At 63.9% G+C, this 458,826-nt stretch carries 425 protein-coding genes, 6 tRNA genes, 9 pseudogenes and 2 riboswitches (1 of these 442 only partly in view); of the genes and pseudogenes, 231 read left to right on the top strand and 209 right to left on the bottom strand.

Annotated features, from left to right (window positions below):
- The 3 genes from rpmF to W911_RS02910 all read left to right on the top strand — a co-directional run.
- Positions 1–60, top strand: partial view of a 50S ribosomal protein L32 gene (gene rpmF / locus W911_RS02920; protein ID WP_023786019.1) — the end only. It extends 126 nt beyond the left edge of the window; only the last 60 of its 186 coding nucleotides appear in the window; its start codon lies off the left edge, out of view; its stop codon occupies positions 58–60.
- A gap of 108 nt (positions 61–168) precedes the next feature.
- Positions 169–612, top strand: coding sequence for a hypothetical protein (locus W911_RS02915; RefSeq protein WP_023786018.1), 444 nt, complete (start codon positions 169–171; stop codon positions 610–612).
- 12 nt (positions 613–624) lie between these two features.
- Positions 625–2,295 (top strand): bifunctional diguanylate cyclase/phosphodiesterase, encoded by a 1,671-nt coding sequence (locus W911_RS02910; protein ID WP_023786017.1) that lies wholly within the window; start codon positions 625–627, stop codon positions 2,293–2,295.
- A gap of 22 nt (positions 2,296–2,317) precedes the next feature.
- Here the strand turns inward: W911_RS02910 and phaR are convergent, their stop codons facing one another.
- Positions 2,318–2,953 carry a polyhydroxyalkanoate synthesis repressor PhaR gene (gene phaR, locus W911_RS02905; protein WP_023786016.1) on the bottom strand — a complete coding sequence of 212 codons (636 nt, stop codon included), beginning with the start codon at positions 2,951–2,953 and terminating at the stop codon, positions 2,318–2,320.
- A 232-nt stretch (positions 2,954–3,185) separates the two neighbouring features.
- Here phaR and W911_RS02900 point away from each other — a divergent pair, with 232 nt between their 5' ends.
- Together W911_RS02900 and phbB are read left to right on the top strand one after the other, a co-directional pair.
- Positions 3,186–4,376 carry an acetyl-CoA C-acetyltransferase gene (locus W911_RS02900; RefSeq protein WP_023786015.1) on the top strand — a complete coding sequence of 397 codons (1,191 nt, stop codon included), beginning with the start codon at positions 3,186–3,188 and terminating at the stop codon, positions 4,374–4,376.
- A gap of 152 nt (positions 4,377–4,528) precedes the next feature.
- Positions 4,529–5,257 carry an acetoacetyl-CoA reductase gene (gene phbB, locus W911_RS02895; protein ID WP_023786014.1) on the top strand — a complete coding sequence of 243 codons (729 nt, stop codon included), beginning with the start codon at positions 4,529–4,531 and terminating at the stop codon, positions 5,255–5,257.
- 174 nt (positions 5,258–5,431) lie between these two features.
- Here the strand turns inward: phbB and W911_RS02890 are convergent, their stop codons facing one another.
- The 3 genes from W911_RS02890 to gloB form a co-directional block, all read right to left on the bottom strand.
- Entirely contained in the window at positions 5,432–7,459 is a 2,028-nt protein-coding gene (locus W911_RS02890) for an NYN domain-containing protein (RefSeq protein WP_023786013.1), read from the bottom strand.
- A 211-nt stretch (positions 7,460–7,670) separates the two neighbouring features.
- Positions 7,671–8,090, bottom strand: coding sequence for a cupin domain-containing protein (locus W911_RS02885; protein WP_023786012.1), 420 nt, complete (start codon positions 8,088–8,090; stop codon positions 7,671–7,673).
- A gap of 43 nt (positions 8,091–8,133) precedes the next feature.
- Positions 8,134–8,904, bottom strand: a complete 771-nt coding sequence (gene gloB / locus W911_RS02880; protein WP_041317176.1) for a hydroxyacylglutathione hydrolase — start codon at positions 8,902–8,904, stop codon at positions 8,134–8,136.
- Positions 8,905–9,023: 119 nt separating this feature from the next.
- On the opposite strand from gloB, the gene W911_RS02875 reads away from it, so the two are divergent.
- Together W911_RS02875 and W911_RS17105 are read left to right on the top strand one after the other, a co-directional pair.
- Entirely contained in the window at positions 9,024–9,737 is a 714-nt protein-coding gene (locus W911_RS02875; RefSeq protein ID WP_023786010.1) for a class I SAM-dependent methyltransferase, read from the top strand.
- Positions 9,738–9,809: 72 nt separating this feature from the next.
- A complete protein-coding gene (locus W911_RS17105) occupies positions 9,810–10,643 on the top strand; it encodes an FkbM family methyltransferase (protein WP_023786009.1) in 834 nt (277 codons plus the stop codon).
- Here the strand turns inward: W911_RS17105 and metW are convergent.
- Both metW and metX read right to left on the bottom strand, forming a co-directional pair.
- A complete protein-coding gene (gene metW / locus W911_RS02865; protein WP_023786008.1) occupies positions 10,640–11,275 on the bottom strand; it encodes a methionine biosynthesis protein MetW in 636 nt (211 codons plus the stop codon). The genes W911_RS17105 and metW overlap by 4 nt on opposite strands.
- Positions 11,275–12,498, bottom strand: a complete 1,224-nt coding sequence (gene metX, locus W911_RS02860; protein WP_023786007.1) for a homoserine O-acetyltransferase MetX — start codon at positions 12,496–12,498, stop codon at positions 11,275–11,277. The genes metW and metX overlap by 1 nt, the downstream gene beginning before the upstream one ends.
- Positions 12,499–12,589: 91 nt before the next feature.
- Positions 12,590–12,668: riboswitch (SAM riboswitch) on the bottom strand.
- Between the two features lie 233 nt (positions 12,669–12,901).
- On the opposite strand from metX, the gene W911_RS02855 reads away from it, so the two are divergent.
- Together W911_RS02855 and W911_RS02850 are read left to right on the top strand one after the other, a co-directional pair.
- Positions 12,902–13,207 carry a hypothetical protein gene (locus tag W911_RS02855; RefSeq protein WP_023786006.1) on the top strand — a complete coding sequence of 102 codons (306 nt, stop codon included), beginning with the start codon at positions 12,902–12,904 and terminating at the stop codon, positions 13,205–13,207.
- 252 nt (positions 13,208–13,459) lie between these two features.
- Positions 13,460–13,708, top strand: coding sequence for a hypothetical protein (locus W911_RS02850; protein ID WP_023786004.1), 249 nt, complete (start codon positions 13,460–13,462; stop codon positions 13,706–13,708).
- Positions 13,709–13,762: 54 nt separating this feature from the next.
- On the opposite strand, the gene W911_RS02845 is transcribed toward W911_RS02850, so the two are convergent.
- Positions 13,763–15,016 carry a porin family protein gene (locus W911_RS02845; RefSeq protein ID WP_144083488.1) on the bottom strand — a complete coding sequence of 418 codons (1,254 nt, stop codon included), beginning with the start codon at positions 15,014–15,016 and terminating at the stop codon, positions 13,763–13,765.
- 286 nt (positions 15,017–15,302) lie between these two features.
- On the opposite strand from W911_RS02845, the gene hisC reads away from it, so the two are divergent.
- From hisC to crcB, 4 genes are read left to right on the top strand one after another with little or no spacing between them, the layout of a single operon-like run.
- Complete coding sequence (gene hisC / locus W911_RS02840) at positions 15,303–16,403, top strand: histidinol-phosphate transaminase (protein WP_023786002.1); 1,101 nt, start codon at positions 15,303–15,305, stop codon at positions 16,401–16,403.
- Positions 16,400–17,356: a prephenate/arogenate dehydrogenase family protein gene (locus tag W911_RS02835; RefSeq protein ID WP_023786001.1), complete on the top strand. Its 957-nt coding sequence runs from the start codon at positions 16,400–16,402 to the stop codon at positions 17,354–17,356. The genes hisC and W911_RS02835 overlap by 4 nt, the downstream gene beginning before the upstream one ends.
- Before the next feature lie 22 nt (positions 17,357–17,378).
- Positions 17,379–18,065, top strand: coding sequence for a gamma-glutamylcyclotransferase (locus W911_RS02830; RefSeq protein ID WP_023786000.1), 687 nt, complete (start codon positions 17,379–17,381; stop codon positions 18,063–18,065).
- Positions 18,066–18,096: 31 nt separating this feature from the next.
- The gene (crcB, locus tag W911_RS02825) at positions 18,097–18,477 is read left to right on the top strand and encodes a fluoride efflux transporter CrcB (protein WP_023785999.1); all 381 of its coding nucleotides are present in this window, start codon (positions 18,097–18,099) and stop codon (positions 18,475–18,477) included.
- A gap of 66 nt (positions 18,478–18,543) precedes the next feature.
- Here crcB and W911_RS02820 read toward each other — a convergent pair whose 3' ends face one another.
- Together W911_RS02820 and W911_RS02815 are read right to left on the bottom strand one after the other, a co-directional pair.
- Complete coding sequence (locus W911_RS02820; protein WP_023785998.1) at positions 18,544–18,975, bottom strand: hypothetical protein; 432 nt, start codon at positions 18,973–18,975, stop codon at positions 18,544–18,546.
- 276 nt (positions 18,976–19,251) lie between these two features.
- Entirely contained in the window at positions 19,252–21,687 is a 2,436-nt protein-coding gene (locus W911_RS02815; protein WP_023785997.1) for an adenosylcobalamin-dependent ribonucleoside-diphosphate reductase, read from the bottom strand.
- 165 nt (positions 21,688–21,852) lie between these two features.
- Between W911_RS02815 and W911_RS02810 the strand changes: the two genes are divergently transcribed.
- A complete protein-coding gene (locus W911_RS02810; RefSeq protein ID WP_023785996.1) occupies positions 21,853–22,575 on the top strand; it encodes a hypothetical protein in 723 nt (240 codons plus the stop codon).
- Positions 22,576–22,580: 5 nt separating this feature from the next.
- Here the strand turns inward: W911_RS02810 and W911_RS18860 are convergent, their stop codons facing one another.
- The 6 genes from W911_RS18860 to ftsE form a co-directional block, all read right to left on the bottom strand.
- Positions 22,581–22,706 (bottom strand): hypothetical protein, encoded by a 126-nt coding sequence (locus tag W911_RS18860; protein WP_023785995.1) that lies wholly within the window; start codon positions 22,704–22,706, stop codon positions 22,581–22,583.
- Positions 22,696–23,559, bottom strand: coding sequence for an IS1595 family transposase (locus W911_RS02805; protein WP_023785994.1), 864 nt, complete (start codon positions 23,557–23,559; stop codon positions 22,696–22,698). Before W911_RS02805 ends, W911_RS18860 begins: the two co-directional genes overlap by 11 nt.
- A gap of 57 nt (positions 23,560–23,616) precedes the next feature.
- Positions 23,617–24,348 (bottom strand): lysophospholipid acyltransferase family protein, encoded by a 732-nt coding sequence (locus W911_RS02800; protein WP_023785993.1) that lies wholly within the window; start codon positions 24,346–24,348, stop codon positions 23,617–23,619.
- Positions 24,349–24,380: 32 nt separating this feature from the next.
- On the bottom strand, positions 24,381–25,022 hold the full coding sequence (locus tag W911_RS02795; RefSeq protein ID WP_023785992.1) for a YdcF family protein: 642 nt from the start codon (positions 25,020–25,022) through the stop codon (positions 24,381–24,383).
- 161 nt (positions 25,023–25,183) lie between these two features.
- The gene (locus W911_RS02790) at positions 25,184–26,356 is read right to left on the bottom strand and encodes a cell division protein FtsX (protein ID WP_023785991.1); all 1,173 of its coding nucleotides are present in this window, start codon (positions 26,354–26,356) and stop codon (positions 25,184–25,186) included.
- Positions 26,340–26,996 (bottom strand): cell division ATP-binding protein FtsE, encoded by a 657-nt coding sequence (gene ftsE / locus W911_RS02785; RefSeq protein WP_023785990.1) that lies wholly within the window; start codon positions 26,994–26,996, stop codon positions 26,340–26,342. The genes W911_RS02790 and ftsE overlap by 17 nt, the downstream gene beginning before the upstream one ends.
- 356 nt (positions 26,997–27,352) lie before the next feature.
- On the opposite strand from ftsE, the gene hpt reads away from it, so the two are divergent.
- Positions 27,353–27,910 (top strand): hypoxanthine phosphoribosyltransferase, encoded by a 558-nt coding sequence (gene hpt / locus W911_RS02780; protein WP_023785989.1) that lies wholly within the window; start codon positions 27,353–27,355, stop codon positions 27,908–27,910.
- 46 nt (positions 27,911–27,956) lie between these two features.
- A complete protein-coding gene (locus tag W911_RS02775; protein ID WP_023785988.1) occupies positions 27,957–28,319 on the top strand; it encodes a response regulator in 363 nt (120 codons plus the stop codon).
- A 145-nt stretch (positions 28,320–28,464) separates the two neighbouring features.
- Here W911_RS02775 and W911_RS02770 read toward each other — a convergent pair whose 3' ends face one another.
- A complete protein-coding gene (locus W911_RS02770; RefSeq protein WP_023785987.1) occupies positions 28,465–29,586 on the bottom strand; it encodes a TRAP transporter substrate-binding protein in 1,122 nt (373 codons plus the stop codon).
- A 131-nt stretch (positions 29,587–29,717) separates the two neighbouring features.
- Between W911_RS02770 and W911_RS18630 the strand changes: the two genes are divergently transcribed.
- The 4 genes and pseudogenes from W911_RS18630 (at position 29,718) to W911_RS02750 (ending at position 32,016) form a co-directional block, all read left to right on the top strand.
- A complete protein-coding gene (locus W911_RS18630) occupies positions 29,718–30,032 on the top strand; it encodes a hypothetical protein (protein ID WP_023785986.1) in 315 nt (104 codons plus the stop codon).
- A pseudogene (gene mobA / locus W911_RS17655) lies at positions 30,029–30,619 on the top strand (molybdenum cofactor guanylyltransferase MobA); the annotation flags it as partial. The gene W911_RS18630 and the pseudogene mobA, both read left to right, overlap by 4 nt.
- Positions 30,620–30,778: 159 nt before the next feature.
- Entirely contained in the window at positions 30,779–31,300 is a 522-nt protein-coding gene (mobB, locus tag W911_RS02755; protein WP_041317157.1) for a molybdopterin-guanine dinucleotide biosynthesis protein B, read from the top strand.
- Complete coding sequence (locus tag W911_RS02750; RefSeq protein ID WP_023785985.1) at positions 31,297–32,016, top strand: S8/S53 family peptidase; 720 nt, start codon at positions 31,297–31,299, stop codon at positions 32,014–32,016. The genes mobB and W911_RS02750 overlap by 4 nt, the downstream gene beginning before the upstream one ends.
- Positions 32,017–32,312: 296 nt before the next feature.
- On the opposite strand, the gene W911_RS02745 is transcribed toward W911_RS02750, so the two are convergent.
- The gene (locus W911_RS02745) at positions 32,313–34,013 is read right to left on the bottom strand and encodes an OFA family MFS transporter (protein WP_023785984.1); all 1,701 of its coding nucleotides are present in this window, start codon (positions 34,011–34,013) and stop codon (positions 32,313–32,315) included.
- 243 nt (positions 34,014–34,256) lie between these two features.
- Between W911_RS02745 and moaA the strand changes: the two genes are divergently transcribed.
- Complete coding sequence (gene moaA / locus W911_RS02740) at positions 34,257–35,303, top strand: GTP 3',8-cyclase MoaA (RefSeq protein WP_023785983.1); 1,047 nt, start codon at positions 34,257–34,259, stop codon at positions 35,301–35,303.
- A 172-nt stretch (positions 35,304–35,475) separates the two neighbouring features.
- Here the strand turns inward: moaA and W911_RS02735 are convergent, their stop codons facing one another.
- A complete protein-coding gene (locus W911_RS02735) occupies positions 35,476–36,009 on the bottom strand; it encodes a hypothetical protein (protein WP_210163473.1) in 534 nt (177 codons plus the stop codon).
- 133 nt (positions 36,010–36,142) lie between these two features.
- Here W911_RS02735 and W911_RS02730 point away from each other — a divergent pair, with 133 nt between their 5' ends.
- Positions 36,143–36,727, top strand: a complete 585-nt coding sequence (locus W911_RS02730; RefSeq protein WP_041317154.1) for an NnrU family protein — start codon at positions 36,143–36,145, stop codon at positions 36,725–36,727.
- A 59-nt stretch (positions 36,728–36,786) separates the two neighbouring features.
- Here the strand turns inward: W911_RS02730 and W911_RS02725 are convergent.
- A pseudogene (locus W911_RS02725) lies at positions 36,787–38,328 on the bottom strand (L,D-transpeptidase family protein); the annotation flags it as partial.
- Positions 38,329–38,840: 512 nt separating this feature from the next.
- Between W911_RS02725 and panB the strand changes: the two are divergent.
- From panB to W911_RS02695, 6 genes are all read left to right on the top strand, one after another.
- Entirely contained in the window at positions 38,841–39,731 is an 891-nt protein-coding gene (panB, locus tag W911_RS02720; RefSeq protein ID WP_023785979.1) for a 3-methyl-2-oxobutanoate hydroxymethyltransferase, read from the top strand.
- Positions 39,732–39,938: 207 nt separating this feature from the next.
- Positions 39,939–40,706: a tetratricopeptide repeat protein gene (locus W911_RS02715; protein WP_023785978.1), complete on the top strand. Its 768-nt coding sequence runs from the start codon at positions 39,939–39,941 to the stop codon at positions 40,704–40,706.
- Between the two features lie 25 nt (positions 40,707–40,731).
- Positions 40,732–42,195, top strand: a complete 1,464-nt coding sequence (locus W911_RS02710; protein WP_023785977.1) for an outer membrane protein assembly factor BamB family protein — start codon at positions 40,732–40,734, stop codon at positions 42,193–42,195.
- A 127-nt stretch (positions 42,196–42,322) separates the two neighbouring features.
- Positions 42,323–43,690 carry a ribosome biogenesis GTPase Der gene (der, locus tag W911_RS02705; protein WP_023785976.1) on the top strand — a complete coding sequence of 456 codons (1,368 nt, stop codon included), beginning with the start codon at positions 42,323–42,325 and terminating at the stop codon, positions 43,688–43,690.
- Between the two features lie 120 nt (positions 43,691–43,810).
- A complete protein-coding gene (locus W911_RS02700; protein ID WP_023785975.1) occupies positions 43,811–44,110 on the top strand; it encodes a hypothetical protein in 300 nt (99 codons plus the stop codon).
- 254 nt (positions 44,111–44,364) lie between these two features.
- Entirely contained in the window at positions 44,365–44,829 is a 465-nt protein-coding gene (locus tag W911_RS02695) for a DNA polymerase III subunit chi (protein WP_023785973.1), read from the top strand.
- A gap of 12 nt (positions 44,830–44,841) precedes the next feature.
- Here the strand turns inward: W911_RS02695 and W911_RS02690 are convergent, their stop codons facing one another.
- The 3 genes from W911_RS02690 to argB all read right to left on the bottom strand — a co-directional run bounded on the left by W911_RS02690 (position 44,842) and on the right by argB (position 47,144).
- On the bottom strand, positions 44,842–45,330 hold the full coding sequence (locus tag W911_RS02690; protein ID WP_023785972.1) for a hypothetical protein: 489 nt from the start codon (positions 45,328–45,330) through the stop codon (positions 44,842–44,844).
- Between the two features lie 72 nt (positions 45,331–45,402).
- A complete protein-coding gene (locus tag W911_RS02685) occupies positions 45,403–46,188 on the bottom strand; it encodes a pyrimidine 5'-nucleotidase (RefSeq protein ID WP_023785971.1) in 786 nt (261 codons plus the stop codon).
- The gene (gene argB / locus W911_RS02680) at positions 46,188–47,144 is read right to left on the bottom strand and encodes an acetylglutamate kinase (RefSeq protein ID WP_023785970.1); all 957 of its coding nucleotides are present in this window, start codon (positions 47,142–47,144) and stop codon (positions 46,188–46,190) included. Before argB ends, W911_RS02685 begins: the two co-directional genes overlap by 1 nt.
- A 338-nt stretch (positions 47,145–47,482) precedes the next feature.
- Between argB and W911_RS02675 the strand changes: the two genes are divergently transcribed.
- Positions 47,483–49,174 carry a Clp protease N-terminal domain-containing protein gene (locus tag W911_RS02675; protein ID WP_023785969.1) on the top strand — a complete coding sequence of 564 codons (1,692 nt, stop codon included), beginning with the start codon at positions 47,483–47,485 and terminating at the stop codon, positions 49,172–49,174.
- Positions 49,175–49,188: 14 nt separating this feature from the next.
- The gene (locus W911_RS02670) at positions 49,189–49,710 is read left to right on the top strand and encodes a DNA-deoxyinosine glycosylase (protein ID WP_023785968.1); all 522 of its coding nucleotides are present in this window, start codon (positions 49,189–49,191) and stop codon (positions 49,708–49,710) included.
- Here the strand turns inward: W911_RS02670 and yihA are convergent.
- The 4 genes from yihA to rpmH form a co-directional block, all read right to left on the bottom strand.
- Entirely contained in the window at positions 49,707–50,354 is a 648-nt protein-coding gene (gene yihA, locus W911_RS02665) for a ribosome biogenesis GTP-binding protein YihA/YsxC (protein ID WP_023785967.1), read from the bottom strand. The genes W911_RS02670 and yihA overlap by 4 nt on opposite strands.
- On the bottom strand, positions 50,351–52,216 hold the full coding sequence (yidC, locus tag W911_RS02660) for a membrane protein insertase YidC (protein WP_023785966.1): 1,866 nt from the start codon (positions 52,214–52,216) through the stop codon (positions 50,351–50,353). Before yidC ends, yihA begins: the two co-directional genes overlap by 4 nt.
- Before the next feature lie 120 nt (positions 52,217–52,336).
- Entirely contained in the window at positions 52,337–52,729 is a 393-nt protein-coding gene (gene rnpA / locus W911_RS02655; protein ID WP_023785965.1) for a ribonuclease P protein component, read from the bottom strand.
- A 46-nt stretch (positions 52,730–52,775) separates the two neighbouring features.
- Positions 52,776–52,910 (bottom strand): 50S ribosomal protein L34, encoded by a 135-nt coding sequence (rpmH, locus tag W911_RS02650; RefSeq protein ID WP_041317134.1) that lies wholly within the window; start codon positions 52,908–52,910, stop codon positions 52,776–52,778.
- Between the two features lie 348 nt (positions 52,911–53,258).
- Here rpmH and W911_RS02645 point away from each other — a divergent pair, with 348 nt between their 5' ends.
- The 3 genes from W911_RS02645 (at position 53,259) to W911_RS02635 (ending at position 56,664) form a co-directional block, all read left to right on the top strand.
- Entirely contained in the window at positions 53,259–54,743 is a 1,485-nt protein-coding gene (locus W911_RS02645; RefSeq protein WP_023785963.1) for a dihydrolipoyl dehydrogenase family protein, read from the top strand.
- 200 nt (positions 54,744–54,943) lie between these two features.
- Positions 54,944–56,440 carry a sensor histidine kinase gene (locus W911_RS02640; RefSeq protein ID WP_051388635.1) on the top strand — a complete coding sequence of 499 codons (1,497 nt, stop codon included), beginning with the start codon at positions 54,944–54,946 and terminating at the stop codon, positions 56,438–56,440.
- 147 nt (positions 56,441–56,587) lie between these two features.
- Positions 56,588–56,664 (top strand) — tRNA-Arg (locus tag W911_RS02635).
- A gap of 241 nt (positions 56,665–56,905) precedes the next feature.
- Here the strand turns inward: W911_RS02635 and W911_RS02630 are convergent.
- The 7 genes from W911_RS02630 to W911_RS02600 form a co-directional block, all read right to left on the bottom strand.
- The gene (locus tag W911_RS02630) at positions 56,906–58,069 is read right to left on the bottom strand and encodes a class I SAM-dependent methyltransferase (RefSeq protein ID WP_023785961.1); all 1,164 of its coding nucleotides are present in this window, start codon (positions 58,067–58,069) and stop codon (positions 56,906–56,908) included.
- Positions 58,066–58,926, bottom strand: coding sequence for a phytanoyl-CoA dioxygenase family protein (locus tag W911_RS02625; RefSeq protein ID WP_023785960.1), 861 nt, complete (start codon positions 58,924–58,926; stop codon positions 58,066–58,068). The genes W911_RS02630 and W911_RS02625 overlap by 4 nt, the downstream gene beginning before the upstream one ends.
- Complete coding sequence (locus W911_RS02620) at positions 58,923–59,651, bottom strand: WbqC family protein (protein ID WP_023785959.1); 729 nt, start codon at positions 59,649–59,651, stop codon at positions 58,923–58,925. Before W911_RS02620 ends, W911_RS02625 begins: the two co-directional genes overlap by 4 nt.
- Position 59,652: 1 nt before the next feature.
- A complete protein-coding gene (locus W911_RS02615; protein ID WP_023785958.1) occupies positions 59,653–60,189 on the bottom strand; it encodes a GNAT family N-acetyltransferase in 537 nt (178 codons plus the stop codon).
- Positions 60,174–60,950: a cephalosporin hydroxylase family protein gene (locus W911_RS02610; RefSeq protein WP_023785957.1), complete on the bottom strand. Its 777-nt coding sequence runs from the start codon at positions 60,948–60,950 to the stop codon at positions 60,174–60,176. The genes W911_RS02615 and W911_RS02610 overlap by 16 nt, the downstream gene beginning before the upstream one ends.
- The gene (locus W911_RS02605) at positions 60,947–62,092 is read right to left on the bottom strand and encodes a DegT/DnrJ/EryC1/StrS family aminotransferase (RefSeq protein ID WP_023785956.1); all 1,146 of its coding nucleotides are present in this window, start codon (positions 62,090–62,092) and stop codon (positions 60,947–60,949) included. The genes W911_RS02610 and W911_RS02605 overlap by 4 nt, the downstream gene beginning before the upstream one ends.
- An 85-nt stretch (positions 62,093–62,177) precedes the next feature.
- Positions 62,178–63,422, bottom strand: coding sequence for a glycosyltransferase family 2 protein (locus W911_RS02600; RefSeq protein ID WP_023785955.1), 1,245 nt, complete (start codon positions 63,420–63,422; stop codon positions 62,178–62,180).
- Positions 63,423–63,820: 398 nt separating this feature from the next.
- On the opposite strand from W911_RS02600, the gene hutW reads away from it, so the two are divergent.
- From hutW to W911_RS02575, 5 genes are all read left to right on the top strand, one after another.
- The gene (hutW, locus tag W911_RS02595; protein ID WP_023785954.1) at positions 63,821–65,224 is read left to right on the top strand and encodes a heme anaerobic degradation radical SAM methyltransferase ChuW/HutW; all 1,404 of its coding nucleotides are present in this window, start codon (positions 63,821–63,823) and stop codon (positions 65,222–65,224) included.
- Positions 65,221–65,751 carry a heme utilization cystosolic carrier protein HutX gene (gene hutX / locus W911_RS02590; protein ID WP_023785953.1) on the top strand — a complete coding sequence of 177 codons (531 nt, stop codon included), beginning with the start codon at positions 65,221–65,223 and terminating at the stop codon, positions 65,749–65,751. Before hutW ends, hutX begins: the two co-directional genes overlap by 4 nt.
- Position 65,752: 1 nt before the next feature.
- Complete coding sequence (locus W911_RS02585; protein WP_023785952.1) at positions 65,753–66,424, top strand: NAD(P)H-binding protein; 672 nt, start codon at positions 65,753–65,755, stop codon at positions 66,422–66,424.
- Positions 66,425–66,489: 65 nt separating this feature from the next.
- Positions 66,490–66,867, top strand: a complete 378-nt coding sequence (locus W911_RS18265) for a hypothetical protein (RefSeq protein ID WP_023785951.1) — start codon at positions 66,490–66,492, stop codon at positions 66,865–66,867.
- A gap of 181 nt (positions 66,868–67,048) precedes the next feature.
- On the top strand, positions 67,049–69,169 hold the full coding sequence (locus tag W911_RS02575; RefSeq protein ID WP_158412822.1) for a TonB-dependent receptor plug domain-containing protein: 2,121 nt from the start codon (positions 67,049–67,051) through the stop codon (positions 69,167–69,169).
- A 72-nt stretch (positions 69,170–69,241) separates the two neighbouring features.
- Here W911_RS02575 and W911_RS02570 read toward each other — a convergent pair whose 3' ends face one another.
- From W911_RS02570 to W911_RS02485, 18 genes are all read right to left on the bottom strand, one after another.
- Positions 69,242–69,532, bottom strand: coding sequence for a hypothetical protein (locus W911_RS02570; RefSeq protein ID WP_023785949.1), 291 nt, complete (start codon positions 69,530–69,532; stop codon positions 69,242–69,244).
- Positions 69,529–70,215 carry a hypothetical protein gene (locus W911_RS02565; protein ID WP_144083487.1) on the bottom strand — a complete coding sequence of 229 codons (687 nt, stop codon included), beginning with the start codon at positions 70,213–70,215 and terminating at the stop codon, positions 69,529–69,531. Before W911_RS02565 ends, W911_RS02570 begins: the two co-directional genes overlap by 4 nt.
- A gap of 42 nt (positions 70,216–70,257) precedes the next feature.
- The gene (locus W911_RS02560) at positions 70,258–71,646 is read right to left on the bottom strand and encodes an APC family permease (RefSeq protein ID WP_023785947.1); all 1,389 of its coding nucleotides are present in this window, start codon (positions 71,644–71,646) and stop codon (positions 70,258–70,260) included.
- Positions 71,646–71,828, bottom strand: coding sequence for a hypothetical protein (locus W911_RS02555; RefSeq protein ID WP_023785946.1), 183 nt, complete (start codon positions 71,826–71,828; stop codon positions 71,646–71,648). The genes W911_RS02560 and W911_RS02555 overlap by 1 nt, the downstream gene beginning before the upstream one ends.
- Positions 71,829–71,840: 12 nt before the next feature.
- Positions 71,841–72,251, bottom strand: a complete 411-nt coding sequence (locus W911_RS02550; protein ID WP_023785945.1) for a hypothetical protein — start codon at positions 72,249–72,251, stop codon at positions 71,841–71,843.
- 11 nt (positions 72,252–72,262) lie between these two features.
- The gene (locus W911_RS02545; protein WP_023785944.1) at positions 72,263–72,559 is read right to left on the bottom strand and encodes a hypothetical protein; all 297 of its coding nucleotides are present in this window, start codon (positions 72,557–72,559) and stop codon (positions 72,263–72,265) included.
- Between the two features lie 188 nt (positions 72,560–72,747).
- A complete protein-coding gene (tatA, locus tag W911_RS02540; protein ID WP_023785943.1) occupies positions 72,748–72,957 on the bottom strand; it encodes a twin-arginine translocase TatA/TatE family subunit in 210 nt (69 codons plus the stop codon).
- A 42-nt stretch (positions 72,958–72,999) separates the two neighbouring features.
- A complete protein-coding gene (locus tag W911_RS02535) occupies positions 73,000–73,356 on the bottom strand; it encodes a cupredoxin domain-containing protein (protein WP_244438576.1) in 357 nt (118 codons plus the stop codon).
- A gap of 23 nt (positions 73,357–73,379) precedes the next feature.
- Complete coding sequence (gene mauG, locus W911_RS02530; RefSeq protein ID WP_023785941.1) at positions 73,380–74,462, bottom strand: tryptophan tryptophylquinone biosynthesis enzyme MauG; 1,083 nt, start codon at positions 74,460–74,462, stop codon at positions 73,380–73,382.
- A gap of 9 nt (positions 74,463–74,471) precedes the next feature.
- The gene (locus W911_RS17100) at positions 74,472–75,335 is read right to left on the bottom strand and encodes a methylamine utilization protein MauJ (RefSeq protein ID WP_144083486.1); all 864 of its coding nucleotides are present in this window, start codon (positions 75,333–75,335) and stop codon (positions 74,472–74,474) included.
- 90 nt (positions 75,336–75,425) lie between these two features.
- A complete protein-coding gene (locus W911_RS02520; RefSeq protein ID WP_023785939.1) occupies positions 75,426–75,797 on the bottom strand; it encodes a plastocyanin/azurin family copper-binding protein in 372 nt (123 codons plus the stop codon).
- Positions 75,798–75,873: 76 nt separating this feature from the next.
- Positions 75,874–76,425, bottom strand: a complete 552-nt coding sequence (gene mauA, locus W911_RS02515; RefSeq protein WP_023785938.1) for a methylamine dehydrogenase (amicyanin) small subunit — start codon at positions 76,423–76,425, stop codon at positions 75,874–75,876.
- 40 nt (positions 76,426–76,465) lie between these two features.
- The gene (gene mauD / locus W911_RS02510; protein ID WP_023785937.1) at positions 76,466–77,098 is read right to left on the bottom strand and encodes a methylamine dehydrogenase accessory protein MauD; all 633 of its coding nucleotides are present in this window, start codon (positions 77,096–77,098) and stop codon (positions 76,466–76,468) included.
- A 15-nt stretch (positions 77,099–77,113) separates the two neighbouring features.
- Complete coding sequence (locus W911_RS02505; RefSeq protein WP_244438574.1) at positions 77,114–77,641, bottom strand: MauE/DoxX family redox-associated membrane protein; 528 nt, start codon at positions 77,639–77,641, stop codon at positions 77,114–77,116.
- A gap of 36 nt (positions 77,642–77,677) precedes the next feature.
- Positions 77,678–78,910, bottom strand: coding sequence for a methylamine dehydrogenase (amicyanin) large subunit (gene mauB, locus W911_RS02500; protein ID WP_244438572.1), 1,233 nt, complete (start codon positions 78,908–78,910; stop codon positions 77,678–77,680).
- Positions 78,911–78,962: 52 nt separating this feature from the next.
- The gene (locus tag W911_RS02495) at positions 78,963–79,811 is read right to left on the bottom strand and encodes a cytochrome c biogenesis protein CcdA (protein ID WP_023785934.1); all 849 of its coding nucleotides are present in this window, start codon (positions 79,809–79,811) and stop codon (positions 78,963–78,965) included.
- Positions 79,812–80,072: 261 nt separating this feature from the next.
- Positions 80,073–81,542, bottom strand: coding sequence for a sensor histidine kinase (locus W911_RS02490; RefSeq protein WP_023785933.1), 1,470 nt, complete (start codon positions 81,540–81,542; stop codon positions 80,073–80,075).
- A complete protein-coding gene (locus W911_RS02485; protein WP_023785932.1) occupies positions 81,532–82,206 on the bottom strand; it encodes a response regulator in 675 nt (224 codons plus the stop codon). The genes W911_RS02490 and W911_RS02485 overlap by 11 nt, the downstream gene beginning before the upstream one ends.
- A gap of 432 nt (positions 82,207–82,638) precedes the next feature.
- Between W911_RS02485 and napG the strand changes: the two genes are divergently transcribed.
- On the top strand, positions 82,639–83,424 hold the full coding sequence (napG, locus tag W911_RS02480) for a ferredoxin-type protein NapG (protein WP_023785931.1): 786 nt from the start codon (positions 82,639–82,641) through the stop codon (positions 83,422–83,424).
- A gap of 1 nt (position 83,425) precedes the next feature.
- On the top strand, positions 83,426–84,337 hold the full coding sequence (gene napH / locus W911_RS02475) for a quinol dehydrogenase ferredoxin subunit NapH (RefSeq protein ID WP_023785930.1): 912 nt from the start codon (positions 83,426–83,428) through the stop codon (positions 84,335–84,337).
- Position 84,338: 1 nt separating this feature from the next.
- On the opposite strand, the gene W911_RS17095 is transcribed toward napH, so the two are convergent.
- Both W911_RS17095 and W911_RS02465 read right to left on the bottom strand, forming a co-directional pair.
- Positions 84,339–84,917, bottom strand: coding sequence for a cytochrome b/b6 domain-containing protein (locus W911_RS17095; RefSeq protein WP_023785929.1), 579 nt, complete (start codon positions 84,915–84,917; stop codon positions 84,339–84,341).
- Entirely contained in the window at positions 84,914–85,987 is a 1,074-nt protein-coding gene (locus W911_RS02465) for a cytochrome c3 family protein (protein WP_023785928.1), read from the bottom strand. The genes W911_RS17095 and W911_RS02465 overlap by 4 nt, the downstream gene beginning before the upstream one ends.
- Before the next feature lie 655 nt (positions 85,988–86,642).
- Here W911_RS02465 and W911_RS02455 point away from each other — a divergent pair.
- Entirely contained in the window at positions 86,643–87,569 is a 927-nt protein-coding gene (locus W911_RS02455; protein WP_023785926.1) for a hypothetical protein, read from the top strand.
- A 31-nt stretch (positions 87,570–87,600) separates the two neighbouring features.
- On the opposite strand, the gene W911_RS02450 is transcribed toward W911_RS02455, so the two are convergent.
- Together W911_RS02450 and serA are read right to left on the bottom strand one after the other, a co-directional pair.
- Positions 87,601–88,764: a phosphoserine transaminase gene (locus W911_RS02450; protein WP_041317100.1), complete on the bottom strand. Its 1,164-nt coding sequence runs from the start codon at positions 88,762–88,764 to the stop codon at positions 87,601–87,603.
- 36 nt (positions 88,765–88,800) lie between these two features.
- Positions 88,801–90,405: a phosphoglycerate dehydrogenase gene (serA, locus tag W911_RS02445; protein WP_023785925.1), complete on the bottom strand. Its 1,605-nt coding sequence runs from the start codon at positions 90,403–90,405 to the stop codon at positions 88,801–88,803.
- A 168-nt stretch (positions 90,406–90,573) separates the two neighbouring features.
- On the opposite strand from serA, the gene W911_RS02440 reads away from it, so the two are divergent.
- Positions 90,574–90,879 (top strand): hypothetical protein, encoded by a 306-nt coding sequence (locus W911_RS02440; protein WP_023785924.1) that lies wholly within the window; start codon positions 90,574–90,576, stop codon positions 90,877–90,879.
- Positions 90,880–90,952: 73 nt separating this feature from the next.
- Here the strand turns inward: W911_RS02440 and W911_RS02435 are convergent, their stop codons facing one another.
- A complete protein-coding gene (locus W911_RS02435; RefSeq protein WP_023785923.1) occupies positions 90,953–91,222 on the bottom strand; it encodes a PepSY domain-containing protein in 270 nt (89 codons plus the stop codon).
- Positions 91,223–91,377: 155 nt separating this feature from the next.
- On the opposite strand from W911_RS02435, the gene W911_RS02430 reads away from it, so the two are divergent.
- From W911_RS02430 to W911_RS02415, 4 genes are all read left to right on the top strand, one after another.
- Positions 91,378–91,695, top strand: coding sequence for a PepSY domain-containing protein (locus tag W911_RS02430; protein WP_244438570.1), 318 nt, complete (start codon positions 91,378–91,380; stop codon positions 91,693–91,695).
- Between the two features lie 56 nt (positions 91,696–91,751).
- On the top strand, positions 91,752–92,417 hold the full coding sequence (locus tag W911_RS02425; RefSeq protein WP_023785921.1) for a response regulator transcription factor: 666 nt from the start codon (positions 91,752–91,754) through the stop codon (positions 92,415–92,417).
- Positions 92,414–93,778 (top strand): sensor histidine kinase, encoded by a 1,365-nt coding sequence (locus tag W911_RS02420; protein WP_023785920.1) that lies wholly within the window; start codon positions 92,414–92,416, stop codon positions 93,776–93,778. Before W911_RS02425 ends, W911_RS02420 begins: the two co-directional genes overlap by 4 nt.
- A gap of 250 nt (positions 93,779–94,028) precedes the next feature.
- Positions 94,029–94,298: a PepSY domain-containing protein gene (locus tag W911_RS02415; RefSeq protein WP_023785919.1), complete on the top strand. Its 270-nt coding sequence runs from the start codon at positions 94,029–94,031 to the stop codon at positions 94,296–94,298.
- Positions 94,299–94,359: 61 nt separating this feature from the next.
- On the opposite strand, the gene W911_RS02410 is transcribed toward W911_RS02415, so the two are convergent.
- The 8 genes from W911_RS02410 to W911_RS02375 all read right to left on the bottom strand — a co-directional run bounded on the left by W911_RS02410 (position 94,360) and on the right by W911_RS02375 (position 100,324).
- Complete coding sequence (locus W911_RS02410) at positions 94,360–94,740, bottom strand: hypothetical protein (RefSeq protein ID WP_023785918.1); 381 nt, start codon at positions 94,738–94,740, stop codon at positions 94,360–94,362.
- 220 nt (positions 94,741–94,960) lie between these two features.
- Positions 94,961–95,722 (bottom strand): SDR family oxidoreductase, encoded by a 762-nt coding sequence (locus tag W911_RS02405; RefSeq protein WP_023785917.1) that lies wholly within the window; start codon positions 95,720–95,722, stop codon positions 94,961–94,963.
- 13 nt (positions 95,723–95,735) lie between these two features.
- Entirely contained in the window at positions 95,736–96,665 is a 930-nt protein-coding gene (locus W911_RS02400; RefSeq protein ID WP_023785916.1) for a 3-hydroxybutyryl-CoA dehydrogenase, read from the bottom strand.
- Between the two features lie 39 nt (positions 96,666–96,704).
- Complete coding sequence (locus W911_RS02395; RefSeq protein WP_023785915.1) at positions 96,705–97,649, bottom strand: electron transfer flavoprotein subunit alpha/FixB family protein; 945 nt, start codon at positions 97,647–97,649, stop codon at positions 96,705–96,707.
- Entirely contained in the window at positions 97,649–98,404 is a 756-nt protein-coding gene (locus W911_RS02390; protein WP_023785914.1) for an electron transfer flavoprotein subunit beta/FixA family protein, read from the bottom strand. The genes W911_RS02395 and W911_RS02390 overlap by 1 nt, the downstream gene beginning before the upstream one ends.
- A gap of 313 nt (positions 98,405–98,717) precedes the next feature.
- Complete coding sequence (locus W911_RS02385; RefSeq protein ID WP_023785913.1) at positions 98,718–99,416, bottom strand: rhomboid family intramembrane serine protease; 699 nt, start codon at positions 99,414–99,416, stop codon at positions 98,718–98,720.
- Between the two features lie 49 nt (positions 99,417–99,465).
- On the bottom strand, positions 99,466–100,044 hold the full coding sequence (locus W911_RS02380) for a cob(I)yrinic acid a,c-diamide adenosyltransferase (protein ID WP_023785912.1): 579 nt from the start codon (positions 100,042–100,044) through the stop codon (positions 99,466–99,468).
- 85 nt (positions 100,045–100,129) lie between these two features.
- On the bottom strand, positions 100,130–100,324 hold the full coding sequence (locus tag W911_RS02375) for a twin transmembrane helix small protein (protein WP_023785911.1): 195 nt from the start codon (positions 100,322–100,324) through the stop codon (positions 100,130–100,132).
- A 566-nt stretch (positions 100,325–100,890) separates the two neighbouring features.
- Between W911_RS02375 and W911_RS02370 the strand changes: the two genes are divergently transcribed.
- The 5 genes from W911_RS02370 (at position 100,891) to W911_RS02350 (ending at position 105,752) form a co-directional block, all read left to right on the top strand.
- Positions 100,891–102,375, top strand: coding sequence for a murein hydrolase activator EnvC family protein (locus W911_RS02370; RefSeq protein ID WP_041317094.1), 1,485 nt, complete (start codon positions 100,891–100,893; stop codon positions 102,373–102,375).
- Entirely contained in the window at positions 102,372–103,793 is a 1,422-nt protein-coding gene (locus tag W911_RS02365; RefSeq protein ID WP_023785909.1) for a S41 family peptidase, read from the top strand. The genes W911_RS02370 and W911_RS02365 overlap by 4 nt, the downstream gene beginning before the upstream one ends.
- 141 nt (positions 103,794–103,934) lie before the next feature.
- Entirely contained in the window at positions 103,935–104,444 is a 510-nt protein-coding gene (locus W911_RS02360) for an RNA pyrophosphohydrolase (RefSeq protein ID WP_023785908.1), read from the top strand.
- A gap of 170 nt (positions 104,445–104,614) precedes the next feature.
- Complete coding sequence (locus tag W911_RS02355; protein WP_041317089.1) at positions 104,615–105,136, top strand: RNA pyrophosphohydrolase; 522 nt, start codon at positions 104,615–104,617, stop codon at positions 105,134–105,136.
- Between the two features lie 79 nt (positions 105,137–105,215).
- The gene (locus W911_RS02350; RefSeq protein ID WP_158412821.1) at positions 105,216–105,752 is read left to right on the top strand and encodes a nuclear transport factor 2 family protein; all 537 of its coding nucleotides are present in this window, start codon (positions 105,216–105,218) and stop codon (positions 105,750–105,752) included.
- Positions 105,753–106,175: 423 nt separating this feature from the next.
- On the opposite strand, the gene W911_RS02345 is transcribed toward W911_RS02350, so the two are convergent.
- The 9 genes from W911_RS02345 to W911_RS18420 all read right to left on the bottom strand — a co-directional run bounded on the left by W911_RS02345 (position 106,176) and on the right by W911_RS18420 (position 113,061).
- The gene (locus W911_RS02345) at positions 106,176–106,565 is read right to left on the bottom strand and encodes a F0F1 ATP synthase subunit epsilon (protein ID WP_023785905.1); all 390 of its coding nucleotides are present in this window, start codon (positions 106,563–106,565) and stop codon (positions 106,176–106,178) included.
- Between the two features lie 140 nt (positions 106,566–106,705).
- Positions 106,706–107,014, bottom strand: coding sequence for a hypothetical protein (locus W911_RS02340; protein ID WP_023785904.1), 309 nt, complete (start codon positions 107,012–107,014; stop codon positions 106,706–106,708).
- Between the two features lie 51 nt (positions 107,015–107,065).
- Positions 107,066–108,499, bottom strand: a complete 1,434-nt coding sequence (atpD, locus tag W911_RS02335; RefSeq protein WP_023785903.1) for a F0F1 ATP synthase subunit beta — start codon at positions 108,497–108,499, stop codon at positions 107,066–107,068.
- Positions 108,500–108,521: 22 nt separating this feature from the next.
- Positions 108,522–108,923 (bottom strand): organic hydroperoxide resistance protein, encoded by a 402-nt coding sequence (locus tag W911_RS02330; protein WP_023785902.1) that lies wholly within the window; start codon positions 108,921–108,923, stop codon positions 108,522–108,524.
- A gap of 30 nt (positions 108,924–108,953) precedes the next feature.
- On the bottom strand, positions 108,954–109,376 hold the full coding sequence (locus W911_RS02325; protein ID WP_023785901.1) for a DUF2059 domain-containing protein: 423 nt from the start codon (positions 109,374–109,376) through the stop codon (positions 108,954–108,956).
- 17 nt (positions 109,377–109,393) lie between these two features.
- Positions 109,394–110,281, bottom strand: coding sequence for a F0F1 ATP synthase subunit gamma (locus W911_RS02320; protein ID WP_023785900.1), 888 nt, complete (start codon positions 110,279–110,281; stop codon positions 109,394–109,396).
- Positions 110,282–110,353: 72 nt separating this feature from the next.
- Positions 110,354–111,883 (bottom strand): F0F1 ATP synthase subunit alpha, encoded by a 1,530-nt coding sequence (gene atpA / locus W911_RS02315; RefSeq protein WP_023785899.1) that lies wholly within the window; start codon positions 111,881–111,883, stop codon positions 110,354–110,356.
- Between the two features lie 118 nt (positions 111,884–112,001).
- Positions 112,002–112,562, bottom strand: a complete 561-nt coding sequence (locus W911_RS02310) for a F0F1 ATP synthase subunit delta (RefSeq protein ID WP_023785898.1) — start codon at positions 112,560–112,562, stop codon at positions 112,002–112,004.
- Positions 112,563–112,785: 223 nt separating this feature from the next.
- Positions 112,786–113,061 (bottom strand): hypothetical protein, encoded by a 276-nt coding sequence (locus tag W911_RS18420; RefSeq protein ID WP_162471741.1) that lies wholly within the window; start codon positions 113,059–113,061, stop codon positions 112,786–112,788.
- 133 nt (positions 113,062–113,194) lie between these two features.
- On the opposite strand from W911_RS18420, the gene W911_RS18625 reads away from it, so the two are divergent.
- Positions 113,195–113,563, top strand: coding sequence for a BA14K family protein (locus tag W911_RS18625; RefSeq protein WP_244438568.1), 369 nt, complete (start codon positions 113,195–113,197; stop codon positions 113,561–113,563).
- Positions 113,564–113,761: 198 nt separating this feature from the next.
- On the top strand, positions 113,762–114,049 hold the full coding sequence (locus W911_RS02295) for a hypothetical protein (RefSeq protein WP_023785895.1): 288 nt from the start codon (positions 113,762–113,764) through the stop codon (positions 114,047–114,049).
- 21 nt (positions 114,050–114,070) lie between these two features.
- Here W911_RS02295 and W911_RS02290 read toward each other — a convergent pair whose 3' ends face one another.
- Positions 114,071–116,287 (bottom strand): primosomal protein N', encoded by a 2,217-nt coding sequence (locus tag W911_RS02290; RefSeq protein WP_023785894.1) that lies wholly within the window; start codon positions 116,285–116,287, stop codon positions 114,071–114,073.
- A 164-nt stretch (positions 116,288–116,451) separates the two neighbouring features.
- Between W911_RS02290 and fsa the strand changes: the two genes are divergently transcribed.
- A complete protein-coding gene (fsa, locus tag W911_RS02285) occupies positions 116,452–117,105 on the top strand; it encodes a fructose-6-phosphate aldolase (protein WP_023785893.1) in 654 nt (217 codons plus the stop codon).
- Between the two features lie 387 nt (positions 117,106–117,492).
- On the opposite strand, the gene W911_RS17650 is transcribed toward fsa, so the two are convergent.
- A complete protein-coding gene (locus tag W911_RS17650; RefSeq protein WP_081717800.1) occupies positions 117,493–117,888 on the bottom strand; it encodes an HU family DNA-binding protein in 396 nt (131 codons plus the stop codon).
- Between the two features lie 429 nt (positions 117,889–118,317).
- Here W911_RS17650 and W911_RS02275 point away from each other — a divergent pair, with 429 nt between their 5' ends.
- Positions 118,318–119,280: a tyrosine recombinase XerC gene (locus W911_RS02275; protein ID WP_023785891.1), complete on the top strand. Its 963-nt coding sequence runs from the start codon at positions 118,318–118,320 to the stop codon at positions 119,278–119,280.
- An 88-nt stretch (positions 119,281–119,368) separates the two neighbouring features.
- On the top strand, positions 119,369–120,412 hold the full coding sequence (locus W911_RS02270; RefSeq protein ID WP_210163472.1) for a TraB/GumN family protein: 1,044 nt from the start codon (positions 119,369–119,371) through the stop codon (positions 120,410–120,412).
- Between the two features lie 150 nt (positions 120,413–120,562).
- Here the strand turns inward: W911_RS02270 and lpdA (W911_RS02265) are convergent, their stop codons facing one another.
- The 8 genes from lpdA (W911_RS02265) to zapE all read right to left on the bottom strand — a co-directional run bounded on the left by lpdA (W911_RS02265) (position 120,563) and on the right by zapE (position 131,613).
- Positions 120,563–121,966, bottom strand: coding sequence for a dihydrolipoyl dehydrogenase (lpdA, locus tag W911_RS02265; RefSeq protein WP_041316179.1), 1,404 nt, complete (start codon positions 121,964–121,966; stop codon positions 120,563–120,565).
- A 51-nt stretch (positions 121,967–122,017) separates the two neighbouring features.
- On the bottom strand, positions 122,018–123,310 hold the full coding sequence (gene odhB / locus W911_RS02260) for a 2-oxoglutarate dehydrogenase complex dihydrolipoyllysine-residue succinyltransferase (protein ID WP_041316176.1): 1,293 nt from the start codon (positions 123,308–123,310) through the stop codon (positions 122,018–122,020).
- Between the two features lie 90 nt (positions 123,311–123,400).
- Positions 123,401–126,349, bottom strand: coding sequence for a 2-oxoglutarate dehydrogenase E1 component (locus W911_RS02255; RefSeq protein ID WP_023785889.1), 2,949 nt, complete (start codon positions 126,347–126,349; stop codon positions 123,401–123,403).
- Between the two features lie 172 nt (positions 126,350–126,521).
- Complete coding sequence (locus W911_RS02250) at positions 126,522–126,800, bottom strand: hypothetical protein (RefSeq protein ID WP_023785888.1); 279 nt, start codon at positions 126,798–126,800, stop codon at positions 126,522–126,524.
- A gap of 65 nt (positions 126,801–126,865) precedes the next feature.
- Entirely contained in the window at positions 126,866–127,765 is a 900-nt protein-coding gene (gene sucD / locus W911_RS02245) for a succinate--CoA ligase subunit alpha (RefSeq protein ID WP_023785887.1), read from the bottom strand.
- Positions 127,766–127,807: 42 nt separating this feature from the next.
- Positions 127,808–129,007, bottom strand: coding sequence for an ADP-forming succinate--CoA ligase subunit beta (gene sucC, locus W911_RS02240; RefSeq protein WP_023785886.1), 1,200 nt, complete (start codon positions 129,005–129,007; stop codon positions 127,808–127,810).
- Positions 129,008–129,141: 134 nt separating this feature from the next.
- Complete coding sequence (mdh, locus tag W911_RS02235) at positions 129,142–130,107, bottom strand: malate dehydrogenase (RefSeq protein WP_023785885.1); 966 nt, start codon at positions 130,105–130,107, stop codon at positions 129,142–129,144.
- A gap of 369 nt (positions 130,108–130,476) precedes the next feature.
- Positions 130,477–131,613 carry a cell division protein ZapE gene (gene zapE / locus W911_RS02230; protein ID WP_023785884.1) on the bottom strand — a complete coding sequence of 379 codons (1,137 nt, stop codon included), beginning with the start codon at positions 131,611–131,613 and terminating at the stop codon, positions 130,477–130,479.
- 398 nt (positions 131,614–132,011) lie between these two features.
- Here zapE and W911_RS02225 point away from each other — a divergent pair, with 398 nt between their 5' ends.
- Entirely contained in the window at positions 132,012–132,587 is a 576-nt protein-coding gene (locus W911_RS02225; protein ID WP_023785883.1) for a GNAT family N-acetyltransferase, read from the top strand.
- A 258-nt stretch (positions 132,588–132,845) separates the two neighbouring features.
- Positions 132,846–133,139 carry a hypothetical protein gene (locus W911_RS02220; protein WP_023785882.1) on the top strand — a complete coding sequence of 98 codons (294 nt, stop codon included), beginning with the start codon at positions 132,846–132,848 and terminating at the stop codon, positions 133,137–133,139.
- A gap of 423 nt (positions 133,140–133,562) precedes the next feature.
- On the opposite strand, the gene W911_RS02215 is transcribed toward W911_RS02220, so the two are convergent.
- On the bottom strand, positions 133,563–134,342 hold the full coding sequence (locus tag W911_RS02215) for a succinate dehydrogenase iron-sulfur subunit (RefSeq protein ID WP_023785881.1): 780 nt from the start codon (positions 134,340–134,342) through the stop codon (positions 133,563–133,565).
- A gap of 375 nt (positions 134,343–134,717) precedes the next feature.
- Between W911_RS02215 and W911_RS02210 the strand changes: the two genes are divergently transcribed.
- The 12 genes and pseudogenes from W911_RS02210 (at position 134,718) to W911_RS02160 (ending at position 152,992) form a co-directional block, all read left to right on the top strand.
- Complete coding sequence (locus W911_RS02210) at positions 134,718–135,785, top strand: PstS family phosphate ABC transporter substrate-binding protein (protein ID WP_023785880.1); 1,068 nt, start codon at positions 134,718–134,720, stop codon at positions 135,783–135,785.
- A 189-nt stretch (positions 135,786–135,974) separates the two neighbouring features.
- Positions 135,975–137,450 carry a phosphate ABC transporter permease subunit PstC gene (gene pstC / locus W911_RS02205; protein WP_023785879.1) on the top strand — a complete coding sequence of 492 codons (1,476 nt, stop codon included), beginning with the start codon at positions 135,975–135,977 and terminating at the stop codon, positions 137,448–137,450.
- The gene (gene pstA, locus W911_RS02200; protein ID WP_023785878.1) at positions 137,450–138,754 is read left to right on the top strand and encodes a phosphate ABC transporter permease PstA; all 1,305 of its coding nucleotides are present in this window, start codon (positions 137,450–137,452) and stop codon (positions 138,752–138,754) included. The genes pstC and pstA overlap by 1 nt, the downstream gene beginning before the upstream one ends.
- Positions 138,755–138,778: 24 nt before the next feature.
- Positions 138,779–139,585, top strand: coding sequence for a phosphate ABC transporter ATP-binding protein PstB (gene pstB, locus W911_RS02195; protein WP_081717799.1), 807 nt, complete (start codon positions 138,779–138,781; stop codon positions 139,583–139,585).
- 140 nt (positions 139,586–139,725) lie between these two features.
- Positions 139,726–140,436, top strand: coding sequence for a phosphate signaling complex protein PhoU (gene phoU, locus W911_RS02190; RefSeq protein ID WP_041317065.1), 711 nt, complete (start codon positions 139,726–139,728; stop codon positions 140,434–140,436).
- A 25-nt stretch (positions 140,437–140,461) separates the two neighbouring features.
- On the top strand, positions 140,462–141,157 hold the full coding sequence (gene phoB, locus W911_RS02185; RefSeq protein WP_023785875.1) for a phosphate regulon transcriptional regulator PhoB: 696 nt from the start codon (positions 140,462–140,464) through the stop codon (positions 141,155–141,157).
- 830 nt (positions 141,158–141,987) lie between these two features.
- Complete coding sequence (locus W911_RS02180; protein WP_023785873.1) at positions 141,988–142,581, top strand: hypothetical protein; 594 nt, start codon at positions 141,988–141,990, stop codon at positions 142,579–142,581.
- A gap of 534 nt (positions 142,582–143,115) precedes the next feature.
- A complete protein-coding gene (locus W911_RS02175) occupies positions 143,116–148,491 on the top strand; it encodes an alpha-2-macroglobulin family protein (RefSeq protein ID WP_023785872.1) in 5,376 nt (1,791 codons plus the stop codon).
- A pseudogene (gene pbpC / locus W911_RS02170) lies at positions 148,445–150,298 on the top strand (penicillin-binding protein 1C); the annotation flags it as partial. The gene W911_RS02175 and the pseudogene pbpC, both read left to right, overlap by 47 nt.
- Positions 150,189–150,707, top strand: coding sequence for a hypothetical protein (locus W911_RS18940; RefSeq protein ID WP_341872114.1), 519 nt, complete (start codon positions 150,189–150,191; stop codon positions 150,705–150,707). The pseudogene pbpC and the gene W911_RS18940, both read left to right, overlap by 110 nt.
- A 140-nt stretch (positions 150,708–150,847) precedes the next feature.
- Positions 150,848–151,975: an extracellular catalytic domain type 2 short-chain-length polyhydroxyalkanoate depolymerase gene (locus W911_RS02165; protein ID WP_023785871.1), complete on the top strand. Its 1,128-nt coding sequence runs from the start codon at positions 150,848–150,850 to the stop codon at positions 151,973–151,975.
- 60 nt (positions 151,976–152,035) lie between these two features.
- Positions 152,036–152,992, top strand: coding sequence for a hypothetical protein (locus W911_RS02160; protein ID WP_023785870.1), 957 nt, complete (start codon positions 152,036–152,038; stop codon positions 152,990–152,992).
- A 39-nt stretch (positions 152,993–153,031) separates the two neighbouring features.
- On the opposite strand, the gene W911_RS02155 is transcribed toward W911_RS02160, so the two are convergent.
- The 4 genes from W911_RS02155 to argH form a co-directional block, all read right to left on the bottom strand.
- Positions 153,032–155,731 (bottom strand): TIGR02302 family protein, encoded by a 2,700-nt coding sequence (locus tag W911_RS02155; protein WP_023785869.1) that lies wholly within the window; start codon positions 155,729–155,731, stop codon positions 153,032–153,034.
- A gap of 76 nt (positions 155,732–155,807) precedes the next feature.
- Positions 155,808–157,082 (bottom strand): diaminopimelate decarboxylase, encoded by a 1,275-nt coding sequence (lysA, locus tag W911_RS02150; protein ID WP_023785868.1) that lies wholly within the window; start codon positions 157,080–157,082, stop codon positions 155,808–155,810.
- Between the two features lie 54 nt (positions 157,083–157,136).
- Positions 157,137–157,331 carry a lipoprotein gene (locus tag W911_RS02145; protein WP_144083484.1) on the bottom strand — a complete coding sequence of 65 codons (195 nt, stop codon included), beginning with the start codon at positions 157,329–157,331 and terminating at the stop codon, positions 157,137–157,139.
- Positions 157,332–157,386: 55 nt separating this feature from the next.
- Positions 157,387–158,796, bottom strand: coding sequence for an argininosuccinate lyase (argH, locus tag W911_RS02140; protein WP_023785866.1), 1,410 nt, complete (start codon positions 158,794–158,796; stop codon positions 157,387–157,389).
- Between the two features lie 52 nt (positions 158,797–158,848).
- Between argH and W911_RS02135 the strand changes: the two genes are divergently transcribed.
- From W911_RS02135 to dapE, 3 genes and pseudogenes are all read left to right on the top strand, one after another.
- A complete protein-coding gene (locus W911_RS02135) occupies positions 158,849–159,505 on the top strand; it encodes a TlpA family protein disulfide reductase (RefSeq protein ID WP_023785865.1) in 657 nt (218 codons plus the stop codon).
- Between the two features lie 339 nt (positions 159,506–159,844).
- Entirely contained in the window at positions 159,845–160,687 is an 843-nt protein-coding gene (gene dapD, locus W911_RS02130) for a 2,3,4,5-tetrahydropyridine-2,6-dicarboxylate N-succinyltransferase (RefSeq protein WP_023785864.1), read from the top strand.
- A gap of 149 nt (positions 160,688–160,836) precedes the next feature.
- Positions 160,837–162,008: pseudogene (gene dapE, locus W911_RS02125) on the top strand (succinyl-diaminopimelate desuccinylase).
- Between the two features lie 131 nt (positions 162,009–162,139).
- Here the strand turns inward: dapE and W911_RS02120 are convergent.
- Entirely contained in the window at positions 162,140–162,910 is a 771-nt protein-coding gene (locus tag W911_RS02120) for an SDR family oxidoreductase (RefSeq protein WP_023785863.1), read from the bottom strand.
- Positions 162,911–162,972: 62 nt separating this feature from the next.
- Between W911_RS02120 and W911_RS02115 the strand changes: the two genes are divergently transcribed.
- On the top strand, positions 162,973–163,401 hold the full coding sequence (locus W911_RS02115) for an ArsR/SmtB family transcription factor (protein ID WP_425277576.1): 429 nt from the start codon (positions 162,973–162,975) through the stop codon (positions 163,399–163,401).
- A 108-nt stretch (positions 163,402–163,509) separates the two neighbouring features.
- Here W911_RS02115 and W911_RS02110 read toward each other — a convergent pair whose 3' ends face one another.
- Positions 163,510–164,628: a 2'-deoxycytidine 5'-triphosphate deaminase gene (locus W911_RS02110; protein WP_023785861.1), complete on the bottom strand. Its 1,119-nt coding sequence runs from the start codon at positions 164,626–164,628 to the stop codon at positions 163,510–163,512.
- Between the two features lie 178 nt (positions 164,629–164,806).
- Positions 164,807–164,885: riboswitch (SAM riboswitch) on the top strand.
- A 99-nt stretch (positions 164,886–164,984) separates the two neighbouring features.
- Here W911_RS02110 and W911_RS02105 point away from each other — a divergent pair.
- The 3 genes from W911_RS02105 (at position 164,985) to argE (ending at position 168,335) form a co-directional block, all read left to right on the top strand.
- The gene (locus tag W911_RS02105) at positions 164,985–166,199 is read left to right on the top strand and encodes an O-succinylhomoserine sulfhydrylase (protein WP_023785860.1); all 1,215 of its coding nucleotides are present in this window, start codon (positions 164,985–164,987) and stop codon (positions 166,197–166,199) included.
- Between the two features lie 555 nt (positions 166,200–166,754).
- Positions 166,755–167,162, top strand: coding sequence for a Co2+/Mg2+ efflux protein ApaG (gene apaG, locus W911_RS02100; RefSeq protein ID WP_023785859.1), 408 nt, complete (start codon positions 166,755–166,757; stop codon positions 167,160–167,162).
- Between the two features lie 9 nt (positions 167,163–167,171).
- Positions 167,172–168,335: an acetylornithine deacetylase gene (argE, locus tag W911_RS02095; RefSeq protein WP_023785858.1), complete on the top strand. Its 1,164-nt coding sequence runs from the start codon at positions 167,172–167,174 to the stop codon at positions 168,333–168,335.
- 178 nt (positions 168,336–168,513) lie between these two features.
- Here argE and W911_RS17090 read toward each other — a convergent pair whose 3' ends face one another.
- The 5 genes from W911_RS17090 to leuS form a co-directional block, all read right to left on the bottom strand.
- On the bottom strand, positions 168,514–169,257 hold the full coding sequence (locus W911_RS17090) for a COG3415 family protein (RefSeq protein WP_144083483.1): 744 nt from the start codon (positions 169,255–169,257) through the stop codon (positions 168,514–168,516).
- Positions 169,258–169,291: 34 nt separating this feature from the next.
- The gene (locus W911_RS02085) at positions 169,292–170,293 is read right to left on the bottom strand and encodes an adenosine kinase (protein WP_023785856.1); all 1,002 of its coding nucleotides are present in this window, start codon (positions 170,291–170,293) and stop codon (positions 169,292–169,294) included.
- A gap of 73 nt (positions 170,294–170,366) precedes the next feature.
- Positions 170,367–171,410 carry a DNA polymerase III subunit delta gene (gene holA, locus W911_RS02080; RefSeq protein ID WP_023785855.1) on the bottom strand — a complete coding sequence of 348 codons (1,044 nt, stop codon included), beginning with the start codon at positions 171,408–171,410 and terminating at the stop codon, positions 170,367–170,369.
- A 3-nt stretch (positions 171,411–171,413) separates the two neighbouring features.
- Positions 171,414–171,998 carry a hypothetical protein gene (locus tag W911_RS02075; protein ID WP_244438566.1) on the bottom strand — a complete coding sequence of 195 codons (585 nt, stop codon included), beginning with the start codon at positions 171,996–171,998 and terminating at the stop codon, positions 171,414–171,416.
- Entirely contained in the window at positions 171,985–174,621 is a 2,637-nt protein-coding gene (gene leuS / locus W911_RS02070) for a leucine--tRNA ligase (protein ID WP_023785853.1), read from the bottom strand. Before leuS ends, W911_RS02075 begins: the two co-directional genes overlap by 14 nt.
- A 375-nt stretch (positions 174,622–174,996) precedes the next feature.
- On the opposite strand from leuS, the gene W911_RS02065 reads away from it, so the two are divergent.
- From W911_RS02065 to W911_RS02055, 3 genes are all read left to right on the top strand, one after another.
- Positions 174,997–176,160 carry a Fic family protein gene (locus W911_RS02065; RefSeq protein WP_023785852.1) on the top strand — a complete coding sequence of 388 codons (1,164 nt, stop codon included), beginning with the start codon at positions 174,997–174,999 and terminating at the stop codon, positions 176,158–176,160.
- Positions 176,157–176,819 carry a YggS family pyridoxal phosphate-dependent enzyme gene (locus W911_RS02060; protein ID WP_023785851.1) on the top strand — a complete coding sequence of 221 codons (663 nt, stop codon included), beginning with the start codon at positions 176,157–176,159 and terminating at the stop codon, positions 176,817–176,819. Before W911_RS02065 ends, W911_RS02060 begins: the two co-directional genes overlap by 4 nt.
- 146 nt (positions 176,820–176,965) lie before the next feature.
- Positions 176,966–177,892: an LURP-one-related/scramblase family protein gene (locus W911_RS02055; RefSeq protein WP_023785850.1), complete on the top strand. Its 927-nt coding sequence runs from the start codon at positions 176,966–176,968 to the stop codon at positions 177,890–177,892.
- A gap of 179 nt (positions 177,893–178,071) precedes the next feature.
- Here the strand turns inward: W911_RS02055 and W911_RS02050 are convergent, their stop codons facing one another.
- On the bottom strand, positions 178,072–178,620 hold the full coding sequence (locus W911_RS02050) for a Crp/Fnr family transcriptional regulator (protein WP_023785849.1): 549 nt from the start codon (positions 178,618–178,620) through the stop codon (positions 178,072–178,074).
- Positions 178,621–178,750: 130 nt separating this feature from the next.
- Entirely contained in the window at positions 178,751–179,437 is a 687-nt protein-coding gene (locus W911_RS02045) for a response regulator transcription factor (RefSeq protein ID WP_023785848.1), read from the bottom strand.
- A gap of 76 nt (positions 179,438–179,513) precedes the next feature.
- Here W911_RS02045 and W911_RS02040 point away from each other — a divergent pair, with 76 nt between their 5' ends.
- The gene (locus W911_RS02040) at positions 179,514–180,083 is read left to right on the top strand and encodes a L,D-transpeptidase family protein (RefSeq protein WP_425277599.1); all 570 of its coding nucleotides are present in this window, start codon (positions 179,514–179,516) and stop codon (positions 180,081–180,083) included.
- A gap of 853 nt (positions 180,084–180,936) precedes the next feature.
- Here the strand turns inward: W911_RS02040 and W911_RS02030 are convergent.
- From W911_RS02030 to tesB, 3 genes are all read right to left on the bottom strand, one after another.
- Entirely contained in the window at positions 180,937–182,283 is a 1,347-nt protein-coding gene (locus W911_RS02030) for an ammonium transporter (RefSeq protein WP_023785845.1), read from the bottom strand.
- 43 nt (positions 182,284–182,326) lie between these two features.
- The gene (locus W911_RS02025) at positions 182,327–182,665 is read right to left on the bottom strand and encodes a P-II family nitrogen regulator (protein WP_023785844.1); all 339 of its coding nucleotides are present in this window, start codon (positions 182,663–182,665) and stop codon (positions 182,327–182,329) included.
- A gap of 240 nt (positions 182,666–182,905) precedes the next feature.
- A complete protein-coding gene (gene tesB / locus W911_RS02020) occupies positions 182,906–183,817 on the bottom strand; it encodes an acyl-CoA thioesterase II (protein WP_244438564.1) in 912 nt (303 codons plus the stop codon).
- A 143-nt stretch (positions 183,818–183,960) separates the two neighbouring features.
- Here tesB and W911_RS02015 point away from each other — a divergent pair, with 143 nt between their 5' ends.
- Complete coding sequence (locus W911_RS02015) at positions 183,961–185,229, top strand: FAD-dependent monooxygenase (RefSeq protein WP_023785842.1); 1,269 nt, start codon at positions 183,961–183,963, stop codon at positions 185,227–185,229.
- 21 nt (positions 185,230–185,250) lie between these two features.
- Here W911_RS02015 and rimM read toward each other — a convergent pair whose 3' ends face one another.
- The 5 genes from rimM to ffh form a co-directional block, all read right to left on the bottom strand.
- Positions 185,251–185,832 (bottom strand): ribosome maturation factor RimM, encoded by a 582-nt coding sequence (gene rimM, locus W911_RS02010; protein WP_023785841.1) that lies wholly within the window; start codon positions 185,830–185,832, stop codon positions 185,251–185,253.
- 25 nt (positions 185,833–185,857) lie between these two features.
- Positions 185,858–186,226: a hypothetical protein gene (locus W911_RS17990; RefSeq protein ID WP_023785840.1), complete on the bottom strand. Its 369-nt coding sequence runs from the start codon at positions 186,224–186,226 to the stop codon at positions 185,858–185,860.
- 177 nt (positions 186,227–186,403) lie between these two features.
- On the bottom strand, positions 186,404–186,589 hold the full coding sequence (locus W911_RS02000) for a hypothetical protein (protein WP_023785839.1): 186 nt from the start codon (positions 186,587–186,589) through the stop codon (positions 186,404–186,406).
- A 292-nt stretch (positions 186,590–186,881) separates the two neighbouring features.
- Positions 186,882–187,271, bottom strand: a complete 390-nt coding sequence (gene rpsP, locus W911_RS01995; RefSeq protein WP_023785838.1) for a 30S ribosomal protein S16 — start codon at positions 187,269–187,271, stop codon at positions 186,882–186,884.
- A 57-nt stretch (positions 187,272–187,328) separates the two neighbouring features.
- Positions 187,329–188,891 (bottom strand): signal recognition particle protein, encoded by a 1,563-nt coding sequence (ffh, locus tag W911_RS01990; RefSeq protein WP_023785837.1) that lies wholly within the window; start codon positions 188,889–188,891, stop codon positions 187,329–187,331.
- 292 nt (positions 188,892–189,183) lie between these two features.
- Here ffh and W911_RS01985 point away from each other — a divergent pair, with 292 nt between their 5' ends.
- Positions 189,184–189,708, top strand: a complete 525-nt coding sequence (locus W911_RS01985) for an EF-hand domain-containing protein (protein ID WP_023785836.1) — start codon at positions 189,184–189,186, stop codon at positions 189,706–189,708.
- A gap of 12 nt (positions 189,709–189,720) precedes the next feature.
- Here W911_RS01985 and W911_RS01980 read toward each other — a convergent pair whose 3' ends face one another.
- Positions 189,721–190,887, bottom strand: coding sequence for a PQQ-dependent sugar dehydrogenase (locus tag W911_RS01980; protein ID WP_244438563.1), 1,167 nt, complete (start codon positions 190,885–190,887; stop codon positions 189,721–189,723).
- A 144-nt stretch (positions 190,888–191,031) separates the two neighbouring features.
- Between W911_RS01980 and dapF the strand changes: the two genes are divergently transcribed.
- From dapF to W911_RS01950, 6 genes are all read left to right on the top strand, one after another.
- Positions 191,032–191,934, top strand: coding sequence for a diaminopimelate epimerase (gene dapF, locus W911_RS01975; RefSeq protein WP_051388618.1), 903 nt, complete (start codon positions 191,032–191,034; stop codon positions 191,932–191,934).
- Between the two features lie 141 nt (positions 191,935–192,075).
- A complete protein-coding gene (gene mtaB, locus W911_RS01970; RefSeq protein WP_023785833.1) occupies positions 192,076–193,332 on the top strand; it encodes a tRNA (N(6)-L-threonylcarbamoyladenosine(37)-C(2))-methylthiotransferase MtaB in 1,257 nt (418 codons plus the stop codon).
- Complete coding sequence (ftsY, locus tag W911_RS01965; protein WP_425277575.1) at positions 193,275–194,495, top strand: signal recognition particle-docking protein FtsY; 1,221 nt, start codon at positions 193,275–193,277, stop codon at positions 194,493–194,495. The genes mtaB and ftsY overlap by 58 nt, the downstream gene beginning before the upstream one ends.
- Before the next feature lie 84 nt (positions 194,496–194,579).
- Positions 194,580–195,185 carry an inner membrane-spanning protein YciB gene (locus tag W911_RS01960; protein ID WP_023785831.1) on the top strand — a complete coding sequence of 202 codons (606 nt, stop codon included), beginning with the start codon at positions 194,580–194,582 and terminating at the stop codon, positions 195,183–195,185.
- Positions 195,186–195,258: 73 nt separating this feature from the next.
- Positions 195,259–195,855, top strand: coding sequence for a septation protein A (locus tag W911_RS01955; RefSeq protein WP_023785830.1), 597 nt, complete (start codon positions 195,259–195,261; stop codon positions 195,853–195,855).
- A gap of 151 nt (positions 195,856–196,006) precedes the next feature.
- Positions 196,007–196,537 (top strand): MarR family winged helix-turn-helix transcriptional regulator, encoded by a 531-nt coding sequence (locus tag W911_RS01950; RefSeq protein WP_341872103.1) that lies wholly within the window; start codon positions 196,007–196,009, stop codon positions 196,535–196,537.
- Positions 196,538–196,593: 56 nt separating this feature from the next.
- Here W911_RS01950 and W911_RS01945 read toward each other — a convergent pair whose 3' ends face one another.
- Positions 196,594–197,622 carry an aspartate-semialdehyde dehydrogenase gene (locus W911_RS01945; protein ID WP_023785828.1) on the bottom strand — a complete coding sequence of 343 codons (1,029 nt, stop codon included), beginning with the start codon at positions 197,620–197,622 and terminating at the stop codon, positions 196,594–196,596.
- Between the two features lie 383 nt (positions 197,623–198,005).
- Here W911_RS01945 and W911_RS18855 point away from each other — a divergent pair.
- The 8 genes and pseudogenes from W911_RS18855 to leuB all read left to right on the top strand — a co-directional run.
- Positions 198,006–198,092 (top strand): annotated as a pseudogene (locus W911_RS18855) (hypothetical protein); the annotation flags it as partial.
- 112 nt (positions 198,093–198,204) lie between these two features.
- Complete coding sequence (locus tag W911_RS18850) at positions 198,205–199,215, top strand: ATP-dependent DNA helicase (RefSeq protein ID WP_280113253.1); 1,011 nt, start codon at positions 198,205–198,207, stop codon at positions 199,213–199,215.
- 262 nt (positions 199,216–199,477) lie between these two features.
- Positions 199,478–199,930 carry a phasin family protein gene (locus W911_RS01935; RefSeq protein ID WP_023785827.1) on the top strand — a complete coding sequence of 151 codons (453 nt, stop codon included), beginning with the start codon at positions 199,478–199,480 and terminating at the stop codon, positions 199,928–199,930.
- A 135-nt stretch (positions 199,931–200,065) separates the two neighbouring features.
- Entirely contained in the window at positions 200,066–200,578 is a 513-nt protein-coding gene (locus W911_RS01930; protein ID WP_023785826.1) for a GNAT family N-acetyltransferase, read from the top strand.
- A 386-nt stretch (positions 200,579–200,964) separates the two neighbouring features.
- Positions 200,965–201,770 (top strand): annotated as a pseudogene (gene dapB, locus W911_RS01925) (4-hydroxy-tetrahydrodipicolinate reductase).
- A 42-nt stretch (positions 201,771–201,812) separates the two neighbouring features.
- Entirely contained in the window at positions 201,813–202,457 is a 645-nt protein-coding gene (locus W911_RS01920) for a 2,3-bisphosphoglycerate-dependent phosphoglycerate mutase (RefSeq protein ID WP_023785825.1), read from the top strand.
- Complete coding sequence (locus tag W911_RS01915) at positions 202,447–203,040, top strand: DUF4337 domain-containing protein (RefSeq protein ID WP_023785824.1); 594 nt, start codon at positions 202,447–202,449, stop codon at positions 203,038–203,040. Before W911_RS01920 ends, W911_RS01915 begins: the two co-directional genes overlap by 11 nt.
- Before the next feature lie 103 nt (positions 203,041–203,143).
- A complete protein-coding gene (gene leuB / locus W911_RS01910) occupies positions 203,144–204,259 on the top strand; it encodes a 3-isopropylmalate dehydrogenase (RefSeq protein WP_023785823.1) in 1,116 nt (371 codons plus the stop codon).
- Between the two features lie 315 nt (positions 204,260–204,574).
- On the opposite strand, the gene W911_RS01905 is transcribed toward leuB, so the two are convergent.
- The 7 genes from W911_RS01905 to mnmG all read right to left on the bottom strand — a co-directional run bounded on the left by W911_RS01905 (position 204,575) and on the right by mnmG (position 210,882).
- A complete protein-coding gene (locus W911_RS01905) occupies positions 204,575–204,835 on the bottom strand; it encodes a hypothetical protein (RefSeq protein ID WP_041317038.1) in 261 nt (86 codons plus the stop codon).
- A gap of 222 nt (positions 204,836–205,057) precedes the next feature.
- The gene (gene coaA, locus W911_RS01900; protein ID WP_425277598.1) at positions 205,058–206,062 is read right to left on the bottom strand and encodes a type I pantothenate kinase; all 1,005 of its coding nucleotides are present in this window, start codon (positions 206,060–206,062) and stop codon (positions 205,058–205,060) included.
- 25 nt (positions 206,063–206,087) lie between these two features.
- Positions 206,088–206,420: a phosphoribosyl-ATP diphosphatase gene (locus W911_RS01895; RefSeq protein WP_023785820.1), complete on the bottom strand. Its 333-nt coding sequence runs from the start codon at positions 206,418–206,420 to the stop codon at positions 206,088–206,090.
- A 165-nt stretch (positions 206,421–206,585) separates the two neighbouring features.
- On the bottom strand, positions 206,586–207,482 hold the full coding sequence (locus W911_RS01890; protein ID WP_041317034.1) for a ParB/RepB/Spo0J family partition protein: 897 nt from the start codon (positions 207,480–207,482) through the stop codon (positions 206,586–206,588).
- A 34-nt stretch (positions 207,483–207,516) separates the two neighbouring features.
- Positions 207,517–208,341 (bottom strand): ParA family protein, encoded by an 825-nt coding sequence (locus W911_RS01885; RefSeq protein WP_023785818.1) that lies wholly within the window; start codon positions 208,339–208,341, stop codon positions 207,517–207,519.
- Positions 208,342–208,345: 4 nt separating this feature from the next.
- Entirely contained in the window at positions 208,346–209,011 is a 666-nt protein-coding gene (gene rsmG / locus W911_RS01880) for a 16S rRNA (guanine(527)-N(7))-methyltransferase RsmG (RefSeq protein ID WP_023785817.1), read from the bottom strand.
- The gene (mnmG, locus tag W911_RS01875; protein WP_023785816.1) at positions 209,008–210,882 is read right to left on the bottom strand and encodes a tRNA uridine-5-carboxymethylaminomethyl(34) synthesis enzyme MnmG; all 1,875 of its coding nucleotides are present in this window, start codon (positions 210,880–210,882) and stop codon (positions 209,008–209,010) included. The genes rsmG and mnmG overlap by 4 nt, the downstream gene beginning before the upstream one ends.
- A 229-nt stretch (positions 210,883–211,111) precedes the next feature.
- Between mnmG and W911_RS01870 the strand changes: the two genes are divergently transcribed.
- Positions 211,112–211,546, top strand: coding sequence for a hypothetical protein (locus tag W911_RS01870; RefSeq protein ID WP_023785815.1), 435 nt, complete (start codon positions 211,112–211,114; stop codon positions 211,544–211,546).
- Positions 211,547–211,659: 113 nt separating this feature from the next.
- On the opposite strand, the gene W911_RS01865 is transcribed toward W911_RS01870, so the two are convergent.
- Together W911_RS01865 and mnmE are read right to left on the bottom strand one after the other, a co-directional pair.
- Entirely contained in the window at positions 211,660–212,256 is a 597-nt protein-coding gene (locus tag W911_RS01865; RefSeq protein ID WP_144083482.1) for a hypothetical protein, read from the bottom strand.
- A 229-nt stretch (positions 212,257–212,485) separates the two neighbouring features.
- On the bottom strand, positions 212,486–213,832 hold the full coding sequence (mnmE, locus tag W911_RS01860; protein ID WP_023785812.1) for a tRNA uridine-5-carboxymethylaminomethyl(34) synthesis GTPase MnmE: 1,347 nt from the start codon (positions 213,830–213,832) through the stop codon (positions 212,486–212,488).
- 83 nt (positions 213,833–213,915) lie between these two features.
- Between mnmE and W911_RS01855 the strand changes: the two genes are divergently transcribed.
- A complete protein-coding gene (locus tag W911_RS01855; RefSeq protein WP_041317031.1) occupies positions 213,916–215,946 on the top strand; it encodes a thioredoxin domain-containing protein in 2,031 nt (676 codons plus the stop codon).
- A 132-nt stretch (positions 215,947–216,078) separates the two neighbouring features.
- On the top strand, positions 216,079–217,047 hold the full coding sequence (locus W911_RS01850) for a sterol desaturase family protein (RefSeq protein WP_023785810.1): 969 nt from the start codon (positions 216,079–216,081) through the stop codon (positions 217,045–217,047).
- A gap of 69 nt (positions 217,048–217,116) precedes the next feature.
- Here W911_RS01850 and rho read toward each other — a convergent pair whose 3' ends face one another.
- The 4 genes from rho to W911_RS18845 form a co-directional block, all read right to left on the bottom strand.
- Positions 217,117–218,382, bottom strand: coding sequence for a transcription termination factor Rho (rho, locus tag W911_RS01845; protein ID WP_023785809.1), 1,266 nt, complete (start codon positions 218,380–218,382; stop codon positions 217,117–217,119).
- A gap of 230 nt (positions 218,383–218,612) precedes the next feature.
- Positions 218,613–219,143: a protoporphyrinogen oxidase HemJ gene (gene hemJ, locus W911_RS01840; protein ID WP_023785808.1), complete on the bottom strand. Its 531-nt coding sequence runs from the start codon at positions 219,141–219,143 to the stop codon at positions 218,613–218,615.
- A gap of 29 nt (positions 219,144–219,172) precedes the next feature.
- Complete coding sequence (gene hemE, locus W911_RS01835) at positions 219,173–220,237, bottom strand: uroporphyrinogen decarboxylase (RefSeq protein ID WP_023785807.1); 1,065 nt, start codon at positions 220,235–220,237, stop codon at positions 219,173–219,175.
- Between the two features lie 187 nt (positions 220,238–220,424).
- A complete protein-coding gene (locus W911_RS18845) occupies positions 220,425–220,556 on the bottom strand; it encodes a hypothetical protein (RefSeq protein ID WP_280113252.1) in 132 nt (43 codons plus the stop codon).
- Positions 220,557–220,649: 93 nt separating this feature from the next.
- On the opposite strand from W911_RS18845, the gene W911_RS01830 reads away from it, so the two are divergent.
- Genes W911_RS01830 through dnaQ form a run of 5 tightly spaced genes read left to right on the top strand, consistent with a single transcriptional unit; the run spans position 220,650 to position 224,337 of the window.
- Positions 220,650–221,531 (top strand): pyruvate, water dikinase regulatory protein, encoded by an 882-nt coding sequence (locus W911_RS01830; protein ID WP_023785806.1) that lies wholly within the window; start codon positions 220,650–220,652, stop codon positions 221,529–221,531.
- Positions 221,521–222,135, top strand: a complete 615-nt coding sequence (locus W911_RS01825; protein ID WP_023785805.1) for a Maf family protein — start codon at positions 221,521–221,523, stop codon at positions 222,133–222,135. The genes W911_RS01830 and W911_RS01825 overlap by 11 nt, the downstream gene beginning before the upstream one ends.
- Positions 222,132–222,977, top strand: coding sequence for a shikimate dehydrogenase (locus W911_RS01820; protein WP_023785804.1), 846 nt, complete (start codon positions 222,132–222,134; stop codon positions 222,975–222,977). The genes W911_RS01825 and W911_RS01820 overlap by 4 nt, the downstream gene beginning before the upstream one ends.
- Positions 222,974–223,594, top strand: a complete 621-nt coding sequence (coaE, locus tag W911_RS01815) for a dephospho-CoA kinase (RefSeq protein ID WP_023785803.1) — start codon at positions 222,974–222,976, stop codon at positions 223,592–223,594. The genes W911_RS01820 and coaE overlap by 4 nt, the downstream gene beginning before the upstream one ends.
- Before the next feature lie 17 nt (positions 223,595–223,611).
- A complete protein-coding gene (dnaQ, locus tag W911_RS01810; RefSeq protein ID WP_023785802.1) occupies positions 223,612–224,337 on the top strand; it encodes a DNA polymerase III subunit epsilon in 726 nt (241 codons plus the stop codon).
- Positions 224,338–224,465: 128 nt separating this feature from the next.
- On the opposite strand, the gene secB is transcribed toward dnaQ, so the two are convergent.
- Positions 224,466–224,972, bottom strand: coding sequence for a protein-export chaperone SecB (secB, locus tag W911_RS01805; protein WP_023785801.1), 507 nt, complete (start codon positions 224,970–224,972; stop codon positions 224,466–224,468).
- Positions 224,973–225,324: 352 nt separating this feature from the next.
- On the opposite strand from secB, the gene W911_RS01800 reads away from it, so the two are divergent.
- From W911_RS01800 to W911_RS01790, 3 genes are read left to right on the top strand one after another with little or no spacing between them, the layout of a single operon-like run.
- A complete protein-coding gene (locus W911_RS01800) occupies positions 225,325–226,065 on the top strand; it encodes a Tim44/TimA family putative adaptor protein (RefSeq protein ID WP_023785800.1) in 741 nt (246 codons plus the stop codon).
- 27 nt (positions 226,066–226,092) lie between these two features.
- Positions 226,093–227,214 carry a murein transglycosylase A gene (mltA, locus tag W911_RS01795; RefSeq protein ID WP_023785799.1) on the top strand — a complete coding sequence of 374 codons (1,122 nt, stop codon included), beginning with the start codon at positions 226,093–226,095 and terminating at the stop codon, positions 227,212–227,214.
- A 5-nt stretch (positions 227,215–227,219) separates the two neighbouring features.
- On the top strand, positions 227,220–227,870 hold the full coding sequence (locus W911_RS01790) for a Smr/MutS family protein (RefSeq protein ID WP_023785798.1): 651 nt from the start codon (positions 227,220–227,222) through the stop codon (positions 227,868–227,870).
- Between the two features lie 180 nt (positions 227,871–228,050).
- On the opposite strand, the gene W911_RS01785 is transcribed toward W911_RS01790, so the two are convergent.
- A complete protein-coding gene (locus W911_RS01785) occupies positions 228,051–228,575 on the bottom strand; it encodes an invasion associated locus B family protein (protein ID WP_023785797.1) in 525 nt (174 codons plus the stop codon).
- A gap of 41 nt (positions 228,576–228,616) precedes the next feature.
- Positions 228,617–229,198, bottom strand: a complete 582-nt coding sequence (locus W911_RS01780; RefSeq protein WP_023785796.1) for an RNA methyltransferase — start codon at positions 229,196–229,198, stop codon at positions 228,617–228,619.
- Between the two features lie 71 nt (positions 229,199–229,269).
- On the opposite strand from W911_RS01780, the gene W911_RS01775 reads away from it, so the two are divergent.
- Positions 229,270–230,250 carry an NADPH:quinone oxidoreductase family protein gene (locus W911_RS01775; RefSeq protein WP_023785795.1) on the top strand — a complete coding sequence of 327 codons (981 nt, stop codon included), beginning with the start codon at positions 229,270–229,272 and terminating at the stop codon, positions 230,248–230,250.
- A gap of 17 nt (positions 230,251–230,267) precedes the next feature.
- On the opposite strand, the gene W911_RS01770 is transcribed toward W911_RS01775, so the two are convergent.
- Both W911_RS01770 and acnA read right to left on the bottom strand, forming a co-directional pair.
- Positions 230,268–231,050 carry a DUF1223 domain-containing protein gene (locus W911_RS01770; RefSeq protein WP_244438560.1) on the bottom strand — a complete coding sequence of 261 codons (783 nt, stop codon included), beginning with the start codon at positions 231,048–231,050 and terminating at the stop codon, positions 230,268–230,270.
- A gap of 118 nt (positions 231,051–231,168) precedes the next feature.
- Positions 231,169–233,898, bottom strand: a complete 2,730-nt coding sequence (acnA, locus tag W911_RS01765) for an aconitate hydratase AcnA (RefSeq protein WP_023785793.1) — start codon at positions 233,896–233,898, stop codon at positions 231,169–231,171.
- A 256-nt stretch (positions 233,899–234,154) separates the two neighbouring features.
- Here acnA and ccmA point away from each other — a divergent pair, with 256 nt between their 5' ends.
- The 5 genes from ccmA to W911_RS01740 all read left to right on the top strand — a co-directional run bounded on the left by ccmA (position 234,155) and on the right by W911_RS01740 (position 237,080).
- Positions 234,155–234,811: a heme ABC exporter ATP-binding protein CcmA gene (ccmA, locus tag W911_RS01760; protein WP_041317019.1), complete on the top strand. Its 657-nt coding sequence runs from the start codon at positions 234,155–234,157 to the stop codon at positions 234,809–234,811.
- Positions 234,808–235,476, top strand: a complete 669-nt coding sequence (gene ccmB, locus W911_RS01755; RefSeq protein ID WP_023785791.1) for a heme exporter protein CcmB — start codon at positions 234,808–234,810, stop codon at positions 235,474–235,476. Before ccmA ends, ccmB begins: the two co-directional genes overlap by 4 nt.
- 62 nt (positions 235,477–235,538) lie before the next feature.
- Positions 235,539–236,291 carry a heme ABC transporter permease gene (locus W911_RS01750; RefSeq protein ID WP_041317016.1) on the top strand — a complete coding sequence of 251 codons (753 nt, stop codon included), beginning with the start codon at positions 235,539–235,541 and terminating at the stop codon, positions 236,289–236,291.
- A 4-nt stretch (positions 236,292–236,295) separates the two neighbouring features.
- Positions 236,296–236,478 carry a heme exporter protein CcmD gene (gene ccmD / locus W911_RS01745; protein ID WP_023785789.1) on the top strand — a complete coding sequence of 61 codons (183 nt, stop codon included), beginning with the start codon at positions 236,296–236,298 and terminating at the stop codon, positions 236,476–236,478.
- Positions 236,475–237,080, top strand: a complete 606-nt coding sequence (locus W911_RS01740; RefSeq protein WP_023785788.1) for a DsbE family thiol:disulfide interchange protein — start codon at positions 236,475–236,477, stop codon at positions 237,078–237,080. The genes ccmD and W911_RS01740 overlap by 4 nt, the downstream gene beginning before the upstream one ends.
- A 329-nt stretch (positions 237,081–237,409) precedes the next feature.
- Here the strand turns inward: W911_RS01740 and W911_RS01735 are convergent, their stop codons facing one another.
- The gene (locus W911_RS01735; protein ID WP_023785787.1) at positions 237,410–238,048 is read right to left on the bottom strand and encodes a carbonic anhydrase; all 639 of its coding nucleotides are present in this window, start codon (positions 238,046–238,048) and stop codon (positions 237,410–237,412) included.
- Between the two features lie 265 nt (positions 238,049–238,313).
- Here W911_RS01735 and W911_RS01730 point away from each other — a divergent pair, with 265 nt between their 5' ends.
- Positions 238,314–239,900 carry a SulP family inorganic anion transporter gene (locus W911_RS01730; protein WP_023785786.1) on the top strand — a complete coding sequence of 529 codons (1,587 nt, stop codon included), beginning with the start codon at positions 238,314–238,316 and terminating at the stop codon, positions 239,898–239,900.
- Here W911_RS01730 and W911_RS01725 read toward each other — a convergent pair.
- A complete protein-coding gene (locus tag W911_RS01725; RefSeq protein ID WP_023785785.1) occupies positions 239,872–240,804 on the bottom strand; it encodes a bifunctional hydroxymethylpyrimidine kinase/phosphomethylpyrimidine kinase in 933 nt (310 codons plus the stop codon). The two genes, W911_RS01730 and W911_RS01725, sit on opposite strands and share 29 nt — an antisense overlap.
- A gap of 69 nt (positions 240,805–240,873) precedes the next feature.
- On the opposite strand from W911_RS01725, the gene W911_RS01720 reads away from it, so the two are divergent.
- The 9 genes from W911_RS01720 to W911_RS01680 all read left to right on the top strand — a co-directional run bounded on the left by W911_RS01720 (position 240,874) and on the right by W911_RS01680 (position 249,234).
- A complete protein-coding gene (locus W911_RS01720; RefSeq protein ID WP_051388612.1) occupies positions 240,874–241,764 on the top strand; it encodes an HpcH/HpaI aldolase/citrate lyase family protein in 891 nt (296 codons plus the stop codon).
- 94 nt (positions 241,765–241,858) lie between these two features.
- Complete coding sequence (locus W911_RS01715; protein WP_023785783.1) at positions 241,859–242,572, top strand: L,D-transpeptidase; 714 nt, start codon at positions 241,859–241,861, stop codon at positions 242,570–242,572.
- Between the two features lie 121 nt (positions 242,573–242,693).
- Positions 242,694–243,746 (top strand): MaoC family dehydratase, encoded by a 1,053-nt coding sequence (locus tag W911_RS01710; protein ID WP_023785782.1) that lies wholly within the window; start codon positions 242,694–242,696, stop codon positions 243,744–243,746.
- A 305-nt stretch (positions 243,747–244,051) separates the two neighbouring features.
- The gene (locus W911_RS01705; protein ID WP_023785781.1) at positions 244,052–245,023 is read left to right on the top strand and encodes an NAD(P)/FAD-dependent oxidoreductase; all 972 of its coding nucleotides are present in this window, start codon (positions 244,052–244,054) and stop codon (positions 245,021–245,023) included.
- A 219-nt stretch (positions 245,024–245,242) separates the two neighbouring features.
- Positions 245,243–245,668: a succinate dehydrogenase, cytochrome b556 subunit gene (gene sdhC, locus W911_RS01700; protein ID WP_023785780.1), complete on the top strand. Its 426-nt coding sequence runs from the start codon at positions 245,243–245,245 to the stop codon at positions 245,666–245,668.
- Between the two features lie 2 nt (positions 245,669–245,670).
- Positions 245,671–246,045, top strand: a complete 375-nt coding sequence (gene sdhD, locus W911_RS01695; protein WP_041316155.1) for a succinate dehydrogenase, hydrophobic membrane anchor protein — start codon at positions 245,671–245,673, stop codon at positions 246,043–246,045.
- Between the two features lie 7 nt (positions 246,046–246,052).
- Complete coding sequence (gene sdhA, locus W911_RS01690) at positions 246,053–247,885, top strand: succinate dehydrogenase flavoprotein subunit (protein ID WP_023785778.1); 1,833 nt, start codon at positions 246,053–246,055, stop codon at positions 247,883–247,885.
- Between the two features lie 152 nt (positions 247,886–248,037).
- Positions 248,038–248,496, top strand: coding sequence for a DoxX family protein (locus W911_RS01685; RefSeq protein ID WP_023785777.1), 459 nt, complete (start codon positions 248,038–248,040; stop codon positions 248,494–248,496).
- A gap of 138 nt (positions 248,497–248,634) precedes the next feature.
- Positions 248,635–249,234: a hypothetical protein gene (locus tag W911_RS01680; protein WP_023785776.1), complete on the top strand. Its 600-nt coding sequence runs from the start codon at positions 248,635–248,637 to the stop codon at positions 249,232–249,234.
- A gap of 173 nt (positions 249,235–249,407) precedes the next feature.
- Here the strand turns inward: W911_RS01680 and W911_RS01675 are convergent, their stop codons facing one another.
- A complete protein-coding gene (locus W911_RS01675; RefSeq protein ID WP_158412820.1) occupies positions 249,408–250,577 on the bottom strand; it encodes an ATP-binding protein in 1,170 nt (389 codons plus the stop codon).
- A 384-nt stretch (positions 250,578–250,961) separates the two neighbouring features.
- Here W911_RS01675 and ppk2 point away from each other — a divergent pair, with 384 nt between their 5' ends.
- Positions 250,962–251,888, top strand: coding sequence for a polyphosphate kinase 2 (gene ppk2 / locus W911_RS01670; RefSeq protein WP_023785775.1), 927 nt, complete (start codon positions 250,962–250,964; stop codon positions 251,886–251,888).
- Positions 251,889–251,961: 73 nt separating this feature from the next.
- On the opposite strand, the gene W911_RS01665 is transcribed toward ppk2, so the two are convergent.
- The gene (locus W911_RS01665; protein WP_023785774.1) at positions 251,962–252,405 is read right to left on the bottom strand and encodes a hypothetical protein; all 444 of its coding nucleotides are present in this window, start codon (positions 252,403–252,405) and stop codon (positions 251,962–251,964) included.
- Positions 252,406–252,597: 192 nt separating this feature from the next.
- Here W911_RS01665 and W911_RS17085 point away from each other — a divergent pair, with 192 nt between their 5' ends.
- Both W911_RS17085 and W911_RS17080 read left to right on the top strand, forming a co-directional pair.
- Positions 252,598–254,328: a hypothetical protein gene (locus tag W911_RS17085; RefSeq protein WP_144083480.1), complete on the top strand. Its 1,731-nt coding sequence runs from the start codon at positions 252,598–252,600 to the stop codon at positions 254,326–254,328.
- Between the two features lie 84 nt (positions 254,329–254,412).
- Complete coding sequence (locus tag W911_RS17080) at positions 254,413–255,510, top strand: thermonuclease family protein (RefSeq protein ID WP_023785772.1); 1,098 nt, start codon at positions 254,413–254,415, stop codon at positions 255,508–255,510.
- A 12-nt stretch (positions 255,511–255,522) separates the two neighbouring features.
- Here the strand turns inward: W911_RS17080 and W911_RS01640 are convergent, their stop codons facing one another.
- The 5 genes from W911_RS01640 to W911_RS01620 all read right to left on the bottom strand — a co-directional run bounded on the left by W911_RS01640 (position 255,523) and on the right by W911_RS01620 (position 262,301).
- Positions 255,523–256,548, bottom strand: a complete 1,026-nt coding sequence (locus W911_RS01640; protein WP_023785771.1) for a CarD family transcriptional regulator — start codon at positions 256,546–256,548, stop codon at positions 255,523–255,525.
- A gap of 482 nt (positions 256,549–257,030) precedes the next feature.
- Positions 257,031–257,369 (bottom strand): ferredoxin FdxA, encoded by a 339-nt coding sequence (fdxA, locus tag W911_RS01635; protein ID WP_023785770.1) that lies wholly within the window; start codon positions 257,367–257,369, stop codon positions 257,031–257,033.
- Between the two features lie 214 nt (positions 257,370–257,583).
- Positions 257,584–258,021, bottom strand: a complete 438-nt coding sequence (locus tag W911_RS01630; RefSeq protein WP_023785769.1) for an RNA-binding S4 domain-containing protein — start codon at positions 258,019–258,021, stop codon at positions 257,584–257,586.
- Complete coding sequence (locus W911_RS01625) at positions 258,018–261,230, bottom strand: helicase-related protein (protein WP_023785768.1); 3,213 nt, start codon at positions 261,228–261,230, stop codon at positions 258,018–258,020. The genes W911_RS01630 and W911_RS01625 overlap by 4 nt, the downstream gene beginning before the upstream one ends.
- Before the next feature lie 222 nt (positions 261,231–261,452).
- A complete protein-coding gene (locus tag W911_RS01620; RefSeq protein WP_023785767.1) occupies positions 261,453–262,301 on the bottom strand; it encodes a DUF3108 domain-containing protein in 849 nt (282 codons plus the stop codon).
- A 382-nt stretch (positions 262,302–262,683) separates the two neighbouring features.
- Between W911_RS01620 and rpmB the strand changes: the two genes are divergently transcribed.
- Positions 262,684–262,983 (top strand): 50S ribosomal protein L28, encoded by a 300-nt coding sequence (gene rpmB / locus W911_RS01615; RefSeq protein WP_023785765.1) that lies wholly within the window; start codon positions 262,684–262,686, stop codon positions 262,981–262,983.
- A gap of 76 nt (positions 262,984–263,059) precedes the next feature.
- On the opposite strand, the gene W911_RS01610 is transcribed toward rpmB, so the two are convergent.
- Positions 263,060–263,548, bottom strand: a complete 489-nt coding sequence (locus tag W911_RS01610) for a VOC family protein (protein WP_023785764.1) — start codon at positions 263,546–263,548, stop codon at positions 263,060–263,062.
- 143 nt (positions 263,549–263,691) lie between these two features.
- The gene (locus W911_RS01605; RefSeq protein WP_023785763.1) at positions 263,692–263,943 is read right to left on the bottom strand and encodes a GlsB/YeaQ/YmgE family stress response membrane protein; all 252 of its coding nucleotides are present in this window, start codon (positions 263,941–263,943) and stop codon (positions 263,692–263,694) included.
- A gap of 271 nt (positions 263,944–264,214) precedes the next feature.
- Here W911_RS01605 and W911_RS01600 point away from each other — a divergent pair, with 271 nt between their 5' ends.
- The 5 genes from W911_RS01600 to W911_RS17645 all read left to right on the top strand — a co-directional run bounded on the left by W911_RS01600 (position 264,215) and on the right by W911_RS17645 (position 274,443).
- The gene (locus W911_RS01600) at positions 264,215–264,637 is read left to right on the top strand and encodes a hypothetical protein (RefSeq protein WP_144083479.1); all 423 of its coding nucleotides are present in this window, start codon (positions 264,215–264,217) and stop codon (positions 264,635–264,637) included.
- Positions 264,638–264,746: 109 nt separating this feature from the next.
- Positions 264,747–266,087, top strand: a complete 1,341-nt coding sequence (locus W911_RS01595; protein WP_023785761.1) for an amidohydrolase family protein — start codon at positions 264,747–264,749, stop codon at positions 266,085–266,087.
- 393 nt (positions 266,088–266,480) lie between these two features.
- A complete protein-coding gene (locus tag W911_RS01590; RefSeq protein WP_158412819.1) occupies positions 266,481–268,511 on the top strand; it encodes a TonB-dependent siderophore receptor in 2,031 nt (676 codons plus the stop codon).
- A gap of 126 nt (positions 268,512–268,637) precedes the next feature.
- Positions 268,638–271,016 (top strand): AI-2E family transporter, encoded by a 2,379-nt coding sequence (locus W911_RS01585; RefSeq protein WP_081717797.1) that lies wholly within the window; start codon positions 268,638–268,640, stop codon positions 271,014–271,016.
- 619 nt (positions 271,017–271,635) lie between these two features.
- A complete protein-coding gene (locus W911_RS17645; RefSeq protein WP_081717600.1) occupies positions 271,636–274,443 on the top strand; it encodes a GMC oxidoreductase in 2,808 nt (935 codons plus the stop codon).
- 296 nt (positions 274,444–274,739) lie between these two features.
- Here W911_RS17645 and W911_RS01570 read toward each other — a convergent pair.
- Positions 274,740–274,816, bottom strand: a tRNA-Arg gene (locus W911_RS01570).
- Between the two features lie 156 nt (positions 274,817–274,972).
- Between W911_RS01570 and polA the strand changes: the two are divergent.
- Positions 274,973–277,979: pseudogene (gene polA / locus W911_RS17075) on the top strand (DNA polymerase I).
- A gap of 52 nt (positions 277,980–278,031) precedes the next feature.
- Here the strand turns inward: polA and W911_RS01555 are convergent.
- From W911_RS01555 to trxA, 6 genes are all read right to left on the bottom strand, one after another.
- Positions 278,032–280,779 (bottom strand): [protein-PII] uridylyltransferase, encoded by a 2,748-nt coding sequence (locus W911_RS01555; RefSeq protein ID WP_023785756.1) that lies wholly within the window; start codon positions 280,777–280,779, stop codon positions 278,032–278,034.
- A 56-nt stretch (positions 280,780–280,835) separates the two neighbouring features.
- Positions 280,836–283,649, bottom strand: coding sequence for a DNA mismatch repair protein MutS (gene mutS / locus W911_RS01550; protein WP_023785755.1), 2,814 nt, complete (start codon positions 283,647–283,649; stop codon positions 280,836–280,838).
- Positions 283,650–284,031: 382 nt separating this feature from the next.
- Entirely contained in the window at positions 284,032–285,030 is a 999-nt protein-coding gene (olsB, locus tag W911_RS01545) for a l-ornithine N(alpha)-acyltransferase (RefSeq protein WP_041316988.1), read from the bottom strand.
- 182 nt (positions 285,031–285,212) lie between these two features.
- Positions 285,213–285,449: a Trm112 family protein gene (locus tag W911_RS01540; RefSeq protein WP_023785753.1), complete on the bottom strand. Its 237-nt coding sequence runs from the start codon at positions 285,447–285,449 to the stop codon at positions 285,213–285,215.
- Positions 285,450–285,482: 33 nt separating this feature from the next.
- Positions 285,483–286,160: an LON peptidase substrate-binding domain-containing protein gene (locus tag W911_RS01535; RefSeq protein ID WP_023785752.1), complete on the bottom strand. Its 678-nt coding sequence runs from the start codon at positions 286,158–286,160 to the stop codon at positions 285,483–285,485.
- A gap of 18 nt (positions 286,161–286,178) precedes the next feature.
- Positions 286,179–287,090: a thioredoxin gene (trxA, locus tag W911_RS01530; protein WP_023785751.1), complete on the bottom strand. Its 912-nt coding sequence runs from the start codon at positions 287,088–287,090 to the stop codon at positions 286,179–286,181.
- 175 nt (positions 287,091–287,265) lie between these two features.
- Between trxA and W911_RS01525 the strand changes: the two genes are divergently transcribed.
- A tRNA-Gly gene (locus W911_RS01525) sits at positions 287,266–287,340 on the top strand.
- Between the two features lie 96 nt (positions 287,341–287,436).
- Here W911_RS01525 and W911_RS17070 read toward each other — a convergent pair.
- Both W911_RS17070 and W911_RS01515 read right to left on the bottom strand, forming a co-directional pair.
- Positions 287,437–288,369: a ParA family protein gene (locus tag W911_RS17070; protein WP_023785750.1), complete on the bottom strand. Its 933-nt coding sequence runs from the start codon at positions 288,367–288,369 to the stop codon at positions 287,437–287,439.
- A gap of 128 nt (positions 288,370–288,497) precedes the next feature.
- A complete protein-coding gene (locus W911_RS01515) occupies positions 288,498–289,034 on the bottom strand; it encodes a hypothetical protein (protein WP_041316138.1) in 537 nt (178 codons plus the stop codon).
- Positions 289,035–289,238: 204 nt separating this feature from the next.
- Here W911_RS01515 and W911_RS01510 point away from each other — a divergent pair, with 204 nt between their 5' ends.
- From W911_RS01510 to W911_RS01500, 3 genes are read left to right on the top strand one after another with little or no spacing between them, the layout of a single operon-like run.
- Positions 289,239–289,862 (top strand): LemA family protein, encoded by a 624-nt coding sequence (locus tag W911_RS01510; protein ID WP_023785748.1) that lies wholly within the window; start codon positions 289,239–289,241, stop codon positions 289,860–289,862.
- A gap of 32 nt (positions 289,863–289,894) precedes the next feature.
- The gene (locus W911_RS01505) at positions 289,895–290,734 is read left to right on the top strand and encodes a TPM domain-containing protein (protein ID WP_023785747.1); all 840 of its coding nucleotides are present in this window, start codon (positions 289,895–289,897) and stop codon (positions 290,732–290,734) included.
- Between the two features lie 18 nt (positions 290,735–290,752).
- Positions 290,753–291,379: a TPM domain-containing protein gene (locus W911_RS01500; RefSeq protein WP_023785746.1), complete on the top strand. Its 627-nt coding sequence runs from the start codon at positions 290,753–290,755 to the stop codon at positions 291,377–291,379.
- Between the two features lie 194 nt (positions 291,380–291,573).
- Here the strand turns inward: W911_RS01500 and W911_RS01495 are convergent, their stop codons facing one another.
- The gene (locus W911_RS01495) at positions 291,574–293,679 is read right to left on the bottom strand and encodes a M3 family metallopeptidase (RefSeq protein ID WP_023785745.1); all 2,106 of its coding nucleotides are present in this window, start codon (positions 293,677–293,679) and stop codon (positions 291,574–291,576) included.
- A 554-nt stretch (positions 293,680–294,233) separates the two neighbouring features.
- On the opposite strand from W911_RS01495, the gene W911_RS01490 reads away from it, so the two are divergent.
- Entirely contained in the window at positions 294,234–294,638 is a 405-nt protein-coding gene (locus W911_RS01490) for a DUF2794 domain-containing protein (protein ID WP_425277574.1), read from the top strand.
- 15 nt (positions 294,639–294,653) lie between these two features.
- On the opposite strand, the gene W911_RS01485 is transcribed toward W911_RS01490, so the two are convergent.
- Positions 294,654–295,943, bottom strand: a complete 1,290-nt coding sequence (locus W911_RS01485; RefSeq protein WP_144083477.1) for a hypothetical protein — start codon at positions 295,941–295,943, stop codon at positions 294,654–294,656.
- Positions 295,944–296,186: 243 nt separating this feature from the next.
- Between W911_RS01485 and W911_RS01480 the strand changes: the two genes are divergently transcribed.
- Positions 296,187–297,014, top strand: coding sequence for a hypothetical protein (locus W911_RS01480; RefSeq protein WP_023785742.1), 828 nt, complete (start codon positions 296,187–296,189; stop codon positions 297,012–297,014).
- Between the two features lie 172 nt (positions 297,015–297,186).
- On the opposite strand, the gene W911_RS01475 is transcribed toward W911_RS01480, so the two are convergent.
- Complete coding sequence (locus tag W911_RS01475) at positions 297,187–297,501, bottom strand: hypothetical protein (protein ID WP_023785741.1); 315 nt, start codon at positions 297,499–297,501, stop codon at positions 297,187–297,189.
- 181 nt (positions 297,502–297,682) lie between these two features.
- On the opposite strand from W911_RS01475, the gene W911_RS01470 reads away from it, so the two are divergent.
- Positions 297,683–297,772: transfer RNA gene (locus tag W911_RS01470), tRNA-Ser, on the top strand.
- A gap of 291 nt (positions 297,773–298,063) precedes the next feature.
- Positions 298,064–301,015 carry an NACHT domain-containing protein gene (locus tag W911_RS17640; RefSeq protein ID WP_158412818.1) on the top strand — a complete coding sequence of 984 codons (2,952 nt, stop codon included), beginning with the start codon at positions 298,064–298,066 and terminating at the stop codon, positions 301,013–301,015.
- A gap of 618 nt (positions 301,016–301,633) precedes the next feature.
- On the opposite strand, the gene W911_RS17065 is transcribed toward W911_RS17640, so the two are convergent.
- From W911_RS17065 to W911_RS01460, 3 genes are all read right to left on the bottom strand, one after another.
- Complete coding sequence (locus W911_RS17065; RefSeq protein WP_051388494.1) at positions 301,634–301,816, bottom strand: helix-turn-helix transcriptional regulator; 183 nt, start codon at positions 301,814–301,816, stop codon at positions 301,634–301,636.
- A 120-nt stretch (positions 301,817–301,936) separates the two neighbouring features.
- On the bottom strand, positions 301,937–303,136 hold the full coding sequence (locus tag W911_RS01465) for a tyrosine-type recombinase/integrase (RefSeq protein ID WP_041316978.1): 1,200 nt from the start codon (positions 303,134–303,136) through the stop codon (positions 301,937–301,939).
- A 495-nt stretch (positions 303,137–303,631) separates the two neighbouring features.
- On the bottom strand, positions 303,632–303,862 hold the full coding sequence (locus W911_RS01460; RefSeq protein ID WP_023785740.1) for a GNAT family N-acetyltransferase: 231 nt from the start codon (positions 303,860–303,862) through the stop codon (positions 303,632–303,634).
- A gap of 275 nt (positions 303,863–304,137) precedes the next feature.
- Here W911_RS01460 and W911_RS01455 point away from each other — a divergent pair, with 275 nt between their 5' ends.
- The 9 genes from W911_RS01455 to W911_RS01415 all read left to right on the top strand — a co-directional run bounded on the left by W911_RS01455 (position 304,138) and on the right by W911_RS01415 (position 313,840).
- On the top strand, positions 304,138–304,878 hold the full coding sequence (locus W911_RS01455) for a pentapeptide repeat-containing protein (protein WP_144083476.1): 741 nt from the start codon (positions 304,138–304,140) through the stop codon (positions 304,876–304,878).
- A 103-nt stretch (positions 304,879–304,981) separates the two neighbouring features.
- Positions 304,982–306,652, top strand: a complete 1,671-nt coding sequence (locus W911_RS01450; RefSeq protein ID WP_144083475.1) for an ATP-binding protein — start codon at positions 304,982–304,984, stop codon at positions 306,650–306,652.
- 5 nt (positions 306,653–306,657) lie between these two features.
- Positions 306,658–307,284 carry a response regulator transcription factor gene (locus W911_RS01445; RefSeq protein WP_041316129.1) on the top strand — a complete coding sequence of 209 codons (627 nt, stop codon included), beginning with the start codon at positions 306,658–306,660 and terminating at the stop codon, positions 307,282–307,284.
- A 296-nt stretch (positions 307,285–307,580) separates the two neighbouring features.
- A complete protein-coding gene (locus W911_RS01440) occupies positions 307,581–308,030 on the top strand; it encodes a RidA family protein (RefSeq protein WP_041316126.1) in 450 nt (149 codons plus the stop codon).
- Positions 308,031–308,293: 263 nt separating this feature from the next.
- Positions 308,294–308,578 carry a XapX domain-containing protein gene (locus W911_RS01435; protein ID WP_023785735.1) on the top strand — a complete coding sequence of 95 codons (285 nt, stop codon included), beginning with the start codon at positions 308,294–308,296 and terminating at the stop codon, positions 308,576–308,578.
- Between the two features lie 54 nt (positions 308,579–308,632).
- Entirely contained in the window at positions 308,633–309,313 is a 681-nt protein-coding gene (locus tag W911_RS01430; protein WP_023785734.1) for a hydrolase, read from the top strand.
- A gap of 65 nt (positions 309,314–309,378) precedes the next feature.
- The gene (locus W911_RS01425; RefSeq protein WP_023785733.1) at positions 309,379–311,334 is read left to right on the top strand and encodes an amidohydrolase; all 1,956 of its coding nucleotides are present in this window, start codon (positions 309,379–309,381) and stop codon (positions 311,332–311,334) included.
- 68 nt (positions 311,335–311,402) lie between these two features.
- Positions 311,403–312,236, top strand: a complete 834-nt coding sequence (locus W911_RS01420) for an efflux RND transporter periplasmic adaptor subunit (protein ID WP_158412817.1) — start codon at positions 311,403–311,405, stop codon at positions 312,234–312,236.
- Entirely contained in the window at positions 312,233–313,840 is a 1,608-nt protein-coding gene (locus tag W911_RS01415) for an MFS transporter (RefSeq protein ID WP_023785731.1), read from the top strand. Before W911_RS01420 ends, W911_RS01415 begins: the two co-directional genes overlap by 4 nt.
- Positions 313,841–314,122: 282 nt before the next feature.
- Here W911_RS01415 and W911_RS01410 read toward each other — a convergent pair whose 3' ends face one another.
- Positions 314,123–315,439: a porin gene (locus W911_RS01410; RefSeq protein WP_051388492.1), complete on the bottom strand. Its 1,317-nt coding sequence runs from the start codon at positions 315,437–315,439 to the stop codon at positions 314,123–314,125.
- A 995-nt stretch (positions 315,440–316,434) separates the two neighbouring features.
- On the opposite strand from W911_RS01410, the gene W911_RS01405 reads away from it, so the two are divergent.
- The 4 genes from W911_RS01405 (at position 316,435) to W911_RS01390 (ending at position 322,286) form a co-directional block, all read left to right on the top strand.
- Entirely contained in the window at positions 316,435–316,929 is a 495-nt protein-coding gene (locus W911_RS01405; RefSeq protein ID WP_144083473.1) for a gluconate 2-dehydrogenase subunit 3 family protein, read from the top strand.
- Positions 316,930–316,958: 29 nt separating this feature from the next.
- Positions 316,959–318,539 (top strand): GMC family oxidoreductase, encoded by a 1,581-nt coding sequence (locus W911_RS01400; protein WP_023785728.1) that lies wholly within the window; start codon positions 316,959–316,961, stop codon positions 318,537–318,539.
- A gap of 125 nt (positions 318,540–318,664) precedes the next feature.
- Positions 318,665–320,125, top strand: coding sequence for a dihydrolipoyl dehydrogenase (gene lpdA, locus W911_RS01395; RefSeq protein ID WP_023785726.1), 1,461 nt, complete (start codon positions 318,665–318,667; stop codon positions 320,123–320,125).
- Positions 320,126–320,336: 211 nt separating this feature from the next.
- A complete protein-coding gene (locus W911_RS01390; RefSeq protein ID WP_081717598.1) occupies positions 320,337–322,286 on the top strand; it encodes a sigma-54-dependent Fis family transcriptional regulator in 1,950 nt (649 codons plus the stop codon).
- A 4-nt stretch (positions 322,287–322,290) separates the two neighbouring features.
- Here the strand turns inward: W911_RS01390 and W911_RS01385 are convergent, their stop codons facing one another.
- From W911_RS01385 to W911_RS01365, 5 genes are read right to left on the bottom strand one after another with little or no spacing between them, the layout of a single operon-like run.
- Entirely contained in the window at positions 322,291–323,028 is a 738-nt protein-coding gene (locus tag W911_RS01385; RefSeq protein WP_023785724.1) for a lipoate--protein ligase family protein, read from the bottom strand.
- Positions 323,029–323,034: 6 nt separating this feature from the next.
- On the bottom strand, positions 323,035–323,745 hold the full coding sequence (locus tag W911_RS01380; protein ID WP_023785723.1) for a 2-oxo acid dehydrogenase subunit E2: 711 nt from the start codon (positions 323,743–323,745) through the stop codon (positions 323,035–323,037).
- A 20-nt stretch (positions 323,746–323,765) separates the two neighbouring features.
- The gene (locus tag W911_RS01375) at positions 323,766–323,999 is read right to left on the bottom strand and encodes a biotin/lipoyl-containing protein (RefSeq protein WP_023785722.1); all 234 of its coding nucleotides are present in this window, start codon (positions 323,997–323,999) and stop codon (positions 323,766–323,768) included.
- Entirely contained in the window at positions 323,984–325,036 is a 1,053-nt protein-coding gene (locus W911_RS01370; RefSeq protein ID WP_023785721.1) for an alpha-ketoacid dehydrogenase subunit beta, read from the bottom strand. The genes W911_RS01375 and W911_RS01370 overlap by 16 nt, the downstream gene beginning before the upstream one ends.
- 54 nt (positions 325,037–325,090) lie before the next feature.
- Positions 325,091–326,047, bottom strand: a complete 957-nt coding sequence (locus W911_RS01365; RefSeq protein WP_023785720.1) for a thiamine pyrophosphate-dependent dehydrogenase E1 component subunit alpha — start codon at positions 326,045–326,047, stop codon at positions 325,091–325,093.
- A gap of 360 nt (positions 326,048–326,407) precedes the next feature.
- Here W911_RS01365 and W911_RS18535 point away from each other — a divergent pair, with 360 nt between their 5' ends.
- The 4 genes from W911_RS18535 to W911_RS18975 all read left to right on the top strand — a co-directional run bounded on the left by W911_RS18535 (position 326,408) and on the right by W911_RS18975 (position 330,874).
- Complete coding sequence (locus W911_RS18535; RefSeq protein ID WP_201768820.1) at positions 326,408–327,637, top strand: outer membrane protein assembly factor BamB family protein; 1,230 nt, start codon at positions 326,408–326,410, stop codon at positions 327,635–327,637.
- Positions 327,604–328,671, top strand: coding sequence for a c-type cytochrome (locus W911_RS18530; RefSeq protein ID WP_201768819.1), 1,068 nt, complete (start codon positions 327,604–327,606; stop codon positions 328,669–328,671). The genes W911_RS18535 and W911_RS18530 overlap by 34 nt, the downstream gene beginning before the upstream one ends.
- Positions 328,672–329,321: 650 nt before the next feature.
- Positions 329,322–330,290: a lipoyl synthase gene (lipA, locus tag W911_RS01355; protein WP_023785719.1), complete on the top strand. Its 969-nt coding sequence runs from the start codon at positions 329,322–329,324 to the stop codon at positions 330,288–330,290.
- Entirely contained in the window at positions 330,287–330,874 is a 588-nt protein-coding gene (locus tag W911_RS18975; protein WP_023785718.1) for a LuxR C-terminal-related transcriptional regulator, read from the top strand. Before lipA ends, W911_RS18975 begins: the two co-directional genes overlap by 4 nt.
- Positions 330,875–331,092: 218 nt before the next feature.
- Here the strand turns inward: W911_RS18975 and W911_RS01345 are convergent, their stop codons facing one another.
- On the bottom strand, positions 331,093–331,485 hold the full coding sequence (locus tag W911_RS01345) for a c-type cytochrome (protein WP_023785717.1): 393 nt from the start codon (positions 331,483–331,485) through the stop codon (positions 331,093–331,095).
- Positions 331,486–331,582: 97 nt separating this feature from the next.
- The gene (locus W911_RS01340) at positions 331,583–333,487 is read right to left on the bottom strand and encodes an outer membrane protein assembly factor BamB family protein (RefSeq protein WP_201768818.1); all 1,905 of its coding nucleotides are present in this window, start codon (positions 333,485–333,487) and stop codon (positions 331,583–331,585) included.
- A gap of 647 nt (positions 333,488–334,134) precedes the next feature.
- Between W911_RS01340 and W911_RS01335 the strand changes: the two genes are divergently transcribed.
- The 9 genes from W911_RS01335 (at position 334,135) to W911_RS01295 (ending at position 346,766) form a co-directional block, all read left to right on the top strand.
- A complete protein-coding gene (locus tag W911_RS01335; protein WP_051388491.1) occupies positions 334,135–334,734 on the top strand; it encodes an ANTAR domain-containing response regulator in 600 nt (199 codons plus the stop codon).
- 10 nt (positions 334,735–334,744) lie between these two features.
- Positions 334,745–336,001, top strand: a complete 1,257-nt coding sequence (locus W911_RS01330; protein ID WP_023785715.1) for a CmpA/NrtA family ABC transporter substrate-binding protein — start codon at positions 334,745–334,747, stop codon at positions 335,999–336,001.
- A 318-nt stretch (positions 336,002–336,319) separates the two neighbouring features.
- Positions 336,320–337,636, top strand: coding sequence for a CmpA/NrtA family ABC transporter substrate-binding protein (locus W911_RS01325; RefSeq protein WP_023785714.1), 1,317 nt, complete (start codon positions 336,320–336,322; stop codon positions 337,634–337,636).
- 31 nt (positions 337,637–337,667) lie between these two features.
- On the top strand, positions 337,668–338,615 hold the full coding sequence (gene ntrB, locus W911_RS01320) for a nitrate ABC transporter permease (RefSeq protein WP_041316940.1): 948 nt from the start codon (positions 337,668–337,670) through the stop codon (positions 338,613–338,615).
- A 10-nt stretch (positions 338,616–338,625) separates the two neighbouring features.
- The gene (locus W911_RS01315) at positions 338,626–339,432 is read left to right on the top strand and encodes an ABC transporter ATP-binding protein (protein WP_023785712.1); all 807 of its coding nucleotides are present in this window, start codon (positions 338,626–338,628) and stop codon (positions 339,430–339,432) included.
- 11 nt (positions 339,433–339,443) lie between these two features.
- On the top strand, positions 339,444–340,664 hold the full coding sequence (locus W911_RS01310) for an NAD(P)/FAD-dependent oxidoreductase (RefSeq protein ID WP_023785711.1): 1,221 nt from the start codon (positions 339,444–339,446) through the stop codon (positions 340,662–340,664).
- A gap of 14 nt (positions 340,665–340,678) precedes the next feature.
- Positions 340,679–342,454, top strand: a complete 1,776-nt coding sequence (locus W911_RS01305; RefSeq protein WP_041316934.1) for a NirA family protein — start codon at positions 340,679–340,681, stop codon at positions 342,452–342,454.
- Entirely contained in the window at positions 342,451–344,061 is a 1,611-nt protein-coding gene (locus W911_RS01300) for a sulfite reductase subunit alpha (RefSeq protein WP_023785709.1), read from the top strand. The genes W911_RS01305 and W911_RS01300 overlap by 4 nt, the downstream gene beginning before the upstream one ends.
- Positions 344,062–344,069: 8 nt before the next feature.
- Entirely contained in the window at positions 344,070–346,766 is a 2,697-nt protein-coding gene (locus W911_RS01295) for a nitrate reductase (protein WP_023785708.1), read from the top strand.
- Between the two features lie 46 nt (positions 346,767–346,812).
- Here W911_RS01295 and W911_RS01290 read toward each other — a convergent pair whose 3' ends face one another.
- The gene (locus W911_RS01290; RefSeq protein ID WP_041316114.1) at positions 346,813–348,108 is read right to left on the bottom strand and encodes a porin; all 1,296 of its coding nucleotides are present in this window, start codon (positions 348,106–348,108) and stop codon (positions 346,813–346,815) included.
- Positions 348,109–348,590: 482 nt separating this feature from the next.
- On the opposite strand from W911_RS01290, the gene W911_RS01285 reads away from it, so the two are divergent.
- A complete protein-coding gene (locus W911_RS01285) occupies positions 348,591–350,285 on the top strand; it encodes a PHA/PHB synthase family protein (RefSeq protein ID WP_244438682.1) in 1,695 nt (564 codons plus the stop codon).
- A 181-nt stretch (positions 350,286–350,466) separates the two neighbouring features.
- Here the strand turns inward: W911_RS01285 and W911_RS18415 are convergent, their stop codons facing one another.
- Positions 350,467–350,754 carry a hypothetical protein gene (locus W911_RS18415; protein WP_023785705.1) on the bottom strand — a complete coding sequence of 96 codons (288 nt, stop codon included), beginning with the start codon at positions 350,752–350,754 and terminating at the stop codon, positions 350,467–350,469.
- Positions 350,755–350,798: 44 nt separating this feature from the next.
- Here W911_RS18415 and W911_RS01275 point away from each other — a divergent pair, with 44 nt between their 5' ends.
- The 7 genes and pseudogenes from W911_RS01275 (at position 350,799) to W911_RS01250 (ending at position 359,061) form a co-directional block, all read left to right on the top strand.
- Positions 350,799–351,383 (top strand): SAM-dependent methyltransferase, encoded by a 585-nt coding sequence (locus W911_RS01275; RefSeq protein WP_023785704.1) that lies wholly within the window; start codon positions 350,799–350,801, stop codon positions 351,381–351,383.
- A gap of 60 nt (positions 351,384–351,443) precedes the next feature.
- On the top strand, positions 351,444–352,823 hold the full coding sequence (locus tag W911_RS01270; RefSeq protein ID WP_023785703.1) for an APC family permease: 1,380 nt from the start codon (positions 351,444–351,446) through the stop codon (positions 352,821–352,823).
- A gap of 306 nt (positions 352,824–353,129) precedes the next feature.
- Positions 353,130–353,429: pseudogene (locus W911_RS18970) on the top strand (efflux RND transporter periplasmic adaptor subunit); the annotation flags it as partial.
- A gap of 28 nt (positions 353,430–353,457) precedes the next feature.
- The gene (locus W911_RS01265; RefSeq protein ID WP_051388490.1) at positions 353,458–354,282 is read left to right on the top strand and encodes an efflux RND transporter periplasmic adaptor subunit; all 825 of its coding nucleotides are present in this window, start codon (positions 353,458–353,460) and stop codon (positions 354,280–354,282) included.
- Positions 354,279–357,425, top strand: a complete 3,147-nt coding sequence (locus W911_RS01260) for an efflux RND transporter permease subunit (protein ID WP_023785702.1) — start codon at positions 354,279–354,281, stop codon at positions 357,423–357,425. The genes W911_RS01265 and W911_RS01260 overlap by 4 nt, the downstream gene beginning before the upstream one ends.
- A 49-nt stretch (positions 357,426–357,474) precedes the next feature.
- Positions 357,475–357,672, top strand: a complete 198-nt coding sequence (locus tag W911_RS01255; RefSeq protein ID WP_023785701.1) for a hypothetical protein — start codon at positions 357,475–357,477, stop codon at positions 357,670–357,672.
- 183 nt (positions 357,673–357,855) lie between these two features.
- Complete coding sequence (locus W911_RS01250; protein ID WP_023785700.1) at positions 357,856–359,061, top strand: hypothetical protein; 1,206 nt, start codon at positions 357,856–357,858, stop codon at positions 359,059–359,061.
- 273 nt (positions 359,062–359,334) lie between these two features.
- On the opposite strand, the gene W911_RS01245 is transcribed toward W911_RS01250, so the two are convergent.
- Entirely contained in the window at positions 359,335–359,721 is a 387-nt protein-coding gene (locus W911_RS01245; RefSeq protein ID WP_158412816.1) for a phasin family protein, read from the bottom strand.
- A gap of 465 nt (positions 359,722–360,186) precedes the next feature.
- Between W911_RS01245 and W911_RS01240 the strand changes: the two genes are divergently transcribed.
- Entirely contained in the window at positions 360,187–361,065 is an 879-nt protein-coding gene (locus W911_RS01240; RefSeq protein ID WP_023785698.1) for an SDR family NAD(P)-dependent oxidoreductase, read from the top strand.
- A gap of 232 nt (positions 361,066–361,297) precedes the next feature.
- Here the strand turns inward: W911_RS01240 and W911_RS01235 are convergent, their stop codons facing one another.
- The 5 genes from W911_RS01235 to W911_RS01220 form a co-directional block, all read right to left on the bottom strand.
- Positions 361,298–361,543: a hypothetical protein gene (locus tag W911_RS01235; protein WP_023785697.1), complete on the bottom strand. Its 246-nt coding sequence runs from the start codon at positions 361,541–361,543 to the stop codon at positions 361,298–361,300.
- A gap of 75 nt (positions 361,544–361,618) precedes the next feature.
- A complete protein-coding gene (locus W911_RS18260) occupies positions 361,619–361,777 on the bottom strand; it encodes a hypothetical protein (protein ID WP_023785696.1) in 159 nt (52 codons plus the stop codon).
- Positions 361,778–361,794: 17 nt separating this feature from the next.
- The gene (locus tag W911_RS18255; RefSeq protein WP_023785695.1) at positions 361,795–361,965 is read right to left on the bottom strand and encodes a hypothetical protein; all 171 of its coding nucleotides are present in this window, start codon (positions 361,963–361,965) and stop codon (positions 361,795–361,797) included.
- Between the two features lie 420 nt (positions 361,966–362,385).
- On the bottom strand, positions 362,386–362,664 hold the full coding sequence (locus W911_RS01230; RefSeq protein WP_023785694.1) for a hypothetical protein: 279 nt from the start codon (positions 362,662–362,664) through the stop codon (positions 362,386–362,388).
- Positions 362,665–363,160: 496 nt separating this feature from the next.
- Positions 363,161–363,236, bottom strand: a tRNA-Thr gene (locus tag W911_RS01220).
- A gap of 261 nt (positions 363,237–363,497) precedes the next feature.
- Between W911_RS01220 and W911_RS01215 the strand changes: the two genes are divergently transcribed.
- Positions 363,498–363,713, top strand: coding sequence for a hypothetical protein (locus W911_RS01215; protein WP_144083471.1), 216 nt, complete (start codon positions 363,498–363,500; stop codon positions 363,711–363,713).
- Positions 363,714–363,743: 30 nt separating this feature from the next.
- On the opposite strand, the gene W911_RS01210 is transcribed toward W911_RS01215, so the two are convergent.
- A complete protein-coding gene (locus W911_RS01210; protein WP_023785691.1) occupies positions 363,744–364,385 on the bottom strand; it encodes a class I SAM-dependent methyltransferase in 642 nt (213 codons plus the stop codon).
- A gap of 148 nt (positions 364,386–364,533) precedes the next feature.
- On the opposite strand from W911_RS01210, the gene W911_RS01205 reads away from it, so the two are divergent.
- The gene (locus W911_RS01205) at positions 364,534–365,424 is read left to right on the top strand and encodes a DUF6232 family protein (RefSeq protein ID WP_023785690.1); all 891 of its coding nucleotides are present in this window, start codon (positions 364,534–364,536) and stop codon (positions 365,422–365,424) included.
- Between the two features lie 7 nt (positions 365,425–365,431).
- Here the strand turns inward: W911_RS01205 and W911_RS01200 are convergent, their stop codons facing one another.
- The 3 genes from W911_RS01200 to tsaD form a co-directional block, all read right to left on the bottom strand.
- Positions 365,432–365,887 carry an EVE domain-containing protein gene (locus W911_RS01200; RefSeq protein ID WP_023785689.1) on the bottom strand — a complete coding sequence of 152 codons (456 nt, stop codon included), beginning with the start codon at positions 365,885–365,887 and terminating at the stop codon, positions 365,432–365,434.
- A 77-nt stretch (positions 365,888–365,964) separates the two neighbouring features.
- Complete coding sequence (locus W911_RS01195; RefSeq protein ID WP_023785688.1) at positions 365,965–366,960, bottom strand: NAD(P)H-dependent glycerol-3-phosphate dehydrogenase; 996 nt, start codon at positions 366,958–366,960, stop codon at positions 365,965–365,967.
- A gap of 184 nt (positions 366,961–367,144) precedes the next feature.
- Complete coding sequence (gene tsaD / locus W911_RS01190; RefSeq protein ID WP_081717593.1) at positions 367,145–368,296, bottom strand: tRNA (adenosine(37)-N6)-threonylcarbamoyltransferase complex transferase subunit TsaD; 1,152 nt, start codon at positions 368,294–368,296, stop codon at positions 367,145–367,147.
- A 53-nt stretch (positions 368,297–368,349) separates the two neighbouring features.
- On the opposite strand from tsaD, the gene hemC reads away from it, so the two are divergent.
- The 4 genes from hemC (at position 368,350) to W911_RS01170 (ending at position 373,434) form a co-directional block, all read left to right on the top strand.
- A complete protein-coding gene (hemC, locus tag W911_RS01185) occupies positions 368,350–369,282 on the top strand; it encodes a hydroxymethylbilane synthase (protein ID WP_023785686.1) in 933 nt (310 codons plus the stop codon).
- A complete protein-coding gene (locus tag W911_RS17055) occupies positions 369,279–370,007 on the top strand; it encodes a uroporphyrinogen-III synthase (RefSeq protein WP_023785685.1) in 729 nt (242 codons plus the stop codon). The genes hemC and W911_RS17055 overlap by 4 nt, the downstream gene beginning before the upstream one ends.
- Before the next feature lie 74 nt (positions 370,008–370,081).
- Entirely contained in the window at positions 370,082–371,800 is a 1,719-nt protein-coding gene (locus W911_RS01175; protein ID WP_023785684.1) for a hypothetical protein, read from the top strand.
- Between the two features lie 14 nt (positions 371,801–371,814).
- On the top strand, positions 371,815–373,434 hold the full coding sequence (locus W911_RS01170) for a heme biosynthesis protein HemY (RefSeq protein ID WP_023785683.1): 1,620 nt from the start codon (positions 371,815–371,817) through the stop codon (positions 373,432–373,434).
- Here the strand turns inward: W911_RS01170 and W911_RS18250 are convergent.
- On the bottom strand, positions 373,424–373,564 hold the full coding sequence (locus W911_RS18250) for a hypothetical protein (protein WP_023785682.1): 141 nt from the start codon (positions 373,562–373,564) through the stop codon (positions 373,424–373,426). The genes W911_RS01170 and W911_RS18250 overlap by 11 nt on opposite strands.
- Before the next feature lie 99 nt (positions 373,565–373,663).
- On the opposite strand from W911_RS18250, the gene acs reads away from it, so the two are divergent.
- Positions 373,664–375,619, top strand: a complete 1,956-nt coding sequence (gene acs / locus W911_RS01165; RefSeq protein ID WP_023785681.1) for an acetate--CoA ligase — start codon at positions 373,664–373,666, stop codon at positions 375,617–375,619.
- A 159-nt stretch (positions 375,620–375,778) separates the two neighbouring features.
- Here the strand turns inward: acs and W911_RS01160 are convergent, their stop codons facing one another.
- Complete coding sequence (locus W911_RS01160; RefSeq protein WP_023785680.1) at positions 375,779–376,492, bottom strand: extensin family protein; 714 nt, start codon at positions 376,490–376,492, stop codon at positions 375,779–375,781.
- 154 nt (positions 376,493–376,646) lie between these two features.
- Positions 376,647–376,865, bottom strand: a complete 219-nt coding sequence (locus W911_RS01155) for a DUF1674 domain-containing protein (RefSeq protein WP_051388599.1) — start codon at positions 376,863–376,865, stop codon at positions 376,647–376,649.
- Between the two features lie 206 nt (positions 376,866–377,071).
- Between W911_RS01155 and htpX the strand changes: the two genes are divergently transcribed.
- The 5 genes from htpX to W911_RS17050 all read left to right on the top strand — a co-directional run bounded on the left by htpX (position 377,072) and on the right by W911_RS17050 (position 383,529).
- Entirely contained in the window at positions 377,072–378,016 is a 945-nt protein-coding gene (htpX, locus tag W911_RS01150; protein WP_041316914.1) for a zinc metalloprotease HtpX, read from the top strand.
- 245 nt (positions 378,017–378,261) lie between these two features.
- Positions 378,262–379,551 carry an RsmB/NOP family class I SAM-dependent RNA methyltransferase gene (locus W911_RS01145; RefSeq protein ID WP_425277597.1) on the top strand — a complete coding sequence of 430 codons (1,290 nt, stop codon included), beginning with the start codon at positions 378,262–378,264 and terminating at the stop codon, positions 379,549–379,551.
- Between the two features lie 140 nt (positions 379,552–379,691).
- On the top strand, positions 379,692–381,398 hold the full coding sequence (locus W911_RS01140; RefSeq protein WP_023785676.1) for a heparinase II/III family protein: 1,707 nt from the start codon (positions 379,692–379,694) through the stop codon (positions 381,396–381,398).
- 33 nt (positions 381,399–381,431) lie between these two features.
- Positions 381,432–383,015: a bifunctional phosphoribosylaminoimidazolecarboxamide formyltransferase/IMP cyclohydrolase gene (purH, locus tag W911_RS01135; RefSeq protein WP_023785675.1), complete on the top strand. Its 1,584-nt coding sequence runs from the start codon at positions 381,432–381,434 to the stop codon at positions 383,013–383,015.
- A gap of 1 nt (position 383,016) precedes the next feature.
- Positions 383,017–383,529, top strand: coding sequence for a GNAT family N-acetyltransferase (locus W911_RS17050; protein ID WP_023785674.1), 513 nt, complete (start codon positions 383,017–383,019; stop codon positions 383,527–383,529).
- Between the two features lie 64 nt (positions 383,530–383,593).
- Here W911_RS17050 and W911_RS01125 read toward each other — a convergent pair whose 3' ends face one another.
- From W911_RS01125 to W911_RS01115, 3 genes are all read right to left on the bottom strand, one after another.
- The gene (locus tag W911_RS01125) at positions 383,594–385,003 is read right to left on the bottom strand and encodes an MFS transporter (RefSeq protein ID WP_023785673.1); all 1,410 of its coding nucleotides are present in this window, start codon (positions 385,001–385,003) and stop codon (positions 383,594–383,596) included.
- A 27-nt stretch (positions 385,004–385,030) separates the two neighbouring features.
- A complete protein-coding gene (gene thpR / locus W911_RS01120) occupies positions 385,031–385,600 on the bottom strand; it encodes an RNA 2',3'-cyclic phosphodiesterase (protein ID WP_023785672.1) in 570 nt (189 codons plus the stop codon).
- Positions 385,601–385,679: 79 nt separating this feature from the next.
- On the bottom strand, positions 385,680–386,375 hold the full coding sequence (locus W911_RS01115) for an arylesterase (protein WP_023785671.1): 696 nt from the start codon (positions 386,373–386,375) through the stop codon (positions 385,680–385,682).
- Between the two features lie 69 nt (positions 386,376–386,444).
- Between W911_RS01115 and W911_RS01110 the strand changes: the two genes are divergently transcribed.
- From W911_RS01110 to W911_RS01095, 4 genes are all read left to right on the top strand, one after another.
- Positions 386,445–387,155, top strand: a complete 711-nt coding sequence (locus W911_RS01110; RefSeq protein WP_041316107.1) for an ABC transporter ATP-binding protein — start codon at positions 386,445–386,447, stop codon at positions 387,153–387,155.
- Positions 387,152–389,740 carry an ABC transporter permease gene (locus tag W911_RS01105; protein WP_023785669.1) on the top strand — a complete coding sequence of 863 codons (2,589 nt, stop codon included), beginning with the start codon at positions 387,152–387,154 and terminating at the stop codon, positions 389,738–389,740. The genes W911_RS01110 and W911_RS01105 overlap by 4 nt, the downstream gene beginning before the upstream one ends.
- Before the next feature lie 238 nt (positions 389,741–389,978).
- On the top strand, positions 389,979–390,734 hold the full coding sequence (locus tag W911_RS01100) for a Bax inhibitor-1/YccA family protein (protein ID WP_023785668.1): 756 nt from the start codon (positions 389,979–389,981) through the stop codon (positions 390,732–390,734).
- Positions 390,735–390,973: 239 nt separating this feature from the next.
- Positions 390,974–391,636, top strand: a complete 663-nt coding sequence (locus tag W911_RS01095; protein WP_023785667.1) for a TetR/AcrR family transcriptional regulator — start codon at positions 390,974–390,976, stop codon at positions 391,634–391,636.
- A 26-nt stretch (positions 391,637–391,662) separates the two neighbouring features.
- Here W911_RS01095 and W911_RS01090 read toward each other — a convergent pair whose 3' ends face one another.
- From W911_RS01090 to W911_RS01070, 5 genes are all read right to left on the bottom strand, one after another.
- Positions 391,663–392,115 carry a nuclear transport factor 2 family protein gene (locus W911_RS01090; protein ID WP_023785666.1) on the bottom strand — a complete coding sequence of 151 codons (453 nt, stop codon included), beginning with the start codon at positions 392,113–392,115 and terminating at the stop codon, positions 391,663–391,665.
- Positions 392,116–392,321: 206 nt separating this feature from the next.
- Positions 392,322–394,160: a translational GTPase TypA gene (gene typA / locus W911_RS01085; protein WP_023785665.1), complete on the bottom strand. Its 1,839-nt coding sequence runs from the start codon at positions 394,158–394,160 to the stop codon at positions 392,322–392,324.
- Between the two features lie 661 nt (positions 394,161–394,821).
- A complete protein-coding gene (locus tag W911_RS01080; protein WP_023785664.1) occupies positions 394,822–395,577 on the bottom strand; it encodes a hypothetical protein in 756 nt (251 codons plus the stop codon).
- Positions 395,578–395,729: 152 nt separating this feature from the next.
- A complete protein-coding gene (locus W911_RS01075; protein WP_023785663.1) occupies positions 395,730–396,044 on the bottom strand; it encodes a hypothetical protein in 315 nt (104 codons plus the stop codon).
- Between the two features lie 228 nt (positions 396,045–396,272).
- Complete coding sequence (locus tag W911_RS01070) at positions 396,273–397,508, bottom strand: argininosuccinate synthase (RefSeq protein ID WP_023785662.1); 1,236 nt, start codon at positions 397,506–397,508, stop codon at positions 396,273–396,275.
- A 232-nt stretch (positions 397,509–397,740) separates the two neighbouring features.
- Here W911_RS01070 and W911_RS17985 point away from each other — a divergent pair, with 232 nt between their 5' ends.
- Positions 397,741–398,553, top strand: a complete 813-nt coding sequence (locus tag W911_RS17985) for a hypothetical protein (protein WP_144083469.1) — start codon at positions 397,741–397,743, stop codon at positions 398,551–398,553.
- Between the two features lie 55 nt (positions 398,554–398,608).
- Here the strand turns inward: W911_RS17985 and W911_RS01060 are convergent, their stop codons facing one another.
- From W911_RS01060 to rlmN, 4 genes are all read right to left on the bottom strand, one after another.
- Positions 398,609–399,208 (bottom strand): hypothetical protein, encoded by a 600-nt coding sequence (locus W911_RS01060; protein ID WP_023785659.1) that lies wholly within the window; start codon positions 399,206–399,208, stop codon positions 398,609–398,611.
- A gap of 101 nt (positions 399,209–399,309) precedes the next feature.
- Entirely contained in the window at positions 399,310–399,741 is a 432-nt protein-coding gene (locus tag W911_RS01055; RefSeq protein ID WP_023785658.1) for a hypothetical protein, read from the bottom strand.
- 100 nt (positions 399,742–399,841) lie between these two features.
- On the bottom strand, positions 399,842–400,264 hold the full coding sequence (locus W911_RS01050) for a hypothetical protein (protein ID WP_144083468.1): 423 nt from the start codon (positions 400,262–400,264) through the stop codon (positions 399,842–399,844).
- Positions 400,265–400,272: 8 nt separating this feature from the next.
- On the bottom strand, positions 400,273–401,487 hold the full coding sequence (gene rlmN / locus W911_RS01045) for a dual-specificity RNA methyltransferase RlmN (protein WP_023785656.1): 1,215 nt from the start codon (positions 401,485–401,487) through the stop codon (positions 400,273–400,275).
- Between the two features lie 150 nt (positions 401,488–401,637).
- Here rlmN and hisS point away from each other — a divergent pair, with 150 nt between their 5' ends.
- The 3 genes from hisS (at position 401,638) to hisG (ending at position 405,378) form a co-directional block, all read left to right on the top strand.
- The gene (gene hisS / locus W911_RS01040; protein ID WP_041316103.1) at positions 401,638–403,164 is read left to right on the top strand and encodes a histidine--tRNA ligase; all 1,527 of its coding nucleotides are present in this window, start codon (positions 401,638–401,640) and stop codon (positions 403,162–403,164) included.
- A gap of 328 nt (positions 403,165–403,492) precedes the next feature.
- Positions 403,493–404,671, top strand: coding sequence for an ATP phosphoribosyltransferase regulatory subunit (locus W911_RS01035; protein WP_023785655.1), 1,179 nt, complete (start codon positions 403,493–403,495; stop codon positions 404,669–404,671).
- On the top strand, positions 404,668–405,378 hold the full coding sequence (gene hisG / locus W911_RS01030; protein WP_023785654.1) for an ATP phosphoribosyltransferase: 711 nt from the start codon (positions 404,668–404,670) through the stop codon (positions 405,376–405,378). The genes W911_RS01035 and hisG overlap by 4 nt, the downstream gene beginning before the upstream one ends.
- A gap of 253 nt (positions 405,379–405,631) precedes the next feature.
- On the opposite strand, the gene W911_RS01025 is transcribed toward hisG, so the two are convergent.
- The 5 genes from W911_RS01025 to W911_RS01005 form a co-directional block, all read right to left on the bottom strand.
- Positions 405,632–405,904, bottom strand: coding sequence for a hypothetical protein (locus tag W911_RS01025; protein ID WP_023785653.1), 273 nt, complete (start codon positions 405,902–405,904; stop codon positions 405,632–405,634).
- An 84-nt stretch (positions 405,905–405,988) separates the two neighbouring features.
- Positions 405,989–406,288 carry a BQ00720 family protein gene (locus tag W911_RS01020; protein ID WP_023785652.1) on the bottom strand — a complete coding sequence of 100 codons (300 nt, stop codon included), beginning with the start codon at positions 406,286–406,288 and terminating at the stop codon, positions 405,989–405,991.
- Between the two features lie 171 nt (positions 406,289–406,459).
- Positions 406,460–406,891: an Hsp20 family protein gene (locus W911_RS01015; RefSeq protein WP_023785651.1), complete on the bottom strand. Its 432-nt coding sequence runs from the start codon at positions 406,889–406,891 to the stop codon at positions 406,460–406,462.
- A gap of 178 nt (positions 406,892–407,069) precedes the next feature.
- Positions 407,070–407,786 (bottom strand): hypothetical protein, encoded by a 717-nt coding sequence (locus W911_RS01010; RefSeq protein WP_210163471.1) that lies wholly within the window; start codon positions 407,784–407,786, stop codon positions 407,070–407,072.
- A 277-nt stretch (positions 407,787–408,063) separates the two neighbouring features.
- Positions 408,064–408,459: a VOC family protein gene (locus W911_RS01005; protein WP_023785649.1), complete on the bottom strand. Its 396-nt coding sequence runs from the start codon at positions 408,457–408,459 to the stop codon at positions 408,064–408,066.
- 152 nt (positions 408,460–408,611) lie between these two features.
- On the opposite strand from W911_RS01005, the gene W911_RS01000 reads away from it, so the two are divergent.
- The 4 genes from W911_RS01000 (at position 408,612) to W911_RS00985 (ending at position 412,316) form a co-directional block, all read left to right on the top strand.
- Positions 408,612–410,144, top strand: coding sequence for an acyl-CoA carboxylase subunit beta (locus W911_RS01000; RefSeq protein WP_023785648.1), 1,533 nt, complete (start codon positions 408,612–408,614; stop codon positions 410,142–410,144).
- Positions 410,145–410,586: 442 nt separating this feature from the next.
- Entirely contained in the window at positions 410,587–410,901 is a 315-nt protein-coding gene (locus W911_RS00995) for a hypothetical protein (protein WP_023785647.1), read from the top strand.
- A gap of 252 nt (positions 410,902–411,153) precedes the next feature.
- Positions 411,154–411,699, top strand: coding sequence for a cytochrome b (locus W911_RS00990; protein WP_244438557.1), 546 nt, complete (start codon positions 411,154–411,156; stop codon positions 411,697–411,699).
- Between the two features lie 41 nt (positions 411,700–411,740).
- Positions 411,741–412,316 (top strand): YceI family protein, encoded by a 576-nt coding sequence (locus W911_RS00985; protein ID WP_023785645.1) that lies wholly within the window; start codon positions 411,741–411,743, stop codon positions 412,314–412,316.
- Between the two features lie 54 nt (positions 412,317–412,370).
- Here the strand turns inward: W911_RS00985 and W911_RS00980 are convergent, their stop codons facing one another.
- On the bottom strand, positions 412,371–414,092 hold the full coding sequence (locus tag W911_RS00980; RefSeq protein WP_023785644.1) for an ABC transporter permease: 1,722 nt from the start codon (positions 414,090–414,092) through the stop codon (positions 412,371–412,373).
- A gap of 128 nt (positions 414,093–414,220) precedes the next feature.
- Between W911_RS00980 and W911_RS00975 the strand changes: the two genes are divergently transcribed.
- A tRNA-His gene (locus W911_RS00975) sits at positions 414,221–414,297 on the top strand.
- Between the two features lie 220 nt (positions 414,298–414,517).
- On the top strand, positions 414,518–414,871 hold the full coding sequence (locus W911_RS00970) for a DUF1428 domain-containing protein (RefSeq protein ID WP_023785643.1): 354 nt from the start codon (positions 414,518–414,520) through the stop codon (positions 414,869–414,871).
- 17 nt (positions 414,872–414,888) lie between these two features.
- Here W911_RS00970 and W911_RS00965 read toward each other — a convergent pair whose 3' ends face one another.
- Together W911_RS00965 and W911_RS00960 are read right to left on the bottom strand one after the other, a co-directional pair.
- The gene (locus W911_RS00965) at positions 414,889–415,152 is read right to left on the bottom strand and encodes a hypothetical protein (protein WP_023785642.1); all 264 of its coding nucleotides are present in this window, start codon (positions 415,150–415,152) and stop codon (positions 414,889–414,891) included.
- Between the two features lie 109 nt (positions 415,153–415,261).
- Positions 415,262–415,981, bottom strand: a complete 720-nt coding sequence (locus tag W911_RS00960) for a Crp/Fnr family transcriptional regulator (protein ID WP_158412815.1) — start codon at positions 415,979–415,981, stop codon at positions 415,262–415,264.
- A gap of 206 nt (positions 415,982–416,187) precedes the next feature.
- Between W911_RS00960 and W911_RS00955 the strand changes: the two genes are divergently transcribed.
- From W911_RS00955 to W911_RS00925, 7 genes are all read left to right on the top strand, one after another.
- Complete coding sequence (locus tag W911_RS00955) at positions 416,188–416,619, top strand: hypothetical protein (RefSeq protein ID WP_144083467.1); 432 nt, start codon at positions 416,188–416,190, stop codon at positions 416,617–416,619.
- Positions 416,620–416,797: 178 nt separating this feature from the next.
- A complete protein-coding gene (locus W911_RS00950) occupies positions 416,798–418,522 on the top strand; it encodes a permuted SH3 domain-containing protein (RefSeq protein ID WP_023785638.1) in 1,725 nt (574 codons plus the stop codon).
- 11 nt (positions 418,523–418,533) lie between these two features.
- Positions 418,534–421,671 (top strand): efflux RND transporter permease subunit, encoded by a 3,138-nt coding sequence (locus W911_RS00945; RefSeq protein ID WP_023785637.1) that lies wholly within the window; start codon positions 418,534–418,536, stop codon positions 421,669–421,671.
- Positions 421,672–421,700: 29 nt separating this feature from the next.
- Complete coding sequence (locus W911_RS00940) at positions 421,701–422,105, top strand: hypothetical protein (protein WP_041316892.1); 405 nt, start codon at positions 421,701–421,703, stop codon at positions 422,103–422,105.
- A gap of 276 nt (positions 422,106–422,381) precedes the next feature.
- Entirely contained in the window at positions 422,382–424,229 is a 1,848-nt protein-coding gene (locus W911_RS00935; RefSeq protein ID WP_023785635.1) for an AsmA family protein, read from the top strand.
- Between the two features lie 66 nt (positions 424,230–424,295).
- Complete coding sequence (locus tag W911_RS00930; protein ID WP_023785634.1) at positions 424,296–425,099, top strand: HesA/MoeB/ThiF family protein; 804 nt, start codon at positions 424,296–424,298, stop codon at positions 425,097–425,099.
- Between the two features lie 84 nt (positions 425,100–425,183).
- Positions 425,184–426,377, top strand: a complete 1,194-nt coding sequence (locus W911_RS00925; RefSeq protein WP_023785633.1) for a metalloprotease — start codon at positions 425,184–425,186, stop codon at positions 426,375–426,377.
- Between the two features lie 37 nt (positions 426,378–426,414).
- Here the strand turns inward: W911_RS00925 and W911_RS18600 are convergent, their stop codons facing one another.
- Both W911_RS18600 and W911_RS18595 read right to left on the bottom strand, forming a co-directional pair.
- Positions 426,415–426,975: an NAD(P)-dependent oxidoreductase gene (locus W911_RS18600; protein ID WP_244438556.1), complete on the bottom strand. Its 561-nt coding sequence runs from the start codon at positions 426,973–426,975 to the stop codon at positions 426,415–426,417.
- Positions 426,960–427,298, bottom strand: a pseudogene (locus tag W911_RS18595) (D-glycerate dehydrogenase); the annotation flags it as partial. The pseudogene W911_RS18595 and the gene W911_RS18600, both read right to left, overlap by 16 nt.
- Positions 427,299–427,620: 322 nt before the next feature.
- Between W911_RS18595 and W911_RS00915 the strand changes: the two are divergent.
- Positions 427,621–428,151, top strand: a complete 531-nt coding sequence (locus W911_RS00915; protein WP_023785632.1) for an SH3 domain-containing protein — start codon at positions 427,621–427,623, stop codon at positions 428,149–428,151.
- A 31-nt stretch (positions 428,152–428,182) separates the two neighbouring features.
- On the opposite strand, the gene irrA is transcribed toward W911_RS00915, so the two are convergent.
- Positions 428,183–428,680, bottom strand: coding sequence for an iron response transcriptional regulator IrrA (gene irrA, locus W911_RS00910; RefSeq protein WP_244438554.1), 498 nt, complete (start codon positions 428,678–428,680; stop codon positions 428,183–428,185).
- 381 nt (positions 428,681–429,061) lie between these two features.
- Here irrA and fabA point away from each other — a divergent pair, with 381 nt between their 5' ends.
- The 11 genes from fabA (at position 429,062) to gyrB (ending at position 442,363) form a co-directional block, all read left to right on the top strand.
- Positions 429,062–429,598, top strand: coding sequence for a 3-hydroxyacyl-[acyl-carrier-protein] dehydratase FabA (gene fabA / locus W911_RS00905; protein ID WP_023785630.1), 537 nt, complete (start codon positions 429,062–429,064; stop codon positions 429,596–429,598).
- A 63-nt stretch (positions 429,599–429,661) separates the two neighbouring features.
- Positions 429,662–430,894 (top strand): beta-ketoacyl-ACP synthase I, encoded by a 1,233-nt coding sequence (gene fabB, locus W911_RS00900; RefSeq protein WP_023785629.1) that lies wholly within the window; start codon positions 429,662–429,664, stop codon positions 430,892–430,894.
- A 137-nt stretch (positions 430,895–431,031) separates the two neighbouring features.
- Positions 431,032–431,916 (top strand): SDR family oxidoreductase, encoded by an 885-nt coding sequence (locus W911_RS00895; RefSeq protein WP_023785628.1) that lies wholly within the window; start codon positions 431,032–431,034, stop codon positions 431,914–431,916.
- Positions 431,917–431,958: 42 nt separating this feature from the next.
- Complete coding sequence (locus W911_RS00890) at positions 431,959–432,816, top strand: glutamate racemase (RefSeq protein WP_023785627.1); 858 nt, start codon at positions 431,959–431,961, stop codon at positions 432,814–432,816.
- A gap of 180 nt (positions 432,817–432,996) precedes the next feature.
- Entirely contained in the window at positions 432,997–433,551 is a 555-nt protein-coding gene (locus W911_RS00885; protein WP_023785626.1) for a thioredoxin family protein, read from the top strand.
- Between the two features lie 242 nt (positions 433,552–433,793).
- Positions 433,794–434,057 carry a 30S ribosomal protein S20 gene (gene rpsT / locus W911_RS00880; RefSeq protein WP_023785625.1) on the top strand — a complete coding sequence of 88 codons (264 nt, stop codon included), beginning with the start codon at positions 433,794–433,796 and terminating at the stop codon, positions 434,055–434,057.
- Between the two features lie 658 nt (positions 434,058–434,715).
- Complete coding sequence (locus W911_RS00875; protein ID WP_023785624.1) at positions 434,716–435,162, top strand: rhodanese-like domain-containing protein; 447 nt, start codon at positions 434,716–434,718, stop codon at positions 435,160–435,162.
- 112 nt (positions 435,163–435,274) lie between these two features.
- Positions 435,275–436,849 carry a chromosomal replication initiator protein DnaA gene (gene dnaA, locus W911_RS00870; RefSeq protein WP_023785623.1) on the top strand — a complete coding sequence of 525 codons (1,575 nt, stop codon included), beginning with the start codon at positions 435,275–435,277 and terminating at the stop codon, positions 436,847–436,849.
- A gap of 361 nt (positions 436,850–437,210) precedes the next feature.
- Entirely contained in the window at positions 437,211–438,329 is a 1,119-nt protein-coding gene (dnaN, locus tag W911_RS00865; RefSeq protein ID WP_023785622.1) for a DNA polymerase III subunit beta, read from the top strand.
- Positions 438,330–438,555: 226 nt separating this feature from the next.
- A complete protein-coding gene (recF, locus tag W911_RS00860; RefSeq protein WP_023785621.1) occupies positions 438,556–439,755 on the top strand; it encodes a DNA replication/repair protein RecF in 1,200 nt (399 codons plus the stop codon).
- A gap of 169 nt (positions 439,756–439,924) precedes the next feature.
- On the top strand, positions 439,925–442,363 hold the full coding sequence (gene gyrB / locus W911_RS00855; protein WP_023785620.1) for a DNA topoisomerase (ATP-hydrolyzing) subunit B: 2,439 nt from the start codon (positions 439,925–439,927) through the stop codon (positions 442,361–442,363).
- Between the two features lie 119 nt (positions 442,364–442,482).
- Here gyrB and W911_RS00850 read toward each other — a convergent pair whose 3' ends face one another.
- Entirely contained in the window at positions 442,483–443,316 is an 834-nt protein-coding gene (locus W911_RS00850; RefSeq protein ID WP_023785619.1) for a transglutaminase-like domain-containing protein, read from the bottom strand.
- 138 nt (positions 443,317–443,454) lie between these two features.
- On the opposite strand from W911_RS00850, the gene pip reads away from it, so the two are divergent.
- Both pip and trhO read left to right on the top strand, forming a co-directional pair.
- Positions 443,455–444,411 carry a prolyl aminopeptidase gene (pip, locus tag W911_RS00845; RefSeq protein WP_023785618.1) on the top strand — a complete coding sequence of 319 codons (957 nt, stop codon included), beginning with the start codon at positions 443,455–443,457 and terminating at the stop codon, positions 444,409–444,411.
- Positions 444,412–444,423: 12 nt separating this feature from the next.
- Complete coding sequence (gene trhO / locus W911_RS00840; protein WP_023785617.1) at positions 444,424–445,236, top strand: oxygen-dependent tRNA uridine(34) hydroxylase TrhO; 813 nt, start codon at positions 444,424–444,426, stop codon at positions 445,234–445,236.
- A gap of 29 nt (positions 445,237–445,265) precedes the next feature.
- Here the strand turns inward: trhO and W911_RS00835 are convergent, their stop codons facing one another.
- The 5 genes from W911_RS00835 to hslV form a co-directional block, all read right to left on the bottom strand.
- Positions 445,266–445,484 carry a hypothetical protein gene (locus W911_RS00835; RefSeq protein ID WP_144083466.1) on the bottom strand — a complete coding sequence of 73 codons (219 nt, stop codon included), beginning with the start codon at positions 445,482–445,484 and terminating at the stop codon, positions 445,266–445,268.
- 88 nt (positions 445,485–445,572) lie between these two features.
- Positions 445,573–446,712: a WD40 repeat domain-containing protein gene (locus W911_RS00830; RefSeq protein ID WP_023785615.1), complete on the bottom strand. Its 1,140-nt coding sequence runs from the start codon at positions 446,710–446,712 to the stop codon at positions 445,573–445,575.
- A 158-nt stretch (positions 446,713–446,870) separates the two neighbouring features.
- Positions 446,871–448,184: an ATP-dependent protease ATPase subunit HslU gene (gene hslU / locus W911_RS00825; protein WP_023785614.1), complete on the bottom strand. Its 1,314-nt coding sequence runs from the start codon at positions 448,182–448,184 to the stop codon at positions 446,871–446,873.
- Positions 448,185–448,208: 24 nt separating this feature from the next.
- Positions 448,209–449,225: a hypothetical protein gene (locus tag W911_RS00820; protein WP_023785613.1), complete on the bottom strand. Its 1,017-nt coding sequence runs from the start codon at positions 449,223–449,225 to the stop codon at positions 448,209–448,211.
- A 44-nt stretch (positions 449,226–449,269) separates the two neighbouring features.
- On the bottom strand, positions 449,270–449,842 hold the full coding sequence (gene hslV, locus W911_RS00815) for an ATP-dependent protease subunit HslV (protein ID WP_023785612.1): 573 nt from the start codon (positions 449,840–449,842) through the stop codon (positions 449,270–449,272).
- Positions 449,843–449,987: 145 nt separating this feature from the next.
- Here hslV and hisB point away from each other — a divergent pair, with 145 nt between their 5' ends.
- From hisB to hisH, 3 genes are read left to right on the top strand one after another with little or no spacing between them, the layout of a single operon-like run.
- A complete protein-coding gene (gene hisB / locus W911_RS00810) occupies positions 449,988–450,581 on the top strand; it encodes an imidazoleglycerol-phosphate dehydratase HisB (RefSeq protein WP_023785611.1) in 594 nt (197 codons plus the stop codon).
- Positions 450,581–451,159, top strand: a complete 579-nt coding sequence (locus tag W911_RS17045) for a DUF2628 domain-containing protein (protein WP_023785610.1) — start codon at positions 450,581–450,583, stop codon at positions 451,157–451,159. The genes hisB and W911_RS17045 overlap by 1 nt, the downstream gene beginning before the upstream one ends.
- A gap of 7 nt (positions 451,160–451,166) precedes the next feature.
- Positions 451,167–451,820, top strand: coding sequence for an imidazole glycerol phosphate synthase subunit HisH (gene hisH / locus W911_RS00800; protein ID WP_023785609.1), 654 nt, complete (start codon positions 451,167–451,169; stop codon positions 451,818–451,820).
- Here the strand turns inward: hisH and W911_RS17980 are convergent.
- Positions 451,789–452,172, bottom strand: a complete 384-nt coding sequence (locus W911_RS17980) for a hypothetical protein (protein WP_144083465.1) — start codon at positions 452,170–452,172, stop codon at positions 451,789–451,791. The genes hisH and W911_RS17980 overlap by 32 nt on opposite strands.
- A 156-nt stretch (positions 452,173–452,328) precedes the next feature.
- Between W911_RS17980 and pyrE the strand changes: the two genes are divergently transcribed.
- Positions 452,329–452,886 carry an orotate phosphoribosyltransferase gene (gene pyrE / locus W911_RS00795; RefSeq protein ID WP_023785608.1) on the top strand — a complete coding sequence of 186 codons (558 nt, stop codon included), beginning with the start codon at positions 452,329–452,331 and terminating at the stop codon, positions 452,884–452,886.
- Between the two features lie 61 nt (positions 452,887–452,947).
- Here the strand turns inward: pyrE and W911_RS00790 are convergent, their stop codons facing one another.
- From W911_RS00790 to W911_RS00780, 3 genes are all read right to left on the bottom strand, one after another.
- Positions 452,948–453,367: a YciI family protein gene (locus W911_RS00790; RefSeq protein ID WP_023785607.1), complete on the bottom strand. Its 420-nt coding sequence runs from the start codon at positions 453,365–453,367 to the stop codon at positions 452,948–452,950.
- 211 nt (positions 453,368–453,578) lie between these two features.
- Entirely contained in the window at positions 453,579–453,941 is a 363-nt protein-coding gene (locus tag W911_RS00785) for a hypothetical protein (protein ID WP_023785606.1), read from the bottom strand.
- Positions 453,942–454,162: 221 nt separating this feature from the next.
- The gene (locus tag W911_RS00780) at positions 454,163–454,471 is read right to left on the bottom strand and encodes a hypothetical protein (protein WP_023785605.1); all 309 of its coding nucleotides are present in this window, start codon (positions 454,469–454,471) and stop codon (positions 454,163–454,165) included.
- Positions 454,472–454,584: 113 nt separating this feature from the next.
- On the opposite strand from W911_RS00780, the gene hisA reads away from it, so the two are divergent.
- Together hisA and hisF are read left to right on the top strand one after the other, a co-directional pair.
- Positions 454,585–455,313, top strand: a complete 729-nt coding sequence (hisA, locus tag W911_RS00775; protein WP_023785604.1) for a 1-(5-phosphoribosyl)-5-[(5-phosphoribosylamino)methylideneamino]imidazole-4-carboxamide isomerase — start codon at positions 454,585–454,587, stop codon at positions 455,311–455,313.
- A gap of 373 nt (positions 455,314–455,686) precedes the next feature.
- Entirely contained in the window at positions 455,687–456,472 is a 786-nt protein-coding gene (gene hisF, locus W911_RS00770; protein ID WP_023785603.1) for an imidazole glycerol phosphate synthase subunit HisF, read from the top strand.
- Between the two features lie 232 nt (positions 456,473–456,704).
- On the opposite strand, the gene nth is transcribed toward hisF, so the two are convergent.
- Positions 456,705–457,424, bottom strand: coding sequence for an endonuclease III (nth, locus tag W911_RS00765; RefSeq protein ID WP_023785602.1), 720 nt, complete (start codon positions 457,422–457,424; stop codon positions 456,705–456,707).
- Positions 457,425–457,485: 61 nt separating this feature from the next.
- Here nth and W911_RS00760 point away from each other — a divergent pair, with 61 nt between their 5' ends.
- Positions 457,486–457,983, top strand: a complete 498-nt coding sequence (locus W911_RS00760; RefSeq protein WP_023785601.1) for a DUF2244 domain-containing protein — start codon at positions 457,486–457,488, stop codon at positions 457,981–457,983.
- A 103-nt stretch (positions 457,984–458,086) separates the two neighbouring features.
- On the opposite strand, the gene W911_RS00755 is transcribed toward W911_RS00760, so the two are convergent.
- Complete coding sequence (locus tag W911_RS00755; RefSeq protein ID WP_023785600.1) at positions 458,087–458,650, bottom strand: GcrA family cell cycle regulator; 564 nt, start codon at positions 458,648–458,650, stop codon at positions 458,087–458,089.
- Positions 458,651–458,826: the final 176 nt, after the last annotated feature.

The raw sequence follows: 458,826 nt of genomic DNA, 5'->3' as shown, positions 1-458,826 counted from the left end.
GACCTCAAGACCGGCAAGTACAGGGGCCGGCAAATTCTCCCGGCGAAATCCGACATCTGATTTCACGGCGGCGGCTCAACAGGCCGCCGCCGTTTTCCTTGAGATCGCTACAAATGTCTCCAAGGATAGGAGACGCCAGGGTGTCGTCCTGGCTACCAGGAGAACACCATGTCGCTCAGAGCTATCCCGCTGACCGTTATCGCTTTCCTTCTCTACAACGTCATCGTCATCTTTTCTGGAATTGGGAACTCTGAAGGGGCAGACGGTGCGGAGGCGGCGCGTGCGCTCCTCGCAACCGTGATGTTCAACATCCCGATGATCAGCGGCGTCTCATGGCCCTTCACCTGGGGCGATTTCATTCTGCTCGTCACGTTCGTCATTCTTTTCATCGAAATCATCAAGGCCACCTACACATCGGCCGCCTCAATGGTCGACCATGGCCTGTCCATGCTCGTCTTCATCGCCGTCTTGATCGAGTTCATCGTCGTGCCCCAGGCGGCAACGTCGGTGTTCTTCTTCATCATGCTCGCGCTCCTGATCGACGTGGTCGCCGGCGCCATCATCGGCATTCGTGTTGCGCGGCGTGACATCGGTTTCGGGGCCGCCACGTAGAGCGCGCCTTGCTTGCCACACGCAGAGACCAAGCCTGAACCTGAGCGGGAGACGTCCTACGTCTGGGATCTCCCCAGCGACAGACTGGACTGGCAGGCTAACGCCGCAAACGTGCTCGGCGTAATCGCGCCCGATGCAATCGCAACGGGCGAAAAGTTCGCCGCCCGCATCGTGCCCGAGCATCAGGCCCTCTGGCGATCCTCCGTTCTCGGCGCGCGCGCATCGGTAGAGGCGGCCCACGGCATCGCCTACCACGTCCAGATTGCGATCGAGACCGACGGCGAAAGCGCGGACGGTCTCGTTTGGATGGACGTGTCCGGCCGCTGGTGGCCGGACGCAACCGGCAGGCCGACCCACGCAACCGGCGTGCTCCGGCGCGTCGACGCGCGCTTCCTCGAAGACCGCCATCTCCTCGGCTTCGTACCCGACGACGAAACGCGGGAAGGACTCCACCGCACGCGCCTGTTCGAAGCGCTCGGCGTCTATCTAACGCGCGCCCAACGCGCCGGAGGGTCCTGCGGCCTCTTCATGATGTCCGCCAACGGGCTCGATGCCATCAACGCGCGTTTAGGTCCTGATGTTGGCGACGAATTCATTTCCGCCATCGGTCGCCTCATCAAAACGGAAATCGGCGAAACCGGCGTCGTCGTGCGGTATGCATCGAACGTCTTCGCCGCCGTCCTCGACAGATGTGACGGCTTGGCGTTGACCGCAACCGCCGAGCGCATCATTTCGCGCGTGGAGAGAGGTCCGATCGTAACGCCAGCCGGTCCGCTCAAAGCCGCGATCGCCATTGGCGCCGTCGCGTTGCCCGAACACGTAGAAACGTCCGCCGAAGGCGTCGCGTGCGCCCGCGCCGCACTCGAACGCGCCAAACGCGCGCAACGCTCTATATGCGCGGTTCACAATCCCAAAGACGACACCCCGCAATGCCGGGACAAAACCGTAACCGGCGAGGTCATCGCCGCGCTTGAAGAGCATCGGCTGCTTCTTGCCCTACAGCCCATCGTCAAGACCGCCGACGGACAAACCGCAGGCTACGAGGCCTTGCTTCGCCTCAGGAAAACCGACGGCGCGCTGATAACTGCGGCCGATTTCCTCGAAGAGGCGGAAGAACTCGGCCTTGCACCTCTCTTGGATCGGAGAGCGCTCGAACTCGCCCTCGCGCTTCTCAAGACCCATCCCCGTCTGAAACTCTGCCTCAACGTGTCGTGCCTCACGGCGGGCGACAGAAATTGGTTGGCCACGCTGCACGCCGAAGCCGCGCGCGATCCCGGTCTCCCTTCGCGCCTCACCGTCGAGATCACGGAAACGGCCATGATCCACGATCTCGAAACCGTGCGCACGTTCGTCGATCGCTTGCACGCCACCGGATGCAAGATCGCCATCGACGATTTCGGCACCGGCTATACGTCCTTCCGCCACCTCAAGACGCTGCCTATCGACATGCTGAAGATCGACGGCCTGTTCATGAAAAACCTGCCCGACGACACGCACGGGCGCGTCATCGTCAAATCGATGATCGACATGGCGAAGGGACTTGGGATTGAGACGGTTGCCGAATGGGTGAGCGACGGGGAAACCGCCGCTTTTCTCACGGAAGCCGGTGCCACGTATCTGCAGGGCTTCCTTTACGGAAACCCCGAGACCGCGGAAAAACTTGCGCGCGAAGGACGGCTTTAGAACGGAGGGATTACGAGACGAATTACTCGTGATCCTTCGCGAGCCGCTCCAAACGTCTCTGCATCGCGCTGAGTTGTTCCTTGAGTTCGCCGATCTCGTCCTTCGGCGGCTCCTGATCTCCCGCCTGGCCCGTGTCCGCATCCTGAGGCTGGAACTTCCCGCCGCTGAATGAACTCGTCCACATGCTCATCGCCTGCTCGAACATCGCCATGTTCTTGCGCGCCTGATCCTGATAGGCCTCGAACGCTACCGCCGGGTTCGAGAACGCGCTCGCGAACATCGACCGGAACTTCTCCTGCTCCTTGACGAGGTTTTCGAGGCTGAACTGGAGATAGCTCGGCACCATCGAGCCAATATTGTCATCGTAGAAGCGAATGAGCTGGCGCAGGAAGGGAATGGGGAGCAGCGTCTGCCCGCCCTCGCGGCCCTCCTGATCCACGATGATCTGAGTGAGCACGGCGTGTGTCAGATCGTCGCCAGATTTCGCATCATAGACGACGAAATCCTTATCGTTGCGCACCATCTGCGCAAGGTCGTCGAGCGTCACGTACGTGCTCGTCTCCGTATTGTAGAGACGCCGGTTCGCGTACTTCTTGATGACGACAGCCTCTTTTTTCTCGGGGCTTACGTCGGATTTGTTAAGCATCGGCTGAGCCATCGCACCTACACCTTTTTGCAGTGCGTCATCGTAGCACAGGCGGGAGACGCGCTTCCAGACCTAACTGCCACCCCGCCGAGCAAAGTGCCGATCCTAAGGTTCAAATTGCAGGCGGCGCGGCACTGCTGCTATCGTATTTCCGGGAGCAGCGGCCTCATTGAGGCATGTCAAAGACGGTTGCCTCGCCCAGGCAAAGAAAAGCCCTGAAAGTCCCCCGAGGAGGAAGCACGTTATGAGTGCGGACAGCACGACAATTGTCATCGCCAGCGCGGCCAGAACACCGGTCGGCTCGTTCAACGGGTCTCTCGCGAGCCTCCCGGCACACGAACTCGGCAAGGTTGCCATCACGGCCGCACTTGAGCGCGCCGGCGTTCAGCCCGGCGACGTCTCCGAAGTCATTCTCGGCCAGGTGCTCACGGCCGCCCAGGGTCAAGGCCCTGCGCGTCAAGCGTCCATTGCAGCCGGCATCCCGGTCGATGCTCCGGCCTGGAGCGTCAACCAGATCTGCGGCTCGGGCCTGCGCGCAGTCGCACTCGGCGCCCAGCAGATCCAGACGGGCGACGCCACCATCGTCGTCGCCGGCGGTCAGGAGAGCATGAGCCGCTCCGTCCATGCCGCCCACATGCGCGACGGCACCAAGATGGGCGACGTGAAGTTCATCGACACCATGGTGAAGGATGGCCTCTGGGACGCCTTCAACAACTACCACATGGGCACCACGGCCGAGAACGTCGCGCGCCAGTGGCAGGTTTCGCGCGAAGAGCAGGACAACTTCGCCGCCGCGTCGCAGAACAAGGCCGAAGCCGCACGCAAGGCAGGCAAGTTCAAGGACGAGATCGCGCCCGTCACGATCAAGGGCCGCAAGGGTGACGTCGTCGTCGACACCGACGAGTACATTAAGGAAGGCGTCACGGCAGAGGGCATCGCGAAGCTCCGTCCCGCCTTCGATCCGAAGGAAGGTTCGGTAACCGCCGCAAACGCATCCGGCATCAACGACGGCGCCGCAGCCGTGGTGCTGATGTCGGCGGAGGAAGCCAAGAAGCGCGGCGTGAAGCCGCTCGCCCGCATCGTCTCGTGGGCAACGGCTGGCGTCGATCCCTCGATCATGGGCACGGGCCCGATCCCGGCCTCGAAGAAGGCCCTCGAAAAGGCGGGCTGGAAAATCGAAGACCTCGACCTGATCGAAGCCAACGAGGCGTTCGCCGCGCAGGCCATCTCGGTCAACAAGGGCCTCGGCTGGGATACGGACAAGGTGAACGTCAACGGCGGCGCCATTGCCATCGGCCATCCGATCGGTGCATCCGGCGCACGCGTCCTCACCACGCTGCTGTATGAAATGCAGCGCCGCGACGCCAAGAAGGGCCTTGCGACGTTGTGCATCGGCGGCGGCATGGGCGTGGCTCTCTGCGTCGCGCGCGACTAACCGTGTGGATCTGCGCTCCCTCCCCACTCGACTGGGGAGGGAGCCTCCCACCCATTCACCCTGCTACATTTTGGGGGCTCGCCGCGCCGTCAGCGGGGCGTTAGTTCCAACACTGCAATCAAACAGAAACCGGCTCTAGGGAGACTTCACTCATGACGCGCGTCGCTGTCGTTACCGGAGGCACGCGTGGCATTGGCCACGCCATCTCCATCGCTCTCAAAAACAAAGGCTACCGCGTGGCCGCAAACTACGCCGGCAACGATGCCGCAGCCCAGCAGTTCCAGGTCGAAACCGGCATCCCCGTCTACAAGTGGAACGTCGGCGACTACGACGCCTGCGCCAAGGGCGTGGAAGAAGTCACCAAAGCGCTCGGCCCGATCGACGTTCTCGTCAACAACGCCGGCATCACGCGCGACGCCATGCTGCACAAGATGACGCCCGAGCAGTGGCGCGAGGTCATCAACGTCGACCTCGACTCGATCTTCAACATGAGCCGCCTCGTGATCGACTCGATGAGAAACCGCAAGTTCGGCCGCATCATCAACATCTCGTCGATCAACGGCCGCAAGGGCCAGATGGGTCAGACCAACTACTCGGCCGCCAAAGCCGGCGCGCACGGCTTCACCAAGGCGCTCGCCTTCGAGGGCGCTTCGAAGGGCATCACCGTCAACACGGTCGCCCCGGGCTATATCAACACCGAGATGGTCGCCGCCGTGCCGAAGGAAGTGCTCGACACCAAGATCATCCCGCAGATCCCCGTGGGCCGTCTCGGCGAGGCCGAGGAGATCGCGCGCGCCGTGACGTTCCTTGCTTCCGACGACGCGGGCTTCATCACCGGCGCCTGCCTCGACGTCAACGGCGGTCATTACATCGCGCTCTGACCACGTTCGAAAATCAAAAAAACGGGCCGCGGAGAGCAATCTCCGCGGCCTTTCCTTTGCCGGACGTCCGCCCCACCGCACGGGCACACCCACGAAGGCGGGCGGCAGAGAATAAAAAAGCCGACGGCCCGCGCGAGGCCATCGGCTCTTAATTACAGCTCTCGTAGCCTGCCGCTACCCGCGAAGCCGCGAACGGACGATGCGCGGAAACTCGTCATCCGGTTCAGGCGCCCCCGCCAAGCCACGGCCATCCTGTTGCGGTCCAGCCGGCCAACGATCGTTGCCCTGCGGCTGGGGAGGCGCACCGTATCCCTGCGGCTGCGCGGCGCGCGGCGCTTGATGTTGAGGTTGCGACGGCGCCTGCGGCTGAGCGTGCTGCTGCGTCGCCCGCGACGGCGGAGCCCCGCCGAACCACGCATCGATCAGATCGATCTCGTCTGCCGAAAGGTTGAGCCCTTGCGAGCGGCAGCGTGCGACGACGAAGTTGCGGAAACGGCTGGCGAACAGATTCGCCGTCGCACCCTGCTCGAACCACGGGTCCGCCTCGCTCACCACTTCGAGCACGAAGCGGATGTCGTCGCGGCGCACCTCAAGCCCCATCTCGCGGGCCCGCTGCCCGATGTTGACGAGCGTCTGCTGGCCCGAAAGGTTGTTGGCGGTGATCTCTTCCGCCATCACCTCGAACAGCACCCGATACTCGGGCGGCGACAGCGGAGGCGCCTGGCAGGCCTCGTGAATGCGTGCGATGGACTGCTGGATCTGCGAGGCCTGATCGGCCGAAGCATGCTGCGGCGCTGCGGGACGCGCCCCGTAGCCACCCGCTGCAGGCGCGGCCTGCGGCTGCGGCGCGCGTGGCTCGGCGAGCGGCTGACGCGGCGGTGGAGCGGAAGCTCCGATCTGCGGACGCTCGGGCGGCGGCGCGAAGAAGCCGGACGCGCCGAAAGGCGAGGCTTGCGGCTCCGGCGGACGAGGCGCAGGTGCGGGCTGGGCATCGGCGCGGCGCTCGACCGCCCGCTCCGGCATCTCTCTTGGATACGCATCGCGAACCGGGATGTCGCGCGCGGCCGGCGCATAGCGCGGATCGAAACGATCGTCCACGCGTGGCGCGCGCTGCTGCGGTTCGGGCTGCGGTTCGAACCTGGGTTCGGACCGGCTCTCCGGCGCATACGACGGACGTGTCTCAGGCCTACGTGACGGCTGGGCATCCATCACGGATTCGAAACGCGAGTCGACGGCATCCGGCCGCCGTTCGCGCTGGACCGGCCGCGGCTCGGTGCGGATCTCGGGACGCGCCTCGATCTCGCGCGCGACGTGCCGCGTCGGCTCGTAAGCGAAATACGGCGGCGTCTCCGTCAGCCGCACGCCCTCGGGCAGCCAGCGCATGAGAAGATCGCGGAACGTGCCCGCACCACCCCAGCCGGAGCCGACTGTCTTCTCGTGCCCGAGCACGCGCACGGCCCGGTCGGCGAGCGCTTCGAGCGGCACCGGCTGCTGGGCCGAGCGCACCGCGCCCGCCACCTCGGCAACGATCGTCTTGCGCATGACCTCAAGCTCGGCCGAACTCGGCGTGGCATTGAGCTCCCCGCCATTCCGCGCCTCGCCATCCGCACCGATGCGGCCTTCGAGCAGCAGCGAAATGAGATCCGCCTCACGGATCTCGCCATCGGCAATCGCCGTGTACGGCTGCGCCGTATGGTCGTTCGCGAACACCGCCGTTCCGCGCGCGTGCGCCCGCAAGCGGTGCAGAACCGGCGTGAAGTCGGCGTCGCCCGAAAGCAGGATGAATTCGTCGAAGCGCGTCTCGTGGGTCAGCATATCGCGAACGTCCATCACCATCCGGATGTCCGCGGAGTTCTTGAGCTGAGCCGTCAGCGGAGGGCAATCGACCACTTCGAAGCCGGCGCGCAGAAAATGATGACGCACGAACGGAAACGAGTTCATGTCGGTCGAGTTGTCGGTCGCATTCCGGCGCGGCACAGGATTGCCGTAGCAGCGGCTCATCACGATGCGCCGCTGAGCACCGATGCCGGCGCCATGCGTCGGCGTGATCAGCCGACCGCTCTCGATCTCGCGCAGCCACAATCCAGCGTCCTTCGCAAAGCGCCGAGCCGCCTCCTCGCTCTTACGCTTGAGAGAGAGATAAATATTGTCGTAGTCGACGAAAACCGTACTGAGAACAGTCCCGGTGGACCCCGCCTTCATGAATGCAACCCCCGCTGCGCGCGTACTTTTTTCAATTGAGTCGCACTCTTTACGAGTCGGGTTTGAGCGGCAAGCGCACGCCGGTCGCGGTCCCCAGGAATCGCTTGAAAAGCCACAGGAACAACAACTTACCCACAGCGCTGCGGTGCAATGAGTGGTGGAAAACTCTGCCCGCCCCTCAGGAAGGCTTCAAACGCCACGAACACTGCTCTCAACGGGGCTCGAATCCGTCAGACGCCATCTCGAAACCGTCGAACGTGAACCCCGGTGCAACCGTGCACCCGACGAGCGTCCAGCCGCCGAGCGACCACGCCTGCTGCCAATAGCCGGTCGGAACGATGCCTTGCGGCCGCTCTCCCTCCAACACGGCGGGGCCGAGCCGAACCCGCTCTTGAGCCCCTTGCGGCGGCGCGATGGCGAGCATCAACGGCGCGCCCGCATACCAGTGCCACACCTCCACGGCATCGACGCGATGCCAGCGCGACACCTCGCCCGCCTTGAGCAGAAAATAGATCGCCGTCGAGCGCGCCCGCCCGCCGCCCTCGGCTCCGTCGCGAAACGTCTCGCGGAAATATCCGCCTTCCGGATGCGGCGCGAGCCGAAGCGCGGCGATGATCTCGTCTGCGGTCATGCATTAAGCCCTGGATGTCTGATGCGCACCGCGCCGGTTGCGCTCAAGCGCGGTTCTTGCGCTCGCGCACCTCGGCGAAAACTTTCCAGTCCGGCGCAAGCGGCAAGCCCACCCTCTCGCGGATGCTGCGCTGGTCGGCGCGCAGAAACACATTGGTTTCGAGTTCGGCATCGACGCGCGTCGGCAGCGTCGGCTGTCCGTCCGCCCGCAAGCGCTCGGCCTCGTCCAGCCGCGCCTTGAGTTTCAAGTTGTCAGGCTCGATGGAAAGCCCGAAGCGCCCGTTCGCGACCGTATACTCATGCCCGCAATAAAGCGCGGTGTCGGGCGGAAGGGCCGCGATCTTCATGAGCGATCCCCACATCATCTCGGCCGTGCCTTCCAGCACGCGCCCGCATCCCATCGCAAACAGCGTGTCGCCGACGAAGGCGACCTTCGCTTCCGGGAACCAATAAGAAACGTGGCCGATCGTGTGCCCCGGCGTGTCGATCACCGCCGCGCGAAGCCCTCCGAAGGCCAGCGTATCGGGCTCGCCGACCTCCTGGTCGAGCTCCGGAATGCGCTGCGCCTCCGCGCGGGGACCGATCACCGTGCACCCGCTCGACGCTTTAAGCGCCGGGATGCCCGCCGTGTGATCGGCGTGATGATGCGTCACCAGGATATGCGTCAGCCGCCAGCCCTTCCGATCGAGCGCGCGCTCGACGGCGTCCGCATCGGGCGCATCGATCGCGAGCGTCACGCCGCTCTCCTCGTCATGGACGAGAACGCCGAAATTATCCTTCAGGCATGGAAACTGGTGGATGTCAGGTTGGATCATGGCGCCGTAGACGGGCGCTCCGATGCGCACCGCTCAAGAGAAAAGCTAACGTCCCGGCCTTGTCATTTCAATGCCGCCCGGGCGAAAAGAGAGCCCGAAACGCTGGATCGCCTAGAGACATGCATCTCGACGTCGCAACGCTGAGGGATTTTTACGCGACCCCGCTGGGCAAAATCGCGCGGCGCGTGCTTGCGCGCCGCATCCGCACGCTTTGGCCCACCGTATCGGGGGAAACGGTGGCCGGCCTGGGCTTCGGAACGCCCTTCCTCGGCGCATTCCGAGCCGAAGCCGGCAACGTGGCCGCCTTCATGCCCGCAAGCCAGGGAGCACTGATCTGGCCAGCGGGAAACCCGATCCTCTCCTCCCTCGTCGAGGATCATTGCCTGCCCGTGCGGGACAACGCGATCGACCGCCTGCTCGTCGTCCACGGGCTGGAGGTCGCCGAACGTGAGCGCCCGTTCTTGCGGGAGCTCTGGCGCGTCCTTGCCCCGGAAGGCCGCCTCATCGTCGTGGTTCCCAACCGGCGCGGCCTGTGGACCCACGTCGATAGCACGCCGTTCGGTCACGGCCGCCCTTACAGCCGCCCGCAGCTCGACGCCCTTCTTTCCGATGCACTCTTCACACCCCTCACCTGGAGCACGGCGCTGCACGTGCCGCCCTTCGACCGCAGCGTTCTCATCCGCTCCGCCAATGCCTGGGAACGCGTGGGATCGCGGATTTTCTCCGGCCTCGGCGGCGTGCTCGTCGTCGAAGCGCGGAAAGAGACGGTCGCCCCCGCTAGCGGCACGCGCGTGCGCATTAAAGCCCTCCGCGATCTGGTCCCCATCCGCTGATCCGCCCCTCGGTTGTAACGCCGAGGTCCGTTGGAGTAGGTTGGCCCGCAATTTCCCGGAGACATCGCACCCATGGCCGAAACCGAAGACGCAACGCCCGAGCGCGCGTGGGGCGCATACGCACCCGCAGGCGTTTCAGCTCTCTGCATCGGTGCGATCCGGTCCGGCCTGGTTCACGGCGCGATGCGTCGCCCGTTTCGACGCGTCATGCAAAGCCGCAGCCCCGTCTGCGATGTCGAAGTGGACGGCATAAAGCTGCGCTGCTGGATCGGAGAAAACTTTACCGAGCAGATGCTGGTCGAACGCGGCCTCCACAAGGACGCGCCCGGGATACGGCGGATCGAGAGCGTGCTTGCGCCCGGCGATGTCTTCGTCGATATCGGCGCAAACTGCGGGCTTTTCACGCTATTCGCCGCCCGTGCGGTGGGACCGAAAGGCCGCGTTCTCGCCATCGAGCCTTCGCCGAAAATGGTGCGGCGCATACGCTTCAACGTCGCAGCGAACTTGGCAGAACACGTCACCATCGTGCAGGCCGCCGTTGGCGCGGAAGATGGCAGCGCCACCCTCTACGGCGGCGAGCACCCCGGCCTTGCAAGCCTGTGCGCAGATGTCGGCGGCTCGGGAACGGAGGTGCCCGTGGCCCCGCTGCTGTCTCTCGTCCAACGCGCGGGCCTCGACCGGATCGATGTGCTCAAAATCGACATCGAGGGATACGAGGATCGCGCCTTGGTCCCGTTCCTTCGCACGGCCCAACGCGCGCTGTGGCCGCGGCTGATCCTGATCGAAAAGGATCACGCCGCCCGATGGGAAACCGATTGCCTCGCAGCTCTCCACGACGCGGGTTATCGCGATATCTGGACGGACGGCAGCGACCTGCTTCTGGAACGTCCGCGAAGTTTCGCTTAAGCCAGCCGCCCCCTCAGCTTGAATACGGCCTTCTCGCCGAGCAGGTTCTGAAGCGAGATCGACGTCTTGATCGGCAGCCGCTGTCCCTGGCTATTGAAAGCCACCGCATCTTCCACCTCCGCATCGACGAGCGCGACAAGATCGACGAAGTCTTTGATGGTGCAGAGGTGCGCGTCCGCCGTGGAGAACCATGGCTCCGGAAGATTGGGCGTCATCGGCATGCGCCCCGTAAACAGAAGCTGTGTCCGGATGCGCCAGTGCCCGAAGTTCGGAAACGACACGATCGCATGACGCCCGATCCGGAGCAGATTGGCGAGCACGGTCTTGGGATCGCGCGTCGCCTGGATCGTGAGCGAGAGAATGGCGTAGTCGAACGCCTGATCGGGATAGTCGGCCAGATCGTGATCCGCATCGCCCTGGATCACCGCAAGCCCGCTCTGCACGCAAAGGTTCACCTTCTCGCGCGAAAGCTCGACACCGCGCCCGTCGACGCCCTTCTGCTCCGCAAGCAGCTTGAGCAGCGCGCCGTCGCCACAACCAACGTCGAGCACGCGCGAACCGGGCTTCACCATCTCCGCGATCAGAACGTGATCGGCCCGCTGCTGTCCGGTGAATGGAACGGCTTTCTCCATCAGCGCGCCTCCGAAGCCTGCGCGAGCCCGCGCTTGGCGGCGGCAGCGGAAAGAAAACCCCGCGCCGTCGCATGGAATTCCGGCTCGTCGAGCAGAAACGCGTCGTGCCCCTTGTCGCTCTCGATTTCGACGAAACTCACGTTGGCCGCCACGGCGTTGAGTGCCTTCACGATCGCCTTGCTGTCTCGCGTCGGATAGAGCCAGTCGCTGGTGAAGGAGACGACGCAGATCTCCGCCGTCGTCCCCGCGAATGCATTCGCAAGCTTGCCGCCGTATGCGCCTTCGAGATCGAAATAGTCCATGGCCCGCGTGATGTAGAGATAGCTGTTCGCGTCGAACCTATCGACGAACGTCGAGCCCTGATGGCGCAGGTAGCTCTCGATCTTGAAATCAGCATCGAACGAAAACGACCGCGCTTTCCGGTCCTGCAGGTTGCGGCCAAACTTGCCCTGCAACGCCTTCTCCGAGAGATACGTGATGTGCGCCGCCATCCGCGCAACCGCGAGCCCGTTCTTCGGCACAACACCGGCTTCGTAGTAGTTGCCGCTCCGCCAGTCGGGATCGGCCATCACCGCCTGTCGCCCGACTTCGTGAAAGGCGATGTTCTGCGCCGAATGCCACGGCGCGGTTGCGATTGGAATGGCGGTCGCCACGCGATGCTTTTGGCGCGTCACCCATTCCAGCACCTGCATGCCGCCCATGGAGCCGCCGATCACCGAGAACAGCACGTCGATGCCGAGATGGTCGATCAGGCGCACCTGCGCATCCACCATGTCGCCGATGGTGATGACGGGAAAGTCCACGCCATAAGGCTTGCCGGTCTTCGGATTGAGCGACGCGGGCCCCGTCGAACCCATGCATCCGCCGAGGATGTTGGGACAGATCACGAAAAAGCGGTTCGTATCGACCGGCTTGCCGGGCCCGACCAGTGTCTCCCACCATCCGGACTTGCCCGTGATCGGATGGACGTTTGCAACATGCTGATCGCCCGTCAGCGCGTGACAAATGAGGATCGCGTTCGATTTATCGGCATTGAGCGTGCCGTAGGTCTGGTAGGCGATGGACAGCGGCGCGAGAAGCTGCCCGGATTCGAGCCGGAGCGGCGCATCCTCGGGAAAGACGATGAGCGAGCTCGACGGGCTATGAACCTCGAACAGCCGCTGGCCTGACGTGGGCTTAACCGACGGGCTGTCGCCCCCAGGCTCCGCAGAAAATGTGGCCATCCTTTTGCGCACTCCCGACCCCGCCCGCGCGGCGGACGCTCGAAAAGCCGGCTTCGTCGCTCTGCCGAGGCGGCCGAGCCCAACCGATGTGTCCGGATGTGCGACGGCCCATTTAGCGACTTGTTTAACGTGGCTGCAAGCCGGCCGGCCAAATCACCACGATCGAAATCGAGCCCTGAATATCGGACGTTTCCCGCCAGGGTCAAGGGCCGGCGCAGCGACGGAACGCCAGCCGCCGTCACGCATTAACCTCACATCAATCACGTTGCGTCGATTCTGACGCCAAGCCCGAGCCTGCGGGCGAAAGCTCGGGATGCTGTCGGCGGGTCCGAAAGACACACCGGATACTGAAAGCACGCCCCCCTGATCGACATGCACCCCCAACCTGGGCTAGGTTAGCGTCATGAAAAAGCTCATTCTCCTCTCGCTCGCGGCAGCCGCCGCCGCTCTGCTGACATCGGTCTCGATGCCTGAACCGGCAACGGCCCAGCAGGCAAAGTCCAAAGCCAAAAACCAGGCTCTTCGCGGCGTGGTGCGCCCGTCGCCTCGCCGCGGCGGATACTCCTACAGCGTGCCGGAGAGCATCGACACGCGGAAGTTCACGGATCCCACGATCCAGGCCCAGACCCGCAATGGCCCCTTCGACAGCGGTTTCTTCTTCTCGTCGCCGGCCAATCCGCGCGGCGGGGACAGCCCCTACATGCAGTAGACGCACGAGCGTCCTGCTTCGATTTCCGAGCCGCGGCCCGCAAGGTCCGCGGCTTTTCATTTGTCTCCTTGCATGCCCGGCCTTCGTAAAAAAGATAAAGATTACACATCTGAAGATCGCCAAATAATCATTTCGCCGTTTTACGAAGAAATGGCCATTTCTTTGCGCATCATTTTGTCGCGATATATAAATTTTTCAGCCAACCCGGCGAACCTGAGTTGATCATTCATTGGAAACCCAAGGAGCTTTGTCATGAAATTTGCTTGCTTTGCACTTGCTGCTGCTTTGGCCTTCGCGATCTCCTCCCCCGCAGACGCTCGCGGCAAGCACGGCGGTGGCCACGGACACGGCCACAATCACAGCCGCGGCGGGCCGGTGCTCGGCGTGGGCGCCGGTGCGGCAGCCCAGGTCGGCACCAAGCTCAACGTTCTCAACATCGCCAAGGTGAAAGCCGGCGTCGGTCTCGGGCTGGGCCTCGGGCTCGGCATCGGCGGCCGCTGATCCCCTTGGCGGGGGCGGGCCCGCGACAGCGCGTCCCCGCCATTGGCACGTCCCTTATTGCGCCATCACGTAAGTCAGCCCAAGCGATACCGTCAGCACATCCGTCGCGATCTCCCCGAAGAAACCGCCTTCCCCGAGAGTGCTCTCGAAATCCATGTAGCTGACGCGTCCGGTCAGCGAGACGGCATCCCAAAGCGGCACCTCTCCGCTCAACGCCACCTCCCGCTTTCGATCCGCCCGCATGATGTCGAGAAGATGCAATCCGTCGTAATCGCGACGCGTCTCCGACACGGCGAGCGACAAGGTCCCCCACGCGGGCGTCAGCATCACTCCTGCCACCAAAACCGTTTCGTACGCCGCGCTCGCGATCAGAAAATCCGTCTCCTCGAACCCGTGCCGCGCAGACGCAATCGCCTTGAGGGCGTTTGAGAACTTCACTTCGGCATCCACCGCATACCCATGCGTCCAAGTGCTTTCGAACAGATCGTCCTCGAAAACACGCCGAAAAGGCATATAAACCGCGCGCAACGACGCCATCTCCGTCGCGAACGCGAGCCCCACAAGCGGGAACAGCGAAACGCTGTCGCGCTGGACGCCGAAGTCGTCATGCTTTTCGAGATAGCGCTTGGTGTCGACGCCCCCGCCAACCTCGACCGAGAGATGCTCGGTGATCGTAAGGCGCAGCCCCGCTTGCGCCCGCGACGAGATCCGATCTCGATCGTCCTGGTTCGCAAACGGTTCAAACTCGCCGGGCAGGTCGTGGAAATCGAGCACGGCCGTCTCCGCCTGCACAAACGGCCGGACGGTTTCGCCATTCCATGTATGCGTAAGCGAAAGACTCGCCATAGTGAGGCGCTCTTCGATGTCCCGGCTCGTACCGGCTGCGAACGCGAGCAGCGTCTGCTGTCCCTCCCAATCACGCGTAAGCGCGAGGTTCGCCTGCCCCGAACGCTCGTCCGCATCCGTAAAGGCGAAGTACCGCCGGTCTGCCAGCGTAACGTTGAAATCGACGGCGCCGAGCGGCGTCTGCATCACCTGCGCATAGCCAACGCCACGATCGACGAACGAACTCGGCGTTTCGAAAAACGTCGGACCGGCATTCGACGACCACCCGGCCGCAGTGCTCACGACAACGACGGACGTCGCGCCCTCCCCTTCGACAATTCTGCCTTTGAGCGCGGGTGTCGGCGATGGAAGGCTGCTTCCGCCAATTCGATCGGCGAAAACTTCGGTATTGAGCGCCAAAACGAGGTACCATGCCGCCAGCAAAAGCCGCAAAGCGGCGCCCGAGAAAGTGCCCAATTGCACAACTCCCCAATCTTCCAATTGATCTTTTTCACGATAAGGAGAACGCAACCTTGGATTGAGGATTGTGCAATTACACTTAAAAGTAGTTAACCGGGCGGATCCGCCACCGGCGCACGAAGCGTTCTCGCCACCTCGATCGTCCTGCCGTGTCTCTCGTTCGCGCTCCGCCCCGCCGCCACGCTGCGCCGCTTAATCCTTTGCGCTTTCCCGGCGCGCTCGGTATCACGGGGCCCGCGCCGAGCCAGCCGGCTGGGCGCATCCTCATCGCCTCGCTGGAAATCCGCCCATGGCCGTCGCCCCGAAACCCCGTCCCGGTGTTCTCGACATCGAAGCGTACGTGCCGGGCGAAGCGCACGTTCCGGGCGGCGTAAAGCCCATCAAGCTCTCCTCGAACGAGACCCCCCTCGGGCCGAGCCCGCAGGCCGTCGAAGCATTCCGCATCGCCGGGGCCGACCTCGAACGCTACCCGGACGGCCAGGCTACCGAGCTTCGCCAGGCCATTGCGCGCCGCTTCGGCCTGGATGCCAACCGCATCGTCTGCGGTGCGGGGTCCGACGAGCTGATCAGCCTCATCGCGCACGCCTACCTCGGCCCCGGCGACGAGGGGCTCTTCACCGAGCACGGCTTCCTGCTGTACCGCATCGTGGTGCTGGCCGCCGGCGCGACGCCCGTCGTGGTGCCGGAAAAAAATCTCACCGCCGACGTCGACGCGATCCTCGCTCACGTCACGCCGCGCACCCGCGTGGTGTTTCTCGCCAATCCCAACAATCCGACCGGCACCTACCTGCCGATCGACGAGGTGCGCCGCCTCCGCGCCGGCCTGCCGGACGAGGCGCTGCTCGTGCTCGACGCGGCCTATGCCGAATACGTGCGCCGCAACGATTACGAAGCGGGCCTCGAACTTGTCGCCACCACCGAAAACACGGTGATGACGCGCACGTTCTCGAAAATCTTCGGCCTCGCAGGGCTGCGCATCGGCTGGGCCTACTGCCCTGCTGCCGTCGCCGACGCTCTGAACCGTATCCGCGGCCCGTTCAATCTCTCCACGCCCTCCATCGCGGCCGGCGCCGCCGCGATTGGCGACTGGAGCCACGTCGAAGCCGCCGTCGCCCACAACGAGGAATGGCGCGCCTGGCTGACGGCAGAGATCGAGAAACTCGGCCTGCCGGTGACGCCAAGCGTTGCGAACTTCCTGCTCATCCACTTCCCCGCCGCCCCCGGACGCGACGCCGCCGCGTGCGACGCCTTCCTGAAATCGCGCGGCATCATCCTGCGCCGCGTCGGAGGCTACGGCCTCCCCGGCGCCCTGCGTCTCACCGTCGGCACCGCGGACGAGAACCGCAAGGTCCAGGAAGCGCTCGCCACGTTCGTTGGAGCCGCCGGATGACGAAGTCCAACCCCACGGCTCCGATGTTCGAGCGTATCGCGCTGATCGGCATCGGCCTCATCGGCTCCTCGATCAGCCACGCAGCGCGCCGCGCAGGCGTCGTGGGTTCCATCGTCGGCTCCGCGCGCACGCCCGCCACGCTCGAAACGGCCATGCGGCTCGGTCTCATCGATCAAGGCTTCATCACGGCGGCGGAAGCGGCCGAGGATGCGGACCTCGTCATCCTCTGCACGCCGGTCGGCCTCTGCGGCCCCATCGCCAAGGAAATCTCGCGCCATCTGAAACCCGGCGCCATTCTCACCGACGTCGGCTCCGTCAAGGCGGCCATCGTCCGCGACGTCGCCCCGCACGTGCCGGACGGCGTCCATTTCGTGCCCGGCCACCCCATCGCCGGTACAGAGCAATCCGGCCCCGAAGCGGGATTCGCGGAACTGTTCGACGGCCGCTGGTGCATCCTCACCCCGGAGCCGCACACGGATGGCGCAGCCGTCGAGAAGTTGAAAGCGTTCTGGGAAGCTCTCGGCTCCAAGGTCGAGATCATGGCGCCCGAGCATCACGATCTCGTGCTCGCCATCACCAGCCACGTCCCCCACCTCATCGCCTACAACATCGTCAACACCGCCGCCAATCTGGAGCGCGTGACCGACAGCGAGGTGATCAAGTTCTCGGCTGGCGGCTTTCGCGACTTCACCCGCATCGCCGCCTCCGACCCCGTCATGTGGCGTGACATTTTCCTGAACAACAAAGAGGCGGTGCTCGATATGCTCGGCCGCTTCACCGAAGATCTGACGGCACTTCAGCGTGCCATCCGCTTCGGCGAGGGCGAAACGCTTCACCGCCTGTTCACGGAAGCGCGCGCCGTGCGTCGCGGCATCATCGAAGCCGGACAGGATACGCCGGCGCCCGATTTCGGCCGAGGGGCCGCAGCCACGTCACCGACAGACGTGAAGTAACGCCGAGGAGACCCGCGCGGCCATGTCCGTCGAACCGGCCGAAACATGGATCTTCGGCTACGGCTCTCTCATGTGGAGCCCGGGCTTCCCTTTTGCCGAGTCCCGCCGCGCCAAGCTCACCGGCTTCCATCGCGCATTCTGCGTCTATTCGATTCACTACCGCGGCACAGAACGCCGCCCCGGCCTCGTCCTCGGCCTCGACCGCGGCGGCGCCTGCGAAGGGATCGCGTTCCGCATTGCGCCCGAAGCGCGTAGAGCCACCCTCGCCTACCTTCGCGCCCGGGAACTGATCTACGGCGTCTATCGCGAAGCGCTCGTGCCTATCGCTCTCGCTCACACGGAAAGCGAGCCGCCGAGAACCGTCTGGGCCACCGCCTACATCGCCGAGCGCTGCCACCCGGCCTATGCGGGGTGCCTGCCGCTTGCGCGCGAAGCCCTCTTGATCCGCCGATCCATCGGCCAGGGCGGAACGAACCTCGACTATCTCCTGAGCACACGCGGTCACCTGTTGGATCTCGGCATCCGCGAGCCGAGGCTCGAACGGCTTATCGCACTCACGGGCACGGGACGCACCCGGCAGGCCGGCGCACACAGCAACGCACCCCGATCCGTTGCGCTTGCGCGCGCCTGGGCCGAGAAGCCGACACGCCGACCGCGCACCGTGCGCGACAATCGCTTCGGCTATCGCGCCAAGCTGGCCGGGCTCTGAACAGGGACGACGAAACGATGCGGAGATCTCTATGAACACGTCCGTGATTGTCTTCATCGGCGCGGGCCTCGGCGGCCTCCTGCGTCATGTCATGAACACCGCGATCACCGGCCTCATGGGAACCGGGTTCCCCTACGGCATCCTCGCCATCAACGTGTTGGGATCGAGTCTTATGGGCCTGCTGGCCGGTTGGCTCGCCTTCCGCGGCGAAGCGCCTGCGGAAGTACGCCTGTTTCTTGCAACGGGCCTGCTCGGCGGCTTCACGACGTTTTCGGCTTTCTCGATGGACACCGCCCTATTGATCGAACGCGGCGAGACGGGCCTTGCCGCGGTCTACGTGGCAGCGAGCGTCGCGCTCTCCCTCGTCGGCTTGTTCGCGGGCCTATGGGCGATGCGCAGCTTACTCACGTGAGCACAAACAAAAATCGCGCCGGATTGGACAATCCGACGCGATCGAAAAGCGCTGCAAGGAATGGATCTAATGGCGCGTCGCCGCGATCCGCGTATCGTCGGCGCGGTCGGCCTGGCCAGCCCGCAAGTCGAGTTCGACGGCACGGCGCTCCTCGGCGGACGGCGCCAACAAATGCACATGAACCTCGTTCGCGCCGAGCCGCGCCCCACGCAAACGGATTTCCGCGAGATTGAGCGAAGACGAACCATGCCGGAGCCGGCCGATGGCGAGCACCTCGCGATGACCCGACCCGTCACGGCGCACGAGCAGGAAATTCGCGACGGGTACTTCCGGGCATTCGAGCAGGCTGTAGACGGAATGAACGTAGCGCTGACCCGAGGCACCGCTCCAGAAATGGAAACGGTCGGCGTGGCCGATGTCGCCGCCCAGGGGGGTGACAGGAGTCGGATTCGAGCGGCGGGCTCTGACCTCTGCGAGTTGAATGACACGCGCTCCCATGAAACTCATCCTTGCCGACGACCGGCCCTTTGACGCCACTGAACGATCCTGAGAGTGCTGATCGTTTCCAGCCGAAATATGGCTTGATCTCAGTCATTTTTGGGCATTTCGGGCGGCAAGCCGCGGCAGAGGATCCCAATCGCGGCCGGATGTATCCCCCTGAAGCAAGAAGAGGCAGGGCGTTAACCAGACGCCCCATCGATCCGCCGCAGCCAAGCGCGCCATGGCCTCTTCACTTTTTGCCGAAGGTCGGAGGTGGTGAAAAGCACGCCGCGATCAGCTACATCGCGAAAATCCGCACGCGCGGCACGTCCAGCACCCCCCTTCCTTGACGTAGGCTTGAGCGGCACACTTCGGACAGCTCCGCCCGCCGGCCAGCCCCAACATCTGCCCCTTCGGACTGCGCCCCTCCGGCGCCTCGTCCCGCCCGCCAAGCGTGGCGATCTCCGCCACGGGTACCGCAGCCTCCTCATCGCCCGACTTGAGAAAACCGATGCGGCGCATATGCGCCTCGATCACATCGCCGATGGCCGCGAGCAGGCTCGGCACATACCGCCCGCCGATCCAGCGCCCGCCCTGCGGATCGAACACAGCCTTGAGTTCGTCGGCCACAAACGTCACGTCGCCGCCGCGGCGGAACACGGCACTGATCATCCGTGTCAGCGCGACGGTCCAGGCGTAGTGTTCGAGATTGCGTGTGTTGATGAAAATCTCGAACGGACGGCGTCGTGGCGGAGCCACGCCACCAACGGGTCCGTTGCGCTCGATGTCGTTGATCGTGACGTAGATCGCATGATCGCTCTCCGGCCACTTGATCTTGTAGGTAAACCCCGCCAGCACAGGATCGCGGTCGAGCGGCCGCGACATGTAGACGACATCGCCGTGACGCTCCGCCGGAGACGGCGACGCCTGGGAGACCGTCACGACGTCGCCACCCCCACCTTCGCCGTTGTCCGGAGGCCGATCCTCGGCGGCCGAAACTGCCGGAGCGGCCGACAGCACGGCCCCCCTGATCTCGTTCGGGCGATAAACGGTGCACCCTTTGAGACCGAGATCGAAGGCATCGAGATAAATGCTCTCGAAATCCTCGAAGGATATATCGGCGGGGCAGTTGATCGTTTTCGAGATCGAGCTGTCGACATGCCGCTGCAGCGCGGCCTGCATCACGAGATGCTCGCGCGGCGAAAGCTCGGACGTGGTGACAAACGCAGGGCTGAGCGGCGCATCCGTGCCTGCCTGCTTGCGGTAGCGCGCATACGCGAGGTCTTCCACCTCTTCCATCCGGTGGGACCCGTCCTTCTCCAGCACACGCCGGGTGTAGCGGAAGTCGAACACCGGCTCGACGCCCGACGACACGTTGCCCGCAAACAACGAGATGGTGCCTGTGGGCGCGATGGACGTGAGGCACCCGTTGCGGATGCCGTGGCGGCGGATGGCGTCGCGCACCTCAGACGGCAAACGCTTAAGGTTCGGCGTCGCAAGGAAACGCTCCGCATCATAGAGCGGAAACGCGCCTTTCTCCGCTGCGAGATCCGCACTCGCGAGATAGGCCGCGCGCTCGATCGCGCCCATCCACGTCTCGGCCAATGCCTCCGCTTCCGGCGTCCCGTAGCGCACGCCCATCGCGATCAGCGCATCCGCAAGCCCGGTGACACCGAGCCCGATCCGCCGCTTCGCGCGCGCTTCCGCCGCCTGCGCTGGCAGGGGATACCCCGAAAGATCGATCACGTTGTCGAGGAAGCGTACAGCGATCCGCACCCGCTCTTCGAGCGTCTCCGCATCGATCTTCGCCGCATCCGAAAACGGCGCCGACACGAGTTGCGCGAGATTGATCGAGCCGAGCAGGCACGCGCCATAGGGCGGCAGCGGCTGCTCGCCGCACGGGTTCGTCGCGCGGATCTCCTCGCAGTAGGCAAGGTTGTTCATCGCGTTGACGCGGTCGATGAAGATCACGCCGGGCTCGGCATAGTCGTAAGCCGCCCGCATGATCCGTGCCCACAGATCGCGCGCCCGCACCGTGCGGAACACACGGCCCTCGAACACGAGATCCCACGGCGCGTCCTCGCGGACCGCCGCAATGAATGCGTCCGTGACCAAGACCGAGAGATTGAAGTTCCTGAGTTTCTCCGGATCGCTCTTGGCATCCACGAACGCTTCGATATCGGGATGATCGCAGCGGAGCGTACCCATCATCGCCCCGCGCCGCGCGCCTGCTGACATGATCGTGCGGCACATCGCGTCCCACACGTCCATGAAACTCACAGGACCCGATGCATCCGCGCCGATGCTGCGCACCAGCGCACCGTTCGGCCTCAGCGTCGAGAAATCGTGACCGATGCCGCCGCCCTGCTGCATCGTGAGGGCGGCTTCCTTCACGTTTTCGAAAATGCCGCCGAGGTCGTCGTCGATACGGCCCATGACGAAGCAATTGAAAAGCGTAACGTCCCGGTCCGTCCCAGCCCCTGCCAGGATGCGCCCGGCGGGCACAAAGCCGAAATCGGCCATCGCGTCATAGAAGCGCTGCTCCCACCGCGCACGGACGCGCTTGCCGCCCTTCTCAACCGAGGCCGCAGCCCGCGCCACGCGCCGGAACGTGTCGGACAACGTCGCGTCGCCCGCAACCGTCCCGAGCCGGGTCTCACCGTCGAACCGATACTTGCGCCGCCAGATCTCCGCTGAGATCGGGGCCAGGAACATGGGGGCGTCTGTCATCGGAGCCTCGCCGTACACCCCCAAAATATAGGAGCTCAGCCCACCGACGTCAACAAATGTTCCGATTTTGTTCTTATGTGACCCGGCCGCATTTGACCAGTTTAGATATGTAGCGTATTCCTCCCTCCGACGGCAGAATGGCCGAGTCGGAAGAGGGGCGGGCGCATGCTCAAGGTCGCGGTTGATTACGTCCTCAAGCCTATTATTGGCGTTATCGTGGGCCAGATCTTCCTTGCGCTCTGCCGATGGAAGGGGTGGCAGCCAGAGCAGGTCTTGGGGGAGCTACTCATGACCTCCCCAAGCCCGGAAGCTGTACAGGTAATCTATTGGGCTCTTTCTCTGCTCATGGCTATCGGCGTGTGGGCGTTTTTGTCTCGGTGGCCGAAGATCCGGTTGTGGCTCTTTGGAACGAAGAAGCCCACTTCGGGACCAGCGCAAAATCAACATGCTGACGGTCCGGACATGACCATTAGAGACCTATTTTTTTATCTTGATACCGATGTCATGGACGAGCCGCGATGGCTTGCTGTTGGCCAAGTCGTGCGGGATCATATGGCCCTTGGGCGACTGCGTTGTTGGGGGCGCCCCGTCAGAGACGACGAGTGGGTCGAGGATCTTGTGGGAAACCCGGTGCGACCGGCCCCAGACAAGATCTCCAAGACCTATTGGCAGCGGGCACAATTCACCTATCTGTTTCTCAGTGATGACCCGATTGCGGGCGCCGCGCCTCATACATCACCGGACTTGAATTCCGGGCTCCCGGTCTACCGAGACCTTAAGGTCAGCAAGGCGCAAGCAATGTCCTTGGATTGGTCAGATATTCCAAAGTTCAGAGCCAAGAATGAAGTCTACTTCGCGGATCGCCGAGATCGAGAAGGTGAGGAATAGAGATGTCACGCGGCAAATACCTCAGCCTTGAAGAGGCCCGCGAGAGCGGAGACTTCCAACGCTTCTGCGAGGAACACCCCGCAGAAGCCGACCGCGAACGCTTCCTGAAGATCCTTCAGCTTATGAGCCAAGGCGCTTTAGAAGGAGAGGAAACATCACCTCGGGATGGTGCCGCAGGTTCCACCGGAACTCGAACTCGCCGAGGTACTTAGGCAGGTGGTCTTTCGAGACGTGGATGTGCGTGCCACGGATCGAGCGCTTAATCATCGCCCAGAAACCCTCAATCGTGTTCGTATGCACGTCGCCGCGCACGTATTCCTTGCTCTTGTGGTGGACCGTCTCGTGCTGGAAACCGCACTTGTTGAGGTCAGAATAGCCTTTGTGCTCGTCGGTCGAAATCCGTGACCCTGGCAAGACGTTCTCCGTTACCGTGACCTCAAGGGAATTGCGAGACGTGTCCGGGACGACGCGGGTAATGACGTCGCCATTGCGTTCTACCATTCCAACCACAATGGCCTTGTTGGTGAGGCGGCTTTGGCCCTTGCGCGCTTTCTCCCGGCCGCCAAGGTACGTCTCGTCAGCTTCGACATGGCCGGACAGCGGCGTGTCGCCATCGACGGCGGCGAGATACTTCCGGATTTCGTGCCCCATGCGCCACGCGGTCTTGTAGTTCACGGAAAGCTGGCGCTGGAGTTCCTTGGCGGGAACGCCGTGGCGCGTCGTCGTGAACAGGTACATCGCATAGAACCACTTCTGGAGTGGCGTATGCGACTTGTGGAACGGGGTCCCGACCATGGGGTGGACGTGGTTGCCACACTGGCAGGTGTAAGCAGGCTGCTTTGAGAGCTTCTTCCACTTTCCAGTCTCGCCGCAGCGTGAGCATTGGTGGTCCATGCCGAACCGCGCGTGGAACAGGTGCTCCAAGCAAGCGTCGTCGTCCGGAAACATCTTCATGAACTCAATGATCGTGATCGGCTTTGCCATGTCGGCTCCCTCCATCTGAGAACCAACATACCGTAAAGGGCCACATACGTCAACTGGTCAATTGCGGACCCGGCTTTGTTGGCCTTCCTCGACGAGGCGCTGCGCCGCCGCTTCGAGACGCGCCTCCAAAATCTCGCGGAATTCCTTCCGCGGCAGCCCGGCCGGAATCGGCTCCAAAAATTCCACGACGATCGTGCCCGGATATCGCATCAGGCTCCGGCGCGGCCAGAACACGCCGGAATTGAGCGCGAGCGGCACGCAGGGAAGCCCGAGCCCCTCGTACAGCGCCACATATCCCGGCTTATAGTCGGGCGGCGCGCCGGGCGCCCGGCGCGTGCCTTCGGGGAAAATGACGATCTCCCGGCCCTGCTCGGCCCTGTCGCGCGCATCCGCGATCATCGTCTTGAGCGCCACCGCCGCCCTGTCGCGCTTGACCAGGATGTGTTCGAACTTCACGCAGAACCAGCCGTAGAACGGAATCCACTTGAGCTCGTCCTTGAGCACGATGGCGGGATCGCGAAACAGCGGCACGAGCCCGAACGTATCCCACGCCGACTGGTGCTTCGAGACGACGAGACACGCGCCCTTCGGCACATGATGCTGGCCGCGCACCTCAAGTTTGGTGCCCGCGATGACGCGCAGCAGCCACACCGAAACCAGCCCATGGATGCGCAGCCCCTCCATGGCCCAGCGCCGCGGGCCCAACAGCAGCCACGAGCCGAGCACGAGAAACAGCGCCGTCGTCACGTAGAACGCCAAGGCGAAGAGGAGTGAGCGGAGAAGCAGCATCGGACGGCGAGGTCAGCTCAGAAGGAAGCGGATCAAGACTTGGGAACAGCCGAAGAAGATGCCGTAACCGCCGTAGGCTGCCAAGGGGACATTCCCCGCGCCACGACCAGGCGTGCGGCCGCCGGCAGGAATTTCGCGTATTCGGCAGCCAGAAGCCGCGTCGCAGCCGCGTCCAGCCACCAGACCTTGCGCCGAATGCCCTCGGGCGCCACCGGATGCGGCACCAATTCCACGTTCGGCATGGCGCGGGCCAATTCCGCGAGGCTCCGCGGCATGTGATAGGCCGCCGTCACCACGATCAGCCGGTCGTAGCCGAACGCTTCCGCCCATCGCTGCGTTTCGGCCGCGTTGCCAACGGTGTTCAGAGCCGCATAGCCGAGATCGACGCAGCAGGAGAAGATGTCTTCGCCGAGCCCTGAAATCCGCATCAGCGACGGCCGGCCGGCCTTCGGGTTTACACCCGAAATAAGGAGACGCTTTCCGCGCCCGTCTTCGAGAAGCCGTGCAGCTTCCGAAATGCGCGTCTGACCGCCCGTCAGCACGACAATCCCGTCGGCGCTCACGTTCTGAAGCTCGGGCTCCCGCGTCACCGCATTGGCAAACAGCACGAAGCCGAACGCGACCAGCGCGACCGCCCCGCCCAGAGATCCAATCAGGAAACGCCTCAGAACCATGCCTGCCCTTTCGGCCCTGGCATACATCACATGGCGGTCTGTCGCCGCACAACCGCCCCCCGAGAAGACTAGCTGATTTGGTCGCCCTTGTGACAAGACCGTTGCGGCAAGCCCACTCACCAATTGATGAAACAGGAAGAATGAGCCGCACTTAACCCCAGTTAAGGGCGGCTGTTAAGGATGCGAAAAACGCCCCAGCGCGAGGTGAGCACGCAAAGGGCCGCCACCACAACGACCACGATCCCCATCAGCACGAAACCGGCCACATCCAGCGAGCCGGACCCCACGAGCCGGGAAAGCTCCGCAAGCGTCAGCTCGCCCCCGCCGAGCAGGCGGATGATCGTGGGCATCAGGAGAAAAACGGCGATCGCAAGCCCGGCGCCGACCAGTCCGGCCCGCACACCGAGGCGGAAGAAATGTTTCTCGAACTCACGCGCAATGAAGCGGTCCGTCGCGCCCACGAAATGCAGGACTTCGACGATCTCGCGGTTGGACGCCATCGAACTTCTGGTCGCGGAGACGATGATCGCCGTCGTGGCCATCGCGACCAGCGCCAGGATCGCGAGGCCGCCCAGCGAGAAACTGTGAGTGATGGTGGTAATTTGCTGCTGCCAGCGCCGGTGATCGTCGAGCGTCACGCCTTGGAAGCGCTCCGAGAGCCCGGCACGAACCACGTCGAGATCGGGCGCGGCACTCCTGTCGAGCTCGATTGCGATCAGCCGCGGCAACGGCAGCGCATCGAGGTCCTCGATCACGCCGAGCCAAGGTTCGAGGAGCTTTGCGGACTGCTGGGCCGAGAGCGTGGTGACGCGGTTGATCCCTTGCTGCTGCCTGAGATACGTCGCGACCTCCTGCACTGCCTGCTCGGTGTCGGCTCCGTCCTTCGGCTGCACCTGAACCGTCACCTCGCTGGCGATGTCGGCAAGCCAGGCGTTGGCGGACTGGCGGATCATGTAGACCGCGCCCACCGTGAGGCAGGCCAGGAAGCACATGATGGTGATCACGAGCGTCAGCGACCGGCCCGTGACCGATCCGGCCGGCACGATGGGCGCGCTGAGAGAGATCGCCTTCCGGCTCTCGCGCGATGTGGCATAGACCTCCGGCCGCGCATAGCGCTCGTACTCGCTGCGATGCGCGCCCTCCCCTCCCGAAATCGGATCGGGCTCGTAGGTCTGCGGATAGCTTGCCGCATGACCCTGCGTGCCATGACCCTGGGCGCCGTGATCCTGCGTCACGACGGAGCCGTCGTCATAAGTCTCATAATCCGGATGACGGTGCGGAGCCTGATGCCCCCGCGCCGCCGGCCGGTCGGGTCTGTCATACGATCCGGACATGGCCGTCGTGCAGCTCCAGTCGAGGGGCCTTGAACTGTCGCATCAGTTGATGGTCATGCGTTGCGATCAGAACGGACGTTCCGAGCCGGTTCAGCTCGATGAAAAGACGCAGGAGGCGGCGCGCCATCTGCGGATCGACGTTGCCGGTCGGCTCGTCCGCAAGCAGCAGCTCGGGCTTGCCGATCACGGCCCGCGCGATCGCCGCGCGCTGCTTCTCGCCACCCGACAGTACGGACGGGTAGCCGTGCATCCGGTCTCCCAGACCGACCCACTGCAGAAGATCCGTCACGTCTTCCTTGTAGTCGTCGACATGCTTTCCGACCACCCGGAGGGGCAGGGCGACATTCTCCCAGGTCGTCAGATGCTCAAGCAAACGAAAGTCCTGGAACACGATACCGATTCGCCGCCGAAGTGGCGCACGCTTACTCGTCGTGATGCGGCTCACGTCCTGGCCGAAGAGCTGGATTTGCCCCCGCGTCGGATGGAGCGACATGAACAGAAGCCGGAGCAGGGAAGACTTGCCGGCGCCGGAGGGGCCGGTGAGGAAGTGAAAGGAGCCGGGCCGAAGATGGAAGTCGACGTCGGACAGGACTTCGGGCCCTCGATCGTACTTAAGACCGACGTTCGTCAACCGTATCACGGTGCGTGCGCTCCGGGAGGTAGCATTGCGAGACAGCTTCGCGCGATCGCCTATATGCGGGAAGCGGAGGGAGGTATCAATCGGTTACGAATATGGCGGCGGCATGTACAATGGTCTTTCGACATGCTTTCGCAGGTTGCAGCCCCACCCGTCTTGCGCCGAAGCCGGATAGACCGATACCCTGGGGCAAATAGCCGATCCCGGCATGCGTGTCGCCCCAAGGCCGAACTCTGGTGCCAAGCCGAATTGTCGGTCTCGGATAAGCGACACTGACTAAATATATGATTTGAAGCGCGATTCGGCTCGATCGGATATCGTGGACCGAAACGCAGAGAACGCGTGGCAAGGAAGCGAGAATGACGGATCTGACATCCGGCAGAGCCCTCGAACTCGAGGTGATCTATTCGGCGGACAGCATTGCAGAGCGCCTTGAGGTGCTGGCCAAGGAAATCGCGGGCCTCAAACTCGAACGCCCCATGGTGGTGGCCGTTCTGAAAGGCAGCTTCGTTTTCGCCGCCGACCTGATCCGCGCGCTCCACCGTGCAGGCCTGGAGCCCGAGGTCGATTTCCTGACGCTTTCGAGCTACCGCAAAAGCCGCACCTCGTCCGGCAAAGTCGAAATCCTGCGCGACCTGGACCTCGGCGTGGAGGGGCGCAATGTCATTCTCGTGGACGATGTTCTCGATTCCGGCCGCACGCTGGTGTTCGCCAAGGATCTGATCTCCGCCCGCGGCGCCGAACGCATTCTCACCTGCGTCCTCATCGACAAGAAGGTGCCCCGCGCCGTCGACGTGAAAGCCGATTTCAGCGCCTTCGACGGCAACGAGGAATTCGTCGTAGGCTACGGCATGGACGTCGCTCACCGCTACCGGGAGCTTCCGTTCGTGGGGCGCATGGTGGCCAAGGAGCAGTAGAGCGAGCCGAGCGCAGGCGGGATGCGCTCCAACAGGGGGAACCACAATGGCGCGCATTCTGTTGGCCGACGACGACAAGGCCACCCGCGACCTCGTCAAGCGCGCCCTTGAGGCAGACGGCCATCACGTCGAACTCACCCAGGACGGAACCGAAGCGCTCGAACGCCTCACCGCCGCACCGGACACGCTCGACCTCCTCGTGTCCGACGTGCACATGCCGGGCCTTGACGGCATCGACCTCGCCAAACGCGCCATCGCGGCGGCCCCCGGAATTCGGCTGCTCCTCATGTCCGGTTTCGCCGAAGAGCTCGAACGCGCCCGCGCCCTTCCCTCGGACCGTCTTGCGGTCATCATCAAGCCGTTCACCCTGGAGCAGATCCGCCAGGCCGTCCGCGCGTTGCTCGGCTGACGCCACCCCGCTATTGTCATCCCGGCCAAGTGGAGCGTCATGCCGGAGGCATGCTTCCAGCATGACGGAACGCAGAGCCGGGACCCAGCGCAAAAGATCGTCGAAGACGCAATGTTGCACGGTAAGAGCGGCGTCCCGTTGCTCTCTAAAGCGCGTCCTTGCGCTGCTGGATCATCATATACGTATCCATCGTCTGCTCGGAGAGCTGGAACCACAGATATCCCTCGGCTCTCACGGCCGTCATGGCTTCGTAGATCGTCTTGAAGTTGGCGTTGTTCGCCGTCAGCTCCGCATAGGCGTCGTTGGAGGCCTTGAAGCAGGCATCGAGCACCTCCTCCGAAAACGGCCGCAGGATTGCGCCGGCCCGCGCAAGGCGGCGAATGGCACCCGGGTTCTGCATGTCGTAGCCCGCCATCATCGTCGTATCCGCGGTCTTCGCCGCCGCGCGGATGATGGCTTGATACGCCTTGGGCAGGCTGTTCCACTTTTCGAGGTTGATGAAGAAGTGCAGCATCGCCTGACCTTCCCACCAGCCGGGATAGTAATAGTACCGTGCCACGCGATGGAACCCGAGCTTCTCGTCGTCGTAAGGCCCCACCCATTCCGCCGCGTCGATCGTGCCCTTTTCGAGCGCTGGATAGATGTCGCCACCCGCGATCTGCTGCGGCACCGCGCCGAGCCGGGACAGGATAGCGCCGCCAAAACCGGCAATGCGGATCTTGAGCCCCTTCCAGTCCTCCGCCGCGTTGATCTCGCGCCGGAACCAGCCGCCCATCTGCGCGCCCGTATTGCCGCCGGGCAAGCCGTAGATGTTGTAGCCGGCGTAGAATTTGTTCACGAGGTCGATGCCGCCGCCGTCGTACATCCACGCATTCTGCATCCGGCAATTGAGGCCGAACGGAATGCACGTCGGGATCGCGAACGTGGGGTCCTTGCCCCAGTAGTAGTAGGAGGCGGTGTGCGCCATCTCGACGGTGCCGTCCGTCACGGAGTCGGCCGCCTGAAGGCCGCCGACGAGTTCCCCGCCCGCAAACACCTGGATCTGGAACCGCCCGTCCGTCATCTCACGCACGACCCGCGCGAACGTCTCGGCCGCGCCATAGATGGTGTCGAGCGATTTCGGAAAACTCGACGTCATGCGCCACGAAAGGTTCGGCATCGCCTCGTGCACGGCCGGCGCCGTGGGTTGGTCGCAGGCGGCCACCGCCGTCGCGGCGCCGCCCGCACCCGCGACTTTCAGAAACTTCCGGCGATCGAGCGTCGTCATCAGGGTCCCCCGGTTCGTATCGGCGCGGACTATAACCACGCCGCGCCCCGGATGACACCCGCCCCGCCGTCAAGTAGGCTCGCCGTCGGGACCCCGAGGGACCGATCTCGAAGGAGAGACGCATGCGACCGATGGCACGACGCGCCCTCTCCTCGGCCGGTGTTGCCGCCGGCCTCGGGCTCTTCATGGCGGCCCCCGCAGCAGCAGCCGAATGGTGGATGCTCCACCAGACCGAGACCGGCCGGGTCTGCGCCCCCTCCCTTGAGGTCGACGGCGTCGCGCTCACACCGCGCGCGATTTTGGCCGATCATCCGGAATGCAAACTGACGAACGAAACGCCCTCCCAGGATCTCGACACCGTCATGATCAATTGCGAAGGCCGCATCGGCCGCGTGTTCGTCTTCACCAGGAGCAAGGCCGCTTGCGAGCGCCTGATCGCGGAGTGACGCAGAAATCCATCTCGGGCGTGGTGCTGGCCGGCGGCATGAGCAGCCGTATGCGCGGACCTGAGAAAGCGCTGATGACGCTCGCCGGTGCGCCGCTCGTCGCCCACGCAGCCGCCCGGCTCCGCCCCCAGGTTGCATCTCTCATTGTGAACGCCAACGGCGACCCGGCACGCTTTGCCGCACTCGCCCTCACCGTCGTGCCCGACGAAACGGCGGACCGCCCCGGCCCGCTCGCCGGCGTGCTGGCAGCGCTCCATTGGTTTGCACGGCACGCACCGGACGTCGAGGCCATGGCGAGCGTGCCGGCCGATTCGCCGCTCGTCCCGACCGATCTCGTCGCCCGCCTGCGGGAGGGCCTGGCCGCTTCCCCCGGCGCGAAAGTCGCCGTCGCATCCTCGCGGGACCGGCGCCATCCTGTGATCGCCCTCTGGAAGCTCGACGCGGCAGCCGACATCGAAGCCGCCCTCGCACGCGGCGAACGTAAGGCACATGCGATGATCGACCGTCTCGGCGCCGTCTCGGTGCCGTTCGCCGACATCGAAATCAACGGCCGAAGCATCGACCCGTTCTTCAACGTCAACACGCCGGAAGACCTCGCCTCCGCCGAAGACATCTTCGCGGGATTCCCTCCCCCCTTGTGGGGAGGGCCAGGGAGGGGGGAAGTTGCAGAACATCTGCCATCGGGCTTCCCCCCACCCCTAGCCCCTCCCCACAAGGCCGAGGGGAGTACGCCCTTCGTCGTCGGCATCGCGGGCTGGAAGAATTCCGGCAAGACAACGCTCGTCGCGCGGCTCGTCGCCGAACTCGTGGCCCAAGGCTACCGCGTCTCGACCGTCAAAAGCAGCCACCACGACATCGCCGCGGAAACCGAAGGCAGCGACAGCGACCGCCACAAGAAAGCAGGCGCGCATCAGGTCGCCCTCGTCTCTCCCGCCGGTTGGACAGTGATCGGCGGCCAAGGGAAGCTCGCACTCGATCCCAATTCAGCGCCGTCCCTAACGGAGATCGCAGCGCGCCTCGCGCCGGTGGACATCGTGCTCGTCGAAGGCATGAAGCGAGCGCCGATCCCGAAAATCGAGGTGCGAAGAAAAGCTCAAGGTTCCGGAGCGCCTCTGGCGCCGTCCGATCCACACGTCTTCGCCATCGCGGCCGACCATGCCGTTGAGGACGCGAGCGTTCCCGCGTTTTCTCTGGACGACATCGCACGGATCGCGCAAGCCGTGCTCGCAACAGCGCGCATCGCCACGCCCGAGACGTCGCAGTCATGACGCGCCGCCGCACGCTCCCGGCGCTATTCTGCTTGGCCATCGCGGCCCTCCTGCCTGCGGGAGGCACACACGCAAACGATCCCGCGCTCAAGCCCGGCCTCGATCCCGGCGGCACAGCCGTCGCCATCCTGGCCGACGGCTTCGACTACACGAACGCGCAACTCGCGAAGGCCTTGGCGCGCGATGGCGAGGGCGAAGCCATTGCCTGGGACGCCGTGGACCAGGACCATCGCCCCTATGCCACAGACGGGCTCGGCACGCCTGCTGCCATCGCCGCAACGGCGCAAGGCGGCGTTCGCATCGTGCAAGTCCGCGTCGATGCGAAAGACACCGCATCGCTCGCACGCGGCATCGCCTTCGCAGTGCAGACGCCCGCGCGGATCGTTCTCGCGCTCCTGCCTGAAAGCGAGGCGGCAAGCGGGAGCGTCCTGGCTGCCGCCGCCGAGAAGTTCGAGACCACGCTCTTCGTCGGATCGGCCCCAGAACTCACGGTCGACGACAATGCGCGGAGCGACGGCATCGCAAATCTGCTCCTGGTCGAAGCAGGCGAGGACGGGCTCGCAGCCGCTGAGGCCCTGGCGGAAATGTTGGGATGCGATAAGCGCAGCGAAGGAAAAAGCGGCGCCGAATTGAAACGCCTGTTCCTAGACAGAGGCAAAGAAACGCCTGCGCCGGAGTGCAAGCCAAAGAGCACTGGACAGGCCGAGAAACCCTAACGCAGCGGCCGCCGCGCCAAGCCGGTCGAGAGAGGGTTGCTCGTACGCGATCTCGTCGATGTCTTCTTCTGGGACACGCAACAGACGCGCGCGCCGCTTGAAGCGCTCGCTATCGGCCTCCTCGAACGAAACGGCAGGGCGTCCCTCGTCCAACGATGCCGCGAGCGGAGCCGCTCCAACACGGGCCGTGCTTGCGAGCAAAATGCCCGCAAGCACGGCGATCCCCCAGCGATCCGGTCCAAATCCGCGATGTGCCATTCCGGTCGAGCGCCTCTCCGTCGAGGCGCTTGCCGTTTCTACCAGAACAGCACCAGCGCCTTTTCGAGCGTCTGCCACACGCCCCAAGCAAGCGGCACGCCAACCAGCGTCCAGAAGGCCGCGGCCTTTGCGTCGAGGCCGCCTTTGCCGATGCCGTAAGAGCCACCGTTGTCGCCCGCAGCGGACTTGAGCTTCGCCTGCTCCGCTGCGACCTCGGCCTCGCTCATGTGCCATTTCGGATCGACGGGCCGGATCAACATGTTTGCGATGAAGCCCACCACGAGCATGCCCGCCAGGATGTAGAAGATCTGGCCATAGAGCTGATCCGGCGGAATGCCCTCGGCATAGCGCGTATCGTGAAGGTAATTCACGATCACCGGCCCGACGATCCCAGCCGTCGACCACGCGGTAAGCAGCCGCCCATGAATAGCGCCCACGAACTGCGTTCCGAAGATGTCGGCAAGATAGGCAGGCACCGTCGAGAAGCCGCCTCCGTACATCGAGGCGATGATACAGAAGCACAACACGAACAGCGCCATCACCTTCCAGTCGGCTGCGAAGGCTGCGAGCACATAGAGCGCGGCACCCAGCGTGAAGAAGATGAAGTACGTGCTCTTGCGGCCGAGATAGTCCGAAGACGACGCCCAGACGAAACGGCCGAAGATGTTGAACAGCGAGATGAGACCGACGAATCCGGCACCGACCGCTGCCGCCGTCGCCGCAATCGCCGCGTTGTCCTTCATTTCCGCGTAGCCGAGCTCCGGCGCGCCGGCGAGCGCGCCGCCGAACGTCTCCTGCAGCATGGGCGAGGCGGCACCGATGATGCCGATACCCGCCGACACGTTGAGGCACAGGGCCGTCCAGATCAGCCAGAACGCCGCCGTCTTGTGCGCATCTTTGAGATGCACGTGATTGTTGGTGATCATCGACTTGGCGTTGACGGGCGGCGCCCAGCCCTCCGGCTTCCAGCCGGGCGGCGGCAGACGATAGCCGAACGAGCCGATGATCATGAACACGGTGTAGATCACCGCCATCGCCACGAACGTCTGCCACACGCCGGGATCGGTCGCGGTCTTGAAGACGTTGTCCATCAGGAAGGTCGCGAGCGGCGAACCGATCATCGCGCCGCCGCCGAAGCCCATGATCGCCATGCCGGTCGCCATGCCGCGCCGGTCGGGGAACCACTTGATCAGCGTCGAGACCGGCGAAATGTAGCCGAGGCCGAGACCGATACCCCCGATCACGCCCGAGCCGAGCCACATCAGCCAGAGTTGATGCGTGTAGACGCCGAAGGCCGCGATCAGGAGACCGCCGCACCAGCAGAGCGTGGACACGAGGCCTGCCTTGCGCGGACCGGCCCGTTCGAGCCACCCGCCCCAGATCGCCGCCGAAACGCCGAGAAGAACGAAGAAGAAGGTGTACATCCAGCCGAGGTCGAACTGGCTCCAGTTGCAATCCGTCGCGGTGAGAGCCCGCAGCGTGCCGACTGCCTTCTCGCCGAACGTCACGGCGCCCGCCGAGCACTCTGGGATCACGTTTCCGTTGGCATCGAGAAGCGCACCCTGTAGCGGCTTCCAGAAAACGGAAAAGCCGTAGGCCATGCCGATGCAGAGATGGATGCAGAGCGCCGCGGGCGGCACCATCCAGCGATTGAACCCGGGCTTGGCGACGATCGCCTCGCGGTCGAGCAGCCCGGGCGCGGAATGGGACCCGTTCGCAGCATCACTCGTGCTTGCCATGTATGTTTCCTTCCCCCGAAGATCTTAACATCGCCCATTGTTTTGTCGGCGTTTTCGATTAGCAGTATCGCCTGCCGTACGCTCGGACAAGTGCTCGCAGCAGTCTTGAAGTACGCCGCAAGCACGCTACTCTATGTGACAGGGGATCGATGGCGGAGCCGGCAGGAGGCACCGCCCGGTCCCGCCAAAATCTGGGAGCTGACGATTGCTGCACTTGCAAACAGGCTCCACCCGGAACGGAAGATGACCTTCACACCGTCGACATTACCCGCCCCAAACGCGGCCACAGCGGCTCCGGCGCTCGTCGACCCGTTTGGTCGGCATGTCAGCTATCTGCGCGTCTCCGTGACGGATCGCTGCGATTTCCGCTGCGTATATTGCATGAGCGAAAACATGTCCTTCCTTCCACGGAAGGAACTGTTGACGCTGGAGGAGCTCGACCGGCTGTGCTCTGCTTTCGTCACCAAGGGCGTCAGGAAACTCCGCATCACAGGCGGCGAACCGCTGGTCCGCAAGAACATCATGTCTCTGTTCAAGGGCCTGTCGCGCCATCTGGAGACCGGCCGCCTCGACGAGCTGACGCTGACCACCAACGGCAGTCAGCTGTCCCGCTACGCGGACGAGTTGAAGGCCTGCGGCGTTCGGCGCATCAACGTTTCCATCGACACGCTGGACCCGGTGAAGTTCAAAGCCATCACCCGCTGGGGCGATCTCGCGAACGTGCTCGCGGGCCTCGAAGCGGCTAAGCGCGCGGGCATCAGCGTCAAGATCAACGCCGTGGCGCTGAAGGGCGTGAACGAGCACGAGATCGACGACCTGATCCGCTTCGCGCACGGCGAGGGCCATGACCTGACGTTGATCGAGACCATGCCGCTCGGCGACATCGAGGGCGACCGCACCGATCAGTATCTCCCGCTTTCCATCGTGCGGGCGCGGCTTCTCGACAATTGGACGTTGGAAGACCTGCCGCTCAACACCGGCGGCCCGGCGCGTTACGTCCGCATCAAAGAGACGGGCGGCAGGCTTGGCTTCATCACGCCGATGACGCACAACTTCTGCGAAAGCTGCAACCGTGTGCGCATCACCTGCACCGGCACGCTCTACATGTGCCTCGGCCAGGAAGATGCGGCGGATCTGCGCGCGCCCCTCCGCGATAATCCGGACAACGGCGCGCTGTTCGAAGCCATCGACGCTGCGATCGCACGCAAGCCCAAAGGGCACGATTTCGTCATCGACCGCCGCCAGAAGCGCCCGACCTTGACACGCCACATGAGCGTGACGGGCGGCTAGACCATGATCGTTTCAGGCCCTATCAGCCTGAAACGTGAATCATCGGTCTAACGAAAGAGACCATGATCGTTTCAGGCCCTACCAGCCTGAAGCGTGATAGTCGGTCTAACGAAAGAGATAGAGCGCGATCCCGATATAATCGGAAACGACCGCTTTGCCGCGGCGCGCGGCGCTACTGGCGCGCGGTATAGATGCTTTCGCCGCCCGGCGGCACGGCGAGATAGCGCCCCGCCACGCTGATGATCGAACCCACCACCATGATCGTGACAAGCCAGCCGAAGGCATTCATGAAGCGCGCGTGCCAGCGCCCGCGCCGCGCTGCCCGCACCCACGGCGGAGGCGACACCACGCCGCTCTGAACCGTCTCGACCCGCGACGGCGACGAGACGAGCGGCTGCACATCTTCCACGACGGCAACGCGCCGCACGGCGACCTGAGGCAGCGCGTCCTCGATGGGCGGAGCCGTCGGCTCTTCGACAAACCGAAGCTGCGTTTTAAGCGAGGCGATTTCGCGGCCCCGCGTCGCATCCCGCCGGGACGGACGCGTGCGCAAATCGTGTTCGGAAAAATCGGACTGGGATTCGAGGCCGGCCTCGGACAAGGCATCCTTAAGGGATCGCGGAGCCGCTCTGGGCCCACGGCGTTTGCCGGGTTCCCGCATCCCATCTGTCCATCGGTCGGTCACGGCCACCGGGGCCTCACTCATGCACACGTTCCGCCCTGCAGTGAGTATGCTAAGAACACGAGACGCTCGGGTCAATCACAGGGGACGTCGCAAAAGGGCGCGCCGGGGTATGGATCTCCCGGTTCGGCACCTTCCCTGCGACGAAGATCATCGCATGCTTTTGTTAATTCTGGGCTTACTCGTCTTCTTTGCCATTCATCTCGTGCCCGCCTCGCCAAGCCTGCGGCATGGCCTGATCGAGAGATTTGGCGAGGGACCATACAAAATCGCCTTCTCGGTGCTCTCGGCGCTCGGCCTCGCGCTCATCGTCTATGGCTACCACAAACTGCAGATCAATCCGGGGAAGAACCCCGTGTTGTGGGATCCGCCATCTTGGACGCGCCACATCGCGTTCCTGCTGATGGTACCGGCCTTCATCCTGCTGGCCGCATTCTTGATCCCATCTCGCATCCGCACAAAAGCCAAGCATCCGATGCTCGGCGCAATCAAGTTCTGGGCTCTCGCCCACCTTCTGACAAACGGAGACCTCGGCGCGCTCGTTCTGTTCGGAAGCTTCCTGGCGTATGCGGTCTACGACCGGATCTCGGTCAAGCGCCGCGCCGCGCCGAGCCCGCTTCCAGGCAGCGCAACCGGCCCGCTCAACGACGTGCTTGTCGTGGTGGTCGGTCTCGCGCTCTACGGGCTGATGCTCTACTGGGGCCACGGCGCACTGATCGGCGTGCCGCTCGTCAGCGCCTAATGACGAAACCAAAAAACGCGCCGCACATGAAAGTGCGGCGCGTTTTTTTGGGTATCTCGCTACCGGATCGTCGCGATGAAGTCCGTGTACTTGCCGGTTTCGTTGCTCATCCGCAGGTCCGAGATCACCACCGACGATCCGGGCTTCATGACATCCGCAATCGCTTCACGTGCATATTCCGGGATGTCGATGCGTTCGAGCGCAGCCGCCGCCGTCTGCGCGGAATGCCCAGCGCGTGGCCTCTCGTCAGGCTTCGCCTGCTTGCCCTTCTTGCCCTGCGTTTTCGCGGAAGCCAAGCGCTGCGGCTCGAACGGCACCGACACGACGCTCCAACTCATGCCGCCGATTTCGGGCGCATAATCGAGCGCTGTGAAAACGTGCGTGCCGACCGGCGCCTCCGGATCGCGGAAGCTCACCTCAACATCGAAGATGTCGTCGTAGCCCTGCCGCACGTAAAGCCGTTGCCGGGCGCGGCTGATGAAAACCGACACCGGCAAATCGCGCTTCGCCTCCCGCGCTTTTGCAGCATCTTCGGCTTTCGTCGCTCTATCCAGTGCAGCCTTCGCCTCTGCCGCTTCGGCCTTCGCCACATCGAGCTTGCTGTCCGCTTCCCGCGCCGCCGCTTCGGCCGTAGCAAGCGCTTTGCTCGCGCTCTCGGCCGCAGTCCGGAGCGCCGCCATTTCGGGCTCGGCATCGACGATCTCGCCGCGCAGTTCGTCGATGCGGGCCGCGCGCTCTTCCGCGCTCAGAGACTTCTGCCTCGCCTTCCTTGCCTTGCGCTTGCTCTTGGCCACAGGCTCGGGATTTTCGAGGAGCGCGATCTCGCGCTCTGCCCGCGCCACGCCTTTTTCGATCTCGGCAAGCTCGTCCTCGATCCGCTGGGCTTCCGCGCGCGCCGCTTTGAAAGGCGCACGCTTGGCCTCGACCTCGCGTTCCACCTGGGTCAACGTTCCCCGCTTGCCCGCCCAGGCATAGCCCGCCGTTCGGATCGCGCGCGCCCGCTCGGTCTCTTCCGCTGCCCTCTGCGCGAGAAAGCGCTGGCGAGGCGTGGAACCGGCGGACTCATCCCCAGAAACCTCAGAAGCGTGCGCCGCCGAAACGCCCAGCACCTCGGCAACCGCGTCGCTCGCGGCACCTGCGGCATGAGAGGCATCCGCGACCTGCGTCGGCTCGGCGTCGAGATCGCTGTTCGCGACCACGTCCGTATTCGGATACGCGCCGAACAGACGCTCGTGCGCGATCATTTTCGGCGCCACCGGATCGCGGGTCACGATCACGCGCGTACCCATCTTGGTCATGCCGAAAAACTGCCGCGAAAACCCATGCGACAAGCGAATGCATCCGCTCGAAGCCGGATAGCCTGGCAGCGCCCCGGCGTGAAGCGCAATGCCCGACCACGTCAGCCGCTGCATGTTCGGCATCGCCACGTTGTAGATGTTCGAGATATGGTGCCGCCGCTTCTGCACCACCGAAAACACGCCCGTCGGCGTCGAGCGGCCACGTCGTCCAGACGAAATCGGCGCGTTCGCAATCGCCTGGGTTGCATCGTAAACGGTGAGCCGTTGGCGATTGAGAGAAACGGTCACCACGAGCGGGCCCGACGGCGCCTTCTGCGCAACCTCGGCCGCCTTGGCGCCCCGCCTTGCGGAGGCCTCCCCCGCTTTCGCTTACCCTGGGAGGAAGCGTCGCCTTTGCGCGCGCTTTGCGCCTCGGCCGCGTCTGGAACAGCAAGCGTTGCGCCCGAGAAGGCGAGCGCGAGTCCGAGCGCCACCATGCCTCCCAATGGAAGGCTCCGCGGCAAAAAACGGGCGACAGGAAAAATCCGAGCGAGATGCGACACGATACGACCGTCCCAGAGAAGAACAAAATATATAGCAATATCAATGCTATGATTCGAACGACTTCCCCGACTTGATCCGCCCTCAAAGCGTATCAGAGCAGGATTGCATGAGGCAATTCGAGCGACGCCCGAGGGGCAATCTCCTCGTCACCTGTGGCTGGATTCCAACGCCGTGGCGCCGTTGACGCTGCCCGAACGGCGGGGTAGCGCCTGACCGGAGGCGAGTTTAGGGTTCTCGAATAAACATGGCCCTAAGGAGCCGAAGACCCGACGATGTCTGTTCACTCCGTCAACCGCCGTCTGATGGCCCCCGATATCTCCGCGCTAAAGGGCGATCGGCCGATCGTGGCCCTCACGTCCTATCACGCCCACACGGCAGCGATCGCCGACAAGTACTGCGACATGCTCCTGGTCGGAGACAGCTTGGGCATGGTGATGCACGGCTACGAAACTACGTTGCCGGTCACCATGGACATGATGGTCGTGCACGGCCGTGCCGTCGTACGGGGCGCGAAGCGCGCGCTGGTGGTCGTGGACATGCCCTTCGGCACCTACGAGGAGAGCCCGTCGGTTGCATTCCGCAACTGCGCCCACGTCATGAAGCAGACCGACTGCGGCGCGGTGAAGCTCGAAGGCGGCCGGCGCATGGCCGAAACCATCCGCTATCTCGTGGATCGCGGCATCCCCGTGATGGCCCACGTGGGCCTCACGCCGCAGTCCATCAACGTGCTGGGCGGCTTCAAGACCCAGGGCCGCACCCGCGCGGAATGGGCCGCCATCGAGGAGGACGCGCGGGTCGTGACCGAGGCCGGGGCCTTTTCCGTCCTGCTCGAAGCCATAGCTGCACCCCTCGCCGCACGGATCACCGCCTCGATCCCGGTCCCGACCATCGGGATCGGCGCCTCATCCGCCTGCGACGGGCAGATCCTCGTCATGGAGGACATGCTGGGCCTCTCGCCCAGAGTCCCAAAATTCGTGAAGAAGTTCGGCGCCGTCGCGACCGCAATCGAGGACGCGATCAAGTCCTACGCGGAAGATGTCGGCTCACGGCGTTTCCCGGAGGAGCAGCATGCCTACGGCATGAAGGAGCCGGAGGGCGCGCCCTCGGCGGCTCCACCGGCCCAAGGCCCAGCCACGAAAAAGCCGAAAAAGCTGAGCACTTAACTCGTCTTGTTGTGGGGGGCGGGCAAACGGCACGGTCGGCATTTGCTCTCGACCGCCTTGCCGGGCTATCAAGCAGGCGCGACGTGGGGGTCGGGCGTCGGGAAAGCCCCTTGATCTACCCACGATCGCCGTCGGACTCTCGTGTGATCGGCGCATGAACTAAAGCGCTCCAACTCCGGAGCGCCACCAACTGGGATAACAAGCTCAATGGTCGATAAGAACGACGCAGCGTTCCGCGAGCTGGAAGACGAAATGCGCCGGGAGCGGTTCGCCGCACTCTGGCACCAGTACGGCATCTACGCGATTTTGCTCGCCGCCGCGGTCGTCGTCGGCGTCGCCGGCTCCCAGCTTTGGCAGACCTGGTCCCAGTCACGCGCCGAAACGACCGGCACCGAATACGAAACCGCCGTCGCACTTGCCCACGCAGGCAAGACGGAGGAAGCCATCGCGGCGTTCGGAGCCATTTCGACGAACGGCCCGAAAGGCTTTGCCACGCTCGCGAGCATCTCCGAAGCCAGCGCCTACCTGAAGCAGAACAGGCGGGCGGAAGCCTTCGCGATCTTCGACCGGCTGGCGGAAGATCGTTCCACAGATCCGTTGCTCTCGAATCTTGCGCGCCTCCAGGCCGCATCTCTCAGGCTGGGGGACGCGGACTTTACGGAGATGGAGAATCGGCTCAAGCCCTTACTCGGAGACGGCAATGCTTGGCGCTTCCGGGCCAGTGAGCTGCTTGCAACCGCTGCGCTCACTTCCGGCAAGCTCGACGAAGCCCGCGCGCTGCTGACACCGCTGATCGCCGATCCGAACCTCTCGCGGGGCGCTTCCGAACGGATCGATCGGCTGATGTCCGGAATCGCGGCAGCCGAATTGGGCGGCACGCGGTCAGTTCAGGCCACACCTGGCCCGGCGGCGAAAACTGCGGAAACGCCGGCAGAGAACGACAAGAACGCTGAGACACCCGCATCGGCGCCTTAGTAACAGCCGATCCCGGAGGCTCCCTATGGCGCTAAACCGCAAACGTGCTTCCGGCGAGGGCGAACTCCGTTCCCCGCAAACGCGCACGCATGGTGGCAACGCAGCGTTCGCAACGCTGCTTGCGGGCGCCGTGCTGACCGCGACGCTGACGGCCGGCGGCTGCGCCGACAGCCTGCCGAGTCTCCCCAAAGTGGGCGACCTCAATCCCTTCAAAGAAACGACGCCGCCGCTTCCCGGCAAACGCATCCCCGTGCTTCCCGCGCAGGATCGCAAAGTCGGCGAACTGGCCGAGGCGAACGCGCCCATCGTGTTGCCCCCGCCGCGCCTCAACGAGGCATGGGCGCAACCCGGCGGTGAAGCGAACAACGCGCCCGGCCATCTCGCTCTGTCGCGCAGCACGCTGCAACAGGCCTGGACGGCAAGCATCGGCCGCGGCACCAGCAAGGTCGGCCGCGTCTCTGCTCCACCTATTGTCTACGACAACCGCGTCTTCACGCTCGATTCCGACGGCGTGCTCGCAGCCTTCTCGACCTCCGGCGGCTCGGCCATCTGGAAAGACAACCTGAAGCCGACGACGGACAAAACCGGCCCCGGCTTCTCTGCAATCACCCAGAACATTCTGTACCTGACAGCCGAAGACGGCGGCGGCTACGGCGGCGGCGTTGCGGCCGACGGCGGACGCATCTATTCCGCCAGCGGCTGGGGCGCCGTCTTGGCGTTCGATCCCGCGACAGGCAAACGCCTGTGGGAGCGCCCGCTCGGCGTCCCGATCCGCTCCGCGCCGACCGTCTCGCAGGATCGTATCTACGTCGTCACCATCGAGGGCCGTCTCTACTGCCTCTCGGCCGCCGACGGCACCGAGCTTTGGGTGATGCGCGGCCTGCCGCAGCAGGCAAGTCTCGGCCTCAACGCCAGCCCGGCCGTGGCAGGCGACATCGTCGTCGTGCCGTATGCATCCGGCGACGTGGTGGCCGTACGCGCATCCGACGGCAGCGGCCTCTGGTCGGAAAGCCTCTCGCGCAGCCGCACCACCTCTCAGCTCGAATCCATGAGCGACGCGGCCCGCCCCGTGCTCGACAACGGCACAGTCTTCGCCGTGAGCCACGGCGGCCGCATGGTCGCGACTTCGGCAGAATCGGGCGAGCGCCTGTGGTCGGCGAACATCGCGAGCACGCAGCCGCCGTGGGTCGCGGGCGAAAGCGTCTTCGTAGTCGACACCTCCGGCCAGCTCATGGCGCTGAACCGCACGGACGGCAAGGTTAAGTGGACGACCAAGCTGCCGGATTCGAAGACGTGGGCCGGTCCGACGCTTGCGAACGGCACCCTGTGGCTCGCCTCCAAGGAAGGCCAGCTCGCCGGTGTCGACGCCACCACGGGCCGCGTCACGGGGCAGATGAGCATCGGTAGCGCCGTCTACATTTCGCCGGTCGTCGCCCAGGGCCGCATGTACGTGCTGACGGACACGGCCCAGCTCGTCGCCCTCAACTGATCCCGGCGCGCGCACATATACCCCTCTTTGCGCTCAAATCGGCCGCCGTTAACGCTGGCCAATTTGAGCGCCTTTTGCATTTCGCGCCGTTTCAGGCCATAAGCGGCGGCTCCAAGCGAGCAGAGAAATGACCCCCAAAATCGCCATCGTCGGCCGGCCAAACGTCGGCAAATCGACCCTCTTCAATCGCCTCACCGGCACGCGCGCCGCGCTCGTCTCGGACCTGCCGGGGCTGACGCGTGACCGCAAGGAGGGCGAAGCCGACCTTGGCGGGCACATGCTCAACATCGTCGACACCGCGGGTCTCGAAGAAGCCACAGAAGGCTCGATCCCGGATCGGATGCGCCGGCAGACCGAAGCGGCGATCGAAACCGCCGACCTCGTGCTCTTCGTCATCGACGCGCGCGACGGCGTCACCGCGACCGACGAAACCTTCGCACGCACGGTGCGCGCATCTGGCCGCCCCGTCGTGCTCGTCGCCAACAAATGCGAGGGACGCAGGGCCGACGAAGGCTTTTACGAAGCGTTCCGTCTCGGCCTCGGCGAGCCTGTCGCCATCTCCGCCGAGCACGGCCTCGGCCTGATCGACCTCGAACGCGACGCGCTCGCGGCCCTCGGCCTGGAGCCGAAGCCGCACCATCGCGACGATAAGGACGGAGACGGCGCCGAAAAAGAACGGCCGCTTCGCGTCGCCATCGTCGGCCGGCCGAACGCAGGCAAATCCACGCTCGTCAACGCCCTCGTCGGCGAGGACCGCATGATCACCGGGCCCGAACCCGGACTGACGCGCGACACCGTATCGAGCGACATCACCTGGAGCGGCCGCGCCATCCGCCTGTTCGACACGGCCGGATTGAGGCGCAAAGCCAAGGTCACCGATCTGGCTGAGAAGCTCTCGACCAGCGACACGGTGCGCGCGATCCGCTTTGCAGAAGTTGTCGTGCTCCTCATCGACGCCGAGCGCGGCATCGAGCACCAGGATCTCACCATCGCCGACCTTGCGACCGAAGAAGGCCGCGCCTTCGTCATCGCGGTCAACAAATGGGACGTCGTCGAAGACAAGCAGCAGATTCTGAAGGGGCTCACGTCCAAGGTTGCCGATGGCCTTTCCCAAGTGCCCGGCGTCGCGGTCGTGCCGATCTCCGCCATGAGCGAAAAGGGGCTCGATAAGCTGCTCAAGGCCATCGTCCGCGCCGCCGAAATCTGGAACCGGCGCGTTCCGACCCACGAACTGAACCGCTGGCTCGGCGAAGCGCTGGCCCGCCACGCCCCGCCCGCTCCTTCCGGCCGCCGCCTCAAGATCCGCTACGTCACGCAGCCCTCGACGCGCCCGCCGACCTTCGTCGCGTTCTGCTCAAGGCCCGAGGCCGTGCCGAAGACCTATTTGAAATATCTCACGAATAGCCTCCGGACGGCGTTCGGCCTTCCCGGTGTCCCCATCCGGTTCAACCTGCGCAAGGGCGACAACCCGTTCGCATCGAAGGGTCGCCGCTAGTCGCCGTGCGCGAGCAGGACTTTTGCCAATCAACCCGGACTGGCGTCGAAGCCTCTAAGCGGCTAGTTTCCGCGCGGATCCAGCCGGGCGAGCCGTGCAAAAGTAAAAAAGGAAAAGCGTATGTCCAAGGTGTTCCAACCCCGCGCTGTGAAGACCGCCCTCCTCGGCGTCATCTGCGCACTTCCGCTCGCCGCTGCGGCGGTGACTTTGATGCCGAGCGATGCCGCCGCGTACAGCAAGCGCGTCGAGAACGCCTGCAAGGGCGATTACAATCGCCATTGCCCGCACTACAAAGCGCGGACGCCCCAGATGCGCAGCTGCATGCAGCTCGCCGGCCGTCGCGGAAACCTGAGCCCGCGCTGCATCGATGCGCTGACGGACGCCGGCATGGTGCCGAAGAAGTATCGCAAGAAGCGCTAGAAGTTGGACGCGAAGACGATAACGCGCAGCCGATCGTCATCGCAGCGTGGGCGCCGACGGCATCGATATAGAATGTAACGAAAACCTGCTGAGAATCGCAGCGGGCGGGAGCAACAACAGCGAACCCGAAGATGCTGCTCAGCTCACCGCCCGCACGGGCGTCACCCAAGATGGCGCCGCACCGGACGAACACAGATAGGCGACCTCTCACGCGGCTTCAAGACCCATTGCAGAATTTCTGAGCGAAGGACGTTGTGAGCGACACGGACAAGACAGAAGTTCTCTTCTACCACCTTGAGCACCACCCGCTCGAACGTGTGTTGCCGTCGCTTCTCGAACGCACGCTCGAACGAGGGTGGAAGGCTGTCGTGCAATCGGGAAGCGCGGAGCGGCTCGAAGCGCTGGATCTCACGCTGTGGACCTACAGCGACGAGAGCTTCCTGCCGCACGGCACCGCACGCGACGGCGATCCGGCGCGCCAGCCGATTTATCTCACGACAAGCGATGAAACGCCGAACGGCGCGGGCGTGCGCTTCCTCGTCGATGGGGCCGAAGCGAGCGCATTCGAAGGCTTCGTGCGTATCGTTTGCCTGTTCGACGGCCGCGATCCGGACGCAACCGCCAAGGCGCGCAGCCAGTGGAAAGCCGCGCGCGACGCAGGCTGCGCCGTCACCTACTGGCGCCAATCCGAGAACGGCCGCTGGGAAAAGCAGGGCTAGCCCGCTCTCCTCTCATGACGCCTGCGTAAGCTTTCGGCTCTCCGTCACGAACGCGGCGCACGCATCGGCGCAGATCTGAAACGCGGCGTCGCCGCGCGCGCGACATTCGCTCTCGCAATCTGCGCAAAAAGCCGCCGCCCGCGCCACCGCATCCGTGAGCATGTTCGCATCGAAACGCGACGCACGCGCGACATCGCCGCAAGAGGCCACCATGTGGGCCACCGCTTCGCTGCGCGAGCCGCGAGCCAGACACGCCTCGCCCGCAGAAACGCAGCGCTGCGCGGCGTCGATCAGCGCCTGATGCTGCGAATCTGGCCCATAACGGTCGAAGGCGCGAATGCCGCCGTGCGCAAGGTGAACGTCTGGCGAGGCGAGATCCGTACGTGCTGCGCGTGCGGGCCGTGCCACCCAGGCGATCGCAGCACCGCCCAGCGCAACAAGAGCGCGCCGGCGCGCGGGATAGCGCAGATCGCCCGTTTCGTCGCGATGGTGGCGCGTCATCCGGCAAGCTCCCTTCGAGATCGGCCCGCGCGAGGCCCATCCAGCATAACGCAACAGAAGAGCGAATGTGCCTCAGCGCGCGGCGCGCGCCGTACTCGCCAAAAACGCCCTCAAATCGAGCGTCATGTGATGGATGTGGTCGGGAAGCTCGCTCCACCGCTTCATCTCGGTCTGCACGGGATGATCGAGATAGCTCGAATGCACGAGCACCGTCGTCATGCCGAGATCGTGCGGAACGCGCAAGTTCATCGGCATATCCTCGAACATGGCCGCTTCCTCGGGCGCAACGCCATGGCGCTTGATCATGCGCTCGAACGCTTCCGCCGCAGGCTTCGGGACGTAATCGCACGCCGCGATGTCGCAAATACCGTCGAAGAGATCGAGCACGCCAAGCTTTTCGGCCACGCGCTCGGCATGCCGTTTCGAGCCGTTCGTGTAGATGAGCCGCCGCCCCGGCAACGTCGCGATCTCGGCGCGAAGGTCCGGCAGCTCCGGCACCGTCGAGAGATCGATGTCGTGCACATAGGCGAGGAACTCGGTCGGATCGAGCTTGTGAATTCGCATCAGTCCGGCGAGCGTGGTCCCGAACTGCCGGTAATAGGCTTTCTGCAGATGCCGGGCATGCGCGAACGGCACGCCGAGATAATGGGCGATGAACTCGCCCATCCGCCGGTCCACTTCCGCGAACAGGTTGCATTCCGCGGGGTAGAGTGTGTTGTCGAGATCGAAGATCCAGACCTTGGTGGCCGCAAAGCCGCGCGGCACCGCGTCCGGCCTCGGCGCGAGCAACAGGGGCGTCTCGGTCGGGGCACCCTCCGGCACGCGATCTGCGGCTCCGCGAGGATCGCCCGTCGCCATCAGGCCGACCTCGCCTTCCGCCGGCGCCGTCCGAGCAGCGTTCCCGCGCCATGATCGGTCAAAAGCTCCAGCAGCACGCTATGCGCAACCTTGCCGTTGATGATGACGACCGCTTCGACGCCCGCTTCGACCACCTCGATGCAGCCCTCGATCTTGGGGATCATACCGCCCGTGATGGTTCCGTTGCGGATCAGCTCTTGAGCTTCTTCGATGCTAAGCTCGGCGACGAGTTGCCCGGTCTTGTCGAGCACGCCGTCCACATCGGTCAGCAGCAGCAGGCGTTTCGCCTTCATCCTCGCCGCGAGCGCGGACGCGAACGAATCCGCATTGATGTTGAGCGTCTCGCCCTCGAACGAGATGCCGATAGGCGCAATGACGGGGATGAGATCCGACTTCGAGATCACATCCACGATATGCGGGTTGACCTGCACCGGATCGCCCACGAAACCGATATCGACCGGCAGCATCTCGCTGCTCTCGGGATCCGCCATCTCGGTGATCTTGCGCGCGATCATGAGATTGGCGTCTTTGCCGCAAATCCCGACGGCCTTGCCGCCCTGCCGGTTGATGGCGGACACGATGTCCTTATTGATGGCGCCCGCGAGCACCATCTCCACGATCTGAACCGTCGCCTTGTCGGTCACGCGCAGGCCGTTCTTGAACTCGGACTTGATTTCGAGCTTCGAAAGCATGTTGGCGATCTGCGGCCCGCCGCCATGCACCACGATCGGGTTCACGCCCGATTGCTTGAGGTAGACGATGTCTTTCGCGAAGGCGTCGGAGAGCGCCTGGTCGCCCATGGCGTGGCCGCCGAACTTGATGACGACCGTCTCCTCGTCGTAGCGCAGCATGTTGGGCAGCGCCTCGGCGAGAATGCGCGCCTTCACATGGGCCGGGATGTCGGCGGTATTGAAACCCTGCCGGGCCTGAGCCGGCGCATCCGTCGCGTTCGCCATATCGTCCCTGCGCTCTCTACTGCTCGTCGTGCACACACATCGACCTGCGGCGAGGCCCTGTCGAGAAACACGAGCCGCGTCGGGATTGACGTCGAGTTGGCGAGGCCACTCGCCCCCCGATCCAACAAGGCGAGCACATATACCCCACGACCGTCCGGCTCAACGGAATTCCCACACAATCGCATGTCACACAAACGCGTTGCCTTGACGCGGGGCGAGGTCCAGCCTTGCCCCCGCTGGCATCATAACGTCATATCCTGCATGGAAGATTCGATGGCTGGGGGATTTGGTCGGCTTGCGCCGGAACAGCGCGCACGGGCGCCCCGGAGGGAGCCTGAATGACGGCCATGATCGTCGACGAACTGGCCCGCATCCCGATGTCGCCGTTCCTGACGGCGACGCTCACCCGTGCCGCCGATTACGCGACTGCCCAAGCCCACCGCGAGGTCACGCTTGAGCATCTCCTGCTCGCGCTGGCCGAGGACCCCGAAGCGACCGTCGTCCTCAAGGCGAGCCACATCGATCTGCATCGCCTGACGGCGGAAGTCTCCGATCACCTCGGCCGATTCGATGACCGGATCGATCCGTCGAGCGGTCAGCCCATCGCCATCTCGGCTGACCTCCGGCGCATCCTCGAAGCCGCTGCCGCCGCCGCGCGCCAGGGCCGGCGCCGCGAGATCAACGGCGCCATCGTGCTCGCGGCCATCGTCGGCGACGGAAAGAGCCCGGCCGCTCATATGTTGCGTGTGCAGGGCCTGACGTTCGAGGAAGCGATCCGCGCGCTTCAGCACGTGACCGCCGCGCCGCCGTCTCCCGCGCCTCAGCCGCTACCGCCGCAACGGCTGCCAGAGCCCACGCAACCGGCCCCGGTCGAGTATGCTCCGCCGCACGGCGAGAGAACCGGGCCTCCGCTCGAACCGCCGCCGAATGACGAGCGGACGAGCCCGCCGACACAGCCGCCATCACCGTTCGGCGAGCGGACCGGTCCGCCCACGCAACCGCCCGCTCCCGAGCCCGCACGGCCGGCCACCACGGAAGAAATCCTCGCGGCCGCCCGCGAGCGCCTCGAAGCCCGCAAGCCCCAGGGCGCGAGCGCGCCGGGTGAACCCGAGCCATCCACGCCCGCACATCTGCCACGCGCCAATTATCCCGATCGCGGTAGCCCACTGCCGCCGCGCACGGCCCCGGCGCCGCCGCCTGCACCTGTCCCGGCGCCCGAGCCTCCGGCAGCTCCGACGGATCGCGCGTACGAGCATGATCCCTCACATACGGAATGGCCGCCCGAGCCTCAGCAGACCGCGCCATCTCCTCAAGCCAACGACCACTTCGAGGTTCGGACCGAAACGCACGGCGGACTGCCGCCGCGGGGCAGCAACCTGCCCGCATCGTGGGACGAAGGCTACGCAGCAGCCCCGTCAGCACCACCGCCCCAACGCGAACGCCGCCGAGCCGCTTCATCCGGACCATTCGTCGGCTCCTGGCCGCTGATCGAAGCCGGACAGCTCATCGAAAACATTCCCCGCCGGATGCGCGTCGGCATTCCCGTCGTGGCGGAAGCCCGCATCGCGCGCGCGGATGTCAAGGCGCTGGCCGAAGGTCTTGCGGGCGGCGGCGCCGCGTTCCGCCACGAGATCGTCGTGACCAAGGCCATGTCGGTGCGGCTGAGATCGCCCGGCGGCGGCTTCACCATCGAGAACCGCTCGCCCGAGACGCAGTGGATCGAGAACGTGCTCGGGCTCGGCAACGACGAATACGCAAGCTGGCGCTGGACTCTCACCCCGATGGCGCGCGGACGCCGCCAGCTACAGCTCATCGTCTCGGCCCGTACGGTCGGCGCCGACGGCATGACCGCGGAAACCGCGCTGCCCGATCAACTCGTCGACGTCAAAGTCGCGATCAATTATAGCCGCACGGCGCTCAAGTGGGCCGGATGGATCGGAGCAGCCGTGGCGGGTGGCCTGCTTGCAAAGTTCGGCGAGACGGGCTGGGTCGTCCTGCAGATCATGTTCGCCCGCCACTTCGGCGGCTGAGCAGAGCGCTAAGCATGCCTCATCCCGACACCGCGCCGCCCATCGTCCGAAGCTTCCCGCCGATCTCGGCACCCGATGCGCGCATCCTCATTCTCGGCAGCATGCCGGGCGAGGCTTCGCTCACGGCTGGCCAATACTACGCGCATCCCCACAACGTGTTCTGGCGCATCATGGGAGAAATCGTCGGCGCCAGCCCGGACCTCCCCTATCGGAAGCGCACCGAAGTGCTGCGCGCACACGGCATTGCGGTGTGGGACGTTCTCAAATCCTGCGTCCGGCCCGGCAGCTTGGACTCGAACATCCGTGACGAAGTGCCGAACGACTTCGCGCGCTTTTTCGCCGACCACCCGCAGCTCACGCACATCGGTCTCAACGGCGGAAAGGCAGCCGCAAGTTTCAAAAGACATGCGGCCCGGCACTGTCCGCCGCACGTCATCGTAACGGCGCTGCCCTCGACCAGCCCCGCGCACGCCGCCCGCACATTTGCGGAGAAATGCGCCCTCTGGCGCGCGGCCCTGCAAATCGAGAGATCTTAGCCGTTGAGAAGCGCCGCCAACGTCGCGCGCAACTCTTCGATCCCGACATCCTTTTCGGACGATGTCGCAAGCACCGTCGGAAACGCCGCCGCGTGGCTCTTGAGCGCCGCCTCCGTCGCCGCCTTGACGGCAGCGAGCTCCGGCACCTTGATCTTGTCGCTCTTCGTCAGCACGATCTGATAGGGCGCCGCCGTCGCATCGAGCATCTTCATGATCTCGCGGTCGGGCGGCTTCAGCCCATGCCGGCTATCGATGAGCAGGAACACGCGCCGCAGCGTCGGCCGTCCGGCGAGATACGCGCGCACCAGCGCGGTCCATGCCTCGACCTTGTCTTTCGGCGCACGCGCAAACCCGTAACCCGGCATATCCACGAGATAGAGCGGCGCTTCGGCGGGCGCGAAGAAGTTGAGTTCCTGCGTGCGGCCGGGCGTGTTGGACGTGCGCGCAAGTCCGCCGTTGCGCACCATGGCGTTGATCAGGCTCGACTTGCCGACGTTGGAGCGGCCCGCGAAGGCCACCTCCGTCCAGCCCTCGTCGGGCAGGCCGTCGAGCGCGACGACACCCTTGATGAAACGCCAGGGCTTGGCGACGAGACGCTCGCCCGCCGCGAGATCGTCGGGCGAAAAGAGCGCCTCGGTCGTCATCCCTTCGACTCGCTCTTGGGCTTGCGGCCGAACAAGCGGCCGAGCCCCGCGAACTGACGCTTGATGTTGTCGACGAGGTGGATTTCGACGCCCTGCTTGCTCGAAATGTACCACTGCTGGACGATCGAGAGGATGTTGTTCCAGGCCCAGTAGATCACGAGACCGGCGGGGAAGCCCGCAAGCAGGAACGTGAAGACCAGCGGCATCCAGTTGAAAATCTTCTGCTGGATGGGATCGGGCTGCGGCGGGTTCAACTGCATCTGCAGCCACATGGTGATACCCATGATGACCGGCCAGATTCCAAGCATCAGGAAGTCCGGCACCGAGTACGGCAGCAGGCCGAACAGGTTGAAGATCGACGTCGGATCCGGCGCGGAGAGATCCTGGATCCAGCCGAAGAACGGCGCGTGGCGCATGTCGATCGAAACGAACAGCACCTTATAGAGCGCGAAGAAGACCGGGATCTGCACCAGGATCGGCAGACAGCCCGCGAGCGGATTGATCTTCTCCTTCTTGTAGAGCTCCATCAACTCCTGCTGCATCTTCGCCTTGTCGTCCGTATAGCGCTCGCGAAGCTGCTCCATCTGCGGCTGCAGCTTCTTCATCTTCGCCATCGACACGTAGCTCTTGTTCGACAGCGGGAAGAACGCGATCTTGACGAGCACCGTCACGCCGATAATGGCGAGGCCGAAGTTGCCGAGCAGGCGATACAGCCAGTCGAGCAGATAGAAGAGCGGCTTGGTGATGAAGTAGAACCAGCCCCAATCCACGAGCAGCTCGAACTTTTCGATGCCGAGGTTCGCCTCGTACTCCTCGATCTTGCGCACCTGCTTGGCGCCCGCGAAGAGATGGCCTTCGATGGTCTGCGTCGTACCCGCCGAAACGATCACCGGGCTTTGCTGATAATCGGTCCAGAATACCTCCTGGCTTCCCGGCCCAGCCGGACGCTGGCCGCGGAAGCTGCCCGCATAGGTCTGCTTCTGATCCGGAATGAGCGCTGCCGCCCAATACTTATCGGTGATGCCGAGCCAGCCGCCCGTCTTGCCGTCGAAACTGCGCCCGCCACCGTCTTCCAGAACGTCGGCGTAGGTGATCTCTTGCAGCCCCGCATCGCCCGGCACGCCGATCAGGCCTTCATGCATGATGAAGAAGCCCTCGATGCGGGGCGTTCCGAAACGGTAGAGGCGCGCATAAGGCGTCAGCACCACATCGCCGGACGTCGTGTTCTCGACCGCGTTCGTCACCGTGAGCATGTAGTGCTCGTCGATGGCGAGCGTCCGCTTGAACACCATGCCCTGGCCGTTAACCCAGGTGAGCGTCACCGGCGTCTGCGGCGTAAGCTTCGCGTTCGCCTCGGCCTGCCAAACCGTCTCGCTGTCGGGCAGTGCAATCTGGCTTCCGGGAGCGCCCTGCCAGCCGTACTCGGCGAAGTAAGCGTTGGGCGAGCCGAGCGGCGAGAACAGCACGACGTGCGGGCTCTTGGGATCGACCGTCTCGCGATAGTTCTGGAGCACGATGTCGTCGACCAGACCGCCCTTGAGCGAGATCGAGCCCGTGATCGACGGCGTCTCGATCGGCAAGCGGGCGGAAAGCCCTAGCGCTTCGGCGCGCGTGCCCGCGGGCCTCACCGGGAGCGCGGTTTGCGTGCCGGGCCCGACGCTCGGCCGCGCGACGCCGGGCTGGGCCGCATCTCGCGACGCCTTCTGCTCAGCCTGCTGTTCGGCCACGCGTTCGCGCTGCTGCTTTTCCTGATGCTCCTTGACCTGCGGCCCGACATAGAAAAGCTGCCAGCCGAGCATGACCGCCACCGACAGCACGACGGCAATGAGAAGGTTCCGTTGATCGTCCTGGCGCTGGCTCATGAAGTCCTCGGAATGGCGCGGGAAGGGGGCTCTCGAAGCCGCCGGACACCCCGCGGAATTTTCAGATTGGCTCTCTTACAACCCCGGCAGCGCCGAGGGTATGGGCGATTTGCGCGCGCGTCAGGCGTTTCTCCCCTTCACCGGCGCTGCCGGAGCGTGATGCACGCGTAAGAACGCCCGTTCAAGGTCTTTCTTGACGTCCGTAAAGGCCCGGTCGCGGGCCTGCGCGCGGGCGATCAGCACGTAGTCGTGACCGGGATGCGCGAGAGTCGGAGCCAGCAGCCCGACCGCAGCCTTGAGACGGCGGCGGATGCGATTCCGGTCCACCGCCTTGCCGAGCTTCTTCGTCACCGTAAAGCCGAAGCGGGGGCCATCGTCGTGCGGTGCGGCCGGAACCGTCTCCGGAACGGGGCCGCGCGGCTTGGTCTCAAGCACAAAAGAGGGCGTCGCAAAGCGCGCGCCCCCTCGAATTCTCAGAAATTCCGCTCTTTTCTTGAGCGTCTCGATCGCCACGGCGACGCCTCCGCCCGAAAAAACAAGGCTGCGGCGGCGCGAAAGGCTAGGCCGAGAGGCGCTTGCGGCCCTTGGCGCGGCGGCGCGCGATCACTTTGACGCCGCCAGCGGTCGCCATACGGGCGCGGAAGCCGTGCCGGCGCTTGCGGACGAGCTTGCTCGGTTGATAGGTCCGTTTCACGGGCTTTACTCCAGTCGAATTCGAAAGCGAAACAGCCCGGCCGAGGCGAAAACCCGCCAGCCAGGGCTGAGTCATGATGGGATGGACGGGCTTATAGGTTGCAAGGGTCCCGAAGTCAATCGAGATGGCGGCCCTGAAAAGCGCGTTGCGCCCGCAACCGCCGGGCTTGACGCCATCGACAGGATACCAGGCGGCCGAAACCGGCTCCATAACGCTGAGAGCGGTTCGTAAGTCAATCGAACGCCTTGCAAAGAGCCGGGAGAGCAAGGAATGCTCCACCCGCTCAGTTCGTCGACGCGAGCCGATTTGGCTGGCGGTGAGCGGCCCGCAGATCCGAGGAGCACGCCCATGGCGGAAACGACGTCCCCGTCCTTGACGACCCAGCGCACCTCCGCCCCTACCCTCGCAGGCGAACCGCTATCAGCCGACATCTGCGTGATCGGCGGCGGCGCGGGAGGCCTTCACGTCGCCGCCACGGCAGCAGCCTTCGGGCGCAAAGTCGTGCTGGTCGAGAAGCACCGGGTGGGCGGGGAAGGCCTCAACGCGGGCTCCATTCCCTCGAAGGCGCTCCTGGCCGCCGCCCGGCGCGCCCGCGCCTTTGAGACCGCATCCGACTTCGGCATCGCGTCCATCGACCCGAAAACCGATCACCGCGTCGTCCAGCATTATGTGCGCCGCGTCATCTCGGCGACGGCACCGAACAGCTCCGTCGAGCGCTTTACCGGCCTCGGCGTCCACGTCATCCTCGGCGCTGCTCGCTTCCTCGACAAACGCACCGTCCTCGCCGGAGACTATCGCGTCACGGCCCGGCGCTTCGTCATCGCAACGGGATCGTCGCCGTCGGTGCCGGACGTCCCCGGCCTCGAAACCGTGAGTTATTTCACCAGCGACACGATCTTCGACAACGACCGCAAACTCCCGCATCTCGTGATCCTGGGCGCGGGCCCCACAGGCCTGGAGCTGGCGCAGGCGCATGCGCGTCTCGGAAGCCGCGTCACCGTCCTCGACACGGGCCGCGCACTCTCGAAAGAAGACCCCGAAGCCGTCGCCATCGCCTTGAAGGCGCTCCGCGCCGAAGGCATCGACCTCCGCGAAGGCGTGACCGTCGAACGCATCGAGCGCCTCGCCGGCCTCGTCCGGCTTCATGTCACGACCGAAAACGGCACCGTAACAGTCGACGGCTCTCATCTCCTGTTCGCGACCGGCCGCACGCCTAACGTTTCGGATCTCAACCTCGAAGCCGCCGGCATCAAATACGGCCCCGAAGGCATCGTCGTGAACCGCGGCCTCAGAACCTCGAACAGCCGCATCTACGCCATCGGCGACGTGGCCGCGGGCGGCCCGCGTGACACCCACGCCTCGACCTGGCACGCCGAAATCGTCTTGCGCCGCGCCCTGTTCTGGCTCCCCGCCAAGGCTGAACCCACGCTCGTCCCGCGTGTCACCTTCACCGAACCGGAAATCGCCCACGTGGGCCTCACCGAGCAGGAGGCGCGGGCAGCAGGCCACAAGATCAACGTGCTGCGTTGGCCCTTCGTCGAAAACGACCGCGCCGAAGCAGAACGCGAAACCGCAGGCCACGTCAAAGTGGTCACGACACCCCGCGGCCGCGTGCTCGGCGCAACCATCGTCGGCGCGGAAGCGGGCGAACTGATCCACCTGTGGTCGCTCGTCGTCTCCCAGCGCCTCGACATCAAGGCCGTCGCGGGCGCCGTCGCACCCTATCCGACCCGCAGCGAGGCCAGCCGGCGCGCCGCCTACCGCGCCTATGCCTCGACACCGTCCAATCCGGCCCTCCGCAAGCTCATAGATTTCCTTGCGAGGCTCGGTTAGCCGGCCTTATCGCGCAGGTGTTCATCCTCCCCGCGCACGCAGGATGACACGCGGGGCGTGAAGTGCCAGAATCGCTCTGACGGCCTTCTCCCGCGAAGGCGTGGCGGCAGGCACAAGAGCACGATCGCAATCCGAGCGAACGAAATCGCCGTCCAGGAGTGAGCATACCCCGCGATATGAACGAGCACGTGGCCGAACCGATGGAGAAGCGCTCCTGGAGCGCGAGCGTCTGGCCGTGGCTCAGCGCCCGCCTCCACGCTCTGCGTCGCAGTTGGCTACGTGTCGGGCTGCCGGCGAAGCTCCTCTTCCTCACCGCCGTGTTCGTCATGCTGGCGGAGATCCTGATCTTCCTGCCCTCGATTGCCAACTACCGCATCAGTTGGCTGAACGACCGCCTGACGGCCGCTCACGTCGCCTCTCTCGCCGCCGAGGCGGTGCCGAGCCGCACTGTACCGCCCGCGCTCCGCAACGAGTTGACGCGCACGGCCCTTGTCCGCGCGGTCGCCATCCGCCGCGGCGGCGCCCGCCGCCTCATTCTTCCGCCCGTCACCGAGCTCAATATCGACGAGCACTTCGATCTTCGCCAGCAGTCCGATCTCACGCTCGGCGAAGATTTATCGCTGCGGCTGTCTCAAATCCGCGACGCGATCGCGATCTACTTCGCGTCCGACGACCGCGTGATCCGTGTGATCGGCCCACTCGGCCCGCGCTATGACGACGTGATCGAGATCGTGCTGCCGGAAGAGCCGTTGCGCCGCGCGATGGTCGCCTACGGCATGAACATCGTCTATCTCTCGATCATCATTTCGCTGCTCACCGCAGCCCTCGTCTATTTCGCGATCAGCTGGCTGCTCGTGCGGCCGATGATGCGCATCTCGCGCAACATGCTGCATTTCGGCGAGAACCCTGAGGATACGAGCCGCATCATCACGCCGTCCGGCCGCGCGGACGAAATCGGCACTGCCGAGCGCGAGCTTGCGCACATGCAGCGCCAGCTGACCCATCTTCTGACGCAGAAGAACCGCCTGGCCCAGCTAGGCCTTGCGGTCAGCAAGATCAGCCACGACCTGCGCAACATGCTGGCGAACGCACAGCTCATCTCGGATCGCCTGACGACGATCCCCGACCCGACCGTGCAGCAGTTCGCACCGAAGCTGATCGCATCGCTGGACCGGGCCATCAACTTCTGCAACTCGTCGCTCCGCTTCGGCCGCGCGGAGGAAGCCGAACCGCGCCGCGAGCTGATGCGGCTCAAGCCCCTTCTAGAAGAGGTGGCCGAGGGCTTCGGCCTGCCGCGCGAGAAGGTGGCATGGACCATGGAGATGGAAGACCAGCTCCTCGTCGACGCCGATCACGAGCACCTGTTCCGTGTCTTGAGCAACCTGACGCGCAACGCCGTCCAGGCCATCGAGAGCCGGGGCGACGGCAAGCCGGGCGAGATCCGCGTCCGCGCCTGGCGCGAACGGCGCAAGATTTTCATTGAGATGACGGATGACGGCCCCGGCATTCCGGGGCATATCCGCCCGAACCTGTTCCGGGCCTTCCAGGCCTCGACACGCAAAGAGGGCTCGGGCCTCGGCCTCGCCATCGCTTCCGAGCTGGTGGCGGCCCACGGCGGCAAACTCGAACTGGTGGACACGGGAACCCCGCTCGGCGCCACCTTCCTGATCGAACTTCCGGATCGCTCGGTCCGTTGATAAGGCCGCACCCCTAAAAACGGGTGCCAAAGACCCTTGCGCTCTGCGAAATGTGCGATTAGGAATGGCGGCCTTGCCAGACCGCATCGGCTCCACGCCGCCCAGCGGTTGCATTGGCCGGTTCACCCGGCCCATAGAGGCAACAACGCGCCCGTAGCTCAGCTGGATAGAGCACCAGACTACGAATCTGGGGGTCAGAGGTTCGAATCCTTTCGGGCGCGCCAAAAATCAATGACTTAGCGTTAATCCGCCGTCTTCATAAAATCCCATGGCTACCATTTTCCTCATGGCTCTCGACGGCGCATGACGATTCTCGTGCGCCGCTCATTACTGCCGAGTGCGCCATCAAGCGATGGATGGGAACTGGCCTGCAAGCGATGCAAGCCCTAAGGGCCGAGACGCTGGCAGCGGCTCAGAGCGCGATGACCGGCCCGGCTTAGCCGAGATGGCCTGTTACGAGAACCTTCACGTCAAGCTCCCAGAGATCCAAACATGCGCGAGACCCGACCGCTGCAGCCACGGTTGCATCGCGATGGCGTCGCGCGCTTTGAGCGGGTTCAGCCCGACGAACAGCACATCGATGTCGCCGGGAATGCGCTCGGGCGGCAGGACCGGAACGCCGAACTGCGTGCCACCCTGCAGGTGCGGATTCCGGTCGAGGACAGCTCCGAGACGAACCGTGTCTCGAATGCGGCTGTAAATCCAGCTTCCATAAAACCCCGCGCCGTAGATTGCCGCCTTGCAGCCCGCGAAGCTCGCCGCCTGCTGGTCGAGACTCGCCGCGGCGTCCTTCCAGAACGTACAGATCTCTTGCGCGCGGGCGACGGCGCCTGCGACGAGCGAAGCCGGTATATCCTGCGCCGCGTCGTCCGTGCGGGTTGCCGTGACGAAGAAGGCGCCGGGAAATGCCGCTTTGTCGAGGGTCCGCACCGTGAGCCCCGCATCCGCCAGGAGCCGCCAGAGGGACGCCTCGCTGAAATGATTGAGGTGGTCCGCAACCGCCATATCCCCGGGGTTCGCATCGACGTCGGGCAGGGCGAGCAGCGCGGAGCCGCCGGGCCGCAGCAGGGATGCAATGGTGCGGACGAACGCAACGGGATCGGGCACGTGCTCGATGACGAAGTAGCTCGTGACGACATCGAAGGTGCCTAGCCACGCGGCCGGAACAGCATAGGTGGCCTGTGCGGCCTCCGGCACCCAGCCCTGCCACGCCGCCGCATAGTCGGTGCTGACATCGAACACGTGCGGCTGGATGTCGGGGCGCGCGGCGTAGATCTTGCGCAGCGTATCGGATTTCGCCGCGCCATAGTCGAGCACGCGGGCTCCGCGAGGAATGTCGAGCAGCCGAAGTGCGATCCCGGCCTGGTGATCGGTCCGGTAGATCACGCGTCCGTCGGTCTCCACGGCGAACACCTGGTCGTGGTCGTCGCCCGCGAGCGAGATACGGTAGACACGATCGTAAAAGTCCTGGATGTCGGGGATGTCCTCGCACTGCGCGTGGCCACAGCCCTCGCAGACGAAGACGCGCGTCGGCACATCGAGAAGGGTCATGATCGACGTCAGCGCCGGCGCCGGAGCATCGAAGACCGGCGCGCCGATCATCGCGCGGCATACGCGGCAGGCAGTCATGCGGCATCCTCACGAGCGACGAGCAGTTCGGGCAGGACATCCTCGAACTTGACGCCGGCGGCGAACGACCCTTTCCACCCGATGCGTATTCCGGTTGGCTCGGCGAAATTGAAATAGCGGTACTGAATGCTCCACCGCGGGATCTTGGATACGTTGAAGCCGGATTGATGGAGCGTAAGAAAATCCATCAGAACGAGGTCTCCGGGCTGCGTAAGCGGTGCGACCTGAGGATAGCGCTGAAGCCGCTCCTCCGCTCTGTCGAGGTGAAGCGCGTAGGCGCCCGTCTTGTCCGCACCGGCATCGTCCACATAAACCGGCACGATGCCCTCGGCGTGCGAGCCCTCGGCGATCTGAACCGGCCCCATATCCGGCGTGACCGGAACGAGCGGCGTCCAGAACACGATGCCGTCGAGGCTGCGCAACTGGCCGGGAAACTCCTGGTGCCACTGCGCCCGATACTTTTCCTCGCCGGGATTGTCGATGCGGATGCCGTAGCCGTTCGCCGCGATTCCGGGCTGCGAGCCCGGACGCAAAGCCGCGAACAGCGCGGCGTTCCTCTTGTTCGCCACCAATTGCATGAATGCGGGAACCTGCTTGATCGCGTCGTAGACGTCCCCGCCCCAGGCGCGGTTTTTGGCGATGAGCGCGGGATACGCTTCTGTCATCGCCTCCCACGAGGTCGCTGTCGGCGCGTCGACGCCATACTTTTCGCACAGCAGCGCGATGATGGCCCGGATGTCCTCCTGGATCGGCGCGATGTCCTGTTCGGGGTCATAGAATTGCTTGAGGAGAACATAGCCGTTGGCCGCGAACTCGGCTTGGAACGACCCCGAAGGCGCGAGGGCATCCTGTGTCATGCCGGTATCCTTTCCATTTGCAGAAACGCTCGCCAGTCGACCGTTGCCGGACGGAGGCAATCGACGGCGTTGGGCCCCGTATGAGCAATGAGATCGAGGATCGTGACGAACGGGGTGAAGGCGTCGCCGAATTGCGGCCAGGGCGTGCGGCTGTAATTCATGTAATCGACGGCGATACCCGCGGCCTCGAACGCCTCGTGATCGAGATAGTTGGCAGCCCCGTGCCCCGTGATGTAGCGCGTGCCGCCAAACGCCTGGGTGACCTTCAGCACGCGCTGCCAAGAACGCTCGCCGATGCCGAGCGTGCTCGTCCGGGCGATCGTCATCGCACCGCCAATGCCGAGATAGCGGCATGGCTCCTCGATGCTAGCCATCAGGAGGTCGCATACGGACGTCTGCTGACATGCGGAATCGAAAAGCGCGATGGCGTCGTCGAGAAATGGCGCCCCGCGGAGCGTGCGGAGAAGCAGATTGCGGTGCGTACGCTTCCAAGGCTCGTCGGCGGCTTCGAGCTCGTTGATGCGCTGGTGCATGTTTAGGCGGTTCTTGAGCGGGATCGTCATCCACGTGACACCGGCACCGTTCTTGACCTGGATGCGGCGCGTGAAGCTGCTTTGCGAGAACTGGGCGTCGTCGTGATGGACATAGACGTCGGCGAGCATGATCTGCTCGAACAGCCCCGGCCAGGGAAACAGCATGGGCTGGGAAATGACGACAGCAGTCATGTCACACCTGATCCAGAGGGCATTCGAGCAACAACGCGTCATGGCGCAGGCCGGCCGCGTCGACGAAATGCGCTTTGAGCGTTCCGACGATGTGGAAACCCACAACCATATTGTAGCGAAGCGCGGGGAAATTATCGATCCGCACCTCCGACATCAGCTTAAGCAGTCCGAGCTGGTCGCGGGAGGTGTCGATCAGCTTGCGCAACGTCGCCTGTCCCAACCCTCGTCCGCGCGCGTGGGCCGCCAAGCATACACCCGCATAGCCAACCCTGTTGCGGTGATGAACCTGGGTGATCTGAACGAATCCGATCGCATCGCCCGCTGACGCATCCTCCACGACCTGAAAGAGCCCGCCGGGCTCCTGCTGGCGCGTGCGAATCCACGCTTCGAGCGCCGCATCGTCGAGAGCAGGAGGGACCGTGAGAAGAAGCGCTTGAAGCGGAATATCCCGCCGCAGGGAGAACAGCAGAGGAAAGTCCGTTTCCCTCACGTCGCGGAACGTCACGTGACGCGGCGCGCGATCTAGGGGCTTTTGCATCGCAAGTATCCTCCGGGCGAGCTCGAAAGCACGAGTTTGCCGTTGAGCACGGGATCGGGCGCGAAACGGTCGGTTTCGGCGAGGTAGGCCTTGAGAGCCGCATAGGGCTCGTTGCCCGGATAGAGAACCTTCGAGCGCTTGGTCGGCGTCTGAGAGGCGTCGCCCCGTCCGAGCAGCGTGTCGGCGACGACGAGATACTGGCCATCCGTCACCAGCGGGCCATAAGCACGCAGCTCCGCCAGCACGTGATCGCGGCTGTGGTCGCTGTCGAGCACGACCATGACGGACGCGCCGTCCGGGATTTCGGCGCTCACGCGGGCAAGAGTTTCGGGTGCGGTCGACGGGCCCTCGATCAGCGTGATGCGGGGCGCAAGAAGGTGGCTTTCGATCGTCTCTCGATTGTGCGCGCGGATGTCGATGTCGACGCCGATGACCTGTCCCTTGCCGATGACTTGCAAAAGCGACGCCATGAAGATCATCGATCCGCCGCGCGCGACTCCGGTCTCGACGATGATGTCCGGCTTAGTGTTCCAGATCGCTTCCTGCGTCGCCATCACATCCGCGGGCATCTGGATGATCGGCACGCCCATCCACGACCACAGATAGGAGTAGTCGTACTTGTCGAGACATACGAGCGTGTCGAGGGCGCTGCGGAATGCTTCATCGTCCCGCCCGAGCGCGAGCGACATCTCACGTTTGTGGGCTTCAAATGCGAGGCGGTCGTCTTCGGTCATCGCATCTGCTTTCGTGCGCGCCGTCATGCGGTTTTCTTCAGAGGCGGCGCCGTGCGCCTCGCGCGCTCCGCCGCGGCGGCCACGGCCCAGGCGACGCGGTCGATGTCGGCTTCCGTCATGTCGTGGTAGCTCGGCAGGTTGATGGCGCGGCCGGGAATGCTCCAGGCCACGGCGTTGTCCGGGCGGCTCTCGAACATCGCCAGGCTGGACAGCGGGTGGAAGAAGACGCGGACGTCGATATCGGCGGCTGCGAACGCCGCGAGCAGCGCTTCGCGCGAGACGCCGCTCGCGGCATCGAACACCACCGTCGGCATCCACGCGCCGTTGAGCGTTCCGTCGGGCTCGGCGTTCATCGAGACGCCCGCAAGAGCGGACAGACGCGTCTCGTACGCCTTGAGAATCTCACGCTTGCGGGCCACAAGCTCCGCGATGCGCTCGATCTGCGCGCAACCGATGGCCGCCGCAATATTCGTCATCTTGTATTTGAACCCGACCGCCTCGGGCCACAGCGCGTGCGCCGCCCCGCGTGCCCGCCCGTGGTTGGAGAGCGTCAGCGCGCGCTCGTAAAGCGCGGCATCGCTGGTCACGAACATGCCGCCTTCGCCGGTCGTGAGCGTCTTTGTGCCGTGAAACGAGAACGCGCCGAACAGCCCCATGGAGCCCGCGCGCCGTCCGTGGAAAACCGAACCGATCGCTTCCGCCGCATCCTCGATCACGGGTATCCCCGTGCGCCGGCCGAGGTCGAGCAGCGCATCCATGTCGCAGAGATTGCCGTAGAGGTGCGTGGCGACGATCGCGCGCGTGCGCGGCGTGACATGGCGTTCGGCGTCTGCCGGATCGAGACACCACGTGTCGGGGAGAATATCTGCGAAGACGGGTGTCGCACCGAGATGCACGATGGGAGCCGCGGTTGCGATCCAGTTCGTGTCGGCGAGGATGACCTCGTCGCCCGCGCCGATGCCGAGCGCGGCAAGTCCCATGTGAAGCGCGCCCGTGCAGCTCGATGTGGCAATGGCGAATTCGCTGCCGATGTGCGTCCTGAAGCCGTGCTCGAAGCGGTCGATATACTCGTAGCAGCGGCTGCCCCAGCCGTTCGCGGCCGCGTCCGCCGCGTAGCGTGTTTCGAGATCGGTGATGGACGGCTTCGTGTAGAGAATTCTTTCACGCATGCTTCGACCTTCCCCCTTTGGTCGATCTCACCGCCTGAACGCCGCAGGCTTCTTGGGCCGGAACGCCGTGGAGGGCGAATCGCCCTCAGATCACTACATTCCCGACAAGATCGCGATCGGTAAAGATGAGATTTGGCTTGTAGCCGAGGGACACGAACCTGTCGTAGCTGGACGCGTTGGGGACAAAGACCGCGGTGCTTTCGGCGTCCTCTGGAGAGTGTACGCTCGGCTCCTCGACGACCTCGATCTCGCCGGGCAGCCCGAGCTGCCGCAGCATCTCCTCAAGCGCCGCGCGATCCGCCACGCCGGACAGCATCAACCTCTTGATTCCGGCCGGTGACGCGGCGTGCCACGCCAAAGTCTGGATGCCCGCCATAAGCGGAAGGGTCTGCCTGAGCTTTGCAACCTCAGGATGCTCGCCCAATCCGCCGATGGCCATGCGCGTGTAAAGTTCGTAGGCCTTGATATAGTCCTTGCGCGCCGCCCAGAACCGCACGGCCACGGCCATGCGGTTGAGCGTGAAGGCTCTGCATTTTTGCTCGTAGTCGGCGCGGGCCTCACGCGTGTCGGGGATCCGGCCACGCTTGAGGCCCAGATAGAGAAAGTATTCGAGCCCGCCGCGATACTTGTCCCAGTCGGTCATGACCTGGTCATTGCCGGCCTGTTGTCGCGCCGCGACCTTCGAGACCGTCACCGAGCGATAGAACGGGCGCTTGAGGAAAGCGACGGCGCCTTCTTCGAGAAAATGCGCAAGGTACGAGAAGGCCCAGAAACAGAACTCGCGCGGCACCCAGGCCGATTTAAGCACGGACGCCCGGTAGATGCCGATCTCAGGAAAGATGTGGCGCTCGTACATGAACTGAAACACCTCAGCGAAGCTGCCACGCTCGAATTTACGGTTGGCATCGACGCTGTAGAACTGGCTGACGTCTTTGCCTGCGACCTCGTTGTAGAGCGTCCAGGGCGCGTGGCACGCGACGACATCCGGATTGGCGTCGAGGAACCGCACGGCCTCGACGATCCCCTCAGGCACGAGCGTGTCGTCATCGGCATGACTGAGGGCGTAGGTACCGAGCGCATGGTGAAACGCGCTCGCGGAATTGGCGAGCGAGCCCCCGTTCGAGCTGCGGCGATAATAGCGAATCGGCAAACCGCGGGCACGGAACGCCTCGACGACCTCGGCCGTGTTGTCGGCAGAGGCATTGTCGGAAATCACGATCTCGTAGGGGAAATCGAACCGATACCGGGTCTCGAAATACGACAATGCGTTTTCGAGAAACGGGGCGCGATTGTACGTCGGGATGCAGAAGCTGAGTTTGATCCCGCTCATGCGCGCACCTCTGATCTTGGGCGTTCACGCGCCATCTCCGCCCGGCGCCTCGCAAGGCGAAGAGCCCGCGGCCGTTAATCAGCGGCAGATAGCACTCCAAACTTGTACAAGGCTTGCCGGAGCGGCCGGAGCGCGGGCGAACGCCCAAGTGCCCCGGGGTGCGCGCGGAGACCGGCGCGGGGTCTTCGCGATGTGCGCAAACGGCCACAGGTCGCCGCGATCTTCCCATCTTCTATACTATTTTCATCAAGAATTGATTTTGCTCAAGTGGCCGCCCCGCGAGCCACCGCTACTCCTTCTGTCTCAAGGGCTGCTTCTCCGTGCCGCGGATCAACCGCAACTGGTGCGGGACGATCGCTGCCCGTCCTGTAAGCAAACCGAGTGCACCGAGCCGTCCGATGACACAAGCCGATTTAGCGCCACACTTTGCGCGGCTCGTCGACGAGCCCCTCTGCGATGCGTTTGCCGATCGCCGGGCTGTTCTCCCATGGCGAAACAAGAGACCGCTTCCTGCCGGCGAAGTATCGGCCACATGGGCAAACCTCATGAGCGGCCATCGTTCGTCGGAGGACCGGCTAGCCTATATTCACGTTCCCTTCTGCGCCAACCACTGCCTCTTCTGCGGCTTTTACCGCAACGCCTATACGCAGCATGCCGCGTCGTCCTACGCCAATCTCCTGATCGAGGAAATAGAGCAAGAAGCGTCGGCACAAACGATCCGCCATCGCCCGATCGCTGCGGTCTATCTCGGCGGAGGAACCCCAAGCGCACTATCCGCCGCCGAGCTGTCCCGCATTCTGAGTACGATCAAGCGGTGTCTGCCGCTCGCATCCGATTGCGAGATCACGATCGAAGGCCGCATCATCCACTTCGACACTGAGAAGATCGATGCCGCGCTCGAAGCGGGCGTCAATCGCATCTCCATCGGCGTGCAGACTTTCGACACCGACGTCCGCCGGCGACAGGGACGGCGCGCATCGCGAGACGACGCGATCCGTTTCCTGGAGGCGATCCGGGACCGCGATCGCGCAGCCCTCGTCATAGATCTCCTCTACGGCCTTCCGGGCCAGACCGACCGCGTCTGGCGCGAAGACCTCCGCATCGCCGCCGACATCGCGCCCGATGGCGTCGATCTCTATGGCCTCAATCTCATTCCGGGAACGCCGCTGCACAAGGCGGTCGGCAGCGGAAAATTCGAGAACATGGCCGCACTCCGCGAGATTGGGCGCATGTATCGCACAGGCGTCGAAACGCTCGCCGCAAAGGGATGGACCCAGATCAGCAACAGCCACTGGGCACGCACCCCCCGCGAACGCAACCTCTACAATCTCCGCATCAAGGAAGGCGTCGATTGCCTCGCATACGGATCCGGCGCGGGCGGTCTCCTTGGAAAATACAGCTACAGCGTCGCTCCCGATCTTGAGACATATCGCGACGCCGTCATCTCCGGTCGAAAACCACTCTCGGGCATGCTCGTGTCCGACTCTCTCCAACCCGCCCGCAACGCCATTACGGCCGGCCTCGAAGTCGGGCGCCTCGATCTCGAACGCATCGCGAGCCATCTCGGCGGCAGGCTGAACCCTGGCATTGCCCCTCTTCTCGATCAGTGGCGTTCGGCCGGGCTTGTGTCGATCGACGGACGCATCGTCTCGCTCACCACGGCAGGGCGCTTCTGGTACAGCAACCTTGTCTCTGCATTCGACGCGATCCTGGCAGGCTCAGCGCCTGCAACGCCCGCAAGCGGCGCCACTGGACCCATCCGAAATCCTGAAAATCAGCAGAGGACATTACGCCCATCATGACCCACGCACACACCGCGACAGCCCGTGATCTCGCCCGCATCGCGCTTGCCGACGATCCCGGCGGCATCCTGGAGGCAACGGCCACCCGCCACGGACTCTCGCTGCAAGACACTGTCGAATGCCTCCCCGCAGACATGTGGACGCGTATTTCCGGCACACACTTCGTCGACGTCATGAGCGACGTATCGGAATGGGGAAGCGTCACCGTCATTTCCCACACCAAGGATGCCATCCTGGAGTTCGAAGGGCCCGTTCCCGCTGGCAAGCTCGGCCACGGCTTCTACAATCTCGGCGGCGGCGGCGGGTTGAGCGGCCATCTGCGGGCCGACAACTGCAAGGCAATCGTCTTTCTCCGCCGCCCCTTCATGGGGAAAGAGACGCTCTCGGTCCAGTTCTTCAACGGCGACGGAGAAGCCATGTTCAAGATCTTTGTCGGCCGCGACGAAGACCGAAAGCTGAAGACGGATCAGGTCGAACGCTTCACCCGGCTGGAAACCCGCTTCCCGGAAACCGGGAGCGCCCATTGAGATGAGGCCGGTGCTGATCTTCGGAGCGAGCCGCGGCGTCGGCTTGCTCCTGGCAAAAAAGCTGCGCCACGACGGCGTGCCGGTGCTCGCGATGCTTCGCTCCGACACTGGCCGCGCGGAGCTTGATGCAGAGGGCGTGCGCATCGCCCAAGGTGACGCGTTTTCTAGGACCGATCTCGAACGGGCCTTCTCCCTCTTACAAAGTGAGTTCGACGTGGTCTCGACGCTCGGCGGCTGCGCACCCGATGGCGAATACGCCGACGATGTCGGCAACATCAACGTGATCGACGAAGCCGCCCGGCGCGGCGTCGCCCGGTTCGTGCTCGTGACGTCCATCGGATGTGGCGAGATGGCGCCCTTCCGATCCGAGCGGGCCATTGCTGCGTTCGGCGCGGCCGTGGACGCGAAAACACGCGCCGAAGAGCACATGAAGCGCACCATCGCGCAAGGCACCGCGATCCGGCCGGGCGGCTTGCGGTCCGAACCGGCAACCGGCCGCGGGATCTTGACGACGGACGCTGAGATGCACGGCTTCATCCATCGCGCGGACGTCGCCGATCTCGTCGCGCGCGCGCTGCGCGACGCCGGCACGGCGGGCCGCGCCTTTGCCGCCGTCGACAGGGATCAGGCGAAAAGCGTCAATCCCATCGCACCCTTTCCTCTCGCGGCTTGAGGGTGAGCCATGTCCGACCCAAAGGGAAACACAACCAACCAGATGCAAGTGAAGCGAGGCGCGGCATGACATTCGGATTTCTGATGATCGTGATGACCCTGCTCGAAAGCGGCCAGATGTCGGCAGCGTTCGTCAACACGGCGTCCCTCGAAGAATGCGAGCGCCGTGCGGCTGCGGTGCGAACGATTTTGTCGAACGGACCGCAGCCGCTCAAGGATATCATCTGCCGCCGCTCGGATGCCACGTTCGAACCGTTCTCGCACGATACGCAAGGCGCCCACACGCATCGCTATCTCGTCTCGTACGACGACACGGACGCCCGGATCACCCAACTGTCCGGCAATGATGCGCCATGCGCCGCCGATCCAGCCGGGCAAGATCCGGCCAAGCCAACCCAATACTGCGCGGTCTCCGCCCAGAAACTGCTTTCGGAAGGGAACTGACGTCAATCGACGGCAACGAAGCTCTCCCGTGGCGCGGCAACGCGTTTTCACGGGCCGGTCCTGCTGTGCCGTCACGCAAGGAAAGGTACGAGGTATGACGACGACGAAACATAATCAGACGAGAGCGAACGGGACCCTTCCGCGCGTTCCGCATCTTGAAGGAGCAAAAGACCGTTACCGGATGAAGGGGCTGGCGTTCGGCCTCATGCTGTCCGCCGCCGTTGTGGCATCGTCCCCCGCGCGCGCCCAGGACGGCGCGGTCTGGCTCGACGGCATCACCGTGATCGGCACGCGCACCGAGGTTTCCGTGCAGGACAACCCCGCCTCCGTAACCGTGATCGACCAGCAGCAGCTTGAGCGCAGGGCGCCAGAGAGCATCGCCGAGATGTTGCGTGACGTTCCGGGCGTCGAGGTCGTCGATTCCTCTGCAGCCGGCATGAAGCGCCTGCGCATCCGCGGCGAATCTTCGGCACGCGTGACCATCCTCGTCGACGGTCAGGAGATGACCGACCACAGCACGTTCGGCACACCCATCCTGATCGATCCGAGCAACGTGGAGCGCATCGACGTCGTGCGCGGCCCCGCGTCCGTTCTCTACGGCGCCAAGGCCATCGGCGGCGTGATCAACATCATCACCAAGCGCGGATCGGAGAAGCCCGTCGAGCTGGAGCTGGGCGGCGCCTACTATTCCGGAACGAAGGGCAAGCAGGGCTGGGCTGCGCTATCGGGAACGATCAACAGCTTAGACTATCGCATCTCCGGAACGCTTGCCGACCATGAGGACCGCAAGGTTCCGAGCGGCCGTTACACGTCCACCGGCAGGCTCGACGGCACCTCGTTCGACAGCGACGATCTCTACCTGCATCTGGGACACACGTTCGGCGCTGCGAACAATCACTATCTCGCGCTCAAGGTCGAGCAAAACCGGCTCACGACAGAGAACTGGACGGACCCTGAGAGCCTCGTTTTTCCCATCACGGATTTCCGCATCGACTTGCCCCAGCGCGACCGTCAGAAGATCGGCGTCTACTACGACGGCAAGAACCTCGGCCCCGTTCTGCGCAACGTCCACGTCGATGCGTTCTACCAGACGATTGACCGCCTGTTTATGAACGAAGTGGTGATGAGGCCGACACCGGCGGCCCCCAATCGGAGCGTGACCGTGACGTCCACATCCGACGACCAGATCGTGAACTTCGGCGGCACGATCCAGGCAGACTTCCAGTTCCATCCCGACCACGAAACCATCGTCGGTGCCCACTATCTTTCAGACGGTCTGGATACGGCGAAAACATCTTCGACCATATCGAGGGGGTTTCCCTTTCCTGTGCCGCCAACGCTTGGAGATGATCGCGACAAGGCCTTCATAAGAACCGCGTCAGCCTTCGCCCAGAACACGTGGTCGTTCGCACAGGATTTCAAGCTCGCAACCGGCATTCGCTACCACCACATCGAAACGGAACTCGACGAGACCACCAGCGCCACGCGCACGCCCCAGAGCAACAGCGAAGGACAGGTCGTAACTTCGGCTAGCCTTGTCTACACCGGCATCCAGGACACAACCCTGCGCGCGCACTACGCGGAAGGCTACATAACGCCGACGCTGCTTCAGCTCTTCACCGACACCGCCGCGGGCCGCGGTACGAACACCTACGGCAATCCCAACCTCGATACCGAAACGTCCCGCAGCTACGAGATCGGCGCACGCTACAATGCAGACGGCCTTGCACTCGACTTGGCCGGCTTCTACACGACCGCAAAGGACTACATCACGACGGTCCGCTGCGGAACGGGACCTGCGTGTCCGGCTGGGGCGTTGGCCGCGGAATACATTTATGACAACGTCGACGCCGCGACGACCTTCGGCATCGAGCTGATGGCCGAGTACGCTGTTCCCGGCACTGCGTTCACGCCTTACGTCAGCGGCGCATGGACACGGCGCAAACTCGAATTCCAGCGCTTCGACACCTACAACAGCAACACGCCCGAGCTATCGGGCCGGATCGGCGTGCGGTACGATACCGTGATCTCGGGGTTCAATCTCTGGACCGATCTGTTCGTGCGCACGGCAAGCGGCGTCAAGCTGTCGTCATGGAACGAGACGGCATCCGCCGTCGATACCGACACCCTCTCAGGATGGACGACATTGAACTTCGCGTTCGGCGGTCCGCTCACCGCAGACGAATCCGCAACGTTCGCGGTTCATCTCAACAACCTCACCGACGAAGAATACCGTTCATCGTTCGACGAGCTTCCGGGAATCGGACGAAGCGTCGAGGTGAGCGCTCGTGTGAAATTCTAGATCGCAACGCTCGAAAGATATTCGCAAACACCGGGCCGCTCTTGCAGAGCGGTCCGGCTTTACGTGCGCCGTTCATTCGTCGCTCGGCGCTTTCCCTCGACGCCACATCTCGTATCTAAGCCGCGCGATCCTATAGGCATCGGGGATGGACAACGCCCACACAAACAGGCCCCCGGCCGAGCGCCCGACGAACGAATGATCGGGCGTCGTCGTGTGCCAGGAGGCCAACGCGAGCAGCAGAGAAAAGAACGCAAAGCCGAATCCGCGCTGCGGAAGTCCCAACGCGACATGACCCCCACCCGGCAGAAGAACGGCAAGCGCGAGAACGATGTAGGGATGCACCGGCGGGCGATCCGAGGTCATGCCGCCTCCGGCTCTTGGTGCGCCGCCGCCGCTCCAACACGCAAAGTATCGAGTTCTCGAAGCACGTGGGCCAGCATCTCGGCAGAGACACCGCTGCCGTCGAAGGTCGCCTGACGAAGCAGAAGGTATTCTCCGCGGCGCCCTTCGTCCGCCTGGCGGATAATGCGCAAACCGCGCCGCGTCACCGCAATCTCCTTAACACGCGCGTCCGCCAGAATGGACGCGAGCAGCGCACTAAGCGCTTCGAAATTTACAGCAGACCGCTCATCTTCGCCGCGAACGATTACCTCGCGCGGGAACGACGGCGGCACGTCGATCACGTAATGGAAGCGAGGCGTAAGACTGAAGAACTCATAACCTGACGGCCGGACGAGAATGGAGAACCCGCAGAAACCTTCGAGTGTCGCCAGTTCCGTCACCTGGAGCCAAAGCTGCGGCAAGCGGCGGATCGTCATCCCGTCGCTGATCAGCCGAACGTCGATAGCGCGCCCCGCCTGCATGCCCTCGATGCGCGGAAACCCGTCTCCGCTCCATGTCACGGTTTGCGCATCGAATAACCTCGAACAATCGTCGAGAAGAGAACGGCGTTTGCCGAGTTGCAGCCGATGCTGTCGCAAAGCCAGCCACCCGAGCATGGCCGTCACGGCGATGACGACAACGACGCCTGAAAGCGACAACTCCACGGCCTCCAACTCCAGTTCTCACTCTCGCGCGACACCCGCTCGTCAATACCCGACAGGCTTCGGCCAAGGCATCGTAAACTGCTCCCCACGTCGCACGAACTTATACCGATGCAGCGCAAACCACAGCGAAGCAACAATGTAGAACACCATCATCGCAATCAACTGCGTGCCGTAGCCCAGAAACACCGCAAAGTACGTCGCGGCGCATAGGATCAGCAGCACGATCGCGGGCAGCGGGTGGAACGGATAGACATAACCCCGCTTAATCGACCCCAGCGGCCATTTTTTCCGGAACATGATCACGTTGATCGCCATGAACGTGTAGTCGAGCAGGCCCGAAAGGATCGAGAACGTAATCACCTGATCCAGCGGTGCGAAGTAAGCGAACACCAGGGCCACCGGCACCAGAAACACGATCGAGCGATAGGGCGTGCGATACTTGGGATGCACGGCGCCGAACACCTGGGGAAGATAATGATCGCGCCCCATGGAAAACCACGCGCGCGACGCATCGTTGATGCAGCAGTTGGCGGAGGCCAGTGCGGAGAAGATTGTGCCGATGAAGAGCAACACCATCAGAACCGTCGAATTGGTGAGACGCGCCGCATCGAACAGCGGCGTCACCGATTGCCCCAGATACTCCCACGGCATCAGGCCCGAGCAGACGTACCACGTCATGGTCGCCGCAATCAGAAGCGTAATGATGCCCGTCATGGTGCCGAGCGGAAGAGCGCGCGCCGGCGAGCGCACCTCCTCCGCAGCCTGCGTGGTTCCTTCGATACCGAGATAGAACCACATTCCGAAATGCAACGCTGCCAGCACGCCGAGCCAGCCATAGGGAAGCTCGGTCAGCAGCTGATCGTGATGCACGTAGGCATCGCTCCAGGGCTGGACCGCGAAGAACAGCACGCAAATTGCGATAAAGGCGATGGCCGTGATGACAAGGCTGAACGTCAGCGTCGTGTAGACGCCGCGATAATTGAGCCAGGCGAGCGTCATGATCGTGAGCACGACGAACGGCTTGTCGCTCGAATTCTCGAAACCCGCCATGATGCCGACGGTCTGGACAAGGTGACCGAGCGTGATGGCGTTCGCCGCCTCCAGCATCGTGTAGGCGAAAACCAGAAAAAGACCGACGTTAAAAGCCATCAGCGGCCCGATGATGTGCTTGGCCTGCGCGTACTGTCCGCCTGCGGCCGCAACCGTCGAGGTCACCTCCGAATCGATGATGGCAACGCACGTATAAAGGAGGCCGGCAAACCAGCACGCGATGAGCGCGGCAATAGCGCCACCCTTGCCGACCGCAAAGCTCCAGCCCATGTATTCGCCGACGAGAACGATCCCGACACCCAGCGCCCACACATGACCAGGGCCAAGCACGCGAAGCAGCGAGATGCGCTTCTGCCGGCGGCGAGCGGTTGCCTGAGCCACTAACGATCTCTTTCCCGCTCTGGATCGGTGACGGGCGACCGTTCGATCTCACCTTCCTTGGACGACGTCAGAAGATCCTCTTCGTAGGACCTGTCCGTTCGGATCATGTCGACCAGCATCCACAAACCGAGAAATGCCGAAAGGCTCCACGCGGCGTATTCCAAGAGTTCGAACGTATTCACCCGCGTGCCCCCCTATTCGCTATCGTCGAAATGTTCGTCGATGACCTCGCGATACTCTTTTCTCGACCAGTGGAGGACGATGATGAAATACGCAATGACGACGAGGGTGCTGATCCCAAGCTCTATAAAACTGAAATTGTAATTGAATCGGGTGGCGATGAGCAGCGCGGCGGGCTGTCTGCCGTCTTTCGCCTCCGCCCCGTCGGTGTACCCCAGCTTCTCCCATTGGGCCTGCATCGTCGCATTCTGCTTCATGCCGGCCCATGACGTATCGCTCAGCTCGACCGTGTACTTACCGCTGCCCACCAGACCCAGGTACACCGGTGCAAACAGGGACGCGAGCACGAGCACAAGCAGGAAAAGCGTATCGAAGACCTGCCCGATCCAGGATTGAACAGGTGGCTGATAGCGCTTCCTCGCCATGACTGCCGCCCTCACCCCTTCGCGCGCTTCATCTCATCGAGATAATAAATATCTAGCTTGTAGATATGCTCCTTGTCGCGCGTGTAGTGAATGATCATCGCTGCGATCGAAGCGGTGTTGAACAACAGAACCAGCCCGCCGCCGACCGCCAACGCGATGAGAACGCCCGCCTCCGCTTTGCTGACCAGAAGCACCCAGTAGGTGAAAGCATAGAGACACCACAGCACGACCACGGCGCCGATGGCCCATCTTCGATCGGCCGCGAACATCCGTTCCACGCGCGCGTCCGCCGGCTTCTGCTGCTGCATGAAGCTCCCCTTTGCGATGTCCTGTGGGCCCCGCCGTTGCACCCGGGGCATAATGTTCATACAGGGGAATTTTTTGTCATGCGCCGTCGTTTGGCAAGGCAAATCCGCGCCAGCCCGACAGCCGTTTGTGCCGCTTACGCGCGACCGCTCCGCAGCGCGTTATTGCGCTTCGCAGAAAGCGACGAGCCTCACGCGAGACCCGACCGGCCCGGCGCTGTTGGCTTCACGCTCTCCGCCACCACATCGGCCTTCGCAGCGCCGTCATCCTCTTCGAGCCCCTTCTTGAAGCTCCGGATGCCCTTGCCGACGTCCCCCATCAGCTCCGAAATCTTTCCGCGCCCGAACAGGAGAAACGCGACGGCCACCACGAGAAGAAGATGCGTGACGCTGAGACCCATGGTGACCTCCACTGTTGAAATGAATGCTCGGCGCCGGATGGATCAACGCCCGGCGTCGCCCTCTTCGTCCAGAATGACAAGCTCGGATTTAATGATCGGATGAATCCAGCAGCGGATCACCGTCGGCCCCGCAACGCGAAGCGTGAGGCTCCGCTTCACCCCAGGAACCTGGGTGTCGAGGTTATCGACCGTCCCATCCGAATAAGTGATGTAGAGATTGTGGGCCATGTCGGAGCGGTTATCGAACGTCACGACGTCGCCGACGCGCATCTCGCCCTCGATCTTATCGAGCTCCATGTGGTGCAACACCACCGTATGCTCGGCGGCCAACGCTATGCTTGAAAGAAGCGGCGCCGTTACGGCAATACTCATCGCAAGCGCTGCAATCCAACGTCTCATAACCATGTCACCTTTTGTCGCCTTCAGGGGAGCCGCGGCATCTTTACGTCAAGCGGCGGCCCTTGCAACGTCTTCAGATAGGCAATGAGATCCGCCCGCTCTTGTGCGCTCAACGTGATGGCCTGCATTTCCGGCGACAGGCTTGGCCGTTTCTTTCCGCCGTCCTCGTAGTGCTCGATCACCTCGTCGAGCGAAGCCATCGATCCGTCGTGCATATAGGGACCTGACAAGCGGAAATCCCGCAGCGTCGGCGTCTTGAAGGCGTGCTGCATGATCACGACACTGGGCGGCGCGAATTGCCCGCGCCCGATGTCTTCGCTTTCAAGCCCGATGTCATGGAAACTGTCGTCCGTGAGCCGCCAGCCCGAATGGCATTTGGCACAACGCCCCGCCTCGTTGAAGACGAGAAACCCGCGCTTGGCAGCTTCCGAGATAGCGGCCTCGTCCCCGTCGATCCACTTGTCGAACGGTGCTTCGCCCGACACGAGCGTGCGCTGGAAGCTCGCAAGTGCGCCGAGAAGCGTTTCCGCGCGGATGCCCTCGCCGGGATAGGCAGCTTCGAAAAGCGGCGCGTATCCGTCGATTGCGTTGACGCGCGTCACGGCCTCTTCGAGTTCGAGCCCCATCTCGTGCTCGGCCGTGATCGGCAGCACCGCCTGCTGTTCCAGCGTTCCGGCGCGGCCGTCCCACATCAGCGCGGAAAGCCACGCCGCATTGAGAACGGTCGGCGTCTTGCGCGGCAACGGCACGCCCGTCACCCCAACGCCGCGCTTGAGTCCGTCGCCCCAATCGAATCCCGGCTGATGGCAGCTTGCGCACGAAACGCTCCCCGTCCGCGAGAGCCGCGGATCGAAGAACAGCGTCTTGCCGAGTTCGGCCTTTTCCGGCGTCAACGGATTGGATGGCGGCGCGGGAATAGCCTCGGGGCGGCGATACTTCGCCTTGAGATCCTCGGAAACGTGCACTCCGGTCGCAGCCGACACGGGCCCTGCGAAGGCCGACGTCAACGCCGGGCCTTGCGGCGTGCGCGGCATGACACCCGCCGCCGTACCGACGGTCAGCACGATTGCAAAAGCCAAAAGGATGAAGAAACGGGTTTCCGTCATGTCGATCCGTTACGCACTCACCGTTTCCATGCCCCTTGCCCGCTCCGCATCGCGGACGTCTCCTTCGGTGCGCAGGCGCATGAGCACGAGATCGCGCGCGACGAGATCCGCAAGATTGGCCAAGGCCGTGAGGCAAACCGTCCCGTGATAATCTCCGGTCTCGCGTCGAGCGGCACCAGCGCCAAGCTGGGACAGCTCCGATAACAATGACATTCGCAGCGGCTCGACGACATCGTGCAGCGCACGCACCGTCGCGCCCTTGAATTCCGGATGCGTGGTAAGAGTCCCGCTTCGCGCAAGCATGTCGAACGTCAGAGCATGGTTCACAACATCGAGACCTGTCGCGTCGAAGGGCGCACGTGCCGCAACGGCCGCGTCGAGAATAGCGCCCGCTGCGATCAGGCGCCAGGTCGGGCTCGTCGCGCTCCTGGCCTCCCGATAAAGTCGGAGAAGGCTGCTCCATTCGGAAGACAATGCGCCGAGAGCAGGCTCGGTCTTGAGCGCACTCGGCCGGAACGGCACAAACCGCCAGCGCGCGCCGTACTCCACATCGGCGACGCGCCAGCCCGCGATTTCGAAGCTGCGCCCGTATTGGAGGGCCATACGGCTGAGTTCGGCGTCGGCGTGGCGAAAGGCCAGAGAAAGCGCGTCCGTCGCGCCTGTCGCCGGAACGGCATAAACGATCTCGTGAAGCTTACCGGCTTCGTTTGCCGAAGCGTGAAGAATGCAACGCACACCGTCGATCTCGACGTCGCGTTCGCTGTCCGAAGCGGAAACGACGAGGTCCGTCTCCCAAGCGCGCGTCAAGGTGTTGCAAAGCATGAAGCCCACCACAAACGAGCGCTCGTCCTTAGCCTCCTCGGAAGCCGTCACGGTCTCCTTCGGAGTTTCGGCCTTCAGCGGCGACAGAGTATTATGGGGAATCCACACAGCCTCACCTATTCGATGGGATGATGAGAATGCTCACGCCTTGGGCTTCACCTTCACCCCACCCTTCATGAAGGGATGCGGCGTGCACGTGTAGCTGTAATCGCCGGCTTCGTTGAAGCGGATGGCCATCGTCTGTCCGGTGCGCAGCATCGCACCCATGATCTTGGCCGGCGTGCCAATCTGCACGTTATGGGGAACAGCATCGCTGTTGGTCCATTCCACGGTCGTGCCCGCCTCGACTTCGAGCGTCGCCGGGGCATACTTCATCTTCGCGATATCGACTTTGACGACGTCCGCGGGGAGCGCGTCCTTTGCCACGACCTCAAGCGGATCCGCGGCACGGGCGACGTCGAACCCCGCGGACAAGACAATCAAAGCAGCAACAACAGCACTGACGATTTTCATACGGATCTCACACCTTTCGATCAAAAAGGGGCAGCAATGATCGCATCATCGCTGCCCAATTTGGACTTGGGAGAGGTTAGGCTTTGCCGACGATCGGCGAGATCGTGCAGTGGTAGGTCATGGCATCGTCCTCGGCACCGAAGCACCAGATGATGTCGTTCGCGAACTCCGGACGGTAGACCGGCAACTCGCCTTCCGTGTTGAGACAGCCGCAACGTCCGCAGACGTTCTTACCGCAGCAGTCGCGATAGGCGATCAGATAGCTCTGGTTGTCGCCGGGGTTGAAGCAGCTCGCGATCCACGAGCTGGGAGACAGCCGCGTGCCCGGAGGACAGTTCGTCAGCGAGCCGCCGCAGCAGTCGCAGATGTTGCCGTCGATCGAGCAGTGACGCCAGTAATCGCACTGCGTGACGTCGGTATCCTGCGGCTTCCAGCCTTCGCGCGTACCGGCTGCCGCATGAGCGCCGCGGCTCACGCGTCCGCGGCGGTCGACGGGCAGGAGCGGCACCAACGCGGCACCCGCAAGCACGGTCCCAACGCGGCCGATGAAACCACGGCGGCTGGTCCGCCCCGCAACTGTACGCGAGAGCTTCTCCAGGATTTGATCGAATTTCGTATTCTCTAGCATGGGGTATTCCTCCTCGACATATCCATTTGATTTTTCGGACTCAGTGCTCGGCGTGGAAGCCGTTGCCATTCGAATGAATTGAGCTGATGCCCGTTTTCTTCATGTAGTCCTGCAAAGAGTGATGACCGGAGCGAGCGCCTTCGACGAGGCTTTCGAGGTGCTCCCTCGTGTTGGTCAGGCCCTTTGCACGGATCTTCCCGTGGCTGTCGATCACGACGCCGTAGGGAATCTTTCCGACCTGGAAGCGCATGCCGACTTCCGCCGAAACGATGTAGGGGATGTCCCCGAGATCGTGGCTCTTGAGGAAACGGGCGTGGTCTTCCGGCTGTCCGTCGCTGACGAGGAACACGTTGATGTTCTCGTCGCGGGAAACCGATTTGATGATCGGCAGCAGCTTGTCGCAGATCGGACACGTCGGAGCCGTGAACATCAGCAGCGTTTCCTGCGGCTGCGGGCCGCCGATACGATGCGCCTTGCCGAAGTAGTCGACCACTTCGAACTTGGGTGCTGCGTCTCCGATATCCGGACCATGATCTGTGATCATGGCGCCGAGGGGTGCGGAACGCTCGTGCAGGATGCCGACCTGCCTGGTGATCCCGAACAAGGCGACCACACAACCGATAAGCGTGAGCCAGAGCAGAACGTTTGACGCAATCAGGAATTCGATCGCCATTGCGCGTTTCCTTTTCTAAGCGAGATGAGCGTTGTTCCGCGCGGTGGCTGCGACGCCACCGAGAAGACCGAACGTGATGTAGAGAAGCATCGCGACCGAGGCGGCAAAGACGCCCGTTGCAATGTCGGCCCAGGTTGCCGCGCGGGAAGCATCCACGAGCCCGAGCAGAACCAGCCCGCCGCCCGCCAGCACAACATTGCGCAGGACGAGGAACCAGCTAAGGGCCTGCTTGTAGCCCGTGCGGAAGCACCCGCAGTCGATGGCCTTGCGTCCGCGAGCGACGTTGATGGCCATCGCGATTGCGAAGAGCATCAACAGCCCGCTCGCCCCGGCGGCGGCATACGGGAGTGCTGGATCGACCAGCAATCCCGCAGCGACCGCCAGCTCCAGCCACGGCAGAACCGCAGCGACTGGAGCGGCGAGCGCCTCCGGCATCAGCCGGAAATTGCGGACCACACCCACGAACTCCTCCTGGTGGCGCAGCTTGGACAAAGCTGCGCCGGCGAACAGGAGAGCGAGGAACGACCGAAGAAAGGTCGTCACCAATGGATCGGAAAGGAGCCACATGGGAGGCCTCGATCAGTTGTCGTGAGCGATGATGACCTGCGGCCCGTGACCGAGCTCGGGAACGGAGTGCTGTTCCTTGCCCGTCGCGGCGTCGAGGATGTAGAGCGTCTTCTCGCCCGTCGAGAGCGCGTAGAGCTGGGGATTGTCGTCCTGGCTCACCGCAATCGAGTCGATGTCGCGGCCGAAATCGATCTTGCGGATACGCTTTCCGGTCTTGGCATCGTGAACGAAGGCGAAGCGGCTCGAATACTTGTGCGTCCACTTCGCGCGCTGGTCGCCAAGGAGATAGATCTCGTTGGTGCCGCGGTGGTAAGCCACCGGCAGCCAGCCGCCGACGCGCCAGTTGTCCTTCTTCTCTTCTTCCGTGAACACGTCGAAGTGCTGGCCGAACTTGGCTTCGCCCGACGAGATGTCGACCAGGAAGATCTTGCCTTCGTACGTCGGCCATACGATCTGGCCGGCCTTGAGCGAGAACGCAGGCGTGTTGATCAGGTACTCGTCCTCGGCATGGAAGACTTCCGTCTCCTTGACCTCAACCTTGCCGTCCTTGTCGAAGGTGACCTTCGCCATGGTGCCGCTGCGGCAATGCATGAAGAACGTGTCGTTGCCCGACGGGAAGATGTGATAGCAATCCGGCACATCGAGCATGCGCACGAACTTCTTGTTCTCGATGTCGACGAGGCCGACCTGCGGCGACGGCGTGAACTGATAGAACAGCAGCGACTTGCTGTCCGGCGTCAGCGTCGTCATCCACGGATACGTTCCGACGAGGAACCGGCTCTCCGGAATGTCGATGTCCGCGATCACTTCGTGCGTCTTGGAATCGTAGACCTCGATGTAATCGTCGCGCTGGCCCTTCGCCACGCGCGAGTAGACCGTGCTCGCGATACCGAAGAAGCTGCCGTCGGACGAAGCGAACGGGTTCGCAAGGAATCCGCCGTCCACCATGCCGAGCACCTTGCCGGTGTTGCCATCGACCGTGAAGTGCTGCGTCGTGACCGCAAAGTGCGCGGGGTCGGTGACGTAGATGCGGCGTGCATCGGGCTCCGGCGCCGAGAGAATGACGGGATTGTCTTCGAGATCCGACGTGGCTTCCTGACCGAGCTGCTTCGGCAGCTCCGAACCACGAGGACCTTCCTGCGCGTAGGCTGCACCGCCGGCAAGCAGGCCGAGCGTCGCGACACCGCCGATCAGGGCAGCACGATACCTCTTCAGCATTTCCGACGGATTATGGGCGTGCGTCATTGTTTCCTCCATGAGGCCGCGATTGTTTTTAGTGAAAAGAGACGTGTGAGCGTTAAGCGACGAGCAACGTCAGGATCGCCGCGCCGGCAGCAACCAACAGAGCGCCATCCGTCATGGCCGCCGCCTCCTGCCGCCGAGCCAGCCAAGCCGTCACAGCGCGATCGGTAACCGGAAGCGCGTTGACGACCAGCGGCAGAAAGCGGCCGAGGTTGAACACCAGGAAGATGCCGATGGCGAACGTGACCGAGCCCGAGAAAAGAGCGGCACCCGTCACGGCATAGAGCAGGGGCGTTTGGACATACGTCAGGTAGTTGAGCCCCAGCGAGAACCCGTACAGCAGGCCAATCACCCACTTCGGGAAACGCTGACGCGCGTCGTGCGGAACCTGACAGCGCCGCTGCGGATAAGGCACGTTGAGGAAGCCGAACTGATGCGCGCCATAAGCGACGAGCAGCACGGCGAACACCGGAATGGTATAAGCGAAATAGGCGTCGAGCCCGAGCGCGTAGCCGGCAAGCCCCAGCGCACCGCCGAGGACCAGCGCGCCTGCCGCATAGCCGACGGCGTGCGCAATAAGGGTCGGCATCCAGGCCATGACGGACGCACGCGAATACTCACCGCTGGGGCGCAGCAGGCAGACGCTCGAATAGCCGCAGGGAGACCACGTCGACAAAAGTCCGCCCGCGAACGCGGCCGAAACCAGGATCCAGAGCATGGCCGTCTGAAGCGGCACACCGGCGGCGAACGCCGCCGCACCGGCCGCGCCCGCAAGGAGGCTCACGGCCAGAAGGGAAAACCGCGCAAGGCCGGACCACGGCTGCGCAAACGATGTCGCGTCGTCGATATGATCGACAACGCCTTCACGCGCGGAATGCGCGCGGCCGTTCCAAGTTTCGGCCATTCGATAGCCTCCCCTTCGAGTACGTTACATCCCTAGTCGTCGTTTTATCGTGCCGGCGTTGATCGCCGGTTTTGAAGTCGCAACACTTCCCCGCCCGCCTCGCGGGAAAGCCCGCGAGCCGCTTGCGAAAAGCGTGACCGCCGATCAACCCTGCCGCACGATCACGAGAAGGGATCGGACGGAGGTCGATGCGACAATATGGGCAGCATGAGGGGGCAATCTTTCACCCGCCTCGAAGCTCCCTTACAATTTTGACAGGAATCAAATTTGCTCGGACACCCGCGCCGGAACCTGCGGTTTCGACGTGATGTGAAGGCCCGAGCGCAGCCTCAAGCCGAGCTGCGAGCGGCTGAACGGGTCGTTCGGAAAATGCACGACGACGTTGAGGCCCGGCGTGTTGTCGCCGATCTCGACATAGGCGCCGTGCAGCTCCGCAATCGCGACCGCGAACGGGATGCCGAGCCCGTGACCAGGCTTCGCGCGCGTCCCCTCGAAGCGATAGAAGCGCTCGAACAGGTGCTTGATTTCGCCATCCGGAACGCCCGGACCGTTGTCGCTAATCGACACGTCGAAGCCCGTGCGAAGCTCCTGAAGACTGATCGTGATCGTCGTCCCCTCGGGCGTATACTGGATCGCGTTTTCCAGGAAATTGATGATCATTTCCATCAGGAGCTCGCGGTCGCCGCTCACGGGCGGAACGTGCTGACGCGCGATGCAGACTTCGAGCTTGTGCCCATGGTCGGCGACGATCGGCTCGTAGATATCGGCAATATGCGCAAGCAGCGCGGGCATATCGACGGAGACGAAGCGCGAGCGCCGATCGCCCGACTGAAGCTGACCGATATTGAGCAGCGCCTCGAAAATCACGACGAGCGAGTCGATCTCCTGGATACCCTCGTCGATCTTGCGCGAAAGATCCGTGTTCGCGAATTCGCACTTGCTCACCACCTCCAGCCGTTGCCGGAGACGCGTCAGCGGCTTCTTCAGGTTGTGAGCGATATCGGCCGACATGTAGTTGAGGTTCCAGAGCAGCCGCTGTGCGTAATCCAGCGTCCCGTTGATCGCAAACGCGAGATCGGCCAGCCGATCGGCCTGTCCCGACATCGGCACGCGCCGGTCCATCTCGCCCGCCGCAAAGGAAAAGAGCGTCGATGTCATATCCTCGACGCGCGTGCGCGAGCGCCCCGAGAACAAGATCCCCACGAGAAACATGACGGCAAGCGCGGCGAAGGTCAGCATCGCAAACCCTCCGACCGCCCAATCGCGGGCCTGCGCAGACTTCACCTCGCTTTGCCCGACAAGAAGCTCGCCGCCTTGGGAGAGACGGGTAGACGCCACATGAAAGAAGCGCGTCGATAGTCCCCACCCGGCAACCCCGGACCGGATGGAAAGCGCCGCAGCACCCCATGCCGCATCCGGCGCAACGTCTCGCGATGTGTGGAGAACGACTTCGCCCGCCGCATTCCGTATCGAAACGAACGGTGCATCCGGATCGTGCCAAGCCGCGCTCGCCTCCACAAAGCGAACCAGTCCGTCCGTTCCGTTCTTGCGTTCGTAGTCGGCAAGCGAGGCCCCGACGTCTTCCACGCGCTTTTGCACACGCGCCGCGAGATCCTCGTGAGACTCGATGAAAAAATGCGAAAAAAGAAAGCTCATCGCCACAACCAGCAGACAGCTGGTTGCCACGATCAGGTGAGCATGAAAACGGGTCAGCGCGAGGTCAGGCTTCATAAATGGAATAGCCACATCCCCTGACCGTGTGGATAAGAGCCGTTTTGAACGGCTTGTCGACCTTTGTCCTCAGTCGGGAAATGTATGTCTCAACTACGCTCGTCTTGGGTTCGAAACGGAAGCCCCAAACGCGTTCGAGAAGCATAGTCCGCAACACGACGCGTCCTTTGTTCCGGAGCAGGATCTCCAGCAGCAGGCATTCCCGCGGCAAGAGATTGATCTGTTGGTGGTTGCGCGTCACGATCCGGTGCACCACGTCCATTTCGAGGTCGCCAACGCAAAGCTTCTCATGCTCGTCCCGAAGCGGCGAGCGCCGCCCCAGCGCGTTCACCCGCGCGAGCAGCTCCGAAAACGCGAACGGCTTGACCACATAATCGTCGCCGCCCACATCGAGCCCCTGCACCCGGTCGTTGATACTGCCCAGCGCCGTTAGAAACAGGATGGGCACGGACTGCCCGCTGCTGCGAAGCGTCCGCGCGACGGAGAGGCCATCGAGCCCGGGGATCATGCGATCCAGAATGACGAGATCGAAGTCGTCCTGAATCCCGAGCAGAACGCCGTCCTTGCCGTTCTCCACCACGTCCACGGTATGGCCCGCCTGACGGAGCCCGCTTCCCACGAAAGCAGCCGTCTCGCCGTCGTCTTCGATCAGAAGAATTCTCATGGCGCTCGCGCCTCGCCCTAGACCATGATCGCTTCGGACCCTGTCAGTCCGAAGCGTAAATCATCGGTCTCATCAAAGATCTAGAGTGTCCGATCCGATCCCGTCGGATCGGACGCTCTAATCGTGCTTCGAATAAGCATCTTCAAAATATCATTCAAAGCAAGCAAGATCGAACAAGAAAGACGAGCACCAAGCCAACGGCTGAGGGGCCGCGACGTGCAATCCTGTCTGAAACTGAGCCCTCCTTTACATTTCGCGTAAGGCAACACTCTCAGTTGCCGAAGGCTCAACATCTGGCAGACTGGATCATCGCCGTGCGCGCCATTCGGTGAATCTTTTACGCGTCCGTTTTTGAGCGCATCGCGTTCGCAAGGCGCAAAATGGCACCCCTTTTCAAGGGGTTTTTGCATCGCAAAATAACAGAGTGACCCGATGAAGAACCCTTCCCCCATCGGCCAACACCCGGCACCCGCCGAATCGGCGCGTCCAGGAACGGAACGCGCGCCTCCTGCCCGAAAAGCCGAGAAAACTTCGTCCTCCGCCGTCTCTCGCCGCGACTTCCTCGGCGGCGCTGCCAAGTCGGCCGGCGTCGCCTGCCTCGCGGCGGTCGCACTCGACCAGTTCATCCGCACGGCGCGCTCGACCGAGGCCAAAGCTCTGCGTCCTCCCGGCGCCATCGATGAAGAAGAATTCCTCTCCGCCTGCGTCCGCTGCGGTCTGTGCGTGCGCGCCTGCCCCTACGACACGCTGCATCTCGCGACGCTGGGCGACTCCGCCGCCATCGGCACGCCCTACTTCGTCGCCCGCGAGACACCCTGCTTCATGTGCCACGACGTCCCGTGCGCCAAGGCGTGTCCGACCGGCGCTCTGAATGCCGAAATCCCAAACATTCGCCACGCCGACATGGGCCTTGCTGTCCTCGTCGATCACGAGACCTGCCTCAACTACAAGGGCATGCATTGCTCCATCTGCTATCGCGTCTGCCCGATCCGGAACGAAGCGATCACGCTCGAAAAACAGACGATCAAGGGCCGCCAGATGGTGATCCCGGTCGTGCATTCGACCAAGTGCACCGGCTGCGGCCACTGCGAGAAGCACTGCGTGCTGGAGGAAGCCGCCATCCGTGTGCTCCCGCGTCCCCTCGGTCAGGGCAAGGCGGGGCGCAACAACGCCGGTCGCGGGCTGACAGGGCATGGCTCGCTGAAGCGGGGCGTCTAGCATGAACCGCAAGGCTGCCGTCGAATGGCTCACCTCCGACGCGCGCACCTACGCCGCTGAACGGCGCGGCTGGCTCTACGCCCACCGTTTCTGGCTGGCGCGGCGAGCCTCGCAGGCGCTCGTGCTTGCGATCTTCCTCACCGGCCCGTGGCTCGGCCTCTGGATCGCGCGCGGCAACTTCGCCTCCAGCGAGATCCTGGGCGTCCTGCCCCTCGCCGACCCCTTCATCTTCGTCCAGTCCCTGGCGGCGGGCCACAGGCCGATCCTGCTCTCGCTCATCGGGGTCGCAACCATCACCGCGTTCTATTTTCTGGTCGGCGGGCGCGTCTATTGCAGTTGGGTCTGCCCGGTCAACGTCGTCACCGACACCGCTCATTGGCTGCGCGACAAGCTCGGCCTCACGCGCGACCGCAAGCTTGATCGGCGCACGCGCCTCTGGATCATCGCAGCTGCGATCCTGGCCTCGTTCCTCTCCGGCACCATCGCCTGGGAGTTCCTCAACCCCGTCAGCACGCTCCAGCGCGGCATCATCTTCGGCATCGGCGCGGGCTGGGGCATCGTCGCCGCCGTCTTCATGCTCGATCTGTTCGTGACGCGGCGCGGCTGGTGCAGCCATCTCTGCCCCGTCGGGGCGTTCTACGGGCTCATCGGAAAGCACAGCCTCGTGCGCGTGAGCGCCATAAACCGCACGGCGTGCACGGACTGCGGCGCCTGCTTCAAGGCCTGCCCCGAACCGCACGTCATCACGCCCGCCCTCAAGGGAACAGGAACGCATCTGATCGTGTCGGGAGATTGCACGAACTGCGCGGCGTGCATCGATTCCTGCTACATCGACGTCTTCGAATACGGAACGAGGCTGTCCAGCCGCCACGCCGCCCCCGAGCGCTTCATCGAGCCGCAACCCGCCCAATGATCTAACGACCGCGGATCATGCGTTTGAACCCGGCGATGGTCCCGATGTAGACGTGGAACAGCAAAAACAGCGCCCCGATCAAGCCCACCCAGTAATGGGCCAGCGCAAACGGCCAGATCCCGCCGAGCCCGGCAACCTGCTCCGGCAGAAGCTCGGGATAAAACAGAACGAGCCCGGTCACGATCAGCAGTGGCGACAGGACCATTAGACTCAAAATCGAAAGCCACTGCTGAATGAGGATGAGAAACCCGCGTGACAGTTCGAGACGCGACGGCCCCTCCGTTCCTGCTTCCGGAACGCCCCGGACGAGGTAGCCGCCGAAACGGCGGATCCGCGCCGATAAGTTCTGCCACCGTCTCTGATACCGCCTCCAGTAGCCGGTCATCGCCGCTGCAACGGCAAACACAACGACCAGGATCGAGAACAGAATGCCCGTCACCTGGTGCAGCGTATCGGCCAGCCCGTAATCCATCAGCACAAACCGCGACGATGAATACGTCAGCACCACGCCGGTAAAAACCAGGATCACGAACAGGATCGCGATCGCCCAGTGCCAAAGCCGAACCCACCCCGGCGTCACGGCTCAACCTCCCCACCGCGCCGCGCTCCGCTCTGCCTGCGCGCCAGCACACGCCAGGCGCCATGGGCAAGCACGAGCGCAAGCCCGAGGCTCATCAGTGCGTAAGCGGCCAAATCGGTCCACTTATGCCGGTTGGCGCCGGCCACATAGCCGTCCTGCAAAATGCGGACATTATGGAAGCCAAGCTTCGTCTCGCTCGGATCGACATAGCGGTAGAGGCGCGTCAGCAGCACGCTGTCGATACTGTGACAGCTATTACATCCCTGATCGGCCTTCTTGCCGAGCGGCAGATCGTGCGCGACCGCCGACATAACGCTCGTATGGCAATCGACGCAGCGCGTCCCGGAGAGATGCAGCTCCGCGTGCGGCAGATAGCTGTGCGCCTTGAGGAGATTGGGCTCGGCCGGATCGGCGAGCGCACCCGTCGCCCCATCCTTGTGACACGTAAGGCACGGACCGTTGTCGTTGGCCAGAATGAGTTGCGGATCCTTGATGCGCTTCGTTGCCTTGAAGTAGTGCGGCTCGTGGCAATGCTCGCACGTGAAGCGCTGCTCCGCCGCCTTGCGATGCGGATCGCCGGTCCCGCTCGTCACTTCAGGGGCCGCATGAACGGGCTTTCCCGTCGAGGTGCCGCAGCACTTCTCCTTGGCATGCTTGAATTCCGTGAAGTGCACCGAACCTTCGTATTCCTCTCGCATGCGGTCGAAATCGTAGGGCTTATCGTCCTCTGCGCCCTTCTCTTTTCGCGGATGGCAATCCATGCAGGTCTCGGTCTTCATCCCCCGATGCGGGAAGTTGGCGAAACCCTTCGAGTGACAATCGAGACAATGGATCTGGCCGTGATCGGCATCGCGAAAATCTGGAATGCTGATGGTCCCGCCGCGCGTCTGCGCAGCCTTGGCCGGCGCGGTCAGACGATTGGCGCCGGCATGACAGGCCAGGCATCGAAGCCGCTGGATCGCCTCGCTGCTCTGAGCCGAGGCCGGAAACGAAGCAACGCAAAACCCAAGGATCGCACTCGCGGCCGCGAGCGTCGCCGAGAGCGCACAACGGAGGGCGCACGGCATCATCGGTCGAACCCGAAGCTGGAAGGCGACAGAGGCGCTGTCAGACGGATCGATGCAGATCAGGAAAGCCGTCGGAGCGCGTCAACACGAGATGCGGGTATGTGCACGGGTTGGCCATTCGATAGTCCCTCCAAATGCGTTTCCAAAATTTCTTTTTTGTTGCTTGCAGACGTTCGAGGCGAGCCTTCGCGGGATCGGGCGCGCTGCAAATATGCAGCCCGCCGTCCCCCTCGCCTTGCGCGGCTCCGGACGGAATGAGGCGCGCAACGAAGACATCGCCAGATTGCACCTCGCGCCAATGCTAAGGAGGAGAAGCGGGCAAAGTGCAGAACGCGGCGATCATACGAAGGTGGAGGCCCAATCTTTCATCCGCCTCGAAGCTCCCTTACAGTTTTGTCAGGAACGCTTTTCGCATTTCGCGGGCTCGTTTCTCAAAAGCCGCGATGGCATCTCGACATAACGCTCGTGGCTCCATCTCTGAGCGGGGAGGTGGCACCAGGCGCCTCTCGCGCCACGAGCAGCTCACGGCCAAGCCAGGATCGCGCCTATGCCGCGGCTGAGCACGCCGTCCACACAGATGTCAGCGCCGCGTCAGAATTCCCCTGATACTTCCTGAATATCCCGCATATGATGGGAAAAAGTCTCGGGGAAAGGCCTTATGAGCATCGAACCGTTACGCGGGACCGTCCTTACGGCCGTGCTCGCCGCCTTCGCGCTGATCGGCCCCGGCCCGGCCTTCGCCGGCCCGGCGATCGGACAGTTCGAAATCAAGTCGCTCAGAGCCACGCCGGGCGAGTTCGAATTCCAGAGCCAGAACGCCTACGACCTGGGCGTCCCGCGCCGCCGCACCGAGACCGTCGGCGGCGAGCTCAAGGCGGATCACAACTCTCTCGCCCGCCAGCGCAACGCGATCGAACTCGAATACGGCATCACGACCTTCCTCAAGGCCCGCATCGGCATCGAGTACGAGCGTGAGCGACGGGAAGACCCCACATCGCCCCACGACGCGCAAGGCTTCGAAGACCTCAAGCTCGACGAGTACGAGGCCGAACTGATCTGGGTGCTCGTTCCCCGGCGCGGCGACGGCTTCGGCCTCGGCGTTGTGGTGGAGTATGAGCATCCGGCCGAAAGCGGGGGCACACGCAAGCTCAACTATGGCCCGCTCTTCGAATACCAGACCGGCCCGTGGCGCCTGACCCTGAACCCGATGCTGAGCCAGTTCATGGGCGGCGGCCGCAACGCGGCTGGCCAGCGCGACGAGAAAACCGACTTCGGCTACTCCGCCCGCATCCTGAACCGTTGGTCCGAAAGCTTCGCCGTCGCCCTCGAAGCCTACGGCAGCATCGAGCGCGTGGGCGGCCGCGGCGGACGCAGCGACGATGCCCAGATCTTCGGCGACTTCGACCAGCACCGGATCGGCCCCGTCCTGTACTGGAGCTGGGTTCCGGGCGGCGAGGGCTCGCATACCCATCCCTTCGGACGCGATCGCGATTCCGAAGTCACGCTCGGCCTCGGCACACTGTTCGGCTTGAACGACGACACGCCCACCGCCTCGCTCAAGCTCAGCATGGAGGTCGCGTTCTGATCTCCGGCCCTCGCCCGTCTGGGGAACGGCTTTAAAGCGCAGCCTTTTCCTCGGCGAACGCCCAATCGAGCCAAGGCGTCAACGCCTCGACATCGGCGGTCTCGACCGTCGCGCCCGTCCACACGCGCAGGCCCGCCGGCGCATCGCGATAGGAGCCGAAATCGAGCGCCGCGCCCTCCGCTTCGAGCCGCGATACGATCCGCTTCGCGAACGCCGCCTGTTCGGCTTCCGGCAACGCCGCGATCTCAGGATCGACGACCTTGAGACACACGCCCGTGTTCGACCACGTCGCGGGGTCCACCGCGAGGTTGGCGACCCACGGCGTTCGCGCGATCCAGTCGAACAGCACGCGCGCGTTTGCATCCGCACGCGCCATCAGGCCGCTGATCCCGCCCACGCTTTCGGCCCAGGTCAACGCGTCCAGGTAGTCCTCGACGCACAGCATCGAGGGCGTGTTGATGGTTTCGCCTTCGAAAATCGCAGCATCCAGTTTGCCCTTCTTCGTCAGGCGAAACAGCTTGGGCAAAGGCCAGCGCGGCACATAACTCTCAAGACGCGCAACCGCGCGCGGACTGAGAATGAGCACGCCGTGTGCACCTTCACCGCCCAGAACTTTCTGCCACGAGTAGGTGACGACGTCGGTCTTCGACCAGTCGATGGGCTGGGCGAAAATCGCGCTCGTGGCGTCCACCAGCGTCAGGCCCTCGCGGTCGTCGGGAATCCAGTCGCCGTTCGGCACCCGCACACCCGCCGTCGTGCCGTTCCAGGTGAACACGACGTCACGGGAGAAATCGACCGCGCTCAAATCGGGCAGCACGCCGTAATCGGCTTCGAGCGCACGGGCGTTCTCGATCTTCAGCTCCCGCAGAATATCCACCACCCAGATCTTGCCGAACGCCTCCCACGCGAGCACATCGACGCCGCGCTGACCGAGCAGCGACCACATCGCCGCTTCGAAAGCGCCCGTATCCGAGCCCGGCATGATGCCCACGTGATAGCCGTCCGGCAGCCCCAACAGAGCGCGCGTTTTCTCGATGGCGAGCGCGAGGCGCGCCTTGCCCTCCTTCGAGCGGTGAGACCGCCCCGTCAGCGCGCCGTTGAGCGCGTCGGGGCTCCAGCCCGGCCTTTTGCTGCAGGGCCCCGATGAAAAACGCGGATTGAGAGGCAGGCATGATGGCTTAAACGTCGTCGTCATGGTGGTAAGCATCCGGATATGAAAAAGGCGCGGCAATCAAAGCTCGAAAGCCGCAACCTCTGCAACGGCGGGCAGCGCCAGAATTTCCGTCACCACCCAATCGGGCAACGGATCGGAAAGACTGATAAGCGCAATCGCGAGCCCGCTGCCACCTCCATTCGTATCCACGCCCACATGCATGCGCGAGATGTTGATGCCCTCACGCGCCAAAATGCCGCCCAGCGCGCCCACAACGCCCGGCTGATCGCCGTGGCGGGTAAACAGGAAATGCCCCTTCGGCACGGCCTCCACATCGTAATCGTCGATCCGCACCAGCCGCGGCAGCCTGCCGCCGAGCAGCGTGCCCGCCACCGTGATCGTCGTCTCGTCCGTCACGGCCGCGATCTCTATGAGCGACACATAATCCCGCGCCTGCTCGGAACGGGATTCGCGCACCTCGATGCCCTGCGCGCGAGCAAGATGAAACGCGTTGACGCGATTGACAGGTCCGGCCAACCGCTTTTCCAGAAGCCCAACCAGCGCCTCCGCCGCGATGGGGCGCGGCTCCAGATCGGCCACCCCGCCGAACAGCCGCACGACAAGCTCTCGGATTGGACCCGGTGCAAGCGCACCCACAGCTCCGCCGAGCGCACGTGCAAGCGCCTGATAGGGCCGAAGGCGGCCGAGCTGATCGCTTGAGATCCGGGGAAGGTTGACCGCCGTCTCCGCCGCGCCCGTCGTCAGGAAATGCGCAAGATCCCGCGCGATACGCACGCTCACCGCCTGTTGCGCCTCTTCGGTCGAGGCGCCGAGATGCGGCGTCAGCACGACGGTGTCGAGCGCGAAGAGCCGCGACGTCTTTGAGGGCGGCTCCGTCGCGTAAACGTCGAGCGCAGCCCCCGCGAGATGTCCGCTTTCGAGCGCAGCCACCAAAGCGTCTTCGTCCACCAGTCCGCCCCGTGCGCAGTTGATGAGGCGCGCACCCGGCTTCATCGCCGCGATCCGCCGCGCGTCGATGAGATTACGCGTCTTCTCGATCAGCGGGCAATGCAGCGTCACATAATCGGCGGACGCCAAAAGCTCGTCGAGCTCGCAGGGCTCCGCAGATGCGCCCGCCATCACCTCCGGCGCGACGAACGGATCGTAGGCGACGACGCGCATCTTGAGCCCAGCCCCTCGCTCCGCCACCAGCCTGCCGATGGTGCCGAAGCCGATCACGCCGAGCGTTTTCCCGGAAAGCTCCGAGCCGACAAAGCGGGTCGGCGTCCACGCGCCGCTCCGGACGGAGCGATCGGCTTGCGGCAGATGACGGCTCAGGGACAGCAGGTGCGCAATCGTCAGCTCCGCCGTCGTCGTCGCGTTGGCATCGGGCGTGTTGAACACGACGATCCCGCGTTCGGTCGCGGCCGGAACGTCGATATTATCGATGCCGATCCCGGCACGCCCGACAGCTTTGAGCGATGTCGCGGCTGCAATCGCCGGCGCCGTCACACGCGTCTTCGAGCGAACGATGAGCGCGTCGTATGCCGGGATTTTCGCGATCAGCGCCGCTTCGTCGAGCCCGGTTTCCACATCTACGGAGAATGCGCCATCGGCTTCGAGCAGAGCCCGGCCATCCTCATGGATCGGATCGGCAATAAGCACGCGAAAAGTCTCGGTCATCCTGCCTCGCTCGTCGAACTGCACGCCAGATATCGAGCATGTGTCGACCACCCGCCGAGAGCAACGCCAAAACCGGACTCATCGACCAAAGAACGGCCTTCGAGCCATCGCCGGAACTCCGAGGTCGCAACCGATGTTGAGTGAGATCCGAAGCATGAGGAGACCGTCATGCCGCGTGGTGACAAGTCGAAATACACAGCCAAGCAGGAACGCAAGGCGGACCATATCGCCGAGGGCTACAAGAAGCGTGGCGTATCGGCCAAGGAAGCAGAGAGCCGGGCGTGGGCCACCGTGAACAAGGACGACGGTGGAGGCAACAAGCCCGGCGGATCGGGGCACGGCCGCAGAACCGGCAATCCGGCAGCCAAGAAGGGCGGCAAGCTCGGCGGACGCGCCGCCGCTGCCCGCCCCGCTGCCGCGCGAAAAGCGTCCGCAAAAAAAGCCGCCGCGACCCGCAAGCGACGCGCGTCATGATTGGAGCGGACCCACCGCTCCCTACGAAGCTTGGAAACGAGATCCGGCGGCGCTTGGCCGCCGGACCCGCCGTTTAGCGCCGTCCCTTCAGAACTTCGCCGGTCGCCGGATGGGCACAAGCTTCGACGCGCACGCCGGAAGCCGTCGTCGCCTCGAACTCGTACGCCCCATCGTCGACCTCGATCTCGTAAACCTTGTATCCCTGGCCTTCGAGCTTCTGGATCACCTCGGGGATCGACAGCCACTCGTTGGCGGGAACGTTGAGCCGGCCATAATCGTCGCAGGCGAAGGCGGGCGTCGCCGCCGCAATGGTAAACAGCGAAACGGCAAGCAGCGTCTTCATGGCATCATCTCCTGTGATATTGACGATTGACCGGACGCGGAACAACGTCTGGCCGTTCGGTGATGCCTCCTCAATGCCCCACTGGCCCTGATCATTCCCTGACAGGCCCCGTCAGGGGAATGTCAGCGCGAAAAGTGCACCAAATATCGATGAAAATGCTTCGCCCATTCGTCGTCATGCTCGCGCTCGTCGCCGGCCTGTGGCTCGCCCCGCCAATGTCGCCCGCCCTCGCACGCGATGCGGAAATCGCCCGCAAAGCGCTGATCGAAGGCCGCATCCGGCCCTTGTCCGAGATCATCAAACTCTTGGAGCCGCAGCTTCCGGGCAGCACAATTCTCGAAGTCGAAATCGACGTCGAGGACAACGGACAGATCGTCTACGAATTCGATATCATCGATTCTTCAGGCCGCCTGAAGGAAGTCGAGGTCGATGCCGCGACCGGCAAAGTGCTGAAGGTCGAGGATGATGACTAGGGTGTGTCCTCAATATTCGATGGGACATTGATGAGCCAATATGAGGACACACCCGAATGCGCATTCTCGTGGTTGAGGACGAGCCGACGATCGCCACCAACGTCTCCACAGCGCTCGAAGCATCCGGCTATCAGACACGCCTCGCCACCGACGGCGAAGAGGCATGGTTCCTGGGCGATACCGAAGACTTCGATCTCGTAGTGCTGGATCTCGGCCTGCCCCGCATGGACGGCCTTGCCGTATTGAAGCGCTGGCGCGCCGAAGGCCGCCAGATGCCGGTCCTCATCCTCACCGCGCGCGGTGCCTGGCCCGAGCGCGTCGAAGGCATCGATGCCGGCGCCGACGACTACCTCGCCAAGCCTTTCCGCATCGAGGAACTGATCGCGCGCGTCCGCGCGCTCATCCGCCGCTCGACAGGACACGGCTCGCCAGTCATCGAGTCCGGCCCGCTCGCCATCGACACGCGCCAGATGCGCGTGATGATCAACGGGGCGAGCCTCAATGTTTCGCCGCTCGAATATCGCCTCGTAGCCTACCTTCTCCATCATAAGAACCGCGTGGTGCCGCCCGGCGAGCTGATCGAGCACCTCTACGGCGACGACGATGCGCGTGACGCCAACGCCCTCGAAGCCGTCGTCACGCGCCTGCGCAAGAAGATCGGCGCCGACGTGATCCAGACACGCCGCGGCTTCGGCTATGTCGTTGCGGACGGCCCGGAATGACCTTCGGCTCCCTGCGCCTCAGGCTCCTTCTCGCGGGCGCCGCCTCCACCTTGGTCGCACTCGCGCTTGCCGCGTATGGCCTGACGATCCTGTTCGAGCGACACGTCGAGCGCCGCCTCACGGCCGAGCTCGTCGTCCACCTGAACCAGATCACGGCGCAGCTCGAACCCTCGACGAACACCCCGGGCGAAATCACGCTCGCAGCCCAGCCCGCCGACCCGCGCTTCGAAGTTCCGCTGTCCGGTCTCTACTGGCAGATCATCCACGAGCAGAAAGGCACCGTTCTCCGGTCCCGTTCGCTGTGGGATTCGGAACTGGCCCTGCCTCCGGAACCCGATGTCGACGACGTGATTCACCAGCACCGCATTGCCGGACCCGCCGATACCGAACTCTACCTCTTGCAGCGACGCGTGGAGCTTCCCGCACGCATGGGCGGCGGTACGGCCCGCATCGCCGTCGCCTGGGACGCGGCGGAAACGACCAAAGCCGTTCGCCGCTTCGCCGCCGACCTCACGCCGCTTCTGACCATCATCGGCGCGCTTCTGCTCGCAGCCGCGTGGGTGCAGGTGAGCATCGGCCTGCGCCCGTTGTCGGACATCAGGAGCCGTCTCGCGGCCGTCCGCTCCGGCAAGAACCGCCGTCTCGGCGCGGACTTTCCCGATGAGGTTCGCCCGCTCGCCCAGGAGATCGACGAATTGATCGACGCCCGCGACGCCGAGCTTCAGCGCGCCCGCGCACGCGCCGGAGATCTCGCGCACGGCCTCAGAACGCCGCTTCAGGTACTGCAGGCGGAAATCGAACGCCTCGCCAAAGACGGCCACGCCACCGTCGCGCTCAACCTGTCCACCGTCACACGAACCATGCAGCGCACGGTGGAGCGCGAGCTTGCACGGGTCAGGCTTGCATCGCCCCAGCGCGACTCCGAAGCCAGCATCGCCGCCGCCGTCGAGCAGGTCGTGCGCGTTGTTCAACGCACGCCGGACGGCGAGCGCATGGACTGGATCGTGGATGTCCCCCCCGATCTCGCAGCCGCCATCGATCACGACGATCTCTCCGAAGCGTTGGGCAACCTCATCGAAAACGCCGCACGGCACGCCCGCCACACCGTCACCATCTCCGGATACCGCAACGGCCCGGCGGTGACACTCAAGGTGGCCGACGACGGACCCGGCATTCCCGAAGACAATCTCGCCGAAGCGTTGCGCCGCGGCGGACGGCTCGACGAGCGCGGCTCCGGCGCCGGCCTCGGCCTCGCCATCGTCACCGACATCGTCGAATCCTGGAGCGGCACGCTGTCGCTCGACAACGCCAACCCAGGCCTGGCCGCAACGCTGACGCTCAAAGCCTCTTCGCGTCCCTGATCTGCAACGCTGCGGCGATCACGCGCACGCTATCCATTTCCTCCGCGAATGGAATCGAAAAAGCCCATCAAGGCGGGGATCTTTTCCCGTTTCCTGCGCATTACCCGTTCGTCTGACAGATGGCTGACAGACACGATCAGGCGGCTATCAGCGGCACGTGATTAAAACGCACTCGGTCTAAGCGAGATGCGCCCTGGATACACCAAGGCACGCCGCAACCGATCTGAATGCCAACCGAGAGAGAAATCGCATGAAAAACGCAGTTCTTGCCCTTGGCCTGTCCGCGATGCTCGCAACGGCCCCGCTCGCCACCGTGGCCATTGCCAACGACCGCCCGCCGACGCCGGCCGAACTTTCCGAGCTCACCTCAATCCTCAACGCTGCAGGCTTCAAGTCCTGGCGCAAGATCGAACTGGACGACGGCAAGTGGGAAGTCGATGACGCCGTGCACAATGATGGCCGCGTATTCGACGTCGACATCCGCGGCGGCAAGATCGTCAAAATGGATCTTGAGGACTGAGCGTCTTCAGATAACACGTCATGTTTTCATCGGGCGGAGCGAAAGCTCCGCCCGATCACGTTTAGATGCAGTCTTTCCGCGCATAGAGCCCGGCGAGACCCGCGCGCTCCGCCGTTGTCTTCTTGTGATCTTCGACAGCCTTGAGCCCCCCGCCGTCACCGCCGAACATCCGTCCGAAAGCCGCGCCGAGAGTGCGCGGGCGGCTTTGCTCCTCCCGCGCAGCGCGCTCAGGAAACGTTGCAATGTGACTGTCGAGCGCATCGATACGCTCGCGGAGCTGGCGACAGGCAAGCTGCTCCTCGGCAACGCTCGGAATGTACGTCCCATCGCTTTGATGCCCGGCCCGCTCGGCTTCGGACATCGAAAAGACGTTCGCACAGCCCGGCAACCCGGCCGCAAGGCCGAGCGCGACAGCGCCAATCCTGACACGATGGAATCGCATGTGGGCTCACCCCTCCCGATGTGAGCGGCACTGCCTCCCATCCCCGCGATCGGCGGGGCGAGGCAAATCTCCGATGCTTCCGAAAAGATGGGGCCGGTTCGCCCGAAAGGAAGCACAGCAATGGAAATGAAGACAGTCGAGCAACATTCAACCGAAAATATCGCCCGACTCTAAAGTGCGTCGGCGGACGGCCGCAACACTCCCGAATCTGTTGTCCGCATCATCCTCGACCAATGAACGGCATTTTGGTGGCCATGAGCGTCATGAACTGCACGTTCGCCGAAAGCGGCAGCCCCGCCATATAAACGACAGCGTCCGCCACATGGCTCACGTCGAATCGCGCCTCCGGACGGATCGAGCCATCCGCCTGCCGCACGCCAGCCGCCATCGGATCGGTCATCGCCGTCTCCGCATTGCCGATGTCGATCTGCGAGCACGCAATATCGAATGCGCGTCCATCCAGTGAGAGAGACTTCGTGAGTCCCGTGACCGCGTGCTTGGTCGCCGTGTAAGGCGCCGAAAACGGACGCGGTACGGACGCCGAGATCGATCCGTTGTTGATGATCCGACCGCCCATCGGCCGTTGCGTCTTCATCAGCCGGAATGCCCCTTGCGCGCACAGGAATGCGCCCATGAGGTTCACATCCACCACCGCCGCCCACTCGTCGAACGTCAACTCGTCGATAGGCACGGCGCGCGCGGAAAGCCCCGCGTTGTTGAACAGGATGTCGAGCCGTCCGAAGATCGATTGGATCTCGTCGAACAGCGCGGTCACGGCCTCCGGTTTCGAAACGTCGCATGCCCGCGCAAGCACGCGCCCCGGTCGCGACCTGCAAAGCTCTGCCGTCTCGTCGAGCATCGACTGACGCCGTCCCGCAAGCACGAGATCGAAACCGGCATCGAACAGCGCACACGCAACGGCGCGCCCGATGCCGCTTCCGGCGCCGGTCACGAGCGCAAATTTGTTTGAGTGATGGGTCACGCCGGCCGCAAGCTCAGCGCGTCGGCACCGGCTTCTCGCCGCGATAATCGTAAAAGCCGCGGTTCGTCTTGCGCCCCAGCCAACCCGCTTCGACATACTTCACGAGCAGCGGACATGGACGATACTTGGAATCCGAGAGACCTTCGTAGAGCACCTGCATCACCGCAAGGCAGGTATCGAGGCCAATAAAATCTGCAAGCTCCAAGGGGCCCATCGGATGGTGCGCACCGAGCCGCATCGCCTTGTCGATCCCCTCGACCGTGCCGACGCCCTCATAGAGCGTGTACACGGCCTCGTTGATCATCGGCAGCAGGATGCGGTTGACGATGAAAGCGGGGAAGTCCTCGGAGACCGCCGTCACCTTGCCGAGGCTTTCGACGAACGTGCGCGCCACGCCGAAAACTTCGTCCTCCGTCGCGATGCCGCGAATGAGTTCGACAAGCTCCATCAGCGGCACCGGATTCATGAAGTGCATCCCGATGAAGTGCTCGGGACGATCCGTGGTGGAGGCAAGCCGCGTAATCGAAAGCGACGAGGTATTCGTCGCCACGATCGCGTCGGGCTTCAGCTTGGGACACAGCTCCTGAAAGATGCGCCGCTTGACGGTTTCGTCTTCCGTCGCCGCTTCGATCACCATGTCGGAGTTGGCGAACGCGTCGAGATCGGGCGCAAACGTAATCCGAGCAAGCGCCGCCTTCATATCCTCTTCGTTGACGAGACCCTTGGCAACCTGGCGACCGAGGTTCTTCTCGATGATCTCCAGCGCCTTGTCGACTTGCTCTTTCCGAACATCGTTGATGAGCACGTCGTACTTGCCGAGCGCAATCACATGGGCAATGCCGCTGCCCATCTGCCCCGCGCCGATGATACCCACCTGCTTGATCACCGGAACCGGCCGTGCATCCGGTTTAGACTTGCTCTCAGCCTTGACTGCGACGTCCATGGCGAATGTCCTTCCTGTCCCGGTGCGCTTCGCGTGGTCTCAGCCACCCGCCTTGGCAAGCTCTTTTTCGAGCTCGGGCAAAGCTTGGAAGAGATCGGCGACGAGACCGTAGTCGGCCACCTGGAAGATCGGCGCTTCGCCGTCCTTGTTGATGGCGACGATGATCTTGGAGTCTTTCATGCCCGCGAGATGCTGGATCGCACCCGAGATGCCGACCGCAACATAAAGCTCCGGCGCCACGACCTTGCCGGTCTGCCCGACCTGCAAATCGTTGGGCACGAAGCCGGCATCGACCGCCGCGCGCGAAGCACCCATCGCAGCACCGAGGCGCTCGACGACAGGTTCGAGATACGTTTTGAAGTTCTCGCCGTTCCCGAGGCCACGACCACCCGAGACGACGATCTTCGCCGCCGTAAGATCCGGCCGGTCCGACTTCGTCAGCTCCGCGCCGACGAACGACGAGAGCCCAACGGCCGGCGCCGCACTGACGGCCTCGACCGCAGCCGAACCGCCTTCACCCGCAGCGGCAAATGCCGCCGTGCGCACGGTCACGACCTTCTTGGCTTCGCTCGACTGCACCGTCTGCACCGCGTTACCGGCATAGATCGGCCGCTCGAACGTATCGGACGAGACGACCTTGGTGATGTCCGAGATTTGCATCACGTCGAGCTGGGCTGCGACGCGCGGCAGGATATTTTTGCCCGAAGCGGTCGCAGGCGCGACGATGGCGTCGTAGCTGCCGGCGAGCGAAAGCAGGGTCGCCGCGACTTCCTCGGCGAGGCCATGCTCAAGGTGAGGCGCATCCGCGACCAGCACCTTGGAAACGCCGTCGAGCTTCGCGGCCGCTTCGGCAGCCGCGCCGCACGCATGACCGGCCACCAGCACGTGCACGTCCGGCCCGATGGCCTTGGCAGCCGTCAGGGCCTTGGCCGTCGCAGCGCCGAGAGCCGAATTGGAATGCTCTGCAAGAAGAAGAACAGCCATCAGATCACCCCCGCCTCTGTCTTGAGACGGTGCACCAGCTCCGCCACGTCAGCCACTTTCACGCCACCCTTGCGCGCGGGCGGCTCCGCCGTCTTCAGCACTTTGAGACGCGGCGCGATATCGACGCCGAACTCGTCGGGCTTCTTGACGTCGAGCGGCTTCTTCTTCGCCTTCATGATGTTGGGAAGCGACGGATAGCGCGGCTCGTTGAGCCGGAGGTCGGTCGTCACGATGGCCGGAAGATTGAGCTTCACCGTCTCAAGGCCGCCGTCGATCTCGCGCGTAACGGCCACGGCGCCGCCCTCGGGCGCAACCTTGGACGCGAACGTCCCCTGCGGCCAACCGAGCAACGCGGCCAGCATCTGGCCTGTCTGGTTGCAATCGTCGTCGATCGCCTGCTTACCGAGCACGACCAGATCCGGCTTCTCCGCTTCGACCACCGCTTTCAGCAGTTTCGCAACCGCGAGCGGCTCGATCTCCGCGTCCGCCGGAGTCTCGATATGGATCGCGCGGTCGGCGCCGATCGCGAGCGCAGTGCGCAGCGTCTCCTGCGATTTCGCGGGCCCGATCGTGACGGCCACGACCTCGGTCGCGGTTCCGCTTTCCTTGAGCCGAACGGCCTCCTCGACGGCAATCTCGTCGAAGGGGTTCATGCTCATTTTGACGTTGGCCAGTTCGATCCCTGATCCATCCGCTTTGACGCGAATTTTGACCGCGTAATCGACGACTCGTTTCACCGCGACGAGTAGCTTCATGATGCGCGGCGCTCCCCGGCGCCTAGCGTTGTTCTGATCATTGTTTCCCTGGTTTTTTATGTCCCGAGACGTGCCGACGGGAGATTGGGATAAGGCCGCGCCCGCGACTCCGATCATGACCCGGGGGCCCCTGTTCCGCCCTTCGAGTGCATCGGATTGAGAGCCCGGCGAGCCTGAGCGCGCCAAAGCTCTTCGCAGGTGCGAGAACCGAAATTACGAGCCGTCCTGTTGCAAGTCAATGCGACTCGCCGCCGGAAATCGGCTTCCCACGGGCAATTGAGCGGGAACAGTCCGTTCCCGCCAGCTCCGGCGATCAGGCGACCTTGAGGTGCCGGTCGAACAGCGGCACGCCGGGCCGGCGCATCACCACGATCAGCACCGCCCCCGCGATCAGCCCGCCGACATGGGCCCACCAGGCGACAGGGCCAACCTGCGGTAAGAGCACCATCACGAATTGCATGACCACCCAGGCGCCCAACGCAATGAGGGCGGAGATCCGGAGCGGGATAGCCTTGAACGCCAGCACCCACACCCGCACCCGGGGATGGAGCATCAGATAGGCAGCGATGACCCCGGCAACCGCTCCGCTCGCGCCGATCAGCGGGATCGCCGAGCCGGGCTCGATCCAGGCGTGCATATAGCCCGCGAACACACCGCACATGAGGTAGAACGCGAGGAACTTGAGATGCCCCATGGCGTCCTCGACGTTGTCTCCAAACACCCACAAAAACAGCATGTTTCCGGCAAGATGCAAGACGTCGCCGTGAAAGAACATGTAGGTGAGAAGCGTGAGCTGCGTCGGCCGCACCGACACCTGCTCCTCGATGGGAACCGGTAGCAGGCTGGTGTCGAACAGCTCCTTCGGAATGATCCCGAAGCTCGCAACCGCCACCATATCGCCCCCCACCGCGGACAGCAGGAAGACGGCGACGTTGACCACGATCAGCGAGACGGTCACGTACTGGAAAGGGATCGACTTGAGCGAGTTCTCATCGTGTATCGGCACGAACATACGAGTGTCCCTAGGCTAGGCGCGATCCAATCCAAACGAGGTCCGGTGTCTAACGGTTTTGCCCCGGCACCCAAAGCACATCGCTCCGCCCTCGGTCGTTCACATAGCGGCCCGCGACGAAGAGATAATCCGACAGACGATTGATGTATTTCATGGCCGCCGCGCTCACCGGCTCGTCCGGGAGTGCCGCCAAGGCCACCATTTCACGCTCCGCTCTCCGAGACACCGTGCGCGCCACATGCAGCGCCGCAGCAGCCGGCGAACCGCCCGGAAGCACGAACGATTTCAAAGGATTGAGTTCGGAGTTCATCTCGTCGATTTCCGCTTCGAGACGAACGACCTGAGCGTCGGAAACCCGCAGCGGCTCGAACTTGGGCTTTTCGCCGCGATCGGGCACGCACAGATCCGCGCCGAGATCGAAAAGATCGTTCTGGATGCGGCCGAGCTTGGCATCGAGCCCCGGCATTCCCGTGAGATGCACCCGCGCGACGCCGATCAGCGCGTTGGTTTCGTCGACCGTCCCATAAGCTGCAATGCGCAGGGCGTCCTTGCGCACACGCTCGCCGGTGCCCAGCCCCGTCGTGCCGGCATCGCCGGTGCGGGTATAGATCTTGTTGAGCTTCACCATCGCGCGCGTTGTCCCCCGTTTCGGCGCCCAGAGTAGTTGTGGGTCCTGCCAAATCAAGCTCTTTGCCGGGCAGCCCGGCGGCCGGTCAGAAGTATTGGCGCACCAGAACGTAGGCCAGCACCATCATGATCGCCGTGAACTGCAGCCCGACACGCCAACGCATGAGCTTCTGGCTCAGGTTCGGGCTTTTACCCCGCATCATGACGAACAGCCCGCACACGAGCACCACGAGCACGGCCAGTGTCGTAATCGTCGTCAGGTGAAAGAGAACAGTTTCCATTGGCGGCACCGCCTCGCATGAAAGGGTCTAATGTGCGCCGTAGATAATCCCGTTCGAAGGCCCGTTCAAATGCCGCCTTCGGACGCGCCGCACCCTTCCGCCGGGTACCTTCTCCCCGCCGTCCTCGATCCCGCGCAGCAGATCGCCAGGTCCCGCCACCGTTTGGTAACCCGCGTGCCCTAATTCTAACGACTTATCGGAGCGTTGTAACCGCGCAGAGTTCGGTTTGCCTCGGGCAGCCGAATTCTTTTAAGACAGCATCGAACAACCGACTGAAACCGGGGATTGATCGTGCGGTGCGCACCCCGGCGGTCGAAGACCATGATCGCTTCAGGCCCTACCAGCCTGAAGCGTGAATCATCGGTCTAACTAAGGAGACCATGATCGCTTCGGACCCTATCAGTCCGAAACGTGAATCATCGGTCTAACTAAGGAGACCATGATCGCTTCGGACCCTACCAGTCCGAAGCGTGAATCATCGGTCTCAAGAAAGAGCTAGAACGTTCTCCGCTCCGTTTCGATCGGATCGGAGGACGTTCTAGCAGTCGATCCGAATGGGCGAGGCAGTGCACCGAGCCGGAGCAAGAGCCTGTCGCAAAAGGCGGCGTGCGCGTTTTGTCGCGGCGGCGGCGCTGACGCTTGCCGTCACGACGCCGATCTTCCCCATCGCATTTGCCGAAACGCCATCCTCGGCCGAGGACGCCGCCAAGCGGCTGGAAAGCCAACAGGGCAAGCTGGCCGCCAAGCAGGCGCGCGATGCGGAAATCCAGAAAGACCTGACAAGCCTTGCCGACGAGCGGCGCGAGATCAACGCGCGCCTCGTCGAAACGGCGGCCCTCGTGCAGAAGAGCGAGGCCGCAATGACCGCGATCGAGCAGCGCCTCGCGGGCTTCGAACGCCAGGAAAAGGACATCCGCGTCTCCCTCGCGCGCGAACACGCGAAGATCGCGGGCCTGTTGGCAGCGCTTCAGCGCATGGGCCGCAATCCGCCCCCCGTCATCATCACCCAGCGCGAGGACGCACTTGAGATGGTGCGCAGCGCCATGCTGATCGCCCGCGCCTTCCCCGAGATGAGGGGCGAGGCCATGGCCCTCACCGGCCGCCTCAACGAGCTGATGGAGATCATGGCGTCCATCCGCCGCGAAGGCGACGCCCTGCGCGCGGAAACCGAGCGGCTGAACAGCACCCAGATCCTGCTCGCGAGCCTCCTCGAAACCAAGAAGCAGTCGCTCGCCGACCGCCAAACGGAACTCAGCCAGGTCCGCGAGGCGACCGCCGAGATCTCGCAGAACGTGGCCGACCTCAGCGAGCTGATCGAGAAGCTCAGCCAGCAGGTCAGCCAGACACCGATGGCCGCCGCGGAGGAGGCGCCCGCCGATGCCGTCGTGGCCGTCCTTCCGCCGCCGGCCACGCCCGAAACGCCCCCTGTCGAGCTGATCCCCGAAGCCGAGCCCGCCCGCGGCGAGGAAGTGGCCCTTCTCTCCCCGGAACCGGGGGTAGGCACGCCCCCGTCGTCCATCGTTGAACTTGCTCCGGAAAACACGTCCCTCGTGCCCGGCAAGCCCGACCGGATCAAGCCGTCCATTGCCTTTCACCAAGCCAAGGGCAAGCTACCTTTGCCCGCTCAAGGGCGCCGGGTCTTGGGATTCAACGACAAGACCCAATATGGAGGCACATCGCAGGGTCTCGTGATCGAAACCCGGTTCGGGGCCCGTGTCACCTCTCCCTGCGACGGCTGGGTTGTCTACGCGGGAGAATTTCGCAGCTACGGGCAACTCTTGATCATCAACGCCGGCGGCGGGTATCATGTGCTGGTCGCCGGTTTGTCACATATGGATGTCGGACCAGGACAGTTCGTGTTGGCCGCCGAACCGATTGGAACCATGAGTGGTGCGCCTCGCACAGCACAGTTGGCAGCCGGATCGACAGATATGGATCAGTCGGCGCCGCAAGCGAGCGCGCCCGTTCTCTACATTGAATTCCGCAAGGATGGGCGCCCCGTAGACTCGGGTCCATGGTGGGTCGCCTCTCATCAGAAGGTACAGGAATGATGCGCAAGACCGACTTCGTGTTCTGGACGTTTCTGACCATGACAGGTCTCGCCGGGGCGACGACGGTGCTGAACGTCACGCAGACGTATTCAGCCGCCTCGCCGAACTCCGAGCTCTACCGTCAGCTCGACCTGTTCGGAGACGTTTTCGAACGCGTCCGGTCCGATTACGTCGAGAAGCCCGACGACACGATGCTGATCGAAAACGCGATCAACGGCATGCTGGCGGCGCTCGACCCCCACTCGTCCTACATGAGCCCGAAGCACTACCGCGACATGCAGGTGCAGACGCGCGGTGAGTTCGGCGGCCTCGGCATCGAGGTCACGATGGAGAACGGCGTCGTAAAGGTCGTCGCTCCCATCGACGAAACGCCGGCCGCGAAAGCAGGCATTCTCTCCAACGACCTCATCACGCATCTCGACAACGACCAGATCTCGGGCCTGACGCTTGAGCAGGCCGTCGAAAAGATGCGCGGCCCCGTCAACACGCCCATCACGCTCACCATCATGCGGCAGGGCCGCGACGAGCCGTTCGACATCAAGATCGTTCGCGACTTCATCCGCATCAACGCCGTGCGGTCGCGCGTCGAAGGCGACATCGCCTATATCCGCCTCACCACCTTCAACGAGAAGACCCACGCCAACCTCGTGAAGGCGATGGACGATCTCAAGAAGGAGATCGGGCCGAAGCTCAAGGGCTATGTCCTCGACCTGCGCAACAACCCGGGCGGCTTGCTCGATCAGGCGATCGCCGTCTCCGACGACTTCCTCGATCAGGGCTCCATCGTGCTCACGAAGGGCCGCAACAACGAGGAAACGCAGCGTGCCCAGGCCCGTCCCGGAGACACGGCCGACGGCAAGCCCATCGTCGTTCTGATCAACGGCGGCTCGGCGTCCGCGTCCGAAATCGTCGCCGGCGCCCTGAAAGACCACAAACGTGCAACCGTGATCGGAACGCGCTCGTTCGGCAAAGGCTCGGTGCAGACCATCATCCCGCTCGGCGCGAACGGCGCGATCCGCCTCACCACCGCCCGGTACTACACGCCCTCGAACCGTTCGATCCAGGCCAAGGGCATCGATCCGGACATCGTCGTAGAGCAGGAGCTACCCGAGGAGCTGAAGTCCGCACGCCAGGAACGCAACCGCGGCGAAGCGGGCCTGCGCGGCCACCTCAAGGGCGAAACGCGCGACGAGGAGAAGGCGAAAGCGGACGAGGCAAAGGCCAAGGCGGACGAAGAGAAGAAGCAGGAAGAATCCGGCTCGTCCGCTTACGTCCCGCAGGAAGCCGAGAAAGACACCCAGCTCCAGTACGCTCTCAAGTTCCTGCGCGGAGAGATCCCCGTCGAGGAGACCGTTGCAAAGCCGGCCCAGCAGCCGTCGAACACGGCCGAAGAGCAGAAGAGCCCGGTGCCGAACTGATCGAGCGGATCGTCGAAATATCCGCAAAACACGATCCAGGATGGGCGCCGGAAACGGCGCCCATCGCCATTTGAGGATCCATACACACGGTGAGTCACGCACCTGTTACGATGGATCGAACACGAGACAGCGAGCAGAGCCATGAGCACATCCCATCCCGATCCCGCAACGCTCGGCTACCGGCCATGCGTCGGCATGATGGTCCTGAACGGCGCCAATCAGGTCTGGGTCGGGCAGCGCGCCGACAGCGTGCCCGAGGGCGGTGGCCCCTGGTGGCAGATGCCCCAAGGCGGCATCGAACCGGACGAGGATCCTCGCACCGCCGCCCTACGCGAGCTTCGCGAGGAAACCGCCATCCGCAACGCTGAGATCGTCGCCGAAACACCCGACTGGCTGACCTACGACCTGCCAGAACATCTGATCGGAAAGCTCTGGGGCGGACGCTACCGCGGCCAGGCGCAGAAATGGTTCGCCGTCCGCTTCCTGGGCGACGACGGCGAGATCGACATCGGCGAGCCCGGCCAGCCGCACAGCGAGTTCATCGCCTGGCACTGGTGCCCGCCTGAGAAGCTGCCCACTGTCATCATTCCGTTCAAACGCGCGGTCTATACGGAAGTGCTGCGCATCTTCCGCCCCATTCTCGGCGGATAATGAGCAAGCGCCATCATCTGAGACATTGCCCCGCGGGGCCACATGATCCCCACATGACAGAAGGGGGACATAAAACCGTTATTATTCTCAGTAAGATGACATTTCGATTCGGCCGCCCGCGGCACAGGCCCGCCTTGGCGCCACGCTGATCCTCTGATGACCGGACCATGATGAAACACGCAGACGTTACCGTTCCCGCAGCTCCCCTCGACCTCCCCTATCGGTTCTCGGTGGGCATCATGCTCCTGAACCCGCAAGGCCTGGTCTGGACGGGACGGCGGCTGCCCAAATGGGTCGGCGACCGCTCTGCTCATATCTGGCAGATGCCGCAGGGCGGCATCGACGAGGGCGAAGCACCCATCGACGCCGCCTACCGCGAGCTGCGTGAGGAAACCGGCATCACCAGCGCCGAGGTGGTGGCCGAGATGCCTCAGTGGCTCACCTACGAGCTTCCCGAGCAACTCTTGGGTGTGGCCCTCAAGGGCAAATATCGGGGTCAGCGCCAACGCTGGTTTGCGATGCGCTTCTGGGGGGACGACAGCGAGATCGATATTCAGCCGCGCGGGGCCAAAGCCGAGTTCGACCGCTGGCGCTGGCGGGAGATGTCCGAACTTCCCGAGCTGATCGTGTCGTTTAAGAAACCCGTTTACCAAACGCTCGTTGAGAGATTTGCGTATCTGGCCCAAAACTGAAATGACAGGAGGCGAGGAATGCCGCTTCGGCGGCGTTCCGATGTCTTTTTCGTTTTTCCCTCCTGTGAGCCCATTTCATATGTCGACGACGACAAGAACGCTCCCGCCTTTCAACGACGGTGCGGACTACCAGTCCGGGCAACCGTTCGACCATGCCGAATACGACCGGATCAAGGAGCTATGGCTGGACCATATCGCCGCCGAGCATCGCGGCGACATCCCCGGCCTCCTCGCAACCCTCACTGAGGATTGCGTTTACACGATGCTGAACAACGGCAAGGTCTGGCACGGCCATGAGGGCGCCGCTGAGTTCTACGACAAGTTTCTCACCGCGTTTCCCGAGAACTGCTTCGCCGTGACCAACGTCTTCGTCGGTCCTCAGGGCGTCGTCGAGGAAGCGCACTTCAACGGCATCCACAAGGGCGACCTCCTGGGTCTCCCGTCCACAGGCCAGCCGATCGAGTTCGATGTCGTGCTGCTGTTTCCGTGGGATGCTGTCAAAAAGAAGTTCAAGGGCGAGCGCATCTACTTCGCCATCGAGCACAATCTGATCGCGAACGTCGGCCAGCTTCTGCGCCGCATGAACCGCAAGCTCGACGCCGCCGAGCAGACGTAGCGTCTCGCAATTTGCGTACTAGCGCTTGTTCAAGTCATACGGAAGCAGTTGGGAACTTCACCACGCTTATCCCTCCCCCATCTCGCCGGAGGCGAGTCTCCGACTCGACGTGGGGGAGGTTAGGAGGGGGGGATTCCAGACCATCTGCTGTCGGGCTTCCCCCCACCCCTAACCCCTCCCCACCAGGGGGAGGGGAACCGGAGCGATCCCATCTGACATGAACGCGCTTTAGAGCGTCAGCGCTCGGGAGCGTCTTGACGGAGCCAAGCTTCGCTTGGGCGCGCCCCCGCGCCAAGTGGCGCGGACATCCACCAGCACAACGCCCCTTGTCCGAAGCTTCCCGCAGCTTGTGTACGAAACAAAAAAAGCGCCCCCGGTTTCGAGGGCGCTTTTTTAAAATAATCTACCTGACGTACGTCCCGCTTACGCCCGAAGCTCGGCGAGTGCCGTCAACGCCTGATTGGCAACCAAGCGTTGCTCGTCCGTCTTCGCCTCGGCAAGATCGCGCTCCGCCGACGAAATCTCGGCAGAGAGCGTCTCGCCGCGCAGCTCCGACACGTCGTAGGCCTTCTCCGCCAGAACCGTCAGCCGGTCCGGCTCCACCTGCGCGAACGCCTGCCGCACGAAGATGCGCGCCCGGCCCTCGCTGCGAACGACGTCGATCACGCCCGGCCGAAGCGTCGAAATCAGCGGCGCGTGATTGGGAAGGATGGTCATATCGCCTTCGCTGCCCGGCAGTTGCACCTGCTCTGCCTGGCCCGAAAGCAGCACCTTCTCGGGGCTGACCAGCTCGAATGTAAACGTCTGAGCCATAAGCTCCTCTTTCTAAATCCTTCCCGGAAGAGCGGACGTCTAGAGTGCTTCCGGAAAAGTGGGAACCGGTTTTCCGATAAGAAGCACGACAAAGCAAAAACCTAGAGCCGTTCTGCGCTTCCAGCAAAACCTGAACGGCTCTAGGACTGTTTGTCCTCGGACTCGTCCTCTTCTTCTTCGTCGTCATCGTCTTCGTCGCCGGTCTTCGCTTTCACGTCCTCGGGCGTCTGCAGGCCCGAGCCGCAGAAGGGGCAGAAGAAAACCGGATGATCGACCATCCCCGGCTCTTCGTCCTCAAGCTCGACCATGCCGACCGACATGTAGAGAACGCCGTCATCCCCGACCGTGATCAGCGGCTCGAATTCCTCGCCGCTCATCGCCTCCTGGAGTTCCTCGCAGCAGGAGCCAAAACCCTGGCCCCCGCTCCCTGCGCCGATGTCTGCCGCCATTCTCTCTCCCAACCCGCCTTGAGCGGGCCTCTGCTAGCGCCTGACGTTCGCCTACGCTGCCTCGGCGAGCTGCTCCGCCTTGGCGATGGCCTCATCGATAGAGCCTACCATGTAGAAGGCGGGTTCCGGCAAGTGGTCGTAGTCGCCTTCGCACAGTCCCTTGAAGCCCTTGATGGTGTCGGCCAGCGACACCAGCTTGCCCGGCGAGCCGGTGAACACCTCGGCCACCGTGAACGGCTGCGACATGAAGCGCTCGATCTTGCGGGCGCGGGCCACCGTGAGCTTGTCCTCTTCCGACAGCTCGTCCATGCCGAGAATCGCGATGATGTCCTGGAGCGCCTTGTAGCGCTGAAGGATCGACTGCACCTGACGGGCAACCGCGTAATGCTCCTCGCCGACGATGCGCGGGTCGAGCATGCGCGACGTCGAGTCGAGCGGGTCCACGGCCGGGTAGATGCCCTTTTCCGCGATCGAGCGCGAAAGCACCGTCGTCGCGTCCAAGTGAGCGAACGAGGCGGCAGGCGCCGGGTCGGTCAAGTCGTCGGCCGGCACGTAAATGGCCTGCACCGAGGTGATCGAGCCCTTCTGGGTCGTGGTGATGCGCTCCTGCAGCGCACCCATGTCGGTGGCGAGCGTCGGCTGATAACCCACCGCCGAAGGAATACGGCCGAGAAGCGCGGACACTTCCGAGCCTGCCTGCGTAAAGCGGAAGATGTTGTCGACGAAGAACAGCACGTCCTGGCCCTTGTCGCGGAAATCTTCAGCGACCGTGAGACCCGACAGCGCCACGCGCATACGCGCGCCCGGCGGCTCGTTCATCTGCCCGTACACCAGTGCGCACTTGGAACCGGCGGTCGAGCCGTTGTTCTTCTTCGGATCGACGTTGACATTGGACTCGATCATCTCGTGATAGAGGTCGTTGCCCTCACGCGTACGCTCACCCACGCCCGCGAACACCGAGTAGCCGCCGTGGGCCTTAGCGATGTTGTTGATCAGCTCCATGATGAGAACGGTCTTGCCGACGCCGGCGCCGCCGAAGAGGCCGATCTTGCCGCCCTTGGCGTAGGGAGCCAGCAGGTCGACGACCTTGATGCCCGTGACGAGAATTTCGGCTTCCGTCGACTGTTCGGCGAAGGAGGGAGCGGGCTGGTGAATGCCGCGCCGCGCCTTGGTGTTGACGGGACCAGCCTCGTCCACCGGCTCGCCGATCACGTTGATGATGCGGCCCAGCGTCTCCTCGCCGACCGGCACCGAGATCGGTGCGCCCGTGTCCGTCACGTCCTGCCCGCGGACGAGACCTTCGGTCGAGTCCATGGCGATGGTGCGCACGGTGTTCTCGCCCAGATGCTGCGCGACCTCAAGCACGAGGCGGTTGCCCTGGTTCGTGGTTTCGAGCGAGTTGAGAATCTCAGGCAGATGCCCGTCGAACTCGACGTCGACAACGGCGCCCATGACCTGACGGACCTTACCAACCTTGCTTGCCATTTTCCTCTCCAGCGTAAAGTGCTCAGGCGACCGTGATCGTCACGGGAATGTTCCCGCGCGTCGCCTTTGAATACGGACAAATTTGATGCGCTTCCTCGACCAGGGCCTCAAGTGCGGCCTTGTCGGCACCAGGAAGCGAAACCTTGAGATCGACCGCGAGCGAGAAGCCGTCGTCGGTCTTGAGTGTCACGTCGGCGGTCACGCGCGCGGCCTGCCCGTCGAGCCCATGCTTCTTCGCCAGCACGAGGATCGCCTGGCCGAAGCACGACGAATAGCCGAGCGCGAAAAGCTGTTCCGGATTGTGACCCTCGCCCGATCCGCCAAGCTCCTTCGGAAGAGCCATGGCGAGCGCCAGCGCGCCGCCGTCGAGCATTGCACGGCCTTCGCGGCCGCCCTTTGTCGTCGCTGTCGTTTTGTAAGCCATTGACGTCCGTCTCCGAGCTATCCGTACGACCTAAGGCTGCGACTGCAGCTTAGAAGCGATGCCAATCAGCTCGGCCTGAATGAACGGCATCAGCGAGGCCATATAGTCTCCCATCTTGGCCATCGCCGACCGTGCAACCGGCCGCTGGTAGAATTCGGCGAGGGCATCGAGCTCCTCCACCGTGAAGTTCTTCGCCAGCGCATCGCGCGCCGCCACCTTGAAGCGTTCGACGAACGCCGGCTCGGTCATCGCGTCCACATATGCCTGCCGCTGCGAGGGCGGAAGCGAGACGGAGATCTTGCCGGCGATATCCGCGAGCATCTCTTTGGGAGACTGCACTTCGAGCAACCGATCCGCCGCAGCGGCAACGTCCGGCGATTGCGCACGAGCGCCGTCGAAACCGACGAACGTCGCGAAAAGTGCCAGAGCTGCGCCGTAAAAAATCGATCGCATGAAGATACAGGGTCCCGTCAGAGCGCTTCCGCGCCCGAGATGATTTCGATCAGTTCCTTGGTGATGTTCGCCTGCCGCTGACGGTTGTACTGGATCGTCAGCTTATTGATCATGTCGCCCGCGTTGCGCGTCGCGTTGTCCATCGCGCTCATGCGGGCACCCTGCTCGGACGCAGCGTTCTCAAGAAGACCCCGGAAGATCTGTGTCGAGATGTTGCGCGTCAGCAGATAGCCGAGGATCGATTCCTCGTCCGGCTCGTATTCGACGACGGCCTGCGCACCACCGGCTTCCGGCGCATCCTCCGCGCCTTCCGGCAGCTTTGTCGGAATGAGCTGCAAGGCCGTCGGCTTCTGCGAGATGACGCTCTGGAACTCGGAGAAATAGAGCGTCGCAACGTCGAACTCGCCCGCTTCGAACATGGCGAGCAGCTTGTTGCCGATGTCCTCCGCCGTCGAGAACGAGATCCCGCGCCCGCCGCCGAGCCCAAGGCGCTCGGTAATGTTGCGGCCGAGATCGCGACGCAGGTTGTCCGCACCCTTCCGGCCGACGGTAATAATCTTCACCGTCTTGCCCTGCGCGATCAGCCGCTGCGCATCCGCGCGCGCGAGCTTGGCGATGTTCGAGTTGAAGCCGCCGCAGAGACCGCGTTCTGCCGTCATCACGACCAGGAGATGCACATCGTCCTTGCCCGTCCCGACGAGCAAAGGAGACGCGCCTTCGCGGCTCGTGTTCTTGTTGAGCGCGGCAAGCACCGCATCCATGCGCTCGGCGTAGGGCCGCGCAGCCGTCGCCGCTTCCTGCGCCCGGCGCAGTTTAGCGGCGGCCACCATCTGCATGGCCTTCGTGATCTTCCGCGTCGCCTTGACGGAGGCGATGCGGTTCTTGAGATCTTTTAAGCTCGGCATTCGAGCGTCCTTTGCGAACCGTCTCTATCCCGTTCTCCTCTGGCCTCGCCGGAGGAGACACCCCTCGTTCGTTTAGGCGACGAAGCTCTTCGAGAACTTGTCGAGGAACTCCACGAGCTTCTTCTCGGTCTCGTCCGAAACCGCTTTCGCAGATGCAATCGAGGACAGGATCGAGCTCTCGTCGCGAAGCGCCGTCAGCAGGCTCTCCTCGAACTTGCCGACAGCCGAAACCGCCAGCGAATCGAGATAGCCGCGCGTACCGGCGAAGATCACCGCAACCTGCTCTTCCATCTTGAGCGGCGAGAACTGCGGCTGCTTCAGAAGCTCCGTCAGACGCGCACCGCGCGCGAGCAGCTTCTGCGTGGCAGCGTCCAGATCGGAGCCGAACTGCGCGAACGCCGCCATTTCGCGGTACTGCGCAAGCTCGCCCTTGATCTTGCCGGCCACCTGCTTCATCGCCTTCGTCTGCGCCGAGGAGCCGACGCGCGACACCGAGAGGCCGACGTTCACGGCCGGACGGATGCCGGAGAAGAAGAGATCGGTTTCGAGGAAGATCTGGCCGTCGGTGATCGAAATCACGTTGGTCGGAATGTAGGCCGACACGTCGTTGGCCTGCGTCTCGATGACGGGAAGCGCCGTGAGCGAGCCGTTGCCGGCGGCGTCTCCGAGCTTCGCGGCGCGTTCGAGCAGACGCGAATGGAGATAGAACACGTCGCCCGGGTACGCTTCGCGGCCCGGCGGACGGCGCAGCAGCAGCGACATCTGGCGATACGCCACGGCCTGCTTCGAAAGGTCGTCGTAAGCGATCACGGCGTGCATGCCGTTATCGCGGAAATACTCGCCCATCGTACAGCCGGTGAACGGCGCCAGGAACTGCATCGGCGCCGGATCGGAAGCCGTCGCCGCAACGACGATCGAATATTCGAGCGCACCGCGCTCTTCGAGCACCTTCACGAACTGGGCAACCGTCGAACGCTTCTGGCCAACAGCAACGTACACGCAGTAGAGCTTTGCGCTCTCGTCCGTGCCGGCGTTCACCGCCCTCTGGTTGAGGAACGTGTCGAGAATGATGGCGGTCTTGCCGGTCTGGCGGTCGCCGATGATCAGCTCGCGCTGGCCGCGGCCGACCGGGATCAGGGCGTCGACCGCCTTGAGGCCGGTCGCCATCGGCTCGTGCACCGACTTACGCGGCAGAATGCCGGGCGCCTTGACGTCGACGCGCTTCATCGCCTCGCCCTTGATCGGGCCCTTGCCGTCGATCGGGTTGCCGAGACCGTCGACAACGCGGCCAAGCAGGCCACGGCCGACCGGGACTTCCACGATGGCGCCGGTCCGCTTGACGGTGTCGCCTTCCTTGATGGTGCGGTCGTCGCCGAAGATCACGACACCGACGTTGTCGGCTTCGAGGTTGAGCGCCATGCCGCGGATGCCGCCGGGGAACTCCACCATTTCACCGGCCTGCACGTTATCGAGACCGTAAACGCGCGCAATGCCGTCGCCCACCGACAGCACCTGTCCGATCTCGGAAACCTCGGCTTCCTTGCCGAAATTCTTGATCTGATCCTTCAGGATCGAGGTGATCTCTGCAGCCCGGATGTCCATCGGTTGACCTCGTGTCTTTGGGCGTTTTCTCTTGTGTTCTTTTGGGCGCGCCAGAAGGCCCGCCACGCGAATGTCGTAAAAAGGAGAGGCAGCGTGACCGCGCCCCTCCCTAAAACTCTCAGTGGCCTCCCTTGAGGGAGAGGCTCAGGTTTTGCAGCTTCGTTTTAAGCGACGAATCGACCATCCGGCTGCCGAGCTTCACGACGAGCCCGCCGATCAGCGAAGGATCGACCCGCGTCTGAAGCGTCACGTCTTTTCCGACGGCCGCCTTCAGCGAAGCTTTGAGGGCCTCGGCCTGGGCATCGGTCAGGGGCTGCGCACTGGCAACCACCGCCGTCACCTCGCCGCGCGCCTTGGCTGCGAGCGCCTGGAACGCCCGCACCATGTCGGGCACGGCGAACAGGCGGCGGTTCCGGGCAGCCAACGCGAAGAAATTCTTCGCGAGCCCGCCAACTCCCGCCTTGTCGAGCACCGCGCCGAGCGCGCGCGTCTGATCGTCAGCCGCGATCACCGGGCTCCGGACCAGACGCTGGAGCTCTGGGCTCTCGTCGTAAAGTTGCTTGAATTTTTCGAGATCCTGCCCGACCTCGGAAATGGTGTTCTCCTCGCGGGCGAGATCGAACAGCGCTGCTGCGTATCGGCCTGCCACTCCGGCCACGATGGGTTCTTCTGTCGCCACGTCAAGAATTCTCGCGTGCTCAAGGGGTTGCTAGGAAGCCCCGCGGCCGAAGCCACAGCTCATTTCTTTGAGAAAGGGTGATCAGGGCGTTAGGGCCACACCGATGTTCTGCGTCGCCCCCCGACTGAAAACCCGCGGTTCTGTATCATGGGCGCAACGACGCATCAACCGGGGTTGGCGAGCCCGAACGCCGCATTTCCGCGGCCATTCACCGCCCTCTCCCTCAAACCACGCCAAAATGATGGAACCATAGGGGTTGCTCGTAGAATTCGTTGAGGCGAGGCCCCACATGGGCAATCAGGATCTCGAACGCCGTTCCGGCAAATCCGGGGACGACAAAGAACGAAAAAAATCGAGGCGTCACGCCCGCTAAGGCGTGAGAATTGGAGCAAGTTATGAGGACTTCACGCATCTTGGCGGCGGCCGCATTGATGGCGCTGCCGTTCGGAGCGCCGGCGGCTGCCGCCCCGGCCGCTTCCGCCACGGCGAAGGCCGCCACATCCAGCGCCCCTGCGGGGTCATCGATCGTTCCCGTCCAAAGATACATGGATGGCGGCGCAGCGCTTCGCGGCGGCGGCACGGCGCCCACCCCGGGAATTGGCGGAGGACCACGCGGCGGCGGAGGTCCCGCCATGGGTGGCGGTCACCGTGGCGGCGGAGGCCCCGGCTTCCGGGGCGGCGCTGGCCGGGGAGACTACGCCGGCCCAAGACGTGGCTACCGTGGCGTCGGCCATCGCCATCATCGTCATGCCCATCGCCGTTGGCGGGGCGGCGGCATCGGCTTCGGCGCACCTTATTTCTACGGCGCGTGGGGTCCGTCCTACTACTACGACGACTTCTATTACGCTCCGCCTTACGACGACGATTACGACGAGCCGGTCGCGTCCTACGACGACGACGCCGTCGAGCGCTGCGCCGCCCGCTATCGCTCGTTCGATCGCAGAACGGGCACGTTCCTGACCTACGGCGGCGAACGGAGGCTTTGTCCCTACCTGAGATAAGCCCCGCCTGCATCACCGCAGAAGAAACGGACGCGCCGGCAGCAAAAAAGAGCTGTCCGGCGCGTATTTACGAGCGTTTACGAATATGAACGGAGCCTGCACGCGCTGTTCAAGGAGGGTTCAGCGCCACCCCGCTATTTCTGATCCCAACGTGCTGGGAAGGCTTGGCACATTGGATCAGAAAGAAGGGGAACGGTTATGTCCTTCAAGAAATTCGCAACCTCCGCTGCCGTGATCACGGGCCTCGTCGCCGCCAACCTGAGCCCGCTCGCCGCCACGGCGGCAAACGCCAGGGACGGCTGGCACGGCAAGAGAGGCCACCACTACTCCCGCCATTACGACGACCGCCGCTACGAGCATCGCCACGGTCGCAGCCATGGCTACAAGAAGCATCGCCACAACAAGGATAGGGATCTCGCAAAGGGCATAGCCATCGGCCTCGGCGTGTTGGCGGTCGGCGCGATCCTCTCCTCGGCCCACCGCTAAAACGAGGCACGCGGCCGATCCCTAGAGAAAGTTGTAGGGATCGACATCGACGGCGAGGCGCAAATCCCCCGCGATCCGGGGCAGCGCCTCGCCCCATTGCCTCAGATAGTCCTGAATGTTGGCCTCCCGCGGCGCTTTAACGAGAAGCCGCCATCGATGGCGCCCGCGCACCACCGCAATCGGCGCCTCCGCAGGGCCAAGCACGGCGATCCGGTCCGAGGGGGGCGCCCGGCGCGCAACCTCGCGCGCAAACTTCTCCGCCAGATCCTTGTCGCGCGCCGAGATGACGAGCGCGGCCAGACGCCCGAACGGCGGCAGCAGTCCGCGCCGTCTCATGTCGATCTCGCGGTCGAGAAAACTCTCTCTGTCGCCGGAGATGATCGCTTCCATCACCGGATGGTCTGGCATGTGGGTCTGAACGAACCCGCGCCCCTTCGTCATCGCGCGCCCAGCGCGGCCCGTCACCTGATGGAGAAGCTGAAACGTCCGCTCGCCCGCGCGCGGATCCGCGCCCATCGAAAGACCGAGATCGCCGTCCACGATGCCGACCGTCGCCAGCAGCGGAAAGTTGTGCCCCTTGGCCACGATCTGCGTGCCGATGATGATGTCCACCTCCCCGCTTTCGATCTCGCCGATGATCTGGCGCATCTCTTCAAGCCCCGGGATGAGATCTGACGAAAGCAGCGCCACGCGCGCCTCGGGAAACCGCTCCCGCACTTCTTCCGCCACCCGCTCGACGCCGGGACCGCACGCGACGAGCGCGCCCTCTTCATGGCACTTCGGACATGCCTCGGGCATCGCCAGCGAGAAGCCGCAGTGATGGCAGTTAAGCCGGCGGCGGAAACGATGCTCCACAAGCCACGCCGTACATTGCGGACACTCCACCCGATGACCGCACGCCCGGCACAGCGTCAGCGGCGCATAGCCCCGGCGATTGAGAAACAGCAGCGACTGCTGGCGCTGCGCGAGCGTCTCTGTGAGCGCGCCCACCAGCACGGGCGAGAGCCATTGCCCTTTTTCAGGCGGATCGCGCCTCAGATCGATCGCCTTGACGTCGGGCAGATCGGCACCCGTAAAGCGCCCCGGCAGCACGATCTGCCGGTAGCGCCCGGTGCGCGCGTTGACGTGGCTCTCGATGGACGGCGTGGCGGACGCGAGCACCACCGGAAACTTGCCGAGACTGCCGCGCACAACGCTCATGTCGCGCGCCTGATAGTGCACCCGGTCGTCCTGCTTGAAGCCTGCATCGTGCTCTTCGTCGACGATGACGAGCCCGAGATCGGCATAGGGCAGAAACAGCGCGGATCGTGCCCCCACGATCACACGCGCTTCTCCCGAGGCCGCGGCCTTCCACACACGCCCACGCTCGGCGGGAGAGAGCGCCGAATGCCATTCCGCCGGCTGACACCCGAAGCGCGCCACGAACCGGCTCATGAACTGCCCGGTGAGCGCGATCTCCGGCAGCATGATGAGCGCTTGCCGCCCTTTCCGGAGCGTCTGCGCAACCGCCTCGAAATAAACCTCCGTCTTGCCCGAGCCCGTCACGCCGTCGAGCAAAGAAACGGAGAACCCGTCGCCGTCGACCGATGACACGAGTGCATGCACGGCCTCGGCCTGCGCATCCGTGAATTGAGTTTCGCGATGCTCCGGATCGGGCACCGGATACCGCCGCTCCGGCACGGCCACCTCGACGAGATTTCCCGAAGCCACCAGCCCGTCGACAACACCAGTGCTGCATTGCGCCTCTGTCGCAAGCGCCGATTTTACCCGGATCAGGCCATCCGCCGCGATATCGAGCGCGCGCCGCCGGGCCGGCGTCATGCGCGGCGGCTCCTGCGCGCCCGCCACGATGCGCACGCCAAAGCGCGGCTTCTGCGGCTCGAACGCGGCCTGCGCACTCATCGTCATGCGCGCAACGAGGCCTAGGGGCGACAGCGTATATCCCGAGATCCATTCCGCGAACCGGAGGGAAACGGCCGGAAGGGGCGGCACGTCGAGCCGCTCCGTGATCGCTTTCATTTTCTTGGGATCGACGGCGCGCGATTGGTCGCCCTGCGGGGTGTCCCAAACGACGCCGATCCGCGTTTGCGGCCCGAACGGCACAAGGACGAAGCAGCCGGGCTCGACCGCAAGCCCCGCGGGCACCAGATAGTCGTAGGTTTGGTCCAGCGGCGCGCCGGGCATCAGCACAGGCACGGTCTTCGGCCCCAAAAGGCCGCGTTCACCGTGTTCGTTCATGTCAAGGAGGCTATCCAAGTGTGCCGGTACCGGATTAGAAGCTACCAATCGAAAATCAGAGCGTGGTGAGGCAGGGTGACGAGAATGAGCCCGTGAGCCCAAAGCGGCTGCCTTGCTCCGTCGTGAAGAATGCCCCGCCACCGGGGCAGCACAAAGGACCGAGAATGAAGTTTTTCGTCGATACCGCCGATGTCGGGGAGATTCAGGAGCTGGCCGCAACCGGGCTTCTTGACGGAGTCACCACCAACCCCTCGCTGATTGCAAAATCGGGCCGCGACTTCAAGCAGACGATCTCCGAGATTTGCGCCATCGTATCCGGCCCCGTATCCGCCGAGGTCGCCGCAACCGACCACGCCGGCATGATGAAAGAGGCCGAGGTGCTGCGGAAGATCGCCGACAACGTCGCGATCAAGGTGCCGCTGACCCTCGACGGCCTCAAGGCCTGCAAGGCCCTGACGTCGGACGGCACCATGGTCAACGTCACGCTGTGCTTTTCCGCCAACCAGGCGCTCCTGGCCGCGAAGGCGGGCGCTACGTTCGTCTCGCCGTTCATCGGCCGGCTCGATGACATCGGCCTGAACGGCATGGACCTGATCCGCGAAATCCGCGCCATCTACGACAACTACCAGGATCTCGAAACCGACATCCTCGCAGCCTCGATCCGCACCGTGAACCACGTCAAGGAAGCAGCCCTGATCGGCGCCGACGTCTCGACCATTCCGCCCTCGATCCTGAAGGCGCTGGTGAAGCATCCGCTCACCGACTCCGGCCTCGCCCAGTTCGTGGCCGACTGGCAGAAGACCGGCCAGACGATCTGACGCACACGGGATACCACACCACCGCCCTCTCATCCGGACCAACGTAGCTGGATCCCGGCCGTCCATGCGGAGCATGGCTCCGCCATGACGCCGGGATGACGGCAGTTTGCTGGCAAGCCGATTGCCTAAAACACTCCGTCACACCGGCGAAGGCCGGTGCCCAGACACGCTTCCACACACCCAACGAAAGCGGCGGCCGAGAAAACTCGGCCGCCGCTTTATTTGTATCGCACCGGACAGAGACGGGGAGTGGGCTGCAGAGAAGCCCGCGCCGCGCCAACCCGTCCCGTCTTAGACCATGATCGCTTCAGGCCTTATCAGCCTGAAGCGTGATAGTCGGCCTCGCTAACGAAGACCGCGATCCCGACAATCCGAAACGATCACGCTTTATATCTGCTCTTTGAGATCCTTGGCGGCGCGGAAGGCAACCTTCTTGCTCGCCTTGATCTTGATGGTCTCGCCCGTCGCCGGGTTGCGGCCCATGCGAGCCGGACGCTTGCGCACCTGAAGGATGCCGAGGCCGCCAATGCGGATGCGGTCGCCCTTCTTGAGGTGCTTGGTGATCAACGCAACCATATCCTCAAGCACGGCGTTGGCCTGCTTCTTCGGAAGGTCGTGCGTCTCGGAAAGCGCGACGCCGATATGGCGAAGCGTGAGGGTGTTCGTTGCCTTCGCGGCCGTCGTCTTGGCCGCAGCGGTCTTCGTTGCAGGCTTGGCTTTAGCCGGAGCCTTTGCCTTCGCCTTAGTCTTCGGCGCGGCTTTAGTGACAGTCTTGGTAGCCATGAGTGTTTCCTCAGCGAAAAGAATCAATGCCCGCGAAGATACAATAAACAATGAGCTTTCGCGTCTATCGATCTACAATGATTGCGTTTTTCTAGCCAGGGATTGGAGTTTCGGTCACGCTTGCACGCGCAACGGAGGTCTGAAGAACACAAGTTTTGCCCTGAAACCGGGGACAAAACGCGCCTCCACCCTCCGTGTTGCATACCATCGCCGCACGCGAGGGAGCAATCGAGACTGCAGTTCGTCCCCCTGATTCGCGCATTCCGAACGTTCGTTCCCAATCCGCAGTTCGCGCCTTTGAGCAGCAGAAAGCGCTTATTTAAAGCGATTAAAGTGTCGCAGAGCGAACCGCGGCACACGCGATAGGGCACGCCGCCACGTCGCAAATCATGTAGCGTCGCGCTGAGAGAGACAGGGCATGCGCGCCGGATGACGAAGACCTCGATCGACGATCTCCTCGATGCCGACGGCACTCTGCCGCTCGCGGAAGATCTCCGTGACGCGGCCCGCGGCTGGCTCGCCCATCTCGAACACGAACGCGGATATTCCGAAGCGACCCGCATCGCCTATGAGCGCGATCTCGGCCAGTTCGTGCTGTTTTTAAAGGGCGATCTTGGCCATTCCCCCTGCCTCGGCGACCTCGCCCGCCTCGACGTCAAAGCCGTCCGCCGCTTCCTTGCCGCACGCCGAAGGGCCGGCATCCAAAGCCGCTCGCTCGCCCGCACCCTGTCTGCGCTGCGCACCTTCTACCGCTGGCTCGAAACGACGAACCACGTAAGCAACCGCGCGCTCGCGCGCGTCGCCACGCCCCGTATCGCGCGCTCGCTTCCAAAACCTCTCACCGTGGAAAAGGCAGCGGCCCTGGTCGACGACGCCGATGCGGCCAACGGCTGGATCGGCGCGCGCGATACCGCCGTTCTGCTACTGCTTTATGGCGCTGGCCTGCGCATTTCCGAAGCGCTCGGCCTCACGCGGCAAGATGCGCCCCTGCCCGGCCGCGACGTCATCCGCATCGTTGGCAAGGGCGGCAAGGAGCGGCTCGTTCCCATTCTGCCGGTCACGCAGCAGGCTGTTGCCCGCTACATTGCGCTCTGCCCCTATCCGCTCGATCCCGCAGGCTCACTCTTCCTGGGCGCCAAGGGCGGTCCGCTCTCGCCGCGCATTATTCAGCTCGCTGTCGCGCGAATGCGGGACGCACTGGCCTTGCCGGAGACCGCAACCCCGCACGCGCTCCGCCATTCGTTCGCCACCCACCTTCTGGCGGCCGGCGCCGACCTGCGCCAGATCCAGGAGCTCTTGGGTCACGCCTCGCTCTCCACCACCCAGGTCTATACGGACGTCGACCGCGAACGTATCCTCGCCGTCTACGACGCCGCCCATCCGCGCGCCTGACAAAAAATCGCGGCCGATCCAAACCCGGCCGTCGCGCGTTTGAGCACAGGGGAAGGCACCCGATAAGGCGCAAGTGAGGGAAAACGCGTTGCGGAACGCCATAAAACGCATGGTTCTCCTGGCCCTGCTCTTCGCCATCGGAGGCGGCGCACGGGGCGGCATCACGTCCGATCCCAACGCCGGTTACGCGCCCTCCGAGCCGTCGCGATGCGGCGGCGTGAACCTGCTGACGAGCCTCGCCTCATCCGATCCGACCCTCCATAGCCGCATCCTTGAAGCTGCCGCGTCGCTCCAAAACGGTCAGCACCTGCTTTGGAAAGTCGAGCGGCCGGGCCTCGCACCCTCCTATCTGTTCGGAACCGTGCACCTGACCGACAACCGCGTGCGGGACATCTCCCTGAAGACGCGCGCCGCGCTCCGAAGCGCCAAGGCCGTGCTTCTCGAAACATCCGACATCAGTCCCGAAACGACGGCCGCAGCCCTCGTCTCCGCTGCCAGAACGGCCGTTTACACGGATGGTCGCACGCTGGACCGGCTCCTCACCAAGGATGAGTTTCGGAAGGTGCAAGAAACCATCGACCGGGCAGGCGTGCCTGCGGCCTCCGCGCGGATTTATCGGCCGTGGATGATCTCCATGATGCTGTCAGGCTCGAATTGCGAACGCCGCCGCATTCGCGAAGGCGAACCCGTGCTCGACATGGCCCTCGCCCAGGAAGCACGCATCCACGGCATCCCCATCGCCGGCCTCGAAACGGCCGAAGAGCAGATCCGCACGCTCGCGTCCGTGCCGGAGGATCAGCAGCTCGACATGCTGCGCGCCAACCTCGCGCTCATCGACGAAACCGACAATCTGATGGAAACCATGGTGCAGCTCTACCTGGAGAGGCGCATCGGCGCGGTGTGGGAGCTGCAGATGGCGTTGGCCGAAACGGCCGGCATCCCCGCGTCCGCCTTCGACGGCTTCCGCCAGGCCGTCATCGTGGACCGCAACATTAAGATGTACGAGACCGCCCGCGTCTACTTCGAGACGGGCGGCACGTTCATGGCTGTCGGCGCGCTTCATCTGCCCGGAGAAGACGGCCTCGTCGCCCTTCTCCGCAACGCCGGCTACACCGTCACACCCGTCGAGTAGCGCCTCCCGAACAAGCCCATGAGCGATAATCACGCTGCGTAGCAGCCGGGAGCAAAGCGACCCGCGACGGGTGTCGCGCCCGCGCGGAGGGCGCGGGAGGCGTATGGCGGCGCTCCGCCGCGATACGCCTCCCGAACAAGCCCGTGAGCGCTACATATGAATAGCCCGCTTCGCCACCGCGAGCGCCGCTTCTTTGACGGCCTCCGACAGCGTCGGATGTGCATGGCACGTGCGCGCCAGATCTTCGGCGGAGCCGCTGAACTCCATGATCACGGCCGCTTCCGCGATCAGCTCGCTCGCATTCGCACCGATGATGTGCACACCGAGGATGCGATCCGTTTCCGCATCCGCCAGCACCTTCACGAAACCGTCGGTCGTCTTGTTCACCTTCGCGCGGCCGTTGGCGAGGAACGGGAACTTGCCGACCGTGTAGGCGATCTCGGCAGCCTTCAGCTCTTCTTCCGTCTTTCCGACCGACGCCACCTCCGGCGTCGTGTAGATCACGCTTGGGATAACGTCGTGGTTCACTTGCCCCGCCTGCCCCGCGAGAATTTCGGCAACCGCAATGCCCTCGTCTTCCGCCTTGTGCGCAAGCATCGGCCCCGCGATCACATCGCCGATGGCGTAAATACCCGTTACGTTGGTCTGGAACTGACCGTTGACGGCGATGCGGCCCTTGTCGTCACGCACCACGCCCACGTCGTCGAGCCCGAGCCCGTCGGTGAACGGAACGCGCCCGATGGCGACGAGCACAATGTCGGCCTCGACACGATCCGCCGCGCCACCTTGCGCAGGCTCCAGCGCAACCTCAAGCCCGCTCTCGGTCCGAGAAACGCCCGTCACCTTCGTTCCGAGCCGGAACTTGATCCCCTGCTTCGCGTAGATCCGCTCCAGAGACTTCGCGACCTCGCCGTCCATGCCCGGCAGGATGCGGTCGAGATATTCGACCACCGTCACGTTCGAGCCAAGCCGCCGCCACACCGATCCGAGCTCCAGCCCGATCACACCCGCGCCGACCACGAGCAACCGCTCCGGAACGCTCGGCAACGAAAGCGCTCCCGTCGACGACACGACGTCCGTTTCGTCGATTTCGATGCCGGGAAGCCGCGCCACGTCCGATCCCGTCGCGATCACGATGGCGCGCGCGTCGAGCACCGTCTGCGCGCCATCTGCCCCTGTCACCTCGACACGGCCGGGCTTCACGATCCGCCCCGTGCCCTGAAAGGGATCGATCTTGTTCTTCTTGATGAGGAACGCGACGCCATCGACGTTGCCCTTCACGCCCTCGTCCTTGAAGGCGAGCATCTTTTTGAGGTCCAGCTCGGGCGAAACCTTGATGCCCATGCGGGCAAAGCCGTGACCGGCCTCCTCGTACAGCTCCGAGGCGTGCAGCAGCGCCTTGGACGGAATGCAGCCCACATTGAGGCACGTGCCGCCATACGTGCTGCGCTTTTCGACGATCGCCGTCTTAAGCCCAAGCTGCGCCGCGCGGATCGCGCACACATATCCGCCCGGCCCGCTGCCGATGACGATGAGATCGTAGGTCGTATCCATAATCCGCCCCCGTCGCTGTCTTCCTCGGGCGGCCGCCCGCTTCGATGCCCCTTACAGCTCCAGGATGAACCGCTGCGGATCCTCCAGGCACTCCTTGACGCGCACGAGGAACGTCACCGCCTCTTTTCCATCGACCAGACGATGGTCGTAGGACAGCGCGAGATACATCATCGGCCGCGCCACGATCTCGCCGTTCTTGACCACCGGCCGCTGCTCGATGCGGTGCATGCCGAGAATGCCCGACTGCGGCGAATTCAAAATCGGCGTCGAAAGCATCGAGCCGTAGACGCCTCCGTTCGAGATCGTGAACGTGCCGCCCTGCATCTCCGCGATGGAGAGCCGCCCATCGCGCGCGCGCTTGCCGAAGTCGGCAATCTTCGCCTCGATCTCGGCAATCGACATCCGGTCCGCCTCGCGCAGAACGGGCACGACGAGCCCGCGATCCGTCCCGACCGCAACGCCGACGTGGTAGTAGTTCTTGAAGACGATATCCTCGCCGTCGATCTCCGCGTTCACCGCCGGGATCTCGCGCAGAGCCTGAATGCACGCCTTTACGAAGAAGCCCATGAAGCCGAGCTTCACGCCGTGCCGGCGCTCGAACAGATCTTTGTACTGGGCGCGCATCGCGATCACCGCGCTCATGTCGACGTCGTTGAACGTCGTGAGCATCGCCGCCGTATTCTGCGCCTCCTTGAGACGCATCGCGATGGTCTGGCGCAGGCGCGTCATGCGCACGCGCTCCTCGCGGCCCGCTTCGCTGACCGATGTAGCCACGCGTACATCCGGAGCAGGCACCTCGCGCGCGCGCTGCGTCGCGGGCACCTGCGCGGCAGGTTGCGGCGTGGACGTCTCGCGTCGCGGCTCCTCCAATTCCTGCTCCGGCTGATGCGCCGAGCGCGGCGCGGCCTTCGCAACAGCCGCCGCCACATCTTCCTTCAGCACCTGTCCGCGGCGTCCGGAACCTGCGGACACGGCATCGGCAGCGAGCCCTGCATCCGCAAGATGCTTGCGCGCGGCCGGGCTCGGCGGCGGCCCGCTTCCGTCAGACTTCCGCTCGGCCTGCGCCGGCTTACTGTTGCTCTTCTTCGGCGCAGCTGCAGCGGCACCGCCGTCCGCGAGCGCTCCGAGCACCGTTCCGATGGCAACGGTCGCGCCCTCGTCGACGTGAATTTCAGAGAGTTGGCCAGATGCAGGTGCGGGAACCTCGACCGTCACCTTATCCGTTTCCAGCTCCACCAGAGGCTCGTCCGCTTTCACGGCGTCGCCCGGCTTTTTCAGCCATTTGCCCACCGTCGCCTCGGTCACCGACTCGCCCAGCGTCGGCACACGGATCTCGATAGTCATTGCCTGCTCTTGCCCTTTTCCTCGCCGGCCGCGGTGCAGCCGGTCCCGCACATAGAAGTCCGCATAAGTCGGATAACGCCCGCACGGGCCCTATCCCTTCAAAGCGTCCGCCACGAGCGCCTTCTGCTCGGCGATATGCTTGCTCATCAGGCCCGTCGCCGTGGAGGCCGACGCCGAGCGGCCTGCGTACCGCACGCGCTCCCCCTCCTGCCCCAAGCGGTCCAGAACCCAGTTGATGTTCGGCTCGATGAACGTCCAGGCGCCCATGTTCTTGGGCTCCTCCTGGCACCAAACCACCTCGGCATTCGGAAAACGCCCCAGTTCGTGCAGCAGCGCGCGCGCGGGGAACGGATAAAGCTGTTCGAGCCTCAGGATGTAGACGTCGAAAAGCTCTTCCGCATCGCGCGCGTCCGCCAGGTCGTAATACACCTTGCCGGAGCACAGGATCACGCGCTTGATATCCGCCTCGGGTACCCGGAACGTATCGTCCCAAAGCACGCGATGGAACGTGGTCCCCGGCCCCATCTCGTCGATACGCGAGACAACGCGCTTGTGCCGGAGCAGCGACTTCGGCGTCATCAGGATCAGCGGCTTGCGGAAGTTCCGGTGCAACTGCCGCCGGAGAATGTGGAAATAGTTGGCGGGCGTGGTGCAGTTGGCAACCTGCCAGTTGTCCTCCGCGCAAAGCTGCAGGAAGCGTTCGAGCCGCGCGGACGAATGCTCCGGCCCTTGCCCCTCGTAGCCGTGCGGCAGCAGGCACACGAGCCCGCTCATCCGAAGCCACTTGCGCTCACCCGACGAGATGAACTGGTCGAACACCACCTGCGCACCGTTCGCGAAATCGCCGAACTGCGCTTCCCACGCCACGAGCGCGTTCGGCTCGGCCAGCGAATAGCCATACTCGAAGCCGAGCACCGCTTCCTCCGACAGCATCGAGTTCACGACCTCGAACCCGGCCTGATTTGGCGCAATGTGGCGCAACGGCGTGTAGCGCCGCTCCGTCTCCTGGTCGATCAGCACCGAATGGCGCTGCGAGAACGTCCCGCGCTCGCAATCCTGACCGGAAAGGCGCACCGGGAAACCTTCGTTGACGAGCGTACCGAACGCCAGATGCTCGGCCATCGACCAATCGATCCCCTCGCCCTTGGAGATCATCTCGCGGCGTCGATCCAACAACCGCACGAGCGTCTTGTGCGCCGTAAAGTCGGCCGGAACCGTCGTGATCCTGCGGCCCACCTCACGAAGCGTTTCGAGCGGCACGCCGGTGTTCCCGCGCACCTCGTCCTCTGCGAGCCCGACGCCGCTCCACCGCCCGTCGAGCCAATCGGCTTTATTCGGCTTGTAGGCTTCGGCCGCCACGAGTTCCTCTTCCAGAAACGCGCGGAACTCGCCCTTCATGCCCTCCACGTCGTCCGCGCCGAGCACGCCTTCCTCGACCAGCTTCTCACCGTAGATCTGGACAGCCGTCGGATGCTTGCGGATCCGGTCGTACATCAGGGGCTGGGTGAACGCCGGTTCGTCCGCCTCGTTGTGGCCGAAGCGGCGATAGCAGAACATGTCGATCACGACCGGCTTGCGGAACTTCTGCCGGAACTCGGTGGCGATCTTCGCCACGTGCACCACAGCTTCCGGATCGTCGCCGTTCACGTGGAAGATCGGCGCCTCGATCACCTTCGCCGCGTCCGAGCAATACGGCGACGAGCGCGAATGCCGCGGGTTGGTGGTGAACCCGATCTGGTTGTTGATGATGAAATGGATCGAGCCACCCGTGCGGTGGCCCTTGAGCCCCGAGAGACCGAAACACTCCGCCACCACGCCCTGCCCGGCAAAGGCTGCGTCGCCGTGGAGCAGCAGCGGCAGCACGCAGTTTCTCTCCGCCGCCGAGCACTTGAGCTGATCCTGCTTCGCGCGCGCCTTGCCGAGCACGACGGGATCCACGATCTCAAGATGCGAGGGATTGGCCGTCAGCGACAGGTGCACGTTGTTGCCGTCGAACTGCCGGTCCGACGACGCGCCGAGATGGTACTTGACGTCGCCCGAGCCCTCGACGTCGTCGGGCTTCCAAGACCCGCCCTTGAACTCGTTGAAGATCGCGCGGAACGGTTTCGCCATCACGTTGGACAGCACGTTGAGACGCCCGCGATGCGCCATGCCGATCACGATCTCGCGGACGCCGAGCTGGCCGCCCCGCTTGATGATCTGTTCGAGCGCCGGAATGATCGCCTCGCCGCCGTCGAGCCCGAAGCGCTTGGTGCCGGTGTACTTGACGTCGGCGAACCGCTCGAACATCTCGGCTTCGATCAGCTTCCGCAGGATGGCCTTCTTGCCCATATCCGTGAAGCGGATGTCCTTCTCGTCGCCCTCGATCCGGTGCTGGATCCACGACTTCTGCACCGGCGACGTGATGTGCATGAACTGGTAGCCGATCTTGCGGCAATAGGTGCGCCTGAGAATGCGCAGCACCTGCCGGATCGTTGCCGTTTCGAGGCCCAGATAGCGGTCAAGGAAGATCGGCCGGTCGAGATCGGCGTCCGTGAAGCCGTAGGTGTCGGCCTTGAGCTCTTTGTGCACGCGCCGTTCGGCGAGCCCCAAGGGATCGAGATCCGCCGCAAGGTGACCCATCACGCGATAGGCGCGGATCAGCATCGTCGCGCGGATGCTGTCCTGGATGGCGCGCAGAGAAGCCGCAGGAGAAAGCTCGTAGCCGCTCGCAAACGCCTTCGCCTGGATCTTGTCGCGGAGATCGCGCTCGATACCGCCATAGTCGCCCGTCAACGCCGAGACGAGTTCGGACGGCGCGTCGTGAAGCTGCGAGAGCGGCTGGGCCCACGAAGGCTGTCCGCTGCCCGAACCGAGATCGTCTTCGGCGGGGCCTTGCCCAGCGCCTTCGCGCATGCTCTCGAAGAAAAGCCGCCACTCATCGGTGACGGACCCAGGGTTCTTCTCGTATTGCTCTTGCAGCTCTTCGATGTAGGGCGCATTAGCCCCGTACAGGAACGACGTCCTTGCGAACTGCTCGTTGCGCGCGTGCCGTGTCATGCAAACCCCGCATCCTTAGTCCCGGCCCAACGCCGGCTGCTTAGACGGCAATCTCTCTCCAGGAATTAGGCGATTCTCGGCGTATTGGATGACGTTCTTACGTCGGATTCCGTCTCAACCCTTTAGAACTTTGGTCAAAGTCGCACACAGGATCCGCGAACGGCAGGATGCATCATCCCACCTTTCGCCGCCTTATGCCAACAGAACAGACCACGACACCGATCAGCGCGCCGAAGATCGACGGCAGCGCCCAGGCTAGGAAATGTAGCTGACCAGCCGCTAGCCACAGCCCGATCCCCGCGGCCACAATGAGCGTGCCCGTGCCGAGCGCACCTGCCCGTCCGAATAATCCGCTCATCCAAAGGACGAGCAGAAAAGACGACAGCGCAACCACGCCCCAGACGAGCACGAGACCCCAATCTGGAGCGTAGAAGTCGAGCGCCTCCGTCACCGAACGGTTTCTCCGTCGAGATCAGATCCGCACTCCTGCCGCATTGTGCAGCATGCGCGCGAGCGTCAGCCCTTCAGGACCTTGGTCAAGGTCGTGCCCAGCGAGGCCGGGCTGTCCGCGATGGCAATACCGGCCGCACGCATGGCGTCCACCTTGTCCTCCGCCCGGCCCTGGCCGCCGGAGATGATCGCACCCGCGTGCCCCATCCGTCGGCCCGGCGGCGCCGTCATACCGGCGATGAAACCGGCCATCGGCTTCTTGCGGCCCTTCTTCGCCTCGTCGATCAGGAACTGGGCCGCCTCTTCCTCGGCCGAGCCACCGATCTCGCCGATCATAATAATAGAGTGCGTATCGGGATCGGCCAGGAACAGTTCGAGCACGTCGATGAACTCTGTTCCTTTCACCGGGTCGCCGCCGATGCCGACCGCCGTCGACTGGCCGAGACCCGCATCCGTCGTCTGCTTGACGGCCTCATAGGTCAACGTGCCGGAGCGCGAAACGATCCCGACCGTGCCCTTACGGAAGATATTGCCCGGCATGATGCCGATCTTGCACTCGCCCGGCGTCAGCACGCCCGGACAGTTCGGCCCGATCAGCCGCGACTTCGAGCCCTGGAGCGCGCGCTTCACGCGGACCATGTCGAGAACCGGAATGCCCTCGGTGATGGCCACGATCAGCTCCATCTCGGCGTCGATGGCTTCGAGGATCGCATCCGCCGCGAACGGCGGCGGCACATAGACGGCGCTCGCCGTGGCTCCGGTCTTGGCTTTGGCTTCCCCCACCGTGTTGAACAGCGGCAGATCGGCAAGCTCGGGATCGGCAGGCTTCGTGCCCCCTTTGCCGGGCGTCACGCCCCCGGCAACCTTGGTGCCGTAGCTGCGGGCCTGCTTGGTGTGGAACGTGCCCTGGCTCCCCGTGAGGCCCTGGCAGATGGTGATGGTCGACGTGTCGACGAGAATGGCCATGGTTGTGTTCTTTTCCTCGGCGCTTGTGCGATGGCGGGCGTCTTACGCCGCGGCCTTGATTGCGGACGTGATCTTCGCGGCAGCATCCGCGAGATCGTCGGCAGGCACGATCTTGAGCCCGCTCTTGGCGAGGATCTCCTTGCCGAGATCCACATTCGTGCCTTCGAGACGAACGACGAGCGGAACCGTAATCGCCATCTCGCGGGCCGCGGCCACGATGCCGTCCGCGATGATGTCGCAACGCATGATGCCGCCGAAGATATTGACCAGGATCCCCTTGACCGACGGATCGGACAGAATGATCTGGAACGCGGCCTGCACCTTTTCTTTCGATGCGCCGCCGCCCACGTCGAGGAAGTTGGCCGGCTCTTCGCCATAGAGCTTGATAATGTCCATGGTCGCCATCGCGAGACCCGCGCCGTTGACCATGCACCCGATCGAACCGTCGAGCTTGATGTAGGAAAGCTCGTACTTCGCCGCCTCGATCTCCATCGGATCTTCTTCCGTCTCATCGCGCAGCGCGACGATATCGGGATGGCGGAACAGCGCGTTGCCGTCGAAGGAAATCTTGGCGTCGAGCGCGTTGAGATGCCCGTCGTTGGTGATGATGAGCGGGTTGATCTCCAGCAGGCTCACGTCCTTTTCGAGAAGCAGCTTGTAGAGCCCCCCGATCATCTTCGCGCACTCCTTGATCTGGTCGCCCTTGAGGCCGAGCGCGAACGCGATCTTGCGGCTGTGGAACGGTTGCAGACCCGTCGCCGGATCGACGGTGAGCGTCAGGATCTTGTCCGGCGTCTCATGGGCCACCTTCTCGATGTCCATGCCGCCTTCGGTCGAGGCGATGAACGCCACGCGCGAGCTGGCCCGATCGACGAGCGCGGAGAGATAAAGCTCTTTCGCGATACCGGCCGCCTCGGTGAGATAGAGGCGCCGCACGACCCGACCCGCAGGCCCCGTCTGCTCGGTCACGAGCGTCCGCCCCAGCATCTGCTCGGCAAGCTCGCGGGCTTCCGCCGCAGACTTGGCGAAGCGTACGCCGCCCTTCTCGCCGGCTTCCGGCTCCTTGAATTTACCCTTGCCGCGGCCGCCGGCGTGGATCTGTGCCTTGACGACCCGCACGTCCGTTTCGATGCCTTGGGCAACCTTCTCGGCCTCCTCGGGCGTGAAGGCGACGCCCCCACCCGTGGTCGGCACGCCGTACTGCCTCAAGAGGTCTTTGGCTTGATGCTCGTGGATGTTCATTGCTGAGCGTGATCCCTCTTACGGACGATCCGAAGTATGGGGACGCAATGCGGAAGCTCGGGCGAACGCACCGAGGCGCCGCCTCTCGCATCCGTCTTGCCCACCGCTTCGGGCGCCCCCCTATGTTTCTTTTTTCAGGCCCCGAGCTGGGGATTGATCTTGATGCAGGCATCGACCAGCCCCTTTACGGACTCGATCGACTTCATGAGCATCGCACGCTCGGCGGAGTTGAGGTCGATTTCGACCACGCGCTCCGTCCCGCCGGCGCCGATGATCACCGGCACGCCCACATACAATCCTTTAACACCGTACTCCCCGTTGAGGTACGCGGCGCATGGCAGCACGCGCTTCTTGTCCTTGAGGAAGGCCTCTGCCATGGCGAGGGCGGATGCTGCAGGTGCGTAATAGGCCGAGCCGGTCTTGAGCAGCCCGACGATCTCGCCGCCGCCCTTGCGCGTGCGGTCCACGATCTGGTCGAGGCGGTCCTGGCGAATCCATCCCATCTTGACGAGATCCGGCAGCGGGATGCCGCCCACGGTCGAATAGCGGACGAGCGGCACCATGTCGTCGCCATGGCCGCCGAGCACGAATGCCGAGACGTCCTGCACGGACACGCGGAACTCTTCCGCCAGGAAGTGCTGGAAGCGCGCCGTATCGAGCACGCCCGCCATACCGATCACCATGTTGCGCGGCAGGCCCGAGGCCTTCTGCAACGCCCACACCATGGCATCGAGCGGATTGGTGATGCAGATCACGAAGGCGTTCGGCGCATACTTGCGGATGCCCGCGCCCACCTGCTCCATCACCTTCAGGTTGATGCCGATCAGGTCGTCGCGGCTCATGCCGGGTTTGCGCGGCACGCCGGCCGTCACGATGCAAACGCTCGCGCCTTCGATATCGGCATAGGCGTTCGTCCCGCGCAGCGTGCAGTCATGCCCCTCGACGGCGCCGGATTGGGCAATGTCGAGGGCCTTACCCTGCGGAACACCTTCCGCGATGTCGAAAATCACGACGTCACCGAGCTCCTTGAGCGAGATCAGGTGCGCCAGCGTGCCCCCGATCATACCGCCGCCGATCAACGCGATTTTCGTGCGCGCCATATGCCGTTCTCCCTGGAGACTGTTGCCCTCGATCCGGGGCCTTGATTGCGGGTGTATAATGAGGCGAGCGTCGGATCCGGATGGAAAAGAGAGTTATGGCCGAACCCGGCCTCATGAAAACCCACAACTTTGGTAGGACGAAACGAAGGGTCGCTCAAGTCCGCGATCTGGCAAAACAGAGCCCTTCGGCCAAAAGACCAAGACCATGATCGCTTCAGGCCCTAGCCGCTCCGATCGGCGCGCCGCCTACCCGGCGCGGCGTGAATCGGCAGCGCGGAGAAAGTCTGAAGCGTGAATCATCGGTCTCACTTAAGAGATTAGAGTGTGATCTCGAGTCCATCGAAACTGATCACACTCTAAAGTATTTGCTCAGGAGTTGGGCATCGGCGTCTCCGCACCCGGATGCGTGCGTCCCGCGCGGTCCATGAGATAGGCCTCGCTCCGCATCTCCATGAGCCGCGAAGCCGTCCTTTCGAACAGGAACGCGCCATCCCCGTCCGTATAGAGGCGGTCCGGCTCGGCCTCGGCAGACGCAATCAGGCAGGTGCGTGTATCATAGAGTGTATCGACCAGATGGACGAGCCGGCGCGCCGCATTGCGCCGCTCCGGCGTCAGCACCGGAATGCCCTCCAGGATGACGGTGTGGAAGGCATGCGCGATGTGGAGGTAGTCGAGGCTCCCGAGCGGCGCCTCGCAGAGATCCGCAAATCCGAACCGCGCAACCCCCATCGACTGACGCGGCACCGGGACATGCCGTCCTTTGACGTCGACGAACGCCGAAGCCCCAGCGGTCGCTCCCGTGAGACGCACCCAGTGCGCCTCGATCTCCGCGGCCGCATGCGCATCGCACGGAGAAAAATAGAGCGGCCGCCCCGAAAGCTTGTCGAGCCGATAGTCCTTCGCAGAAACGAGTTCCTCGACGTCCATATTGGCTTCGATGAGATCGATGAAGGGCAGGAAGAGGTCGCGGTTGAGCCCGTTCCAATAGAGCCGGTCGGGAGCGGAGTTGGAAGTCGCCACCACGACCACGCCCTTCGCGAACAATCCGCTGAAGAGCCGCCCCAGGATCATCGCATCCGCGATATCGGTGATGGCAAGCTCGTCGAAGCACAACAGTCCCGCTTCGGCCGCCATCTCCGCCGCAACGAACGGGATCGGGTCGCCGTCGGTGGTCGCCCGGCCCCGCTGAATGCGTTCGTGCGCCTCCCCCATGAACGCATGGAAGTGAAGGCGCCGCTTCGGGGCGAAGCTCACGGTCTCGAAGAACAGATCCATGAGCATGGTCTTGCCGCGGCCGACCCCGCCATGGAGATAGACCCCACGCGGCCCGGCCTCGCGCACCCGGCGCAGCGAGGGAAAGAGACGCGCCCTGCCGCCCCGGCGCCAGCCGCCAAGCTCGACGGCAAGCCGGTCGAGACAGCGCACGGCATCGAGCTGCGCGGCATCCGGCTCGATCTCGCCGGAAGCGAGACGCGCGTCATAACGATCGAGAAGGGGTCCTGCCATGGAGGTCGTCCGCTCCGGGCCGCGCCGTCGACATCGAGAGTGTGAGTTGAAAACCTAAAGCACGTTTGCTGCGCCAGGAAACGCCCGGAAATCGTCGCATTGCCCGCACGCGAGCCGAAATCCGGCGGCACACCCGCGTCTAGCGCAACCCAGCCCCGCTCTTTGCGCACCGCACCACAAATCTCGCCGCACTCAAAGGCCACACCGCCGGAATATCGGACGTTTCGTCACTCGTTTGGCGCATTGTGCAATGCACAAGTGGGCCCCATATGAAGTCGCGAGGCGTTGCGGGGTCTTCGAATGCACCGCCTCACCGCATCCGCAGGGCACGCGAACCGCCGGCAAGGAAAGAGGGCCGGCACGAGCCTTGGGACGCGGGAACCGGAGGGCTTTTTGAAATGAGTGGGCACGTGCGTACGAGCGGCACGATCCGCAAACTCTGGCCGCAGGAACAGACACTCTTCCGCGATCATCTTCTGCGCCTCGATAAGGCAAGCCGCGCCATGCGCTTCGCACACGGCGTCTCGGATTCCTTTATCGAAGACTATGCGCGCCACATGTCGGAGCAGGGCTCGACCGTCTTCGCCTATATCGAGGACGGCGAGGTCCGCGCCACGGCCGAGCTGAAGAAGCTGGGCGATGTCTGGGGCCGGGAAGCCGAAGCCGCGTTCTCCGTCGAAGCCGCTTTCCAGGATCACGGGCTAGGAACGGAGCTGATGGGCCGTGTCATCCGCGCGGCGCGCAACCGCGGCGTCCACCTGCTGTACATGAGCTGCCTGGCATCCAACGCCAAGATGCAGGCCATCGCCCGCAAGCATGAAGCCGAGCTGCGCTTCGAAATGGGTGAGGTCGTGGGCGAGATCGTGCCTCAGGAACCGAACTACTTCTCCATCCTCGCGGAGGCTGTCGAGGATCGCATGGGCTTCATGATGGCGGTGCTGGATCTTCAGCGGCGCGTGGTGAAAGCGGCGTAATGCGACTCGAATGAGTCGTTTCCGACATCGCGCATCCGCGTTTCGTGTTGAAAAACTTTCCGCTCGGAGATGACACGGAGTCGAGGATGACGACGTAGCATCTTAAAATCCCGACGAAATTGTTGACTTCGCGCAACACTTCAATGCGAATGCGAAGAAATGCGAGAGCTGAATCCACTTTACATGTCAACAAAATGATCGAACTTCCTCATGATTTTTTGTTCGAAATGATTCGAACTCTAGAGGGAGAGAACTCTTATGGCTAAGACCACTGCAAAGAAGGCCCCGGCCCGCAAGGCGGCCACGGCCCGTAAACCCGCCGCTCGCAAGACGGCTGCTGCTCGCAAGCCCGCCGCTCGCAAGACGACGGCTGCTCGCAAGACCACCGCCGCTCGTAAGCCGGCTGCCCGCAAGGCGACCGCTGCTCGCAAGCCCGCCGCTCGCAAGGCTGCGAAGCCTGCCGCCCGCAAGCCCGCCGCTCGCAAGACGACGGCTGCTCGCAAGCCGGCTGCTCGTAAGCCCGCCGCGAAGCGGACCAAGAAGGCCGCGTAAAGCGGGGATCGCCTCGTCCGCACTCGTCTGGGCAACGAGAGCGGCGACGGCGGCCTGGTTTGATCTTTAAAGACCGGTGGCAGCGCGATGCGCCACCGGTCTTCTCGTTTCTGGGTTCTTCTCAGCCCGAAAAGCGCCGCAATGCCCCTGAAGCGGGCCTCACCGCCAAATCAAAAAAGCGGGTTTCGCGGGGCTTCCGGCAGAAATGCGAGGCGCTTCCTTTACCTTGGAAACGCGTCTAGGCACCGGCCTTCGCCGGTGTGACGAATAGGCTGTAGCCATCGGTTTGCACACACTGGCGTCATCCCGGCGTCATGGCAGAGCCATGCTACGCAAGGACGGCCGGGATCCAGACCCGCGCGTTACAGGATCGCCGCGCAAGCGTCCCAACATTCCATCCGCACGCAGATACGCGCCAGCGCCTTACACCCGCCGCTGCACCATCAGCTTCTTGAGCTCGGCAATCGCCTTCGCCGGGTTCAGCCCCTTGGGGCACGTCTTGGCGCAGTTCATGATCGTATGGCAGCGGTAGATCCGGAACGGATCCTCAAGGTTGTCCAGCCGGTCGCCGGTCGCCTCGTCGCGGCTGTCGATCACCCACCGATAGGCTTGGAGCAACGCCGCCGGACCCAGATAGCGGTCCGAGTTCCACCAATAGCTCGGGCACGCCGTCGAGCAGCAGGCGCACAGGATGCACTCGTAAAGCCCGTCGAGCTTTTCGCGGTCGTCGCGCGATTGCTTCCATTCCTTGGGCGGCGTCGCCGTATCGGTCTTGAGCCACGGTTCGATCGAACGGTGCTGGGCATAGAAATTCGTCAGATCGCCGACCAGGTCCTTGACCACCTTGAGATGCGGCAGCGGATAGATGTTGATGGGCCCCGTGATCTCGTCGAGACCCTTGAGACACGCGAGATCGTTCATCCCGTCGATATTCATCGAGCACGACCCGCAGATTCCCTCGCGGCACGACCGACGGAAGGTCAGCGACGGATCGATCTCGTTCTTGATCTTGATGAGCGCGTCGAGAACCATCGGCCCGCACTGCTCGGTGTCGATCCAATAGGTATCGACACGCGGATTTTCGCCCGTATCCGGATCCCAGCGATAAACCCGCACCTCGCGCCACGCTCCCTTGACGTCGGGAGAATTCCACGTCTTGCCCTTTTGAATCTTTGAATTTTTGGGAAGCGTGAGTTGGACCATGGAGCGCGGACCTCTGCGAGCGAACAGAAAAAAGCCATCTTCACTCAATGCGACCCCGGCCGAGGGCTGTCAACGTCCGGCAATGACGCGCTTCTGCGCAAGTCCCAGAACTTTCGTAGAAAACCCGCCCTCGCGCCGTCAGGAGCGGCCCCTGCCGCGCGCCCTGCTCTGGCCCGCGCGCGGAAAGGCTTTTTCAGCTCCGTACCGCCGAGATCATGGCGCATTGCAGCAAATCAAACTTAATCTAGCGTTTTCAATTTATTACGATGTCACAAAACCACAGTGTGCGGTCGCTAGAAAAAGGGCGCCGGGGCATGGGCCCCGGGACAGACCGCAGGCAGAGGGCCGCGTCTGTTGTATGGATCCACGAGACAGATGGAGATCAGTGTGAACAACAGGTCCATCGCCTATACGTCGGCTGCCGCCGTCGGCATGGTGGCGTTCGCCTGCGCGGCATTGGCCCGCGACCAGGTGCAGATCGCCGGCTCTTCGACGGTGCTCCCCTACGCGAACATCGTTGCCGAGCAGTTCGGCAAGGCCAACGACGGCATCCGGACCCCGATCATCGAGTCGGGCGGCTCGGGCTCGGGCATCAAGCGCTTCTGCGAAGGTCTCGGCGAGGGCACGATCGACATCGCCAACGCATCGCGCAAGATCCGCGAGTCGGAACTCGAAGACTGCAAGAAGAACGGCGTAACCGAGATCATGGAGATCCAGTTCGGTTATGACGGCATCGTCTTTGCTGTCGACGCCAAGAGCGCCGACTGGAACGTCGAGCCGAAGGACCTTTACCTGGCGCTCGCCGCCGAGGTTCCGAAGGATGGCGCGCTCGTCACCAACCCCTACAAGACCTGGAAAGAGGTCAACGATCAGCTCCCCGATTGGCCGATCGTCGCCTACATCCCCGGCGAGAAGCACGGCACGCGCGAAGTATTCGAAGAGAAGGTCCTCCACGAGGGCTGCAAGGCCACCGGCGGTCTCGACCTGCACAAGGCCAAGGCCGAAGGCGACGACGCTGCGAAGAAGAAGGCCGCCGACAAGGCTTGCCTCCAGGTCCGCAAGGACGGCGCTTCGGTCGACATCGACGGCGACTACACGGAGACGCTCGCTCGTCTCTCGTCCAACCCCACCGGCGTTGGCGTGTTCGGTCTCTCGTTCTACGAGAACAACACCGACAAGCTGAAGGTTGCGACCCTCTCCGGCGTTTCCCCGTCGGTCGAGACGATCTCGTCGGGTCAGTACCCGGTTTCGCGTCCGCTTCAGTTCTACGTGAAGAAGGCGCACATCGGCACCATCCCCGGCCTCAAGGAGTACGTCGAGTACTTCGTCTCCGATCGGATGATCGGCCCGGAAGGCCCGCTTGCCGAGTACGGCCTCGTGCCGGCTCCGGATGACGAGCGCAAGGCTCTTCAGGACGCCGTTTCCGCTGCCAAGACCATGTAATGCAGCGGTTGCAGGTTAGCCTGTAACGAGACGACGGGTCCGGGTCTCCTTTTCATGGAGCCCGGACCATTGTTCCGGCTCACGACACCGAACCGACAGCGGGCCGCCCGCTATCCAACGAACGGACGAGTTTCGCATGCGACGCCGCCGGCTATTTCACCAAAGCCGCCGCGACCGAGGGATCATCTGATGTCAACGTCTGCCATCGTGCTGGGGCTGCTTCTTGCAGGTCTTGCCTCCTACTTCATAGGCGCTTGGAGGGCCAGGGACCTGGCCCGCAAGACCGAAGAAAAGCTTCACTCTCGCCCCGGCTACTTCGGCGGGTATCTTGCTGTCTGGACGGTGCTCCCCGCACTCGTTCTCTCGCTGATCTGGGGCGGAGCCGAGCATTTCGTCGTGCGCACCATCGTGAAGGACAACCTTCCCGAAAGCGTGCAGGCTCTCTCCGCAGCGGAACAGACGCTCGTTCTCGGCCGTATCAACGCCATTGCGCGCGGCATCCCGAACCTGTCGGACGAAGACCGCGAAGTGATCAAGAAATCGCGGCTCGGTTTCGCGACCGCCGACGAGGCGCAGCGCGTCATGCAGGCCAGGGGCATCGTGATGGGCTCGGCCCCGGCGCCTTACATGATTTCGGCGGCTTACGATCAGGTCAGCTATCAGAACACGAGCCGGTGGGCTTCGACCGGCCTCGCGCTACTCCTCGCCCTTGGCGGCTTCCTCTATGCGTTTTCGCGCATGGCCCCCAAACTCCGCGCCCGCAACGCCGTCGAAAGCGTTGTTCTCGGCGGTCTCGTCTCCGCATCCACCATCGCGGTCCTGACCACCGTCGGCATCGTCTTCTCGATGCTGTTCGAGACCATCCACTTCTTCCAGTTCGTGTCGCCCGCCGACTTCTTCTTCGGCACGGTCTGGGATCCACGCTTCTCCGCGCCCGGACGCACCGGCGAAGGCCAGTTCGGCCTCGTGCCGCTCTTCTGGGGCACGCTCTATATCTCCACGGTCGCCATGTTCGTGGCCGTGCCGGTCGGTCTGCTCGCCGCCATCTACATGTCGGAGTACGCGGGCCCGCGCGTTCGCACGCTCGCCAAGCCCATGCTCGAAATCCTGGCGGGCATCCCCACCATCGTCTACGGCCTCTTCGCGCTCATCACGTTCGGCCCCTTCCTGCGCGACGCGGGCGCGGGCCTCGGCCTCAGCATCTCGGCATCGAGCGTGCTCACGGCGGGCATCGTCATGGGCGTGATGATCATTCCGTTCGTGTCGTCTCTCTCAGACGACATCATCAACGCCGTGCCGCAGTCCCTGCGCGATGGCTCGTACGGCTTGGGCGCGACCCAGTCCGAAACCATCAAGCGCGTGGTTCTTCCGGCCGCGTTGCCGGGCGTCGTGGGCGCCATCCTGCTCGCGGTCTCGCGCGCGATCGGCGAAACGATGATCGTGGTGCTCGCAGCGGGCATCGCCGCGACCTTGACCATCAACCCCTTCGAACCTGTCACCACCATCACGGTGAAAATCGTGAGCCAGCTCACAGGCGACCTTGAGTTCAACTCGCCGCAGACGCTCGTGGCGTTCGCCCTCGGCCTTACGCTCTTCACGATCACGCTCGGCCTCAACATTTACGCACTCTATGTGGTGCGCAAGTACCGGGAGCAATACGAATAATGGCCATCACAGCAAATCCCGGCAGACCGGATCGCACCGCCATCATCAAGAAGGGCATCAGCCGGCGCTATGCCGCCGAACGCCGGTTCCGCCTCTTTGGTATCGCCGCAATCGGGTTCGCCCTTGCGTTCCTGCTGTTCCTCTTCGGCAGTATCGTTTCGAACGGCTACACGGCCTTCGTGCAGACGTCCTTGCAGCTCAACGTCAACCTGGACAAGGACGTCATCGACCCCACGGGAACTCAGCGGGCGCAGGATATTCGTAACGCCGACTATACCTTGCTCGCCCGTCGGGCCCTTGCCGCCCAGCTCGGCGTCGACACGTCGAACCGTCCCGCGATGCGCGAGATCGGCGGTCTCATGTCGCGTGACGTCGACATCACGATCCGCCGCCTCGTTCAGGCCGATCCCTCACTCATCGGAACGACGGTTCCGGTATGGGTTCTCGCCCACGGCCAGGTCGACTCCTTGATGAAGGGCCAAATCGATCGCACGCTAACCGCCAGCCAGCGCCGGATTTCGGATCAGCAGCTCGGCTGGCTCGATAAGGCCGAAGCCGAGGGCTTCCTCTCGAAGCGCTTCAACACCGGCCTCTTCACCTACGGCGCATCGAGCAGCCCTGAAACCTCCGGCATCGGTGTCGCGATCATCGGCTCGCTTTTCATGATGATGATCGTCGTGACCCTCTCGGTTCCGCTCGGTGTCGCCGCGGCCGTCTATCTTGAGGAATTCGCGCCGAAGAACCTCTTCACCGACACCATCGAGGTCAACATCAACAACCTCGCGGCGGTGCCGTCGATCGTGTTCGGTCTCCTGGGTCTCGCGATCTTCATCAACATGGCGGGCCTGCCCCGCTCGGCGTCCGTCGTCGGCGGCCTCGTGCTGACCCTCATGACGTTGCCGACGATCATCATCGCCACCCGCGCGGCCCTCAAGGCGGTCCCGCCTTCGATCCGCGAGGCGGCCTACGGCGTCGGCGCGTCCAAGATCCAAACCATCACCCACCATGTGCTGCCGCTTGCGGTTCCGGGCATTCTGACGGGCACCATCGTCGGCCTCGCCCAGGCGCTCGGCGAGACGGCACCGCTTCTCATGATCGGCATGGTGGCCTTTGTCGTCGAGTATCCGACCACCCCGCTCGATCCTGCGACCGCATTGCCGGTACAGATCTTCATGTGGGCCACGTCGGCCGAACGAGGCTTCGTCGAGCGCACGTCGGGCGCCGCCCTCATCCTCGTTTTCGTGTTGGTCTGTATGAACCTTCTTGCCGTTATCCTGCGTCGCCGCTTCGAACGCCGCTGGTAGGCCCCTGATACTGGGAGTATGAAAATGCTTATGGAAACAACGAGCGCCACCGTGCAGTCTTCAGCGAATGCGACTGGGCCTAAAATTCTGGCAAAGGACGTCAACGTCTTTTACGGAGAGAAGCAGGCGCTCAAGGACATCAATGTCAACATCCCTGACCGCGGCGTGATGGCCTTCATCGGCCCGTCCGGTTGCGGCAAGTCGACGTTCCTGCGCTGCATCAACCGCATGAACGACACCATTGCGGCCTGCCGCGTCACCGGCAAGATCACCATTGAGGGCGAGGACATCTACGATCCCTCGCTCGACCCCGTGCTGCTTCGTGCCCGCGTCGGCATGGTGTTTCAGAAACCGAACCCGTTCCCGAAGTCGATCTACGAGAACGTGGCCTACGGTCCCCGCATCCACGGCCTCGCGGCCAATAAAGCCGAGCTCGACGACATCGTGGCCAAAAGCCTCGAACGCGCCGGTCTCTGGAAAGAAGTTCGCGACCGCCTCAACGATCCCGGCACCGGCCTCTCCGGCGGCCAGCAGCAGCGCCTTTGCATTGCGCGTGCCGTTGCCGTCGGTCCGGAGGTGATCCTGATGGACGAGCCGTGCTCCGCGCTCGATCCCATCGCGACCGCCAAGGTGGAAGAGCTGATCGACGAGTTGAAGCGTAACTACTGTATCGTCATCGTCACGCACTCGATGCAGCAGGCCGCCCGCGTTTCGCAGCGGACCGCGTTTTTCCACCTCGGCATTCTTGTGGAGGAAGGTGAGACCAACGAAATCTTCACCAACCCGCAGGATCAGCGCACGCAGGATTACATCACCGGGCGCTTCGGCTAATCGCGGCTCCGAAAGGAGCCCACCCGATGACCCGAGATGGGAATGTCCTGCTGAACGGCATTATGGCGCTGCGCAGATCGCTGCGCGCGCCTTCGAAACCCGAACATATCCGCGTGGCCGGAAGGCCCAAAGGAGACGCCATGAACGAGCATATCGTCAAATCCTACGAGGAAGAGCTTGCCCTCCTCGACAAGAAGATCGCGCAGATGGGCGGCCTCGCCGAGCACATCCTGGGCCAGGCGTTTGACGCGCTTGAGCGACGCGACCCCAAGCTCGCCGAGCAGGTCGTGAAGTCGGACCGCCACATCGACGACCTGGAGCGTGACATCGAGGAGCAGGTGATCTCGATGATCGCCCGCCGCCAGCCGCTCGCGGACGACCTTCGTCACGTGATGGCGGCGCTCCGCATCACCGGCGACCTCGAACGCATCGGCGATCTCGCGAAAAACATCGCCAAGCGGGCGCTCGCGATTGCGGACGAATCGCACCCGAAGCCTCTCATGACCGGCCTGCGCCATATGGTGGATCTCGCGCTCCAGCAGCTCAAGGAGGTGCTCGACGCCTACGCCGCACGCGACGCGGAACGCGCCCTTTCCGTATGGCGCTCCGACGAAAGCATCGACTCCATGTACAATTCCCTGTTCCGGGAGCTTCTCACGTACATGATGGAGGATCCGCGTTCCATCGGCCTCTCCACGCATCTCCTGTTCGGCGCCAAGAACATCGAGCGCGTGGGCGACCACACGACGAACATCGCCGAGACGATCCACTTCTTCGTGCGCGGCACCATGATCTCCGACGACCGCCCCAAGGGCGACGACACCAGCTCGACGCTGTTCCCCGCGAGCTGATCCCTGACACAACACAGGTTCTGACATGACGGCAAAAATCCTGCTCATCGAAGACGAGGCCCCTCTCGCTGAAATGCTCCGCTACAATCTGGAAGCGGAAGGCTTCCGCGTCGCGCACGCGGAAACCGGCGAAGAAGCCGAAATCCTCGTGGCGGAAGAGAAACCGGATCTTCTGGTTCTCGATTGGATGCTGCCGGGCACGTCGGGCATCGAGATCTGCCGGCGGATGCGGGCGCGAATGGAAACGCGCTCCATCCCCATCGTCATGCTGACGGCGCGCGGCGAAGAGGGAGACCGCATCCGCGGTCTCTCGACCGGCGCGGACGACTATGTCGTCAAGCCGTTCTCGCTTCCCGAGCTGATGGCGCGCGTGAAGGCGATCCTTCGCCGCGCCGCGCCGGATCGGATGGCGGATGTCCTGCGCTTTGCCGACATCGAGCTGGACCGTCCGGCGCACAAGGTGACGCGCGGGTTGCGCGAAGTGCATCTCGGCCCGACCGAATTTCGCCTGCTCGAATTCCTGATGGAAAGCCCCGGCCGCGTGCTGTCGCGCGCGCAATTGCTGGACGGCGTCTGGGGCCGCGACGCATTTGTTGACGAACGCACCGTGGACGTTCACATCGGACGCCTGCGCAAGGCGCTCATCCGCGGCAAGGAACGCGATCCCATCCGCACCGTTCGCGGCTCCGGCTACGTCTTCGGCGAACGCAACGGCATCTGACGCCTCGCTCCCTGTCATCCCGGCCAAGCGATGGCGAAAGCCAGAGCGCCGAGCCGGGATGACAGGGAGCGGAACCGCACCAGCGCCGATTCCGTCACGCGCCGGCCGCACTCGCGACAAAAACAACGCTTAATCAGAACCCGGATCACGACAGCCCGGGGTTGATCGGTTTCATTCGTAACGCGCTGGCCAGCACACGTATGGTGTCGGCAGCGCCTGTAGAGACAGGTCGACACTCATGGCGTATGCGCCGGAGAAATGGCGCGCGCGCGGATGGTTCGGGCACGCGTCGCGGCTCGGGCTCGTTCCCGACGCGATGGCCCGCGCAGCCCACGCCTTTGGCCCGTATGCGCAGAGCGCCCTGGCCGAACTCAACGCACCCCCGAAAACAGAGACCACGGCCCAGGCTCGCCCCAGGGGCGGCTCGCATGTGCCCGATGGGCTCGGCGCGAGACTCCGCGAGGTAGAGGCCAACCGCCGGACCGAGCCCGCAAAAAAATCTTCGCCGATCTTGGCGCCCAGAAACACGCTTCCCGTCCGCCTGGAAACGAAATCGGCTCGCGCCGAGTCGCCCAATCACGCGATTGAAAGAGTCAAAGCAAATGGAAACGGTTGCAGAAAAATTCTCATCCAATTCCGGAACAGACGGCGCACTCGCCCTCGCTGAGGGCTGGCGCACAGCGATCACAGTCAAGTCTTAGAGCGCCCTGTGCGACACCGTAACGGCTCACGTTGTTCAACACTTGCTTAACCGTCTTGGCGCCTAAATGACGCCATCACGACAACGGCGAGCTACGGGCTTCCGCGGCTCGCAATCAAGGAAGACATACATGCCCCTTCGTCCTTCGGCTCGCGCGAACGGCCCCGTAAAAGACGAGAAGGAGGCCCGCCTGAAAGCGTTTGTCGCGCGCCATCTTGAAGCCCTCCGTGAGCAGGGCGCGCCCGCCGGCAATGTCACCTACCGTCTTCTCGCGCTCTCTGCCGAAAGCCCCGTCGCGTGCGCACTCGAAGCGCTCACCGCTGATCTCGAAGCAGCCGGCGTCGCCCTCGAAATCGTCTTTGTTCGTCACACGAAGCTCGAACCGGCCGCTGCGATGACGCGAGCCGATTGCCGCTTCGCCACCGACATCCGCCTTCTCGACGCACATGAGCAACTCGTGCTCGACGACACCACCGCATGGATCGGCGACTGCATGCGTCGTGATCCCTTGAAGCGCGACGCTTATGAGCTGTTCTGCGATCGCTGCACGACCACCTCCGGCAACGCCCAGCGTTCGTTCGCACACATTTGGAATGCGGCCGGCCCCAAGGGCAGCCTCTCCGCAGCCCCCGCGCCGAGGGGCCCGCGCCCGCCCAACCTGTTCGATCCGTCTCTCCTTGCAGGCAACGACGCAGCACCTCCCCCAGCGCTGCTTCGTCACTGACGCTTCCCTAGGCACCAAACCCCCCTCAGGATGACGTCACGATGAGACGAGATTGGTCGAGGGCCAGGAGAAGTGCGAAGAACGATGCCTTCGCATCGGTCGAGCGCTTCGACGCCGCCGTCGGCCCATCTCGTCCCACGGCGAAGCCGCGCGGATCTTTTGCCCGGCAGGTGCGTCGCAAGGTCCTACAAACCATAGAGGTTTGCTGCGACCTCGCTTCTGCCAGCCGAACAAAAGCCCTCGCGTCGTGAGGCCATCCTGAGGGGGTTTGGTGCCTCAAGCACGTCGGCAAAAAGGGCCGCCCGTCAATTTCCGCCGGGTGGCCTTTTGCGTTGGACGCGCCCGCCCACGATCGCGCACCTCCCCACGTCTCGCCGCCCCGGCATAAAGCACCCGCAACGAGCGGCATTTCCCGGCAAATTCCGGTTACCGCCAACGTTTGATCGTTCAGCTCTGATGGGCTCACGTGTCCGTTGGCCCCGGAGTACTGTCCGAACACTGGAAATCAGCCGTTCAACCCCAAGGTGGTAGGCAATGCGCTGTCTCAAAGCCCTCCTTTTCTCGCTGTTCGTTATCTCCGGCCTCACAGCCGCCATCGCAGACGAACGCCCCTTCGCGCATCGCGGCGTCGCCCAGGATGCCGAGCGCTACGAAACGTACCTGAAAGAGAACTGGAAGCCCGGCGCGCGTCCCGCAGCCGACCTCCGTCTTGCGGGCGATAAAGCGCTTGGCGAAGACCCGCGCGCTGCATCCCGTCATTATGCGGCAGCCGTCACCGCCGACGACAAGAGTGCGGAGAACTGGCTCGGTCTCGCCCGCGCGCTTCTCGCCATTACACCCGACCCGAACAGCGGTGCCGAGCGCTACGATCTCCCCGTCAACGCATCGGGTTCCGCCTATCGCGCCTACCAGCTTGCGAAAGATCCCGCCCTCAAAGCGCGCACGCTCGCCGTCCTTGGCGAAGCCATGCAGCGGCGCTCCTACTGGCGCCCCGCTATCGATGCCCTTCGCGCCAGCCTGTCGCTCGTCGAAGCAACCGGCGTGCGCGAAACTTATGAAAAGCTCCGCGCCGAGCAGGGCTTCCGCATGGCCGACTACTCGACCGACTCGGACGCTGCCCAGCCCCGCGTCTGCATCCGCTTCTCGGAAAACCTGGCGCGCGGCGAACAGGATTTCGCAAAGTTCGTGTCCGTGAACGGCCGCGATCCTGAGGCGGTCGCCGCCGAAGGCAGCCAGCTCTGCGTCGAAGGCGTCCGTCACGGCGAGCGCTACGAGATCGCGCTCCGCGCCGGGCTCCCCTCCGACGTCGACGAGCCGCTCGCCAAGCCCGTCACGCTCGCCGTCTACGTGCCCGACCGCAAGCCGATGGTGCACTTCACCGGCCGCTCCTACGTGCTGCCGAGCCGCGGCCAGCAGGGCATTCCGCTCGTCGCGATCAACACCAACAAAGTCGAGATCGAAGTCTATCGCATCGGCGACCGCAGCCTTGCGACCGCCCTCACCGCCGGAAACTTCGACCGCCAGCTCCGCGGCTACGAGTTCGACGAACTGAAGAACCGCACCGGCGCCCGCGTCTACACCGGCACGCTCGACGTCGCGAGCAAGCTCAACGCCGAGGTCACCGTCGCCTTCCCCGTGGGCGAAGCGATCGGCGAGCTTCAGCCCGGCGCCTACGCGATGATCGCGCGCCCGTCGGAAGCCGCCACCGAAAGCTGGAACGAGCAGGCGACGCAGTGGTTCATCGTCTCGGACCTCGGCCTTACGGCACTGTCCGGCGATGACGGCGTGCACGCCTTCGTCCGCTCGCTCGCGAACGCAGACCCCGTCGCAGACGCCGAAGTCCGCCTCGTCGCACGCAACAACGAAATCCTCGCCACCGCCAAAACCGATAAGACCGGCTACGCGCGCTTCGAGCCCGGCCAGTCGCGCGGCGAAGGCGGCAACGCACCCGCGATCCTCGTCGCCCAGAACGGCGCGGGCGAATACGCCTTCCTCGATCTCACCACCAACGCATTCGATCTTTCCGACCGCGGCGTGAAAGGCCGCGACGCATCCGGCCCGATCGACGCCTTCCTCTACACGGAGCGCGGCGTCTACCGCCCCGGCGAAGAGGTCAACGTCACCGGCCTCGTCCGCGACAACATCGGCAACGCCGTAACGCTGCCCGTCACCCTCATTGTCACGCGGCCCGACGGCGTTGAGCACGGCCGCTATCCGCTCGCCGACCAGGGCGGCCTCGGCGCCCGCGCCCACACCATCGCACTCGCGGGTGGCGCCATGACGGGCACCTGGCGCGCGCGCCTGCACGCCGATCCGAAGGCGGACGCACTCACGCAAGTCACGTTCCTCGTCGAAGACTACGTGCCGGAGCGTCTCGATCTGACGCTTGCCGACGGCGCAGGCCGCCTCGCACCGGGAGCCGTCAAAACCGTCGACCTGACCGGCCGCTACCTCTACGGGCCGCCGGCTGCGAACCTCGTCGTCGAAGGCGACATCCTCGTACGTCCCTCCACGAAGGATCTCGATGGCTTCGCGGGCTACCGCTTCGGCCAGGCCGACGAGCAGGTGAGCCCCGTGCGCCAGCCGCTCGAAGGCTTGCCGAACACGTCAGACGACGGCACTGCCGCGCTTCCCGTGATGCTGCCCGCCGTCACCAAGACCGCGCGTCCGTTGGAAGCGAACGTCATCGTCCGCCTGCGCGAAACCGGCGGCCGCACCATCGAACGTTCGATCACGCTGCCTGTCGCGCTCGGTGAACCCCGCGTCGGCATCAAGCAGCTCTTCCCCGCCACCGGCCTGCCCGAAGGCGAAAAGGCCCGCTTCGAAGCGATCCTGCTCGACGGCGACGACAAACCGGCCAACGCCAAGCTCGACTGGCAACTGCTTCGCCTCGACACCTCATGGCAATGGTACAGCCGCGACGGATCTTGGGCCTACGAGAGCCAAACCATCACCAAGAAGGTTGCAGCCGGCACGGTCGATACGACCGCCGCCACGCCTGCCGCCATCGCCGCAGAGGTCGGCTTCGGGCGCTATCGCCTCGAAGTGAGCGCATCCGGATCCGGCGGCGCGGCTCTCTCCACCCTCGTCTTTAACGCAGGCTGGTACACGGGCGGCGATTCCGCCGACAGCCCTGAAGTCCTCGAAGTCGCGCTCGACAAGGAAACCTACAAAGCCGGCGACACCGCCAAACTCCGCATCGCCTCCCGCCACGGCGGCAAGGCGCTCGTAACCGTGCTCGGACAGGGCCTGCTCTCCGCGCAGGAAATCGAGATCGCGGCGGGCGGCGGCGAAGTCGCCATTCCCGTCGGCGAGAACTGGGGCGCAGGCGCCTACGCCACGGCCATGCTCTACCGGCCGATGGACGAAGGGGCCAAGCGCATGCCCGGCCGCGCCATCGGCGTCCGCTGGATCGGCATCGACCAGGCCCCCCGCACGCTCAACGTCGCGCTCGAAACAGCCGACCAGATCAAGAGCACGGAGGGCCTGAAAGTCCCCGTCAAGATCGCGGGTCTCACGCCCGGCGAGGAAGCCCGCGTCACGGTGGCCGCCGTCGATGTCGGTATCCTCAACCTCACGCGCTTCCAGGCCCCCGCGCCGGAACGCCACTTCTACGCCCAGCACAAGCTCGCGCTCGAACTGCGCGACTTCTACGGCCGCCTCATCGACGGCATGCGCGCCGAACGCGGCACGCTGCGCTCGGGCGGCGACGGCATGGGCGGCAGCGGCCTGCAAGCCAGTCCGCCGGTGGAGGAAACCGTCTCGCTCTACTCCGGCATCGTCACGGTCGCGCAAGATGGAACGGCCAGCGTGGACTTCGCGCTCCCGCCCTTCAATGGCACCGTGCGCCTGATGGCCGTCGCCTGGACAAACACGAAGCTCGGCCACGCCACCCGTGACATCGTCGTCCGCGACGCCGTTGCGCTGACCGTCTCCGTGCCGCGCTTCCTGACCCTCGGCGACGAAGCCACCGTCGACCTCTCGCTCCACAACGTGGACGGACCCGCCGGGCCGTACAAGGCCAGCGTATCCGGCTTGATCGACGACGCGCCCTTCGCCGAAAAGGTGCTCGATCTCTCCAAGGGCGAGCGCAAATCGGCCCAGGTGAAGCTGAAGCCGCACGATGTCGGCACCTTCGTCTACGACGTCAACGTCACCGGCCCGAACGACATCGCCGTCTCGCGCCGCCTGCAGTTCGACGTCAAGCCGCCCGCCGGCGACATCAAGCGCTCGACAGTCGCGACCCTTGCGGCCAAAGGCGGCAAGCTCACGCTCTCGAAGGATCTCCTCGCAGGCATGATCGCGAACCGCACCCGCGTGAACGTGTCGGTCGGCCCCGCCGCCCACATGGACGTGCCGGGCCTTCTCACCTCGCTCGACCGCTATCCGTACGGATGTGCAGAGCAGACCGTCTCGCGCGCGCTTCCCCTTCTCTACGTCAACGCCGTCGCGAAAGACATCGGCTTCGGCGCGGATCACGACATCAAGACGCGCGTCGAGCAGGCCATCACCCGCGTTTTCGACATGCAGGATGCGTCCGGCGCGTTCGGCGGCTGGAGCCCCGCCAACGGCGACCTCTGGCTCACGAGCTACGTCACCGACTTCCTGACGCGGGCCCGCGAGCAAGGATACGTCGTCCGCGACCTGCCCTTCCGCCAGGCTCTCGACCGGCTTCAGAACTTCGCCCTCAACAGCGACCGCGTAACCGGCGGCGGAGAAGAACGCGCCTACGCCCTCTATGTGCTGGCCCGCAACGGCCGCGCACCCATGGGCGAACTGCGCTACGAGGTCGACACACGCCTCGAAAGCTTCACCACACCGCTCGCGAAAGCCCAGCTCGGCGCAGCCCTCGCCATGGTCGGCGACAAGGAACGCTCGGAACGGGCTTTCACGGCCGCACTCGACGCCTTCGACGCAGCGGACAAACTCGACGCCGCACGCACCGACTACGGCTCCGAGATCCGCGACGGCGCGGCCCTTCTCACCCTCGCCACCGAAAGCCGCGTCGTCCGCAATGACACGCCGCGCCTCGTCAACGTCGTAAGCCGCGCCTACACCGCCCGCTCCTACACCTCCACGCAGGAGCAGGCCTGGATGCTGCTAGCCGCCCACGCCCTCGGCGAGGACGCGAAGAAGGCGCAACTCTCCATCGACGGCACGCCCGTTAACGGTGCGATCCAGCGCGCCTACTCGGCTCACGATCTCGAAAACGGCATCACCGTCAGCAACGATGGCGACGCCTCGATCGACGCCGTCGTGACGGTGATCGGCGCAGCCCTCTCGCCCGAACCCGCCGTCTCGAAAGGCTTCAGCGTCACCCGCAGCTACTACACGCTTGCAGGCGAGCCGGTGGACCTCGAAAGCGCATCGGGAAGCACGGGCGAGCTTGCGCAGAACCAGCGTCTCGTCGCCGTGCTCAAGGTCGAGAGCGACGAAGCGGCCGGCCGCATCCTGCTCGTGGACCGGCTGCCCGCCGGGCTTGAGATCGAAAACCCCCGCCTCGTGGACTCGGGCGACATCAAGAGCCTTTCCTGGCTCAAGACCACCCTTCGCCCCGAGCACACGGAGTTCCGGGACGACCGCTTCGTCGCCGCCTTCAACCTCTGGAACACCGCGCGCCGCACCCAGAACGCCGATACGCCCGCGGCGGGCGGCGATGATCTGGATGACGAGGACAACGGCGGCGGCGAAGACGATGCCGACGACGGCGGGCGCGGCGACACCACGCACGGCATCGATACCGATGCGACCCTGGACAAGGTAGCGGCATCCGCCACGGTGGCCTACGTTGTCCGCGCGGTGACGCCCGGCACCTTCGTCCACCCGGCCGCCACCGTCGAAGACATGTATCGCCCGGAACGGCATGCGCGCTCGGCCTCCGGCACGCTCACTGTCACGAACAAGGACTAGAAGAAACGAAATGGACGTCATGCGTCTTCCGAAACGGCGAACCGCAGAGGCACCCTTGTCCGAACGCTCCGATCGCGCCCCGCGATGGACATGGACAAGGCTCCCCCCGCGTCCTCTGCGGATCGCTGCACTCCTGCTCGCGGCGGTGGCCTTGCCGGTCGCCGCCGTCGGCATTGCACTTCTCATCGCCACGAAGAACCTCGGACCTCTCCCGCTCGCGGCCGCGGAAAAAACTTCCGTAACCGTGCTCGACCGCGAAAACCGCCTCCTGCGCGCCTTCACGACGAAGGAAGGCCGCTGGCGTCTCCCGCTGGAAGTCGACGAGGTCGATCCCCGCTACCTCGCCATCCTGATGGCCTTCGAAGACAAGCGCTTCTACGACCACGCGGGCGTCGACCCGCTCGCGATGATGCGCGCGACGTACCTTCTCGTTCGCCACGGCGCGATCATCTCCGGCGGTTCCACGCTCACCATGCAGGTCGCCCGTTTGCTCGAAGGCCGCCACCTGCGCACGGCGTCCGGCAAGCTGCACCAGATGGCGCGCGCGCTTCAGCTCGAAGCGCATCTCTCGAAAGACGAGATCCTGAGGCTCTATCTCCGCCTCGCGCCCTTCGGCGGCAACATCGAGGGCGTACGCGCAGCGTCTCTCGCCTACTTCGGCAAGGAGCCACGCCATCTCTCCGTCGGAGAAGCCGCCCTCCTCGTGGCACTCCCGCAGTCGCCCGAAGCGCGACGCCCGGACCGTCACGCGGAAACGGCCCGCCGCGCCCGCGATCACGTTCTCGATCACGCCGTCGAAGCGGGCGTCATTCCGAAAGCCGAAGCCGAGCGCGCCAAGAGCGAACGCGTCCCCACCGCGCGTCTGCGCTTCATGCAGCTTGCGCCGCACCTTTCGGAAACCGAAGTCACCGCGCGCCCCGCAACGCACATTCACCGCATGACGCTCGACCGCGAGCTGCAAACCGCGGTGGAACAGCTCACGGCCCAGCAGACGCGACTTCTCGGGCCCCGCCTTTCGGCCGCCGTGCTCGTTGTCGATCATGCGACGGGCGAGGTGCTCGCCCACGTCGGCTCCGCCGGCTATCTCGACAAGGATCGCCAGGGCGCCATCGACATGACGGGCGCCATCCGCTCGCCGGGCTCTGCGCTCAAGCCTTTCATCTACGGCCTCGCCTTCGAGAACGGTCTCGCCCACCCGGAAACGCTTATCGAGGATCGCCCGACCCGCTTCGGAACGTATCGCCCGGAGAACTTCGACGAGGACTTCCACGGCACGGTCTCGATCCGCGAAGCGCTCGGCAATTCGCTCAACGTCCCGGCCGTCAAAGCGCTCGCCGCTATCGGTCCCGGCCGCCTCGTCGGACGCTTTCGCCGCACCGGAATTACCCCCGTCTTCCCGCGCAACACCGAGCCCTCGCTTGCCGTCGCGCTTGGCGGCGTCGGCGTCACGCTCAAGGATCTCGCAACGCTGTACACCGCACTGGCGCGCGGCGGCGATCCGATCCCCCTCGTCTGGCGCAAAGGCGACAAAACCGAGGCCGCCACCGAAACCACGGCCACCGACGCCGCACGCAATCGCCTGCTCACGCCCGTCGCATCGTGGTACGTGACCGACATCCTGAAAGACGCACCACCCCCGCCAAACACGAAGGGCGGCGCCATCGCCTACAAGACGGGCACGTCCTACGGCTATCGCGATGCCTGGGCTGTCGGATACGACGGCCGCCACGTGGTGGCCGTGTGGGTCGGCCGCCCGGACGCCGCGGCCACCCCCGGCCTCATGGGCCGCCTCGCGGCCGCTCCGATCCTCTACGACACCTTCACCCGCATCTCGGATCGCCGCACGCCGTTTTGTCTCCGCTCCCGCTGGCGCCATCAAGGACGGCAACGCCGCCCTGCCCCCTCCGCTCAAACGCTTCCGCGACACGGGCGATGGCGCTGTGGTTGCCGAAGGCCCCTTCCTCGAACCGCCCGTTCTGATCTCCTTCCCGCCCGACCGTTCGGAGCTGGATGTCGCCGAGCGCGAGGCCGAACCGCTCGTGCTCAAGGCCGAAGGCGGCGCGCTCCCGCTCACGTGGCTGGTGGACGGCAACCCCGTGTCCACCGATCCCTTCCGCCGCGAAGCCGCTTGGCAGCCGGATGGGCGCGGCTTCGCCCGCCTCACCGTGATCGACGCCCGGGGCCGGGCCGACCGCGTAACCGTCAGGCTCCGCTGACGAAAACACGAATACGCTCGCGTCACAGAGGTGTCGTGACGCGCAGGCTAAAGTCCCCCGCAACCGTGGCGCTCCACCATCTGGCGCGCTAAGGTAAGCTCCCTTTTGATCGCACCAAGCCGGGATGACGGGCCAGCACTATGATCGTTCCCGCCATTGTCCGCCGCACTGCCGTTTGCCTCGCCGCAGCGGCTCTTGGCTTCGCCGCAGGCTGCACGGAAGAAAAGCGCCCCGGACTGCCCGCGCTCGGCGCAGACATCGAAGCCACGTCCGTCTCCGGCATCTCGTCCGGCGCCTACATGGCGGGCCAGTTTCAAATCGCCCACTCGAAGGTCGTCATCGGCGCGGCGATCATCGCGGGCGGCCCCTACGGCTGCGCGCAGAGCGTCTTCTCCGACATGATGATGGGCCCCGGCGTCGCCTTCCTCAACATGCCGAAAGCCATCAACGGCTGCATGTTGAACACACTCGCGCCCTGGGGCGTACCCGATGTCGACCGCCTCGCACGAAAAACGCGGAGCCTCGCAGAAGCCGGGCGCATAGATCCCATCGAAAACCTGCTCGACGACCGCGTCTACCTCTTCTCCGGCTCTAATGACCGCACGGTCGTACCGTCCATCGTCAAAGCCGCCTTCGACTACTACAAACTCCTCGGCTTCTCCGACGATCGTCTCGCCTTCGTCTCCGACATTCCGGCTGGCCACGCCTTCGTCACCGCGAGCGAAGGCTTGTCCTGCGAAGTGACCGGCAAGCCCTACATCGTCGATTGCGACTACGATCAGGCCGAAGCGGTCCTGACACACATCTACGGGCCCCTCAAACCGCGCACCGAAACCCCGGGCGGCACCTTCGTCACGTTCGACCAGCGCCCATTCTTCCGCGGCATCGCCGGCCACGACATGGAGGACGAAGGCGTCGCCTACGTCCCCGCCGATTGCGCCGCATCGACGACTTGCCGCATCCACATCGCCTTCCATGGTTGCGCGCAGAACATCGCCGCATCGGGAGACGCGTTCATACGCGAAACGGGATACGCGAACTGGGCGGATGCCAACGCTCTCGTCGTGCTCTTCCCGCAAGCGTCCTCGTCACCCATGAACCCGCAAGGCTGCTGGGACTGGTGGGGCTTCACGGGTCGCGACTACCTGACCCAGGACGCGGCTCAAATCACGATCGTCTTCCGGATGATCCAGCACCTGGCCCAGCCGCGCGGTCGCGGCACCGCAGGCGCGGCCCTATCGGCAGCCTCGGAGCACGAACGCGGTTGAGCGGGCTCCTCCGATCCGCTACCTGATTTCGAGAACGACAGGGGCGGGAGTAGGGACACCATGCACATCGCGAGAAGCTTCGGCTGGGCGCACGCGACACGCCGCGCGCCCACGAGCCCATCGAAAACCCGCGCCCGCCTCGAAACCCTGTTCGCTACGGCCGCCCTCGCAGCTCTCGCCGCATCCGTCACGATGGCCCAGATGTCCGACAGCTCAGGCACTAGCGCCGCGTCGAGCGCGCCCACGCCACCGTCCGCCATCGCCCCGCACGGCGGCGAGATGATGTTCGCGGGCTATACCGGCGTGCCCTACACCTACCCGAGCGATGTCCGCGTCACCCAATCTGGCGTGCACGACTTCACCGCGAAGGGCGTGCAGTGGGAAGGTCGGCCCTTCAAAAACCCGATCTACTACGGCGCGCGCATCGTGCGCTGGTTCGAGAGCGGCCGCACGGGCGCGATGCTCGACTTCATCCACTCGAAGACCATCGGCCGCTTGTCCGAGGAAGTCGAGCTGACAGGCACGCTCAACGGCGCCCCCGCCCCCGAACGCGCCGTCCTGCGCGACATCTTCGAGCGCGTCGAAGCCAGTCACGGCCACAACATGCTGACCTTCACCGGCCTCCTCAGGTTGCCGAGCCTCGGCTTCCGGCTGCATCCTTACGTCGGCCTCGGCGCCGGCGTTTCGCTGCCGCACGCGGAAGTGCACGTCGCGGGCCGCGACACGCGCACCTACGAATACCAGGTCGCGGGCCCGGTCACGCAGACGCTGATCGGCATCGAGATCCGTGCCGCGCGCGTCTCGTACCTCTTCGAATACAAGTTCACGCTCGCGCCCTACCGCATGCCGCTCACCGAGCGCGACGGCACGCTCCTGATCTTCGATCTCTGGAACCAGTTCAGCGAATGGATGTCGGGCGAAGAACCGCCGGGCGGCTACGCCTCGACCAACCTCGTCAGCCACCAGGGCATCGCCGGCATCGGCATCCGCTCCGCTCCTGCCGCCATCGCTCCGTAGCATCGGAATATCAGCGAGCGCACTTTCGAAAGACGCGGATCAGAACCGCTTCAACAGGCGCTCCAGGTAATCCAATTCCACCGGCGCCCGCGTCGCTTCGCCGAGCCGGCGGCGCAGCTCTTCCAGGATCTCGCGCGCACGCTGCACGTCGATCTGGTCCGGCACCTTGACGGATGTGCCGAGATCCGGCCCCTGCGTGCGCTGCGGCCGGCCCAGCGGATCGCGCGGCGTGTCGCCACCCTGCCCATACCGCTGCGGCGAGTTCTGCATCATCTCTTGCGCCATCTGCTGCGCACCCTGGCGCATCTGATCGAGCGCGCGGCCCTGCTGCTCCGTCGCCTCCGCGAGATCGCCCTGCTCCAGCGCGTCCTCGGCAGCGCCCATCGCGCTCTCCGCGTCGTCGAGCTGCTGGCTCGAACCGACGCCCTTCTCGCGCATCTGCTGCTGCAATTCATTCAACCGCTCGCGAAGCTGCCGCTGCCGATCGGCGAGGCTGCCCTGCTGCTGGCCTTGCCCCGGCCGGCTCTGACCCTGGCCGCGCTGCTGCTGTCCGCCTTCCTGCGGCCCGCGCTGACCACGGCCCTGCTGCCCCTGCTGATCCGACATGCCCGGCGGCGCGCCTTGGCCTTCCTGCGGACGGCCTTCGTTGCTGAACCCCTTCATGCCGGGCGGCGGCTGCCCACGCCCGTTGTCCTGCTGGCCCTCGTCGCCACGCCGTTCGCCGAACGTGTCGTCCATCAGCGACTGCTGGTCACCGACCATGGTGCCCAGCTCGTCCATCATCTGCATCATTTCGCGGTTACGCTCGGCCTGGGCTTGATCCATCTGACCGGCCTGCAGCCGCTCCATCAGATCCTGCATCTCGGAGAGCAACTGCTGCGCCTGCTCGCGTGAGCCGCTTTGCGCCATATCTTCGAGGTCGCGCAGCATCCGTTCGAGATCCTGCTGCCCGAGCGTCTGCTGATCCTGGTTCTGGCCATCCATCTGCGGCTGGCCTTCGTTCTGCTGCGCAAGCTGCTGCATGAAATCCTGCAGCGCCTCGCGCAGCTCCTGCATCGCCTGCCGGATCTCTTCGTCGGACGCGTCGCCTTCAAGCGCCTTCGCGAGCTTGTCCTGCGCGTCCTTGAGGCGGCGCTCCGCATCCGAAAGCGTACCGTCCTCGATCCGGAGCGCAATCTGCCAAAGCTGATCGACGACGCTCTTGAGCGTCGCCCGCGAGCGGCTGTTCTTGAGGCGATGATAGGCCGTACGCAGCCCGAGATAAATTTTCGAATCGTCGATGAACCCCTCGGGCTCCATCGTCAGCGCGTCGAGTGCCACCAGCACGGACGGCCGATAGCGGCTGTCGTCCATCAGCTTCTTGCGCTGCTCCACGACCGCCCGCGCGAGCGGCTGCGTGAACTGCCGCTCCGGCAGGATCATCTCGAAGCCCGGGCTCCGGCCGACCTGCCCGGCCACGTCCGTCGCTTCGAGCGTCATGATCACCTTACGCCCGGCCCACGGGTGAGACGCCATCTCGAAATAGGTGTGCTGCCCGCCCGACGACGCGTTCGCCTTGGGCAATCTGAGTTCGAGCTTCGGCGGACGCATCAGCGGCTGGCGCGGCCCTTTGGGCAGCTCCGGCCGCGCCCACGCTTTCGCCGGGTCGGGCTTCGGATCCGGCAACCGCTTGAGCTTGGCTTCCGCGGACGCCACGCCGTAGTCATCCTCCACGTGATACGTGAGCTTGAGCGAACCGCGCGGCGTCAGCTCCGGCGGACGCGACAGCGAGATCAGCGGCGGGTTGTCGGGGGTCAGCACGATGTGCCACCGGGCAAGCTCGGTGTTTCCGGCGAGCGCACGCACGGTGCCGGACCGCATCATCTCGTGACGGATCTCCTGAAGCTCCGCCGCGTCGCCGTCCTGCTCGGCTGCAATGCGCTCGACCTCGCCGCCCGCCGCACCATCCGCGTCCGGCTCGAACGCGAGCGACAGCGGCGTGCCCGCCATGCCGCCGACACGCACAATGAGATGACTGCGGATCGGAACCTCGAACGACGCGCGCGCCGCGTCTCCGGATTGCTCTTGCGCAGGACGCGCGCCCCCGCCCGCGCCATCCGCCAGCATCACCGGCGGTCGTCCCGTATAGGCCGGCGGCGCGAGCCACGCGTCGAGCCGTGCCTGCGAAACCGCCACCTCGGACCCGAACTCAAACGCCTGATGCACGCGCTCGACGGCACGCCCGCCAAGCAGGCCCGTGAGCCCAACGACCGCCAGCACCAGCGCCGCACGCAAAGCGAACGGATCGAACCGATCCGTGCGCGGCTGCGGTTTGCCGGGCCGGAGCTTCGCGATCAGCGCCGCCATGCGCGTCTTGTGCGCCTGCCAGATGGCCGCCGTCGTCGGATCGGAGCTGGGCGCGCTGACGGTATCTTCGTACGACGTCGCCGGCCGATGCGGCACGCCCGAAGCGCGCTCGATGCGCCGGATGGCATCGTCGCGAGAGGGCCACGTGATCCGCGCCACCGACGCCAGCGCCGCGAGCATCGCCACGCCGAATGCGCCGAGCAGCACCACGTGGAGCAACGTAGGCAAACGCGGCCAGATGCCCGCATACGAGACGATGAGAAACACCGCCACGACGGCGAGCACGAGCCAGAGCTTCACCCACGCCTGCTCGAACACGTCGGCCAGGCGGGCGCGCCAGATCTTCCGCTCGAACGCGCGGTCTGTCGTGCGAGAACTCGGAGCCTTCTCCATGCTCGGAAACCTAACATGACCCCTAAGGGTGCGGCATTACAAAGCGCTAACGTTCATACGGGTCCGAAGGTCCACCTCAGTCCTCGGCCAGCCATTCCGGCAGCCGGTCGAGACCGATCAGCTCGTCATACGTCGGCCGCGCGCGCACGACCTCGTAAGCCGCTCCATTTACGAGAACTTCCGGCACCAGCGGCCGTGTGTTGTAGGTCGAGGACATCACCGCGCCATAGGCGCCCGCGGTCATCACCGCAACGAGATCGTCAGCTTCGAACGGCGCGAGCTTCCGCTCCAGCGCGAGATAGTCGCCCGTTTCGCACACCGGCCCCACGATGTCCTGCAGCACCGGCGGCTCCTCCGAGAGCGCTTCCGTAACCGGCCACACCTCGTGATACGCCTCGTACAGCGTCGGGCGGATGAGATCGTTCATCGCCCCGTCCACGATCGTGAACCGCTTGCCCGCACCCTGCTTCACGTACACGACGCGCGTCACCAGGATGCCCGCGTTGCCCGCAATCATCCGGCCCGGCTCCAGATAGATCTTCGCACCGAGATCGCCGAGGGCCGCTTTGACGAGCGCGGCATACTCGTCCGGATGCGGCGGCACCTCGTTGGAGCCGCGATAGGGCACGCCCAGCCCGCCGCCGATATCGAGGTGGCGGATCTCGTGCCCCTCACGCCGGAGTTCGAGCGTGAGATCGCGCATCAGCCGGAACGCATCGCGGAACGGAGCCAGATCGGTGATCTGGCTACCGATATGCATATGGATTCCCTCGACCGCGAGCGCAGGCAGCCTCCGCGCATCCGCATAAAGCTCCACCGCCTTCAGGTACGGAATGCCGAACTTGTTCTCGCTCTTGCCGGTCGAGATCTTGGCGTGCGTCTTGGCGTCCACATCCGGGTTGACGCGGATCGCGACCCGCGCCGTCACGCCAAGCCCAGCGGCGACTTCGGACAGCGCCTCCAGTTCCGGCTCGCTCTCCACGTTGAAGCTCTGGATGCCTTCCCGCAGCGCATACGCCATCTCGTCGCGCGTCTTGCCCACGCCTGCGAAGATGATCTTTTCGGCCGGCGTACCCGCGGCCCGCGCGCGCCGAAGCTCGCCCTCGGACACCACGTCCATACCCGCGCCGAGCCGCGCCATGGTCGCCAGTACGGCCTGGTTCGAGTTGGCCTTGACCGCGAAGCAGATCGTCGCGTCCTGCCCGGAAAAAGCTTCCGCGAGCACCTTGTAGTGCCGTGTCAGCGTGGCCGAGGAATAGCAATAGAACGGCGTTCCCACATCGGCGGCGATGCGCACGAGAGAGACGTCCTCGGCGTGAAGCACGCCGCCCTTATAGCTGAAGTGATGCATGAGACGGGTCGCGGTCCGGAGTGTGAAGCGACCGCAGGTATAACGAGAGACCGCTTAGCGCAACAGCCCGTCGAGCACGAAACCCTTGTGGCCCTTCGGAGCCGCCCCTTCGGGCTTGCCCTGGCCGGACTGAGCTTCCGCCGTGTTGTCGTTCGCACGCGGCGTTTCGAGCGATCCTCTCACGCCGCATCCGCCCAGCGCGAACGCCAGGGCCGCAACGGCCAGAAATGCGCAGAAACGACCCTGCATCGCGATCAAACCCCGTTTGCCCACCGAAGGCACCTTCGTGGGACCAGCGGCAACCTTAGCGCCCGCTCGCGTCCTTTTCCAGGCGCCGCGCCCAAGCTCGGGCCATTTTCGCGACGCTCTGTGGCGCAGTTCCCCCATAGCTCTTACGGGATTTTACGGAATTCTCGACCGAAAGAACCGAGAAAACATCCTTCGTGATCTTAGGCTCCACCGCCTGCATCACGTCGAGCGGCACGTCTTCGAGGTCCAGCCCCCTGTCCTCGGCCGCCTTGACGATGGTCCCCGTCACGTGGTGGGCATCCCGGAACGGCATCTTGAGTTCGCGTACCAGCCAGTCCGCGAGGTCCGTCGCTGTCGAGTAGCCCCGGCCGGCGGCGGCCCGCATGGCCTCTTCCACCGGCTCCAGGTCCGCCACCATGCCGGTCATGGCCGCAAGACCGATCCGTAGCGAATCGAGTGCGTCGAACGTCGCTTCCTTGTCTTCCTGCAGATCCTTGGAATAGGCGAGCGGCAGCCCCTTAATCACCATCAGCAGGCCCTGGAACGCGCCCGCGATGCGCCCGATCTTGGCGCGCACCAGCTCGGCCGCGTCCGGATTGCGCTTCTGCGGCATGATCGACGAACCGGTCGTGAACCGATCCGAAAGCTTGATGAAACCGAACTGCGGCGTCATCCAGATCACGATTTCTTCCGCCAGCCGCGACAGATGAACGGCCGCAATGGACGCCGCCGCCAGGATTTCGAGCGCGAAATCGCGGTCCGAAACGCCATCGAGCGAATTCGCCATCGGCCGGTCGAAACCCAGAACCTCAGCCGTTTTCGCCCGGTCGATGGGGAACGACGTCCCGGCAAGCGCGGCCGATCCGAGCGGGCATTCGTTGAGGCGCCGCCGCGCATCCTGGAACCGCCCGCGATCCCGCCCCAGCATTTCGACATAAGCGAGCAAATGGTGGCCGAAGGTCACTGGCTGGCCCGGCTGAAAATGCGTAAAGCCGGGCATGACCACGGCCGCGTGCGTCTCCGCCTTGGCGACAAGAGCCTTTTGCAGGCCGACGATGCTCTGAATGATCCCGTCGGCCGCATCCCGGACGTAGAGCCGGAAATCCGTCGCCACCTGGTCGTTGCGCGACCGCGCCGTATGCAGCCGCCCGGCAGGCGCGCCGATCAATTCCTTGAGGCGGCTCTCGACGTTCATGTGAACGTCTTCCAGCTCCTCCGAAAAGACGAATTTGCCGCTTTCGATCTCTGCTGCGATCTGATCGAGCCCCTTCAGGATCTCGCGCGCATCGCTCTTCGTGATGATCCCCGCCTCGCTCAACATCGCGGCATGCGCCTTTGAGCCCCGGATATCGTGGGGCGCCAAGACCTTGTCGAAGGAGATCGAGACATTTATCTCCTGCATGACGTCGGCGGGAGAAGCGGCGAAACGGCCGCCCCACATCTTGTTGGCGTTCTTCTCTGTCATGAGGAGTGGGCCCTCCGCGAGACCCTAAGTAACCGGAAGCAAAGACGAAACCATGAAAAACGGCACCTCGGCCGGCGCGCCGAAGAAAAGCTACGCCACCGTGATCGCCCTGGCCGCCGTCGCGGCTCTTGTCGGCTTTGCGGCGGTATACGGCACGCTTGGCCGCCCTGACAACAACGCTGACAACGGCGCCATGGCCGTTTCTGGCCAATCGGCGGCCACGGGAGAGGCCACTGCATCGCGGAAAACGGTCCCCGATATGCCGGCGTTCGTCTTCAAAGCCACGCCCGAACCCCTGGGCGAGGTCCGTTTCACCGACGGAGATGGCAAGCCGATGACACTTGCCGACTTCAAGGGCAAGACCATTCTCCTGAACCTCTGGGCCACCTGGTGCGCACCCTGCCGCGAGGAAATGCCCTCGCTCGACCGCCTTCAGCAGGAATTCGGCTCCGACACCTTCGAGGTGGTCGCCCTCGCCGTAGACCGCGCCGGGCCCGAAACCGCGCAGAAGTTCTTGGACGAGATCGGCGTCACGTCCCTGAAGCTCTATTCCGACACGACGACCCGCTCCGGCTCGGCGCTCCGCGCCGTCGGCATGCCGACCACGATCCTGATCGACGCCGAAGGCCGAGAGATCGGCCGCCTGCCCGGCCCCTACGAGTGGGACGCCCCCGAAGCCAAGGCGCTCATCCAGGCCGAGCTGAACTAGCCTCCTCCTCTGTCATCCCGGCCAAGCGAGGCGGTCACGCCGGAGGCGTGCCTTCGGGCCATGCCGGAGGCATGCTTTCAGCACGACAGCCAAGCGCCGAGCCGGGACCCAGGAAAAGCTCCTATCGCGAAAAAACTGGCGCGCGAGCGCCCGGGAGCAACGCGACCCGCGGGTCATGGCGAAGCCATGCTCCGCATGGGCTGCCGCGGCCATCCACCGACACCCGGCCTCTTATCCGAAGCTTCTCGCAACTTGCGTACGAAACAAAATTCCCCAAGCATTGACGGCCCGGCCGCAAACCTCCAAGAACCCTCAAATACGCAGATCACGAGGAAACGCATGAGCATGGTCGACCTTCAGAGCACGATCGAAACCGCCTGGGACGCCCGCGACAGCGTCACCTCCGCCACCACGGGCGACGTCCGCGACGCCGTCGTCAAGGCGCTCGACCTGCTCGATTCCGGCAAGGCGCGCGTGGCCGAGAAGAAAGACGGCGAATGGGTCGTCAACCAGTGGCTCAAGAAAGCGGTTCTTCTGTCCTTCCGCCTGAACGACATGGGCACCATCTCGGGCGGCCCGGCAGGCTCCGTCTATTGGGACAAGGTACCGCCCAAGTTCGAAGGCTGGACGGAAGAAACCTTCAAGCAGGGCGGCTTCCGCGTGCTGCCGGGCGCCTACGTGCGTCACTCGGCCTACATCGCCCCCGGCGTCGTGCTGCTCCCCTCGTTCGTCAACCTCGGTGCCTACGTCGACAGCGGCACCATGGTCGACACTTGGGCCACCGTCGGCTCGTGCGCGCAGATCGGCAAGAACTGCCACATCTCGGGCGGCGCGGGCATCGGCGGCGTGCTGGAGCCGCTTCAAGCCGGCCCCGTCATCATCGAGGACAACTGCTTCATCGGCGCCCGCGCGGAAGTCGCCGAAGGCGTACACGTCGGCGAAGGCTCAGTGCTCTCGATGGGCGTCTATCTCGGTCAATCCACCACCATCATCGACCGCGCCACCGGCGAGAAATTCTTCGGCAAGGTGCCGCCCTACTCGGTCGTCGTGTCCGGCACGATGCCCGGTAAGCCGCTCCCCGACGGCACGCCGGGCCCGAACCTCTACTGCGCCGTCATCGTCAAGCGCGTAGACGAGAAGACCCGCTCCAAGACCTCGATCAACGAGCTGCTGCGCGACTGATCCAGTCGTGGGCCCACATCTCGAACTGAAAAAGAGGCCTCCGTTCGGGGGCCTCTTTGCGTATCTGAGCATTTCACCAATGCGTGCTTCCCTTGCCCTCGGATGACCCGTACGTTCGGCGCCACGTCAGCCACCAGCGAAACCGCATCATGATCCCGCAGCAAGATCCCATCGCCCTCACCCAAGCGCTCGTCCGCTGCGAAAGCGTGACGCCGGATGAAGGCGGCGCGCTGACGCTGCTCGAAAACGTGCTGCAGCCCGCGGGCTTCACCTGCCACCGCCTCACCTTCACGACGCCCGGCACACCCGACGTCGAAAATCTCTATGCGCGCATCGGCAATGCCGGGCCGCATCTCTGCTTCGCGGGCCACACCGATGTGGTGCCCCCCGGTCGCGTGGACGCGTGGACCGTCCCTCCATTCTCCGGCGAAATCCGCGATGGGCTTCTTTACGGACGCGGCGCGGTGGACATGAAGGGCGGCGTTGCCTGCTTCGTCGCCGCAGCCCTCGACTATCTCGCGAGCGAGGGCAGCCAGTTTCACGGCTCGATCTCGTTCCTCATCACCGGCGACGAGGAAGGGCCATCCATCAACGGCACGATGAAGCTGCTCGAATGGTTGCGCGACCGCGACGAGCAGATCAGCGCCTGCCTCGTCGGCGAACCCTCGAACCCCGAAGCCCTCGGCGACGAAATCAAGATCGGCCGGCGCGGCTCGATCAACGCGGACGTCGTCGTGCACGGCCGTCAGGGTCACTCCGCCTATCCGCAAAAGGCCGAGAACCCGATCCCGAAGCTCGCGCGCATCATCGACCGTCTCTCGTCGGTGGAGATCGACCGCGGCACGGCCCACTTCCAGCCGTCGAACCTGCAAACGACGGTGATCTCCGCGCCCAACAGCGCATCGAACGTCATTCCTGCCGAAGCACGCGCCATTCTGAACGTGCGCTACAACGACACCTGGAACCGCGAGACCATCGAAACGTGGTTGCGGGAACAGGTTGCCGCCGCCGCCGCAACGATCGATGCGCGTTACGACATCGACGTTTCCGGAACCGGCGACGTATTTCTCACGAGCCCCGACGGCCCCTCGTCGAGCAACTCGTCGCCGCAATTCGCGCGGAAACGGGCCGCACGCCAGCCCTCACCACGGGCGGCGGCACCTCCGACGCGCGCTTCATCAAGGATCTCTGTCCGGTGGTCGAGTTCGGCCCCGTCAACAAAACGATCCACGCCGTCGACGAGCACGTGCCGGTCTCGGAGCTGACGCAGCTCACGGCCATCTACCGCCGCTTCATCGAAGGCTATTTCTCGGCAACGTAAACCCGGCCTTCGCACGGGTGACGGAACGGGGGGAGAAGCAGCAGCCGCCACAGGGGACAGGGGCGTAGGCGGCCGCGCACATTCCGTCACCCGGACGAAAACCGGGCTCTTTGATTTCTTAGCTTGATCGCTCAGAACGTCAGCGCCGAGCCGCCCGAGGCCTCGATGACCTGCCCGGTCACCCAGCGCGACTCGAGACCGGCCAGGAACCCGACAACGTCGGCGATGTCCTCCGCCTGGCCGATCCGCTTCAGCGCCTGCTTGCTCTTGATGCCCTCGGCCACCGCAGGATCCTTGAGAAACGCGCCCATGTCGGTCTCGATGGCGCCCGGCGAGACGGCGTTGACGGTGATCCCGCGCGGACCCAGGAGCACGGCCAGCGTCTTGGTGAGATTGTCGAGCGGCGCCTTGAGCGCCGAATAGGCCGCCACGTCCACGAACGGCGTGCGCACGACGCCGCTCGAGATGTTGACGATGCGCCCGCCGTCCCGGAGCCGCTTGGCCCCCTGCTGCGAGATGAAGAACACGGAGCGCACGTTGACGGCATAGATCTCGTCCAGCACTTCCTCGGTCGTATCCTCGAAGCTGACGAACGGCGCGATACCCGCATTGTTGACGAGGATGTCCAAGGCGGTCGAGCCGTTGCGAGCCTGAAGCTCTTTATCGAGCGCCGCGTAAAGCGTCGTCACGCCATCGGAGGCAGCGAGGTTCGCGCCGACCGCGAACGCCTTTCCACCCGCCGCCTCGATAGACCCGACGGTTTCGTCGGCCGCGCCGCGGTTGCTGCCGTAGTGGACGGCGACGAGCGCACCGTCCGCGGCCAGGCGCTCCGCAATTGCCCGGCCAATGCCGCGGCTTGCGCCGGTAACCAGCGCAACTTTGCCTTCAAGGGGACGTGCCATGAGGAGTTCTCCATAATCCTGCGTGTTCCTGATGCCTGCCAAAACGGGAGCGCCGAACCGGCTTGGAGCGGGCTGAACCCCAGATAGGTGCGGGATTTCGGAAGTTCAAGATTATCGAACTATTGAATTATGGCAACACCCCTGCCATATCTGATGGCATGCAGCGGCCATTTCTCCATCCTTCCACCGATGACCTGCGCCTTGAAAGCGTGCTCTACGCGCTTGCCGACCCCGTGCGCCTCGAAATCGTGCGCCGGCTGGCCACGGGCGACTGCCCGCTCAACTGTTCCACGGCGGCCCCCGCTCATCTCGCGAAGTCCACCCAGTCGCATCACTTTCAGATTTTGCGGGAAGCGGGCCTGATCCGCTCCGAGCGGCGCGGCACCGAGGTCGTGAACACGGTCCGCTGCGCCGAGATCGAAGCCAAATTCCCCGGCGTCGTCTCGGCTATCCTCAAGGCCGCGAAACCGCTCCCTTGCCCGGACGCTTAAAGCAAATGTCATCCCGGCCAAGCGAGGCGGTCACGCCGGAGGCGTGCCTTCCGGATAAGGCTCCGGCTTCGCCTCCACCTTTCCAGGATGACAGAGGGGGCGTTCCGCCTACTTGAAATGCTTACTCAGCTTCAGGCCCTGTGCCTGGTAGTGGCTGCCGAGGTCGCTGCCATAGAGCTGGTCCGGAAGCTCCGTCATGCGCTCGTAGACGAGGCGGCCGACGATCTGCCCGTCTTCGAGAATGAACGGCACCTTGTGCGACCGCACTTCGAGAACCACACGCGAGCCTGACCCGCCTGCTGCGGAATGGCCGAAACCAGGGTCCATGAACCCCGCATAATGCACGCGGAATTCGCCCACCAGCGGGTTGAACGGCATCATCTCGGCTGCATGCGTCGGCGGAATGTGCACGGCCTCTTTCGACGCCAGAATATAGAACTGATCCGGATCGAGGATCAGCCGCCGCTTGCTGTCCGCGAACACCGGCTCCCAATAGTCCGCAATCGCGCAGGCGCCCGGCTGATCGACATCCACCACGCCCGTGTGCCGCTTCGCGCGATAGCCGACGAGGCCCGTGCCGTCGCCACCCTTTTCGAAGCCTTTGAGATCGACCGAAAGCGCGATCCCGTCCTGAATGTCCGCGTCCCCGCCCGAGACGAGCGTCTGCTCGGCCTGCAACCGGCGAAGCGCATCGTCCGTCTCCCGCGGATCGCCGCTGCGGAAGCGGAGCTGAGAAAGCTTCGAGCCCTTGCGCACGACGATGGGAAACGTCTGCGGACAGATTTCGGCGTAGAGCGGCCCGCGGTACCCTGCGGGCACTTGGTCGAACGCAGTGACGCCATCCGCAATCACGCGCGTGAACACGTCGAGCCGCCCCGTCGAACTTTTCGGATTGGCCGAAGCGGCGATGCCCGACGGCAGCGCGAGCCATTCCAGCAGCGGCACCACGTAGACGCAGCCCGTCTCCAGCACCGCGCCATCTTCGAGATCGAACGTGTGCAGCGTGAGATCGTCGAGCTTCTCGGCCACCGCACCGCCCGGCCCGGGCAGAAAGCTCGCACGCACGCGATGCGCCCGCGCCCCGAGCCGCAGATCCACGCTCGCGGGCTGCACCTGGCCCTGCCCGAACGGCTCAGAAGGTGTGATCCCCCCGGCCTCCGCCAGCGCTCGGATAGCCTGCGCCGGCAGGATGCCGTCCGCCGCCGCAAATTTGCTCTCTTTAGACATCGAGTTGGCTCCTGGTCATGAGGCTCTGGACCATGATCGCTTCGGACCCTACCCGTCCGAAGCGTGAATCATAGGTCCCATCGAAGATCGAGAGCGTCTGATCGCATTCGGATCAGACGCTCTAGACGAAGCGCCCCTTGACGCCAAGAGCCCCGAGAGGCTAATCCCGCGGTATCAGCGCTCTGATCGTGGTGATTTGGCCGGCCGGCTTGCAGCCACGTAAAACAAGTCGCTAAAAAGGGCCCTCGGCGCGCGACCCGGCAACAGGTCCGCCCTGGCTCATGGCAGCGGGGAGGACGGCCGGGTTTTTTGTGGGTTCGGGCACGCGCCCGCACCGAGCGCGCGAGGACATCTCCATGACCAAGACACCGATGTCGGCCCCCGCAGATCCCGCGAGTTGGAGCCCCGAAACGCAGCTCGTGCACGGCGGCACGCTCCGCTCCGAGTTCGGCGAAACGTCGGAAGCCCTCTTCCTCACCCAAGGCTTCGTCTACACCTCCGCCGAGCAGGCCGAAGCCCGCTTCAAGAACGAAGACCCCGGCTTCCAGTATACCCGCTTCGCCAATCCCACCGTCTCCATGTTCGAGGAACGCCTGCGTCTCCTCGAAGGCGCCGAGATGTGCCGCGCGACCGCAACCGGCATGGCCGCCGTGACGGCCGGCCTCCTCTCGTTCCTCTCGGCCGGCGATCATATCGTCGCCGCCCGCGCGATGTTCGGCTCCTGCCGCTACATCGTCGAAACGCTCTGTCCGCGCTTCGGCATCGCCATGACGCTGATCGACGGCCGCGACCTCGCGCAGTGGGAAGCCGCCATCAAGCCCAACACGAAGGGCTTCTTCTTCGAAACGCCAGCCAATCCCACGCTCGACCTGGTGGATATCGCGGGCGTCACGGCCATCGCAAAAAAGCACGGCATCACGACCGTAGTCGACAACGTGTTCGCAACGCCGATGCTACAGCGTCCGCTCGCGCTCGGCGCGGACGTCGTCGTCTACTCGGCCACGAAACACATCGACGGCCAGGGCCGATGCTTGGGCGGCGCGGTGCTCGGCTCGAACAAATTCCTCAACGACCACCTGCAGGACTTCTTCCGCCAGACGGGCCCGTCGCTCTCTCCCTTCAATGCGTGGGTCATGCTGAAAAGCCTGGAGACGCTGCCGATCCGCATCCGTCAGCAATCCGCGAGCGCCGCCGTCGTCGCCGATCGTCTCGCCGCCGCGCCGGGCGTCAACCGTGTCATCTATTGCGGCCGCGACGATCATCCCCAAGCCGACATCGCCAGGAAGCAGATGTCGGGCGGCGGCCAGATGATCGCCTTCGAAATCGAAGGCGGCAAGGAGGCAGCCTTCCGCTTCCAGAACGCGCTGCGTCTCGTGCGCATCTCGAACAACCTGGGCGACGCGAAAAGCCTCATCACGCACCCTGCCACGACGACGCATTTCCGCATCGGACCCGAGGCCCGCGCGGAGCTTGGCATCTCAGACGGCATCCTGCGCCTCTCCATCGGCCTCGAAAACGGCGACGACATCGGCGCCGACCTCGACGCCGCGCTGAAAGCCGCTCGCGCCTGATCGCCTAGACCATGATCGCTTCGGACCTTAGCCGCTCCGATCGGCGCGCCGCTTATCCGGCGCGGCGTGAATCGGCAGCGCGGAGAAAGTCCGAAGCGTGAATCATCGCTCTCATCAAAGATCTAGAGCGTCCGATCCGATTCCATCGGGTCGAACGCGGCACAAATCGGCCATGTCCGCAGTTTAGCCAGCGCCTGACGGCGAAAAATGGCCAGAGCGCGCCGACAGGCGTTGACGCCTGCGCCCGGACCCGTAATGCTCCGCCAAACCAGAACGGAAGCGGCCTAGGGTCTGTACTCAATATTCGATGGGGCATTGATGAGCCAAGACAGGCCAAGGGCCAGGAAAAGCGCGCAGCGCGATGCCTATGCATCGGGCAAGCGGTTTGACGCCGCAATTGGCTTGCCTTGGCTCACCCCGCAGGGGCGCGGTCCTTTCGCGCCTCCGGTGCGTCGTGAAAGCTTGCAAACCATGGAGGTTTGCTGCGCTTTCGCTCCTGCCAGCCGCACGAAAGTCCTCGCGTCAATGCCCATCGAATATTGAGTACAGACCCTAGTGACCGACGAGACCCCATACGAGCAGGTAACCGAAGGCGTCCGCATCCGCGTCACGCCCGAATTCTCGGAAGATCAGTCGACAGAAGAAGAAAGCTACTTCTTCTGGATTTACACGATCGAGATCGCCAACGAGAGCGCACACACCGTCCAGCTCAAAAGCCGCATCTGGCGCATCACCGACGACACCGGAAAAACGGACGAAGTGCGCGGGCCCGGCGTCGTCGGGCAGACGCCCGTCATCCCACCGGGCCAGTCGTTTACATATTCCTCGGGCTGTCCGCTCGGCACGCCATCGGGTATCATGGTCGGCAGTTATCAGATGATCGACGAGACGGGCCGGTTGTTCGACGTCGCGATTCCCGCGTTTTCGCTCGACAGCCCTTACGCCTCGCGCAGCGTGAACTGACTCCACCCCATGACACCCGACACGACGTCTTCCGCCATCGCGCTGCTCACGCATCTCGTGGCGTTCGACACCACAAGCCACAAGTCGAACCGCGATCTCGTGAGTTTCGTCGAAGCCTACCTCGCCGACCACGGCGTCGCCTCGCATCTCGTCCCCACCGAGGACGGTGAGAAAGCCTCGCTGTTCGCAACCATCGGGCCGGAAGACGTGCCGGGCATCGGCCTCTCCGGCCACACCGACGTCGTGCCCACCGTGCCGTCCGATTGGACGAGCGATCCCTACCTCGTCCGCGAGGAGGCGGGCCGCCTGTACGGTCGCGGCACCACCGACATGAAGGGCTATCTCGCCTGCGTGCTCGCGCTCGTGCCCGAGTTCAAGCGCCGCGCACTCAAGGTGCCGATCCACATCCTGTTCTCTTACGACGAGGAAACCGGCTGCACAGGCGTACGTCCGATGATTGCCGAGCTTGGCAACCGCCTTGCGAAACCGCGCCTCGTCTTCGTCGGCGAGCCGACGAACATGACCGTCGTCGATGCGCACAAGGGGCCGATGCGCTGGCGCGTCGACGTTGCGGGCCGTGCGGCACATTCGAGCATGGCGCCCATCGGGGTCAACGCCATCGCGATTGCCGCCGAGCTCATCGCCGAGTTGAACCGCATCGAAACGGATCTCAAGACCGCAACGCGCGACGACCGCTTCCTGCCGCCTTACGCAACGCTGCAAGTCACCGAGATCTCAGGTGGCACGGCGTCCAACATCGTACCCGCCGCATGCCACTTCGGCTTCGAGGTCCGCACCCTTGCGGGCCTCGACGTCGAGGCCATCGAGCGGCGCCTGAACGCGTTCGCCGAAACGCGTTTCCTCGCCGACATGCAGCGTGTCGCGCCGGAAGCGGGTATTTCGATCCGCCGCGTCAACAGCGTGCCGCCCTTCGCGGCGGGTCCCTTATCGGAAGCGGTCGCGCTCGCCCTCAAGCTCGCCCAGCAGAACGAAACGTACGCCGTCTCGTACGCGACCGAAGCGGGTCTCTTTCAAATGGCGGACGTCCCGGCCGTGGTCTGCGGACCGGGCGACATCGCCCAAGCCCACACCGCCGACGAATGGATCGCGATCTCAGAGATCGAGCGCTGCCTCGCCTTCCTCGGCCGCCTCGCCGACTGGGCCGAAGGCTGACATCTTCTCCACCCAGCCCCGCAGGGGCTCGGGGCGCGACCGCGCCCCCGCGGCAAGTGCCGCGGCCCTCAACCCGCACCCGGCCCCTTATCCGAAGCTTCTCTCAACTTACGTACGAAAACAAAAATGAAAAAAGGCCGCTTGGGGGCGGCCTGAGGTCGTGTTGGTTTGGCAATGATCAGTGCAAACGTGATCGGATATCCGGACGCTTAGGACAGAACGCTTTCGCCACTTCGTTCAGCAGAAGCTGATGACGCAACGCGTGCTCGACGTGTGGTGCATGAAGTAGATCGTCCATGAAGGCCATCTGCGCCTCGAACGTGCTCGAAACCGCCGAAAGGCCGAACGCATACCAATCGAGAAACCAAGGGGCCGGAGACGCGCCCTGACCCAACTCTGACACTTCGACAAGACCGCCGGCCTGGGCCAGCGAAGGCGGCTCGGAATGCGCATCCGGTTTAACCGGGCGAACATCGCGAGCGGAAACGGTGGGCGACTGGGGACCACGGCCGGACGGCACCGATGCGGCGCCTGACGGAGCATGATCTTTAAGTTTGTCCCGGAGCCGCCGGATCGTGGACGGATCGGAAATGCCGAGCGACTTGATCGCCGTGGTGGGCCTCAGCCCCGGCTCGGCATCGAGCAACGCCTCGATGCGCCTAAGCTGTGCGCGATCGTCGAGGCCGCTGCCTTTGGGCCGGCCGCGGCGGCCGGTTGCGGAAGACATGAAAATCGATCCATCCCTCGTGATTCGATTTAACGAATCCTGAGGACTATCGACGCGCATTGCAAAGGAGAAAAAGTAGGAAACCCAATAAGAAACGTCATCAGGCTTATATCTGTTGCGAAAATGATTCTCCGCCTTGTATGGGCTCGCGAACAAAAAGGGGGCATAAGGAATTCCCTTACACCCCCCCTTCATGAGCCACGCCGCCGCGCGACGGAGCCGGTTGCCGTCAGCCGAGCAGCCCGCGCATGCGCGCAAGATGAGACAGCTTCACCTCCGGCCGCGCACCCATCTGCCCGATGATTTCGGCAGCTGCGAAACTGCCGAAGCGCCCCGCCGCCGAGTAGTCGTCTCCGCGTGCCAGCCCGAACAGGAACCCGGCCGCATAAAGATCGCCCGCACCTGTCGTATCCACCACCTTCGCCACCGGGTCGGGCGCGATCTGAATAGGCGTGCCCTCCGAGACCACCAGCGATCCCTGCTCGCTGCGCGTCAGCACGGCAAGCTTCGTATCACGCGAGACGTGCCGCACCGCTTCGTCGAAGCTCGTCGTTTCGTAGAGCGAAAGGATCTCGCTCTCGTTGGCGAACAGAATGTCGATGCCCGCCCGGATCAGCGCCAGGAACTCCGCCCGGTGCCGGTCCACGCAGAACGAATCCGAAAGCGTCAGCGCCACTTGCCGTCCCGCTGCCTTCGCAATGGCGAGCGCCTCACGGAAGGCCCCCTTCGCCTCTTCGCGATCGAACAGATATCCTTCGAGATAGACGATGCGCGACGCCTCGATTACCGCCGCATCGACATCGCTTTGATTGAATTCGGTGCTGATGCCGAGATACGTGTTCATCGTCCGCTGCCCGTCGGGCGTCACGAGGATCAGCGAGCGCGACGTCGCAAGCGCGCTGTTTTCGGCCGCCGGCGTCTCGAACGCGACGCCCGCCGCACGGATGTCGTGGCGGAAGATGCGACCGAATTCGTCGCTCGCCACCTTGCCGATGAACGCCCCGCGCCCGCCGAGAGACGCAACGCCCGCAGCCGTGTTCGCCGCGGAGCCGCCGGAGATCTCAACCCCAGGACCCATGTCCGCATAGATGGTGTCGATGGTCGCGGCATCGACCAGGCGCATATGCCCCTTGGGCGCCGCGTGCTTGTCGAGGAAGCTGTCCTCGCAGCGGCCGATGATATCCACGATGGCATTGCCGATCGCGGCAACATCGTATTTCGTGCCTGGCATAACGTGTCTCCCTCGTCCCGAAATTGAAGCGCGCACTATAGGCACCGCGGCCCGCTGCGCAACGGATGCGCGGCTACCGGCGATCCCGGCCCGATCCCTCGCGTGCCATCATCGCAAGCCCAATCGCGAGCCGCTCGGACAAAGCCTCCTCCAGCGCGCTTGTGAGCCGCGCCGCCTTGGCCGCCGTCGAGATCCTGCCGAGCGCGTCGGTCAGCCGTGCCGAGGTCCAGAGCCGGCACTGCGCCGCGAAGGCATCCTTTTGCTTGAAATGCAGCGGCGGCCGCATTCGGCGCAGCGCATCATCCAGCGTGCTCCCGCTGTCCACAGCGGCGCGCACCCGATGCAGCCTTTGGAAATGCCGCTGAAGCGCGGCAATGATCGCTTGCGGGCTTTCGCCTGACGAAACCGCCCGGCCGCACTCGCCCACGGCCCGCGATGTGTCTCCCGCAGCCGCGGCGAACGTGATCCGCTCAAGCGCGAGTTCGGAAACGTCGCCGACCACGGCCTCCACGTCATCGAGTGTAATCTCTCGCGCGCTGCCGACATAAAGCAGCAGCTTTTCGATCTCGCCCCGCGAGAGCGCACGGTCCGCTCCGAGCCGCTCCACCAGCGCGTGGCGCGCATCCGCAGAAATCGACGTTCCAGCAGCCCGCACCATGTCGCGGATGAGCGCTTCGAGATCCTGGGCCGCGTCCGCATAGCAGGCGACGGCAGCAGCAACGGCAGCCTTCTCGAACAGCGCGCGCAGCGCCTCGTCGGGTTTGAGATTCCCCGCTTCAACGATCAGCATCCCTTCGAGAGCCGCGTCGTCGATCAGCGGCCGCAGCGCGGCAGCGTTGATGCGCCGCCCCGCCGTGACACGCACGATCTTAGGGCCCCCGAACATCGGCACCGTGCCGAGTTCCACGATGAGACGCTCCGGGTTTCCGTCGAGGTCGGCGTCGTCCAAGCGAAGCAGCTCTCCCGCCGGATCGGTGCGCGCCGCAGAGGATTTTGCGAACGCAGCCGCGCGCTCCGCCACAAGCCCGACATCGGAGCCGAAGAACAGCACCGCACGAATCTTGGGATCGGGAGATGAGAGAAACGCCTGGGCCTGATGCGCCTTGACGGCAACCATGCCCTAAGCGGAGCCTGCGAGATAAGCGGAGAGACGCGCCTTCAGATCCTCGCCCACCACCTTGGCGGCGCGGTTCTCGGCGTCCTCGCGTGCCCGCACGTTGGAGAAGATCGACTGATAGCGCTCGAAGCCTGCACGGCCGTAGCTCGTGCCGGTGAGCACCACGCTGTTGTCCGTAACCTGGATCAGCCGGAAGCTCGCCTCGATGTTGAACACCTGGCCGCGGCTGTCGCCGTCGCTCTGCACGAGGGTCGAGGTCACGCTTTCGCGGATCGCCACATCAAGCCGAAGCCGCGGCTCCTTGGTCTCGCCGCCGCCGCCCGTCGAATGGAAGATCAGCTCATTGCGGATTTGCTGCCCGACGCGGCCGGGGATCGGCGCCACCGCAACCTCGGCGAGCCGCTCGTCGGCAGCCGCGCCGCCGAATGCTGCCGAGCCGTAAAGCGGGCGGAACCCGCCGTTGCCGCACGCCGCCACGAACGGCCCAACGAGCGCCGCGGCCAGCAACAGCCGGGAGGCTGTGCGGCGATTTACGACGGTTGGTTTGTTGCCGCTCGAACGCATGGTCCCTGCCTCAGGCAACGACATTCACAATCCTCTGCGGCACGACGATGACCTTTTTGGGCTCTTTGCCTTCAAGGGCCCGTACCACGGCTTCGAGCTTGAGCGCAGCGGCCCGAACCTCGTCTTCCTTGGCGTCACGGGCGATCAAAAGCTCGTCGCGGCGCTTGCCATTCACCTGTACGGCAATGGTGATCTTATCGTCAACGAGCAACCCGGATTCCACGGCCGGCCAAGGCTGATTGGCGAGCAAAGTGTTGTATCCGAGCCGCGCCCAGCATTCCTCGGCGAGATGAGGGATCATAGGCCCGATCATCTGCACGAATAGTTCGCCCGCTTCCCGCAAAGCCCACGATAAATCTTCGCTCGTCTTGCCCGCGCCCTGAGACTTCGCAAGATGTCCCGAAAGAACGTTCGTGAATTCATAGATCTGAGCGACGGCCACATTGAAGCGCAAGGCCTCGATGCTTTGCCCCACGGCATGAACGGCTTTATGCGCAGCCCGGCGAAGCTCCGTGGCTTCGGCCGAGAAATCGGCGGGGCGCGGTGCCCCGGCAGGCGCGGCGAGACGGGCGACTTCGTCCACGAGCCGCCAGGTGCGCTGAACGAAGCGCCCGGCCCCCTGGATGCCCGCTTCCGTCCACACGACGTCGCGCTCGGGCGGGCTGTCGGACAGCATGAACCAGCGCGCGCAGTCCGCACCCCATCCCGCGATGATGTCGTCGGGATCGACCAGGTTCTTTTTCGACTTCGACATCTTCTCGATGGAGCCGATCGTGGCTGGCGTCCCGGATGCGATCTCGACCGCAGTCCGCGCAGCGCCCTCTCCGTCGAAGCGCACCTCGCTCGGCAGGAGCCAGCTTCCGCCTTCCGACTTGTACGTCTCGTGCGTGACCATGCCCTGCGTAAAGAGCGCGCCGAACGGTTCGCGAAGCTCGCGCGAGCCGTGGCCCGTATCCGCGATGGCCCGGAAGAAGAAGCGCGAATAGAGCAGATGCAAAATCGCGTGCTCGATACCGCCGATGTATTGATCGACCGGCAGCCAGTAGCTCGCCGCTTGCTTGTCGACCGGCTGATCGGCCTGAGGCGCGGTGAAGCGCACGAAATACCAGGAGCTGTCGACGAAGGTATCCATGGTGTCGGTTTCGCGCCGCGCCGGCGCTCCGCACGTCGGACACGGCACGTGCTTCCATGTCGGATGCCGGTCGAGCGGATTGCCGGGCTTGTCGAAGCTGGCATCTTCCGGAAGCTTGACCGGCAGTTCGGCGGCCGGAACCGGAACGACACCGCACGCCTCGCAATGCACGATGGGGATCGGGCAACCCCAATAGCGCTGCCGCGAGATGCCCCAGTCGCGCAAACGGAAGTTCACTTTGCGCTGGCCCACGGGCTTTTTGCCGAGCTTCATGCCTTCGAGGCGCGTCGCCGCTTCCTCGAACGCTTCGCTCGTCGAAAGACCGTCCAGGAAGCGCGAATTGATCATCGTGCCGTCACCGTCGACGGCGTCTTCCCCGATGGCGAACGTCGCCGCATCCGCGCCCGGCGGCAGGATGACGGGGATCACGGGTAGACCGTACGCGCGCGCAAAGTCGAGGTCGCGCTGATCGCCTGCGGGACACCCGAAGATCGCGCCCGTCCCGTAGTCCATCAGAACGAAGTTCGCGACATAGACGGGCAGCTTCCAATCCGGATCGAACGGATGCGCCGCGCGAATGCCGGTGTCGAACCCGCGCTTCTCCGCCGTTTCGAGATCGGCAACCGAAGTCCCGAGCCGCCGGCATTCCTCGGAGAATGCCGCAAGCTCCGGGTTCGTCTCGGCAGCAGCCTTCGCGAGCGGGTGATCCGGCGCAATCGCCATGAACGACGCGCCGAACAGCGTGTCGGGCCGCGTCGTGTAGATTTCGAGTTCGTTGTGTCCCTGAGGCGCGCCTTCGGCATCGAGCGCCCAGCGCACGAGCGTGCCCTCCGAGCGCCCGATCCAGTTCGCCTGCATCAGGCGCACCTTCTCCGGCCACTTGTCGAGCGTCTTGAGCGCGGCGAGCAGCTCTTCGGCGTAGTCGGTGATCTTGAAGAACCATTGCGTCAGCTCGCGCTGTTCCACGAGCGCGCCCGAACGCCATCCGCGTCCGTCGATCACCTGCTCGTTCGCGAGCACCGTGTGATCCACCGGGTCCCAGTTGACCTTGGAGGACTTCCGGTAGGCAAGGCCCTTCGCATAGAGATCGAGAAACAGCTTCTGCTGATGCTGGTAGTAATCGGGGCTGCACGTCGCGATCTCGCGGCTCCAGTCGAGCGAGAGCCCCATGGACTTGAGCTGGCCCTTCATCGTCTCGATGTTGGCGTACGTCCACGTCGCGGGATGCGTCTTGCGCTCGATGGCGGCGTTTTCGGCCGGCATGCCGAAGGCGTCCCAGCCCATCGGATGGAGCACGTTGAAGCCGCGCGCCCGCTTGTAGCGGGCGAACACGTCGCCCATGGCGTAGTTGCGCACGTGCCCCATGTGGATGCGGCCCGAGGGGTAGGGGAACATCTCCAGCACATAGGACTTGGGCCGCGTCTGGTCATCGGAGGCGCGGAAAATCTCGCCCTCCTCCCAAACCTTTTGCCAATGCTTCTCGCGCGCCGGCGCGTCGTACCGTTCGGTCGTCATGGAGAGGATTCGTGCTCTTGGGATCTTGAGGAATTCGGCGGTACTGAGCCCGAAAGGGGGAGTGCGGTCAAGGCGACGCAGCAGCCGCGTCGACCCACGATATGTTCGCATCTCCCGCTTGTAGGGACATGTATGGATCGTCGTGTGCTTCCCATAAACATATCGGGCCAGGTATGTTCACAAAAATCACTTTTGTGAACACGTGCGCCGAGAAACGATCTCCGGATGCACATACCCTCGCAGCTATGTTCCAAAATCACAACTTATGGAACATATCGACCTTGATATGCGCACCGAACGCGCATATCACAACCCATATGTTCACAAAATCGCCCTGAGCGAACACGTTTCGAGAACGCGAGAAGAGAAACGGCTGTGGAAGACCTCACCAGGAAAAACTCGGGCTGGCCGCCGCTCCGCACCGCCTGCGACCCGAGCAAGCCGTTCAATGACTTGCCCCCGCTGCCGCCAGCAGCCGAACTCGACTCCAAAGCCATTCTGAAGGCGACGATGCCGGCCCGCATCGCCGTGGCCGAACTGCGTCTGGCGGGCCGCGACATTCCCGACCAATCCGTCCTCGTCAACACGATCCCCCTGCTCGAAGCCAAGGACAGCTCCGAGATCGAGAACATCGTCACAACCAACGACGCGCTGTTTCGCGAAGCCAGCCATAGCGACGACGGAAACGATCCGGCGGCCAAGGAGGCGCTACGCTATCGCGCCGCGATCTACCTCGGTGCTCAGTCCCTGAAGTCGCGGCCCCTTGGCGCACGAACGGCCATCGACCTCTGCAGCCACATCAAAGGCGTCGATCTCGATGTCCGATCGACCCCAGGCACGACGCTACGCAACTCCTTCAGCGGAGAGGTCATCTATACGCCGCCCCAAGGCGCCGACAGACTGCGTGGTCTGCTCTCCAACTGGGAGCAATACGCCAACGGACCGGACGACATCGACCCGCTCGTCCGCATGGCCGTCCTGCACTACCAGTTCGAGGCCATTCACCCCTTTATCGACGGCAACGGCCGCACAGGCCGCATCCTCAACATCCTGACACTCATCCAGGCGGGCCTGCTCGATATTCCGACTCTCTACCTCAGCCGCCACATCGTTCGCACGAAGGGGCAATACTACGCGCTCCTGCAGGGCGTAACGCAGCGCGGCGAGTGGGAACCCTGGGTGCTCTACATGCTGACCGCGGTCGAAACGACTGCGACATGGACAAACGCGCACATCCGCGCCATTCGCGACCTCATGACGAACACAGCCGCTTACGTGAACGCCAACGCAAGCAGCATTTATTCGTGGGAGCTGATCCAGACGATCTTCGCCCAGCCCTACACACGCATCGGTCATCTGGTGGATCGTGGCGTCGCGAAACGCGTTGCAGCGTCGCGCTATCTGAAGCAACTCGCCGCAATCGGCGTCCTGGATGAGGAGAAGGTCGGCCGCGACAAGCTCTTCATCCACCGCAAATACATGAAGCTGCTTGGCTCGGACGACCACGAGTTCGAGCGCTATCCGGGAACCACCGTATGACCGTTGTCACCGACACCCTCGCCGACATTGAGACGCGCCTCGCCGCAGCCGCGCGCGCGGCGGGCCGCGACCCAGCCGCAGTCAACCTGATCGCAGTCTCGAAAACGTTCGGCTCCGAGCACATTCTCCCGGTCCTCGAAGCGGGCCAGCGCATGTTCGGCGAAAACCGCGTGCAGGAAGCCAAGGCGAAATGGCCGGAGCTGCGCGCGCACTATCCGGACATCGAGCTCCACCTCATCGGCCCGCTACAATCCAACAAGACGCGCGAGGCCGTCGCCCTGTTCGACGCCATCCACACCGTGGACCGGCCGAAGATCGCGCGCGCCATTGCCGAGGAGCAGGCGCGCCAGGAGAAGCGCCTCAAGCTGTTCGTCGAGGTCAACACTGGCGAGGAGCCGCAAAAGGCCGGCATCATGCCGAAGGAGACCGCCGCCTTCGTCGCTCATTGCCGGGACGACCTCGGCCTCGAAATCGCGGGCCTCATGTGCATCCCTCCCGTCGAGGAGGAACCCGCCGTCCACTTCGCATTTCTGGCGAAGCTCGCCCGCGACCTCGGCCTCCCCGAACTCAGCATGGGCATGAGCAGCGATTTCGAAACCGCAGCCAGCTTCGGCGCGACGCACGTCCGCGTCGGCTCGGCCATTTTCGGCGCCCGCTGACCCATACCGAACAGATCTATCCCCACAACTACCCACAGCTTTTCCACGACTGCGCGCCTCCCGCCCCGCCGTCGCTCCGAGCCGGATGCTAGCGTTTCGCCATCCGCGTGATTCGCGCGAACCCGAGATGACGCAGGGAGACCGGCATGAACGCACCCGCCCTCAAGGTGGTCGACGCAAAGGCCGAAGCCGCAGCCGCCGAAGCCGCACGTGACGCCCACGAAGAAGCGCTGAAAGAGGCCGCCGCAACCACACCGGCAGCCCCCGCACCAACGCGCGCCAAGAGCAAAAAGAAAGTTTCGAAGCGCGCGAAGGACGAGTGGAACCGCTTCACCGTCGACATCTGGATCACGAACTTCAACTGGATCGAGTTCGGGCTTTATCGCCACACGCGCAACCGCGCGAAGTCGCGCCAGTTCACGACCGACATGGACATCTTCGGCGAGATCATCGAGGACGGAAAGCGGACCGGCCTGTTCGGCTATCGCGAGGACGCCTGGAAGAAGGCCGAGGGCATGCACAAGCGCCTCGTCTTCCGCCTCTTCACCGACAAGCTCAACTGGCGCGCGACCATGGATCTCATGATCGGCCGCTCGCTGCAGCAGACCATCGGTGCGCGCGGCATGCCGGTGATGACGTATTCGATCAACACCGACGACGGCGACAACTACATCGTCTATCTCGAACGCTCGGCCAACAAGTGGCCGTTCATGCCGGAGAACTTCTCGTTCTTCATCATCGGCAAGGACGGCAAGCCGCAGTTCTACAGATTGAAGCGCGCCTTCATCAATCTTGGCGGCGATTACACGCTGATCGATCAGCACGGCGAGGTCGCGGGCTATCTCGACGGCCGCGTGTTCTCCATCGGTGGCAAGTGGAAAGGCCAGGTCCGCGCGGGAGCGGATCGGCGCTTGCTGACAATCATGAAGCTGTTCGGCGCCACGTTGATCTTCAACTGCGACGCGCGCCGCCATATGAAGCGGCTCTACAAAGACATGCTCGCGGGCAAGATCGAACCCGCGTTGGAGCGACAGGAATCCGACCTCTACATGAACCCGCGCCGCATCCGCTGACGATCGCACATCGAGCCAGAAACGAAAAAGGCCAGAGCAGGACTCTGGCCTTTTTCTTATTTCGTATGAAATCGCTCACCACCACCTGGACGTCACCCCGGCGAAGGCCGGGGCCCAGACACGCTTCCGAGTTTCGCCGCATCGGGATGCCAGCCTCCGCGGCATGGCGGGATGAAGCCTCAGTGGAGAGTTACCGTTGCCGCATCATCGACAATCTGCGCCTGCTGCTGTGTCTGCGCGGGCGTCGGCAATTCACCGGCCGGTGTTTCTCCCGCGATGGCAACGAGCGAGCTGTCGATCTCCTTGAGACCCGTCACAAATGTATTGAGCCGGCCTGAAATCTTCTCGATGAAATGATCGGCGAGCGTCGGATCGTCGGTCATGTGCGCGAGCATCTCAGACCGCGTGATCCTGAGCGCACGCACAGGCGTGCGCGCCACGACTGTCGACGTGCACGCGGTCTCGATCAGCATCGTCATCTCGGAGATGAGCGCGCCCGCCGGGATCGCCTCCGCACCGTCGCCGAGGCCCGGCCCCTCTGTCCGCACCGCCTCGCCCGACACGACCAGCACCGCCGCATCCGGCTCGGCGTTGGCCGCCACGATCACGTCGCCCGGCCTGTAGACGATGCGGTCCGCGCGCCGCGCAATTTCGGTGAGCTGAAGCGGCTTCAGCCCCTGGAACAGGGGCACGTTGAGAAGAGGAAGCACAAGCGCATCGAGTGCCATCGTAAGAACCCCGCAAAACCAGCACGACACCGCCCGCACGGCGGTTGAAAACTGGTCTCAGGCTCCGGTGATTCGGCCCATCCGGTCCAGGCACTCGTATACGCCTGTTAATTGCACGTGAACAACCTGTTTACGCCGAGAGTTTGTAGCCGCCCGTTTCGGTGACGAGAATTTCCGCATTAGACGGGTCTTTCTCGATCTTCTGACGCAGACGATAGATATGCGTTTCGAGCGTATGTGTCGTTACGCCTGCATTGTAACCCCACACCTCGTGCAACAGCGTCTCACGCGAAACCACCTTGTCGCCCGTCCTGTAGAGATACTTGAGAATTGCCGTCTCTTTTTCGGTGAGGCGAACCTTGCCGCCCTTGTCGTCCACCAGAAGCTTCGACGCCGGCTTGAACGTGTAGGGCCCGATCGTGAAAACGGCATCCTCGCTCTGCTCGTGCTGGCGGAGCTGCGCGCGGATGCGTGCAAGCAGCACGGCGAACTTGAACGGCTTGGTCACATAGTCGTTGGCGCCTGCATCCAGACCGAGGATCTGGTCGGCATCGCTGTCGTTGGCCGTCAACATGATGATCGGGCTTTTGAAGCCGCCCTTCCGCAACAGCCGCACCGCTTCCCGCCCATCCATGTCCGGCAGCCCGACGTCGAACACCACGAGATCGGGATGCCCGCTCTTGGCGGCCTCGATCCCGGCCCCTGCCGTCCCCGCCACCGACACGTCGAACTCGTCGTGCAAATCCAGCTGATCTTGAAGAGACCCGCGGAGATCCTCGTCGTCGTCGACGAGCAGGATCTTGCGTGCGGCACTCATGGCATCGGGCTCCAATCGTAGGGTTGAAGGGCGCACCCCTCTTAGCACCTGTCCCCGGACTGAGGTAGAGTGCGTGATCCGGCGCCCCGCAACGGTCCGCGCCCAGCGGAAAAAGGGGACCGCCATCGCAGTGCGCAAAATCGTCGTCCGGACCCTGAACCCGCGCAGCCAGCGGGGTTGGCTCGCGTGCGGCAATCTCGTTTTCCGGTGCGCTCTCGGGCGCGGCGGCATCCTGACCGCGAAGCGCGAGGGCGACGGCGCAACTCCACGCGGCCGGTTTCGGCTCGAAAGCGCCCGTTATCGAGCCGATAAGCTGCGCCGCCCCCACACGGCACTCCCGCTCTCCACGACCCGAACGGACGACGGATGGTGCGATGCAGCAACCGACCGAAATTACAATCGGGCGGTCACGCACCCTTACCCTGCGAGCGCCGAAAAGCTCTGGCGCACGGACGGCCTCTACGACGTTTTCGTTGTCCTTGATTACAATCGCCTGCCTCGCAGGCGCGGACGAGGAAGCGCGATCTTTCTGCACGTCGCCGGCGAAGGTCTCGCCCCCACAGAAGGCTGCGTCGCCCTCGCCCGCCGCGACCTCCTGAAGCTTCTGCCCCTTATCGACCGCCACACTCGCCTCGTCGTCGTCTGAGATGATCTCTCAACTCTTGTCCGACCAATGGCTGCCCAGGCCTGAAAGGCCTCTGGCGCCAAGGGCGCCCGGCGCAAGTGCGCCGGCCATCCACAGAGCACAACGTTCTTTGAACGAAGCCTCTCGACACTGGCGTACGAAAACAAAAAAAGGCCCGGCTTTTTGCCGGGCCAGTTTGGAGCACGTCTAGGGGAGACGCGTGCTCGGGAGAAGATCTCGGTGAGAACCTGCCGGCCGAAGAGCCAACTCGCCCGACCCGGCTGCACGCGACAGGCCCATCGCTCATCTGGTTTCAAGAGCCATGCCAGCCCGTTCAAAGCGATCAAAGCACTGAAATTGCTGAAAACATTGAAGTTGCTGTTTCACGGCGCAATTCCTAGCCGCATAGAATCTAGGCAACCTGTCATCTCCGGCTTGGTTTTTGAGCAGTGCAGCCCGGGAGCAACGCGACCCGGCGGTCGTGGCGGAGCCATGCTCCGCATGGACTGCGGCGGCCATCCACAAGCACGACACTCCTTTTCCGAAGCCTCTCGCCACTTGTGTCCGAAAACAAAAAACAGCGCGCCGGCGCTCGGGACGCGACCGCGTCCCCGCGGCAGGTGCCGCGGCCATCCACCAGCGCCCGGCCTCTTATCCGAAGCTTCTCGCAACTTGCGTACGAAACGAAACGCAGCGCATCAGCGCTCGGCGCGCGACTGCGCGCCCGCGCCAAGTGGCGCGGCCATCCACCGGCGCCCGGCTCCTTTTCCGAAGCCTCTCGCAACTTGTGTTCGGAAAAAAATGCGTACGAAAACAAAAAATAGCCCCGGGGTTCTTGGACCCCGGGGCCACCCCGCCGACAGGACGTCGAGGGTTAGTGCACCACCTCGCCGTGCAGGTTGACGTCGAGACCTTCGACCTCCACCGGCTCCGGCACGCGGATGCCGATGGTGTACTTGAGCACGATCAGGATCACGAAGGTGGCGAGCGCACACCAGATGATCGTGGCAAGGATGCCGTAGATCTGGATCCAGACCTGAGCGAAGTTGCCTTCGAGCAGGCCGGCCGTGCCGCCGATGGCTTCGACAGCGAACACGCCCGTAAGGATCGCACCGACGATGCCGCCGATGCCGTGCACGCCGAACACGTCGAGACTCTCGTCGTAGCCCATCGCCTTCTTGACGACCGTCGAGAAGAAGAAGGCGGCGAAGCCCGCACCGATGCCGATGAAGAGACCGCCCATCGGATCGACGAAACCGGCAGCCGGCGTGATGCCGACGAGACCGGCGATCGCACCGGACGTCACGCCCAGCACCGTCGGCTTGCGATGGAAGATCCACTCGGCGACCATCCAGGTGAGACCACCGGCAGCGGCAGCGATCTGCGTGACGAGTGCGGCCATCGAGGCCGTATCGTTGGCAGCAGCGGCAGAGCCTGCGTTGAAGCCGAACCAGCCGACCCACAGCAGCGAAGCGCCGATCAGCGTTAGCACGAGGTTATGCGGCGCGAGGTTCTCCGTGCCGTAGCCCTTGCGGCGGCCAAGCACGAGAGCGGCAACGAGACCCGCAACACCCGAGTTGATGTGAACGACCGTGCCGCCCGCGAAGTCGAGCACGCCGTCTTCCGAGAGGAAGCCGCCGCCCCACACCCAGTGACAGATGGGCGCGTAAACGATGAGGCTCCAGAGCACGAGGAAGATGAGCAGGCTGGAAAACTTCATGCGCTCGACGATCGACCCGACGATGAGCGCCGGCGTAATCGCGAAGAACGTCATCTGGAACACGATGAAGAGCGACTCCGGGATCGTGCCCGACATCGCGTCCTTCGTCAGATGGCCGAGGAACAGCTTGTCGAGGCCGCCCGTGTAGGCATTGAGCGCCCCGCCGTCGCCGAAGGCGATGGAGTAGCCGATCACGAACCATGTCACCGAGAGAACGCAGACGGCGGCAAACACCATCGCGACCGTGTTGAGCACGTTCTTCTTGCGCGTCATGCCGGCATAGAAGAGCGCGAGACCGGGAATGGCCATCATGAGAACGATGACGGTCGACGTCAGCATCCACGCCGTATCGCCGGCGCTGAGTGCCGGTTCAGCAGCCGCAGCCGCTGCCGGTGCTGCGGGCGCAATGACCTCCTGCGCGAAGCCGGGCCCGGCCACGAGCGTGAGCGCGAGACCGGCCGCAAGGGCCAGCGTCGAGCGCGAGAACAAACTTTCCTTCATGTGGTGAACTCCCCTGTCATCCAACGTGTGAGCGAGCCGCATCTCAGAGCGCCGCGTCATTCGATTCCCCCGTGCGGATGCGCAGGGTGTGTTCAATCGACGAGACGAAGATCTTGCCGTCGCCGATCTGGCCGGTCTTGGCGGCCTTCACGATCGCTTCGACAGCCTTGTCGACGAGCGCATCGGCCACGACGACTTCGATTTTGATTTTCGGAAGGAAGCTCACGGCGTACTCGGCGCCGCGGTAGACTTCCGTGTGGCCCTTCTGGCGGCCGTAGCCTTTGACTTCGGTGACCGTCATGCCTTGCAGGCCGATATCGGTCAGGCTCGACCGCACCTCCTCCAGCTTGAACGGCTTGATGACGGCAGTGATGAGTTTCATTGGAGAGCACCCCTTGGTTTCGTCCCGCCCGATGTCTGGTGACGCGAGACAGGCCTCCGACATGCATGCCGCCGGGAACCCGGCAGCAATCGGCAAGTACAGAGTCAAGAGCTGTGCCAACTCCGAATGCGGCGAATAGAAGGCTGATTTTGTTCAGAATTTAGAAACGAACGGCCGCCGGACGGGCATTCTCGGGCCCATCCGGTGCTCAAAACTTATGCAATGAACGAGGTTTGCCTGCTATTTGACCACAAAATCGGTCTGGCGCTTGCGGATCAGCCCTTCCTGCGCCGCGGACGCAACGAGCCGCCCGTTCCGGGTGAAAAAGCTGCCCCGGCAGAACCCGCGCGCACCCGAAGCGCTTGGACTGTCCTGAACGTAAAGCAGCCACTCGTCCGCGCGGAACGGACGGTGGAGCCACAGCGCATGATCGAGGCTCGCGAGTTGCACGTCCTCGTCGAACAACAGCTTGCCGTGGGCGATCAGCGCCGTATCGAGCAGCGTGAAATCGGAGGCATAGGCGAGCACGCACTGATGCAGGCTCGGATCGTCCGGCAGCGTGCCGTTAGCCTTGAGCCAGATCGACTGCTGCGGCGGTTGCGGCGCCCGCGCAAGATACCGGGAAACGTCCACGGGCCTCAAATCGACGGGCTGCGCCCGCTGCAGGTAGCTCCGCATGTTGTCGGGCATCGCATCCGTGAGCCGCTCCATCAGTTCCAACGCAGAAGGAAGCGCCTCCGGAGCCGGCACGTCAGGCATATCGAGCGCGTGCTCGTAGCCCTCTTCGTGCTTCTGGAAGGAGACGCTCATGGTGAAGATCACGCGCCCGTGCTGGATCGCCTTCACCCGCCGCGTGGAAAAGCTGCCGCCGTCGCGCGTACGCTCCACCTCGTAGAGAATGGGAATGTCGGGATCGCCGCCCAGAAGGAAGTAGGCGTGCAGCGAATGGGCGGTCCTGGGCTCGTCCACCGTCCGCACGGCCGCCACCAGCGCCTGGCCCAGCACCTGCCCGCCGAACACGCGCTGCCGGCCCACCTGAGGGCTCAGTCCGCGGAACAGGTTGACCTCCAGCGGTTCGAGATCGAGCAGACCCACGAGTTCGTCGAGTGCGCTCTGACCGTCCGTCCGTCCGCCAAGCATGTCGCGTGACATGGAGCTTCCCTGCATTTGATGCTATCGACAGAGGACGACGATGGGCTGCGCCTCCAACCCGGTCAAGACCGGCGCGGCGACCCATCGCATGCCGATCCTTCTTCGCTCCACCCATTGGCCCGATCATCGCACCGCCCGACACCATGACCGACGCGACATCCACAACACGCTTTGACGTCGTCATCTCAGGCGCGAGCTTCGCGGGCCTCGCTTTGGCACGCGCGCTGGTCACGGCTTTTGGCGATGAGATCCGCATCGCGATCGTGGATCTCAAGCCGCGCACCGCGTCGCCGTCCGCAACGGACGACGCACGCGCCTTCGCCCTGTCCGCCGGAGCGCGGCGCATGTTGGAGACGCTCGGAGTCTGGGGCGACGTCGCCGCCGTCTCGCAACCCGTCACCGAAATCCAGATCACGGATTCGAGCCTCGACGCGGGCGTCCGCCCGATCCTGCTGACCTACGACAATCACCTGGAACAGGGCGAAGCGACGGCCGCCCGCGAGACCGCAAGCCACATCGTGCCCGCTCCCGCGCTCGAACGCGCGCTCTCGGCCGCCGTCGCATCGTCGGAGAACATCACCGTCCTCGCGCCGGCCGGCATCGCCGAATTCGCGGACACCGGCGCGGGCATGTCCATCACGCTGGACGACGGCCGCAAGCTCCAGGCGCAACTCCTCGTCGGCGCCGAGGGCCGCCGCTCGCCATCCCGCGACCGCGCACGCATCAAGACCGTCGGCTGGAACCACGGCCAGACGGCCATCGTCACGACCATCGCGCACGACCGCCCGCACGAGGGCCGCGCCATCCAGCACTTCCTGCCAGCCGGCCCCTTCGCCATCCTGCCACTTCCCGGCAACCGCGCCTGCCTCACCTGGACCGAGGACGCCGCCGAAGCCGAACGCATCCTCGCGCTCGACGACGCAGGCTTCCTCGCGGAGGTCGAAACGCGTGTCGCCGGCCGCCTCGGTGCCCTCACACTCGCGGGGCCACGTCAGTCCTGGCCGCTCGCAACGCACCTCACACGCGCTTACGCAGCGGCGCGCTTCGCGCTCGTCGGCGACGCTGCGCACGGTGTCCATCCCATCGCGGGCCAAGGCGTGAACCTTGCGTTTCGCGATGTCGCGGCCCTTGCCGAGATCGTCGCCGACAGCCTGCGGCTCGGCCTCGACCCCGGCAGCCTCGAAGCGCTCGGCCGCTACGAACGCTGGCGGCGGTTCGATTCAGCTATGTCGGCGGCGGCCTTCGACGGCCTCAATCGGCTGTTCTCCAACGATTGGCTGTTGCTTCGCGCCGCCCGCGATTTCGGCCTGGGTCTCGTGGATCGTATGCCGGAGATAAAACGCCGCCTCGTCGCGGAAGCCGCCGGCCTCACCGGCGACCTCCCACGCCTGTTCAAGGCCGAACGGCTCTAACGCACCTGCGTCCGAAAACGCTCACGGTTCGTCACCTGCAACCGCATCTCCGTTCGCGTCGCCCGCATCCACCTCCTCAGGTGGCGCAATCACGATCACGCCACCCGCGATGTCCACGCGCACGACGACCGTTTCGGTCATCGGATAGAGGTCGGTCCGCTTTGCTCCCTCGGGCCGCACTTCGAGAATGTCGCCTGCCCCGTAGTTCAGCACCGCGACCACCTCACCCAGCGCCACGCCTGCCTCCGTGACAGCCGCGAGCCCGACGAGATCCGTATGGTAATATTCTCCGTCGTCCGGCGGCGGCAAGCGATCGCGCGGCACATAAAGCGCCACGCCCTTGAGACGCTCCGCGCCGTTCCTGTCATCGACACCCGCAACCCGGCAGATGACGCCCTTCGCCGTACCGCCCTCGACGGACAGCGTGAACGTCGCGCTTCCCCCCTCGTCTTCGAGCGGCCCGTAATCCGCGATTGCGCTAGGCTCCGCCGTGTAGCTGCGCACGAGCACCGCGCCGCGAATGCCGTGTGCGCCCGTGATATGCCCGAGCAGCACGCGCCGCGCCGCGCCGCCGTTGTCCGGCCGGTTGTCTTCATCTGTCATCGATAGATCGCTGCCGTTTTTCTCGTTATTTCGCGAGGGGTCCCATGAACCGGAGCTCGACCGCCACCGGCGCACCCGCGATGTCGACCACCGCTGAAGAAATCGGATGTCGCGGACAGAAACGCCCCGACACATCGACGAACGCGCCCTCCGGCCCCACGGCAAGACCCGTCAGCAGAACACCGTGCGGTGGAATGGCGAGCTGAACCTCGACCACCGCCTCGCCGCAGGCCGGATCATAATGGTAGCGGCCTCGGAAAACACCCCCGTGCGGGTCGGAGCCAAGAATGAGCCCCCCGCGGAAAACGGCGAGCCCTTCGCCGGAAGCGGAGCGTCCTCCCCCCGGGATATCAGGAGCCTCGAAGCTCAACCCGTAGACACCCTCGTCGATCATTGCCGATTGCCCGCCTGCACCCGGACCGGACGCGGGGCAACCTCGACCACGAGATCCTCCGTACATCCGATTGTATCAGATGTACGAATATCTACTACGGATTGCAGAAAGGGCAGCCGCTAGCGTTCTGCATCCTTAAATCCAGCCATGTGGAACGCCCGGCACGGCGCCCACCCGCTATTGCAGGCGCTCGATCCGATTGCCGATGGCGAGCGCATAGATCCACAGACGGCGCTCCTCCCGGGTCCACGTGTCGGTATCCGGTTTTTCGTCCAGCAGCTCGCTTCCGCGAACCAGCGCATTGGAGCGCCGGTCCCACCAAGCTGCCTCGTCGTCGCTGAGATCGGTCCTCAAAGAAGCCATGGAAGGTCCCCCGTGTGCTGCAGGGACGCATCCCGCCCGGCGCCAGCCGGCCGTCGCCCCTACACCCCTCGTTCGCCGCACATGATGGCTGCCAACCCCCAAAGCAGGACAGCCATGGGTGAGGCTAAGGCAATTCGTGTGTGGCTTCGAGAGCTCGGGGCGCGGAGAATCGCAAAAGCGCGCGACCTGATGCGAATATGTTTCGCTCGCCCCCAAATGCGCGGACAGGCACGCGGCGAATGCCGCATGCCTGCGCGTAACGTCGTCATACGTCGGACCGATGCAGCCAGGCTTATGCCTCGGCGGCCGCGCCCTCGTCACCACCGGCAGCGGCTTCGGCGGCCTTGGCGGCGGCTTCGGCCTTCGCAGCCGCGCGCTCTTGGGCCTTCTTCTTCGGCTGGGCCTTCTGCGGGTTGTTGCGCGCATCGCGCTTCAGAAGTCCTGCGCCGTCGAACAGACGAAGCACGCGGTCCGTCGGCTGTGCCCCGACCGAGAGCCAATGCTTGCAGCGATCCTCGATCAGCTTCACGCGCTCGGGGTTATCCTTGGGCAGCATCGGGTTGAAGGTACCGATCTGCTCGATGTAACGGCCATCGCGGGGTGCCGTGCTGTGGGCCACGACGACGTAGTAGTACGGGCGCTTCTTTGCGCCGCCGCGCGAAAGACGGATCTTGGCTGCCATGACGTGAAATCCTTTCTCTATGTCATTTGATGCCGGGCGGCGCACCGCCCGAATTCGTCACTTCTTTTTCTTTCCCGGCACGCCGGGGAACTTCGGGAGCGCACCGCCGAGACCCGGCAGTCCGCCGCCAAGACCGGGAAGCCGCGGAACGCCGCCGCCCAGTCCAGGTAATCCTTTCGGAAGAGAACTCTTGAGATCGTCGGGCAGCTGCGCGAGCGCCTTCGGATCGAGCCTCGCGAGTTCGTTTTGCATGTCGGCAAGCTCGGCTTCGGAAGGCCCGCCACCGCCGCCCATCCCGAACATCCGCGCCATCATGCCTTTGTTCTTGCCCATGGCGCGCATCATGTCGGCCATCTGGCGATGCATTTTAACGAGCTTGTTCACATCCTCGACGCGTGTGCCGGAACCGGCCGCAATACGCCGCTTGCGCTTGGCGTCGAGCACTTTCGGATGCCGCCGCTCCTTGGGCGTCATCGAGGATATGATCGCGCGCTGACGCTTCACGATGCTGTCGTCGAGATTGGCGGCGTTGAGCTGGGCTTTCATTTTGCCCATGCCGGGCAGCATCCCGAGCACGCCGCCCATGCCGCCGATCTTTTCCATCTGCTTGAGCTGCTCGGACAAGTCTTCGAGGTCGAACTCGCCCTTCTTCATCTTCTGGGCGATCGACTTCGCCTTTTCGACGTCGATCGTCTGCGCGGCCTTCTCGACGAGGCCCACGATATCGCCCATGCCGAGGATGCGTCCGGCAACGCGCTCGGGATCGAAGTCTTCGAGCGCATCCCACTTTTCGCCGGTACCGAGCAGCTTGATCGGCTTGCCGGTGACGGCGCGCATGGAGAGCGCAGCACCGCCGCGGCCGTCGCCGTCCGCGCGCGTCAGCACGGTGCCGGTGATGCCGAGCCGGGAATCGAACGCCTTCGCGGTGTTGACGGCATCCTGGCCGGTCAAGCTGTCGAGAACGAGCAGGATCTCGTGCGGCTGCGTGGCGTCGCGAACCTCCGCGACCTCCGTCATCAATTCTTCGTCGAGCGTCGTGCGGCCGGCGGTATCGAGGATAACGACGTCGTAACCGCCGAGACGCGCAGCCTCCATCGCCCGCTTCGCGATCTGGAGCGGGCCTTGGCCAGCAACGATCGGAAGCGTCGCCACGCCCGTCTGCTCGCCGAGCACGCGAAGCTGCTCTTGCGCGGCCGGCCTGCGCGTATCGAGCGACGCCATCAGGACTTTTTTCTTGTCCCGGTTGGTCAGGCGCCAGGCGATCTTGGCGGTCGTCGTCGTCTTGCCGGAGCCCTGCAGGCCCGCCATCAGGATCGCGACGGGCGGGCTCGCGTGGAGATCGATCGGCGCGGCTTCGGAACCGAGCGTCCGGATCAGTTCGTCGTTAACGATCTTGACGACCATATGGCCGGGCGTAACGGAGCGCAGAACCTCCTGGCCGATCGCCTTGGCCCGCACCCTGTCCGTGAAGTCCCGCACCACGTCGAGGGCCACGTCCGCCTCGATCAGGGAGCGGCGCACCTCGCGCATGGCTTCCGCCACGTCGCTCTCGGTGAGGGCGCCACGCTTGGTAAGCTTGTCGAAAACGCCCGACAGCCGGTCCGAAAGCGATTGAAACATCACGATCCTTCTGCAAAACACCAAAGCACCCGAGGGCGCGACGCGCTGTCGGGTGTTGACCCCCCTGCCTCCCGGTGCAATCTCGCGGCACCATGTGCAGGGCGGCGGCTCTGAGAAACAGGGCCGTTTGAAGTGGCCGCACCTTCTCCGATCGGATGCGCCCTGTCAACGATCTCCGCCCTTCAGGGCGCACGAAAACCATAATTCCCGCGCCGATTGGGGGCAAGGGAGCGGGGGCCAGGGGAGCGGCCCCCTCCGAAAATGGGGCCGAAGCCCCTGGGGAGGAATTTTCATGTCTGAGCGACGCAGCCTTCGTCGGGCGGCTTCATTGGTTCTGATGCCCATGCTCGCAGCGGGCGGCTGCTCATCGATCGGCGGCGGGGGCGGCAACCCGTTCGGCAGCACCAACGACTTCGACCGCACCTTCATCAGCGCCGCCCAGACCTGGGACCTCAACAAGGACGGCGACGTCACCTGCGACGAGTGGATCCAGTATCTCGGCATCATGTTCCGCGAGCACGATGCCAACGGCGACGGCTTCCTCGACGCGGAGGAATACGCCGCCATGGCCCGCAGCGACCGGCTCTTCGAAGTCGCCAAGCTCCCCTATTACGACGCCAACAAGGACGGCAAGGTCACGCTCCAGGAAATGACCGGCACGCACAACGTCGCCTTCAAGCTGCTCGACCGCAACCAGGACTGCCGCATCGACCGCACCGAGACCGTACAGGTCCACGATGCGGTCCAGCCGAAGCCCAAGGACGTCGATCAGTCGATGCCGCGGACTTCGCCGGGCGCTGGCATCCCCGGCCGCTAACGGGGGCGAACGTCACTCGGTCGCGGCGGGCTCCATACGCACGATGCGCCCGTTGCGCTCGTCGGTCAGCAGATAGACGGCGCCGTCCGGCCCTTGCCGCACGTCACGAACGCGCTGGCCGATGTCGTCGGCGACGACTTCGTGCTGCACAACCTTGCCGTCCTCGATCACGAGGCGCTGCACCTGCATGTACTTGAGCGCACCCGCGAGCAGGTTGCCCTTCCATTCCGGAAACAGATCGCCCGTATAGAGCAACACGCCCGACACCGCGATGGACGGCGTCCAGTGATAGACGGGCTGCTCCAGCCCCTCTTTTTCTTGAACGCCGTCGCCGATTTTCGCGCCCGAATAATCGATGCCGTACGTGATCACGGGCCAACCGTAGTTCTTGCCCTTCTCGGTGAGATTGAGTTCGTCGCCACCCTGCGGCCCGTGCTCCACCGTCCACAGCACGCCCTTGTCCGCATCGTACGCCGCACCCTGCACGCTGCGATGTCCGATGGACCAGACGAGCGGATTCCATCCCTCTCCTGCCGGGCTCGGAAGCGCCGGCTTTCCGTCTTGCGTGATGTAGAGAACCTTGCCGATGGTGCTCGCCGGGTTCTGTGCCTCGTCCGGTCGGTCGCCGCGGTCGCCCGTGGTCACGAACAGATTTCCATCCGGCGTGACCACGATGCGCGATCCGAAATGGCGGTCGCTGCCGGGAACGGGAGGCTCCTGCTGGAAGATCACTTTCACATCCGTGAGCTTGCCGCTTGCGCCGTCGAGCGTGAGCTTGCCGCGCGCAACCGCCGTGGCACTCGCACCGTTACCGCGCAGTTGGCTGAACGAGAGGAAAATCGTTCCGCTGTCGATGTAATCCGGCGCGAGGGCCACATCGAGCAGACCGCCCTGGTTCTTTGCGTACACCTCCGGCACGCCGGTAATCGGCGCGCCGAGCGAGCCGTCCTTGCCCACGACCCTGAGCCGGCCCGGAAGCTCCGTCACGAGATAGCGCCCATCCGGCAGGAACTGCAGTCCCCACGGCCGCTCCAAACCTTCCGCAACCTGCGTCAACATAATCGCCGTCTTCGGTGCGGCCGGTGCGTTGGTCTGCGCGCCGATTGCGGAGAACGCGCCGAGCATCGGAACGGCCATCAGGAACAAAACGGGAGCAACGGTGCCTGGGCGAAAGCGCATCGGAAACCTCATGTCTTGTTTTAGGGTCTGGGATTATTTAAGGCGTTCCCGCCGTATTCCGAGGGGTCTCGGCATGTTCACGATTAGAAAAGCGAAAACCACGCTATTTGTCTTTTGACGGTGCTTCACCCATATAGTCGCGTCATGACATCCGCCCCCACCCGCTATGTAAAGATGAACGGCCTCGGCAACGAGATTGTCGTCGTCGATTTCCGTCGCGGGGGCGGCCCACTGAAGCCTCAGGACGTGAGAGCCGTCGCGGAAAATCCCGCCACAGGTTTCGACCAGATGATGGTGCTCCACAAGGCGCGAACACCCGGCACGGACGCATTCGTTCTGATCTTCAACACCGATGGATCGGAATCGGCCGCCTGCGGCAACGGCACACGCTGCATCGCCTGGCTTGAGCACCTCGGCACCGGAAGATCGGAATTCCGCTATGAAACCCGCGCTGGCCTGCTCGACGTCGGCGTGAAGAACAGCGACGACATCACGGTCGATATGGGTCAGCCCCGCTTCGGCTGGGCCGACGTTCCGCTCTCCGAGCCGTTTCACGATACCCGCGCCATCGAGCTGCAGATCGGCCCCATCGAAGCGCCGATCCTGCACTCCCCGTCGGTGGTCAACGTCGGTAATCCTCACGTCGTATTCTGGACCGACAAGCCGGTGGATAGTTACGATCTTGCGCGGTTCGGCCCGATGATCGAGAACCACCCGCTGTTTCCCGAGCGCGTCAACGTCACGCTCGCGGACGTTCAATCCCGCGATACCATCCGTATTCGCACCTGGGAGCGGGGCGCGGGCCTCACCCGCGCGTGTGGCACGGCGGCCTGCGCAACCGCCGTCTCGGCCATGCGCAAAAGGCTGGCCGACCGCAAGGTCACAGTGACGCTCCCCGGCGGCCCCCTCGTCATAGAATGGACGGCCGACGACCGTATCCTCATGACAGGCCCCGCGGAAATCGAACACGAAGGCGATCTTGACGCCATTCTGTCGGCGAACCGCGCGCCGGCTCCGCCGCTTGTCCCCCACGAGCGTTTGCCCTAGATGATGAGCGCCTCGGACTTCATCGGTTCGGAGCGAGAATTGTTGGTCTCATCAATGACGTAGAGAGCGATCAGACTTCGACGAGCATGATCGCGATCTGAAGAGTCCAGTGGAAATCCGCAAGCCGAAGTCCGAACAACGATGTCCGAACCCCTGATCGTGACGCTTGGCTGCCGGCTCAACACTTACGAGTCCGAGGTGATGCGCCGCCACGCCTCCGACGCAGGTCTCGACGATTGCATCATCGTCAACACGTGCGCCGTCACCGCCGAAGCCGTTCGCCAAGCAGAGCAGACCATCCGCCGCTTGCGGCGCGAGCGCCCCGGCGCGCGCCTCGTCGTCACGGGCTGCGCCGCACAGATCGAACCGGAGCGCTTTGCGGAAATGCCGGGCGTGGATCACGTCGTCGGTAACGCGGAGAAGCTCGCACCCGAAACATTCAAGGCCCTCGCCACCGACACGTTGGCGGACGTCGCCGTCAACGACATCATGAGCGTACGCGAAACCGCGCTGCACATGATCGACGGCTTTGGCTCGCGCGCCCGCGCTTACCTCCAAATTCAAAACGGCTGCGATCATCGCTGCACGTTCTGCATCATTCCCATGGGCCGCGGCCCCTCGCGCTCGGTGCCCGCCGGAGAAGTCGTCGCGCAAGCCAGGAGGCTCGTCGAGGCCGGATATCCCGAGATCGTCCTCACCGGCGTCGACATGACGTCCTACGGTGCCGATCTCCCGGGCAGCATGTCGCTCGGCCGGCTCGCCAAGCAGATCCTGAAGCACGTCCCCGAACTCCGCCGTCTTCGCCTCTCGTCCATCGATCAGGTCGAAGCCGACCGGCATCTCATCGATGTCATCGCGTCCGAACCGCGCCTGATGCCTCACCTGCATCTTTCGATGCAGGCCGGCGACGACATGATCCTGAAGCGCATGAAGCGTCGCCACCTGCGCGAGGACGCCATCCGCTTCTGCAACGAAATTCGCCGCCTGCGCCCCGACGTCGTGTTCGGCGCCGACCTGATCGCCGGCTTCCCGACCGAGACGGAAGACATGTTCGAACGCACGCTCGACATCGTCGACACGTGCGGCCTCACTTACCTCCACGTCTTCCCCTATTCGCCGCGCAAAGGCACGCCCGCCGCACGCATGCCGCAAGTCGCGCGCGCCGCCATCAAGGAACGCGCCGCACGCCTGCGCGCGAAAGGCGAAGCAGCCCACAGCAACTATCTCGACCGCCTCGCCGGTCGCCGTACGGAGATCTTGATGGAGCGCGAAGACCTCGGCCGCACACCGCATTTCGCCGAAGTGCGCCTCGACCGGCCCGCACTGATCGGCTCGTTTCAGTGGGCGACGCTCGGCAGCCACGACGGCCGCCGCTTGAATGGGATGGTCCACGCGTGACGGCCGACACACCGAAACGGAAAGGGTTTCTGAGCCGCTGGCTTGGAACGGCGGAAGAGCCCGAGGCGCCCGCCGAGGAGACCGCGTCGGACATTGCGACGCCTGAGAGCGATTTCGCGAACCCCGCACCGCCGCCGCCACAAGACCAATCCGAAACGCCCGCTCCGGCCGGGACAGCAACGCCGTCCCAACCCGAAGTCACTGAGTTGGACGCCAGCGCGGAACCGGAACCCGCAGCCGAGCCCGCGCGCGTCGGCTGGTTCGGCCGCCTCAAGGCTGGCCTGTCGAAAACGTCGTCGCGTCTGACGGAAAGCATCGCCGGCCTCGTTACCAAGAAGAAGCTCGATCACGAAACGCTCGAAGACCTCGAAGACGTTCTGATCGGCGCCGACCTCGGCATCGAAACCGCTTCCCGCATCACGGCTGCCCTCGCAAAAGGCCGCTTCGACAAAGCCGTCTCGCCGGAAGAGGTGCGCGCAGTCCTCGCAGATGAAGTCGCGCGCGTCCTGGAACCCGTCGCGCAGCCGCTCGTCATCGACGACAGCTTGAAACCGCACGTCATTCTCGTGCTCGGCGTCAACGGCTCCGGCAAGACGACCACAATCGGCAAACTCGCCGCACGCTTCACCCGCGAAGGCCGTCGCGTGATGCTGGCCGCCGGCGACACCTTCCGCGCCGCCGCCATCGACCAACTCAAGGTTTGGGGCGAGCGCACCGGCGCGCCCGTCGTCTCGCGCGATCTCGGCGCCGACGCCTCGGGCCTCGCCTTCGACGCGCTGAAAGAGGCGAAAGAGGGCGGCTACGACGTTCTCCTGCTCGACACCGCCGGCCGCCTTCAGAACAAGGAGGGGCTGATGGCCGAGCTCGAAAAGGTCGTGCGCGTCATCAAGAAGCTCGATCCGGATGCGCCGCACAGCACTCTGCTGGTGCTTGACGCGACGACCGGCCAGAACGCGCTGCAGCAGGTCGACGTGTTCGGCAAGCGCGCAGGCGTCAGCGGGCTCGTCATGACCAAGCTCGACGGAACGGCGCGCGGCGGCATCCTCGTCGCCATCGCAGCAAAATATGGCCTTCCCGTTCACGCCATCGGCGTCGGCGAAGGGATCGACGACCTTCAAGCCTTCTCTGCCGGGGACTACGCACGCGCCATTGCAGAAATCTGACACCACCGAAACACCAGTCCGCGTAAGCGCGGGGCAGCAAGTCCCCGAGCCCATCCGCAGCGACAAACAAAGGTTACCAGACGTATGAGCCGCCGCCGCCTCTATCCGTTCAACGCCGAGCAGACGGTCAACATCCTCAGCGAGTTCGGACCGCTCGTCTTGATGTTCGTCGTCAACGCGCTCTACGGGATCGCGGCTGGCACGTGGGCGCTGATCGTTTCGACCCTCGTCGCGATTGTCGCGATGATCTACATGTTCCGCCGCCCGCCCATCTTCCCGCTCATCGCGTCATCGGTCACCATCGTCTTCGGCGCCTTGACGCTGATCACCGGCGACCCGATGTGGGTGCAGATCAAGGTCACGATCTTCAACGCGATGTTCGCGGGCTTCCTCTTCCTCGGCCTCTGGCTGGATCGCAACTTCTTCCAGTACGTCTTCGAGAAGACCTTTCATTATACCAAGGCAGGCTGGGACACGTTCACGCGCAGCTTCGCCTGGTTCTTCGTCCTCACGGCACTTTTGAACGAAGTCGTCCGCATCGGCTTCAAAGACGACCAGATCTACCACGTTCTCGGTTTCGCCATGAACGGCGTCGATGTCTGGATCGCGTTCAAGCTGTTCTTCGTGCTTCCGATGAGCGGCATCTACGCATGGCTTCTCACCAAATGGATGAGCAAGCATCACTTGTGACACGCGCCACAAAAGACCCAAGTCCCGAAACGTACAGCTGAGCCCGGCGATCAGAGCGAACGGAACACCGACAATGAGCCAACTCGACACCAAGAGCGCCGCCGGACCTCACAACGCAGAACCCCCGCTTCTGAAGTTCCTGCTCGAACTGGGCCCGCTCGTCGTGTTCTTCATCGTCAACGCGCGCGCCGACATCTTCTGGGGCACGGGATGCTTCGTCGTGGCAACGCTCGTGTCGCTCACGGCGTCGCGCATCCTGTTCGGAAAGATCCCGGTGATGCCCCTCGTCTCGGGCGTTTTCGTTATCCTGTTCGGCAGTCTTACGCTTTATCTTCAGGACGAGCTTTTCATCAAGCTGAAGCCGACCATCGTCAACGGCATCTTCGCCAGCATCCTGTTCGGCGGTTTGCTGTTCGGGCACGCCCTGCTCAAATATCTTTTCGGCGACGTATTCGCTCTCACGGCCGAAGGCTGGCGCAAGCTGACGTTCCGTTGGGCGTGCTTCTTTGTCTTTCTCGCAATACTCAATGAAGTGACATGGCGCCTCTTGTCGACCGACGCTTGGGTGTCTTTCAAACTATTTGGTATCATGCCGATAACAATGGCGTTCGCCATCGCACAAGTCGGACTGTTAAAGCGTTATGCGTCGGACCCCGAGCCGAACAACTGACGCACCATCGATATGGTCAATACTGACGGTCAGCATGCTTTTGATACCTTGTCGTGTCATAAATGCACGACTCCTGTTTGTATGAACCATTTTGTCTAGACGCGCTGATCTGAATTGTTAAGTGTGTGCTCCATGGGCGTGCGGACACGCCATGAAACCGCTCTTTGAGCAAAAGTTCCACACAGGGATTGGACCCAAAAAAGTACACATCACGACAATGCGCGACACGAAAGACGAATTCGGCAGTCTCGAGCGATCGCCTCTCCACCTTCTTCACCGTGCAGACCAATGCGCGACGGATCTCTTCCTTGCAGTTCTGCAGGAGGACGGTTTGACGCCAAGGCAGTTCGCGGTGCTGTCGACGATCGCCAAGTTCGAGGGCTTGAGCCAAACCCACCTTGTCGAGAGAACGGGCATCGACCGCTCCACGGTGGCAGACATCACGCAACGGCTTTTGAAGCGGGGCCTCATTCAACGCCGGCGCACACGCGAAGATGCGCGCGCCTACGCTGTGACGTTGACCGAGCTCGGATGGAACAGGCTGAAGGCCGCGGCGCCCTATGTAAAGCGCGTGGACGAAGCGATCCTCGCAGCGCTCGCAGACACGCACCGCGAACGTTTCGTCGACGATCTCATCGCCATCGTCGATGCGCTGCAGTCGAAGCCCGATACACCGGAATAAAAAAGGGCCCCCTTACGAGGGCCCCTTGCTTTCTCCGATCGAAGAACGCGCGTTTCCTACGCCGCGGCCTTGAGCAGGTTACGGCCGATCAGCGTTTCCGCGATCTGCACGGTGTTGAGTGCCGCGCCTTTGAGCAGGTTGTCCGACACGATCCACATCGCAAGACCGTTCTCGACGGTTGCATCCTCGCGAATGCGCGACACGAACGTGTCGAACTCGCCGGCCGCCTCGACAGGCGTGACGTAGCCGCCCGGCTCGCGCTTATCGACCACCTGCACGCCCGGTGCGTCACGCAGGATATCGCGCGCTTCGTCCGCCGTGATCGGCCGCTCGAACTCGATGTTGACCGACTCCGAGTGACCGACGAACACCGGCACGCGCACGCACGTCGCCGTCAGCTTGATGGACGGGTCGAGCATCTTCTTCGTCTCGGCGACCATCTTCCATTCCTCTTTCGTGAAACCGTCTTCCATGAAAACGTCGATATGAGGAATGCAGTTGAAGGCGATCTGCTTCGGAAACTTGTTCGGCTCGACGTCCTGCCCGGGCACGTACTTGCCCTTGGTCTGAGACCACAGCTCGTCCATCGCATCCTTGCCCGCGCCCGAAACGGACTGATAGGTCGAGACGACGACGCGCTTGATCTTCGCGGCATCGTGCAGCGGCTTCAGCGCGACGACCAACTGGGCCGTCGAGCAGTTGGGGTTGGCGATGATGTTCTTCTTCGTGAAGCCCTGAACGGCATCCGCGTTGACTTCCGGCACGATGAGCGGCACGTCCTGGTCATAGCGCCAGCACGACGAGTTATCGATCACGACCGCACCCATGGCCCCGATCTTCGGGCTCCAGACCTTCGACACGGATGAGCCGGCGGACATCAGGCAAATATCCACTTTCGAGAAATCGAACTGTTCGAGGTCCTGGCATTTGAGAGTCGCGTCTCCGTACGAAACCTCGGCGCCGAGCGAACGGCGCGAAGCAACGGCGAAGACTTCGTCAGCGGGGAAGCTGCGCTCGACGAGCACGTTCATCATTTCGCGGCCGACATTGCCGGTCGCACCCACGACAGCGACTTTATATCCCATGATTTTCAGGTCCTTTTCCGTCCAATCGGAATTTTCCGACCGGCGGCGTTGACTTACGCGCCGAAGCCCCGTCTTTCAAGGTTCTTTCGAACATCTCGACCTTTGGCCAAAGTAAGCTTGGCGGGGAAGCGCACCATCCCTCCCGGCCAAACAGCAGGCCATGCCCCCGGCGGAAGCGCCATGTCTTTGACAGGCGTAGCCGCAGCATTCTAGGTCGAGAGGCGCTGGCTAAGATTGGAAGGCTCGACTTGCCGACACCGCCCACCACCCCGCTCGCCAACGAACGCGCGAACGAGCCTCAATGGCCCGACGGCATCACGCCGACCGACGAATACCGCGCCGCGCTCGATTTCCTCGCCGACGCACGCGAAGGCCACTTGTTCGTGACCGGCCGCGCCGGAACCGGCAAATCGACGCTGCTGCGCGCCCTGCAAGGCACGCTCGATGCCGAGATCGTCGTCGTCGCCCCCACGGGGCTCGCGGCCGTCAACGTTGGCGGCCAGACCATCCATTCGTTCTTTGGCCTCCCCCCGCGGCTTTTTGCGCTCGGACGACATCCGCCGCAGCCGCAATGGCCAGGTCATGCGCAAGCTCGACTTTCTCGTCATCGACGAAGTCTCGATGGTACGCTCGGACCTGATGTGGGCCCTCGACCAGTCGCTCCGCATCAACCGCGGCCGCCCACGCGAACCGTTCGGCGGCGTCCGCCTCGTACTGTTCGGAGACTTGCATCAGCTCCCGCCGGTGGTTCAGGAAGCCGAGGTCGCAGCCCATCTCGAATCCGAGTTCGGCGGTCCGTTCTTCTTTTCCGTGCCCGCCCTCGGCGAAGGCGCGGGCACAGCCCGCCTCGAACTCACGCAGGTATTCCGCCAAAGCGACGAAGCGCTGATCTCGGTGCTGAACCGGATCCGCGACGGCGAGGTCGAGGAGGACGATCTCATCCAGCTCAACGAGCGCGTGGCTCCGATCCGCACGCTCGGAGAGGGCGAGAAATTTGTCATCCTGACGCCCACCAACGCCGCGGCTCACCGCATCAACGCCGCCTACCTCGACGCCCTGCCCGGCCACGCCCACACGTATGAGGCGGGCATCACCGGAGATTTCACGAACGCCTCGCACCCGACGGACAGCGCCCTCACCTTGAAACCGGGCGCCAAGGTCATCCTTCTGCGCAACGATCCCGAGCGCCGCTGGGTCAACGGCACGATCGCGCGCATCTCGCGCCTGGAAGACAAGAAGGTGATGATCGAGGTTGCCGGCCGCGAGCACGAGCTTGAGCCGGTGAGCTGGGAGCAGCGCCGCTACGCCTACGACAAGGAGCAGGAGAAGATCGTCGGCACGGTCGCCGGCACCTTCAAGCAGTACCCGGTCCGCCTCGCCTGGGCGCTCACCATTCACAAGGCCCAGGGCCTGACCCTCGACAACGTCTACATCGATCTCGGGCGCGGAACCTTCGCCCACGGTCAGGCGTATGTCGCTTTGTCGCGCTGCCGGTCTTTGGAGGGCTTGGCGCTCGCTCGCCCCCTGACGCCCCGCGACATTCTCTTCGATCGCTCGGCCTTGGGATACCGGGAGCGGTTCCCAGCGCTTTAGATAAAGATATGGCTTGCTTGGCTTTTCTCGCATCTGCGAAATGTGATCACGAATGCCGACATTCGCCAGTCGGCGGACAATCTCCGATTAACCCCGCCAACACTGGGAAAATCGCCCACTGACGCAGAGCAGCATATTCCATGTTGCGCTGCAAAAATATTCTGCTACTGTCCCTATCGAGACATCGGGCACCGCAAGCCGTCGCAAGCGGGAGGCCCCGCGTTGGAATAACCAGCCGATCTCTTCCGATAGGAGCACCCCCATGAACGACTTTACCCGCCAGACCCAAGAGTTCTTTTCCGCCGCCAAGGATGCCCGCATCCCCGAGCAGGTTCAGGCCATCGCCGAGGACAGCGTGTCGAAGGCTCGCGAGACCTACGGCAAGCTGAACAGTGTCGCCAAGGACAACGCCAAGGTGTTTGAGGAAGCGACCGTCGCGGCCTTCGCCAGCGCCAAGTCGATCGGCGAGAAGGTCCTGAAGAACACGGAGGCAAACGCCGAAGCCGTGTTCGACGCCGCCGAGGCCATTGCCCGCGCCAAGACGTTTCCCGAGCTGATCCAGCTGCAGACGGCGTTCGTCCAGAAGCAGTTCACGGTCGCTGGCGCCCAGTCGAAGGAGCTCTTCGAGCTGTCGACCAAGCTTGCCCAGCAGACGTTCGAGACCTTCAACTCGGCCGCGACGAAATCCTTCGAGCAGGTCAAGAAGGCGGGCTAATCCAAACGCTCCGTTTTCACGCACTCGGCGCCCGGCGATCCCCATCGCCGGGCGTTTTGTTTTGATTGCCAATTTTTTTGCGAGCGTCGCCGCCGCGCACGTTACACACAGCAAAATCCACGCTATAATCCTTCCATGTTAGGGTCGCGTTCCGACATCAAGGTTCGTAAGGGGAAGCTCGCCGACGCTCAGCCCGTCGCCGAAGCTTTTCGCGAATCCTGGACGCAGGCGTATCGCGGTGTCATCCCCCACACCCATCTGGAAAACATGATCCGCCGGCGCGGCGCCGATTGGTGGTCGAACGTCATCAAGAGCGGTGACAATCTCATCGTAATCGAGAAGGCCGGCGCCATCGCCGGTTACGCGACGCTCGGCTTTTCGCGCACGCGCGGTCCCTATCAAGGCGAGATCTACGAACTCTACATTGCACCCGTTTATCAGGGCCTCGGGCTCGGCGAGCACCTGTTCGAAGCTTGCCGCCACGGGCTGGACCAGCGCCGTCTCAAGGGGCTCATCGTCTGGGCGCTGGCTGAGAACACACGCGCCACGGATTTTTACTGGCGCCGCGGCGGCCGCCCCGTGAAGCAGGCCTTCGAAACGATGAGCGGCGAAAAGCTCGAAAAAATCGCTTTCGCCTGGCCGACCTGAAGCGCCAACGGCACGCTCACAGGACCGAACCGCCCGACAACGAGGGCGCTGCCCAGCGCGGGCGCAATCGCCCGCAACGCTTTGGCAAGACGGAGTTTATACGCCCAGCGCTTGCGCGGCCGGTCCGCAGTTCGCCATCCCGCCGATATGTCTTAACCTCCGGCATGAAGCAGCCCGCACGCAGCGCCTCCGGCATGCCATGATAGGGCGTCGCCGGATCGTCCTTTGGCCTCCTCCTCGATCGCCTCGACCGTGTTCTCGGTTGAGAAGCCCCGTTCGGCGGAAGGGCCGCACTTCCGTTCACTGCCTGCGGTTGCTATATCGGCCCGCAACTGACCCCGCCGTGCTTCCCGGCGAAGCGCGGCCAACCTGAAGACCAGGGCGTGATGAGCGACATAAAAATCGCCGTGACGGGAGCCGCGGGCCGTATGGGGCGCGAGCTTGTCCGTATCATTGCCGAAACCAACGGCGTGACCCTGAGCGGCGCGACAGAGCCCGCGGGCTCGCCGCATCTCGGCACGGACATCGCCACCCTGGCGGGCCTCCCCCCTCCGGCATCGTCGTAACGTCCGATCCCGCCGCCATCGTCGCCGCGAGCGACGCGGTCATCGACTTCACAACGCCTCAAGCCACCGTCGAGATCGCCGCCCTCGCGTCGAAGGCCGGCGTCGTCCATGTCATCGGCACCACAGGTCTCGGCGAAAACGACGAAGCCGCGATCGAAGCCGCATCCCGCCATGCTACGGTCATCAAGGCGGGCAACATGAGCCTCGGTATCAACCTCCTGACGGCCGTCACGCGGCGCATCGCCGAAGCTCTCGATGCGGACTTCGATATCGAGATTGTGGAGATGCACCACCGCCAGAAAGTCGATGCTCCATCCGGCACGGCTTTGATGCTAGGTCAGGCGGCAGCCCAAGGGCGCGGGATCGAGCTCACCTCCGCAAGCGTGAGAACGAGGGACGGACACACCGGACCGCGCCAGCGTGGCGATATCGGGTTTGCCACGTTGCGGGGGGGCAGCGTAATCGGAGACCACACGGTCATTTTTGCGGGCGATGGCGAGCGGATCGAGATCACGCATCGTGCAGGCGACCGGAGCATTTTCGCGCGCGGCGCTGTCAAGGCTGCCGTCTGGGGCCGGGACAAAGGTCCGGGCCTTTTCGATATGAGCGATGTATTAGGACTTTAAGCAGCGATGTCGACGCTTGAAAGAACCAGACGGGCAGACACCATGACCAACACGCTCGTGCTCGTGCGCCATGGCGAGAGCGAGTGGAACAGGAAGAATATTTTCACCGGGATCCGAAACCCCGACTTGACGGACAAAGGCCTGATCGAAGCCGTTTGGGCCGGTCGCGTTCTGAAGGCAGAAGGTCTGCGGTTCGACATTGCCTTCACCAGCAAGCTGAAGCGCGCGCAGCACACGCTCGATATCATACTGGGCGAGATCGGCGGCGAGCTGCCCCCGATCGTCGAGGACGCAGCGATCAACGAACGCGACTACGGCGAGCTGTCCGGCCTCAACAAGGACCAGGCCCGCGATCGCTGGGGCGAAGAGCAGGTGCTCGAATGGCGCCGCAGCTTCGACACGCCGCCCCCAGGCGGCGAAAGCCTGAAGGACACGGCCGAGCGCGTCGTTCCCTACTACCGCGAGCACATTTGGCCTCACGTCGCAGCCGGGAAGAACGTTCTCGTCGCCGCGCACGGCAATTCGCTGCGCGCACTCATCATGTCCCTCGAACAGCTCTCCAGCCAAGAAATCCTGGACCGCGAACTGGCGACAGCGGCACCGCAAGTCTACCGTCTCGACGAGCTGGGCAACGTCGCGGAGTACCGCGAACTCGTCCGCTCGGAGGGCCGGGACGATGGCATCTGAAGACAGCCTGAAAGACGCCGGCAACGGCAGCGCGCGATCGCGCGACCGCTGGATCGGCGTCTACATCGGCGCGCTCGCCGTCGCGCTTGCGATCTGTGCGATGGGCGGCGCCAACGCCGCCAAGGAAGCGAACCACAGCAACATCGAAGCGACCAACGTCTGGGGTTTCTTCCAGGCCAAGAACATGCGCCGTCATGTCCTGCGCCTGCAGGTGGACGAGCTGGAGCTGCAGCTCGCCTCCGACACCGTGACGCAACCGCTGCGCGCGGCGATAGAAACCAAAATCGCAGCCTATCAGGCACTGGACAAGCAGCTCACCTCAGACCCCGAAAGCAACGAAGGCCTCGACGAACTCTTCCACCGCGGCAAAGCGCTCGAAGACGCCCGTGACATCGCAGCCAGCCGCGATCCCTACTTCGATTGGGGCGAGGCGCTCCTACAAATCGCGATTGTCCTCGCCGGCGTCGCCATCATATCGAGCGGCACGATGCTGATCGTCCTGAGCACGCTGGTCGGGGCCGCAGGCTTGGCCATGACGGTGAACGGCTTTTTCCTGCTCGTGCAGCTCCCCTTCATCGCCTAGCCACGGCGCGGCCTCCCTCTCCGCCCGCGCCCCGCGCTTGCCGCCCGCCCCGCAGCGCGCTACCACCTCCCGGAATTTTCCTTCCTCGAACGGACATCCCGACATGACCACGCACAAGCTGCTCCTGCTTCCCGGCGACGGCATCGGCCTCGAAACGATGACCGAGGTCGAACGCATCATCGCCTTCTTCAACGCTCAGGGCGGCGGCCATTCGTTCGAAACGGAAAGCGATCTTGTGGGCGGCGCGGCCTACGACGCGCACGGGGTTGCGGTGACAGATGCCTGCGTCGCTACGGCCAAGGCGGCGGACGCGGTCATCTTCGGCGCCGTCGGCGGCCCGAAGTGGGCGGACGCGCCCTATGCCCAGCGCCCCGAAGCCGGCCTGCTTCGCCTGCGCAAGGATCTGGACCTTTTCGCCAACCTTCGCCCGGCCATCTGCTACCCTGCGCTCGCCGACGCCTCGTCGCTGAAGCGCGAGCTGGTCGAAGGCCTCGACATCATGATCGTGCGCGAGCTGACCGGCGGCGTCTACTTCGGAGAACCGAAGGAGATCGTGACGCTGGAAGACGGAGGCAAGCGCGCCGTCGACACGCAGCTCTACACCACACGCGAGATCGCCCGCATCGCCAAGGTCGCGTTCGATCTTGCCCGCAAGCGCGGCAACAAGGTCCATTCCGCCGAGAAGCACAACGTCATGAAAACCGGCGTGCTCTGGAAGGAGGTCGTCACCGAGACGCACAAGACCTACGCGCCCGACGTCGAGCTTCACCACATCCTCGCCGACAACTGCGCCATGCAGCTCGTGCGCAATCCGAAACAGTTCGACGTTATCGTCACCGACAATCTGTTCGGTGACGTGCTCTCCGACGAAGCAGCAATGGCCACGGGCTCGCTCGGCATGTTGCCGTCGGCGTCCCTTGGCGCCGCCGACGAAAAGACCGGCAAGCGCATGGCGCTCTACGAGCCCGTACACGGGTCCGCCCCCGACATCGCGGGCAAAGGTCTCGCCAATCCCATCGCAACGATCGCAAGCTTCGGCATGGCGCTGCGCTACTCGTGCGGAATGAGCGAACAAGCCGATCTCATCGACAACGCCATCGCCGGCGTCCTCGCCGACGGCCTGCGCACGGGCGACATCATGCAGCCCGGCATGACGGAGGTCGGCACCAGCGAGATGGGCGCCGCCATCGTCAAGAAGCTCGAAACGCTGGTCGCCTAACTCCCGCTTGTGGGGAGCACAGGCTCAAAAAACCGGCGCGGCAGCGCCCGGGAGCAAGGCGACCCGCGGCAAGTGCCGCGGCCCTCCACATACCGGCACGCTGCTTATCCGATGCTTCCCTCAGCTTGCGTACGGCACGAAAACAGCGCGTCGGCGCTCGGGGCGCGACCGCGCCCCCGCGGCAACTGCCGCGGCCGTCCACTCGCGCCCGGCCTCTTGTCCGAAGCTTCTCGCAACTTGCATACGTAAACAAAAAAAGCGGCCCTCCCGCCAAAGAGGGCCGCTTCTTTCTTTGTTCGCCGTAAGAGACGAAGCTTAGTCCGCGATGATCGCGAAGACCTTGAAGTCCTTCGTCAGGCGGAAGTCGTACTGACCGGCCTTGCACTTCACGTCCTCGGCCTCGAACACGCCCGTACCCTCGGATTCCTTCTCGTAGGTGCCGCCCTCGCAGCCCCACTCGGCAACAGCCGCCTTGATCTTCTCGATCTCATCCGCCGACGGCTCGTCGTCAGCCATCGCAACGGACGAACCGAAAGCCATCATCACAGCAGCGGCGATAGCGAACGTACGCTTCATGTTTTCCTCCTTATGAAGCAGCATGGAATACTTCCATATCTCGTTGCCGCGCCGCAGCATGTCTAGAGGGAATAATTCCCGATTTAGGTCGGGAATTGCCAAGTCGCCCCCTCAAAAGCAATAAATTTTCGCATTTTGCAGAATTTGCCGACACGCCTCCTCCAGGGAAGGCGACTATGCCGCACTGCACACTCAGTCGGCCGACCGATTCGCGCACGCCCCTCACACCTTGCGCAGCGCCACCGTGCTCACTCTGTGGTCCTCGCCCTTGCGCAGGATGAGCCGCGCGCGGGGCCGCGTCGGAAGAATATTCTCGACCAGATTCTTGAGGTTGATGTTGCGCCAGATGTCGAGGGCGCGCGCCACTGCGTTGTCATGCGTCAACGTCACGTAGCGATGGAAGAATGCCGCCGGGTCGCGGAACGCGGTGCTCCGGAGCCGCATGAAGCGCTCCACGTACCACGTCTGGATAAGCTCTGGATCTGCGTCGATGAAAATCGAAAAGTCGATGAAGTCCGAAACGAATGGCTCCGACACACTGCCGCGCTCGAACGTCGCCGGCTGCAGCACATTGAGGCCTTCCACGATGAGAATGTCAGGCCGCTGGATCAGCGTCCTCTGCCCCGCCATGATGTCGTAGTGAAAGTGTGAATAGACCGGCGCTTCAAGCTCGCCCTTCCCGCTTTTGACATCCGCCAGGAAGTTGATCAGCCGCGCGGTATCGAAGCTCTCCGGAAAGCCCTTGCGATCCATCAGCCCGCGCGCGTCAAGCTCCCTGTTTGGAAGCAGGAAGCCGTCCGTCGTGACGAGATCGACCTTGGGATGATCCGGCCAGCGCGCAAGCAACGCCTTCAAGACGCGCGCCGTCGTACTCTTGCCGACTGCAACCGACCCGGCCACACCGATAATGAAGGGCACGCGGCAATCGGTGCGCCCGAGAAACGTCGAGGTCACCGAATGCAGCTTCTGCGCAGCCGCCACGTAGAGATTGAGCAACCTCGAAAGAGGAAGGTAGATCGTCTCGACCTCTTCGACGGAAAGCTCGTCCAGGAGGCCCGACAGCTCTTCGAGCTCGTCGGCTTCGAGCGTCATCGGCGTGTCGGCGCGCAGCCGGGCCCACTGCTCACGCGTAAAAACGCGATACGGCGAGAACTGAAGCTCCGGTGCCTGTGCCCCGATCAACTCGGTACAGAACGGGTTCCGGGCCGCCTTCGGCGCTTCGGCCATCTTGGTCATGGGGCACACCGGAAGCCTAGGCTTCTCCCTTTGCATCGCGAGATGCTTTTTCCGCGAGTCCCGACTGTGCCGTGCGGCCTTCGAGTACGGCGAACACGTCGTCGAGCGCAATGCCCCGCACTTCGAGCAGAACCAGGAGATGATAAAGGAGATCGGCCGCTTCCGCACGCAGGGCATCGTCGCTTTGGTGCACGCCCGCGATCACGGTTTCGACGGCTTCCTCGCCGAGCTTCTTGGCACAGCGCTCAGGCCCGCCGTCGAGAAGCTGGCGCGTGTAGGAGCGATCGGAAGCTTCCGCGCGCCTGGCCCGGATCGTCTCCGCCAAGCGAAAGAGAACGTCGCTAGTCATTAGACCGACTTTCGAGATCGTATGGCACGTGCCTTACGCCCCCGATAAGGACGTCCGCCGCGAGCGGACAACACCCCGCGGCCGGTAGAAAGACACTCGTGCCATAAGCGCCAAGGCGGCCAGTGTCCAGCACTCGCGCTGTTAAGCCCTTAACGGGCGCACCGATCAGCCGCCGGACGTCCCGACCAGACGCAAACGGATATAATCGAGCTGGTCGAAGTTCCCGTACTTGATCACGAGGTTCCCGCTCTCGCCGGACCCCCGCTTCACCTCGACTTTGAGCCCCAGCGTATCCGCAAGCTCCTTCTCGAACGCCTTCGTGTCGGCGTCCTTTTCGCGCGCCGTGCGCGCACCCGTAGACCCGGGCTGGCCGATCGGCCCGGCCTGCGCCAGCGCCTCCGCCTCCCGCACGTTGAGGTTCTGCTCCACAATGTGCTTCGCGAGCGCCTCGGCGTCTGCCCGGCCGACAAGCGCACGCGCGTGCCCGGCGGTCAGTCGCCCGTCCAGAACATAGGCTTGGATCGAATCCGGAAGCTTCAGCAATCTCAGAGTGTTGGCGACGTGACTTCGACTCTTTCCGATGATCTCGGAAACCTGCTCCTGGCTGTAGTCGAAGCGCTCGATCAGCTCCTTGTATCCGCCCGCTTCTTCGATGGCGTTGAGGTCGGCACGCTGCACGTTCTCGATGATCGCGAGTTCGAGCACCTCGCGATCCGAAAGGTCGCGGACGATGACCGGCACCGTGTGCAAGCCGGCTTTCTGCGCCGCCCGCCAGCGCCGTTCGCCAGCCACGATCTCGTAAGCCTGCGCGTCTTCCGGATGCGGGCGCACGACGATGGGTTGCACAAGCCCCTTGGTGCGGATGGATTCGGCCAGCTCCGAAAGCTCCGGCTCCGCGAACTCCTTGCGCGGGTTGAAGCGCCCGCCGCGAAGCTGCGCCACCTGCAAGGACCGCTGCTCGCCCTCGGCGGGAATGCGCGGCTGAGGCTGACCCTGCGGGATGTCCCCGATCAAAGAAGCGAGACCACGGCCAAGCCGGTTCTTGGGCAGCGATGCGTTCATGAACATACCCATTTTTCTATTCGTTCAGAGATGGTTACGCAGCTTTGGTCTGACGTTCGCGTTCGATGATTTCGGTCGCCAGGCGGATGTACGCCTGGCTGCCCGCACAATCGTAATCGTAAAGCAGGATCGGTTTGCCGTGCGACGGCGCCTCCGCGACGCGCGTGTTCCGCGGAATGACGGACTGGTAAACCTTGGGCCCGAAAAACGCCCGCACCTCGTCCGCGACCTCGCGCGACAGCGTGGTCCGCGCATCGTGCATGGTGAGCACCACGCCCTGGATTTCGAGGCTCGGGTTGAGCGAAGCGCGGATCTGGTCGATCGTGTCCTTAAGCTGCGAAATGCCTTCCAGAGCGAAAAACTCGCACTGAACCGGCACCAGCACGGCATCTGCTGCGGCCAGCGCGTTGAGCGTCAGGATATTGAGAGACGGCGGGCAGTCGATCAGCACGTATTTAAAGGCCTCATCGGCCGGGCGAGACTGAGATTGCGCAACCAGCGCCGCAACCGCGTCCCGAAGCTTGTAAGCCCGGCTCGGATCGCCCGACAAATCGGCTTCGAGCCCGACCAAATCGGAGTTCGCCGGCACGACGAAAAGGCCAGGGATAGCCGTCGGAGCCGCCGCTTCGAGCAGGCTGACCGAGCCGCGCACCGCGTCATAAGACGTCCGGGCCCGCATTTCGGGCGGCACTCCGAGCCCCGTCGAGGCGTTGCCCTGCGGGTCGAGGTCGATAACAATCACACGCTCGCCAATCGCGGCCAACGCCGTGCCGAGATTAATCGCAGTCGTCGTCTTGCCGACGCCACCCTTCTGGTTGGCAATCGCAAGCACTCTGAGTTTCGAACCTAGGCCTGTCACGGGGCTAACCCTCCGTCTTAACAGCCAAATTTCGGACGATCACAATACGCGCCTCAGCGTCCGTCAGACTTGGGACGAGTTGGCTATCGAAATCGAATCGCCGTTTCGCCTCGCCGACCTCTACCTCCGCTTCGCGGCCTTTTGGGAACACAGCCACGGTCTGGGGAGAAAAAAACGGCAGAACGAGCCCCAGAAGCTTCGGAAGAGGCGCCAACGCACGCGCCGTGATTGCATCTCTTATCCGAGAGTTAGCCTGAGTCGCGGTATTTTCGATCCGTTCGACCCGAATCTCCACAGCCGCGCCAGTTTTGCGGGCCACCTCGCGAAGAAAAGCGGCCTTCCGAGAATCGCTTTCGACGAGGGTCATGTGGGCTTCGGGAGCCCGCTCTGCCAGCAAGATGGCCAGGACGAGCCCCGGAAATCCGGCCCCGGACCCGAAATCCAGCCAGTTTTTCGCATCCGGCGGAGAAAAATTCAAAAGCTGGGCGGAATCCGCGAAATGCCGGTGCCAGGCGTCGTCCAAGGTCATGGGCGAAACGAGATTTATCGTCCGCTGCCACGTCCTGAGCAGCGCCTCATACACTTTCAGCCGATCGGCCGTTTCACGTGAAACCCCGAAGACCTCGCGAAACGCCTCAGCAGAACGGATTCGCGGCCGGTCCTCACTCATGAGGCCAATTTCCGCGTGGAATGCTTCTTCACAGCCGCCAGAAGCTGCATCAGCGCGGCCGGCGTCATGCCTTCGATCCGCCCGGCCTGGGCCAGCGTCGCCGGCCGCTGCGCGATCAGCTTTTCGCGGAGTTCGGCCCGAAGGTTCGGCAAAGCCGCATAATCGAACGCCGCCGGGATCGAAATGGCCTCGTCCTTCCGAAGCGCTGCGACATCGGCATCCTGACGCTCCACGTACGCCGCATAGCGGGCATCGACCTCGACCTGAGCCGCAATCGTGGGATCGATCCCGGAAAGCTCAGGCCAAATCTGAGCCAGACGCCGCAAAGTCATATCGGGATAAGAGAGAAGTTCGAACGCAGTTCGACGCCGCCCGTCCCTGTTAAGTTCGATTCCGTTTCGTTCCGCTTCACGCGGAGAAACAGAAAAATTAGAAAACATCTTAGCTATACGCTCTAATTCATTGTTTTTATTACGAAATGAAAAAGAACGAACCGTGTCCACACACCCCAAATCGACGCCTTTTTGCGTCATGCGCTGATCGGCGTTATCTGCCCGCAATCTCAAGCGAAATTCGGCCCGCGACGTAAACATCCGATAGGGTTCCGTGACCCCCCGCGTGACGAGATCGTCGATCATGACGCCAAGATAGGCGTCCGCCCGCGAAACCACGAAGGTTTTGCCCCCGCCAGCAGCCTTTAGCGCCGCATTGAGGCCCGCGGCGAGGCCCTGCGCGCCGGCTTCCTCGTATCCCGTGGTGCCGTTGATCTGCCCGGCGAGGAAAAGCCGCCGAAGCCGCTTCGTCTCAAGCGTGGGCAAAAGCTCGCGCGGATCCACGTAATCGTACTCGATGGCGTAGCCATGCTGTGTGATCTGAACGCGCTCAAGCCCAGGTAAAGTCTTGAGAAAAGCCTCTTGCACATCGGCTGGTAACGAGGTCGAGACGCCGTTCGGATAGACAGTGTCGCTGTCGAGACCTTCCGGCTCCAGAAAGACCTGGTGCGCGCTGCGGTCCGCAAAGCGCACCACCTTGTCCTCAATGGACGGGCAATAGCGCGGCCCGCGCGAGGCGATCTGGCCCGAATACATCGGCGAGCGTTCGAGATTGGCGCGAATGATCGCGTGCGTCTTCTCCGTCGTCGCCGTAATCGCGCACGTCACCTGAGGATTGGTGATTTTCTCGGTCAGGAAGGAAAACGGCACCGGCTCGGCGTCGGCCTCTTGCTGTTCCAGCGCATCCCAATCGATGGAGCTGCGCGCGAGCCGTGCGGGCGTCCCCGTCTTGAGCCGCCCCATGCGAAGACCGAGGCCGTACAGCCGCTCGGAGAGCTTCAAAGCAGGCGCTTCACCGACCCGACCCGCGGGAATAACAGAATTTCCTAAGTGGATGAGACCATTGAGAAATGTTCCAGTCGTCAAGACGACGGCTCCGGCCCGGATTTCGTCACCGGCCTGCGTGGTCACGCCCTGCACCTCGTCGTCGACCACGATCAGGTCTTCGACCGCACCTTCCAGAACCGTGAGGCCCGCAGTCTCGCAAATAGCCTCTTGCATCGCGGCCTTGTAGAGCGCGCGATCCGCCTGCGCGCGCGGCCCTTGCACGGCCGGACCCTTCGAGCGGTTGAGCAGCCGAAACTGAATGCCGGCGGCATCCGCCACGCGGCCCATGAGGCCGTCCAGCGCATCGATCTCGCGCACGAGATGGCCCTTGCCGAGCCCGCCGATGGCCGGATTGCACGACATGGCGCCAATCGTGTCGAAGCGATGCGTAATCAGCGCAGTTTTGGCGCCCATGCGCGCAGCCGCGGCAGCAGCTTCGACACCTGCATGTCCGCCGCCCACCACGATCACATCGAAGATCTTTGCGCTCATCCGCTGTTGGCTCGCTGCTCTATTCAGCGCGAGAGATACAGGAGGCCTTTCCGGGGGTCAAAGCGCGGATGAGCACGGACTGAGACGGACTTGAACTCACCGGAACTCACTTGAGGCGGCGTAGAAACTGGCACTGGCATCGAGAAAACGTGTGGAAACGCAGATGTAACGCATACGGACACCCCAATTCCTCGCGAGCATTCCCGCGTGCTCAGTCGGGAGATGCGGAATGCTGAGATTGGCTGGTGGCGTTGGTCTCGCACTCATGCTCGGAGCGTGCGCCGGGCGCGCGCCGCACTTGCCGCCCCTCGTCCTGGCGTCGGACCAGGCTCTGAACTGCGAAGCAATCCAAGCCGAAACCCACCGCAACAGCGCGCGAATATCGACCCTCGCCACCGAAGAAAGTCTGAAGCTCGGCCAGAACGTCGTGGCCGGTGCGGCTGGCTTCGTGATCTGGCCCGCTTGGCTTGCCCTCGATTTCCAGAACGCAGCCGGCAAGGAATCGCAGGCGTTCTCGCAACGGAATGCCTATCTCGCATCCCTTGCCGGAAACCGCTGCAATCCGGGCAACTCGGCAAGCACAGCGGCCCTTCCTCTTGCCCCCACGACACCAAGCACCCTCGGCACCAGCGCCGGGATGTCCACAAGCCTCGTCAGCTATTGACTGGCCCCAAGTGATTCACGTGAAACATGAAACGCCGCGCGGAAGCACGGAGGCAAAAAAGGATTCACGTGAAACATGCGCTGCGGGCCGAAACGGCTCACGCGCTGCAGCGCTCAGGTATCCACAAAGCCATAAAGGCCAGCTTCGTCGAAGCGCAGCTTGTCGAGCGCAGCGCGCGCAGCCTCAGCCTTGTCTTTGCCCTCGTCGTCGATTCCGAGGTGATCTTTCAACGCGGCATCCACCTTCTGCCCGTCCGTTCCCTTGGGATCGATGATGGCGTTGACGAACGTGTCGAGCGAGAAGCCGAGCTTGTCGAAACCGAGCTTCTTTTCGATGGCCGAAAGGATCAATACGCCTTCCGGCTTCATTTTGATTTTGGTGATCTCGGCCTGGATGGCCCGCCCGAAAGACGCATGGTTTTCGTGATCTTCGAGCTTGATGCCGAATTCGTCTCCGAGACGCTTCATGAGATGAAGCTTCATCTCGATAGCGCTCGGCTCGTTCGGCTTGAAAAGAGCTTCGGAAACTTTGGCGTTTGCACGGCTCGCCGGTCCGGCACCGTCTTCGCCGCTCGCCAGCTCCACGCCGTTTGCGGCCGCAACGAGAGATGCACCCGACGCGGCGGGAGACGTTTCGCTCGAAGACAGCGGTCTCATCGCCTGCTGCAAGATCTGCACGGCGCTCGACTGTGTGGAGGAAACAGAGGTCACGGGCGAAACCCAGCGCAAGCGGCGGCGATGTCGATCATCCTGGCGCGCGTTTCTTAAGATTTCGGTAACGATGCGCCGGACGACGTGATCGAAAATGGATTCACGTGAAACGTTTCGCGCTGAAAGATCGCAAAAAACGGATTCACGTGAAACATCTGATGCACGGAAACCGGCACAAAAGGATTCACGTGAAACGCACCTGAAACATGAAGTGCCACGTCAGCCGTCTTCACTTCCCGATGCAGAAGCGGCCGAAGATCTGGTCGAGCACGTCCTCCACATCCACGCGCCCCGTGATCCGGCCCAGCGCATCCGCCGCGCGGCGAAGATCCTCGGCGCGAAGCTCCACATCATCTGATGCCCCTTGGAGAAACGCGACGAGACTGTCGCGCGCAAGCTCCACCAGCCTGCGGTGACGGACCTGCGTCAGCACCGTCTCCCCAGGGTGACCGATGCGCTCGGAGGCGATCACCTGAAGGCGCTCGACAAGATCGGCAACGCCCTCGCCGCTCTTCACCGAAAGCGGCACCATGTCGTCCGGAAGCACAGGCGCCGATCCGCCAGAGAGCAGATCGACCTTGTTGAGAACGAGCAGCGTCCGGTCGGCGACGGCGGCGAGTTCCGCCGGCATCGTCGTGCGCGGGCCCGTCGCGTCGGTGAGCCACAGCACGAGATCCGCCGCCTGGGCCACAGCCAGGCTGCGCCGCATGCCTTCGCGTTCGATGTCGCCTGCGGCCTCCCGGAAACCTGCCGTGTCGGATACGATCACCGGAAGGCCCTTGAGATCGAGCCGCACCTCGATGACATCCCGCGTCGTGCCCGCCTCCGCCGAGACGATGGCGGCATCCCGCCGGGCAAGCGCATTGAGCAGGCTCGACTTGCCGGCATTCGGCGGCCCGGTGAGCGCAACCCGAAACCCCTCGCGCAGGATCTCTCCGCGATGACCGTCGTCGAGGTGATGGTTCACCGCAGGGACCAGCACCCCGATGATGGATCGCGCTTCCGCGAAGGTCTTCTCGCCGATGTCGGCTTCATCCGAGAAATCGAGCCCGGCTTCAACGTAGGCAAGCGCATCGATCACGCTCGCCCGCCAGCCCTCGTAGAGCCCCGAGAGAGCGCCCGTAGCCTGCGCCAGTGCCTGGCGCCGCTGCCCCTCGGTCTCGGCATCGATGAGATCCGCGAGGCCTTCCACTTCGGCAAGGTCGAGCTTCCCGGCTTCGAACGCGCGACGCGCGAATTCGCCCGGCTCGGCAAGCCGCAGGCCCGGCAGGACGGTGAGCGCTGCGAGAACGGCCTGCACCACCGCGCGCCCGCCATGCAGATGAAGCTCCACCACGTCCTCGCCGGTGAAGCTCTTGGGTGACGGGAACCACAGCACCACGCCGCGGTCGAGAACCGTCCCGCCCTCCGGATGACGGATCGCACGGCCGACGGCGCGCCGTGGCTCAGGGCGCGGCGCCGCCATGAAGTCCAGCACGCGCCCGGCGCCCGTCCCCGAGATGCGCACGACCGCGACGCCTGCGCGGCCGGGAGCGCTCGCGAGAGCGAAAATGGTGGGCTCGGGTTGTGAGGTCATCGCGAGGGGGGTATCCGGAACACTTGCATGGGCTTTGCGGGTTATCGTTGAAACCCGCCATCGAGGATCGGAAGGATAAGATCATGAGCCGCAACCGCCTCGGCGACGAGAGTAGCCCCTATCTCCTCCAGCACAAGGACAACCCCGTCCACTGGTGGGCCTGGGGACCGGAGGCGCTGGCCGAGGCCAAGACGACTGGCAAGCCCATCCTGCTTTCCGTCGGCTACTCCGCCTGCCACTGGTGCCACGTGATGGCGCACGAGTCCTTCGAGGACGACGAGACAGCGGCCGTGATGAACGAGCGTTTCGTCAACATCAAGGTGGATCGCGAGGAACGCCCCGACATCGATGCGATCTACATGGGCGCGCTGCACAAGCTCAACCAGCAGGGCGGTTGGCCGCTCACCATGTTCCTCGACAGCGACGCGCGGCCCTTCTGGGGCGGCACCTATTTCCCGAAGGTGCCGACGTATGGCCGGCCCGCCTTCATCGAGGTGCTCGAACGCATCTCGGACGCTTACCATCAGCAACCCGAGAAGGTGGCCGGCAACGCCAATGCGATCACCGAAGCGCTCGCTGAGATGACGGAGAGCGGCGCGGGCCCCGAGGTGACCGATCCGCTCATTCGAGAGATCACGGGGCGTCTCGCACACCTCGTCGATCCCACGCACGGCGGCATCACGGGCGCACCGAAGTTTCCGCAATGGAGCTTCTTCTGGCTGCTCTGGCGCGGCGCGATCCGCTATCGCAATGACGCAGCCAAGCAGGCGGTGATCACCACACTCGAACGGATGAGCCAGGGCGGCATCTACGATCACCTCGGTGGCGGGTTCGCGCGCTACTCGGTGGACGAGCTTTGGCTGGTCCCGCACTTCGAGAAGATGCTCTACGACAACGCGCTGCTGATCGATCTGATGACCGAAGTGTGGCGCGAGACGAAGAGCCCCCTGCTCCAAGCACGCGTCGCGGAAACGGTCGCGTGGCTTTCACGTGAAATGGTGGTCGAAGGCGGCGGGTTTGCAGCCGCGCTCGATGCCGACAGCGAAGGCGAGGAAGGCAAGTTCTACGTCTGGTCTGCGGAGGAAATCGAACGCGTGCTCGGCGCGGAAGATGCAGCCGTCTTCGCGAAGGCCTACGACGTGACGCTCGATGGCAATTGGGAAGGCCACACGATCCTGAACCGTCTCGATGCGAAGACGCTCGGATCGGACGGCGAGGACGCCAAGCTCGTGGCGCTGCGCGCGAAGTTGCTCGACGCGCGCGCAGGCCGCATCCGCCCCGGCTGGGACGACAAGGTGCTCGCCGATTGGAACGGGTTGATGATCGCAGCACTCGCGCGTGCAGGCATCGTGTTCGATCGATCGGACTGGGTGACGATGGCGCGCACAGCCTTCACCTACGTCACCGAAAAGATGACCGTCGATGGACGCATCGTTCACTCAATCCGTCATGGTCGCGGCCGGGCGCCGGGCACCGCGCACGATTACGCGAACATGATCTGGGCCGCGCTGCGTCTCTACCAGGCAACGGGCGAAAACGCGTATCTCGCGAAGGCCATCGAATGGGTCGCAATCCTCGACCGGCATTACTGGTCGGAGGATGCAGGCGGTTACTTCACCGCCGCCGACGATACGTCGGACGTGATCGTGCGCCTGCGCACGGCAAGTGACGATGCAACTCCCGCCGCCAACGCGACGATGGTTTCGAACCTCGCGGCACTCGCAACACTCACGGGTGACTCGCGCTTTGTAAGACGCGCCGAGAGCATAATGCGCGCGTTCTCCGCCGACCTCGCGAAGAACCTCGTGGCCCATACGGGTCTCCTTGCCGCAGCGATGGATCTATTGGCTCCGCAGCTCGTTGTCATAGTCGCGAGCGAGTCCGAGCCGCACTCCGCGCTTGGCGCGGTCGCACGCAGCATGTCGATTCCAGGTGCTGTCGAACTCGAAGTCCGCGGCGCCATCGGCGCGCTCGGCCCCCCGGCCCTGCATGGCAAATCGGCAGAAGACGGAAGGTCAACAGCCTATGTCTGTGTCGGCCCTCAATGTTCCCTCCCGGCGAACAGCGAAGCCCAGTTGCGGCAAGCTGTCCTCGACCTTCGTTCTGTTGCGTGAGGTCAAGGTTTCTTACCGACGATGTAAGGAAAAATCATGTGAAAACCGTGTTTACCACGGTTAGACTTCGTGCGAGCAGCGCTCGTCCACGTATCCTATTGAGTTGTCGAGAAAGTCTGAGACGAGGCCCTCATGAATTCTGGACCACTTCGCACTCTTGTCCGGTATGGATATTTCCCGTTCATGGTGCTCGGCCTCAACGGCGCGGCGTACTACGTCGTCGCTTATGGTCATTCCTATGCTTGGCTCGCACTCCTCATCGGCATCCTCCTGGCAACGGCGTTCGCGGCGGAGCGGATCCTTCCCTGGTATGAGGAATGGAACCACTCGCACGGTGACGAAAAGACGAACATCTTTCATGCCATCGTCTACGAGGCGCAGAACCTCAACGGCATCCTCACGATTCCGCTTGTGGCCTGGCTGACGTCGGGAAGCCTCAACGCGGGGATCTGGCCGACGGACTGGCCGATCTTGGCGCAGCTCATTCTGGCAGTCGTGCTGGCCGATTTCGCGCTCACCTATCTCCACTATCTAAGCCACCGTTTTTCATTTCTATGGCGGCTGCATGCGGTGCACCACGGCGTGGCGCGGCTCTATGGATTTAACGGACTGGTCCGCCACCCGCTGCACCAGATCATCGATTTGGTGCTCGGCACCGCGCCGTTGGCGCTTGCAGGCATGCCGGTTGAGGTTGCCGCGCTGCTCGGGTTTGTCATCACGGTGCAGCTCGTCGTGCAACACTCGAACGTAGCTTACGCGCTTGGGCCGCTGCGCAACCACCTCGCCATCGGGCAGATCCATCACTTGCATCACGTGAACTGGGGCAAGGAAGGCGACTGCAACTTCGGCCTGTTCTTCACAATCTGGGATCGCATGCTCGGCACCTTCCATCCCGAGCCCCCGCGCCCCATCACGGCGCGCGACATGGGCGTCGACGAAGTTCCGGACTTCCCGAAGCGGTACATGGACCAGCTCGCGTTCCCGCTCCATTACAAACCCGGTGAGGGTGTGCAGTCCGGCTTGAAGACGAAAGCCGAGACCCAGAAACCGCCGCAAACGGCCGCCGCTCAAGCCCGCGCCCTCCACGACGCGGCAGAGTGAGCCGAAGCTAAAAAAAAGCGCGCCGACCCGATTTGGTCCGGCGCGCTTTTTCTATTCGAATTATCCGTTCTACGTATTCATCGACTGGAAGAACTCGCCGTTGGTCTTGGTCGAGCGCAGCTTGTCGATGAGGAACTCGATGGCATCCATCGTTCCCATCGGGTTGAGAATGCGCCGAAGCACATAGACCTTCTTGAGCTGATCCTTCGGCACCAGCAGATCTTCCTTGCGCGTGCCGGAGCGCGAGACATCGATGGCGGGAAACACACGCTTGTCGGAAACCTTGCGGTCGAGAATGATTTCCGAGTTACCCGTGCCCTTGAACTCTTCGAAGATGACCTCGTCCATGCGGCTACCGGTATCGATCAGCGCCGTCGCGATGATGGTGAGCGACCCGCCTTCCTCGATGTTGCGCGCGGCGCCGAAGAACCGCTTCGGACGCTGCAACGCGTTGGAATCGACACCGCCCGTCAGCACCTTGCCGGATGACGGCACCACGGTGTTGTAGGCGCGGCCGAGGCGCGTGATGCTGTCGAGCAGGATCACGACGTCCCGCTTGTGCTCGACCAAGCGCTTGGCCTTCTCGATCACCATTTCCGAGACCTGCACGTGCCGCGAAGCCGGCTCGTCGAAGGTCGAGGAGATCACCTCGCCCTTCACCGAACGCTGCATGTCGGTGACTTCCTCCGGCCGCTCGTCGATGAGCAGCACGATGAGATAGCACTCGGGATGATTGGCGGTGATGGAGTGGGCGATGTTCTGCAACAGGACGGTCTTACCTGTCCGCGGCGGCGCGACGATGAGCGCGCGCTGGCCCTTTCCGAGTGGCACCACGATGTCGATCACGCGGGCCGAAAGATCGCGGATGGTCGGATCTTCGATTTCCATCTTGAGCCAGCTCGTCGGATAGAGCGGCGTCAGGTTGTCGAAGTGGATCTTGTGTTTGACCGCTTCCGGATCCTCGAAGTTGATCCGGTTGACCTTGAGCAGCGCGAAATAGCGCTCGCCCTCCTTGGGGCTCCGGATCTCGCCCTCGACCGTGTCGCCGGTCCTGAGCGCGAAGCGCCGGATCTGCGATGGCGAGATATAGATGTCGTCCGGACCGGGCAAATAGTTCGCATCCGGCGAGCGAAGAAACCCGAAGCCGTCCTGAAGCACTTCGACGACACCGACTCCGGTGATATCGATATCCTTGGCGGCAAGCTGCTTCAACGTCGCGAACATCAGCTCCTGCTTGCGCAGCGTGCTGGCATTCTCGACGCCGACTTCTTCGGCAAAACTCAGGAGCTCGGTGGGGGACTTGAGCTTGAGGTCCTCGAGCTTCATTTCGGTCATGCAACCGCTCCATAGCGGCCACGGCAAGAAGGGCGGGACAAGTGGGTGCCGGGCCTGAGGTGGGGAATTGGAAGATCCGCGGCCGGTGAAGCCGCGTTGTCTGGTGCCAGCACGGATGGGCTATGGCACCACTCACTGGCCGGAGAGACCAGGAGCCGATTCAATCTGGAGCCCCTTATATAGCAAACGAAAACGGCGAGCGAAAGCGTCTCGAAGAGAACGCGTGCGCGTCAAAACGGTTTCACGACCACCAGAATGACGATCCCGGCCATGAGGGCTGCCGGCACCTCGTTCCAAATCCGCCAATGGCGCGTCGAGGCCGTGTTGCGATCCTCGGCGAAACGGCGCACGGCGGCCGAGTAGTACCCATGTACCCCAGAAAGCGTGAGGACCAGAGCCAGCTTGGCGTGAAACCACCCGGTGCCGAAGAGGCCGCCCTGCCAGCCAAGCCAGAGTCCAAGCACCCACGCCGCGATCATCGCGGGATTGACGATGATCCGGAGCAGTCGCCGCTCCATCACCTTCAGCGTTTCGGACAGTTCCGAGCCGGGAACGGCCTCGGAATGATAGACAAAAAGCCGCGGCAGATAGAGCATCCCCGCCATCCAGGAAATAACGGCCATCACGTGCACGGCCTTGAGCCAGAGGTAAGCATCCGGCCCGAGCAAGAGCACGGCGACAAGGCACAACACCGCCGTGATCGCAACAGCGACCGCTGCTCGCTTTCCCGGAGAGGCATGCTCGTCGCTGGCACGGGTCATCTGCAATCAACCCATTGATTCATTGGAAGTTATCTCCGAGATCGCACCCGCTCGACGAGCTGCGCCACATGCTCCGGCGGTGTTTGTGGCACGATTCCATGGCCCAGGTTGAAGATGAATCTCTTGCCCTGCATCAGGTCCAAAATTTCGTCCACACGCGCGTCCAGCCGCGCGCCGCCCGCCACCAGGAGCAAGGGATCCAGATTGCCCTGGACCACCACGTCGTCCTCCTCGAACGTCTCGCTCATGAGAAACGGCGGCGCAGCCGTGTCGAAACTCACACCGTCCACCCCTGTCTCGGCCACGTACCAGACGACGGCCGCGCCTGCCCCGCGCGGAAAACCAATGACGGGAATGTCCGGATGCCGGTCCTTGATGGCTTCCCGGATCTGACGCGTGGGCGCCACAACCCAGCGGTCGAACTCGTCGTCCGGCAGCGATCCAGCCCAGGTATCGAAAATCTGGAGACAATCCGCACCGGCTTTGACCTGCAAATCGAGATATTCGACGGACGTCTCGACCAGCGTGTCGATGAGATCCGCGAACCCTTCCGGATCGCGATACGCCCAGAGCCGGGCCTCTGCCTGGTCGGGCGACCCGCGCCCCTGAACCATATAGGTCGCGACCGTCCATGGCGCCCCGCAGAACCCGATCAGCGCCGTCTCCGCCGGCAAATCCTGCCGCAGCCGCTGAACCGTCTCCGCGACGAGCGCGAACTTGGTGCCCGTCGCACCCACGTCGAGCCGCGAAAGATCGGTCGCGGAACGGATCGGATCGAGCCTCGGCCCCTCGCCTTCCTCGAACCGGACCTCCTGGCCCAGCGCATCCGGCACCACCAGGATGTCCGAGAACAGAATGGCGGCATCGAAACCATAACGGCGGATCGGCTGCAGCGTCACCTCGGCGGCCAGCGCCGGCGTGTAGCAGAGGTTCAGGAACCCCCCCGCCTCGGTCCGCGTCGCCCGATACTCCGGCAGATAGCGCCCCGCCTGGCGCATCAGCCAGATCGGCGGCACCTTGAGCGCCTCGCCACGAAACGGTGCCAGGAACTTCCGTTCCGCTGTCTTGAGCCCGCCTTCTCCACCGAGAGCCATTTCTTTCCCTTCAATCAGATAAGAATCTTTTTGAGTTATTGTTGTTCTTATTAGGCCTGCGGAGTGTGGGGATTGCTGCCGTTTCCCCACGTTCTCCCACGCCCGTTCCGCTCTGGGTAACGTTCGACACAACGTCTTGCGTCTCCGTGCCAGTGCGCGCCACTAGTCCCGTTGGCAGCCATCGGAGTCAACCACTTACGCCCGCGCCGCGATCGCGCAGGTCCGGGGATATCGTGTTGATATGCGCCGTGGGCCTGTCGAGAGCTGCCCAATCAACAGGGATGCCCATCGCATAAGAAAATTGGTTCATCTCGGCCATAATGAGAGTATCTCGGTGGACAACCGGGCCCTTTTACCAACGGCCCCCTGCAACTCGACCCCACCCCGGGATAAATCGGCTCTTTATTCACAGATGACCAACAGCCGGCCGAGCTACTTCCACCTCCATCTCGTCTCGGATTCGACCGGCGAGACGCTGACCACGATCGCCAAGGCGGCGGCCGTTCAGTATTCGCAGATGCGGCCCATCGAGCATATGCATCCGCTCGTTCGCAACGCGCGCCAGTTGAAGCGCGTACTTCAGGAGATCGAGCAGGCACCGGGCATCGTGCTCTATACGATCGTCAACACGGACCTGATTTCGGAGATCGAGCAGCGCTGCAAGGAGCTGAAGGTTCCCTGTTACGCGGTGCTGCAACCGATCATGCAGGTGTTCGAATCGTACCTCGGCGCGCCGCAGACGCCGACCGTTGCCGGCCAGCACGTGCTCGATGCCGACTACTTCCGCCGCATCGACGCCTTGAACTTCTCGATGGCGCACGACGACGGCCGCCTGCCGGACAACCTGAACGAAGCCGACATCATCCTGCTCGGCATCTCGCGCACATCGAAAACGCCGACGAGCATTTATCTCGCGCAGCGCGGGTACAAGACGGCCAACGTGCCGATCGTGCCGGGCCTGCCGTTTCCGGAAGAGCTGGCTGGAGATCATACCGCGTTCGTGGCCTGCCTGATCGCAAGCCCGGACCGCATAGCGGAGGTGAGGCGCAACCGCGCGCTCCTCATCGGCGACCGGGACCTCGACGACTATGTCGACCGCAGCCGGATTGCGGCCGAGATCGCGATCACGCGCAAGCTCTGCGCGAAGCATGGCTGGCCGGTAATCGACGTGACGCGCCGTTCGGTCGAAGAGACGGCAGCCACCATCATTCGCCTGATGCAGGATAAAGAGGCGGAAGAGCGGGCCGCGGCGGAGGATAAGGAAACCGCAGCGGAATCCGGCCATGAGGCGTAACGCGCCACACCTCGTGTTGGCGTCCGGCAGCGCGACACGCCGCGCAATGCTGGAAGCCGCCGGCATTGCCGTGACCGTCACGCCCGCGGATGTGGACGAGGCGGCGATCCGCGACGGGCTGCTTGCCGACACTCCAGGCCTTCCGCACGCGCGCATCGCTCTCGCGCTCGCCGAGGAAAAGGCGAAAGCTGTAAGTGCGCAGCATAAGCATGCGCTCGTGATCGGCGCGGATCAGGTGCTCTCGTTCGAAGGCCGCCTGTTCGAGAAGCCGCGAGACATGGACGACGCACGCGCTTCGCTCGTGGCGTTGCGCGGAAAAACGCATACGCTGCATTCCGCCGTGGCGCTGGGCGTGAACGGTGAAACCGTTTGGCACGACGTCGCTGTCGCGCACCTCACGATGCGTGCGTTCTCCAATAATGCGCTCGACGGATATCTCGCGCGCGTGGGCGATGTCGTCCTGACGTCGGTCGGCGCCTATCAGATCGAAGGCCCTGCGGTTCAACTTTTTGCGGCTGTCGAGGGCGATCACGCGACGATCCTCGGAATGCCGCTGCTGCCGCTGGTGGCGGAACTCTTGCGGCGAGGAGTGCTCGAAGCATGAAGCGAGCCGGAAAACAAGCGTGTGTCATCGGCTGGCCGATCGAGCATTCGCGCTCACCCGCGATCCATGGCTATTGGCTCGACCGTTATCGCATCGACGGCACCTATACGAAGGAAGCGGTGCGGCCCGAAGATGTCGAGACGTTCTTGCGCGGTCTCGCAAACGCAGGGTTTTCCGGCTGCAATGTGACCATCCCGCACAAGGAAGCGGCATTCCGGATCGCGGACGAACGGGATGCATCGGCAGTTGCGGTCGGCGCGGCGAACACGCTGTGGCTCGAAGGAGCGCGCCTTTGCGCGGCCAACACCGACACCTACGGCTATATGACCTATCTCGCGCTCCAGGCCGAGGATTGGAACCGCCGTGACGCGCCGGTCTCGATCCTGGGCGCGGGTGGTGCGGCGCGCGCCATCGTGCACGGCTTCCTCGAAGCGGATGTTGGGGAGATCCGTCTGTTCAATCGTTCGGCCGAACGCGCCGCAACGCTCGCCGCCGACTTCGGCCCGCGCGTCAAAGTCTTTCCGTGGGAGCAGCGCTCGCGCGCCGCAACGGAAAGCGCGGTTCTGGTCAACACGACAGCGGTCGGCCTCAAGGGCGAAGGATCGCTCGACATGGATTTCACGGACTTTCATCCCGACTGCATCGTGTCCGACATCGTTTATGTGCCGCTCGAAACGGCGCTCATCCGCGATGCGCGCCGCCACGGGCTGCACACCGTCGATGGGCTCGGCATGTTGTTGCACCAGGCGGTGCCTGGCTTTGAGAAATGGTTCGGCGTACGGCCCGAGGTGACGGACGAACTTTACGACAAGATCGCAGCCGACATCGAGGGCGCGCGATGATCGTCGTTGGCCTCACCGGATCCATCGGCATGGGGAAATCGACGATTGCGGACATGTTTCGCCGCCGCGGCATCCCCGTGTTCGACGCGGACGCGGAAGTGCACCGTCTTTACACGGGTGAGGTGACTGCTGCCGTTGAAGCCGCGTTCCCCGGAACGACGGAGGACGGCCGCGTCGACCGCGTGCGCCTCGCCGCCGCGTTGAACAACGACGAAACCCGTTTCCGCAAGCTTGAGGCGATCGTGCATCCGCTGGTGCGCGCGTCCGAAAGGCGTTTTCTTCATACTGCGCACGAATCGCATGCCGCCACGGCCGTGCTCGAAGTCCCGCTATTGTTCGAAACGGGGCGCGACAAGCAGGTGGATGCCGTGGTTGTCGTCTCGGCGCCTGCGGATGTTCAGCGCGCCCGCGTTCTCGCGCGGCCCGGCATGACGCCGGAGAAGCTCGACGGATTGCTCGCACGGCAAACGCCGGATGAGGAAAAGCGCCAGCGCGCCGACTTCGTTGTGGATACGGGTGGCACGCTTGCCGACAGTGAAGCCCAGGTCGATGCTATCCTCGATTCGCTGAAATCGAAGCCGGCCGAAGCCTACGCACGGCACTGGCAAGACCTCTGAATGCACACCGGACCGCCATGCTCCGCGAAATCGTCCTCGACACGGAAACCACCGGCCTCGATCCCCGCAAGGGCGATCGGCTGGTCGAAATCGGTTGCATCGAAATCGTAAACCGCAACCCGACAGGCCGCGAGTTTCACCAGTTCATCAACCCTGAGCGCACGGTGCCTGCGGAAGCCGAAGCCGTTCACGGGCTCTCCACGCAATTCCTGCTCGACAAGCCCGTGTTCGCCGACGTCGCGGGCGATTTCCTCGACTTCATCGCGGGCGACACGCTCGTCATTCACAACGCCACGTTCGACGTCGGATTCCTCAATGCGGAGCTGGAGCGGCTGAAGCTCGGTCCGCTCGCCATGAGCCGCGTCGTCGATACGCTCCAGCTCGCGCGGCGCAAGCATCCCGCAGGACCGAACAGCCTCGACGCACTTTGCAAACGCTACGGCATCGACAACTCGAAGCGCATCAAGCACGGCGCGCTGATGGACTCGCTGCTGCTGGCAGAGGTGTACGTCGAGCTTTTGGGCGAACGGCAGGCAACGCTTGGGCTCGGCTCGAACCGCGGGTCGGCGGCGCGCGATGGCCGCACCGGCGGCCCGGCGAAACCAGCCGCACGCCCGGCACCCCTCGCCCCGCGGCTCTCCGCCGCCGAGATCGAGGTCCATCGAGCGTTTGTCGAAACGCTCGGAGAGAACGCGCTGTGGAAGCGTTATCTCGCTTCCGAGAAAACGGATGACGCTGCCTAGACCATGATCGCTTCGGACCCTATCAGTCCGAAGCGTGAATCATCGGTCTCGCTAAAAAGACCATGATCGCTTCAGACCCTGCCAGCCTGAAGCGTGAATCATCGGTCTGGCTAAAGTGACTAGCCCGATCAGTTGGGCTTGGAGTTGGCGGCTGCCGCCATGTCCTGCTTCCGGCGCATGAAAAGCTGTCCGAAGTCGATCGGATCGAGCAGCAGCGGCGGGAAGCCGCCTTCGCGCGTGATGTCGGCCACGAGCCGGCGCAGGAACGGGAACGTCAAGGTCGGGCAGTTGACCAGCAGGAACGGCTCAAGCGCAGCTTCAGGCATGTTCTTGATGCGGAACAGACCCGCGTAAAGCACTTCGAGATCGTAGATCGTGCCGTCCTTGTTGGAGGCGACGGCCTTGAAGTCGATCACGCTCTCGAAGAAGTCGTCCTGCTTGAGCTTCTTGGCGGCAACGTTGATTTCGAGCTTGATGCTCGGCGGTTCGGCCGGTCCTTCGAGAAGCTTGCCGAGGCTCGGGTTCTCGAACGAGAGATCCTTGATGAACTGTCCGACGATCTGCGCCTCGACGGCCACCTCGTTGGAATCGGTGCCGGCTGCGGCTTGCGGTGTCGGCTTCTTTTCTTCTGCCATGATCAGCGAACTCTCGTTTTTCTTGTCGCGGCCGCTCTTGGCGACCCTCCCAGGGGCCGGCGCATGGATTTATTGGCAAAACCCCGGTCCGGTGGGCAAGCTGCTATCACGGCGGGGGTGCAGCCGCAATCGGCCAATATCCCATTTTATGATGGCATCTTGGCCAGTTGCGGCCCTAAGAACGTTTGGCAACCACCGCGTTGTAGCCTAAGTTGCAGGGCATGATCGGCGTGCCTCTGAAGTGCGGTCCCTCTCACCGCAATGGGGATCTGCGCCTGGACGGACCTCACGAGCGATCTTACATCAGGGCAGAAGCCCAAATTCAGGGCGTTGCCGGGAAAGCTGCCAAGACATGGATGGCGAAATCAATCTTCTGACGCTTCTGTCTCTCGTCGTCGCCGTTGTCGCGATCATCAAGCTGAGGAGCCTCCTCGGCCGGCGGACGGAAGAGGACGAGTCCCGCATCGAGCGCAAGCGCGAGGCGATGAACAAGCAGGTTGCCGGTGCGCAGTCCGATAAGGTGGTTGCGTTGCCCCAGCGCGGCCGTCAGGCCGAGCCGGCCGAAGCGACCGTCTCGGTGGCCGAGGTCGAGGAGCGCATTAAGGCGTTTGCCGGTGCGGACACACAGCTCGCCACACGCCTGATGGATATTCTGCGCCTCGACAGCACGTTTGAGCCCGAGACCTTTATCCGCGGCGCCAAGCAGGCTTACGAAATGATCGTGACGGCGTTTGCCGAGGGCAATCGGCGCATGCTCCGCGATCTCCTGAGCGCTGATGTGCTGGACAGCTTCAGCCGCGCGATTTCCGAGCGCGAGCAGCAGAACCTCGTCATCGACCAGAGCTTCGTCGGCATCAACAAGGCGGACATCCTCGAAGCCGAAGTCAGCTCCAAAGGCATCGCCAGCATCACCGTGCGCTTCGTGAGCCAGCTCATCAGCGCCACGCGTGACAAGTCCGGCGAAATCGTGGATGGGGACGAGTCCCGCGTGAAGGACGTGACCGACATCTGGACGTTCTCGCGTGACATTTCCAGCAAGGAAGCACGTCGGAATCTCAACTGGAAGCTGGTCGGCACGCAGTCGCCAAACTGATCCTGCCGCCCCGCCGCACCCCGCCCGATGCCCCTTGGAGCCCCAACGTCTGAGCCGGTGAGCCTCGCGGCGGCCTTCTCGCCCGTTCCGTTTGCGGAGCTTCCGGGCTGGGGCGATGACGATCACCTCGCGGCGTTTCAAGCGTTCGCAAGATCGGCGCCCGCGTTGCGAGAAGCCGGAGAGCGGGCATCCGGCAAAACGAAAGCGGCAAATGCGGCACTCGTTGCGGCGGCCGAGCTTGCCCTGTCCAAAGCAGACGCCATCACGACCCGCGACGCAGCGCGCGCCTTCTTCGAGCAGATGTTCGTGCCGCATCGCGTGGAGCACAAAAGCACGGCGGGGCTTCTCACCGGCTATTACGAACCCGTGCTCGATGCGTCCCGCGAAGCGAGCGGCGCCTTTCGCGTTCCCATCTATCGCCGCCCGCCCGATCTCGTGAACCTCGTGGGTGAAGCGGAACGTGGCGCACTGGCGGATGCTCCCACCCACGCGCGCAAGACAGCCTCCGGCGTGGAGCCCTATGCCACGCGCGCCGAGATCGAAGCGGGTGCGCTGGCCGGCGAGGGCCTCGAACTTGTCTGGCTGGAAGATCCCGTCGATGCGTTTTTTCTGCACGTCCAGGGTTCGGGACGCATCCGCTTCGCTGACGGCGAGAGCATCCGCATCACCTACGACGGCAAGAACGGCCATCCCTACACGTCGATCGGGCGATACCTCATCGATACCGGCGCGATGGCGGCCGAAGAGATGTCGCTCGATGCCCTCAAGGTGTGGCTGACGGCGCATCCGGAGAGCGCGCGCCGGGTGATGCAACAGAACAAGTCATTCGTATTCTTCCGCGAGCTTGACGGCGATGCGGACGCCCCTCTCGGCGCGTTGGGAACCGGATTGTCGGATGGCCGTAGCCTTGCGGTCGATACCGGCTATCACGCGCTCGGAACGCCGATTTACGTCGCGGCCCCCACACTGAAACCGTGGGGAGAACGTAGCTTCGAACAGCTAATGATCGCGCAGGACGTGGGCTCCGCGATCCGCGGGCCGGAGCGGGGCGATATCTATTTCGGTTCGGGTGAAGACGCGGGGCGGTTGGCGGGCTCCACAAAGCACCCCGGACGGTTCTTCGTCCTGCTCCCGCGCGACGCGGCGTAAGCGGAATGGGAAAGAAACCGCCACATCAGCCGCCCCGCCGCCGTCATCTCTCGAAGGAAGACGAAGCCCTTTGGGACTACATGGCCGCGTCGTTGAAGCCCATTCCTGGCAAAAAGACCCGGTACATTGTGGGTGCGGACGATCTCGAAGGCGTTCCCCCATTCGAACTCAAAGCCGACGGCAAGGGCAAGCCCGGCAAAAAATCCGCGCTCAAAGCTCCGCCCCCTCCTCCGCCGACGAGCACCGCCGTCCCGAAGCCGCTATCGGCGACGCCCGCCCTCAATGTCTTCGACCGCAAGGCCGCGCGGAAGCTGCGTCAGGGACGCTTCGAAATCGAAGCACGCATCGACCTGCACGGGATGCGCCAGCACGAGGCACACGCCGCACTCAGGGGCTTTCTGTTCTCTGCCTTCCGGCGCGGGCTGCGCTGGGTGCTGGTGATCACGGGGAAGGGCATCTCGCGCCGCGAACGCGAGGACGCGGACTACGGCTTCGGCACCGTGGAACGTGGCGTGCTGCGCAAGAACGTGCCGATGTGGCTTGCAGAGCCCGAGCTCCGTGCCATCGTGGTGAGCTATACGGCAGCGGCCATTCCTCACGGAGGCGAAGGCGCGCTTTACGTGCAGCTCCGCAACCCCGAGCGCACCCGCCCGTAAGAGACGAGCTGCCGCTCCACCTATTGCGAAACGTCTTAACGCGCGACATCCAGCCCATAGGGCTCGGGAGCAAGGCGACCCGGCGCCAATGCGCCGCCCCCGCGGAGGGCCAGTCCGGTGCGTCCTGGCGAAGCCAAGCTCCGCCTGGACGCACCGGACGAACAGGCCCGTGAGCGAAAATTACGGACAGGCGCTCGCCATTTCCTGTAGCGCCCTCGAAATACCCTGCAGCGAGTAGGTGTCGGTCGTCTGCGTTCCGCGGGCGGACGTGGCCTTCACCACAACCGCGTTGCCCTTTTTAAGGGCCTCGATGAGCTTCAACTCGTCGGTTGCGTCCGCGACATAGGCGCGGTCGTCCTTGGCGAAAAGCTGAAACTCGTCGGTTCCCACCTCGACAGCGACCGGACTGTCCGGCCGGATGGGATAGCCGAGCTTGATGGACACTTCGGACTTGATCCCGTCCTTGGGCCATGCGGAGACATAGAACACGATGGCGGAGCGGTTCGCCCCAGCCGGCTCCTTTGTCTGCGGCTGGGACGCCGCAAAGCAGATCTTGGGATCGTCTCCCGCGCTTTGATGGACAATCCATTGCCCATAGCGCCCTTTCTCGACGGCGCCGTCTGCGCTTTGGGCGGAGAGAGGCGTCGCCCAGAGAAGGGCCACGGCGGAACAGATCAGGGTCGGGATCGAACGAAGTGCCATCATGCGATAATCAACGATTCTCTCAAACTGGCAAAATCGGCTTCTTATACGGGGAGCGAGACCGCTCTGTCATCCACCCGTCCGCCCCCTCCGGTGTTGATCCGGACGGGCGGAACCGGCGTCACCGAGAGGACCCCTTCCGAGATGGGCCGCGCCGCAAACGGCGCGAGGCTCTTGACGCGATCGTACATCACGATTGCGCCCGCCATCGCGACGTTGACACAGAAGCTGGTCGGGATCTTGACGGTGAAGTCGCAGCGTTCGAGCAGCGCGTCGGAAAGCGAGCCACGCTCCGGGCCCAGAACGTAGGCGGCCTGAAGAGGATGGCGGAAGCTCGGCAGATCCACGGCCTCGTCGATCAGCTCGACACCGACCAGACGGCACCCCTTCGGCAGGATCAGATCGGCGGGGGTGTCCCAGTTGTAGTGGGGCAGATGCCAATGTCCCTTGGACGTGTCGGCGCGTGCTTCCAGCGCCTGATACTGCGCGCCGATGGTGAAGGTGAAGCCCGCGCCGAAGGCATGAGCCGACCGCATCAGGTTGCCGAGATTGAGCGCCTTTGAGGAACGCTCGGCGCCGATGGCGAAATAGCCGCGCGCCTTGGGGGGCCAATTGGTGGAGGTCATGAAGGGGCTCGCTTTGCGTAGCGTCTCCCGCTAGGAGGGCTCGTCGGAATTCGTGTCCCCGGAGGTCACACATGAAGGCGGCCCTTTGCAAGACCCTCGACGGCCCGGAGGCCGTGGCCGTGGAGGAGATTGCGGAGCCCGAAGCGGGCGCCGGCGAGGTGGTGGTGCGCGTGCGGGCAGCCGCGCTCAACTTTTTCGACACGTTGATTACGCGCGGAAAATACCAGACGAAGCCGGAGCTTCCCTTCTCTCCGGGCGGCGAAATCGCCGGTGTTGTGGAACGTCTGGGCGCGGGCGTTACGGGCTTCGCGCTGGGCGACCGTGTCGCGGCCGCCGTCGGATACGGCGGCGCGCGCGAGAAGGTGGTCGTCCCCACCGAGAGCCTGATCCCTGTTCCGGCAGGTGTCTCGGACGCGGTGGCCTCGGGCGTCAGCATCACGTTCGGAACCGCGATCCACGGCCTCAAGGATCGCGGCAACGTGAAGCCTGGAGAGACCGTGGCCGTGCTGGGAGCGTCGGGCGGTGCGGGCCAGGCGGCAATAGAGATCGCCAAGCTGATGGGCGCGCGCGTGATCGCATGCGCCTCGTCCGACGACAAGCTCGCGCTCTGCAAAGCGCTGGGTGCCGATGAGGTCGTGAATTACGACACAGCCGATCTCAAGCAGGCGCTGAAGGATCTCACCGGCGGACGCGGCGTGGACGTGGTCTACGACTGCGTCGGCGACCGCTATGCGGAACCCGCGGTGCGCGCACTCGCTTGGGAAGGCCGCTTCCTTGTGGTCGGCTTTGCGGCCGGTGAAATCCCGAAACTGCCGCTCAATCTCCTGATGCTGAAAGGCGCGGCGGCCATCGGCGTGTTCTGGAGCGAAGCCGTGCGGCGCAATCCGGCGGCCCACCGCGCCAACATGGTCCAGGTTCTGGATTGGGTTGCGGCCGGGAAACTCGAACCCCGCATTCACGGGCTCTATCCGCTCGCAGAAGTTCGCGAGGCCATCGGCGTGATCGACCGGCGCGAAGCCGTGGGCAAGGTCGTGCTGACGATGGCCGATTGAGCGGTACGCGCGCCGTCTCAGTTCCCCATCAAGCGAGCCGCGCCGAGGATGGGCCCGGTCTCGGCTTCCTGGATCAGCACGATCAGGTCTTCCGTTTCGGGACGCATGATCGCCGCGCGCGCGAGCCGGATCGTGGCCGGCCGGCCGTTCCACACGCCCACCGGCGTAAGCTCGCGGACCACGTTGTAGTAGGTGAGCGTCTTCCCGGCGTTTTCGCCGCCCTTGATCGGCACATCGACTTTTCTTTGAACGACGGCGAGCCAGATCGTCGCTTCGCGCGGCTCGGCCTCAGGGGCAGCGCCCCCGGTCTCGATGATGATCGTGTTGCCGAAGTGCCAGAAGAGAACGGGGATGCGGCTCGACGAGAGCGCCGTCTCGGTGGCGCGGATGGCACGGTCGATCTCGTTGGCGTCGGAGCCGAGCACCTCCATGGTGCCGTTGACGACAGCTTGCGGCGTAAACACCGTGCCGGTGCCGAACCGCTCCACATACGCGCGCTGCCGCTCGGCGTTGCGCGGACCCGCGAGCGTATCCTTCCAGCCGAGATAATCCCAGTAATCGACGGGGAGCGTGAGCGCGACCATGTCGTCGCGGTCGACGAACGTCTTAAGCAAGGCATCGGCGGCCGGGCAGTCCGCACACCCCTGGCTGGTGAAAAGCTCGATCACCGCCCGCGGCGGCCCGGCGCCGAGCGCGTGTGTCGGTACGGGTTGCTGCGCGGAGACGAGCCCCGTCGCGAGCAGAACGAGCCCGGCGGCGGGAATGACGAGGCGACGCAGCAGACGGACAGTCTTCGACACGGAGGCGCCCTGCAGAAACTGGCGGACCCGGGCCAAGCCCCGGCCGTCACGGAGGGCCCGAGCGGGCCCTCCTGATTGATAGGGTCTCTGAGATCGTGGGTCCAGCCCGCCCGTCTCCCTAGGCCGCCAGATTGCGCAGGACGTACGAGAGGATGCCGCCGTTCTTGAAGTATTCGATCTCGTCGAGCGTATCGATACGGCAGATGAGCGGCACCTTGGACTGGCTGCCGTCGGTTTTGGTGATGATGGCGTCCACGATCTGGCGCGGCTTGAGCCCGGCCACGCCCTTGAGCGTCACGGTCTCGCTGCCGTCGAGCCCAAGCGACTGCCAGCTTGTGCCCGCTTCGAACACGAACGGGATGACGCCCATGCCGACGAGATTCGAACGGTGGATGCGCTCGAACGACTGCGCGATCACGGCTTTGACGCCGAGCAGGTTGGTGCCCTTGGCGGCCCAATCGCGCGAGGAGCCGTTGCCGTACTCCACACCGGCGAACACGACGAGTGGAACCTTCTCCTCCGCGTAGCGCTGCGCGGCATCGTAGATCGCAAGCCGCTCGCCCGACGGATGATGGATCGTGTAGCCGCCTTCGACGACGTTGCCCGCCTCGTCCGTCACCATATGGTTCTTGATGCGGATATTGGCGAACGTGCCGCGCATCATCACCTCGTGGTTGCCGCGGCGCGTGCCGTACTGGTTGAAGTCGCGCGGTTCCACGCCCTCGTCGAGCAGATACTTTCCGGCCGGAGAGGCCGCCTTGATGGAGCCCGCGGGCGAGATGTGGTCGGTCGTGATCTTGTCGCCGAACAGCGCGAGCACCCGCGCGCCTTCGATGTCCGTGATCGGACGCGGCGTTTTCGTGATGCCGTCGAAGTAGGGCGGGTTCTGCACGTAGGTCGACTTGGCGTCCCAGCTATAGGTGAGACCGGTGCTGGTCTTGATGGTGGCCCAGTGCTCGTCGCCGCGGAAAACGTCGGCGTACTTCGACTTGAAGAGATCGCGCGAGATGTTTTCGGCGATGAACTTCTGCACCTCCTGGTTCGAAGGCCAGATGTCCTTGAGGTAGACGGGGCTTCCGTCCGAGCCGAGCCCAAGCGGTTCGGTCGAAAGATCGCGCGTTACCGTTCCGGCGAGCGCATACGCGACGACGAGCGGCGGTGAAGCGAGATAGTTGGCCTGCACGTCGGGGCTCACGCGCCCTTCGAAGTTGCGGTTGCCGGAGAGCACGGCGGCGGCAACGAGACCGTTGTCGTTGATCGTCTTCGAGATCTCTGGCGCGAGCGGGCCGGAGTTTCCGATGCAGGTGGTGCAGCCGAAGCCGACGAGGTTGAACCCGACCTTGTCGAGATAGGGCTGAAGGCCCGCCTTATCGAGATAGGCGGCAACGACCTGGCTTCCGGGCGCAAGCGACGTCTTCACCCAAGGCTTCGACGTGAGTCCCTTCTCCGCCGCGTTGCGCGCAAGCAGACCGGCGGCGATCAGCACCGACGGGTTCGACGTGTTGGTGCAGCTCGTGATGGCCGCGATCACGACATCGCCGTGGCCGAGATCGAAGTCGCGTCCCGCGACGGCAAACCGCTGCTCGGTATCGCCGGTCTTCTTGTATTCGCCCGCAAGCGCGGTGCCGAACCCGTCCTTGACGTCGGAAAGCGCGATGCGCCCTTCGGGACGCTTGGGTCCGGCGAGCGACGGCCCGACCGTCGAAAGATCGAGCGAGAGCGTGTCGGTGAACACGGGATCGGCGGCGTCGGCCGTGCGGAAAAGGCCTTGCGCCTTGGAATAGGCTTCGACCAGCGCCACGCGCTGCGCGTCACGCCCCGAGACGACGAGGTAGTTGAGCGTTTCCGTATCGACGGGGAAGAAGCCGCACGTTGCACCGTACTCGGGCGCCATGTTGGCGATGGTCGCGCGGTCGGCGAGCGTAAGTGTGTTGAGACCCGCGCCGTAGAATTCGACGAACTTTCCGACGACGCCCTTCTTGCGCAGCATCTGCGTGACGGTGAGCACGAGGTCGGTTGCGGTCACGCCCTCTTTGAGCGCGCCTGTGAGCTCGAAGCCGATCACTTCCGGGATCAGCATCGACTGCGGTTGGCCGAGCATCGCGGCCTCTGCTTCGATACCGCCGACGCCCCAGCCGAGCACGGCCAGTCCGTTGACCATCGTGGTGTGGCTGTCGGTGCCGACGAGCGTATCGGGGTAGGCGAGCGTTTCGCCGTTGCCGTTCGTCGCCGTCCACACCGTCTGCGCAAGATATTCGAGGTTCACCTGGTGGCAGATGCCGGTGCCCGGCGGCACCACGCGGAAGTTCGCGAACGCATCCTGCCCCCACTTCAGGAACACGTAGCGCTCGCCGTTGCGCTCGTATTCGAGTTCGACGTTGTTGGCGAACGCCTGCGGATTGCCGAAGTCGTCGACGATCACCGAGTGGTCGATGACGAGATCGACCGGCACCAACGGGTTGATCTTCTTCGCGTCGCCGCCGAGCTTCAGCATGCCGTCGCGCATCGCGGCGAGATCGACGACCGCCGGCACGCCGGTGAAGTCCTGCATCAAAACGCGCGCGGGACGAAAGCCGATCTCGCGCTCCGCCCGGCCCCTGTTGTCGAGCCATTCGGCGGCGCCCTCGATGTCGGCCTTGGTGACCGAGCGGCCGTCCTCGTGGCGCAGCAGGTTTTCGAGCAGCACCTTCATCGCGTATGGCAGCTTCGAAATTCCGGGAAGACCGTTCTTCTCGGCTTCGGGCAGCGAGTAATAGACATACTCCCGACCGTCGACGGTGAGCGTCCTCTTGCAGTTGAAGCTGTCGAGGGAGGCCGGCGCAGAGGTGACGGTCGTGGGTGCGCTCACGTTTTCTTCTCCTTAGAGCAAAGGTGGTTTGTCGGTCGGATGCGGGGCAAGAACATCGGCACCGACAGTCTTCCGAAGGTCGTCTGTGCCCGGGCGGGCGGTTCGCCCTTATTTTTTGCAGTAGCGATACGCGAAGCAAGCCAATTATATAGGCGACGAAAGTCGCAAATTAGCACAGCTCTGCTTGTGAATTTTGCAAACTCACGCGCCTTCCTTTCACAAAACGGCGTGTTCCACGCTGAAGCGGGACGATCGCTTGCAACTCCATGCTGACAATTTGACGGTCGAGCGCGGCACCCGCACGGTGATCGCGAACCTTACGTTTACGGCAAATGCAGGCGAAGCGCTGCTGCTGACGGGCCCGAACGGCGCTGGCAAAACGACGCTGATCCGCACCGTCGCCGGTTTTATCGCGCCGGTCAGCGGAAAAATTGCACTCAAAGGCGACGTCGGGGATCGGGATATTGCCGAGCTGTGTCACTACGTCGGTCATTTGACGGGCGTGAAAGCCAACCTTACGGCAGAGCAGAACCTCGCGTTTTGGGCGGAGTATCTCGGCGGAGAAACGACGCGCGCGATGGCCGAGCGTGTGGACGATGCGCTCGACGCGTTTGGCCTTCTCGGACTGGCCGACTATCCGGCCGGTCTGCTTTCGGCCGGACAGAAGCGCCGGCTCGGTCTCGCCCGCCTTCTCGTGGCGGAGCGGCCGATCTGGCTGCTCGACGAACCGACCGTGTCGCTCGATGCCGCATCGACGACGCTGCTGGCCGGACTCATTCAAAGACACTTGGCAAACGACGGTCTCGTGATCGCTGCGACGCACCTGCCGCTGGGGCTCGAACAGCCGAGCTATCTCCGGCTGGGGCCGACAGCGCCAACGGTCGAAGGATCCGCGCAAGGAGCGGCACTATGAGCGGCTTCCTCGCGCTCCTTCGTCGCGACCTGATGCTCGCGGTCCGCGAAGGCGCGGCACTCGGCACGGCGCTCGGCTTCTATCTCGTCGTCGTCGCCATGCTGCCGCTCGGCCTCGGCCCGGACTTGAAACTTCTGTCCCGCATCGCGCCGGGCGTGTTGTGGATCGCGCTCCTGCTTGCCGCGCTGCTCTCGTTGCCGCGCATGTTCGAGGCCGACCACGAGGACGGCTCGCTCGAAGTGATGGCCACCGCGCCGCTTCCGCTCGAACTTGCCGTCGCGGCCAAGGCACTCGCCCACTGGATATCGACCGGCATCCCGCTCGCCCTCATGGCCCCCGTGCTGGGGCTGATGCTGAACTTGGAGCTGTCGCTGACGCCGGTGCTCGTCGCCACCATGCTGGCCGGCACCCCGGCCGTGAGCTTCCTCGGCAGCATCGGCGCGGCCTTGACGCTCAAGGCCCGCCGCGGCGGCCTGCTCCTCGCGCTTCTGGTGCTGCCGCTGTACGTGCCGACCCTGATTTTCGGCATCTCCACCATAGGCTTCGCGAGCGTCGGCCAGGACGGGTTCTCGGCGTCGTTGCTGGTGCTGATGGCCGTATCTGTGGCCTCGATCGCGCTGGCGCCGGTGGCCGCCGCCGCCGCCCTTCGTCTCCAGGTGTCTTAACTCTCGTACAGATAGGCGATCTCCGAATTGCAGTCCCTTGCGCAAAGCCTTAGATGAGCCCCATGCAAACTTTGACCCAACGCTTGGCAAATCCAACCCGCTTCATGGCGTTCTCACGCGCCATCCTGCCGTGGCTGGCGGCCGCCTCGGTCCTCCTCATCGCCTATGCGATGTATCTGGTCTTCTTCGTCGCCCCGCCGGACTACCAGCAGGGCGAGACGGTCAAGATCATGTACATCCACGTCCCCTCGGCGTGGCTCGCGCTCGGGGGCTACGCGATCATCGCCATGTCGAGCTTCGGCCTCTTGGTGTTCCGCCATCCGCTGGCGGACGTCTCGGCCAAGGCCGCCGCTCCCATCGGCGCGGCGTTCACGCTCGCGGCTCTGATCACCGGTTCTCTCTGGGGCAAGCCCATGTGGGGTACCTACTGGGTCTGGGATGCGCGCCTCACCTCGGTGCTGATGCTGTTCTTCCTCTATCTCGGCCTCATCGCGCTCCGTTCGTCGTTGGAAGACGAAGCGCTCGCGAGCAAGCTCACCGCCGTGCTCGCGCTCGTCGGTGTCTCCGTTCTGCCGATCATCAAGTTCTCGGTCGACTGGTGGAACACGCTGCATCAGCCGTCCACCGGCTTCACCTCCACCGTCGATGCCTCGATGCGCACGCCGCTTCTGATCTCGGCCGCGGGCTTCCTGCTGCTGTTCATCGCCCTGCACTTGAAGGCGATGCAGAACGAAATCATGCGCCGCCGCGTGAAGGCGATGCGTGTTGCGGAAGTCGAGCGTGGCGATCGCCTCATGTCGGCGGGCGCGGAGTAGAACCATGGATCTCGGACCGCACGCAGCTTTCATATGGGCGTCCTACGGCGCCTTCGTTCTGATCCTGATGCTTTTGATCTGCTGGATCTGGATTGACGGCCGGCGTCAGGCGCGCGCGCTTGCAGATGCGGACCGGCGCGGCGGAAGACGCCGTTCGGGTGGCGGCGCTCAGGAGGGAACGCGATGACGGCCGGCACAGGCGCACCACGGCCCGCGCGCAAGCGGCGCGGCTGGTCCATGGCGCCTCTCATCATCTTCGCGATCATCGCGGCACTCTTTGCGTTTGCGCTGACGGCGGGCGACCCGAGCAAGCTGCCCTCCGCACTGATCGGCAAGCCCGTCCCCGCGACGGAATTCCCGCCGCTGGAGGACCTGGTCGAAAACGGCAAGCCCGTCCCCGGTTTCGGCGCCGCCGATCTTGGCCGGGGCAAGGTTTCGGTCGTGAACTTCTGGGCGTCCTGGTGCGTGCCCTGCGTCGAGGAGCACCCGCTTTTGATCGAGCTCCGGCAGCGGACGGGCGTCGATATTTACGGCGTCAACCACAAGGATCAGCCGACGAACGGCCGTCGGTTCCTGGGCCGCTATGGCAATCCCTATACGGCCGTCGGCACGGATCGCACCGGCCGCGCCGCCATCGAATGGGGTGTGTATGGGATGCCCGAGACGTTCGTGATCAACGGCCGCGGCGAGATCGTCCATAAGCACGTCGGGCCGATCTCGAAGGAAAGCCTCGAACGCCAGCTTCTCCCCGCCATCGCCGCCGCCCGCGAGACCGCCGCGACGCAGTAGCCGTTTCGAGCAAGTGGCCCTGGGTCCCGGCTCTCGCTGCGCTCGGCCGGGATGACAAGAGGATGCGCGGAGCGCCCTCAAGCGTCCCGCCACTTGCGTCCGAAACGCAAAACAGCGCTTCAGCGCTCGGGGCGCGACCGCGCCCCCGGCGCAAATGCGCCGGCCCTCCACGAAGCACCCGGCCCCTTATCCGAAGCCTCTCGCCACTTGTGTACGAACCCAACAGCAGCGCATCAGCGCTTGGGAGCAAAGCGACCCGCGGCAAATGCCGCGGCCATCCACCCGCACCCGGCCCGTTATCCGAAGCTTCGCGCCACTTGCGTACGAAACTACAACGAGAAAAACTCCCCCCGAGAGTGGTTCAACACCCGCAGATCGCCGGACTTGATGTCGAAGTAGGCGCCGTGCAGCGACAGCCGGCCCTTGTCTTCAACCTCCTTCACGAACGGGAACGTGCGCAGATTGTTGATGGAGGTCTTGATGCCCTCCCGCTCCAGTGCCGAGAGCTGCTCGGCCTTGGGGGCCATCTGATGGGCGGAAAGCACCTTGAGGCGCGCATCGTCCAGCATCGACATCCAGCGCGAGATGAACTGCGCCTCCGTCTGGATCGCGGCGCTCTGGTCGAGGGCGGCTTTCACGCCGCCGCATCCCGAATGCCCCATGATGACGATGTGCTTCACGCGCAGATTGAGCACGGCGAATTCGATGGCCGCGCTGACGCCGTGGAACAGGCCGCCCTTTTCGAACGGCGGGACGAGGTTGGCGACGTTCCGGGCCACGAACAGTTCGCCCGGCATCGCGCTGAAGACCGTCTCGGGATCGACCCGGCTGTCGCAGCAGGAGATGACCATGACCTGAGGGCTCTGGCCGTACGTGGCAAGCTCTTCGTACTGGTCGGCGTTGGGGACGAAATGGCGGTGCTTGAAGCGGCGAAAGCGGTCCGTGAGTTGTTCGGGGAAGCTCGACATGCAGCGGGTTCCAAACTTGGGGTGGGCCTCGCGATCATCGCGGATCGTCCATCCACCCATGCCAAGGAGTGGTGCCGGATGCAATCGGGCACATCGGCCGCGGGTTCCAAAAGGCATGGTAAACCCGGAGTTCCGCCATGCCGCATCGGTTGCGGCGCGGAAGGCGACCCGCTATCGTCCGCCCGCATCGGGGCACAGCCGTAGAAAACAACGGCATTTCAAAGGGGCGCGCCGGCCGCTCACCAAAGGCTAGGCGTGATTTGTCATGACTTCATCGCCATCGGGGTCCGCGTCCACGTCTTTCTCGGCGACCATCGGTAAGGATTTCCTCGCCTCGATCGTCGTTTTTCTGGTGGCCCTTCCGCTCTGTATGGGCATCGCCATCGCATCCGGCCTGCCGCCCACGGCGGGGATCATCACCGGCATCATCGGCGGCATCGTCGTCGGCTTCTTGGCCGGCTCCCCGCTTCAGGTTTCGGGCCCCGCTGCGGGCCTTACGGTTGTCGTCCTTCAACTCGTGCAGGAACACGGCGTCGAGATGCTCGGCGTCATCGTTCTTTTCGCGGGCCTGCTTCAGTTGGCGGCCGGTCTGTTCAAGCTGGGTCAGTGGTTCCGCGCCGTCTCGCCCGCGGTGATCCACGGTATGCTGGTCGGCATCGGCGTCCTGATCCTTGTCTCGCAGTTCCACGTGATGCTGGATATGAAGCCGATCGGCACCGGCATCGAGAATCTGATCGGCATCCCCGGCGCGCTCATGACGGCCCTCACATCGGGCGGCCCGCACTTTGCCGCTGGCCTCATCGGCTTTCTCACCATCGCCGTGATCTTCGGCTGGGGCAGCTATGCGCCAAAATCGCTGCGCGTGATCCCCGCGCCGCTGGTTGGCGTGCTCGTCGGCATGACGACCGCCGTCGCGCTGGGCCTCGATATCGCCTACGTCTCGGTGCCGGACAACATCTGGTCCGAGACCATCTTCCCGACGCCAGAGCGGATGATGCGTGTGCTTGAGCCCGCCATCATGGTCGGTGTCGTCTCGATTGCCTTCATCGCGAGCGCGGAAACCCTTCTCTGCGCCACCGCCGTGGACCAGATGCACTCGGGCCCGCGTACCAAGTACGACAAGGAGCTGTCGGCCCAGGGCGTCGGCAATACGCTTTGCGGCGCGCTTGGCGTGCTGCCGATGACGGGTGTGATCGTGCGCTCGGGCGCCAACGTGGAAGCCGGCGCGTTGACGCGCAACTCGGCCATCCTGCACGGCGTCTGGCTTTTGGTTTTTGCGAGCCTCATTCCCTTCACGCTGCGCTACGTGCCGGTCTCCACGCTGGCCGCTGTGCTCGTGTTCACGGGCTACAAGCTGGCCTATCCCAAGATCGTGCCCGCGCTCATGAAGTTCGGCAAGGGCGAGGTGATCATCTTCGTCGTCACCGTCGTGACGATCGTGCTGACCGATCTCCTGAAGGGCGTCGTGCTTGGCCTCGTGCTCTCGCTCGCCAAGCTGCTCTACGCCTTCTCGCACCTCGTGATCCGCAAGGAAGAGAACCCGGAGGAGAACCGCGTCGACCTGCATCTCTCGGGCACGGCGACATTGATCCGTCTCCCGATGCTGGCCCGCGCTTTGGAAGAGCTGAAGCCCGACGCGAAGGTCCACGTGCACATCGAGGATCTCGATTACATCGACCACGCGTGCATCGACCTGCTGTCGAGCTGGGACCGCCAGCACAAGATCAGCGGCGGATCGCTGGACATTCAGTGGGAAGGGTTGACCGAGAAGTACAAGAACCGGACGGCGGAAGCATTCCGCACCGCCCGCAACAATCCGCTGATCACGGGCCGCTTCCCGCAAAAGACGTAAAGGGAAGCGGCGCTTCCGTATGCCAGGGCGTGGGGTCCGCGAGCGAAAGCTCGTCCCCGCCCCGGCTCGCCGCGATGGCGCGTGCAACGCCTGCCACCGCCCGCCCGGCCGCGTCCGAAAGAGCGGCCGATGGGCTGCTTCCGAGCACGTGCCCGGCAAACAGCGCCGTCAGAAGATCGCCGGTTCCGTGAGGCGCGTACGGGCAGTGCTCCACCGCTGCCACAGCCGCCCGATCCTTCGTCACCAGCACATTCGCGAGCATGCCCTCGGCCGCAGGGATTGAACTCGCCAGCACCGCAGTCCGCCCGAGCGTCCGCGCCGCGGCGGCTGCGTCGGAAGGATTGGCCACAACGCGGCCGGATAGAAAATCGAGTTCGAATGCGTTCGGCTTGAGATACGTGGCGAGCGGAACCAGGTGCTCGCCCACGGCACGGGCCACACCCTCCGGAACGTAGAGCCCGCCCGGCATGTCCCCGAGCACGGGATCGCAGAAAAGCGGCACATCCGGTTTCTGCCGCCGTGCGCGGAGCACGAGCGAGGCTGCCACGTCCACGTGCTCCCGGCTCGGCAGATAGCCGGTGAGGACGGCATCGGCCGCGCCGAGCCATCCGTTCGCGTCCAGCGCCTCGATCATGGCGAGTAGCGTCTCGGGGGCGGTGGGTGTGCCGGCCACGCGGCCGTAGCCGAGGTGGCTCGACAACAGCACCGTCGGCAGTTCGATCGTTTCGTGGCCGAGGCGCGTGAGCGCGGCCCTGACGGCCCGAAGACCGACGCTGCCGCGCGCGACCAGCGACGAAACTGCGATGACAGTGGCCATGAGCCGTCCCCGAAGCGTGCGCGCCTGACGATAGACGGCCGCGAGGCGGCGGCACACGAAAAATCCGCGAGGGGCGGGCTGCCGCATTGGCCACCTTTCGTCGATGGACTAATGTTGCATTGCAGCATTGATCTCGAACGCATATTTGGATCGGCCATGGCTCTCATTCGTCCTCGACGCAGTGTCCTCTACATGCCCGGCGCCAACGAGCGCGCGCTGGAGAAGTCGCGCACGCTCGCAGCCGATGCGTTGATTCTGGATCTTGAGGACTCGGTCGCGCCCGACGCCAAGATCGAAGCGCGCGCCAAGGTCGTCGAGGCGGTGAGAGAGGGCGGATACGGACGCCGCGAGGTTGTGATCCGTCCCAACGCGCTCGAAACGGCCTGGGGCACCGCCGATATCATGGCCGCCGCCGCGGCCGCTCCGGATGCAATCCTGATCCCCAAGGTTCAGCACCCGGGCGACATCATCAGCGCCGCAAAGATCCTGAAGTCGGTCAACGCGCCCGAAAAGACCAAGCTATGGGCGATGATGGAGACGCCGCAGTCCATTCTGCATGCGGCCGATATCGCGGCCGTCGGCGCGGACCCCGAGAACCGGCTCGTTTGCCTTGTCATGGGCACAAACGACCTGTTGAAGGAAAGCCGGGCCCGCGCATTGCATGATCGGTTCGCCGTCGTGCCCTGGCTCGCCATGACGGTTGTAGCAGCCCGTGGCTACGGCCTCGATATCATCGATGGCGTCTACAACGACTTCCGCGACGAAGCGGGCTTCCGCAAGGAATGCGAGCACGGCCGCACCCTTGGCATGGATGGCAAAACGCTGATCCACCCGTCGCAGATCGCGCCCTGCAACGAAATTTTCTCCCCCTCCGAAGAGGAGGTAAATTGGTCGAGGACGATCATCCGCGCCTTCGAAGAGCCCGAAAACAGGGTCAAGGGCGTCATCACGGTGGATGGCAAGATGGTCGAGCGCCTCCATCTCGTGCAGGCACAGCGCACGGTTGCCATCGCCAACTCGGTCAAAGAGATCGAGGAGTGGTTCTAGGCGGAACGCCCTCGAAAGGGGCAATTCCCGCCGTGATCCAATCTGGGGCCTGTCGCCGTAACTTACAGAAATATCAATAAAATACAGGGTGGCTATGCAGCGTAACGTGATTGGAATGGGCCTCGCCATGCGCAGGCTCGGGCTGCTCGTGGTAGCTGTGGCCTCGTCAGGCTGCGCCACCCTCGACATGCCCATGCCTCTCGACATGGATGCCTATACGGCCATGTACGGCCCGCTGCCGGAGGAACGGTTTCCGATTCCGGCGACCAGGATCGCCAACGTCGATCCCAAATACTTGCGCACGCAAGTCCGCTACGAAACTGCGGAGCATCCCGGCACGATCGTCGTCGATACGACCAACCGCTTCCTCTATCTCGTGCAGGACGGCGGTATGGCAATGCGCTACGGCATCGGCGTCGGGCAGGCTGGGCTCGAACTCGAAGGGTCCGCGATTGTCGCCAGAAAAGCCGAATGGCCGCGCTGGACCCCGACGCAGGACATGATCCGGCGCAATCCCGAGGTCAACGCCCAATGGGCGGGTGGCATGCAGCCGGGCCTGACCAATCCGCTCGGAGCGAGAGCGCTTTACCTTCACCGCGACGGGCGGGATACGCTGTTCCGCATTCACGGCACCTCCGAGCCCCGGTCCATCGGAAAGGCCATTTCGAGCGGATGCATCAGGCTGTTCAATCAGGACATCGTCGATCTCTACCGCCGCGTGCCGGTGGGCTCCAAGGTCGTCGTCCTCCAGAATAATGTGGCCGTCAGCGACAGCGGCGGCGCTTCCCCATCCGACCGGGCCCTCTGACCTTTTTCGAGGGAGGCCAGCAACCTCGGTTGCCGCGTTGCGGGCGGAATCGCGCACTCGCCTCGCGAGGCCAAAAGTGGCATAGGACGGCGCGAACAAGATTTCGAGGCGAGACGGACCGATGAGCAAGACGAACCCCGGCAACTTCTTCGAGGACTACAGCGTCGGGCAGATCCTGAACCACGCGACGCCGCGCACCCTGACGGAAGGCGATGTGGCCCTCTACACGAGCCTTTACGGCCCCCGCTTCGCCGTGCAGTCGTCGGACGAATTCGCAAGGCGCCTCGGCTACCCGCGCTCTCCGGTCGACGATCTGCTGCTGTTCCACGTCGTGTTCGGCAAGACCGTCCCCGACGTTTCGCTGAACGCCATCGCCAATCTCGGCTACGCGGGCGGCCGCTTCCTGAAGCCCGCCTATCCCGGAGACACGCTTTCGACGGTCTCCGAGGTCATCGGCCTCAAGGAAAACTCCAACAAGGAAACGGGCACCGTCTACGTCCGCTCCACGGGCCGCAATCAGCGCGGCGAAGTCGTGCTCGAATACACGCGCTGGGTCATGGTGCGGAAGCGCGACAAGGCGTCTCCGGCCCCTGAAGCCGTCGTGCCGCAGCTTGCCGACCGCGTGGATCCGAAAGACATCGGCGCCGCCGTGCCCGCGCTCGATATTTCCGCATACGATTACGCCCAGGCGGGCGCGCCCTATCGCTGGGGCGACTATGAGGTGGGCGAGAAGATCGACCACGTCGACGGCATGACGCTCGAAGAAGCCGAGCATCAGATGGCGACGCGCCTCTATCAGAACACCGCCAAGGTGCACTTCAACCAGCACACGGAATCGAAGGGCCGTTTCGGCAAGCGCATCGTCTACGGCGGCGTGACGATCTCGCTCGCACGCGCGCTCTCGTTCAACGGGCTCAACAACGCGTTCCACATCGCCGCCATCAACGGCGGCCGCCACGTCGCGCCGCTGTTTGCAGGCGATACCGTCTACGCATGGTCGGAAGTCCTCGAAAAGGCAGAGCTGCCGGGACGCACCGATGTCGGCGCACTCCGCACCCGCCTCGTCGCCGTCAAGAACCAGGACGCGAGCACGTTCCCGTTCAAGAAGGACGACGGCGGCTACGCGGACGGCGTGATCCTCGACCTCGACGTCTGGCTCGTGCTGCCGCGCTAGACCATGATCGTTTCAGGCCCTATCGGCCTGAAACGTGAATCATCGGTCTTATCGAAGATCATCCCGTAACGCGGATCGTTTGAGCGTGGCGCGCTCGGTGAGGCGCGATTCTCGACGGCTCGCGCGCGTTGTGTATAGTTGGCGACGAAAGTCGAATCACGTCCTGCAGGAGGTGACATGCGGCAGGGTGGGGGCCCTGTCCGTCGTTCCGGCGTCATCGACAAAATTTCAGGTGTGGAACGTGGGCACTGGCGGATGGCGTGCAGCCGTCCTCGGAGGGGGCGAGGCAACTCGTCGAGCAATTTTTGACGCATAAAGTGGCTGTCATTGGAGCGGGCCTGGCGGGTCTTTCGTGCGCATCCTACCTGCGGCGTGCCGGCTGCTTCGTCGATGTCTTCGAGCAGGAACGGGGCATCGGCGGTCGCGTTGCGACAGCGCGCGTCGGCATGGTCCCGTTCGATTCCGGCGCGCAGTACCTCACCGCGCGTTCGGACGTATTTCGAAACTATATCAACGAGCTGGTCTCGTCGGGTTATGCGGCGCGCTGGGACCCCAAGGTGTCCTCGGGCGAGACGAAGGGCATTCAGCTTCACACGTGGTATGTCGGAACGCCCGGCATGAGCTCCATCGTACGTCCGCTGGCCGAGAGCGTGCGCGTCCACACCAGCCGCAAAGTGCACACGCTGTCTCAGACCGACAAGGGCTGGACGATCTGGTTCGACGACCAGACGAACGTCGGCCCCTTCGCAGCCGTTGCTGTCGCCATCCCGGCGCCTGCCGCGCGGCTTCTGCTTGGCCGGATCGAAGGCATGGTCGAAGCGCTCTCGCGCGTCAGGATGCAGCCGACGTGGTCCGTCATGGTGCGCCTCGACCGGCAAACGCTGCCCGAGCAGGATGTTTACTCCGACATGTCGGAAGTGCTGCGCTGGATTGCGCGCAACAGCTCGAAGCCGGGCCGCAAGCCGCAAGGCGAAATGATCGTGATCCACGCGTCGCCCGCTTGGAGCCGTGAAACCGAGGATGCCGACCCGGAAGCCGTCGCGGAGGAGCTTTGGGGCGAGGTGACGCGCCAGCTTGGCCTGCCCGCGGTCGCACCTCAGCAAATGCTTGCGCACCTCTGGCGTCATGGATTGGTGGAACAGTCTCTCGGCGATACGTTCATCTATTCGACGCACTACAAGGTGGGAACCGCCGGAGACTGGTGTCTCGGACGGCTTGCAGAGCACGCGTACGAAAGCGGACAAGGCTTGGGCCGGGCCATCGTTAATTCGCTATAGGTCGCGGCCTTGCACGCCATGATGCGCTCTGACGCGGTTTTCGAGCCCTTTGGCGAATTGCGTCGCGTAGGGTCGGCGCGCTAAAAGGCCAGGAGGACTTACGGAATTGTTTGTTGCCGTGGACGCGGCATGGCCGCGTGCGGCCGTCTGCGATGAGCGGCAGACCGATTGTAAGGCCCGCAAGGGCCGCGCCAATGTCTTGCGGGGGACGAGGAACTGATGGCTGAAGCCAAAGCCGAGAGAGGCGCGAAAGCGGAACGCCCGCTTTCGCCGCATCTTCAGGTCTATCGACCTGAGATCAACATGGTGATGTCGATCGTCCATCGCATCACCGGGTCGGCCCTATATTTCGGCACCGTGATCGTCGCTTGCGTTCTTATGGCCGTGGCGACGGGCGCAGAGGCGTACGATTACGTGACGGGTCTGCTCTCCACGTGGTTCGGTCAGCTCGTGCTGCTCGGTTACACGTGGGCGCTTCTTCATCATCTCGCTGGCGGCCTGCGCCATTTTCTTTGGGATACGGGCCGCGGCTTCGATCTCAAGACCATCGATCTTCTGTCGTGGGCGACGCTCGCGTTTTCGGCGACGGGCACGGTGCTGGTTTGGGGATACGCCCTCTTCTTTGCGGGAGGTGCCGCGCCGTGACCATGCGAACGCCGCTCAAGAACGTGCGCTACCTCGGCTCGGCGAAGGAGGGCACGGATCACTTCTGGACTCAGCGCGTCACGGGCGCCGCCAACGCGCTGCTCGCCGCGTTCGCCGTCTGCCTCGCGCTCTCCCTCGTCGGTGCCGATTACGCAACCGTGAAAGCGACGCTGGCTAAGCCGCTTGTCGCGCTGCCGCTGCTGCTTTTCGTGGTGTCTGCCGCCATCCATATGCGCCTCGGCATGCAGATCGTCATCGAGGACTATGTCCACGGCGAAGGCGCGAAGATTGCGCTCGTCGTCGCCAATACGTTCTTCGCGGTCGCCGTCGGCGCGGCCGGCGTGTTCTCCATTCTCAAGATCGCCTTCGGAGGCTGAGGTCACGATGGCCGAAAACACAAACGCCACAGCGCCCGCTCTGAATGGCCGCGCCTATCCTATTCAGGACCACACCTATGACGTGATTGTCGTCGGCGCAGGCGGCGCGGGTCTGCGCGCAACGCTCGGCGCGGCGGAAGCAGGCCTCAAGACCGCATGCATCACCAAGGTCTTTCCGACACGCTCGCACACGGTGGCCGCGCAGGGTGGCGTTGCCGCCTCGCTCGGAAACATGGGCCCCGACAACTGGCGCTGGCACATGTACGACACCGTCAAGGGCTCCGACTGGCTCGGCGACCAGGACGCGATCGAATATCTGTGCCGCCACGCGCCCGATGCGGTCTACGAGCTTGAGCACTACGGCGTGCCGTTCTCGCGCACCGAGGACGGCAAGATCTACCAGCGCCCGTTCGGCGGCATGACGACGGAGTTCGGTTCCGGCCCGCCCGCGCAGCGCACGTGCGCCGCGGCCGACCGCACCGGCCATGCGATGTTGCACACGCTTTACGGCCAGTCGTTGCGCCATTCCGCCGAGTTCTTCATCGAGTACTTCGCCCTCGATCTGCTGATGGACGACGACGGCGCATGCCGCGGCGTGCTCGCGCTCTCCATGGAGGACGGCACGCTGCATCGCTTCCGCGCCAAGCGCACGATCCTCGCGACCGGCGGTTATGGCCGCACCTACTTCTCATGCACGTCGGCGCACACGTGCACGGGCGACGGCAACGCCATGGTGCTGCGCGCGGGCCTGCCTCTGCAGGACATGGAGTTCGTGCAGTTCCATCCCACCGGAATCTACGGCGCGGGTGTTCTCATCACCGAAGGCGCGCGCGGCGAAGGCGGCTATCTCACGAACAGCCAGGGCGAGCGCTTCATGGAGCGCTATGCTCCGCATGCGAAAGACCTCGCTTCGCGCGATGTCGTCTCGCGCTCCATGACGGTCGAGATCCGCGAAGGCCGCGGTGTGGGCCCTGAGGGCGACCACATCTATCTCCACCTCGATCACCTGGATCCCAAGATCCTGCACGAACGCCTGCCCGGTATCACCGAAAGCGCGAAAGTGTTCGCGGGGGTGGACCTGCGGCGGCAACCGATCCCGGTGCTGCCGACCGTGCATTACAACATGGGCGGCATCCCGACGAACTATCACGGCGAAGTGCTGACCCTGAAGGACGGCGATCCCAATCACGTCGTGCCGGGGCTGATGGCTATTGGCGAAGCGGCGTGCGTCTCCGTGCACGGTGCCAACCGCCTCGGATCGAACTCGCTGATCGACCTTGTCGTGTTCGGCCGCGCGGCCGCAATCCGTTGCGCCGAGCAGATCGAAAAGGGCGCGTCTCAGCCCGACATTCCGCAAGCCGCAACGGAGAAGGCGCTCGCCCGCCTCGACCGCTATCGCTACGCAAAGGGTCCGGAGCCGACGGCCTCGCTACGCCTCAAGATGCAGAAGGTGATGCAGGCGAACTGCGCCGTGTTCCGCGACGGGCCGGTGCTGAAGGAGGGCGTCGAGAAGATCGCCGAGATCTGGAACGCGTCGGACGGCATCGGCGTCTCCGACCGCTCGCTGATCTGGAATTCGGACCTGATCGAAACGCTCGAATACGACAATCTCATTGCGCAGGCGGCGGTGACGGTGGTCGGCGCGGAAAACCGCAAGGAAAGCCGCGGCGCGCACGCGCGCGAAGATTATCCGGACCGCAACGACGCCGAATGGATGAAGCACACGCTTGCCTTCGCGGACTACGGAACGAAGACAGTATCCCTCGACGTCCGCCCCGTTCATACCCACACGCTCACCAACGAGATCGCCTACATCGAACCGAAGGCGCGCGTGTATTAGGCCAGACGCGCGGAACGACATCGTTCTGGGACACGCCGAGCGGATCGTGTCAGTTTAGGGCCGGTCGAACGTGCGCACGCATATTCTTGACTGACGTAGTCAGAAATATAATCTGAGATCGTCTTGAGCCTATCCTTTTTTGGGGAGCCAGCATGTCGAACGATCCCGTCCGCCCTTACAACCGTCTGATCGTCCCGGGCCTTGGGCCCCTCTATGGCAACTTGAGCGAGTTCGCTGAAACGCTGCTGCGTGTTGTGGCTGGCCTGGCGCTGGTGACGCACGGGTTTCCGAAGATCCTCGATCCCATCAGCCGTACCGGGCTTGTCGAAAGCCTCGGCATTTTCCCCGGTCCGCCGGAGCTATGGGCCGTGCTTCTCGCCATGACGGAATTCTTTGGCGGCATCCTGATCGCGATTGGGCTCCTGACGCGGCCGGCTGCTTTCGCGGGCCTGTTCGTGCTGCTCGTCACCGTCTACTTCCACTGGATTGTCCAAAGCGAAGGATACGGCGGGTCCGAGAAGTCGATCCTGTGGGCTGCGATCCTGTTTTACTTAGTAATCCGCGGCGCCAATTCTCACTCGGTTGACGCGCGTCTGGGAAAAACCTTCTGAGTCTCGTCGCGTTCGTTCTTATCGCCAGCGTCTTTCCACGGTTCCACGAAACGCGGAAAGACGCTGGCGTGGCCCTTCGCGCGGGTGTAGGAGCAGGGCTCGACCGCGCAAAATCGGCCGATGGGAGGACAACGCGCTTTGACGTCCAAGCGTAATCAGGGCGGCTCTCACGATGCCGACACGCGGATCGCGCCCGATCCGTTTGCGGCCGTCCTGCCGGCCATCGCAGCCCTGGGCGCCATCTCTTCGATTGCGACGATCAACTGGGCGGCAACAGAGCGTGCACCGGACCGCATCCGGCCGAAACGCAAAGCCGCAACGGCGCTCCGCGAACTCGAAACGTGCTGCCTCCACCTTTGCGAAATCTTCCGGCGCTTCCAGCGCAATCCGGCGCTCTTCGCCGGCGAAGGCGCGCAAGGCTCCTCCCCGCTCAAGTTCGGCGTGCACGGGCCGCGCGTGAGCGGCGATGCCGCCCGCCTCTATCAGCAGGTCATGAACGATGTCGCGTCCATGCTTGTGCTTGCCGCGCAAAACGCTTTCGAGGTGATGTGCGCGGTCGAGGATGGGACTGTGGACGCGCCCGAGGCGATCTTTTTCGGCTTCGGCGAATGCCAGGACCAGCTCAACAAGCTGATCCAGAATCGCGCAACGTTGAAGGCGTCCGTCGATACGGGGGCTGAAGTCGCCGAGCGGCTCACCGAACTCGTGCGCGAGCTCAAGAAATACCGAACCGACTGATCCCGCGAGCTTTCCACCTCGCTCCTGTCATCCCGGCCAAGTGACGGCGAATGCCGGAACGCAGCGCCGGGACCCAGGAAAAGCTTCTACCGCAAAATATTGCGTCTTCGACGGGTCCTACGCTGGGTCCCGGATAAGGCTCCGCCTTTCCGGGATGACACGAGCGGGACGGCCTAACCCCGCGTTCCCAATTCGTCGAACAGCACCGAGAACGTAGAGCCTTTTCCCACTTCGCTCGTGATCCTGAGTTCGCCGCGGTGCCGGATGACGATGTGCTTCACGATCGCAAGCCCGAGCCCCGTACCGCCCTTTTCGCGGCTGGCCGCGGCGTTCGCGCGGTAGAACCGTTCGGTGAGGCGCGGCAGATGTTCGGGCGGAATGCCTTGCCCCTCGTCCGCGACCGCCACCAGCCCGCGCGACACCGGCGGCACGCCGTCCATCACGCGCGACACGGCCACTTCGACGCGCCCGCCCTCGCGGCCATACTTGATGGCGTTGTGCACGAGGTTCTGGATGACCTGCACGATCTCGTCGCGGTCGCCGCGGATGCGGATCGGGGTTTCGCCCTTCGTCACCACGATTTTGATCTTGGACGCCTCCGCGAGCGGATCGAGCGCCTGCGCCACATAGGAAGCGACATCGTTGAGATCGACGATCCCCTTAGGCGGCAGATGCACTTTCATTTCGACCCGGCTGAGCGAAAGCAGGTCGTCGATGAGCCGCGTCATGCGGTTCGCCTGGCTCGCCATGATGCTGAGAAACCGATCCCGCGCTTGCACGTCGTCGCGGGCCGGACCCTGCAGCGTTTCGACAAACCCCCGCAGCGAAGCCAGCGGCGTCCGCAGCTCATGGCTGGCGTTGGCGATGAAGTCCGCACGCATCTGCGCAAGCTTGTCCTGCTCGGTGAGATCCCGGAACGAGATGATGAGCAGCGGCAGCCCCCGTTGAGCTTCTCGGCCGCCAAGGCGCGAAACCGTGGCGGAGAGGCGACGCTCGACGGGCACTCTTTCGTAGAAGTTGACGACGATGGGCTCGCGCAGCGAGGGCTGAGCCGCTTTATCGACGGCCTCGTTCAGGGCCGGGTCGCGTGTGACGTGACTGAACGGCTGACCCACGCGCACGCGCGGGAAAATGTCGATGAAGCGCCCGTTGAAGTGCATGACCGTGAAGTTCTGATCGAGCGCGACGACCGCATCGGGAATCGCATCGAGCAGCGGCCGCCAGCCCGTGGCACCGCGCTCCGAAAGGTGCGGGCCGAGGCGAAGGTTGGCCGGTTCCGGGATCGCGAACGGGTCTTCCTCGTTCGTGTCGTCCGGTTCCTGCGCCATGACGATGGCGGACATGACGAGGAACCCCGCGAGTGATGCCAGCCACGACAGACCGCCGATAAGGGTTAGCGCTGCGAACAACAGCGCGGCCACGGTCAGAGGGCGAGACCTGCGCCGTGCGCGGGGCCCGTAAGCGCCGAGCCGTGAGAGGACTGGCGCAAGCCAATGGTTCAATGCTGACAGGTATCGGGTCAGCGGCCGGGGATCTGTCATGGGCGAGGATAATGCCCAGATCCTGGGCGGCGCCTCAAGCATCACGATGCACCGCCCGTTTGGCCACCCATCGTTGACACGGCATTCAAATCGGGCCCCTCTCTATGCGTCTGGCAGTCAGGCCTCCCGATAAACAACACTTGTGTGACAGTTTATCGTGGGGCGAGAGCCCAACCGGGGAATGCGATGAGCAAGGCGAAGGACGACAAAGCGGATGCAAAAGCCGCGGAGGCCCGTCTTCGGGCTCTCAAGAAATTCGATCTCGACAATCCGGAGTTTCCACCCGAACTCGATGCGGTCGCGCTCGCGTCCGGCGGCTATCCCTACGACGAGCGGCTGAAACGCAAGGTCTACGAGGACGAGCTCATCAAGCTGCAGCTTGAGCTGCTCAAGCTGCAGACGCACGTGGCCGAAGCGGGCGAGCGCATCGTCGTGCTGTTCGAGGGCCGCGACACGTCAGGCAAGGGCGGCTGCATCTCTCGCATTTTGGCGCGCTTGAACCCGCGCCACGCGCGCTCCGTAGCGTTGTCGAAACCGACGGAGTCCGAACGCGGGCAATGGTATTTCCAGCGCTACATCGCCCACTTGCCGACGCGAGGGGACATCCTGCTGTTCGACCGATCCTGGTACAATCGCGCCGGCGTCGAACCCGTGATGGGCTTCTGCACGCCTGAGCAAACCGCGAATTTTCTGCGCGACGCACCCGCGTTCGAGGAGCTGCTGGTGCGCGACGGCATCCGCTTCTTCAAGATCTATCTGACGGTCGGCCGCGAGATGCAGCTCAAGCGATTTCACGAGCGCCGTCACGAACCGTTCAAGCAGTGGAAAATCACGGAGGTCGATCGCGCGGCCATCGGCAAGTACGATGCCTACACCCACGCCGAGCGCGAGATGCTGCGCTTCACGCACACCGCCGTGAGTCCGTGGACCGTCATCGCCGCCAACGACCAGCGCCGGGCTCGGCTCGAAGCGATGCGCGTCATCCTCACCGCGCTGGACTATCCCGGCAAAGACAAGGATGTCGTCGGCGCACTGGACCCCAAAATCACCAAGTCCGGCGCAGACCATCTAGCCGGCCTCAACGGTGAGGATGAGCAAGGAGCCGAAGCCTAAATCTCCGGAGCGGGACATCGAACAAGTCCGCTCCGGAGCGTTTGCGTCGTTGCGTCTGCCTGCCTCGGCGGCGCTACGGCAACCGGCCGCCAGCAGTGAACAAGCCATAGAGCCAAGCCGTTGCGGCGCCGAACCCGGCGCCCAGCACCAGCACAGGCCAGATCAGATCGGGATCGGCGTTGAGAAACAACGTCTCGCCCCTGACGAGCGGAACGAGCACGAGCACGCCGATGAGCGCCGGTCCGACGATGCCGAGAACGGCGCCCCTCACCGTCATGGACCCTTGCGGCACGTCGCCGAGGATCGCGGCGAACACCATGCCCCAAACGCCGCCCCAGACGACATCTGTGACGATCTGCGGAAGGCCCGTCAGTCCCGAGGTCTCAAGCGACCAAGGTGTACGCGAGATGTGCCCGGCGTCTGCCAGGCAAAGGGCGATCAACTCGTGCACGGTGACCAGCGCGATGGCCCCTGCAACGAAGCCGATCAGCAGGTTTTTGAAAGAAGTCCCCTCCATGTCGTGTCTCCCCTTCCCGGTTGATTATGGGCTTTATGCCCGGTTTTTCCTCAGTATTAACCGGATCGGAGAGGGGCGGAAGAGGCGCCGCAAACGAAACCGAGACTCGCATCTCGCGGGGTATTGATCAAATATTCAACCTTAAATTGTATTTTGATGTCGTTGATCGATTCACCCGTCGTGGAGCGGCCGATGCCATCTGTCCGCGTAGAGCGTGTGCCTGTCGAAACTCTGAGCCTCGGCCGGTTCGGGTTCGATCATCTTCAATTGGTCTTTCGCAGTGATTTCGAGGCCGCCCGCGCGCCTCAGGAAGACTGGTTCGTGATCGAAGGGATTCGGGACGCCAATGGGCGCGATGTCCGCCTTGCGGTGGACGGCTGGCACGGCGGCACCACGTTGTCCGATGCCAACGGTGGCCTCGTGGGTGACGCGCTGACGGCGCGGATCGGAACGCCGGAGAGCCGCGGCCCGCGCGAAATCGCGGAGGGCAGCGGTGCCGTCGAGCTGTGGGCGACGCTGGTCTCCTACGCAGCCGAGATCGAGGCACAGAAATTCCCCTACATCGCACTCGCGCTGCCGGGATCGCCGCTTCCCACGCTCAACTCGTCGTCGCTCGTGTCGTCGTTGCTCTATCACGCGGGTTTGGACATCGGCGACGCCATGCCGGCGGGTCTGCGGTTTTCGCCCGGCAAGAAAACGCTGCTTGGCACCTCGGCCGACGAGACGCTCGCCACCGGCAAAAGCTTCAATGCCGTGCTGGCGGGCGCTGGCGACGACCGGCTCTTTGGACGCAACGAGCAGGGCGTGGTCGACAAACTTTTCGGCGGGCGCGGAGACGACGTCATCCACTGGTCCGAGGGCTTCGACATCGTGCATGGCGGCGAGCCGGGCCTTGCCTATGAGGACGACGGTGTCGACACCATCGACTATTCCGGTGCCGGGAAGGTCCGGCTCGAAGCGCCGCGTCCGGGCCCGGCTCATGTCGCGCCGGACTTTATCGCGAGCTACGCTGGCGGAGAGGACCGTCTCTTCTCCATCGAGCACATCGTCTGGGACGTACGGAGCGACCGGCTCTCGATCGGGCCGGGCGTTGGGCTCTCATCTCCCCCCGTCAGGATCGATTTCGGAGGCGAGCACCCGTCTGGGAAAGGCGATGTGATCGATCTGGCTGCGGCCGACGCCGGCTTCGAAATCGTACCCGCAGGGGAGCGCACACTTCAGTTCACGGCGCGCGTGCCGTGGAACGGCGCAGAGGCGCACGGTCTCAATGTTCATGGCGCGGAATGGATCGTCGGCTCACCGCACGGAGACCGCTTCGTGCTTGCGAAAGGACTGCGGGGCGTCGAAGGCGGTATGGGCGACGACGTCTTCGATCTGAGGGCGGCGGAGCGCATGTTCGTGTCGCCCGGCGGCGGCGAAAATACCGTGATCGTCGGCGCGGGCGAGATCGCGGCCCGGAGCGGAGCGGGCGTCGACCGTTACGTTATTGCCCATCCGTCGGCATCGCTCGTGATCGACGACGCTCTGCCCCACGACCGCATCGTGGTCGCATGGACGCCGGCGCGCGTGAGCGCTGCCTACGATGCCGCCAGCCCCCGGGATCTTGTCGTTCGCGTTGAGTCGGAGATCGACAATGAGACCGGCGCCGAGATCCGTGTCCGAGGCCATCAGGCGGGAGATCTGGGTCTCGACAGCGCGCGAGGCATTGCCTGGGTTGCGGACGGCCAACACTTCACGATGACGTCGCCGCCGCCGACCGAACCGGCAAACGCTGTCGAGGTGAGCGATTCGATTGCGATCTCGCCGGAAGCCACGAGCCGCGTTTGGGGCACGTTGGAGCCGGATGACATGGCAGACGTCGCGGAGTGCGGGATGATCGGCCTGTCTCTGTGGGACCCGATCGGCCTTCTGGGCGGCGGTTAGCCTCGGCCGATTTCACGTGAATCGCCCACGGTGAAGACTTGCTGGAGCCGCCGGGAGCGCCATGACATGGTGTCGAGAGCGGGAATGGAAAAGCAGATCATGGCTTGGCAACGGCGGAACGCGGCGGTGAGCGGGCTTGTGGCCGTCGCTTGCCTTGCGGTCCAGGTTTCGGCCGCGGCCTCCGAAAGCTGCGCCCCGGATCTCGGCACGACGCATGAAGTGGTGCGCGTGATCGACGGCGAAACGGTCGAACTCGACGACGGCCGGCAGGTGCGCCTGATCGGCGCCATGGCGCCGCGCCCGAACGCCCTCACCGTCGATACGCAAACCTGGCCACCCGCCAAGGAGAGCACGCGCGCCGTCGAAGCCCTCGTGCTCAATCGGACGGTCACGCTGCGCTATGAAGGCCGCCGCCGCGACCGCTATGGACGCATCCTGGCCCAACTCTACGTGAAGACCGGCGGCAACGAGACGTGGGTCCAGCGCCACCTCGTCGCTGAAGGGTACGCCCGCGCCTACACGCTTCCCGGAAACGCGGGCTGCGTCTCTGAACTCATAAAAGCCGAAGACGAAGCCCGCCGTGCCCGTCGCGGTCTTTGGAGCGGCGGTACGTTCCGCGTCTTCGCGGCTTCGGACGAAGACGCCCTCTTGCGTCTCGTCGGCCGGTTCGTCGTCGTCGAGGGCCGCGTGGCGAGCGTCACGCGCACGCGTCGGTACACCTATCTCAACTTCGGTCGCGATTGGCGCGAGGACTTTACCGTCAGCCTCGCAACGCGCGTCGTGGATCGCGCGGAGGGCGGAGCGGAGCGCATCTCCGCCATCGAGGGTCGGACGATCCGCGCGCGCGGCTGGATCGAGCGGCGGAACGGACCGGCGATTGAGGTGGGCGGGTTCGAGGAGATCGAAGTTCTCGACGCGCCCCCGGCCGCCGACGCGGCAGATGCCTGGTCCCCTCCCCCGTCATGGCGGAGCCATGCTCCGCATGGACGTGGGGAAGGATTAGAGGCGGGGGGAAGCCCAACAGCAGACGGTCTGGGTACCCCCCTCCTAACCTCCCCACGTCGAGTCGGAGACCCGCCTCCGGCGAGATGGGGGAGGGATATGGCGGTGAACGCGGCTGTGTTGTTGCTCTCGAAAAAAACGCCCCGCCGAATCCTCAGCGGGGCGCTTCAATTTTCCTGAACGGCAGAGCGCTTACGCGGCCTTGACCTCGTCGTCCGCACCCTCCGCGAGGCGGCGTCCGCGGGCGCTCTTCGAGAGCACTTCGGTGATGCGCTGCACGGCACCGCGGTCGTCGAGCTTTTCGACGGCCGCAATTTCGCGCGCCATCCGGTCGAGGGCATCCTCATAAAGCTGCCGCTCGGAGTAGGACTGCTCGGGCTGGGCTTCGGAGCGGTAAAGATCGCGCACGACCTCGGCAATCGAGATCAGATCGCCGGAGTTGATCTTCGCGACATACTCCTGAGCCCGGCGGCTCCACATCGTGCGCTTCACGCGCGCGCGGCCTTTGAGCGTCTCCATCGCCTTCTTGACGACGCCGTCCTCTGCAAGCTTTCGCATGCCCACGCTCTCAAGCTTGCCGGTCGGCACGCGCAGCGTCAGCTTCTCCTTGTCGAAGGTGATGACGAACAGCTCAAGCGACATGCCCGCGATTTCCTGCTCCTCGATTCCGGTGATTCGGCCGACACCGTGTGCGGGGTAGACAATGAATTCGTTGGTCTTGAAGCCGTGGCGCTGGCTGACAGATTTCTTCTGCGCATTCTGGGCGCTCATGATCTGGCGCGCAGCGGCAGCTTTCTCTGCGATGGCCTTGGGCGACGCGGGCGTAGCGGCAGCGGCGGGTTGCACCGGCGCCGTCAGCTTCTGGCTGCCTGTCGTCTTCGCAAGCGCAGCAGCGGCGCGGGCCGGCTGCACGGATGCTGCGGCGGCCGGAGCCTTCGCGACCGTCTTCTGAGCGGCCGCTTTTTGAGGCGCAGAGGCCACGGCTTTCGGCGCGGCCTTTTTGGCGGCGACAGGCTTCTTGGCCGGAGCGGCAGCCTTCTTCGGAGCGGACTTGGCGGTAGTTACCTTGGCGGCGGCGGGTTTCTTGGTGTGACTGGAGGGCGCGGCCGAAGCCTTTTTCGTGCCGCTCTTGGCAGCGGCGGACGGCCGGGCAGGAGTCTTCGACGCAGCGGGCTTCGACGTCCGAGCCTTCGCGTGCACTTTAGTCTTCTGAGCCATAGGCTTCTGTCTCACTCTCTCTTGTCACATTTCCCGGCCGCAGGGGCGGCAGGGCGACGCTGCACGGGTTAGGAAACAACCCGCAGGGCGTGCAGCCTTACACAAGCACAACCCCGGTACGTCGGCCTGTTACCGTGCCGTCGCCCCAGGATTTCTCCATATGTCGGGTTGCCGATCCGAAATCGCTACCCGGCTATCTAAGTTTCGGACGATAAGTCACAGTAATCAGGCACGTATTAGCGAGCACGCCAAAAGCACCCCACCCGGACTTGATCTGTCGGCGGTAAGGTGCTGCGTTGATGCCGCATTCGTTCCTGTTCAGTTCTCATTCTTCCGATAATATACTTGTAACACAAATTTCATGAAAATTGAAGCGCAGCCCGGAATATCGGTGTTCGAGGCCTTAAAGAAATTGATTAAGTCTCCAATTCGAGGCAGCAGCGGAGAGCGTCAAGTTGCGCGCGCATCGGAGCAGATGATCGTTAGTCCCCCGAACCGGGCTCGGAAGAAAAATATTTATCGAACTTATCTTCTTCGTCTCTATACTTGTCGGCATCCGCGTATGCGGCCTTCTTTGCAGTAAGATTGGGCCATTTGTCTGCAAACTCGCGGTTGACCTCCAGCCACCGCTCGATGCCCGGTTCCGTGTCGGGTTTAATCGCGTCAGCGGGGCATTCCGGCTCGCACACGCCGCAATCGATGCACTCGTCGGGGTGGATCACCAACATATTCTCCCCCTCGTAGAAACAGTCGACGGGGCACACCTCGACACAGTCGGTGTACTTGCACTTGATGCACTTCTCGTTGACGACGTAGGTCATGGGGCCGTTATCCGGGTCGTTTCAAGGACCATGATCGCGTCAGGCCCTATCAGCCTGAAGCGTGAATCATCGGTCTCATCAAAGACCTAGAGCGTCTTCCGATCCGTTTCCCTCGGATCGGAAGACGCTCCAGGTCGCGCGCTTGCCAAGGGGTGTGCCAAATGCGGCTCACCATAGCAAGGCACCACAGCGTCTCACGGCACTGCCGGGCATTTTACCTCCCTTCCGAACCGCGGTCCTTGAAGCTCGCGATCAGCCGCCGGTCGCGTTTTGTCGGCCGTCCTGCGCCAGCCGTCCGCGCGCCCCATGCGACGGGCTCCGGGCCGCCCCCAATCGCCTCGCCAGCGGTCGGTTGAGGCGGCGGGGTCAGATCCTCGTAAAGCGCCTGCGCCTCGCTCGCGGGGCCACGCCGATGCCCGATCCCGGCGACACGCAGAACCCGCACGGTTCTGTTGATACGAGACGTGATGACGTCTCCGATCTTTATCGCCTGGCTCGGCTTCTCGGCCCGAATGCGGTTGACCTTGATCTTGCCGTCCGTCACGGCCGTCGCCGCGAGCGTCCGCGATTTCGCGACCCGCGCGAACCATAGCCACTTGTCGAGGCGTTGAGCGGTTTCGGTGGCTGGCCCGGCATCGGCCGGCCGCGTCATGACGAATTTTTCTCCCGCGCCTGCTTGGCGAGTTCGTCACGCAGCGCGCCGAGAGAAGCGAACGGAGAATCGGGATCGACGCCGCCTTTCTTGGGCGGGCTCGCGGAGCGGATGGCCGGGCCGCTTTGGCGGTCTTCGTGCCGCCGCCGCTCGTCGCGCCGACGGTCGCCGCCCGAAACACCATCGCGTGCACCATCGCGCGAACGCGGTCCGCGTGACCGCCCGCGGTCGTTTTGATCTCCCGCTCCCCGTTGAGGTGGCCGATCCCGGCCGCGCTCGCGAGGCCCGCGCGGCGTGTCCGATACGGCCTCTCCGTTCGTGGCGGCGGGTGCGCCGTTCGCCGAGGCCGGCGTCGCAGCCTGCGCGGCGTGCGGGTGACCGTCCCTGCGCTGCGGGCCTCGGCGTCCGCGATGCGGCCGGCCTTCACGATGGCCTTGGCGCTCATCGCCCCGTCCGTCTCCCTGGCGTCCTTCTCCGTGACGATGGCGTCGCGGCCGCCAGATCTCGATCACGACCGTATCGGGTTCCGCTGAAGGCGAAGCGGGGGCCTCGGCTGCGGCAGGAGCCTCAGCCGAATCCGCAACTGACGCCTCCGCTGTCGTTGCCGCTTCCGGCTCCGTGGCAGCGGCGCTTGGCGCCTCCGCGTCCTGAGGCGCGGGTTCCGCCACCGCTCCATCTGCTGTGACGGATTGAGGGGTTGGCTCGGCCGACGGCGTCTCTGCCGCCTCGGCCTTTTGAGGCTCGACGGGCCGCGGCATGGTCTTGCGGTCGAGCCGGAAGCCGAGAACCTTGAGCACGTTGGACAGTTCGTCTGGCGAGCAGCCGAGAATGGACATCATCTCTGGCGTGACGACGAAACCGCCGTCGCCCGTCGCACCTTTCGGCGGTGCGGTGGGGTTGTCCGGGTTGGCGCGCCAAGCGAGCAGCGGGCGGATGAGATCGGCTAGCCGCTCCAGAATGTCGATGCGCACCGCGCGAGGGCCGCACACGTGGAAACCGTGCGCACGGTAAAGCGCTTCCGGTACGTCCGGCTGGGCCACGGCCGACGTCAGTCCGGCACGCGGCATCTCGGGCAGCGCGTCGAGCGAGAGGCTCTGTGCAGGGCCATGCTTGAGCGCCCAGAGGGTCGCGGCCAATTCGGCGGGTGCAGGTTTCAGAAGCGACGGAAAGAAGATGTTGAACGCACCGAAGCGCACGCCGTAACGGCGCAACTCCGCGCGCGCCTGCTGGTCGAGATGCTTCATGTCGTCGGCAACGAGCTCGCGCTTGAGCATCCCGAAGCTCTCGGTGAGGCGGAACGCGATGCCGCGCGCCAGCCCCGCGACATCTTCCGCCTTGGCGATGTCCACGAGCGGCTTCAGGCGCTCTGCGACGATCTCGTCGCGCCAGGCTTCGAGGCGCGTCTGCACCTTCTCGCGGTCCGGGGCGGACAGGTGCTCGTCGGCGAGGATCGCGACGAGCGGCTTCAGCGGATCGTCCGCCCCTTCGAATTTGGCGATTTCCTCGTCGCGCCACAGCACACGTCCGCCGCGCGTGAGGCGGAACGCCTCGCTCTTCGCAGCCGCCACGCGGCGCGCGCGCATCGCAAGCTCGCGCGAGAGCACCTGTGCGGCTGCATTGCGCGTTGCGCGTCCATGAATGCCCTCGGCCTGCGTTTCGGGCGAGAAACGGAAGCCGCTGAGCCGCCCCACGTAGTGGTTCTCCACGCGGATCGCGCCGTCCTCTCCGATGTCGGCGGTCAGTTCTTCCTTGTCACGCAGTCCCTTCATGAGTGCACTCGTACGGCTGTCGACGAAACGCTGCGTAAGGCAGGTATGCAGCGCATCGGACAAGGCATCCTCGATCTCCCGCGTGCGTCCCTGCCAGTGTTGCGGGTCGCGCAGCCAGTCGGCACGATTGGACACGAACGTCCACGTGCGGATGTGCGCGATGCGGTTGGCGAGTGTGTCGATGTCGCCGTCCGTGCGATCCGCGAATGCGACCTGTTTTGCGAACCAGTCTTCCGGCACGCGGCCGTCGGGGCCCATCAGGTGGCTATAGAGAGTGCCGACCAGCTCCGCGTGGTTCTGTGACGAGATCTTGCGGTAGTCCGGCGTCTGGCAGACTTCCCAAAGACGCGAGACGGCGGCGGTTCCCGAGGCAAGGCGCGCGATCTCGCGGTCGTTCGCCAGCGTTTCGAGCGCGATGACGTCGTCGGCCATGCGCGCGCGCGCAAGCCGCGGCGCGTTGGGAATTTCGCGCAGGCTGTCGCGCAGCCGGTCGAGCGAGCCGAAGTCGAGGCGGCGATTGCGCCACTGAAGCACGCGCACGGTGTCGAAGGTGTGCGTTTCAAGCCGCTCGACGAGATCGGAATCGAAGGGTTCGCAATTACCCGTGACGCCGAATGTGCCGTCGTTCATGTGCCGGCCGGCGCGGCCCGCGATCTGCCCGATCTCGCTCGGCGTAAGATTGCGGAACGTGTTCCCGTCGAACTTGCGCACGGCGGAAAACGCAACGTGATCCACGTCGAGATTGAGGCCCATCCCGATGGCGTCCGTCGCCACGAGGAAATCGACATCGCCCGATTGATAAAGCTCGACCTGCGCGTTGCGCGTGCGCGGAGACAGCGCGCCGAGAACGACAGCGGTGCCGCCACGCTGACGGCGGATCAGCTCGGCGATCGCGTAGACCTCGTTGGCCGAGAACGCGACCACGGCCGTGCGGCCCGGCAGCCGCGTGATCTTCTTCTCGCCCGCATAGGTGAGGCGCGAGAGGCGCGGCCGCGAAATGAAGTTCGCACCGGAAATGAGATCCGAGATCGCATCCCGCATCGTCTGCGCGCCGAGCAGTAGTGTCTCTTTGCGGCCGCGCGCATGCAGCAGCCGATCGGTGAACACATGACCGCGCTCTGGATCGGCCGCGAGCTGGATCTCGTCGATGGCGAGGAAGTCGACGTCCACGTCGCGCGGCATCGCCTCGACGGTGGACACCCAGTAGCGCGCGCGCTCCGGCTTGATCTTCTCTTCGCCGGTAATGAGCGCGACTTTGTCCGCGCCGATGCGCGATGCGATCTTATCATAGACCTCGCGCGCGAGCAGCCGGAGCGGAAGCCCGATCATGCCGGTCTCGTGACCGAGCATGCGTTCGATGGCGAGATGCGTCTTGCCGGTGTTGGTGGGCCCGAGAACCGCGGTCACATTACGAATGCGCGTTTCGAGGTCGCTGACCATACTGGATACCCTGATATGCGGGAAAAGCCCCCTGGCATTGCATCCAAGGGGGCCAAGATCAAGCTTTTCGTGTGGCTGTCCCCCGCATGCCGGGGTTGCGCGAAATGGACGTGTACGTGGGAAAAAGTCCGGGCCGCCGTGCGAACCGGGCGGCTCTCATGGCTCAGAGCGCCGAGGGGAGGCCCGCGGCGCTCTGGAAACAAGGATGGGCGGAAGGCGCGTTTAGTCGACGGACGCGACGCGGCCGCGCTCGGGAAGCTGGATGCTGATCCGTTCGAGGTCGATGCGCGCCGTTCCCGCCCCCGTCGGCACCGAGACCGACTGCGGCACCATGAGCTTGGCGGCCGGCACCATCCGGAACGTGATTTCGATGTCCTTCGTGTGGGCCAGATGACGGGTGTCGGCATTCGCGCGGTAGCCGGAAAGCGGCGTGTACTTCACGCGGCAGACGGTTGCCGTCTCGCCCCGGTCACCCGCGAGCGTCACTTTACGCGCTTCGTGAAGGCTGATGTTGAACCGCTGCTTGCCGTCGAAGATGGCGACGGTGCGCCCGCACGGCGTCTCGGCGTCGCTATGGGTGAGAACGAGAATGGCGCTCAGCGGGTCGAGCACGTTGGAGAGATGCTTGCGTTCGAGCGGCACCGTATCGGCGGGCTCCCGGACGACGGGCAGCACCGTCACATGGTCGACGTTGCTTTTGTCGAAGCCCATGATCACGGAGCCGTTGCGCACGCTGCTCTCGTAGTCGAAGCGGAAATCGGCCGGAGACGGGCGCTTGTTGCCGACCGAGCCCGAAACCTGGGTGACGCCCTTCCAGCGAAACACGCCGAGCAGGGCCGACAGCTCCACGTTGGTGTGAAGTGTGTAGGCGCTCTCGCTGACGTTGGACTTGAATGAGAAGGTGCCGAGGTCGAACCCGTTGAGGGTGACCCGGTAGCCTGCATCGACAGATGCCGAGGACAGGGTGGCTGGAACGGCCTGTGCGGATGCAGGAAGCGACGAGAGGGCGGCGAGAGCGGCCGAGCCCAGGGCAGCAACGCATGACGCGACGCGACGAGACGACTGGTACATGATCACACACTCACTACCCCGCCGCGCCAGGAACGCGGCGTTTGGGGGTCACTACAGGTTACAACTCTTTGTCGAGACCCAGTCTGACTTGGAAGGCTTAACAATTCGCTCACAGGCGCGCTGAAGCGAAACACATGTTGGGCCGTTAATCCCCAAATCTTCTATTCCGTTCCCTGGAGCGTTTTTTGACTGTTCTGTGGCGCGAAGATCATGAGGGTGACGCGAGCGATGCTTGACGCCTGGAACGAGGCTCGCGTATAGAAGGGCCCAACGGTCCTGCCGGTCTCCATCGGCGGGCCATTTTCATTGATTTTCCCCGTGATTTCAGGCCCGGCGCAAGGGCGTCCGGCTGGTCGTGGGGGCCGAGAAGGATGTCGCGACCATGACCAGGCGCTGTGAATTGACGGGCAAGCTGCCGCTTTCGGGCCAGCTTCGCAGCCACGCCGAGAACAAGACGAAGCGCAAGTTTCGCCCCAACCTCGTGAACGTGACGCTGATCAGCGATGCGCTGTCGCGTTCCGTGAAGCTCAAGATCAGCGCCCACGCGCTGAAGACGGTCGAGCATCGCGGCGGCCTGGACGCGTTCCTGGCCAAGGCCAAGAGCGAGGACCTCTCGCCGGACTGCCAGAAGCTGAAGCGCGAGATCGCCAAGGTCAACGCCGAAAAGACGGCAGCGGCCTAAGCTAATCCCTTAGAAACGCCCGAAGTTTTCATGCGCCCCCGGTCGTTCGGCGGGCGCATGTTGCGTTTTCTCTCCGTCACTCTGAGGCTGCAAGAGCGTCGAGGTCCAGGCGCTGGGTCGTCATCGCCAGCGACCCGTCCATCGCACGCGGCCATTCGGCCTCGGGGCGATCCCGGTAAAGCTCCACGCCGTTTCCGTCGGGATCGCGAAGATAAACGGCCTCGCTGACCCCATGGTCGCTCGCCCCATCGATGGCGATCCCGGCAGCCCGCACGCGCCGCACGGCATCCGCGAGAGCCGCCCGTGTCGGATAGAGAATGGCCACGTGGAAAAGCCCCGTGCTGCCGGGCGGCGGCGGGCTGCCACCTTTGCTTTCCCATGTGTTGAGGCCGATGTGGTGGTGATAGCCGCCCGCCGAGAGAAACGCGGCCTCGCGCCCGTAAAGCTGCGTGACCTCGAAGCCCAGCACGTCGCGATAGAACGCGAGGGCGCGGTCGAGGTCGGCGACCTTGAGGTGCACGTGGCCGATGCGGGTCTGGGGGTCGATGGCGGTATGCTGAGACATGGGCGCTCCGGGCGGTGTGATCGCCGGATATGGGGGTGGCCGAGGTATAAAAAAACCCGCCGGCAAGCCGACGGGCAGGTGAACCGGCGAGTGCCGGTCCGCTCGGGCACGGCGGATCGCCCCGCCCGAGCCAGCGGCCCTTGTTAGCGGGCCACCAATCTCAGCAGGAAGATAATCAGAAGCGCACCGATGGTGGCGTTGATGATGTCTCCGAGAATGCCGCCGCCGATATAGAGGCCGAGCCTCGGCAACAGCCAGCCGGCCACCACGGCGCCGATGATTCCCAGAACGATATTGCCGACGAGGCCGAAGCCGCCGCCCTTGATGATCTGGCCAGCCAGCCAGCCGGCAATCGCACCGATGATGAGCCAAATGATAAGGGCTTCCAAAGCCATATGTCTTCCTCCGTTTGGACGTGACGCGAGACTGATGGTTCAGTCGTGGATCGTCTCCGCCGCCTGCGGCTGACTGGCCCCAGTGCGAGGTACATGCGACGTTACTTGAGTTCGCGGAATGCCGAAATACGGTCGGTGTGCAAGTGCTCACACGCGAGGGCGCTGTTCGGAACGACGATCGAGATTCGTCGCCATATGTGTCTTCGATGGCACGCAGCTTGCTCACAAAGCGGCAGACAGATCGGCAAGACTTTCACGACGGGGATGATCGATGACGTTTCGTAGCACCATGAACGGTATTGCTCTGGCAACTATGGCGGCCGGCGCTGCCCTCATGCCGGCCGCCGCGAAGGCCAAGACGATGCCCGATCCGTATCGGGGCGTGTGGATGAATATGGAGGGCCGTGCGGCGAGTTGCCAAAGTTCGGACTGGGACGGTCCGAACCATATGGACACGCACATTCGCGTCACGCGGGACAAACTTCAGTTCGCCGAGGGCGCATGCACGTTCACGTCGGTGAAGACGAGCGATTTCGGTGACGCGCATGTTGCGATGTCCTGCGGCGCCGAGGGGGAAACCTATAAGACGTCGGAAATCTGGCTGTTGACGACCGTCCGCGAGTACAAAATGATCGTGATGACGAACCGCGATCGCGAGATCGGCGCGACGATCGTTTATCAGGAGTGCCCTTGAGCGCCGGAAGCCTCCGTCCTTAGCGGCCGGGATCGTCACGATCAGCGTCGCCGAACCATCGTCGCTTTCGTTCATTGTGCTTCTGGATGGCGCGGATGCGAGGTGGACGATGAAGCGGCTGGCCGCTCTGGCGATTTTGGTGCTGAGCACGCCCGGATGGGCAGAGACGGTCGCGATCACAGGCGTCCGCCTCGTTGACGGAACGGGTGCCGCGCCCGTCGAAAACGCGGCGATTGTCGTTCGTGACGGGCGCATCGTCAGCGCCGGAAGCAACGCCGAGATCCCCGCCGACGCGCGCCGCATCGTCCATAGCGGGCGCACCGTCATTCCCGGTCTCGTCAGTGCCCACAGCCATGTCGGCCAGGTTGGCGGCACCTCGATGGGCGCGAAGAACTACACGCGCGAAGTGATCTCGGCCGAGCTGGCGCAGTTCGGTCGATATGGCGTGACGACCGTCGTCGCGCTTGGCAACAACGGCCCGCTTTTCACCTCGTTGCGAGACGAGGCGCACGCAGGATCGCTCGACGGCGCGGATTTGTTCGGCGTCATGCAGGGAATTGGCGTTCCCAACGGAGCCCCTCCGCAGGACTCGCTCAAAGTCGCACCCAATCAGCTTTTCCGGCCCCACACGGCCGATGACGCGCGCACAGCGATCGACAGGATGGCCGCCGCCAACACAGATCTCGTAAAGTTGTGGCTCGACAACTTCGGCGGCCTTCTGCCTGTCAAAATGAAGCCCGAGATTTACCGCGCCGTCATCGAGCAGTCGCACGAACACGGCCTCAAGGTCGCGGCGCACGTCCACGATCTCGACGACGCGATCGCAATTGTCGATGCGGGTGCCGACATTGTCGCCCACGGCATTCGCGACAAGCCGGTGACGCCGGAGCTGATCGAGAAGATGAAAGCCAAAGGCGTGTGGTACGTGCCGACGCTCGCCCTCGACGACGCGACATTCGTCTGGGCCGAAGCACCGGCCTGGACGGAAACGGATTTCGTGCGCAAGGCGCTCTCTCCGGAATTCGCAGCCCAGATCGACGATCCGGCGTGGCGCGAGAAGGTGCTGAAAGAACCTCGCACCGCCGCCGCGCGCCGGTCGCTTGCCATGAACCTGCAGAATTTGAAGACGCTTCACGAAGCCGGTGTGAAAATCGGCTTTGGCACGGACAGCGGCGCGACGCCGCTTCGCGTGCCGGGTGTCGCCGAGCATCGCGAGCTTGCGCTCATGGCAGAGGCCGGGCTATCGCCCGCTGCCGCTTTGACAATCGCCACGAAGAACGCGGCCGAGTTGATGGGCCTCGAAGACCGCGGCACCATCCAGGCAGGCAAGCGCGCGGACCTCGTTGTCCTCGACGGCGATCCGACAGAGGACATCGCGGCGAGCGAACGCATCGTGGAAGTCTGGACCGCTGGCCGCAAGGCAATCGCGCCCGAGATTCGGGCGGATTGAGCGGCGCACCGAGAAAGCCCAGTGGTGCGGGAAAAGATCCTGTTATCGCTGAAAAAGCGCATCCGCAAATTGACTCGGCGACCGTGAACGGGCATCCGATATTTTATGCTCGCGTAACGGTCGGGACCTCACGTGCGGACGCGGATTCGAAAGACGGGGATCGGGAGTGAGACGGGGTTCGCGGGCCTCGCTGGTGCGGTCCTTGTTGCGCTCTCGGGCGCTGGGGCCCACGGGCAGGCCGTGGACGAGACACAACTCCCCGCAATCGAAGTGATGGCTCCCGCCGCGGCCGCTCCAGCCGCGAAAAGCGCACCCAAGCAACAAGCAAAAGGACCAGCGTCTGAGGTGTCCGCGGCGACGGCGGAGCCCGGATTCCAGCCGCAAGGCGGGCACGTGACCCAGACCACGGCCGGCCCCGTCGATGGTTACCGTGCGTTGACCGCCACGTCGGCCACCAAGACCGAGCGGCCGATTGAAAAGATCCCGCAGTCGATCCAGGTCATTCCAAGATCTGTCATCGACGACCAGTCGCCGATCAGTATCGACGAAGTCTCCCGCAACGTCAGCGGCGTGCTCGGTACGCTGCGCCTTCAGACGCCGGCGTACGACAGCGGAAAGATCCGCGGCTTCTTCTCGGAGCAGCGGTTGGACGGTTTGCCCGTCACGTACAATCCGGGATTTCGCGACAGCATCGTCAACATCGAGCGGATCGAGGTCCTGAAAGGTTCCACGGCGGTGCTCTATGGCGGAGGCTTGGGTGCTCCGGTGGGCGGAGCGCTCAACGTGGTGTCGAAGATGCCGTTCGATGCGCCGCGCACCGAGATCGGCGCCACCATCGGAACGGACAGCTATTACCGGCCCTACTTCGACATCAATCAGCCCATCGCAGCCGACGGCACCGTGCTGTTCCGGCTGACGGGCGAATACCTCGATGCCGGAAGCTTCATCGATCACATCGAAACGAAGGCGTTTGCGCTCAATCCCACGCTGATGCTCCGCCCGAGCGATGCGACGACGTTGACGATACAGGGCCGGTTCTCGCGCTGGGAACAGCCGGAGTATCAGGGCCTGCCTGCGGTCGGAACCGTCGCCGGAGATTTCCGCGTCCACCGGAGCTTGTTTACGGGCGCGCGGGAAGCGCCGGACGCGCACAGCGCCGCCGATAGCGTGACGGTCACGCTCGATCACGCGTTTTCCAAACATGTGGATTCGACCGTGAAAGCGCGCTGGAGCCGGTCGGATCTGGCGGAGGTCGGCCAGATCCTGGTCGGGAGCGATGGCCTGATGGCCAACATGCCCCTGATCCCGCCGTCGCACTGGCTCGCGACCAATGGCTTTCTGGACCAGGACCAGGACGAGTTTCTGATTTCCGCCGATACGCGCTTCCGCTCGTCCGCCTCCTGGCACGAAAGTACGCTCCTCGTCGGCGCGGACTACAGCCGGCTCGCAGCCAACGGCGCGATCGTCCTCGACGTCTTCCGCGGCGGAGCGGGTCTCGTAGACTTGAGAAACCCGGCGCCATTGCCCTTCGTGCGCCCGCCGAAAGCGCCCGACACGACCGTGATGGATGAGCGCGAAGTCGTTGTTTCGCAGGGCGCGTACGTTCAGCTCGAAAGCACGCTGGCCGACCGGCTGCATATCGTGGCCGGTGTGCGGCTCGCGGATATCGAGGTCGATTCCATCGACTATATCGACGGCGCGCGCGCGAACGAACGTGCGACGCGTCTCCTGCCTCGCATAGGCGCGCTGTTGGATGTGACGGAACGAGTGTCGGTCTTCGCCGGCTACAGCGAAGGCCTCACGAGCTACGCCGTGGTTGGTCTCCGCGGGACCCCGCCGCCCGAGACATCGGCACAAGTGGAGGCGGGCCTCAAGTTCGATCTCGGCGGCGGACTGACGGGAACGGCCGCGCTGTTCCAGCTCGACAGGTACGATACGCCGGTGGGTCTCGATGCCGTGATGATCGGCACCAGCCACCAGCGCGCACGCGGCGCCGAGCTCGATGTGATCTGGCAGCCGACGCGCAATTGGAAGGTCCTCGGGTCCTACGCATTTATCGACACCGAGGTGGTGAGTGCGACAGCCTTGGTCCCGCCCGGCGCGCGCCGCATCGGCGTACCGGAGCACTCCGGGCGGCTCTGGGTCGACTACGCCTTCGACGAGCCCGCTCTTGAGGGGTGGAGCGTGGGCGCGGGGCTCTACGCTGCGTCGGGACAAGCCGTCGATCCGTTGAACCTGTTTTTCACCGATAGCTACATGACGGTGGATGCCAAGGTCTCGTACGCGACGGAGGATTGGAAGATCACCGCGTCTGCCAAGAACCTCCTGGACGAGGACTATTTCGTCTCCCATTTCTATCTCGGCGGCCGAGTCGCCCCGGGAGACGCGCGCGCGTTCTACCTGACCGTTGCCCGCACCTACTGAGACGGTTCGGCATTCTGCCCGGCGCATGCCGAAACGGCCATGGCAACGGCGGCCGATGCGGGTCCGCCGGGAACCTCAGACCGCTGAACGGCGTTATGCTCCCTGACGTTCGGGGTAGTGCCGGCCATGTCTCCAAAACCTATCGAGCAAACGGTCCTCGTCGGCCCCGCCGATGCGGTCGATCCTAAACCGCATGACGCGGTGCGGATGGCGGCAACACTCGTGTCGGCCGCAATCATCATCTGCGCGCTTTATTTCGGTCGCGACGTTCTTATTCCGCTGGCCTGCGCCTTCCTCATCAGCTTTGCGCTCCATCCGCTGGTGTCCTGGCTCGTGCGCGTCGGCCTGCCGCGCATCGGAGCGGTTATCGTCGTGATGACGATGATCCTCGTGCTCATCGGCGGACTGGTCGTCGTGCTCGGCGCGCAGTTGCGCTCGCTCAGCGAAGAGCTTCCGACGTATCAATCCACCATTCGCGCGAAGATCGACGACATGCGCGGGCAGTTCAAAGTGCCCGCCGTTCTGGACGACCCGATGGGGGCGGTCGAGGAGGATCCAAAGAGCGAACCGGCCGCGACGGCCGATGCGCCGCAACGTGTGGAGGTCGTGCCGCGCTCGAAAGAGCCGATCGAGATGGCATCCGAATGGCTCGCGCCGTCGCTTCAGCCGTTGGCGATGGCGGGCATCGTCTTCGTCTTCGTTTTTCTTGCGCTGCTCGACCGCAGCGATCTGCGGGATCGCCTGTTGCGATTGCTCGGCGGCAATCTGCATCGCTCGACCGATGCGTTGGAGGAAGCGGGCACCCGCATCAGCAAATATCTCCTGATGCAGGTGATCGTGAACGTCAGCTACGGCGTTCCGATGGCCATCGGCCTTTGGGTGATCGGCGTTCCCGGCGCAATGCTGTGGGGCGCCGTCGCGGCCATCATGCGTTTCGTGCCGTACGTGGGCCCGCTGATCTCCGCCGTGTTTCCGATCGGTCTCGCGTTCGCGGTCGATCCCGGCTGGAGCATGGTCCTCTGGACGATTGCGCTGATCCTGGTGCTGGAGCTGATCAGCAACAACATCGTCGAGCCGGTGCTCTACGGCACGAGCACCGGCCTGTCCGCGATGTCTCTGATCGCGGCCGCGACGTTCTGGACGGCGCTTTGGGGTCCTGTCGGCCTCATTCTCTCCACGCCGCTCACGGTGTGCCTGCTCGTCTTGGGAAAGAACGTCCCGCAGCTTCGCTTCCTCGATACGATCCTCGGGTCTATGCCCGCGCTCGATACGCCGACGCGGATCTATCAGCGCTTGATTGCCGACGATGCCGACGAAGCCATCGACATTGCCACCACGGAAATCGAAACGTCCTCCGTGAAGGAATTCTACAACGACGTCGGCATCCCGGTTTTGCGCCTGGCGAGCGAGGACCATCTGCGTCATGCCACGCCGGAACACCGTCTGCGCGTCGCAAACGGTCTGGAGGAATTGCTCGACGAGGTGCGCGAGGAGTTCCCGCCCGATGGCGACCCGATAGTCCACACGCGCATTCTATGTGTCGGCGGAAAGTGGGAAATGGATACCGTCGCGGCCGAGATGCTGGCGCACGCCCTCGAACTCGAAGGGCTTCCGGCCAGCGCGCGCGCCGCCTCCACCCTCGGCACCAGCAATCTCGCGGATCTGGAGCTCAGTAAAGGCGAGATCGTGTGCCTGAGCTATTTCAGCGCCAATCCGATAGTTCCGGCACGTCAGCTCTGCCGCCGCCTTCGCCGCAAATGGCCGGAGGTGCAAATCGTTCTGGCGCTTTGGGATGCGCCGGCAGAGCTGCTGGAAGGCGACACGCTTCGAGATCTCGGCGTCCGCGAGATCGTGACCTCGATAGACGAAGCCATCGGACGGTTGCATCGCATGGCTGCGCCGGAGGAGGCGGAAGCGGCACACGTTGCCGAGCCGCCGGAAAACGAGGCCGAACGGGTGGCCGCGCTCCGTGCCACCGGCGTGCTGTCAGGTGACGCGAAAGAAGGGCTCGACGCCATCGCCATCCGCGCCGCGGATGTGTTCAACGTCGATCTGGCTGTGATCTCCGCCATCGATGCCAGCGAGGAATTCATCGTCGGGCAAAGCAGGAAACTTCCGGGAGACACGCGGGCGGAGTGTGGTGGCATGCTGGTCATCCCGCGCGAGGATGCGGTGTGCGATCATGTCGTTTCGGGCGGCGATACGCTTGTCGTCGCCGATACGGACCGCGATCCACGGTTCGCGGACAATCCGACCCTCAAGATGTGGAACGCGCGCTTCTATGCCGGCGCACCGCTCCGCACGGCAGACGGCGTTGTCTTTGGCGCCATGTGCATTCTCGACAAGGAGCCGCGTACGCTCGATGAGCAGGAATTGAAAGTGCTCGCCACGATGGCCGCCGATGTCGTCGCGGAAATCACGGGAGACGACGTCGGCGGGGACGGGGCGGAGGCCGCCGAGCCCAAGGACCCAACGGCGACCGTCGGTCAGCCCGTGCCGGAATAGAAGACAGGATCGCCCGCAACATTCAGAAACGTTTGGAGAACTGGCGCACCGGAGAGGATGAAGCTGGGCACTGTTATGTCATTGCCGGGCCTTTATAATTTCCTCAGCTTGCTTGCGCGGGTTCACCCGTTTGGGCGCGCTCAAGAAACCTATCCTGCACGCGCTCCTGCGCCTTCTTCGAAACGGCAAATCCCATTATCCTGCCGTCCGTGCCCGCATGCGGCCATGTTCGCAATGATGACCGGTGCAATTACGATACGTCGTGCGGCACGTGAGCCGTGAGCGATGCGGCAGTTGCCCCTGTCCCCCTAACAACATCCCCCAACGCGTACCCAAAGTCCGTCCAACGACGACCGGTCACCATCGGTGGCCACTTCATGCGGACGCCAAGTTGGTACGACCATTAAGAATAGAACAGGCTAGCTGCTCGACAAGTGTCAGGAAATCCTGCGTCTTCATCACGAGTCCTCCGACGCTAACCACAAACCCAGCGTCACCTCAAGGCGGGGCAGAGCCTTTAGTACGCTGCTAAGTAGTGGGCAGTATTTCCAAATAGCTAGATGGCCGCGTCGATGAGCGAACTGTCTCGCTGGGATTTTTGAGCGAGGGGTGAAATCTAATGCCAGTTGTATCATTTTCCGATTTCCTCGCCTCGTCGCTTCCGGAATTCGACCTGTTTATCATTGGTTCCGGTCCGGCAGGATTGTCCATTGCCAATGAATTTAAAAAATCGCCGTTTCGGGTCTGTGTTATCGAAAGCGGTGGCATCGAGCCCAACAAAGAAAGCGAAGCTCTCAATGAGATCGTAAGTGTAGGACACAGGCGTGCGGATCCTGAGCTCGTTCGCCGTCGCTGCGTCGGTGGGACCAGTGCGATTTGGACTGGGCGCTGCGGCATGTTCGACGCTATCGACTATCAGGCACGCGACTGGCTGAAACTGTCAGGTTGGCCAATCGACGGAATGGACCTTGAAAGCTATGTGCCGCGCGCCGGAAAGCTGCTTGGTATTTCAAACCTATCGTTACACCATGCGCTCCGCGACCTTGAGCAATCTTACGATCGAAGGCTGTGGGATGAGCGATTCCTGTCGCCTGTCATGTGGCAGTTCAGCAGCAAGGGCACCGACTCCGCTACAGAGCATTTTGCCCATCACAGCCATCATTTGCCGGATGAACTCGCCATCCTGAGACACTCGGGTCGCAAAACACCTGTCGATTTCGGCCGCGCTCATGTCGGCTGGCTGAAGAAAAGCGACAATATTTACTTGTTGATCCAAACGACGGTGCTCGAAGTTCTCGTCAACCCATCGGGTGGGTGTGTGACCGGAATTCGACTTTGCGGACCTGATGGTGACGCGCGCGTTCTGAATGCTTCGAGTGTCGTTCTGGCCTGTGGGGGGATCGACAATGCCCGCTTGCTATTGGCATCGCGTAGCGTCGTCCCTGTCGGACTTGGTAACGAACGGGATCAGGTCGGTCGCTATCTGGCAGATCATACTTTCACCGAACTGGGTTCTTTCGGAAGAGGCAGGGCAAAGACGCTTCGCCGCCGATTGGGTACGCGGCTTTATCAGGGTCGCGGAGTTCCTCACAGCCTGTGCTTCGGTCTCCGTCTTTCTCCGGCGCTTCAGCGGCAGGAAGGGCTCATGAACGCGGCAGCCCATCTGGTCGAGTTCGGAACAAAGTTAGCGCCCCTAACCTCCATTGCGTCCGGACTGCGCGAATTGCGGAATGGTGTCGACATTTTAGCAGCCGGTCGGCAGGTGGCATCCGGGTTGATGCATCCCGTCGGTCTTGCGGAGGGGGTTTTTGATCGCTTCGTTCACAAACGCGCTTCGCTGAACGATCCGGATAAGACTATACTGGGCTGTGTCGTCGAGCAGCCGCTCAATCCCGAAAGCCGCATCCGCCTGTCGGGGCGAAAGGATCGCTTCGACTCCCCCTTGCCTGAAATTGACTGGCGGATCGACGAAGCCGAATTTCGGACCGCGCGCCGTTTTCGCGAAATTATGTTGGCCGAGTTCTTGCGGCTCGGTATGGAAGCGCCCGATGCCCCGGATTGGGCGAGCCTCGGGCTTCAAGGCTGGCGCGACAGCCTGACCGATTTAGCCCATCCAATGTGCACGACACGGATGTCCGACGATCCGCAGACCGGGGTCATCGACGCCAACTGCATGGTCCATGGAGTTGAGGGGCTCTACATTGCGGGCAGCTCGGTTTTTTCAACGCCTGGGCATATGAACCCCACCCAAATGATTGTCGCGCTTGCTCTCAGGTTGGCGGATCATCTGCACGCGAAACTCCTGAAGGTACGTGCTCCCGCCAAACCCATTACTTTTCACCCGAAGATTCGGATTGGAATTGTTGGCGCGGGTGATCGCATTAAGCGCATCTACATACCCGCACTGAAAGCGACATCCGATAGGATCGAGGTTGTCGGAGTGACCTCTCGAAATCTCTCCACCGCGCAGAAGCTAGCGAATGAGACCGGGTGGACCGCTTATCCTGATCCTGCCCGGATGCTCGAAGAAGGTGCGCCTGATCTTGTGCTTGCATCAGTCTCACCCCATGCAAATGACGGCACTTATAAGCAGCTCTTAGCCCTAAACAGGCCGCTCTTGCTCGAGACGCCATTCTGCTGGAGCCTTCGCGCAGGTCGAAAATTGCTTCGGCGCATCCGAGCCATAAAAGAAAATGTAGGTGTCGCAGAGCAATTTCCTTACACGCCGCTCGCCCAGCTACAGAAGAAAGTCATAGATTTGGGCTGCATCGGCGTGCCGGAAGCTGCAGTCAATCAGTTCTTGGATTACGACTATCACGGTATGGCGCGCTTGCGCGCAGCACTTGGTCGCTCGGACGATGTCATCACGGTGAGTGCGACGCGCATCGTTCTTGATACATCGCGGGGAAGGGGGAGTAGGGTGTGGGACGATGCCACCTTCAAATACCGCTCGGGCAGCGTGCTCAAACACCAGTTCTCGCCTGGCAACGATGTTGCGGTCACACGAGGCCCGACGGGGTTCTATGTGTATGGCAGCGAGGGCAGCTTAACCGATGCGACACTGCTGTTCTCTGAAGGAGAGGGCCGGACGCTTTCGAAAGAAGTGCAACGCATCGAGCAATATGGTCGCCTGCAGGAACTAACGGTCGATACGCAGCTTGGTCCCGTGGTCTGGAAAAACCCCTTCATTCATCACGATCTTGATGACGAACAAATTGCCGTTGCCTCGTTGGTGTTGAGAATGGCCGAGGCGGTTTCGTATGGAGGGTCATGTGCCTATGACGCAACCGATGCGCTATTTGATCTAGAAATGTTAGCCGCCATGCGGGCATCGCAGGAGCGCGCAGGACAGCAAGTTCGCATCGGCATATCCCCGGTCTGGGAAAAGGGAAGAAAGGTGCTGCGAGCGATGCTGCTCCGGCGCTAGGCTCCAAACCCAATCAGGACGGGATCACGACGCGAGGGCTTTTGTTCGTCTGGCAGGAGCGAGGTCGTGACCTTGCCCCCGCGGGAGTACCCGATCTGAGCTAGAGTCCGTCGATCCGAGAAGGAGACGGATCGACCTCCGAGTACCGCTAAGACGAGGGCGTTATATCAGGGCAAAGCTCACGCTTTTGCGTGCTCTCGCACGGGCGGTTTGCTTCCCTCCCGCTTCCCCGACGCTTCCAGCAAGCCTTGCGTCGATTTTACCACCGACGAAGATTCAGATTCTATTGGGAGAACTGGCGCACCCGACAGGATTCGAACCTGTGACCTCTGCCTTCGGAGGGCAGCACTCTATCCAGCTGAGCTACGGGTGCAGTCCATGGAGCCTCGGCGCCTGCGCACCGGGAGCCCCTGATAGCGCATTCCGGGGGCCGGATCAAACGGACTTGCAGGGCCCGGCTGTCATGTCGCCCATGAGGTGCTGACCGGCGTCGCGGGAGCCCCTATATTCCCCGCCCATGACCCAGACCATGAGCGAATCCAATCCCGAAAAGCAGCCGCGCGCGGCCGTGTGCACCGTCCCCGATGGCGAGCCGGTCCCTATCGTGAAGGGGAGCCACCTCTATCTGGTGGACGGCTCAGGCTACATCTTCCGCGCTTTTCACGCGCTGCCGCCTCTCACGCGCCCCTCCGACGGGCTGCCCGTCGGCGCGGTGCACGGCTTCGTCGCCATGCTTTGGAAGCTCCTGGCCGAGACCAAGGCATCGGAAGCGCCGACGCACCTCGCCGTCATCTTCGATGCCAGCGAGAAGACGTTTCGCAACGAGCTTTATCAGGACTACAAGGCCCACCGCCCGCCGGCGCCGGAGGAGTTGGTGCCGCAGTTCCCGCTGATCCGCGAGGCGGTTCGCGCATTCAACGTCGCCTGCATCGAGCAGGATGGCTACGAGGCCGACGACTTGATCGCGACCTATGCCAAGCATGTGGTGGAAGCAGGCGGCGACGTCACCGTGGTCTCCTCCGACAAGGACCTGATGCAGCTCGTGCGCCCAGGCGTCGTCATGTGGGACGGCATGAAGAACAAGCGCATCGGCCCCGACGAGGTACGCGAGAAATTCGGCGTCGCCCCGGAGCATGTGATCGACGTGCAGGCGCTCGCGGGAGATTCGGTCGATAACGTGCCGGGCGTGCCCGGCATCGGCATCAAGACGGCGGCCGAATTGATCACGGAGTACGGCGATCTGGAGTCGCTGCTCGCGGCGGCGGGCGGGATCAAGCAGCCGAAGCGGCGCGAGAGGCTCATTGAGTTCGCGGATCAGGCGCGCATATCCCGCGAGCTTGTGAAGCTCAGGGACGACGTGCCGGTGACGGTGGCGGTGGAGCGCACCGGCGTGCAGGAGCCGGATCCCGAAGCGCTCCTCGGCTTCCTGCGCCAGATGGAGTTCACGACCCTTACCAAGCGGATTTCTGGCAAACTCGGCGTTGAGCCGCCGCCGCTGCCCGACAAACTTTCTTCTCCCCCGGCGGATGGCGGGACTCCCCCACCCTAACCCTCCCACAAGGGGAGGGGGACCAGGCGGAGATCTCCTCGAAGGCGGCCCCGGATCGCCGGCGGGTGGAGCGGCGATCCACGCCGCGCGCATCGCCAAGGTCCCGTTCGACCGCGCCGCCTATGAGACCGTGACGGGCATCGAGCGCCTGGAGCAATGGGTTGCCTCTGCCCGCAACGCCCGCCGCTTCGCCTTCGACATCGAAACCACCGCGCTCGATTGCATGACCTGCGACCTCGTCGGCTTCTCGATGGCTGTCGAGCCGGGGAAAGCCTGCTACGTGCCCGTCGGCCACCGCGCGGGCGGTGAAGGGTTCGACTTCGGGGATGGCGGCGGGCTCGTGCAGGCGCCGCTTCGCGAGGCGCTCGCGCTGATCAAGCCGCTGCTCGAAGACCCGTCCGTTCTCAAGATCGGGCAGAACATCAAATTCGACTGCCTCGTGCTCGCTCGTTACGGCATTCGCGTCGCGCCGGTCGACGACACCATGCTGATCTCGTACGTGCTGGACGCCGGGCGCGGCGGTCATGGCATGGACAGTCTCGCCGAGCGTCACCTCGGGCATACCTGCCTCACCTATGACGAAATGGTTGCGCCGCTGCCGGGCAAGAAGGCCGAAAAGTCCTTCGCTCAAGTGCCGATCGACCAGGCGACGGCCTACGCGGCCGAGGATGCGGACGTGACGCTTCGGCTCTGGCACAAGCTCAAGCCCCGCCTTGCCTCGGAGCACCTGTCGACGGTTTATGAGACGCTCGAACGCCCTCTCGTGCCGGTGATCGTCGGTATGGAGCATGCGGGCATTCGGGTGGACCGCAGCGTCCTGTCGCGCCTCTCCTCCACGTTCGCGCAAAGCCTCGCGCGGCTCGAAGAGGAGATCAACGGATTGGTTGGGCACAAGTTCAACCTCGGCTCTCCAAAGCAGCTTGGCGAACTGCTGTTCGACCGCCTGGGGCTGCCGGGTGGCAAGCGCACGAAAAGCGGACAGTGGGAAACGCGCGCGGGCCTGCTCGACGATCTCGCCGCCCGCGAGGATCTGCCGGAGGATTCGCGCCTCCTGATCAACAAGATGCTCGAATGGCGCCAGCTCTCGAAGCTGCGCTCGACCTATACCGATGCGTTGCCCGCATTCATCCAGGAAGAGACGGGCCGCATCCACACGAGCTATGCGCTGGCGTCCACGACGACGGGCCGGCTGGCATCGTCCGATCCCAACCTGCAGAACATCCCCATCCGCACCAAGGAAGGTCGCGAGATCCGCACCGCCTTCGTTGCCGAGAAGGGCAAGGTTCTGGTCTCCGCAGACTATTCGCAGATCGAGCTGCGCGTGCTGGCGCACATCGCGGACATTCCCCAACTCAAGAAAGCGTTCGCCGACGGTCTCGACATTCACGCGATGACGGCGTCCGAGATGTTCGGCGTGCCGATTGCAGGCATGCCGCCGGAGGTGCGGCGCCGCGCCAAGGCGATCAACTTCGGCATCATCTACGGCATCTCGGCGTTCGGTCTCGCCAACCAGCTCGGCATCGGCCGCGACGAGGCCAGCGCTTACATCAAGACCTACTTCGAGCGCTTCCCGGGCATCCGCGATTACATGGACGCCACGAAGAAGCAGGTGCACGACACGGGCTACGTCGAGACGATCTTCGGCCGGCGCATCCACTATCCGGAGATCAACACCAAGAACCCGTCCATGCGCGGCTTCCTGGAACGCGCCGCGATCAACGCGCCGATCCAGGGCTCGGCGGCTGACATCATCCGCCGCGCCATGATCCGCATGGGCCCGGCGCTCGACGAGGCGAAGCTCGCAACCGCGCGGATGCTGCTCCAGGTGCACGACGAATTGATCTTCGAAGTCGCGGAGACGGAGGCCGAGCGCCTGATCTCGGTTGCGCGCCGCGTGATGGAGAAGGCCGTGGAGCCCGCGGTGCACTTCTCGGTGCCGATCCGCGTCGATGCCAAGGCGGCCGCGAACTGGGAGGCGGCGCACTGACAGGCCGCAGGCTGCAGCGGGCAAGCCGCTACGCGTCCTGCGTCTGCGGCCCCTACAGGATCTCGGTCAGTCGTTCGCGGATGGATTTCTGGCGTGTCTCGCTGTCGATCTTCTTGTTCGTGAGATCGGTGACGTAGAACACGTCCACGGCCTTCTCGCCGAAGGTCGTGATGTGAGCGGACGTGATGTCGAGCGAAAGATCCGAGAGGGCCGTCGTCAGCTCGTAGAGCAGACCCGTGCGGTCGCGCCCCGTGACCTCGATGACCGTAAAGGCGTCCGACAGCGAATTGTTGATGATGACCTCGGGTTCGACCGTGAACGCTTCGACGCGCGGCGGCGCGGGGCGGCGCTGTTCGAGCAGCGTTGGAATCCACGCCTCCCCGCGCAGAACGCGCCCGATGGTATCCGCGACCCGCTCGGCACGGCGATGCTCGTCGTCGTCCTCGTCAAGCTCACGCGCGAGCAGGAAGGTGTCGAGCGCAAAGCCGTCGCGGGTGGTCGTCACATGCGCGCCGACGATGTTCGCGCCGTTGGCGGCACACGCGCCTGCGAACTGAGACAGCAGACGCGGATGGTTGGGCGCGAACACCGTAAGCTCGGTGATGGCCGAGAACGCATCCGTGACGTGATCGGTCGCGAATTTTTTGCCCTCGCGTTCTGCCCGGTCGAGCAGGCGCGCGTGATCGATCTGCCGGCGCGGCTCCGTGCGCATCCAGTAGTCGGGATAGTGCCGATCGATGAAGCGGTCGATGGCTGCCGGGTTCCAGTCGGAAAGCGCGGTGCGTAGCTCCGCCTGGGCGTCGGCCACGATCTGGCTGCGCGGGATCTTCGTGTGTCCGCCTGAAAGAACCGGCTCCGTCTCGTGATAGAGCGTGCGCAAAAGCTGGCCCTTCCAGCCGTTCCAGACGCCCGGCCCGACCGCGCGGATATCTGCGCTGGTCAGGATCAAAAGCAGCTTGAGCCGTTCGGGGCTCTGCACGATGTCTGCGAAGTCACGCACCGTCTTGGGGTCCGAGATGTCGCGGCTCTGGGCGATGTTGCTCATGGTGAGATGCTGCTCGATGAGCCAGACGACCGTGTCCGTCTCCGCAGCCGAGAGCCCGAGGCGCGGACACAGCGTGCGCGCGATCTCGGCGCCGACGAGCGAGTGATCTTCGACACGCCCCTTGCCGATGTCGTGCAGGAAAGCAGCCACGTAGAGCACGCGCCGGTTCTGGATCGTCTTGATCAATTCGGTCGACAGCGGAAGCTCGTCCGATGACTTTCCGCGCTCGATGTCCGTCAACATGCCGACGGTGCGGATGAGATGCTCGTCGACCGTGTAGTGATGATACATGTTGAACTGCATCATCGCGACGACATGGCCGAACTCGGGAATGAAACGGCCGAGCACGCCGGTTTCGTTCATGCGCCGGAGCGTCGCTTCCGGGTTCACGCGGCCCGTGAGAAGCGAAAGAAAGATGCGGTTGGCTTCCGGGTCGTTGCGTAGAGTGTCGTCGATCAGCCGATAGGAGCGCCGCAGCTGACGGATCGCGTTGGGATGCAAAAAGGCGCTCGTATTCTCCGCCTGCGCGAAGAAGCGGATCAGGTTCAGGGGATCGCGCTTGAACGTATCTTTGTCGGCGATATTGAGACGGCCGTTGTCGATGCGGAAATCTGTGGTGTCGCGGATCTGCCGGCGCATCTTCCACGTCAGCGGGCTCAACAGGCCTTCGAGCACCGGCGTGCTCTTGAGCTGCTGCATTTCGAGCGCGGCGCAGAGGATGGTGGTCAGGTCGCCGACCTGCTTCGCGACGAGAAAGTAATGCTTCATGAAACGCTCGACGGCGCGCAAGCCGCCTTTGTCGCGGTATCCGAGCCGTTCGGCCAGCATCGGCTGGATGTCGAACGACAGCAGCTCCTCCGGCCGGCCGGTGTAGAAATGGAGGAAGCAGCGCACGGTCCAAAGGAAGTTCTCGCACTTCCGGAACGTTGCGGCCTCCTCGTTGGTGAAGATCCCCATCGCCACCGTTTTCGGCCCCACGTCGTGGCCGGTGAGATACTTGGAAAGCCAGTGCAGCGTGTGCAGATCGCGCAGGCCGCCCTTGCCGTCCTTGATGTTGGGCTCGACTTTGTACCGGCTTTCGCCCGCGCGGCGGTGGCGCTCGCTGCGTTCGGCAAGTTTGGCATCGACGAACGCGCGTTCCGATCCCTTGATCACATCGTCGCGGAAGCGGCGTTCGAGTTCTGCGTAAAGTTCGGCGTCGCCGTGGATGAGCCACATGTCGAGCAGAGACGTGCGGATCGTCGTATCCTGGAGGGCGAGCTTGACGCACTGATCGACGGTGCGCGTCGCGTGGCCCACTTTGAAACCGAGATCCCACAAGACGTAGAGGATGTACTCCGCGACGCTCTCTCCCCAGGGCGTTTGCTTGTAGGGCAAAAGAAACAGCAGATCGATGTCGGATCCGGGGGCCAGCAACTCGCGTCCATAGCCGCCGGTCGCGACCACCGCCATGCGCTCGGCGTCGGAAGGGTTGGTCGCCCGGTACACGTGCGCGACGGTGTAATCGTAGATCAGCCGGACCAGTTCGTCCTGAAAGCGCGCGAGGCCCCTGGCGCACCGCCGCCCGTTTCCGTCGGCTTCGAGCTGGAGGCGGGCCGTTCCGCGGGCGGCTTTGACGAGCGTCTTGAGCCGCTCGACGATGGCAGGCCGCGCCTCGGCGGGGTCTCCACCACGCTCTTGTAAGAGCCCGGTGAGCGTCTGGCGCAACTCCTGGGGGTCGAAGTACGGCGCGGGCGGAAGGCGGGGCGTATCCATGGGCCTATTCTAAGATGTTTCCGCCGATCATTGATATGGAGGGCTGAGGAGAACCGTCAGCCCGGCTCGTCCGAGCGAATACGTTTCAGGCGATAAAGCGCATCGAGAGCGGCGCGCGGCGTCAACTCGTCAGGGTTAAGCGCATCGAGCGCGGTTTCGAGCGGTCCTGGCCCGCGGGCCTGAAGCACGCTTTGGGGGCGGGCGGCGGCGAACAGTGGCAGCTCTTCGAGCGGCCCATTCTTCGACCCGCGCTTGCGGTCCGACGTTTCGAGAAGCGCCAGCACCTCGCGTGCGCGCTCGATGACGGGCGGCGGCAGCCCGGCGAGCTTGGCCACCTGGATGCCGTAGGAGCGGTCGGCGGCCCCCGCCTTCACGCGGTGAAGGAACACGATCTCGTCGCGCCATTCCTTGACGTCCATGGTGACGTTGGCGACCGACGCGAGCCGCCCGGCCAGCGCCGTCAGCTCGTGATAGTGGGTCGCGAACAGCACCCGCGCCTGCGTCTCCTCATGCAGGTATTCGACGGCCGCCCACGCGATGGAGAGCCCGTCGAAGGTCGCCGTCCCGCGTCCGATCTCGTCGAGCACGACGAGCGAGCGGGCCGTGGCTTGGTTCAGGATGGCGGCCGTTTCGACCATCTCGACCATAAACGTGGATCGCCCGCGTGCGAGATCGTCGGCAGCGCCGACGCGGCTGAAGAGGCGATCGACCACACCGATATGGGCCTCGGCTGCGGGTACGAACGAGCCCATCTGCGCGAGCACGGCGATCAGCGCGTTCTGGCGCAGGAACGTGGATTTACCCGCCATGTTGGGCCCGGTAACGAGCCAGATCCGCGCATCCGGCATCTCGTCGAAGCCGGGCGGGAGCGGTACGGTTTCGGTGCGCCCGAGCACGCAATCGTTGGCGACGAACGGCCCGCCGCGTGCGCGCTTCAAGGCCTGCTCCACCACGGGATGGCGCCCGGCGCGAATCTCGAACGCGTGGCTCGCGTCGACCACCGGCCGCACGTAGCGCTCGTGATGCGCGAGATGGGCAAGCGCGGCGGTGTGGTCCAGCTCCGCAAGCGCGGCCGCGACATCGGACAGCATGCGTTCGGCGGCCGCGACGGCGGCGGTCAGCTCGGCGAACACGTCCTGTTCGAGAGCCAGCGCGCGATCTGCGGCGGACGCGATGCGCCCTTCCGTTTCCACGAGTTCAACAGTCGTGAAGCGCACGGCGTTCGCCATCGTCTGGCGGTGCCGAAACGTTTCGTTGAGCGGCGCGTCCAGCATTGGCTTGGCGTTGGCCTGCGTCACCTCGATGAAGTAGCCGAGAATATTGTTGTGGCGCACCTTCAGCGTTTTCACGCCCGTCTCGTCCACGTAGCGGGTTTCGAGCGCGGCCATCACGCGGCGGCTGTCGTCGCGCAGCGCCAGCGCCTCGTCCAGCGCGGGGCGGTATCCGCGCCTTACGAACCCGCCATCGCGCTTGAGATGGGGAGGGTCGTCCACCAGTGCCGCCTTGAGCAGCGCGAGGAGATCCGCGCCCTGTCCCTCGATCCGCGCGAAGAGCTGCTGAAGCTCGGAGGGAAAATCGATCTTTTGCGATTTGGAGGCGAGCAGACGGCCGATGGCATCGGCAGCATCGAGCCCTTGCGCGATGCCGGCGAGATCGCGCGGTCCGCCCCGCCCGAACGCGAGGCGCGAAACCGCGCGCGCAAGATCGGGAACGCCCTTGAGCGCCTCTCGCAACGCGTCGCGCACCGCCTCGTCGTCCACCAGAAAGGCCACCGCGTCGAGGCGCGCTTCGATGCCCGCGGGATCGGAGAGCGGGGCCGCAAGACGCGCGGCCAGCTCCCGCGCACCGGGTCCCGTCACAGTGCAATCGATGGCATCGAGAAGGCTGCCCGATTTCTCGCCCGATGTGGACCGCACGAGTTCGAGGCTCGCGCGCGTCGCCGCATCGATCGTGAGAGCCGCTCCGCTGCCCATGCGGCGCGGCGGGCGCACGATGGGCTTCTTTCCGATCTGGGTAAGGTCCACGTAGCGCAGAAGTGCGCCGATGGCGGCCATCTCGCTACGTGTGAAAACGCCGAATGCTCCGAGATCCGCAACCCCGAGGCGCGCCTTGAGATCGCGCTCGCCCGCGAGGCCGTCGAAGGAGGCCGCCGGCACCGGCGTCGCAGCCCCGCCCGCCCGCTCGATCCACGCCGTAAGATCGGCTTCTGCGAGCACGCTATCGGCGGCGATCACCTCTCCCGGTGCGAGCCGCACCAGCTCACCCGGCAGATCCACGCCCCGCGTCTCGCCCACCTCGAACTCGCCGGTCGAGATGTCGAGAGAGGCGAGCGCAACCGTGGCGGTCGAGCCGATCAGCGGTCCCTCTGGCCCGCCCGGTGCCTGAAAGAGCGCGGTCAGATAATTGCGCGCGCGCGCATCGAGCAGCGTTTCTTCGGTCAGGGTGCCGGGCGTGACGAGCCGCACCACGTCGCGCCGCACGACGGCCTTGGCGCCGCGTTTGCGCGCCTCCGCCGGATCTTCGAGCTGCTCGCAGACGGCGACGCGATAGCCGCGCCGGATCAGGCGTTCGAGATATTCGTCAGCCCGGTGAACGGGAACACCGCACATGGGGATGTCTTCGCCCCGGTGCTTGCCGCGCTTGGTGAGCACGATGCCGAGCGCTTGAGACGCGACGACCGCGTCTTCGAAGAAAAGCTCGTAGAAATCGCCCATCCGGTACCAGAGCAGGCTGTCGGGATTGGCGGTCTTGATCTCCAGGTACTGCGCCATCGAGGGCGTCGCATCGGCAAAGGCAGAGACAGCGGCCGCAGCAGCCGCTGCGCCGTCGCCCTCTCCGCTCTCGTTCCGACGTCGCTCTCGTCCCGCCATCCGCCACCCCGCTAGACCATGATCGCTTCGGACCCTATCAGTCCGAAGCGTGAATCATCGGTCTCATCAAGGTCTAGAGCGTCCGATCCGATTCCGTCGGATCGGACGCTCTAGTGTAGGGGGAACGGATAGCCGGTTGCGAACGGGCATGAAACCCCCCGGCGACAGCACGGGAAGGGAAAACGCCCGAAAGGCGGCGGCGTTCGCTCTCACCACTGTCATCCCGGCCAAGTGGAGCGTAGCGAAACGCAGAGCCGGGACCTAGGAGAAGCTTTTATCGCGAAAATCGCGTCTTCGACGAGCCTTATGCCGGGTCCCGGATAAGGCTCCGCCTGTCCGGGATGACACCCGCGGGAAAGGACACCGTCAACGCCCCAACGACCTAAGCCTCTGCCGCAACGCGGCTTTTTACCTCGTCCGGCGCGCCGAAATGGCCGAAGTAGCGCGGATCGATCTTCTCCACCGGCAGGACGATCAGCACGTCTGTGGTGCCGAACTGCCGGTCAATCACCGCGCCGTCGCCCACGAACGCGCCAAGCCGAAGATAAGCCTTGATGAGCGGCGGCAGCTCCTTGAGGGCGGCCTTCACGTTGACCTGCTCGGCGGGCAGCCGATCCATCGGCACGTAGAGGTTATCGTGCGCCCGGCAGCGCCATTCGGCGGGTGCCAGCGCGTGATGATGAAGGAAGGAGAGCGCCATCGCGTGCGCCTCGGGGTCCGTCCCCTCGAAGCTCGCGCAGCCGATCATCACGTCCACCTTGTGCTCGCGCACGTAGGTCCAGAGCCCGTGCCACAGGAGTTCGACGCTGCGCTTCGTCCGGTAGGGCGCGAGCACGCACGAGCGCCCGAGCTCCATGAAGCGGTAACGCGGCGATTTTGCCGCCACGAGCGGTTCGATATTGTATTCGCTCTGGGTATAGAACCCGAGGCTGCGCTGGGCCACCTCCTGGCGCAATACCCGGTAGGTGCCGACCACGCTGGGCCGCCGGGTCGATGTCCAGGGTTTCGGATGGGGGCCGGTCTCCCCACTGCGGTCGACGACCAGCAGGTGGTCGCAGATCGCGTCGTAGGGATCCTGATCGAGCCGCCGCATCCCGGCGATCACGCTCGGTTTGGCGCTCATTTCTTCGTAAAAGACTTCGTAGCGCAGCCGCTGGGCGGAGAGAACGTCGCGCCGTCCTTCGGCGAGGCGGACTTCGAGATTGCCGATGCGGCCATAAACCTTCGGCACCGGCTTTCTGACGAGCAGCGGCAGGCGCCCGGTTTGAAGGCCAGAGCGCAATCCGTTGCGCACCGATCCGTCCAGCGCCTTCAATGCGATGAGGCCGCGCGGCGCGGGCCAGGAGCCGTCCTGCAGGCGTCCGGCGAGACGCCGCGTCATGCGCCGCATCCTGCCCTGTCTTTCCATGGTCATGAATTGCCGTCCGGGTTGAAGAGCCGTCTTTGCCGCTTCAGCCCGCGAGGAAGCAGCCTCGCCCAAATAACCACGAATCGGAGACAATTTTGCGACGACGGAGGATTAGGGTCCGTACTCAATGTCCCATCCAATATTGAGTACGGACCCTAGGTCGCGCTTGGGGATTTGTCCTTCGGGGTATCGAGGGACCGCGCCGCTTCCACCGTCATCAATGGCACCCCGTTACGGATCGGGTACGCGAGATTGGCCTTTTCGCTGATCAGTTCGCGGGCGGCGCGATCGTAGGTGAGCGGCCCCTTCGTGACCGGGCACACGAGAAGCGAAAGCAGCTTCGGGTCCGGCTCGTCTGGCGCGGCATTCGGCTGGGGTGTGGTGTCGGTCATGGTGTTGCGTCTCCCGCCAGGTTTTCGGCCGCGTTACTGCAGTGTGCCGTCCGGGCCGCTGCCCGTCGCAAGCTCCATTTCGGCGAGCGCGACGAGAACGTCGGCCCGCGTCTTGAGGTCGCGCGCTTCGAGCAGCGCCTGCTTTTCCTCAGGCCCATAGGGGCACATGACGGACAGCGCATTGATCAGGAATTCCGACGGCGCGCGGTCGATCACCGACCAATCGGTTTTGAGGTTGTTGCGATGGAGATACGATTTGAGCGCGCGCGTGAGCCTCTCGCGGTCGATCAGCTCCTCGCCGAGCCCGCGCGTCAGGTCGCCTGCGAAACAGTCGTAGCTGACGGTTGCCGCGCGGTACGCCTTGCCCGTTTCCGCTTCGCCCACGATCTCGAACCGTGAAACGCCGGTGATGGAGATTGCGACGCGCCCGTCGTCGAGTTCCTGATAGCTCGTGACGCGGCCTGCCCCGCCGATCCGGCGCAGCGCCACCGCCTTGCCGAGCGGGCTCTCTTCGTCGCCGTCCGACGCCGGCTGAACCATCCCGATCATTCTGGAGCCGCTCATCACGTCGTCGATCATTTCGAGATAGCGCGGCTCGAAGATGTTGAGCGGAAGCGTCGCGCCGGGCAGCAAAATGGCGCCCCGCAACGGAAACAGCGGCAGCCGCGGCGGCAGGTCCGCGGGATGCCGGTAGAGATCGGAAAGGGTCACGAATAAAGCCTCGCTTCCTCAGCTGAAAAGGATCGACGACAGCTTCCGGCGGCCTTCCAGGGTCAGAGGATCCTTGGGGCCCCACGCATCGAAGAGCTGAACGAGCTGCTTCCTGGCCGCCTCCTCGTTCCAACTCCGGTTGCGGCGAACGAGATCCAAAAGATGTTCGAGCGCGTCTTCCTTCTGTCCTCGCGCGGCGAGGGCGACGGCCAGGTCGAAACGCGCCTGGGGATCGGACGGATCGGCCGCGAGGCGGGATTCGAGTTCGGAGCGGTTGTCGGATTGATCGGCAACCTTCGCGAGTTCAAGCGCAGCCCGTGCGCTCTGCACCGGCGCGCTTGCTTGGGCATCGGGCGGCACGAGCGCGAGTGTCTGCTCCGCACGCTCCGTATCTCCGCTTTTCAAATAGCACCGCGCGAGCCCGGCGAGCGCCTGCGCGTTCTGCTGATCGTCCTGCAGCACCGCCGCGAACGTTCCCGCTGCCGTCTGCAGGTCACCCGCTTCGAGCGCGGCTTCCGCGGCCTCCAGGATGGCGGCGATGTCGGCTTCCGCGTCGTCGCCGATCAGTCGGTCCACGAACTGGCGCACCGCGCTTTCGGGCTGCGCCCCCATGAAGCCGTCGAGCGGACGACCGTCGCGGAACGCATAGACGGTGGGCAGCGATTGCACACGCAGTTGTGCTGCGATGGCCGGATGCTCGTCTGTGTTGATTTTGACGAGGCGCACCTTGCCGCCGTAGCTTTTGACGACCTTTTCGATGATCGGCGTCAATTGCTTGCACGGTCCGCACCAGGAGGCCCAGAAGTCGACAAGCACCAGGGCATCCCGGGAGGCGTCGATGACGTCCTTGGCGAAGGTGGCGCTGGTCCCGTCCTTGATGACGTCGCCCGCCCCCGCTCCGCTGCCGGGGTTCAATCCTCCCAAATCCATGCCGTCACTCCTTGAAATTCTGAGGGGCCGACCTTCGCAGCCACGGCCCACGGTGGCAATATGGTGAAGAGGATGCCGCCCCGCGACCCCCTCCTTTCAAGACGCTTGCAAAGCCGCGGCGGTTGAGCAATAAGACCGGGCGCGCCGCTTCGGGGCGCGGATTACCCCATCGGATGCGGGCGTAGCTCAGGGGTAGAGCATCACGTTGCCAACGTGAGGGTCGTGAGTTCGAATCTCATCGCCCGCTCCAATTTCTCGATATTTTGAGAACGATCTGCTCGGCGGCGAAAGACTGGCCGCGCGCCTCAATGGCGTGCGCGGTGGTGTCGCGCCGTCATGTGTGGGGTCACGGGGCCGACGACGTGGATCTGGCCGAGCCGGGCTCTCTGCCCTGCGCCGATCCGGCTCCTGCGAGCGTGGTCGACGGCGGTGTCGCAGGCGCGGCGCCGAGGGGATGCCCCATCCGCACGAGAACCTCCTCCGCAAGCAGCCTCAGCGACTTTCCCATCTGGCCCGGATACTTGGCGAGATAGGAGCGGTCCGGGTCGTGGAAGCGCGCGGCCTCCTGCATCGTTACGGCGCGCGGCACCACCTGCTCGAAGCAGCGGTTGTCCGGATTGCTGCGGAGCCAGGCGTGATAGTCCTCTTCCGTCGGCGACATCGCTTCCTTCATGTTGACGAGCACGCCCAGATTTTCGGCAAACCCCATTTCGGGATTGAGCGCCTTGAAGCGGCGGAACACCTCAAGCCCGCACACCGAGACGTAATCGGCCTTCGTGGGCGAGATATGATAGTCGGCTTCGCGCAGCCAGCTCTCCGTCAACACGGAGAGCCCCGGCGGACAGTCGATGAGAATGATGTCGAACACGTTGCGCGCCCCCGCGAGCAACTCGCCGATCACCGATCTCAGCCGCCCATGCAGGCTTTCCTTCGAGACTTCACGTTCGAACAGCGTGAGCTGCATGTCGCTCGGAATGAGATACACGCTGCGCGCGTCGTCCACGTCCGACACATTGCGGACCACGAACCGCGGCCAGTCGCTTTCCGCGTTCTGCAGCACGCGTGCGACGAGATAATCCACGAGTGTCAGCGCGTTCTGCTGCAGCCGGTGCAGGTTGGGGATCGTCATGAGCATCGCGGAGGCGGAAGCCTGCGAATCGCTGTCGATCACGAGCACGTTCTTGCCGTGATAGGCCGAGAGCGTCTCGGCGAGCGCGAGCACGATCGTGGATTTACCCACGCCGCCCTTCGTATTCATCACGGCAATCGTATTTCGCATGATGCTGCGAACTCTCCCCCTGCGCGTCGGCGTCCGCGTTCCGGTCCCCGCAACGAACGATGTGCGTCGGGAATGTGGCGGTCTGACGAAGACGCTCCGTATTTAGCCGCCGTTTGTCTTCGATTATCTTACCATCCATACCACAGCGGACGCGCCATGACGGTCGTGGTGCGGCGAACGCGAACCCGCGTCCGCTCGCGCTTGCCGGACCGCCGGACGGAAGATCGATAGTCGGTAACGGTGCGGAAGGTGGGCGCAACGCCCACAACCGCGTTCCGCCACCTGTGCTCGGGAGGCGTGACGAGTGTCACGGTGCGGCTCGGGCGCACGACCACCTCGCGCCGGACGAGCTTCGTTTCGGCCGGCACCGGCACTGCGCAGCACCGCTCGCCGTTAGGGCCGGTCCGATACCACATGTATCCCGCAGGCTGCATGACGACGTCTTCCACGACCGTGACGGTCTCGGGCGGCATCCGCACGGTGTCGACGCGCCCGGGTGCCACGATGACCGGCACCGGCTCCACGATGGCGACCGGCGGCCCTTCGATCACTTCGCGGATGCGGACGTCGGTGCAATCGCCGCCCCGGCACGCGTGCGCGGCGGAGGCGGCAAACGGCAGAACGAGGGCTGCGGCGGCAGCGGCGGCGTAACGCGAGGCAAACATTGGGAGACTCCGGCTTTGTGAACCGGAGTCTAACCGCACGGGGCCTGTTCGCGGCCTTCAAGCTCCGCCGTTGGTTAAGCGCAACGGCCTGGAGTCGCCAGCTTTTTAAGGGAATTGGTCACGGCCACTTATTGCGGGTGATTCCCCGCGCCTTCGCGTTCTGCTAGATCCTTGGGGAACAGGTCCACCAGCGAGGTTTCAGCCATGACCGCAGCTCTCGCGCACCGCGCGTCCCGCCCTCTTGCCTTCCTCACAGCGGCCCTTCTTGCGGTTTCGCTCGCCGGTTGCGGCGTCAACAACATTCCGACCTATGAGGAAAGCGCCAAGGCGGCATGGTCGGAAGTGCTGAACCAATACAAGCGCCGCACGGATCTGATCCCGAACCTCGTCGAGAGCGTGAAGGGTTTTGCCGAGCAGGAGCGTAAGGTGCTGACGGACGTCACCGAGGCCCGCGCCCGGGCGGCCAGCGTCCAGGTTCCCGCCGACATCACGACCAATCCGGAAGCGATGAAGCAATTCCAGGATGCGCAGAACACGCTGGGCAGCGCACTGCGCCAGCTCATGGTCGTGGTCGAGCGCTACCCGGACATCAAGTCGGGGCAGAACTTCCTGGCGCTGCAAAGCCAGATCGAAGGCACCGAAAACCGCATCGCCATCGCGCGCCGCGACTACATCGAGGCCGTCCGCCGCTTCAACACGGAGCTGGCCACGTTCCCGGGCCGCCTCTGGAAGATGGCGCTCTATTCCGACAAGCAGCCGATGGCGACATTCGACATCCCGGCCGAAGAGACGACGGCACCGAAGGTCGATTTCAGCGCGGGCGAGTGATACCCGCTCGCGTCAACCTCATGAGCGAGTAAATGGTGAGCGCAGGAGCCAAAAGGCTTTGGACTGTGCCGCTCGCTGCGGTGTTCGCAGCGATTGTGCTCGGTGCGCTCGCCTGCGGGCCAGCGCTCGCGCAGCCCACGTTCCCCACGCTTACGGGGCGCATCGTCGACAACGCGAAGCTGCTGACGGAAGTCGACCGCTACAACATCGAAACCGCGCTCACCGCGCTGGAAGAGAAGTCGACGGACCAACTCGTCGTGGTGACGGTACCGTCGCTCCAGGGCTATGAGATCGAGGATTACGGCTACCAGCTCGGGCGGAAGTGGGGCATCGGACGCGCCGGGAAGGATAACGGGGTGCTCCTCATCGTGGCCCCCAACGAGCGCAGGGTAAGGATCGAGGTCGGCCGCGGACTGGAGCCGGTCGTCACCGATCTCATGAGCCGCATCATCATCGAAAACGCCATCTTGCCGGAGTTCCGCCGCGGTAACTTCGGCGCCGGCGTCGCCGCCGGTGTCCGCGATCTCAAGGACACGCTCTTGGGCGATGGCGAAGCTGTGAAGGAGCGCGCGCGCGGTCTCGGCAAGCGCGATGGCCCGAACTGGATCGGGCTCCTGCTGATCGCATTCTGGGTCGGCATCGTTCTCTATGTCGCTTACGCCCAGTGGCGCTATGCGCAGTCGCAGCCGCAAACGCTGGGACGGCGTGGCCGCAACCGCCGCGCGGCCGATTTCGGACCAGGCGCCGGATCGGGATCGTGGGGCGGTGGCTGGCCGTCGGGCGGCGGTGGAGGTTGGTCCGGCGGTGGAGGCGGCGGCTGGTCGGGCGGCGGCGGTGGCTTCGGCGGTGGTGGCGGCTCGGGAAGCTGGTAGAGCAGGTCAGGACGAACGATGGGACACTTGATTTCGGAAACCGACGAGCACCGCGTCGCGGAGGCTATCGCCGAAGCGGAGCGCAAGACTTCGGGCGAGATCGTGGCCGTCCTCGCGGCCGAGAGCAGCACCTATCTTTACGCACCGTTCCTGTGGGCCTCCGTGGTCGCGCTCACCCTGCCGCTGATCCTCATTCTAGGCACGTGGTGGCCCACCTCGTGGATCTATCTCGCGCAGCTTGGCGCCTTCGCGGCTGTGCTCACCCTCACGCTGCCGCGCCCTATCCGGTATGCGCTGGTGCCGCAGTCGGTCAAACGCGCGCGCGTCCGCCGCCGCGCGTTGGAGCAGTTTCTCGTCCAGAACCTGCACACGACGGAGGGCCGTACGGGCGTTCTGATTTTTGTCTCGGCTGCCGAGCGCCGCGCGGAAATCGTGGCCGATGCCGCCATCGAAGAGCGTGTCGCCAAGGACACCTGGCAGGGGATCGTCGATCGCCTCACCGCGGCATTCGGGGAGGACCGCCACGTGGACGGCTTCATCGCAGCCATCGAGGAGGTCGGCGGCCATCTCGCAAAGCATTTCCCGCCGGGCTCCTGCGACGCGAACCGCTTGCCCGACCACCTCATCGTCCTCAACGAGAGCTGACGGGCGCGCCTCTTCTGTCATCCCGGAAAGGCGGAGGCGGAAGCTGGAGCCTTATCCGGGACCCAGCGTCAGAGTCGCCGGAGACACAATAATTTAATGCGGTAGAAGCTTTTCCTAGGTCCCGGCTCTTCGCTTCGCTTCGCTCAACTTGGCCGTGATGACACACGGCAGAGATTTACGCGAAGGGCGCAACGCTACGCCAGCCCGCGCTTGCGCAACAGGCCGTCGATCTCCGGCGGACGGCCGCGGAACGCCACATACGCATCGAGTGCGTCGCGCCGGTCTCCCGCGGAATAGATGTGCGTCTTGAGCTTGTTGGCGGTCTTGCGGTCGAAGACGTCGCCCGCTTCCTCGAAGGCCGCGAACGCGTCCGCATCCATCACCTCCGACCAGAGATAGCTGTAATAGCCCGCGGCATAGCCGCCGATGATGTGCTGGAAGTGCGGGATGCGGTGGCGCGGCGTGATCTCGGCCGGCATGCCGATCCGCGCGAGCACGTCGCGCTCGAAGGCATCGACGTCGAGTTCGCCCGCGTCCTCGCGCGTATGCAGTTCGAGATCGAGCAGCGTGGATGCCGTGTATTCCACCGTCTGGAAGCCTTGGTTGAAAGTCCGCGCGGCGGCGAGCTGCTTCAGGATGCGGTCGGGGATCGGCTTGCCCGTCTTCACGTGCGTCGCGAAACGTTTCAGCACTTCCGGCCGCGAGAGCCAATGCTCGTAAAGCTGCGACGGCAGCTCCACGAAATCGTGCAGTACGTTCGTCATGGCGAGCGAGGGATAGGTCACGTCGGACAGAAGCCCGTGCAGACCGTGCCCCATTTCATGGAACAGCGTGCGCGCATCGTCGAAAGACAGCAGCATCGGCTCGCCGGGCGCCCCGCGTGCAACGCTCATCACGTTGACGACGATGGGCCTCACCTCGCCCTTGAGCTTGTGCTGCGTGCGGTAGGACGACATCCACGCGCCGGAACGCTTCGAGGGCCGCGCGAAATAGTCGGCGAGGAAGAGCCCGACGTGCTTGCCGCCGGTCTTCGTCGTCACCTCCCACGTGCGCACGTCGTCGTGGTAGCGCGGAATATCGAAGCGCTCTTCGAACTTGATGCCGAACAGGCGGCCCGCCGTGTCGAACGCGGCCGCCAGCACGTTGTCGAGCGTCAGGTAGGAGCGCACTTCCGCCTCGTCGAGGTCGTAGCGCGCCTTCCGCTCTTTCTCGGCGTAATAGCGCCAATCCCACGCGGCGATGTCGAAGTTGCCGCCGTCCGCGCGTGCCCGCGCCTCCAGGGCATCGCGCTCGGCTTGTGCGCGCTTGAGCCCTGCAGGCCAGACTTTATCGAGGAGACCGCGCACCGTGTCTGGCGTCTTGGCCATGGTATCGTCGAGCACATAGGCCGCGTAGTTCTCGTATCCGAGCAGGCCCGCAAGCTCGCGCCGAAGCGCGATCATGCGCACGATGATCTTGCGGTTGTCGGTCTTGCCGCCGAGTTCGCCGCGTCGAACCCAGGCTTTCCAGGCCTCCTCGCGCAAATCGCGCCGGGCGGAGAATTGCAGAAACGGCTCCACGCTGGAGCGCGCCAGCGTGATCGCGTGAAGCCCCGGCTTGCCGAGATCGGCGGCGGCCTGCGCTGCTGCAGCGCGGACCGAATCCGGCAGCCCCGCGAGATCGCGCTCGCCATCGAGGATCATGTGCCAGGCCTGCTCGTCGGCCAGCACGTTCTGATTGAAGGCGGTGCCGAGCGTCGCAAGCTCGGTGTTGATCTCCGCGATCCGCTTGCGCGACTTGGCGTCGAGCTTTGCCCCCGCGCGTACGAAGTTGGTGTGCACCCGTTCGAGCAGGCGCAGCGCTTCGGCGTCGAGGCCGAGCCGCTCGCGGCGCGCATGGAGGTCGTCGATCCTGAGGAACAGGCGGCGGTTGAGGAGAACGGCGCTTTGATGCTTGGCCAGCAGAGGTGCCACGTCGCGCTGGATCGCTTCGAGCTCGGCGTTGGTGTGCGCGCTCGTGAGATTGAAGAAGACGTCGGCAACACGGTTCAAAAGCGCACCGCTCTTTTCGAGTGCGACGACGGTGTTGGCGAACGAGGGTTTCGATGTTGCCCCCGCGATGGCGGCGATTTCGTCCCGGTGCGCTTTGAGGGCGGCCTTGAATGCGGGTGGGAAGTGATGCGGCGCAATCGAAGCGAACGGCGGGGCCTTAAAAGGCGTGCGCCAGGTTGCGAGCAGCGGGTTGGTTGCAGGCTTGCGAGCCTCGGTCGTTTTCGTGCCGCCCGTCTTCTTGCCACCTGTCTTCGCGCCGCTCTTCGCCATGCCGGATCCTCTCTTGCTTGCCCGATGCCGGGATCGATACCGGATTGCGTCCATGCGGGCAAAGACAAAGGGCCGGTTGGGGGAACCGGCCCATTGCGCTTTGGAAGAGGAGTGTCTTGAGACAAGAAGAGCAAAATTGGGGAGGAAGGCCCGCCCGGCTGCCGGCAATCGGCCGGATTTGGGGGCTCGGGGGGAGGCCGGCCGATGGGGCAGCCGGGCGAAGCCAACGACAAGAACTCTGCCCGTGATTCTGGGCGGCCAAAGGGCGCCGCCTTGACGCCAATCTGTCGGGAGCAAGGATTTTGTGTGCCGCCTGGAAGCGCGCGAACCGCAAAAAAGGAAAGGCCCGGTCCAGGAGATAACCTCGGATGGGGGTTAGGGGAGAATCCGAGGCTGAATTGGACCGGGCCAGGGGCGCGTATGACGATGGATCATACGGACCAATGGGGCCCGCCGAAGGAGGTTTTGTGGCGCCGATGTGAAATGTTGCGACGGAACGGCTTGAAAAAAGAACGGCATGGCGCGATCATGCACGCGTGGCTGAAGGGAGGCGCGTGTTGAGCGAATCCGACCCCATACGTTTCCGCCCGCGTGAGACGGGCGGGTTTCAACGTACCCATGGGCCAATGGGCCCGTCAGCCGGTTCCTCTCCTCGAAGCAATCCCGTCGTTGCCTTCAATCGCGCCGAACTCGACGCAATCCTCGCCGTCTATGCGCGCAAGGTCGCGGCCGGCGAATGGCGCGATTACGCGTTGCAGATGGGCCGCGAGAAGGCCGTCTTCGCGATCTTCCAGCGCACAAGCGAATACCCGCTGTTCCGCGTGGAGAAGTGTCCGAAACTCGCGCGCCGCCAGGGCGCCTACAGCGTGGTGATGCGCTCGGGTGCCGTACTGAAGCGCGGCCACGACCTCGCCCGCGTGCTCACCGTGTGCGAAAGCCTCAAGTTCTCCAGCCGGTGACGGCTCCGCACCCGCCTATTCGATGACGATGGTCGCCACGTAATCCATCGTCCGCTTGTTGTTGTTCGGATCGAGCAGCGTGTTGAGCAGATAGGACGTCGGCGAATAGTTCTCCGGCACCGCGCGGTTGAACATCGCGCGTATCAGGCGGGCGCGAAGCCGCTGCGTAATGGTGCCGCCGCTGACGCCAAGATAGTAGTCTTTGAGCTGCTCGAACTTCGGCTGCATGACCTCGGCAACCTTGCGGTGCCCTTCCGACATTTTCTGCAGGCCGGCAGGGTTTTCTGCGAATACGGCTTCGAGCAGGGCGCGGCGCTGGTCGTTCGGAAGCTTGAGTCCGTCGATGATGGTGAGCGGGCCGTCGGCGAGCCCGACGGTCGAGGAGCGCCCCCGCCCCGGGATGTTGTTGCCGGTCGCGCCGAGCGGCGCCATCGCGGGCTTGATGCATGAGGGCATACGGCTGCCCTTGAACTGGTCTGCTGTGGTTGCAGGATCGCAACCCCGGAGCGCGAGCACCGCCCACGCAAACTCGGAGCAATAGAGATCGAGCGTGCCCGCCGGGCTCTGGCCGAGCCCGATCTGCCCCACGCGTTTCACAAACTCCAGCGGGCGGCCGGACTTGAACTTCGGCGCGTTGTAATCGTCGTTGAACTTGATCTGGCTCGGGTAGATCTGCCGCGCGCTGCTGTTGAGGCGGGTGGACCACGCCGCGATGTTCTCGCGTTCCTTGTCCGTCAGTCCGCGCGGACGCACGACGTGGAGATAGTTGAGCGTGCGGTAGTGCTCGCTCGTGAGGTCCGCGCTCATGCCGCGACCCAGATATTCCTCGTTGAGCGGGTTATCGAGGTTCCGAAGCCGGCCGTCGCGAATGTATGCGAGCCCCGCGTGGCTGATGCCCATTTGCACGTTGGGATAGGCGCCGGCTCCGCCCCACTCGGGACGGAACGTGAGCAACAGGTCGCCGGTTTCGAAGATGCCGCTGCGTGCGAGGCGCTGGGCCATGCCGGAACGCGACGTAACCACGAGACGGAGCCCGGCATCGGAGCCGCTCTTCAAAGCGTCCGGATGTTTGAAGTCGAGCAGGATGTCGGAGGTCGGGAACGACTCGCGGGAAAGCTTCGCCCAGGTGCTGGTCGGCAGCGCGAAATAGATCGGGATGTTGAGCTTCTTGGCGAGGCGCTCGTTCGCCCGCTCGGAGAAGGTGAACTGCTTTTGCGTTTGCGCCGATGCGTCCGCGCTCGGCAAGGCGAAGAGTGCGGCTCCGGCCAGCGACAGGCCAACGAAGAGTTTTCCGAACTTCGACATGACGATCTCCACGTTGACCCTGCTCCTTCTTCGGCCTGTCTGTCCCGCCAAACCTGATGGCCCACGGCAACAGGCCATGCAGGTATGGACCGCGTCTCTGTGCGGTTCGGGTCGCTTGGGGTCAGGAGATCCCCCTCCATGCGCCATGCTAAAGCCTTTACGTGGTCTCCGCACACCAATTTACGATCAAGCCGCGACGGAGTAGTATCCGCCCCACACGGACGCGTAGGGGAGTGATGACACATGGCTGAGGCGGTTGCGGCAGGCGGGGCGGACGGCTCCGGCGTCCAGCACGAGCGCACGGTCTATGCCGCGGGCGGTGGCCGCAAGTTGTTCTTCTCCTTCCTGTTTCTCGTTCTCCTGCCGTTTTACCTCAGCATCCCGGCTATGATTTTCATGCGGGTGCGGCACGGCCTCTATTTCGACGCCATCGGGCTCGGCATCATGGCGACGGCCTTCACCATCCTCATGGTGCTGATCGTGATCGAGCTTCTGTTCTCGATCCGCGCGCGTGTCGCCTTCGGCGAAGAGTCGGTGAAGATGACGCTGCCCTCGGGCCGCGGCCCCACGCCTATGCTGCGCTACCGCAGCTACGACATCCCCTATGACAAGGTCCACACGGTCGAAACCCGCCGCGAGATCTATGGCGGTTCTCTCGTGCCCGTGCTGCTCAAGGGTGCGCGGCTGATCACCAAGAACGACGAGGGCGGGGAAGGCCAGGCCATCCCCATCGGCTACGTCAGCGAGGCCAACATGGACCCCGCATTTCCCTATCCCGAGATCGCCAGGAAAATCGCCGAGCGCGCGCGCCTGCCGCTGATCGACCGCGGCAACGTCCGCCGCTCCTTCCGCCGCAAGTTCTTCGGTATCAAGGGACGCCGGGTGAACGAGGTCGATCTCGTGGACGAGGCGCAGATCGCGGAACTCAATCAATCCCATCGCAGCGTCGTGATGGGGCTGGTCGGCGGGCTGTTGCTGCTCATCGTCGTCGGCATCGTCGACGATCTCGCGAGCGAGGTCCCCATCGGCCAGACGGCCTCGACGGCGTTGTCCGTCTCGCCCGCCCGCTAGACCATGATCGCTTCGGACCCTATCAGTCCGAAGCGTGAATCATCGGTCTGGCAAAAGAGACCATGATCGCTTCGGCCCTAGCCGCTCCGATCGCCGCGCCGCCTACCCGGCGCGGCGTGAATCGGCAGCGGGGAGAAAGTCCGAAGCGTGAATTATCGGTCTCAGCAAAGATCTAGTTCACGAATACCCGGACGGTCTTGCGACGGCGGCCCGCGTAGCCGCTCAGAAGCGCCAGCGCGCCGAACGCGATGAAGGTCGGGATCGCGAGCAGCGGGCCGATCGCGCCGTCCCACAGCCAGGACCCCACCAGCCCCGAAAGGCCGGATTTCGCGGCCTCGTACGACGTGGCCCCAAGCTCCTGCCAATGCCCGCCGAGAGACGTCGCCTTGAGCGGACCTGCGCCATAAACCCAGGGCGTGGCGTCGACGACCAGCGCGATGGTCGCAATCAGAAGAAAGACGGCGGCAAGGAAGCGGAAGACGGCCATGAGCGGGTGTCTGGACTGCTGGAGGGGAAAGAACGCGCCAGCCTACCACGGCCGGCAAAAAAGGGCACGGCGCGGAGCGGCCCCGGACTATGATCAGACGTGTTGCCTCGGGTCCGGTTCTGGGTATAGTGCGCCGCTTCGGTTCGCCATGGGGCTTCGCTCCCGCGCTGATCCGAGCTGCGGAGGGATGGCCGAGTGGTTGAAGGCGCACGCCTGGAACGCGTGTAGGCGGGCAACCGTCTCGTGGGTTCGAATCCCACTCCCTCCGCCACGGCAACATATCAAGTTGTTGATTTTCAAGAGATAATATAGAAACCTTAAAAGATTTCCCACATTCCACCCCACATTATTGTTGGGTGTGCTTGGATTTATGTCTTGATGTAAATTTTTCCGGACGACGCGGAATACCGACCTAACGTTGTCATCAATCTTCCGAATCAATTCAAAATAGGCCCAATTATTCGAAGCTCATCGCTCTATGCGATCAATTCCCGCTGGGTTAACGAGCGAGGGCAAAATGCGAAGCCTGCTAACTCGCATAGCGATAGCGCCGATAACGTGGGTGATTGGCCTGACGCTAAGCGCGGCTATCTACCTCATTACAGCGAGCTTGTTCTTTGCGTCGCTGGTGATGTTGTGCACAACAATCGTTATTCTAGCAGTTATCCGATATGTGCTCCCTGAGGCAGAGCAGTCACGGCTTCTGGCAGCTAAGACAATTGCTTCGACTGGTATCGTTGTGGCGGCCTCAGTGGCCCTATCCCAGTCGTCAATAGCGATGCACACGCTACATCAACTGCTTCAGCATTATTTTGAAAACCTGCCCCTGCCAGCCAACTCAACTACCGAGCCCATATTAATAGCCCTTAGCATCGCGATCCTATTTACCACCGTCCTCATTGTATGGCTCGTGATGCATTCGCATAATGCGCCAAATGGAAATCTTAGGAGTGGAACTGCCTTATCTGCAGTTCAATTGCAGATCATATCCCGCACCCTCGAAGATAGTCTGAACGCTCTAGACCGGGAACTCAGATTTTTCGATTTTCGAACTAAAGCAATAGATCCAAAGCTCGAGCGCTTGAGTGCGACTGCCATGCACGCAGCGTCCCAAACTGCGCTCCAGGTCATATCTCGCGCGAGTGAAAGAGAGTTCGTGGTCGTTAAGGGCGAGCCAGGATCAGGTAAGAGTGTGATGCTTCGCAATCTCGCGAGGCAACTGCTGGCAGGAGTGGCAAATGGCGGAAAAGTGCCGCTCCTGCTTAATATGCGAGACTTTCCACTGACATTGGAATTAGAACAAGCGGAAATTGTCACTTCGCTACGGCAGTGGGCAAAAAGCGAATACAGAAGACAGACGGGTTCGCGATCAAATTCAATATCCGATGAAGAGTTTGATCAATTGTACGCCGAGGGTAGCTTAGTCTTCCTGTTTGATTCTTTCGACGAAAATGGCGCCGTAGGTCAATCGCCTCACCACGGTGAATTCGTAGGTGCGTTGTCTCAAGCTCTAGTAGAATTTATTAGGACCAGCGGCGGTTGCATTGGAATCGTATTTTCACGCGAATTCAAGTCGCCGACAGTTGGATGGATAGCGCACCAAACTTATAGCGTGAGGCCGTTTACAGATTCCGATATCAAAAAATATGTCACTGAAAATTGCGTGTCTTCCAAACCCCTTGTTGCTGCGATATTTACTGAGCGTATTGATCTATACGCCATGGCTAAATCACCGCTACTGCTCGCGTTAGTTGTCGATTTTTGCAATGGCAACGACGGGCGATTGCCTAATTCTGAGTTCGATATTTTCCAAAGTTACATTCGTAGGAGAATCCATCGAGCTCTTCAGGGGGGCATGGCAAGCAGCAACAAATACGAGGAAGCCCTTCGCGTAGCGAAGGCTCTTGCTCGCTGCCTTTCTAGCCATCAAACCTATCAAATTGATGGTTCAAACGAAAAAGCGATAGGAATTTTGGCGCAGGCTCGTCTAATTAGACAGTACGAGGGTGGTTACGCCTTCGCCCATAAGCGGTTCCATGAGTATTTCCGCGTGTGTAGCATGTTGGACGGTGATGAAGCGCCGCCGAGCATTCATCCAAATCATATCGACGAGAGAAGGGATGTCCTGAACTTATTCGCGCAAATCTGCTCAAACAACAAAGCTAAAGTTCTTGCCAAGGCGGCAAATAGGACGCTGAAGCGAGCGTACGCGGACCACGAAGAAACCGGTAGCGTTAAGAGTTATGAGGCCGTGATCCTCAGTCTACGCTTTCTACGAGGCGCGTTTAGAAACCGCCCCAACGTCGTAAATAAATATCGAAAAAACGTCGCATTTATCGCCTATTCATTATGGAATAGAGCTGACGTCCTGTGTCAGAAGCATGCGTTAGAACAGATTGCTCTCTTGCCAGTGCGCAATTCAACGAACCTAGTAAGAAGCTCGCTCGCTAGCCCGTTCCCGTTTCTAAAACGCATAGCACTTTCAGAGGCAAGATATATTTCGTGGTTGCAGCCTTGGCTAGGGCGCTGCGTCGCCGCCTATTTTTCGAGGGTGGATGATATAAAGGGGTACATTGATCTCATGCAGGGCGACTTGCGCACAGCAATGATCAATGCCGCTTCAATTGATAAGGTGTCATTTTTTGCGGACGCGCTAATGCGTCTAGCGATGATAGCGCTCGCGGTAATGAGTGTATTCATTCCCACCCCATTTGGCGCTGGCGCAAGCGCATTTCTTATCATCCTTTATCTGGTGCTCGTATTTATTAGAAACCGAGAAATGCTGTCCTTTTTACCCGAATGGGGCCTGAACCCGGGTTTGTCAGGGCTCTTAGCTTCGAATTTTATGATCGCAGCCTTTATCAATATGGCGTCGGCGTCTGTAAGTCCCAATATCGAGCTCTTTTGGAATCGCGAGGGTCATGCCTGGGTCGCGGTTTCATCGGCAGTGCTGGCTATTGCAATGCTAGGTAACAACGTACTGACGCGAAAGCGCGATCAATTGGATACGCTCGATGAGGTAGGAATACTTTCTCGTGACGTGTTGAGGATGGAAAAGCCCGGCATAGGTCAAATCATGTCGACGCTTGTGAGCGTGAGTCCGATAATTGTACTTCTTGTTGCATCAATACTTAGGGCACTTTCATTCGATACGGCGGCTGTCATTGGACTCGTTTTTTTGCTGTGGGCATTATCTCTTATATACACTGTAATAAAGGGATTGTTTGAAGAATCAAGAAGAGCGCTTCGTAGAAAGATAGAGCGACCCAGGATTGAGGCGTTCAGCAGACACTTTTCGGGATCGCGAATACAAATTGCTGAGGCGCTTAAGCGTGTAAAAACAGATGAATCGAGAATGCGTATTCTAAAGGCAGCCGATGACAAAGCGTCAGAATTTTTCCAACAATTAAGAGATCCCCAAAACGTATGGCCTAATGGTGGGAGGCCACAGTATAGTCCACAGGTCACGAGCTATCTCGCTCTATTGGATGAGCGTTGGTGGGGCTTAGGCTAAGTCGTAGCCAAGACAGTATACCTCAATCAAGGGCCTCTGCGCTGTCCTTGGTGTATGAGCATTGATTTGCTTAAGAACAGACTAGACTTAGCTGCGTCTGTCGTTTTTGACAGCAAATCTAGTAACAGTTGCGCCAATCGATTGCATCGGGATAACAGGCTTTCGTGCGCGTCTTACCCATGTAGCCTATCCATCCAGCAATTTGATAGCATGGCTGGACATCGATTTCTGGGCGGGCCCATCTTGTCGCTGACCAGGAAGCTGAGATGTGTTCCTTGAACGAAGAGCAGCTCATGTCCGTTGGACAATCGATACACAGGTGAGCGTGAGGGCGAAGTCCGCATTCTATGACCGAGAATGTCGTCAAACGAGTCTTGGCACTGGTTCTTTGCCCTAGAACGCGTCGATTGAGCCTATTCAAAAAATGATGCACATTTTCTGAAGCCGAGATAACATCTATTCGTGTTGGCCAGTTCAGCAGCCGAAACGTCAATGTCACCGCGTAGGGGTTGACCCATGTAATGCCGGAGCAATAGCGAAGGACTTCCTGTTGAAACTGGCGACGCTGTAGTGTCGATAAGCTGTGGCATTCATAAAATGCAGAGCTATTGGGCACAATTATGCGCCCTCGTTAGCTATTCTCGCTATATCGCGTTCTCGCCAGCAAGTTACCCTAGGGCCTACTTTTATGGATTGAGGAAACCGTCCGTCCTTTACGCCTTTCCACCAACTTGATTTTGAGATTGGAATTCGTCTTAGTACCTCTGGTAGTCGCAATAACTTATCTTCAGCTATTTCCATTTAAATGATCCTTTGCAAATACATAAAGTCCACCGTGGGACAAAGCTATTTATTTGCAGAATCAAATGGGAACGGCGTTCAATTAGAAAAAATTGACTTTTTTATAAAATTTTTGCAGATTTATTCTTGGGGTGGCGTTTTTGTCACGCCAGCGGTAGCAATTGCGTAGTCTTGCCAGTCTTTCATCAAGGCGCGGCGTTTTTCAAAAATGTCTCCTCTCTGGTATGCAGCTACGGTTTTGTCTCGCACAGTATGGCTAAGTGCCGCTTCCGACACCTCGTGAGGGAAGGGGGTGCATTCTGTCGCCCAATCTTTGAAGGAGGAACGAAAGCCGTGGACTGTCGCTTGCCCGTCTAGCCCAAGTCGCCTCAGTACCTGCAATAGAGCCATGTTTGAGAGTGGTCGTGTAGGCTGGCGCCCTGGGAAGATATAAGGCCCCGTTGAAAGGATCTTCGCCTCTTCCAGGATTTCGACGCATCTTCGCGGGAGCGGGACCCTGTGAATTTGTTTGTTCTTCATGCGAGTTGCCGGGATCGTCCAGATATCGCCGTCAATTTCATTCCACGTGGCTTTGAGCGTTTCGTTCGTACGCGTAGCCGTCAAAATGAGAAATTCCAAGGCGAGTTTGACGGATGTGTCTGCTTCAAAGCTGCGCAACGCATTGATAAAAAATGGCAATTTCGCGTAGGGCAGAGCTGCATGATGTCGTGTGGGCTTGTTATGCTTTGGCAACCCCTTCTGAATGCTGTCAGTTGGATTTGTGCCATCGCGAAAGCCCGACGCCTGACACCAGTCAAGCACCGTTTTTATGCGCTGGCGAACCCGTCTAGCGGTTTCATGCTTGGGTAGCCAAATGGGGTTGAGAACGTGAAGAACGTCGCGAGGTTCAATTTTGTTCACCGGCAATGCGCCGATCAACGGAAAAGCATAGGTTTCGAGTGAGGTTAGCCATTGAGCAGCATGTTTGCTGTTGGCCCAGTGTTGCCGGTGACTATTGTGAACGGCTCTAGCAGCGTGCTCAAACGTGGGGATGCCCTTTTGGGCGTTGCGATCTGCGACAGGATCGCCGCCGCTGCGGGCAATGCTCCTGTACTTCGCGGCCTTTAATCTCGCCTCTGCAAGAGAAACCGTCGAGACGCTACCAAGGCCAAAATCTCTGCGCCTTCCCTGCACTACGGTCCTTAATAGCCACCGCTTCGCGCCTGAGGGGGCCACTTCAAGGTAGAGGCCATTACCATCACTATATCGCCCGGGCACATTCAGCGTGCGGACCTTTGCCGCGTTTAACTTGTGATGCGGATGCCGACCTCTTGGTTTCATAATAGACCCCACAAAAAACCCCACATATTATGTTGGATTCAGGTGGATTTTGTCAAACGAAGCTGGACGATCTGACGTGGAACATACTGGTATAAATGAAATATATCAGTCGTTGTCGTCCTGCAATGGACACTAACAAGGCAGACACTCCCTCCGCCAGTTCTTTTCGCTCGCGCCCGCGCGGCGGGCTCCGCGAGGGCGGGCCACTTGGCCCGGGTCGCTTTGCTCCCTGGCCCTTCGGGCCGTAGTTCAAATCCAATCCCGTCAAGCCCGCCATCTTATCGCTCACGCGCCAGAGGCGCTCCGCGGGGGCGCGGGAGTCGCCGCGGGTCGCCTTGCTCCCGAGTTCTGCGGGCTTTGTGGAGAGTTTGAAATTTCTCCTTTCAGGCCTGCCATAGGCCGCCGATCACACTCTACGACGCAATGTTGCTGCCGAATGTCACATGACCAGCAAGCGAAAGAGCGAATTGTCTATTCTACGCCTTAGCCGCATGCTCAGGTCGAACCGACAGACTTGATCATCGTCGTTGCGGTCCGAAACCCGAATATAGGCTTCAATGCGCCGATCGACCTGTGGGATCGGGCGTCGAACCCATGCCGCTCATAGAGCGCCCGCGCCCTGGTGTTTTCGTCGATCACGTCGAGGCGAAGATGCTTCAGCCCCTTCGTGGCCGCATGGCGCTCTATCGCATCGAGCAAGGCCGATCCGACGCCAAGGCCGCGCACGCTATTCCAACTATCCTCCTAAGAAATCGGTGCAAGCGGGACGGCTGCGGGCAACGATTGCAGGCATCCTGCAAATCAGATCCCTCGCGTATCAGATTGGCTGATCGCTGCGTCGAAACGTATGCCGACCCCGCAAGAGATCACATATCCGTGTGCTAATGTTCCTTGTCTCACAGAGGGTTCCCACGCGTCGGAAAATCGATCAAACTACGGGGATGAGGCGCGATGACATCTGCATTTTCATGAGCGCGGCAACCTGTTCCCGGTCCAAGTCTATGATCAAGGAGTTTATCCGGCGGGCTTGGATCGCATTTGTGTTGCTTTCCCTCCTATCCATTGCCGCGCCCGCGCCCACAATCGCCGGCGATCTGGATCGTAGGCAGGTCATCGGACAGATTGCTGCGGCGAAACCTGGAGAGGCCCCCGACCTTTCCCGGAGAAACCTTGCCGGCCTCGATCTTTCTGGTATCGACTTCAAGGGTGCCGACTTGTTCGCCGCGAACTTGAGCGGCACGAAGCTCAGCGGCGCAAATCTCGCGCATGTCAACCTCACGCGTGCCGTGCTGACGGATGCGGATCTGTCTAAGGCCGACCTCCGGCACGCCGACATGTTCGCCGTTATGATGAGCAATGCGAACCTTACAGGCGCCGATCTGTCCCGAGCCCGCATCATCGGCGGACTCAATAATGCACGACTTGATGGCGCTAAACTTATTGAGGCCGATCTCGGGTTCGATCCCACAAACGCAAACATGGCACCGCCAAAGGTGGATCTTTCAGGTGCCGTCCTTGACGGCGCGGACCTTACTGGTGCCAATCTCAGGAATGCGTTGTTGGAATATGCCAAGCTGCGGGGCACGCGTCTGGTCAAAACTCGCTTGAACTGGGCGAAGCTTGCAGGCGCCGATCTCAGCGGCGCGGATGTGACGGGAGCGGACCTTTCCAATGCCGACCTCACCAACGCAGCCTTGGCAGGGATCAAGGGGGCCGACAGTGCCAGCGGGTTTGTCCGGTAAGCGCAGCTATTTTGCGCCCACAGCGGGACGTGGCTTCTGCTATCGCTCACAAAGCCCAGCTCCATCATGAGATGAGGTCAGAGTTCTCGCTTCCCGCGCCGGGTTGCGGCTGCTCGAAAGCGGCCATGAATGCCTTCCATGGGACCGCCTCCCTTCACTTAGCGATGCCACTTCGTGGGAGCGTGCAATGCGAGTCATGAGCTCGGAACTCGATGATCGTCTGATCACAAGTTCGCTGCCGACCGATGCGCAGCTCCGGGTCATCTTCGCCGTTGTCGCCCTTCTCGTGGTGGCACTCGTTGTCACTGCGCCCTACGCGCACCAGGCAACAGATGGCACCGAGATTTTCGTGCCTGCTTATGCGGCTGCGATATTCGTCATCGAAGTGACGACCGCGGCAATCCTGCTCGCGACATTCCGTGTTCGCGGCTCGGTGCAGCTCTTCGTTCTCGCCTTGGGATATCTGCTGTCGGGCTTTCTTTCGGTGCCCTGGGCGCTGACGTTTCCCGGCGTGTTTGAGATCGCGTGGTTCGATCAAAATCTCCAGTCCACCGCGTGGATCGCCGCAATTCGGCGCATCGGCTTCGCCTCGGCGCTCGTCGGCTATGCCGTCATCGGTCCAGGTTTGACTGTACGGACTCCAGAGCGCTGGATTTTATCTGGCATCGGTGCGCTGGCCGTCGTGCTTACGACGCTCGTGACGTTCATAATGGGCAACGTGGACTTTCTTCCTCATTTCATGACGGACGCGCGCACCACCACCACAGCGTGGCGCTACATTCCGATGCTGGCGCTTTTCCTCTACATGGTGGCCTTCATGGCGCTGGTCGCAAGAATTCGCTCTACGCTCGATATTTGGATGTGCGTCGTCGTCTTCTCGCTCTGTGTGGAAATCCTGCTGATTTCCTACTTGGGCGGCGCCACACGCCTCAGCGTGGGCTGGTGGTCCGGGCGGTTTTTCGGACTTATGGCGGCGGGAACAATTCTTCTGGTCCTGCTGGCCGAGACAACGGAAAACTATATGCGCCTCGCCAGAGCCGCGGCAAATGAGCGGCGCACGCGTTTCAACCGTTTGGCAGCGATGGAAGCGTTGTCAGCCTCCATTGCGCATGAGATCAACCAACCCCTTTCGAGCATGGTCACGGATGCAAACGCCGGGCAGCGTTGGCTGTCTCGCGACGAACCCGAAATTGAGCACGCTCGCAATGCGCTCAAACGCATTGCCGACGAAGGGTACAGGGCCGACAAGATCGTTGCCGGCATACGGCAGATGTTCCAGACGGGGGCGCAGGATCGAGAGTTTGTCGACTTGAAATGTGTCATCGAGGACGCTGTGGCCCGCAGCCTGCAGGATCGCTCCGCCGCTCGCATCGAGGTCGAAAAGCTTTACCGGGACGAACCCAAAATGGTCATCGGGAACGCTGGGCAGCTTCTCCAGGTCGTTGCCAATCTTCTCGACAACGCGGTCGATGCAATGAAGGATAGCGGCATCCGCTCCCGCAAGATCTCAATCGGTATCGCCCATGGCGACGGGGACGAGGTCGAGGTGTCAATATCCGACACAGGTCCCGGTGTCCGTCCTGAGATCCTGGACCGGGTCTTTTTACCATTCGTCTCAACGAAACCTGAGGGTATGGGAATGGGATTGATGTTCTGCCGATCGGTCGTGGAAGCGCATGGAGGTCGGATTTGGACGACGGAGAACAAACCGGCCGGGGCCGTTTTCCGCTTCACGCTTCCGACGGATACCCTTTCGAGTGACCGGGGTTTGTGAAGGTCATGGCCGCGGACCCAATTGTTTACGTCGTCGATGACGACAAAGCCGTGCGTGCGTCGCTCGAAAGCCTGCTCGAGTCGGCCGGCTATATGGTGCGCGCCTTCGCGTCGGCGGACGAATTCTTGATGCGAGACGAGGCAATCGACGCGCCGAGCTGCCTCATACTCGATGTACGGCTTAAGGGAAAAAGCGGCCTGGAGTTTCAACGCGAACTGATGCGCGCAGGCGTTACGCAGCCGATTATTTTCATCACAGGGCACGGCGACATCCCCATGTCGGTTGCCGCCATGAAAGCTGGCGCGATCGAGTTCTTGACCAAGCCCTTCCGAGACCAGGATCTTCTCGACGCTGTGTGTGCGGGAATCGAGCGCAGCGTCCGCCAGCGCGAGGCGGAGCGAGAGAACGATCAACTGCTCGGCCTCTTTAATACGCTCTCTCCGCGCGAAAGAGAGGTGATGTGGCTGCTGGCATCGGGCCTGATGAACAAGCAGATAGCCAATCGGCTGGGCCTGAGCCATATCACCATAAAGATGCATCGCTCGCAGATCATGCAGAAGATGCAAGCCGAGAACCTCACCGATCTGGTTCGGGCATCTGATCGCATCAAGGACGTAACGTCGAACAACTGATTGTGCGGCGAACGACGCTTCCATCACACACACCTAACTCAGGGTATGGGTCATCCCATCCCCATGCACGATTGCGGCCATCTCGCTCGAATGCCTAGCGTATCGAGCCTGCCTGCAATTGCGGCAAGACAGTCATATCTCCGCTCGCATAGCGTCCGCAATTTAGGCCCCGCACCGGGCGCTCGCATGTTTTGGAGTTCCCCTCTCGAAGCAACGCATACGTGCGCGCGGCTGTGAAGGCAAAGAAGCAGGGAGGCTTGGCAGCCGGCGCAAACGCCCTAACCAGAGGAAGTATCATGACACACAAGAAGCTGGTCGCGAATTTTGGCGTCGCGTGGGAACGCGGCTTCGGCTACGTGCAGGCGGTTCAAGTCAAGGACACGATCTACCTGTCCGGCCAATTAAGTCATGACAGCGAGGGGAATTTCATCGCGCCCGCGGACCTTGATGAGCCGGGTAGACCGGCCGATTACGCGCAGATGGAGCAGCAATTTCGTCAGACATACGTCAATGCCAAAAGGATGCTTTCCGAGTTTGGCGCGACGCTGGATGATGTCGTTGAAGAGGGTATTTTCGTTCTGGATGTGCCTTCGGGCTTCTCAGCCGCCGCCAAAGTCCGCAAGGAAATGTACGGGACAGATGTGCCGCAATGCGCGAGCAGCATCTTTGGCGTGTCTCAATTGGCCCGCCCGGAGCAGCTCGTAGAAATTACGTTTCGTGCGGTCATCGACCAGCCCGCAGGCTGATTGTGTAAACGCCTCACGCCGTGATGCCGAACGCCTGATCTGGCGGCGAACGCCGGTCAATATCCTCTTTCCATCACGTGCCTAGCCCAGGGGATGGGTCATCCCATCCCCATGCACGATTGCGGCCACCTATCTCAAATGCCTAGCGTTGAGCAGCGTCGAGCGCCCTTCCAGGCACGCGCGCGCAGCAAGAGAGCATGCCTGATCAAGACAGATCCGCGCGGCTCCACACGAAACTGTTCCGGGAACCGCGGGGCCATACCATGAAGGTCTACGTCATCTCGTTCGGCGCCGGCGTCCTCATCGGCATCATCTACAGCGCCCTCAGCGTGCGCTCGCCCGCGCCTCCCGTCATCGCGCTGCTGGGTCTGCTTGGCATTCTGATCGGTGAGCAGATGCTGCCGGTTGCCAAGCACATCATTCGCGGCCACGGGCTGGCAGAGTCAATCGGTCGATCCGATTGCGAGAGCCACGTTCTCGGCCCGTTGCCGGCAAACAACGAAGTCTATCGGGGCCATCCCCACAGCGCGGATCATCGCGATTCATAACCTTGCGGGCCGCAAACTATCGCACACGACCATCTATCTGACAGGAGTCTTTCCATGGCGAACTACACTGAAGTTCTAACACCCCAGAACAGCCAGATCATATTCATCGATCAGCAGCCGCAGATGGCGTTCGGTGTTCAATCGATTGACCGCCAGACGCTGAAGAACAACGTCGTCGGATTGGCAAAGGCAGCCAGAGCCTTCGCCATTCCCGCGGTTATCACCACCGTGGAAACGGAGTCTTTTTCGGGTCACACCTATCCGGAGCTTCTTGCCGTGTTTCCCGAAGCGCCCATCCTGGAGCGAACCTCGATGAATTCCTGGGACGACCAAAAGGTGCGCGATGCGCTCGCGAAAGCCGGCCGCAAGAAAGTGGTGGTTTCCGGTCTCTGGACGGAGGTCTGCAATACCACGTTCGCCCTCTCGGCCATGCATGACGCCGGATACGAGATCTACATGGTCGGCGACGCTTCGGGAGGAACCTCGAAAGACGCCCACGACTACGCCATGGATCGCATGGTTCAAGCTGGCGTCGTGCCGATGACGTGGATCCAGGTGCTTCTCGAATGGCAGCGCGACTGGGCGCGGCGCGACACCTACGACGCGGTTACGGACATCGTCAAGGAGCACGGTGGCGCTTACGGGATGGGCGTCGATTACGCCTACACCATGGTTCACAAGGCGCCGGAACGCGTGACGCACGGTCCGCTTCTCGATCCCATCGCAGCCACATAGCGCGCTCGTTTGTTGGAGCAGGCCGGCGATCTCCTTCTGCTGCCGGCAAGAGCACGGAGTTCGCCATGCCGATACGCCGCCGCACGTTCGTTCAGGGTCTCGCATCTGCCGGGGCTCTGGCCACGATCAGATCACCTTCGGCCAGGGGCCAACAGATGACCGATGCACCCGACGTCATACTGCATAACGGACGCATAACGACGCTCGACGCCGCGACGCCTGATGCCGAGGCCGTAGCCGTCAAAGACGGCCTCGTCGAAACAATCGGGACCGACGATACCGTGATGCGTCTCGCCGGTCCAAAGACCAAGATCGTCGATCTCGGTGGCCGCCGCACCATTCCTGGATTGAACGATAGCCACACGCACCTCATCCGGGGTGGCTTGAACTTCAACATGGAGCTGCGTTGGGAGGGCGTGCCGTCGGTTGCCGACGCGCTGCGGAGCCTCAAAGCGCAGGCGGAGCGCACGCCGGCTCCGCAGTGGGTGCGGGTGGTCGGCGGTTGGAGCGAGTTCCAATTCGCGGAACGCCGCATGCCGACGCTGGACGATATCAACAACGCGGCACCCGACACGCCTGTGTTTATCCTCCATCTTTACGGTCGTGCGCTCCTGAACAAAGCGGCCCTCAATGTCCTTGGTTTCGACAAATCGACGCCCAACCCGCCAGGCGGCGTCATCGAGAAGGACGCGAGCGGAAATCCGACGGGCCTCCTCCTCGCCAAGCCGTCAGCGCTCATTCTCTACTCGACGCTAGCGCGCGGACCAACGCTCCCGATCGAGGATCAGATCAACTCTACGCGCCACTACATGCGCGAGATGAACCGCCTCGGCATCACGTCGGTGATCGATGCCGGCGGCGGCGGCCAGAACTACCCCGACGATTACGACGTCATCCAGCGTCTGCACGATGCAGGCGAGTTGACGGTACGCATTGCCTACAATCTCTTCGCGCAAAAGGCGGGCGGAGAGCTCGGTGACTTCGAACGCTGGAGCACGATGGCTAAGCCCGATCAAGGAACCGCCATGCTGCGCATGAGCGGAGCCGGTGAGAACCTCACCTGGTCGGCTGCAGATTTCGAAAACTTCCTCGAACCCCGGCCCGATCTCGCCCCCACGATGGAGGCCGATCTTGAGCCGATCGTGGAACTTTTGGCCGCGAACAAGTGGCCGTTCCGCATTCACGCGACCTACGACGAATCCATCGACCGCTTCCTGACCGTTTTCGAGCGGGTCAATGGGAAGTCGCCGTTCGAGACGCGGTTCATCATCGACCACGCAGAAACGATCAGCGACCGCAACATCGATCGCATCAAGGCCCTTGGCGGCGGCATTGCCATCCAGCATCGGATGGCGTTCCAGGGCGAATACTTCGTCGAACGCTACGGTGCCGACGCCGCTCGTGAAACGCCGCCGATCAACAAGATGCTGGCCGCTGGCCTGCCGGTCGGCGCCGGGACCGATGCAACGCGTGTGTCCTCCTACGATCCTTGGGTCGCCCTGTTCTGGCTCACGACCGGCCAGACGCTCGGCGGCCTGCCTCTCTACGGCGAGGCCAACATTCTCGACCGCACGGCAGCGTTGCGGCTCTGGACCGCCGGCTCCGCCTGGTTCTCGGGCGAGGCAGAAGTGAAGGGTACGCTTTCGCCCGGTAAGTACGCCGACCTCGCAGTGCTGTCCGCTGACTACATGACCGTCCCGCCGCAGGAGATCCGGCGTATCAACGCGGTCTTGACGATGGTGGGCGGAGCGGTGGTCTACGGCGAAGGGGATTACGCCGACCTTTCGCCGCCGATCCCGCCTGCGTCTCCAAGCTGGAGTCCGGTCAACACAGTCCCAAGCCCGGCACAACGCGCGGGTGCGGAAAAGGAAACGCGGCACGCCCGTGCGTGTGCCGATGGATGCCAGTCTCACTGTGGTGTCCACGGTCACGACCACCTGATTGCCTGGAACAATCCCATCCCGGTGTCGGACAAAAACGCGTTCTGGGGCGCTCTCGGATGCTCATGCTTCGCGGTATGACAATGGTCATGAACCTATCCGCCGTAGCCAGGCGTTCTTTGCGTCACCATCGCGTCGGTGTGGCTGCCGTGGCAGCACTCGCCGGAATGATGGGAGCAAGCGCCGCAACGGCTGCGGATCCCCTGAGCCTGACATTCACGGGCGTTGTCGAGCCACGCCAACGGGTGGCGATCGCCAATCAGGTCACCGGCGTGATCAGCAAAGTGCTCGTGGTCGCTGGTCAGCGGGTGGACGAGGGACATCCCCTGTTCGAAATCGATGCTGAGCCGTACGAGATTGACGTCAAGACCGCGAAAGCCGACCTCGACGAAGCGCGTGGACGCCTAAGGCTGGCAGAGGACGTTTCGCTTCGTCAGAGCAGGCTTGCCGAGCGAGGCTCCGGGGCCGAAGCGCGCGCGACACAGGCGAGTATCGAGGTCGACGTGGCACGGGCTGCGGTCGCACGGCAGGAAAGTGCGCTCGCGCGTGCCGAACTCGCGCTCGAACGCACGCGCATTGCCGCACCGATCGCCGGCGTTGTCGGGCGGGTGCGCGTGTCGCCGGGCGCTTTTGTAGAGGCCGAGGGCGGCACCGTGTTGGGCGAGATCGTGGACGTCGATCCGATCCTGGTCGGTTATGCCGTGCCGTACGAAGATCGGCAACGCGCGCTGAAGAAAACCGGAAAGGCTGCCGCCGTCGATTTATTCGAGAACGTATCGCTCACGCTCGTACTCCCATCGGGAGAAAACTACAGCCATCGCGGCCGGCCGTATTTCGAGAGCGCCGAGATCGATCGCGATAGCGGCATGCTCACGACGTGGGCCGAGTTTCCCAATCCCGATGGAATTCTCGTGCCGGGACTGGCCGTGAAGGTCCTGTCGGAAATACATGGCAGCCCGATTGCGGCGGAAGATCAGAAATGACAGACAACCAGCAAACGGCATCCGCTGCGGCTAAGACGGGCGCGTGGTCTCCATTTCGTCATTCCGCCTTTGCGATGCTATGGACCGCGACGCTCTTGTCGAACGTCGGCACATGGATGCATGACGTCGGCGCGGGATGGCTCATGACAGAGCTTTCGCCGTCGCCGTTGGTCGTCGCGGCGGTCCAGGCAGCCACCACACTCCCCATATTCTTGTTCGCACTCCCAGCGGGAGCGTTGGCGGACATCGTAGACCGCAGGCGCCTGCTTATTACGGTCAATCTGATGCTCGGCGCCGTCGCCGCCGTGCTCGCGTTCCTGGTCAGCCAGAACGCAGTGACGCCGACGACCCTCCTGCTCGTGACGTTCGTTATGGGTACGGGCGCTGCCGTGATGGCGCCCGCGTGGCAGGCCGTCGTTCCGCAGCTTGTACCGAAGGAAGAACTCACGTCGGCCGTCGCGCTCAATTCCATGGGCATCAATATCAGCCGCGCCATTGGCCCAGCCCTCGCCGGCTTCCTCATTGTCGCCTATGGAATAGCCACTCCATTCCTTCTGAACGCCATCAGCGTCATCGGCATCGTTGCAGCGCTGCTGTGGTGGCGCGTGCCGGCGTCGCGGGAAAGCAAGGTGCCGCCGGAATCTATCATTCCGGCCATGATTTCAGGTGTACGCTACGCGCTTCACAGCGCTCCCCTGAAGTCGACATTGGTGCGCGCGGCAGCGTTCTTTGTGTTCGGGAGCGCATTCTGGGCGCTGCTGCCCCTCATCGCGCGCCAAGTGCTCGCCGGCGATGCCACGCTTTACGGAATACTGCTCGGCTGCCTTGGGGCCGGTGCCGTCGCCGGCGCTATCCTTCTTCCAAAAATAAAAGGAAGGCTCGGACCAGACGGCACCATCATGTTCGGAACGGTCGGCCTCGCTGCTGTTATTGTGCTGATGGCGCTGGTTCCGAACTGGTATCTCGCGGCTGTGGCCGCAGCGCTGGCGGGCGTTTGCTGGATCTCGGTGCTGTCGACGCTCAACGTCTCAGCGCAGACGGCATTGCCGAACTGGGTGCGGGCGCGTGGCCTGTCGATCTTCCTGATGGTGTTTTACGGCTCGATGACCATCGGCAGCATCATGTGGGGACACCTCGCATCGCACGTCGGCATTCCGAGTGCCCTCCTTGCGGCGGCGGCGGGTGCAATCGTCGCGATGTTGCTGACACGGAACGTCAAACTCAACCAGAGCGAGGAGATGGATCTCGCTCCCGCGATGCACTGGCCCGAGCCGGTCATAACTGGCGACCACGAGGGCGAACGCGGCCCCGTGATGATCCAGGTCCCCTATGAAATCGCCCCGGAGGATCGGGCGCGTTTTCTCGATCTCATGAAAGATCTTGCCGAGGCGCGTCGGCGCAATGGAGCCTTTTCCTGGATGCTCATGGAGGACCTCACCGTCCCAAATCGCTTTATCGAAACCTGGCGGGAAGCATCATGGCTGCATCACTTGCGCCACCACGAGCGCGTAACCGGCGCGGACCGTTTAGTTCAGGAGGAGGTCTGGAAGCTCAATCGGTCGGGCGCGCAGCCTTTGGCAACGCACTGGGGATCAGCGGGATAGACGCATTACGCGTGCATCCGGGCTTTAAAAGAGTGCGAAAGCGCCAGATCTGGTCGATGCGGAGAAGTTGTCTGCGTTCTCGGCAAGGTTGACGTCCTGCTGTTGATCGGGTGAGGCGGTATTCGGCATTCGGCTGTCATGCCGATTATCCTGACCGGGTGGATCGTCACCTGAGAGCCGCGCCGGTTCACAGGCGCAAAAAAGCGCCCCGCACACCGGACCTCTTTTGAAGCACGGTGCGCGAGGCGCTTTCTATGTCATTCGTGCGTCTAACTCGTGCTGTCAGAAGAACACGGCACCGCCCAACGCGTAGATGTGAAGATTCTCCATCGACTCGCTCTGGCCAGCGCCGTTGGAGGAAAAGTCGACATCGGCGCTGTGGTTTTTGTACTTCAACCACACAGCCATCGACGCGGCATCGATCTCCTGCACGACGCCGAAGCCGAACCGGCTGAACTTCGAACCCGTTGCCTCGACTCCACCCGGGTTTGCGAGGCAGGCGTTGTCGATGCGTCCCCCCGTACCGGCAAAGCCGTCGCAGATATCGGTGGTTCCGCTGAACACGGCGCCGCCGAGCAGTCCGCTGAACATGTCCTTGTCGTGCCCGTACTCGCCGTAGAACACGGTCGCACCGAGCGGATTGAGGTTCGCACGAACGCCAGCTTTCAAATACAGCTGATCCGTGTCCTTGAAGCCGTCGGGTGTTTCATGTCCGTAGTGCACGCTGCCGAAGATGCCGGTCGGCGTGTGCAAGAAGGCGAAGTTGGCCTGCCAGAGCTGCGAATCCGTAATCGTGTTGATACGTTCGCTTGAGTTGTCTTGATAGGAGAGGCCCAGCAAGGTCTTGAAGGATCCGAACTCACCACTGTGCCGAAGCGCGACGTCCCAGAAGTCGTCTTCTCCCCAGGATGTCGAAACGACGAAGCCGTTCCAGGTCGGCGTATCGTAACGGACGCTGTTGGTACGGTCGCCGCCGCAATCTGCGAAGATGCCAACGCCGACCGTGTAGCATGTCGCGATGTCACCCCATCGCGCCTTCGCCCGCGTGCCCGTACCCTCCGGCACGAGATTGAAGTTCTGGCCGTCGAAGATCACGAGATTGGCCGCGAAGATGCTGCCAGCCCCCGAGAGATCGACCCAGGTATCGTCCGATGCATGGCTTTGCCGCCCGACAGCGACCCGGCCAAGCTTGTCGCTTTTGATCCACCAGTATGAATTGAGCAGGCCTGGAGGCCCTTCTCCGCCCTTTGCGTTGTTCGCGTCCTGGACGAAGCCGTTGGCTCCGGTGACGTCGAAGCGCAGGCTGTAGCCGGCCGACCACTCGGCATTGATCTGGGCACTGCCGTCGAAATGCAGGCGCGTGCCGAGATCGTTCAAGCTGGTGCCGACATACGCATCCGAACTGATGCCGTCGCTCCAGCCCATGATCTGCTCCGTGACCCAGCCGGAGATCATGAGAGAGACTTTTTTATTGCCCTTTCGCGCGGTGGTCGCCTCCAGCTCCGCAATGCGTTCCTCAAGATCGGCGCAACAGTTGCCCGCGAGATCGGCCGACGCTGCCGTGCCGCTCCCAAGGCACAGGCTGGCCGACGCAAGCATGGCGCACAACGCCAAATTTTTAACTCCCCCGTCCATCGCAGTTTGCCCTTTCCAATTTGTCTTTTTTGATATCCTTGAGATCTCTTCCATTTCCCCGTCGGAGTTTTTCGTCGTCGTCGATGTTCTCGATCCGAACTTTCTCCTCCTGAGGCCGGCAACCAAACGCGGAGCGACTTCCCCCTGGCACTGCCGCAAACATAAAGTCCCCGGTTACATTCCGGTTGACGCGAGAACAGCAAGGGGTGTGCCAATATTCCAACGTTCGTTTCTGGGGACGCTTCACCGACAACTCCCGAGCTTGATGGCGTGTGGACTGGAATAAAAATTATCGCCTGTTTTCCGTCGGTTGCCGGTCGGGCTCAACGCCATCCAGGGTCGGATCGAGCCTGGACGATGTTGCGCGTTAGCAACAGACGGCGATGCTATTTCCGCTTCTTGCGATTATTCCGGCCCCTTCGAAGTTAGGTGGTGGCGCTCTGCCGAGACGCTTCGCGACATCTGTCTCAATCGGGCAGCCGCGGACACCAGCAGCCGCTTTCCAAAAGCGGCGCGCGGAATAGAAGGTATTTTGTATTTTCATATCGGCACGCTACAAAAATTACGGTTTTAGATCTGTTTCGGCGGCGATCGGACAGCCGTAAATTGACGGCACATGCGTGCCCCCGCTCATAAGCGCAACGGGGCGCGACCGACACACGCAACGGCGGCCGCAGCACTTGCGACATCTGTATCAGCGACGCGGCACTTTCGCGGTGACGGCATGCTCCAGCGCGGGCTGCACATCCCGCCAGAGACGCCTCCACATCCGCATTGTGGGAGATTTCGGGGGGACGGCCTGGGGCCAGGGCGCCTTTGGCATGCCTTTTGCGGCCTTTCACGCTGTCGCACCAAGAGCCTCCGCGGATATCGCCGTGAGAGGCCCGCGACATACGGGGAGGACATCCATGCACAACTCAACTTCAGAACACGGAAGACGTGCGTCTTCGGATGCACGAGTGACGCGACGCTTCGTGTTGAGAACGGCCGTTCTGGTCACGGCGGCAATGGCTTTGCCTGCGCTTCCGGCAGGGGCCGTCATCGAGCCGCTGTCGGCCGCGCACAAGACCACGCTGCTGCGCATCGCGCGCGACATCTATCCCCACGAAGGGTTTCTCGACGATGCGCCCTATCAGGCCGTCATCGACGCCATCCTGATCGAATCAGAAAGCAATCCTGCGGTTGCGGATCTGCTTGCGAAAGGGATCGAGGATCTGGAGCGGCGCGCGCACGAGATCCATAAAACCGACTATGCGGCTATTGCATCGGCCGAAAAGCGCGAAGGCCTGCTGCGCTCGATAGAGCTCACCGACTTCTTCCAGAAGCTCAAGGGGGGCCTTCTCATGGGCCTCTATAACAACAAGGCGCTCTACCCGGCGTTCGGTTACGACGGTTCCTCCTGGGAAACCGGCGGCTTCATCGACAAGGGTTTCGAGGCCATCGACTGGTTCTGAACCGCGGCGAGCTTTTCGGGAGATGACTCATGGGCACGACATTCGACCTCAATGAAGACGGCATCGTCGTCATCGTCGGTTCCGGCGCGGGCGGCGGCACAGTCGCGAACGAACTTTCCCAGAAGGGCGTAAAGTGCGTCGTTCTGGAAGCAGGCAACACGCTTAGCCTCGACGACATCGAGAACGACGAATGGGCGATGTTCTCCAAGATCTCGTGGCTCGATAAACGCTTCTCGGCGGGCGGCTGGCACGGGGCGATCAACCATCCGACGCTTCCGGCCTGGATCGTCAAAGGGCTCGGCGGATCGACGGTGCACTGGGCGGGAGTTTCAATCCGCCTCCAGGAGCATGAGTTCAGGATGAAATCTCTGAACGGGGACATCCTCGGCGCCAACGTCATCGACTGGCCTATCACCCTTCGCGAGCTGGAACCCTACTACGACAAGGCCGAACTCAAGATGGGCACGACCGGGCCCGTCACTGGCATGCCGCATCTGCCGTGGAGCGCCGATTTCAAGGTTCTCGCCGAAGGGGCGCGGCGGATCGGATACTCGAAGATCACCGCGGGCCCGATGTCGATCAACTCGGTCGATCGGGACGAGCGCCCGGCTTGCCAGCAAATCGGGTTCTGCATGCAGGGCTGCAAGCTCGGTGCGAAATGGTCCACGCTCTATACGGAGCTGCCGAAAGCTGTAGAGACGGGCAACTGCGAGATCCGCACGAATTGCATGGTGCTTCAGATCGAGCACGACGCGTCCGGCAAGGTCACCGGCGTTGTCTATGCGGATGCCACGGGAGCCAAACAGAGACAGAAGGCAAGAGCCGTCTGCGTCGCCGGAAATTCGATCGAATCGCCGCGGCTCCTTCTGAACTCCGCATCGAACCTGTTCCCGGACGGCCTTGCCAACTCGTCGGGACAGGTCGGCAGAAATTACATGACGCACATGACGGCGGGAGTTTACGCGGTCATGCCTGGGGAAGTGCACATGAACCGCGGCACCGCGGTCGCGGGCATCGTGCGTGACGAAGCGCACAACGACACCAAGCGCGGCTTCGTCGCTGGCTACACCATCGAGAAGCTCGCGCTCGGATTGGGCTTCCTGTCGGCCTTTCTCGTGCCAGGCCCAACGGGCTGGGGGCGCAAGGTGTCCGGCGCGCTGGAAAAATACAAGTACATGTCGGGCGTGTGGATCTGCGGAGAGGATCTCCCTCAGGAGCAGAACCGCATCGAGTTGCATCCGACGGAAAGGGATCAATACGGATTGCCCGCCCCGATCGTCTACAAGACCGACCATCCGAACGACACCAACATGCGCAACCACAGCTACGGTCAGATGGAGAAAATCTACAACGCCCTGGGATCGACGGAGATTTATAACCTGCCGGCTTACCCGGCGAGCCACAACATGGGCACCAACCGCATGAGTGCGAAGCCGCGCGACGGTGTCGTGAACAAGTGGGGCCAAGCGCACGACATCAAAAACCTGTTCGTCTCCGATGGCAGTCAGTTCGCGAGCAGCGGCTCGCCCAATCCCACGTTGACAATTGTCGCGCTCGCGATCCGGCAGGCGGAGTACATCGCGAGCGAGATGAAGCGCGGGCACATCTAGGTACCCGCAAGCGCCATCCGGAAGCAGCGCGGGCGAGCGCCGAAGATGGCCGCTCCGTTCATCCGCTTTGCGAGGATCCTTCCGATCATCCTTTCCACCTCACGGCTCACCCGACAAAGGACACTATGGATACGCCCATCTACGACGTGATCGTTATCGGATCGGGGCCTGGCGGCTATGTCGCGGCCATCCGCGGCGCGCAGCTCGGTCTCAAATGCGCGGTCGTCGAGCGCAAGCACATCGGAGGCATCTGCCTCAACTGGGGGTGCATTCCGACGAAGGCCCTTTTGCGCAGCGCGGAGGTCTATCACCTCGCATCGCGGGCGAAGGAGTTCGGGCTTACCGTGGAGGGCCTCGGATACGATCCTTCGGCGCTCGTCCAGCGGTCGCGATCGGTTTCTGCGCAGCTCAACGCCGGCGTCGGCTTTCTCCTCAAGAAGAACAAGGTCGATGTGATCTGGGGTGAGGCCGAGATCTCCTGCGCGCCTACGCCCGGCGAGCCGGGAAAGATCCTGGTGCGGGAGTCGACAGCCGCGCATCCGCAAGAGCCCCAGTCTTCCGCTCCGAAAGGGGTTCTCTCGCCCGGCACCTATCACGCCCGGCACATCGTCGTGGCGACGGGCGCACGCGCGCGCGTTCTGCCCGGCCTCGAACCGGACCGCGAACGGGTCTGGAGCTACATCGAGGCAATGTCTCCTCCGGCCTTTCCCAAGTCTCTGATCGTCGTCGGATCGGGCGCCATCGGCATCGAATTTGCCAGCCTCTACAGGACGCTCGGTGCTGACGTCACTGTGATCGAGCTGCTGCCCCAGATTCTCCCGGCGGAAGACGCCGAGATCGCGCTCTTTGCGCGCAAGCAATTCGAGAAAGCGGGCATCAAGATCCTGACGGGTGCGCGGCGGTCGTCGATTTCGAAGGAGGCGGACGGCGTGCGCGCGATGGTGACCATTGGCGACGGCATGGAGGAGCTTGCCGCGGAGCGCCTGATCTCAGCCGTCGGCGTCGTCGGAAACACGGAAGGGCTGGGCCTCGAACGGCTCGGCGTCGCGCTGGAAAACGGCACGATCGCGACCCGCGGGGCAGGGCGAACGAACGTCCACGGCATTTATGCGATCGGAGACGTGGCGGGGCCGCCGATGCTGGCGCACAAGGCGGAGCACGAGGGCGTGGCCTGCGTCGAGGAGATCGCCGGACACGCGGCGCATGCGCTCGACAAACAGCGCATTCCCGCATGCACGTACAGCCATCCGCAGATTGCCAGCGTGGGTCTGACGGAAGCTGAGGCTCGGACCAACGGTACCGAGGTTCTCGTCGGCCGCTTCCCCTATATCGGCAACGGCAAGGCGATCGCGGCGGGGGAAACCAACGGCATCGTGAAAACGATCTTCGACGCCGGAACGGGGCGGCTCATCGGCGCCCACATGTGCGGGGCCGAGGTAACGGAGCTCATCCAAGGCTTCGTCATCGCAATGGAGTGCGGAGCGACGCAAAGCGATCTCGCCCGCACCGTATTTCCCCATCCGACGCTGTCCGAGACGATGCTCGAAAGCAGCCTGGCGGCGACGGGGCGAGCGCTTCACATTTAGCGACTGGGAGGATCCGATGGCCGCAGGATGCCGGAGGTTAGCCCGAATCGAGAGACCGATCCGCTGTCCTCGGGCTAACCTTAACCGCGGTCGCAGCGAAGCGCCTGTTCCCCTCTCCGCGTCATACAACCGACATCCAGCTTGCTACTCATCGGGACTGATGGCAAATTTCGGATCAGGGAAACGCGCATAGAATAAAGAACATCTGGCAATGACCCAGACTCAGAGAAGGCTCGCCCAGCAAGTGCCCGGCGGCGAGCTCATCCAAGCCTCCTGGAATCGTTGCATCCAGGAGTACGGGCTTGAGCCCTGCATGCGCCGCAGCGTCGAACGCGTGACGGACCAGAACATCCGTGAGCTTCGTTCTCAGATGGAAGAGGTGCTCTTCGAATCGGGTTCGATCACCGAGCATCTTCGTCACGTGGCGCGGGATGCGGATTATTGCCTTTTGCTCAGCGATGCGACGGGCATCGTGGTCCAGGGATACGCGGATACCTCGGCAAGCCGCGAGATGGCGGAGGAAGGCCTCGCGACAGGTTCGCGGTGGAGCGAGAGCGCCATCGGCACCAACGGTATCGGCACCTGCATCGTGTCGCGGCGGCCCGTCACCGTTGCCGGACACGCGCATTACAACCACACGCTCAAAGGCTTTACATGCACCGCCGCGCCGATTTTCGCGCCCGATGGAAGCGTCATGGCGGTGCTCGATTTTTCCGGCCGATCGGTCGCCAACAGTTCGGAATGCTCATTCGCACAACACATTGTGCGGCAGGCCGCGCAAAGCATCAGCACCGCCCTGTTCCGGAAATGCCATCAGAACAGCTGCATCGTCGCGCTCTCTCGCGAGCCGGAGGCGATGCCGCTCGCGCTCAATGCGCTCGTCGCGACAGATGAAACCGGGCGGCTGCTCGGCGCGACGCAAGATGCGCTGTCATTCCTCGGCGTCGCGGAGCTTGCGGACCTCGGCGGATTGCACATCCAGGATCTCTGGCGAATTGCACTCGACGAACTCAAGCCGCTCTCGTCGCACAACGTGCGGCTCAGCGGGACGGACGGATCCAATTTCTACGTGACGACATTTCTTCCCAAAAAGAAAACGCGATCGAGCAGCGCGCCGTCGGGGAAGGCCCAGCAGAAAGCGCGTTCGAACTTCAAGAGCGAACCTCTAGAGCTCGATCGCGTCGCCGGAAGCGACCCAAAGATGCGGCGCAACGTCGAGCTTTGCCGAAAGCTTCTCGACCGGGATATTCCGCTGCTTCTCCTTGGTGAGACGGGCGTCGGCAAGGATACGTTCGCCCGGGCAATCCATCTTGAGAGCAATCGGTCCCAAAAGCCTTATGTCGCGGTCAACTGCGCGGCGATCCCGGACACTCTGCTGGCGAGCGAGTTGTTTGGCTATGCGCCGGGAACCTTTACCGGGGGCCTCAAGGCTGGCCGCGTCGGAAAGATCGCGGCGAGCAACGGCGGCACGCTCTTTCTCGACGAAATCGGCGACATGCCGATCGATCTGCAGGCGCATCTTCTCCGCGTCCTGGAGGAGCGGGAGGTTTCGCCCCTCGGCGCGAGCGCACCGATACCCGTCGACGTCAGGATCATCTCCGCCACGCATCGGGAGCTTCCGCAGCTCGTCGAGGCGGGCCGCTTCCGGCGCGATCTCTACTATCGGATCAAGGGCGCGCAGGTGAACATCTCCCCGCTGCGGGAGAGGTCGGATATTGCCGAGCTCGTTCAGAGAGTGATCGAGGACGAGCAGGGCGCGGAGGGGGCGGAGATCCGCATCGCGCCCGAGGTGCACGATCTCTTCGCCAGTTATCGGTGGCCGGGCAACATCCGCGAGCTGCGCAACGTGATGCGTTGGATCCTCTCGGTGCACAGCGATCCCGTCATCACGCTCGATCATCTTCCCGAGGAGCTTCTCGCCCGTCCGGAGAACCCTCAGCGCGGCCGGGTCCACCTCGCAAGCGACGCCGCCTCCGAGCCTCCGGCCGATGCAACGCTGGAGCACGCGTGCGAACGCATCGAACGAGAAAAGATCATCGACGCTCTCACGGTCACAAAATGGTGCATCACGGCCGCGGCCGCGGATCTCGGCATCAGCCGCGCGACCTTGCACAGAAAGATCCGCAAGTACGAGATCCTCTCGCCGAACCAGAAGGTCTAAGTGTTCAGACGGCCCGCTCGCGGTCCAGAAAATGGGCGAGCCGTGCCGCGAGAGGCGCTGCGGCAAGGTCCGGGCCGCAAAGGCCTGCCGTCGAGACGTGCTGTGCGGCATCTACTTTTCGATCCGTGCCGCAGAGCGCATAGAAGCGGTTCGTCGCCTCGATGCCGGCGGCGATGTCCACATCGGCCAGGATCGCGGCATGCGCCAGCACGGCCACTCCATTCCTGCCGTCCGGAAGCCGCGTCATGCGCCACCTTTGCGCCGTCCCGGCGAGCTTCCTGCCGCCGATCACGATGTTGAACTCTCCATCGCAAAAGGCCCCCTGCACGCTCGACAGGTAAGCATCGAACCCCAGCGATGAAAAGAACGCCAGCAGCGGTGCGCAGAAACGCTCGTAGGTGGCGCGGATGCTTATCTCGGTCGTTCGCTCGACGAGAAAAGCCGACGACACGTTGACCACGCCCGGCCACTGCGGGGTGATGTCGCCTCCCGTATCGCGGATGTAGACCGGCCATCCGCACCGCAACATCTCATGCGCCGCGTTCTGGAAGCCCTTCGCCCTCGTCGTGAGAGACGGCGCGATCAGCGCCTGTTGGGTTCTCCAAACCGACCAATCGCAACCGGCTCCGCGCTGCACGGCGCTATCGAGCAGCGCTCTTTCGAGCTTTTGTGCGTGCTTGAAGGGTAGCGGCGGCCGCAGTTCCACCGAGTTCCGCGGCTCCGCCGTCTCGTGTCCATGCATCACGGGCTAGTCGACCTGGAACTGCTCGATCGCCTCGCACAAGTCCGTCAGAAAGGCTCCGGCAGGGGCGCCGTTAACAGCACGGTGATCGAACGTGAGGGACAGCCCCATGATGGGACGCGCTTCCAGTTGTCCACCGACGATCCACGGACGCAACGACGCCTCGCCCACTCCGAGGATCGCAACTTGCGGCATGTTCAGGATCGGCGTGAAGTAACGGACGCGCGTGAGGCCAATGTTGGAGATGGTGAAGGTTCCCGCGGTCATCTCCTTCACGGACAGCTTGTTCGTACGTGCGCGCTCAACGAGATCGCGCCGCGCCGCGATCCGTTCCGCGAGCGACATGGCGTCGGCCGAGAGGATCGTCGGCGCGACGAGCAAATCTCCCGGCAACGCGATCGCACACGAGACATTGATCGAGGACTTGATCCGGACCTGGTTCTCCTCAAGCGTCGCGTTGAGCGCCGGGTGCTTGCGCAGCGTGGCGATGACCGCGTCGATCAGGAGATCCTCAAGCGACGCCTTTATGCCGCGCTCCGAAAGCCGAGCCTTCGCCACAATGAGCGCGCTCTGGTCGCAATCCGCGATGTGGGTAAGCTGCGCGGACGACGCGAGGCTTTCTTTCATCTTCGACGCAATCATGCCCCTCATGCCGGCAAGGGGCAGGATGCGGTCTTCGGATGCGCCATGGGCTGGTGTCGATGGCTCGGCGTTCACCTGCGTGGTCTCCTCAACTCTCACGATATTGTCGCGATGGTGCTGCCCTTGGCGGCAACCCCTTCCACGGGCAATCCGATCTTGATCGCGCCCGACGCCGGAGCTTTGATCTCGTATTGCACCTTCTCGACCATGATCTCGGCGATCAGCTGGCCTTCCGAAACCACGGCGCCGTCCGAGACGAGCCAGCTCGTGATGGCCGCCTCCGTGTCTTCCTCCCAAAGATCGGTCGGAATCGTTACATCCACCGCCATCCGCGACGTCCTTTCATTTTTTCATATGCTTCGATGATCTTTTCCGGGCTCGGCAGGGCGAACTGTTCCATCGGCCTGCTGAACGGAATGGGAATGTCGGGATAGGCGACGCGCTGCGGCGAGGCCTTGAGAACGGAGAGGTCCCGCTCTGCGATGCTCGCGATGATCTCGCCGGTCATGCCGTAGCTGTGATAATCCTCGTCGACGACGATCAGTCGTCCGGTCTTCGAAACCGACGCGAAGACCGTGTCGCGGTCGAGCGGCACGAGCGTGCGCAAATCCACGACCTCTGCGCTCACGCCTTTCGCTGCGAGCAGATCCGCCGCCTTCAAGGCGTTGTGCACGCCCATCGCGACGCTCACGATCGTGACGTCCTTGCCCTCGCGCACGATCGCCGCTTGGCCGAACGGTATCGTGTAGCTCTCCTCGGGAACATGGACCGTCGCGGCAGGCTCCGTGCCGAGCCAACCCATGCCCTGCAGTCCCTTGTGGTACATGTAAATGACCGGATTATCGTCGCGGATCGACGCGGTCATGAGACCCTTCGCGTCGTAGGCGTTGCTCGGCGCGACAACCTTCATGCCAGGCAGATGCGCGAACGTGCCGTAGAGACATTGCGAATGCTGGCCGCCGTCGGAATAGCCGCCGCCCGTCGATGTCATCAGCACCACCGGGACCTTGACCGTTCCACCCGAAAAGTAGGCGTTCTTGGCCATCGAGTTATAGATCGCGTCGAAACAAACGCCGAAGAAGTCGACGAACATCAGCTCGACGATGGGACGCATCCCGTCGGAAGCCGCGCCCGTGGCCGCACCCATGAAGGCAGTTTCAGAGATCGGAGTGTCGCGGACACGCTCGCCACCGAACTCATCGAACAATCCGCGCGTGTTCCCGAACACGCCGCCGAGTGTGCCGACATCCTCTCCCATGACGAAAACGCTGGGATCGATGCGCATCTCTTGCGCGATCGCTTCAGCCATGGCGCGCGCAATCGTCAATCGACGCTCGTTCGCCGCAGCAACAGCCCCGGAAGACATGAGGCATTCTCCTGTTTCTTGAATTTATCTTTAGAAAATTCCGCAAGGCGGTGGCTAGACGAACACCTTGTCCAGGGCCTCGTCAGGTTCCGGATATGCGCTCTCGCGCGCAAACCCGATCGCGTCATCCACCTTGCTGCGGGCACGGTCCGAGATCGCGGCCAGATCCGCGTCCGAAAGAGCGTCCTCGCTTTGAAGCCGCCTGGCGAAGGCCGGGATAGGATCTCTGGCACGCAGCGCCTCAAGCTCGCCCTTGGGGCGATAGGCTTCCGCGTCTCCCATGAAGTGTCCGGCAAGCCGATCCGTCTCGATGTCGATCAGGCTCGGTCCGCCCCCGCTGCGTGCGAGCGCGATGGCCTCGCCCGCAGCCGCAAAGATGGCGATGGGATCGTTTCCGGTGACGTGGTGTCCCGGCATTCCGTAAGCGGACGCGCGCAACGCGTTGTTGGGGATCGCCGTCGAGGCCGACTTGGCAACGGATATGCCCCACGCGTTGTCCTCGATCACAAAGATCACCGGAAGCTTCCACAGCGCTGCAAGATTGAGCGTCTCGTGGAATGCGCCTTGATTGGCGGCGCCTTCGCCGATGTACGAGACGGCAACGCCGTCGCGGCCCTGCATTTTGCGAGACAGCGCGGCGCCGACGGCCGGTCCCATCCCCTGTGCGATGATGCCCGAGCAGCTGAAATTGACGTCGGGATCGAAGATGTGCATGTGGCCGCCGCGGCCGCCGCTCAGTCCCGTCTTCTTCCCGAAGATCTCCGCGGCCATCCGCGCCAAGTCAACGCCCTTGGCGATGGCCGCGTGATGAGGCCGGTGCGTCGACGTTACGATGTCCGAAGATGTGAGATGCGCACACACGCCCACGGCGCAGGGCTCTTGGCCGTTGGAGAGGTGCATTTCTCCAGGAATCGGCCCTTTGGCCATGTTGAAGACCGGCTTCTTGCCCTCAAGATAAATCGCTTCGATCGCCTCTTCGAAGAAGCGGCTCACGAGCATTGTCTCGTACATCCATAGTTTCTGCTCACGTGTCGGAAGCAACGGTCATCTCCCCAGAATAATTTTTTTATGCCGCGTGACTGGCGCGCCGGTGACCACACCGCCATTGCGTATCGAGATACGCAGCCTTCGTGCCAAACGGGGAGGTGCGGCTTAGCGCCATGACAAACTGAGATTTTCTTCGTTCCTGTATCGCGCACGCCTCAATGGGCGTCTCGTGCGTGCGACAGGCGTCGCAGGACTGTTTGTCTGCAAGACGCGAGATGCGTCACGCGGAGCGTCGCCCGCGCTTCTGCGAAAACAGGAGAGGCGCTAGGATCGAGCACCCCAAGGGCGTCAATTCCTGAAGCAACTGGATCATCGCGGCGACAAATGTGCCGATCGCGTCCGCGAAAATACGAAACCATTACAGCCGCGCACCCCTGGCACGAGGCTTGCCATATAAAGGGCGCCAATAGCGAAGCCGTCGGGACGTTATCCGGCGCGCTACGAAAAAATAAGGCGGAGGCGACAAGGATGAATGCAAATCGACTGAGGCGCAATGTCGGGGCAGCAATGGTGCTCGTCGCGGCAGGCGTGTTAATTGGATCTTCGAACGGGGCTTGGGCCGAGACCATCGTTGACGATGCGGCGCTCACCGATCCGAACCAAACCGACAACTGGCTGGCCTATGGACGGGACCACAGCGAGCAGCGGTTCAGCCCGCTGACCCAGATCACAGCCGACAATGTCGGCAAGCTTGGTCTCACCTGGTCGCTGCCCTTGCCGGAAGATGGCGCGCTTGTCGCCACCCCGCTCGTCGTCGACGGCATCATGTATTTCACCGGCAGCTACAGCAAGACGCGCGCCGTCGATACCAAAACGGGGAAGCTGATCTGGGAATATGATCCCGAAACCCTGAAGCATGCCGGCGATCGCGCGCGCATGATGTGGAGCTGGAGCCGCGGCGCAACCTTCTACAAGGGCAAAGTGATCATCGCCACCGCGGACGGACGTCTCATCGCGCTCGATTCCAAGACAGGCTTGCCGATCTGGACGACGCAGACCTTCGATCCGAGCATACCGCTTCACATCACCGGCGCGCCGAAGGCGTTTCGCGATCTCGTGCTCATCGGCAACGGCGGTTCCGAGCAAGGCGGTGGCCGCGGCTTCATCACCGCCTACCACGTCGAAACCGGAAAGGAAGCCTGGAAGTTCTACATCGTTCCCGGCAACCCCGCTGACGGCTTCGAGGACGAAGCACAGAAAATGGCGGCGGAGACCTGGACGGGGGAATGGTGGAAACTGGGCGGCGGCGGCCAGACCTGGAACGGCGTCACGTATGACGCCGAGTACGATCAAATTCTCGTCGGGACCGGCAACGGCGGACCCTGGAACCATAAAATCCGTAGCCCCGAGGGCGGCGACAATCTTTTCCTGTCCTCCATCGTCGCCCTCGATGCGACCAGCGGAAAATACAAGTGGCACTACCAGACGACGCCGGGAGACACCTGGGATTACACCTCGACGATGGATATCGTCCTGGTTGATCTGGAGCTCACGGAAGGCGAGGGCAAAAAAAGGTCCTCATGCATGCACCGAAGAATGGGTTCTTCTACATAATCGACCGGAAGGATGGAAAGCTGCTGTCGGCGGAGCCGTTCGCGAAGGTCACGTGGGCGACCGGCATCGACATGGAAACGGGCCGTCCGATCGAGGCGGAGGGCGCACGGTACTTGACCGAGCCGGTCACGATCTGGCCGAGCGTGTTCGGCGCACACTCGTGGCACGCGATGTCCTACAATCCCGGCACGGGGCTCGTCTACATTCCGAAGATGGAACTCGCGACGCATTGGGACGATACAAAAATCGACCTCAACTCCTGGAAAAAACCGTCCTTCCAGATCGACGTCGGTGCTGAAGTCGGCCTTGGCAACGATATTCCGAAGGACGCCGGCGTCAGCTCTCTCATGGCCTGGGATCCGGTGAAGCGGAAGGCGGTCTGGGAGATCCCGCAGCCCAACTACTGGAATGCCGGAACGCTGACCACCGCAGGCAACCTCGTGTTCCAGGGGCGCATCGACGGCAAGTTCGCAGCCTATGACGCCCGCGACGGCAAAGAGCTCTGGTCCGTCAATGTCGGAAGCGGCATCAGCGCCCCTCCGATCACCTACGCCGTAGACGGAACGCAATACGTGTCGCTCCTGGTCGGCTTCGGCGGCGCTGCTGTGGCCTACGGCGGCGGCAGCTCCATGGCCCAGTACGGGTGGGGCTACCGTGGGCAGCTTCGCCAGTTGCTGACTTTTGCAGTCGGTGCCGACAAGCCCATTCCGGAAGTCGGCGAACCCACGTTCGTGCGTGTGCTCAACCCGCCCGAATTCCAGCTGGACGACACGCTCGCCGACCGAGGTGAGCATGTCTACAAAGCGTCCTGCGCGTGGTGTCACGGTGCAGGCGCGGTCTCCGGCGGGTATACGCCGGACCTTCGTGCCTCGGAGGCCTTCCTCGATCTCGATCAGCTCAAGACGATCGTTCAGGACGGTGCTCTTCAGAACAACGGGATGCCCAACTTCAAGAACCTCTCCGATGGGGATTTGGAGGCTTTGCGGCACTTCGTTCGCAAGAAGGCGATGGAGGCCCAGACACCCAGCCATTGAGTACCCGGGGGTTCCAATCCGCTCAATGGCCACTTGAGCAAGCGCTGTAAAGCGCTTGCTCCTTTTTCTCCGACGACGTCGCGCTCTCCCGTGGAGGCGCGCCAATAGTCGACGAGCCTCGGCCCAAGGGATGGCCCGCAGGCAAAACGTCCGCCTCGCGCAACACATGTGTCGCAATGCCGTGTCGCATAACTGTTGCACCGGAGCCGGGTCTGCTCTCTCACGCCGCGGCGTTCTGCAGAAAAAGCGAAAATTCACGGCTGGCGCGCCGGATGAAAAGCGCCGATCGCACGTGGCACAGCCTTTGCTAACGACATCCGTGAGCCCGCGGCATCACGGTGCGACAGCACTGGCGATCTCGCGAGCTTCTTCGGAGTCCGCAGCAAGCGGACGGGAGAGGGGCCTTGCCGGAGCCGCAATGTGTGCGGCAACGACCGGCAGGTTCGTCAACGTTCTCGGTGTCCTCATCGAAGCGTGACGTGCTCGGCCCTGTCCCTGATGCTTGATCCCAGATCCGAAGTTCCTCTCCGGCATCTCGGGACCTCAACGTCTCCCCGAGATGGGCGGGCGGCCCGCTTAGACCTTCTCCAGCTCCAAAGTGAGCGGGCCGCCTCGTCCGGCGAACGATGCCAAAGGTGAAATTAGATCGCATGGTCACGCTCTTCGACATCCGCAATCGGCCGCGACATCCAGAGAAAGCACATAAACCCGACACCCCCAAGCTTCCGCGGCCGGACTGGATACGCGTCAGGCTTGCGTCGGGTCGCGGCCTCGACGAAACCTTCTCCGTCGTTCGCGAGCACAATCTGAAGACGGTGTGCGAGGAAGCCGCATGCCCGAACCTCGGCGAATGCTGGTCGAAAAAGCACGCGACCATGATGATCATGGGCGACACCTGCACGCGGGCGTGCGGATTCTGCAACGTCCGCACCGGCATTCCCGCCCCGCTCGATCCTCAGGAACCGGATAAGGTCGCCGCGGCCGTCGCGAAGCTCGGCTTGCGGCATGTCGTCATTACGTCGGTGGATCGCGACGACCTGCCGGACGGCGGCGCGGACCATTTCGCGCAAACCGTTACGGCGATCCGCAGGTCCGCAGCCGATGCGACCGTCGAGATCCTGACGCCCGACTTCCTGCGTGCGAGCGGCGCCATCGAGACCGTCATGGCCGCACGGCCCGACGTCTTCAACCATAACCTCGAAACGGTTCCGTCGCTCTACAGGCGCATTCGCCCGGGAGCGCGCTATTTCCACTCGCTGCGGCTGCTTCAGACAGCCAAGGAGATCGATCGCAACGTGTTCACGAAGTCCGGCCTCATGCTCGGGCTGGGCGAGCAGCACGACGAAGTTCTTCAGGTCATGGACGACCTGAGGTCGGCGGACGTCGATTTCCTCACCATCGGCCAATACCTCCAACCGACACGCAAGCATGCCGCGCTCGTCCGCTACGCATCTCCGGACGAGTTCGAATCCTTACGCCGCATCGGCCTCTCAAAGGGCTTCCTGATGGTCTCCTCCTCGCCCCTGACGCGCTCCTCGCATCATGCGGGAGAAGACTTCGAGCGCCTGCGCGCCATGAGGACGGCCGACGCAGCACAACGAAAAGGCGCCTGCACATGACCGATACCGCCATCGAGCCCACGCCAAGCGAGGATCGCGCCCATGACGCGCAGCACGCGAAACTCTTCACCGGCGCACAACGGCGCGTTCTAAAACTGCTTTGCCAAGGGCTTAAGAACTCCGAAATCGCAGACAGAATCGGAGTGAAGGAAACGACGATCAAGGCCACCGTGAGCAGTATCCTGCGAAAGCTTCAGGTGTACTCGCGCACCCAGGCTGTCGTCCGCGTGTGCCAGGAAGGCATGGTGGCCGCGGACTGGTGCGCCGGCACCGACTTCGGCCCGCTCGATCTGCAGTCTGTACGTTCGGCCATTGATGTTCCGGCGAGCGCGGTTCGACGCGTGCACGCGGTGACAAAACGCGAGATGAAGGTTCTGGACATGGTGAGCCAGGGCCTCTCGAACAAAGAAATCGCATTCCGGCTCGGCGTCCGCGAGGGCACCGTCAAGGCGCATATGGGAAGCATTCTTCGGAAGCTTGGCGTCAGTTCGCGAACAAAGCTTGCGATCGAGATTTCCAAGCTGCAAACGGCAGCGGCACGCTCGCGTTCGAATGTTGTGAGCGACGAAAGCAAGCCATCGTAATGCGCGATCGCTTCTTCTTCACGCCTTCGGCGCGCACCGGATGCGCACCATCGTCCCCCAGAAAAAAGTGAAGCGACCCGCGATCCGCCGAACGGTGGATCGGCGAGCCGCTTCATCAGGTCCCTGGGAGGAAACAGGGTCTTGGCTACGCGCGCCGTTCACTTAGGCGCGCCAGATCGGGCAGAGCGTCAGGGACGGGCCCCGACAGCACGCGTGCGTTACCAACTTCCGAGCGACTTGATGTAAGCGACGAGTTCCCAGATTTCTTCTTGCGTAAAGACGTCGCCCCACGGTGGCATCGGCGTGGCGCCTTTTCCCCCGTCGCGGATGGTGTCGTAGACGTACTCCTCGCTGAGGCCCGTCCGATCGATAAATAGCGTCGGGTTCTGGCCATGGCAGTAGGACGCGCAAGTCGCATTGAAGGTCTCTTCGCCGGCCTTGATCCTCTTGGGATCGGCAAGATCGAAAGGGGGCTCTCCAGAGGCTGTCGGTTGGTCCGTTTCCGGCGACGTGCCGCCGCTCGTCGCGGGAGCCGTCAGGGCCATGAGCGTCGTCGTGGCGACGAGAAGCATCGCAGCCAACCGGGAGAAGCGCGCGGGGAGTTCGTTCATCGTACCTTGACCATTGTAGACTTGGGCGAGAAAGGTTCGGCAGAAGCAAGGAGTCCGCCCCGGCTGGCGGGGCGAACTCCACTGTTGTACCAGAAGGCTAGTTGACCTGAACCGCGACGAGCTCCGACGGAGTTCCAGCGCCGCCGACAGGAGCGACGACGAACTGCTTGCCGTCGACGATGTAGGACATCAACGCGCCGTAGACGCCGAGAGGAAGCTCTATTTCACCAAGGAGATTTCCCGTCTTGGCGTCATAGGCGTAGAGCGCGGATTCGTCCTGCTTCTCCTTGTTCTGGGCGATCAGTGCGTTACCGCGGGTGTTGAGCCCGAGCACGTCATAGGCGCCGTTGGGAGCCGTGAAGACGATATCGTCGGTGATCACGATGAAGCTCTGATGGGTCGCGCCCACGCGCTCCAGCCCCGCGGCTTTGACCGCCGGATGATCGACCGGGCCACGCCCAGCAGGAACCTGCCACTGATGCTCGCCGGTGTTCATGTCGATCGCGGTGATCGTCGAGAACGGCGGCTTGAACAGCGGGAGCCCTTCCGGACCGCCCACACCGGCCCAAGTGCCCGTGTAGTCGTGGAACGAAGTCCCCGCGACCTCCTTCTTGATCTTGATCGCGAAGGGCATGTTGAAGGACGGCACGTAAAGAACGCCCGTGTTCGGATTGTGCGCCGCGCCCGCCCAGCTTGCGCCGCCGAGAACGCCGGGAACGAGCAGTGTACCCGCCTTCTCCATCGTGGGCGGCGTAAATAGCTCGCCGTACTTGTAGCGATTGAGAATTTTCTTCGCGGCTTCCTTCATCTCCGGCGTGAGATCGATGAGGTCGTCTTCGCTCGCGCCTTGTTGGACGTAGGGCGCAGGCTTGGACGGCACGGGCTGGGTCGGCGCGTACCACTCGCCGGGAACGTCTCCGGCAGGAACGGCCCTCTCTTCGATCGGCCAGATCGGCTCACCCGTGATGCGGTCGAATGCGTAGACAAAGCCTTGTTTCGTAACCTGAACGGCAGCTTTGATCGTCTTGCCGTTGACCGTAATGTCCATGAGGTTCGGGCCTGTCGGCAGGTCGTAGTCCCACAGACCGTGGCGCACGATCTGGAAGTGCCAGACGCGGTTACCCGTTTTGGCATCCAGCGCCACCAGCGTTTCCGAGAACAGGTTGTCGCCGTGGCGATGCCCGCCGTAGAAGTCGTTCGACGGCGTCGACATCGGAAGGTAGACGATGCCCGTTTCATCGTCGCATGACGCGCGCGTCCAGAGGTTGGTGCTTCCCGTATCCTCCAGTCCGGTCTTCCACGTGTCCGCGCCGAACTCTCCGGGAAGCGGCGGCGAATGGAACATCCAGACACGCTTGCCCGTCTTGAGGTCGAAGGCGGGGACATCGCCGGGAGGATGATACTTGAACGGCGGCCGGCCGGCGGCGAACGAATCGAGGACCGCCAAGCTTGGAATGACGACGCCGCCGCAGACGATCGGAGGCGTGCTGACCGTGACGAGATCGCGCTGAACAGGGCGGCGCTTGTGGATCGTGAGATCGATACGGCCCTTTTCGCCCCAGCTCTCGACTACGGCGCCCGTTTCGGCGTCGAGCATGATCAGGAAGCCGTCCGGCGTGCCGGCAATGATGCGCTTGGCACCATCGACGTCAACGTAGGTGAGCGCGCGATTGATAAAGCCGAGGTTGGGTGCCTGGCCAGCCAGATAGCCCTGAGGATCGTAAAGCCACTTTTCCTTTCCCGTCAGCCCGTCGACCGCTGAGACGAGGCCCAGCGGCGAGACCGTGTAGAGCGTTCCATCGACGGCGAGCGGCGTCGATTCGTTCACCCACGTGCGCAGATCCGGATTATCTGCGGACAGATCGTTGCCGGGCAGTGAAAAGCGCCAGGCGATCTTCATGTTCTTGACCGATTCGGCTGTCGCCTTGCCGCCTGCGAGATACCTCGAACTCGACTTGTCGCCCGTGTATTCGGTCCAGTTCCCGTCGCCGGCGCTCGCCATGCCGGCACAAACCACCATACAGGCCGTGAGTGACCATCTGGCCAGACTGCCCTTACCCTTGGATCGCATTGCCTCACCTTTCAAAAGTTTTCTTTATTAGGCCCGCGCGCGCGAGGTCTCGAACAAAGCCCCCCTCGATCGCGCTTGCATGGCCCCGCAAAGGGGACCCCCACGCGACGCATGCTGAAACAGGGCGAGGCAAGTGCTGTGCCAAGCCATTCCGAAGAGAGACTGCGCAAGAGCAGGATGGGAGAGAGTGGGCGCCGCAGATCTTCGTAACAAATTGATATAGAGGACATTTTGTGGGAGATCGGCGGCGGGAACGGAGCGTGTCGTGCACGATATGCACTGCGAACCGTAAGTGGTCCAGCCCTCCAGACGAGGCGGTCCCTTTACAGCTGTCGCAAGACTGGCCTGTTCTCGTGAAGCGGCGCGTAGCGCGACACGACGGCCGCCGTCGCCGAGGCCGCGGCAGCCCTTTTATGGCGTCCGCACTCGGAATGCACCGACCCCGCAGGCGTGAGAAAACGCGCCTCTCCTGCAATCGAGCGTCAGATTGACGGCTTGCTGTCCTGCCGCGATAGCGTCAGAAAAAGCGGGCACGCCATCCGTCCCGTGGCCGCCGACCGCACGCGCAAGGTATCGAAGTGTCCGCCAACCCCGACAGCGCGCTCAAAATCCTCGTCATCGACGAGAACCCGATCCGTCGGGCGATTATCGAATCGGGCCTGGCCGAGGCGGGCTTCACATCTGTCACCGTGCTCGCCAACACGACGCGGCTGATCGATCACATCTACACGCTCGATCCCGACGTCGTGCTGATCGACCTCGAAAACCCGAGCCGTGACGTGCTGGAACAGATGTTCCAGGTCTCGCGCGTCGTTCGCCGCCCCATCGCCATGTTCGTCGACAAGAGCGACAAGACCGAGATCGAAGCCGCCATCGACGCAGGCGTCTCCGCTTATATCGTGGACGGTCTCAGGAAAGAGCGCGTGAAGCCGATCCTGGAAACGACCATGACGAGATTTCGCGCCTTCACCCGCCTCCAGGCGGAGCTTGAGGAGGTGAAGGGCGCGCTGAAGGAGCGAAAAATCATCGAAAAGGCCAAAGGCATCCTCATGAAACGGCGCGGCCTCGACGAGGAGAAAGCCTACGAGTTGTTGCGCAAGACGGCCATGTCGCAAGGCCGGCGCATCGCCGATGTGGCGCAGGCGTTGGTCAGCTCCGCTGACCTGCTCGGAGATTAGGGAGAACGCCATGGCCGATGCTGCGAACGGGCCCTTGGGCGCAAAGTCGAGTGAGGTTCACGTCGGCTTCATGCCGCTGACGGACTGCGCGCCGCTCGTCGTGGCCTCGGAAATGGGGTTCGACCGGCGTCACGGCGTCAAGCTGGTGCTGCATCGCGAGGTCTCCTGGGCCAACATTCGCGACAAGCTCGGCGTCGGCAATTTCGATTGCGCCCACATGCTCGCGCCCATGCCGATCGCCGCGGCGTTGGGCCTGGGGCGCGCGTCCGATCTGATCGTGGCCCCCATGGCCCTCAGTTTGAACGGCAACGCGATCACGGTCTCGAACAGGCTTTACGCGGAGATGCGCGACGCTGACGAGGCCGCGACGCAGGCTGGCGGAATGTCGGCCGCCCGGGCGCTTGCCGCTGTCGTCCGTACGCGCCAGCAGCAGGGCCGCGAACCGCTGGCGCTCGGCATGGTCTACCCGTTCTCGTGTCACAACTACGATCTGCGCTACTGGCTGGCCGCCGCCGGCATCGATCCCGACAACGACGTGAACCTGATCGTGGTACCGCCGCCGCTCAGCGTGGAGGCGCTGAAGACCGGCCGCGTCGACGGGTTCTGCGTAGGCCAGCCGTGGAACAGCGTCGCGGTTGCGGAAGACGAAGGCGTGATCGTTGCGACGAAGAGCGAGCTCTGGGCGATGAGTCCGGAAAAAGTTCTCGGCGTGCGCGAGGATTGGGCCGCGAAAAATCCGGCGTTGGTGTCCGACCTCGTGCGCGCGCTGGTGACGGCGTGTCAGTGGCTCGACGAGCCGGAAAACCGCGAGCAAGCGGCCCGCATTCTTGCACGGCCAGAGTATGTCGGCATTTCGGAGGAGATCCTGGCAGGGCCGCTGACAGGGGCATTGAGGCGAGGCGGAGGACTGGCGGACATCGTCGATCCGGATCTCGTCGTCTTCCATCGCGGTCATGCGAACTTCCCCTGGCGCTCGCACGCTCTGTGGATCCTGACCCAGATGATCCGCTGGGGTCAGGTGCGGGAGCCGTTCGACCTCAAGGCGCTGACGGAGCGGGTGTTCCGCACCGATCTTTATCGCGAGGCCGTCGCCGCGTTGGGCGTGCCCGTGCCTTTGTCCGACGACAAGCAGGAAGGGGGCGACGGCGTGGGCGTCTTCTTTGGCAGCGGACGCTTCGACCCCAACGCCGCACTCTCCTATTTGCGCGATCTGGAGATCCGCAACAGCGGCACCGACCTCGCAGCCTTCGCGGCCCTCAATTCGTGATCCGCTGTTGGCCTGCCCTGCTGAAGCGTGCGGCAAACTTCGCGTGCGCTGCACAATAATCGCGCACGATCCTCGCCGCCCCGCACACGATAAAAACAGCTAATAGCCTGATAATATATAGAAATTCGCGTTGCCGCGAGTTGGCATGATCCTTGATTTTAGGGGATCAGCGCGGCTCAACGGCGAGCCGCAATGATTCAGGCAGCGCTGCCTCGACGAAACGGGACCGATAGTCGGCGCCCGGTTTGCTCGATGCAGCGCTTTTTCTTTTTTCCGGTCCACGCCGCGGGAGGTGCGGGCCATGACGGAGGATCATTGATGGCAGGTTCGAAGACCGCGGGCGTGAAGGGGCAAGGACGCATGTCGCGCCGGTCGTTGATGAGGGGCGGCGCGACGGTGGCGCTGGTCGCGGCGGCGAAATCGCTCGTGCCGGGCGGCGCAACCGTTGCCTGGGCTGCGGGACCTGAGACCACGAAGGCCGTGCTCGGCTACATCGCGCTGACGGATGCCGCGCCGCTCATCGTCGCCAAGGAGCAGGGCTTCTTCGCCAAGCATGGGATGCCCGACGTCGAAGTGTTGAAGCAGGCCTCCTGGGGCGCCACGCGCGACAACCTCGTGCTCGGCGCGGAAAAGAACGGCATCGACGGCGCGCACATCCTGACGCCGATGCCCTACCTGATGGCCACCGGCAAGGTGACGCAAAACAATGTTCCGGTGCCGATGAGCATCCTCGCGCGGCTCAACTACGACTGCCAGGGCATCTCGGTGTCGAAGGAATACGAGGCCCTGACGGTCGGCACGGACGCCAGCGCCTTGAAGGAGGCGTTCGCCAGGAAGCGGGCAGAAGGCAAGGACGTCAAAGTCGCCATGACCTTCCCAGGCGGCACGCACGACCTGTGGATCCGCTACTGGCTCGCCGCCGGCGGCATTGATCCCGACAAGGATGTCTCGACCATCGTGGTGCCGCCCCCGCAGATGGTGGCGAACATGAAGGTCGGCAACATGGATGCCTTCTGCGTCGGCGAGCCGTGGAACGAGCAGCTCGTCAACCAGGGCATCGGCTTCACCGCCTGCACCACGGGCGAGATCTGGTTCCGTCATCCCGAGAAGGCGCTCGGGATGCGCGAAGCCTGGGTCGAGAAAAATCCGCAGGCCGCGCGCGCATTGCTGATGGCTGTCATGGAGGCCCAGCAGTGGTGCGAGAAGATGGAGAACAAGGACGAGCTTGCGGCTCTGCTGGGCAGGCGTCAGTGGTTCAACGTGCCGCCCGCCGACATCGTCGGCCGCCTCAAGGGCGACATCAACTACGGCCGCGGGCGCAACGAAACGGGCACCAATCTCCTGATGAAATTCTGGGAGGACGGCGCCGTCTCCTATCCGTTCAAGAGCCACGACGCGTGGTTCGTCGCGGAGAACGTGCGCTGGGGCAAGTTCGAGGCCGAGACCGACATCAAGGCGCTCGTCGACAAGGTCAACCGCGAGGACATCTGGCGCGAGGCCGCGGCGGCCATCGGCGTGACGCCGCCGCCAACGCCGTCGCGCGGACCGGAGACGTTCTTCGACGGCAAAGTGTTCGATCCCGAAAATCCATCGGCCTACCTCGCGTCCCTTGCGATCACGCGCCTTTCCGCCTGATCCCGCGATCCCCGAACAGGAGCTTTATGCGATGAACGCAATGCCCGCACGCCCCATGCTGATCGACGCCGCATCCGGTGCGGCACCCGCCGAAAAACCGCCGAACCCGCCAAGGGCCCAAGAGCAGACATCGCAGGAAACGAAAGTCCTGCCGCTCAAGACGTCGTCCAACACATACGCGACGCGCATTTCGTCGGCGCTTCGGGAGATGGCAGCCACCGTCGTTCCGCCGCTCGTCGTCCTGGCGGTGATGCTGCTCGTCTGGCAGCTCGCAACCGATAAACCCGGCGCGAGCCTTCCCTCTCCGATGAAGATCTGGAGCGAAGCCAACGATCTCATCGTCTCCCCGTTCTTCGTCTATGGCCCGCAGGATATCGGCCTCGGTTGGCGGGTTTTGACCAGCCTTGAGCGTGTGGCGTATGGCTTCGGCCTCGCCGCCATTTTCGGCATCGCGCTCGGCGCCATCATCGGTCAGAGCGTCTGGGCGATGCGCGGCCTCGATCCGATCTTTCAGGTGCTGCGCACGGTGCCGCCCCTCGCGTGGTTGCCGATCTCGCTGGCGGCCTTCCAGGACAGCGGCCCGTCGGCGGTGTTCGTGATCTTCATCACCGCCGTCTGGCCGGTGATCATCAACACCGCTGTCGGCATCCGCAACATCCCCCAGGACTATCGCAACGTCGCCGAGGTGCTGCGCCTCAACCCGCTCGAATACTTCTGGCGCATCATGATCCCGGCTGCCGCGCCCTACATCTTCACGGGCCTCCGTATCGGCATCGGCCTCTCGTGGCTTGCGATCGTCGCCGCCGAGATGCTGACCGGCGGCGTCGGCATCGGCTTTTTCATCTGGGATGCGTGGAACTCGTCGCGCCTCTCCGACATCGTCGTCGCTCTCATCTACATCGGCGTCGTCGGCTTCGTGCTCGACCGGCTGGTCGCTCTCATCGGCCGCGTCGCGACGCGCGGCACAGCCAACGCCTGAGGAGAACGCCATGACAGTGACAACAAAGCCGTTTCTTCAGATCCAGGGCGTACACAAGACCTTCAGCCGCGGCGGAACGGAAACCGAGGTGCTCCACGACATCGGCCTCGATATTGCCGAGGGCGAGTTCGTCTCGATCATCGGCCACTCCGGCTGCGGAAAATCGACACTTCTCAACCTGATTGCGGGGCTGACGCGCGTCACGACGGGCGCCGTGCTTCTCGAAGATCGCGAGGTCAACGAGCCGGGCCCGGAGCGCGCCGTCGTGTTTCAGAACCATTCGCTTCTGCCATGGCTCACCGTGTACGAGAACGTGCACATCGCCGTGAACAAGGTGTTCGGAAAAAAGAAGTCCCGCGCCGAGCGCCACGACTGGACGCTGCACAATCTCGATCTCGTGCAGATGGGCCATGCCAAGGACAAGCGTCCCGCCGAAATCTCGGGCGGCATGAAGCAGCGCGTCGGCATTGCCCGCGCGCTGGCGATGGAGCCGAAGGTTCTGCTGATGGACGAGCCGTTCGGCGCGCTCGACGCGTTGACGCGCGCCCACTTGCAGGATTCCGTCATGCAGATCCACGCGCGGCTCGGCAACACCGCGATCATGATCACGCACGACGTCGACGAAGCCGTGCTGCTCTCGGACCGCATTGTCATGATGACGAACGGACCGTCCGCGCGCATCGGTGACGTGCTCGACGTGGAGTTGCCCCGCCCGCGCAAGCGGTTGGAGCTGGTGGCCGACGCCCGCTACATTCAGGCGCGCGAGGCGGTACTGAAGTTCCTCTACGAACGTCATCGTTTCGTGGAAGCTGCGTGAGAGGAACCGTTATGAGCGAGCCTCTCGTCGTTGTTGGAAACGGCATGGCCGCGACGCGTCTCGTCGAGGAGCTGACGACGCGGGCGCAGGGGAAATACGCGATTGCGGTCGTTGGCGACGAGCCGTCGCTCGCCTACAATCGCGTGCTTCTCTCGTCTGTGCTGGCGCGCGAAGCCGCGGCGGAAGATGTCGAGCTGAAGCCCGCCCGATGGTGGCGCGACCGCGGCGTCACGCTCGTCTACGGCCGCCGCGCGGTCGAGATCGATACGCGCCAGCGGTTTGTCCGACTGAGGGGTGGCGCAAAGCTCGGCTACGCCAAGCTCGTCATCGCCACCGGGTCGGAGGCCGTGCGCCTGCCGCTCCCCGGTGCGGATCTCCCAGGCGTCGTGACGTTCCGCGACAAAGCCGATGTCGCAACATTGCTTGAACGCGCCCGGCCCGGCGCGCGCGCCGTCGTGATCGGCGGCGGACTTCTCGGTCTTGAAGCGGCCTATGGGCTGATGAAGGCGGGAATGCACGTCTCGCTCGTCCATCTCATGGACAGGCTGATGGAGCGCCAGCTCGACCCGCGCGCAGGCGAGCTGCTGAAGCAGGCCATCGAGGCGCGCGGCATCGAGGTGGTGCTCAATGCGGAAAGCGAAGCCATCCAAGGCCGGAGAAAAGTTGCAGGGCTCCGTCTGAAGGACGGTCGCAATATCGCGGCCGATCTCGTCGTCATGGCGGTGGGCATCCGTCCCTGCGTGCAGTTGGCGCGCGGCGCGGGGCTCGATGTCGGGCGCGGCATCGTCGTCGGTGACGATCTGGCGACGAGTGCTCCCGGTGTTTACGCCCTCGGCGAGTGCGCGGAGCATCGCGGCGTCTGCTATGGCCTCGTCGAGCCCTCCTACGAGCAGGCGCGCGTGCTCGCGAGCAACCTCGCAGGCGAAGACGCGCGCTACACCGGCTCGCTTCTGTCCACCAATCTCAAGGTCTCCGGCGTGAGCGTGTTTTCGGCTGGAGAATTCCTCGGCGGCGAAAACATGGAGCCGGTCGTCCTCTCCGATCCGGGACGCAAGACGTATCGCAAGCTCGTGATCGGCGACGGATGCCTCAAGGGCGCAGTGCTGATCGGGGATACGAGCGACGCGCTCTGGTACCTCGACCTCATCCGCTCGGGACGCCCCGTTTCGGCCCTGAGGAATGACCTCGTGTTCGGGCGCGCGTTTGCCGGGCCGGAAGCGCAGGCCGCATGAAAAATGGGGAAGCCATGACAGCCGAGTTCTCGACAGAGCAAAAGCGCTATCTCGAAGGCTTCGTCTCCGGCGTGCAGGCCGGGCGCGTCGCGCGCGGCATGTCGCCGATCGGATCGGATGCCGCCGCGCCTCCCGCCGCGCCGATGGGGCCCGACGCCGCGCATATCAAAGCGCAGGACGCCACGAAGGCAAAGGGAAAGAAACTCACCGACCAGGAAAACTGGAAGCGCGACGAAAACCCGTTCGATGCTTATGCCCGCTTCAAGGCGCAGGCGGAAAAGGGCGAGTATCCGAAGCCACCCGACAATTTTCGTTGGCGCTATTATGGCCTGTTTTACGTTGCGCCTGCGCAAGACAGCTACATGTGCCGCCTGCGCATTCCGAACGGCATCGTCACGCACGGGCAGTTTGCAGGCATTGCGGATGTCGCGGAACGCTTCGGCGGCGGCTATGCCGACATCACGACACGCGCCAACATTCAGATCCGCGAGATCGAAGCCGTCGACGCGGCGAAGGTCGTCGAGGCGGTGCAGGATCTCGGACTGACGTCGCGCGGTGCAGGAGCCGACAACATCCGCAACGTCACCGGCACGCCAACGGCGGGCATCGACGCGTTCGAGCTGCTGGATACGCGCCCGTATGCGCGCGAGTGGCACCTTCACGTCTTGAACGATCGCTCGCTCACCGGCCTGCCGCGCAAGTTCAACGTCGCCTACGACGGCGCGGGACAGATCGCAGCACTCGAAGAAACGAACGACATCGGCTTTCAAGCCGTCGAGGTGGCGGATGGTGCGTCCGTCCCCGCGGGCGTCTACTTCCGCCTGATGCTGGGCGGCATCACCGGCCACAAGGACTTCGCGCGCGACACCGGCGTCATCCTGGAGCCATCCCGCGCCACCCAGGTCGCCGACGCAATCGTGCGCGTGTTCGTGGACAGCGGGGACCGCACCAACCGTAATAAGGCGCGCCTCAAGTATGTGCTCGACGACTGGGGCTTCGAAAAATTCCTGGAAGCGGTGGAAGCGAAGCTCGGCGCGCCGCTTACGCGCATCGACGCGAGCCACATCAAGCCGCGCCGTGCGCCAAACCGGATGGCGCACATCGGCGTGCATCCGCAAAAGCAGGCCGGCCTAAATTGGATCGGCGTCGTGCTTCCGGTCGGAAAGCTGACCTGCGAGCAGACCCGCGCTATTGCGGCCCTCGCCCGCGATCTTGGAGATGGAGATATTCGCCTGACCGTCTGGCAGAACCTGATCGTCTCCGGCGTGGCAGACGCAAACGTCGCGGCGGCGCTTGAACGCATTGAGGCGATGGGGTTGGCAGCCGAGGCGTCGCCCGTTCGCGCCGGTCTCGTCGCCTGCACGGGAAGCACGGGCTGCAAGTTCGCCGCCGCCAACACCAAAGGCACGGCGGATGCCATCGCAAGGCATGTCGAAGGGCGGCTTGAGCTGGACACGCCCGTCAACATCCACCTCACCGGCTGCCATCACTCCTGCGCGCAGCATTACATCGGCGATATCGGCCTGATCGGTGCGCGCGTTCCGGTAGGCGACGACGGCGACACGGTGGACGGCTTCCACATCCTTGTCGGTGGCGGAACGGGCGCGGACGCAACCATCGCGCGCGAGATCCAGCGCGACGTGAAGAGCGAGGACTGTCCCGCGGCGGTGGAGCGGCTGCTCGGCGCGTATATCGCGCATCGCGCGTACGCCACGGAGACGTTCTTCGCCTTCGCCAATCGGCACGACATCGACACGCTTCAACGCCTCGCCGGAGACGATGCGCCATGACCATTCAGACGGCACCGCCGGGCGTCTCTGCGTTGATTCCCGAGAACGCGCCCTTCTCCATCGAGCAGCGCGCCTGGCTCAACGGCTTCTTCGCCGGCATGTTGTCGCTCGATGCCGGCCCGACGCCTGCGACGACCACGGACCTCGGCGCGGCAGGTCTCGCAACGCCCGGTGACGACGGTGCCGCCCCCTGGCACGATCCCGCCATCGAAATCGACGAGCGCATGACGCTCGCCGAAGGACGGCCGCTCGCCCGGCGCATGATGGCAGCCATGGCGCAGCAGGACTGCGGCCAATGCGGCTACAATTGCGAGGACTACGCCAACGCTATTCACGAGCAGGCCGAGCCGCGCCTCAATCTCTGCGCCCCCGGCGGCAAGGCAACCGCGCGGATGCTGAAGACGCTCGTCGAGGAAATGGGCGGCGGCGTGCTCGATCCCGACGAGAAGAAAGCCAAGGACGAGGCCAAGCCCGCGGTATCCGGCGACGCGCGCCCCGGCTATTCGCGTGAGACGGCCGCATCGGTGCGGTTCGTCTCGCGCCAGCGGCTTAACGGCGAGGGCTCGGAGAAAATCACCAACCACATCGAGATCGATCTCCGCGACAGCGGCATCGAGTACGAGCCGGGCGACAGCCTGGGTGTCTTTGCCAAAAACGACCCGCGCCTCGTCGATGCCGTGTTGTCGGCAATCGGCGCTCCACCCGACTTTCCAATCGGCGACAAGACGCTGCGCGACGCGCTGATTGAGGACACGGCGCTTTCTCCCGCGCCCGACGCGCTATTCGAGTTGATCTCGTATCTCGCAGGAGGTGAGCGCAAGCGCAAGGCACGCGCCCTTGCCAAGGGACAAGACCCCGACGGTGACGCCGCGACCCTCGACGTCCTTGCCGCGCTCGAAAAGTTTCCCGGCCTGCGTCCGGATCCGGAAGCGTTTTACGAGGTGCTCGAACCGCTGCAGCCGCGCCTATATTCGATCTCGTCCTCGCCACGCGCCAACCCCGGCCACGTGTCGCTCACCATCGATACCGTGCGATACGAAATCGACGGCCGCGCGCGGCTTGGCGTGGCGTCCACGTTCTGCGGAGAGCGCATCGCCCCTGGAGCCGAGCTCCGCGCCTATGTCCAGAAGGCGCACGGGTTTGCGCTGCCCCAGGACGACGCGACGCCGATCGTCATGGTCGGACCCGGCACCGGCGTCGCCCCGTTTCGGGCATTCCTTCAGGAGCGCCACGTCACCAAGGCGCAAGGTCCGGCGTGGCTGTTCTACGGACATCAGCGCCGCGCCACCGATTTCTTCTACGAAGCCGAGTTTGGCGTCATGCAGGATGCCGGAACGCTCGGCAGGCTCTCGCTCGCATGGTCCCGCGACGGCGACAAAAAGGTCTACGTCCAGGACAAGATGCGAGAGCAAGGTGCAGAGCTGTTCGCATGGCTTGAAAGAGGCGCGCATTTCTACATCTGCGGGGATGCGAAGCGCATGGCGAAAGACGTGGACACCGCGCTGACCGACATCGTCGCCGAGCATGGCAAAACCTCGCCCGAAGACGCAAAGGCCTATGTCGCTGCCCTCAAGAAGGTCGGCCGCTATCAAGCCGACGTCTATTGAGAGAGCCCATGAACGCGCCTCCCTCGCCACCGCCCGTCAAGACCACCTGCCCGTATTGCGGCGTCGGCTGCGGCGTGCTCGCCCGCCCCGATGGCTTCGGCGGAGCGCAGGTCAAGGGCGATCCCGATCATCCTGCCAACTTCGGACGCCTCTGCTCCAAGGGCTCCGCGTTGGGCGAAACTCTTTCGCTCGACGGACGCCTGCTGCATCCGATGATGCGCAACGGCGAAGGCGAACTCGTCCGCGCGGCCTGGGACGACGCCCTTGACCGAGTGGCAAACGGCTTCACGGAGACCGTCGCGCGTCACGGTCCGGAGTCTGTTGCGTTCTACGCCTCGGGCCAGCTTCTCACCGAGGACTACTACGTCGCCAATAAGCTCATGAAGGGCTTCATCGGCTCCGGCAACATCGACACCAACTCCAGGCTTTGCATGGCGTCGTCCGTGGCAGGGCATCGCCGCGCCTTCGGATCGGATACTGTGCCCGGCTGCTACGAGGATCTCGACGAAGCCGATCTGCTTGTCCTCGTCGGATCGAACGCCGCGTGGTGTCATCCGATCCTTCACCAGCGCATGGCAAAGAACAGGCGCGAGCGCGGCGCGCGGATGGTCGTCATCGATCCACGTGCGACACCGACGTCCGACGAAGCGGATCTTTTGCTGCAGATCGCGCCGGGCATGGATTCGGTGCTCTTCTGCGGCCTGTTCGCGTACCTCGCAGACAAAGGCGCGCTCGACCGCGCCTTCCTCCGCGATCATACCGCGGGATACGCGGAGGGCTTGGCCCGCGCGCGTCACATCGCACCCGACATCGATGCCGTGGCGGAGCGCTGCGAGGTGCCGCGCGAACAGATTGAAACGTTCTTCTCCTGGTTCGCCGAGACCGACCGCGCGGTGACGCTCTATTCGCAGGGCGTCAATCAGTCCGCGCAAGGCACGGACAAGGTCAACGCCATCATCAATTGCCATCTTGCGACGGGCCGCATTGGCAAGCCCGGTACGGGGCCGTTCTCTCTGACCGGACAGCCGAACGCGATGGGCGGCCGCGAGGTCGGCGGGCTCGCAAACCAGCTTGCCGCCCACATGGATTTCGAACCTGAAAGCATCGCCCGCATGCGCCGTTTCTGGAACGCGCCGAACGTGGCCGAGCGCCCGGGGCTGAAAGCTGTTGAGCTTTTCGAGGCGGTGGCCCAGGGACGCATCAAGGCGTTGTGGATCATGGCGACCAATCCGGTCGTAAGTCTGCCACGCGCCGATGCGGTGCAAAGCGCGCTTCGCCAGCTCGACCTCCTCGTCGTCTCGGATGTCGTCTCCGGAACCGATACGATGATGGCGAGCCCTCACGTCGTCTTGCCCGCCGCCGGATGGGGCGAGAAGGACGGCACGGTCACAAATTCCGAGCGCCGCATCTCGCGCCAGCGCGCGTTTCTCCCGCAGGCAGGTGAGGCGAAGCCGGATTGGTGGATCGTGTCGGAGGTTGCCAAGCGCATGGGGTTTGCGGACGCGTTCGATTATGCATCGCCCGCCGACATCTTCCGCGAGCACGCAGCGCTGACGGGATTCGAGAACGACGGCACGCGCGACCTCGATGCGTCCGGCCTTGCCGCGCTGTCCGACGATGACTACGCGCGTTGCGATCCCGTGCAATGGCCCATCGTGAAGGCGGGTACGGATGGCGGGAAACGCCTCTTCGCGTCCGGCGGATTTTTTACCGCCGACCGGCGGGCGCGCTTCGTCGCTGTGGCCGATCCGAAGCTCGCCGCGACGCCGGGCCGTCTCCTTCCGCTGCTCCTCAATACCGGCCGGGTGCGCGACCAGTGGCACACGATGACGCGCACCGGAAAATCGCCCCGCCTCGGCGCGCATATTGGTGAGCCGTATGTCGCCATCCATCCGAAGGATGCGGAAACCTACGACATCGCTCATGGCGGGTTTGCACGCATTTCGACGCTGCACGGAAGCGCCGTCCTGCGTGCCGAGGTTTCGGAGGCGCAACGCAGAGGCGAGATCTTCGCCCCGATCCATTGGAGTGCCGCCACCGCGTCCGACGCACGCATCGGCGCGCTCGTCCAGCGCAGCTACGATCCCGTGTCGGGCCAGCCCGAGATGAAGGCGACGCAAGCCACCATCGCGCCGGTCAGATACGCGATTCACGGCTTCCTGCTTTCCAGAAAGCCTGTGGACTTGCCGGCCGGTGTCTGGTGGGCGCGCGCCGCCGTCGAAGGCGGCGTTGGCTACAGGATCGCCGCGGACCGGATCGGCGCGCACTGGGCCGATATCGCAAAACGCTTCCTGCCCGAACATGACGAACTGGTAGAGTTTCTTGACGAGGCGCAGGGCCGTTATCGCGCGGCTCGTGTTCTCGACGGATCGCTCGACGCCTGCCTGTTTCTCGCCAAGAGCGCGGATGCGCTGCCGGGCTGGGGCTGGCTCAAGCAACAGCTTGCGGAGCCCAAGCTCTCGGAATCCGCCCGTCGGGCGCTGCTCGCCGGTCGCGCGCCGGAGGGTGGCGTGGATCACGGCCCCCTCGTCTGTGCCTGCTTTGGTGTGGGGCGCAATCAGATCTGCGGCGCGGTCGCGTCCGGCTCTGCCGCTTCGGTCGAAGAGATCGGCGCCACGCTCAAAGCGGGGACGAACTGCGGATCGTGCTTGCCGGAAGTCCGCCGTCTGGTGGCGGAAGCGAAAGAGCGCGTTCCGGCTGAATAGAAACGCGTCTCTCCCGCACGGATCTTGCGCGGGAGAGACGCAAACCTCAAAAATTGATGAGACCGCCGAAGCTCACGAAGTCGGCATCTTGGAAGTCGCCCAAGCCATCGACATCGGCCTGGTAACGCTGATACTTGAGGTAAAGCGTCATCGCCGCTGCATCGATTTCCTGCGCCACGCCGCCTCCGAAGCGTTCGAGCGTGCTGCCAGTTGCGCCCGCCGCCAATGCGACAGGCCCCAGCTGATCCTCGTAGGCGGCATAGTCGCCGTAGACGATGGTCGCACCCAGCGGCGTCCACTTCCGGCGCAGGCCTGCCTTGACGTAGTAGTGCTCGCTGTCCGGCTGCGTGAAGCCGTTGGCGAGAAGCGTGCCGTTGTTGGTCTCGCGGCCATATGCTCCGTGCAGAAAAAGCCCTGTGGCGAGATGCTCCGCGTAGCCGCCGGCCTGGAAGAAGTGCGAATCCTTGCCCGCCTGCGTCGCGACGAAACCCGTGACAGTCTCTGTCGTCGTCTCCGTGTAGCCGGCACCGAACGCGAGCTTGAAGCCCGCGATCTCGCCCGCATACCGCAACGCGATCTCCCAGAAGTCGTCCTCGCCCCAACTCGCGGAAGCCATGAACCCGCCGAACACCGGCGTATCGTAACGCACGCCGTTCATGACGATGCCGTTGCAGTCGCCGCCGAGCGGGACGCCCTGCGTATAACAGAAGCCGAGTTGCCCCCACGTCACGGGAGAAAGAGCGCCATTCGCGTCCCTCAGGCCGAAATGCGGAAACCCGGCCAGGAAGGTGTAATTGTCGATGATCTGTGTGCCCGAAAGATCGGTGAACATAGCCGCGCTCTTCGCCGCGTGCGCAAGCCGCCCGACGCTGAGCTTGCCGAACGTGTCGCTCTCCACATACCAGAACGACATCTGCACGTTGAGCCCGTCGTTCCGGAACGGGTTGTCCTGGGTGATCGCGCCTGCCCCTCCTCCGAACGCGTTGCCGGTGAGGTCCTGGATGCGCATCATGTAGCCCGCGCTCCAGCCGGGCGCGATGGTGGCCTTGCCGTTGAACTTGAAATGCGAGGCTTGTGTCGGGCCGAGGCCGTGGATGTACGCGTTGCTCTCGACGCCGTCATCCCAGACGGTGATCTCCTGCGCAATGTAACCCGAGATCGTGAGCGAGACGCGCCGGTTGCCCTTGCGTGCTGTCGTCGCTTCGAGGTCGGCGATCCGTTCTTCCAGGTCGGCGCAGCAATCGCTGCCTAAGTCGGCAGCGTACGCAGGGCTGTCCGCAAGTCCGGCGCACGCCAGTGAGAGTGACATCAGTCCGAATGCACGCAGTCTCGTCTTGGTCATTGCTCTTCCGCCGAACGTTTTCGATGCCGAGACCGTAAGAGACCGCGCGGCCCTGGCCGACGAAATTCCGGCGCTCTAATGGGACGTCTCGGGCCCGTGTGGCGCTGATGCCGCACATTGCGTCCCGGACAGGCATTTGCCTGTCCGTTGGGCCATTTTGGCCGTCCGTCCGTCCTTCGGACCGGCTTGGACGACGTGTTTGGCCCATGCTCAGGTCTTTTCGACAACCCTTTGGAAACTTTGCCGCTTCAGGGTGCGTTGATGCGGGTCAAGGGCACCGTGTCGAGCGCCTGGGAATATGTGCTGGATGACATCGGTCTGACGAGGTTGGGATGACGAAAAGGTCCACGGCGCGACGGATGAATATCGTGAACGCCGAACCGGAGGCGGCCGCGAAGCCCGCAGCGCATCCGCTGCCGCCGCCTCCCCCGCCAGTGTATGAGGAAGACCACGGCAGCGAGACGTATCGCGCGATAGATCGTATGCGTGAGGCCCTCTCTGCGCATCTCTCGGGCGGCATCTCGCCCGCGTCGCTTGCGCTTGCGATGTTCGATTGGTCGATCCACCTCGCCTCTGCGCCAGGCAAGCGCATGGAACTCGTCGACAAGGCGTTCCGGAAATCGATGCGCTTGGCCACCTACATGGCCGCGGCGGGTGGACGCTCCGACGTGAAGCCGTGCATCGAGCCATTGGCGGGCGATGATCGCTTCCGTGGCGAAGCTTGGCGGCAGCATCCCTATTGCTGCTGGGCGCAAGGTTTCCTGCTCACGCAGCAATGGTGGCACAACGTGACCCGCGGCGTGCCCGGCGTCATGCCGCATCACGAGGATGTCGTATCGTTCGCGACACGGCAAATTCTCGATATCTATTCGCCATCGAACAACCTCTTCACCAATCCCGAGGTGATCGAGCGGACGATGGCCACGGGCGGCGCCAATCTTCTACAGGGCTTCCAGAACTGGATCGACGACGTAAGCCGCCTCGCTTCGGGCCAGCCGGAGGTTGGCACCGAGGATTTCAAGGTGGGCGAGGACGTGGCCGTCACGCCCGGCAAGGTCGTCTATCGCAACCACCTGATCGAGCTGATCCAATACAGCCCCACGACCGGCAAGGTCTGCGCCGAGCCGCTGCTCGTCGTGCCGGCGTGGATCATGAAATATTACATCCTCGATCTGTCGCCGCAGAACTCTCTCGTTCGCTATCTCGTCAGCCAGGGTCATACGGTGTTCTGCGTCTCGTGGCGTAACCCGACCGCTGAGGATCGCGATCTCGATATGGACGATTATCGCCGCCGCGGTGTGATGGCGGCCCTCGATGCGGTGGGCGCCATCGTGCCCGATCGGAAGATCCACGCCGTCGGCTACTGCCTGGGCGGCACCATGCTGGCGATTTCCGCGGCCGCCATGGCACGTGCGGGCGACGACCGTCTTGCATCCGTGACGTTGCTCGCCGCCCAGACCGATTTCACCGAGCCGGGTGAGCTTGCGTTGTTCATCGACCACAGCCAGATGCACTTCCTCGAAAGCATGATGTGGAACCGCGGCTATCTCTCGGCCGATCAAATGGCCGGTGCGTTTCAGCTCCTGCGCACGAACGACCTCATCTGGTCGCGCATGGTGCGCGAGTATCTGATGGGCGAGCGCCGCCCGATGATCGACCTCATGGCCTGGAACGCGGATTCCACGCGGATGCCGTATCGCATGCACGCCGAATATCTGAGGCGTCTTTATCTCGACAACGAGTTCGCCGCTGGACGCTTGATGGTCGATGGCCGATCCGTTGCGATCCAGAACATTCGCGTCCCGATGTTCGTCGTCGGAACGGAGCGCGATCACGTGGCGCCGTGGCGCTCCGTCTATAAAATCCATCAACTCACCGATACCGACGTCACGTTCGTTCTGACGAGCGGCGGACATAACGCGGGGATCGTCAGCGAGCCGGGCCGTCCGCGTCGTCGCTTCCGCATCGCGCTGAAACGGGCCAACGATCCGTACATGTCGCCGAGCGAGTGGAGCGAGGTGGCGAAAGAGAATGAAGGCTCGTGGTGGACGGCGTGGGCCGAGTGGCTCGGCGAGCAATCCTCTGCCGGCCGCGTTGCGCCGCCGTCGATGGGGGCTGCGGCGGAGGGTTATGCTCCGGTTTGCGATGCGCCGGGGACGTACGTCCTGCAGCGCTGACGCGCGGGCGGCAGGCGCGCGGCGCAGCGCATTTTAGAACAGCCGCCATCACTACGCGTGGTCCGTGTGACAAACCCTCCGTAGTTTCCGGTGAGGGTCGCCGGTTCGCAGCGAGCGGTCGCCCGCGCCGCGTCGATGACGCAAATCGAGGACGCAAAGCTTTTCTCGCTTTCCGAAACGCTTAACGCATGTCGCCTTGATCAGAGATCGTCATATCGCAGAAAGCAGGTCCTGAGCGCGCATCGAGCGTTGCGGTGCACACCTCGGGGACGCCCCGGTGGGGATGGCCGCGCATTGTTTTATCCTCTCGCTCCAACGGGTTGACAATCGAGATCCAACTCCGCATTTGCAATGCCCACTCGGTGCTCAGCAACATTGGATCGGACTTTGAAATCGCGCGGCGCGCCTGATCGATGCCGGATTTCGATGCTTCCTCGCGTTTGGAAGGAACCACATCGCTTCGCGCCACGTTGGCGCCTCACCGTCCCCACAACTACCAGCGGAGATTTTCGGATGTCGCACTTCTCTCTCCCCGCTCGCTCGCTTGGCGTGTTGTCCGCGATCGCCATGTCCTTTGCCGCCCTGGCGGGAGCCCGTGCCGACGCCCGCGAACTCGATGTGCCGTTCGTGCCGACGCCGCAGGCCGTCGTCGAGAAAATGCTTGAGATGGCGGATGTCAAAGAGGGCGACTACCTCATCGACCTCGGATCCGGCGATGGCCGCATCCCTGTCACGGCGGCGAAGAAGTACGGCATCAGCGCGCTCGGCGTGGATCTCAATCCCGTCCGCGTGCAGGAAGCCAACGAGAACGCCAAGCGCGAGAAGGTCACCGACAAGGTGGAGTTTCGCGAAGAGGATCTCTTCAAAACAGATCTCAGCAAGGCGACTGTCATCACCATGTATCTGCTGAACTCGGTCAACATGAAGCTGCGCCCCGAGATCCTGAAACTGAAGCCCGGCACCCGCATCGTCTCGCACAGTTTCGGCATGGGCGACTGGAAGCCGGACAGGGAGGAAGTCGTCGAGGGCCGCACCGTCTTTATGTGGGTCGTCCCCGAGACGATGCCCGATCTCGCGCCGACCGAAGATACGCACTAAGCCTAAACCCGACGAAGACTTTTGACGCGCGAGATCGCACGCCGCACGGGAGCATTGTGAATGGACGTCAGCGCCAGTGGCCGCCGCCCGACGTTGTCGGTTCTTCAGGCAAGCGCGATGCTCGTAGGCGTCGTCGTCGGGATCGGGATTTTCAGGACGCCGCCGGTCGTCGCGGCCAACGTCGCGGGGCCCACGGAGTTCCTAGCGCTGTGGGTTGCCGGCGGTCTTTTGATGATCATCGGCGCACTGTGTTACGCGGAGCTCGGCTCCGCGTATCCCAACTCCGGCGGGGAGTATCACTACCTCCACCGTGCCTATGGCCGGTTTCCGAGCTTCCTTTTTGCCTTCGGCCGCATGACGGTCATGCAGACGGGCGCTCTCGCCGCCGTCGCATTCGCGTATGGCGATTACGCCAACGTCCTGTTGCCGCTCGGCGCTTACGGGTCGGCGATCCATGCTGCGTCCTGCATCGTCCTGTTCACGGTGCTGCAACTCTTCGGCACGAACATCACCGGAAAATCTCAGTTGACGCTGACGATCCTGACCATCGGGACGCTGTTTCTGGTCATCGGCGCGGCATTCTTCGCCGAACCCGCCGCCATCGTGCCCGCGAGCGAAACCGCGTCCTCAGCGCTGCCGGCAACGTCCGCCGGCCTCGCGCTCGTCTTCATCCTGCTGACCTACGGCGGATGGAACGAAGCCGCCTATCTGTCGGGCGAAGTGAGGGATGCGCGCCGCAACATGGCCCGCGTGCTCCTTCTCGGTACGGTCTTCATTCTCGCGCTCTATTTCGTCTACAACAGCGCGCTGCTCTACATTTTCGGCTTCGGCGGCCTGCGCGAGACGAAGACCATCATCGAGGGCCCCATCGCCGACGTCTTCGGCACGGTGGGCACCACCGTTATCGCCTTGATCATCTGCGCTGCCGCGATCAGCACCATCAACGCCACGATCTTCACCGGCGCGCGCTCGATGTTTGCGCTGGGGCAGGACTTCCCGTTGTTCGCGCCGCTCGGCCGCCTGAGCGGGACCAACGCGACGCCGACAACCGCCCTCCTCGTTCAATGCGCGATTGCGCTCGTTCTCGTCGTTGCGGGCGCTGGCGCTCGCGATGGCTTCAAGGCGATGGTCGAATACACTGCACCCACGTTCTGGGCCTTCCTGTTCCTGATCGGCCTCTCCGTCATCCTCTTCCGTCACCGCGAGCCGGGCCGGCCTGAGTCCTTCCGCGTGCCGCTCTACCCATTGCCGCCGCTCATCTTCTGCGCAATGTGCATCTACCTCTTTTATTCGAGCGTGATGTACACCGGCAAAGGTGCGTTGGTGGGGCTCGCCATCCTCGCCGCCGGCGTTCCGGTGTATTGGTTCGGCCGCGGCCGGACGGGCTCGCGCGATGGGGCCGGTGCGAAAGCTGCTCCGGCCTCGAACCCGGCGGAATAGCCTGGCCCGCACGCGGCTGCACGAAAATAACTCAATAGTATCAGCTATATAATGTTTTCGTGTGCGCCGTCGTCCTGGGGATGCGGTCCCGTGCGGTCGGCGCAGCGCCCAGGACGGGCAAAGCGCAGACGTCGGACGCAATGTTACGAACCCATTGACCAAACTCGCGAACCGGCGGATTCCAGTGGACGCAAGATCTTGAGGTGTGCGCGCTTGCGCCACGCCGCCCGCCCGATAGCGGTCACGAAAACACGATAACTGCGGCGCGCGCCCACGAGCGCATCGGAGCCACGAGGGATCACCGGCATGCGAAAAGATTTGGCCTCGCGTTTTGGGATTGCGGGTGCGGCGGTTCTGGCCGCCGTCTGTTTTGCATCTCAGACCTTCGCCCAGGCCCCGCCCGCGCCTCCGCCGCCGAGCGTCGTCGTTGAGACCGTCCGCCCGCACGACGTGACCGATCAGTCCACCTACCTCGGCCGGGTCGAAGCGATCGACAAGGTGACCATACGAGCCCGCGTCGATGGCTTCCTTGCGAGCCGCGGCTTCGATGAAGGCTCCGAGGTCAAAAAGGATCAACTCCTCTTCACCCTGGAGAAGGAGCCCTACGAGGCGGCTGTCGCACTCGCCCGCGCCAATGGCCAGCGCCCGCGCCGGGCTCGATCTCGCCCAGGCCACCTACGATCGCACACGGCCGCTGGCCGACCGCGGCACCGCCTCGCAAGCGGCCCTCGACGACGCGGCCGCCAAGCTCTCGCAAGCCCGCGCAACCGTGCAGGCCCAGGAGGCGACGCTGCGGCAGGCGGAACTCAACCTGAGCTATACGGAGATCCGCGCGCCGATGGACGGCCGCACCGGGCGCGCCACCTACGCGGTGGGCGAATACGTCGGGCCGAGCAGCAATCCCCTCGTCAATCTCGTTCGACAGGATCCGATGTATGTGGCGTTCCCCGTGCCGCAGCGCGTCCTCCTCGAAGTGCGCCGCGAAGGCATCACCGCCGACCAGGTCTTGGTGCGCCTCCTTTTGCCGGACGGCTCGACCTATCAGCATGACGGGTCGATCAAGTTTATCGATGTGGAGAGCAGTAGAGGCACCGACACCACGATGGTGCGGGCCGAGATCCCCAATCCCGAGCGCCTTCTCGTCGATCAGCAGATCGTGCGGGTGAACGTCGTCTCGAAAGAAACGGACCACCGGCTCATGATTTCTCAAGCCGCGATCGTGCTCGACCAGGAAGGGAGCTACGTGCTCGCGGTTTCGGCCGAGAACAAGGTTGAGATCCGCCGCATCGAAGTGGGCGCACAACACGGCGCGCGCATCGAGGTCAGGAAAGGTCTCTCGGAAGGGGATCGCGTCATCGTGAGCGGCCACCAGAAGGTGCGTCCGGGCATCGTCGTCGAGCCGAGCGAGCCGGTCAACGATGCCACGCTTGAAGAGACCAGCGGACAGGCTACGCCATGATTTATGACGTCTTCATCCGCCGGCCGCGCCTGGCGATGGTGATTTCCATCGTCATCACGCTTGCCGGCGTCATCGCGGTCGGCGTCATCCCGGTTGCACAGTATCCCGAGATCGCACCGCCCACGGTGCGCGTCTCCGCCTCCTATCCCGGTGCGGATGCCGTGACCGTGGAAGAAAGCATTGCCCAGCCGCTCGAAAACGCCATCAACGGCGTGACCGACATGCGCTACATGAAGTCGACGTCCGCCAACGACGGCTCCTACTCGCTCACGGTCTCGTTCGCGCTCGGCACCGATCCCGATATCGCGACCGTCAACGTCCAGAACCGCGCCAACCTCGCAACGGCGCGGCTTCCTGAAGAGGTGCGCCGCACCGGCCTCACCATCTCCAAGGTTTCGACCGACCTGCTGCAGGTCTTCCAGTTCTATTCGCCCGACGGCTCCCGCGACGCGCTGTTTCTCTCGAACTTCGTCACACTCAATATTCTGGACGAGTTGAAGCGCGTACCCGGCGTCGGCGATGCCTCGGTGTTTGGCGCCCGCGACTACGCGATGCGCATCTGGCTCGACCCCGAGAAGCTGGCGAATTTCGACCTTTCGGCGCAGGATGTGATCCGCGCCGTGCAGGCGCAGAACCTGCAGGCAGCGGCCGGCCGCGTCGGCGCGGCGCCCCTTTCGGCCGATCAGCGGTTGCAGCTCACGGTCACCACGAAGGGCCGCCTTTCGACGCCGGAGGAATTCGGCAACATCATCGTGCGCACGGCGGGCGATGGCTCGTTCGTGCGCGTCCGCGACGTGGCGCGCGTCGAGGTCGAAGGCGCCTCCTTCGACAGCGAGGCGAGCTATCAGGGCAGCCCGGCTGCTCCCGTCGGCATCTACCTGTCGCCAGGCGCCAACGCCGTCAACGTTGCCACCGCCGTTTCGAAGCGTCTGGATGATCTCAAGGATCGTTTCCCGGAAGGGGTCGAACTCGCCTACATCTACAACACGGCCGAGTTCGTCTCGGCCATGATCGATAAGGTGATCCACACGCTGATCGAGGCCTTCGTGCTGGTCGCGCTCGTGGTCTTCGTCTTTCTCGGCAGGCTCAGGCCAACGTTCATTCCGCTCATTGCTGTGCCTGTGGCCATCGTTGGCGCGTTTGCCGTTCTGCTGGCCTTCGGCTATTCGGCCAATACCATTTCGTTGCTAGCGCTCGTGCTCGCCATCGGCATCGTGGTGGACGACGCGATCATCGTGGTCGAGAACGTCGAGCGCGTGATGCACGAGGAGCCCCATCTCACGCCGCAGGAGGCGACGAGCAAGGCCATGAGCGAGATCGCGGGGCCCGTGATCGCCATCACGCTGGTGCTGCTTTCGGTGTTCGTGCCGGTCGCCTTCCTCGCAGGTTCGTCCGGCGTTCTGTTCCGCCAGTTCGCGATCACGATCTCCGCCGCCATGGTCATTTCGGCCATCAACGCGCTGACGCTCTCGCCCGCGCTCTGCGCGATGTTGCTGAGGCCTGGCGAGCCTGTCTCCATCATGAAGCGTATCACGGGTGCGATCGATGCGACGGGCCGCGGATACGCCCGTGTCGTCCAGCGCCTGGTCGCGATCTCGTCCGTGAGCCTTGTCGCGCTGGTGCTGATCGCGGCGGCAACCTACGCAATCTTCGCGCGCACGCCCTCGGGCTTCCTGCCCGACGAGGACAAGGGCTTCATCATCACCGTGCTCAATCTTCCGGCCGGCGCTTCGCTGAACCGGACGGAAGCGGCCGCCAAAAAAGCTACGGAAATTATCCGGGCCGATCCCGCCGTCGAAGGCGTGACAACCATTCTCGGCCTGGACTTCCTGGGCGGCGGCGCGGCGTCGAACGGCGGCGTCATGTTCGTCCGTCTCAAGGGCTATGAGGAGCGTGTCTCTCGCGATATGCACGCGCTCGCCGTCGCTCGCCGTCTGACGATGGGCCTTTCGGGAATTCCCGATGGCACGCTGATCGCGCTCAACCCGCCCTCCATTTCGGGTCTCGGGCAAGTCGGCGGCTTCGAGTATGTGCTGGAAGCCCTCGAAGGCCAGAACGCGCCCGAGATGGCGGCCGCCATGCGCGGTCTGTTGATCGCGGCGAACCAGCGGCCTGAGCTTGCCGCTGTGTTCTCGACCTTCGAGGCCGAGACGCCGCAGGTGCGCCTCGACATCGACCGCGACAGGACGAGCGCGCTCAACATCACGCTGTCGGACGTGTTCGCGTCGCTACAGGCGACCCTCGGCGGCTACTACGTAAACGACTTCAACCTCTACGGCCGCACGTGGACGGTGCGGATGATGGCCGAGCAGCAATATCGCGCCAGCATCCAGGACATCATGGCGATCCACGTCAAAAACGCGGCGGGCGAGATGACGCCGCTCTCCAGCATCGCTGACGTGCAACTCGATGTGGGCCCGCGCACGCTGACGCGATACAACAACTATCGCGCCATCTCCATCAACGGCAGCCCCAGTCCCGGTCGCGGCCCCGGCGAAGCCATATCGGCGATGGAGGCCGTCTCGGCCGATACGCTTCCGCATGGCTACGCGTACGAGTGGACAGGGCAGGCCCGTGAGCAGATCGAATCCGCAGGCCAGACCACCATCGTCCTCGGTCTCGCGTTCGTGTTCGCCTACTTGTTCCTCGTCGCGCTTTACGAAAGCTGGACCATCCCGATCCCGGTGCTGCTGTCGGTCTCGATCTCGGTGCTCGGCGCCGTGGCGGCGCTCTGGGCTTTGGGCATGGCGTTTACGCTCTACGCCCAGATCGGCCTCGTGGTGCTGATCGCGCTCGCCGCGAAAAACGCGATCCTCATCGTCGCCTTCTCGATCGAGCGGCGAAACGCCGGCGATACTCTTCTCGAGTCCGCCGTCGACGGCGCGAAGCTCCGCTTCAGGCCGGTGATGATGACGAGCTTCGCGTTCATCATGGGCCTCGTGCCGCTGGTGATTTCGAATGGGCCTGGTGCGGATAGCATGTTTGCCGTCGGCGTGCCGGTGCTTGCGGGCATGTTGGCGGCTGCGGGACTGGGCATTTTCCTCATCCCGATGCTGTATGTGGTCTTCCAGGGGCTTCAGGAACGCTTGACCGGCGGTCCGCAGACCGAAGCCGAAGCCAAAACCGAGACGACGCATTCCTGATCCCGAGGGCGCGGCCCTCGGGCGACACAACCCGTGAAAGGGACAAGCCATGTTCTACTGGCTCGTGACCCCGCTGATGGCCATGGCGGCCGGTATTGCCGCTATTTTCGTCGCCCGCGATTCCGCGAATTTCGGCGTCGTGCAAATGGTGGTGTCCGTCCTGCTCCTCGCAGGGCTGGTCGCGCTTCTCGTGTTCTGGGGACCGATCATGGATTGGCTGCGCCGCGGTCGGCGCGGCCCGCGCTGAAACAGGGCGCGCCGCCCGACAGGCCTGGATTCGGCCGTCCCCTCGGTATTTTCGCCCGGCCGTGGGCGAGACCGCCGGAAACCAAAACTGAATCTCGGCCTTGAAGCGTGGCCCGGATGCTCTAGGCCGCCATAGCCTCCGTCCGGCATACTGCCGCCCGGGTTTCAGCCTAGGGCCGTGTTCATGTCTTTCGGTGCGCGTGCGTTCGTCTTCATCATCTATTCTCTGCTCGGCCTCTCTTTCATCGGGGAGACGGCGGTGCTGTTCTGGGAGTTCGGCCCCGAGCACGCGCTCACGTTTGCCGCGTTCGACAGCCACCTGTTTCTGTTCTTCCCGACGCTCGGTCTCGTGGCGCTTGCGGCGTTCTACCTGCCGTCCTGCGCATTCGTGGACCTCTATGCCCGCCACGTCACGCTCGGGAAGCTGCGGTTCCTGATCGGCATGATGACGCTCGGCGTGGCCGCGTGGTTCGTGGGCATGGGCCTTGCGGACAACCCTCACCGCTCCGTCTGGGATCTGACGCCCCAAACCCTGGCCGCCGACCGCAGCGAACCGGCTGGCTGCGGCGTTGCAGGCGAGCCCTGCCGGCGTATCGCGCTGCTCGAAGGCGCGTCGAACCTCACCGCCGTGAGCCGCCAGCGCATCGGCGTGCGCGAGTTTTTCCGGTCATGCGAAGCCGAGCCGCTGATCGAGAGCGGACCCGCGTCCGAACGCAGGCGGTTCTGTTTCGCCTCGACGCCGCTCTCGCCAGCCCCATGGCTCTCGACCGACGCGGAATGCTGCGAGGCGCAGCAGCGCTTTCAAACGGCCATCGACGAGAAGTATCTCGTCGCAGGTCAGCAATCGCTGACGAGTCAGGTTCACAACGTGCTGTTGCCCACCAAGGTGTTCTTCCTGTTCATCCTGCTGGCCATCGGCATCCTGCTCACCGTGCGCCACGACGGCGTGCTGCGGCACTATCCCGACAAAATCGGACGCATCGAAGCCGGTGTCTTGATCGGTGCCGTCGCGATGATCTTTTTCCCGCTGATGAGCCAGGGCTATGTGCAGTCGGCGGATGCGCTGTTCGGCGTGCAGCAGAAGGGCGGTTTCCGCTCGATCGTCACGCTCATGAGCTTCCTGTTCGGCGCCTGGGCGCTTCTGATCCTCTTGTTCTTCTTCCGCCGCCGCGACCAGAACATGGAAATCGCGGTCAAGCTCGCGGGTGTCGTTGCCAGTACGATCGCCGTCTTGAAGTATGATCTTCTGGTCTCGATCGTGGCCCGCGTTCTGGGATCCGGCGCGAGCGAGGTCTCTGTCGCGCTTCTCATCGTGCTAGCGGTGGTGGCGGTGCTGGTCCTGCTATTCCCCTACCTTCGTCGCGGCGTGGTGGGTTCGGACGCCGGCTGATCGCAAGCGAAAACGAAAGCTGTGCCGTGCGTGCGGGCACGCACGGTAGCGTTTCATAGCGCGGATGTTCCATCGAACGGCGGACGTCGGAGATGCCCGGCGGATGAGAGGCCATCCAGTTTTGATGGAATCGCCTGTCACGCCCCCTCACGCTGTTCCTCTCCCGCGTCCATGCGAAGCATGGCTCCGCCATGACGGGGAGAGGTCGGATACCGAGCAGAGCGAGGAATCCGGGTGAGGGGCAGCGACGTTCCCATCTCAATCGGAACGGCTCTAGTGCCGAACTTCCTCTTCCACATCGTCCATATGGGACTTGATCACGCCCGCCGTCTCGTTTGCGAGCTTTTGATTGAGGCGCGCAAAATATTGGAACTCGGCCTGATACTGTTGCTGGGCCCGCTGAAAGAATTCCGTGTAGGCGGAAAACAGATCCTGCACTGTCCTGCATTCCATGAGGCGCTGCGAGGCCGCCATGTCTTCCGTGAGGCGGCGGTTCACGAACCCGAACCACTCCGTATTGGCTCGCGTCATTTGCTCGATGAAATGGCCGTTGAGTTCCGTCATGGCCGTCAGCATCGGCTTGTTGAGAGACATCCAGGCCTCGAACGGGTTTCGTTCCAGGCCTTGGTCTGCAAGAGATCGTGAGACTTTTGCATTCATGGTACGCTCCTCCACTCGCGATCCGACGGTGATGTTGATGTCGAACCATTTGCAAAACATCGAAGATTCGATTGGCATTGCGTGAATGCCGGCCGGCTTCGTTTGGTTGCGTGTCAATAGAGAGGCCTGCGCCGCACCGCCCTTCCATTTCGGAGGCTTTTCGGCGACGTCTACGGGCCTCGGACAGCCGCGCGGACAAAGTGTCTCGGGGTGCGCGGTAGAGTGTCGAGCGGCACCAACGTGCCGCGCCCCAAAGCGTACGCACTTCTCCGTCGCTTATCCATACCTTCCGCGTGCTTTTGTCCCGAGGTCGCGAATATTTGTTTGTTCGTCGTTTCGATCGCAAACTGCGTTTGCAGGGGGCAGCGAGCGCGTTTGATCTTCAGAATCAATCGCGTGCATCGAAGGCCGGTGGGTGCGCGCACGCGCTCTGCGGCGAATGTCGTGAAAGGACGGAGCAGCCGGATGTTGCGATTTCTCAGTTCCGTCGCGGATTTATGGATCGGCCGCAACAGGGACCCAAGCCCTGAAGCGTTGGCCGCTGTCGGCGGGCGCGCGCCGGCGGTGGTTGTGACGGGGGCATCGCGCGGGATCGGCCGCGCGCTCGCGATGCGCTTCGCCCGCGCAGGCCGCGATGTCGCGCTCGTCGCTCGCGACGCTGACGCGCTTGCACGCGTCGCGGCCGAGATTGCGCGCGCGCACGGCGTGAAAGCGATGCCGATCGCGCTCGACGTCACGGCGCTCGATGCTCCCGCAGCGCTCGATGCAGCACTCCGCGCAGCGGGCCTCTATGCGGACGTGCTCGTGAACAACGCAGGCATCGGTCTTGCGGGGCCGTTTGCGGAGAACGCACCTGAGGAAATCGACCGTCTCGTCGCGCTCAACGTAACCGCCCTGACGCGCCTCACGCGTCATGCGTTGCCGGCGATGGTCGCGCGGGGGCGAGGCGGTGTTCTGAACGTCGCGTCGCTGGGTGGCATGGCGCCAGGCCCCCATCAGGCCGCCTATTACGCAAGCAAGGCCTATGTGATTTCGCTGACGGAAGCAGTGGCGTACGAGGCGCGCGGCAGAGGGGTCCGGATCGCGGTCGTGGCCCCCGGTCCGGTGAACACCGGCTTTCACGAGGCCATGGGAGCGGAAAACGCGCTTTACCGCACGCTCATTCCGGCTCTCAGTCCGGAGGCCGTGGCCGCAAGTGCGTATCGCGGCTTTTGCGTCGGCCGCACCAAGATCGCCCCCGGTGTCGTCGCGACCGTAAGTGCCGTCGCGTTGAAGCTCCTGCCCGCGTTTGTGAGCGCACCGCTCATGGGCGTGCTGTTGGCCCGCCCCGAGCGCCCGCGTTAACCCTTTCGACGCGATGACGGTCGACGGCGCCCCGAGCGGGGCTACGAACATGGACTCGATTAGAAAGCGAACGTCGTTTGCAGAGTTGAAACGATTTCGGTGTCTAATCGGGATCAGCGCTAGGGCTGAGGTTTTTGCGTACCTTGGCGCCGATCATTCAGCGGTGACCTGGCGGGACCGAGCGGTCTCGATAGGTCACCGCAAACTGTGTGTGGCATAAACTGCCGCCACGCTATCGCGCCGCCTCGCCTCTCTTTTTCTGGCTCACTTGCTTCGCGAGCTTCTCGACAAGAGCCTTGTCGATGGCAGGCGCCTGCCGGTCCGCCGGCCGCTCCGGCGTCTCTCCGGAAACCTCGCCAACGGAGACGGGATCGCTCGCGGGAAACGTATCCCGGAGCGCACTGTCGAGCTGCTTTTCAAGCTCGACCTTCGAAAGCTTCGTCTTTCGAGCCGGTTTGTCCTTCAGTCCCGGAGTCATGGGGGTTCTCCTTCCAGACGGCGATCGCTTCGGACCGAGCGGCCCGAAGCGGTATTGCGCGCGAAGTGCTTTCGGTCAGATGCGCTTGCGTAGCGCCTGATAGCGGGGCTCGACGTAATCCGACATACGATCCAACAGGCCATCGCTACGGCGCGGTGAGAGCTTCCACAAAGCGCCGGCTGCGCATGCGAGCGCCGCGACGACGCCAAGCGCCACAAGCGGTTGCTCTTCCACGAAGCGGCGTGTTGCGGTCAGCGCATCCTCCGCCGCTTCACCGGCCCGCTTGCGACCTTTGTGCCTTCCTCCACCGCCGTATTTGCGGCGTCTTCGGCTCTGCTCTTGAGATGTTGGATCTTGTCCTGCACGTCGCCGGAGCGGGTCCCGCCTGCATGTTCGCCCGCACGTTCGAATGACTGCGCCATTTTCAGCTCCTTGCTCGTTGTCGCGGAATTGCGAAAACAACGCGGCGCTTTCCGGATTCGTTCCGGCGGCGTGAGGAGCGATCGAGGGCGTGGGGTCTCAAGAGGTGGCCAGCGGGCAAGGGAATTCGAGGACGAGCGCCACTTTTCCGGCTTGCCACGCGGCCCGCCTTTTGAGCGACGCCTATCGCAGCTTGTGTACGGAAAAAGAAACGGCCCGCAGGGCCTGGGAGCAAGGCGACCCGGCGCCAGTGCGCCGGCCCTCCACACAGCAGAACGCCTCTTGAGCGACGCCTATCGCAGCTTGTGTACGAAAAAAGAAACGGCCCGCAGCGGCCGGGAGCGCGGCGATGCAAAAAAGTCCGCGCTCCTGAGTGGTGCGCGGACTCCGGCATCAGAGAAGATTGGTGACCCGCCGCCGGGTTACTTGCTGGTGTCCTCGGAAGCGTCCGAATTGTCGGTGTCGGCCGCATCCACTCCGGCGGCACCCGAAGACGTGCCTTCCGCGGCGCCTTCGGGAAGCGGCGCGCCTTCGCCCGCCGGTTTGGCCGCACCTTCACCAGCGTTTGCGGGGTTGTCGGTGCCGGTCGCGTTGGTCATCGGGGCTTTCTTGTCGGTGGGTTGCTCCATGCTGCCGCCAGCAAGTGCAGGGGACACAGCGAGAAGGGTGCCGGCAGCCACGGCGCTAATCATGCGTTTCATCTTGTTTTCTCCTTTTCTCTTTTTTGTGCACTGGGATAAGCATTCGGAGATAAGCGTGTTCCCTCAAGTCTCTGTGAGGGATTTCTGTTCTCTCAAGAAGGAAGATTTGGCACAGACCAAAGGCGGTGCAGTGCGCTGGTGCACACGCGAGCTTGGTCAATCACCCATGGACAAACTCGGCGCCTTCTGAGCCGAAGCCCGCCATGAGTTGCCGTAAGGTGGCGCCGGCGTCCTCCAGCGTGTCGTGGAGATACGCGGCGGCAATAAGATGTGGCGCGTCATAACCGTGCTCCCTCAGGAGGGCCACGACACGGTCCAGGAACTCCAGGTGGGGGCCGCTCCGGCAACGGCCCGCAGGGCCCGGGAGCAAGGCGACCCGGCGCCAGTGCGCCGGCCCTCTACACAGCAGAGCGCCTTTTGAGCGACGACTATCGCAGCTTGTGTACGGAAAAAGAAATCAACCCGGGAGCGCCTCTTGGGCGCGAGAGCCGAAAAATGGTGCCGCAAACAGGACTCGAACCTGTGACCCCGTCATTACGAATGACGTGCTCTACCAACTGAGCTATTGCGGCGTCTGACTCATGTCGAAGGGCGCCTTGATAGGCTGAAACGGCCCGCCGTTCAAGGCCGAGATCGCGCTTTATCAGCCCCCGCGTTAAGGCCGGGTTTCCGGCCCCTGCGCCGCGCGGCCGCCCCACTCTGCCGGAACCCCCCTTGGGGGCCTGGGCGTTACCTCGGCCAAGGCCCGTCACACCGGCAGGGAAACCAATTTCAGGGATGGGGAGATGGTCAGGCAGTCGCGAGATCCTGTTTTGGATGGCCTGATCGCACGGATGCGCCAGCCCATAAACGTGCGCGACCTGGCGAACGAGGAGGCGCTGCGCATCATGGTTCGCCTTGGCCTCCGCCATCCGATGACGCTTGCAGCCGCGGTGAAAGTCGTGGCCTCCGAGATGCGCCATGGCCGGATGCAGGAGATCGAGGCGACGGCACGCGCCCTCCATTCCAAGCTCCTGCGGCGCCACGACGAGCCCGGCACGCCCCAGTGACGCCGCGCCCCAAAGTGCGGCGGCGTTTCGTCACAACGTCCAAACGGCGGTCCGTTTGATCTCCGCGTCTTCGAGTTCGCGCGTCACGGGCACCTGATAGGCCGCCGCTTGAGCAAAACGCGCCGTTGGGAAGTAGCTGCGCTGAGGATCGCCGACGAGGACCAGAGCCCCGGCCGCTGCCGCCCTCTCGACGTAGGCTATCACGCGGGCCGCAAGCTCCCGCTCGTAAAAGAGATCGCCCACCAGCACCACATCCGCCGGATCGGGCACGCGCGCCAGGAGATCCTCGCCCGTCACGTGGAGCACGACCTCGTTGAGAGCGGCATTGAGGCGAACGGCCGCGCATGAAAACGCGTCGATATCCGCGGCCAGCACGGAAGCCGCGCCTGCGCGTTTGGCGGCGATGGCGGTGAGCCCCGATCCCGAGCCCAGGTCGATCACCGATTTTCCGGCCACGAGCTGCGGGTTGTCGAGAAGATACCGGGCGAGGGCCTGCCCGCCCGCCCAGGCAAACGCCCAGAACGGCGGCGGAACGTTCATCTCGCCAAGTTCTTCCTCCGTCTTCTCCCAGATCGGCACGCTTTCTTCCGCGAGATGGAGACGGATCTCCGGCACCAGCGGCGGGCTGAGTTGGCGCGTATTTTTGAGGATGAAAGCATCGGGGTTGAGCATGGCTCAGGACGCCAGCAGAAAACCGTGCCCGGTGCAAGGGCGCGCGTGAGGCGCCATACCCTGTGCGCCGGGCAGGTCGCAGGCAATCGAGAGATTGCTTTCGCGTGCGCGGCGCTTCTATGCTCCCCGCCAACGAGGGGGACGTGACATGATTTCCAACCTGCAGTCGATTTTGTCGACGGCCGAGTCCGTCGGCGGCACGCGGACGTTTGGGCGGCTGAACGTCCGCGAACGCGTGCTCGACACCGGAGATCGCACGATTGCGGTCGCAAACATCTCGACGGTTTCTCTCGCCAAGCTCGACAAGAAGTGGACGCGGATCGTGCTGTGGATCCTTGCCGCGCTCTGTGGTGCGAGCGGTCTTTTCTCGCTCGTTGGCGGGGACGTATTTTCCAGCATCCTCGCTCTGGCGCTGGCGGGGCTCTTCGGCTGGCTTGCCTACCGCGCCAAAAACATCCTCACGCTCTCCCTTGGCACGAATGACGGCGCCCGGACGCTCTTTTCGAGCACGGACGAAGCCTTCCTCTCCGACGTGAAGCGCTTCTTGACGGACAAGATCAACACAGGCGACCTACGCGCCGCGACGTTCGTGTTCGACCATTCCAAGCAGGACATCAGCATCGGCAAGGTGGTGACGGGCAACGACCATTCGGTGAACGCCGATTCCGTCGTGACCGGCTCGCACAACCAGGTCGCAACGAATTCCGCAGGCGCGCAGTTCGGAAATTCCGAGACGCGCTACTCGGCTGTGAATTCGCCCAAGGCTCAGGTTGGAGCGGGCAACACGGTCGCGCGCGTCGATTATTCGAGCGTACTACCGAACGTCGAGGAATGGCGGCGGCAGGCCGCCCAAAGCCCCGGTTGGGAGCACGTGGCCGAGCGCCTCGGCGAACTCGAAACCTTGCTGAAATCGGGCACGCCCAATGCGGAAGGCAAGGGAAAGGTGCGGTCTCTGGTCTCGGATCTTTCCGGCATTCTGCAGGCCTATCCTGCGGCCGCGCAGCTTTTCCAAAGCATCGCCCGCCTCGCCGGCGCGTAGCGGACGTTCAGTTCTTTTTCTTCGCAGAGGTGGGCGCCTTCTTGGCCGGCGCGAGCCTGCCCATGCGGCACACTTCCGCCCACTCATCCGCGAGCACCGGCTGCACCGACAGCCGGAACGACGTGACGAGCGCCATCTCAGAAAGTTTTGGGTTCGCCTTGACGTCCGCAAGCGTCACCGGCTGCGGCATCCGCTCGACGGCACGCACGTCCACGCATTCCCATTTTCCCGTGTCGTCGGTCTCGTCGGGATGCGCGAGCGCGATCACCTCGCAGATGCCGACGATCTCCTTGCCGATGTTCGAATGGTAGAAGAAGCAGAGGTCGCCCTTCTGCATCGCCTTCATGTGGTTGCGCGCGGTGTAGTTGCGCACGCCCGTCCAGGGTTCGCCCGCTTTGCCCTTCTCGGTGAGGTCGTCCCACGAGAATGCGTCGGGTTCGGATTTCAGAAGCCAATAGGCCATGGCGCGTCGTCTCTCGGCAACATCGGATCGACGCGCACCTTACGCAATATTGAGCGCGCCTCAAGCCGCGATCCGGCTCAATCCTCCGCCTTGAACGGACGCTTCATGAGGTCTGCGATGGCGTTGTCCACGGACGTGCGCCCTTCGAGGATCGCGTGCACGGCGTCCGTGATCGGCATCTCGATGCGCTTCTCCGCAGCGAGGCGCGCCACCGCCGCCGCCGTATAGACGCCCTCCGTCACCGCGACGCGTTTGGAAAGGACGGCGTCGAGCGTCTCGCCCTGCCCGAGCGCACGGCCGAGGCTCATGTTGCGGGATTGCGGACTGCCGGCCGTCAGCACCAGATCGCCGAAGCCCGAAAGCCCCATCATCGTCTCGGGCCGCGCACCGAGCGCTTTGCCGAGCCGCCGCATCTCGGCAAATCCACGCGTCACGAGCGCTGCGTGTGCGCTCGCGCCGAGCCCTTTGCCGTCCACGATGCCTGCGGCGATTGCGAGCACGTTTTTGAGCGCGCCGCCAAGCTCCACGCCCACGACATCGTCCGACCAGTAGAGACGGAGCTGCCGGTCGCCGAGCTGTTCCGCGAGCGCGCGCCCGAGCGCTTCGTTGCGGCACGCGAGCGTGAGCGCGGCGGGAAAACCGCGCGCGACGTCTGCCGCGAAGCTCGGCCCCGAAAGCACGGCGAGCCGCACGCCCGGAATGGTCTCGGAGACGATTTGCGCCACGAGTTGTCCGCTGCCCTGCTCCACACCTTTCGCGCAGACGATCACGGGGACGTCTTTGGAAACGACTGGCTGAAGTGTCGCGCTGACGGTGCGCGTATGCTGGGCGGGCGCGACGAGCAGGATGGCATCCGCCGTGCCGAGGTCCGCGAGATCGTGCGTGGCTTTGAGGCGCGGGTCGAGGTCGATGCCCGGCAGAAAAGTCCGGTTCACATGTCGTGCGTTGATGTCTTCGACCACGTCGCTCTCGCGCGCCCACAGGATGACATCGCGGCCAGCGAGCGTCAGCGTCTGCGCGAGCGCGGTGCCCCACGCGCCGCCGCCGACAACTCCGATCCGGTCGAAAGTCATGGGTCTCTGCTCCGCTAGACCATGATCGCTTCGGACCCTATCAGTCCGAAGCGTGAATCATTGGTCTCATCAAAGACATAGAGCGTCCGATCCGATTCCATCGGATTGGAAAACGCTCTGGTCATCAGTCCCGCATAGCATGAGTAGTGCGCGCCCGAGGCATTACGATGATATGACGATTGCATCAGGCCTTGACGCCCGCACCGATGGCGGCCGGCGCGTCGGGGTCGAGAGGCCAGCGCGGACGGGCGGCGAAATCGAGGCCGTCCACGAGGCCGAGCGCCAGACGCTCCGCGCCGGCCCAGGCGATCATCGCGCCGTTATCCGTGCACAGTGCGGCGGGCGGCACGGCGAGCTGATACCCGCGCGCCTGCGCAAGCCCGCCGAGGCCAGCCGCGATGGCGGTGTTGGCCGCCACGCCACCCGCGACAGCAAGCCAGCGCGGACGATCCGGCCCGAAGGTGTCCTCGGCCATGTCCATCGCCCGGCCCACCCTGTCGATGACGATGTCGGTCACGGCGGCCTCGAACGCCGCACAAAGATCGGCCACGTCCTGGTCGGCAAGCGGCGCGGCCGCCTCGGCCCGTTGCCGCACGGCGGTCTTGAGCCCGGCGAGCGAAAAATGCGGCTCAGCGCGCCCGATCATCGGGCGAGGCAGGGGAAAACGCTTCGGGTCGCCGCCGCGCGCCGCGCGCTCCACCTCCGGCCCGCCCGGATAGCCGAGGCCAAGCAGCTTCGCCGTCTTGTCGAAGGCTTCGCCGATGGCGTCGTCGACGGTGGTGCCGAGCCGGCGATAGCGGCCGACACCTTCCACGAGCAGCGTCTGCGTATGCCCGCCCGAGACGAGCAGCATGAGATACGGAGGTGAGAGACCGTCGGTCAGCCCGGCCGTCAGCGCGTGCGCTTCGAGGTGATTGATCGCGAGGAACGGCGTCCCCGATGCCAGCGCCAACGCCTTGCCGCTGACAAGCCCGGCGACGAGACCGCCGTTAAGGCCCGGCCCCGCCGTCGCCGCGATACCGGACAGATCCTTGAGGGTCACACCCGCCTCGTCCAGCGCCCCGCGTACGATGACATCGAGACACTCGACGTGGGCCCGCGCCGCGATCTCCGGCACCACGCCGCCATAGGGCCGATGCTCGTCGAGCTGGCTGCGCACCACATTGGAAAGGATTTCGCCACGCCCCGTGCCGTCGCGCCGGACCACGGCCGCTGCCGTCTCGTCGCAGCTCGCCTCGATGCCGAGCACGAGGAGAGGCCCCTTGGAGCGCGGCTGTTCGCGGGCTTCGGCCGGCACTTTTCTGTCCCGTTTGCGTTCGCTGGCCGGGGGGGGCATTAATGGCGCCGCCCCGCCGGCTCCGCCCGGCCCTACCATTGGGAGCCCACGACTTGCAAGCTCGCATCCTCCGTATCGGCACGCGCGGCTCGCCGCTGGCCCTCGCCCAGGCGCACGAAGTGAGAGGCCGCCTCATGCAGGCCCATCGCGCCTCCGAGGAGGCGTTCGAGATCCGCATCTACAAGACGACGGGCGACATGATCTTGGATCGTCCGCTCGCGGAGGTCGGCGGCAAGGGGTTGTTCACCAAGGAGATCGAGGAAGCGCTGCTTTCCGGCGAGATCGATCTAGCAGTGCATTCCATGAAGGACATGCAGACCCTGCTGCCGGACGGCCTCGGCATCGGCGCCGTGCTGGAACGCGAGGATGTGCGCGACGCGTTCATCTCGCTCGCGCACCGGACCTTGGCCGAGCTTCCGAAGGGTGCGGTGGTCGGCACGTCGAGCTTGCGGCGCCAGGCGCAGGTCAAGCGCCTCCGGCCCGACCTCGAAGTCGTCGGCTTCCGCGGCAACGTCCAGACGCGCCTCAAAAAACTCGCCAATGGCGTGGCCGATGCCACGATGCTCGCCTGCGCGGGCTTGAAGCGTCTCGGCATGGCGGATCGCATCACCTCCCCCATCGAGACGGCCGACATGCTGCCCGCCGTGGCGCAGGGCGCCATCGCCATCGAAATCCGCCTCGACGACGAGGACGCGGCTCGTCTGATCGCCCCTCTCAATCACGAGCCAACCGCGTTTTGCGTCACCGCCGAACGCGCGTTCCTCACCCGCCTCGAAGGCTCCTGCCGCACGCCCATCGCCGGGCTGGCCGAACTTGATGGTGATACGCTCGCCTTCCGCGGCATGACCTTCTCGCCGGACGGCGCGGAGTGCTTCGAAATCGCGCGCGCCGGGCCGGCGGCAGATGCCCACCGCCTGGGGCTCGAAGCGGCCGACGCAATTCTGAAACTCGGCGCACACGCCCATCTCGAAAGGGCGCACCCATGAACCTTCTCATGACACGGCCGGATCTCGGCCCCGACGGCGACGACTTGGAAACCGCGCTGGAAGACGCAGGACACACCGTAATACGTGCACCCGTGCTCGCGATCACGCACACGCGTCTTTTTCCGACGTTCGACGGGCTGCAAGCCATTGTCGCAACGAGCAGCAACGGCCTTCGCGCCGTCGCGCCGTTTCCCGAAGCGGCGTCGCGATTGCCGCTTTATGCCGTCGGTCCCGCGACTGCGGCCGTCGGTCGCGCGCTGGGGTTCCAGCGCGTCTACGAAGGTGCGGGCGATGGGCACGCGCTGGCTGCCCTCATTCGCGCCGAGGTCGATCCGTCGGCCGGACCTTTGCTCCACCTCTCCGGCGACAAGCTGGCGCTCGATCTGGCGGAAGCCCTCAAGCCGGACGGGTTCGATGTGCATCGCGCCATCGTTTACCGTGCGGAAGCCGCAACCGCGCTTCCCGACGCGGCGGTCGATGCCATCCGTAACGGCCGTCTCGATGGCGTCGTTCTGATGTCGCCGCGAACGGCCCGTGTCTATGCCGGGCTGGTGAGTGCCGCAGGCATTACCGCCGAAGCGGGCCGCCTCGTCCACTTCTGCCTGTCGGAGGCCGTCGCGCGCGAGACGACGCCGCTCGCCCCCGCAAACGTTAAGGTCGCCGCCGCGCCAAATTCTCAAGAAATGCTTGCTCTCATCGCACGCGGAGCGGCAGACTCCGCCTGATACCCAACCCTGCCCCCAGGGGGCAGGGCCAGCGTTTAAGTCCAGAGTTCGAAGTCCCTGGAGACCTAGTTTTCATGACCGACAAGCCCGATCCCGCAAAGGACGCCGGCAGGCCCGATACCTCCGGCGCGAAGCGCCCCCACGCGACGCTCGACCTCAAGGCGACGGAAGTAAAACAGCCGCAACCGGCCTCTGCGACGAGCGCGGTGTCCTCGTCCGCGGCCGGAAAACCCGCAACGGATACGAAGACGCCCGGCACCACGGCATCGTCGCCGGGCGCACCGAAGCCGTCGTCTGCGTCGTCGGGAACATCCACTGCATCGTCCGGTAAACCGCCGCCTTCCGGCATGGGTGCCAAATCCGCGCAGACCTCCCCGGCGGCGAAGCCCGCGAGCGGCGGCGGCGTCTTCTCGCACCTCACGGCAGGCGTCGTCGGCGGTGCGCTGGCCTATGCCGGTGCCGCGTTCTTGAACCCCGGCGCAGCCGTCGCGCCGCAGTCGGCAGAGCTTGAAGCCCGCCTCGTCACCGTCGAGACGGCCCTTCGTGAAAGCGCCGATCTGAGCGCCAAGCTCGCCGCTGCCGAGAGCCGCCTCGCGAACCTCGACGCCGTCGAGCAGCGCGTTGCTGCGCTCAGCGAAGCGCAAGGCAAGCTCGAAGCGGAAACCCGTCAATTCGCGGAGCAAGGCGGCGCGGCCAACGCCGAGCGCGTCCAAAAGCTCGAAGAGCAGCTTGCGCTGATCGCGAACGGAGCGCGCAACGCCAACGGAGGCGTGCCCGAGCTCGCGGCCATCACCGGCAAGATCGCAGAGATCGACAAGACGCTGAATGCCCGCATCGACGGTCTCGGCGCCGGTCGAGCTGCCGACACCGACGCACGCATTGCCGCCGCCGTCGAAGCCAGCGAAGCGGCCAATCTGGCCACGCTTCGCCTCGAACGCGATCTCGCCGAGGTGCGCTCGGGACAATCCGGCGTAACGCAAAGCGCCGACACCGCGAAGGCCGACGTCGAGCGCCTGCAAAGCGCCGTCTCCGAACTGCGGGCCTCTCTCGACGCGAGCCTCAAAGGCGTCGCGCGCCCCGCCGATGTCACCGCCGCCCTCGGCCCCGTGACCGGCAAGCTCGCGGAGCTGGAGCAGAACTTGGGCTCCGTCGTCGCGCGCGAGGAAAGCCGCCGCGAAAACGCCGAGCGTATCGTGCTCGCGCTCGAACTCGCCAACCTGAAACGCGCCATCGACCGCGGTCAGGGTCACGCCTACGCGGCCGAGCTGGCGGCCGTTGATAAGAGCGCGGGCAGCGATCTCGATCTCTCGGCCCTCGCGCGCTTTCAGGAGCAGGGCGTTGCAACGACCGCCGAGCTGAAGGCCGAATTCCGGCCGGTGATGAACGCGATCCTGGATGCCGAGGCCGAGCCTGCGAGCGGCTCCGTGATCGATCGCCTGATGGCGGGCGCAAAGTCCGTGGTGCGCGTGCGCCGCGTGAGCCACGATCCTGGCGACACGAGCGCGGAGGCCATCGTCTCCCGCATCGAAGCGGCCCTCGACGGTGGCCGTCTGGCCGACGTGATTTCCGAGGCCAGCAAGCTTTCGCCGCAGGCTCGGGCTCCGATGGAGGATTGGCTCATCAAGGTCACGGCCCGCGACTCCGTGGACCGTGCCATTGCGCGGGTGGAGGAGCGTCTCAAGGCCTCCCTCGCGGGCACGCCGGACCCAGCATCGGAAGCAGCGCCCGCAGCGGTGCCCGCGCCCGATGCGCCTCCTCCCGCCGTAGACCCCGCCGCTCCTGAATCGAATTGAGAGGACCGCGCCCGATGACGCGTCTCATCCTGTTTCTCGTTGCCGTCATTGTGCTTGCGGCCAGCCTGTCCTGGCTCGCGGACCGGCCGGGCACGCTCCTCGTCACGTGGCAGGGCTACGAGATCGAAACCAGCGTGTTCCGCGCAGTGGTTCTCTTTGCGGCCTTCATCGGTCTGGCGTTCGCGGTCTGGTCGATCCTGACCCAGATCTGGTCGACTCCGGCCACGTTGAGCCATTTTCTCACGCGCCGCCGCCAGCGTCGCGGTCTCGATGCGCTGTCGTCCGGCATGATCGCCATCGGCGCGGGAGACCGTTCCATGGCCACGCGCTATGCGCTTCAGGCGAGGAAGTCGCTGCCGCACGAGCCGCTCACGCTGCTGCTGCGCGCGCAGGCCGCCCAGCTCTCCGACGACAAAGCGACCGCGCGGCGGATCTTCGAGGCCATGCTGGCCGCGCCCGACACCGAGCAGCTCGGCCTGCGCGGTCTCTTCCTCGAAGCTGGCCGCGAGGGCGAGCACGAGGCGCAGCGCCAGTTCGCCGAACGTGCGCTGAAGCTCAATCCCAAGCTATCGTGGCCGGTGGAAGAGCTGTTCACGCTTCAATGTAAGGATGGCGATTGGTCCGGCGCGCTGGAGACGCTCGCGCTCGCCAAGCGGCACGGTCACGTGGAGCGCCCCGTTGCGGACCGCCGCCGCGCCGTTCTTCTCACCGCTCAGGCGCAGGCGCTCGAAGAGGACCAGCCTGAGAAGGCCCTCACGCTCGCGCTCGAAGCGCATGGGGCTGCGCCGTCTCTCATTCCCGCGGCCGCCATCGCCGGCCGCCTCCTCGCCGCGCGGGGCAACACGGCGCGTGTCGCGAAGATCATCAACAAGACGTGGGTCAAGGCGCCCCATCCGGAGCTTGCGACCGCATATGCCTATGCCCGCGTCGGCGACAGCCCGCGCGACAGGCTCGACCGCGTGAAGACGCTGTTCCAGCTCAATCCGCAGTCGATCGAGAGCGCCGTCGCGGTCGCGCTGGCCGCCATCGAGGCGCACGACTACGACGAGGCGCGCCGCATTCTCCAGCCTTACACCGAAGGCGGCCTGACGCGCCGGGTCGCCGCGTTGTTGGCGCGCATCGAAGCGGAGGAGAACGGCGACAAGGGCCGCGCCCGCGAGTGGCTGGCGCGCGCCGTGACAGCGCCGCGCGAAGCGACATGGTCGACGGCAGATGGCGTCACCGCCGACCGCTGGCTCCCGGTCTCGCCCGCAAGCGGCGAACTGGATGCTTTTCAATGGCGTGTCCCGCCCGGCGATCTCGAAGGCGGCGAGGACCGCATCCTCGGTGCCGATCTCACGGAGTTCATCGCTTCGAACGAGCCCGAGACCGTGATCGCCAAGGCAGCAGTGGTTGCAACGGGACCCGTGCCGGAGCCGCCGCCATCTCCTCAGCCGAAACCTGCCGCCCCCGAGGCCAAGGTTGCGCCGCAAACGGCCAAAGCCGAAGCGCCGGTCTCTGCCTCAGCCCTCGATAAGCAGGCCGACGCGCCAAGCCGCTCGGAGCGCTCGCGCCCGTTCGCGCCGTCGCGTGCACCCGATGATCCGGGCCCCGTATCCGACGACGAGGCGGACCCGCTCGGGGTCAGAGCATAGCGTCATTTAAATTCGGGAATTGCGCCGTTTTTCTCGCTCCGGCCTCGTCGGAGCGCAGGATGAGTCTCGACACGAGAACATCGCGGCGCACCGCCTGTATCGGCACGCGCTCCCCCGCATTGACTTCCATCAACTGCTTCCTCCTGCCTTAGACGAAGGGGGAAGTTGTGGCGCGAAGGCCGTTTGCTCATAATGACGGCAAATAAGAAGCATTCCGGGAGGAATATCGATGTCGGATAAGGCGTATGCCGTTACGCCCGAATGGGCGGGCCGTGCGTGGATCGACGACGCGAAGTATCAGGCCCTCTACGAGCGCTCGATCAGCGACCCCGAAGGGTTCTGGGGTGAGACCGGCCGTCGTCTCGACTGGATCCGCCCTTACACCAAGGTCAAGGACACGACCTTCGGTCCCGGGGAGGTCTCGATCAAGTGGTTCGAGGACGGCACGCTCAACGTCGCCGCCAACTGCATCGACCGTCACCTCGCCACCAAAGGCGATCAGGTCGCGATTATCTGGGAAGGCGACGACCCGTCCAAGGACGAGACGATCACCTACAGCCAGCTTCACGAGCGCGTCTGCAAGTTCGCCAACGTGCTCAAGGCGCATGGCGTCAAGAAGGGCGACCGGGTCACCATCTATCTGCCGATGATTCCGGAAGCGGCCTACGCGATGCTCGCGTGCGCGCGCATCGGCGCCGTGCATTCCATCGTGTTCGCAGGCTTCTCGCCGGATAGCCTCGCGGGCCGCATCGATGATGCGGACTCGCATTTTGTCATCACGGCGGATGAAGGCCTGCGCGGCGGCAAGACGGTGCCGCTCAAAAAGAACACCGACGAAGCGCTCGAACGCTGCACCAAAGGTGGCGGCAAGGTGCTCGTCGTCCGCCGCACCGGCAATCCCGTGCCGTTCAAGGATGGTCGCGATCTCTGGCTGCACGACGAACTGGCGAAGGTCGACGCGGATTGCCCGCCGGTCGAGGTCGGCGCCGAAGACCCGCTCTTCATCCTCTACACGTCGGGCTCGACGGGTAAGCCCAAGGGTGTTCTGCACACCACGGGCGGCTATCTCCTTTACGCGTCGATCACGCATCAATACGTGTTCGACTATCACGACGGCGACATCTACTGGTGCACGGCCGACGTGGGCTGGGTCACGGGTCACAGCTACATCGTCTACGGTCCGCTTGCCAATGGCGGCACCACGCTGATGTTCGAAGGCGTGCCGACCTATCCGTCACCGTCGCGGTTCTGGGATGTCGTCGACAAGTGGTCGGTCAACGTTTTCTACACCGCGCCGACCGCCATCCGCTCTCTCATGGGCGCGGGCGACGACCACGTCACGAAGTCGAGCCGCGCTTCCCTCCGTTTGCTTGGCAGCGTCGGCGAGCCGATCAATCCCGAAGCTTGGGAATGGTATCACCGCGTCGTCGGCGAGGATCGCTGCCCCATCGTCGATACCTGGTGGCAGACGGAGACCGGCGGCATTCTCATCACGCCGCTGCCCGGCGCCATCGCGCAGAAGCCGGGCTCGGCCACGCTGCCGTTCTTCGGCGTGAGACCCCAACTCGTGGACGACAAAGGTACGCCGCTCGAAGGCGCCGCTCAGGGCAACCTCGTGCTTCTCGATAGCTGGCCCGGCCAGGCGCGCACGCTTTACGGCGATCACGACCGCTTCGTGCAGACCTACTTCAGCACGTATCCCGGCACCTACTTCACCGGCGACGGCTGCCGGCGCGACGAGGACGGCTACTACTGGATCACCGGCCGCGTGGACGACGTCATCAACGTTTCGGGCCACCGCATGGGCACGGCGGAGGTCGAAAGCGCGCTCGTCACGCATCCGAAGGTGTCGGAAGCTGCCGTCGTCGGCTATCCGCACGATCTGAAGGGCCAGGGCATCTATTGCTACGTCACGCTCAACACGGGGGAAGAGCCGTCGGACGATCTGAAAAAGGAGCTCGTGAAGCACGTGCGCCACGAGATCGGCCCCATTGCATCGCCCGACATCGTGCAGTTCGCGCCGGGCCTGCCGAAGACGCGCTCCGGCAAGATCATGCGCCGCATCCTGCGCAAGATCGCCGAGGACGAGTTCTCGGCGCTCGGCGATACGTCGACGCTCGCGGATCCCTCGGTCGTCGATGATCTGATTAGCAACCGCCAGAACCGCAAGGCCGAGGCGAGCTAAATTCCCCTCCCCTTTGTGGGGAGGGGTTAGGGGTGGGGGGAACCCCTACAGCAGACGATCTGCAATCCCCCCCTCCTAACCTCCCCCACAAGGGGGGAGGAATTGCGCTTGCGAAACCCGCAAGCGCAGCGAAAGATTTCAGAACGCCAGAACCGGCCTTCACCTGCACGTCCACATCAGCCCGCGGTCGAAGTGGAAATGATCCTTGTGCGCGACGTTGAACTCGGGCCCCAGCGAGACGCGGAAATAGCGGCATGAGCGCCGATGCGCTTCGCGCAGGAACTGGCTCTCGCGGCCCTTGCCTTTCCAGTCGCGGATCAGCGAAATCGTGCGCCCGTCGGCGAGCGTAAAGCCGCCGATGTCGAGCGCGTTGGCGGTCGCGTGCTGGCTGCGCACGCCCTTCCACATCGGATTGCCGACGATGTTGCGGCAGCCGTAGGTGCCCATGTTGTTGATCCGCGCCACCGGTTGGCCGAACATCTCGCGCGCGAGCGGCTGCACCTCGTGCTCCATCCAGAGCGCAACCGCCGCCGCCATCTCGCACGTGATCTGCCCGACGCTAAGTTGCGCGCCGCCGACCTTCGAGAAGCGCACGGCGTTCTCCCATCCGCAGCCGTTGTCATGCGGGCGGTCGGGAATGGGACTCGCGCTGATCTGAGGTTCCTTGAGCACGGCGCGGCAAAGCGCAGGATCGAACCTCAGCGCGGACAGCCGCGCGTCGACGAAGATGCCAGGCCGCGTGTCGAGCGAGATCCGCGGAAACGGGCTCAGCGTGTTCGGAACGAGGCCGAACCAGAACGCACCGAATGCCGCAATCGCCAGCAAAAGCAGCAGGAGAATTCTGAGAAAAACACGAACTGGCTTCGATGCCATGAATCCCCCCGGCTGCGGCGCGGGGTGCCGATCCGCTGCATCGGCGGCAGGCTGAATGTCTGCACCCCTGCGTCAGGCTCGCTCCCCGCGTTAACCTAGAGTGCTTCCGGAAAAGTGGGAACCCCGAGCGCGTCGGTATTGGCCGTCGCAGCGGTCAGAAATCGCTCACGATGCCGCCTTTTTCCCAGTCGCCGTAGCGGGTCGGCTCTGGGCCTTCGCGGCCGCCGGTCTCGGGTGGCTTGCGGTTTGCCTCGGCAGCGGCAGCAGCAGCGGCCCGGCGGGCTTCCGCTTCCTTGAGGGCGCGAACCGCGGCCGGCGACAGCGGCTCTCCCGACGTCGGATGACGGACGGGATCTGACGCAGTTTCGAGCATATCGGTCGGCTTGGTCATCGCGCGGCAGTCGTTCCTTTAACGGCACATCGGCGGCGCGAGACGCTGGTCGTCGGCCACCCCCCTTCCTATATAGCATTTCCGAACGCGTGCGCGCCCGGCCGGGGCGGACGTCCGAACTCGGCCATAAGCCGCGCACAGAGTCGTGAAATTGATGGATGACCGGGAGCCGGAGTAACGGAATGCCGATGAACTACGTCAAGACGGCCATGCTACTTGCCTTCCTGACCGCGATTTTCGTCGCCATGGGCGCGGCGATCGGCGGCCAGACGGGCATGGTGATTGCCTTTGTCGTGGCGCTCGCCATGAACTTGTTCAGCCTGTGGAACTCCGACACCATGGTCCTGAAGACGTTCGGAGCCCGGGAAGTGGATGAGCGGAGCGCGCCCGAATATTACGGCATGGTGCGCGATCTCGCGCGCCGCGCAGAGCTTCCCATGCCACGCGTCTACATCATGGACAACCCGCAGCCGAACGCGTTCGCAACGGGCCGCAGCCCTGCGCGCTCTGCTGTGGCCGCCACCACGGGGCTGCTCGACGCTCTTCCTCCGGAGGAACTCGCGGGCGTGATTGCGCACGAGCTGGCGCACATCAAGAACCGCGACACGCTGACCATGACCGTCGCCGCCAGCATCGGCGGCGCGATCTCCATGCTCGCGCAATATCTCCAGTTCGGCGCCCTGTTCGGCGGCCACAACAACGACCGTGGCGGCATCGGCATGATCGGCGCCATCCTCGCCATGCTCATCGCGCCGTTCGCGGCGATGCTGGTGCAGATGGCGATCTCGCGTTCGCGCGAGTATCAGGCGGACCGGATGGGCGCGCTCATCTGCGGCAACCCGCTCTGGCTCTCCGCTTCGCTCGCGCGCATCGAGAAGGGCGTCCAGCGCATCGAGAACGAGGATGCCGAGCACGCGCCCGCGATGGCGCACATGTTCATCATCAACCCGCTGAATGGGCAGGGTATGGACAACCTGTTCTCCACCCACCCCAACACGCAGAATCGTATCGCAGCCCTTGAGAAGCTTGCCCAGGAGCTGGAGCGTAATGGGGTGAGCCTCCCGGGCGGATCGTCGTCGGGCCGGGCGCCGAGCCAGACCGTTACGCGCGGCGGCCGCGGCCCTTGGGGTTAATGAGGCCCTGGGGTTAAGATGGCGGCTGGCGACCGGAAAGCTCGCCAGCCGGGCTCCCCTGCGTTAAGCGTCTCGTCTCCGAGTGAACCGCAGGAGCGAGACGCATCTCCGACAATCCGAAAAATACGCGCGGCCGGGGACATCCGCCGAAGGGCCAGAACGCTGGCGCAAGCCACCGTCCGGGTGGCGGCCCCTCACGCCCAGACCGCGCGCCACGCCGTCCATCCGGCTTTACCGTCCGCGAGCTGGCTGTTGCCACTTTGAGCGCAGTCTTCGACGGCGGCCGCTCTCTCGACGAGGCCTTCGACGCGGCGGCAAGCCGAAGCGGAACGCTTGAGCCGCGCGACCGGGCCCTCGCGCGCCTGATCGTCCTCACCGTGTTGCGCCGGAAGGGCGAGCTTCAGGCCGTCGTCAATTCCTTCATCGAAAAACCGCCTCCCGCGTCGACCGGCGGCCTGTGGCCGATCCTGCTCTCGGCGGCCGCACAACTCCTTGTGCTCGACACGCCGCCCCACGCCGCCATCAGCCTCGCTGTCGATCAATGCCGCGCCGACCGCAAAGCGTATCGCTACGACCGCCTGGCGAACGCGGTGCTTCGGCGCGTGGCGTCCGAGGGCAAGGACGTGCTCGCAACCCTCGATCCGGTGAAGCTCAATGTCCCGTCGTGGCTGCGCGAGCGCTGGGGCGCGGCCTACGGTGCCCCGCTCGCGCGTGAAATCGCAGCCGCGTCTCTCCGCGAGGCTCCGCTCGATCTCTCGGTGAAATCCGATCCCGCAGCCTGGGCCGAACGGCTCGGCGGCCTCGTGCTGCCGACAGGGACGGTCCGCCTCGCGCGGGCAGGCCGCATCGAGGATCTCGCGGGCTACGCGGACGGCGCCTGGTGGGTGCAGGACGCGGCGGCAGCTCTCCCGGCGCGTCTCCTTGGCGATGTCGGCGGTCTTAGCGTCGCCGATCTTTGTGCCGCTCCCGGCGGAAAAACGGCCGAACTCGCGGCAGCCGGTGCCGACGTCACCGCCGTCGACCATTCGACTGTGCGGCTCGCCCGCCTGTCCCAAAATCTCGCGCGCCTGTCGCTTGCGGCGGAGATCGTCGAGGCCGACGTGACCGCCTGGGAGCCAGGCCGCACGTTCGACGCGGTCCTGCTCGATGCGCCCTGCAGCGCAACCGGCACGATCCGCCGCCATCCCGATATCCTGCACTTGAAGCGCAAGGATGACACGACGCAACGCGTGGCGCTTCAGCGCCGGCTTCTCGAAGCCGCAGCCCGTCTCGTGCGCCCCGGCGGGCGTCTCGTTTTCTGCACCTGCTCGCTGGAGCCCGAAGAGGGCCCGCGCCTCATCGCCCGCTTTCTCGCCGAGACGTCCGGTTTTGTCCGCGAGCCCGTCTCGCCCGGCGAGGCGGGCATCGATGGCGCCTGGCTCAGCCCAGAGGGCGATCTGCGCACGCTCCCGTGCCATCTCCCGCTGTCCGACGCCGCAATGTCCGGGCTCGACGGATTTTATGCCGCGCGCCTCCGCAAAAGCGCGGACAGTTGAGGCGGGGACAGATCGCGCCATCACAAAGCCCGGCTTTTCTGGGACGCTAGGCTGGGACCGACGCGGCAATACGCTCGCCGGGGCCGATTGAGAGGGCGGGCCGGCGTGCTACCATTCCCCCACCATCATCCGAGGAAAGAATGCCGCGGCTCAAAATTTCTGAGCGGATCAGGATCACGCAGCTGGCCGCCGACCGGCTGCGGCGCGGCGCCGTGTCCTCCATGCTGCACAAGCCGCCGTTTCGCTGGCATTTCGCGGCGTCCGCGGCTGAGCAGCTTCTGATCGTCCCGCAGGATCTCAGAACCGCCGATCCGAGCTTCTGGGACGAGGTCGAGGTCGGACATTTCGGCCTGGCGGGAATGGTCGCCAGCGCAGTCGACGTTTCGCCGTTCGACATTACGCCGCCGAGCGAAGCCTGGGCGCGGGAGCTGCACGGCTTCGGCTGGTTGCGCCATCTCGCAGCCGTCGCCCGGCCTGAGGCGCGCGACATGGCGCGCGTGCTCGCCACCGAATGGGCCATGCGCCACCGGGGCAGCGGCGGCGGCATCGCCTGGGAAGCGCCCGTCACCGGCCGCCGCCTCGTCTCCTGGATCTCGCATTCGGGGTTCCTGCTCGAAGAAGCCGACGCGGAGACCTACGACATCCTGACCGAAAGCCTCGGGATGCAGCTCGTCCGCCTCGCGGCGGGCTGGCGCACGAGCCCCAGCGGGTATCCGCGGCTGGTTTCTCTGATGTCGCTTTTGTTCGCGCAGCTTTGCATTTCCGGGCACGAAAACCAGGTGGCGGAAACGGAGCGCCTATTCGTCCAGGAATTGCGCCGTCAGATCTTGCCGGACGGGGGCCACGTCAGCCGAAATCCCGGCGTGCTGGTCGAACTGATGCTGGACCTCTTGCCGCTGCACAAGTGCTTCTCCGCCCGCGGCCTCAAAGCCCCGCCGGAGCTGGCCGCCGCGCTCAAGGCGATGCTGGCCATGCTCAAGTACATGCGGCTCGGCGATGGAATGCTCGCCCGCTTCAACGGCATGAGCGTCGCATCGCCTGCCGGTTTGGCGACCGTCCTGGTCTACGACGACAATCCCGGCGTCCTCCCGGCCGAAGCGCCGGCGTCCCACTATGTGCGGGCCGAGCGCGGCGCTTCGATCCTGATCGTGGACGCTGGCTCGCCGCCGCCGCTCGAAGCCGCGGCCGAGGCGCACGCAGGATGCCTCTCGTTCGAGTTCAGCGTCGGCACCGAGCTGTTGTTCGTGAATGGCGGCGCACCGGCCGCATCGAGCGGGGAGTGGCGCAGCGCCGCCCGCGCGACCGCGAGCCACAACACGCTGTGCCTCGGCGAGAAGTCGTCGTCGAAGCTCGTTCGCCATAAAATGCTGGAGGAGTTGGTCGGCGGTCCGCCGATCCGCTATCCTGAAGATGTGCGCGTCAAGGTGCACGAGCCGGACGGCGGTGTCGAAATCGAGACCAGCCACGACGGCTATGTGCGCCGGTTCGGTCTTGACCACAGCCGTACGCTCATGCTCGGGGCCACCGGCCGGCGTCTGCTCGGGATCGACCGATTGACGGGCCACGACGGAACGCTCCGCTTGCGTAAGGACATTCCGTTCGCCATCCATTTCCATCTGCACCCCGGCATCCGCTGTCGCCGGGCCGCAAACCCAAATGTTGCCATTATCGAACTCGGATCGAGCGACGACGTTTGGTGGTTCCGCCTGGAAGGCGCCCGGCTCGCGATCGAGGAAAGCACCTATTTCGCGGACTCTGCCGGCCCGCGGCGTGCGCTCCAGATCGTGGCCCGCGGCGCGACGTTCGGCGAGACCGAGGTGCGCTGGGTGCTGGAAGGCGAGAACTGAGACTTGAAACGAAGACGACGACGAGAAAGACCCATGAAAGAACCCGAACCGAGAATTCGCCGCGCCCTCATTTCGCTTTCCGACAAGAGCGGGCTTGAGGATCTGGCGCGTGCGCTGGCCGAGCGGAACGTGCAGTTGATTTCGACCGGCGGCACGGCGGCCAAGCTCAAGGGCGCCGGTTTTGCAGTGACGGACGTGGCCGACGTCACAGGCTTCCCGGAAATCATGGATGGCCGGGTCAAGACGCTGCATCCCAAGGTGCACGGCGGCTTGCTCGGCGTCAGGGGGAACGCCGTCCACGCGGCCGCGGCTGACGAGCACGAAATCACGCCCATCGATCTTCTGATCGTAAACCTCTATCCCTTCGAGCAGACGGTAGCGAAGGGCGCAGCCTATGACGAGTGCGTCGAGAACGTTGACATCGGCGGTCCGGCGATGATCCGTGCCGCCGCGAAGAACCACGCGTCCGTGACGGTTGTCGTGGACAACACGGATTTCGAGCCGCTTCTCGCGGAGATGTCCGCCAACGGCGGGCGTACGTCGCTTGCGTTCCGAAAGCGCCTCGCGGCCAAGGCGTATGCACGCACCGCAGCCTATGACGCTGCGATCAGCAATTGGCTCGGTGCGGTCGCGAACCATCCGGATGGCGATGCGACGGGCTTCCCGCCGACCATCACCACCCAATATCGTAAGTCGATCGACATGCGCTACGGCGAGAATCCGCACCAGTCCGCGGCCTTCTACGTCAGCGCAACGCCCGAACCCGGCACCGTCGCCGCCGCGCGTCAGCTTCTCGGCAAAGAACTCTCCTACAATAACGTCGCCGACAGCGACGCCGCGCTCGAATGCGTGAAAGCGTTCACGGAGCGCCCGGCGTGCGTGATCGTGAAGCACGCGAACCCTTGCGGCGTGGCCGAGGCCGACACGCTGGAGGCCGCCTACGACCTCGCCTATCGCACCGACCCGGAATCGGCGTTCGGCGGCATTATCGCCTTCAACCGCGAGCTGGACGGCGCAACCGCTGCAAAGATCGTCGAACGCCAGTTCGTCGAGGTGATCCTGGCGCCGTCCGTCACCGACGAAGCGCGCGAAGCCGTCGTTGTGAAGAAGAACGTACGCCTCATGGAAACGGGCGCCTGGCCGCTGGCCGCCACCCCGCGCCGCGAGATGCGGACCGTCGCGGGTGGTTTGCTGGTGCAGGACGCCGACCTCGCGCTCTACGAGCGCCTCCACGTCGTCACCAAGCGCCAGCCGACGTCCGAAGAGATGGCCGATCTGCTGTTCGCCTGGAAGGTCGCAAAATCCGTGAAGTCGAATGCCATCGTCTATGCCAAAGGCGGCGCCACCATCGGTATCGGCGCAGGCCAGATGAGCCGCGTCAACTCCTCGCGTATCGCCGCCATCAAGGCGGAGATGGCCGGTCTAGACATCAAGGGTTCGGCGGTCGCCTCCGATGCGTTCTTCCCGTTTGCGGACGGTTTGCTCTCCGCGGCTGAAGCCGGCGCAACGGCGGTGATCCAGCCCGGCGGCTCGATGCGCGACGAGGAGGTGATTGCGGCGGCCGACGAGCGCGGCCTCGCCATGGTGCTCACCGGCATGCGTCACTTCCGGCACTGAGATGGAGCAGGCCCCGCGCGTCAGCCTGAGGCGGGCCACGCGGGCCGATTTCGACACCATCCGCCGCTGGCTGTCGCGCCCAGACATTCAGGACTGGTGGGGGCCTGTTTCCGCGACGGAGGCCGAGGTCAACATGGCGCTCTCCTCCGAGCACGGCATCTGCCGCATGATCGAGGTGGACGGCGTGCCCGTGGGCTACGCGCACGCCGTCGACGCCACGCTCTGGGGCGACAGCCTGCCCGACGATCTGGAGCCCGGCACGTGGGATCTCGATCTCTTCGTCGCGGACGAAGCCCATCGCGGCAAGGGCGTGGGCCAGGTGGCGCTCGCCGCACTGAGGGAAGAAGTGTTCGCGACCACGCTCGCGGTTGCCGTGTGCGTGTTTCCCTCCGTCAAGAACGAGAGAGCCGTGCGCGCTTACGAGAAGGCGGGCTTTCGCTGGCAGCGCGTGTGGGACGACCCCGGCGTGGGCCTGTCGTGGTTCATGGTCTCCCGCCGCGACGATCCGCGCTAGACCATGATCGCTTCAGGCCCTACCAGCCTGAAGCGTGAATCATCGGTCTCGCTAAAAAGACGCCTCAGCGCCTCCGCGCCGTCTGCACCGGAACCATCAGGAAAAGACCCGCGACGAGGAACACGGCAATCGATGCCATGCCGAGCCGCTGGCTTCCCGACGCCTGCGTGACGACCGCGACCAGCAACGGCGCGAGGAACGCCGTCACCTTGCCCGAGAAGGCGAATAGGCCGAAATACTGCGTCATGCGCTCGGGCGGTGCGAGGCGGGCGAGCAGCGCGCGGCTTGCGGCCTGCACCGGCGCGGCCACAAGCCCGACCAGCATCGCGAACGCGAGAAACACGAGTTCGCCCGTGGACGAGAACGGCGCCGAACCGGCCACTTTGGGCACGACGTCCGTCACGAACAGCACGTGGTTCGGATCGACCGACAAAATTCCAAGCGCGCCCACGAGCAGCAGAACGAGCGACACCATGATCACGCGCTTCGAGCCCACGCGGTCGTCGAGCACGCCGCCGATCAGCGCGCCGAACACGCCGGTGAGGGTCAGCACGATGCCGAAGATGCCGAGTTCCATCGCGCCCCAGCCGAACACGGACGCGCCATAGATGCCGCCGAACGCGAAAATGGCCGCGAGACCGTCCGCGTAGAGCATCCGCGCGATGAGGAACAGCAGCATATCCTTATGCGAGGGCAGCCCGCGGATCGTCTCCCACAGCTCCGCGAGCGCGGGCCGGCGCGCTGAGGATGGCGCGACGTGCGCCCGATCCGGCACGAACAGGAAGAACGGGATCATGAAGAGCGCGAACCACAGCGCCGCGAACGGCCCCACGAGACGGTCGCCCTCGCGCGCACTTTGATCGAGCGCGAGGATGGGTTCGAGGCCGAACAGCGTGCGCCCCGTCGCGGGATCCGTAACGATGAGCCCCGCCATGACGGCGAGGCTCAAAAGACCGCCGGCATAACCCACAGCCCAGCCCGTGCCCGAGAGGCGGCCCAACTGGCTCGGCGGCACCAGCGTCGGCATCATCGCGTTCGTGAACACGGTCGTGAATTCCGCCATCGCCGTCGCGATGACGAATGCGGCGAGCACGAACAGGATCGTCGCGCTATCCGCCCCCGGCACCGCGAACCAGAGCGCGGCCAGGCTTGCGACCAGAAACACGGCGAACGTTGCAATCCACGGCTTGCGCGCCCCGCGCCCGTCCGCAAGCGCGCCGAGGAACGGACTGCCGAGCGCGATCAGGATGCCCGCCGCCGCTGCCGCATAGCCCCATAGCGCTTGCCCGTGTGCGGGTGCGGAGGCGACCGCGTTGACGAAGTAGGGCGCGAATAAAAACGTGAGAATGAGCGTGTAATAAGGCTGCGCCGACCAGTCGAACAGCACCCACGAAATCAGCGCGCGGCGCGGCGCGGGTTCCTGCACTGCGCCACCCGCCGCCGATTCCGCGCCTTCAACCGCCGTATTCTGCATGGAACCTCCCCCGAGCGTCGCCCGCCTCTATAGCTCACTCCAGCGGTCTTGGCGCGCGTCCGTTCCCCCAAGCGGAAACGCCTCTTCCACCACGTACGGCCCGCCGCCGACCTTCGGCTTCGACGACATCAGCAGAAACTCCTCGACCGAAAACGGCTTGCTCTCGAAGGCGCCGAGCTGTTCCAGCACCCGCGCCACGGCCTCCGGACGCGTGCCCCTGAGGCGCGCAAGCGTCACATGCGGGCGGAACGGATGTTTGGCGTGAGGAAGCCCGGCGCTCCTGGCTGCGCGGTCGTTGGCGCGCGCCAGCGTGTCGAGCCACGGATTGTCCGCGACACCTGCCCACAATGTGCGTGGCTGCTGCCCGCCGAAGGCCCCGAACCCCGAGAGCTTGAGAGTGAACGCAGGCTCTTCGATGCTAGAGAGGGCGGCGTGAAACTCCCGCGCCGTCGGATTGTCGATGTCGCCCGCGAACCTCAGCGTGATGTGCATGTCCTCGGGCGCGATCCAACGCGCGCCCGCAAGCGGCATCGCGAGATCCGCAAGCCGATCCGCGAGGTCCGGAGGAAGCGCGAGGGCTGTGAAAAGGCGGGGCATGGAGAACTCGATTGCGCGCGAACGAGGACAAGCGCCTATGTGAAACGGTTTTCAGCAATGTTGCACGCGGAAAACCGCATCACGACTTCGAGCCCGCCCCGCGCCTGGCCTCGACGCGCCGGATCAGTTCCTCCACGTCGGGCAGGATTTTCTCGACGATGATGCCGATGCCCTCGCCCGTGGGATGCATGCCGTCCGCGAGGTTGAGTTTCGGATCGAGAGCGACCCCGTCGAGAAAGAACGGATAAAGCAGTGCCCCGTGCGTCTCCGCGAGGTCGGCGTACATCGCGCCGAAGCGGTCCTCGTAATCCTTCCCCCAGTTCTTGGGCGGCGGCATGCCGGCGATCAGCACGTCGATGTTCCGCTCACGGAGTTTGGTGAGGATCTGATCCAGATTGTGGCGCGCGACGTCCGGGTCGATGCCGCGCAATGCGTCGTTGGCGCCGAGCGCGAGGATCACCGCCTCCGTATCGTCCGGCACCGCCCAATCGAACCGCGCGAGCCCCGCCGCGGTCGTGTCGCCGGACACACCCGCATTCACAACATCCACGGCGTGGCCCTTGGCTTTGAGGGCGGCCGCGAGCTGGATCGGAAACGCTTGATCCTGTTTAAGCTGGTATCCGGCGGTCAGACTGTCGCCGAACGCAACGATGCGGATCGGGCGTGCATCGTCCGCCCCCACTGGCGTCATCGCGGCCAGAAGCCAGAGGTTGACGAGCGCGATGGCCCGCACCATCTGACCCGTGAAGGTCGAAGCTGTCTGCTTTGGCTTCATTTTTTTGCCTCACCACGCTTCGATGTTGGTCTGCCCCTGCCGTCGTGGCACAGCTTTCGCCCGAATCTCATGGAGCCTTGCCACGTGCCCCAGCCGATCATTCGCCTTGCCGACGTTGGTCTTGCGCTCGAAAGCCGGGCCGGCGTCGTCGATATCTTGAAAGGAATCACGCTCGATGTCGCGCGCGGCCAGTCGCTCGCCATCGTGGGGCCGTCTGGCTCGGGAAAGACATCGCTGCTCATGATTCTCGCGGGGCTCGAACGGGCGACACGAGGGGATGTGCACGTTGCGGGGCGCGATTTCAATGCCTTGGACGAAGATGCGATGGCGCTCGCCCGCGGCGAGGATATCGGCATCGTCTTCCAGTCGTTCCATCTCATTCCCACCATGACGGCGCTTGAGAATGTGGCGTTGCCGCTCGAATTCGCGGGCGTTGCAGGCGCGCGCGCTCAGGCCCGGGCCTTGCTCTCGGACGTCGGCCTGCTCGCCCGTATCGACCATTTCCCAGCCCAGCTTTCGGGCGGCGAGCAGCAGCGCGTCGCGCTCGCCCGCGCCCTGGTGCCGAAGCCCAAACTTCTGCTTGCGGACGAGCCGACGGGAAATCTGGATGGCAAGACGGGTCGGCAGGTCGTCGAACTCCTGTTCGGCCTCAAGCAGAAGAGCGGAGCGACGCTCGTTCTCGTGACCCACGACGAACGCCTCGCCCAGCAATGCGAGCGCACCATCCGCATGGAGGACGGCCGCATCGTGGCCGACAACGTCACGGTCGTCGCAGCATGAGCGTCGTGACCCCGTCTGCCGGCGATACGCCCCGCCCCACCCGCTCGGGCCTTGCCCCCTCCCGCCTCGTCGGCATCGCGCTGCGCGAGTTGCGTGCGGGCCTCGGCGGCTTCTACATCTTCATGGCCTGCGTCGCGCTCGGCGTCGCCGTCATCGCCACCGTCGGCACGCTGTCGGATGGCCTCCGCGCGGGCTTCGAGCGCCAGGGCGGCGTCCTTCTCGGCGGTGACGTGACATTCGCACGGATGCACGCCCGCGCGACCGACGCTGAACGCGGCTGGCTGGCGGCCGAAGGCACGCTCAGCGAAACGGCGACCGTCCGCACCATGGCCCGCCGCCTCGACGGCGAGGAGCAGGCGCTCGTGGAGCTGAAAGCCGTCGATGCCGCCTATCCGCTGGTCGGCGAGGTCGATGTCGAAGGAGCGTCGTTCGCGGAAGCGCTTTCCGAGCCGGGCGGCGCGGTGGTCGATCCCGTCATCCTGAGCCGTCTCGGTCTCAAGATCGGCGATCCGATCCGCCTCGCGGAGGCCGAGGCCATCGTCCGCGCGACCCTCGTCAACGAGCCCGATGCGGTCGCCGACCGGCTCACCTATGGTCCGCGCGTCTTCGTCTCGCACGAAACGCTCGCAAAAACGGAACTCGTCCAGCCTGGCACGCTCGTACGCTGGCGTTACGCGCTGAACCTCAAAGACGGAGCCGGCGCGACACCTGCGGATCTCGCCGCATTCCGCGAGAAGGCCGCAGCCAACCTCTCGCAATCCGGCTTCGTCGTCGCGGATCGCCGCGATCCCTCGCCGCAGATCACGCGCACGCTCGACCGGCTCCGCCAGTTTCTCACCTTTCTCGGCCTCGCCGCGCTGATCGTCGGCGGCGTCGGCATCGCCAACGCGGTCTCGACCTTCATCGAGCGCCGCCGCAACGTCATTGCCGCGATGAAAGCGGTCGGCGCGACGAGCGGCACCGTGCTCGGCATTTTCTTGATCCAAGTGCTTGCGATTGCGTTGATCGGCGTCGTGCTCGGCCTTGCTGTCGGGCTTACCGCGCCGGGCGTGCTCATCGCGCTCTACGGCGACGCGCTGCCGGTGCGGGCCGAGGTCGCCTATTCGGCGACGACGGTCCTCGTCAGTATCGCCTACGGTCTTCTCGTCGCGCTCCTGTTTGCGCTATGGCCCCTCGGACGCGCCGAATTGATCAAGCCGTCCGTACTGTTCCGCGACGAGGTGGCGCCCGATACGGTCTGGCCTCGCCCGCGCATCGTCGCAGCAACCGCGATCATCGCGGCGTCGTTGATCGGCTTCGCGCTCGCCATGTCGGAGAGTTTGCGCATCGCGCTTTACTTCTGTGGCGCGCTGGTGCTCGTGTTTCTCGTGTTTATCGCGCTGGGCACGGCGGTGACGCGGCTCGCTCGCCGCGTGCCCCGCCCCAGGTGGCCAGAACTCGCGCTCGCTATCGGCAACCTCGGAGCGCCGGGCGGGCTCACGCGTTCGGTCGTCGTGTCGCTCGGCGCCGGGCTTTCGCTTCTGGTCGCGGTAGCGCTGGCCGATGCATCGCTCGTCGAGGAACTGACGAGCCGCCTGCCGAAGAATGCGCCGAGCTACTTCCTTCTCGACATCCCGAAGGACGACGCGGAACAGCTCCGAACCATTGTGGAAGGCGCCGTTCCTGGCGCGCATCTCGCGGAAGCGCCGATGCTACGCGGCCGCATGATCGAACTCGCGGGCCGCAAGGTGGAGGACATCAAGCTGCCGCCCGAGGCGCAATGGGTTCTGAACGGAGATCGTGGCCTCACCTATTCCGACACGCTGCCTGAAGGCTCCACCCTGGTCGCCGGAAGCTGGTGGCCTGCGGGCTACGACGGCGAGCCGCTCGTCTCCTTCGAACGCGACCTCGCCGGACACCTCGGCGTCGAGATCGGCGATTACGTGACGGTCAACGTCCTGGGGCGCAATCTCACCGCGCGCATCGCCAACCTGCGCGAGGTGAAATGGGAGAGCCTGACGCTCAACTTCGTCATGGTGTTCTCGGCGAATGCGCTGCAAGGCGCCCCCCACAATCTGCTCGCGACGGTGAGCCTGCCACCTGGTACGGCCGTCGAAGCGGAGGCCGGTCTCGGCCGCGCGGTCGGCAAGAGTTTTCCGGCCGTCACCGTCATCCGCGTCAAAGATGCGCTCAACACCGCGACGGAGATCCTGGAAAAGGTGATGGTCGCCATCCGCGTGGCGGGAGGCGTCACGCTGGTCGCGGGCGCGCTGGTGCTTGCGGGCGCGCTCGCCACCGCGCAGCGCCGCCGCGTCCTGGAAGCGGTCGTGCTCAAGGTGCTCGGGGCCACGCGCCGCAGGGTGCTCGTCTCTCACATGCTGGAATACGTGCTGCTCGCCGTCGTTGCCGGGCTGTTTGCGGTTGCCCTCGGCGGGCTGGCGTCCTGGATTGCCGTGTCCGAGGTGATGCGGATCCCGTTCACCTTCAGCGTGGAAGCTGTCGTCAAAGCGCTGGGTGTCGCGATCGGGCTGGTGCTGCTGTTCGGCTCTCTCGGCACGTGGGCGGTCCTGCGCGCCAGGCCCACGGCCACCTTGAGAGCCGGTTAATCGCGGAAAAACAATGCGATATGGTTTTTCGGCCGGCTTACGTACGTATCCGAACGGACGGGCCCGAGGCCGATTTTTTGGCGCCGCAACATTAACATCGGCCCCGAATTGCCGTATGAAGGGCGCAAGTGCCCGGCATGGTCCGTGGGCGCCTCTCTTGAAAGAGAACCGCGCCCATCTCATATGCGCTGGGCAAATTCACTTTGCGCTAGAAGTCTTTAAGGGGACTCCGACACACATGGCACAGTTTGACAGCAGATATACGCAACCGACGACCGTCGGCCAGGCCGGCGTCGACGAAGGTCTGCGCGCGTACATGCTGGGCGTCTACAATTACATGGCCCTGGGCGTCGCGCTCACCGGCGTCGTAGCCTATTTGGTGTTCTCGATGGCCGTCACGACCGACCCGGTCACCGGCGCCAAAGCGCTCACCTCTCTCGGCCAGACGCTGTACGCCTCTCCCGTGCGCTGGGCGCTGATCCTGGCGCCGCTCGCGTTCGTGTTCTTCTTCGCCTTCCGCGCGAACAGCATGAGCGTGCCTGCCGCCCAGACGTCGTTCTGGATTTATTGCGGGCTCGTCGGCGCATCGCTCTCGATCCTGCTGCTCGCGTTCACGGGCAACTCGGTCGCCAACGTCTTCTTCGTCACGGCAGCCGCGTTCGCGAGCCTCTCGATCTGGGGCTACACCACGAAGAAGGACATCTCCGGCTGGGGCTCTTTCCTGTTCATGGGCCTCATCGGCGTGATCCTCGCGATCGTCGTCAACATCTTCCTGCAGTCGCCCGCGATCTCCTTCGCGATCTCGATCATCGGCGTGCTCGTGTTCGCGGGCCTCACGGCCTACGATACGCAGCGCATCAAGGACGAGTACTACCTGCTGGCTGGTAACTCCGAGGCCGTCGCCAAGGCTTCCATCTTCGGCGCGCTCTCGCTCTACCAGAACTTCGTCGGCATGTTCGTGCACCTGCTGCAGCTCTTCGGCGAACGCGAGTAATCGCGAGCCGCACCGGAAACGAGAAAGGGCCCCGCATTGCGGGGCCCTTTTTCTATGCGGTATCCGCTGCGCTCGCGGTGCCCTGCGCGGGAATGGCTGCCAGGGATGGTGACCTTGGCAGCTGAACGGCGTAGCGTGACGCGGATCGAAGAAATCCCGACATGAGGAGGCGGGCTCTCCACTGGCCGCCTTGTCAAAAAGACGCGCCACGGCCTGAAGCCGAGGTAAGGAGCACGTTCGTGCAGGACGCCAAACCCGAACCGCCAAAACGCAAGCGCCTCGATCCCGAGCGCCGCGAGCAGGAAATCGTCGAAGGCGCCATCCGCTACTTCTCGGAGGTGGGATTCGGCGGCGGCATGCGGGATCTCGCGGCGCGGCTCGGGATCTCGCATGCGCTCCTGTTTCGCTACTTCCCGACCAAGGACGCGCTGATCGACCGCGTCTACGACCAGGTTTTTCTCAGCCGGTGGGACGCGACCTGGGACGAGCTTCTCGGCGACCGGAGCGTAAACCTCCGCACCCGTCTCGAACGCTTTTACAGGGAGTATCTCACGGCCATCGATCGCCCCGAGTGGGTCCGGGCGTTCGTCTTCGGCGGGCTGGCCGGCGTCAATATCAACCGGCGCTATCTGAGCCTGATCCGCCGCAAGGTCATCATGCCTGTGGCGTTGGAGCTGCGCGAAGCCGCGGGCGTGCAAATCCCTCCTGGCGCGCCGCCGTCGGAAGCGGAACTTGAGCTGTCGTGGGGTCTCCACGGCGAGATTTTTTATCTCGCCATCCGGCGCTGGGTGTACGGGCTCAAGGTGACGCCGGACCGCGACCGTTTCGTCGCGCTCACCGTTGCGAAGTTCCTGGATGGCGCTCCCGCTGCGCTGCGGGGCGTGTCCGTGTCGCGCGATTGAGCCGGGCCGCGCATCCTGAGGCGGGATCAGTTCAGGTCTTCAGCCGCCATCTGCACCGTCTCTTCGCAGGAGACGAGGCGCCAGAAGGCCCCCATTTTGGCCGCGTCGTGGTAATCCTCAAGACGCGCGATGCGCCGTCCGCGAAAGGTCATGACTTGGCGGAACGAGCCGGATAGCACCAGCCCCGTACGTCGGTGCAGGAGATAGCATTCGACGCTGGTTCGCGCGACGCCGTCCTCGAAATGAAAGTATTCCGTGACAGACCCGCTTTCCGCCACGGCGCTGATCGAGTGGAGAAAGGTGCGGAACGCGGGTTTTCCATGAACCACGTAGGGCGTACCCTCAATGGAGCCGGCATTGCACCAGTAGGTGAGATCGTCCGTATAGAAGCTCAGAACCCGCTCAATGTCGCCGCTGCTCCAAGCCGCATGAGTGCCGTCCACCACGTCACGCGCGATCTGTGCGTCGAGTTTTTTCAACGACCTTCCCCGCAAACGGCCGATTGAGATGCTCGCGCCTTGGGCTGAAGCCGGTAAAACTCATTGGTTTCAGAACCTGAGCAGCGATCACTCGGGAACTATACGTCACCTCTCCCACGAATTGAAGTGTAGAAGCAGCATCTCTGCTACCGGAAGGGGAAAGTTCCCGGTTCGCTCTTGGAGCCTCGGCAACCCCTGAAGGGCGGTCAGGCCACGGCCTCCCGCTCGCTCTCCTTCTTGCGCTCCTGCTTCTTGCGCTCGTTCGGATCGAGCCAACGCTTGCGCAGCCGGATCGACTGCGGCGTCACTTCCACCAGCTCTTCGTCGGTGATGTAGCTCATGGCGCGTTCGAGCGTCAGTTTGATCGGCGGCGTGAGCAGCACCGCATCGTCCTTGCCGGATGCGCGAACGTTGGTGAGCTTCTTGCCCTTCACGACGTTGACTTCGAGATCGTTGTCGCGCGAGTGCTCGCCCACGATCATGCCGACGTAAACCTTGGTCTGCGGCCCGATGAAGAACGGCCCGCGGTCCTGGAGGTTGAAGATTGCGTACGCCGCCGCTTCGCCATCCGAGTTGGAGATCAGCACGCCCGTGTGCCGGCCGGCGATCTCGCCTTTGAAGGGCGCGTAGTCGTGAAACAACTTGTTCATGACGGCCGTGCCGCGCGTGTCGGAGAGAAGCTCCGCCTGATAGCCGAGCAGGCTGCGCGTCGGCACATGAAACACCATGCGCGTGCGTCCGCCGCCGGAGGGCCGCATCTCCAGGAGTTCGCCCTTGCGCTCGGAGAGTTTCTGCACGACGACGCCGGTGTGGCCCTCGTCGACGTCGATGATGACTTCCTCGATCGGTTCGAGCTTCTCGCCCGTAGCCTCGTCTTTCCGGAACACGACCTTCGGCCGCGAAACCGTGACCTCGAAGCCCTCGCGGCGCATGTTTTCGAGCAAAATCGCGAGCTGAAGTTCGCCGCGTCCTGCGACATCGAAAGATTCGCCGCCTTCCGTCGAAGGCGTGATGCGGATTGCGATGTTGCGCTCGGCTTCCTTTTCCAGCCGGTCGCGAATGACGCGGCTCTGCACCTTGTCGCCTTCGGTGCCCGCAAACGGCCCGTCGTTGACGCGGAAGGTCATGGAGAGCGTGGGCGGATCGACGGGCTGCGCCTCGATGGGCGCTTCGACGGCCGGATCGCAAAGCGTGTCGGCAACCGTCGCCTCGCTCATACCGGCAATGGCCACGATTTCGCCGGCCTGCGCTTCCTCCACCGGCACGCGTTCGAGACCGCGGAAGGCCAGCACCTTCGACACGCGGAACGTCTCGACGACTTTGCCGTCGCGGTTCAGCGCCTTGAGCTGCTGGTTCGGTTTCAGGCTGCCCGACGAGATGCGGCCCGTCAGGATGCGCCCCAGGAAGTTGTCGGCTTCGAGCGTGGTGGCCAGCATCCGCGTGGGGCCCGGCTCGACCGTGGGCGGCGGCACGTGGCTGACGATGAGCTCGAACATCGGCGAGAGATCTTCGCGCGGGCCGGCCGGATCGGAGGCCATCCAGCCGCTGCGGCCGGAACCGTAGAGCACCGGGAAGTCGAGCTGCTCGTCCGTCGCATCGAGGTTGGCGAAGAGATCGAAGATCTCGTTCAGAACGTCGCCGTGCCGCTCGTCGGGACGGTCGATCTTGTTGATGGCGACGATGGGGCGAAGCCCGCGCTTCAGCGCCTTCGAGACGACGAACTTGGTCTGCGGCAGCGGGCCTTCGGAGGCGTCCACCAGCACGATCACGCCGTCGACCATGTTAAGGATGCGCTCCACCTCGCCGCCGAAATCGGCATGGCCCGGGGTGTCGACGATATTGATCAACGTATCTTTCCAGACGACGCTGGTGCACTTGGCGAGAATGGTGATACCGCGCTCGCGCTCGATATCGTTGCTGTCCATCGCCCGTTCGGTGATCTTCTGGTTTTCTCGGAAGGTGCCCGATTGCTTGAGGAGCGCGTCGACCAGCGTGGTTTTGCCGTGGTCGACGTGGGCGATGATCGCAATGTTGCGGAGTTCCATGGGTGTCCTGATCGGATCGGTGGGCGTGTGCGCCGCACAAAAAAAGATGCGCGGACCTAGCACATGAGAGCCCGGACCGCCACAAAAGTTGGCGGCCACGACAGGAATTGCTTGCAGGTGAAACAGTCGGCGAAAAAAGCGCCGAGGGGGTTTTCCCCCTCGGCGCATGTCAAGTTAGGCTGCAGACGGCCTTTTGTAGTTTTGTGCAGCGACTGCGGCGCTTCCGGGGAAACGTTTGCCTGTATTGATCTCGGAGATTCGTCCCCCATTCACATCAAACTTCGCTGCAATCCGACTTTGAAGCCAACCATCCCACAACAGCATATGGATCTGAACAGCATCTTCAAATGTTAACGTTCTACTTGGATTACGCATTTTAGCGTTCCTTCAAAGCGCTTGAAGAAGGATCTTGACGCGTCGCAACGAACGTGTATTTATTAACAGCAGCAAACGTAAACGGCGCGGTCAGAGCAACTCAAGCAATTGACAACAAAGGCCTTTCCTGTTCCAGCAGGACGGGCCTATTCGGTATGTGCGAGACTTGTCGCACAGTCGAATCATAAACCATTTGTTAAGCATATGTCAAGCGTGTGATCTGCTGGGGTTGTCATTCCCGCCGATTGGAAGGGTAACTCGTTGGAATAGTAAGGTAATTAGTGCGTCATTTGTGCTGTTCAGCTTGGTAAAGGCCGGCGAGGAAGGCATCCACGTCCTCTCGCGCCATGGGCGTTGAATTCTGCCTAATTCTTTGGCGCTCCTGGCGTCTCGATGCCCCCCGCGTCGATCCCGGCTGCTTGAGCCGTCGCCCGCCTGAGATCAGCAGCGGGTTGTCGGGCTCCCTGAGATCCAGCTCTTCGAGGAAGTTTTCGCGCAGCGCATAGAACGACTGGAGGATCGCATCGCGTGCGAGCTTCCTGTCAGCGTCCGTCAGGTCCGAGCGCTTGCGCGGATTGAGCGATTGCAGCGCCCGGCGCATGTCGTGGAGCGGGGCGTACGGATAGAGGCCGACGAGGCGGTCCGTCTCGCCCACGTTGCGATAGACGATGCGCATGTTGTCGATCGTCTCGGAGATGCGGCAGAACGCGGCGATGTAGTCGTCTCCCGAGGCGTCAGGTTTTTCGCAGAACGCGAAGAGCGCCGACTTCGTTCTCACGATGCCGCGCCATTCCTCCTCCAGGCTTTCGACGAACTTGGAGCGCTTCTGGAACACGTTGGCGAGATAGGCCGCGACGACGGTCACGAACACCAGCGCCATGTCTTTGAGATAATCGTAAAGATCGAGGGCTGCGCTCTCGAACGGCGTCCCGGCGAGGCCCGGCACGCGGTCGGCGAATTTTGCGGCAAGAGCCAGAAACAGCACGAGGCCGAGCCCGGCATAGGCGCGGCGCAGCGTACGGTCGAGTGAGGCGCGGGTCATGAAGGCGGGATCTCAACGGAGCGGATGAGATCCTCACCGTGATGGTGCGACGGCGGCATTTCCAAGGCAGCCGCTGAACGAAATCGGCGAGCAAAGAAAAATGCCGGGAAGAGATCTTCCCGGCACGTTTCAGATCGGAATGTGTTGCGATCTTACGGGCAGAACCAGAGCGGCCCGACCGACACGCAATTGCGCGTACGCCAGTAGCTGGGGCGGCGATCGTAGCGGCGATACCCGCGCGGCGCAGACTTCAGGCGCTGACCTGCGCGATAGCGCTGGCTGTGCCCACGACGGTCGCGATAGCCGCGACGATCACGATAGTCACGGCGCTGAACGAGTTCGATGCCGCTGGCTTGCTGCGTAGCGGCCTTCACGGCGGAGGGCGCAACGGCGGGGGCCGCACTGGCGGGCGCGAAGCTCATGGCGCCGAGAATGGCGGCAGAAAGAGCGATAGCGGCGATCTTCAAGGGATCTTCTCCTCTTGTATTGAAGGGCGTGATGAAATTGGAACGTGCACCACTCGATGAGGTTCCACTTTATGTAGGGCCACAATGAGACGCACACGCCTCGTTCATGGAGACGTTTGAAGCAGGCCGATTCCGTCGAAATAAAAATGCCCGGCGCGCTTTGTGTTAAGCGCGCCGGGCATCCGTGATCGTACGGCATAGATAGATAAAGTGGGCCGAAAAAGCCCGTTACTTTCTGTCACGTGCAGCGAGCGTCCTCAGCCGCAACGCATTGAGCTTGATGAAGCCCTGCGCGTCTTTCTGATCGTACGCGCCCTTGTCGTCTTCGAAGGTGACGAGGTTCGGCGTGTAAAGAGACTTCGCGCTCTCGCGGCCCACGACGATGACGTTGCCCTTGTAGAGTTCGAGCGTCACTTCGCCCTCGACATGCTCCTGGCTCTTGTCGATGGCTGCCTGCAGCATCTCGCGTTCCGGCGAGAACCAGAAGCCATAGTAGACGAGTTCCGCGTAGCGCGGCATCAACTCGTCCTTGAGATGTGCCGCGCCGCGGTCGAGCGTGAGGCTTTCGATGGCGCGGTGCGCATGCAGCAGGATCGTGCCGCCCGGCGTTTCGTACACGCCGCGGCTCTTCATGCCCACGAAGCGGTTCTCGACCAGATCGATGCGGCCGATGCCGTTGTCGCGGCCGAGATCGTTGAGGGCCTTGAGCAGCGTCGCGGGCGAGAGCTTCTGGCCATTGAGCGAAACCGCGTCGCCCTTCTCGAAGCCGATCTTGATCGTCGTCACCTTGTCGGGCGCGTCCATCGGCGAGATCGTGCGCTGATAGACCATCTCCGGTGGCTTCTGCGCGGGGTCTTCCAGCACCTTTCCTTCAGACGAGGAGTGCAGCAGGTTGGCGTCGATGGAGAACGGCGACTCGCCTTCCTTGTCCTTCGCGACGGGAATCTGATTGCGGCGCGCGAAGTCGAGCAGATCCTCGCGGCCCTTGAACGCCCACTCGCGCCACGGCGCGATGATCTTGATCGACGGTTCGAGCGCGTAATAGCTGAGCTCGAAGCGCACCTGGTCGTTGCCCTTGCCGGTGGCGCCGTGACAGACGGCGTCGGCGCCGGTCTGTCGCGCGATCTCGATCTGCCGCTTGGAGATCAGCGGCCGCGCGATGGAGGTGCCGAGCAGGTAGATCCCCTCGTAGAGCGCGTTGGCGCGGAACATGGGGAACACGTAGTCGCGGACGAACTCCTCGCGGACATCCTCGATGAAGATGTTCTCGGGCTTGATGCCCAGCATCTCGGCCTTCTTGCGCGCGGGCTCGATCTCTTCGCCCTGGCCGAGATCGGCCGTGAACGTCACCACCTCCGCGTTGTAGGTCTCTTGCAGCCACTTGAGAATGATCGAGGTGTCGAGACCGCCCGAATAGGCAAGCACCACCTTCCGGATGTTCGTCTTACCGTCTGTTCCGCTCATGATCCCGACCTCGTCATCCGCCTGATTCGTTTTGCGCGCGGCACTATAGGCACCCGTCTTCGCCCGGCAAGGCGGACGCGGGGCGGGTCACCCACAGCAAAAGTTGAAGCCGCGCCGCAGCCTTACGCTACGTACGGGAAATTCACCATCATCTGTGCGTGTTTTTTTGCCTGGAACCCGTTACGGTTCGCGCCAAATGCCGATGACAAACCATTGGGTTGGGGGAACCAGCATGGTGAAAACGACGACGACCTCCGTTTTGAGGGCCGCCGCCGTGTTCGGGGCGATTGCGAGCGGCACCATGCCGCTGGCAGCCAACGAGGTTCTGCCCTGGGCCAATACGCCGCCGACGGTCGCGACAGCCGAGCCTGCGGCTGCCGATCCGGCCGTGGAGGCTGCGATCGCGCAGTGTACCCCGCTTTTCGAAGCGGCGTGCCGCGACCTCAACACGTGCGCCTGGATCGCGGACGTATCCTTGCAGGACGGAACGGTTCTGCCGGCCCGTTGCGTCGCCCGCCCGTCTGCGCCGCCGAAGAGCACGGCGAAGGCGAAGACTCCAGCTCCGAAAAAGAAGACCGCCGAGACGCCGAAGGCCCCCGCCGCCAAGCCTGCCGCGGCAACCGAGACCGGCACGCTTCCGGCGAACGCTGAGCCGAAGGCCGCTGCTGCGGCCGCGCCGACGGTCGTGACGCCGCCCGTCGCGGAAAAGAAGGCGCCCGAAGCGCCCGTCAAGGTCTCGGCGCCACCGCCTGCGGCAGCTCCACCGGCCGCGAAGGCCGCCGCCGTCGAGCCGCCGCCCGCCAAGCCCGCGGCAGCAGCGCCGGTCGCGGAAAAACAGCCGGCCGCTGCACCGCCTCCGGCTGAGAAGACGGCCGCCACGGCTCCGGCTCCGAAAGCCGAGCAGGCTCCGAAGAGCCCCGTCTCAGCAAAAGCACCTGCGCCGAGCGGCGGATCGATGCCGGGCTTCGGCTCGTTTTCGTCCGCGTTCCCGGCCGGTGGTGCCGTGGTGACGACGACGGTTCCGCCGAAGACCAGCAGCGAGTGAGGCGAAAGCTGTCGCCTCGCCTCTTTTTCCGGGCGATTTCAATAAGGTCCGGCTCTTATGCCGCCCAGGGAAGCTTCGCCGCCGTCGCAAACGGCGCGACGAAGAAGGCTTGAAGCATGGCTTTCGAGGGCGCGGTGACCGAGGACATCGCGAAACCGCCTTCGGTCCGGTAGCTCGCGAACACGCGGTCGATGGAAGTGGAGGCGACCTCGGCCGCTTCCATCGCGGCCATATTGGCTTCGGCGGCGGGAAGCGCCACGGCGCGGGGCACCCCGGCCGTCATCATGGCATAGGCCATCGGCCAGCTCTTGGGATCGCCTTCGAGCGGAAAGAGCCCCCACCAGGCGCGCACCGGCGCGAACATCGGGGAGGCCGTCACCGTATTGGAGAGCCGAAAAAAATCGAACGGCATCGCCGCTTCTATCGGCGCTGGCGTCAGGGCGGAGCGATAGTTGCGCGGGCCGGTCACGAGATACGGCGCGGACGGCTTGTAATCGTCCCGTTCCAGGCCCTTGGCCGACTGCGCCCAGAAATCCAGAGCCTGCGTCGCGAAGGCCGCGTAGGCCGCGGTTGCGGCGCGCGCATACCCGAACGCGGCCGTCGTGCAGCTCTCAGTGAAACGCCGGGTGAGTTCGGGATCGACGGCATAGGTCATCGGCTTGCGCCTCCGATATCGCAACTGCGATTGTGCAGTGCACAATATAGGCCGGAACGTTCCGGATGACAATGCCCGTTCGCCTCACACCATCGAAGGCCTTACGCCGAGGATGTGGGCGCCTTCCGAGAAGGCTTCTGCACCCCCGCGAGCCAATAAACGAACCCGGCAGCGAGGCCGGACACGGCATACGCGGTGAGCGCGTAGCGGTTGAGGATGGTGTGAGGACCGGATTCGCCCACGTGCTGGGCAAAGAAGCCGCCAAGTCCGATGACGAGCCCCGCAGCCAGGAAATAAAGCCGGGAATGGGTTGGCAACCAAGCCGCGACGATGGCAGCCAGAGCTGCGAAGGGTGCAGCGAAGACAGCCGACTGGGTGGCCGCGAGCAGGATCAGCAGCCCCATGCTCTCGATGGGCACGGGCCCGCCGGTGCGGACGCCGTCGAACCCCGCCACGAACAGCACCTGGACGAGGCCGGCCACGAGAACCGCGGCGGCGAAGCCCAGCACGAACCTGACGATGCCAACGAACATAAAATCGCCCCCCGGCGACCTTGGACCCCTTAGAGACGCGGATGGCACGAAACAGCGCGCCGTGCGCATTTATAAACGGATCGGTTCGGGAGTCGCCAGACTAAGCGTTTCGCCCGGCGAGCAGCCAATAGACGATGCCGCCCGCGAACCCAGCCGTGGCAAACACCTGCCAGATGGAAGGGAGCGCGAGCTGGTGGATCGCCGCCGGGTCGATGCGCGCCAGCAGCGGGATGATGACGAGCGCAGCGCCGCCGCCGATCATGTAATAGAGCCAGGAGCGGATGCGGCCCACCTCGCCGACAACGACGATCAACAGTGCCGGGATCAATGTCGCGCCAGAGAGCACGAGCGTCCCGGTCCAGAAGAAATCGTAGGCGTCGAACATCAAGTCCGCGTCGTCGACGTTCGAGATCGCCTGCGTGATGGTTTCGAGTCCGAGCGTGGTGAGCACGATCATCGCCGCGAGCATGGAAATCAGAAACGCGATGGCGACCCAAAGGAGGCGCCCGATCGTTCTCAGCACCGTGCCCATCATCCCCCCGAAGCGGCAGTGGCCGGTTCCGCGGCCTCGCGTTCGCGCGCCCTGAGACGCACGCTTTCCGAGCGCAGCTGCCCGCAAGCGGCGAGAATATCGCGTCCGCGCGGCGTGCGCACCGGGCTCGCGTATCCCGCGTTGTTCACGTAGTCCGCGAAGGTCTCGATCGTCTCCCACTCCGAGCACTCGTAGCGCGAGTTCGGCCAGGGGTTGAACGGAATGAGGTTGATCTTGGCGGGAATGCCGGAGAGCAGGCGCACGAGCGCTTTCGCGTCGGCCAGGCTGTCGTTCACGCCCTTGAGCATCACGTATTCGAACGTGATGCGCCGCGCGTTCGAGAGGCCCGGATAGTTCCGGCACGCGTCCATGAGTTCCGCAATCGGATACTTCTTGTTGATCGGAACCAACTCGTTGCGGAGTTCGTCCGTGACGGCGTGCAGCGAGATGGCGAGCATGGTGCCCGCCTCCTCGCCCCAGCGGGCGATCTCCGGCACCACGCCGGATGTCGAGAGCGTAATGCGCCGCTTCGACAGCGAGATGCCCTCGCCGTCGGCCGCGATCTCCATCGCTTCGCGCACGTTATCGAAATTGTAGAGCGGCTCGCCCATGCCCATCAGCACGACGTTGGTAATCTTGCGGTCGGCCGCGGGCAGCATGCCCTGATCGTCGGGGCGGTCCGCGCCCGGCCAATCGCCGATGCGGTCGCGCGCGAGCAGGATCTGCGCGACGATCTCGGAGGCTTCGAGGTTGCGCACGAGCTTCTGCGTGCCCGTATGGCAGAAGCTGCATGTCAGCGTGCAGCCCACCTGCGACGAGATGCACAGCGTGCCGCGGTCGCTTTCGGGAATGTAGACGGTCTCGATCTCGGGTGCCCGGGCCTCGTGCCCGCGGCGCGGTAGCCGCAGCAGCCACTTGCGCGTGCCGTCCACCGACACCTGCTCCGTCACGATTTCCGGCCGGTCGAGCGTGAAGCGGTCTTCGAGCGCCTGGCGCAGCGTCTTCGAGACGTCGGTCATCTGGTCGAAGGACGTGACGCCCGAGACGTAGATCCAGCGCCAGAGCTGCGTCGTGCGCATCCGGATCTGCTTTTCGGGCACCCCGGCAGCCGCCAGCGCCTCCCCGAGCTTCGCCCGGGAAAGTCCTGCCAGAGACGGCTTGACGGCCGGTGCCTCCGCGCGCGCGCCCTGTATGGTATCGAGAACCACTGTCATGACGGCATCTTCTACCGATTTCTGCGGCGAAACGAAAGGCTGCGTCAGGCCGCATGGCCGCTAACCTTTTCCGGCCCCGGCCGATCCGCTATAAGGCCGCACGCTTAATCATAGCCGCATCAGCAACTTCTATCGGAACGCCGCATCGCCATGGCCAAGAAAGAGAAAGACGTCAACCGCCGGCCCGTCGCGCGCCTTCCAAAGGGGATGCGTGACATCGGCGCGGCGGAGCTGCGCGAGACGCAGGCCATGCTGGAGAAGATCCGCGCCGTCTACGAGCGCTACGGCTTCGAGCCCCTTGAGACGCCCGCCTTCGAGTACACGGACTCGCTCGGCAAGTTCCTGCCCGACCAGGACCGCCCCAACGCGGGCGTGTTCAGCTTTCAGGATGTCGCGCCGGAGGCGCGCGATACGAAAGGTGACGAGCAGTGGCTCAGCCTGCGCTACGACCTGACCGCGCCGCTCGCCCGCCACGTGGCTGAAAACTTCCAGGACCTGCCGAAGCCCTTCCGCCGCTACGCGACAGGCTCCGTCTGGCGCAATGAGAAGCCCGGCCCCGGCCGCTTCCGCCAGTTCACGCAATTCGACGCCGACACCGTGGGCGCCGAGAGCGTCGCGGCCGACGCCGAGATGTGCATGCTCGCCGCCGACACGCTCGAAGCCCTCGGCATCGAACGCGGCCAGTACGTCATCAAGGTCAACAACCGCAAATTGCTCGACGGCCTGCGCGAGACCGTCGGCCTCGCGGCGGCGGAAGACTACGAGCGCTGGCTGACCGTGATGCGCGCGCTCGACAAATATGACCGCCTCGGCGTTGAGGGCGTGACCGCCTTGCTGGGTCCGGGTCGAAAGGACGAGAGCGGCGACTTCACCAAAGGCGCGGGCCTCGATACGGCTCAGATCGCGGCCGTCACGTCGATCTTTACCGCGGCAGCGAGCATCGACGAACAACTCGCGACGCTAGGCGCACGCTTGAGCGCGAGCGCCGTCGGCGTTGAAGGCTTGAACGAATTGCGCACCATCTGGTCGCTCGTCACGGCGGCTGGCTATGGCGATGGCCGTGTTGCCATCGACCCCTCCGTCGTCCGCGGCCTCGAATATTACACCGGCCCCGTCTTCGAAGCCGAACTCCTGATTCCAGCCACCGACGACAAGGGCAACCCCGTCCGCTTCGGCTCGGTGGGCGGAGGCGGCCGCTACGACGACCTCGTCGCCCGCTTCACCGGCCAGAAGGTCCCGGCCACCGGCTTCTCGATCGGCGTCTCGCGCTTGCAGGCCGCACTCGCCGCCATCGGCCGCGCCCCCGCGCCCGCGCTGGGGCCCGTCGTCGTCACCGTGATGGATCGCGACAGTCTCGCCGAGTACCAATCCTTCGTGCAGACGCTCCGCAACGCGGGCATCCGCGCCGAACTCTATCTCGGCAATCCGAAAAAGTTCGGCAGGCAACTCGAATACGCCGACAAGCGCGGCTCCCCCGTCGTCGTGATCCAGGGTTCGACCGAGCGCGAAGCGGGCGAAGTCATCCTGAAGGATCTGATCGAGGGCGCGAAAGCCGCCGCCGTCATCTCCGACAACAAGGAGTGGAAAGAGGCGCGCCCCGCGCAGATCTCGGTGCCCGTGGCGAATCTCGTCGAGGCCGTCCGCGAAATTCTGGCGCGTCATAGGCCGGCTTCTTGACGCCGTAGGGGTGGCAAGCGACGACATTTCCTATTCTTCCCGGCACGCGTTCGTGTGAACCAATCGCTGGGTGAATTCTTGCTCGTCAGCTCCGTCCCCCCTAGACCATGATCGCTTCGGACCCTATCAGTCCGAAGCGTGAATCATCGGTCTCAACAAAACACTAGAGCGTCCGATCCGATTGCGTCGGATCGGAAGAACTCTAGACCGGCATGGCGCGAGGCCCTATCAGCCTGACGCAGGAATCGTAAGCTGCGCCGTCACTTGAACTCGTGATCGCGTTCCAAAAGCTCGGGCACTCTTTCCGGGCTATTGCCAAGGACTCTTCATGCCCGCCGAGACGGCGAAACAATTCGAGGCATTGGAAGCCTCCGCCCAGACACTGCTCTCCGTGTTCACGCGGGCGGGCTACGAGGCCGTGTCTCCGGCCATTATCCAGCCCGCGGGCGTGTTCCTCGACGTGGTCGGCGAAACCTTGCGAGCGCGCACCTACGTCTTCACCGATCCGGACGGAGACGAGCTGTGCATGCGACCGGATCTCACGGTGCCAACCTGCCGGCTGCACGTCGAGCGCCACCCCGAAGCGGCCATTCCGGCCAAGTACAGCTACAACGGCCCGGCATTCCGCTTTCAGCCCATGGGCGGAGACCTCGCTCACACGCGCGAATTCCGCCAGACCGGAATCGAGAGTTTCGGCAACGCCAATCGCGAACAGGCGGAAGCCGAGGTCGTCGCAACCATTGCAGGCGGCCTCGCGACCGCGGGCCTCACCGGCTACGCGCTCCGCTTCGGTGATCTCGGCCTTCTCCGCGCGATCCTGCGTGCGGCCGATATGCCGGCCCGCTGGCGCCGCCGCCTCACGCATCATTTCTGGCATCCCCCTGCCTTTCAGGCGGAGCTGAAACGGCTCACGACATCGCCCGGCGCGGTGTCCGAGCACATCCCGAAGCCGCTGCGCGAGGCGCTCGATCCCGACGATCCGGAAGCCGCCGAAAGCGCCGTTGCCGCCTATCTCGACACCAACGGCATCGAGGCCCTCGGCGCACGCACGACGGCTGAGATTACCGAATGCCTGCTCGACCGTGTGGCCGACGCCCGCGCCGAGCCGCTGCCCGCGCGCACGGCCGCTCTTATCCAGAGCTACGTCGGAATTGTCGTGCCGGCCCGTCAATCGCCGGAGCGCGTCCGCGCGCTCGCCGCCGAGATGGGCATCAACATCGAAGCGGCGGTCGGCGCGCACGAGTGGCGGCTGGAACTGATGTCGCGCGCTGGCGTCGATCTCGACCGCGCGACGTTCTCGGCCGAGTTCGGTCGCGCGCTGCAGTATTATACGGGCTTCGTATTCGAAGTCGTGACGAAGGATCTGGGCCCGAGAAGCCCGGTCGCCGGTGGCGGCCGATACGATCACCTTCTGAAGGCGGTCGGCGCGCCCGGCCACGTGCCGGCGGTGGGCGCCGCGGTCCACACCGATCGCCTGCTCGCAGCCCTCAACGGAGATGCGCCATGACGGGGGCCGCGACTGAAAAGCTGATCCTCGGCGTGCCCTCGAAAGGCCGCCTGATGGACGAGACCGCGGCCGCGTTCGCGCAAGCGGGGCTGACGCTGCGCAAGACCGGCAACGAGCGCGGCTATCGCGGCGAGATCGTCGAGCTTCCGGGTGTCGACGTCGCGTTTATCTCCGCGTCCGAGATCGCCTGGAACCTGAAGATCGGCCGCATACACCTCGGCGTCACCGGCGAGGATCTAGTGAGCGAACAGATGTCGGACGCGGCGACGCGCGTCACGTTTCTGAAGAAGCTCGGTTTCGGCCGCGCCGACGTCATCGTGGCCGTGCCGGATTGCTGGATCGATGTCCGCACCATGGCGGACCTGTCGGAAATCGCGCTGCCCTTTCGCCGCGCGCACGGCCGCTGGTATCGCGTGGCGACGAAATACCTGAACCTGACGCGGCGCTTCTTCGCCGCCCGGGGGCTTGCCAACTATCGCATCGTCGAGAGCCTCGGCGCGACGGAAGGTACGCCCGCAGCCGGCACGGCGGAGCTGATCGTCGACATCACGACGACAGGCACGACGCTCGCCGCGAACGGTTTGAGAATTCTCGACGACGGCCTAATCCTGCGCTCGGAAGCCTGCCTCATCGCGTCGAATACCGCCGATTGGTCGCCCGCGACCCAGGGCGTCCTCGACGAGATCAAGGCGCGGATGGCCGGCTGAGCGGTCCTCCGTGCCGGACGCGCCATGATCGCGCCCCGAACGTCCGTAATCTTCCCAATTCCGCGAGACCATGATCGCTTCAGGCCCTATCACCCTGAAGCGTGAATCATCGGTCTGACAAAAGAGACCATGATCGCTTCAGGCCCTATCAGCCTGAAGCGTGATAGTCGGTCTCACTAAAGAGATAGAGCGTGATCTCGGTTCAATCGAAATGGATTGCGCTCTGAATCAGGATTGAGGTCGAGCGATGTTTTCACGGCGTCTTTTCGTGGCTGGCTGTGCCGCTGCCATTTTCGCGGCGGGTGGAGGAGCCCGCCACGCGGCGGCTCAAGCCAATTGCGAGATGTACGGCAAGCTTGCGATCCAGCAGCAGCAGGAGAACGAGCAGAGGGCCTGCGGCTTCACCGGCGACGAATGGACCCCTGACCTCAAGCGTCACATCGACTGGTGTGGCGGCGTCGCTCCCGATCAGTGGCGTGTAGAGCTGCAGAAGCGTCAGCAGGCGCTCGACGCCTGCGAGACTCATGCTTCACAATAAATCCGCTCATGAACGACAAAAGGCGAGCCCTGCCGTGTGCAGGACCCGCCTTCATGCGTTTCGCTTCGAGCGTTAGTGAACGCTCGCGATCTCAAGTTCGCCGTCCATCGCGTGGCTGAGCGCCGCCTGACGCGTATCGGTCAGCGCGATCGGCGTTCCGTCTGCCGCGTGCAGGGCATAGAGGTGGATGCCGCGCGGCAGATCCTCGATGGCTGGAAACATCTGCAGAGCTTCGTCGGAAGACAGGGTCTTGATATAGGCGACCTGCCCGCCTCCGAGGCGCGCGAGTTCGATGTCGCTCATAACGGCGGCAACGGGCTGCGCCTTCTGGCGCTGCTTAGCCGTGAGCCGTTTCGTCGTATTCTCTTTCATGACGCAACTCCTCCTCTCTCGAGGTATTCGTCATGGTAACGAACGAGGCCGGTGAAATCCTTCGCCACGTCGGACCATGTTCTTACGATTCGATGTGCTTGGCTGTAGCGGGCGGGCATCTGACAGAGCAGAAAACGATGATCCTGCCGGGTCTTGCGTCGAATCGCCGCGTCAACCACCGCCGGTCCCGATCTCGATCCTGCGAACGAGCTTGTCGGGTTCGTGCCGCACGAGATCGATAATGAGGAGCCCGTTCGAGAGTTCGGCAGCCTTGACCTCGATCCCATCGGCCAGAACGAACGTTCGCGTGAACTGGCGCGTCGCGATCCCGCGGTAAAGATAGGTGCGGGACTTGTCGTCGGCCTGGCGGCCGCGCACGATGAGCTGATTGTCCTCGACCACGATCTCAAGCTGGTCGCGGGTGAACCCGGCGAGCGCGATCGTGATGCGCAGCTTCTCTTTGTCGCCGTCGTGGGCGGCAACGCGCTCGATGTTGTAAGGCGGATAGCCTTCACCCCCACCTTTACCCGTCCGGTCGATGAGGCGCTCGATCTCCTCGAACCCGAGCAGAAACGGGTTGGATAGTACGGATAGCCTGCTCATTCTCGAAAGTCCTTTCGATAAGCGACCTTCAGTGTGACGACACGGCACCGAACCCGGCTGCCGCTTTCCGGCCCCTCACGGGCACCGGCCTTCCTTTTACATCCGGAATATGGGTTGCCGATGGCGCCGTTCAATGGGCTTGTCCAGGTACCGCAGCGCAAGGCGCAAACGCGCACGCTCAGCCGCGAGCGGGCCGTGTTCTCAGCGGCTCCAGAACGGCTTTGAGCAGGGTGGCTTTCTGTTCGAGATGCCGGCTCATGCGGTCGAGAACGTCGGGGTCTTTCGCTCGTCCCGCAATGGCCGCCACGAGCACGCCCTTGAGGTCGTCCAGCGTCGTGCGGAGCGCGGTATGCGTGCGGGCCAAGGCTTCGTCGCGAAGCAGGGCCGGATCGCAGCCCGGTAACTCCACACCAGCCGCCGGACGCGTCCAGCGGACGGGCTTTTGCCCCTCCAGAAAGCGGCCGTAGGCGGCCATGACATAGCGGCCGAGGTCGGTGAGCGTGACGGCAGCGCGGGTCGAGCGGCCGTTCGGCGTGGCCGAAGCCGGCGTTACGAGACCGGCTTTCCCCAGCGACTGTGCGGCCCGCCGCCGGCTGGCGCTGAGCGAACGCGCCATGCCGCGCTCCGTCAGCACGAGGACGCCAGCACGCGCCGCGCCCAGCAGAATTTCACGCTCCCGCTGCCCGAGGCGCAGGCGCCTCAGCCTATCCCGTTCGGCTTCGAAGGCCACCCGGCAGAAGCCGCAAGGCGCCAGCGCCTGCACCCACTCCCGGGCCTCGGGGCCGGTCGGATTGAGCGACGCGAAAAGCGAGGCGAGCGCCGGGCAAGGCGCGCCCGTATGCCGGCAAACGAAGGCTGCCGGGATGGGGTCGGGCGAAGAGGCAGGTTCCGGCACGAAATGTTGCGCCGGGTCTGCCACCTCTGATGCCGCAGGCATGGGATGATGCACGGGGTGCCACCTTTGACCGCAATTGGCATGAGCCGTTGCATGGCCCGGGCACGAGACGATGCAGCAACTGTGCAACGGCAAATGCCGGTCATGAAACGATGCATTGAGTCAAAGGCTTAGTGGCATTAGCTGATGCGAAGCTTGCGCTTCTGTGCCGCGTCCCTGCTCCGCCCTCGGCTTCACCCCGCTTGGCCGGGATGACAGGGGGGGCAGGAAGGGCCCATCAGCGGAAACGGCCGCCCTTTTCGAGCACTTCGATCTTGTAGCCGTCCGGGTCTTCGATAAAGAAAAAGCGGCCGAAAGGCTTATCCTCGAAGATCATCTGCTTGATATCTTTCGGAAAATACCCGAGTTCGGCAATCCGGGCCCGCGTTTCTTCCAGATCTTCGACGGCCACCGCGAAGTGCCCGTAGCCGTTTCCGAGCTCGTACGGGTCCTTCCGGCCCTTGTTGACCGTGAGCTCAAGCTCGAAATCTGTCTCCGCATTCCGGAGGTAAACCAGCGTGAAATCGGCAAAATCGTAGCGGTCGGCAATCTCCAGTCCGAACGCCCCGGAGTAGAAGGCCACGCTCCGTTCCTCGTTGAGGACCCGCACCATCATATGGATTGCCTTCGCCATCGGTCTTCTCCCTTGATGTGAGCGCCGAATCCGGCCGGTCCGGACGACGCCGGGCCGCACCATACGCGCCATTGGCCCGCTGCCAAGGCCTGTGCTATCCCCCTCGGCGACATACCGTGTCGTCGAACATTCATGAAACAGGGTCGGGTCCTATGAAGGAAGTCATCGAGGAGCTCGAGCGCCGGCGTGATAACGCACGTCTCGGCGGGGGCATCCAGCGCATCGAAGCTCAGCACAAGCGGGGCAAGCTCACGGCTCGCGAGCGCATCGAGCTTCTGATGGACGAAAATTCGTTCGAGGAGTTCGACACCTTCGTCGAGCATCGCTGCGCCGATTTCGGCATGGAGAAGTCGAAGACGCCGGGTGACGGCGTCGTCACCGGCTGGGGCACCATCAACGGCCGCGTGGTCTACGTGTTCGCCAAGGACTTCACGGTCTTCGGCGGCTCGCTGTCCCAGGCGCACGCCCAGAAGATCATGAAGATCCAGGATATGGCGCTGAAGAACCGCGCGCCGATCATCGGCGTGTTCGACGCAGGCGGCGCGCGCATTCAGGAAGGCGTGGACGCGCTCGGCGGCTACGGCGAGGTGTTCCAGCGCAACGTTCTGGCCTCGGGCGTGATCCCGCAGATTTCCGTGATCATGGGCCCCTGCGCGGGCGGCGACGTCTACTCGCCTGCCATGACGGACTTCATCTTCATGGTGAAGGACACGAGCTACATGTTCGTGACCGGCCCCGACGTTGTGAAGACGGTGACCAACGAAACCGTGACGGCCGAGGAATTGGGCGGCGCCAAGGTTCACACCACCAAATCGTCGATCGCCGACCGCGCCTACGAGAACGACGTCGAAGCGCTGCTTCAGATGCGCCGCCTGATGGACTTCCTGCCGTCCAACAACCAGTCCGGCGTGCCGGTGCTGCCGACGTCCGATAGCCCGGATCGTCCCGACTACTCGCTCGACACGCTGATCCCGGACAACCCGAACAAGCCCTACGACATCAAGGAACTGATTCTGAAGGTCGTGGACGAGGCAGATTTCTTCGAGATCCAGGAAGCCTACGCGCGCAACATCGTGACCGGCTTCGCGCGCATGGAAGGCCGTACGATCGGCATCGTCGCCAACCAGCCGATGGTGCTCGCCGGCGTGCTCGACTCGGATGCTTCGCGCAAGGCCGCCCGCTTCGTCCGCTTCTGCGACTGCTTCGAAATCCCAATCGTGACCTTCGTCGACGTTCCGGGCTTCCTGCCCGGCACCGCGCAGGAGTACGGCGGTCTCATCAAGCACGGCGCCAAGCTGCTGTTCGCCTATGCGGAAGCGACCGTTCCCAAGGTCACGCTCATCACGCGCAAGGCGTACGGCGGTGCCTATGACGTGATGAGCTCCAAGCACATCCGCGGCGACGTGAACTATGCCTGGCCGACGGCCGAGATCGCGGTGATGGGCGCCAAGGGCGCGGCCGAGATCCTCTACAGGTCGGAGCTGTCCGACCCTGCGAAGATCCAGGTCCGCATTGACGAATATCAGCGCCGCTTCGCCAACCCGTTCGTGGCGGCTGAGCGCGGATACATCGATGAGGTGATCCTGCCTCACGGCACGCGCCGGCGCATCTGCCGTGCGCTGAATATGCTGCGCAACAAAACGCTCGAAAACCCCTGGAAGAAGCACGACAACATCCCGCTCTAAACCACGGGAGGGCTCGTCGCTCTCGCCAGCGTCGCGAACCACGACAAAGCGGGCCTCTTGCTGAGGTCCGCTTTTTTGTGCGACGGAAATCGCGAACCCTTCACGTTAGGTTCATCTCTGACGCGTTTCATTCGATACACACGCGCGCGTCTTCGTTGTTGCAGGTGGTTGCGTGTGAAATGACGATGCGGCTCTTCTTAGGGAACTCTCAAGGGGAGTTTTCGCTTAAGTCAGCAAGAGGTGGTGTCCGTGGATTATCTCTCGCACTGGCATAAAGCGGTTGGCCGACTTGCATAACCCTTTGTGCGGCGTAGACCGTCTGCGGGCATCGCAAACGAACTGGAATGGTCCGTGCTCGCCCCACTCAGAGCGCATTTGGAAGATCCATTCCTGTTGGAGACACGTAAGACGCTCAGGGGAATAACCGTAGAAAGGAAAAGCCATGCGAAAGCTCATCGCTGTGGCCATGCTCGGAGCCGGTGCAGCCTTCTTCGCTGCGGCGCCTGCTCAGGCCATGCCCGCTAGCGGCGCCGCGGGAATCGCAAGCAAACTTGCGACCACGGACAATGCCGGCGTTCATGAAGTGAGGCGCCGCTATTATCGCCATAGGCATCGTGGCTATCGGCGCGGTTGGCGGCATCGTGGATATTATGGCCATCGTCGCCATTATCGCCCGCGCTACTATTACGGCGGCCCCGGATACTATGGCTACCGTTATCATCGCCGTCCGCGCTTAGGGATCTACTTCGGTCTCTAAGTCCGAGTTGCGACGCTGAACAGAAATGTGGCCGCAGGCGCGACGTCTGCGGCCACATCTGTTTCCGACCCATCTGTTTCTGACCCATCTGTTTCTGACATGGCACAGCGTACGGCGTATTCCGCGAGCGGTTGTCTTGAAACGCGTGCGACGCAGCAATACCTAGCACGGAAGGTTGAGAGGAGCCGCGTGCGCGATGATGCCGGAATGAACGGCGAGCGCGCTCTGAGGTGAGGGGAGCAGAAAATGCTGATGCGGGATACGACGTCGGGCTATGGCCTCGTGAGCCGCCTCTTTCACTGGATCACCGCCCTCGTGATCTTCGGGCTCTTCGGCCTCGGCGTGTGGATGGTCGGTCTCGGCTACTACGATCCGCTCTATCACACCGCGCCGCACTGGCACAAAAGCGTCGGAATGCTGTTCGCCTTCGCCCTTGTCGCGCGCTTCGCATGGCGAATTGCGAACGTAAAGCCCTCCGACGACGATCTCGCGCCCGCAGAGCGGATCGCCGCGCGCATCGCGCACTGGAGCTTCTACGTGCTTCTCTTCGCGATTGTCGTGACTGGCTATCTCATGTCCACGGCAGACGGCAGGCCGATCCATGTCTTCGATTGGTTCGCGATTCCCTCGCCCGGTGCCAACCCCGGCCTGGAGAGCACGGCAGGTGCTGTGCACGTGTGGCTCTCGTACGCGGTTATCGCACTCGCCGCCGTTCACACGCTAGCGGCCCTCAAGCATCACGTTCACGACCGCAAGCCGACCCTCACGCGCATGTGGTCGGGCCCGCCCCGAGTTTGAGCTTAAGTTGAGAATTTCCCTGATCAGAAAGGACACGTTCCATGTTGCATCGCTTGAGCCCTCTGGCGTTGGTCGCAGCCCTCGTGGTTGCCACGCCGGCGTCCGCGGCCGATTACGCTATCGACACCAAGGGGGCTCATGCCTCGATCAACTTCCGCGTCAATCACCTGGGTTTTAGCTGGCTGACGGGCCGCTTCGACACCTTCGGCGGCACGTTCAGCTACGACGCGAGCGCGCCCGAAACCTCGAAGGTGAGCGTCGAGATCGACACCAACAGCGTGAACTCGAACCACGCCGAGCGCGACAAGCATCTGCGCAACGAAGACTTCCTCGACGTCTCGAAGTTCCCGAAAGCGACGTTCGTGTCGAAGTCGATCGAGCCCGCGGGCGACGGCAAGGCCAAGATCGTGGGCGACTTCACGCTCCGCGACGTCACCAAGGAAATCACCATCGACGCGGAATTCGTCGGCGCCGGTAGCGATCCGTGGGGCGGCGAGCGCGCCGGCTTCAAGGGCACCACGACGCTGGCCCTCGCCGATTACGGCATCACGTTCGATCTCGGCCCCGCAGGCAAGGAGGTCTATCTCGACCTCCACGTCGAAGGCGTGAAGCAGTAGCATTGCTCTAAATTTTGGGCGCGATCCGGGGCGGCGCAAACCGCCCCGGATTTTTTATGCGTTGCCCGCGCGCCCTGCGATTGCGCGGTGCAGAGCGACGAGCGGGATGAGGCCTGCGGCGATGATCGCAAGCGCGCCGAGCGCCCCCGCCTCGATCTGCTCCAGCGCCGCGAAGGCATAGACGTGCGTCGCGAGCGTCTCGAAGTTGAAGGGCCGCAGCAGCAGCGTGGCCGGCAGCTCTTTCAGCGCATCGACGAAAACCAGCAGTCCCGCTGCTCCGAGCGCCGGCAGCAGCAACGGCAGATGCACGCGGAAAAGCGCGGATCCCGCCGTCTCGCCGAGCGCGCGCGCCGCCGCGTCGAGGTTCGGGGAAATCCGTTCGAGCCCTGCTTCGAGCCCGCCGAGCGCGACCGCGAGAAAGCGGATGACGTAGGCATAGACCAGCGCCGCGATAGAGCCCGACAGGATAAGGCCGGTCGATACGCCGAACGTCGTGCGGAACAGCGCGTCCACGCTGTTGTCGAGCGCAGCGAGCGGGATCAATACGCCGATGGCGAGCACGGTGCCAGGCAGCGCATAGCCGAACCCGGCCGAGCGAACCGCGAACCGCGTGGCAGGCCCCGGCGCGACGCGCGGCGCATAGCTGATGAGAAGCGCAAACCCGAGCGCGACGACGGCGGCCAGCGTTGCGAGCAGAATGCTGTTCCACGCCGCCATCAGGAAGCCGCCCGCAAGCGCGGCAGCCGAATGCCCGAACGCGTAATGGACGAGCAGAAGGCACGGCACCACGAAGCCGATCAGGAACGGAATGGAACAGAGCGCCGCCGCCAGATAGCCGCGCCAGCCCTGGATGTCGTGGAAAGGAATGGCGCGGTACCGCCCGGTGGTGTGATGAACCTTGGCCCCGCCGCGCGCAATGCGCTCCACAGCGAGCAGCACCACGATAAGGCCGAGCATCACGGTTGCGAGTTGCGCCGCTCCGCCGAGGTTAGACCGCTGCAGCCACGTGGCGTAGATCGCGGCAGACAGCGACTCGACGCCAAGATGCTGCACGGCGCCGAGATCGTTCAGCGTCTCCATCAGCACGAGCGCGACGCCTGCCGCGAGCGCCGGCCGTGCCAGCGGAAACGCCACGGCCCAGAACACGCCCATCGGACTGCGGCCGAGCGTGCGCGCAACTTCGAGCGCGCACACCGATTGCTGCACGAACGTCGCCCGGGCGGCGAGGTAGACGTAGGGGTAGAGCACCGCCGACATGACGAGGATGGCCCCGCCGAGCGAACGGATCGACGGGAACCAGTAGTCTCGCGGCGTCGACCAGCCGAAATAGGCTCTGAGGCTGGTTTGGACAGGCCCGGCATAATCGAGAAGGTCGGCGTAGCAGTAGGCCGCGATATAGGTCGGGATCGCGAGCGGAAGCACCAGCAGGCGGTCGAGCGCCGCCCGTCCGGGAAAGCGATACATCGTGACGAGCCACGCCGTCGCCGTTCCCGCGGCAAGCGTGACAATGCCGGTGCCGAGACCGAGCAGCAGCGTCTGGCGCAGGGATTCGGGCAGCACCGAGCTTGCGAGATGCGGCCAGACGTTCTCGTCGGGCGTTGCCGCGAGATAAACGACGGCCAGCACCGGCAGCGCCAGCACGGCGAGCGCGAGGCTGACCGCAAGTCCCCAGCCGGGTGCCGCCCGCGAGGGCGCACGCCGCCGCAGCAGGCGCTTGAACGGGTCGAAGGGGCCGGCAGGCCCAGGAGGCGCGGACGACGGGGTGCTGAGGGTCATGTGCGCGAGACCATTGCGGCCAGGGCGCTGGCCGTCAAGCAGGTCGCCCTGATCCGATATGTTGCCTCAGGCCAGCAATGAGGGTTGCAGCCGCTCGCCCGCGCTCCTATAAGCACGCTTCATTCCGGGCCGCCTTAGCTCAGTTGGTTAGAGCGCTAGATTGTGGATCTAGAGGTCCCCCGTTCGAACCGGGGAGGCGGTACCATCGCCACGGCCCTGCCGTTCGCGCTCCGTTCCATCTTCTTCCTCTTTTTCTCCGTCGAAAAATCGAGCTGCGGACGCGCCATGCGACCGCAACGCTCCCGTCATTTCCGAAAATGCCGCCCGGCTGTCGGATCGCATGGGGCTCGGCCGTCCTTGGGGAACGGTGATGGCCGCGCCGCATTGGTGGAGCGGCACAGAAACCCAAGAATGGGAGAGACAACATGACGTACGTGGATGGATTCGTCCTGGCCGTGCCGGCGGCCAACAAACAGGCCTACCTTGAAGTCGCCGCTCGCATGGCGCCGATCTTCAAGGAATTCGGCGCCACCCGCGTCGTGGAGGGCTGGGGCGACGATGTGCCGGACGGCAAGCTGACGGATTTCCGCGGGGCCGTGAAGGCGACCGACGATGAGGTCGTCGTCTTCAGTTGGATCGAATACCCGTCGAAAGAAGTCCGTGACGCTGCGAACGAGAAAATGAGGTCCGACCCGCGGATGAAGCCGCAGGGCGAAACGATGCCGTTCGACGGCAAGCGCATGATCTTCGGCGGTTTCGTCCCGATCCTCGACGAATAAGGCGAGCAAATGCCGCCCTACAACCGGCCGGTCTTGAACGGCGACATCTGGTCGAAGGCTGCGATCGCTTCGAGTTTGAGCTCGGAGGCGTGCGACGCATCGGCCTTGGCGACGGCGAGAACGGCCTGCGCCAGCCTGTTTCGCGCAAGTTCGAGCGCGGCCGGGTCGTCGGTCTCGAAACGGGCCGCGATTTCGGCCCACGCCGAGTCGAACGCTTCAAAAATGACGGCCAGCGTTTCGGGAGCATAAGACCCGCGCTCGACCAGTTTCCGTATGGGCATGAACAATAGGCTCGATGGCACCTGCGCCAGTTTTGGCGCATCCCGATGCGAATGCTGACTGTGGTCCCGCGTGCCCGCCCCTGTCTGTCATGTAGATGACGGAACGATTTTAATTCGGATAGGTCTTCGGCAGGTGCTGGGCGATGCGCGCACGTGTCAGCAGATAGCATTCGCAGGAGGCACCGATCAGCGCTTCACGATCCAGGATTCGCACGCGCCGCCGTCCGCACTCGATCATCCCGCCGCGCCGGAGCGCGTGAATGGCGTTGGTGATGGTGGGCCGCTGCACGCCGAGCATCTCGGCCAGCAGATCCTGTGTGATCAGCAGCGTGTCGTCGTCGTGCCGGTCACGCATCATCAAGAGCCAGCGCGCCAGGCGCTGCGTCAAGTTGTGCGCGCCGTTGCAGCCGGTCGAGATCATGACCTGTTCGAGGAATGCGTGCACGTGCGCATACATCAAAGATCGAAAAATCGGAATATCGTCCATCGCCTGCGCGAAGACGCGGCGCGGAATGCGCGCTGCCGTGCCGGGGAGTTGGACGAGCAGGCGCGCAGACGACATTTTGGCGCCGAACACAGCCTGAAATCCGGTTCCGCCTTCACGGCCGATGGTCGCCATTTCGATCATGGTGCCGTCAGGGTAGACGGCGACGACCGAGATCACGCCGCTGTCCGGAAAATAGACATGCTCCAGCGGCTGGTCCGCATCGGCGAGCACTTGGTGGCGCTCGCAGGAGACGCGCTCCGCGGAGGCGAGAAGGTCGCTCCGTATACGCGGCGGCAGCGCGAGCAAGAGCCGATTTCTGGGCCATTCTGGAAATACGGACATGGGCAAGCGCTCTGGTGCGGGGCGGCGCCACGACCCCCGCGACGCGCGTGCGGCTGAAACGCCGCCGTGTCCCGAATGTTCCGGCACAGTAAGCGCTTCGGGCAACGCGCTCGCGCCATTGCGATAAACAGCCATCGCCATGCCGCAGATCCAATTTCGCCTTGACCCCGCTCCAATCTTCCGGCTTTGCTTGCGGGATGCGCCGCGTGACGAGCCAGCTTCTGCGGGTTTTTATGGTTGCAGTGGTGTTCGCCACTGGCAGCTTGAGCGGCGCTTTGGCCTGCGACGATACGGTCGCGATCCGCGATCACGCTGCGCATGATCATGCCACGCATGATCATGGCCGGCATGGGCCTGACAGCGCTGGCAAAGCCTCGCTCCAAGAGGATCGGGCAAGCGCATCGGAAGCTGTCGCCGAACTGCTAGGCGGCGAACCTTCTGGCTCCTTCGGCCTCTTGGACTGCGATGGCTGTCCGCATATGCACGCCCACTGCTGTGCCTCGATGGCCATTCCCGCAGGTGATTACGGCCTGAAGCGTGTTTATGCCGCCAGTATGCGGATGCTGGAAGCGAGCGCACCGCTTCCGCTGGGGCAGCACTTCTATCCCTTGCTTCGTCCGCCGAGCGCCTCGGTCTGATCCGGCCTCCGATCCGCACGCTGTCGTGCGCTCGCGAGGTTTCATGATCAGGACCGATCGGCGCGTTCGCGCATGGCGTCATCCGTAACGGCCTTTTCGAAAGAGGCCGGAGCGGCGCCAGCCCCGAACATGTCCAGCATCTGTCCTGCTCATTCCCCACGCTTACGAGGACTGAAGCATGACCCGTCTTGGCATGGCACTGCTCGGTGCCGCGGCCCTTGTTGCCGTAGCCGCGCCCTTTCATTCGGCCCGCGCACACGGCGATCACGGTGCGGCTCCGCCCGCGCAAACCACGTCTCTTCCACGCGTCGAAGCCGCCGGGTTCGAGGTCGAGCTGGTCGCCGTGGCGGAGGATCACACGCTGACGATCTATCTCGATCGGAGCGACACCAACGCTCCCGTCGATGGCGCCAGCATCGAAGTCGCATCCGAAGGGATCCCGGCGGCAAAGGCCGAACCCAAGGGCGACGGCGTCTACACGCTCGATGCCGATTGGGTTCACGAGCCCGGCACCTATGCGCTGACGTTCACGGTCTTGGGCGCGGACATCGCGGACCTGCTGGCCGGGCGCCTCGTCGTTCCGGAACCCGAGACCGAGGAGCACGGAGCCACGGTCTCGTGGGGCGACGTGCTGGTCCGCCCCGAAGCTTGGATCGGCGCACTCCTGATCGCGCTGGCCGGCTTCTTCGTTGCGTTCGCATTCCGCCCGCTGCGTCTCCCGCCCGACGCGTCACAACCGAATGAGGAGACAAGCGGTCACGCCGCCGCCAGCCAACACGGCGCGCGGCATGCTGCCGGCATCGTGCTGCTGAGCATCGTCCTGTCGGCGTCTCTGCCGGAGACGGGCCGCGCGCACGAAGGCCATGATCACGGTCCTCCGGCGCCCTCCGCTCAGGCGGGAGGAAGCGCTCCTGTGCGCCTGCCGACGGGCGAAGTCTATTTCCCAAAGCCGTCGCAGCGGCTGTTGCAAGTGAGAACCGCGCCGGCCGCGGTTGAAAGCGTCACGCCGGCCGCTCAGCTCATCGGCACCGTCGTTGCAGATCCGTCTTCCGAGGGACGCGTACAAGCGCCCATGGAAGGCCAGATCGAAGTGGCCGAAGGCGGCGTGTCGTTTGTCGGTAAGAAAGTGAAGGCCGGCGAAGTGCTGGCGCTTCTTTCGCCCGCCATGCCGGTGTACGAGCGCGGTGCCTTGCACCAGCTGACCGCAGAGGTCGACGGAAAGTTGCGCATCGCCGAGCAGAAGCTGGTGCGCCTCAAGGGCATCTCCGGCGATTACATTCCGCAACGCGAACTCGACGACACGCAGACGGAAATCGAATCCCTCTTGGCGCAGAAGCGTGCCCTCGAACCGCGCGTCGGTGAGAAGCTGGAGATGACGGCGCCGGTCTCCGGCGTCATTTCGGTGGCCAACGTGCGCGCCGGCCAGGTCGTCTCCGCGCGCGACACGCTGTTCGAGATTGTCGATCCCGAACGGCTCTGGATCGAGGCCATCGCGGTTGCGGGAGCGGACGAGACGTCCGTCAAGGCGGCGACGGCGCTTGACGGCGAGGGGCACGCGATCCCGCTCACCTACATCGGCCGCGCGCCGTCGCTTCGACAACAGTCGTTGCCGCTCCTCTTCAGTGTCGAAGATCCGCATCCCTCTCTCACCATCGGTGTCGCGGTGAAGGTTCTGGTGCAGGGCGGCGCGCCGGTCGAGGGAATGATCGTGCCGGGCGGCGCGATCGTACGCGCCGCGAACGGTCTGCCGCAGGTCTGGATCAAGATCGCGCCCGAGCGTTTCGGCCCGCGCCCGGTTCGCACCCGTCCTCTCGATGGAGATCGCGTTCTGATCACGGCCGGTATCGAGACGGGAGATCGCGTCGTGGTCAACGGCGCCGATCTGATCAATCAGGTCCGGTAGGAGAACGCCTCGTGTTCAACGCAATTGTCCGCGCCAGCCTTGCCAATCGGCTGATGGTGCTCGTCGCCGCCATCGCGGTGACGGTGTACGGCCTCGTCACGCTGGGCCGCCTTCCCGTCGACGTGTTCCCGAATCTCAACCGGCCCACCGTCACACTGATGACCGAAGCCGAGGGGCTCGCGCCGGAAGAGGTCGAGCAGCTCGTGACGTTCCCGCTCGAAACGGCCATGAACGGCATGCCGGGCGTCTCGCGCGTCCGCTCCGTCTCCGGCGTCGGGCTTTCGATCGTCTACGTTGAATTCGATTGGTCGACCGAGATCTATCAGGCCCGCCAGCAAGTGGCCGAGCGTCTGCAACTCGTACGCGAGCAGCTCCCGCCGGGCATCTCGGCGCACATGGGTCCGATCTCCTCGATCATGGGCGAGATCATGCTGATCGCCCTTACTGCCGAAAAAACGAGCTCCGGCGAGACGACCGATCCCATGACGTTGCGCGAGATCGCGGACTTTACCGTGCGCCCGCAGCTCTTGACGGTGCCCGGTGTGTCGCAGGTCATCCCGATTGGAGGAGAGGTCCGCCAATACCGCGTCATCCCAGATCCGCGCCGCATGGCGGCCCTCGACATCGGTTTCAGCGCCATCGAAGACGCGATCCGGGCGTTTGGTGCGAATACGGGCGGCGGCTTCGTCGATCAGCAGACGCGGGAATATCTGATACGCAACATCGGCCGCTCGGGGAGGATCGAGGATCTGCGCAATCTCGTCGTCGCCTATCGCGAAGGCCAGGTCGTCGCGTTGAGCCAGGTTGCGGACGTCGATTTCGCGGCGCGTACCAAGCGCGGCGACGCGAGCCTCGCCGGCAAGCCGGCGGTTATTCTGAGCGTGCAGAAGCAGCCGGAAGCCGACACCGTCACCATCACGCGAGAAATCGAACGAATACTCCCGGACCTCGAACGCACGCTCCCCGAAGGTGTTCGCGTGACCGACGTTCTGTTCCGGCAGGCGACGTTTATCGAAACGTCTATCTCCAACGTGCAGCAAGTGCTCGTTGAAGCACTGATCGTGGTGTCAATCGTGCTGTTCGCGTTCTTGCTGAATTGGCAGACCACGCTGATCTCCCTGCTCGCAATACCGCTGTCTATTCTCGCAACCGTCATCGTCTTCGCGTTCATGGGATTGTCCATCAACACCATGACGCTCGGCGGTATCGCCATCGCCATCGGCGCGCTGGTGGACGACGCGGTGGTGGACGTCGAAAACATCTTCCGGCGATTGGGGCTTCACCGGCTCGCGGGAGGGCGTGACACGCGCAGCATCGAACAGGTCGTGGCCGATGCCTCTATCGAAGTCCGAAGCGGCATCCTCTACGCCACCGCCATCATCGTCCTCGTGTTCATTCCCCTGTTCGCTCTTTCTGGCATCGAGGGGCGGATGTTCACGCCGCTCGGCGTGGCGTTCATCGTCTCGGTTCTCGTGAGTCTCCTGGTCTCGATCTCCGTCACGCCGGTGCTCTCCTACTGGCTGCTGCCGCGCATGAAGAGCTTGGCGGAAGGCGACGGCGCCATGGTTCGCGCCCTCAAGCGATGGCAGAAGCGCGGCCTCGAATGGTGCTTCGACCGCCCGGCGTTCGTCGTGGGGTTGCCGGTCGTTGCCGTCTTGGCTGCAGTTTTCGCAGCCTCCATGCTGCCGCGCGCTTTTCTTCCGACGTTCAACGAAGGTACGATGCTCGTCGGTGTGATCCTTGAGCCCGGCGTCAGCCTCGCCGAATCCGACCGGATCGGGCGCATTGCCGAGACCATCGCCGCCGCGGTGCCCGAGGTCCGCAAGATCAGCCGCCGCACCGGCCGGGCCGAGCTCGACGAGCACGCGGAAGGCGTTCACGTCAGCGAGCTTGAGGTCGATCTCGAACCGTCGGACCGCAGCCGCGAGGACGTGCTGGCCGACATCCGCCAGCGCCTGTCCGCTTTGCCGGCGGCGATCACCGTCGGCCAGCCCATCGCCCATCGTCTCGATCACATGCTGTCGGGCGTGCAGGCCCAGATCGCGCTCAAGATCTACGGCGACGATTACGACGCGCTGCGGGGGCTCGCGTCCGACATGGAAACGCGCCTGCGCGCCATCCCCGGCATCGTCGACTTGCAGGTCGAGCGTCAGGTGCGCATTCCCGAGCTTCAGGTGCGCATCGATTACGAGCGCGCCAAGCAATACGGTCTCAATCCGAGCACGATCACGGATTCGCTCGCCACGCTCTCCAACGGGCGCGTCGTCTCCGAGATCATCGACGGGCAGAAGCGCTTCGACGTTGTGCTTCGTCTCTCCGACGCAGATCGCACCGCACATGCGCTCGGCGCCATGCTGATCGAAAGCCCGGCGGGACGCATTCCGCTCGCGAGTGTGGCCGAGGTGATCGAAACCGACGGCCCCAACCAGATCCTGCGCGAGAACGGGAGGCGCCGTATTGCCGTGCTTGCGAATACGGACAATTCCGACATGACGCGGATCGTCGCCGACGTTCGCCAGGCCATTTCCAGTGCCGGCTTGCCGCAGGGTTATTTTACGAGCCTCGAAGGCCAGTTCCAGGCCGAGGAGGAAGCCTCCCGCCTGATCGGGCTGTTGTCCCTCGTCTCGCTGGGTCTGATCTTCGTCGTGCTCTACACGCGCTATCAGTCGAGCGTGCTGGCGCTCATCATCATGGGCAACGTTCCGCTCGCGCTGATCGGCGCGGTGGCGGCGCTTTGGATCGCGGGCCAGCCGTTCTCGGTGGCGAGCGCCATCGGCTTGATCACGCTGACGGGTATCGCCACGCGCAACGGCATCCTCAAGATCAGCCACTACATCAATCTGGTGATGTTCGAAGGCGAACGCTTCGGTCGCGCCATGGTGATCCGCGGCACGTTGGAACGATTGCGCCCGGTGCTGATGACGGCGTTGGCCGCCGCCATCGCGCTCATGCCGTTGATGATCGGCGCGGACGAGCCGGGCAAGGAAATCCTGCATCCCGTGGCGATCGCGATCTTCGGCGGGCTGTTTACGGCGACATTGCTCGACGCTTTCCTGACGCCCGTCCTCTTCATGCTGTTCGGACGAAAGCCGCTCGAACGGCTCGTCGCCCAGCACGACGGCGTGCCATCTCACGCCGAAGCGTTTTGATCACGTTCCAACCCAACAAGGAGACATCGATGTTAAAGAAAATTCTAGCCGGCCTCGCCGCGATGTTGGCCGCGTCGTCGCTCGCTTTCGCGCACGACGATCACGCCCACGACGCACACGCCCACGATCACGCACCGAAGCATGGCGGCATCGTCGAGCACAGTAGCCATCATCATCTGGAGCTTGTCGCCGAAGACGGCACGCTGCGCCTCTACGTCACCGACGAGGCGGGCAAGCCCGAGCCCGTCGAAGGCGCGAAGGCGACGGCAACGGTTCTATCCGAAGGCAAGACGGAAGCTGTCACGCTTGCGCACGCGGGCGAGAACCGCCTCGAAGGAACCGGCAGTTTCAAGGCAACCAAGGGCACGACCGTCGTTGTCACGCTGACCTTGCCCGATCACGGGGCGGAACAGGCCCGCTTTCGCCTCGATTGAAGCCCATAACGCATCGTGCGCGGAAGCTTCGCGATGCCGTGTCGTTTGCTTCCGCGCGCGCAACGCATCCAGGAATTTGGGAACAGATAAGTATGAGATTGATGACAGACGGGAATTCTCGCTTCTGACGGCCGTTCACGACGCGATGACGTATTGCGTGGGTGTGCCGCCTTCAGTAAGTAGGGAAGGGCTCGTCGGCCGGACCAACGATCGGCGGGGCGGGAACTCCAAACCACTCAATGCTTTGAAAGCCTCCATGCGCGGGACAGCAGCCTCATGACCGGCAAAGCTGATAGGCGTCGCCCGCTTATTGTTTTGAGCGCTCTGGTCGCAGTGATCGGTGCCGCTCTTGTCGCGCCCGTGCTGATCGGCGCGCGCCAGGGGGAACCCATTCCGGGCTCGACGGTTCGCGCGGAATCCGGCGACGTCATCGCCATCACATCCCCCGTCACGCTTTCGACCGCACACGCCATCACGCTCGAACGGGGCACCGTTTCTCTTGCGGCCGGCAGCGCAGACGAAACGGGTGTCGGCGCCGTGGTGCGGGCCCTTGTGTTGGGGCGCGGCGTGGATCTCATTCTCGACGATGCCAGGTTCACCGTCGATCGTACCAAGACCCCGAACGGCGAGAAGCGCGGCGCGGCGCACGAGAACCTGTCCGAGGCGCTGGCGTCCGTGGTCTCCACATTGACCGATTTCAGGTTCCGCAATCTCACCCTGTCCGATGCGACGATCGTTGTCGTGAACGGAGACGGCGAGCGGGAGACGTTCTCGCGCGTCGATGCGGATCTCGCCAAGGATCGCAGCGGGCTCGTGACGGCGAAAGGCCGTTTGGCCTATCGCGGCGAACCGCTCGATTTCGATCTGGCGTTCACGCCGCCGCCGCAAGATGTGGCCGAGCCGGTGGATGTCCGCGTCAACGTGAAAGGCAAGTACCTGAGCCTCGCATTCAATGGCCGGATGCCGCCGGGCGAGCGCAGCCGCATCGTGGCCGAGAACGCCGAGTTGTCCATTTCGGACGTGAGAGGCGCGGCAAGCTGGCTCGGCGCCTCGTGGCCCGCGGGGCCGGGCCTCGGCACGTTCACGGCGAAGGGTGAGCTGACGCTCGACGAGCGCGCGGTTTCGTTCGCCAACGCCAAGATCACGCTCGACGGCAATGCCGCCACCGGAACGTTGGCCTTGATGTATTCGGCCGAACGTCCTTCCATCGACGGCACGCTCGCGTTCGCCGCGTTCGACATCGCGCCTTATGCAATGTCGGCACGGCCCACCGCCATCGCGCGTGCAACGGGATGGCTTTCGAGCTTCGGGATACCCGGCCTTGCGGAGTCCTCCCTCGTCAACGAGCTGGACGCCGATCTGCGCATATCGGCTGCCAGCGTCACGAACAGCTCGGCGAAACTCGGCCGCGCCGCCGCGAGCCTCACCGTCAAGAGCGGCAAGCTTTATGGCGAGATTGTCGAACTCGCGCTCGACCAGGGCGGCGGCGGAGAGGCGCAGTTCACGGCGGATATGACGGCGTCCGATCCACGCTACACGATCCGCGCGGATCTCTCCGACATCGACTTCGCGACCTTACCGCGCCTCACGGCCGGGCCGCTGGTCTTGGACGGCATCGGCGGGCTCAAGCTCGAACTCGCCGCGGAAGGGTCGAGCGAAGCGGCATTGATCCGTTCCATTGCGGGCACGATGTCTGTGGAAATGCGTGAGGCCGGTCGGCTCGGCATAGATGTCGATGCATTGCCATCGGTTGCGGGAGCCCAGCCTGACCAAGGGTGGGGAGCCGCTGGCTCGGGGACGACGACGGTAAGTGGCGTCTCCGCGCACTTCAAAGCCTTGGGCGGCGTTTTCGCAGCCGAAGGTGTGGAGGCCCGCATCGGCAACCGAAGGGCGCGTCTGATCGGCTCCGCCGATCTCGACAGCGCCGCCGTCGATTTCGTACTCTCCCTCGACGAAATGCCCGGCGCGGAAAAATCCGGCAAGCCCGTGGGAGCGTTTAGGATTCAGGGCCCGTGGGCGGCGCCCACGATCCGGCCCGCCGAGCCGGGACGGGCCGCCCAGGGCATGGTCTATGAGGGCATGGCGAAACAGGGCACGGCGACGGCTGCGCGCGATCCGGGCTGACGCACGCATGGCGCGACAGAAGGCCTGATGAGGTCCGGCAGTCGCGCCTCGGGAAAGTGAACACCCATGGCGCTCACGTCTGAAGAAATCCAGCGCTACAAGCGCCACCTTCTGCTGCACGAGATCGGCGGTCAGGGCCAGGCGCGTCTCAAGGCGGCGCGTGTGCTTGTCGTGGGTGCAGGCGGGCTCGGCAGCCCGCTTTTGCTCTATCTCGCGGCAGCAGGCGTGGGCACGCTCGGCATCGTCGACGACGACACGGTCTCGCTCGACAACCTTCAGCGGCAGGTGGTGCACACGACGTCATCCGTGGGTACGCAGAAGGTCGAGAGCGCACGGGAAACGCTTGCAGCCCTCAATCCGCATGTCGCGGTCGAGACCTTCCCGTTTCGCCTCGATGCCGCGAACGCGGTCGACATCATCTCCCGCTTCGACATCGTGACAGACGGCACCGACAACTTCGCGACCCGCTATCTCGTCGCCGATGCGTGCTACTTCGCCCGTCGTCCGCTGGTTCACGCAGCCGTCGGTCCGTTCGATGGCTACATCACGACCTTGAAGCCTTACGAGACCGGCCCCGATGGCAAGCCCTATCCGAGCTATCGCTGCCTCTTCCCCGAAGCGCCGCCCGCTGGCCTCGTGCCGAACTGCGCGGAAGCGGGCGTCATGGGCTCGGTCGTCGGTGTCGTGGGCACGCTGCAGGCCACCGAGGTGATCAAAGAGCTGACCGGCACGGGCGAAGGGCTCACCGGGCGCCTTCTCTTGTACGACGCCAAAGAGCCGCGTTTCGAAACCGTGCGCGTGGCATGGGACCCCGAGAACCCGCTGACAGGCGAAAAACCCACCATCGCCGATCTGTCGGAGCACGTCTGAGCGCGCATTGCCGAAATTACGCCCGATGCGCACCGCAAAGACCGGGGACAAGCGCGTGCGAGCATTCGGGACACGGACCGGCCGATGAGCTTTCTTTCCGATCTCTTCTGGAGCCTCTATTTTCTTCTGCGCGGCCTGGCCGATGTCGTCTTGCGCCGCCGTCGCAGGCGGTATGTGAGCGCAACCCATATCAGGGCGCCACGCGAAGTTGTCTGGAACGCGGTCACAGCCAGCTCGATCACTTTCGACGGGCTCGTCCCCATCGAGATCGCGACAGATCCGAGCCCGGACTCGAGCAACGTCTACACGGCCAACGTGCGCGTGGGAGATGCCGACATCCCCATGGCGTATCGCGAGATCGAGCGCCGCCCGCCCGAGGGTCTTGTCATCGAGATGCTGAAGGAGGGCAGCGATCCGAGCGTCGTGCCCGGCTCGGATTATTTCTTCGCGTGCACACTCAAGGAAAAGGATCGCGGCACGGAGCTGACGTCCGTCCACGAGATCACGCACGAAACGTTTATGGGGCGGATTCTCGTGCCGTTGGGTGCGCGCCAGAACGGCCGTCGTCTGCGGGCGTACTGCGAAGCTGAAGTCGGCGCGCCGCCGAGGTCGACGAACAAGTATCTGGCCGCGTTCGTCACCGGCGCGTTGACCTACGCAAGCTTCAGCTACCTGTTCGACGGCGTGTTCGCGGCATACCTCCTCCTCATTCTGCTGATCCACGAAGCGGGCCACGCCATAGCCATGCGCTGGGTCGGGCTGCCCGTGCAGGGAATCTATTTCGTGCCCTTCATGGGCGGCGTCGCCGTGGCCGCCGCTCCCCACGAGAACGAAAGCGAGCGCGGCTTTGTTGCGCTGATGGGGCCGGGCCTGAGCCTGATCCCGACGGCGTTGTTTCTGCTGGCGGGCGCGCTGACGGGCGAACACGCACTCAATCAGCTTGCCTTGGTGAGCGCGATCCTCAACGGTTTCAACCTCGCGCCCGTGCTCCCGCTCGACGGCGGCCACGTGATGGAATCGGCGCTGTCGGGCGCCGACCCGGAGCTCGTCTCCATCGTCAATGTGCTGGCGCTCATCGTCGGGCTCGGCGTTGCCCTGCACTTCCAGCTCTACGGGCTGATGGCGCTGCTGCTTCTGGTGAGCCCGTTGATGATCAATGTCGGGCGCAAAGGGCGCGGGATGGATCCGATCACGCCGGCCGGCCGCAATTGGCTCGTGGCCGGCTACCTCGCAACGGTCGCGTTCTACGTCGCCGTCGTCACGCACCTGCTTGGATAAAAAAGGGGCGCCCGATGTCTCACGCGCCCCTTAAATTTTAGAACATCGCCGGATGCACCTTGTCGGGCGGTGCGTGGCCGTCGAGGAAGGCCTTGATGTTGATGATCACCTTCTCGCCCATGTCGACACGACCCTCGATCGTCGCGCTGCTCATATGCGGGAGCGCCACGACGCGGTCGGAGGCGAGCAGTTTCGGGTTCACGGCCGGTTCGTGCTCGTAAACGTCGAGGCCCGCGCCTGCGATGGAGCCCGCTTCGATCAGGCGCGCAAGCTCGTTCTCGTCGATCACCTCGCCGCGCGCGGTGTTGACGATGTAGGACGACGGCTTCAGCAGCTTGAGGCGGCGCGCCGACAGCAAATGGTACGTTGCCGGCGTATGCGGGCAGTTGATGGACACGATGTCCATGCGGCTCAGCATCTGGTCGAGGCTCTCCCAGTAGGTCGCCTCAAGCTCCTCTTCGAGCGCGTGCGGCAGGCGCTTGCGGTTGTGGTAGTGGATCTGCAAGCCGAACGCCTTCGCGCGCTGGGCCACCGCTTGTCCGATCCGGCCCATGCCGACGATGCCGAGACGCTTTCCGAAGATCCGGTGTCCCAGCATCCAGGTGGGGACCAGCCGATCCACTTGGTCTTCGGATCCTTGAGATAGGCGGCGCCCTCTGCAACCCGGCGCGGCACGGCGAGAATCAGAGCCATCGTCATGTCGGCCGTGTCCTCGGTGAGCACGCCCGGCGTATTGGTGACGATGATCGCGCGGTTGCGCGCGGTGTCGAGGTCGATGTTGTCGACGCCCGTACCGAAGTTGGCGATCAGCCTGAGCTGCGGCCCGGCCTGGGAAATCACGGCGCGGTCGATCCGATCCGTGACGGTCGGCACGAGCACGTCGGCGGTTTTCACGGCTTCGGCAAGCTCGGCCTGCGTCATCGGCGTGTCGTCGGCGTTGAGGCGCGCGTCGAAAAGCTCCCGCATTCGCGTTTCCACCACATCGGGCAGCTTGCGGGTGACGATGACGACTGGTTTCTTCTGGGTGTTGGGCATATCACTCCCACCGGCGGCGTTTGATCTGGGTGTGTCTAACAGAAGGTCACGGCCGTGACAAAGTGATGGATTGTCTGAGGGACCGGCGACGAGCGCGAGGAATCAGGCGGTCGATATGGTTGATCGAGGACGAACGGCCGCCCGGGCGTACGCCACGAATTTGCGGGAGCGTGGGATGCGAATGAGGAGCCTTGCCCGCGCCCGCTTAATGGCTGGCGCTCTGCTCGCGGTTTGGGCAGGTGCGGCGCTGGCCGGCGGAGGAGCGGCGCCCTCGGGGCCTGCTCCCCAGCAGGGAGAGAGCGGACTGCCGCTGCCGCGTTTCGTCAGCCTCAAGGCGGACCGCGTGAACCTGCGCTCCGGCCCGGGGACCGACTATCCGACCGCCTGGGTGTATCGGCGCGCGGGCCTGCCGCTGGAGGTGCTGGGCGAGTTCGAGGCTTGGCGGCAAGTACGCGACGCGGAAGGCGCCACGGGCTGGATCCTCCAGTCTCTGCTTTCGGGCCGTCGCACAGCGCTCGTCACGCCGTGGGATGTGAAATCGGGCGAGGCAGCCCCGCAGATCCCGATCCGCGTGAGCGACAGCGAGAGTTCGCGTCCTGTCGTGATGGTCGAAGCAGGTGTGATCGCCAACGTCCACACCTGCGACAGCCGCTGGTGCCGGGTGACGATCGACCGCTATCGCGGTTACGTTCCCCAGAAGCAGCTCTGGGGCGTCTACGAAAACGAAATCGTGAGGTGACGGCTCGCCGCGCTTGCCTGCGCGTGTCGCGTCAGGATTTCGGCACCAGCCGCACGACGACGTCGATATGGCTGACGCGCATACCCTCGGGTGGCTCCGGCAATCCGTCGACGCGGATCGAGTCGCCGGGGATGTCCATCAACTCGCCTTCAGCCTCGATGAAGAAGTGATTGTGGTTCGAGGTGTTGGTGTCGAAGTAGGCCTTGCCGCCGTCGATCGCGAGTTCGCGCAGAAGGCCCGCCCCGGTGAACTGATGCAGCGTGTTGTAGACCGTCGCGAGCGACACGTGCTCGCCGGCCGAGAGCGCCTCCGCATGAAGGATTTCCGCCGACACGTGACGGTCCTCGCCGCCGAACAACAGCGCGCCGAGCGCGACACGCTGGCGCGTCGGCCGCAATCCGGCTTTACGCAGCCGCTCGGCGATGGCCGCCTGCGGAAGCGCAAGAATGCCGTCGGCGGAGGTATCCTCGCCGATGTCGGTGGTCAGAGCGTCGTTGGCGTCGTCCATCATGCCGTGCGGTCTGCTCATGGTGCCAATACGGTTTCCGCGAACCTCAGCTCAGCATAGGGGCAAACGTAGGACACCACAAAGGCCCTGCCCCAGCCGGCGGCCGGATTCTGCGAACGAATTCAGTATAAGATTTGCCGGGGTTAACTGCAACCCGCTGGCGAGCGTGCTATTAACGCGCACATTTCGCTGCGGGTTTCCTGAAAGCAGCAATCCGGGGGCCTCCTTTGGCACAAGACGGTCCTCTGGACAATACGTCACCTTTTCCATGCCCTTACTTGACGCTGGCTAGGATAATCGTTTGAACGTCAAGCGAATGTGCTAGGACAACGCGGTTCAAGAGCGGACGCGCGCCATAAGCTGGCGTTGCGTCGGGGGATTATCAAAGGACGAAGCTGACCAATGGCCGAGCGCCGTTCGAGCTACGATTTCGACGATTTGCTGACGTGTGGGCGCGGAGAGCTGTTCGGGCCGGGCAACGCACAACTGCCGTTGCCGCCCATGTTGATGTTCGATCGCATCACCCATATTTCCGACACGGGCGGCGTCCACGGAAAAGGGCAGGTGGTTGCTGAACTCGCCGTCGAAGGCAACGAGCGCCTGGACTGGTTCTTCAAATGCCACTTCCAGGGCGACCCGGTGATGCCGGGGTGCCTGGGCCTCGACGCGCTGTGGCAGCTTACGGGCTTCTTCTTGGGCTGGATGGGCGCGCCCGGACGCGGCCGCGCGCTGGGCGTCGGCGAGGTGAAATTCACGGGGATGGTTCTCCCGTCGGTGCGCAAAGTCGAGTATGTGGTGGACCTGAAGCGAGTCATTCTGCGCCGCTTGAAATTGGCCATCGCGGACGGCACGCTCAAGGCGGACGGCGAAGTCATCTACACCGCGACGGATCTGCGCGTGGGCCTGTTCGAAACGGGCGAAGCGCCGGCCGCCGGATAATAAGCCGCAGGCACACGGCCGCAGACTGAAGCGGCTTAACGAGCGGCGAAGAAAGGGTTGTCGATGAGACGGGTTGTCGTCACCGGCATGGGTATCGTGTCCTCGATCGGAAACTCGACGCAGGAGGTGCTTGCCTCTTTGCGGGAGGCAAAATCCGGCATTTCCCGCGCTGAGAAGTATGCCGAACTCGGTTTCCGGTGCCAGGTGCACGGCGAACCGCAGCTCGACTGGGAAGCGCAGGTGCCGAGGAAGCCCAAGCGTTTCATGGAAACGGGCGTCGGCTGGAATTACATCGCCATGGACCAGGCGATCCGCGACGCAGGCCTTGAGCCGACCGAGGTCGTGAACGAGCGCACCGGCATCATCGTGGGCTCCGGCGGTCCGTCGACGCGCGCCATCGTCCGCGCTGCCGATATCACGCGCGAAACGAACCCCAAGAAGGTTGGCCCCTTCGAGGTGCCGAAAGCGATGTGCTCGGGGCCGTCCGCGGCGCTGGCCACCAGCTTCCAGATCAAGGGCACCAATTATTCGATCTCGTCGGCCTGCGCCACGTCCTCCCATTGCATTGGCAATGCGGCGGAGCTGATCCAATGGGGCAAGCAGGACGTGATGTTCGCGGGCGGCTGCGAAGAACTGGACTGGACCCTCTCGGTGCTGTTCGACGCCATGGGCGCCATGTCGTCCGATTTCAACGCAACGCCTGAGAAGGCAAGCCGCGCCTACGACAAGAACCGCGACGGGTTCGTGATCGCGGGCGGCGCGGGCGTCGTCGTGCTCGAAGAGCTGGAGCGGGCCAAAGCGCGCGGCGCCAAGATCTACGGCGAGATCGTGGGCTACGGCGCAACCTCGGACGGCCACGATATGGTTGCCCCGTCCGGCGAAGGCGCGGCGCGGTGTATGCGCCTCGCGCTTCAAGGGTTCGACGGCCGCGGCATCGGCCCCGTAGACTACATCAACCCTCATGGGACGGGCACGCCCGTCGGCGACGCGAAGGAGATCGACGCGATCCGCGAAGTCTTTGCCGGCGTGGAGATTCCGAAAATTGCGGCCACCAAGTCCCTGACCGGCCATTCGCTGGGCGCAATCGGCGTTCAGGAGGCTATTTTTTCGCTTCTTATGATGAACAATGGGTTCCTTTGCGAAAGCGCCAATATCGAGGAGCTGGATCCGGCATTCGAGGATATGCCGATCCTGAGAAGCCGCCTCGATAACCTTTCGCTTAACTGTGTCCTTTCGAACAGCTTCGGTTTCGGCGGAACAAATGCGACTCTCGCATTTCGCCGTTATGATGGCTGACATCTTTTTTATGTACCAGCCTCCGGCGACAGGGCGCGTGATGCCCCCGCAAGGAAGGCCCGGTTATGAGACTTTGCAGGAATGGAAGCGGCTGGTTCGAGATCGGCCGCAGAGTGGATGTGGGTGTGGGGTCGACAATGACCGAATTTGATCCTTCGAAAGCAGGCCCCCTTCTGGCCGGTAAGCGCGGCCTGATCATGGGCGTCGCCAACGACCGTTCGATTGCCTGGGGCATTGCCCGGGCGCTCGCGGGGCAGGGCGCGGAGCTGGCATTCAGCTATCAGGACGGCGCTTTCGGCCGCCGCGCGGTGCCGCTCGCCCAGTCGCTGGGCTCCAAGATCATCGAGCCGGCAAACGTGCTCGACCTCGCCACCATCGACAACGTGTTCGCACGCATCAAGGACGAGTGGGGCAGCCTCGACTTCGTCGTCCACGCCCTCGCCTTCTCCGATCCGCGCGAGCTTGCGGGCCGCTACGTCAACACCACGCGCGACAACTTCACCAACACCATGGTGATCTCGTGCTTCTCGTTCACCGAGATCGCGCAGCGGGCCATGGCGCTGATGCCGAACGGCGGCTCGCTCTTGACGCTGAGCTACGGCGGCGCCACGCGTTCGGTGCCGTCCTACAACGTGATGGGCGTCGCGAAGGCCGCTCTCGAAGCCTCCGTGCGCTATCTCGCAGCCGACCTCGGTCCGCAGGGCATCCGCGTCAACGCGCTTTCGGCGGGCCCCATGCGCACGCTTTCGGGCGCCGGCGTTTCCGACGCTCGCGTGATCTTCAACTTCCAGAAAGAGAACGCCCCTCTGCGCCGGACGCCGAGCCTCAACGACGTCGGCGGCTCCGCGCTCTATCTCATCTCGGATCTCTCGGCTGCCGTAACGGGCGAAGTGCATTTCGTCGATTGCGGCTACAGCACCATCTCCATGCCGACGCTCGACGCGCTGAAGGCGGCCGAACACCCGGCCGAGACGCAGCAGCCCGCGCCGTCCGGACGGTCTCCGTCGGAAGCCGCCGAGTAGCCGATTGACCGCACGCGTCCTTCGGCGCAAAGAGAGCGCCTCATGATCGGCGTTTTCGATTCCGGCCTCGGCGGTTTGACCGTGCTTGGCGCCTTGGCTCGGCGCTTTCCCGGCGTTTCCTTCGTCTATCTCGGCGATCATGCGCGCGTGCCCTACGGCGACCGCGCGTCCGATGAGATCGTCGACCTGACGAGAGCCGGCACGGAAGCGCTTTTCCGGCAAGGCTGCCGCCTCGTCGTGCTCGGGTGTAATACCGCGACCGCCGTCGCCGCGCGCCGCTTGCAGCAGGAATGGCTGCCCGCTACGTCGTGGAAGGCCGAGGGCCGCAACGTGCTCGGCATCGTGGCGCCCACCGTCGAAGCCGCAACCCAGACGCCCTGGGCCGTGACGTCTCCGCAGTATCCGCAAAAGTTTCTAACCGACCGCATCGCCGTGTTCGGCACCACGCGCACCATCGCGTCGGGCGTCTATGCGGAGGAGATCCGGAAGCGCTGCCCGAAAGTCACCGTCATTCAGCAGGTGGCGGCGGAGCTTGCGGGCGCCATCGAGCACGGCTCCGACGAAGTGGAATTGGATCGCCTCGTGAAGCGCGCCATCGACGGCGTGCTCGCGCAGTCGGACGGCGAGCCGCCGCATCGCGCCATTCTCGGCTGCACGCACTTTCCGCTGGTCGAGCACCTGTTTCGGCGGCACCTGCCGCCCGCGACGCGCATCCTCTCTCAGCCCGAGGTCGTGGCCGACAGCCTTGAAGACTATCTTTCGCGGCACGCTCGTTACACCGAAGGGGGCGAGCGGCACTCCGAACCCGTTCTGTTCACGACCGGCGCGCCCGACGCGATCACGGAGCGCGCACGCATTTTCTCGCAAGCGCCTGTCTCTTTCTCGCGCATCGAGATCTGACACCTCACGCGTTCAAATCCGAGCGCCCAAGGGTTACATGCGTACGCAAGACGAGACCATGATCGCTTCGGACCCTATCGGTCAGAAGCGTGAATCATTGGCCTCATCAAAGATATAGAGCGTCCGATCCGAGCCAATCGGATCGCACAACGCTCTAACGATGCACCATGGAGACTCGCGATGGCTGAAATCCCACCCGTCTGTGACTTCGGCTGGAAAGCGCCGGCGTTCGAACTCCCGGCGACGGACGGCAAGGTCTACACGCTCGACGAGATGAAAGGGCCGAACGGCACCCTCGTCATGTTCATCTGCAACCATTGCCCCTACGTGCAGGCGATCCTCGATCGTATCGTGCGCGATGCCCGCGAGCTGGCCCGCCTCGGCGTCGCCACCGTCGCGATCTCGTCGAACGACGCCGCGGCCTACCCGGAGGATAGCTTTCCGCTGATGGCGGAGGTGGCCGCGTCCCACGGTTTCCCGTTCCCCTATCTCTACGACGAGAGCCAGCAGGTGGCGCACGCCTATGGAGCGGTCTGCACGCCGGATTTCTTCGGCTTTAACCGTGATCTTGAGTTGCAGTATCGCGGGCGACTGGATTCGAGCGGCCGCGCGCCTGGACCCGTTTCCGCCCGCCGGGAGCTGTTCGAGGCGATGAAGGCGGTGGCGGAGACCGGCCGCGGCCCCGCCGATCAGGTGCCCTCCATGGGCTGCTCGATCAAGTGGCGGGAGGCCTGATCGGGTCATCCGGCGGCCTTAATGCCCTGGAAATCGGCCAAATCCGTTGACCGAGCATGGTCCCCACAGCTATAGACCTGCCACTGGACCGCTCGAAACTCTTGTTTCGGGCGGCAAATGTATTTGCGCTCGCGCGAGACCGCGCGGGTGCAGGCAGCCCGGGAGCGCCTCGGGAGACGCCGAGGTTGGAATCGGGCGAGCCGCGCAAATGGGACGGCCCCCAAAGAGAAGGATAGCGTTTAATGGCCAATACGAAGTCGGCAAAGAAGGCAGAGCGTCAGGCGACGCGCCGGACCGCAGTCAACAAGTCGCGCCGTTCCGCGATGCGCGGCACCGTCCGCAAGGTCGAGGAAGCCATCGCATCGGGCGATAAGGCCGCCGCTGCAGCAGCCCTGAAGGTGGCCGAGCCGTCTCTGGTGCGCACCGCTCAGAAGGGCGTTCTTCACCCGCGTACGGCAAGCCGCAAGGTATCGCGCCTCACGCAGCGCGTGAAGGCAATGGCCTGATCGCGGAGTTATCCGCGAGACTCTCGTGGAAACCGTCTGTCCGTTGGCGGAATGTGATCTGTTCGCCACAGGGAAGACCATCAGATGGAATCGTCCCACCATCGCCCGCGCATCTAAGTCGCGGATTCTTCGAGGGCGCACCGCGTCGCCCTCAAGTGGCGGCCCCGGGGAGAGACGATCCTCCCCCCACCCACACAAACAAAAAAGTAGCCATGCGGCGCTCGACACACGGGCGCCGCATTTCTTTTTCGCGCCCTCCTGGCCGCATGACGATTAGGCTTTCACCTCAAGGCGTTTGCCCACCGGTCCTGTGGATAGGACTCAAGTTTTCCACCTTGCACGCACACGCTGTCCTCGACTTGCGTCGGCGCTTCTCCACCCGTTCGCCAGCTTGCGAAGTGGTTACCAACCCGTTAAAAGAGACCTTGCCAGCGCGGCGGGACGATCATGGTAAAAAACCGAGTATCGCCACGCCCTGGATCGGGATTTGTTTGCGTAGCGTCATCCTGATTTCTTCAGTCCTTCAGTGGAGTGCAAGTATCCTGCTCAAATGCAGCGGGGTGCGCGTGCGTAATTCTGGGGGAATGCAGGAGTCTATTTGGTTTTGACTGTGCTGGCCGTTTGTCTTGGCCTCGGTCGGCGATACTGAAGAGTTGGAGTGAAGGGGTTGGCCGGAAACGTCGAAATCGAGGATGTCCCCGCCGATGCGGCATGGGAACGTCTTAAAACCGACGCCGGGTCTGCTCTGGTCGATGTTCGGACGCGTGCGGAATGGACGTTTGTCGGGCTGCCGGATCTTGAGACCGTAGGCAAGCAGGTGCTGGCCGTCGAGTGGCAGACGTTTCCCGATAGCCGGGTCGATCCGGACTTCGTCGGAAAGCTTGCCACGTTGCTCGGGCAAGTCGGGGTGGCGAAGGATGCGGAAATTTTTTTTCTGTGCCGGTCCGGAGCGCGCAGCGAGGCGGCAGCGGCGGCGATGGCTGAGGCAGGTTACACGCGCTGCCGAAATGTGGCGGATGGCTTCGAGGGGCCGTTAGGCCCCGACAGAAAACGAGGCGCCGTCGCGGGTTGGAAGGCGGCTGGGTTGCCCTGGCGACAGGGATAAGAAGAGCGAACTTTTTGAAGGATTTGGCGCCGTCCCGTTTGGGCGAACGGGGCGCGTCATGAGGCTTCTGTCTCGGCAAGAGGCAGAAATAACAAGTGCGGGGTACAAAGCAATGCAAGCGATCTCTAAAGCGGAGCTGTCTTTTCAGGCAACCGAACGGCCTCAGCGCGGGGCGTCGGGCGTGCGCGCCGATGCTACCGGTCTGGCCGACGCGGGCCAACTCCCGGTGACCGAGGGCACGGGAGCTGAAGGCAAGGGCGCGAAGGTGCGCGCAACGCTGCGTGCCCGCCTCGGCGACGACATCTATTCGAGCTGGTTCAACGCGCTTGAGTTCGACGGCTTCGACGGCAAGACCGTGAAGGTCTCTGTGCCGGTGAAGTTCCTGCGCAAATGGATTCAGTCGCACTACATGGACGAGCTGCTCATGTGCTGCAAATCCGAGTTCAAGACGGTCGAGCACGTCGACGTCTCGGTGCGTCAGCCGGGCGGCAGCGCGGCAGCCCGTGCGGCCCTCGCCGAAGCGCCCGCTCTGAAGCCGCGCGAGACGATTGCCGAGCCGCGCGCTCTTGGCGGTTTCGAGCCCGTACGTGCAAACCTTGCGCGCCCGGTCGCAGGCCGCACCAGTGTGGACGGCTTCGAAGGCTCGCCGCTCGATCCGCATCACACCTTCGACACGTTCGTTGTCGGCAGCTCGAACCGCATGGCCCACGCTGGCGCCATCCAGGTCGCGGAAACCGTGCTGACGGACAGCCCGGCGTTCAACCCGCTCTACCTTTATTCGTCGGTCGGTCTCGGAAAGACGCACCTTCTGCAGGCCATCGCCTGGGAAGTGAAGCGCCGCGCGGAGAATGCGCAGGTGCTCTATCTCACCGCCGAACGCTTCCGCTATCAGTTCGTCGAGGCGCTGCGCTCGCAGGACCCGTCCTCCTTCAAGGAGAAGTTCCGCGGCATCAACATTCTGCTGATCGACGACCTTGAGTTCATGCAGGGTGAGAAGACCGAGCAGGAGTTCGACCACATCATCAATGCGCTGCTCGACGGCGGCCGTCAGGTGGTGGTGGCGTCGGCGCGCCATCCTGCCCAAATCGAACGCCTCAACGAGCGGATGCGCTCGCGCCTCCAGCGCGGCCTCGTCGCGGAGATCGGCGGCTTCGACTACGAGCTTCGGATGCGCGTGGTCGAACAGCGCGTCGCCGAGAAGCGCTTGCTCGATCCCGCCTTCGAGCTGTCGCGCGAAGTCACCGAGATCCTTGCAAGCCGCCTGACCGAAAGCGGCCGTGAGCTCGAAGGTGCGGTCAACCGGCTGTACCTTACGTGGCAGCACATGCGCGCGCCCGTCACGCTCGACATCGCCGAGACGGTCGTCCGCGACCTGTTCCAGGGCGTCGAGCCGCGCCGCATCAAGATCGAGGACATCCTGCGGATCATCTCGCGCCACTTCGGCGTCTCGAAGGGCGATCTTCTCTCGCAGCGCCGTCACCGCTCGGTAGTGTGGCCGCGCCAGATCGGCATGTATCTGGCGAAGCAGCTCACCCATCGCTCGCTGCCGGAGATCGGCCGCCGCTTCGGCAACCGCGACCACACGACGGTGCTCCATGCGATCCGCAAGATCGAGGGCGTCATTGCCGGCGACGCGGGCCTGCGCGACGAGATCGACGATCTGAAGAAGCTCCTCAACGGCCATTAAAGCATTGAGAAAAAACAAAGTTTGAGCAGCGGGTGTGGCGGATCGAGGGAGATCGGCGCCACACCTAAGCGGGGCGGGAGCGGCGTCTTCGGATGCTGCTCCCGAAGTTTTCTGGGACGCCCCTGCCATAAACCGGCGTGGACATGAGATAATGTCCGTACGAATCAACCGGCCCCCTTGAAAAGGCGGCCTTGATCGGGTCAAGTTGTGCGTCGCACGCCAATTCTCCATCCATGACGGAAGCAGAGCCTCCTTCATCCCGCAGGGCGACCGGGGCCCGACGGCACGCTTTCGTCCCACCTGCGATTGCCGCCTCGCGGTGAGGCGGTTTTGGCAATGTTGAGGCAAGTCGAGGCTACTGATGCGTCTAGTGATCGAACGCGGTGAACTCCTGAGAGCGCTCGGGCATGTGACGAGCGTGGTAGAGCGGCGGACAACGATCCCCATTCTCTCCAACGTGCTGATCCGGGCGTCGGGTCAAACGCTGGAGCTCAAGGCCACCGACCTCGAACGCGAAGTGACCGAGGAGGTCAAGGCGGAGGTTGGCGCGGCTGGTGCCGTTACGGTGCCCGCGCACATCCTCCACGACATCGTTCGCAAGCTGCCTGAGGGCAGCCAGGTGGACATTCGCCGCGACGCCGAGAAAGAGCGCCTGACGCTGGCCGCCGGTCAGGCACGCTTCGCGCTCCAGACGCTCGGTCCCGAGGACTTCCCCGATCTCGCCGCGGGCGAGCTTGGGCATAGCTTTGCCGTCCTTGCCAAGGATTTGAAGCGGCTCATCGACAAGACGCGCTTTGCCATCTCCACCGAAGAGACGCGCTATTATTTGAACGGCATCTTCCTGCACATCGCCGACGCCGGAAACGGACCGACGCTGCGCGCTGTCGCAACCGATGGTCATCGCCTCGCGCAGGCGGAACTGACGCGTCCCGCGGGCGCGGAGGGGATGCCGGGCGTCATCATCCCGAGGAAGACGGTGCACGAGCTGCAGCGCCTGATCGAAGACAGCGCCGAGACGGTGAGCGTCGCGGTCTCGCCGGCCAAGGTGCGTTTCGAGATCGGCTCCGTCACGCTGACGTCGAAGCTGATAGATGGCACCTTCCCCGATTACGGCCGCGTCATCCCGCAGAACAACGACAAGGAGTTGCGCGTCGAGAACGCCGCGTTCATCAGCGCCGTCGATCGCGTGTCGACAATCGCGAGCGAGCGTGGCCGCGCCGTGAAGCTCAATCTCGCGAAAGACAAGCTCGTTCTCTCGGTCAACAACCCGGAAGGCGGCAGCGCGACCGAGGAACTGGCGGTCACCTATTCCGCCTCTCCGCTCGAAATCGGCTTCAACGCGAAGTATCTGCTCGACATCGCCGGCCAACTCGAAGGCGACGAAGCCCGTTTCCTCCTGGCCGATCCCGGCTCGCCGACCATGATCCGCGACGCCGAGGACGAAGCCGCGCTCTACGTTCTGATGCCGATGCGCGTGTAGGAGCCGGCCAGGCATTTCGGCGGATCTGGGCACCGGCCGTCCGTCCATGCGAAGCATGGCCCCGCCATGACGCCGGTGTGACGGTGGTGTTGCCGTCGGCCAGCAAAAAGACGTCATCCCGGCGGAGGCCGGGATCCAGACATGCCTCCGGGTTTCGCTATGCTCTCCGCTGATAAGAAGAGCTGGAGAAGATAGCCACAAGGCTCAACGCGAAAGAGATGCGCGCTTGGTCTCTGCCACGACACATGAAGCGTCTGCCGAGGAGCAAGCCGCTTCCCGCCTCTGGGTCGAGCGTCTCTCGCTGACGGGCTTTCGCACGTACGCGTCGGCGGCGCTGGAACTCGGACCTGAGCCCGTCGTGCTGACGGGCCCCAATGGCTCCGGAAAAACCAATGTGCTTGAAGCGGTGTCGCTGCTTGCGCCCGGACAGGGGCTGCGCCAAGCGCCGCTCGCCGACCTCGCGAAGACAGGCGGCGACGGAAGCTGGTCGGTCGCGGCGCGCGTGCACACCGCTGTCGGTCCCGTCACCATCGGCACCGGCCGCACCGCCACGGAACGCTACGACAACCGCCCCGCCGCGCGTCTCGTCCGCATCGACGGCGAGCCGAAGTCGGGCTCGGGCGCGCTCGCCGATTACGTCGAGATGGTCTGGATCACGCCCGCGACGGACGGCCTCTTCACCGGCCCCGCATCCGAACGCCGCCGCTTCCTCGACCGGCTCATCGTCTGTTTCGACACGGGCCACCGTACGCGCGCAAACCGTTTCGAACGCGCGATGGCGCAGCGCAATCGCCTCCTGTCCGACGGCGTGACGCGTAGCGCGGAACTTGACGGTTTCGAACTCGTCATGGCCGAGATGGGAATCGCCATGGCCGCGGCGCGCGCGGAGGCTGTGGCCGCGCTGGGAGCCGTCATTGCCGCGCGGCGCACGCGCGATCCCGAAAGCCCGTTTCCCTGGAGCGACGTCGCGCTCGAAGGGGCGGTGGATGCCGATCTCGCGACGCGCCCCGCCGTCGATGTGGAAGATGCCTACGCGCGCCGCCTGCGCGAGGTGCGCGAGCGCGACCGTGGAGCCGGGCGTGCGCTCGATGGTCCGCACAGAAGCGATCTGGCGGTGGCGCACGGACCGAAGCAGACGGCGGCGCGTCTGTGTTCGACCGGCGAGCAGAAGGCGCTCCTGATGGGGCTGTTGCTCGCCCACGCAGAACTCGTCACGGCGCGGCGCGACAGCGTGGCGCCGATGATGTTGCTCGACGAGGTGACGGCTCACCTCGACGGCGATCGCCGGGCCGCATTGTTCGAAGAGCTTTTGCGTCTCGGCACGCAAGCGTGGATGACGGGAACCGATCGCGACGCGTTTTCGAGCCTTGCGGGAAGAGCGCAGTTTTGGCGCGTATCGGACGGCTTTGTGACACGCGCCGGCTGAGGCGCGAGGCGTGCAATTCGGACTTGCCGCCGCACCCAAATAAAATACTGAAAAACAAGGTCAATTCGGCGCCGATCGAGGCGTTTAAAACGTGCTTTTTTGCACCTTTCGCGCGGACGCTGTGATAGACTTCGCGCCAACGAAATCAGAACCGTGCGACAGGGATCGAATGAGCGCTGAACCTGCCAAGAAACTGCCCCCGGCCGAGGACTATGGCGCCGACAGCATCAAGATGCTGAAGGGCCTCGAAGCCGTGCGCAAACGCCCCGGCATGTACATCGGCGACACCGACGATGGGTCCGGTCTTCATCACATGATCTACGAGGTGGTGGACAACGCCATCGACGAGGTTCTCGCCGGCCACGCGAATTCGTGTCAGGTGACGCTGAACCCGGACGGCTCGTGCACCGTGCGCGACGACGGCCGCGGCATCCCCACCGGCATCAAGCAGGACGACGATCACGATCCGAAGCGCTCGGCGACGCAGATCGTCTTCACCGAGCTGCACGCGGGCGGCAAGTTCGACCAGAACTCCTACAAGGTGTCGGGCGGTCTGCACGGCGTGGGCGTGTCGGTGGTCAATGCGCTCTCGACGTGGCTCAGGGCGCGCGTCTGGCGCGACGGCAAGGAACACGTGATCGAATTCCGCGACGGTGAGGCTGTCGCGCCGTTGAAGGTCGTGGGCGACGCCGGCGGCGAACGCGGCACGGAAGTCACCTTCCTGCCGAGTCCCCAGACCTTCACGATGGTGGAATTCGACTACGCAACGCTGGAGCACCGTCTGCGCGAGCTCGCGTTCCTCAACTCGGGCGCCAAGGTGGTGCTGACGGATGCGCGCCACGCCGACGTCAAGCGCGAGGAGTTCATGTACGAGGGCGGCACAGCGGCGTTCGTGCGCTTCCTCGATCGCTCGCGCCAGTCGCTCATCCCCGAGCCGATCATGGTTCGCGCCGAGAGGGATCGCGTGGGCGTCGAGGTCGCGCTGTCGTGGAACGACAGCTATCACGAGAACGTGCTGTGCTTCACCAACAACATCCCGCAGCGGGACGGCGGCACGCATCTCGCAGGCTTCCGCGCGGCGCTGACGCGTGTCATCAACAAGTACGCCGCCGATAGCGGAATCGCGAAAAAGGAGAAGGTGGATCTCTCGGGCGAGGATGCGCGCGAGGGGCTCACGTGCGTGCTGTCCGTCAAGGTGCCGGACCCGAAGTTCTCCAGCCAGACCAAGGACAAGCTCGTCTCGTCCGAGGTGAAGCCCGTTGTCGAAAGCGCGGTTTTCGAAGAGCTTCTGGCGTGGTTCGAAGAGCACCCGAAAGAGGCCAAGACCATCGTCGGCAAGATCGTCGAGGCGGCGCTCGCCCGCGAGGCGGCACGCAAGGCCCGCGAGCTGACACGGCGCAAGAGTGCGCTCGACGGAATGCGCCTGCCGGGTGGCCTCGCCGAATGCCAGGATCGCGATCCGACCAATACCGAACTTTTCATCGTCGAAGGCGACTCGGCCGGCGGCTCCGCAAAGCAAGGCCGCAAGCGCGAGTACCAGGCCGTGCTGCCGATCCGAGGTAAGATTCTCAATGTCGAGCGCGCACGCATCGACAAGATGCTCTCGTCCGAGCAGGTGACGAACATCATCGGCGCGCTCGGCACCGGCATCCGCGACGACTTCAATCTCTCGAAGCTGCGCTACCACAAGATCATCATCATGACGGACGCCGACGTGGACGGCGCACACATCCGCACGCTTCTGCTCACGTTCTTCTACCGGCAGATGCAGGAGCTGGTGGAGAACGGGCACGTCTACATCGCCCAGCCGCCGCTTTACAAAGTGCAGCGCGGCCGCAGCAGCGCCTACCTGAAGGACCAGCGCGCGCTGGAGGATTACCTGATCGATTCAGGCCTCGAAGATACGGTCCTGACCACCGGCGGCGCCGAGCGTGCCGGGCCGGACTTGCGCGACATCGTCGATCAGGCGCGCGGGATCGTCGGGCTCGTGGATCAGCTCCACTCGCGCTATTCGCGGTCCATGGTTGAGCAGGCCGCAATCGCAGGCGCTTTCGATCCGGCGCTCATCCAGTCGGCAGCCTCTGCGAACGCCGCGGCCGAAACCGTCGCCGCGCGCCTGAACGAGATCGCGGAAGAGACGGAAAAGGGCTGGTCGGGCACCTACGGCAACGATGGTTTCCTGTTCCGCCGCGAGGTCCGCGGCGTGACGGAGGCGCACGCCCTCGACCGCGCCTTGCTCGCATCCCTGGATGCGCGCCGGCTCAACGAAAAGCGTGCGCACCTGGCGGAAGTTTATGGGCAAGGCACGAAGCTGCGCCGCAAGACCGAGACGCTGGATATCAGCGGCCCGCGCGCGCTGCTCGACGCGATTTACGAAGCCGGCCGCAAAGGCTTGTCGTTGCAGCGCTACAAAGGCCTCGGCGAGATGAACCCCGACCAGCTTTGGGAAACGACGCTCGACCGCGATGCGCGCACGCTTTTGCAGGTCAAGATCGGCGACGTCACGGAAGTGGACGAGATCTTCTCGAAGCTGATGGGCGATGTCGTCGAGCCGCGCCGCGAATTCATCCAGGAGAACGCGCTCAGCGTCGCCAACCTGGACGTCTAACGGCCAGAATAGCCGAGAAATAGCCGCCCGCGGGTTTTCGGCGTTGGATCGGATCGCATGTAGCCGATCCGATGCTGCCCGGCGGCATGAGGCGAACGCGCTCGGAAAACGTCGGCGTATTACGCTGCGACTTGGCCCGGCGCCATCGCCACGATCTCGTCCGTCCAGACTTTGAACGTCGTGAGGGTATGCTGGCCGAACGAGTGTACGAGGGGAACGTCCGTCGCGTCGCGGCCGTAGGCGACGGGGATACGCCCGATGCGCGGTCTGTTGTGGCGCGCATCGAAGGCACACCATCGCCCGCCGAGATAGACCTCGCACCACGCACTGAAATCCATGGGCGCGGGATCCTTCGGCACGCCGATATCGCCCAGATAGCCGTTGACGTAGCGCGCCGGAATGTTGAGTGCACGGCAAAGCGCGATCGTGAGATGCGCAAAATCGCGGCACACGCCCACGCGTTCTTCGTAGGCTTCGGCCGCGGTTCGCGTATCGCGCGCGTGGTGATAGCCGAACGCGATCCGCCGATGCACGAAGTCGACGATGGCCTCTACCCGCTGCCATCCCGGTGTCATGGTGCCGAAGTGCGCCCAGGCGATCTCGCTCATGCGGTCGGTCTCGCAGTAGCGGCTGCCGAGCAGATAGACGAGGACATCGTCAGGCAATTCTGCAACCGGGATTTCGCGAAGCGAGGGGTCCACGAGGTCGGGGACGCCCGAATCCTGGATCGTGCCGCCCAGCGTGATGGAGAATTCTCCGGCAGGCGCAATCATGCGCCGGCACACGTTGCCGAACTGATCGCGGTATATCGAGACGGGCACGTCCGGCGTTGTGCCGAAAGCGCTTTCGTCGATCACGTCGGGGCGGCGGTGGTCCCGTATGTCGAGCAGCGTGATAAGAGATGTGGGCTGGGGCACGGTGATTGCGATTCCGAACCCATACTTGATAAGCATGCGCGATAGACCTCTGTTGGGGCCTAAGCGTAACGCTGTTAAGTGAGGGGCCGTTCCATCGGCGCACCGGCCGTGTGGTTTGAATCACGTACGGATGCCGCGCCACGGCTTGGCAGGTCACCGGAGAACCCGTCACTCATGACGTCCATGTCACTGCCAGAGCCGCCGCGCCCGTTCGATGCCATCATGCTGGACGTCGGTGAGGGGCATTGGATTTACGTGGAGGAGGTCGGCCGGAAAGGCGGCATTCCCGCGCTCTTTCTGCATGGCGGGCCGGGCAGCGGCGCCCAGCACGCGCACCGGCGTCTGTTCGACGGCGACCGCTTTCACGCCGTTCTCTTCGACCAGCGCGGCGCGGGCCGAAGCCATCCGTATCTGGAAACCCGCGCCAACACCACGCAGCACCTCGTGGCCGACATCGAGCGCATCCGCACGCACATGGGCTTCGAAAAGATGCTGGTCGTCGGCGGATCGTGGGGCTCGACGCTCGCGCTCGCCTATGCCGAGGCCCACCCCGAGCGGGTGTCGGCCCTCGTGCTGCGTGCGGTCTTCCTCGGCACGGACGCCGAAGTGGAGTGGGCGTTTCGCCGTGGCCCGGCCGAGTTGCGACCCGATCTCTATGCGAGCTTCCTAGCCCCGCTGCCGGAAGCTGAGCGCGCCGATCCGATTGCGGCCTACGTCGCGCGCCTCACCGATACAGACCCGACCGTGCGCGATCCCGCGGCCCATCGATGGAATCGCTTCGAGCGCATCATGTCGGAGTTCGCGCCGGGAGAAACCGTTCTTGCAGACGATATGCCGCGAACCGGACGACTGCCGCCGACCCCGATCATGGAAGCGCACTACATCGCCAACCATTTCTTTCTCGCGCCGGATCAGCTTTTGAACGGCGCCGGGCGGCTCGCCGGAATTCCCGGTGTGATCGTGCAAGGCCGCTACGACCTGCTCTGTCCGCCGCGCGCCGCCTATGAACTGGCCAGGCGGTGGCCGTCGGCGCGGCTCGAAATCGTACCGTCGGCGGGGCACGCGATGACGGAACCGGGCGTGTTCGAGGCGATGAAGCGCGCCGTCGACAGCCTTGCGGGAATGGCGTAAGCCACGCGAGCCATGTCCGTCACCGTCACAGCATTCTACAAGTTCGTTGCAATTTCCGACCCGCCCGCGCTCCGCGAGCGGTTGCTGGATCTTGCGCGTGCGGAAGAGATCACGGGCACGATCCTCGTCGCGCCGGAAGGCATCAACGGCACCGTTGCTGGATCGGATGGGGGCATTCGCAATCTTCTCGCGAACCTCCGATCCGATCCTCGCTTCGCCGATCTCGTGAGCAAGGAATCCTACGTCGATGCTCCGCCGTTCGGACGCCTCAAGGTGAGGCTCAAGCGCGAGATCGTAACCTTGCGGCGCCCCGAGGCCGACCCGACGAAGCAAGTCGGAACGTATGTGAAGCCGGAGGACTGGAACGCGCTGATCGCCGATCCTGACGTGCTCGTCCTCGATACGAGGAACGCCTACGAGGTCGCCATCGGCACCTTCAAGGATGCGGTCGATCCCGAGACGCGCACGTTTGGCGAGTTTCCGGAATTCGTCGCCGCCAATCTCGACCCCGAGAAGCACACCCGCGTCGCCATGTTCTGCACAGGCGGCATTCGCTGCGAGAAAGCATCCGCCTATCTGCTGTCGCAGGGCTTTCCCGAGGTCTATCACCTCGAAGGCGGCATTCTCAAATACCTGGAGACCGTGCCGCCTGAGGAAAGCCTGTGGCGGGGCGAGTGCTTCGTGTTCGATGAGCGCGTCGCGCTTGAGCATGGCGTAACGCCTGGCTCGCACGTGATGTGCCGGGCCTGCGGTGCGCCTGTCGCAGCGGACGAGGAAGAGCGCCACAGTGCCCAGTGCCCGAAGATGCACGCGGCGGCGAGATAGACCGCTCCGATCCTGCGGGCGTCTCGCGGTCAGGCGGGGGACAGACGCCGTCCGATCCACACGCCGATGATGAGCCCCACCAGGCCGCCAGCCGGACCATAGCCGAAGGCCGCCATGAGGTCGCGCTGACCTTCGAAGTTCGAAAGCCCGAGCTGTTCGCCAAACATGACGACAGCGGCGGCGGTCGCAATCCAGCCGGCGAGCAGGCCGACGATGCCGCCGATGGCGATGACGATGAATGATTTCATGGATTGGTCCAGCGCGAGAACGGCATGAGGCAGACGCAAGTTGCGTCAACTTAGCCGCGTTGCCGCGCCGAACGCCAGAAGAAGACGATCATTTCTCAGAGTTTGTCGTACCGAGGGGGAGATCCCATACCTTGGCCGTGCCGTCGAACGAGGCGGTGATCACCTGCCGTCCGTCGGGGCTGAACTCGGCTGCCTCGACAGCCTTGCCATGTTCCGCGAGCCAGGCAATCGACGCGCCCGTCGTGCTGTCCCACAGCCTCGCGCTGCTGTCGTGGCACGAGATGAGGACGAGCGTGCCATCCGCGCTGAACATTGCCGTCGAGAGGTTGCGCCGGTGCTTGCCGTCGAGCGTCAGGAGTTTCTCGCCGGTCTCGGCGTCCCAGACGTTCGCGATGCGATCGGCGCCGCCCGTGATCACGCGCCGGTCATCGGGGCTGAACTCGCCGCGCAGCACGGCGCGCGTATGCCCGCCTGCGAAGGCGCGGATTTGCTCGCCTGTCTTCGTGTCCCAGATGCGTCCCGTCTTGTCGGAGGACGTGGTGAAGATGCGGGCGCCATCGCTGTTGAACGTTGCGGAGCTGACGAGGCTCGTGTGTCCGTTGAGTGTCAGGACCGGCTTCCCCGTCGCCGCGTCCCAGATCCGCGCCGTCTTGTCGGCCGACGCCGTGACGAGCAACCTCGAGTCGGGGCTGAATGCCGCCCATGTCATGTAGCCCTCGTGGCCCGCGAGATCCGCGATGAGCTGCCCAGTCTTGCCGTCCCAGAGCTTGCCGGTGTTCGCGTGCGGCACCGTGACGACGCGTGCGCCATCGGGGCTGAACTCGGCCTGTTCGAGCATCTGCTCGTGCCCCCCGAGCACGGCGATTTCGCGGCCCGTCTTGGCATCCCAAAGCCGCGCCGTCATATCGCGCGAGGCCGTGACGACGAGGCTCGCATCGGCGTTGAAGGCCGCATGACGCACGCCTTCCTCGTGGCCCGTGAGCGTCAGCAGGAGATCGCCCGACTTGGCGTCCCACACCCGTGCGGTGCGATCGGCGGAGGCAGTCAGAATGCGGCTGCCGTTCGGGCTGAAGGTGGCGGACCAGACGTCGGCCGTGTGCCCTTTAAGCGTAAGCGACGATGCAAGCTTCGGGGTGGCCTCCTCGGCGGATGGCGCGGTTGCGCCGAGCGCGAGCAACAGCGAAAAGGCGACCGCAGCACTGGCGATGCCGCGCGCGTGTTGGGCCATGGGGCGCGCCTCCGAATTATGTTTTGTTATATCGTCAGTATTGATCCGCCCAGGCACGGCTCGCAAGAACATTCGGCAGCACGCGCGCAGCCGATTGCATGGCGAATGGGAAAATCTCCCGGCAAGCGCCAAGAATTCGGCCCGCGTGTTCGCGGCCGTTACAGGATGAACTTGGAAAGATCCGTATTCTTCGCAAGCTCGCCGACGCGGGACGTCACGTAAGCCGCGTCGATGGTCGACGTCTCTCCATTCCGATCGGAGGCCTCGAACGAAATCTCGTCGAGCACGCGCTCCATCACGGTTTGAAGCCGCCGTGCGCCGATGTTCTCGACCGTCGAGTTGACGAGCACGGCCGCGTCCGCGAGCGCATCGATGGCGTCTTCGGTGAACACGAGACTGAGGCCTTCCGTTGCCATCAGCGCAATGTACTGCTTGATCAGGCTTGCCTCGGGCTCGGTCAGGATGCGGCGGAAGTCCTCGCGCGACAGCGCCTTCAGCTCGACGCGGATCGGAAGCCGCCCTTGCAGCTCGGGAAGCAGGTCGGCAGGCTTCGCCACATGGAACGCGCCCGACGCGATGAACAGCACGTGATCGGTCTTCACCGGCCCGTACTTGGTGGAGACGCTCGTGCCCTCGATCAGCGGCAGCAGATCGCGCTGCACGCCTTCGCGCGAGACTTCGGCACCCGAGCGCCCGCCTTCGCCGCGCGAGCAGATCTTGTCGATCTCGTCGAGGAACACGATGCCGTTGTTCTCGACGGCGCGGATGGCCTCGCTCGTGATCTGGTCATTGTCGATCAGCTTGTCGCTCTCTTCGGCGATAAGCAGCGGATAGCTGTCCTTGACGGTCACGCGCCGCGGCTTCGTGCGCCCGCCCATCATCTTGCCGAAGATGTCGCCAAGGTTGACGGCGCCCATCGAGGCGCCGGGCATTCCCGGGATGTCGAGCATGGGCATTCCGCCGCCCGTATCCGTCACCTGGATTTCGATGATCTTGTCGTTGAGCTCGTTCGCACGCAGCCGCTTACGGAAGGAATCGCGCGTGGCGGGCTGCGCGCCCGGCCCGACGAGCGCGTCGAGCACGCGCTCCTCCGCGTTCTTCTCTGCCTGCGCGAGCACCTCGCGGCGCTTCGTATCGCGCACGAGCCCGAGCCCCACCTCCACGAGATCGCGGATGATGCTCTCCACGTCGCGGCCCACGTAGCCCACTTCCGTGAACTTCGTCGCCTCGACTTTAAGGAACGGCGCCCCCGCGAGCTTGGCGAGGCGGCGCGCGATCTCGGTTTTGCCGACGCCGGTGGGCCCGATCATCAGGATGTTCTTCGGCAAAACCTCGTCTTTCAGAGGTCCTTCGATCTGCTGGCGGCGCCAGCGGTTCCGGAGCGCGATGGCGACGGCGCGTTTGGCGTCGCCCTGACCGACGATGTAGCGGTCGAGCTCGGAGACGATTTCGCGCGGCGAGAAAGTGGTCATGTGGGATCCGTCAGATGAAGCCGGTCAATGTGCCGGAGGGATGGACTGCTTAAGCGCGCCGAGCGGCAGAAGCGGAATCAGAGCGCGCCGGATCGTCCGCCAGCCGGCAGAAAGTCCGAGCACGATGACGGCGAGAGCCAGCAACGTGAGCGACGAGCCGAAACTGGTCTCGACATTCTCGTTCAAGAGGTAGCCGAGCGCGACGCCCGCATAGAGAAGTCCCGAAACGAGAAGGGCGCGCCGGTCGATGACGATGGCGACAAGACCGAGCACCGCATAAATGCCGAGCACGGCAACCGCCTGCGCGACGTTCATGCCTTCCGGCGCGCCGATGAGGAGAGGGATCGTCCCGTGCACGATCATCGGCGCGGCGACGAGATGCAGCCAGAACGCGATGTCGCTCCGGCGCGTCTCGCGGGTGATGTCGGTTGCATCGATGCGCAACGCGACAACGAAAATCGCAAGCCCGAGCAGGGCGAAGAGCAGGTACCAGGCGTGGTCGACCATCAAGCTTGCGGTGTAGACAAGAGCGAAGGAGAGCCCCACGGCGCCAATCGCCCAGTTCACCGGCACGCCGAAGCGCCGTTCGTGCAGCACGGCGCCGAGCACGACCGCGAGGGCGGATGCAATGGGTGCGAACTCGGACGAGATCAGATGTCCGAGTTCGCCGCCGCCGAAGGCGGAACCGAGCGCCAGCATCAGGGCCAGCGCGATGGACGGCAGCGCGAGCCGCATTTTCCGTGCGAAAAACTCGGACAGGCCCCACGCCGCCGCGACGCAGAACACCCCGAATCCCGGTTCGAAATGGAACGCTCTGGAAAGCGTGAAAAGGCCGCTCACCAGAAGCGCGATGCCGATGGTGACGAACACGTCGTTGAAGCCGCCGATCAGCCGGAAGCGCTCGTCGTCCGGATTGGCGTGATCGCGTGCGTTGTTCGCGTCTGCATCGCCGCCCTTCGCCAGCGTGCGAAGCCGCTCGGCTTGGTCCGCCGTGAGGATGCCCTGCGCCACCGCCAGGTCGAGGTGCTCGTTCCGGATCATGCTGGTTCCGCGCTTTTTTCGGCTACGACCGTTCCGCCGCCCGGCTATTTCGAAGACGGCAGGCTTTCGACGACGAGATTGCTGTTCGTATAGACGCAGATCTCGCCCGCGATGCCCATCGCGCGCCGCGCAATGGCTTCCGCATCGAGCGGCTGATCCAGGAGCGCCCGCGCCGCGGCCAGCGCGTACATGCCGCCCGAGCCGATGCCCATGACGTCGTCCTTGGGTTCGAGCACGTCGCCCGTGCCGGTGAGCACGAGCGTCACATCCGCATCCGCCACGATCATCATCGCTTCGAGGCGGCGGAGAAAACGGTCGGTGCGCCAATCCTTCGCAAGTTCGACGGCGGCCCGCATCAACTGGCCGGGATACTGTTCGAGCTTCGCTTCCAGGCGCTCGAACAAGGTGAACGCGTCCGCGGTTGCACCGGCAAAACCGGCAATCACGCCGCCCTTGCCAAGCTGTCGCACCTTGCGCGCGTTGGACTTGATGATGGTCGCGCCAAGGCTCACCTGTCCGTCGCCCGCGATCACCACCCGCCCATCCTTCCGGACTGTGAGGATGGTGGTGGCGTGCCACGAGGCGCCGTCGGCGGTGTTCTGCGGAATTTGAGACATTTTACCTTGAATTCCAGGGAGGGACGCCAGCCTTAAGCGCGTGTTTGCCGCCATGGGTGATACTGGGGCTCTACTGGCCCCAGACCCTCGAAGCTGATAGACGCTTGGGTTCTCCAAGGCAATAATGGCGCGGCGAGGATCCCCCGTGAAGCGGCAAGCGACGATCACACGCAGGACCAAGGAAACGCAGATCTCGGCCACCGTCGATCTCGACGGCACCGGCAGCTACGAGATCTCGACCGGCGTTGGCTTTCTCGATCACATGCTGGAGCAGCTTGCGCGCCATGCGCTGATCGACATCAAGCTCGAAGCCAAGGGCGACCTGCATATCGATTTCCATCACACCACCGAGGACACGGGCATCGTGCTCGGCCAGGCGGTGGCCAAGGCGCTCGGCGACAAGCAGGGCATCACGCGCTATGCGGACGTGCACCTCGCGATGGACGAAGCGTTAACGCGCGTCGCGATTGACGTCTCCGGCCGTCCGTTCCTGGTCTGGCAGGTGAACTTCTCGCAGCCGAAGGTCGGCGAGATGGACACAGAGCTGTTCCGCGAATGGTTCCAGGCGTTCGCCCAGAACGCGGGCATCACGCTGCACGTCGCCACGCTTTACGGCGACAATAACCATCACATCGCCGAGACGTGCTTCAAGGGCCTCGCCCGCGCATTGCGCGCCGCGATCACCGCAGATCCGCGCCAGGCCGGCCGTGTTCCCTCCACGAAAGGAATGCTCGCCTGATGATCCGGATTTGGCCCTTTGGTTCCGCGTCGGGCTCGAAAACGTTCTCGGTCTACGAGCCGGAGGACAACGCCGGCCTGCCGCTGGAGCGCGCCGAGCGCCTCGTATTCGTGGCGGACGGCTTCTCCTGGCGCGCGCTGTTCTTCGGTCCGCTCTATCTCGCGGTGAAGCGCGAATGGATCGGACTTCTGATGTACGTCGTCGCAGCCGTCGCCCTCGTTCACGCGTTGCAGACCTTGGACACCGGAAGCCAATGGATCACGTGGGGCTTTATTCTGCTCAACGTGATCACCGGCTTCGAAGCGGCGAGCGTGCAGCGCGCCTCGCTCGTTCGCGCCGGCTGGAAAGAACTCGGCAGCGTCGGCGGCGGCAACGTCGAGGAAGCCGAACGCCGCTTCTTCGGCGCGTGGCTGCCGACGCTGAACGCGGAGAAACCCGCCGAAGCGCCGTTGTTCCCGTGGGCGTCGCCGCCAACTGCCGCGTCCATGTCTTCGCATCCCGATGCCGTCTCGCGCGCCGAGACGCTACTTCGTCGCCTGTCTTCGCGGTTGACCCGCAAATCCCCGATCGGAAACTGACCCCTCCATGCAGCGTGTTGTCATCATCGATTACGGCTCCGGGAACCTGCACTCGGCAGCGAAAGCCTTCGAACGCGCTTCACGTGAATCGGGAGCGGATGCCCAGATCGTCGTCAGCGCCCGCGCCGAGGATGTGAGGAGCGCGGATCGCGTCGTGCTGCCGGGCGTCGGCGCGTTTGCCGATTGCCGCCGCGGGCTCGAAGCTGTGCCGGGTATGCACGACGCGCTCGAAGAGGCCGTGCACGCACGTGGCCGCCCCTTCCTCGGCATCTGCGTCGGCATGCAGCTTCTCGCGAGCCGCGGCCTCGAATTCGAAACCACACCGGGCCTGGGCTGGATCGCGGGCGAGGTGCGCGCGATTGAGCCATCCGACCCTACGTTGAAGATTCCCCACATGGGCTGGAACACGTTGGACGTGAAAAGCCCCCACCCGCTGCTCGATGGCATCCCGACCGGCGCAAAGGGGCTGCACGCCTATTTCGTGCACTCGTACCATTACGTCCCGGAGGACAGGAGCGCGGTTGTCGCCGAAACGAACTACGGCGGCCCCGTCACCGCGATGATCGCGAAAGACAACGTGGCAGGCACGCAATTCCACCCCGAAAAGAGCCAGGCCCTCGGCCTCGCCCTCATCGCCAACTTCCTGAGGTGGAAGCCGTAGAGACCACCATGGAACGCCGGGCTGCCCGACGAAGGCGGCCGGCGTTACGGAGCTTTCGAAGAAGGGAATTTGCAGCGCTCTTAGATGCTGCATACCATTGCGCGCCGTAATGCCATTCAGGATCAGCATTCACTGTGCGGGCATCTGATACTGTGTATACTCGAAGCTCGTCGTCCGTTGCCATGACGCTCGTCAACATCGCTTCAACCGATTCCGCAGAATACGGCGTAATAATCCGATATTCGCTCTCGTCGGTGTGCGCATAGTGCGACGCAAGATTGTGGATCACTTCAGCAATGACCGCGTAGTTTTCGCTCCCGCGAAGAGTGTACGAAACGACAAGGTTGGCCATGACCAATTCCTTCCTCAGATCGCGACTCGATTGAGAACAAATAGAGATCAAAAACTTTCCCACGTCTAGTGCAATGCGCTGGTTATTTAACAATGGGGGTGTGGACGCCGGGTGGCGCGGCATCTATGAGCAGGCATTGTCCAAGGCGGGGCCAGTATGACAACCACCACCGACGCGCAAGCGCGCCTCTACGAAATCGTCCGCACGAAGTCGTTCGTGAAGGGCCACGTGGTGCTCGCCTCCGGCAAGGAGAGCGACCACTACTTCGACATGAAGCCCACCATGTTCGATCCCGAAGGCGCGGAGCTTCTGGCCGAACTCATTTATGCACGCATCGCCGAGACCGACGCCGACATCGTGGGCGGCCTCGAAATGGGCGCCGTGCCGCTGATCACTCCGGTCTCGATCGTCGGTCGCCGCGAAGGCCGCGCGCTCCCCGGCTTCTTCGTTCGCAAGACGGTGAAGGATCACGGCACGAAAAAGCTGATCGACGGCCTCTCCGACGTCTCCGGCAAGCGCGTTGCCATCGTGGAAGACGTGACGACGACCGGCGGCTCCGCAATGAAGGCCGTCGAAGCGCTCAAGGCAGCGGGCGCGGACATCGTGCTCGTGATCTCGATCCTGGATCGCGAGGAAGGCGCGTCGAAACTTTACGCCGACGCGGGCATCCCCTTCGCCTCCCTATTCAAAGCCAGCGATTTCCTCGACCGCTAGACCATGATCGCTTCGGACCCTATCAGTCCGAAGCGTGAATCATCGGTTTCATCAAAACGCTCTAGCTGCCGCTCTTCCCCTGCGCGTCCAGCTTACGGAACCGCTCGACGCCCTCGCTGTCGCCGAGATCGTCGAGATCGAAGACGCGGCGCATCTCGATCTCCCCGTCAGCCCCGTAGTAGGGGTTCGGAAAGCGCTTGAACCAGTCGAGCGCCTCGTCCGGCGTTGCGACCTCGATGATCGTGTAGCCCGCGATCAATTCCTTGGATTCCGCGAACGGTCCGTCGGTGACGACGCGCTTGCCGCCCTCGTACTTCTGCCGCCAGCCGTGCGACGTGGCCATAAGCCCGTTGGCGTTCACGAGCGCGCCAGCCTTCGCCAGTTCCTCGTGGTAATCGACCATTTCGCTGATCGCGTCCGCGGTCGGCATGACGCCTGCTTCGCTGTCCGCCGTCGCCTTGATCAGGATCATGTAACGCATGGGCTGTCCTCCGCTCCGTGCCTGCGCGGTTGCCGTGGGGCTCCGCATGACGGAACGACGAGCCGCCGCGGCTGGCTCCGACATTTTTCTTAGCCCGCCGCTTCGGACAAGAAAAAAGGGAGGCCAAAAGCCTCCCTTCCGGGCGAGCGGAGCGGGGTTGGGGGGGCGGGGAGAGATGGGGAAACCCCGCGCCACTCGCCAAATTCTGAGATCATGACGCCTTCGCAAACGGCAGCTCCGGCTCGTCCGGCGCGCCGGGGGCGGGAGGCGGGAAGGCGATGATGTTGCTGTCGCCACCGGCCTCGACGCCGGCCTGGCGCTGCTTGAACCAGCGGATCGAGGTGTTCGTCAGCACGGCCTCGTCCTTCACGCGCTGGATCAGGAGGCCGTCCTCGGCTTCGAGGATGCGCATCATCTTCGCTTCGATCGCTTCCTCGCTCTCCTCCGAACGCACGTACCAGGTCTGTTCCAGGGGGCGGGCCCAGCTCTGGCCGGCAGCCATGATCGCCTGGGCGACGACGTGCTTGATGAGGTGGGGCTTCGCGAGATCGTAAGAGATGAGGTAGGTGCGCATGAGGGGCTCTCCGTGGGCAAGGAGCAGTGTGGGGGACGCGGTGAGAACGTAGAGAGAACGTGTCATGAGTCGCTGTGGGCGTCTAGAGTCCGTTCGAATTTTGTTCTCATCGCGGTGCGGCTATGGAGAGACAGTGGCGAACGGAGCGCGCATGACGAACATGTCCGCAACACACCGAACATGGATAATCGCGGCGACGTCAAAGCGCTAACCGGATTTTCTCAATCGAACATATGAAGCTGATCGGGATGAGGTGTGCGTGAAACGCGCACATGCGGCCCGGCATCGATGCGGTCGACGAGGGAAGGAAAGCGCGCAGCGAAGGCTTCGAGCGCCTTGTCGCGGCTTCCCGCGAATCTGTCCTCTTGCCAGATTTCGTAGAGCCGCCGCGCGTCGCAGCCATAGCGCCGGACGAGATCGACACGCCGGACACGCAGCCAGCGGGCGATCCAGATCTCGATCGCATGATCCTCCGTGAGAGGCGCGGCGGCCCCGGGCTGCGGCGATAACGCGTGAAAAACGGCTGGCATATGTGAACACACGGACTTGACGCTTGGCGACAAACTCTATTGATCGGGCAATATCATAGCAAACATATGGCGGAACGAGCCGCCCCGCGAAGGCAAGAACGAGGGGGCCTAGTGTGATTTTATTTCCGGCCATCGACCTGAAGGATGGCAAGTGCGTCCGCCTCAAGCTCGGCGAAATGAGCGAGGCGACGGTCTTCAACGACGACCCGGTGGACCAGGCCCAGACCTTCGAGCGCCAGGGCTTCAAATATCTCCACATCGTCGATTTGAACGGCGCCTTTGCGGGCCGCCCCGTGAACGCCGACGCGGTGAGCGCGATTCTGAAGGCCACCACGATGCCCGTGCAGCTCGGCGGCGGTATCCGCGATCTCGCAACCGTTGAGACGTGGCTCGCGCGCGGCATTCGCCGCGTCATTCTTGGCACGGCCGCCGTGCGCGATCCGGACCTCGTCCGCGAAGCCTGCAAGAGCTTTCCCGGCCGCGTCGCCGTCGGCATCGATGCGCGCGGCGGCAAAGTCGCCGTCGAAGGCTGGGCCGAAACGTCGGAACTGACGGCCATCGATCTGGCGCGCCGCTTCGAGGACGCGGGCGTGGCGGCGATCGTCTACACCGACATCGACCGCGACGGCGTGCTGACCGGCCTCAACCTGCCCGCAACGGCCGAACTCGCGCGCGCCGTCTCGATCCCGGTCGTGGCCTCGGGCGGCCTTGCGTCCATCGAGGATGTGAAGGCGCTGCTGACGCCGGAGTACAGCATTCTGGAGGGCGCGATCACGGGCCGCGCGCTCTACGACGGACGCATCGACCCCAAGGAAGCGTTGGAACTGCTCGCGGCGGCGTGATGCACTGGCGCGCTAGTCGCCGCCTCCTCCGCCGCCATCGCTGCCTCCCCCGCTGTCGGAGCAATCCGAACGCGTGGACGAATCCGAATTCTTGGAGCGCGACGTCGTATCTGCGCCACCCCAGTGGGGCGCGTAACTCTGGTCGTGGTTTGTGGGATGCTGTCCGCCGCGATGCCTCGAAGTCCTGCGCCGTCGGATGACGAGGGTCGCAAGCACGGACAGCGCGCACGCCGCGGCCAAAAGAACCATCCAGTCGCTCGAAGCGGTAACGAACATACTGCACCCTCATATCCTTGTGGCGGGTACGGAGACTATGATACCGGGAGCGCGAAAATAAGATGCCCGCTTCCGTCGGGACATGAGCAGAGACACCATGCTGAAAACTCGCATCATCCCCTGCCTTGACGTGAAAGACGGTCGCGTCGTCAAAGGCGTGAACTTCGTGGATCTGGTGGATGCGGGCGATCCCGTGGAGGCCGCCGCGGCCTATGATGCGGCGGGCGCGGACGAACTCTGCTTTCTCGACATCACGGCGTCGCACGAAGCGCGCGACGTGATCTTCGACGTGGTGGAACGCACGGCCGAGCGCTGCTTCATGCCGCTGACGGTCGGCGGCGGCGTGCGTACCGTGGACGACATCCGAAAACTTCTCGAAGCCGGTGCCGACAAGGTCTCGATCAACACGGCGGCCGTGTTCAACCGCGAGTTCGTGCGCGAAGCGTCCGAGAAGTTCGGCGCGCAGTGCATCGTCGTCGCCATCGACGCCAAGCGCGTGTCGGCGGAAGGCGAGCCGCCGCGCTGGGAGATCTTCACGCACGGCGGACGCAAGCCCACCGGCATCGACGTGATTGACTATGCGAAAGAGGTCGTCGCGCTCGGCGCGGGCGAAATCCTTCTCACGTCCATGGACCGCGACGGCACCAAGGCCGGTTTCGACATCGCGTTGACTCGAGCTGTTTCTGATGCGGTTCCTGTGCCTGTCATCGCGTCGGGCGGTGTTGGAAATCTCGACCACTTGGTGGACGGCGTCCGCGACGGCCATGCGAGCGCGGTGCTCGCCGCGTCCATCTTCCACTTCGGCACCTACACCATCGGCGAAGCGAAGAAGCACATGGCCGACGCCGGCATCGCCGTCCGCCTCGACCGCCCTGTGGCCTGACACGACGACCACCTGTCATCCCGGCCAAGTGGAGCGTCATGCCGGAGGCATGCTTCCAGCATGACGGAACGCAGAGCCGGGACCTAGGAAAAGCTTCTATCGCGAAATATCGCGTCTTCGACGAGCATTGCGCTGGGTCCAGGATAGGGCTTCGGGTCGTGCTGAAAGCGCGGAAGCATAGACGCGCCTCCGCCTTTCCGGGATGACAGCGGGAGCGGGGCCTCTGGCCGTTTCACCCCGGCGTCTTGTCCGGATATCGGCAGAGATCGCGGATCAGGCATCGGGGGCATTCGGGCTTGCGCGCCTTGCACACATAACGCCCGTGCAGGATGAGCCAGTGATGCGCGAACACGCCGTACTCCTGCGGGATTTTCGCGAGTAGATCCTCTTCCACCTTGAGCGGTGTCTTGCCGTCCGAAAGCCCGATGCGGTTCGAGACGCGCAGCACGTGCGTATCGACAGCCATCGTCGGCGCGCCGAATGCGACGTTCATGACCACGTTCGCCGTCTTGCGCCCGACGCCCGGAAGCGTTTCGAGCGCGTCGCGATCCTGCGGCACTTCGCTGGCGAATTCGCGGATCAGCCGCTCGCTGAGCAGAATGACGTTTTTCGCCTTCGCGCGGAAAAGCCCGATGGTTCGGATGTGCTCGCGCACGACGTCCTCGCCGAGTGCGACCATCTTCTCCGGCGTATCGGCTTTCTGGAACAGGGCGCGCGTCGCCTTGTTGACGCCTGCGTCCGTCGCCTGCGCGGACAGCACCACGGCGACGAGCAGCGTGTAAGGGTTCGAATGCTCGAGCTCGCCCTTGGGTTCTGGATCGGCCGCCTGAAACCGCCGAAAGACCTCCGCGACCTCAGCCGGCGTAAGTCCGCGATTTCGCCCCCGCCCCTTGGCGGCTCCAGGCTTTTTGCGCGGCGGGTTTGCGGAGGAGGAACGGGGTGCGGTGCTCATGCGCTTTGACAATTCTGACCCTGAAAGTAGGATAACCCGACTCTACGAGTAGGCTAACCGCATGAATGATACCGGACCCGCATCGGCCGACGCGAGCGTGTTTCGCGCCGTTCTCCACCCCCATCGCTCGCTCAGCCCCGAGGGCTTCCTGATCCTGATGGTTGCGATCGGGGCGGCGAGCTTCGTCATGGGCATGGCCTTCGTGCTCATGGGGGCCTGGCCGGTGATGGGCTTCTTCGGGCTCGACGTGCTGCTGGTCTATATCGCGTTCAAGCTCAACTATCGCGCCGCCGCCGCTTACGAGCTGGTCGAGCTGACGCCCCGAACGCTGACGCTCACGCAGGTTGCCGCATCGGGCAAATCCGAGAGCTTCGAGTTCAACCCCTACTGGGTTCGCGTCCTGTTCAGCGAGCGTCACGACGGCGCCAATCGCCTGAAGCTCGCCTCTCACGGCCGGGAATTCGAGTTCGCGCGCCTCCTGAATGACGAGGAACGGGCCGATTTTGCGCGTGCTCTCACGGGCGCCCTCAACGACGCCCGCGCAACCTTCACCGCCTGACGCGGGGCATCCGTCATCGACAAATGAAAGGCCGGGCGCGCCCCCCGGAGCGCCCGGCCTTTCCCCCCGTCTAAACGGTTGCCGCGTGAAGCGGCGGATATCCTCAAACGTCGGCGGATTCCTTGTCTTCCGAGCCCTGGGCAGCCAGTGCGGGAATGCGCGGTTCCTGGATCTCGCGCTCGCGGCGGCGCGGCTGCGGCGGCTGGAACGCGCGGCGCGCATGAAATTCGCAGTAGGGAAGCCCGGCCACCTTGGTCTTGCCGCAGAAGTGGAAGTCGGCGGCCTGCGGATCGCCGATCGGCCAGCGGCAGCTGCACTCGGTGAGCGTCTGGATCGTGCGGCGCTCCTTCGGCGGGATCACGAGTTCTTCCACCGAGGGCGTAAACGGCTCGGCCTCGGGCTGATAGAGCGCGCGAAGCGCCGGATTGCCCTGGGGCGCAAAGCGGGTTTTCTGCTGGACCCGGCGCGCGTTGGCGGCCGTGCGGGTGCGCGGACGATGCGACTTCATCCGCGACGTGGTCGCGCGGCCGGAAAGGCCGAGGCGGTGAACTTTGCCGATGACGGCATTGCGCGTGACGCCGCCAAGGCGTCCTGCGATCTGGCTGGCAGAGAGCCCCTCGGACCACAGCTTCTTCAAAAGCTCAACCCGTTCGTCGTTCCAAGCCATGGATCGGTGCTCCTCAAAGCGTAACGCCTCCGGGTCATGGAACCCGGACAGGCAGGCGCGCGAACGGAGCGATGGCGGACACGACGAGGCGATGTGTTGAACACACGCCAAGCGTGAGCAGAGCCAAATGCTGCTCGCAACGCGAACTGATGATGACGCGGAACTAAGGGCGGACC

The organism is Hyphomicrobium nitrativorans NL23, assembly GCF_000503895.1.
Lineage (GTDB): Bacteria > Pseudomonadota > Alphaproteobacteria > Rhizobiales > Hyphomicrobiaceae > Hyphomicrobium_C > Hyphomicrobium_C nitrativorans.
Note: the sequence above shows the minus strand (reverse complement) of the source record. Positions and strands in the feature narration are given on the sequence as shown.

Coding starts and splice junctions, on each gene's coding strand:
- W911_RS02915 (WP_023786018.1), top strand. CDS start 169: ATGTCGCTCAGAGCTATCCCGCTGACCGTTATCGCTTTCCTTCTCTAC.
- phaR (WP_023786016.1), bottom strand. CDS start 2,953: ATGGCTCAGCCGATGCTTAACAAATCCGACGTAAGCCCCGAGAAAAAA.
- W911_RS02900 (WP_023786015.1), top strand. CDS start 3,186: ATGAGTGCGGACAGCACGACAATTGTCATCGCCAGCGCGGCCAGAACA.
- phbB (WP_023786014.1), top strand. CDS start 4,529: ATGACGCGCGTCGCTGTCGTTACCGGAGGCACGCGTGGCATTGGCCAC.
- W911_RS02890 (WP_023786013.1), bottom strand. CDS start 7,459: ATGAAGGCGGGGTCCACCGGGACTGTTCTCAGTACGGTTTTCGTCGAC.
- W911_RS02885 (WP_023786012.1), bottom strand. CDS start 8,090: ATGACCGCAGACGAGATCATCGCCGCGCTTCGGCTCGCGCCGCATCCG.
- gloB (WP_041317176.1), bottom strand. CDS start 8,904: ATGATCCAACCTGACATCCACCAGTTTCCATGCCTGAAGGATAATTTC.
- W911_RS02875 (WP_023786010.1), top strand. CDS start 9,024: ATGCATCTCGACGTCGCAACGCTGAGGGATTTTTACGCGACCCCGCTG.
- W911_RS17105 (WP_023786009.1), top strand. CDS start 9,810: ATGGCCGAAACCGAAGACGCAACGCCCGAGCGCGCGTGGGGCGCATAC.
- metW (WP_023786008.1), bottom strand. CDS start 11,275: ATGGAGAAAGCCGTTCCATTCACCGGACAGCAGCGGGCCGATCACGTT.
- metX (WP_023786007.1), bottom strand. CDS start 12,498: ATGGCCACATTTTCTGCGGAGCCTGGGGGCGACAGCCCGTCGGTTAAG.
- W911_RS02855 (WP_023786006.1), top strand. CDS start 12,902: ATGAAAAAGCTCATTCTCCTCTCGCTCGCGGCAGCCGCCGCCGCTCTG.
- W911_RS02850 (WP_023786004.1), top strand. CDS start 13,460: ATGAAATTTGCTTGCTTTGCACTTGCTGCTGCTTTGGCCTTCGCGATC.
- hisC (WP_023786002.1), top strand. CDS start 15,303: ATGGCCGTCGCCCCGAAACCCCGTCCCGGTGTTCTCGACATCGAAGCG.
- W911_RS02835 (WP_023786001.1), top strand. CDS start 16,400: ATGACGAAGTCCAACCCCACGGCTCCGATGTTCGAGCGTATCGCGCTG.
- W911_RS02830 (WP_023786000.1), top strand. CDS start 17,379: ATGTCCGTCGAACCGGCCGAAACATGGATCTTCGGCTACGGCTCTCTC.
- crcB (WP_023785999.1), top strand. CDS start 18,097: ATGAACACGTCCGTGATTGTCTTCATCGGCGCGGGCCTCGGCGGCCTC.
- W911_RS02820 (WP_023785998.1), bottom strand. CDS start 18,975: ATGGGAGCGCGTGTCATTCAACTCGCAGAGGTCAGAGCCCGCCGCTCG.
- W911_RS02815 (WP_023785997.1), bottom strand. CDS start 21,687: ATGACAGACGCCCCCATGTTCCTGGCCCCGATCTCAGCGGAGATCTGG.
- W911_RS02810 (WP_023785996.1), top strand. CDS start 21,853: ATGCTCAAGGTCGCGGTTGATTACGTCCTCAAGCCTATTATTGGCGTT.
- W911_RS02805 (WP_023785994.1), bottom strand. CDS start 23,559: ATGGCAAAGCCGATCACGATCATTGAGTTCATGAAGATGTTTCCGGAC.
- W911_RS02800 (WP_023785993.1), bottom strand. CDS start 24,348: ATGCTGCTTCTCCGCTCACTCCTCTTCGCCTTGGCGTTCTACGTGACG.
- W911_RS02795 (WP_023785992.1), bottom strand. CDS start 25,022: ATGGTTCTGAGGCGTTTCCTGATTGGATCTCTGGGCGGGGCGGTCGCG.
- W911_RS02790 (WP_023785991.1), bottom strand. CDS start 26,356: ATGTCCGGATCGTATGACAGACCCGACCGGCCGGCGGCGCGGGGGCAT.
- hpt (WP_023785989.1), top strand. CDS start 27,353: ATGACGGATCTGACATCCGGCAGAGCCCTCGAACTCGAGGTGATCTAT.
- W911_RS02775 (WP_023785988.1), top strand. CDS start 27,957: ATGGCGCGCATTCTGTTGGCCGACGACGACAAGGCCACCCGCGACCTC.
- W911_RS02770 (WP_023785987.1), bottom strand. CDS start 29,586: ATGACGACGCTCGATCGCCGGAAGTTTCTGAAAGTCGCGGGTGCGGGC.
- W911_RS18630 (WP_023785986.1), top strand. CDS start 29,718: ATGGCACGACGCGCCCTCTCCTCGGCCGGTGTTGCCGCCGGCCTCGGG.
- W911_RS02750 (WP_023785985.1), top strand. CDS start 31,297: ATGACGCGCCGCCGCACGCTCCCGGCGCTATTCTGCTTGGCCATCGCG.
- W911_RS02745 (WP_023785984.1), bottom strand. CDS start 34,013: ATGGCAAGCACGAGTGATGCTGCGAACGGGTCCCATTCCGCGCCCGGG.
- moaA (WP_023785983.1), top strand. CDS start 34,257: ATGACCTTCACACCGTCGACATTACCCGCCCCAAACGCGGCCACAGCG.
- W911_RS02735 (WP_210163473.1), bottom strand. CDS start 36,009: ATGAGTGAGGCCCCGGTGGCCGTGACCGACCGATGGACAGATGGGATG.
- W911_RS02730 (WP_041317154.1), top strand. CDS start 36,143: ATGCTTTTGTTAATTCTGGGCTTACTCGTCTTCTTTGCCATTCATCTC.
- panB (WP_023785979.1), top strand. CDS start 38,841: ATGTCTGTTCACTCCGTCAACCGCCGTCTGATGGCCCCCGATATCTCC.
- W911_RS02715 (WP_023785978.1), top strand. CDS start 39,939: ATGGTCGATAAGAACGACGCAGCGTTCCGCGAGCTGGAAGACGAAATG.
- W911_RS02710 (WP_023785977.1), top strand. CDS start 40,732: ATGGCGCTAAACCGCAAACGTGCTTCCGGCGAGGGCGAACTCCGTTCC.
- der (WP_023785976.1), top strand. CDS start 42,323: ATGACCCCCAAAATCGCCATCGTCGGCCGGCCAAACGTCGGCAAATCG.
- W911_RS02700 (WP_023785975.1), top strand. CDS start 43,811: ATGTCCAAGGTGTTCCAACCCCGCGCTGTGAAGACCGCCCTCCTCGGC.
- W911_RS02690 (WP_023785972.1), bottom strand. CDS start 45,330: ATGACGCGCCACCATCGCGACGAAACGGGCGATCTGCGCTATCCCGCG.
- W911_RS02685 (WP_023785971.1), bottom strand. CDS start 46,188: ATGGCGACGGGCGATCCTCGCGGAGCCGCAGATCGCGTGCCGGAGGGT.
- argB (WP_023785970.1), bottom strand. CDS start 47,144: ATGGCGAACGCGACGGATGCGCCGGCTCAGGCCCGGCAGGGTTTCAAT.
- W911_RS02675 (WP_023785969.1), top strand. CDS start 47,483: ATGACGGCCATGATCGTCGACGAACTGGCCCGCATCCCGATGTCGCCG.
- W911_RS02670 (WP_023785968.1), top strand. CDS start 49,189: ATGCCTCATCCCGACACCGCGCCGCCCATCGTCCGAAGCTTCCCGCCG.
- yihA (WP_023785967.1), bottom strand. CDS start 50,354: ATGACGACCGAGGCGCTCTTTTCGCCCGACGATCTCGCGGCGGGCGAG.
- yidC (WP_023785966.1), bottom strand. CDS start 52,216: ATGAGCCAGCGCCAGGACGATCAACGGAACCTTCTCATTGCCGTCGTG.
- W911_RS02645 (WP_023785963.1), top strand. CDS start 53,259: ATGGCGGAAACGACGTCCCCGTCCTTGACGACCCAGCGCACCTCCGCC.
- W911_RS02640 (WP_051388635.1), top strand. CDS start 54,944: ATGGAGAAGCGCTCCTGGAGCGCGAGCGTCTGGCCGTGGCTCAGCGCC.
- W911_RS02630 (WP_023785961.1), bottom strand. CDS start 58,069: ATGACTGCCTGCCGCGTATGCCGCGCGATGATCGGCGCGCCGGTCTTC.
- W911_RS02625 (WP_023785960.1), bottom strand. CDS start 58,926: ATGACACAGGATGCCCTCGCGCCTTCGGGGTCGTTCCAAGCCGAGTTC.
- W911_RS02620 (WP_023785959.1), bottom strand. CDS start 59,651: ATGACTGCTGTCGTCATTTCCCAGCCCATGCTGTTTCCCTGGCCGGGG.
- W911_RS02615 (WP_023785958.1), bottom strand. CDS start 60,189: ATGCAAAAGCCCCTAGATCGCGCGCCGCGTCACGTGACGTTCCGCGAC.
- W911_RS02610 (WP_023785957.1), bottom strand. CDS start 60,950: ATGACGGCGCGCACGAAAGCAGATGCGATGACCGAAGACGACCGCCTC.
- W911_RS02605 (WP_023785956.1), bottom strand. CDS start 62,092: ATGCGTGAAAGAATTCTCTACACGAAGCCGTCCATCACCGATCTCGAA.
- W911_RS02600 (WP_023785955.1), bottom strand. CDS start 63,422: ATGAGCGGGATCAAACTCAGCTTCTGCATCCCGACGTACAATCGCGCC.
- hutW (WP_023785954.1), top strand. CDS start 63,821: ATGACACAAGCCGATTTAGCGCCACACTTTGCGCGGCTCGTCGACGAG.
- hutX (WP_023785953.1), top strand. CDS start 65,221: ATGACCCACGCACACACCGCGACAGCCCGTGATCTCGCCCGCATCGCG.
- W911_RS02585 (WP_023785952.1), top strand. CDS start 65,753: ATGAGGCCGGTGCTGATCTTCGGAGCGAGCCGCGGCGTCGGCTTGCTC.
- W911_RS18265 (WP_023785951.1), top strand. CDS start 66,490: ATGACATTCGGATTTCTGATGATCGTGATGACCCTGCTCGAAAGCGGC.
- W911_RS02575 (WP_158412822.1), top strand. CDS start 67,049: ATGAAGGGGCTGGCGTTCGGCCTCATGCTGTCCGCCGCCGTTGTGGCA.
- W911_RS02570 (WP_023785949.1), bottom strand. CDS start 69,532: ATGACCTCGGATCGCCCGCCGGTGCATCCCTACATCGTTCTCGCGCTT.
- W911_RS02550 (WP_023785945.1), bottom strand. CDS start 72,251: ATGGCGAGGAAGCGCTATCAGCCACCTGTTCAATCCTGGATCGGGCAG.
- W911_RS02545 (WP_023785944.1), bottom strand. CDS start 72,559: ATGCAGCAGCAGAAGCCGGCGGACGCGCGCGTGGAACGGATGTTCGCG.
- tatA (WP_023785943.1), bottom strand. CDS start 72,957: ATGGGTCTCAGCGTCACGCATCTTCTTCTCGTGGTGGCCGTCGCGTTT.
- W911_RS02535 (WP_244438576.1), bottom strand. CDS start 73,356: ATGAGACGTTGGATTGCAGCGCTTGCGATGAGTATTGCCGTAACGGCG.
- mauG (WP_023785941.1), bottom strand. CDS start 74,462: ATGACGGAAACCCGTTTCTTCATCCTTTTGGCTTTTGCAATCGTGCTG.
- W911_RS02520 (WP_023785939.1), bottom strand. CDS start 75,797: ATGAAAATCGTCAGTGCTGTTGTTGCTGCTTTGATTGTCTTGTCCGCG.
- mauA (WP_023785938.1), bottom strand. CDS start 76,425: ATGCTAGAGAATACGAAATTCGATCAAATCCTGGAGAAGCTCTCGCGT.
- mauD (WP_023785937.1), bottom strand. CDS start 77,098: ATGGCGATCGAATTCCTGATTGCGTCAAACGTTCTGCTCTGGCTCACG.
- mauB (WP_244438572.1), bottom strand. CDS start 78,910: ATGACGCACGCCCATAATCCGTCGGAAATGCTGAAGAGGTATCGTGCT.
- W911_RS02495 (WP_023785934.1), bottom strand. CDS start 79,811: ATGGCCGAAACTTGGAACGGCCGCGCGCATTCCGCGCGTGAAGGCGTT.
- W911_RS02490 (WP_023785933.1), bottom strand. CDS start 81,542: ATGAAGCCTGACCTCGCGCTGACCCGTTTTCATGCTCACCTGATCGTG.
- W911_RS02485 (WP_023785932.1), bottom strand. CDS start 82,206: ATGAGAATTCTTCTGATCGAAGACGACGGCGAGACGGCTGCTTTCGTG.
- napG (WP_023785931.1), top strand. CDS start 82,639: ATGAAGAACCCTTCCCCCATCGGCCAACACCCGGCACCCGCCGAATCG.
- napH (WP_023785930.1), top strand. CDS start 83,426: ATGAACCGCAAGGCTGCCGTCGAATGGCTCACCTCCGACGCGCGCACC.
- W911_RS02465 (WP_023785928.1), bottom strand. CDS start 85,987: ATGATGCCGTGCGCCCTCCGTTGTGCGCTCTCGGCGACGCTCGCGGCC.
- W911_RS02455 (WP_023785926.1), top strand. CDS start 86,643: ATGAGCATCGAACCGTTACGCGGGACCGTCCTTACGGCCGTGCTCGCC.
- W911_RS02450 (WP_041317100.1), bottom strand. CDS start 88,764: ATGACGACGACGTTTAAGCCATCATGCCTGCCTCTCAATCCGCGTTTT.
- serA (WP_023785925.1), bottom strand. CDS start 90,405: ATGACCGAGACTTTTCGCGTGCTTATTGCCGATCCGATCCATGAGGAT.
- W911_RS02440 (WP_023785924.1), top strand. CDS start 90,574: ATGCCGCGTGGTGACAAGTCGAAATACACAGCCAAGCAGGAACGCAAG.
- W911_RS02435 (WP_023785923.1), bottom strand. CDS start 91,222: ATGAAGACGCTGCTTGCCGTTTCGCTGTTTACCATTGCGGCGGCGACG.
- W911_RS02430 (WP_244438570.1), top strand. CDS start 91,378: ATGCTTCGCCCATTCGTCGTCATGCTCGCGCTCGTCGCCGGCCTGTGG.
- W911_RS02425 (WP_023785921.1), top strand. CDS start 91,752: ATGCGCATTCTCGTGGTTGAGGACGAGCCGACGATCGCCACCAACGTC.
- W911_RS02420 (WP_023785920.1), top strand. CDS start 92,414: ATGACCTTCGGCTCCCTGCGCCTCAGGCTCCTTCTCGCGGGCGCCGCC.
- W911_RS02415 (WP_023785919.1), top strand. CDS start 94,029: ATGAAAAACGCAGTTCTTGCCCTTGGCCTGTCCGCGATGCTCGCAACG.
- W911_RS02410 (WP_023785918.1), bottom strand. CDS start 94,740: ATGCGATTCCATCGTGTCAGGATTGGCGCTGTCGCGCTCGGCCTTGCG.
- W911_RS02400 (WP_023785916.1), bottom strand. CDS start 96,665: ATGGACGTCGCAGTCAAGGCTGAGAGCAAGTCTAAACCGGATGCACGG.
- W911_RS02395 (WP_023785915.1), bottom strand. CDS start 97,649: ATGGCTGTTCTTCTTCTTGCAGAGCATTCCAATTCGGCTCTCGGCGCT.
- W911_RS02390 (WP_023785914.1), bottom strand. CDS start 98,404: ATGAAGCTACTCGTCGCGGTGAAACGAGTCGTCGATTACGCGGTCAAA.
- W911_RS02385 (WP_023785913.1), bottom strand. CDS start 99,416: ATGTTCGTGCCGATACACGATGAGAACTCGCTCAAGTCGATCCCTTTC.
- W911_RS02380 (WP_023785912.1), bottom strand. CDS start 100,044: ATGGTGAAGCTCAACAAGATCTATACCCGCACCGGCGATGCCGGCACG.
- W911_RS02375 (WP_023785911.1), bottom strand. CDS start 100,324: ATGGAAACTGTTCTCTTTCACCTGACGACGATTACGACACTGGCCGTG.
- W911_RS02365 (WP_023785909.1), top strand. CDS start 102,372: ATGATGCGCAAGACCGACTTCGTGTTCTGGACGTTTCTGACCATGACA.
- W911_RS02360 (WP_023785908.1), top strand. CDS start 103,935: ATGAGCACATCCCATCCCGATCCCGCAACGCTCGGCTACCGGCCATGC.
- W911_RS02355 (WP_041317089.1), top strand. CDS start 104,615: ATGAAACACGCAGACGTTACCGTTCCCGCAGCTCCCCTCGACCTCCCC.
- W911_RS02350 (WP_158412821.1), top strand. CDS start 105,216: ATGTCGACGACGACAAGAACGCTCCCGCCTTTCAACGACGGTGCGGAC.
- W911_RS02345 (WP_023785905.1), bottom strand. CDS start 106,565: ATGGCTCAGACGTTTACATTCGAGCTGGTCAGCCCCGAGAAGGTGCTG.
- W911_RS02340 (WP_023785904.1), bottom strand. CDS start 107,014: ATGGCGGCAGACATCGGCGCAGGGAGCGGGGGCCAGGGTTTTGGCTCC.
- atpD (WP_023785903.1), bottom strand. CDS start 108,499: ATGGCAAGCAAGGTTGGTAAGGTCCGTCAGGTCATGGGCGCCGTTGTC.
- W911_RS02330 (WP_023785902.1), bottom strand. CDS start 108,923: ATGGCTTACAAAACGACAGCGACGACAAAGGGCGGCCGCGAAGGCCGT.
- W911_RS02325 (WP_023785901.1), bottom strand. CDS start 109,376: ATGCGATCGATTTTTTACGGCGCAGCTCTGGCACTTTTCGCGACGTTC.
- W911_RS02320 (WP_023785900.1), bottom strand. CDS start 110,281: ATGCCGAGCTTAAAAGATCTCAAGAACCGCATCGCCTCCGTCAAGGCG.
- atpA (WP_023785899.1), bottom strand. CDS start 111,883: ATGGACATCCGGGCTGCAGAGATCACCTCGATCCTGAAGGATCAGATC.
- W911_RS18625 (WP_244438568.1), top strand. CDS start 113,195: ATGGGTGGCGGTCACCGTGGCGGCGGAGGCCCCGGCTTCCGGGGCGGC.
- W911_RS02295 (WP_023785895.1), top strand. CDS start 113,762: ATGTCCTTCAAGAAATTCGCAACCTCCGCTGCCGTGATCACGGGCCTC.
- W911_RS02290 (WP_023785894.1), bottom strand. CDS start 116,287: ATGAACGAACACGGTGAACGCGGCCTTTTGGGGCCGAAGACCGTGCCT.
- fsa (WP_023785893.1), top strand. CDS start 116,452: ATGAAGTTTTTCGTCGATACCGCCGATGTCGGGGAGATTCAGGAGCTG.
- W911_RS17650 (WP_081717800.1), bottom strand. CDS start 117,888: ATGGCTACCAAGACTGTCACTAAAGCCGCGCCGAAGACTAAGGCGAAG.
- W911_RS02275 (WP_023785891.1), top strand. CDS start 118,318: ATGACGAAGACCTCGATCGACGATCTCCTCGATGCCGACGGCACTCTG.
- lpdA (WP_041316179.1), bottom strand. CDS start 121,966: ATGGATACGACCTACGATCTCATCGTCATCGGCAGCGGGCCGGGCGGA.
- odhB (WP_041316176.1), bottom strand. CDS start 123,310: ATGACTATCGAGATCCGTGTGCCGACGCTGGGCGAGTCGGTGACCGAG.
- W911_RS02255 (WP_023785889.1), bottom strand. CDS start 126,349: ATGACACGGCACGCGCGCAACGAGCAGTTCGCAAGGACGTCGTTCCTG.
- sucD (WP_023785887.1), bottom strand. CDS start 127,765: ATGGCCATTCTCGTCGACACGTCGACCATCACCATCTGCCAGGGCCTC.
- sucC (WP_023785886.1), bottom strand. CDS start 129,007: ATGAACATCCACGAGCATCAAGCCAAAGACCTCTTGAGGCAGTACGGC.
- mdh (WP_023785885.1), bottom strand. CDS start 130,107: ATGGCGCGCACGAAAATCGCGTTGATCGGCGGCGGTATGATCGGGGGC.
- zapE (WP_023785884.1), bottom strand. CDS start 131,613: ATGGCAGGACCCCTTCTCGATCGTTATGACGCGCGTCTCGCTTCCGGC.
- W911_RS02225 (WP_023785883.1), top strand. CDS start 132,012: ATGAGTGGGCACGTGCGTACGAGCGGCACGATCCGCAAACTCTGGCCG.
- W911_RS02220 (WP_023785882.1), top strand. CDS start 132,846: ATGGCTAAGACCACTGCAAAGAAGGCCCCGGCCCGCAAGGCGGCCACG.
- W911_RS02215 (WP_023785881.1), bottom strand. CDS start 134,342: ATGGTCCAACTCACGCTTCCCAAAAATTCAAAGATTCAAAAGGGCAAG.
- W911_RS02210 (WP_023785880.1), top strand. CDS start 134,718: ATGGAGATCAGTGTGAACAACAGGTCCATCGCCTATACGTCGGCTGCC.
- pstC (WP_023785879.1), top strand. CDS start 135,975: ATGTCAACGTCTGCCATCGTGCTGGGGCTGCTTCTTGCAGGTCTTGCC.
- pstA (WP_023785878.1), top strand. CDS start 137,450: ATGGCCATCACAGCAAATCCCGGCAGACCGGATCGCACCGCCATCATC.
- pstB (WP_081717799.1), top strand. CDS start 138,779: ATGCTTATGGAAACAACGAGCGCCACCGTGCAGTCTTCAGCGAATGCG.
- phoU (WP_041317065.1), top strand. CDS start 139,726: ATGAACGAGCATATCGTCAAATCCTACGAGGAAGAGCTTGCCCTCCTC.
- phoB (WP_023785875.1), top strand. CDS start 140,462: ATGACGGCAAAAATCCTGCTCATCGAAGACGAGGCCCCTCTCGCTGAA.
- W911_RS02180 (WP_023785873.1), top strand. CDS start 141,988: ATGCCCCTTCGTCCTTCGGCTCGCGCGAACGGCCCCGTAAAAGACGAG.
- W911_RS02175 (WP_023785872.1), top strand. CDS start 143,116: ATGCGCTGTCTCAAAGCCCTCCTTTTCTCGCTGTTCGTTATCTCCGGC.
- W911_RS18940 (WP_341872114.1), top strand. CDS start 150,189: ATGCCTGGGCTGTCGGATACGACGGCCGCCACGTGGTGGCCGTGTGGG.
- W911_RS02165 (WP_023785871.1), top strand. CDS start 150,848: ATGATCGTTCCCGCCATTGTCCGCCGCACTGCCGTTTGCCTCGCCGCA.
- W911_RS02160 (WP_023785870.1), top strand. CDS start 152,036: ATGCACATCGCGAGAAGCTTCGGCTGGGCGCACGCGACACGCCGCGCG.
- W911_RS02155 (WP_023785869.1), bottom strand. CDS start 155,731: ATGGAGAAGGCTCCGAGTTCTCGCACGACAGACCGCGCGTTCGAGCGG.
- lysA (WP_023785868.1), bottom strand. CDS start 157,082: ATGCATCACTTCAGCTATAAGGGCGGCGTGCTTCACGCCGAGGACGTC.
- W911_RS02145 (WP_144083484.1), bottom strand. CDS start 157,331: ATGCAGGGTCGTTTCTGCGCATTTCTGGCCGTTGCGGCCCTGGCGTTC.
- argH (WP_023785866.1), bottom strand. CDS start 158,796: ATGACAGAGAAGAACGCCAACAAGATGTGGGGCGGCCGTTTCGCCGCT.
- W911_RS02135 (WP_023785865.1), top strand. CDS start 158,849: ATGAAAAACGGCACCTCGGCCGGCGCGCCGAAGAAAAGCTACGCCACC.
- dapD (WP_023785864.1), top strand. CDS start 159,845: ATGAGCATGGTCGACCTTCAGAGCACGATCGAAACCGCCTGGGACGCC.
- W911_RS02120 (WP_023785863.1), bottom strand. CDS start 162,910: ATGGCACGTCCCCTTGAAGGCAAAGTTGCGCTGGTTACCGGCGCAAGC.
- W911_RS02110 (WP_023785861.1), bottom strand. CDS start 164,628: ATGTCTAAAGAGAGCAAATTTGCGGCGGCGGACGGCATCCTGCCGGCG.
- W911_RS02105 (WP_023785860.1), top strand. CDS start 164,985: ATGACCAAGACACCGATGTCGGCCCCCGCAGATCCCGCGAGTTGGAGC.
- argE (WP_023785858.1), top strand. CDS start 167,172: ATGACACCCGACACGACGTCTTCCGCCATCGCGCTGCTCACGCATCTC.
- W911_RS17090 (WP_144083483.1), bottom strand. CDS start 169,257: ATGAAGGGGGGGTGTAAGGGAATTCCTTATGCCCCCTTTTTGTTCGCG.
- W911_RS02085 (WP_023785856.1), bottom strand. CDS start 170,293: ATGCCAGGCACGAAATACGATGTTGCCGCGATCGGCAATGCCATCGTG.
- holA (WP_023785855.1), bottom strand. CDS start 171,410: ATGGTTGCCGTCAAGGCGCATCAGGCCCAGGCGTTTCTCTCATCTCCC.
- W911_RS02075 (WP_244438566.1), bottom strand. CDS start 171,998: ATGTCGTTGCCTGAGGCAGGGACCATGCGTTCGAGCGGCAACAAACCA.
- leuS (WP_023785853.1), bottom strand. CDS start 174,621: ATGACGACCGAACGGTACGACGCGCCGGCGCGCGAGAAGCATTGGCAA.
- W911_RS02060 (WP_023785851.1), top strand. CDS start 176,157: ATGACCGTTGTCACCGACACCCTCGCCGACATTGAGACGCGCCTCGCC.
- W911_RS02055 (WP_023785850.1), top strand. CDS start 176,966: ATGAACGCACCCGCCCTCAAGGTGGTCGACGCAAAGGCCGAAGCCGCA.
- W911_RS02050 (WP_023785849.1), bottom strand. CDS start 178,620: ATGGCACTCGATGCGCTTGTGCTTCCTCTTCTCAACGTGCCCCTGTTC.
- W911_RS02045 (WP_023785848.1), bottom strand. CDS start 179,437: ATGAGTGCCGCACGCAAGATCCTGCTCGTCGACGACGACGAGGATCTC.
- W911_RS02030 (WP_023785845.1), bottom strand. CDS start 182,283: ATGAAGGAAAGTTTGTTCTCGCGCTCGACGCTGGCCCTTGCGGCCGGT.
- W911_RS02025 (WP_023785844.1), bottom strand. CDS start 182,665: ATGAAACTCATCACTGCCGTCATCAAGCCGTTCAAGCTGGAGGAGGTG.
- tesB (WP_244438564.1), bottom strand. CDS start 183,817: ATGTCACGCGACATGCTTGGCGGACGGACGGACGGTCAGAGCGCACTC.
- W911_RS02015 (WP_023785842.1), top strand. CDS start 183,961: ATGACCGACGCGACATCCACAACACGCTTTGACGTCGTCATCTCAGGC.
- rimM (WP_023785841.1), bottom strand. CDS start 185,832: ATGACAGATGAAGACAACCGGCCGGACAACGGCGGCGCGGCGCGGCGC.
- W911_RS17990 (WP_023785840.1), bottom strand. CDS start 186,226: ATGATCGACGAGGGTGTCTACGGGTTGAGCTTCGAGGCTCCTGATATC.
- W911_RS02000 (WP_023785839.1), bottom strand. CDS start 186,589: ATGGCTTCTTTGAGGACCGATCTCAGCGACGACGAGGCAGCTTGGTGG.
- rpsP (WP_023785838.1), bottom strand. CDS start 187,271: ATGGCAGCCAAGATCCGTCTTTCGCGCGGCGGCGCAAAGAAGCGCCCG.
- ffh (WP_023785837.1), bottom strand. CDS start 188,891: ATGTTTCAATCGCTTTCGGACCGGCTGTCGGGCGTTTTCGACAAGCTT.
- W911_RS01985 (WP_023785836.1), top strand. CDS start 189,184: ATGTCTGAGCGACGCAGCCTTCGTCGGGCGGCTTCATTGGTTCTGATG.
- W911_RS01980 (WP_244438563.1), bottom strand. CDS start 190,887: ATGCGCTTTCGCCCAGGCACCGTTGCTCCCGTTTTGTTCCTGATGGCC.
- dapF (WP_051388618.1), top strand. CDS start 191,032: ATGACATCCGCCCCCACCCGCTATGTAAAGATGAACGGCCTCGGCAAC.
- mtaB (WP_023785833.1), top strand. CDS start 192,076: ATGTCCGAACCCCTGATCGTGACGCTTGGCTGCCGGCTCAACACTTAC.
- W911_RS01960 (WP_023785831.1), top strand. CDS start 194,580: ATGAGCCGCCGCCGCCTCTATCCGTTCAACGCCGAGCAGACGGTCAAC.
- W911_RS01955 (WP_023785830.1), top strand. CDS start 195,259: ATGAGCCAACTCGACACCAAGAGCGCCGCCGGACCTCACAACGCAGAA.
- W911_RS01950 (WP_341872103.1), top strand. CDS start 196,007: ATGAAACCGCTCTTTGAGCAAAAGTTCCACACAGGGATTGGACCCAAA.
- W911_RS01945 (WP_023785828.1), bottom strand. CDS start 197,622: ATGGGATATAAAGTCGCTGTCGTGGGTGCGACCGGCAATGTCGGCCGC.
- W911_RS18850 (WP_280113253.1), top strand. CDS start 198,205: ATGCGCAAGCTCGACTTTCTCGTCATCGACGAAGTCTCGATGGTACGC.
- W911_RS01935 (WP_023785827.1), top strand. CDS start 199,478: ATGAACGACTTTACCCGCCAGACCCAAGAGTTCTTTTCCGCCGCCAAG.
- W911_RS01930 (WP_023785826.1), top strand. CDS start 200,066: ATGTTAGGGTCGCGTTCCGACATCAAGGTTCGTAAGGGGAAGCTCGCC.
- W911_RS01920 (WP_023785825.1), top strand. CDS start 201,813: ATGACCAACACGCTCGTGCTCGTGCGCCATGGCGAGAGCGAGTGGAAC.
- W911_RS01915 (WP_023785824.1), top strand. CDS start 202,447: ATGGCATCTGAAGACAGCCTGAAAGACGCCGGCAACGGCAGCGCGCGA.
- leuB (WP_023785823.1), top strand. CDS start 203,144: ATGACCACGCACAAGCTGCTCCTGCTTCCCGGCGACGGCATCGGCCTC.
- W911_RS01905 (WP_041317038.1), bottom strand. CDS start 204,835: ATGAAGCGTACGTTCGCTATCGCCGCTGCTGTGATGATGGCTTTCGGT.
- coaA (WP_425277598.1), bottom strand. CDS start 206,062: ATGGCCGAAGCGCCGAAGGCGGCCCGGAACCCGTTCTGTACCGAGTTG.
- W911_RS01895 (WP_023785820.1), bottom strand. CDS start 206,420: ATGACTAGCGACGTTCTCTTTCGCTTGGCGGAGACGATCCGGGCCAGG.
- W911_RS01890 (WP_041317034.1), bottom strand. CDS start 207,482: ATGAACGCATCGCTGCCCAAGAACCGGCTTGGCCGTGGTCTCGCTTCT.
- rsmG (WP_023785817.1), bottom strand. CDS start 209,011: ATGAGTGAGGACCGGCCGCGAATCCGTTCTGCTGAGGCGTTTCGCGAG.
- mnmG (WP_023785816.1), bottom strand. CDS start 210,882: ATGAGCGCAAAGATCTTCGATGTGATCGTGGTGGGCGGCGGACATGCA.
- W911_RS01870 (WP_023785815.1), top strand. CDS start 211,112: ATGCTGAGATTGGCTGGTGGCGTTGGTCTCGCACTCATGCTCGGAGCG.
- mnmE (WP_023785812.1), bottom strand. CDS start 213,832: ATGACCTCACAACCCGAGCCCACCATTTTCGCTCTCGCGAGCGCTCCC.
- W911_RS01855 (WP_041317031.1), top strand. CDS start 213,916: ATGAGCCGCAACCGCCTCGGCGACGAGAGTAGCCCCTATCTCCTCCAG.
- W911_RS01850 (WP_023785810.1), top strand. CDS start 216,079: ATGAATTCTGGACCACTTCGCACTCTTGTCCGGTATGGATATTTCCCG.
- rho (WP_023785809.1), bottom strand. CDS start 218,382: ATGACCGAAATGAAGCTCGAGGACCTCAAGCTCAAGTCCCCCACCGAG.
- hemJ (WP_023785808.1), bottom strand. CDS start 219,143: ATGACCCGTGCCAGCGACGAGCATGCCTCTCCGGGAAAGCGAGCAGCG.
- hemE (WP_023785807.1), bottom strand. CDS start 220,237: ATGGCTCTCGGTGGAGAAGGCGGGCTCAAGACAGCGGAACGGAAGTTC.
- W911_RS18845 (WP_280113252.1), bottom strand. CDS start 220,556: ATGGCCGAGATGAACCAATTTTCTTATGCGATGGGCATCCCTGTTGAT.
- W911_RS01830 (WP_023785806.1), top strand. CDS start 220,650: ATGACCAACAGCCGGCCGAGCTACTTCCACCTCCATCTCGTCTCGGAT.
- W911_RS01825 (WP_023785805.1), top strand. CDS start 221,521: ATGAGGCGTAACGCGCCACACCTCGTGTTGGCGTCCGGCAGCGCGACA.
- W911_RS01820 (WP_023785804.1), top strand. CDS start 222,132: ATGAAGCGAGCCGGAAAACAAGCGTGTGTCATCGGCTGGCCGATCGAG.
- coaE (WP_023785803.1), top strand. CDS start 222,974: ATGATCGTCGTTGGCCTCACCGGATCCATCGGCATGGGGAAATCGACG.
- dnaQ (WP_023785802.1), top strand. CDS start 223,612: ATGCTCCGCGAAATCGTCCTCGACACGGAAACCACCGGCCTCGATCCC.
- secB (WP_023785801.1), bottom strand. CDS start 224,972: ATGGCAGAAGAAAAGAAGCCGACACCGCAAGCCGCAGCCGGCACCGAT.
- W911_RS01800 (WP_023785800.1), top strand. CDS start 225,325: ATGGATGGCGAAATCAATCTTCTGACGCTTCTGTCTCTCGTCGTCGCC.
- mltA (WP_023785799.1), top strand. CDS start 226,093: ATGCCCCTTGGAGCCCCAACGTCTGAGCCGGTGAGCCTCGCGGCGGCC.
- W911_RS01790 (WP_023785798.1), top strand. CDS start 227,220: ATGGGAAAGAAACCGCCACATCAGCCGCCCCGCCGCCGTCATCTCTCG.
- W911_RS01785 (WP_023785797.1), bottom strand. CDS start 228,575: ATGATGGCACTTCGTTCGATCCCGACCCTGATCTGTTCCGCCGTGGCC.
- W911_RS01780 (WP_023785796.1), bottom strand. CDS start 229,198: ATGACCTCCACCAATTGGCCCCCCAAGGCGCGCGGCTATTTCGCCATC.
- W911_RS01775 (WP_023785795.1), top strand. CDS start 229,270: ATGAAGGCGGCCCTTTGCAAGACCCTCGACGGCCCGGAGGCCGTGGCC.
- ccmB (WP_023785791.1), top strand. CDS start 234,808: ATGAGCGGCTTCCTCGCGCTCCTTCGTCGCGACCTGATGCTCGCGGTC.
- W911_RS01750 (WP_041317016.1), top strand. CDS start 235,539: ATGCAAACTTTGACCCAACGCTTGGCAAATCCAACCCGCTTCATGGCG.
- ccmD (WP_023785789.1), top strand. CDS start 236,296: ATGGATCTCGGACCGCACGCAGCTTTCATATGGGCGTCCTACGGCGCC.
- W911_RS01740 (WP_023785788.1), top strand. CDS start 236,475: ATGACGGCCGGCACAGGCGCACCACGGCCCGCGCGCAAGCGGCGCGGC.
- W911_RS01735 (WP_023785787.1), bottom strand. CDS start 238,048: ATGTCGAGCTTCCCCGAACAACTCACGGACCGCTTTCGCCGCTTCAAG.
- W911_RS01730 (WP_023785786.1), top strand. CDS start 238,314: ATGACTTCATCGCCATCGGGGTCCGCGTCCACGTCTTTCTCGGCGACC.
- W911_RS01725 (WP_023785785.1), bottom strand. CDS start 240,804: ATGCGGCAGCCCGCCCCTCGCGGATTTTTCGTGTGCCGCCGCCTCGCG.
- W911_RS01720 (WP_051388612.1), top strand. CDS start 240,874: ATGGCTCTCATTCGTCCTCGACGCAGTGTCCTCTACATGCCCGGCGCC.
- W911_RS01715 (WP_023785783.1), top strand. CDS start 241,859: ATGCAGCGTAACGTGATTGGAATGGGCCTCGCCATGCGCAGGCTCGGG.
- W911_RS01710 (WP_023785782.1), top strand. CDS start 242,694: ATGAGCAAGACGAACCCCGGCAACTTCTTCGAGGACTACAGCGTCGGG.
- sdhC (WP_023785780.1), top strand. CDS start 245,243: ATGGCTGAAGCCAAAGCCGAGAGAGGCGCGAAAGCGGAACGCCCGCTT.
- sdhD (WP_041316155.1), top strand. CDS start 245,671: ATGCGAACGCCGCTCAAGAACGTGCGCTACCTCGGCTCGGCGAAGGAG.
- sdhA (WP_023785778.1), top strand. CDS start 246,053: ATGGCCGAAAACACAAACGCCACAGCGCCCGCTCTGAATGGCCGCGCC.
- W911_RS01685 (WP_023785777.1), top strand. CDS start 248,038: ATGTCGAACGATCCCGTCCGCCCTTACAACCGTCTGATCGTCCCGGGC.
- W911_RS01675 (WP_158412820.1), bottom strand. CDS start 250,577: ATGTCCGCCATCGTCATGGCGCAGGAACCGGACGACACGAACGAGGAA.
- ppk2 (WP_023785775.1), top strand. CDS start 250,962: ATGAGCAAGGCGAAGGACGACAAAGCGGATGCAAAAGCCGCGGAGGCC.
- W911_RS01665 (WP_023785774.1), bottom strand. CDS start 252,405: ATGGAGGGGACTTCTTTCAAAAACCTGCTGATCGGCTTCGTTGCAGGG.
- W911_RS17085 (WP_144083480.1), top strand. CDS start 252,598: ATGCCATCTGTCCGCGTAGAGCGTGTGCCTGTCGAAACTCTGAGCCTC.
- W911_RS17080 (WP_023785772.1), top strand. CDS start 254,413: ATGGAAAAGCAGATCATGGCTTGGCAACGGCGGAACGCGGCGGTGAGC.
- W911_RS01640 (WP_023785771.1), bottom strand. CDS start 256,548: ATGGCTCAGAAGACTAAAGTGCACGCGAAGGCTCGGACGTCGAAGCCC.
- fdxA (WP_023785770.1), bottom strand. CDS start 257,369: ATGACCTACGTCGTCAACGAGAAGTGCATCAAGTGCAAGTACACCGAC.
- W911_RS01630 (WP_023785769.1), bottom strand. CDS start 258,021: ATGACGCGGCCGGCCGATGCCGGGCCAGCCACCGAAACCGCTCAACGC.
- W911_RS01625 (WP_023785768.1), bottom strand. CDS start 261,230: ATGGTCAGCGACCTCGAAACGCGCATTCGTAATGTGACCGCGGTTCTC.
- W911_RS01620 (WP_023785767.1), bottom strand. CDS start 262,301: ATGTACCAGTCGTCTCGTCGCGTCGCGTCATGCGTTGCTGCCCTGGGC.
- rpmB (WP_023785765.1), top strand. CDS start 262,684: ATGACCAGGCGCTGTGAATTGACGGGCAAGCTGCCGCTTTCGGGCCAG.
- W911_RS01610 (WP_023785764.1), bottom strand. CDS start 263,548: ATGTCTCAGCATACCGCCATCGACCCCCAGACCCGCATCGGCCACGTG.
- W911_RS01605 (WP_023785763.1), bottom strand. CDS start 263,943: ATGGCTTTGGAAGCCCTTATCATTTGGCTCATCATCGGTGCGATTGCC.
- W911_RS01600 (WP_144083479.1), top strand. CDS start 264,215: ATGACGTTTCGTAGCACCATGAACGGTATTGCTCTGGCAACTATGGCG.
- W911_RS01595 (WP_023785761.1), top strand. CDS start 264,747: ATGAAGCGGCTGGCCGCTCTGGCGATTTTGGTGCTGAGCACGCCCGGA.
- W911_RS01585 (WP_081717797.1), top strand. CDS start 268,638: ATGTCTCCAAAACCTATCGAGCAAACGGTCCTCGTCGGCCCCGCCGAT.
- W911_RS17645 (WP_081717600.1), top strand. CDS start 271,636: ATGCCAGTTGTATCATTTTCCGATTTCCTCGCCTCGTCGCTTCCGGAA.
- W911_RS01555 (WP_023785756.1), bottom strand. CDS start 280,779: ATGGATACGCCCCGCCTTCCGCCCGCGCCGTACTTCGACCCCCAGGAG.
- mutS (WP_023785755.1), bottom strand. CDS start 283,649: ATGGCGGGACGAGAGCGACGTCGGAACGAGAGCGGAGAGGGCGACGGC.
- olsB (WP_041316988.1), bottom strand. CDS start 285,030: ATGACGCGGCGTCTCGCCGGACGCCTGCAGGACGGCTCCTGGCCCGCG.
- W911_RS01540 (WP_023785753.1), bottom strand. CDS start 285,449: ATGACCGACACCACACCCCAGCCGAATGCCGCGCCAGACGAGCCGGAC.
- trxA (WP_023785751.1), bottom strand. CDS start 287,090: ATGGATTTGGGAGGATTGAACCCCGGCAGCGGAGCGGGGGCGGGCGAC.
- W911_RS17070 (WP_023785750.1), bottom strand. CDS start 288,369: ATGCGAAATACGATTGCCGTGATGAATACGAAGGGCGGCGTGGGTAAA.
- W911_RS01515 (WP_041316138.1), bottom strand. CDS start 289,034: ATGTTTGCCTCGCGTTACGCCGCCGCTGCCGCCGCAGCCCTCGTTCTG.
- W911_RS01510 (WP_023785748.1), top strand. CDS start 289,239: ATGACCGCAGCTCTCGCGCACCGCGCGTCCCGCCCTCTTGCCTTCCTC.
- W911_RS01505 (WP_023785747.1), top strand. CDS start 289,895: ATGGTGAGCGCAGGAGCCAAAAGGCTTTGGACTGTGCCGCTCGCTGCG.
- W911_RS01500 (WP_023785746.1), top strand. CDS start 290,753: ATGGGACACTTGATTTCGGAAACCGACGAGCACCGCGTCGCGGAGGCT.
- W911_RS01495 (WP_023785745.1), bottom strand. CDS start 293,679: ATGGCGAAGAGCGGCGCGAAGACAGGTGGCAAGAAGACGGGCGGCACG.
- W911_RS01485 (WP_144083477.1), bottom strand. CDS start 295,943: ATGTCGAAGTTCGGAAAACTCTTCGTTGGCCTGTCGCTGGCCGGAGCC.
- W911_RS01480 (WP_023785742.1), top strand. CDS start 296,187: ATGGCTGAGGCGGTTGCGGCAGGCGGGGCGGACGGCTCCGGCGTCCAG.
- W911_RS01475 (WP_023785741.1), bottom strand. CDS start 297,501: ATGGCCGTCTTCCGCTTCCTTGCCGCCGTCTTTCTTCTGATTGCGACC.
- W911_RS17065 (WP_051388494.1), bottom strand. CDS start 301,816: ATGGAAATAGCTGAAGATAAGTTATTGCGACTACCAGAGGTACTAAGA.
- W911_RS01465 (WP_041316978.1), bottom strand. CDS start 303,136: ATGAAACCAAGAGGTCGGCATCCGCATCACAAGTTAAACGCGGCAAAG.
- W911_RS01455 (WP_144083476.1), top strand. CDS start 304,138: ATGATCAAGGAGTTTATCCGGCGGGCTTGGATCGCATTTGTGTTGCTT.
- W911_RS01445 (WP_041316129.1), top strand. CDS start 306,658: ATGGCCGCGGACCCAATTGTTTACGTCGTCGATGACGACAAAGCCGTG.
- W911_RS01440 (WP_041316126.1), top strand. CDS start 307,581: ATGACACACAAGAAGCTGGTCGCGAATTTTGGCGTCGCGTGGGAACGC.
- W911_RS01435 (WP_023785735.1), top strand. CDS start 308,294: ATGAAGGTCTACGTCATCTCGTTCGGCGCCGGCGTCCTCATCGGCATC.
- W911_RS01430 (WP_023785734.1), top strand. CDS start 308,633: ATGGCGAACTACACTGAAGTTCTAACACCCCAGAACAGCCAGATCATA.
- W911_RS01425 (WP_023785733.1), top strand. CDS start 309,379: ATGCCGATACGCCGCCGCACGTTCGTTCAGGGTCTCGCATCTGCCGGG.
- W911_RS01415 (WP_023785731.1), top strand. CDS start 312,233: ATGACAGACAACCAGCAAACGGCATCCGCTGCGGCTAAGACGGGCGCG.
- W911_RS01410 (WP_051388492.1), bottom strand. CDS start 315,439: ATGCTTGCGTCGGCCAGCCTGTGCCTTGGGAGCGGCACGGCAGCGTCG.
- W911_RS01400 (WP_023785728.1), top strand. CDS start 316,959: ATGGGCACGACATTCGACCTCAATGAAGACGGCATCGTCGTCATCGTC.
- lpdA (WP_023785726.1), top strand. CDS start 318,665: ATGGATACGCCCATCTACGACGTGATCGTTATCGGATCGGGGCCTGGC.
- W911_RS01390 (WP_081717598.1), top strand. CDS start 320,337: ATGACCCAGACTCAGAGAAGGCTCGCCCAGCAAGTGCCCGGCGGCGAG.
- W911_RS01385 (WP_023785724.1), bottom strand. CDS start 323,028: ATGCATGGACACGAGACGGCGGAGCCGCGGAACTCGGTGGAACTGCGG.
- W911_RS01375 (WP_023785722.1), bottom strand. CDS start 323,999: ATGGCGGTGGATGTAACGATTCCGACCGATCTTTGGGAGGAAGACACG.
- W911_RS01370 (WP_023785721.1), bottom strand. CDS start 325,036: ATGTCTTCCGGGGCTGTTGCTGCGGCGAACGAGCGTCGATTGACGATT.
- W911_RS01365 (WP_023785720.1), bottom strand. CDS start 326,047: ATGTACGAGACAATGCTCGTGAGCCGCTTCTTCGAAGAGGCGATCGAA.
- W911_RS18535 (WP_201768820.1), top strand. CDS start 326,408: ATGTGCCGATCGCGTCCGCGAAAATACGAAACCATTACAGCCGCGCAC.
- W911_RS18530 (WP_201768819.1), top strand. CDS start 327,604: ATGCATGCACCGAAGAATGGGTTCTTCTACATAATCGACCGGAAGGAT.
- lipA (WP_023785719.1), top strand. CDS start 329,322: ATGGTCACGCTCTTCGACATCCGCAATCGGCCGCGACATCCAGAGAAA.
- W911_RS18975 (WP_023785718.1), top strand. CDS start 330,287: ATGACCGATACCGCCATCGAGCCCACGCCAAGCGAGGATCGCGCCCAT.
- W911_RS01345 (WP_023785717.1), bottom strand. CDS start 331,485: ATGAACGAACTCCCCGCGCGCTTCTCCCGGTTGGCTGCGATGCTTCTC.
- W911_RS01340 (WP_201768818.1), bottom strand. CDS start 333,487: ATGGCGAGCGCCGGCGACGGGAACTGGACCGAATACACGGGCGACAAG.
- W911_RS01330 (WP_023785715.1), top strand. CDS start 334,745: ATGGCCGATGCTGCGAACGGGCCCTTGGGCGCAAAGTCGAGTGAGGTT.
- W911_RS01325 (WP_023785714.1), top strand. CDS start 336,320: ATGGCAGGTTCGAAGACCGCGGGCGTGAAGGGGCAAGGACGCATGTCG.
- ntrB (WP_041316940.1), top strand. CDS start 337,668: ATGAACGCAATGCCCGCACGCCCCATGCTGATCGACGCCGCATCCGGT.
- W911_RS01315 (WP_023785712.1), top strand. CDS start 338,626: ATGACAGTGACAACAAAGCCGTTTCTTCAGATCCAGGGCGTACACAAG.
- W911_RS01310 (WP_023785711.1), top strand. CDS start 339,444: ATGAGCGAGCCTCTCGTCGTTGTTGGAAACGGCATGGCCGCGACGCGT.
- W911_RS01305 (WP_041316934.1), top strand. CDS start 340,679: ATGACAGCCGAGTTCTCGACAGAGCAAAAGCGCTATCTCGAAGGCTTC.
- W911_RS01300 (WP_023785709.1), top strand. CDS start 342,451: ATGACCATTCAGACGGCACCGCCGGGCGTCTCTGCGTTGATTCCCGAG.
- W911_RS01295 (WP_023785708.1), top strand. CDS start 344,070: ATGAACGCGCCTCCCTCGCCACCGCCCGTCAAGACCACCTGCCCGTAT.
- W911_RS01290 (WP_041316114.1), bottom strand. CDS start 348,108: ATGACCAAGACGAGACTGCGTGCATTCGGACTGATGTCACTCTCACTG.
- W911_RS01285 (WP_244438682.1), top strand. CDS start 348,591: ATGCGTGAGGCCCTCTCTGCGCATCTCTCGGGCGGCATCTCGCCCGCG.
- W911_RS01275 (WP_023785704.1), top strand. CDS start 350,799: ATGTCGCACTTCTCTCTCCCCGCTCGCTCGCTTGGCGTGTTGTCCGCG.
- W911_RS01270 (WP_023785703.1), top strand. CDS start 351,444: ATGGACGTCAGCGCCAGTGGCCGCCGCCCGACGTTGTCGGTTCTTCAG.
- W911_RS01265 (WP_051388490.1), top strand. CDS start 353,458: ATGGCCAGCGCCCGCGCCGGGCTCGATCTCGCCCAGGCCACCTACGAT.
- W911_RS01260 (WP_023785702.1), top strand. CDS start 354,279: ATGATTTATGACGTCTTCATCCGCCGGCCGCGCCTGGCGATGGTGATT.
- W911_RS01255 (WP_023785701.1), top strand. CDS start 357,475: ATGTTCTACTGGCTCGTGACCCCGCTGATGGCCATGGCGGCCGGTATT.
- W911_RS01250 (WP_023785700.1), top strand. CDS start 357,856: ATGTCTTTCGGTGCGCGTGCGTTCGTCTTCATCATCTATTCTCTGCTC.
- W911_RS01245 (WP_158412816.1), bottom strand. CDS start 359,721: ATGAATGCAAAAGTCTCACGATCTCTTGCAGACCAAGGCCTGGAACGA.
- W911_RS01240 (WP_023785698.1), top strand. CDS start 360,187: ATGTTGCGATTTCTCAGTTCCGTCGCGGATTTATGGATCGGCCGCAAC.
- W911_RS01235 (WP_023785697.1), bottom strand. CDS start 361,543: ATGACTCCGGGACTGAAGGACAAACCGGCTCGAAAGACGAAGCTTTCG.
- W911_RS18255 (WP_023785695.1), bottom strand. CDS start 361,965: ATGGCGCAGTCATTCGAACGTGCGGGCGAACATGCAGGCGGGACCCGC.
- W911_RS01230 (WP_023785694.1), bottom strand. CDS start 362,664: ATGAAACGCATGATTAGCGCCGTGGCTGCCGGCACCCTTCTCGCTGTG.
- W911_RS01215 (WP_144083471.1), top strand. CDS start 363,498: ATGCGCCAGCCCATAAACGTGCGCGACCTGGCGAACGAGGAGGCGCTG.
- W911_RS01210 (WP_023785691.1), bottom strand. CDS start 364,385: ATGCTCAACCCCGATGCTTTCATCCTCAAAAATACGCGCCAACTCAGC.
- W911_RS01205 (WP_023785690.1), top strand. CDS start 364,534: ATGATTTCCAACCTGCAGTCGATTTTGTCGACGGCCGAGTCCGTCGGC.
- W911_RS01200 (WP_023785689.1), bottom strand. CDS start 365,887: ATGGCCTATTGGCTTCTGAAATCCGAACCCGACGCATTCTCGTGGGAC.
- W911_RS01195 (WP_023785688.1), bottom strand. CDS start 366,960: ATGACTTTCGACCGGATCGGAGTTGTCGGCGGCGGCGCGTGGGGCACC.
- tsaD (WP_081717593.1), bottom strand. CDS start 368,296: ATGCCCCCCCCGGCCAGCGAACGCAAACGGGACAGAAAAGTGCCGGCC.
- W911_RS17055 (WP_023785685.1), top strand. CDS start 369,279: ATGAACCTTCTCATGACACGGCCGGATCTCGGCCCCGACGGCGACGAC.
- W911_RS01175 (WP_023785684.1), top strand. CDS start 370,082: ATGACCGACAAGCCCGATCCCGCAAAGGACGCCGGCAGGCCCGATACC.
- W911_RS01170 (WP_023785683.1), top strand. CDS start 371,815: ATGACGCGTCTCATCCTGTTTCTCGTTGCCGTCATTGTGCTTGCGGCC.
- W911_RS18250 (WP_023785682.1), bottom strand. CDS start 373,564: ATGGAAGTCAATGCGGGGGAGCGCGTGCCGATACAGGCGGTGCGCCGC.
- acs (WP_023785681.1), top strand. CDS start 373,664: ATGTCGGATAAGGCGTATGCCGTTACGCCCGAATGGGCGGGCCGTGCG.
- W911_RS01160 (WP_023785680.1), bottom strand. CDS start 376,492: ATGGCATCGAAGCCAGTTCGTGTTTTTCTCAGAATTCTCCTGCTGCTT.
- W911_RS01155 (WP_051388599.1), bottom strand. CDS start 376,865: ATGCTCGAAACTGCGTCAGATCCCGTCCGTCATCCGACGTCGGGAGAG.
- htpX (WP_041316914.1), top strand. CDS start 377,072: ATGAACTACGTCAAGACGGCCATGCTACTTGCCTTCCTGACCGCGATT.
- W911_RS01140 (WP_023785676.1), top strand. CDS start 379,692: ATGCCGCGGCTCAAAATTTCTGAGCGGATCAGGATCACGCAGCTGGCC.
- purH (WP_023785675.1), top strand. CDS start 381,432: ATGAAAGAACCCGAACCGAGAATTCGCCGCGCCCTCATTTCGCTTTCC.
- W911_RS17050 (WP_023785674.1), top strand. CDS start 383,017: ATGGAGCAGGCCCCGCGCGTCAGCCTGAGGCGGGCCACGCGGGCCGAT.
- W911_RS01125 (WP_023785673.1), bottom strand. CDS start 385,003: ATGCAGAATACGGCGGTTGAAGGCGCGGAATCGGCGGCGGGTGGCGCA.
- thpR (WP_023785672.1), bottom strand. CDS start 385,600: ATGCCCCGCCTTTTCACAGCCCTCGCGCTTCCTCCGGACCTCGCGGAT.
- W911_RS01115 (WP_023785671.1), bottom strand. CDS start 386,375: ATGAAGCCAAAGCAGACAGCTTCGACCTTCACGGGTCAGATGGTGCGG.
- W911_RS01110 (WP_041316107.1), top strand. CDS start 386,445: ATGGAGCCTTGCCACGTGCCCCAGCCGATCATTCGCCTTGCCGACGTT.
- W911_RS01105 (WP_023785669.1), top strand. CDS start 387,152: ATGAGCGTCGTGACCCCGTCTGCCGGCGATACGCCCCGCCCCACCCGC.
- W911_RS01100 (WP_023785668.1), top strand. CDS start 389,979: ATGGCACAGTTTGACAGCAGATATACGCAACCGACGACCGTCGGCCAG.
- typA (WP_023785665.1), bottom strand. CDS start 394,160: ATGGAACTCCGCAACATTGCGATCATCGCCCACGTCGACCACGGCAAA.
- W911_RS01080 (WP_023785664.1), bottom strand. CDS start 395,577: ATGACCCGCGCCTCACTCGACCGTACGCTGCGCCGCGCCTATGCCGGG.
- W911_RS01070 (WP_023785662.1), bottom strand. CDS start 397,508: ATGAGCGGAACAGACGGTAAGACGAACATCCGGAAGGTGGTGCTTGCC.
- W911_RS17985 (WP_144083469.1), top strand. CDS start 397,741: ATGGTGAAAACGACGACGACCTCCGTTTTGAGGGCCGCCGCCGTGTTC.
- W911_RS01060 (WP_023785659.1), bottom strand. CDS start 399,208: ATGACCTATGCCGTCGATCCCGAACTCACCCGGCGTTTCACTGAGAGC.
- W911_RS01055 (WP_023785658.1), bottom strand. CDS start 399,741: ATGTTCGTTGGCATCGTCAGGTTCGTGCTGGGCTTCGCCGCCGCGGTT.
- rlmN (WP_023785656.1), bottom strand. CDS start 401,487: ATGACAGTGGTTCTCGATACCATACAGGGCGCGCGCGCGGAGGCACCG.
- hisS (WP_041316103.1), top strand. CDS start 401,638: ATGGCCAAGAAAGAGAAAGACGTCAACCGCCGGCCCGTCGCGCGCCTT.
- W911_RS01035 (WP_023785655.1), top strand. CDS start 403,493: ATGCCCGCCGAGACGGCGAAACAATTCGAGGCATTGGAAGCCTCCGCC.
- hisG (WP_023785654.1), top strand. CDS start 404,668: ATGACGGGGGCCGCGACTGAAAAGCTGATCCTCGGCGTGCCCTCGAAA.
- W911_RS01025 (WP_023785653.1), bottom strand. CDS start 405,904: ATGAGTCTCGCAGGCGTCGAGCGCCTGCTGACGCTTCTGCAGCTCTAC.
- W911_RS01020 (WP_023785652.1), bottom strand. CDS start 406,288: ATGAAAGAGAATACGACGAAACGGCTCACGGCTAAGCAGCGCCAGAAG.
- W911_RS01015 (WP_023785651.1), bottom strand. CDS start 406,891: ATGAGCAGGCTATCCGTACTATCCAACCCGTTTCTGCTCGGGTTCGAG.
- W911_RS01005 (WP_023785649.1), bottom strand. CDS start 408,459: ATGGCGAAGGCAATCCATATGATGGTGCGGGTCCTCAACGAGGAACGG.
- W911_RS01000 (WP_023785648.1), top strand. CDS start 408,612: ATGAAGGAAGTCATCGAGGAGCTCGAGCGCCGGCGTGATAACGCACGT.
- W911_RS00995 (WP_023785647.1), top strand. CDS start 410,587: ATGCGAAAGCTCATCGCTGTGGCCATGCTCGGAGCCGGTGCAGCCTTC.
- W911_RS00990 (WP_244438557.1), top strand. CDS start 411,154: ATGCGGGATACGACGTCGGGCTATGGCCTCGTGAGCCGCCTCTTTCAC.
- W911_RS00985 (WP_023785645.1), top strand. CDS start 411,741: ATGTTGCATCGCTTGAGCCCTCTGGCGTTGGTCGCAGCCCTCGTGGTT.
- W911_RS00980 (WP_023785644.1), bottom strand. CDS start 414,092: ATGACCCTCAGCACCCCGTCGTCCGCGCCTCCTGGGCCTGCCGGCCCC.
- W911_RS00970 (WP_023785643.1), top strand. CDS start 414,518: ATGACGTACGTGGATGGATTCGTCCTGGCCGTGCCGGCGGCCAACAAA.
- W911_RS00965 (WP_023785642.1), bottom strand. CDS start 415,152: ATGCCCATACGGAAACTGGTCGAGCGCGGGTCTTATGCTCCCGAAACG.
- W911_RS00960 (WP_158412815.1), bottom strand. CDS start 415,981: ATGTCCGTATTTCCAGAATGGCCCAGAAATCGGCTCTTGCTCGCGCTG.
- W911_RS00950 (WP_023785638.1), top strand. CDS start 416,798: ATGACCCGTCTTGGCATGGCACTGCTCGGTGCCGCGGCCCTTGTTGCC.
- W911_RS00940 (WP_041316892.1), top strand. CDS start 421,701: ATGTTAAAGAAAATTCTAGCCGGCCTCGCCGCGATGTTGGCCGCGTCG.
- W911_RS00935 (WP_023785635.1), top strand. CDS start 422,382: ATGACCGGCAAAGCTGATAGGCGTCGCCCGCTTATTGTTTTGAGCGCT.
- W911_RS00930 (WP_023785634.1), top strand. CDS start 424,296: ATGGCGCTCACGTCTGAAGAAATCCAGCGCTACAAGCGCCACCTTCTG.
- W911_RS00925 (WP_023785633.1), top strand. CDS start 425,184: ATGAGCTTTCTTTCCGATCTCTTCTGGAGCCTCTATTTTCTTCTGCGC.
- W911_RS18600 (WP_244438556.1), bottom strand. CDS start 426,975: ATGCTGGGACACCGGATCTTCGGAAAGCGTCTCGGCATCGTCGGCATG.
- W911_RS00915 (WP_023785632.1), top strand. CDS start 427,621: ATGGCTGGCGCTCTGCTCGCGGTTTGGGCAGGTGCGGCGCTGGCCGGC.
- irrA (WP_244438554.1), bottom strand. CDS start 428,680: ATGAGCAGACCGCACGGCATGATGGACGACGCCAACGACGCTCTGACC.
- fabA (WP_023785630.1), top strand. CDS start 429,062: ATGGCCGAGCGCCGTTCGAGCTACGATTTCGACGATTTGCTGACGTGT.
- fabB (WP_023785629.1), top strand. CDS start 429,662: ATGAGACGGGTTGTCGTCACCGGCATGGGTATCGTGTCCTCGATCGGA.
- W911_RS00895 (WP_023785628.1), top strand. CDS start 431,032: ATGACCGAATTTGATCCTTCGAAAGCAGGCCCCCTTCTGGCCGGTAAG.
- W911_RS00890 (WP_023785627.1), top strand. CDS start 431,959: ATGATCGGCGTTTTCGATTCCGGCCTCGGCGGTTTGACCGTGCTTGGC.
- W911_RS00885 (WP_023785626.1), top strand. CDS start 432,997: ATGGCTGAAATCCCACCCGTCTGTGACTTCGGCTGGAAAGCGCCGGCG.
- rpsT (WP_023785625.1), top strand. CDS start 433,794: ATGGCCAATACGAAGTCGGCAAAGAAGGCAGAGCGTCAGGCGACGCGC.
- dnaA (WP_023785623.1), top strand. CDS start 435,275: ATGCAAGCGATCTCTAAAGCGGAGCTGTCTTTTCAGGCAACCGAACGG.
- dnaN (WP_023785622.1), top strand. CDS start 437,211: ATGCGTCTAGTGATCGAACGCGGTGAACTCCTGAGAGCGCTCGGGCAT.
- gyrB (WP_023785620.1), top strand. CDS start 439,925: ATGAGCGCTGAACCTGCCAAGAAACTGCCCCCGGCCGAGGACTATGGC.
- W911_RS00850 (WP_023785619.1), bottom strand. CDS start 443,316: ATGCTTATCAAGTATGGGTTCGGAATCGCAATCACCGTGCCCCAGCCC.
- pip (WP_023785618.1), top strand. CDS start 443,455: ATGACGTCCATGTCACTGCCAGAGCCGCCGCGCCCGTTCGATGCCATC.
- trhO (WP_023785617.1), top strand. CDS start 444,424: ATGTCCGTCACCGTCACAGCATTCTACAAGTTCGTTGCAATTTCCGAC.
- W911_RS00835 (WP_144083466.1), bottom strand. CDS start 445,484: ATGAAATCATTCATCGTCATCGCCATCGGCGGCATCGTCGGCCTGCTC.
- W911_RS00830 (WP_023785615.1), bottom strand. CDS start 446,712: ATGGCCCAACACGCGCGCGGCATCGCCAGTGCTGCGGTCGCCTTTTCG.
- hslU (WP_023785614.1), bottom strand. CDS start 448,184: ATGACCACTTTCTCGCCGCGCGAAATCGTCTCCGAGCTCGACCGCTAC.
- W911_RS00820 (WP_023785613.1), bottom strand. CDS start 449,225: ATGATCCGGAACGAGCACCTCGACCTGGCGGTGGCGCAGGGCATCCTC.
- hslV (WP_023785612.1), bottom strand. CDS start 449,842: ATGTCTCAAATTCCGCAGAACACCGCCGACGGCGCCTCGTGGCACGCC.
- W911_RS17045 (WP_023785610.1), top strand. CDS start 450,581: ATGATCCGGATTTGGCCCTTTGGTTCCGCGTCGGGCTCGAAAACGTTC.
- hisH (WP_023785609.1), top strand. CDS start 451,167: ATGCAGCGTGTTGTCATCATCGATTACGGCTCCGGGAACCTGCACTCG.
- W911_RS17980 (WP_144083465.1), bottom strand. CDS start 452,172: ATGGCCAACCTTGTCGTTTCGTACACTCTTCGCGGGAGCGAAAACTAC.
- pyrE (WP_023785608.1), top strand. CDS start 452,329: ATGACAACCACCACCGACGCGCAAGCGCGCCTCTACGAAATCGTCCGC.
- W911_RS00790 (WP_023785607.1), bottom strand. CDS start 453,367: ATGCGTTACATGATCCTGATCAAGGCGACGGCGGACAGCGAAGCAGGC.
- W911_RS00785 (WP_023785606.1), bottom strand. CDS start 453,941: ATGCGCACCTACCTCATCTCTTACGATCTCGCGAAGCCCCACCTCATC.
- W911_RS00780 (WP_023785605.1), bottom strand. CDS start 454,471: ATGCCAGCCGTTTTTCACGCGTTATCGCCGCAGCCCGGGGCCGCCGCG.
- hisF (WP_023785603.1), top strand. CDS start 455,687: ATGCTGAAAACTCGCATCATCCCCTGCCTTGACGTGAAAGACGGTCGC.
- nth (WP_023785602.1), bottom strand. CDS start 457,424: ATGAGCACCGCACCCCGTTCCTCCTCCGCAAACCCGCCGCGCAAAAAG.
- W911_RS00760 (WP_023785601.1), top strand. CDS start 457,486: ATGAATGATACCGGACCCGCATCGGCCGACGCGAGCGTGTTTCGCGCC.
- W911_RS00755 (WP_023785600.1), bottom strand. CDS start 458,650: ATGGCTTGGAACGACGAACGGGTTGAGCTTTTGAAGAAGCTGTGGTCC.